A 453961-nucleotide genomic window follows, 5' to 3' on the forward strand; every position below is an offset into this window, starting at 1 on the left:
CGGTTGCCATAGGGAATGGCCGGCACCACCATGCCTTCGAACACCACCGACCCTGCGGGAGTGTTGGCACCGAGCACTGCGGCCACGGGCGCAGCCGTGATACCGAAGGCCCAGGGCTCGGCAACGGCGGCGACGCCAATGAACACTGCGGCCAGGCCGATCATGCTGTGCATGAAGGCCACCAGCTCGGGCATCTTGGTCATTTCCACGCGTTGGGCCATCAGCGTGCCGGCCGTGCCGCCCACCAGCAGACCGAGCAGCACCCAGCCCAGGCCCAGCACCGCGCCGCCGGCCAGCTGCACGATCAAGGCAGCAGTGGTCAGCACGGCAATCAGCATGCCGGTCATGCCGAACACATTGCCGCGAATCGATGTCGTCGGATGCGACAGCCCCTTGAGCGCCTGGATGAAGCAGACGCTGGCCACCAGATACAGCAGCGTGACGAGGTTCATGCTCATTGGGCGCCCCCTTCGTTCTTCTCTGCGCTCGCAGCGGCGGGCTTGCGTTCCTTCTTCTTGAACATCTCCAGCATGCGCCGGGTGACGAGAAAGCCGCCAAACACATTCACGGCGGCCAGGGCCACCGCGAGCACGCCCATGCTCTTGCCCAGCGTGGTTTCGGTCAGCGCGGCAGCCAGCATGGCACCGACGATGACGATGGCGGAGATCGCATTCGTGACCGCCATGAGCGGCGTGTGCAGCGCGGGTGTGACGGTCCAGACCACGTGGTAACCCACATAGATGGCCAGCACAAAGATGATGAGATTGATCAGCGTCGGGGAGACAGCGTCCATGGGACCTCCAGGTCAGCGAAGAGGGTGCAGAAAGGATAAAGAGCGGCGATCAGGCGCTGCGCCGCAGCTGGCCCTGATGCGCCATCAGGCAGGCGGCAACGATGTCGTCCTCGAGGTCGACGCGCAGTCCTTCGGGCGTCAGGATGAGCTTGAGGAAGTCGAGCACGTTACGCGCATACAGCGCCGAGGCATCGGCCGCGACCAGCGCCGGCAGATTGGTCTCGCCTATCAGCAGCACGCCATGCCTGAGCACGGTCTGGTCGGCTTCGGTCAGCGGGCAGTTGCCGCCCTGCGCCGCTGCCAGATCGACAATCACCGAGCCGGGCTTCATCGACTGCACCATTTCCTCGGAGACCAGCACCGGCGCCGCGCGTCCGGGAATCAGCGCGGTGGTGATCACCACGTCGGCCTGGGCAACGCGCTTGGCGACTTCGACTTTCTGGCGCTCCAGCCAGCTCGCGGGCATGGGCCGCGCATAGCCGCCCACACCTTCTGCGGCTTCCTTTTCCTCGGCGGTCTCGTAGGGCACTTCAATGAACTTGGCGCCCAGCGATTCGACCTGCTCCTTGACGCTGGGACGCACGTCCGAGGCTTCGATCACCGCGCCCAGACGCTTGGCCGTGGCAATCGCCTGCAGCCCGGCAACGCCCACGCCCAGCACGACCACGCGCGCGGCCTTGACGGTGCCGGCGGCGGTCATCAACATGGGAAAGAAACGCTGGTAGGCATTGGCCGCGATCATCACCGCCTTGTAGCCCGCGATGTTGGCCTGTGACGACAGCACATCCATGCTCTGCGCGCGCGTGGTGCGCGGCGCGGCTTCCAGCGCATAGGCGGTCACGCCGGCCGCGGCGAGCCGCTGCAGGCCGGGCTGGTCAAACGGATTGAGCATGCCGACGATGGTGCTGCCGGCGCGCAGCCAGGGCACTTCCGCTGCGCTGGGGCCGCGCACCTTGAGCAGCAGGTCGGCCTGCCAGGCGCCGGCGGCATCGCTGATCTCGGCTCCGGCGGCGGCATAGGCTTCGTCGGTCACGCTGGCGGCCAGACCGGCCCCCGACTCGACGCGCAGCAGATGCCCTAGGGCCATGAGTTTCTTGACTGTCTCCGGGGTCACGGCAACGCGGGCTTCACCCGCTACCGTCTCGCTGGGTACACCTATCAGCATCGGTCGTCCTCTCAAGTTGGCTTTTCTCAACGCATCACCTGCCCGATTGCCGGCGTGCGCCTTGTCTTCCATCTTCTTGCGGGAGCAGTGCGAAGTTGCGCCCGGGCCAAAGCCCGCGCCCGAACACTGCGCCGCGCCATCTTACCCGGCAGCACCCGTTGCGCCAGGCCGCAGCTGGCGCGCAGGCGTCAGCGCGGCGTCTTGCCCAGATGCCTTGCCAGCGCGTCAAACGCCGGCAGCGTCGTCGGATCGTTTGCCGAGTTGCTGGCCACGGGGTGCGATGCATAGCGCACGATGACCACCGCCGCCTGCGGGTTCACGTAGATGCGCTGGCCGTGCACGCCGCGCGCCATGAACGCGCCGTCGTCCTGGTGGGTGACCCACCACATGTTGCGATAGCTCCAGCCGGGCAGCAGCGCGTAGCCGGCCTTGGCAAACGCCGCGCGATCCCCGCCGCGGCGGATGTCCTCCACCACGGCCTTGGGAATGATCTGCTGGCCCTGGAAGCGGCCGTTGTTGCGCAGCAGCTCGCCAAAGCGCGCCAGGTCGCGCAGGCCGGTGTTGAGGCCGCCACCGGCAAAAGGCGTGCCCGTGGAATCCACCGTGATGTAGGCGTCCTGCTCCGCGCCCATGCGGCTCCAGATGCGCTCCGACAGCAGCTCGGCGACGTTGCGCCCGGTGGCGCGCGCAATGATCCAGCCCATCACATCGGAGTTCACGGTCTTGTAGGCAAAGGCGGCGCCATGCTCGCCTTGCGGCTTGACGGTCTGCAGGTATTCGTAATAGCTGCGCGGGCCCTGGTAGTCCTTGGGCTTGGGCAGCGGGTTGCCAGCCTGTGAGAACGCCCAGACTTCGGCGTTCGGGTCGGCATAGTCCTCGCTGTACTGCAGCCCGGTGGTCATGTCGAGCACCTGGCGCACGCTGGCATTGCCAAAGGCCGACGACGCCAGTTCGGGCACATAGTCGGCCACGCGCTTGTCGGCGTCGAGCTTGCCCTCGGCGACCAGCATCGCGCCCAGCGTGCCGGTGACGGATTTGGTGACCGACATCGCCGCGTGCTGGCCGCGCTCGTCCAGCGCGCCGAAATAGCGCTCGTAGACGATGCGGCCATGGTGCAGCACCACGATGCCGTCGGTGTAGTTGGCGGCAAGCGATTCGGCCCAGGTCATGGGCGCCTGGCTGCCCAGCGGCACAAAGCGCAGGCCGTCGATGTCCTTGCGCAGCGCGCGCGGCAGCGCCACGGGCGCGCCTGTGCCGCGCGAGATGTTCATCGTGGGCATGAGCTCGCGGAAGTGCGCCACGCTCCAGCGCATTGCCGGAAACTGGAAGTAGCTGCCGTCGTCGAAGCGCAGCTGCTTGTCCGGCGGCGGCGGCGCGCCCACCATCCAGCCTAGCCGTGCCGGATCGCTGGCCGCGGCGTCCAGCGGTTCGGGCTGCGCCGCGCGCACCGGGCTGATCGCGGCCAGCGCCAAAAGGGCGACAGCGGCGGTGATGGAGGGCACTGAATACTGCATGGGGTTTCCTTTGGTGGAACAACGCAGGGAAGGTCGACGGCGAAAGCCGCACCCGCCCCTGCAACCCCTAGTGTTGGCGGCATCTAGCTCATCGGTCAATAGGCGCGCTCGACTCCCCCGAGCGCTGCAGGATGCTGATCTGGCCGTCGGCTTCGAGGAAAGCGAATTTCAGATCCTGGCGATCGCAGTCGGCCTCGCGCAGGGAACGCTCCAGATCGCACAGCGGCACATGGTGCTTCTTGAGCACGTCCTCGAAGATCACGCCATCGCGCCCTATCAGCACCGGCCGCCCCTCGACCCACTGCTGCACGCGCGCGCTGCGCGCCGAGATCGCGGCCACCAGAACGTTGAGCGCAATCAGCGTTGCCGCGGACAGCAGGCCGCCGCCCACCGAGGTTTCGTTGCCCGCAAGGCCGCTGGACACCGACTCGCTCAGCAGCATCACGACCAGCAGATCGAACGGCGTGAACTGGCCCACCGTGCGCCGCCCTGAAAGCCGCACCAGAACCAGCAGCGCAAGGTACACCACGCTGGCGCGCAGCGGCAGCTCCCACCACGGGCCTTCCAACTGAAACATAGGCATCTCCGGCAAATGAAGAAAGAAAAAAGTCGCACGCAAAAGACGCTTCGCTGCCAACCCAGCCACTGTGGTCAACTGCGCGTGGCGGCGATGTAGGACTTAGGCCTCCCCGCAGTAGGCAGACTTCCTGACCTGATGGCCAGGGGACCGGCTTCAAAATGGGCGCTCGCCTCCTAGAGAGACAGCGCGGTGCTGCGCATCGCCCATCGCTGCCCGCCTGCACCGCAGGGCCGGGGCCGCATATCCCATGACGCAAGGAAGAGGCCTTATGCCGGAACAAAAACTCGACACCCCTGACGGTACCGACGCCCTGGGCTCCATGCCGTCGACCAACAGCCCCTCGTACGCGACCCACTCCGGCCTGCAGACCGCTTTTGACCATTTCGCCTCGCGCGTCACGCGCTGGGCCGGCTCGCCCACCATGTTCTGCCTGGCGCTGGGCGTGGTGCTGGTCTGGGCGCTGATGGGGCCCGCATTCAACTACTCCGAGAACTGGCAGTTGGTCATCAACACGCTGACCACCATCGTGACCTTCCTGATGGTGTTTCTGATCCAGCAAAGCCAGAACAAGGACAGCGTGGCCGTGCACCTCAAGCTCAACGAATTGCTGGCTGCCAACCGCCACGCCAGCAATCGCATGATAGGCATCGAAGATCTCGACGAACGGGATCTGCGCGAAGTCGCCGACTTCTACACCCGCCTGGCCGACCGCGCAAAACAGGTGGGCAGCGACCGACGGGCCTATTCGATAGACGACGAAGGAATGCCCGAGCGGCTGGACCGAACAAGCTAGCGCCAGGCAAGCCGCGGCGCGCGCCTGCGGCCAGCGCACCAGGGGCGCGCCCCTAAAACATGTATTTTTTCTATATTAGAACGATTTAATTATTTCGATTTCGGATGACTTGACTCTAGTCTGCAGGCTCTTGCCCATCGGAAAGAGTCCATGTCTTCCTTGCCGTTCTCTCCTGCAGTTCCTGCGGGTGCCGCCGCCCATCATGCAGAGCGCGCCCGGCCGTCGCCACGGCGGCTGAGTGCCGCAGCGCTGCTCGCCATCTCGTGGCTGGCGCCCGCCCTGCTGGTGCTCATTTGGGAACTCGCGGCGCGCGCCGGCCAGGTTTCGCCCCAGGTGCTGCCCGCGCCCAGCAAGATCGCGGCCACGGCCTGGGACCTGATACAGCAGGGCCGGCTGATCAGCGACCTGTTCACCAGCCTGCTGCGCGCCGCCACCGGCTTCGTGATTGGCGGGAGCCTAGGCTTTGCGCTGGGCACGGCCGTGGGCTTTTCCCGGCTCGCCGAAGCCCTGCTGGACCGCAGCATACAGATGGTGCGCGCCGTCCCCTTTCTGGCGGTGCTGCCGCTGGTGATCGTCTGGTTCGGCGTGGACGAAGGCGGCAAGATCTTCCTGGTGTCGCTGGGCGTGATGTTTCCGATCTACATCAACACGGTGCTGGGAATCCGCCAGGTCGATCCCAAGCTGCTGGAGCTGGGCAAGGTGACCGGCCTGAGCAATGGCCAGCTGATACGCCGCATCGTGCTGCCGGGCGCTCTGCCCTCCATCCTGGCAGGGGTGCGCTATGCGCTGGCCGTGGCCTGGCTGGCGCTGGTCGTGGCCGAAACCATTGCCACCAGTTCGGGCATAGGCTTCCTGGCAATGGACGCGCGCGAGTTCCTGCGCACCGACGTGATCGTGCTGACCATACTGATCTATGCGGGGATAGGGGTGCTGTCCGATGCCGTGGCGCGCCTGCTCGAGCGCCGGCTGCTGGCCTGGCATGCCAACTACGCCGCGGGAGGCCGCCGATGAACAGCGCCGACATTGCCGTCGATGTGCACGGCCTGCGCCGGCGCTACGGCGAGCGCACCGTGATCGATGGCCTGGACCTGCGCATCCGCCGCGGCGAGTTTGTCGTGCTGCTGGGCGAAAGCGGCTGCGGCAAGACCACGCTGCTGCGCGCCCTGGCCGGGCTGGACGCGGTGGACGGCGGCCGCATCGACGGCCCGCGCCAGCCGGCCGTGGTGTTCCAGGAGCACCGTCTGCTGCCCTGGGACACGCTGTGGCGCAACGTGGCGCTGGGCCTCGATGACGCCACGGGCCGGCCGCTGGCCGAAGCCGCGCTGGCGGAAGTCGGCCTGGGCGACCGGCTTGACGACTGGCCGCGCAATCTCTCCGGCGGCCAGGCCCAGCGCGTGGCGCTGGCCCGGGCGCTGGTGCGCGAGCCGCGCCTGCTGCTGCTTGACGAACCCTTTGCCGCGCTGGACGCGCTCACGCGCATACGCATGCAGGGGCTGGTCAAGCAACTGGTCGCGCGCCACCGGCCCGGCGTGCTGCTCGTGACCCATGACGTGGACGAAGCCGTGGCGCTGGGCGACCGGGTGCTGGTGATGCGCGCCGGCGCCATCGCCAGCGAGTACGCGGTGCCGCCACAGGCCAACACGCACCGCGCCCACCCCGATGCCGTGGCCCTGCGCGAACGCCTGCTGGGCGAGCTGGGCGTGGCCTCAGACGCGCTGGCCTGCGCCTGAATTTCCTGTTCCCTTCCACCTGGACCACCATGCCACGCAACGCTTCTTTTTCCTCATCCCGCCGCAGCCTGGTACAGGCCGCCCTGATCGGCGCCGGCGCCGCTGCCGTACTGCCCGTCCATGCCCAGAGCGCCAGGCGCAAGCCCGGCCGCAACACCGACACCGTGCGCCTGGGCTGGGGCCGCGGCGGCCTGCCGCTGCTGGCCAAGGTGCGCGGCGATTTCGCGAAACAGCTGGCGCGCGACGGCATCAAGGTCGAATGGATTGGCCCGTTTCCCAACCATGCGCCTTCGCTGCAGGCCGTCACCGGCGGCAGCGCCGACTTTGGTTTTGGCGGCAGCACCACGCCCGCGCTGGCCGCGATGCTTGCGGGCTCGCCGCTGGTGTTCACCCAGTTCGCCGTGGTCGAGCCGCGCAGCACGGCCATCATTGCCAAGGACGGCTCGGGCATAGACAAGGTCAGCGATCTGATCGGCAAGTCGGTTGCGGTCAATCGCTCGGGCCTGGGCGAATTCCTGCTGGTGGCGGCGCTGGAAAAGCACGGCATAGACCGCAGCAAGGTGAAGTTCGTCTACCTCAATCCGCCCGATGCCGGCCCGGCGTTCGCCCAGGGAAAGATCGATGCCTGGTCGATGTGGAGCCCGGCCGTCGACATCGCACGCGCCGAATACAAGGCGCATGACGTGTTCTTCGAAGGGCGTGATCTCGACTTTCTGATCGACTTCAACTCCTTTGTCACCACGCGCCGCTTCTCCGAAGAGAACGCCGAGATCGTGCGCGCGGTCAACGCTGCCTACGCCGCCGAAGCCCAATGGGCCGGAGCCCATGCGCTCGAGGCCGAGACCCTGGCGCAAAAGGAAGCCGGCTACAGCGACGCGGTGCGCGACCAGCAGGCCAGCTACCAGCGCCGCTGGGAGATCCACGGCGTGCAGGACACCGCTTTCCTGCAGAAATTCCAGAAGGCCGCCGACTGGCTTTCGGACCGCAAGATCCTGCCGCAAAAAGTCGCGGTCAAAGACCACCTCGCGCGCCTGTGACTCTGAACCTGGAGACTTCCATGAACGACTGCAATCCCTCCCGCCGCCACCTCCTGCATGCCGGCGCGGCTTTGGCCGCGACGGCAGCGCTGCCGCTGACTTCGCTGGCCCAGGCCACGCCCGATCTGCGCAAGGTCACGCTGCGCGTCGGCGACCAGACCGGCGCCTCGCAAGGCCTGCTGCGCGCGGCCGGCCTGCTGGACGGCCTGCCCTACAGGATCGAATGGTCCAACTACGCGGCCGCTGTCAATCTGCACGAGGCGCTCAAGGCCGACGCCACCGACATCGGCAGCGCCAACGACTCGCCTACCGTCAGCGCGATTGCGGGCGGATCGCGCATATTGGCGGTAGCGAGCTGGACCAACGGCGGCAAGGGTACCTCGCTGCTGGTGCGCAAGAACAGCGACATCAAATCGGTGGCTGATCTGCGCGGCAAGACCATTTCGCCGACGACGCGCGGCAGCGTGGCGCATTTCACGACCGTGGGGGTGCTCAAGGAAGCCGGCATTGCGCTCGATGAGGTCAAGCTGGCATTCCTGTCGCCCACCGACGCCAGCGCGGCCTTTGGCGCGGGCAGCATCGATGCCTGGGCGATCTGGGGCATCTTTCGCGCGCGCACCGTGGGCGCGCTGGGCGCGCGCGTGCTGCACGACGGCGTGGGCATCAACAGCGGGCAATCGGTGCTCAGCGCCACGCGCAGCGCGGTCGCCGATCCGGGAAAGCGCGCGGCCATTGCGCACTATGCCCAGCTGACCGACAAGGCCTACGCCTGGGCGCGCGCCAACCCCGAAGCCTACATCGCCTGGTATGCGGCCTTCAGCAAGCAGGACAAGTCGGTGGTGGCTTCGCTGCATGAAGAAAACTCGGCCTATCGGCGCGTGCCCGTTGACGACACCTTTGTCGCGCGGCTGCAGCGCACCCACGCGGTCTGGCTGGACACCGGCGTGCTGCGCGGCCCCATAGACTTCAATCAATACGTCTACCGCGATCTGCCGATCGCCAGCGTGGCATGACTTCGCTGGAACTGAGCCTGCCGCGCGCGGCCACGGTGCACGATCACGCGGTCGCGCCGCTGCCAAGGCCCATACCGGCCGGCGGCATCGAACTGCAGCGCATCGCTCCGAGTTCCACGCTGCGCCGCGGCGTGCCGCGCATCGTGCGCCGCGCCACCGGGCCGGTGCTGCTGGTCGCGCTCTGGTATGCGCTGTCGGTGAGCGGAATGCTGCCTTCGGAAGTGCTGGCCGGGCCGCAGACCGTGCTGTCTTCGGCCGCCGCGCTGTGGGCATCGGGCGAGCTGCCCGATGCCATCCTGATCTCGCTGCAGCGCACGCTGCTGGGCCTGGCGATAGGTGGCAGCGCAGGCATCGTGCTGGCCGTGCTGTCGGGCCTCACGCGGCTGGGCGAGGACCTGATCGACTCGGTGCTGCAGATGCTGCGCACCGTGCCCAATGTGGCGCTGATTCCGCTGCTGATCATCTGGTTCGGCATTGGCGAGGAACCCAAGGTCGCGCTGATCGCGCTGGCCACGGCGTTTCCGCTGTACCTCAATGTGTATGCGGGCATTCGCAACGTGGACCAGGCGCTGGTCGAGGCCGGCCGCACCCTGAACCTGTCGCCCACGGCCATGGTGATCCATGTGGTGCTGCCCGGCGCGCTGCCCAATGCGCTGGTGGGCCTGCGCTATGCGCTGGCGGTGTCGTGGCTGGCACTGGTGTTCGGCGAGCAGATCAATGCGACGGCCGGAGTGGGCTATCTGATGAGCACGGCGCGCGAGATGTTCCAGACCGATGTGATTGTCGTCTGCCTGGTGGTCTATGCGCTGCTGGGCCTGGTGGTCGATCTGGTGGTGCGCGCGCTCGAGCGTTTGCTGCTGGCCTGGCGGCCGGCGTTCAGCGGAGGCTGAAGGCATGGGCAACTCCACCCCCGCCGTGCGCGTGCGCGGCCTGACGCGGCGCTTTGGCGAACGCGCCGTGATCGACAACCTGGACCTGGACCTGCACGCCGGCGAGTTCGTCGCCCTCATAGGCCGCTCGGGCTGCGGCAAGAGCACGCTGCTGCGCATCCTGGCCGACCTGGACCACGACATCGCGGGCAGCGTCGAAGTCCCGCTCAGGCGCGCCGTCGCATTCCAGGCGCCGCGCCTCATGCCGTGGAAGCGCGTATGGCGCAATGTGGCGCTGGCCCTGCCCGGCCGGCCCGATCGGCAGCGCGCGCTGGCCGCGCTGGAGGAAGTGGGCCTGAGCCACCGCGCCGATGTCTGGCCCAAGGTGCTGTCGGGCGGAGAAGCCCAGCGCGCCTCGCTGGCCCGGGCGCTGGTGCGCGAGCCCGACCTGATGCTGCTGGACGAGCCGTTTGGCGCGCTGGACGCGCTGACCCGCGCCAAGGCGCAGGAGCTGGTCAAGGAGCTGTGGCAGCGCCACCGCTGCGCCATCCTGCTCGTGACCCACGATGTCGAGGAAGCCCTGCTGCTGGCCGACCGGGTGCTGGTGATGGACGAAGGCGTGATTCGCCATGAACTGCGGGTCGAACTGCCGCATCCGCGCGCCGTCGAGCATACGGACTTCAACGCCATGCGCGGCCAGCTGCTGGCCTGGCTGGGCGTGCGGCCCGCGCCCGCGGCCACGGCAGACATTGCCGAGGCCGTGCATGCCTGAAGACCGCATCGCGCTGCAGACCGACGTGCTGGTGATAGGCGGCGGCATGGCCGGAGCCTGGGCGGCCATTGCGGCCGCGCGCGCCGGCGCGGCCGTGATCCTGGTGGACAAGGGCTACTGCGGCACCAGCGGCGTCACGGCAACCGCCGGCCCGGGCCACTGGTGGGTCGCGCCCGATGCCAGGCCGCAGGCGATTGCCGCGCGCAGTCTCGCTGCCGCGGGTCTGGGCGATGCACAGTGGATGGCGGCGGTGATCGATCTCACCTGGCGCGTTCTGCCCACGCTCGCCAGCCACTATGACTTTCCACGCGACGAAGCCGGCGCGCTGCAATACCGCGGCCTGCGCGGCCCCGAATACCTGGCCGCGCTGCGCCGCCTGGCGCTGGATCTCGGCGTGCGCGTGCTCGACCACTGGCCAGCGCTGGAACTGCTGCGCGCCAGCGACGGCGCGATCGCGGGCGCGCGCGGCCTGCAGCGCCAGCGCGGCAACGCGCCCTGGCAGATTCGCGCCGGCGCGGTGGTGCTGGCCACGGGCGGCACCAGCTTCCGCTCCCACCTGCTGGGCGCGCACAACAACACCGGCGACGGCTACCTGATGGGTGCCGAAGCCGGCGCCACGCTGTCGGGCATGGAGTTCACGGCCGCCTACACCGTCGCGCCGCTGCGCTCCAACATGACGCGCACCATGCCGTACGCCTATGCGAGCTACACCGATGCCGGCGGCCGGGCGTTGGACATTCCCGCGGGCCCCGACAACAGCCGCGCGCTGGCGCGGGCGCTGCTGCAGGGACCGGTGTTCTGCCGCTTCGACCGCATGCCCGAACAGGTGCGGCAATGGCTGCCCACGATCTCGCCCAATGTGATGCTGCCGTTCGACCGCTGGGGCATCGACCCCTGGCGCGATCGCTTTGAAGTCACGCTGCACACCGACGGCACGATACGCGGCACGGGCGGACTGCGCGTGACCGGTGCCGACTGCGGCGTCGGCGTGCCGGGCCTGTATGCGGCGGGCGACGCCGCGACGCGCGAACTCGTGACCGGCGCCATCTCGGGCGGCGGCGCGCAGAACTCGGCCTGGGCGCTGTCGTCGGCGCACTGGGCGGCGCGCGCGGCCGCGGATTTCGCGCTGCGGCGCGGCCCCTCGGCCTCGGCGCTGCAGCCGCTGGGCCAGGCCGGGCTGCGGCCCGCAAAGAACGCGCGCGCTGTCGATGCCCGCCAGGCCATTGCCACCGTGCAGGCGCAGATGCATCCCTACGAGCGCAATCTGTTCCGTACCGGCGCCGTGCTGCGCGCCAGCGCGCAGGCGCTGGAGTCGGCCTGGACCGAGCTGCGCGACCACGGCCATGCAGCCAGCGATGCGCTGCGCCTGCGCGAAGCCGCGGCGCTCACGGCCAGCGCACGCTGGTCGGTTGCCGCCGCGCTGCAGCGCCAGGAAAGCCGCGGCATGCACCAGCGCGAAGACCTGCCGGCCAGCGATGCGCGGCAGGCACGCCGCCTGCAGGTCGGCGGCCTGGAACGCGCATGGGTGAGCCCCGACATGCAGACCCCTGCGGCCCCTCCCACGACACAGGACCAGCCACTGGCCAGCCACTGGCCAGCCACCCATGATCGAACTTGTTCTTGCCGATGCCTGCACCGCCTGCGGCACTTGCATCACCGCCTGCCCGGCCAATGTCTTTGACGCCGGCGCCGACGGCCGCCCGCACATTGCCCGCCAGGATGACTGCCAGACCTGCTACATGTGCGAGCTGTACTGCGGCGCCGACGCGCTGTTTGTCGCTCCCGACTGCACGGGCCCCACGCCGCTGGATGCCGAACAGGTGCGCGCCGCGGGCCTGCTCGGCCAGTTCCGGCGCGACTCGGGCTGGGGCGAATTCGCCGCCAGCCACCCCAACCAGCACTGGCGCATGGACCAGGTATTTCGCATGGCGCGCGATGCGTGCGCCCCCTGACTTTCTTCCAACCCGGAGACCTCCAGCATGTCCCTTGAATTCATTGGCTACATCGGCACCCAGCTCAGCTCGGAAATCATCGATGCCCCGCGCTCCGGCCTGGACCTGGCGCATGTCGAGCACACCGCGCGCATCCACGAGGACGGCGGCTTCGACCGCGCGCTGATTGCCTTTCATTCCACCTCGCCCGAGAGCATCCTGGTCGCCCAGCATGCCGCTTCGGTGACCCGGCGCCTGGGCTTCATGGTCGCCCACCGGCCCGGCTTCACCCAGCCCACGCTGGCCGCGCGCCAGCTCGCGACACTGGACATCGTCACGCGCGGGCGCTGCGCGGTGCACATCATCACCGGCGGCAACGAATTCGAGATGCGCCAGGACGGCAGCTTCATCGACAAGGAGGAGCGCTACGCGCGCAGCGACGAGTACCTGGAGATCGTGCGCAAGGCCTGGACCAGCGAGCAGCCGTTCGATCACCATGGCCGCTTCTACCGCTACGAGAAGGCGTTCTCCGATGTGCGCTCGCCGCAGAAGCCGCATCTGCCGGTGTACTTCGGCGGTTCGTCCGACGCCGCCATCGAGGTCGCGGGCAAGCATGCCGACGTCTATGCGCTCTGGGGCGAAACCCATGAACAGGTGCGCGAGACCGTGGCCCGCGTGCGCGCCGCCGCCGCGCGCCACGGCCGCAGCGTGCGCTTCAGCCTTTCGCTGCGCCCCATTCTCGCCAGCACCGAGGCCGCGGCCTGGGCGCGCGCCGAGACCATATTGGAGCAGGCACGCGAGATTGCCGCACGCAAGGGAAAGCTCGACAAGCCCGCGCCCGGCAACGTGGGCTCGCAGCGCCTGCTTGACGCCGCGGCCCGGGGCGCGCGCCTTGACAAGCGCCTGTGGACCGGCATTGCCGGCCTGCTCGGCGCCCAGGGCAATTCGACCGCGCTGGTCGGCACGCCCGAACAGGTGGCCGATGCGCTGCTCGACTACCGCGACCTGGGCATCAGCACTTTCCTGATCCGCGGCTTCGATCCCGTCGAGGACGCCATCGGCTATGGCCGTGACCTGCTGCCGCTGGTACGCGCCCAGGCGCTGACCCGGCCCGAGCCCGTGGCCGCCTGAACATGGCGTACACCTCGACCCACTGGGGCAACTACCGGCCTGTAGTCCGCGACGGCAGGCTCACCGGCATGGAGCCCGCGCCCTGGGACACCGATCCTTCGCCCATAGGCCAGTCGATTCCCGGCGCCATCGACTCCCCCACGCGCGTGCGCCGGCCCGCGGTGCGCCGCGGTTTTCTGCACCCGGCCACGCGCCACGACAGCGGCGCGCAGCGCGGGCGCGAAGCCTTTGTCGAAGTGCCCTGGGACGAGGCGCTCGATCTGGTGGCGGCCGAACTGCGGCGGGTGCGCGACGCGCATGGCAATGGCGCGATCTTCGGCGGCAGCTACGGCTGGTCCAGCGCCGGGCGCTTTCACCACGCGCAAAGCCAGCTGCACCGCTTTCTCAACGGCTTCGGCGGATATGTCTACAGCAAGGACAGCTACAGCCTGGGCGCGGGCCGGGTGCTGCTGCCGCACATCGTCGACGCCATGGACAACCTGCTGCAGCAGCACACGTCCTGGGAGGTACTGGAGCAGCGCTGCGAACTGTTCGTCTCGTTTGGCGGCCTGCCCGCGCGCAACACCCAGGTCAGCCCCGGCGGTGCCAGCGCACACGGCGTGCGCCCGGCGCTGCGGCGCATGGCCGCGGCCGGCCGCACGCGCTTCGTCAACATCAGCCCGGTGCGCGATGACATGGCAGAAGTGCCCCAGGCCCAATGGCTGGCGGTGCGCCCCGGCACCGACGTGGCGCTGATGCTGGGCCTGGCCCATGTACTCCTAGCGGAGAACCTGCACGACCGCGCCTTTCTTGCCAGCCATACCACGGGCTTCGAGCAGGTGCGCGATTACATCCTGGGCCACGCCGACGGCCAGCCCAAGACGCCGCGCTGGGCGGCCGAGCGTTGCGGCATCGCGGCCGAAGACATCGTCTCGCTGGCGCGCCGCATGGCCGCTCAGCGCACGCTGATCAACGTCGTCTACTCGCTGCAGCGCGCGCGCCACGGCGAACAGACCTTCTGGATGGCCGTGACCCTTGCCGCGCTGCTGGGCCAGATCGGCCTGCCCGGCGGCGGCTTCGGCCTGGGCTACGGCTGCATGAACTACATCGGCAGCGGCCAGACCAGTTTCTCGGGCGCGCGCCTGCCGCAGGGACACAACGCCGTGGCGCAGTTCATTCCCGTGGCGCGCATTGCCGACATGCTGCTGCAGCCCGGCGCGCCCTTCGAGTACAACGGCGGCCAGCACCGCTATCCCGATGTGCGCCTGGTGTACTGGGCCGGCGGCAACGTGTTTCACCACCACCAGGACCTGAACCGCACGATTGATGCCTGGCAGCGGCCCGAAACCATCATCACCCACGAGCAGTACTGGACAGCCCAGGCGCGGCACTCCGACATCGTGCTGCCCGCAACGACTGCGCTCGAACGCGACGACATCGGCAGCGCCAGCAACGAGCGCTTCATGGTGGCGATGCAGGCGGCCATAGCGCCCGTGGGCGAAGCGCGCGATGACTACGCCATCTTCACGGCGCTGGCCCAGCGACTGGACTTCGCCCAGGCCTATACCGAAGGCCGCGACACCGGCCAGTGGCTGCGCCATTTGTATGAGAGTTCGCGCCCGCGCGCGCAGGCGCAAGGCATTGCCCTGCCCGCTTTCGACGACTTCTGGCAGGCCGGCCACTTCGACCTGCCCGCGCCGCAGCGCCCGGTGGTGCTGCTCGAGCGCTTTCGCGCCGATCCCATTGCCCACCCGCTGCCCACGCCTTCGGGCCGCATCGAACTCTACAGCGAGACCATTGCCGGCTTCGGCTATGACGACTGCCCCGGCCATGCGACCTGGTTCGCGCCGGAGATGGACAGCAACAGCCCCATCCACCTGCTGTCGGTCCAGCCCGCGACACGGCTGCACAGCCAGTACGACCATGGCGCCGTCAGCCGCGCCTCCAAGATCGCCGGCCGCGAGCCCATCACGCTCAACCGCGCCGACGCCGCCGCGCGCGGCATTGCCGATGGCGACGTAGTGCGGGTGTTCAATCGGCGCGGCGCGTTTCTTGCCGGCGCACGGCTGAGCGACGGCATTCTTTCGGGCGTGGCCCAGATCGCCACCGGTGCCTGGTACGACCCGCTGGATGCGCATACGCCCCACAGCCTCGACAAGCATGGCAATGCCAATGTGGTCACGCCCGACATAGGCAGCTCGCGCCTGGGCCAGGGCTGCGCGGCGCAGACCACAAGCGTGCAGATAGAGCGCTGGGAAGCACGCTTGCCGCCGATCACGGCTTTCGATCCGCCGCCCTTTGCGCCGGCGACGGCGTGAACGGCGTGCGCGCCCGGCCGCAAGGGCTTGGGCAGCCGTTGCCGGCCCGCTGTGTCATGGGCCGGGTGCCGAGAACGACGCGTTGTTCACGAACCCGCTGTCGGTCAGCGTGCGCAGAAACGCCACCAGATCGGCCTTGTCGGCATCGGAAAGCGTGATCTGCGAGATGCGCGCGTCCTTGTAGGGGTTGAGCCGGCCGTCGCCCGCATACAGCCCGTTGCCCACCTCGCGCCCGCCGGCCGCATAGAAGTCGAGCAGCGCCTCGAGCGTGGCCATGCTGCCGTCGTGCATGTAGGGTGCGGTGAGTTCTATGTTGCGCAGGCTGGCGGCGCGGAACCTGCCCATGTCCTGCGCCAGCTGCGTGATCTCGAAGACGCCGCGGTTGGGCTCTGGATAGGCACCCATACCGCCCATGTTGAACAGTCCCGTGTTGTGAAACCGCGGATCGCGCTGTACGCTGGCAGCCGTGCTGAACTGGTCGTTGAAGTTGGGACTGCCATGGCATTGCAGGCACTTGGCCTGGTCGCTGAAGAACAGCTTCTGGCCGCGCATTTCCTGCGCCGTCAGCGTGATCTTGCCGGCCACGGACTGGTCGTAGCGGCTGTCGGCGGAAATCAGCGTGCGCTCGAACGCCGCGATGGCCTTGATGATGTTGTCCCAGTTGATGGGATCGGCCTCGTCGGCGAAGACGGCCTTGAAACCCTTCACATAGCTTGCATCGGCCTGAAAGCGCGCCAGCACTTCCAGGCGATTGCCCTCGTTCACGCCCAGCTCGACCGGGTTGGTGCCGAAGATAGGCGTGCGCATCTGCTGCTCGAGCGTGCGCTCGTTCGGGTTGGCCCAGTTGAGCGTGGTGCTGAAGGCCACGTTGGCCAGCGGCTGCGCATTGCGCGGATGGACCTCGCCGGTGGCGCCGCGCGAAAGCGCGCGGTTGTCGGTGAACGCGCTGGCCTGCGCATGACAGCTGGCGCACGACTGCGTGCCATTGCCGGAGATGCGCGGGTCATGGAACAGCGCGCGGCCCAGTTCCACCTTGGCCTGGCTCATGGGGTTGTCGGCGGGAACCACCGGCGCGGAAAAGCCGGCGGGCAGATTCCATTGCCAGGCTTGGGCCACGGGCGGCGTCTGCGGCGGGTTGCTGGAAGCGTCGGACGAGGAGCCACCGCCGCAGGCCGCCAGCAGTGCGCAGGCGGACCAGAGCGCCGCCGCGGCCATTGATTTCTTCTTCTGGATAGTGGGTCTCATACAGGGGATCGGGGGTGGTTCCGGCATAGCGCTATTCATTTATATAATAGCGCTTTCCTCCCCTGCGACAGCCCAGCAAAAGTCAGAGAGAAGCACATGCATATGAATTTCGGCACCGGCTCCCATCGAATCGCCAGCGGCCTGCGCCGCCTGTTTGTGCTGGGCGCGGCCAGCGCGTTGCTGGCGCTTTCGCTTTCGGCCTGCGGTGGCAGCGATGACGACATCGATCGCGGCCCGACGACCATCAGCCTCAATGCCAAGCTCAACGGCGTGTACTGGGACCCTGACGAATCGCGCCTGTATGCCACGGACGACAGCGCCAACAACATCCGTTCATGGGATGGCGACAAGAACTTCCCGGTGTTCGCGGCACTCACGCCCGCCCCCACCAGCGGCGCGACGCTGGGCCAGCTCACGCGCACGACAGACGGCACGTTCTACACCACGCGCTTCGGCTTCGGCACGGACGGCGCGGTGATCGCCGTGGCCAAGGACGGCAAGGCCGTCAACCTGTCGGGCACCGACGCGCTGCGCCGGCGCATAGGCATCACCACCACGCCGGATGGCGGTCTGATTGACGGCTGGTTCATCAAGGGCGCCAGCGGCGCGGTGAGCGAACTGAGCGTGAGCGGCGACAAGGCTGTCGAGCGCGAAATCATCACCGGCCTGGGCAAGCCCGTGGGGCTGGCTGTGGCGGGCGACCAATTGTTCGTGAACGATCAGAACACCGGCAGCATCCTGTCGTACTCGCTCAGCCAGGTGCGCAAGCAGCCTGCGACGCTGGCCCAGGGCAAGCTGCTGGCCACGTTCACCACGCTGGACGGCATCGATCTGATGACCGCCGCACCCGATGGCAGCCTGTTCTTCGGCGGCAGCGGCGGCCGGCTGTTCCGCATCGACGCCAAGGGCGAAACCAGCGTGCTGGCGAGCGGCTGGCCGAAGATGATGGGCGTCTCCTACGACGCAGCGAACCGTCGCCTGTTCGTGGCGGTCGCGGCCGCGGATGCGAGCAGCCAGGCCAGCGTGCGCATCCTGCCCGTCAACTGAACCACGACAAACGCAAGCCACCTCCGGGTGGCTTTTTGTTGCGCGTGCGTGCCGTTCAAGGCCGCGGCATCTGCGCGCAAGCCTGCTGCTGCTGCGCTGGGGGCATGCTCTTCCACTTCTGCGTGAACTCGGTCTTGTAGGTAGCGTACATGCGGTCGTACTCCGCTGGCGCGACCGCCATGTCCTTGATGGCCGCGGCACGCTGCTGAATGCGGCCGGCCTCGACATTCGCGGCACTCTTGTGGCCACAGGCCAGCGCCATCTCATTGAGGCTCGCAGCCATGCGGATGACGCCGCTGTTCACCGCGTCGGCTGCATTGTCACGCGCCACTGCGCTGGTTGCCATGGCGGCAGCAAGGGCCAGCCAGATTGCTTCTTTCATCGTTGCTCCTGTGGACGGATCGGTAGTACGACAGCCCGCGTTACTAAACTTTGCACAGCGAACTGCCCCTGCATTTTCACGGCGAGCCACAAGCTACACGCTGACGCCGGCATCGAACAGCCCGGCGCCGGACCAGGGAAGTGCCGCGCCCATGCCCGCACCACTTCCTACCCGGCGCGCCATGTCCGCAGGCAGGCGCGCCAGCACGCGCGGAAATGCCCGGCAGTAAGCTGTGTGAACACCGGCCATCTGCGCGAGCTGGCGATGGCTGAGCCAGAAGCCCTCGGGCACGGCACGCGCCACATGCAGCACACGCTGCTGCCAATCGTCGCTGAACAGGGGCGCGGCGGCGCGCCTCACGCCAATCACGTCGCCCTGGCGCAGCTCGCCGCCACGCAGCACGCGCGCCAGAATCCCGCGGTCGGCGCCAATCGTTCTGAGCGTGCCAGGGCAGCGCCGTTCCAGCAGGTTGCAGGGCTCGCAGACAAAGGTGATCCAGAGCACGACCTCGCTGCCGATGCGCAGCAGATCACCTGAAGCGAGTTGGCTCGTGGAGAAATCAACCCGCAGATTCTCTCTGAGCGCCGCGCAAGGCAGGCCCCAGCGTTGATACGCGGGACTTCCCGCGAGCAGCAACTGCCTCGGCGATAGCGGCGACGCATGCCGGTCTCCCGCAAGCCCGAAATCCGCAATCGCCTGGACCGTTGTCACCGGCCGCGGTGCGGGCTCCTTGCCTGCGCGGATGTACAGGGAATCCAAGCTGCCGAGCGCCTGCCAGGCCTCCAGGCTACCGGGAGTCCCAGCAGATAGGGTGCTGACCGGGGATATGTCGTTGGCGCGCATGGCTGCAAGCTCCTGGATACCAAGCGCTGTCGTACGGACAGCGTGGTTTGAGCGGCCATTGTTCCTTATCCCAGCGAAAGGTGGCGACATCGGCACGTTTTTGCCAGAGGGACCGAAGATCCGCGGCAAAGGAAAAAGCCCCAAGCGATTGCTCACTTGGGGCTTTAAGTCCTGGCGGAAACGGAGGGATTCGAACCCTTCGACGTCCCCCCATTTTCAGTAGCGCTTGGCTTTGGAGTCCGGGGTTAATTTAACTGGTTTTGGATCAGCCTCTGGGCATAGGCCGCTGGGGTCAATCCGCCAAGTACCTTCTTGGGACGCTCCTCGTTGTATTCCCGGCGCCAGGCTTCTACGATCACCCGGGCGTGCGCCAGGCTGGTGAACCAATGCTCGTTCAGGCATTCATCGCGGAACCTTCCGTTGAATGATTCGATGTAGGCGTTCTGGTTGGGCTTGCCTGGTTCGATCAGGAACAGTTGCACACCCCGTGCATGCGCCCAACTCACCATCGCGTGGCCGCAGAACTCCTAGCCGTTGTCGGTTCTGATCGCCTTGGGCAGCCCCCGCGTACTGGCCAACTGCTCCAAGATACGCACCAGTTGGTTGCCACTCAGTGCACGCTCCGGCACGATGGCTACCGCCTCGTGCGTAGCGTCATCAATCACGGTCAAGTTCTTGATACTGCGCCCTTCGGCCGTGCGGTCGAACACGAAGTCCATGGACCACACCTGGTTGGCCGCAGTCGGGCGCTCCAACGGGTGCCGCTCGGCCAGCGGGATTTTTTTGCGCTTGCGCTTTTTCACTTGCAAGCCCGCCTGGGCATAAAGGCGATCGACCCGCTTGTGGTTGATCACCTCGCCGGCCTGGCGCAGCTTCAGATAGATCATGCCCGCGCCGTAACGTCGATGACGTTGCGCCAAGGCGATGATCTTCTCCCTGAGGACGCAGTTGCGATCCGTCACTGGCTGATAGCGGTAGGCGCTGGGGCTCATGCCAACGACGCGCAGTGCTCGTCGTTCGCTTAGCCCTTGGCCGTTCATGTGGCGCACCAGCTCCCGCCTTGCGGATGCGCTCACCACTTTTTTCGCAAGGCCTCTTTCGTGACCTCGTTCTCCAACATGGCGTCGGCCAGCAGGCGCTTGAGCCGAGCATTCTCGGTTTCCAGCTCCTTGAGTCGTTTGGCGTCCGAGACCTATGCCGCCAAACTTGCTGCGCCACAGGTAGTAGCTGGCTTCCGAGAAGCCATGTCTGCGGCACAACTCTGCCACCGGTAGCCCTGATTCAGCTTCCCTCAGGAAGCCAATGATCTGCTCTTCGCTAAATCGCTTTTTCACGTCCAATCTCCTGTCGTTTGGATTGGACTGGAACGGCCCCCTGAATCTCAGGACACAGTCACCCACCTAAGATAAGAGGTAGGCATATGACTGTATTTATGACCAACATGAAGTCTGAGAGTGCATCGGAAGTGGTTGGGCCAGAGCGGCGCAGGCGCTGGTCTCTGCAAGACAAGCTGCAGATGGTCCGCGAAAGCTATGAGCCAGGTAACTCTGTTTCCATGGTTGCCCGGCGCCACGAAGTGAACCCGAATCAGCTGTTCCAGTGGCGAAAGCTGCACCAGGCCGGAGCCCTGTCGGCCGTGTCCGCAGGCGAGGCAGTGGTTCCTGCATCGGAGCTTGCGAAGGCGCTCCAGGAGATCAAGGCCTTGCAGCGAGTGCTGGGCAAGAAGACCCTCGAGAACGAGATCTTGAAGGAAGCGGTGGAGTACGGCCGAGCAAAAAATTGGATTGCGCGCTCGCCCTTGTTGCCGGAGGACGACCGTTGAAGCCGGTCTGCGAAGTCCTCGGCGTAGCGCGCTCGGGAGCAACGGCACGACGGGCTCGGCCTGCAGATTGGCGTGATGGCCGCTCGGCACGTCGCACGAACGATGAAGAATTGGTCGGCGAGCTGCGCGAGGCAGTTGCTCATCTGCCGAGCTACGGCTACCGACGTGCCTGGGGCGTACTGCGTCGTCAGCGCGAAGCGCGCCAAGCCCCAGCGATCAACCTGAAGCGAGTCCACCGAGTTATGCGTACGCATGGCTTGCTCTTGGCAAGCAAGCCAGTGCAGCCACGTCCGCAGCGCCGCCATGAAGGCCGCGTGGCCGTCGATTCAAGCAACCGGCGGTGGTGCTCTGATGGCTTTGAGTTCAGGTGCGATAACGGCGAGCCGGTGCGCGCTACGTTCGCGCTGGACTGCTGTGACCGCGAAGCGATGAGTTGGGTCGCGACCACCGCAGCGCAAACAGGCGCCATCGTGCGCGACGTCATGCTGGCAGCCGTGGAGCACCGGTTCGGGCAATCACTGCCCAAGAGTCCCATCGAGTGGTTGACCGATAACGGAGCGCCTTACGTCGCCCGGCACACGCGGGCCTTTGCGCAGGACATCGGCCTGCAGCCCCTGACCACACCGGTATGCTCGCCGCAAAGCAACGGAATGGCGGAATCGTTTGTGAAGACCATGAAGCGCGATTACATCGCCTTCATGCCCAAACCAGATGCGCGCACGGCCATTGCAAACCTGGGGCTCGCCTTCGAGCATTACAACGAACACCATCCCCACAGTGCCTTGAAACACCGCTCGCCTCGCGAGTTCAGGCAGTTGAGAAGTTCCCGAAACCAAGGGTGACTTGGTGTCCTGAGATACGGGTGGCAGTCCATGGACTCCACGTGCATCTACTACTCAAATCTTGGGGGGGGGGGGGGGGGCGTCGCCTTAACAGAGCATATTCTAGCATGTTTGAGGAATGGCTCTCCTCTGAAGAGGCTGGCTAAAGCATGCTGGAATTGGTTCAATTTGGGGCAGATTTAGGGATAGAACAACAATCCATCACTCATTCCCCACCAGCAGTTCAAAACCGCTTCAGATCCAACGTCATCCGGGCTACGCTAATTAAGCGCGGGAGCTTGCCTCTAACTGATTACACAGGATAATTGAATATCTGCAACGGGTGCAACAAAGGACAACATCAGCGCATCGTTTGATCCGCCCATGCAGGCAACACTTAAGAGCGAAGATGACTGCACTTGTGCCTGAGCTAGTAGATATGGCAAGCACTCCAGCCGTATCCACCGCTGACCTGCTGCGCCGCGCCCTTGTCGTGGCGCGCCGCCTCGCCGTGCCTGAAATTGTGGATTGGATCAATTCCGAGCTAAACGGCTACACGGGGAAGGTGCCTGACTACCGGCAGCTACGCGGGCAACTGAAGGTGATTAATCCGATCAATGGACCTATCCCGTTGACGATGCCTTCAGCCGCTGCGACCGAACGATTCAACCGAGCAGAGATCAGGCAAGGTGTACCGGAACTGGTTGAGTTGGCGAAAAGCACCACAGGCCTCTATGCAAGCTTTACTCCCCAGATCGAGCACGATTTAATGAAATGTATGGCAATGCCCATGCGCCCTGTCATCAGTCTATCAACAGTGCAGATGCACGGCATTCTGGAAAAGGTTCGAAGCCGCGTCCTTAACTGGGCACTTGACCTTGAAGGGCGCCAAATTATTGGTGAAGGCATGTCCTTCACTCCACAGGAGAAGCAGGCTGTACTGCAACAACACTACCACTTCGGCGACGTCTCGGGATCACAGATCCAGATTGGTTCCAACGGGTCAGCCCAGATGCAGGCCAATACCACTGGCACTGATATTGAAGCACTGCAAGGACTGATTCAGGGATTAGGAGAAGCGCTTGAACATGCCCAAGGGGATACAGCTGACGAACTGCGTGCAGAACTGGCGACGCTCAAGGCCCAGGCTACATCGCCAAAACCAAAGTGGGAGATCATCAAGTCCACGGCACGAAGCATCAAAACGGTAGCAGAAGGGGCTTCAGGTAGCCTTCTTGCAGGACTCGCACAGCCGTACCTAGCTACGCTAATGACTCTGGCAGCCAGGTAAGTAACCACCATCACTTTTACTCACGAAAAACAAACGACGCACATTTACGCCACATCCGATTTTACTCTCAGTTGTTCGCGCTCAGATTCGTCTATCAGACCTAAATTATGAAGATGCTCTACGAATGCTGAGTGACCAAGCTGCAATACTTGGGCTGCTTCTTTAGTTCTTTTTTTACCGTACTCTTGAAATACCTCTCGAGTGGCGGCACGAGAAGCCAAGAACATGATAGCAAAGGCATTCGCGCGCTTCTCTGTGCGAGGCGCGGTCCATGGACCGCTCACGTGAGATAGCCTTTTTGCTCTTGTCCGGTCAAACAATATATGACAAAGCTCATGCGCTAGCGTGAACTTACGCCCCAAAGAGGTTTTATTGAATACATTCGATGTATTTACCAGAATAGCAGGAGAAAAACCTGGTCCCGCTACAGCCACCCCACGTACTGAATCTGTCTCGAGCTTCACCTCCTCGACCGTTATTCCTAATTGTTTAGCGATTAAATGCATATTAACATCACGCTCTCCAAACGGAATTCCAAGCTCCTCTCGAACTTCTTCGGCAAGATAGTAGCCATCTTCATAAGGAGAAAGCACATTTACCCAACCGCGATCTTCAACGAGATTACTCAGACTCTCTCCCTCCACACCGTTCTGAAATTTCGCCAAAAACTCTATCAGCCTTACCGCATCCTTTTTCCCGATACTTGGACTGAGCCCACCAAACATAAGCACCGCTGGATCTAACTTAGCAATAGCAGGGAGACCCGCAACACGGACACTCGGATTTTGCAAATCGACCGTATTTCTAGCAAAATCTAGCAACTCTTGAACTTTATCACTTAGATATCCTAGCTCCAGACTTTTTATTGGAGTTCGTTTCAATTTATCGAAGCGAATCTTCATGCCTTCTATGGCCTTGCAATCCATTTTAGTAATGGCTGGCGCAGTCTTAAGAGCCCACTCCAGGAAGGACCAGAGAGGCCCTGCAACCGCAGCAACGTCGAACAATGCGTATCCGGGAGGGGATGTTAATGTGAAACCTTCTGGCGCGTGTACAGGCTGCCTGCCGGCCCAGGAAATTTCAATATCATCGCCCAAGCGACGAAAGCATACATCCGGAAACAATGCACTTGAGTCAGCAGCACGTAAGGCGTGCCGCATCCACCAACCTTGTACTGAGCGATATTGCTCTTGCTCTATCTCATCAGGTGAGGCGATGCTCCGTCCCTGTGCCGTGAAGACTGCCCAAGCCGCTGGCGCACCACTCATCTCCGGCCAAGCATAAGCTTCCTCATGGAGCATCGGTGTCCACTGAGCCAACAGCCAGTCAACCAAAGGTGCCAAATACCAAGCAATGTAAGGGTGATCAGAGCAGTTATGACGGCGCGCAGTCAGCACCTGATGGCCTACGGTAATTCGCAGATCGCCCGTCGACCATCCTCCGTCCTGCGGCAGCCTCTCCCTAGGTTCTATGTCTGGCGTCCACCGCGCAGCAATTTCGAACAGTGCGGGATTGCCGAAATGTATAAAGTTGTTCATCGTGCCCCTGTCTGGAGTGCCCAACGCAAATTGTCCTGATCTTGCCGTAAATATTTTGTAATCTGTCGGCGAGTTATCTGGCCGTCTTTTACCCACATCTGAACAATCTCTGACGGTACCGCTTCCCAAGGCACAGGGTAGCCATGCCAAGTCCCGTCACCGGTGGGTTTAGCCTCAAAGGCGATTCCCTCAGCTGTCGCGAAACGTTTTCGTCCGTCTGCGTGAGGGATGGCACTCTCGAAAAGTTGGTGTGCCCGCGTTGCCTCCCAACTATGTGCAAACGGATCATTCACGTAACCTTCTGTAGAGGTTGTGTGTGTCCACTCTGGGCATAGCGTTCCCTTCCGCTCACCAGCGGGGCGGTTCTTGTGCTTCTGAGACCCTCGATACAGGATCTGCGGCTTAGGCTTATCTCTCACGAATATTTATGACAAGTCAGAGTTGCAATTAGGGGAGTCTGCCCGACGAATCCATTTCGGCCACGAGAAAGAGATCTGGATGGCTCAATGCAGGTAAACGTGCAATTATCACATCCCAAGCCACCCCGTTCAAAGAGCCTCCTGGGTCTACTCTTCCGAGTGTGTGAGAACACCCTCTTTGGACCGACGGTCGGCCTCCATCGTCCCCTCAACCAAGCCAAGTTCTGCAGCTGTTTGCAGGCGTCCGAATGACCAAGCTTTGCATTCATTCTAAGCTTTGCGGCGAAGGGGGCGTGAGCAAGTAGCCCAGCAGACCAAGTCCCAGGCTGCCACGCCTATGTGAATGATCTTTGAAAACCCGCCCCCATGGCAGCCATCCCTGCAGTAGTACGTCGGTTACGTCAAAGTCAGCAGTCCGATCACTACCCCGCGGCAAACCGCCCCGCATCCATCGCATCGCGCCGCTTAACCGGCAGGTATACACCCTCCTGCGCCTGCTTGATGCGCTTAGTCCTCATGCGCACGCTCTGCGCCAGTTGCATGGGCTGGATCCGCCGACCCGGGTTCTTCTCATTGAACTTGACGATGTCCGCCCAAGCGTCCGCCTTGCCCTCTTCATCACCAGCCATTGCCGCCATCGCGAACTGCTCGACCAGCGTGGAGCGCCGCGCCTGCATCGCCCGGTCATGCTGGACGAAGGCGCTCTTGCCTACGAAGGAGTTGCGCACGCTCGAAGGAGAGAAACCCGAGGCCTGGCCCAGCAGCTCTGCCAAGTTCACCTCATCCTGCACCACGATGCCAGACTTGTCGCGAACGCCCTCGGTCCCGTAGCGCCAGGCCTTGAGCGGAGCGCGCAGCGCCGTCGGCATCATGCCCTCCAAGCCACGCAGATAGCGGCCCTCGCCCATGTCCTGCAGCCCCTTCAACGCGTTGATACCGATGCCGGCGACAGGCCCCAGCGCGGCAGCCATGGCCGACCCGCCCAGGCGCTGGCCCTCCAGCCCTTCCTGGATGTCCGGTAAGATCAGCCGATCAAGCCCGACACGCCCGGAAATATCCCAGGGCGTGAGACGTGACAGGCCATGCGCCATGACCTCGGCTGGCTTTTGCCCGAAGGTGTCGGCCATCACGTTCTGCAGCGCGACCTGGGCGTCCCACGGCTCATCGTCATCGCCGCCCAGCATCGAGGCCGCGGCCAGCAGCGTGGTGACCATGGGCAGGCCCAGCGCGCCTGCCGCCAGACCGTGCATGACCAGCAGACCGCCAAGCGTCTTGCGCGCCTCGGCCCGCTCCTGCGGCGTTGCACCCTTGAGCGACTGCTGCGCCGACCTGGCCAAGGTGTAGACCATGTTCTGGCCGTACTGCTTGAACAGCAGCAGCACCCGCGCGGCGTTGCCCTGCATGACGCGCGGACGGTTGTTGGCGCTGTAGTCGAAGTGACCGTCGTAGGTCGCCTGCACGGCATCGGCATAGGCCTTGGTGGATTCCGCACCGGTCTCGCGCGCCAGGCGGAAGGCGGCCACGAAGGTGATCTGCCGGTTGAACTTCTCGGTATGGTGGAACAGGAAGCTGGCCCACTTTATGATCGGGCGCAGCTTCCACATCACGCCCATGTCTTCGCCCTGCGCAACGCCGGCTAGGTCGTGGGCCATGGTGACGTCAATCACGCCGGAGCGCACGGCCTCGTCAAAGGCGGCTTTCTCGTCCGCATTCAAGGAGCCAGTGATATCGTTCTTGCCTCGCACCGCCTGCTGGCTGGCCTTCATCAGCGCGGCGCTGGCCTTGCCATAGCCCCAGCGCGCGCCCATGACCGGGTAGGCCACCAGGGCCGTCTGGGTCAAGTTGACCATGGCCGAAGCCGGCGACAGGCCCAGGAAGTTGATAAAGCCCAGGCTGGTCAGCCCGGTCGACAGCGAACTGCTTTTCGGGTTCATGGCCGATTCGTGGCGCTTTTGCATCTCGTCCAGTACCTGGCGCGCGCACCGAGTCGTAGCCCGCGTCAGCGTTGCGCACGCCGACAGCTGTTCAGGCGCCGTAGGCACATTGACGGCCTGGGCCCCAGCCTTCGACAGCGGGCCTGCAGTGGGATGAATCACAGGGGCTGCAGGTGCTGCGCCCACATCGGTGACCGGCGCTTCAGACAGATCAGTGCCACTGGGCTGGGCACGTTCCGCGGCCGGCAAGGCGTGGCCCCGCGATGCCGCATTCACACCGCCGCCCAGTACTCCACCCGCCAAACCTTCTGCTGCCGCGTGCCCAGCAACACCGCGCCATGACGGCGTATCGAAGCCCTCCTCTTGCAGCGCCAGGTTGCTTGCCAGTCGCTCCTGGCCGCCCTGCACGGCTTCAGCCACCACGCCCACCGCTGCCCGGCGCACGATGTTTGTACCACCTGCTGCTGCGCGGCCCGCCATGGCGCGGCTCACGACACCTTCCACGCCAGAGGTTCCAGCCACGACACCCAGGCCCGCGCCCAGGGCAATGCTGCCAGCATTCGGCCCGGTGTAGGCCTGCGCTTGCTGGGCCGCCTGCTGCGCAGCTTCTGGCGTAGCGCCCTGCTCCGCTTGCCCTTGCTTGACCGCGTCATAGATCGAGCCTTTGACCGCGCCGGCACCTTGGGCAGCACCCAAGCCTACGCCGAGGAGCCTGCGCCCGGCAGCGCTGCGCCCGGCGGGCGTGAGCATGGCGCCCACCACCGGCACAACAGAGCCCGCAGCCTCAGCCACCGTGCTGACCGGCGCTTCCGCGAAGCCGCCCAGGTGCGCACCCAGCTCGCGCAGCACCCGATCCGCTCTTCGTCGGTCTTGCCTTGCAGGGCCAGCAGGCGCTGACATGCAATCCCCAACTGCACCGGATCGTCTCCGGCAGCTTCCAGGTCCTGCTGCGCCTTCTCGATCCGCTGCGCGCTGCGGTTCTGATACCCGGCAGCTGTCTGCTCCTGACCGAACCTGTCCCGCGCCAGGCCCTGTTCCTGTCCAAACCGATCATTCCTGCCGGTCTCCAGAAGTCGCGCCCGCGCCGTGCCGCCTTGCTCCTGCATGCCCGTGCGCTGCGTGGCGCCCGCCTGCTGCAGCCCTTGCGGGCTGTGTGCCATTCAAATCGATTAGGTATTCGTCGACGAAACGCTGATGGCGAAGGTCCAGTGTGGGCCTAGCCAGAGTAGTGCGAATCTTGGGGGGGCTTCGATTCCGTACTGGCCTTGTCTTTGGGCAAACGTACCCAGCCGTCCCTCTTGGCGCGCTTGCGTATGACTCCCTCGGTGATGCCATGCTCCCCTGCAATGGCAGTGACCGCGCGGGAACCCGCGCGGAAGTCACGCTCGATGGTCTCCCAGTCGAGTGAAGTCTTTTCGGGGGCTGGTTGCTCAGGCGAGGACATGCCGGCAAGGATGCCGGTTCTGGTACGAAGTACGAAACCCCAGAGAGGGGACGATAAGATGCAAGAAATCTACAGGAGAGGCAGATGTTCGAACTACTCAACACAGGGATAATGGCTCACAAGCTTGGCAAGTGGCGTGGCCTGATCACTGTCGGGGGTGCTGCACTCCTGTTCTTCTTGGCCAGTCTGGTCACAAAACTGGAAGACCTCATACGCTCCCTAGGGCCTGCGCAGGCCACTACAGCCCCCAGCATCACCGCGCTAGGATGGTTTTCGCTCGGACTATTGGTCACTGGCGGGCAACTTCTCCTCTGGGCCTCCTGGCAGCTATATCGAGACCATGTGCATGGCGACTATTACCTCGACGCCGAAGTTTTCAAGGATCGTGGCTGGTAAAGACCATCGCCACACACGCTTCCATCAACCACCCGTCTGGGGTCAGAGCAGCTAGCTTTGATGAATGAAAGAGGAAATAAGATCATGGTCAACGGAAAAATGGAACCTGACTACTTCGAGGGAAAGAAGCAACTCGCCATCGCTGGATTTCACGAAGCTCAGTTAAGAATCGGTGAGACAACATGTTTGCTGAGTTCTTTGAACTATGACGTGCCAAATATCATCCATGCCGCTGGATTCCATGAAAACGTTCTTGCCATCAAGTCAATACTTGACAACGTTCGCCGAGATTTTGAAAAGGCTCGCTGGTCGGCAACTGGTACCGACCTGGAATTTTACGCTTGGCTAGTCGACCAAGGTCACGAGGACCTGGTGGTTTAGCACTAAGAATTAGCCGAGGGTAGAGAAATATTAAGAAATTCTCCACGTCTATCGAGATCAGCTGATCGTCTAGTCGACGATGATCAGCTGCAGTGGAAAAAAATCAAGTCCCTCCTTCTCGCACCATATTCGCAAGCGTGCCATCTGTACGTCGGTGTAGCCAGTGCCGTCCTCTAGTACCGCGATAGCGGCACCACTCCCGATAGCTTGGATCACAGTTTCTGACCGGCAGTATGTATGAGTTTCGACCAGCTCGGCAACTGCATCGTCAAGAGCTACACCATGCTGCTCGTGAATAAATTCAGCTAGAGCGCTGTCTAATTCCAGAACTCCCGCGTGAAAGCTCAGCAGCTCGGCCACGCTAACTGCAGCGGCGGAAATCTTTGTCGGCTCCCAGTTGGCAACATGAGGGCGCTGTAGCAGCTTTTTTGAATGTTCGTAAGTTCGAATTTTAAAGCCAGACTTACCGTCTTTGGATGCGCCTCGTGCGACGAGAAGTTCCTTTAGATTCTCAAAATCCAAGTCGGGGCCAAACGGCATACGGACATCACAGAAGACAGAAATTTTGGTCCAAAGAAACTCTAAGAGGATGCGCGCGACATTGTGGTTGGCTGACGCTTGAAGGACCCAACCGTCCTTGGGGCCACCAGCTAGGTAAGGTTGCCCGGTACACTTCACTAAGCTGAAGGCTCCTGAGGTGATGAGAGACGGCAAAAGTTCTGGCGACACGAACGTGTGGTCGCCAACTTCGGATTCGGCAATACTGACCATTGCGGAACGAAGGCCATGCTCGGTAGCGTAACCACCAAAGCCGAGAAGCACCGTCAGCGGTGTATAGATTTGACGAGCAAGGAGGCTGAAGAGCAGGCGGTCATGATCAGGTAGGCTGTCCAAAACATGGGCATTGCTAGGTCCGATGCGGCCAGTAAGTTTTTCGAACGACGCTCGCGCTTGACTAAAGTCAAAGTCCTCGTCTGCTGCGTATCTGGCTAGGAAATCGTTTCTGCAGTGACGCAGAATTTCAGCCAAATGGGTGGCTCCGTCAACCAAATCCGCGCGTGTCAGGGTCTTTTTAACTTCAAGAACGCACAGAATTTGGCGGGCTGGATAGATGTACTGATCGGTTAAGCCGTAGCGCTGGCCTTCTCCCTTTACAAGCATTCCATCTATCTGATGGGGAAGACCTTCGATAAAGCCAGAGACCACGCGCAGATCCAGGTTGGGAGGCAGTACGAACTGTTGATCAATGCCCTCCTTTGCAATCGCTTCGTACGCGCTACCGAGCGTAGGCATATGCAACATCGAGATGGACTCGACTTTTTCTCGCTGTTTAGCGATGAAGGCGGCCAGTAGGTCGGAAGCGGTTTTAATCATAGTGACCGATTTTCACCTAAGGACTGCCATAATCTTTACATTTCCAAGTACGCTCGATCATTTTTTTGATGCAGTCAACTCTGGATTCCAGTTGGAAATTGAACGGCAAGCTGCGCATCTAAAGCACACGACAGGTAGGCAAGCAGGCAAAATTAGCAATCGACGCAGCACGAAGTACGCGCCTGCTCATCGAATTGTCTCAAGCTTGACCTGCGGTTGGTCCACCGATACAAGCGCCTGCCTCGCGACTATCGATGCCGATGATGTCCCAATTTTTGCAGGTTGCCGGTCTGCTCCTGTGACGCTATGCTCCGACACCCTGAATGAATTCGGCATACCTATGTTTGACCGTGAGTCGCTTTACCAACTGCTCTTCGCCAAAGAATGGGAGGGGCTATCCGAGCAGCTGTATCTTCACAGGAACCTTTTGAACCAAGATCCGGTTCTACAGCAAATCTCGCATCTCTTTGACACCGAATTCGTTGGGCACCTGCGAGGTCTACCTGCCTCAGAACAGGTGACTACAACTCGCCACATCTCGTTGTTAATAGCATCGAAGCGCAGCCAATTCAAAGAATCCTTCTGGCGGCCAGTGATTGAGATCAAGCTTCAGGCGATGTACGAAGTCAAAGACCGAAGCCTGCCAGGTGTGGCATCCGAATGGGCTAATGACATCCCGTTAGCGCGTGAACTTCTCATGCGCCTCCAGCAGGAGCGGCCTGAGGAATTGGCTGATGCACGCCGAAGTGCCTTAAATATCAAGGCTGCAACGACCGTGACGATGCCCAAGCCAACGCTGCATGTCACATCAATTTTCAAATCCCCTCAGGAGCGGGCCTTCTACTTGGCCATGCTCGAAGCTGCTCCAAAACTGCTGGTTTTCCCGAACCTTGCTATGAGCGTTGCTCTTAATTTGGCAGCAATCGAACCAAAGATTTCTACTGCTGCGAAGAGCTTCTTCTTTAGGTCTCAGTTTGACTGTGTCGTCGTCGATCCGGCACAAAACTACCGACCGTTGCATTTCTTTGAGCTCGATAGCCAATTTCACGACACCGCTGAAGCGCAAAATCGTGATCGCATGAAGGATGAGATCTGTTCCGCGGCTGGCATCAAGCTGCTGCGAATACGTGCATTCGAGCAGAAAGAATCAACGCAAGAAGCATTTGCGCAGCTTATTCGAGAGGTACTCTCACCTGTGCCCACCTAGCGTAAAGTCAACACTTCCCTGGCTTAATCCACAACGGGAGCAAGCTCGGCCCTCTAAAGTGACGCCCGACTCAGCCGATACAGCCGCCCCGCCTCGCTGGGATCAATGCCCGGGATCCTCCGATTCATTCGCTCAACCTTAACGCCCGATGCTGTGCGCCCTGTCCTCCGCGCTACCTCTGCGTCTGAGACCTTGCCCAGCAGCTCGAGCTCTTCGGGCTGCCAGGGCCGGCGCTTCGCACTGGTGCTGGCAGGGATGCCATGCTCATACCGTACTTTCGCGACTGTAGACACATCAACGCCATGCTGTTTCGCAACCTGCGAATCTGGTTTCGTGACCAGTTCTGCGAGGTGCACGTCACACCACCTCGGTAGCTTGGCCACCGGAATCCCCCTTCTCTGCCTCTCAGCTTGAACAACTGAAGCAGCAACCCCAGCGAGCCGGGCGACCTGCCGATCAGGAATCACGCCCAACTGCTGGAGCACGACATCTGTCCAGCGAAAGGACTGGAACGGAGGGATCTGCCTTTGGCTGCGAGCATACTGAACCTGGCCATCTCTGCACCCAAGTTGATCAGCCACATGGCATCGGCCAATCCGATGTGGGTGGCGATGCAACATGGCCACAGCCTGCAGGTGATGATGCGGGACTATGCGAAGTGGATTCCATCGGCAGATCGAGGCCAGAACCTGGCGGCCGTGAACGCAGCGATCGGGGCTACATCCGAGGCCAGGAAGAGCGCGATTTAGGGATGGTTTAGGGATGGTTTAGGGATGGAGCTCCGGGATGCACTCCGGAAAAGGAAAAAGCCCCAAGCGATTGCTCACTTGGGGCTTTAAGTCCTGGCGGAAACGGAGGGATTCGAACCCTCGATGAGGCTCTACACCCCATACTCCCTTAGCAGGGGAGCACCTTCGGCCACTCGGTCACGTTTCCAATAAAGCTATTCTAACCCGAGTTTTTTACGACTTCGGGGAAAAACGCAAAATTACTCCGATTTGTCCAGACCGAAGGCGGTGTGCAGCGCGCGCACGGCCAGCTCGAGGTACTTTTCGTCGATCACGACCGAAGTCTTGATTTCGGAAGTCGAGATCATCTGGATGTTGATGCCCTCTTCGCTCAGCGTGCGGAACATGGTGCTGGCCACGCCGGCGTGGCTGCGCATGCCGATGCCGACGATGCTGACCTTGCAGATGCTCGGGTCGCCCACGGCTTCCTTGGCGCCCAGTTCGGGAACGACCTTGCTTTGCAGCAGGTCCATCGCGCGCTGGTAGTCGCCCTGGCTCACGGTGAAGCTGAAGTCGGCCAGGCCGTCCTTGCTGATGTTCTGCAGGATCACATCGACTTCGATGTTGGCTTCGGCCACCGGGCCCAGGATGCGGTAGGCGATGCCCGGGGTGTCGGGCACGCCGAGCACGGAGATCTTGGCTTCGCCGCGGTTGAAAGCGATGCCGGATACGACAGCCTTTTCCATTTTTTCGTCTTCCTCAAAAGTAATCAGCGTGCCCGATTGGGCTTCTTCGGCGAGATCGATGTCCCAGGGCGTGAAGCTCGACAGCACGCGCATGGGCACCTTGTATTTGCCTGCGAACTCGACCGAACGGATTTGCAGCACCTTGCTGCCCAGGCTGGCCATCTCGAGCATCTCTTCGAAGCTCACGGTGGACAGGCGGCGGGCGGCGGGAACCACGCGCGGGTCGGTGGTGTAGACACCATCGACATCGGTGTAAATGAGGCATTCGCTGGCTTTGAGCGCAGCGGCCATGGCCACGGCCGACGTGTCGGAGCCGCCACGGCCCAGCGTCGTGATGTTGCCGTTGGGGTCAATGCCCTGGAAGCCGGTGACGATCACCACCCGGCCGGCCTCGAGATCGGCGCGCACGCGCTGGTCGTCGATCGACTCGATGCGGGCCTTGGTGAAGCTGCTGTCGGTGCGCACCGGCACCTGCCAGCCTGCATAGCTGACCGAAGGCAGGCCCTCGGCTTGCAGCGCAATGGCCAGCAGCGCCGACGATGCCTGCTCGCCTGTGGCGGCCAGCATGTCGAGCTCACGGTAGTAGGAGTTTTGCGGCTGCGCAGGCGCGAGTTCGCTGGCCAGGCCGAGCAGACGATTGGTTTCGCCACTCATGGCGCTGGGCACCACGACCATCTGGTGGCCGGCCCGGGCCCACTTGGCCACGCGCTTGGCAACATTGCGGATGCGCTCCGGGGAGCCCATCGACGTGCCGCCGTATTTATGAACGATCAGTGCCATTGGATATCAAGGTGACGAAACTTCGGACATGGCGCGAGGAATAGGGGCGTTTTGGCGCGCCAGCGGTTTTCGTACAAAAGTAGACCAAAACTCAGGGATTGTACCAACCGAGCAACTCCCCTGTTCTCACCACAAACCCGCGGCCCAATTTGAGGTGGATTTGGTGGCCGCGCGTGGTGCAGGCCGCGACCTGGCGCAGCAGCGCTTCGAGCTGGGCCGCGGCCGGCGTGGTCGCGTGCGCGGTGCGCAGCCAGTGGCGCAAAACATTGCCCTGGCGCGCGCGGCTCAGGGCCTGCAAGGCCGCGATGCGCGGCGGGTTGCCCACCGTCTCCAGATCGGCCTCGGCAACTTCCTGCAGCAGTTCAGCGGCCTGGGCGCAATGCCGGCTGCTGCGCGCGAACGTGTCGCGAAACTGCGGAAACGCCGCCTGCAGCTGGGGCAGCAGCTGCGCGCGTATGCGGTTGCGCGTGAAGCGCTGGTCGGTGTTCGTGGGGTCTTCGATCCAGCCCTGTTCGCGCGACGCAAGCCATGCACGCAGCGCCGCGCCTTCGACCTGCAGCAGCGGCCGCAGCCACGTCAATCCCAGCCGCTGCCACTGCGCGGGCATGGCCGCCAGACCGGCAACGCCCGCGCCGCGCGACAGCGCCAGCACCAGAGTTTCGACCTGGTCATCGGCATGCTGGGCCAGCGCGATGGCCGCCATGGGGCGGCCCGGCCAGGCATGCAAGGCGGCATCGGCCAGCGCCGCATAGCGGCTTTGGCGTGCGGCATCTTCCGGGCTCTGGCCAGCCGCATGGCGCGCGTCGACGCGGCATACCGTGAGCGGCACCTGCACTCGCGCGCACAGCACTTCGCAATGCGCGACAAAACCGTCGGCCGCGCTCTGCAGCCCGTGGTGCACATGGATCGCATGCACCTGGCCCGGCCAGCGCTGCGCGCAGCCCAGCAGCAGCGCCGTCGAATCGGCGCCGCCGCTGAGCGCCACGGCCAGCGGCAGCGGCGGCGCGAAGGCGGCGATGGCGGCATCAAACGACTGGGTCATGCTTTCCTTTTCTGCTCGGGCCCGGCAATGGCAAACGGCTCCCGCGGGAGCCGTTGATGGATGCGCCGCAGGCGCATAGAGTCGTTGAGCCCTTAGATCCTTCGACACGCTCAGGATCAGGGCAAACGGTCTCAGCGGTTCTCGGCCTTGGTGTCCGAGAAGCGGCCGTAGCTTTGCAGTCGCTCGTAGCGGCGGTCCTGCAGCTCCTTGGGGCTCAGGTCGGCGAGCTGGCGATAGGCATCGCCGAGCGCGCGCTTGAGGAAGGTGCCCATCTGCGTGGGATCGCGGTGCGCGCCGCCCACGGGCTCGCTGACGATCTTGTCGACCAGGCCCAGCGCCTTGAGGCGCAGCGCCGTGATGCCCATGGCCGAAGCGGCTTCTTCCGCCTTGTCGCCGGTCTTCCACAGAATGGATGCGCAGCCTTCGGGGCTGATCACCGAGTAGACCGAATATTGCAGCATCAGCACCTGATCGGCGACGCTGATCGCCAGCGCGCCGCCCGAGCCGCCTTCACCGATGACGGTGGAGATGATCGGGGTCTGCAGCTGCGCCATCTCGTAGATGTTGCGGCCAATGGCTTCCGACTGGCTGCGCTCTTCGGCATCGATGCCCGGGTAGGCGCCCGGAGTGTCGACGAAAGTGAACACCGGGAGCTTGAACTTCTCGGCGGTCTTCATCAGGCGCAAGGCCTTGCGATAGCCTTCGGGGCGCGTCATGCCGAAGTTGCGCAGCGTGCGCTCCTTGGTGTCGCGGCCCTTCTGGTGACCGATGACCATGCACGCATGGCCGTTGAAGCGTGCCAGGCCGCCGACGATCGACTGATCGTCCGCGAAGTGGCGGTCGCCGTGCATCTCGACGAAATCGGTGAAGATTTCGCGCACATAGTCGAGCGTATAGGGACGCTCGATGTGGCGCGCGATCTTGGTGATCTGCCAGGGGCTCAGATCGCTGTAGATGTCGCGCGTGAGCTGCAGGCTCTTCTTGCTCAGCTGGTCGATCTCTTCCGAGATGTCGACAGCACTTTCGGTCTGCACATAGCGCAGTTCTTCGATTTTGGATTCGAGCTCGGCAATGGGATGCTCAAAGTCCAGAAAATTCTTTTTCGCCAATGTTTTTCTCCTTGTCCCGGCCTTGGGCTGAGGGCCTCGGGTGTATCAATAGGCCACAGGCAGCGGGTCGAGCGAGCGCCAAATATACCAAGTCGCAACGCTGCACCAGGGCTTCCAGGCCTCCGCCACCTCGCGCGCATCGCTGCGGCTGACGGGATCGCCCGAGAAATAGTTCTTGCTGATCCCGCTGATCAACCCCGCGTCGTCGAGGGGCAATACATTGGGACGCATGAGGTAAAAAATCAGAAACATCTCGGCCGTCCAGCGGCCCACGCCGCGGATCGCCATCAGCTCGGCAATGATGGCTTCGTCGCCCATCGTCGCCCAGTCGTTGGTGTGCAGCCGGCCTTCGGTGAAGTGCACGGCCAGATCGACCAGGTAGTCGACCTTGCGCGCCGACAGACCGGCGGCGCGCATGTCGTCGACCTTCAGGCGCAGCAGATGCTCGGGCGTCATGCTCGCCGGCAGCAGTGCCACGCGGTTCCACAGCGTCTGTGCGGCCTTGACCGAAATCTGTTGGCCGACGATCGAACGCGCAAGCGTCACGAAAGCGTCGCCGCGCGTTTGCAGCGCCTGGCCCGCGTATTGCGGAATCAGGCGCTTCATGACCCGGTCCTTCTTGACCAGGTGCTTGCAGGCTTCTGCCCAGTAGGCAGGCGCAGACAACGGCGTGATCACCACGTTCGCTATCTCTTTAGGAGCATTCACCGCTGGTACCGCCTACATTAAACACATTGAAATGAAAATCCATGGGTTGCGGCGCTTATGGCGCGGCCTCCCAGGTGGTGCCGGCCGCGGAATCCTTGAGCACGATGCCCTGGGCCAGCAGGGCCTGGCGGATACGGTCCGCTTCGGCCCAGTCCTTCGCGGCCTTGGCCGCGGCACGCGCCGCGATCTGCGCCTGCACGGCGTCGGCGTCCACGCCGCCAGCCACGCCGGCCTGCAGGAAGGCCTCGGGGCGGTCCTGCAGCAGGCCCAGGCATGCGCCCAGCGCCTTGAGCAGGCCCGCAGTTTCGGCACTCTGGCTGCGATTGACCTCGGCGGCCAGCTCGAACAGCACGGCCACGGCTTCGGGCGTGCCGAAATCGTCGTCCATTGCGGCCTTGAAGCGTGCGGCCTGGGGCTGAGCCCAGTCGATCGCGACATCGGCCGCGGGCACCAGACTCAGCGCCGTGTACAGGCGCTTGAGCGCCGAGCGCGCGTCGTTGAGATGCACGTCGCTGTAGTTCAGCGGGCTGCGGTAATGGCTGCGCACCACGAAGAAGCGCACCGTCTCGGCGTCGAACTCCTTGAGCACATCGCGAATGGTAAAGAAATTGCCCAGCGACTTGGACATTTTCTCGTTGTCCACGTTGATGAAGCCGTTGTGCATCCAGGTGCGCGCCAAGGTCTTGCCGGTCGCGCCTTCGCTCTGGGCAATCTCGTTTTCGTGGTGCGGAAACTGCAGGTCGGCACCGCCGCCGTGGATGTCGAAGCTTTCGCCCAGCATCTCGCAGCCCATGGCCGAGCACTCGATGTGCCAGCCCGGGCGGCCCTGGCCCCAGGGGCTGTCCCATTTGACTTCTTCGGGCTCGGCGGGCTTGGCGCTCTTCCAGAGCACGAAGTCCAGCGGATCGCTCTTGCCGTCATCGACGGCCACGCGCTCGCCGGCCTGCAGCTCGTCGAGCGACTTGCCAGACAGCTTGCCGTAGCCCGGAAACTTGCGCACCGCGAAGTTCACATCGCCATTGCCGGCCTGGTAGGCCAGGCCGCGCTGCTGCAGCCGGCCGATCATGCTCTGCATCTGCGCCACATAGTCGGTGGCGCGCGGCTCGAAATCGGGGCGTTCGATACCCAGCGCGTCCGCATCCTGGTGCAGCGCCGCAATCATGCGGTCGGTCAACTGGCGAATGGTCTCGCCGTTCTCGACCGCGCGGCGGATGATCTTGTCGTCGATATCGGTGATGTTGCGCACATAGGTCACGCGCAGGCCGCTGGCGCGCAGCCAGCGCTGCACCACGTCGAAAGCAACCATCGAGCGCGCATGGCCCAGATGGCAGAGGTCGTAGACGGTCATGCCGCACACATACATGCGGACATGGCCCGGTTCTATCGGCGAAAACGCTTCCAATGCACGCGACAGCGTGTTGTAGATACGCAAACTCATGGAATATCTGTTACGAGGGAGAGAGGGGAGCGGCCTGCCGAAGATGACAGGCCCTGGGTCCCATGTAGCAAGAAGTGTGCGCCTGGCACAGGGGCACCCGGAAAGGGGGCACCAGGGTCCATGCGGGCTGACACCCCTCAGCTACAATTGATCGAAGTATAAGCCCGCGCCGCAGGCCCGTCCCTGCCCGCACCGAAAGCACCTACATGCCTGCACGCAACGCCCTCTCCCGCACCCTGCGCCTGTTGACCCTGGCCACCGTGCTCACCGCAGGCGCCGCCCATGCCGATGACTACGCCGAAGTGAACCAGTTGCTGCGCGCCGGCAATGCTGCGGGCGCCATCGCCCGCGCCGACAGCTACCTCGCAAGCAACGCGCGCGACCCGCAGATGCGCTTCCTCAAGGGCGTGGCCCAGACCGATGCCGGCCAGAAGGCCGATGCGATCGCGACGTTCACGCTGCTGATCGAGGAATATCCCGAACTGGCCGAGCCTTACAACAACCTCGCGGTGATCTACGCCGCCGACGGCGATCTCGACAAGGCCAAGGGCGCGCTCGAGGCCGCAGTGCGCAACAACCCGACCTATGCGGTCGCGCACGAGAACCTGGGCGACATCTATGCGCGCCTGGCCTACCAGTCATACCTGCGCTCGCAGGACCTCGACCCGCGCGCCGCAACCAACCTGCGCCCCAAGCTGACCCAGCTGCGCAGCATGCTGCAGCCCGCAGCCCCCGCGGCGAAGAAATAAGCCGGGGCCCAGGCCCTTGGTCCTGGCCGTTTCGGCCGCACCTGTTACCCCGATCCGAGCGACCGGCGGTCACTTTCGCCGCCGCAGGCCTTCCCACAGCCATTCCAATCCAGGAGTCACGCATGATTTCCCGCAGAAAAACCACTTTCACCCTGGCCGGCCTGGCGCTGTCCGCCGGCCTGTTTGCGGCCACCGGCGCTGCCGCCCAGACTTCGCCCCAGGTCGAGCTCAAGACCTCGCTGGGCGCGATCGTGCTCGAACTCGATGCCGCCAAGGCACCCAAGACCGTTGCCAACTTCCTGCAGTACGTCAACAGCAAGCATTACGACGGCACGGTGTTCCACCGCGTGATGGACGGCTTCATGATCCAGGGCGGTGGCTTCACCGCGGACATGCAGCAAAAGCCCACGCTGGCGCCCATCCCGCTGGAAGCGCGCAACGGCCTGAAGAACGACAAGTACACCGTCGCCATGGCGCGCACCGGCGATCCGAACTCGGCCACGGCCCAGTTCTTCATCAACGTCGCCAACAATGCCTCGCTCAATGCACCCCAGCCCGACGGCCACGGTTACGCGGTGTTCGGCAAGGTCGTGCGCGGCTCCGACGTGGTCGACAAAATCCGCGCTGTGCCCACGGGCAATCGCGGCATGCACCAGAATGTGCCCACGACGGCAGTCACGATTGTCTCGGCGCGCGTGCTGCCCTGAAGTTCGTCGGTAGCGGCCGGCTGAGGCGCGGCCGGCTGAGGCCACGCTGCCACCCCTTTTTTCACCCCATCTCCAAAGGAATTCCCATGAGCAACCCACAAGTTGAACTGCACATCACCGGCCACGGCGTGGTGACCATCGAACTCGACGCCGAAAAGGCCCCCAAGTCGACCGAAAACTTCCTGTCCTATGTGAACAAGGGCCACTACAACAACACGATCTTCCACCGTGTGATTCCTGGCTTCATGGTCCAGGGCGGCGGTTTCGAGCCCGGCATGACGCAAAAGGACACCGATGCGCCCATCGAGAACGAAGCCAAGAACGGCCTGAAGAACACCAAGTACACCCTGGCGATGGCACGCACCAGCGACCCGCACTCGGCATCGGCACAGTTCTTCATCAACGTCGCCGACAACGGCTTCCTGAACCACACCGCTCCCAGCGCGCAAGGCTGGGGCTATGCCGTGTTCGGCAAGGTGGTCAAGGGCACGGAAATCGTCGACGCGATCAAGGGCGTGAAGACCGGCCGCAAGGGCTTCCATGACGACGTGCCGCAGACCGACGTTGTGATTGAAAAGGCCGTGGCCCTGTAAATGGCGCGACCATTGCCCGCGTACGCAAGCCAGCGCCGCCCGGTGCTGCGCCGCCTGCTGCGCGGGCAGTTCTCCGGGGCCCCTCAGAAAGCCGCGCATGCCGCATCCTGATGCCCCCGCCCTGCCTTCGGTTCCCGCCGCCTTCGAGCTGCCGGTGCCCACCGAATGGCAGCGCATTGAATTCATTTCCGACCTGCATCTGCAGGCCGGCGAGCCACGCACCGTCGCGGCCTGGCTCGACTACCTGACGCACACCACCGCCGACGCGGTGTTCATGCTCGGCGACCTGTTTGAGGTCTGGATAGGCGACGATGTGCTGGACGACGCGCAGAGCTTCGAAGCGCGCTGCTGCGAACGCATGCGCGCGATCGCGCGGCACAAGGCCTTGTTCTTCATGCAGGGCAACCGCGACTTTCTCACGGGCCCGGCCTTTGCCAAGCGCAGCGGCTGCACCTGGCTCAGCGACCCGACCGCGTTCGAATTCGCCGGCCAGCGTTATCTGCTGAGCCATGGCGACGCGCTGTGCCTGGACGACACCGACTACCAGCGCTTTCGCGCCATGGCGCGCACCGCCGCCTGGCAGGACGCGTTCCTGCGCCAGCCGATAGAGGCTCGTCGCGCCCAGGCGCGCGGCATGCGCGACCAGAGCCATTCGCACCAGCGCGCGGCCATGGTCTATGCGGAGCTGGACCGGCAAGCGAGCCTCGACTGGCTGCAGGCCGCGCGCGCGACCACGCTGATCCACGGCCATACCCATAGACCCGCCGACCATGAACTGGCGCCGGGAATGCGGCGCATCGTGCTCAGCGACTGGGACCTGGATGCCACACCGGCGCGTGCCCAAGTGCTGCGGCTCGATCGCCTCCAAGGCCTGCAGCGCCTGCCCTGGCCCTGTCCCGCCGCATGAGCCTGCGCCGCTTCTGGAACCAGATCCAAAGCCGTCTGGCCCCCGTGCCCGAGATAGACGCCGGCCTGTGGCTCTCGGCCATCCAGGCCTATCCGTTCCTGCAGGCCCTGGCCCTGGCCGACCAGGCCAAGCTGCGCGCGCTGGCCGCGCTGTTCCTGCAGCGCAAGCAGTTCCATGGCGCGCACGGCCTGGAAGTGACCGATGCCATGGCGGTGCAGATCGCGGCCCAGGCCTGCCTGCCGCTGCTGCACTGGGGCACGCCGCGCGAAGCGCTGACCTGGTATGACGATTTCGTCGGCATCGTGGTGCACCCGGGCGAAGCCGTGGCGCGGCGCGAGTCCGTGGACGAAGCCGGCGTGGTCCACTACTACGACGAAGTGCTGCTGGGTGAAGCCATGGAAGGCGGACCGGTGATGCTCAGCTGGCAGGCCGTGGACGACAGCCGCCACAGCATGGCCGAAGGCACGAGCGTGGTGATCCACGAATTCGCGCACAAGATCGACATGCGCAACGGCGCGGCCGACGGCTGCCCGCCCTTGCCCCCGGGCTTCATGGGCAGCGCCAGCACGCGCGCGGCGCGCGCGCTGTGGCATGCGGCCTGGGAGCCGGCCTATGAGAAGTTTCGCGAACAGGTGATCATCGCCGAGCGCTTCGGCGGCGCCCAGCCCTGGCTCGACAGCTATGGCGCCACGGCCCCGCCCGAGTTCTTTGCCGTGGCCTGCGAAGCCTATTTCGTCAATCGGGCGCAGTTTGCGCAGGAATTCCCCACGCTGGCGCCGCAGCTCGCGGCGTTCTTCGAGCCCGGGCGCAAGGGCTGACCCTCAGCGCAGGCCGTCCAGCCAGGCCATGCTGGCCTGCAATTCATCGGGGCGGATTTCATGCGCGCTCGCGTACTCGCGGTATTCGAGCGCCAGCGGCAGCGCCTGCACGTGGTCGCGCATGGCGTGGGCACTGGTCAGCGGAATCACATTGTCGTAGGTGCCGTGGCTGATCCACAGCGACTTGCCGGCAAACTGCTCGGCCGGCGCCTGCAGCGAACGCACTTCGGGCAGCAGCCGGCTGTGCCAGACCATGGCCGCGCGCAGCGTCGCCGGCCGGGTCAGCAGCGTCGACAGCGCCATGATGCCGCCCTGGCTGAAGCCGCCCAGCACCGTGCGCTCGGGCGCAATGCCCAGTTCGTTTTGCGCCTGCGCCACGGTGCGCTCTAGCTGTTCGCGCGCGGCGCGCTCCTGCGCGACATTGATGTGGCGCGTGCCGTTGGTGTCCACGGTGAACTGGAACCAGGCATGGGCCTGCACTCCCATAGGGTAAGGCGCGCGCAGGCTCAGCACATGGAAATGCGCGGGCACATAGGCCGCGAGACCGAACAAATCCTGCTCGTTGCTGCCTACGCCATGCATCAGCACCAGCAGCCAGGGCTCGGCGCCTGGCGCTGCGGGTTCACGCTGCAGGAACTCTAGCGGCAGATTGGTCAAACGGGTCATGGCATTCCTTTTCCATCAGCGGATTCAATAGTGCGCAGCGCGGCAGGCGCAACGCGTGCCCGATCATGCCTCAGGCTCAGTCCGGATTCGGCTTGCCGCGCAAGGCCTTGGTGGCCGAGCGCACGCTCTTGCCTTCAAGGCGCCGGCGCTTGGACGCCATGGTGGGCCGGGTCGCGCGGCGCACGCGCGGTGCATGCGCCACCGAATCGACCAAGGCCTGCAGGCGCGCCAGTGCGTCGGCGCGGTTCATGTCCTGGCTGCGGAACTGCTGGGCCTTGATGACCACCACCCCGTCCGCCGTGAGCCGCTGGTCGCTCAGCGCCAGCAGCCGCTCCTTGACCGGCTCGGGCAGCGATGAAGCGCGCACGTCGAAGCGCAGGTGCACCGCACTGGACACCTTGTTGACATTCTGGCCGCCCGCGCCCTGGGCGCGGATGGCGCTCAGCTGGACTTCATCCATGCAGACAGTGAGAGACATGCCGCCATTTTGACCGCGTAGCCGGCCATTCAGAAGCCGGCCCGCGCTTTTCCCTTGTCGCCGGTGGCACAAACGGCACAGCCGCCCCATTGATGCAAACGCGCGACGCCGCCGCCGCAACCTTGTCAGCGCCGGAATTTGTCGCCACCATGGGCCTTATCTTCGCGTTGGAGGCAGCATATGCCCGACCCGAGCGCAGCCATGGAGCATCTGGACGTATTGATCATCGGCGCCGGCCTGTCGGGGCTGGCGGCGGCGTATTACCTGCAAAAGAGCCATCCGGCGCGCTCGTACGCCATTCTTGAAGCGCGCGCCGCCACAGGCGGCACCTGGGACCTGTTCCGCTACCCCGGCGCGCGTTCGGACTCCGACCTGCATACCTTGGGCTATGCGTTCAAGCCCTGGGGCCGCGCCCCGGCAATGGCCAGCGCCGCGCAGATCCTGGCCTATCTGCGCGAAGCCGCGGCAGAGAACGGCGTGGACCGCCGGGTGCGGCTGCAGCAGCGCGTGGTTGCGGCTGCATGGTGCAGCGCGACCGCGCTGTGGACGGTGGAGGTCGAGCGCGCCGACACCGGCACACGCCGGCAGCTTTCCTGCCGCTGGATCTTCTGCGCGGCCGGCTACTATCGCCATGACCGCGGCTACACCCCCGAACTGCCGGGCCTGGCGCAATTCCAGGGAACGGTGGTCCACCCCCAGCACTGGCCTGCGCAGCTCGACTGGAGCGGGCGGCGCGTGCTAGTTATAGGCAGCGGTGCGACCGCGGTGAGCCTGGTGCCCGCGCTGGCCGACAGAGCCGCGCATGTCACGCTGCTGCAGCGCACGCCTGGCTATGTGCTGGGCCTGCGCTCGGCCGACCCCGTGGCCGGCCTGCTGCAGCGACTGCTGCCCCCGCGCTGGGCGCACGGCCTGCTGCGACAGAGGAACATTGCGCTGGGGCGCGCGCTCTGGCGCCTGTGCCGGCACCATCCGCGCGTCGCGCGCCGGCTGATACGCGCCAACAACCGGCGCGCGCTGCCGCGCGGCTACCCCGTCGAGCTGCATTTCAATCCGCCTTATGCGCCCTGGGACCAGCGCCTGTGCATCGCGCCCGACGGTGATCTGTTCCAGACGATCGCCGCGGGCCGGGCCACGGTCGTCACCGACCGCATCGCGCATTTCACGGCGCAGGGCCTGCGGCTGCAATCGGGCGCAGAGCTCGCGGCCGACATCGTCGTCACCGCCACGGGACTGAACCTGCAGCTGCTGGGCGGCATGCGGCTGTGTGTCGATGGCACGGATGTCGATCTCGCGCGCAAGGTGGTGTTCCGCGGAATGCTGCTGGACGGCGTGCCCAATCTGGCCTATGCGATCGGCTACACCAACGCGTCCTGGACCCTGAAGATCGGCCTGGTATGCGAACACTTCTGCCGCCTGCTGACGCACATGGACCGCCATCGCCAGGCCATCTGCCGCGCCGAGCTGCCCACGCCCGGCATGCCCACGCGCGCCCTGCTCGACCTGGCTTCGGGCTATGTGCGACGCGCCTCGCCGCGCCTGCCGCGCCAGGGCCTGCGTCCGCCCTGGGCCCTGCCCATGGACTACCGGCGCGATGTCAAGACGCTGCGCCACGGCCCGCTGACCCATCCCTGCCTGCACTTCGGCCAGGCCACGGCACCTCCCGAGGAGCTTCCCATGACATCAGACCATTCCATCACCGCGCGCGAACGGCTGGATTTCGGCCTGCAGGGCGACATCCCGCGCTTCTGGCTAGACGGCCAGCCGTTCCGAACGCGTTTCTTCGACGCCATGTCGATCATGTTTCCCGAAGGCGAACGCTATTTCATCAGCTGCGTGCGCGACTTCCGCGATGCGGTCACCGATCCGCGCCTGCGCCAGGACATCCAGGCTTTCATCCGCCAGGAAGGCCAGCACGGCATGCTGCACAGCCAGTTCAACGAGCGGCTCAGGGCCCAGGGCGTCGATGTGGACCGGCTCGAAGGCTATACGCGCCGTTTCCTGTTCGGCTTCATGCGCCGCTTCCTGCCCAGGAAGCACACGCTGGCGGCGACCGCGGCCTGCGAGCATCTGACGGCCATCATGGCGCGCGGCCTGTTCGCGCGCCGCGGCGCGCTTGACGCCGCCGATCCACGCCTGCATGCGCTGTACAGCTGGCATGCCATGGAGGAGCTCGAGCACCGCGCCGTGGCCTTCGACGTGATGCAGCAGGTGGCGCGCGTGGGCTACCTGCGCCGCTGTGCGGCTTTGCTGGAAAGCACCCTGAGCTTCAACGTGCAGGTGCTGCTGTACCTGATGCTGATGCTCAGGTCCGACGGCTTCTCGCTGTGGCAGCGTCTGCGCCTGCTGGGCCCGGGCCTTTGGTGGGCCTACGGCCCGCGCGGCATCTTCACGCGCGACCTGGGAGCCTGGCTGCGCTATTTCAAACCCGGCTTCCATCCCTGGGACGAAGCCCAGATGCCCAGCTACCACCTATGGGTGGACACTTTCAACCGCACCGGCGACCCGCTGGCCGCGGGCCGCGCGGTGCACGCGGCCGCGATGCACACGCCCTAGCGCCCGCCCGCCGCAAGACATGACAGCAGCAGTGCATCGAAGCGCGCGGGCTGCTCGTATTGCACCCAATGACCGGCATCGTCGACCCAGTGCATCCCGGCGAAACGCGGCGTTGCGGCCACGAACGCCTGCTCGAGCGCCGCATGCCGGCCGCTGTAGAGCACGTCGTGGCGGCCATAGATGGCATGCACCGGGCATGCAACCCGACCCAGCGCCTGGGCCAGTACATCGGTCTGCGACAGGCGCCGACGCGGCAGGCGGTCGCGCAGCACGTTCTGCACATGCAGCGCCAGCGTGTCGGCATCGATGCGCGCCGGGTCGTGCAGCATCAAGGCCTGCAGGTTGTGGCGATGGGCCTGTTCGCGCGCGCTTTCGCTGGCCAGATGGCGCCAGCCCAGCAGTCGCACGGCCTTGCCGCTGCTCATCCACATGGCGGGCGCGCCCACCACCACCAGCTGGCGCACGCCTTGGGGGAAGGCCGCGGCCAGCATGCCGGCCGTCATTCCACCAAAGGAAAAGCCCACCAGATCAAAGCTGCGCGGGCCCAGCAGCTGCCGCAGCCCCTGCTCCAAAGGCGCGAGCATGGTGTCGACATCCTGCCCTTCGGGCACGCCGTCAGAGTCACCAAAACCCGGCAGATCCGGTGCCCAGACTTCGCGGCCCGCGGCCACCAGGGCTTCGATGTTGCGCAGCCAGTGGGTCCAGCTGCCGCTGCCGCCATGCAGCAGCACCAGCGGCACGCCGCCCCCGCCCTCGCCCCAGACATGCCAGACAATCTGGCCGCCCCCGGTTATGGGCGTGGCCACGCGCCGCGCCTGCGCCTGCAGCGCATCGATGGGCGCGCTCACCATTGCGCGACGGCGTCGATCGCCAGGCCGTAGCCGGCCACGCCGAAGCCGCACATCACGGCGCGCGCCGCGGCCGACAGGTAGGAATGGTGGCGAAAGCTTTCGCGCGCATGCACATTGCTGATGTGCAGCTCGACCAGCGGCACGCCCGTGCCCTTGACGGCATCGAGCAGCGCCACGCTGGTGTGCGTATAGGCCGCGGCATTGAAGATCAGGCCCGCGAGCTGGCCCTGGCCATGCAGGCGGCCGGCTTCGTGGATCCAGTCGACCAGCTGGCCTTCATGGTTGCTCTGGTGGAAAGCCAGCGCCAGGCCATGGCGCGCGCAGGCCTGTTCGCACAGGACCTTGACATCGGCCAGCGTCGCCGACCCGTAGATGGTCGGCTCGCGCGAGCCCAGCAGATTGAGATTGGGGCCGTTCAGGACATAGACAGTTTTCACACAACACTCCGGACGTCAGACCGCCGGATTATGCGTGGCCCAGCCTGTGCCTGGCGAGCGCTCAGCGATGACCGTGGCGATGCATCTCGCGGCGATCGTGGTGGCGGTGGCCATGGCCGCGGTGCTTGTCGTAATGACGCGGGTGGTCGCGGTAGTAGGGACGGCCGTAATAGCCGCGGTGCGAAGGCACGACATAGACCGGAGCGGCCTGGTACACCGGGCGCGGCGCGTAATACACCGGTGGTGGCGGCGCGTAATAGACGGGGCCGGAAGCGACATAGACCGGCGGCGCATTGGCAACGCCGACGGAAATGCCCGGCGACTGCACGCCCACCGACCAGACCACATCGCGCGCCTGGGCGGCGCCCGCGCCAGCCAGGGCGACGAACGCCAGTGCGGCACCGGCGACCCGCGCTCGCCACGATTTCAGCGAAAGGCTTGTTGTTGTCATCTGGAACTCCTTGTTCGAATCGGCGCGCCGGGGATCGGCCTGCCGCAGCGCAAAAAGCACCGCTTGAAGTACTTAACGCGCGACCATGGGAATAGGATGGCCTGAAACTGCGTCTAAATTGTTTCTATTCGCGACGAACAAGTTTCCGTTCGTAAGAACACCTCTGCCGCCCCCCGCGCCTAAAATGCCGGGATGAGTTCTTCCGACGCCACCAACACCCTCCCAGAACCGGTCAAGCCGAGTAACTTCCTGCGCCAGATCATCGAGGCCGACCTGGCCCGCGGTGCACATGCCCAGCGCCGCTGGGGCGGAAGCCCTGGCGATGCCGCGCACCATGCGGCCGGCGAGCCCGATCCGGCCAAGATCCGCACGCGCTTTCCGCCCGAACCCAACGGCTATCTGCACATCGGCCACGCCAAGAGCATCTGCCTGAACTTCGGCCTGGCACGCGACTACGGCGGTGTCTGCCATCTGCGCTTCGACGACACCAACCCGGAAAAGGAAGACCAGGAATACGTCGACAGCATCATGGATGCCGTGCGTTGGCTGGGCTTCGACTGGGCCCAGGCCGGCGAGGCGCCCGGAACGGCCGCGCCCTACCAGGCCAGCGACTATTTCGACTTCATGTACCGCGCGGCCGAATACCTGGTCGAGCAGGGCCTGGCCTATGTCGATGAACAGACGGCCGAGGAAATGCGCGCCAACCGCGGCGACTTCACCCGGCCGGGCACCAACAGCCCGTTCCGCGATCGCACGCCGGCGGAAAATCTCGAGCGCTTTCGCGCCATGCGCGACGGCCAGCTGGCCGACGGCGCGGCCGTGCTGCGCGCCAAGATCGACATGGCCGCGGCCAACATCAACCTGCGCGACCCGGCCATCTACCGCGTGCGCCATGCCGAACACCACAACACCGGCAACAAGTGGTGCATCTACCCGATGTACACCTTCGCCCACCCGATCGAAGACGCGCTGGAACACATCACGCATTCGATCTGCACGCTTGAATTCGAAGACCAGCGCCCGTTCTACGACTGGCTGCTCGACCAGCTGGTCACCGGCGGCCTGATCGCCGCGCCCCAGCCGCGCCAGTATGAATTCGCGCGCCTGAATCTGACCTACGTCATCACCAGCAAGCGCAAGCTCAAGCATCTGGTCGACAACGGCATCGTGCAGGGCTGGGACGATCCGCGCATGCCCACCGTGGTCGGCCTGCGCCGGCGCGGCTACACGCCGCAAAGCCTGCAGACGTTCTGCGAGCGCATTGGCGTGACCAAGGACTACAGCTGGATCGATTACGCGACGCTCGAAGGCTGCCTGCGCGAAGATCTCGAGAACCAGGCCCACCGCGGCATGGCCGTGCTCGACCCGGTCAAGCTGGTGCTGGAGAACTGGGATGAGGTCATGGGCGCGGGTCACCTCGAGCCCTGCACGCTGCCCGCGCTGCCCCACCCGCCCGAAGGCCAGGAACCCGCGCTGCGCCACTTCACCATAGGCCGCGAAGTCTGGATTGAACGCGAAGACTTCCAGGAAGTGCCGGTCAAGGGCTACAAGCGCCTGTTCCCCAGCAACAAGGTGCGCCTCAAGGGCGGCTATGTGATCGAATGCACGGGCTGCAACAAGAACGCCGCCGGCGAGATCACCGAAGTGCTGGCCCAGGTCGTGCCCGACACCAAGAGCGGCACGCCCGGCGCCGACAGCGTCAAGGTCAAGGCGGCGATCACCTGGGTGGGCGTGGCCGATGGCGTTTCCGCCGAAGTGCGCATCTACGACCGCCTGTTCACCGACGCCCAGCCCGACGCCGGCGGCAAGGACTTCCTCGCGCTGCTCAACCCCGACAGCCTCAAGGTCGTGACCGCATTTGTCGAGCCTTCGCTGGCCAGCGCCGCACCCGACACGCGCTTCCAGTTCGAGCGCCACGGCTACTTCGTCACCGACCGCCAGGACCACGCGCCCGGCAAGCCGGTCTTCAACAAGATCACCGGGCTGAAAGACAGCTGGGGCAAGTAAGCCCGGCATCCGACGCACGCAAAGGCTGCCGCTGGCAGCCTTTTTCATCTCCTCCGCACATCCCAGGACCCCATGCAAGCCCTGCTCCACGCCATCGCCACGATGGAACTGCCCACCGATGCCCGGCGCATCTTCCATGGCCGCGGCGGCCTGCATCCGGGCTGCGAACAATGGGCGCTCGATGCCTATGCGCCCGTGCTGCTGCTGACCAGCTTCAAGCCGGTGCCTGAAGAGGAACTCGCGGCCATAGGCGCGGCGCTGGAGCAGCGCTGGCAGCAGATAGGCGCCGGCGCGCCGCTCAACTGGGTGTTCCAGTGCCGCCACGAAGGCCGCAGCGATACGCGGCTCATGGCCGGCAGCGTGCCCGAGCCGCATGTTGTCACCGAGAACGGCACGCGCTACCGCGTGCATGTGCTCAAGGGCCAGAACCACGGCCTGTTTCTGGACATGGCCGAAGGCCGGCGCTGGGTGCACGAGCATCTGGCGGCCCACCCCGAACGGGAGCGCGGGCTCAAGGTCCTCAACCTGTTTGCCTATACCTGCGCGTTCTCGGTCGTCGCGCGCCAGGCCGGCGCCCGGCAGGTGCTCAATCTCGACATGAGCAGCGGCGCGCTGGCCATAGGCCAGCAGAACCACCAGCTCAACGAGATCAGCGACGGCGCGAGCTTTCTCGCCCACGATATCTTCAAGACCTGGGGCAAGATCACGCGCGGCGGCCCCTACCATCTGGTCGTCGTCGACCCGCCGAGCTACCAGAAAGGCAGCTTTGTCGCGACCAAGGACTACGCCAAGCTGATGCGCCGCCTGCCCGAGCTGCTGCGCCCCGGCGGCCACGCGCTGCTGTGCCTCAACGCGCCCGAGCTGGGCCAGGACTTCCTGCAAAGCCAGATGCAGGAACTCGCGCCCGAACTCGCATTCGCCGGGCGCGTGGCCAACCCCGCGGTGTTCGCCGATGTCTCGCCCGAGCGCTCGCTCAAGGTGCTGGTCTACCGCGCACCCGGCTGAGACCTACGAAACCGGCCTTGGGACGGCGGCACAATGGCGCCATGCACCTGAATACTTCCCATCTGTCGCGCCGAATGGCATTGCAAGCCACGCTGTGCGCGCTGGCCAGCCCCGCGGCTTTTGCAGCTCCCGCCAAATTCGACATCTGGCCCCACGAATCGCGCGTTCCCGGCGGTGTGGCGCGCCTGTCGCTCGGGCCCGCGGCCCAGCGGCCCAAGGTCAAGGCCGGCGATTTTCCGGTGCTGGTCGCGGGCGACATGATCGAATGGACCGCCATCGTGGGCATTCCACTGTCGGCCACGCCGGGCGTGCACCGCGTGCAGGTCGATGCCGGTGAAGGCCTGCAAAGCCTCGAGTACCGCGTGCGCGACAAACGCTATCAGGAGCAGCACCTCAAGGTATCGCCCAAGACCGTGGACCTCGCGCCCGAAGACCTCGCGCGCCATGAGCGCGAGCGCGCGCACCAGCAGCAGGTGATGGCGCTGTTCACCGCGCAGCGCAGCGAAGACCTGCGCATGCGCGTGCCCGTGCCCGGGAGGCGCTCGAGTTCCTTTGGCCTGCGCCGCGTGTTCAACGGTCAGTCGCGCAACCCGCACAGCGGCATGGACATCGCCGCGGCCACGGGAACGCCGGTCGTCGCACCGCTGCCGGGCAAGGTGGTCGATGTGGGGGATTATTTCTTTAATGGCGGCACGGTCTGGCTCGACCATGGCGCGGGCCTGCTGAGCATGTACTGCCACCTGAGTCGAACGGACGCCAAGCTCGGCGATGTGCTCGCCACGGGCGATGCATTTGCCGCAGTAGGCGCGACCGGGCGCGTGACCGGCCCGCACCTGCACTGGGGCGTGATGCTCAATCAGACCATGGTGGACCCGGCGCTGTTCGTGCCGGCGTAAGCGGCCGACACAACCCTTGAGGCGTCGCTGCAACGCCTCGCCGGCCGCGCCTGGCCGGCCGCGCCTCGCCGGCCGCGCCTCAACCGCAGATCCTCGATTTGCGGGGTCGTATCAGCCGCTTCTAGGCGCCTTATTCTTCAGGCAACGCTTCCGATTGCAGGAAGCGCTTGACCAGATCGAAGAAGTTCTCGTAGAACGCGTCGACCGCAATGGTCTCGCTGCCGACCTTGACCATGGAGTCGTTGCTGGCCGCGAACGGCAGCGACACCGAGCCCAGCGCGCCCACGCCCAGGCTCGCGGAGTTCGCGCTTTTCTTCAGCGCATAGCGGTCCTGCAGCGCGGTGACGAAGCCCAGGCTCACGCCGTGATCGGCGCTTTCGGGCACGCAGACCACGCGTATCAGCATCTGCAGATGCACCTCGGGCTCGGGCTGGAAACTCTTTTGCCCCTCGACCAGATCGGCGCGCGCGTTGTTGATCATGTAGCCCTGGCTCAGCAATGCCCGGCGCGCGGCTTCGCAGGTCTGTGCGGGGGTGGCATCGAACAGCCGTGAGTAGGTGGCGGTCGAGGAGAAATCCTCCTGCGAGCGCACGCGCTTCATCGGTTCGCTGGCGCAGGCGGTCAGGCTTGCGGCCAGCGCCAGCCATGCCAGCGGCAAGAGGCTGCGCCGCCATCCGTCCATCCGTTTCTGCTTCACCACCAGGCGCTCCTTGTTCAATCGGTTACAGACGACTTCGTCCGACCGCGAAAATGCTCTCAAATTTTATAGCACACTGATCGCATCACTGTTGGTCCGCAGGTTACAGAAGCGGGGACTTCCGCAGAAGTCGCCAGCCCGCACACACTCTTGCGCAAACGTCCGACAAGCACTGCCTTGACCCAACTACGTGAGGACCTCACTGGAACCGGGCATGCTGCCAACTGTTGCAATTTTTCAGCCAGCTCCGCTGGCACCGAAAGGAAACTTCATGCGATTTTTTGGGATCCTGGCCTTGTCGGCCGGCCTCACGGCCTGCGCGACTTCGCAGACTGCCACTCCTGAAACCAGTGCGGATGCCGCCACGCTAGAGGCCTACCATTGGCAATTGCGCGAAGTGCGCAACGACCAGGGCCAGCCGCAGGCGGGCTGGACCCTGCCGCCCGCTGCAGCCGCGGCCAACAACGCCGCGCCACCTGCCACGTCCCGCACGGTGGTGCTGAACTTTGCGCAGAACCAGGTCTCGGTGGGCAGACTGTGCAATGCGCTGTCGGCAGGCTACAGCCTGCAGGGCAATGCGCTGCATATCGGTCCCGTGCGCGGCACGCTGATGGCCTGCCCCGACTCCGCGGCCATGGTGCTCGAGCAGCAGGTCGGTCAAAGACTGCCCCAGGCCAGCCAATGGCGCATCGCCACAGCGCCGGCCGAGGCCGGCGCCACGCCCGCACCGATACTGACGCTGGTGTTCTCGGACGGCGGCCAATGGGTGCTCGAAGGCAAGCCCACCGACGCCACGCGCTACGGCAGCGCGGGCGAGCGCATGTTTCTGGAAGTCGCGCCGCAGCGCGTCGCCTGCAGCCACCCGCTGATTCCCAACTACCAGTGCCTGCAGGTGCGCAAGATCGAATACGACGGCCAGGGCCTGAAGACGCACACCGGCCCCTGGGAAAACTGGTACGGCGAGATCCAGGGCTACACCCACCAGCCCGGCGTGCGCAATGTGCTGCGCATCCAGCGCTACCCCGTGGCCAACCCGCCCGCCGATGCCCCGGCCTTTGCCTATGTGCTCGACATGACTGTGGAGTCGGAAATCGTGCGCTGAGCCAAAGCGCAGGCGCAGCCCCAGCGGGGGCGCGCGTTCAGCGGAAGCGGAACTGTCCGTCGACGAACATCGACGCGCGCTGCACGCCGTTGGTGTTTTCGTCGGTATAGGACCAGAAAGCCTTGACCGTGCCCCGGGCGGTGTCGACCACCTGGCTCACGGTGAAGCCGCTTTTTTCTATCCAGTTGAGAAAGTGCAAGGTGTCGCTGAGCTGCAGATAGCTCAGGCGTTCGCGGCCTTCGGACGTGCCGCCTTTGCAGTCAGTGACCTTCCAGAAAAGCAGCCCCTGGGGCGAATAATGAACCAGGGCCTGGCTGTCCGGAAAGTCGATGACGGCCTCGCGTCCCAGGAGGGAACTGGTGTTGAGCAACGACATGGCGCGGTTCCTTTGCTGGTTGAATAAACCACTCACTGGGCAGGCACTGGTTGAGATTGTTGGATGCAAAACTGCAGAAAAAATGTGGGAATAGACCTCGTCCCCTAGTCATCCAATTTGCATCCTCGGCAATGATGCACGCGCTGGCGCGCGGCGCCGAGCAGCGCGCGCGGCTTTGGCGCACAATCTCGGCGCGTGCCGGGGCCGCCTTTTCATGGCCCTCGCCCCTTTCCAGACAGGTCCGCGCTTTGGCTTCTCCCTTTTCCCTTTCCGCTTCTGGCGCCTTGCGCCAGCCTGGTTTTCTTCCTTTTCTCACTGCCCGCCTGCTGGGCGTGTTTGCCCAGCAGATGCAGGCCGTGGTCGTGGCCTGGCAGGTCTATGACCTGACGCGCGACCCGCTGTCGCTGGCCTATGTGGGACTGGCGCAGTTTCTGCCGATGCTGCTGCTCTTGATTCCCGCGGGCGACCTGAGCGACCGCATGAGCCGCAAGCGCATCCTGGGCGCGAGCTGGAGCGTCGCCGCGCTGTGCGCCGGCCTGCTGTTCTGGCTTTCCGCCCAGCACACGACCAACGTCCACTGGATCTATGCGGTGCTGGTGCTGTTCGGCTGCAGCCGCGCGTTCACCGGACCGGCCATGCAAAGCCTGCTGCCACAGATCGTCGCGCGCGAACATCTTGCCCAGGCGCTGGCGACCAACAGCATGCTGATGCGCACCGCCTCGATTGCCGCGCCGGTGCTCGGCGGCGTGCTCTATGCGCTGGGCGGCGGCGAGCTGACCTACGGCTGCGCCATGGCCGCGCTGGTGCTCGCGGTGCTGATGCTGGCGCGCGTTCCCGTGCTGCATGCCATGCCGCGCACCGCGCTGGCCGGGCGCATGTGGCAGCGTTTCGGCGACGGCATACAGTTCATCCGCAGCCGCCCCATCATCCTGGGCACGATCTCGCTGGACCTGTTTGCGGTGCTGCTGGGCGGCGTGATCGCACTGCTGCCCATCTACGCGCACGAAGTGCTCAAGGTCGGCCCCGAAGGCCTGGGCATGCTGCGCAGCGCCATGGCGATAGGCGAAGTCGCGACCGGGCTGTGGCTCAGCGCCCGCCCGATACGCCGCCATGTGGGCCGCGTGATGTTCGCCGCCGTCGCGCTGTTCGGCCTGGCCAATCTGGTGTTCGCGCTGTCGACCTGGTTCTGGCTGTCGATCGCCGCGCTGATGCTGGCCGGCGCGGCCGACATGGTCAGCGTCTACATCCGCTCGGCGCTGGTGCAGTTCTCCACGCCCGACACCATGCGCGGGCGCGTGAACGCGGTCAACATGCTGTTTATAGGCTCGTCGAATGAACTCGGCGAGTTCCGCGCGGGCAGCAGCGCGGCCCTGCTGGGCGCGGTGCCCGCGGCAATTGCCGGCAGCCTGTGCACGCTGGCCGTGGTCGGCGGCTGGATGGCCTGGTTCAAGCCGCTGCGCGATGTGGACCGGCTCGAGGACGCGGCGCGCATTTCGGGCGCGCCCGAACAGCAGGCCTGAAGAATCAGCGCCGGCGCTGGCGCAGCAGCTGCACCACGCCTTCGGCCAACAGCACGGCAATTGCGGCAAACACCAGTGCATAGGTCGGCCACTGGCCGGGCTGCAGGCTTTCGCCCAGCAGCAGCGCGACCAGCACCAGCAGCACGGGCTCGACATACGACAGCAGCCCGAACAGCCCCAGCGGCAGCCAGCGGCTGGCGGCCATGTAGAGCGCCAGCGCCACGGCGCTGACCACGCCCAGCAGCGGCAGCAGCGCCCACAGCGCGGGATGGTCGGGCAGCAGCGCCCAGCTCGAAGGCGCGCGGCCCATGAACCACAGCGCGGCCGGCACCAGCAGGGCCATGTCCAGCCAATGGCCGACGATTCCCGGAATGTCCAGCCGCCGGCGCAGCGCGAAGTACACGGGATAGCCCAGCGCCACCAGCCAGGTCTCCCAGGACATTCCGCCCGCCAGCCACAGCTCGTGCGCCACGCCCAGCGCCGCGAGCAGCGTCGCCAGGGCCTGGGCGCGTGACAGCCGCTCGCCATAGAACACGCGTCCGACCAGCACCATCGTCAGCGGCAGCAGGAAATAGCCCAGCGACACCGGCAGCGCGCGGCCGTGCAGCGGCGCCCACATGAACAGCCACAGCTGCACGCCCAGCATCGCCGCGCTCGCGAGCAGCGCCAGCGCCAGCGCGGGGCGCGCGCGCACGCGCCGCCAGACAGCCGCCAGCAGCGCGGTCTCCCCCAGCAGCAGCAGCATGAGCGTCGTGAACGGCAGCGTCAGCAGCACGCGCCAGCCGAAGATCTGTTCGCCGTCGAGCGGCGCCAGCCACGGAGAGAACGAATAAATCGCGCCGAACAACACCGATGCGAGCACCGACGCGACAATGCCTTTGAGCATTCCAACCTCTCCAATGCGGCGCACCGCGACAATCCCGTCCCGGGAAAACCCTGGATTGTGACCGCAGCGCGCACGCACCGCAATGGTGCACGCCGCGCTGGCGTACAGTGCGCACCCGCCCCGCCTTTTTTCTCAGGCCCCGCGCCTTGCCCGAACTGCCGCCCCACGACCCCGCCCCCGCCCTGCATGTGCTCTGGCGCGACGAACATCTGATCGCGGTCTACAAGCCCGCGGGCTGGCTGGTGCACCGCACCGGCCTCGATGCGCACGAAACGCGTTTCGTGATGCAGACGCTGCGCGACCAGATAGGCCAGCGGGTGTTTCCCGTGCACCGCCTCGACAAGGGCACCTGCGGCGTGCTGGTGATGGCGCTGCACGCCGATGCCGCGCGCGCGCTGGGCCAGGCGTTTGAAAACCAGCAGACGCACAAGCGCTATCTGGCGCTGGTGCGCGGCTGGTTGCCCGGCGAAATCGACGTCGACCATGCGCTCAAGCCCGATGACGCGCCGGCGGATGCCCCGGTGCAATCGGCGCAGACCAGGCTGCGCTGCCTGGCGCGGCTGAACTGGCCCGAAGCCTATGACCCGCGCCACGCGGGCACGCGGCTGTCGCTGGTCGAGGCCTTGCCGCTCACGGGCCGGCGCCACCAGATACGCCGCCACCTCAAGCATGTGGCGCATCCCATCATTGGCGACGCCACGCATGGCAAGGGCCCGCTCAACCGCTGGTGGGCCGAGCGCCTGGGCCAGCAGCGGCTATGGCTGCATGCGCAGTCGCTGAGCCTGCCGCACCCGGTCAGCGGGGAGATGCTGCATTTGCACGCGGACTGGGCCGCGCTTGCGCCGCAGGTCGCGGATGTGCGCGACTGGCAGGCCCTGATGGCCTTGCCGGGCTGGGTTACTCAGCCGCCTGCGGATGCAGCTCGACCGGCTCAGGCTGGGCCACAAATGCCCCGCTGAGCAGCTCGCCCAGACGCGCAATCGGCATCTTGAAGCCGCAGGCCTGGGCATGGCCGCCGCCGCCCATGGATTCGGCCATGGGAATGCAGTTGAACTCCGAGCGCGAACGCAGACCGACCTTGACGCCGCTGGTGCTGGCATTCCACATCAGCGCAAAGGTGCCGCTTTGCTTGGCCAGCAGGTCGCCGACCTGGCTGTGGAACATTCCGGGCGCATTGACCATCAGGCCGGCGACGCCGTTGAAGACCACGGGCTGCGCGCCTTCGGCAATGTCGGCGCAGAGCTTCTGGAATTTTTCATCCATCGCATCGCCGCGCGCCATGAAGGCGATTTCCTGCGCGGGCGTGAACGCCGCGATCTCGGCCCAGCGCTCGAAGGTGCGTGGCTCCATATCGAGCGCGGCCAGGAACGCCGGGCTCTCGGGGTATTGCCAGGTCCAGATGTCGCGGTCTTCGATGCAGCGGATCAGCGCGGGCACGGGCTTTTCGGAATGGAAGAACTCCCAGGCCAGGCGCGCGCCCGACTTGTGCATGTCGAAGTGCACCACGCCGCAGCGGCACGAATAGCCGTGCAGCTTCTCGGCTGCGCTCTTGTGGTGGTCCAGCAGCACCAGCTTGGCGACGCGCGACTCGATCTCGGCCAGCAGTTCGGGGCCGAAAGCGAAATCGAGCACATAGACCGCGCGTCCCGCGAGATCACCCAGTTCGTCGGCGCTGTTGATCTCGCCATGGTCGAGACCACGGAATTCGGCCTGGCCTTCATAGAACAGCCAGGCGGCTAGTGCCGCGCCGTAGCCATCGGGACAACGGCGGCCGTGGTAGAGGATCAGGGGACGGGGGTCGTTCTTGGCCGGGCCGACCAGCAGCTGCAAGGGCAAAATGGTTTTCATATTGGCGCCGATTGTCGCGCGTCTGGGATTTGGATGCTGGGCAATGACCGGCGCCAGCACCGTCAATCCTCGTCCTCGTCTTCGGGATAGTCGTCATCGTCCTGGTCGGTCACCAGTTCCTCGATCACCAGTTCGCGGTAGTGGAAGGCGGCGGTCGCGCCATAGGCATTGAGCACCTCGGCCACTTCATGCGCATCATCGTTGCCCAGCGCCACCAGCAGGCCATGCTGGCCCTGGTGCGCCAGCGCGCCTATGCGCTGCACGATTTCGCCTTCCAGGCCCGCCGACTGCAGTTCGTTTTCCTCCAGGCCCAGCGTGGGCACGATGTCGGTCAATATGGCCTCGGGCGTCGCATGGCGCACCGCGCCCGCATAGCCCAGCGCATGCAGTGCCTCGGACGCGGCATGCGCGACATCATCGGTGGGCACCATGGCAAACACATGGCCGGTGGGGTAGAAAACACCCCCCATGGAGGTCATGCTGGAATCCAGAGAGAACGGGGTCATGGTCATCTCCTCGGCATCAGGAACCACCACTAAACCACAAGGTCTGCGTCTTGGCTATAGGCAAATGCAGCGACATGCGCATGCGCCGCGCGTAGGCCTGCGCGCACATGCGATGCCGGTCTGCGCTGCCCCTGCGCGTCAGCGCCATGACGCACAGTCGTCGCTGGGGCAGCGACCGCTGCGCAAAACGATCCCGAGGACAACTTGATGGACAACTGGTGGAACATTGTCGGACGCACCGTCGCTTCCGAATTCGCGGACGTCAGCGATATCGAACAGCTCACACGCGTGGTGCTGCGGCTGACGCTTGCGGCATTGCTGGGCGGCCTGCTCGGCTGGCAGCGCGAAATCCATGGCAAGGCGGCCGGCATACGCACCCATATGCTGGTGTCCATGGGCGCGGCGCTGATCGTCATGGTCGCGCAGCAGGCGGGCGGCAACGCGGCCGATCTGAGCCGCGTGCTCCAGGGCCTGATTGCGGGCGTGGGCTTTCTGGGCGCGGGCACGATTCTCAAGACCGACCGCAACGGCGACGACGTGGACCAGGTCAAGGGCCTGACCACGGCCGCGGGCATCTGGCTGACGGCCGCCATTGGCGCCGGCGCCGGCATAGGCGAGGAAGTCACGGCCGTACTCAGCACCGTGCTGGCGTTTGGCGTGCTGAGCCTGGTGCCGCTGCTCGCTCCCGCGGTGCGCGCCGCAGCCAATGAGAACGCCGAAAAGCTCAGGCAGCGGAATGAAAACGAACCCTAAGACCGCGACACCGCTGTGCCATTGCCGCAGCAAACGACTTGGCACGCGGCGCGGCCGGATAATGGTCCATTGATTCTGATTTGCCGCAGTCACCGGCGATCCCTGCCCGGTGCAGCTGCGGTCTTCTGTATGCACACGACTCCCGACATCACTCCCCATCTTGGCCAGCTGCTGCGCTTTCGCCATGACTTGCACGCCCATCCCGAGCTCAAGTACGAAGAGCACCGCACGGGCGACAAGGTCGCGGCCTATCTGAAGGCCCTGGGCCTGAACGTGCACCGCGGCCTGGGACAGACCGGCGTGGTCGCCACCATCCATGGCAAGGGCCGCAGCGCCGAGAACCCGGGCCGCAGCATAGGCATACGCGCCGACATGGATGCGCTGCCGGTGCAGGAACTCAACGGCTTCGGCCATATCAGCACCCACCCTGGCCGCATGCATGCCTGCGGCCACGACGGCCACACCACCATGCTGCTGGGCGCGGCCACGCTGCTGGCCCAGCAACCCGACTTCGACGGCTCGGTGCACCTGATTTTCCAGCCCGGTGAAGAAGGCGGCGCGGGCGCGCGCGCAATGATGGAAGACGGCCTGTTCACGCTGTTCCCCTGCGAAGCGGTGTTCGCGCTGCACAACTGGCCCTTGCTGCCCGCGGGCAAGATGGCGGTGCGCGTGGGCCCCATCATGGCCTCGGCATTGCGCTTCGAGATCCGCATCAGCGGCAAGGGCGGTCATGCGGCCATGCCCCACACCACCATTGACCCGATTCCCGTCGCCTGCGCGCTCGTGGGCCAGCTGCAGACCCTGGTGTCGCGCAGCACCGACCCACTCGACAGCGCGGTGGTGACCGTGGGCCAGATCGCTTCGGGCACGGTGGAAAACATCATTCCCGACGACGCGGTGATCTACGGCACGGTGCGCACGCTCAAGACCAGCACCGAGAAGACGATGATCGAGGGCCTGCACCGCATCAGCGAGCATGTGGCCGCGGCGCACCTGTGCACGGCCGAAGTCATCATCAAGCCCGGCTACCCCAACACCACCAACCACGCGCACGAGGCCCGCTTCATGGCCAGCGTGATGCGCGAAATCGTCGGTGAAGAGAACGCCGACGGCGACATCCTGCCCGCGCTCACGGCGGAAGACTTCGGCTTCATGCTCGAAGTCGTTCCCGGCGCCTATGGATGGATAGGCAACGGACCCAACGGCCAGGCCGGCGTGGGCCTGCACAACCCGGCCTACGACTTCAACGACGACAACCTGGACCGCGGCCCGCGCTTCTGGGATCTGCTGGCGCGCCGCTGGTTTGAAACCACAAGCACCCCCTGAGCCGCTCACGCGGCTTCCCCCTCTCATCCTTCGGTGGATGGGGACGGCAGCCTCGGTGCGGGGCGGCCCTTCCTCGCTGCCCCCAGCTCAGTCACTCCAATGACATAGGCCAGTACTGACGTCGACCAGCGTATCAGGCGCCTGGCTGCAGCTCAGGCCGAGGGCGCGGCCGGTTTGCGGTTACGGATGCCGGTCTTCTTGGGCTTGGCGCGCGCGTCCTTCTTGGCCTGGCGCAGCGCGTCGAGTTCCATGCCCTTGTTGAACCATTCCTCGTATTCGGCCGGCGTCTCCAGCGTGATGCGCCCGAGGTTGTGGATGCGGAAATCGGTGATCACGATCTCGGCGGCTTTTTGCACGTTCACGCGCCCGCCGGTCATCACCGCGCCGCGCTTGCGGCCTATCGCTTCCAGCAGTTCGTCGTCGGGCAGCGCGGCAATCTCGCCATCGGTCTGCGTGAGCTTGTAGCGTTCGCGCAGATTGGCCGCGTAGTTGCGCTGCGCATAGCGCAGGAATTCAAGCGCGACCAGTTCCTCGTCATAGGCATTGCGGCCTACGGCGCCGCTCACGGCCAGGTTGTAGCCGCTTTGCTCGACGGCAATGCGCGGCCACAGCATGCCCGGCGTATCCCACAGATAGAAATCGTCGGCGAGCACGATGCGCTGCTCGAGCTTGGTCACGCCGGCTTCATCGCCGGTCTTGGCCTGGCCCTTGTTGCTCATAGAGTTGATCAGCGTCGACTTGCCGACATTGGGCACGCCGCAGATCAGCACGCGCATCGGCTTGGCCATGCCGCCGCGTCCGGGCGACAGCAGCTGGCAGGCTTCGATCAGCCGGCGCGTGGGCGTGGGCTCGGAGGCATCGAGCGCGACGGCGCGGGTTTCGGCCTGGGCGTTGTACCAGTCGAGCCACATCACGGTGCGCGCCGGGTCGGCCACATCCTGCTTGTTGAGCACCTTCAGCCGCGGCTTGTGCCCCGTGAGCTCCTGCAGCAGCGGGTTGGCGCTGGAGCCCGGCAGGCGCGCGTCCAGCACTTCAATGACCACGTCAATGTCCTTGATGCGCTCGGCGATCGCCTTGCGTGTGAGATTCATGTGACCGGGAAACCATTGAATGGCCATGGGGCAATACTTTCTGACGATTCGTCGCTAACAAGGGGCGCAAGGATAATCGGGTTCTGCTTTTTTCACGCACCGGTCGCTACATGTCCATACCAAACTCCATTCCCGCCCAGCACAAGGCCAACAACGACCTGCTGATCAAGGGCGTGACCTGCGCCATCATCGGCCTGGTCGTGCTGATCGCGCCCTTCTTCATGCGCGCCAGCGACCTGAGCAATCTGTTCCGCCAAGGCTACATCGTCGGCTGGTTCGCGCTGGCGCTGGGCGCGGCCTTTGTCATCCAGGGTCTGGTGCGCCGGCGCAAGACGCTGCAGGCCGAAGCCATGCTGGAGACCAGGACCACCTACACCGCCGAGCGCAAGAAGAACAAGCGCTGATGGAGACCATGGCCCCAGCGCTGCAGGCTGCCTGCGCGGCTTTTGCACGCTACCAGACCTTGGCCGAGGCGGCCGGCGTGGCGCTGCGGCCCACGCCCGTACAACCCACGAGCTGCTGCGGCCGCGGCTGCAACGGCTGCGTCTGGGAAGGCTTCTACGACGCGGCCACGTTCTGGGTCGAAGACGCGCAGGCCGCGTTGAACCAAGCCTAGCCCAGACCTTGCGGCGCCATATAGCGCTGGCGCCATTCTTCGAACGGCAGCGTATCGGCGGCTTCGCGCTCGCGCTGCGCCGCAATCGATTCGACCGCCTGGGCCTCGGCCTTGGCCTGCTGTTCTGCGGTCCAGGGCAGGTTCAGAAGCGTCTCGCGTGCCAGCTCCGACTGTGCGAGCGTGAAATCAAGGAAGCTGCTGTCGTACTGCTCGACCATGGTGCGCAGCACCTGGGCCGAAGGCGTGGTCTCGGGCGCGGCAACACGGGCCTGGGCCTGGGCCAGCGCCTGGCTGTAATCGGTCGTGCCGTGGGTCTGGTCCAGTGAGGCGGCCAGCGGCGCGCATGCGGTCAGCACTTCGTCGGCCCAGTCGCGCAGCAGCACGTCGCGGCCGCCGCGCTGCAGATGCAGGCCGGGCTCGCGCCCGCGCTCGGCGGCCAGATGCTGGTTGTGCTTGAGTTCGGCGATTTCGGTGGGCGTGTCGGGCGGGCTGTCGCTGAGCAAACAATGCAGCAGGAACACGTCAAGCATGCGCATGGTGCTTTGGGCTATGCCCACGGGCTCGAACGGGTCGAGGTCCATCAGCCGCACTTCGACATATTCGACGCCGCGCTCGCGCAGCGCGTGCAGCGGACGCTCGCCGCTGCGCACCGTGCGCTTGGGGCGAATCGTGCCGTAGAACTCGTTCTCGATCTGCAGCAGGCTGGTGCCCAGCTGGTTGTAGTCGCCGCCCGGATTGCGTATGCCCAGCTGCTCATAGGCCGGATAGGGCTGGGTCAGCGCTTCGTGCAGCGACCTGGCATAGCCGTCGAGGCCGTTGTAGCTCACATTGATTGCCGCCTGCGCATCGCTCTGGTAACCCAGGCGGCCCATGCGCAGCGAAGTCGCATGCGGCAGGTGCAAGGTGCGACCGCTAGCATCGAGCCGCTTCAGGCTGTGCTCGCGGCCTTCGACAAAGCACGAACAAAGTGCGGGCGACGAGCCAAACAGGTACAGCAGCACGAAAGCGTGACGGCGAAAATTGCGGATCAGCGCGAAATACTGGTCGCTGTCGACGCCCGGCATAGACCAGTTGTAGTGGATGCCCGAAATCATCTGCATGCGCCGGCCGTAGCGATGGCCCAGTCCCATGCGGTAGACGCTTTTCGAGCGTCCGGCATTCGACGAACCGTAGCGCGCCAATGGAATGGTTTCATCGGTGGGCAGGCCGCAGGGCATGCTCGACACCCACAGCATCTCGTTGCCGGCCTGCTTGAGGCTGTGGTAGACATGCTGGTGGACTTCGATCAGCTCATTGAGGCATTCGTCCACACCGCGGTGGGCGCCCGTGATCAGCTCGATCTGCGACTCGCTGTAGTCGGTGGTGATGTTCGGATGCGTCAGTGCCGATCCCAGCGCTATCGGGTGCGGTGTCAGCGCCAGCCCCCCCGTAGGCAGTGCGCGCAATCCTTCCTTCTCGATGCCGCGGCGGATCTGCGCGAGGCGGTCGGAGGTGGGGACTGGCAAGAGCTCCTGCGATTTGTTCATTATTGGGTACCGATACAACTGGTGGGAGCCGGAACTTAGCATGCCCGGCCCGGACGCCGAGATAATAGAGAAATGCCTGCAGTCGCGTCGCGCGGTTACAGATATTCACGTGCGCGCTTCCTGTCTCCCCGGCGCAGACGCGCACGCCAACCCAGATTGTGCTGGGATTGCTCGTTGCCCGCTTGCGTCCATGCGCCGAAAAATGAGGCACGCTGTCACTCGGCGTACAAAGTTGTTACCGGGTTTGCTGGACAAGCATGTGCACAACTTTCGTTTTTCGCCGTTAAACAGCCATAAGTCATTGATTTAAAAGGGGCCCACTCTGCCTGCTCAAAAAACAGGCAGCATGACCAATGCATGGCCGCTGGCCTGCAGAACCAGGCCAAACGGCATTCGAGCAAGGGTTAACCCTTGGCGCCGTTGCAGTTATGCCCGGCAAAACTGGACAATCATGTGGATAAGTTTTGGCAATCGCTGTAATAGCCGCGCAAGTTGTTGATTTTTCTGGAATTTATCCACAATGCCTAAAAATAAGGCACTGCACAGCGCCATCCGTGTGCGAAATCGCCCTCTATCCTTGCCTCTTTTCTCCCCGCCCCATCGCGCATGAGCAACCCTTTCACTCCAGATTTCTTCATCGCCAAACTCACGCCCAGCGGCGCGCAATGCGACGCCTGGGCCGACCAGCCACTGCTGCAGTCGCTCGAGCAAGGCTCCATCGACTGGCCCAGCTCCTGCCGCAACGGCACCTGCCGTACCTGCATAGGCACGCTGGTGTCGGGCAGCGTGCGCTACGAGATCGAATGGCCGGGACTGAGCGAGGACGAAAAGGCCGAAGGCTGCGTGCTGCCCTGCGTCGCCTATCCGCTGGGCGATCTCGTGCTGCAAGACCCTACGCGCTGATTTAGCCGGGAATGCGCGGCACGCGCGCCGTGCGGCTGGACTAAAATGCCGGTTTGAGGGTTTGGCTGCCATCCGGCTGCCGACCCCGGAGCGGCCCAGGCCGCATCGATCGTTCTTTGGGGGCACTGCCTGCGGTGCCAGCGACAGTTCCCCCTGGAATGCACGCTGCCTGCGCCGATTGAACACCGGCATCCCAAGAAAGTTCGCATGACCGCCCCCCTGCATCCCGTAGCCATCTCCCCGGTGGAAGACATCATTGCCGACATGCGCGCGGGTCGCATGGTGGTGCTGATCGATGAAGAAGACCGCGAAAATGAAGGCGATCTGGTCCTGGCCGCCGACCACGTCACGCCCGAAGCCATCAATTTCATGGCGCGCTACGGCCGCGGACTGATCTGCCTGACGCTGACTCCCGAACGCTGCGAACTGCTCAAGCTCCAGCCCATGGCCACGCGCAACGGCACCAAGCATTCGACCGCTTTCACGGTCTCCATCGAAGCCGCCGAAGGCGTGACCACGGGCATTTCGGCCGCCGACCGCGCGCGCACCGTGCAGGCGGCCGTCGCGGCCAATGCCCAGGCTGACGATCTGGTCCAGCCCGGCCACATCTTCCCGCTGCAGGCCGTGCCTGGCGGCGTGCTGATGCGCGCCGGCCACACCGAAGCCGGCTGTGATCTGGCCGGCATGGCCGGCTGCAGCCCCTCGGCCGTGATCTGCGAGATCATGAAGGACGACGGCACGATGGCGCGCCTGCCCGACCTGCAGCTTTTCGCCGCCGAACACGGCCTCAAGATCGGCACGATTGCCGACCTGATCCATTACCGCAGCCGCACCGAGTCGCTGCTCGAAGCCGTCGACAGCCGACCGCTGCAGACGCCGTTTGGCGAGTTCACGGTGCGCGTGTTCCGCGACCAGCCCAGCCGCTCGGTGCACCTCGCGCTGGTCAAGGGCAGCTGGAATGCCGACGACGAAGTGCCGGTGCGCGTGCACGAGCCGCTGTCGATTCTCGACCTGCTCGAAGTGGACCGCGAAATGCACTCGTGGAGCCTCGACAGCAGCCTGCGCTATATCAATGCCCAGGGCCGCGGCGTGGCCGTGCTGCTCAACTGCGGCGAAAGCGCCGAACAGCTGCTGGCGCAATTCGACGGCAGCGCGCGGCCGGCCCAGGCGCCCGAACGCGGCCGCATGGACCTGCGCACCTACGGCGTGGGCGCACAGATCTTGCGCGAATGCGGCGTGCTCAGGATGCGCCTCATGGGCCAGCCGCGTCGCATGCCCAGCATGGCTGGCTACGGCCTCGAAATCACCGGTTACATCCCCAAGGAATAGAAAATGTTTGGCGCAGAACAGGGCACAGGCCCGCAACTCAACGGCGCAGGCTTGCGCATAGGCATAGTCCAGGCCCGCTTCAACGAAAGCATCACCAACGCGCTGGCCGCGGCCTGCCGCGCCGAATTGCTGGCGCTGGGCGTGGACGAAAAGAATATCGACCATGTGCAGGTCCCCGGAGCACTCGAAGTGCCCGTGGCCCTGCAGGCCATGGCCGAACGTGAGCAGTACGACGCCCTGGTGGCGCTGGGCTGCATCATCCGGGGGGAGACATACCACTTCGAGCTGGTGGCCAACGAATCGGGCGCCGGCGTGACCCGCCTGTCGCTGGACCACCAACTGCCGATCGCCAATGCGATCATCACCACCGAAAACATGGAGCAGGCCATTGCACGCCAGACCGACAAGGGCCGCGACGCGGCCCGCGTGGCGGTCGAAATGGCCCAACTGCTCGCTACCTTGAACTGACATGAGCGAAGAACAATCCCCATCGGCCTCGGGCCGTCCCCCGCGCCAGGCGCGCACCGGCGCCACCAGCACGGGCGCGCGCAAGGCCGCGTCCAAGTCCAACCGCAGCCGCGCACGCGAATTCGCGCTGCAGGCCCTGTACCAGCACATCGTGGGTCGCAACGACGCGAGCGCGATCGACATGTTCACGCGTGACCTCGCGGGCTTCCACAAGGCCGACAGCGCGCATTACGACGCGCTGCTGCACGGCTGCATCACCACCGAAGCCGACCTCGACGCGCTGATCCTGCCCAAGCTGGACCGACAGCTCAGCGAGATCTCGCCCATCGAGCACGCGGTGATGTGGATTGGCGCGTATGAGTTCCAGCACTGCCCCGACGTGCCCTGGCGCGTGGTGCTCAACGAGTGCATCGAGCTGGCCAAGGAATTTGGCGGCACCGACGGCCACAAGTACGTCAACGCCGTGCTCAACGGCCTCGCTCCCAGCCTGCGCAGCGCCGAAGTCGCTGCCGACAAGGGCCAGAAGGCCGCCGACTGAAGCGCGCCGGGCCGCCGCCGGGGGCCTTGCGCCCCGGGCCGTACCCGGGCCCGGCTCCATTGGATATTTAACGCCCGCGCCCTGCGGGCAGGATGGCACCCGCCGATGCAAGTATCGAAACGCGCCCAGCGCATCGAGCCGTTTTACGTGATGGAAGTGGCCAAGGCGGCGCAAGCCCTGGCACGCGAAGTCGCAGGCACCAACGAGCCGATGATCTTCCTGAACATCGGCGAGCCCGACTTCACCGCGCCGCCGCTGGTGCAGCAGGCCGCAGCCCATGCCGTCGCTCAGGGCAATACCCAATACACGCCGGCGCTGGGCCTGGACGCATTGCGCGAACGCATCAGCCAGTGGTATGCGCAGCGCTTTGGCGTCGATGTTCCCGCGCGGCGCATTGTCGTCACCGCGGGCGCCTCGGCCGCGCTGCAGCTGGCCTGCCTGGCACTGATCGATTCGGGCGATGAAATTCTCATGCCCGACCCGAGCTACCCCTGCAACCGCCACTTCGTGAGCGCGGCAGACGGCAAGGCGGTGCTGATTCCGACCACGGCCGCCGAGCGCTTCCAGCTCAGCGCCGATAAGGTTGCCCAGGCCTGGGGCGAGAAGACGCGCGGTGTGCTGCTGGCCTCGCCCTCGAACCCCACGGGCACCTCGATCGCGCCCGACGAACTGCGCCGCATCCACGACGTGGTGCGCGCGCGCGGCGGCCTGACGATCATCGACGAGATCTACCTGGGCCTGTCGTATGACCCGGCCTACTCCCAGACCGCGCTGGCGCTGGGCGAAGACCTGGTCAGCATCAACAGCTTCAGCAAGTACTTCAACATGACGGGATGGCGCCTGGGCTGGATGGTCGTGCCCGAGGCGCTGGTGCCGGCCGTGGAGCGCGTGGCGCAGAACCTGTTCATCTGCGCCAGCACCATTTCCCAGCACGCGGCGCTGGCCTGCTTCGAGCCCGAGAGCATTGCCGAGTTCGAGCGCCGCCGCGCCGAGTTCAAGGCCAGGCGTGACTACTTCATTCCCGAACTCGAGAAGCTGGGACTGCGCGTTCCCGTCATGCCCGACGGCGCGTTCTACGCCTGGGCCGACTGCAGCGAAGCCGCGCGCAAGCTCGGCGTCGAAGGCAGCTGGGACTTCGCCTATGCGCTGATGCAGCGCGCCCATCTCGCCATCACTCCAGGGCGCGACTTCGGCACGGCCGAGACCGCCCACTACGTGCGCTTTTCCACCGCCAACTCCCTGCCCCAGCTGCAGGAGGCCGTGCGCCGCCTGCGCGCGCTGCTGGGCTGAGCACGCATGGATTTCGCCTTTCCCATCCGCATCTACTGGGAGGACACCGATGCCGGCGGCATCGTGTTCTACGCCAACTACCTCAAGTTCTTCGAACGCGCGCGCACGGAGTGGCTGCGTTCGCTGGGCCTGGAGCAACAAAAATTACGGGAACAAACCGGCGGTATGTTTGTCGTAACCCAGGCACAGGTCGATTACCACCGCCCGGCACGCCTCGACGACCAACTTTTGGTTACCGCTCGCTTACAAGCGAGCGGCCGTGCGTCGTTGACAATACGCCAGCAAGCTTTGCTGCAATCTGCCGCGGACGGTCCGCAATTGCTCAGTGAAGCCTCGATACGCATCGGCTGGGTCGATGGCGCAAGCATGCGTCCGCAACGAATTCCGATCAGCCTTCTGGAACAACTTTCATGAATTCCCAAAACATGTCCATATTCAGCCTGGTCCTGCAGGCCAGCTGGGTCGTGCAGCTTGTCATGCTGGCCCTGGTGGTCGCATCGGTCGCGAGCTGGGCCGCGATTTTCCGCAAGTCCAGCCTGCTCAAGCGGGTGCGGGCTTTCAACGACGCGTTCGAACAGGAATTCTGGTCGGGAACCAGCCTCAATGACCTTTACGCCTCGGCCGCGCAGAACGCCAAGCGCGGCGGGCCGATGGAACGCATTTTTGCCAGCGGCATGCGCGAATACCAGAAGCTGCGCGAACGCCGCATCGGCGATGTCGCCACGCTGATGGACGGCACGCGCCGCGCCATGCGCGCCAGTCTGCAGCGTGAAATGGACGAAATCGAAGCCGGCCTGCCGTTTCTCGGCTCGGTCGGTTCGGTCTCGCCCTATGTCGGCCTGTTCGGCACGGTGTGGGGCGTGATGCACGCGTTCACCGGCTTTGCGAGCATGGAGCAGGTCACGCTGGCCACGGTCGCTCCCGGCATCGCCGAAGCGCTGGTGGCCACGGCCATGGGCCTGTTCGCGGCGATTCCCGCCGTGACCGCCTACAACCGCTTCGCCCACCAGACCGACCGCGTCGCCAACCAGCTGGACACCTTCATCGAAGAGTTCTCCAATATCCTGCAACGCAACGTGGGCTCGACCGCGAGCAGCACGGCTTCCGGCCATTGAGCCGCCAATAGGAGCCTCACATGCCCGCAGTGTCTTCACGCGGCGGCCGCCAGCGCCGCACGGTCAACGAAATCAACATGGTGCCCTTCATCGACGTGATGCTGGTGCTGCTGATCATTTTCATGGTGACCGCCCCCATGCTCACGCCCGGCGCGATCAACGTGCCCAGCGCGGGCAAGGCCTCGCGCCTGCCGACCGAGAACCTCGCGCGCATCCTGATCGAAAAGGACGGCTCGATACGCCTGAAGACCGGCAGCAGCGAGCAGGTGGTGCGCCTCAACGAGCTGGGCGCAGCGGCCAAGGCCTGGCAGGCCCAGCAGCCCGAAGACAGCGCCGTCGTGATCTCCGCCGACAAGACGCTCAGCTATGACACCGTCATGCAGACCATGGGCCAATTGCAGCGCGCGGGCGTGAAGCGCGTCGCCCTCGACGTCAAATCCAGCCAGTAAACCCGGCCGTCCCCAGATCCTTGCCCTCCATGTCCCGACCGCCAGAACACGACCCTTTCGCCCCGCCTCCTCCCCCGCCGCGCCTGCGCGCGTGGCTTCTGGCGATCGTGGCGCACGGCCTGCTCGTGGCGGCAATGCTGTGGGCGGTGCGCATGCCGCCCGCAATGCAGGAGGCCGCGATCGAGGCCGAGCTCTGGTCCGCGCTGCCCCAGGAAGCCGCGCCACCGGCGCCCACGCCCGAGCCCACGCCGGCTCCCGCGCCCGAAGTCAAGCCCGAACCGCCGCCACCGCCGCCACCGCCGCCGCCTCCGGTTGTCGTGCCCCCACCACCGTCGCCACCGCCCGTGGTGCAAAAGGACGACGACCACGAAGCCGAGATTGCGCTGGAGCGCAAGAAAAAGCGCGAAGAGGCGCAAAAGCTCGAACGCGAAAAGGCCGAGAAAGCGCAAAAGGCCGACCGCGAGCGCGAGGAAAAGGCGCGCGAGCGCCGCGAGAAACTCGCCGAGGAGCGCAAGGAACGGCTGGAGAAGGAAAAGGCTGAAAAAGCCGAGCAGGCCAAGATAGAGAAGGCCGAAAAAGCCAAGGCCGAGAAAGCAGAGAAGGCCAAGGCCGAGCGCGAGGAAAAGGCGCGCGCGGAAAAAGCCGAGAAGGCAGAAAAGGCCGAGAAGGAAGAAAAAGCCAAGGCGGAAAAAGCCAAGGCCGAGAAGGCCGCCGCTGAAAAGGCCGCGGCCGAAAAGCGCAAGAAGGAAGACGCCGCCAAGGAAGCCAAGGCCGCGGAGGCCCGCCGCGCGGAAAACCTGCGTCGCATGCAAGGCCTGGCAGGCGCGGGCTCCGACGACTCCAAGGGCAGCGCCGAGCGCGGCAGCAGCCCCAACCAGGGCCAGGGCAATGGTTCGTCTTCGGGCGGGCCTTCGGCCGGCTACGGCGCCAAGGTCGCGGCCAAGGTCAAGCCCAATATCGTCTACCCCGACGACGTGGCCGGCAATCCGCGCGCCGAAGTCGCGGTGCGTACTTCGCCCGATGGCACCATCGTCAGCGTGCGCGTGACCCAGTCCAGCGGCAATCCCGCCTGGGACCAGGCCGTGGTGCGCGCGCTGCACAAGACCGACACGCTGCCGCGGGATATCGATGGCAAGGTGCCCAGTTCGTTGACGATTGGGTTCAGGCCAAGAGACTGAACCGGGGGGTTGTCTCTCGGCTGGGCCGTTCATTCTTCGACAAGCTCAGGACGAACGGGGAACAGGCCACGCCCAAACTCTACGTTCGCTCTGACTTGAGTCCATTCGAAACGCCCCCCGCCGTTCGCCCTGCGCGGGGCGGTTGAAGGGCGTTTGAGGGCGGGCACTGCGCGCGCCTTTGCCCGATACCCGGCAGTTTCAGGCCATGAGCGCCACCCGTTTTCTCCCAATCGGAGACAATTGCGCCATGCCTCTCAAAGCCCCCGAACTTCTGCTGCCTGCCGGCTCGCTCGAAAAGATGCGCGCCGCCTACGACTTTGGCGCCGACGCCATCTACGCGGGCCAGCCCCGCTACTCCCTGCGCGCGCGCAACAACGAGTTCCGCCTCGAACAGATCGGCCAGGGCATTGCCGAAGCCCATGCGCGCGGCAAGAAATTCTTTGTCACCAGCAATCTGCTGCCGCACAACGACAAGGTGCGCACCTATCTGCGCGACATGGAGCCCGTGATTGCGTTCAAGCCCGACGCACTGATCATGGCCGACCCCGGCCTGATGATGATGGTGCGCGAGAAGTGGCCCGAAGTGCCTATCCACATCTCGGTGCAGGCCAATACCGTCAACTATGCGGCCGTCAAGTTCTGGCAGCGCATGGGCATTGCGCGCATCATCCTGTCGCGCGAGCTGAGCCTGGACGAGATCGAGAAGATCCGCCAGGAATGCCCAGACATGGAACTCGAGGTATTCGTGCACGGCGCGCTGTGCATTGCCTATTCGGGCCGCTGCCTGCTGTCGGGCTACTTCAACCGCCGCGATCCCAACCAGGGCACCTGCACCAACGCCTGCCGCTGGAACTATTCGACGCAGGAAACCGCGGTCGACCCCAATACCGGCGAAGCCATGCCGCTGAAAATGGAAGGCGACTTCGACTTCGCCAAGGCCCAGCAGGAAGCCGAGACCGGCTTCTCGGCCTGCAACAGCGAGCCGCGCCACCCCAAGGCCGACCATGTCTACATGCTCGAAGAGCAGGGCCGCCCCGGCGAGCTCATGCCCATCATGGAAGATGAGCATGGCACCTACATCATGAACAGCAAGGACCTGCGCGCGATCGAGCACATCGACCGGCTCACCAAGATCGGCGTCGATTCGCTGAAGATCGAAGGCCGCACCAAGTCGCTGTACTACGTCTCGCGCACCGCCCAGACCTACCGCCGCGCGATCGACGACGCCGTCGCCGGCCGCCCGTTCAACCCGAATCTGATCACCGAACTCGAAGGCCTGGCCAACCGCGGCTATACCAGCGGTTTTCTTGAGCGCCGCCCCGCGCAGGACTACCAGAACTACGAGACCGGCCATTCGCTGCTGCAGCGCAGCCACTTCGTCGGCGAAGTGCGCGGCTTTGCCGACGGCCTGGCCGAGATCGAGACCAAGAACCGCTTCTCCGTGGGCGACACGCTCGAGATCATCCACCCCAGCGGCAACCGCCAGGTGCTGCTCGAGAAGATGTTCAATATGGAAGGCGAACCCGTGACCGTGGCGCAGGGCAATCCTATCCGCGTGCGCATTCCGCTCGAAGGCCCGGTAGACGGCGCCTTGATCGCCCGTCTGCTCTGAGCGCCGGGCCCCAAGTCCACCCTGACCCTGTGGGCTGCTTTGGCAGCCCCTTTCTTTTTCTGCCCCCTGTCCCATGAACATTGTTGTCAACGAAGAACTCAAGGCCTACATCGATCCGCTGAGCGCCGATGAACACGAAGCGCTGGAGCGCAGCATTCTTGCCGAAGGCTGCCGCGACGCGCTGGTGCTGTGGGGCGATCTGCTGGTCGACGGCCACAACCGCCACGGCATCTGCGTCAAGCACGGACTGCCGTTCGAGACCGTGCAGGCCACGCATTTCCAGAACATGGACGATGTCCATCTGTGGATGATCGACCAGCATCTGGGCCGGCGCAGCGTCTCCGACTTCCAGCGCGGCGTGCTCGCGCTGCGCAAGCGCGAGATCGTTGCCGCGCGCCGCGCCAAGGCCGCGGAGCACGCGCCCGCGCCCTCCGATGCCGCACCGGCAGAACCCGCTGCGGACGATCAGGCCATGGCCACGCGCGAAGCGCTGGCCCGCGTCGCGCGCCTGAGCAGCACCCAGGTCAAGCAGATCGAGACCATCCAGCAAAAGGCCACGCCGGAAGTTGTGGCCGCCGTGAAGGCCGGCGACATCTCGATCAATGCCGCCGCCGCCGTGGCCCAGCTGCCCGCCGAGGAACAGGTGGCCGCGGCCGCCGCCGGCAAGGACGAGCTCAAGCAGGCCGCCAAGCGCGTGCGCGAAGCCAAGAAGAAGCCGCGCGACGAGAACGCAGCGCAGGCCGACGGCGCCGAAGAAAATGTCGATGTCGCCGCCTTGCAGCAGCGTGTGGCAACGCTGGAGCAGGAAAATGGCATGCTGCGCCAGCAGATCAAGGCCTTGCAGGAAATGCTCCAGGAAAAGGCCTGATCTCTTTTCCTTTCCATTTTCACGGGATGCCATGACCGCCTTGTTCTCTACCCTGTGCCTGGACAGCGTCGAACTGTCCAATCGCATCGTGATCGCGCCTATGTGCACCTACAGCGCCCACGAAGGCTGCGCGACCGACTGGCATCTGATGCACTACGGCCAGTTGGCGCAGTCGGGCGCGGGCCTGCTGATCGTCGAATCGACGGCCGTCGAAGCCATGGGACACATCAGCCCCTGGGACCTGGGGCTGTGGAGCGATGCCGGCGAAGCCGCGATGCGCACGGTCGTCGAACATGTGCGCCGTTTCAGCGACATCAAGCTGGGCGTTCAGCTCAACCATGCGGGGCGCAAGGCGTCCAGCCTGCAGCCCTGGGCCGGCGGCGGCCCGCTGCCGCCGGCCCAGCGCTGGCCCACGGTAGGCGCCAGCGCGCTGGCGGCGGCGCCCGAAGTGCCGGTGCCCGCGGCCGCGACGCTGGCCGACATCGAGCGCATCAAGAAAGCCTTTGTCGACGCCGCGCTGCGCGCCCAGCGCCTGGGCTATGACCTGATCGAGCTGCATGCGGCCCATGGCTATCTGCTGCACCAGTTCCTGTCGCCGCTGAGCAATCAGCGCAGCGACAACTATGGCGGCAGTCTGGAAAACCGCTTGCGCCTGCTGCTCGAAGTGTTCGCCGCGGTGCGTGCAGCGCTGCCGCACACCCTGCCCGTGGGCGTACGCATCTCGGCCACCGACTGGATCGAAGGCGGCTGGGACGTGGAGCAAAGCGCGGTGCTGGCCAAGCAATTGCAGGCGCTGGGCTCGGCGTTCTTGCATGTGTCCAGCGGCGGGCTCAGCCCCGCGCAGAAGATTCCGGTCGGCCCGGGCTACCAGCTGCCGCTGGCGCGCGCGCTGCGCGCACAGCTCAGCATGCCCGTGATAGGCGTGGGCCTGATCACCGACCCGCTGCAGGCCCAGGCCGCGCTCGATGCCGGCGACGCCGACGCGATCGCGATCGCGCGTGCCGCGCTGTTCAATCCGCGCTGGCCCTGGCACGCGGCCCAGGTACTGGGCGCGCAGGTCACGGCGGCGCCGCAGTATCTGCGCTGCCAGCCGCATGGCGCGGGCGCGCTGTTTGCTCCGCGGGTTGCGCTTGCTGCCTAGCCCCGTGCCCTGCGCCGGCCTGCGCCTGAAACGCTACGAAGCCCTGGCCGCAGACATCGAAGCATCGATACGCAACGGCGTGCTCCAGCCGGGCGACCGTTTGCCGTCGGTGCGCAGCCTGTGCCACAGCCGCGGCATCAGCGCCTCCACCGTATTCCAGGCCTACTACCTGCTCGAGGCGCGCGGCGTGGTGAGCGCGCGCGAGCGCTCGGGCTATTTCGTTGCATCGGGAGTGCGGCGCATGCCGCCCGAGCCCGAACAGGCTTCGCAGCCGCCCGATGCCTCGGTCGCGGTCGATGTCAGCGCGCGCGTGTTCGACATCCTCGCGGCCAGCGACGCGCGCAGCGTGGTGCCGCTGGGCTCGGCTTTCCCCAGCCCGCTGCTGTTTCCGCTGCAGCGCCTGGGCCAGGCGATGGCCAGGGCCGTGAAAACGCTGGACCCATGGAGTACGGTCGATGACCTGACGCCGGGCAACGCCGCGTTGCGCCGCCAGATCGCGCTGCGCTATCTGGCCCAGGGCATGGCCGTTCCCACCGACGACATCATCATCACCAACGGCGCGCTTGAAGCGCTGAACCTGTGTCTTTCGGCCGTGACCCGACCCGGCGACGCGGTGCTGGTCGAGTCGCCCGCGTTCTATGCGGCGCTGCAGGCGCTCGAACGCCTGGGACTGCAGGCCATCGAAGTGCCGACCCACCCGCGCGAAGGCATGGACCTGGCGGCGCTCGAGGCGGCCATCGTGCGCCACCGGCCCAGGGCCTGCTGGCTGATGAGCAGCTTCCAGAACCCTTTGGGCAGCCTGATGCCCGAGGCGAAGAAGCGCGATCTTGTCGCGCTGATCACGCGCCACCGACTGCCGCTGCTCGAGGACGATGTCTACGGCGAGCTGTTTCTCGGCGCCCAGCGTCCGCTGCCTGCCAAGGCGTTCGACAGCGAAGGCCTGGTGATGCACTGCGCCTCGTTCTCCAAATGCCTGGCACCGGGCTGGCGCATAGGCTGGACCGTGGCCGGGCGCTTCTCCCAGTCGGTCGCGCGGCAAAAACTCACGACCACGCTGGGCGCCAACGCGCCGGCCCAGGCGGCGCTGGCCGAATACCTCGAGCGCGGCGGCTTCGACAAGCATCTGCGCCGCCTGCGCCAGTTTCTCGCGGCGGCCCAAGCGCCTTTTGCCGAGGCTGTGGGCCATTATTTTCCGCCGGGCACGCGCGCCACGCGGCCCGAAGGCGGCTATTTCCTGTGGGTAGAGCTGCCGCCCGGCTGCGATGCGCTGGCCATCCACGCCCAGGCGATCGCGCGCGGCATCAGCGTCGCGCCCGGCCCGATCTTTTCGGCCTCGCATGGCTATCGCCACTGCCTGCGGCTGAACTACGGCCACGGCTGGGATGCGCGCATCGAGGGCGCAATTGCCGTGCTGGGCGAACTCGCCCATGCGAGCCAGGCCAGGGCCGCGTCGGCGATAGCGCAAGGGGTGCAGTAATCGCTTCTCCAGCAATTGCCAGGCCCGGCGGGCTGCAAAGGCGCTGCGTCAGAACTCGAACTGCGCGCCCAGCTTCACGGTGCGTGGCGCGCCCTGCACCAGGCGATTCGACCCCGCCATGAGCCAATAGGCCTTGTCGCCCAGGTTCTCGACGTTGAGCCTCAATGTGGTGCGCGCGCCGGCAGTGCGTGTGACGTAGCGTGCGCCCAGATCGAAGGTCGCATAGCCTGGCAGCGACCAGTTGTTGGCCATGTCGAGTGCGCGCGCGCTCACATGCCGCCAACCACCGGTCAGCGTCAGCGGCATGCCGGGGAGCTCATACTCCGCATAGGCAGCGAACTGCCGCTTCGAGGCGCCGGGCGTGCGCCGGCCATCGTACTGGCCCAGCGATGTCGCGGTGTTCTGCGCGTCAAGGAATACGCCGCTGGCCAGCAGCGTCCAGGACCGCGCGAGTCTGGCCTTGCCCGACAGCTCCACGCCTTGGTAGCGTGCTTCGCCATCCTGGGAATAGCGGCCAGCCGACGTGGTGTACGTCAGCGCCTGCGTGGTCCGAAAGACAGCGGCCGACGCTGACCAGTCCACCTGCTCGGCCTTCAGGCCGAACTCGTACTGCCGGCTCTTGATCGGCGGGAACACCTCGTAGGCATTGGCAGCGGTGCGAGGCGCGGTCGAGCCCTGCTCTAATGCCTCGATATAGCTGCCATAGGCGGACAGCCACGGCGCCGGGCGAAAGACCGCGGCCAGCGTGGGAGTGACGGCACTCTTGTCGTAGCTGTTGGAGATGTAGCGGTTGTGGCGCGCGCCGAGAATCAGGTCCCACTGTTCGCCGAAGTGCAGCGTGTCCGACGCAAACAGACTGCGTTGGCGCTCGGGAAACGCCCAGCCGCCCTCGATCCAGTGGGTCGTGAGACCCGGATCGACGAAGTCGCCTGGCGTCGCCAGCGCAGCCGTTCCCAACACCTGCGAGCCGAAATCATTCGACTCCTGCGCGCGAATATGGCTGGCCGACACTCCCCATGCGATGTCATGCCTTACCCTGCCGATGTCGAAGCCACCGGTCACAAGCAATTGGCTCTGCTGCGATCTGACACGTGCCGGCAATGAGATCTGCTGCTCCGAATAGACGCCGGCCGCGTTCGCGAACAGAAAGCTGTGGTTGCTTTGCATGTCCTGTTTCCAGTCGCGGTGCGACAGGCGCGCGTCCCAGCCGGGCGCGATATGCCAGGCCAGCGACGTGCCGAACGAGGTGCTGCGCGCGTCGCTGTAGGTGAATGGCGAAGCCAGCCGCGTGCTGCCGTCCACGGCGGCCGGGGCTGCGGCAATCGCGTAGTTGGCTGCGCGGCCGTTGCCATTGGGGACCAGTTGGTAGTAGACGGCATCGACGCGACGCTGCTGCGCCAGCGCATCGACGCTCCACACCACATCGGGCGTGATGCGCCAGTCGAGCGCCACCGAAGCCGAGCGCCGTTTGATATGACCACCGTCCTTCACGTAGGTATTGCCCTGTTCCTCGACGGCGTTGACGCGGTAGCCGAAACGCTCATCCTCACCGAGTCGCCCGCCAATGTCACCGTGCACCAGCGCTGCGCCGCGGCCCGTGGCTTCGATCGTGATGCTGCGCACCTGCGCCTGCGGCGGGCGCTTGCTCACCAGATTGACGATGCCGCCCGGCGTGCCAAAGCCATGGAGAAACCCGCCCGCACCCCGCAGTATCTCTATGCTCTCCAGGTGCTCGACCGGTACCTGCGGCGCGCCCAGAAAGCCGATCAGATCCTGTCCGTCCAGCTTGTAATTGTTGCGATAGCCCAGCAGCAGGCCGCGCACCGACAGCACTTCGCCAGCGCCGTTGGTGTAGTTGCTGCCCTGCGCCACGGCGGCATCGCTCCTGACGGCATCGAGCAACGAATGGGCTTGCTGGTTTTCCAGCAACTCACGCGTGATCACGTTGAGGCTGAACGGCGTGTCCCGCAGCGCCTTGGTCCCCAGCGCGCCAACGCTGCTGCTGGCCGCGCGGTAGGCCTGGGCCGCAGCCCCGTCCAAAGGTCTATGTGCCGTCACTGTCACTGCCGCCAGCGTGCCGTCCTCACCGGAAACGTTGGCGCGGCGTATCCATGCGCCGTTGGCATTGACAAGTGCTTCGAGGCCGCTGCCTTCCAGCACGCGTGCCAGCGCCTGTCCGAGCGTCATGCTGCCCTGCAGCGCGGGGGCGACATGGCCGGCATTGAGCCGCGAATCCAGGCCTATGCCTATGCCTGCCTGCCGCGCCAGCGCGTCAATGGTGGCACCCAGCGGCTGGGATGGGATGGACAACTGAAGCACGCGTTCGGTTGCGGCCTGCGCTGGCTGTGCGATAGCGCAGGCAGGCAGACCGAACGCGCACAGTGCCGCGGCGCAGGTCAGAGCGAGTGCATGGGGGGCGCGCGCGCTGGCGCGCAAGGAGATCGGGATTGAATGGCGCATGGGTGGTTTCAGTAGAGTTCGAGGTGAAGACGCACTCGCACAACAAACACCCACAACTATTTTTCACTCCCCTGCCCGGCGCGCCAGGCGCGGCCCCACGACCCATGCATCGTCCCGGCGCTCGACCGTCACTGCCAGCATGGCGGGCAGGTTGCGCATGAAGGCTTCGGGCGTACGCATAGGGAAACTGCCGCTCAGGCGCAGCGAAGCCAGCGCGCCCGCGTCGCGCAGTCGAATCGGCCGGGCCAGATAGTCATTCCACTGCGCAATCGCATCGGGCAGCGGCGTGTCTTCGAACACCAGCCAGCCGTCGCGCCATGCAGCCACGCTGTCAGCGCGCGTCGCCGACGGCGCGTGCAGGCCGTTGCGGTCAATGGCCACGGCCTGGCCGCCGACCAGCACCACGCTGGCGTCGACGGCTGCGCCGTGGTCGGCAGCAAACACCGCCACGCGTCCTTGGGCCACCGCGACACGCATGCCGGCTGCGCGGGCGCGGACACTGAAGACCGTGCCCAGCACCTCGACACGGCCCCATTCGGTAGACACCGTAAATGGGCGCGACGCGTCGCGCCGCACCTCAAAGTGGATTTCGCCCTGCGCCAGGGTCACCTCGCGCCGGTCGCGGAAATAACGCACCGTCGCCTGAGTGTTTGCCGCCAGGTGCACTTTACTGCCGTCGGCGAGCTCGCGAGCGAGCAGTCGCCCGCGCTCGGTGCGCAAGGCAAAGTCCTCGGTCGGCAGGCGCCAGACCCAGCGACCGCCCACCACCAACGTGCCCAGGCCAGCGCCCAGGCCAAGCGCCTGCAACGCCCGCCGGCGTCCCGCGCGCGCGCGCTCGGGCCGCGCGACGCTGCCTTGGAGCTCGCCAGCCGCGGTCGCACGCCAGTAGTCGAGCGCCGTCAACGCCGCGCTTTCATGGCGTGCATCAGTCTGCCGCCAACGCGCGAATTCTTCGCGCGCCGCAGCCGCGTCCTGCGGTGCGCCGTGGTGCTGGCGCCCGATCAGCGACAGCGCGAAGCCAATCATCTGCGGCGATGGTGCGCGGCCAGAGGCGCTTGGTCTTGGCGGCATCGCGCTCAGCCCTTCAAACGCATGCAGTCCATGACCGCACGCACCACATGGCGGTCAATGGCATCGACGCTCACGCCCATATGCGCTGCCGCTTCGGCATAGCTGCAGCCGTAGATGCGCACCAGAATGAAGGCCTCGCGCCGCTTGCGCGGCATGCTGCCCAGGCGCGCGAGCAAGCGCTCCAGCCGCAGGCGCGCATCCACGTGCTGCTCCACCGACGGCGCCCTGTCATCGCAGACCAGAGCCAGCGTACGCAGCATGCGCGCTTCGGCTTCGCGGTGGCGAAAACCACTGATCGCGATATTCTTGCCGGCGCGGTACAGCAGGGCGCGCGGGTCGAGCACTTGGGTGCCGCGCTGGTGCAATGCAAGCACCCGGGCATAGGCTTCCTGCACGAGGTCGGAGGCCGCATCGCGATCGTTGAGCGAGCGCGCGAAAAAGTTGACGAGTTCGGAGTAGTACCGCGCGACCACAGGATTGCCTCATTTGGAAAAGGGACCAAAGGCGTCGGGCAGGGGCTGCGATGTGGCGGCGGCTGAATCGAATAGCTAAGCGACGAGCCGCGCAATTATAGGGAGCACCCATGCCGCGCGGCAACGCGTTCTCAAGGGCCGGGTGGAGCAAGACTGCGCAGCGCGCGCTGGCAGATGCGGCGCGTCGCGGCGCTGGGCTCGCCGTGCAGCCACTGCGCGCACAGCGCGCGCACCCAGTCCGGCCTGTCCTTGGCGGCGTCGTTGAGCCAGTTGGCGACCGAGTCCTGCACATAGACCGCCGCATCGGCATGCAGCGGCGACAGCAGCGGCAAGCCGCGTTCGGGCTGCTGCTTGAACGCCGCGATATGCGCGCACCACACGCCGCGCGGACGCAGCGCTTCGCAGGCAAAGCGGCGCAGACGCTCGGACGGCGCGCGCGTCCATGCGGCGAGTTGCGCCACCGCGGCATCGAGTTCCCGCGCCAGATGCGGCCGCACGGCCATCCAGGCCCATTCGCGCACCCCGAAATGCGCGTCGTCGGCCAGCGGGCGAATGGCCTCCAATCGCGCGGCGAGATCCAGCCCCGGGTCGGCGCCGACGATGAAGCAGGCCCAGCCGCGCACGGTATCCGATGGGTGGCCGCTGCAGACCACCATGGCCTCGCTGCCCAGCGCGTCGAACAGCAGGCCGCCGATACCGTTCATGCGCTGCAGAATGCCGCGTTCGCAGACCGCGCCCGCAGCCGCCATCACGGCTGCGGGCAATGCGGGAAACACCGCGCCCAGCAATTGCGCCTGGTCCACGGCCAGGCCTTCGACCAGCGTCGCGCTTTGCGCCCTGCCCTGCGACAGCGCCTGCAGCAGTTCGGCAGGAATATCGGCGCCGCGGCGTGCACCTTTGCGCTGGGCCGGTGCCGTCATGCAGGCCCCGCTTCGCCGCGCGCCGCAAGCCCGGCGGCCACCTTGTCCAGCAGACCCGCGAGCTGGCTGCGTTCATCGACCGAAAGCCCGCCGAACACGCCCGCAATCCAGCGGCCATGCTCGGCCACCACGGACTGCGCGAGCTGCCGACCCCGGGGCGTGAGCTGCACGCGCAGCGCGCGCCGATCCGCGGCGTCGGCCTGGCGCTCGATCAGCGCGTCGCGCTCCAGGCCATCCAGCAGGCCGGTGACGGTGGCGCGCGTCACGCCGGCCTGTTCGGCGAGTTCGCGCGGCGCGAGGCCAGCGCTGGCCGCTTCGAGCAGAAACAGCAGCACGAAGCGCCCTTCGGACAGGCCGTAGCCCGACAGCACCTGCGCGCAATCGCGGTCGATGGCCGCGGCCAGCGACAGCGTCTGAAAACACAGGCGTATGCGATCCTGGCCCGGCCATTGGCGCCTATCGGCTTCGGCCAGCAGCGCCTGATACTTTTGTTCGAACTTTTGCATGTTGCCATATTATATGGCGCCTAACAAAAACCCAAAAAAATACTCCAGAACCAATGTCATGGAGTATTTTGTCCCGGACCCGCTGCCTTGACGGCAGTATCCGTGCACATGTGCCGACTTGGCGCCGGCAGCTGCGCAGGTCAGCTCTGCAATTACTGGTTGGCCAGGCCGATGTGGGCTTCGCGGTAGTCAGCGATGAAAGTGATCAGGGTGTTGATGGCTTGACGCATGGTGTGCTTTCTATGAGATGCACTCAAACAACTGGTGGCTAGCATCTCCAACACCACCAGAGCGGGACACCTAAGTAGTAACCCGTAGCCCCTAGTATAAACCCTGTACGCGTTTTTACGCACGCTGTGCCACAAAACAACATGCTACGCATGTGGGCTTGTCACAACACCAGCAAAAACGGGAGCCAAGGCTCCCGTTGTATTGCTTGCCTTGCGGCACCAGGCCTTGCTCAGCCTTCGGCGGTAAAGCCCACGCGCTGCACGATGGGGCCCCACTTCGCGACTTCCGATTTCACCAGCGCCGCGAGTTCCGCGGGCGAGGAAGACATGGCTTCGAGACCGAACACCGCCAGGCTGTCGACGACTTCCTTGGAAGCCAGCGCAGTGCGCATATGGCCGTTGAGGCGCTGCACCAATTCGGGCGCGGCCTTGGCCGGCAGGAAAAATGCAAACCATTCGCTGTGCGCCATGTCGGCGTAACCCTGCTCGACCAGCGTCGGCACCTGGGGTGCGAACCGGCTGCGGCGCTGGCCGCTGACGCCCAGGATGCGGATCTTGCCGCTGGGCAGATGCTGCAGCATGTCGCCCACAGGGCCGCACACGGCCGAGACATTGCCGCCGAGCATGTCGAGCAGCGCCGGCTGCGTGCCGCGGTAACCTGCGTGCTTGAGGTCCACGCCGCCATGCTGGCCCAGCAGCGCGCCGATGAAGTGCGGCGTCGATCCCGGAGCGGGCGAGCCGAAGTTCGCGCCCAGCGGGTTGGCCTTGGCCCAGGCCAGGAACTCGCGCACATTGGTCACCTGCGCGGGCACGGCCGGCCCGACCGCAAAGCCGAAGTCGAACACGCAGCCCAGCGTCACGGGCGAGAGATCGGTGACCGGGTTATAGGCCAGCTTCTTGTAGATATGCGGATAGATCGACAGCATCGACGTGGGCGTCTGCAGCATGGTCATGCCGTCGGCGGGCCGGCCCTTGACGTAGTTGATTGCGATCTGGCCGCCCGCGCCGGTGCGATTTTCCACCACCGCGATCTTCGCGTAGCCCGGCGCCAGCTGCGTGCCCACGCGCCGGCAGATGGCATCCGACGTGCCGCCCGCGGCAAAGCCCGTGATGATGTTGAGGCTCTCGAGCGCTGCCTGGGCATGGGCCTGCATTCCCAGGCTGGCCAACAGGGCACCCGCGCCGCCCGCGCCCGCAGCGCCCAGCCATTCACGTCGATTCAGAGTCATTGATTGCTTTCTTGATATTGATGGAAGACGCGCAAGGCCGCCCTCTCGTTCAGCCTTCGTCACGCAGCCAGGTGACCGCGCCCGAGTGCGTGACCGCGCCCTGGTGGGCCGGCCGCACCGTCAGCGCGTATTTTTCCAGCAAGCCGCCCCAACGCACTCCCGTATTTACGCGAGCATGGGCATTGTCTTTGAGGCGCTGCGCGAGTTCTTCGTCGGACAGCGCGACGCTGATCGAGCGCGCCTGCGGGCGCGCGTCTATGCTGACCAGGTCGCCATCGCGCAGTACCGCGATCGGCCCGTTGTCCGCGGCTTCGGGGCCGGCGTAGCCTATGCACAGGCCGCGCGTGGCGCCCGAAAAGCGCCCGTCGGTCAGCAGCGCCACCTTGTCGCCCATGCCCTGGCCGTAAAGCAAGGCCGTGATGCCCAGCATCTCGCGCATGCCGGGGCTGCCCTTGGGGCCTTCGTTGCGGATCACGATCACGTCGCCCGCGGCATAGCGCATGGCCTGCACCGCGGCCTGCGCGGCCTCCTCCGATTCGAACACCCGCGCCGGGCCGCTGTGCACCAGTGTCTTGAGGCCCGCGGTCTTGAGCAGCGCGCCGTCGGGGCACAGATTGCCCTTGAGCACGGCCAGGCCGCCGTCGCGCGAAATCGGGTTGTCGATGGCGCGCACCACCTGGCCGTCGGGCGCCAGCGCCGAAGCGAGTTCCTCGGCCAGCGTGCGGCCGGTGAAGGTGAGTACGTCGCCGTGCAGCAGCCCCTGGTCCAGCAGGCTGCGCAGGATCACGCCCGCGCCGCCGATGTAATGCACATCGCGCGCCAGATAGCGGCCGCCGGGGCGCAGATCGGCAATCAAGGGCGTGCGCGCGAAGACTTCGGCGACATCGTCGAGGTGAAAGCGTATTCCCGCCTCGTGCGCGATCGCCGGCAGGTGCAGCGCGGCATTGGTCGAGCCGCCCGTGGCGCTGACCACGGCGCAGGCGTTTTCCAGCGCCTGGCGCGTGACGATGTCGCGCGGCAGCGGGCCCTTGCCCTCGGCGCTGGCCCAGACGGCGCGCATCAGCGTCTTCGCCGCGCGGCGCATCAGCGGCGCGCGTTCGCTGAACACCGCGGGAACCATGCTCGAGCCTATGGGCGCCAGGCCCAGCGCCTCGCTGACCATGCCCATGGTGTTGGCCGTGAACTGGCCGGCGCAGGCGCCGGCCGTGGGCAGGCAGCTGCGGCTGATCTGCGCGAGATCCTGCTGCGTGGCCGTGCCGGCCAGCACCTGGCCTATGGTTTCATAGGTGTCGACGACGTTCAGATCGCGGCCGTCGGGCCCGGGCGCCTGGCCCGGCAGCGCCGAGCCGCCGTGCACGAACACGCTGGGCACATTGCAGCGCAGCATGCCCATCATCAGCCCCGGCAGGTTCTTGTCGCAGGCGCCGATGGCAAAGATGCCGTCCCATTGATGGCCGCGCACCGAGGCTTCGACGCTGTCGGCAATCAGCTCGCGCGAGATCAGCGAGAAGCGCATGCCCGAATGCGCCATCGTGAGCCCGTCGCTCACGGAGACCACCGGGCATTCGTGCGGCGTGCCGCCGCCCGCGTAGATGCCGGTCTTTGCATGCTGGGCCTGGTCGCGCAGGTTGAGATTGCAGGGGCTCATTTCGCCGCCCGTATGGAACACGCCGATGTGCGGGCGTTCGATGTCTTCGTCGTCCTGGCCCAGCGCGTGCAGGAAGCTGCGCGTCGTGGCGCGCACCGTGCCCTGGCGGATGATGGCGGAGCGGAAACCGGGGGCGGCGTCGGGCTTGGCGTCTTCGGGCGCGCTGTCGTGGGGATTTGTCATGGTGTTGTGCGGAACGGGGGTGCGCACACCATAACCAAACACCGCGGCGGTGCGCAGCAGGGGCCGCGACCGCCGTCACCCAGGCGACAGCAGCAGTGTCAGCGCGGCACCAGAAACGTCGTCTTGGCCTGCACCGTGATCGTGCCGTCCGTGGGCGAATGCACTTCGAGCTGCACCGGGTGCGATCCCGGCGACGCCACACCATACGGTGCCTGCAGACGCACGACGATCCAGCGGTCGGCCGCGGCGTCAACCGTGACTTCGGTGTCCGAGGCCACGCGCAGGCCTTCGAGGCCCGATGCCGAAAGCTGCAGGCGCTGCGCCTGCTCGGTCGCATTGCCCAGTTGCACGCGATAGATGTTCTCGATCTGGCCGCCGGCGACGATGCGCGACAGCGTGCCGCGATCGCGCACCACATCGACCTTGAGCGGGACGCGCACGTAGAGGCTCGCCACCATCGCCACCGTGAGGCCCAGCAGCACCGAGCCGTAGATCAGCACGCGCGGGCGTAGCATGCGGCGCACGACCTGCATGCCGCGCCAGCCACGCGCCAGCGCGTTCTCGGTCGACAGCCGTATCAGCCCGCGCGGGTAATGCATCTTGTCCATCACCGAGTTGCAGGCGTCTATGCACAGGCCGCAATTGATGCACTGGTACTGCAGGCCGTCGCGGATGTCTATGCCCACGGGGCAGACCTGCACGCACAGCTTGCAGTCTATGCAGTCGCCCAGGCCCTTGGCCTTGTAGTCGATCTCCTTGGCGCGCGGGCCGCGGCTTTCGCCGCGCGCCGCGTCATAGGTGACCAGCAGCGTGTCCTTGTCGAACATCGCGCTCTGGAAGCGCGCGTAGGGGCACATATGGGTGCAGACCTGCTCGCGCAGAAAGCCCGCATTGCCATACGTGGCGAGCGCATAGAACAGCACCCAGAAGATCTGCCATGCGCCCTGCAGCGCCATGACTTCGACGGCCAGCGAGCGAATCGGCACGAAATAGCCGACGAACGTGAAGCCGGTCCACAGCGCAACCAGCAGCCACAGCAGATGCTTGGCGCTGCGCTTGAGCAGCTTCTCGCGCGTCCAGCCGCTGTTGTCCAGGCGCAGGCGCGCGCTGCGGTCGCCTTCGGTCTTGCGCTCTATCCACATGAAGATCTCGGTGTAGACCGATTGCGGGCAGCTGAAGCCGCACCACAGCCGTCCGGCGACTGCGGTGAACAGGAACAGCGCCAGCGCCGAAATGATCAGCAGCGTCGTCAGATAGATGAAATCCTGCGGGTAGAGCAGCCAGCCGAAGATGTAGAAGCGCCGCTGCTCCAGATCGAACAGCAGCGCCTGGCGCTCGTTGATCTGCAGCCAGGGAATGCCGTAGAAGAACAGCTGGGTGATCCAGACCATGGCCCAGCGCCAGCGCGCAAAGACGCCGCTGATCGAGCGCGGCTGGATTTTCCTGCGCGCCTCGAACAGCGGCTGCTCATGCTCTTCGATGGGCACGGACGCAATGGGAATGACCTTGCGCGGTGCTTTGCCGCGCTGTGACGTGGGGTGATCTGACATAAGGCCTCAATGACAACGGCGGCGGCAGCGCTTCGCGCCCCTGCGTACCTTGCCCGCTACTATGCGCCGCAAGCGCTTTGGATAACAGCAGCAGATGGGACGATTTGGGCCGTATCAGATGGATTCTTGATCCAGGTCACCATTTTCCTCCCACCGACCCGCCGCGCATGCCCGCGAGGCATGTGCGCAAAGCCAGGCATCATCGGGGATTGAGGATTCCGCATCAAAAGACTTTGGCATACCGGCCTCGCGGGGGCGGCAGATGCGTATCAGGCCGGCGCAATGGCTTCGGCCAGGATCGCAAGGCCTTCCTCGAACACTTCTTCCTCTATGGTCAGCGGGAACAGGAAGCGGATGACATTGGCATGGACACCGCAGGTCAGCAGCAGCAGCCCGCGTTCCAGCGCGAGTTCCTGAATGCGCTTGACCCGGGCAGCCAGCGGCGCGCCCGTGGCCGGGTCCTTGAACTCCGCCGCGACCATGGCGCCCAGGCCACGCACTTCGGCGAGCTCGGGAACCCGCGCCTGGAGCGCGCGCAGCGCCTGCATCAGCTTCTCGCCCAGCAGTTGCGCACGCGCCGGCAACTGCTCCGCTTGCATCACGTCGATGACCGCCAGCGCCGCGGCCACGGCCAGCGGATGGCCCGCATAGGTGCCGCCCAGACCGCCGGGCGGCGCGGCGTCCATCAGTTCGGCGCGGCCCGTGAGCGCGGACAGCGGAAAGCCGCCCGCGAGGCTCTTGGCCATGGTGATCAGATCGGCGTCCACGCCCATGTGCTCGAGTGCGAACAGCTTTCCCGTGCGGCCGAAGCCGGTCTGCACTTCGTCGACGACCAGCAAGATGCCATGGGCGTCGCAGATTGCGCGCAGCTGGCGAAACAGCGCCGCGGGAGCAACATAGAAGCCGCCTTCGCCCTGCACCGGCTCGAGGATGATGGCCGCGACGCGCTGTGGATCCACATCGGCCTTGAACAGTTTCTCCAGGGCAGCAATGCTGTCGTCGACCGTCACTCCCAGGGCTTGGGCGGGGAAAGGCACATGCCAGATGTCAGCGGGCATCGCTCCGAAACCGGCCTTGTACGGGTGGACCTTGCCGGTCAGCGCCATGCCCATCAACGTACGGCCGTGGAACGCGCCCGAGAAGGCAATGACCGCATTGCGGCCGGTGGCGACCTTGGCCACCTTGATCGCGTTTTCCACGGCCTCGACGCCGGTGGTGAACAGCGCGGTCTTCTTCGGGAAGTTGCCGGGAGTCAGCGCGTTGAGCTTCTCGCACAGCGCGATGTAGCTTTCATAGGGCGTGACCTGGAAACAGGTGTGGTGAAAGCTGTCGAGCTGTTGCTTGACCGCGGCCACGATGCGCGGATGGCGGTGTCCGGTCGCGAGCACGGCAATGCCGCTGCCGAAGTCGATCAGGCGCCTGCCGTTCACATCCCAGATCTCGGCGTTGCGGGCCGAGGCCGTGAACGCCTGGGTCTGGACGCCCACGCCGCGCGGACAGGCCGCCTGCCGGCGTTGTTCTAGGGCGGAATTCGCGTTGGCATCTTGAAGCATGGGCCATCCCCTCAAGCTGGCAGGAAGCAGAGACTCGTCTGCAAATTCTAGCGCTCCCGATTGCATCGATCCAAATGGCTGGACGGCGCGCGCTCCGCACGCCTGCGCTTGCCCCATGGTCGCACAGGCGCGCAGGCAGGCTCAGTCCTGCAGCAATTGCCGCAGCACGTAAGGCAGGATGCCGCCGTGGCGGTAGTAATCGGCCTCGATCGGCGTGTCGATGCGCAGCGTCAATGTGCGCCGCACCTGGCTGCCGTCGGCGCGCGTGATGCACAGTTCGGCATCGCTTTGCGGCGTGAGCAGCGGGTCGGGAATGACTTCGATGAACTCGTCGCCGACCAGGCCCAGGCTGGCCCAGCTGTCGTCGCCGCGCAGCTGCAGCGGCAGCACGCCCATGCCCACGAGGTTGTTGCGATGGATGCGCTCGAAGCTGCGCGCGATCACCGCCTTGATGCCCAGCAGCTGCGTGCCCTTGGCCGCCCAGTCGCGGCTCGAACCCGTGCCGTACTCCTCGCCCGCGAAGATCACGCTGGCCCGGCCTTCGGCCTGGTACTGCATGGCGGCATCGTAGATGGACATCTTGCGCGCCGCGCAGGCCGCATCGCGGTACAGCGTGAGCCCGCCCTCCTCGCGGCTGCCGTCGGCCAGCGGCGGCAGCATCAGGTTCTTGATGCGCACGTTGGCAAAGGTGCCGCGCATCATCACCTCATGATTGCCGCGGCGCGAGCCGTAGCTGTTGAAATCCGCCTGCTGCACGCCGTTCGCGCACAGCCATTCGCCCGCGGGCGATTTGGGATGGATGGAGCCGGCCGGCGAGATGTGGTCGGTGGTGATCGAGTCGCCGAACAGCGCGATGATGCGCGCGCCATGCACCGCATAAGGGTTGCTCGGCTGTATGCCCGTGGTCACGGGCTGGGCGATGTCGAGCGTGAAATCGGCAAAGAACGGCGGCTCGGCGATATAGGTGCTGTCGGGCCAGGTATAGGTCGCGCCGCTGACGCCGCGGATCTTTTCCCAGAGCTTGCCGGGCTCGCTGCTGACCTTCTCGTAGTTTTCCTGGAAGGCCGCACCATTCATCGCGTGGTGCATCAGCGCCTGCACTTCCACGGTGCTGGGCCAGATGTCGCCCAGATAGATATCCTTGCCGCCCCGGCCCTTGCCCACGGGCTGGGTCATCAAATCGGTGAGCACCGTTCCGGCCAGCGCGTAGGCCACGACCAGCGGCGGGCTGGCCAGGAAGTTGGCCTTGAGATTGGGGTGGATGCGGGCTTCGAAATTGCGGTTGCCCGACAGCACCGCGGCGCAGACCAGATCGCTCTGGCGAATGGCCGCGTTGATTTCCGCCGTGAGGTCGCCCGCATTGCCTATGCAGGTCGTGCAGCCATAGCCGGCGAGCGCAAAGCCCAGCTTCTCGAGATACGGCAGCAGCCCGGCTTCGGTCAGATAACGCGTGACCAGGCGCGAGCCCGGCGCCAGCGAGGTCTTGATGTGCGGCTGGACCTTCAGCCCGGCTTCGACGGCTTTCTTGGCCAGCAGACCCGCGGCCAGCATCACGCTGGGGTTGGAAGTGTTCGTGCAGCTGGTGATCGCCGCGATCAGCACATCGCCGTTGCCGATGGTGAACGCTCCCGCATCGCTGGTGCTGGAGGCCACGGGAGTGGGCACTTCAGCCGTCGCATGGGCCGTGGCCGGTTCGGGCTTGTTCGACTCCATTTCGGCGAGCTGGCGCTCCGCACCCGCGGGCGTGGGCCGCGACGCGGGCAAGCCCACATGCACCGGCGTGTCCTGCACCAGATGGCGGGTGTGCAGCACTTCGCTTTGCTGATTGAAACCGTTTTGCGCGGAAGGCGCGCTGAACAGGTGCGCGAACTGCGAGGCCACCTGGCCCAGCTCGATGCGGTCCTGCGGGCGCTTGGGGCCGGCAAGACTCGGAGTCACGCTGCCCAGGTCCAGCGACACGACGCGCGAATAGTCGATCTCGCCGCGGTTCGGCACACCGAACAGCTGCTGGGCGCGGAAATAGGCTTCGAACGCCTCGATTTCATCGGCGCTGCGGCCCGTGCCGCGGAAGTAGTCGAGCGTCTTGTCGTCGACCGGGAAGAAGCCCATGGTCGCGCCGTACTCGGGCGCCATGTTGCCTATGGTCGCGCGGTCGGGCACGGCCAGGCTTTGCGTGCCTTCGCCAAAGAACTCGACAAACTGGCCGACGACCTTTTCCCGGCGCAGCTGCTCGGTGATGGTCAGCACCAGATCGGTGGCCGTGACGCCTTCGCGCAGCCGGCCCGTGAGCTCAAAGCCGACGACGTCGGGCATCAGGATATAGACCGGCTGGCCCAGCATCGCGGCTTCGGCCTCGATGCCGCCCACGCCCCAGCCGACCACGCCGATGCCGTTGATCATGGTCGTGTGGCTGTCGGTGCCGACCAGCGTGTCGGGGTAGTGCACGCCGTCGTCACGCCGGTGCACGCCGCGCGCGAGGTATTCGAGATTGACCTGATGGACGATGCCGAAGCCCGGCGGAACGACGCCAAACGTGTCGAAGGCCTGCATGCCCCACTTCATGAACTGGTAGCGCTCCTGGTTGCGCTGGAATTCCAGCTTCATGTTCAGGTCCAGCGCTTTCTTCGTGCCGAAGTAATCGACCATGATCGAGTGGTCGACCACGAGGTCGACCGGCACCAGCGGTTCGATGGCTTCGGGCTTCTTGCCCAGGCGCGCGGCCGTGCTGCGCATCGCGGCCAGATCGGCGAGCAGCGGCACGCCGGTGAAATCCTGCAGCACCACGCGCGCGACCACGAAAGGAATTTCCTCGGTGCGCGCGCCGCGCGGCTGCCACTGCGCGAGCTGGCGCACATGCTCGGGCGTGACCTTCTTGCCGTCGCAGTGGCGCAGCACGGCTTCGAGCACGATGCGCAGCGAGACCGGCAGGCGCTGCACACTGGGGTATTGTTTGGCCAGCGCGGGCAGTGAATAGAACTTGCCGGCCGTGCCGGAAGAAGTCTTGAAGTTCTTGAGCGTGTTCGCAAACGCGTGTTTCATCGAGGCTCTCCTATTGCAGTCAGACCATTGTGCCCCTTACCTGTGACGAATGCTGTGGGCCAAGTTCGCATGAGGACAAGCGCCGCCCGCGCGTCGGCGTTCACCGCACGGCAGTAACATCCCAGGTCAGCAACAGCACGAGCGGCGCATGCATCTGCACGAGAAATACCTGCCCCGGCACCACTTCAGCGAACGCCATGCGCTGGACATCGCCGCGCCCCAGTCCCGCGTCATGACCGCGGCGCGCGACTTCAGGCCCGATGGCGACGCGCTGTTCAAATGCGCGATTGCCGTGCGCGAACTGCCGATGCGCGCGCTGCACCGACTGCAGGGTCGCACGGACTCGCGCCAGCCCACTTTCGGCATGGACAACTTCACGCCGCTGGAGCAGCGCGGCGACGAGGAACTGGTGCTGGGCCTGGCGGGCAAATTCTGGCAGACCGACTACGGCCAGGCGCGCATTGCCGACGGGCCGTCGTTTCTGGCGTTCAACGCGCCGGGCGCGGCCAAGCTGGTGCTGAGTTTTGTCGCCCAGCCGCTGGACGCCACGCACACCCGGCTGGTCACCGAAACCCGCGTCTTGTGCCTCGATGCCGAGGCCAGGCGCAGATTCACGCCGTACTGGTATCTGATCCGGCCGGTCAGCGGGCTGATACGGCGGCGCATGCTGGACGCCATTGGCCGAAGCGCCGTCGGCCACGCACACGCATAAAAAAACCCGCCGAAGCGGGTTTTTTCTTGGCTTGCCGAACGATCAGCAGGCTGGCGCGGTGTCGCCCCTCTTGGCGACTTCCGCGTACTCTTCAATCTGGTCGAAGTTCATGTAGCGGTAGACGCTGGCCTTGTCGGCATCGATCACGCCCATGGCCAGCAGGTACTCTTCCTTGGAAGGCAGGTAGCCCAGCTTGGAAGCGATGGCCGCGAGTTCGGCCGAACCCAGGTACACGTTGGTGTTCTTGCCCAGACGGTTGGGGAAGTTGCGGGTCGAGGTGGAGATCACCGTCGCGCCTTCGCGCACCTGCGCCTGGTTGCCCATGCACAGCGAGCAGCCGGGCATTTCGGTGCGCGCACCGGAAGCACCGAACGCCGCGTAGTGGCCTTCCTTGATCAGCTCGCTCTCGTCCATCTTGGTCGGGGGAGCGACCCACATCTTGACGGGAATGTCGCGCTGGCCGCCGAGCAGCTTGGCAGCTGCGCGGAAGTGGCCGATGTTGGTCATGCACGAACCGAGGAAGGATTCGTCGATCTTGGTGCCGGCCACTTCGGACAGGAACTTGGCGTCATCGGGATCGTTGGGGCAGCAGACGATGGGTTCCTTGATGTCGGCCAGATCGATCTCGATCACGGCGGCGTACTCGGCGTCCTTGTCGGCTTCGAGCAGGCTGGGGTTGGCCAGCCAGGCTTCGACCTTTTCAATGCGGCGCTGCAGCGTGCGCTTGTCTTCGTAGCCTTGGGCAATCATGTTCTTCATCAGCACCACGTTGCTGGTCAGGTATTCCTGCACAGGAGCGGTGTTGAGCTTGATCGTGCAGCCTGCGGCCGAACGTTCTGCCGAAGCGTCCGACAGCTCGAATGCCTGTTCGACCTTGAGGTCTGGCAAGCCTTCGATTTCCAGGATGCGGCCCGAGAAGATGTTGATCTTGCCGGCCTTGGCGACGGTCAGCAGACCGGCCTTGATCGCGTACAGCGGAATCGCATGCACCAGGTCACGCAGCGTGACGCCGGGCTGCATTTCGCCCTTGAAGCGCACCAGCACCGATTCGGGCATGTCCAGGGGCATCACGCCCGTGGCGGCGCCGAAGGCCACCAGGCCCGAACCCGCGGGGAAGGAAATGCCGATGGGGAAACGCGTGTGCGAGTCGCCGCCGGTGCCGACGGTGTCGGGCAGCAGCAGGCGGTTGAGCCAGCTGTGGATCACGCCGTCGCCGGGACGCAGGGACACGCCGCCGCGGTTGCTGATGAAGGCCGGCAGTTCGCGATGCGTCTTGACGTCGACCGACTTGGGATAGGCCGCGGTGTGGCAGAACGACTGCATGACCATGTCGGCCGAGAAGCCCAGGCAGGCCAGGTCCTTGAGCTCGTCACGCGTCATCGGGCCCGTGGTGTCTTGCGAACCCACGGTGGTCATGCGCGGTTCGCAGTAGGTACCGGGGCGCACGCCCTGGCCTTCGGGCAGACCGACAGCGCGGCCGACCATCTTCTGCGCCACCGTGAAACCGGCTTGCGTGGCGACGGGCGCCTGGGGCAGACGGAACACATTGGACGCTGGCAGGCCCAGCGACTCACGCGCCTTGGCCGTCAGCGAACGGCCGATGATCAGGTTGATGCGGCCGCCGGCGCGCACTTCGTCCAGCAGCACATCGCTCTTGAGCTGGAATTCGACGACGGTCTGGCCGTCGCGCAGGATCTTGCCCTGGTAGGGGAAGATGTCGATCACGTCGCCCATTTCGAGCTTGGAGACATCGACTTCGATGGGCAGCGAGCCCGAGTCTTCCTGGGTGTTGAAGAAGATGGGGGCAATCTTGCCGCCCAGCGTCACACCGCCGAAGCGCTTGTTGGGGACGAACGGGATGTCCTGGCCCGTGGCCCAGATCACCGAGTTGGTCGCCGACTTGCGCGACGAACCCGTGCCCACCACGTCGCCCACGTAGGCCACGGTGTGGCCCTTGGACTTGAGGCTTTCGATGAACTGCATGGGGCCGCGCTTGCCGTCTTCCTCGGGCACGAAGGCCGCGTCGGCACGCGTGTTCTTCAGCATGGCCAGGTAGTGCAGCGGAATGTCGGGGCGGCTCCAGGCGTCGGGCGCGGGCGACAGGTCGTCGGTATTGGTTTCGCCGGGCACCTTGAACACCGTGACAGTGATCTTCTGCGCGACTTCGGGACGGCTGGTGAACCATTCGGCCTCGGCCCAGCTCTGCATCACTTCCTGCGCCTTGACGTTGCCCGCCTTGGCCTTGGTTTCGACATCGTTGAAGAAGTCGAACATCAGCAGCGTCTTCTTCAGCGCCTGCGCGGCGACGTCGGCGACATCGGCGTCGTCGAGCAGCTCGATCAGCGGATGCACGTTGTAGCCACCGACCATGGTGCCCAGCAGCTCGGTGGCCTTGGCCTTGGAGATGAGCGCCACTTCGATGTCGCCATGCGCGACCGCCGCGAGGAACGAAGCCTTGACCTTGGCTGCGTCATCCACGCCCGGGGGAACGCGGTTCGTCAGCAGGTCCATCAGGATGACGTCTTCACCCACGGGTGGGTTCTTGATCAGCTCGATCAGTTCCGCGACCTGCTTGGCATCCAGCGGCAGGGGTGGAATGCCAAGCGCGGCGCGCTCAGCCACATGATCGCGATAGGCTTTCAACATGGTTCTCTCTCCAATGGTTTTCTAAAGTGGGGCGGCGTGCTGCCTCTCCCAGGGACGGCTTATTTGCTGCCGGTCGCCTGGTCGAACACGCTCGGGGGTGGGTTTTTCTTGATGGCTTCCGCCACCTGGAACTGCTCGGGGCTCATGCACTCGTCAGCCAGGCGCTGGCCCAGCTTCTGGTTCATGAGCATGGACTTGTTGGCAATCTGCAGCCAGACCGCGCCCGCGGCCTTGTCTTCCAGACGCACCGTGCCGGTGGACGTGGCCACGGGCACCATTTCGTACTTGAAGCCCTTGCCGTCGACCTGGAAGTGACCGGCATGCTGCTGGTGCTTGTTCACGTTGACATGCGCGCCCAGTTCACAGGCGATGCGGCCGGTGTGCACGCGCTCGGCAATGGCCAGTTCGTCGGGAGTCAGTGCCAGGGCAACCGTTGCCACACCCGCAGCGCCGGCGGCGGCGGCAGCGACTGCCGGGGCCTTGGAGCGGGACTTGGCCGGGCTTGCCTTCTTGGCCGCCGGCTTGGCGGCGGCCTTGGCCTGGGCCGCGGGCTTGGCAGCCGTCTTGGAAGTCGGGGCGGTGCCTGCGGCCAGAGCCAATACAGGAGCCAGGAGCAGGAAGGAGGCGATGAAGGATTTCATGTGAGCTCCAGCGATCATAAAAAAGGTCAGGAAAAAGAGGATGCAGCAAACCACGGCTGCACGCTGGCAGGCAGGCTGCGCCCCGTCTGGTGCGCGCGCTCGAGCAACTGCCAGTAATAGCGGTAGCTCGCGCGGTCATGGAGCACGCCGTCGGCACTGATTGGAGCCCAGTGCACTTCGGCGGCAGACAATAGTATCTGCGCGGCCTGGTCGATTTCCGGCTGGGCCGGCGCAAAGGCCGTCAAGATGGAACGGATCTGGCCCGGATGGATACTCCACATCCGTGTATAGCCGAACTCGCGCGCGGCGCGCGACGCCGCCGCCTGCATGCGATCAGGGTCTTTGAATTCGGTGACCACGCAATGCGAGGGCACCTTGCCATGGGCATGGCAGGCAGCCGCGATCTCGAGCTTGGCGCGCACCACCAGCGGGTGCTCGAACTGGCCTTGCACGCCCATGGCCGAGCCCGGAATCGCGCCGCCATGCGCCGAGACGAAGTCCATCAGGCCGAACGAGATGCTCTGCACGCGCGGATGGGCGGCAATCTCGAAGGCGCGGTAGACCGCGGCCGGCGACTCGATCAGCACATGCAGCGGCAGATGGCCGCCGGATGCGCGCTCCAGCGCCTTCTCGGCGAGCAGCACATCGTCCACGCTCTCGACCTTGGGCACCATGATGTACGACAGCCTATGGCTGGCCTCGCCGACGATGGTCGCCATGTCTTCGGCGAACGCCGGATGGTCGACCGCGTGCACGCGCGCCGCGACCCGGGCTTCGGGTGCCGACTCGCGCGCCAGCTCGGCGACCAGGCGCGCATGCGCGGCTTCATCGCCCACGGGCGCGCCGTCTTCGCAGTCGAGTGTCACATCGAACACGCAGGTGCCGAATTCCTGCGTCATTTCGGCCTGCAGCTCCAGGCTCTTGCGCATGCGCAATTCCACACCACTGTAGTGGTCGCAGACCGGCAGGCGCTGGGTGCTGGCCTGGGCGTCGAGCAGCACGGTGGCCGGATGGGCAGGTGTCTTGACGGAAGAATTGACGGGCAAGGAGCTCATGGGGCGCGTTTCGCAACAATGAACAGTCGGGGAAACGCCAGCAGGCGCAGGCCGTCGGCACGCGGGCTGTAGGCCAGCGCCACGCGGCGCTCGTATTCTTCAAGAAAGGCGCTTTGCAGTGCTTCGGGCAGCGGGTCGACGAACGACTTCAGGCCCGTGCTGCGCAGCCACTGCACGATGGCCCGGGCATCGGCCATAGGGTGCTGGTAAACGGTGTGCCAGACATCGACCTGGCGGGCCAGCGGCGCGAGCAGGTCGTAATAGTCATGGATGCCCAGAATGGCACGGCCGGCGGCCACCTTTGCGTCTATATGCGGCGCAAACTGCGGCAAGGCGGCAACCTCGCGCATCAGCAGATGCGAAGGCTCGGTGAAATTGTCCGGCATCTGGACGGCAAGCACGCCGCCCGGAGTCAGGGCCGCGAAAAGACGCGGAAACAGCTGCGCATGCCCGCCCACCCATTGGAGCGCGGCATTCGCGTAAATCAAATCGGGCGCCTGCGAAGGCGCCCAATCGGCGATGTCTGCCTGGTCGAATGCCAGGTCGGGAAGCCGCTCGCGCGCTTGCAGCAGCATCGCGGCGGAATTGTCCACGCCCAGGACATGCGCCTGGGGGAAACGCTGAACCAGCAGCTCGGTGGAATTGCCGGGCCCGCAGCCCAGGTCCACCACGCGGGTGGAACCGGTATGCTCCACCCGGGCCAGCAGCTCGCTGGCCGGGCGGGTGCGCTCCTGCGCAAAGCGCAGGTAGAGTGCGGGGTTCCAGTCGGCCATCGGGCTGCGCGGCTTTCTTTACAGCAGGTGCTTGACGCCGTCTTGCTCGCCTTGCAGCTCGGCCAGCGTCTTGTTGATGCCTTCTTGCGAGAAGGCATCGATTTCCAGGCCTTCGACGATCTTGTATTCGCCGTTTTCGGTGGTCACGGGGAAGCCGAAGACCACGCCGGCAGGAATGCCATATTCGCCGTTCGAAGGCACGCCCATCGTGACCCATTCGCCGTTCGAGCCCAGTGCCCAGTCGCGCATGTGGTCGATGGCGGCGTTGGCGGCCGAAGCAGCCGACGACAGGCCGCGTGCGGCGATGATCGCTGCGCCGCGCTTGCCGACCGTGGGCAGGAACACGTTGGCGTTCCATTCCTGGTCGTTGATCATTTCCTTGACCGACTTGCCGTCGACCGTGGCGAAACGGTAGTCAGCGTACATCGTGGGCGAGTGGTTGCCCCACACCGTGAGCTTGCGGATGTCGCCCACCTTGAAGCCGGCCTTGGCCGCGAGCTGCGAAGCCGCACGGTTGTGGTCCAGGCGCAGCATGGCGGTGAAGTTCTTTGCCGGCAGATCGGGCGCCGACTTCATGGCGATGTAGGCGTTGGTGTTGGCGGGGTTGCCGACGACCAGCACCTTGACGTTGCGCGAAGCGACAGCGTTCAGGGCCTTGCCCTGGGCCGTGAAGATCTGGGCGTTGGCGGCCAGCAGATCGGCACGTTCCATGCCTGGGCCACGGGGACGTGCGCCGACCAGCAGGGCGTAGTCGGTGTCCTTGAAGGCTTGCAGGGGGTCGGAATGGGCTTCGATGCCGGCCAGCAGCGGGAAAGCGCAGTCTTCCAGTTCCATGATCACGCCCTTGAGCGCGTTCTGGGCCTTTTCGTCGGGAATTTCCAGGAGTTGCAGAATGACGGGCTGATCCTTGCCCAGCATTTCGCCAGATGCGATGCGAAACAGCAGCGCGTATCCGATTTGACCAGCAGCGCCAGTGACGGCGACGCGAACAGGTGCTTTGCTCATAGTGATGACTCCAGAAACAGAAAAAATGGTGGGCGCATCTTGCACCAGCCTCTGTTGTCCAGCCAAGCCTGTGCCCCCGCAAACAGCCTGCAAGTGTACTCGCGATTTTGCCCGCCGGTCAATTTGTCTTATGTCTTATATAAGATATGATAGGCCCGCTGTGCAATGTGCGCCACGACGCGTCGCCGGGCGCCCACCATTCCACAAAACAACATGTCTTCCTCTCCAACCACCACCTCTGACACGCCCGTGGCGCCAGCCGCGCCGGGCCCGGCTTTCAGCCCCCTCTACCAGCAGATCAAGGGGCTGATCCTGCAGAGCCTGGAGGCCGGAGAATGGCGCCCCGGCGAGCTCATTCCCAGCGAAATGGAACTGGCCGCGCGCTTTCGCGTGAGCCAGGGCACGGTGCGCAAGGCCATTGACGAGCTGGCCGCGGAAAACCTCGTGATGCGCCGCCAGGGCAAGGGCACGTTTGTGGCCACGCACGCGGCCCAGCAGGTCCAGTACCGTTTTCTCAAGCTGCAGCCCGACACCGGCGACCAGCGCGAGGAAGGCCGGGCCCAGCGCCAGATCATCGAATGCAAGCGCGTGCGCGCCCCCGCCGAGATTGCGCGCCTGCTGGCGCTGCGCAGCGGCGACGCCGTGATGCAGGTGCGCCGCGTGCTGGCCTTTGTCGGCACGCCGACCATTCTGGAAGACATCTGGCTGCCAGGCCAGGCCTTCAAGGGCCTCACGGCCGAGCAGATCGGCGCCTACCAGGGCCCGACCTATGCGATGTTCGAGCTGGATTACGGCGTGCGCATGGTGCGCGCCGACGAGAAAATCCGCGCAGTTTTACCCGACGCCGAGCAGGCAGAACTGCTCCATGTAAGTACTTCTACACCATTGCTCAGCGTCGAGCGTGTAGCCTACACTTACAACGATGTTCCGATGGAGTTACGGCGCGGGCTCTACCGCACCGATACCCACCACTACCGTAATGCCTTGAATTGAGCCGTTAATTCATGAGCCAAGCGGCAGCAAACCAACGCAATTGGAGAAATAGCAGCATCGAGCGGGTCCTCGCTGCTGCATTGCAATAGAATTTTGCGGCGATCGCCTTGCCCGATTACGAAGCAGTTACCACCCACGAAAGCGCATGACATGACAGAGTTAGCCAAAAAGCGGCCAGAGTTCCGCAACATCAACCTACTCAAGGACGTCCCCACCTACCGCATGCCCGCGGCGGCCGTGGTGTCGATCTTGCACCGCATCAGCGGCATCATCATGTTCGTGCTGCTGCCGTTCATCGTCTGGATGCTGGACCGCTCGCTGACCTCGGAAATCTCCTATGACGCTTTCACCGCGGTGTTCCGCGCGGGCGCTGGCTTTGTTCCCGGCTGGTTCTTCAAGCTGATGGTGCTGGCGCTGATCTGGGCCTACCTGCATCACTTCATCGCCGGCCTGCGCCACCTGTGGATGGACCTGAGCCATTCGTCGGTGAACAAGGAATTCGGTCGCAAGTCCGCCGTCACCGTGCTGGTGATCAGCGTCGCCCTCGCCCTGGTGCTGGGCGCCAAGCTGTTCGGCCTGTACTGATCCGCCCCGCACACTGAACAAGAAGGAATACCCATGTCCGTGAATTACGGCTCCAAGCGCACCGTTGTCGGTGCCCACTACGGTCTGCGCGACTGGCTCGTCCAGCGCGGCACCGCAGTCATCATGACCCTGTTCACCATCGCGCTGCTGGCGCAGGTGATCTTCTCCAAGGGCGCCATCGGTTACGACCTGTGGGCCGGCATCTTTGCCGCCCAGTGGATGAAGGGCCTGACCTTCGCCACGGTCATCGCGCTGGCCTGGCACGTCTGGGTCGGCATGCGCAACGTCTGGATGGACTATGTCCCGGCCGTGCTCCTGCGCCTGGTGCTGCAGGTCCTGACGCTGGCCTGGCTGTTCGCCTGCACCGCCTGGGCTTTCCAGGTGCTGTGGCGCATGTAATCCGGCAAACGGTCTCCACGATTGAAGGTTAAGAATGAGCTATACCAAAGCAAAAATCACCAAGCGCAAGTTTGACGTCGTCATCGTCGGCGCTGGCGGCTCCGGCATGCGTGCCGCGCTGGAACTGTCGCGCGCCGGCCTGAACGTGGCCTCGCTGTCCAAGGTGTTCCCCACGCGTTCGCACACCGTGGCCGCCCAGGGTGGCGTGTCGGCTTCGCTGGGCAACATGTCCGAAGACAACTGGCACTATCACTTCTACGACACCATCAAGGGCTCCGACTGGCTCGGCGACCAGGATGCGATCGAGTTCATGTGCCGTGAAGCCCCCAAGGTGGTCTACGAGCTCGAACACTTCGGCATGCCGTTCGACCGCAACCCCGATGGCACCATCTACCAGCGTCCGTTCGGCGGCCACACCGCCAACTACGGCGAAAAGCCCGTGCAGCGCGCCTGCGCCGCGGCCGACCGTACCGGTCACGCCATGCTGCACACGCTGTACCAGCAGAACGTCAAGGCCAAGACCAACTTCTTCGTCGAGTGGATGGCGCTGGACCTGATCCGCAATGAAGCCGGCGATGTCGTCGGCGTCACCGCGCTGGAACTCGAGACCGGCGACCTGTATGAGCTGCAGGCCAAGGCCGTGCTGCTGGCAACGGGTGGCGCAGGCCGCATCTTCGCGGCTTCGACCAACGCCTTCATCAACACCGGCGACGGCCTGGGCATGGCGGCACGCGCCGGCATTCCGCTGCAGGACATGGAGTTCTGGCAGTTCCACCCCACCGGCGTGGCCGGCGCGGGCGTGCTGCTGACCGAAGGCTGCCGCGGCGAAGGCGCGATCTTGCTGAACAGCGAAGGCGAGCGCTTCATGGAGCGCTATGCGCCCACCTTGAAGGATCTGGCACCGCGTGACTTCGTGTCGCGTTCCATGGACCAGGAAATCAAGGAAGGCCGTGGCTGTGGTCCGAACAAGGACTACGTGATGCTCAAGCTGAGCCACCTGGGTGCGGATACCATCCACAAGCGCCTGCCTTCGGTCTACGAAATCGGCGTCAACTTCGCCAACGTCGACATCACCAAGGAAGACATTCCCGTGGTGCCGACCATCCACTACCAGATGGGTGGCATTCCCACCAACATCAACGGCCAGGTCGTGGTGCACGACGGCCAGTCCAACCAGGTCGTCAACGGTCTGTACGCCGTGGGCGAATGCTCCTGCGTGTCGGTGCACGGCGCCAACCGCCTGGGCACCAACTCGCTGCTTGACCTGCTGGTCTTCGGCAAGGCCGCCGGCCGCCACATCGTCGACTTCGTGCGCAACGGTGTCGAGCACCAGCCCATGCCCGCCGACGGCGCCGACCGCACCCTGGCGCGCCTCAACCAGCTGCAGGAATCGACCGCCGGCACCTATGCCCAGGACGTCGCGGGCAACATCCGCACCACCATGCAACAGCACGCTGGCGTGTTCCGCACGCAAAAGAGCATGGACGAAGGCGTCGTGAAGATCAACGCCATCCGCGACACCGTGGCTGCCGTGACCCTCAAGGACAAGTCCATGGTCTGGAACACGGCGCGCATGGAAGCGCTGGAAGTCGACAACCTGATCGAAGTCGCCCAGGCCACAATGACTTCGGCCGCCGCCCGCACCGAGTGCCGTGGCGCCCACACCGTGTACGACTACGAACACGATGCCGACCACCCCGAGTTCCCGCTGGGTCGCAACGACAAGGAATGGCTCAAGCACACCTTGTGGCACAGCGCTGGCAACTCGCTCAGCTACAAGCCCGTGAACCTCAAGCCCCTGACGGTGGACAGCGTGCCTCCCAAGGTCCGCACGTTCTGATCGCCCCGCAGCCCGACGAGAAAAAAATCATGAAGCGCAAATTCCAAATCTACCGCTACGATCCGGACAAGGACGCCAAGCCCTACATGCAGACCGTGGAAGTCGAACTCGACGGCCAGGAACGCATGCTGCTCGACGCACTGGTCAAACTCAAGGAACAGGATCCTTCGATCTCGTTCCGCCGCTCGTGCCGCGAAGGCGTCTGCGGCTCGGATGCGATGAACATCAACGGCAAGAACGGTCTGGCCTGCCTGACCAACATGAACACCTTGCCCGGTACCATCGTTCTGAAGCCCCTGCCCGGCCTGCCGGTCATCCGCGATCTGATCGTGGACATGACGCAGTTCTTCAAGCAGTACCACTCGATCAAGCCGTACCTGATCACCGAGACCATCACGCCCGAGAAGGAGCGTCTGCAGTCGCCCGAAGAGCGTGAAGAGCTCAACGGCCTGTACGAGTGCATTCTGTGCGCGAGCTGCTCGACCAGCTGCCCCTCGTTCTGGTGGAACCCCGACAAGTTCGTCGGCCCCGCAGGTCTGCTGCAGGCCTACCGCTTCATCGCCGACAGCCGCGACGAAGCCACGGGCGCGCGCCTGGACAACCTCGAAGATCCTTACCGCCTGTTCCGCTGCCACACCATCATGAACTGCGTGGACGTGTGCCCCAAGCACCTGAACCCCACGAAGGCGATTGGCAAGATCAAGGAACTGATGGTGCGCCGCGCCATCTGATGAACATGACGAACACTCTGCTCGATGAACGCGAACGCAACCTGCTTCAGTGGCGCAGCCGCCGGGGCCTGGTCGAGAACGATATCTTCATCGGGCAGTTCTTCGCCACCTACGGAGACCAGCTGACGCGCAGACACGCAGCTGGCCTGTCTGCCCTGATGGACTTGGCAGACAACGACCTTCTGGACCTGTTCCTTGCGCGCAAGGAACCCGAAGGCGCACTCGACACAGAAGAAATCAAAGAAGTGCTGGAACTGGTGCGCAAGCGCCAGCCCGGATCACTTTCACATGTAGGCTAGGCAAACTAGAGAAGGAAGTTGGAAATGAAACTCGCCGATAACAAAGCAACACTGTCGTTCACGAATGGCAGCCCCAGCGTTGAGTTGCCCGTGTACCAGGGCAACATTGGCCCGGACGTGATTGATATTCGCAAGTTGTACGGCCAGACGGGCATGTTCACGTATGACCCCGGCTTCCTCTCGACGGCAGCCTGCCAGTCGGCAATCACCTACATCGACGGCGACAAGGGCGAACTGCTGTACCGCGGCTACCCCATCGAGCAACTCGCGAAGAACTGCGACTACCTCGAAACCTGTTACCTGCTGCTGTACGGCGAGCTGCCCAACCCAACCGAAAAGGCCGATTTCGTCGAGCGCGTGACCAAGCACACCATGGTCAACGAGCAGATGCAGTTCTTCCTGCGTGGCTTCCGCCGCGATGCCCACCCCATGGCCGTCCTGACGGGCCTGGTCGGTGGCATGTCGGCGTTCTACCACGACAGCACGGACATCAACAATCCCGAGCACCGCGAAATCGCTGCCATCCGCCTGATCGCCAAGATGCCTACCCTGGTGTCGATGGCATACAAGTACGGCACGGGCCAGCCCTACATGTACCCCAAGAACGACCTGTCGTACTCCGGCAACTTCTTGCGCATGATGTTCGGCAACCCCTGCGAAGAGTACGTGGTCAACCCCGTGCTCGAGCGCGCCCTGGACCGCATCTTCATCCTGCACGCAGACCACGAGCAGAACGCTTCGACTTCGACCGTGCGCCTGTGCGGTTCGTCGGGCACCAACCCGTTTGCCGCGATCTCGGCCGGCGTGGCCTGCCTCTGGGGCCCTGCCCACGGCGGCGCCAACGAAGCCTGCCTGAACATGCTCGAACAGATCCAGGCCAACGGCGGCATCGCCAAGGTCGGCGAGTTCATGGAACAGGTCAAGGACAAGTCGTCGGGCGTGAAGCTGATGGGCTTTGGCCACCGCGTCTACAAGAACTACGACCCCCGCGCCACGCTGATGCAGGAAACCTGCAATGAAGTGCTGGCCGAACTGGGCCTGGAAAACGATCCGCTGTTCGCACTGGCCAAGGCCGTCGAGAAGATTGCCCTGGAAGACGACTACTTCGTGCAGCGCAAGCTCTACCCGAACGTCGACTTCTACTCCGGCATCGTGCAGCGCGCGATGGGCATTCCCGTGAACATCTTCACCGGCGTGTTCGCCCTGGCCCGCACCGTCGGCTGGATCGCCCAGCTGAACGAACAAATGGCCGACCCCGAGTACAAGATCGGCCGTCCCCGCCAGCTGTTCACCGGCTCGCAGCACCGCACCGTCAAGCCTATCGGCCAGCGTTGATTGCCGGCGGCTCAGGCCGCTTGCCACGACAGCCCGCAGATGCCTTCCGGCCCTGCGGGCTTTTTTGCGTCTGGCCGGTTCAGCGACTCTGCCCGCCGAACCGCTCGCGATAGGCCACGGGCGTGATGCCCATATGCCGCACGAACAGATGGCGCAGCGCCTGCTCCGAGCCCAGGCCCAGGCGCGCGGCAACGGTCTTGAGCGGCAGGTGGCCCGGCGCCTGCAGCAGCAGCTTGGCGCCCTCGAGCCGCGCGGTCTCGACAAAGGCCGAGGGGGTCTGCCCGGTCTCCTGCTGGAACACGCGGCGCAGGTGGCGCTCGCTCATTGACGCCTGCGCGGCCAGCACTTCCAGGCCCAGCGGTTCGGCGAGGTTTGCCAGCACGAAGTCCTGCACCGCCTTGACTGCGCCCGTCTGCACGGCCTGGCTGGCCAGCTGCACGCTGAATTGCGACTGGCCGCCCGGACGCTTGAGGTACATCACCAGATCGCGCGCCACGTCGAGCGCCAGCGCATGGCCGAAGTCTTCCTCGACCACGGCCAGCGCGAGATCGATGCCGGCCGTGACGCCGGCAGAAGTCCAGAGGTGGCCGTCGCGCACATAGATCGCGTCGGCATCGACATCGACCGCGGGGTAGCGCTGCTGCAGCAGCGCGGCGACGCTCCAGTGGGTGGCGGCGCGCCGGCCGTCGAGCAGGCCGGCGGCGGCCAGAAAGAAGCTGCCCGAACACAGGGCAATGACGCGCGGCACGCGCGGCGCAATGCGCGCCGTCCAGGCCACGAGTTCGCTGTGGGCATCGACGGTCTCGGTGATTTGGCGCGAGCCCACGAGCAGCACCGTGCAACCCGGCGCGGCTTCGGCCTCGGCCAGGCTCAGCGTCGCGTCCAGCGCCATCAGCGTGTCGGAACGCACGGCGCCGCGCGCGCTGGCGACCACGCGCACCGCATAGCCCGCGGGCCGGCCCTTGAGCGCCAGGTGCACGTTGGCATAGTCGAACACCGACATCGGGCCAATGGCCTCCAGCGCCTTGAAGCCGGGGTAGACCAGGATGTCGACGCGGTGCGCGCCGGCATGCGGCAAATGGGGAGTGGGAGCTGTGGAGTCCATGGGGAAGGAAGAAGGTCGGGCGGGCGCCGACCCGCGGGATGCGGACAAAGCAGGCCGCTTGTCGGCCATGGCGCTTTGCAGGGCCTGGGCCCTGTCCTAAAGTCGCGCCACTTTGCAATGCCGGCTGACTCGGCATTGTCCCCTACCTCAAGGATTCCCCATGAAAACCAAAGCCGCTGTCGCCTGGAAAGCCGGACACCCCCTGACCATAGAGACCGTGGACCTCGACGGCCCGAAGTTCGGCGAAGTGCTGGTCGAGATCAAGGCCACGGGCATCTGCCACACCGACTACTACACGCTGTCGGGCGCCGACCCCGAAGGCCTGTTCCCGGCCATCCTGGGCCATGAAGGCGCGGGCGTGGTGGTCGATGTAGGCCCGGGCGTGACCGGGCTCAAGAAGGGCGACCATGTGATTCCGCTGTACACCGCCGAATGCCGGCAGTGCAAGTTCTGCCTGTCACGCAAGACCAATCTGTGCCAGGCGGTGCGCGCCACCCAGGGCAAGGGCCTGATGCCCAACGGCACGAGCCGCTTCAGCATCGATGGTCAGCCCATACTGCACTACATGGGCACGTCGACGTTCTCCAACTACACCGTGGTTCCCGAAATCGCGCTGGCAAAAATCCGCGAGGACGCGCCGTTCGACAAGGTCTGCTACATAGGCTGCGGCGTGACCACAGGGCTTGGCGCGGTGCTGTTCACGGCCAAGGTCGAGGCCGGCGCGAATGTCGTGGTGTTCGGCCTGGGCGGAATCGGCCTGAACGTGATCCAGGGCGCGAAGATGGTGGGTGCGGACAAGATCATCGGCGTCGACATCAACCCCGAGCGCCAGGAAATGGCGCGCAAGTTCGGCATGACGCATTTCGTCAATCCCAAGGAAGTCGACAACGTGGTCGATGCCATCGTGCAGCTGACCGACGGCGGCGCCGACTACAGCTTCGAATGCATAGGCAACACCCAGGTGATGCGCCAGGCGCTGGAATGCACGCACAAGGGCTGGGGCCAGAGCATCATCATCGGCGTGGCCGAAGCCGGCGCCGAGATCTCCACGCGCCCCTTCCAGCTGGTCACGGGCCGCGAATGGAAAGGCTCGGCCTTCGGCGGCGCGCGCGGGCGCACCGATGTGCCGAAGATCGTTGATTGGTACATGGAAGGCAAGATCAATATCGATGATCTGATCACCCACCACCTGAAGCTGGACGACATCAACCACGGTTTCGAGTTGATGAAAACGGGCGAGTCGATTCGGTCGGTTGTAGTGTATTGAGAGCAGGCACGACCTCGAAACCCCGTTCGTCCTGAGCTTGTCGAAGGATGAACGGCCTGCGCTCGAAACATGACGACTGCGCATTCGTGGTTAGACGCAGGCTGCAAGAAAACCTACCACCCTCACCCGTGTCAAACTCCACGGGCCGTATTTTTCTGGAGAGAACCCCGCATGTCCGACGCCCTCGAATTGCTCAGCGCCCATGCCGCCTTTGGCGGCGCCCAGCGTTTTTACCGTCATGCCTCGAACGAGATCGGCCTGCCGATGAAGTTCTCGGTCTACCTTCCGCCCAAGGCCGTGGCCGGAGAGAAGGTGCCGGCCCTGGTCTATCTGGCCGGCCTCACCTGCACCGAGGAAACCTTCATGACCAAGGCCGGCGCCCAGCGCCTGGCCGCGGAACTGGGCCTGGCGCTGATCGCGCCCGACACCAGCCCGCGCGGCGCCAATCTGCCCGGAGAAGCCGAGAGCTGGGACTTCGGCGTGGGCGCGGGCTTCTACCTCGACGCAACGACCCGTCCCTGGGGCCTGCACTGGCGCATGGAAAGCTATCTGATCGAGGAGCTGCTGCCACTGGTCGGCCGCAAGCTGCCCATCGACCTGGAGCGCGTGGGCGTCTTCGGCCATTCGATGGGCGGCCATGGCGCGCTGACGCTGGCCCTGCGCCATCCGGGCACCTTCAAGAGCGTCTCGGCGTTCGCGCCGATTGCCAACCCCACGCAATGCGCCTGGGGCCGCAAGGCGTTCACCGGTTACCTGGGCGAAGACGAGACAAGCTGGGCCGCGCATGACGCGAGCCTGCTGATGGCCGCGCAGAAGTCCGTGCCCTACCCCGCCGGCATTCTTGTCGACCAGGGCCTGGCCGACAAGTTCCTGATGGAAAAGCAACTGCTGCCCGAAGCCTTCGAAGCCGCCTGCGCCCAGGCCGGCCAGCCGCTGACGCTGCGCCGCCAGCCCGGCTATGACCACGGCTACTACTTCATACAGACCTTCATTGACGACCATTTGCGCCACCACGCTGCGCAGTTGAAGGGCTGAACGCCGGCCCGGCACGGGCCGTCAATTCGCACCAAAATAGTGCGGGATTGATGCGTCATCTACAGTGGAGCGTTAGTCTTCAGCAAGGTACCCCCCATGTCGCGCAAACCGCAGATCATTCTTTCGTCCCTCGATCTCGATCGCATCGAAGCCTTGCTGGCGGCCATTCCCGCGTCCGTTTTTCCGGGCAAGGCCGATCTGGAAGCCGAACTCGACCGCGCCGATGTGGTCGAGCCGGCGCAGATGCCGCCCAACGTGGTGACCATGAACTCCACCGTGCAGTTCGAGATCCTCGAAACGCGCCAGGACTTCCGCCTGACCCTGGTCTATCCGCGCGACATCGACGGCAGCGCCGATCGCGTCTCCATCTTCGCGCCCGTGGGCAGCGCGCTGCTGGGCCTGTCCGTGGGCGACGAACTCGCCTGGCCAGGCCCCGGCGGCCGGGCCATGACGGTGCGCGTGACCGGCATCATCTATCAGCCTGAAAGCGCGGGCGAACTGCACCGCTGAGCGGCGGCCCCTGTTGCGGGCCTCACACAGGAGTCGCAGGAAAATGAGAAGCATTCTCAACGGTCGATATAATCGACCGCTTCATGCCTGCGTCCGCCTCCTCCACCCACACCCTGCTTGCCGCGTTTGAAACCCATTACGCGGAGTTGATTCGCTATATCGCGCGGCGCACCGGCAATGTCGAGGAAGCGCGCGGCCTGGCGCACGATACCTGGCTGCGCATTGCCGAGCGCCAGTCCGATGGCGACACCGCTGCCACGGACCCGCGTGCCTACCTGTTCACCATCTCGCACAACGTGGCGATGAACCATCTGCGGCGCGGCCACTGGATGGCTGGCTACCTCGCGGAATGCGAGCAGATCGATGCCGGCGCGCCCGCGCAGACGCCCGACGTGGCCGACAGCGCGATGTACCGTCAGGCCCTGGCCGTGGTCGAGAAAACGCTGGCCGGACTGAGCCCGCGTATGCGCGACACCTATCTCGCCAATGGACTGCATGGCGAAAAGCAGGCCGACATCGCGGCCCGGCTGGGAGTTTCGCTCAACACGGTGGAACGCGACATCGCCCAGGCCGCGCGCTGCATCGAGGATGCGCTGCATGCCTGGCGCAACACGCGCGCCCCGGCGCGTGCCGCCAGCAGCGCAGGCCGGCGCAAGTCGCTGGCCGCGCTGCTGGGCGTGTTTGCCGTCGGTGTCAGCGGCACGGCCGCGTGGCATCACCTGCAGCGCGAAGCCCTGCGTTTCCAGACCGCGCTGGCCACCGTGCGCGGCCGCCAGTTGCAGCGCGGCCTGCCCGACGGCTCCGAGCTCACGCTCGATGCATCGAGCCGCGTCGAAGTCGATTACACCGCCGAGCGCCGGCTGGTGCGGCTGCTCGACGGCGCGGCGTTCTTCGCCGTGCAGCGCGATACAGACCGGCCTTTCATCGTCGAGGCGCGCGGCGTGCAGGTCACCGTGCTGGGAACGCGTTTCGGCGTCGAGATCGACGGCGGACAAGGCGTGCTGGTACAGGTCGAATCGGGCCGGGTGCGCGTGGACACCGGTGGCCAGACCGACGAACTGACCGCAGGCCAGAGCCTGCGCGCCTTCGAAGGCCGGCTGCGGCGCGACGCCATCGAGCGGCCCGCCGCCTGGCGCCATGGCGAACTGCAATTCCATGACATGCCGCTGGCCGATGCGCTGGCGCGCGTGCAGAGGTATTCGACAACCCGCCTGAGCGCCACCCCTGCGGCCGGGCGGCTGCGCATCAGTGGCGAACTGCGCGTGGCCGATGCCGGCGACTGGCTGGCCTCGCTGCCGCGCGTTCTGCCGGTGCGGTTGAAGACGCTGGCCGATGGCGGCGTGGAAGTCGCGGCAAGGTAATTGAAAAAAGTTTTCAGGGTTTTCGCGGCTCGCGGGTCTTACAGGTAGTGAACGCATAACCTACCAACCAGGACCTTCGCCATGCAGAAGATATTTCCCTCGCGCCGCAGCCCGCTGGCGCGCGCCGTCATCGGCCTTGGCCTCGCGCTGGCCATCCAGTCCGCGCTGGCGCAGAACCTCGCGTTTGACATTCCGGCCCAGCCCCTGCCCGCGGCGCTGTCCGTGTTTGCGCGCCAGACCGGCTTGCAACTGGCATTTCCGCCCGAGCTTGCGCAAGGCAAGCAAGGGCGCGCCGTGGCGGGCGTGCGCGATGTGCGCAGCGCGCTCAATGAATTGCTCGCCGGCACGGGTCTGCAGGGCGAGGTGCAGGGCAAGACGCTGGTGATACAGCCGGTGCCGGCGTCGTCCGCCACCACGCTGGCGACCGTCACCGTGGCCGCCAGGGCAGATGGCCGCGCCATCAGCGAAGGCAGCCAGTCGTACGCGGCGCGGGGCGCCACCATAGGCAAGATGGAGCTGGCGCTCAAGGAGATTCCCCAGTCGGTCAGCGTGGTGACGCGCCAGCGCATGGATGACCAGAACCTGACCACCCTCGGCGAACTGCTGGACCACACCACGGGCATCACCACGCTGCAGACCCCCGCCGGCGGCAAATCGTTTGCCGCGCGCGGCTTCAACCTCAACACCGTGCAGTACGACGGCGTGCCCTTGTCGCGCCAGCGCTATTCCTCGGCCAGCCACCTGGCGGTCGGCACCGCATTTCTCGACCGCGTCGAAGTGCTGCGCGGAGCGCAGGGCCTGCTTGAAGGCGCGGGCAGCCCCGGCGGTGCGGTCAATCTGGTGCGCAAGCGCGGCACCGACGAAAAGCAGGTCCTGTTCACCGGCCGCGCCGGTTCCTGGGACCACTACGGCGGGCAGCTCGATGTAGCCGGTCCGCTGAACGAAGAGCGCACATTGCGCGGCCGCGCAGTCGTTGATTACGACGACCAGCATTCGTACGTGGACATCAAGAAGGAACGCAATCTGGGCCTCTATGCGGCGCTCGACTATGACCTCTCGCGTGACACCACCATCGGTGTCGGTTTCTCCGCCACGCAGGTGCGGGCGACGCCCTTCTTCTGGGGAGTGCCGCGCTACAGCAACCGGGCCGACCTGGGCCTGGACCGCTCGACCTTCCTGGGCGCGCGCTGGAACCGCTGGACCCAGGACGAGAAAACCGTCTTCTTCGACCTGGAACACCGCTTCAACGACGACTGGCGCCTGAAGGTCGCTGCCATCCATATCGAAGAGCAGAACTACCAGAAGTACATGGTGGGCTTTGGCGCGGTGAACCCGACGACGCGGCTGGGCACGCGCGGCATGACCTACGAGATGGAAAATACCAACCGGCACAGCGGCATCGACGCCAACCTCCAGGGCCGTTTCGAAGCCTGGGGCCTGCGCCACAGCCTGACCGTGGGCGCCAACGCCTCGCGCCTGACGTCACGCACCGCGCAGAGCGTCTTGAGCAATGTCAGCTCCATCGATGTATTTGCGCCCAATCCCGACGTCGCAGAGCCCAGCGCCGCCGCCATGGCCGCAGCCGGTGTCGCGCTGACGGGCTATGACCCGATCACGCAGCGCGGCGCCTATGGCGTGCTGCGCTCCCGGCTCAATGAGCAGCTGACCCTGGTGCTGGGCGCGCGTGCCAGCTGGTATGACTATGAATACCGGTCGGGCGCCAACCTGGCCAATGTATCGGCCAGCAAGGAGAGCGGCAAGATCACGCCCTATGGGGGACTGATTTATGCGCTAGGCCCGCAGTGGTCGGTGTATGCGAGCTACGCCGATATCTTCAATCCGCAGACGGCGCGCACCGTCGAAGGCGCTGCGCTCAAGCCCGAAGTCGGCGCGAACTACGAAGCCGGCGTCAAGGGTGAGCTGCTTGATGGCGCGCTCAACGCGTCGCTGGCCGTGTTCCGCCTGGACCAGAGCCATCGCGCGGTCACCGACTACGACGCCGGCGAAACCGCCTGCGGCGGCGACTACTGCTACCGCGCGGCGGGCAAGGTCCGCAGCCAGGGTCTGGAAGCCGAGGTGAATGGCAGTCTCACCCCCAACTGGAAGCTCTACGCCGGCTACACCTACCAGGACTTGAAGTACCGTACCGACGCCGTCAACGCCGGCAAGCGCTTCAACCCCGAAATCCCTCAGCACATCCTGCGGCTGTGGTCCGACTACCGGCTGCCGGGCGACTGGAAGAATCTGAGCCTGGGAGGCGGCGTCAACCTGCAGACGGGGACCTACTCTTCCAACTACAACCAGCGCCAGGGCGGATATGCGTTGTGGAATGCCCGCCTGGCCTACCGCATCAACCCGACCTGGACGGCAGCCGTCAACGTGACCAACCTGTTCGACAAGACCTACTACTCACGCTTCCTGGACGGCAATACCTACGGCAACTACTACGGCACGCCACGCAGCGTTCTGGTGACGGCGCAGGCGCGGTTCTGAGCGCTGGCGGCGGGCGATTCACGGGAGGGGCACTGCCCCTCCATTCACATCCAGGCCGTCACCCAGGTCATCAGCATGCCCGTGCCCACCAGGCTGGCCTGCCAGCGCAGCGCGTCCTGCCAGCTGGGCATGTGGCGCTCGACGCGCAGGTACAGCACACGGCCCGTGGCCAGCGACAGCGCGAACGCGGCCCACAGTCCCACGAGATTGATGACCAGCGAATCGGGCCAGAACCAGGTCACCACCGCATTGACCAGCAGGCACACGGGAAAGTGCACCAGGAACACCGAATACGACATCTGGCCCAGCTGCTGCAGCCGCGCGGGTCCCGACACGCTGTAGAGCCTGGGGCTGCGCATCACCGCCACCAGGGCCAGCGCCGTGGCGCCGGCCAGCGCAATGCGCGTGCGCCATTCGAGCCACAGCGCAATGCCCAGCAGCAGCGCCATCAGCGCGCTCCAGGCCCAGGGCCGCGCCGCGCGCACTGCCCAGAAAGCCATCATGCCCAGGCCATAGGCGCCAAAGAAGTAGACCGCCCAATTGTCGAAATCGGCGTCGCGGTTGAAGCCCCACAGCGAGGCCGCGGCCAGCAGCACCACCACGGCCTGGCCTACCGTAGGCCGGGCCGGCGTTGCGGCATCCGTCACGCTGTTGAACCAGCGGCTCATGGCAAACAGCAACGCCGTCAGCGCAAACAGCTGGAAATCGATGGACACATACCAGACGCCGGCCGACAGCGACTCCTCGCCGACGATGCCCTGCAGCAGCAGCGCATGCGCGAGCAGCTGGAACAGGCCGGGCGCGGCAGACATCGAGGCATGGTCGAACCATGGCCTTATCAAGGTGGAGATCAGCACCGCCAGCACCAGGGCCACGGCCAGCGGCACGACCAGGCGCACGAAGCGCCGCGCGATCTGCGGCAGCACCTGGCTGTGGCGTGCCAGTCCCGTGGGCGCGAGGCTGGCCGCGGCCAGGTAGCCCGCGAGCACCAGAAACAGCTGCACGGCCATGCGCGCGTCCTGATCGAGCCATTCGATCAACGCGGGCAGCAGGGGCTCCACCACATCGGCCATGGGACCGTAGAACGCCAGGTGGTGCCAGACAATGGCGGCGCAGGCCAGGCCCTTGGTGCAGTCGATGACTGCATTGCGCGAGGCAGGTGACGAGGAAGACATAGACAAAAAATGGAGCGCGAGACGGTGCCAACCTACAACTGTGACAGCGGCTGCGTGGCTGAATGGGCGAAGGCCCAAAACATGCAGGCGGTATTCTGCGCTTTTCCGGCATTTGCTGCTGGCACCGCTGCAGGACGCGCGCTCAATGACCCTACTCAGTTATTTCGAAGTTCCAGTAGGTACTGAAAAGCCAGTCAACAAAGGGACAATGCCTTCATGACGCAAAGCACTCCTCTTCCTGAACTCAACCGCCAATTCATTTCTCACTTTGGCGAGATGGGCAGTCGCTGGGGCATCAACCGCACGGTGGGCCAGATCTACGCGCTGCTGTTTCTTTCGCCCGTGGCGCTCAATGCCGACCAGATTGCCGAAGCCCTGGCCTTCTCGCGCTCGAACGTGAGCATGGGCCTCAAGGAACTGCAGTCCTGGCGGCTGGTGCACCTGCGTCATCATCCGGGCGACAGGCGCGAATACTTCGATGCCCCGCAGGATGTCTGGGAAATCTTCCGCCTGCTGGCCGAAGAGCGCCGGCGCCGCGAGATCGAGCCCACGCAGTCGATGCTGCGCGCCGCGCTGCTCGAAGAGCCGGCCAGCGACGACGAGCGCTATGCGCAGGAACGCATGCGCGACATGCACGAACTCATAGACCGGCTGATGACCTGGTTCGATGAAATCCAGCGGCTGTCGCCCGACACCGCCAAGCAGCTGATGGGCATGGGCGCGGCCGTGACAAGGGTGCTTGAATTCAAGGACCGTTTGACCGGCAAGGGCAGCGCCCAGCGCGCTGCCCAGGACCGTCTGCCCCCCGGCGCGCCCTGAGCCGCGCCTAGCCCAGGGCCAGGCGGGCGCGTGCCGCCTGGTATTCGCTGCGCAGCTGCGCCACGCGTTCGGCCACGCTGGTCACGGCGTTGATCGTGCCTATGCCCTGGCCGCAGCCCCAGATGTCCTTCCAGGCCTTGGTCGATGCGCCGCCGAAGTTCATCTTGCTCGGGTCCGACTCGGGCAGGTTGTCAGGATCCAGCCCGGCCGCGCGGATCGACGGCGCGAGGTAGTTGCCGTGCACGCCCGTGAACAGGTTGCTGTAGACGATGTCATCCGAGTTGCCCTCGACAATCGCCTGCTTGTAGGCGTCGCTGGCACGCGCTTCATGGGTGGCGATGAATGCCGAGCCGATATAGCCGAAGTCCGCGCCCATGGCCTGGGCCGCAAGCACCGCGCCGCCCGAGGCAATCGCGCCCGACAGCGCCAGCGGGCCGTCAAACCACTGGCGGATTTCCTGCACCAGCGCAAACGGGCTCTTGCCGCCCGCATGGCCGCCCGCACCCGCGGCCACGGCCACCAGGCCGTCTGCGCCCTTTTCAATCGCCTTGTGCGCGAACTTGTTGTTGATGATGTCGTGCAGCACCACGCCGCCCCAGCCGTGCACCGCCTGGTTCACATCCTCGCGCGCGCCCAGCGAGGTGATCACGATGGGCACCTTGAAACGCGCGCAGACTTCCATGTCGTGCTCGAGCCGGTCGTTGCTCTTGTGCACGATCTGGTTGATGGCAAAGGGCGCGGCCGGACGGTCGGGGTGGGCGCGGTTGTAGGCGTCCAGCGTTTCGGTGATTTCGGCCAGCCAGTCCTCGAGCTGGGCCGCGGGCCTGGCATTGAGCGCGGGCATGGAGCCGACGACGCCGGCCTTGCACTGCTCGATCACCATCTGCGGATTGCTGATGATGAACAGCGGCGAGGCAATCACCGGCAGTGACAGGCCCTGCAGTGCCTTGGGAAGTTGCGACATGTTTGTCTCCTGTGTTTCTTCTTAGAAGTCGTCGATGGCCAGCGCCATCACGCTGTCAGCGCCCTGCACCACGCTGTCGCGCAGCGCCGTGACCTTGACCAGCACATGCTCGGCATAGAACTGGGCAGTGGCGATCTTCGCGCGCAGGAAGCGGTTGTGCTGTCCCGTCGGCAACAGTTGCTCGGCGACCCACAGCGCGCGGCCCAGTTGCCAGCCGGCCATCAGATTGCCGGCCAGCATCAGATAGGGCACGCTGCCCGCATAGGCGGCGTTGGGCTGCTGCTTGGCGTTGGCCAGCATGAAGTCGACAACTTCGAGAAACGCCTGGCGTGCGAGCTTCAATTGGCGCGCGACCGACAGTGCGGCGGGCGTGCCGCAGGACTGCAGCTGCTGCTCGGTTTCCTCGATCTGCGCGGCGAATGTGCGCGCCACCTGGCCGCCGTCGCGCAGCGTCTTGCGGCCCACGAAATCGTTGGCCTGGATCGCGGTCGTGCCTTCGTAGATGGTCAGGATCTTGGCGTCGCGGTAATGCTGGGCGGCGCCGGTTTCCTCGATGAAGCCCATGCCGCCATGCACCTGCACGCCCAGTCCCGTGACTTCCTGGGCCATCTCGGTGCTGTAGCCCTTGACCAGCGGCACCATGAATTCATAGAGCGCCGCGTGGTGGGCGCGCTGGGCGGCGTCGGGATGGTGATGCGCCAGATCGTAGGAAGCCGCGGCCGTGCTGGCCATCGCGCGACAGCCTTCGGTCGTGGCGCGCATCACCATCAGCATGCGGCGCACGTCGGGGTGGTGGATGATGGTCGCGCTGGCCTTGACGCTGCCGTCGACGGGACGGCTTTGCACCCGCTCCTTGGCGAACGCCGCGGCCTGCTGGTAGGCGCGGTCGGCAATCGCTATGCCCTGCACGCCCACGGCGTAGCGCGCGGCATTCATCATGATGAACATGTACTCGAGGCCGCGGTTCTCCTCGCCCACGAGGTAGCCGATGGCGCCCGCGCCCGCGCTGTCGGCAACGCTGCCCTGGATGCCGTCGCCGAACTGCAGCACAGCCGTGGGCGAGGCCTTGATGCCCAGCTTGTGCTCGATGGACACGCATTGCACATCGTTGCGCGCTCCCAGGCTGCCGTCCGGCTGCACCAGGAATTTCGGCACGACAAACAGGCTGATGCCCTTGACGCCTTCGGGCGCGCCCTGCACGCGCGCCAGCACCAGATGGACGATGTTCTCGGCCATGTCGTGCTCACCGTAGGTGATGAAGATCTTGGTGCCGAAGACCTTGTAGCTGCCGCCTTCCTGGGGCTCGGCGCGGGTGCGCACCAGCGCCAGGTCGGAGCCCGCCTGGGGTTCGGTCAGGTTCATGGTGCCGGTCCACTCACCGGTCACGAGCTTCTCGAGATAGCTGGCCTTGAGTTCGTCGCTGCCGGCCGTGAGCAGCGCTTCGATCGCGCCATCGGTCAGCAGCGGGCACAGCGCAAAGCTCAGGTTGGCGGCGTTGAGCATTTCGACACAGGCCGCGCCAATGGTCTTGGGCAGGCCCTGGCCGCCGAAATCCTGCGGGTGCTGCAGCCCTTGCCAGCCGCCTTCGGCGTATTGGCGAAACGCCTCCTTGAAGCCTTCGCTGGTCGTGACCACACCGTCTTTCCAGCTCGAAGGCGCGATGTCGGCCGGGCGGTTCAGCGGCGCGACCACGCCTTGCGCGAACTTCGCGCATTCCTCGAGCACCGCCTGCGCAGTGTCGAGACCGGCTTCCTCGAATCCCGGCAATTGAGCGACCTGGTCGATTCCGGCCAGGTGCTCCATGTTGAACAACATGTCTTGAAGAGGTGCTACGTAGCTCATGGAATTTCCTTTCGATGCCCGGACTTGCTTACTGGCTGATGCGTCCCGAGGCGCTGACAATGGACAGATCGACAAAGCGCGAACCGAACTGCGACTCGGGCTTGAACGTCACCCAGTAACCGCCAAGGTCATGGGCACTGAAATTGCGCAGGGTGGCAGTGACTTTTTCGCGGCTGACGGACTGGGCGCGGCGCAAGGCTTCGGCGACCACCTTGGCATTGACATAGCCTTCCATCATCGCGTAGCTCACGGGGATGTCCGCGGCCTTGGGTGCGGCAGCCACCGCGTCGCGGAATTCCTTGTTCAGGCGCATGGAAACGCGGTAGGGGCTGGGCACCACCTGAGCGATCGACAGACCGCTCATGAACTCGGGCGGCAGGCGCGTCGTGAGCTGCTCGATATCGGAGTCGGAATTCGCGTAGATCTGCGCCGTTCCCGAATCCATGCGGTAGGCCTCGACAAAGGCCGCGGTCGCCGGGCTGGATGCAACCAGCAGGATTGCCTGCGGGCCGGGCTTGGTCTTTTGCAGCTGTTCGACCGCCTGGGTCGCGGTGCTGCGTCCGCTCTTGAGCGTCACCTGGGCCACGAGCTTGGCGTTGGCCGGCGTCACGGCCTGCTGCACCAGTTGGGTCACGGCTTCGAGGTCGTCACGCTCTTCGACCACCAGCGCCAGACGCGTGATGCCGACAATCGCCAGATGGCTCGCGATCTTCGCCATCTCATCCTGCAGGCCGGCACGGGTGCTGAATATCGATGCAGCGCGCGCCACCTGGGCGTTGTTGCCCTGATAACCGACAAGACTGATGCGCTCCTTGTCGAGCAGACCGCTGCTGAGCACGCCGGCGAGATTGCCGTTGCCCATGAAACCGGCAAGCACGACGGGATTGGACTTGGCGAGCAGCTCGCGCGTGCGCAGCACGGTGTCCTCGGCATGTCCGCCATCGTCCATGACGACCAGCTGCACCGGCTGGCCCTGGATGCCGCCGGCCTTGTTGACCTGATCGAAATGCAGTCGCATGCCTTGCGCATAAGCCCTGCCCTGCGGGCCGCCCTTGCCCGACAACGGTGCCACCTGCCCCACCACCCACTGGGCATGCACGCCCACACAGCCCAGCGCGCAGGCCAGCGCAACTGCAGCCCGGGACCAGGGTGCCATGATCGATTTCATGCGGTCGTCTCCCTCTCAAGCGCGCCGGGCGCGCCGCCGTATTTTTATAGGACGGGGGCCTGTGCGCCAGGCGACAGGCCCCAAGAGACAGGCCCAGAGGGCCAGGTCCCTCTTCTAGAAGCGATGCTTACAGCGCCTTGAGCAGCTCGGGCACGGCCGTGAACAGGTCGGCTTCGAGGCCGTAGTCGGCCACGCTGAAGATCGGTGCTTCGGGGTCCTTGTTGATCGCCACGATCACCTTGGAGTCCTTCATGCCGGCCAGATGCTGGATGGCACCCGAAATTCCTGCGGCGATGTACAGCTGCGGCGCGACGATCTTGCCGGTCTGGCCGACCTGCAGATCGTTGGCCGCGTAGCCGGCATCGACCGCGGCGCGCGAAGCACCGATGGCCGCGCCCAGCTTGTCGGCCAGCGGCGTGATCACTTCGTCGAACTTTTCCTTGCTGCCCAGCGCCCGGCCGCCGGAAACGATGATCTTGGCGGCAGTGAGTTCGGGGCGGTCGTTCTTGGCGATCTCGCTGCCCACGAAGCTGCTCTTGCCCGCATCGGCGGCAGCGGCAATGGTTTCCACGGCGGCCGAACCACCGCTGGCGGCAGCGGCGTCAAAGCCCGTGGTGCGCACGGTGATCACCTTGGTCGCGTCGCCCGACTGCACGGTCGCAATCGCGTTGCCGGCGTAGATGGGGCGCTCGAACGTGTCGGGCGAGACCACCTTGGTGATGTCGCTGATCTGCGCGACATCGAGCGTGGCGGCAACGCGCGGCGCGACGTTCTTGCCGCCGGCCGTGGCGGGGAAAAGGATATGGCTGTAGCTGGAAGCGAGGGCCAGCACCTGGGCGGCAACGTTCTCGGCCAGGCCATGGGCCAGGCTTGCGCCATCGGCGTGTATCACCTTGGAAACACCGGCGATCTGGGCCGCGGCGGCGGCGGCGGCGGCAGCGCCTTCGCCGGCCACCAGCACATGCACGTCACCACCGCAGGCCACGGCGGCCGTGACGGTGTTGAGGGTGGCGGGCTTGATCGAGGCGTTGTCGTGTTCTGCAATAACGAGATTGGTCATGAAATTCTTTCGGGTATGGATACCTACGCTTCGACAAGCTCAGCGCGAACGGAAATGGGGCACAGCGCTCACCCCCCGTTCGTCCTGAGCCTGTCGAAGGATGAACGGCCTCGCCTAAAAAAGATGGCGGGCGGCTCAGATCACCTTGGCTTCGTTCCTGAGCTTGTCCACCAGCGCCGCCACATCGGCGACCTTGACGCCGGCGCCGCGCTTGGCGGGCTCGGAGACCTTGAGGGTCTTGAGGCGCGGCGTCACGTCCACGCCCAGGTCTTCAGGCGTCACGGAGTCCAGCTGCTTCTTCTTGGCCTTCATGATGTTGGGCAGCGTCACGTAGCGCGGCTCGTTCAGGCGCAGATCGGTGGTGATCACGGCCGGCGTGGCCAGCGACAGGGTTTCCAGGCCGCCATCGATTTCGCGCGTGACGTTGACCTTGTCGCCCGCGACTTCCACCTTGGAAGCAAACGTTGCCTGGGGCAGGTTTGCCAGCGCAGCCAGCATCTGGCCGGTCTGGTTGGCATCGTCATCGATCGCCTGCTTGCCCAGGATGATCAGGCCGGGTTGCTCCTTGTCGACCAGGGCCTTGAGCAGCTTGGCAACGGCCAGGGGCTGGAGTTCGACATCGGTCAGCACATGGATGGCGCGGTCGGCGCCGATCGCCATGGCGGTGCGCAGGGTTTCCTGGCATTGGGCCACGCCGCAGGAGACGGCGATGACTTCGGTGACCACGCCCTTTTCCTTGAGGCGCACGGCTTCTTCGACGGCGATTTCGTCAAACGGGTTCATGCTCATCTTGACGTTGGCGATATCGACGCCCGTGCCGTCGGATTTCACGCGGACCTTGACGTTGTAGTCCACGACGCGTTTGACTGGGACCAGTACCTTCATTGCTGCGGCTCCTCGATTTATGAGTTGAATTGACGTAAACGTAAACCTCAAACATTTTATGCCGCAAAGCAGCATTCCATGCAGCGTTCAGCGCCCCTGCCGGAAGCAGGTGATAAAAAGAACGATCGTTCTATTCTAGGGGTTATCAGCGGCGGCAGCGCCATTTTTCGCCGCTGCCATGGGCCGCCAGTCGCCGCGCCCTGCATCCTGGGCTTCGGGGTCTATGGGCCACGACAGCCGCTGCGCCGGCACGGCCAGCGAGACCTGCGCGGTGCGCAAGCCATCGAGCACGGCCATGTTCACGGCCGAACGCACATTGCCCTGGCCGTTGAGGGGATCGTTGATGTAATAGGTCAGCGTGAACTGCAGGCCGTGCGCCAGGATGTCGACCAGTTGCACAAATGGCGCTGGTTTCTCGAGCACGCGCGGCTGGGTCCGGGCTGCCGCCAGCAGCAGCGCCGTCACCTGTTCGACGTCGCTGTCGAGGTCCACGACAATGGTCGTGGAAAGCGAGAACCGTTGGTCGAAAGCCGTGAGATTCTCCACGCGCTGGGTGATCAGCGTTTCATTGGGCACGATGGACTCGCGGCCATTGGACGCGCGAATCACGGTGAAGCGGGTCTTGATGTCGGTGATCTGGCCCTCGAAGCCGTCGACGCGCACGTTGTCGCCGATGCGCAGCGCGCGCTCGATCAGCACCAGAAAGCCGCTGACGTAGTTGGAGGCGATCTTCTGCATGCCGAAGCCCAGGCCCACGCCCACGGCACCGCCCATCACCGACAGCGCTGTCAGGTCCACCCCGACGATGGACAGCGACACCAGCAGGCCCACGGTGATCAGCACCGTGCGCATCAGATTCATGGCCACCTTGCGCATCGACAGGTCGGTGATCACCTGGTTGAGCACACGCTGCTCGAACAGCGCCGCGCCCCAGAGCACCGCGATCATCATCAGCCCGGCCGATATCACGCCTTCGATCAGGGTCAGCAGGCTCACCTGGGTCTTGCCCAATGGCAGGTGCACGCTGTTGAGATCGGCCATCACGCCGGGCAGCAGCCCCAGGCTCGCGAGCACCGCCACGCCCCAGGCCAGCCAAGAGAAGATGCGCTCGAACAGCCGCGCCGGCGTCGATTCGGGAAAGGTCTTGGCCAGCACCCGCACGACAAAACGGATCACCGCCAGCGACAGCAGGATGGACGTCGCCACGCGCAGCCAGAACACCGGCTGGAAGTGACTCAGCAATGCCTGCGCCGTGGCCACCAGCACCAGGCACAGCAGCGGGAACATCGCCCCGCCCAGCGTCGTCGGGCCCAGCCAGACCGAATGCACGCTGCCGTATTGCGCGCGCAGACCGCGGGTGATGAGGAAGGCCAGCGCCACGCACAGTGCAATGAGGCCGAACTCGGTCCAGCTGCTGGAGCGCTGGAAATCTTCCATCAGCCGTTCAAAGGCATCGATACCATTGGTATTCATTCTTGTGCCTTCCACTGCGGCTGGCGCTTTTGCGCGAACGCGCTCACGCCCTCCTGGGCGTCGGCGTCCTGCATGTTCACCGCCATGGTCTGCCCCGCGAGCTGGTACGCGGCCTCTATGCCCAGCTCACGCTGCTGGTAGACCAGGGCCTTGCCCATGGCGACGGCCACGCGCGGCTTGGCGAGAATGGCCTGCACCAGTTGCTCGACGGCAGCGCCCAGCGCTTCGGGCGCGACCACGCGATTGAGCAGGCCCTGGTCCAGCGCCGTCGCGGCGTCGATGAAGTCGCCCGTGAGCAGCATCTCCATGGCTTTCTTGATAGGCAGGTTGCGCACCAGGGGAACGCTGGGCGTGGAACAGAACAGGCCATAGCGTATGCCGCTGGTGGCGAAAGTGGCGGCGTCGCTGGCCACGGCCAGATCGCATTGCGCGACCAGCTGGCAGCCCGCGGCCGTGGCCATGCCCTGGACCTGCGCAATCACCGGCACGGGCAGCTTGTGCAGGCTCAGCATCATGCGGCTGCATTGCGCAAACAGTTTCTGGTGGCTGGCCAGATCGCTGGCCGCGGCCATCTCCTTGAGATCATGGCCGGCGCAAAACGCCCGGCCCTGCGCGGCCAGCACCAGCACGCGCGCCGCGGGGTCGGCCGCGACGGCGTCGATGGCCGACTGCAGCGCCGCCAGCATGGGGCTGCCCAGCGCGTTGAAGCGCGCCGGGTCGTTGAGCGTCAGCGTGACGACGCCGCGCGCATCGCGCTGCACCAGCACCAGCGAATCGGCGGCGGTCGTGAAAGCATCAGGCATATGAGAAATTCCAGAAAAAGCTGCGCCGGCCGGGCGCGGTCAAAGATCGGCCAGAACGCGCAGATGCGCTTCCACGCTGCGCCCCAGCGCGCTCATCGCGTAGCCGCCTTCGAGGCAGGAGACGATGCGGCCCTTGGCGTAGCGCCGCGCGACGTCCTTGACGCGGCTGGTGATCCAGGCGTAGTCCTGCTCGTTCATCGCCCACTGGCCCATGTCGTCCTCGCGGTGGCCGTCGAAGCCGGCGCTGATGAAGATCATCTGCGGCTTGAACGCTTCGAGCCGCGGAATCCACATCATCTCGACGATTTCGCGGATGTCCATGCCCTTGGTATAGGCCGGCAGCGGCACGTTGACCATGTTGGACGCAGGTTCCTTGTCGCCCGAAAACGGAAAGAACGGGTGCTGGAACACGCTGACCATCAGCGCGCGCGGGTCGCCGGCGAGGATGTCTTCCGTGCCATTGCCGTGGTGCACGTCGAAGTCGACGATCGCCACGCGATCGAGGCCGTGGTGTTCAAGCGCATGCAGCGCCGCGACGGCCACGTTGTTGAAGAAACAAAACCCCATGGCCTGGGCGCGCATCGCATGGTGGCCTGGCGGGCGCACCGCGCAGAACGCGTTCTCGAGTTCGCCCGCGATCACCGCGTCGGTGGCCGCGATTCCCGCGCCCGCCGCATGCAGCGCGGCAGTCCAGGTGTGGGCGTTGATCGCGGTGTCGGGATCGATCTGCGCATAGGGCGCACCGCCGATCAGCTTGGCCTGCTCCAGCTGCTCGCAGCGTTCGCGCAAGGACTGCAAGTATTCGCCGTCGTGCGCCAGCGCGATGTCGGCCAGCGGCGCGGCGGGCGCGTCGCGGCGCTCGAGCGCGTCGCCCACGCCGCTGATCAGCAGCCGGTCCTCGATCGCGTCGAGCCGTTGCGGGCATTCCGGATGCCCAGGACCCATATCGTGCTTCCAGCACTCTCGATGGGAAAAATAACCGGTCTTGCCCACTGTGTCATGTCTCCGCAGTCGTTTTTCGGCTAACGTGGCGCCATGCAAGCACAGCCCCACATCCAATCACTCCTGAATCAGCTTAACACGGTGATTGTGGGCAAGACAGCGCAAGTCCAGGACTGCGTTGCCTGCCTGCTTGCCGGCGGCCACCTGCTGATCGAGGACGTTCCCGGCGTGGGCAAGACCACGCTGGCGCATGCGCTGGCCCATACGTTCGGCCTGCAGTTCTCGCGCGTGCAGTTCACCGCCGACCTGATGCCCAGCGACCTGACAGGCGTGTCAATCTATGAACGCGGCCAGGAAAATTTCGTGTTCCATCCGGGCCCGGTGTTCACGCAACTGCTGCTGGCCGACGAGATCAACCGCGCCAGCCCCAAGACGCAAAGCGCGCTGCTCGAAGCCATGGAAGAAAAGCAGGTGTCGATCGAAGGCCGCAGCCACCGCCTGCCCCAGCCCTTCTTCGTGATTGCCACGCAGAACCCGCTGGACCAGCTGGGCACCTATGCGCTGCCCGAAAGCCAGCTGGACCGTTTTCTGATGCGCATTTCGCTGGGCTATCCCGACCGCGCGGCCGAGCGCGAACTGCTGCGCGGCAACGGCCGGCGCGACCTGCTGGACTCGCTGCAGCCGCTGATCGACGCCGAGCAGCTCGCGCAGCTGCAGGCCCAGGTGCTGGCCGTGCATGCCTCGGATGCGCTGCTCAATTACGTGCAGGACCTGATAGACGCCACGCGCTCGGGCCGCTGGTTCGTGCAGGGCCTGTCGCCGCGCGCCGGCATAGGCCTGCTGCGCGCGGCCAAGGCCCAGGCGCTGATCAGCGGGCGCGACTATGTGGCGCCCGACGACGTTCAGGCCATTCTTGCGCAGACCGTGGCGCACAGGCTGGTGCCGGCCATCCATGCGGGGCGCGGCGCGCTCGAGCAGGTGCGCGCCATGCTTGACGCCACGCCGCTCGCATGAGCGGCGCGCACCCGGCCCGTGGCTGGCGCCCCCTGCGCGCCTTGCGCCGGGAGCTGCAGGGCCGCTGGATCGCGCGCCTGCCGCGCACCGACCAGTTACTGCTGACCCAGCGCAATGTCTACATCCTGCCGACCAGCGCCGGCTGGATGCTTGCGCTGACGCTGGCCGTGCTGCTGATCGCCAGCATCAACTACCAGCTCAACCTCGGCTATCTGCTGACCTTTTTGCTGGCCGGCAGCGCGGCCGCCGGCATGCTGGTCGGCCATGCCAACCTGCGCGCCCTGGTGCTGCACCTGCAGCCGCCCGCAGCGGTGTTCGCGGGCCAGCGCTGCGCGCTGCGCATCACGCTGGACAACCCCGCGCGGCGCGCGCGCCATGGCATCGCTCTGGCCGTGAGCCAGGACATTGAAGGCGCGCCGCAATGGGCCTGGACCGATGTGCCGGCCCAGGCCAGCGCCGTGGTCGAGCTGGCTTTCGTGCCGCGCCAAAGGGGCTGGCACCCGCTGCCGCGCATCACCGCCGAGACGCGCTTTCCGCTGGGCAGCTTTCGCGCCTGGAGCTACTGGCGCCCGGCCACGCAGCTGCTGGTCTACCCCGAGGCCGAGGCCGCGCCGCCGCCGCTGCCGCCGGCCCGCCCCCAGGGCACGGGGCGCGCGGGCACGCGCGCCGCGGGCAACGAGGATTTCGACGGCGTGCGCGCCTACCGCCGCGGCGATCCGCTCAAGCAGGTGGTCTGGAAAAAAGCCGCCCAGGCCTGGGCCACGGGCGGCGCGCTGGTCAGCCGCGACCAGCCCCAGGCCCAGCCCGGCCGGCTGTGGCTGGACCCGGCAGCCACCGGCCTGGTCGATACCGAAGCGCGCATTGCGCGGCTCACCGCCTGGGTGCTGGCCGCCGACCGCCAGGGCGTGCAATGGGGGCTGGATCTGCCCGGCGCCGTGCGACTGGCGCCCGACAGCGGGCTGTCCCACCGCGAGCGCAGCCTGCAAGCCCTGGCGCTGTACGCGCCCGCGCCCGGAGCCGCACCATGACGCTGCGCGCCCGCCTTGACGCCATGCCGCGCGACACGCGCGACACCTTGTTCCTGCTGGCCGTCGTGGCCTGGGTGATTGCCCCGCATGCGAGCCACCTGCCCTGGTGGACGCTGACCCTGGCGCTGTGCCTGCTGGCCTGGCGCGGCCTGCTGGCCTGGCGCGCCCAGCCCCTGCCCGGGCGCTGGGTCATGGCCGCGCTGCTGCTGCTGGCCGTGGGCGCGACCTGGCTCACGCACCAAAGCCTTGTCGGCCGCGATCCGGGCGTGACCCTGGTCGTGCTGCTGCTGACGCTCAAGACGCTGGAGATGCGCGCGCGCCGCGACGCGCTGGTGGTGTTCTTTCTCGCCTTCTTCACGCTGCTGAGCCACTTCTTCTATTCGCAGTCGCTGCCGATTGCCGCGGCGCTGCTGATCGCACTGCTGGGCCTGCTGACGGCCGTGGTCAACGCCCATCTTCCCGTGGGCCGGCCGCCGCTGAGCGAATCGCTGCGCATTGCGGGCAAGCTGGTGCTGTGGGGCACGCCGGTGATGCTGGTGCTGTTCCTGCTGTTTCCACGCATGGCACCGCTGTGGGGCGTTCCGGGCGACGATCTCGCCGGGCGCAGCGGCCTGTCGCCCGACATGACCGTGGGCGAAGTCGCCCGCCTGGCGCTTGACGACAGCATCGCGCTGCGCCTGCGCTTTGACGCGCCCCAGCCGCCGCCGCGCTCCACGCTGTATTTCCGCGGCCCGGTGCTGTCGGTGTTCGACGGCCGGCAATGGCGCGAGACACCGCGTTTCAACGCCGACACCTGGGAGGCCGATGCACCGACCGGACAACTGCAGGTGCGCGGCCCGGCGGTGTCGTACGAAGCCACGCTCGAGCCCCACCGCCGCCGCTGGCTGCTGACGCTGGACGCGGCACAGACCGCGCCCGAACTGCCAGGCCAGCGCGCGCGCATGACGCCGCAGTTGCAATGGCTGAGCCAGCGGCCCGTGACCGACGTGCTGCGCTACCGCGTGCAAAGCCATGTGGATTTCCGCCACGGCCCGCTGCAGGCCAGTCCTTCCCTGGCCGCCTATACCGTGCTGCCCGATGGCTCGGACCCGCGCACCGTCGCGCTGGCCGCGCAGCTGCGCGCCGAGATGGGCCAGGCAGGCAATGCCGCGTTTGTCGAAGCCGCGCTGGCGCGCCTGCGCAGCGGCGGCTACCGCTACACGCTGGAGCCGGGCGTGGTCGCGGTGCACACCGCCGACGACTTCTGGTTCGACAGCAAGCAGGGATTTTGCGAGCATATTGCCTCGGCTTTCGTGGTGCTGATGCGCGCGCTCGACATTCCCGCGCGCATTGTCACCGGCTACCAGGGCGGCGAAGTCAATCCGGTCGACGGCTACTGGACGGTGCGCAACAGCGATGCCCATGCCTGGGCCGAAGTCTGGATCGCGGGCCAGGGCTGGGTGCGCGTGGACCCGACCACGGCCGTCGCGCCCGGGCGCACCAGCGAACTGCAGCGCCTGTCGGCGCCGCGCGGCGCTTTCGGCCAGGCCATGGACAGCGTGATCGCGCCCGGCCTGGTGCAGCAGCTGCGCGCGGCCTGGGAGGCGATGAACAACGGCTGGAACCAGTGGGTGCTCAACTACACGCAGACCCGCCAATCCGATCTGCTGGGCCTACTGGGCCTGTCGTCGCCTTCGTGGCAGACGCTGCTGCAATGGCTGGCCGGCCTGGCCGGCGCCGCGGCGCTGGCCGTCTCCGCCTGGCTGTGGCGCGAGCGCCGCGCGCCGGCCGACGGCTGGCAGCGCCTGCGCCGCCAGGCCCATGCCCGGCTGCAGCAGGCGGGACTCGATCTGCCCGCCCATGCCCCACCGCGCACGATGGCCTCGCTGGCCAGCGCACAATGGGGGACCGACGCGGCGGCAATCGCGCACTGGCTGCTGCGCCTGGAGCGCCAGCGCTACGCCAGCCCCGCCGCCGATGCCAACCCGGCCCAGCACCTGTCCGAGCTGCGGCGCGAATTCAAATCCCTGAACTGGCCCCGCGCCAGTCGGCTCCAAGATCCATGAAAAGACTGCTTTCCACTGCCCTTGTCTGCCTCGCGGCCTGCACCACGACCCTCACCCTTCCCGCTTTTGCCCAGTCCGCGAAACAGCGCAGCGCGGTGCAGGGCACGATGCCCTATGCCGAACGCAGCGAGGCCATGCAGCTGGCGGCCGACATCGCCGCGCGCCGCGACCTGCCGCTGGACTGGGTCCAGGCGACGCTGGGCCAGGCGCGCTTCCTGCCCCAGGTGCCGCGTCTCATGACGCCTGCGCCCCAGGGCACGGCAAAGAACTGGAACGCCTACCGCGGCCGCTTCATCGACCCGGTGCGCATCCGCGCCGGCGTGCGCTTCTGGCAGACCCATGCGGCGGCGCTGGCGCGCGCCGAACGCGAATACGGCGTGCCCGCGGAAATCATTGTCGGCATCATCGGCGTGGAAACCGTCTACGGCCAGCAGATGGGCAACTTCCGCGTGATCGACGCCCTCGCCACGCTGTCGTTTGACTTTCCGCAGGCCCACCCCCGGGCCGCGGCGCGTACCGAATACTTCCGCGGCGAACTCGAGCAGTTCCTGAGCTTCACGCACCGCGGCGGCATGGACCCGTTCGCGCTGCTGGGCAGCTATGCGGGCGCGATGGGCCTGGGCCAGTTCATGCCTTCGAGCTGGGTCAAGTGGGCGGTGGATTTCGACGGCAACGACCACATCGATCTGTTCAGCAGCCCCGTCGATGCCATTGGCTCGGTGGCCAACTACTTCATTGCCCACGGCTGGAAGCCCGGCATGGCCACGCACTACCCGGTAGCGCTCAATGCCGCGCCCGAGCAGATGGCCGAATTGCTGGCCCCCGACATCCTGCCGACCTTCACGCCCGAGCGCATGCTGGCGCTGGGCGCGCGCCCTCAGCCGCCGGGCGACACGCACAACGGCCCGCTGGCGCTGGTGGAACTGCAAAACGGCGGCGCCGCGCCGCTGTACATCGCCGGCACCGAGAACTTCTACGCGATCACGCGCTACAACTGGTCGAGCTATTACGCGCTGTCGGTGATCGAGTTGGGCGAGGAAGTGAAGGCTGCGCGCGAGGCGGCGCGCAAACGCTGATCCTGCGCGCCCGCATGGCGCCTGAGCACCCTTTTTCAAGGGCCTGGGTGCTGAAATATTCATCACTTTTTTTGCTTGAAATCCTGTTGGGACGCCTGCACTTCGGAAGCAAGCGGCAGCCATATCGAACGCCGCGCCCCCAACAGGAGCTTTCGTGATGATTTTCACTGCACCCATGATTCGCCGTTCCAGCCAAGGTTTCCCGCGCGCCGCCGATCAGGCCTTGCAGCGCTTTCTCCAGTCCACGCTGACTCCGCCGCTCAACCGCCTGTCCGAAGCTTCGGCCTCGGCCAGCGCCGCGTTCACCGCGACCCAGGACGAGCATGCGACCACGCTGCAGCTCGATGTTCCCGGCGTTTCGCGCGAACAGCTGCAACTGCGCCTCGAAGGCGCGCAGGTGCACCTGACCAGCGTCGAAGGCGCGCCGCGCAAGGTGCAGCGCTCGTGGGAACTCGACCATGAGATCGATGCTGCGGCCAGCAGCGCCAAGCTCGAGCACGGCGTGCTGACGCTGCGCCTGGCCAAGCTCGCGCCGGTCGACAAGGCCGTGACCCTGAGCATCGAGTGACGTTCCGAGTCCAATAAAAAACCCGGCCAATCGGCCGGGTTTTTTATTGGGTGGCGACTCTCACTCGTGGCGCAGTGCCTCGATGGGATCGAGCCGCGCGGCGCGGCGCGCGGGAAAGTAGCCGAACACCACGCCGATTCCCGCCGAGAACACGAACGACAGCAGGTTCACGCTTACATTGAACACATAGGGCACGTCCATCACGCCGGCCAGGATCACCGAGGCGATGGTCGCCAGCGCAATGCCTATCAGCCCGCCGAGCGCGGCCAGCACCACGGCCTCGATCAGGAACTGCAGCAGCACTTCGCGCTCGAGCGCACCAATGGCCAGCCGCAGACCGATCTCGCGCGTGCGCTCGGTCACGCTGACCAGCATGATGTTCATGATGCCTATGCCGCCCACCAGCAGGCTCACGCCCGCGACCGCGCCCAGCAGCATGGTCATCACCTGGGTGGTTCCCGACAGCGTGTCGGCCAGCTGCTTGGTGTCGAGAATGTTGAAGTTGTCCTCGTCGGCCGGCGCCAGCTTGCGCAGCTCGCGCAGCAGCTGGCGCAGGCTGGCCTTGACGCGCTCGGGCTCGCTGCCGTCGGCCATCGACACCAGCAAGGTATTGATGCGCTTGGAGCCGGTGATGCGCCGCTGCAGCGTGTTGAGCGGCACCAGCACCATGTCGTCCTGGTCGTTGCCGAACGCGCCCTGGCCCTTGGAGGCCAGCACGCCAATGATCTCGCAGGAGAACTCGCGCACCCGCATCAGCTCGCCCATGGGATCGGCGTTGCCGAACAGCTCACGCTTCACGGTCGCACCTATGATGCAGACCGCCGCACCCGCGCGTATCTCCTCGGGCGTGAACTCGCGCCCCGTGGCCAGCTGCCAGTTGCCGGTCTTGAGCCATTCGTTGGTGCTGCCGATCACGCTGCTCGACCAGTTGCGCCCGCCCGCAACCACGGTGGCCGTCGCCCGCCCTTCGGCCGCGACCGCATAGATGCCGCCGATCTGCTGGGCGATCGCATCGACATAGGTGTCCTTGAACGTGGGCGCGCCGCCGCTGCCCGGGCCCATGCGCTGGCCGGGCCGGATCTGCAGCAGGTTGGTGCCCAGCCCGGAAATCTGGTTCTGCACGGCGAGGGTTGCGCCGTTGCCCAGCGTCACCATGGTGATCACCGCGCTCACGCCGATCACGATGCCCAGGATGGTCAGGAAGGAGCGCAGCAGATTGCGCCGTATCGAGCGCAGTGCCAGCAGGATGGAACTCAGAAACATCAGTGCGCCTCCGTCGGCAGGGCCAGGCCCTGCTCACGCGCCAGCACCACGGGTGCGGGGTTGAGCGTGTCGGTGTCGAGCCGCCCGTCGACAAAGCGCACGATGCGCCGGGCATAAGCCGCCATGTCGGGCTCGTGCGTGACCATCAGCACCGTGATGCCCAGGTCGGCGTTCAGGCGCCACAGCAGCTCCATGATTTCATTGCTGCGCTGGCTGTCGAGATTGCCCGTGGGCTCGTCCGCCAGCAGCACCACGGGTTCGGTGACGATGGCGCGCGCGATCGCCACGCGCTGCTGCTGCCCGCCCGAGAGTTCGGCCGGCGTATGGTGTTCCCAGCCGTTCAGACCGACGGCCGCGAGCGCCTTCTTGGCGGCCGCATGGCGCTTGGCCGTGGGCTCGCCGCGGTACAGCAGCGGCAGCTCGACGTTCTCCAGCGCCGTGGTGCGCGCGAGCAGGTGAAAGCCCTGAAACACGAAGCCGAAGAACTGGCGCCGCAGCAGCGCGCGTTCGTCGCGCGTGAGCGTTTCCACATGCGCGCCCTTGAACAGGTATTCGCCCGTGGTCGGACGGTCGAGGCAGCCCAGCATGTTCATCGCCGTCGACTTGCCCGAGCCGCTGGGGCCCATGATGGCGACGAAGTCGCCCTGGGCGATGTCCAGGTCCACGCCCTTGAGCGCCTGGAACGCAAGCCGGCCTTCGCCGTAGACCTTGGTGATGTTGCGCAGGCTGATCAGCGGGTGTTCGGCGCCGGCCGTCATTTCGTGCTCCCGGAGCGCTGGTCGGTGATCACCGCCATGCCCGGCTGCAGCGTCTCGCTGCGCACCTCGGTCATGCGGCCGTCGCTGATGCCCGTGACCACCTTGACGGCCACGGCCTTGCCCTCTTCGAGCACCCATACTTCGCGCGGCGTCTCGCCGCCATCGTTCTTGCCACCCGCCGCGCCGCCGCGGCGCTGGCCGCCGCCGCCGCCGCCGGGGCGCGGGCCGCGCGGCATCAACTGGCCCATGATGCCGCCGCCGCTGCCTTCGCGCGCCGCGGGCGCAGCGCCCGGCACCGTGGGCGTGAAGCGCAGCGCGGCGTTGGGCACCAGCAGCACGTCCTTGCGTTCGGTCGAGGTGATGGTGGCCGCTGCCGTCATGCCGGGGCGCAGGCTCAGGTCTTCATTGGCGACTTCGAGCGTGGCGATATAGGTCACCACGTTGTCGGTCTTGGTCGAGCCGTAGGCGACGCGCGTCACGCGCGCCGGATAGGTGCGCGACGGGTAGGCGCTGACCGTGAACGTCGCCTTCTGTTCGGGCTGCACAGTGCCCACATCGGCTTCGTCCACGCTCACTTCGAGCTTGAGGCGCGACAGGTCTTCGGCCAGCGTGAACAGCGTCACGGCCTGCAGCGAAGCGGCCACGGCATTGCCGGGATCGACAGCGCGCGTCAGCACCACGCCGTCGATGGGCGAAGTGATCGAGGCCTTGGACAGATTGGTCTGGTCGGTGGACAGCGCGGCGCGCGCGTCCTGCACCGACGCGGCAGCGGCCTGCTCGTCGGCGACCGCGCGCTCCAGCGTGGCGCGGCCGGTGTCGAGTTCCGCGGCCGACGGCACCTTGCCGCCGGACAGGCGCGCGACTTCCTCGAGCCGGCCCAGATTGGCCCGCGCTTCCTTGGTCGTCGCCCGCGCCTGCGCCTGGCGCGCCTGGGCCGAAGCCAGCGAGGCGCTCGAACGCGCGACCTGGGCGCTGAGCTTGGCGGTGTCGAGCTCGACCAGCACCTGATCCTTCTTCACGCGGTCATTCACATCGACGCGCACATTGCGCACCGTGCCCGACAGTTCACTGCCGATATTCACCTGGCGCGTGGGCACCAGCGTGCCGTTGGCCGCGACCGTGAGGCGCAGATTGCCGCGCTTGACTTCCTGGCTCACGTACTGCGGCAGCGCGCGCGCGGCCTTCACGGACTGCCAGTAGGCCAGGCCCGCGCCCGCGGCAACCAGCACCGCCACGCCGGCCCAGACGGAAGTACGGCGCCACCAGGGGCGCGACACCGTGGCGCCGAGCAGCGCTTCCTTGCTGGTGGTGGCTTGGGATTCTTTGTTGTTGTTCATATGCGGGATCCGTCGGTGATTCAATTCGTGGCCGGCGCGGCGGCACTGCTTTCGGCGCCGCCGGGCGTCCAGCCGCCGCCCAGGGCCTTGTACAGCCGTACATGGTCGGCCGTGAGCGTGGCCTGGGCGCTGGCGAGGCTGTCCTGCGAGGACAGCTGGGTGCGCTGGGTTTCGAGCACGGTCTGGAAGTCGACCAGGCCGCTGCTGTAGCGCTGCTGCGCGAGCAGCGCGGCATTGGCGGCGGCTTGCGCTGCGACGCGCAATTGTTCCAGCCGCAGGCCGTCGCCCTGCAGCGCGGCCAGTGCGTCTTCGACTTCCTGCAGCGCCGTGAGCACGGTGGCTGCGTAGTTCAGCCGCGACTGCTCCAGGCCGGCTTCCTGCACGCGTACCTGGGCGCGCGCCGCGCCGCCATCGAGCAGCGGCACCGAAATGCTGCCCAGCAGCGAACTCACCACCGAGCCGCCCTGGGTCAAGGCGCCCAGCGTCAATGCGCGCAGGCCCAGCGAGCCGCCGAGGCGAAAGCTGGGGTAGCGCGCGGCATCGGCCTGCGACACGCGCGCCAGCGCGGCCGCCACACGCGCTTCGGCGGCAATCACATCGGGGCGCTGGCGCAGCGTCTCAGCGGGAATCTGGAGCGCCAGCGCATCGGGCGCCTGGGGCACGCGCGCCACGGCGGCGAGCTGGGCGTCGAGCGCCGCCGGGTTCTGGCCCGTGAGCACGGCCAGCGCATGGCGCGTCTGCGCGAGACTGGCCTCGAGCGCCGGCACCTGGGCCGCGGTCTGCGCGGCCGCGGCCCGCGCCTGCTCGGTGGCCAGCGAGGTGGTCAGTCCGGCCTGCATGCGCCAGTCGGTGATCTGCAGCGTTTCCTGCTGGCTCGCGAGGTTGCTGCGCGCAATCGCCAGGCGTTGCTGCAGATTGCGCAGTTCGATATAGCTGAGCGCCACTTCGGCCGCGAGCGACACGCGCGCGCCTTCGAGCGTGGCCTGGGCCGTGCGCACATCGGCGTCGCCGGCCGCGACGCCGCTGGCAATGCGCCCGAACACATCGATTTCCCAGCTTGCATCGAGGCCCGTGGAAAAACTGTTGCCCGTGGAATTGCCCGAGCGCGAGCGCTGGGCCGAGCCCGAGCCGTCCAGCGAGGGCGACAGCCCGGCGGCAGTCACATCGCGCTGGGCGCGCGCCTGGCGCAGCGCGGCCTGGGTCGCGGCCAGCGAAGGGTTGGCCTGCAGCGCCTGCTCGACCAAGCCGGTCAGTTGGGCATCGCCCAGGCCTTGCCACCAGCGGGCCAGCGATTGCGGATCGGCATCGGGGGCATAGACCAGATGGCCGGGCGACCAGGTAGCGGGCACGCTCAGCGCCGGCAGGCCAGCGCTGGGCGGCTGCGACGTAGCGCAGCCGGCGAGCGCCAGGGCCACCAGCGCCGCAGCCAGCGCCGCGCCGGGCCGGCGCGCGGCAAGAGGATTGTTCTGCAAAGTCAGGGTAGGCATGGCAACCATTGTGCCGCCCGCCCTTGTCAGCCCGGCTTCGGGCGCGTGAAGTTTTTGTAAATCGCCCGCCGCGCTCAGGCGAGCGAGTCCAGCGGCCAGCGCGGCTTCACATCGAACGCGTACTCGGCGGCCGGCTGCTCGCGGCCCGACTGTATGCGCATGGCCGCTGCCATGGCGATCATCGCGCCGTTGTCGGTGCACAGGTGCAGCTCGGGATAGTGAACCCGCACCTTCATCTTCGCGCAGGCTGCATTGAGCTGGGCGCGCAGCAGGCGGTTGGCGCCCACGCCGCCGGCAACCACCACGCGCTGCATGCCGGTCTGCTTGAGCGCGGCCAGCGTCTTCTTGACCAGCACATCGACGATCGCGGCTTCGGTGCTCGCGGCCAGATCGGCCTTGCGCGCGGGCAGGTCGTCGCCGAGCTTCTTGGCCTGGGTCAGCACCGCGGTCTTGAGGCCCGCGAACGAAAAATCGAGGTCGCCGCTGTGCAGCAGCGGGCGCGGCAGCTTGAACGCCAGCGGGTCGCCTTCCTGCGCCAGCTTCGACAGCGCGGGACCGCCCGGATAGCCCAGGCCCATCAGCTTGGCCGACTTGTCGAAGGCTTCGCCCGCGGCATCGTCAATCGTTTCGCCCAGGATCTCATAGGCGCCCACGCCATCGACGCGCATCAGCTGCGTGTGGCCGCCCGACACCAGCAGCGCGACGAACGGAAACGTAGGCGGGTCCTGGCTGAGGAACGGCGACAGCAGATGGCCTTCGAGGTGGTGTATGCCCAGCACGGGTTTGCCCAGAGCCGCGCCCAGAGCGCAGGCCACGCCCGCGCCGACCAGCAGCGCACCGGCCAGGCCAGGGCCGCGCGTGAATGCCACGACATCGACATCGGCGAGCTTCTTGCCCGACTCGGCCAGCACGGCTTCGGTCAGCGGCAGCACGCGGCGGATATGGTCGCGGCTGGCGAGTTCGGGCACCACGCCACCATAGGCCTGGTGCATTTCGATCTGGCTGTGCAAGGCATGCGACAGCAGCGTGGGCACGGCCGCGCCCTCCGATGGATCCTGCAGGCGCACCAAGGCCACGCCGGTTTCATCGCACGAAGATTCAATACCCAGTATCAGCAAGCTCATGGGCTGAAGTGTAGAACTCCTTGGGGCCGCCGCGCGCCCGGGCGCGCAAATGGCCCTGCAGCTCAGCCGCGCTGGCCCGAAATGTAGTGCTCGAGCTGGTCGATGGTGAACTGCTGCTCGGAAATGATGGCCTTCACCAGGTCACCAATGGAGACCAGACCGATCAGCTGGTTCTGCGCATCGAGCACCGGCAGATGGCGTATGCGCTGGCGTGTCATCAGCGCCATGCATTCCTCGCAGGTCTGCGCCGCGTCCACGCAATGCACCGATGCCGTCATGACTTCACGCACCGGCGTGGTCGCCGAATTGCGGCCCTGGAGCACGATCTTGCGCGCATAGTCGCGTTCGGTGACGATGCCAGCGATATGGCCGGGCTGGGAGCCGTCCAGCACCATCAATGCACCTATGCGGTGTTCGGCCATGCGCTGCAGCGCCTCAAGCATGGAGTCTTCGGGGCCCACGGAATGCACTTCGGCGCTTCCCTTGGCCCGCAGGATGTCTGCAACAGTCGTCATACCCGGCTCCTGAAGTCGAACAAGCATGACCAGTGTCGGTGCAGCCGGGCGGCAATGCAATAACCAAAACCACCCGGACGAGAAAAAATCCTGGCGCGCAGGCCAGCTTCAGCGGCGGCCGCCGAGAAAACCCGCGCCGAGCTTGAACAGGTCGCCCATATCGAGCTTGCCGTCGCCGTTCTGATCGAGCAGCCCGGACAGCAGATCGCCCGCGGCGCCGCCCTGCTGCTGCACCTGGGCCTTTTCCTGGCCCAGCACCTGGCCCAGGCCGCCGGCGTCCAGCCCGCCCGACTGCACGCGCTGGGCGAGAAACGCCATCACGATGGGCGCGAGGATCTGCAGCAGTTGGCCGGCATTGGCGCCCAGGCCCGTAGCCTGGGCCAGTCCGGTCTCCGCCTGCTGCTGCTTGCCGCCGAAGATATGGCCCAGGATCGATGCGCCATCGGGCGCCTGCGACTGGCCCGCGCCGCCGCCCAGCAGGCCACCGAGCATTCCGCCCAGCATGTCGCCCAGGCCATTGCCGGCGGCAGCGCCTGCATGGTCGCGCTGCAGCGCGCCGAACAGATCCATCGCGCCTTGCGGCTGGGTGGCATTGCTGCCCAGCGCTCCCAGCAGCATGGGCAAGGCCGTGCCCACCGCCTGCTCGGTTTCCGCCGGGCCCATGCCCAGCTGCTGCGCCATGCTTTGCATGGGCGCGCCCTGGAGCTGGCCCAGCAGTTCGTTGGTCAAGGAGTTCGAGGAATTCATGGTGCGGTTCCTTCGCGCCATGCCCTACGGCGCGGCGCATGCGTCAACAAAAAAGATCTTCAGCGGCATGGTATGCGCAAAACCGCCAGGAAAAAGCCCTCACCCGACAACCCGGCACCTGGAATGGAATTGTTCACAATTCGCGCCCTGCGCCAGGCCTGCGGCTTGCGCGATTTCTCCGGCACGGGCTTTCTTCGCGCACCTATCCAAAGACCCGCTCACTTCCGAACCACGGCGCTCCGGTAGCGATACAGCATGGCGTATGGGCTAGCGAGGAACGGCCATGAACCAACATTTGCACCGCGTCATTTTCAACCGCGCACGCGGACTATGGATAGCCGTGCAGGAGACCGCCACCGGCGGCCATGGCGGCTTGTCCAGCAGCGCGCTTCCTGTCGCTGCCGCACTGTGCCTGCTGCTCGCCGCGCCCGGCGGCCTGGCGCAGATCATCGCCGACCCATCGGCGCCCGGCCGCGAACGCCCCATGGTGATCAACGCCGCCAACGGCACGCCTGCCGTGCAGATCCAGACGCCTTCCGCCGCAGGCGTAAGCCGCAACCGCTATCAGCAGTTCGACATCGGCCAGCGCGGCGAGCGCGGCGCCATTCTCAACAACAGCCGCACGCCGGTGCAAAGCCAGATCGGCGGCTGGGTGCCGGGCAATCCCTGGCTCGCGAACGGCAGCGCCAAGGTCATCGTCAACGAAGTCCAGTCGGCCGCGCAGTCGCGGCTCGCGGGCACGCTCGAAGTCGCGGGCCAGCGCGCCGACGTGATCGTGGCCAATCCTTCGGGGCTGCTCGTAAACGGGCTGTCGCTGATCAATGCCGCCGGCCTGACGCTGACGACAGGAGCGCCGCGCTATGACGCAGGCGGCAATCTCGAGGGATTCAGCGTGCGCGGCGGTGCGGTCCATATCGAAGGCCATGGCTTCGACGCAGGCCAGGCCGACTATGCCCAGGTGCTCGCGCGCGCGATCGCGCTCAATGCGGGCCTCTGGGGCCGGGACCTGCGTGTGGTCACAGGCATCAATGAGCTTTCCGCGGACGGCGCGGTGCAAGCAAGCACTCCCAACGGCGCGCAGGACAAACCGCTGTTTGCGCTGGATGTTGCGCATCTGGGCGGCATGTATGCGCACAAGATCACGCTGATAGGCACCGAGGCCGGACTGGGCGTGCGCAATGCAGGGATTCTGGCGGCCACGACCGGCCCATTCATGCTGTCCGCCGATGGCAGGTTGAGCAATTCGGGCGTGATCGCGAGCCAGGGCCCGGGCGCAGACCTGGAGATCTCGGCCAGAGCAATCGACAATCGCGGCACGCTGGCCGCCCAGCGTCTGGACCTCACGGCCGCGCGCCTGGACAATGCGGGCCGGATAGTCCAGACCGGTGCGCAACTGCTGGAGATCAGCAGCCTCGCCGTGTCCAACCTGGGCGAAAATGCGCTGCTCGGCGCGCCTGCTCCACCCGCAGCGGGGCCAGCGCCTGGGGTCCACGCAGCGCCTGAGCCCACGGCGCCGGCCGATGCGGCCCTGCGCCGCGGCAGGATCCACGTCTCGCAGCGGCTGGAAAACACCGGCGAACTGCTTGCCAGCGGCGCGGCCGACGTCAAGGCCATCCACTCCTTTGTCAACAGCGGTTCGGCCGATCTGCGTGAGCTGCACAGCGAAGGCCTGCTCGATAACCGCAAGGGCGCCTTGCAGCTGCAACGCCTTACGGGCGCGCAGACGTCGGTGCTGAACACGCAAGGCACGCTGTTCGTCGCCACCGATCTGCGCTTCGTGGCGCGTCACATCGACAACACCGGCGGCGTGCTGCGCAGTGCGCAATCCCTGTTCGCAGAGGTGCCCACCATCACCAACGACGCCGGCACCTTCAGCGCCGCCGGGGGGCTGCATCTCAACACCGGCGCGTTGAGCAACAGAGGCGGCACGCTCCTGACCGCTGGCGCGGCGAATCCGCTGCACATCACCAGCGCCACGGGCATCGACAACAGCGAAGGCGGCTGGATCCAGTCCGGCGGCGATCTGCAGCTGTTTGCCGGCGATGCGCCCATCAACAACCAGCGCGGGATGATCAATGCCACGCGTGATCTGCTGATCGAGAGCCGCGGGCCGGTCGACAACCGCCAGGGTCAGCTGCAAGCGGGCAGCGCATTGACGCTGCGCGATACCGGCGTGGCCCAGGGAACGGCGTTTGATCAGGCCACGCAGACGCTGTCCAACGAAGGCGGCCAGATCTTCTCCGCCAACGCCCTGTATATCCGCAACCAGGCTGTCACGGGGGCCGGCCGCCTCGATGCGCTGGGCGACCTGACGCTGGAGCAGGCCAGGGACCTCACCCACCAGGGAACGATGTCGGCCAACGGCAAGCTGAAAATCGAAATTGACGGAAAGATGAACAACCAGGGCCGGCTGCTTGGCGGCACGGCCACCGAGATCGTGGGTACGCAGATCGACAATCAGCATGGCGCCGAGATCAGCGCCCGCCAGGGCACAACGGCCATCCGGGCCAGCCAGGGCATTGCCAACCGCGGGCTGATCGATGGACAGGACACGCGCCTCGATGCCCACAGCGTCGACAACATCGGCACCGGCCGCATCTACGGCGACCATCTGTCCATTGCGGCCAAGCGGCTGGAAAACCGCCCTGACCATGCCGAGGGCAGCACGCCTGTGATCGCCGCGCGCCAGGACCTGGATCTGGGCGTGCCGCTGGTGATCAATGCGGACGGTGCAACGCTGCAAAGCCTGGGCGACATGCGAATGGGCGAAAGCCTCGATGCCCGGCGCCATGCCGTCGGACGCGGCCAATTGCTGAACAACACCGGAGCGCGCATCGATGCCCAGGGCAACATGAAGCTCGAAATGCGCGTCATCAACAACCTGAATGCCGGCGTGGAGACCGCGTCGCTGGCAGACGTGGAAAAAAGGGCTGGTGGCGACCTGATTGCGCTCGAGGGCAAGGAGCCGGAAAGCGCCGCGCTCTACAGGGAAGTGCAGCCGGGAACATTCGTGCCATTTTCTGCGAGCAAGGGGGGATTCGAACCCGACATGCCCATTCCCGGCTCGAAGTCCGACGGGCGGATGTTCAAGCCTGTCTTTCCAGACAAGTTCCTGAGCACGCTGCCCCCGGCATTCATCAGAACGGCAACGTCGAACAAGTACGGCGAAGACTTTCCGAAAGACATTCATCTGCAGCTGGAGCCCGAGGGCTCGCCACGCTTTGCCGAATTCGGCATTGCGCGCCCCAAAGACTACACCGCCACCGCACCCCTGCCCTGGAACTTTGGCGCCATCCTCAATGAGGCCGGCCGCGCCGAATGGCAAAGCGATGCCGACAGGAAGGCTTTCGAAGCAGCGCAGGTCTCGTACCAGAAGTCCATCAATGCCGCGATGCAGCTCCATGCCGCCATTCTGGAGGTCATCGAGAAGAACAACCAGACACTGGACAGCGCGCGCATCTACACCAGGATTTTCAATGTCACTCAGACCATCCATAGGGACAGAGTCACAAAGACCCTGCCCGCGCGCATAGAGGCCGGCGGCAACCTCGATTTCGCCACCAGCCAGGTGAACAACATCGACTCCACGGTGACCGCAGGGGGCCGCATCGATGGCCAGCAACCCCGCAACCAGGCCAGCAAGGGCAAGCAGAAAACGCTGACCCAGGGCGACGCCATACGCTACAACTGGAAGTTCGACGGCGGGGGCCACGGTCACCAGAGTCTGTACAACTCGCCGCAGCAGCCCTACAGCGCCACGGCTGTCGGCACTTTCGACCTGCCCACCGTGGTCTTCAGGCAGTACCACCCTCGCGGCCCGTCCACGCGCCTCGACGCCAACCCCAACACCAGCGACAACGCACAACGGCCGACGCCGGTAGTGCAGGAACACGCGACCGAATCCGGTCTGCTGGCCCGCACGCTGCAAGCGCGTGAGGCCCTGCCGCAAAGCGCTCTTTATGTACTGCACCCGGCCAGCGCCATTCAGCCGCTGATAGAAACCGATCCCGCATTCACGCGCGGCCAGCCATGGACTTCGTCGGACCAGATGCTCGAGGCACTGGACGCTTCGCCTGCCGCCACGCAAGAAAACGGACATCAACAGCCGCAGGCAGTGCCATCCACAGACCCGCCTTTGGCCGTGGGCCATCGGCGTGGCGATGCGCCCTTGCGCGACCGGCTGCAAAAGCGCCTGGGCGATGGTTTCTACGAACAGCAACTGGTGCAGCAGCAGGTGGGCCAGCTCACGGGCCGGCGCTTTCTGGGCGACTATCGCAGCAACGATGCGCAATACCAGGCGCTGCTGCAAAGCGGTACGACCTTTGCCAAGGCCCACGGACTGCGCCCCGGCGTGGCGCTGAGCGCCGCGCAGATGGCCAAGCTCACCAGCGACATGGTCTGGCTGGTCGAGCAGGACGTGACCCTGCCCGATGGCACGGTGCAGACGGTGCTGGTGCCCAAGGTCTATGTGGTTGCCAGGCCAGGCGATCTCGATGCGCGCGCAGCGCTGGTCAGCGCCGACGCCATCGTCTTCGAGACCGACAAGGATGCATTCAACAGCGCCACCATTGCGGGCCGCAGGCTGGTGAAAATCACCGCACACGACATCAACAACGTGGCCGGCAACATCGCCGGCAACGTGGTGGGGCTGCATGCCAGGCGCGATATCAATGTGGAAGGTGGAACCATCTCGGCCACAGAAGCCCTGCTGGCACATGCCGAGCGCGACATCCATGCGGCCTCGACCGCGCGCAGCCCCTTGGACGGGGGCGACACCAAGGTCGATCAGGTCGCGGCCTTCGTGCTTCGTCCAGGTACCACGGACAAGCCTGCCGCGCCTGTCGACGGCGCCGAGCCGCCATCGGGTCTCCATCTGACCGCAGGCAGAGACATCAGCCTCGACGCTGTGCAAATCGCAAACGCCGTAGAAGGCAGCGCAAGCTCCGTGATCGCGCAGCGCAATGTCAACCTCGGCACTGTGACCACCACCCACGACGCGAGTGTCACCTGGGACCCGAAGAATCATCTGTTTGTGCAAGGCAGCAAGGAAGTCGGCACGCAAATCCATACCCGGGGCCTGACGCATATCCTGGCGCGCAACGACATCAACGCGCGCGCCGCGCAGGTGCAGAGCGGCGGGCATCTGCGGGTCGATGCGGCGCGCAACGTCAACATCACGGCCGGCCAGACCACGCGCGCGCTCGATGACGCGTATTTCAGCCGACGTTCGGGATTGCTGGGCTCGAGCAGCACAACCCATGCCCACCGGGTCGAAGCCACGGGCACACAGGCCAGCAACTTCGGCGGCCAGACGGTGCACATCAAGGCCGGCCAGGGTATCTCCGTCATTGCCAGCAATGTGCTGTCGGACGCACACACCAAACTGGAAGCCAAAGGCAATGTGAGCATTCTGGCGGCGCCGGAAACATCCAGTCAGCAAAGCCACCACCAAAGCAAGCGCAGCGGCGTGTTCGGCAGCGGCGGGCTGGGCGTCACGATAGGCAGCCAAAGTCAGAGCACGGATCAGCGCGTGACACGCACGGCCAGCGCGCCCTCCACCGTGGGCAGCGTCCTGGGCAATGTAGAAATCACTGCGGGCAATGCCTATCGCCAGATCGGCAGCGACCTGTTCGCGCCTGAAGGTGATGTCAAGGTGCAGGCCAAGGGCATCGAGATCACCGGCATCCCCGAGACCGAGCAAGGCGCAACGCGCAGCCAATCCCGGCAAAGCGGCCTGACCGTCTCGCTGTCATCGCCCGTGATAGGCATTGCGCAGACCGCCTCCAGCCTCGCCGATGCGGCCGGCAGGACCAGCGACAGCCGCATGCAGGCACTGGCCGCGGGCGCGGCCGCGCTCAATGTCTATACCCAGCAGGATGTGCTGAGAGGGCTGGCCGAAGGCAAGGGTTCCGGCCTGAACATCCACCTCACGCTGGGCAGCAGCAGGAGCCAAAGCGAACGCTCCTGGACCCGCAGCACCTTGCGCCAGAGCCAGGTGGTGGCCGGCGGCAATGTGAGCCTGGAGGCCACGGGCGCCGGCAAGCAAAGCAATCTCCTGATCCAGGACAGCCGGGTCCATGCGGGCAAGAAGGCAACGCTGATATCCGACAACCGCATCGACTTGCTGACCACGCCGGGCACCTACAGCGAATCGAGCAGCAACAGCAGCCGCAGCGCGGGATTCGGATTCTCGTTGGGTGCCAGCGGTCCCGCCATCAGCGCCAGCGGCAGCAAGGGCCAAGGCCGCAGCCGCAGCGAAGAACAGACCCATGCAAAAACCCTGGTCTCGGGCGGCGAAGGCGTGGACTTCCATGCGGGCGGCGACATGCTGATGCGCGAGGCCGTGATCAGCGCCCCAAAAGTGCTGGGGCGCGTGGGCGGAAATCTGATCATTGAAAGCCTGCAGGACAGCGCGCGGTTCGAGGGCCGGCAAAGCAGTGCCAGCGGCTCGATCGGGCTTGGTATCGGCTTCGCCGCAGGCAGCGCCGGATTGAGCCGCAGCCGCGCCCGCGGCGACTTCGCCAGCACGGGCACGCCGGCCGGCATCCAAGCCGGAGACGATGGTTTTGACCTTGAAGTCAAAGGCAAGACCGTGCTCAAAGGCGCAGTGATCGCCAGCACCCAGGATGCGATCGACAACCAACGCAACCGCCTGGTCACCAGAACGCTCATCACCAGCGACATAGAAAACCGCAGCGACTTCGAGGCCAGCGGCTTCAATCTTTCGGGCGGAATCACATCAGGCGGCCAGAAACAGGGCCAGGCCGCCGGCAGCGATACCGTGACCGATCCCGAAAAATGGTCGGCGCAAAACCTGGGTCGTCCAGGCACAGGCGCGGCCGCCGCAGGCGTAAGCCGTGACCACCGCAGCCAACGCAGCATCACGCGCAGCGGCGTGAGCCCCGGCGCAATCGTCATCACCGACGAAGCCGCCCAACTCGCCCAAACCGGCCAGACCGCCGATGAAACCGTCGCCAGCCTCCACCGCGATGTGCGCACCAACGATGCAAATCCCGGACTCACCAAGAAATGGGATGGATCGCAGTTGATACAGGAGCAGGCGGCCAATGCGGAAATTGCGGCGGCGTTTGGGCAGCAGGCGAGCCAGGCCATCGCTAAATATTCTCAGGACAAAGCACGAAATCTACGGCAACAAGCACAGCTGGCTGCGGGGGATGAGCGAAAACAAAAACTGCTCTTGAACGAAGCTCAAAAATGGGATGAAGGGGGCTCCTACCGAGTAGCCCTACATACGGCAGCGGGTGGTCTGGGAGGGGGGTTACCCGGGGCTGTGGGAGCTGCCAGTGCAGCGAGCGTCGCACCACTGCTTGAAAAACTTCAGGACGGACTGGCCAAAGGTCTGGAGAACTCAGGCACTAGCCCAGATTTTGCAAAAACTGCCTCGCAAGCCATGACGGAAATCGCCGCAGCCGCCCTTGGATATATGACTAGCGGCGGAAATCCGATAGGTGCCGCAACAGCATTTACTACGGATGCGAACAATCGGTCACTGCATTTAACAGAAGCCAAAAAGCTCGCCGAACTTAAAGTCGGAAAAACCGCCAATGAACAAGACCGGCTGGATGCAGCAGCTTGTGCATTGGTTCGCTGTGCAGATGGCATACCTTTGGATGATCCCCTTTACGGAAAACTAAGGGCAATGCAGCTCGAAGGACAGTCGTACGAGGAAGAGAAAATCTCACTCCTCAAGACAGGTGAATTCCTTTATCAACCCTATCTTGACCGGGCGCGCGACTTTATAACAAAACATGGGGAAGCTCAACAACGCTTGAGTGGCGCAGTAAATCTAGTAGCAGGCACCATCGGATCCGAAGCAGGAGTCGCAATGGCCGTAGGCGGCGGGCTAGGTTGCGCGCCAAGTGCGGGAGTCAGTTGCGTTCTTGTTCCGATAGGTGTTTACCTAGCAGCCGCATCCAATCAACAGGCAACTGAGGGCCTCAAGTCCGCACTCAAAGAATATCAACCCAAAGAGGGAAGACACACAATTGCATCGTTTAATCCGAACAATCACCCCGGAGATCGCTACCCGTTCTCAGAGGTAGGCATTGGTACTGTTGAAATAGGTGTGGCGATCGCCGCAAGAAAAACCATCTCAAGAATACCAGCAAGAGCGGATGAATTAAAATCTTCATCAAAAAAATCCTCTGCAGGAGAATACGTTCCCGAAACGGGTAAACCGGCAATACAACGTGATATCGATGGAGACTTCCAGACTTTGGGTTTATCAAATGTAGAGCCCATGAATTTTCCAGACGGTGTGAAAATGGTTAAAAAATTACAGAAAACTGGTTTTACAGAGGAAGAGTCTATAGACATAGCGAGACAATTTATAAACTCCGGAAAAACGCCACCTGTAGCCACACCTTTGGAAAATTATGAAAAGTTGGTAAAAGTAGTTCCTGCGGGGGGAAAGCCTAGCACCACCACAGGTTATTGGATGCGCGAAAAAGAACTAGAAATACTAATAAAAAGTCCTTCCACGATTTCTGACAAACTCGGATTGCCGCCAGGAATGCAGGCGGATATTTTTGACATCTACCAAATAAATTCTACCCAAGGTACATTAGTTTTTGAAAGTAAAATTGCAAAGACCACAGTAAACAACATCCCAAACGGTTCTGGAGGAGCAATGCAAATAATTGTTGTTGACAGGACAGAATTTACGATTCCGGTAAAAACAGGAACAATCAACACTAAAAGGTAAAATTTATATGCCAATACATAAACTAGTTGAACTAAATGGGAAGCATGGTGGCTGGCTTGAAATTGACCCAATAAAAACCAAACGCGTTGCTAGTGATTTCAAGAAATGGCTGCTCACCATCGATCCCAATCATGACCCATTTCTTTTCCTCAAATATGATTTACCACTTGTGGATGCCGTATTAAACAATCAAGTCAGCCTTCCTTACAAAGGAAATCGCCCTCATACCAGAGCATTAGGAGAAGGATTGTTACCAAGAGAATACACAATAATATCGGCCCCTTTTTACAACACCATTTTTGGCGCTCTATACGCACCTCCAGAAGTCATAATGAAAGACGATAAATATTATGCCTGGACAGAATTCGAGGACCCCGAATAAATAGTTCACCACAAATTCAGCCACCTACCTTGGCGGTTTACAGAACCAATGAGCCCCCCAAAAAAAAATATGGGGATTTTGAAAAATATACAAAATACTGATTCACACAGAATTAGTGTAAGCACAACAATATAATCTGACGAATTTTAAAAAAATCACTTATAACCACACCTCTCTAATCCATGGATAATTAATGGAATTGAAATAATAAAATCAACCTCAACAAAGTGAAAAAATAATCAATCACATACAATTCTTGCTCGAATGATCCTGCTACTAGAAGCCGGAAATTTTCCCAACTGGGTCGCGACTTTGGAAAAGATAAAAATAGACTTCGATAAAAATCCCAAAGAAAAATCATTGGAACTTCTTTCAATGTAGCGAGGCGCAGGATCTTTAAATGACATCGTATTCCATAAAAACGGGAAAGCATTAATCTCCGAAAACACTGAGTTTGACGAACTCAGAATTCGCCTTTTCGATATTTGTAAAAGTTTCATTTAATTTCGTTGGCCAGGCATGTCGTGCCTTCGGTCGTCCGATTGACCTCAAAGATGCTTGGATGCGCCACTTGGGGACCACTGCGACACCGGGTTGTATCCGCCCAACCACCATATAACCAAAAGTTCTAAAAAATGCCCGAAAATAACGCTACCAACCAATCCAGGTAGCGACTCATGGGCATCAGCCACTACATCAAAGACATAGGCCGCGGCGCGCGGGGCGCGCGTGCGGTGACGCGCGTGCAGGCGCAGGATCTGCTGGGCCAGGTGCTTGACGGCCAGGTCACCGATCTGGAGATCGGGGCGTTCTGCATTGCGATGCGGATCAAGGGCGAGTCGGCCGACGAGATGGGCGGATTTCTCGATGCGCTGCATGCGCGCAGCCGCAAGTTCGCTGCGAGCACCCGTCCGACCGTGGTGCTGCCCAGCTACAACGGCGCGCGCCGCCTGCCGGTACTGACACCCTTGCTGGCGCTGCTGCTGGCGCGCGAAGGCCTGCCGGTGCTGCTGCACGGCATGCGCACCGAGGCGCGCCGGGTGCTGGCCAGCGATGTGCTGGAAGCGCTGGGCATCCCTGCCACGCATGCACCGCAGGACGTGTCGGTCGAGCTGCCTGCCATTGCGGCGGGAACGATCGCGCACATCGCGACGGGAGAGCTGCAGCCCGGCCTGGCCCGGCTGCTCGCGGTGCGCGAGGTGATAGGCCTGCGCAACCCCGGACACAGCGCCGCCAAGCTGTATATCCCTTGCGCCGGCCCCAGTGTGCTGGTAACGAGCTATACCCATCCAGAATACGCGAGCATGCTGCAGGAATGCCTGCAGGCCCAGGGCGCAAGCGCGCTGCTGTCGCGCGGGCTGGAAGGTGAGGTGGTGGCCGATCCGCGTCGCTCACCGCGCTACGACGGCTTTTTGCATGGCGCGCACCGCGTGCTGCAGGAGCAGCAGCCCGGAACCGCCAGTGAAGTCGCGGGCCTGCCCGAAGCCATCGATGTCGCGACCACGGCCGATTACACTCGCCGCGTGCTTGCGGGCGAACTGCCCGTGCCCGAAGCGATTGCCCAGCAGGTCGCGTTTATTTTGCAAATCGTGCAGGCGCTGGAAGCCGCACCCGAATCGACACCACGGCGCCCAGCGTCAGACGGAGTTCAGCCATGAACCACTCCTCCTCTTCCCGGCCCGCAGGCCGCTGCACCCTGGTCGGCGCCGGTCCGGGCGACCCGGAACTGCTGACCATCAAGGCCTTGAAGGCCATCCAGGCCGCAAGCGTGCTGCTGGTCGATGACCTGGTCAGCGATGCCATCGTCGCCCATGCATCTCCCACGGCGCGCATCGTCTATGTGGGCAAGCGCGGCGGCTGCAAGAGCACGCCCCAGGCGTTCATTGAAAAGCTGATGCTGCAGGCCGTGCTGGACGGCGACGACGTGGTGCGGCTCAAGGGCGGCGACCCGTTCATTTTTGGCCGCGGCGGCGAAGAGGTCGAGCATCTGCGTGCGGCGGGCATTGAAGTCGAGATCGTCAACGGCATCACCGCCGGCCTCGCCGGCCTGACTTCACTGGGCGCGCCGCTCACGCACCGCGCGCATGCACGCGGCGTGGTGTTCATTACCGGCCATGCCAAGCCCGGTGCCGACGACACCGACTGGGTGCAGCTCGCCACCACGGCACATGCCTTGCGCCTGACCCTGGTGATCTACATGGGAATGCGCGGCGCCGCGCATATCCAGCAAGGCCTGCTGCAGGGCCTGCCGCCGCAGACGCCCGTGGCCGTGATCCAGCACGCCACCCTGCCCGGCCAGCGCCATGCGGTCACCACGCTGGCGACAATGCAGGCCACCATAGACGCCGAGAAGCTCGCCAGCCCCAGCGTGATCGTGGTCGGCGACGTGGTGCAGGGCGTGGCGGCCTGGGCGGCCGCGCCTGCGCAGGCACAGCACGCGGCTTGAGCCGCTGCGTTGGAGGCTTGAACGCGAGGCTGAATTTCCCTGCCGGGCACTTGCAGCCTGTGCCTCACACGCACTTCGACAAGCTCAGTGCGAACGGTCGACCGGCCGCTGTGCGGCGTCAGATGGTTTCGGCTGCCGCTGCCTGGCGCACCTGCTCGTAGCGCTCGGCCTGTTCCTTGCGGATCTGCTTGCGCAGCACGGCCGCGCCCCAGCGGCGGCGTTCGTCGTAGTTCGCCGGCTTGAGCGGCGGCACGGCCACGGTCTTGCGGTCGTCGTCCACGGCCACCATGGTGAAGAAGCAGCTGTTGACATGGCGCACGCTCTGGTTGCGGATGTCTTCGGCGACCACTTTGATGCCCACTTCCATCGACGAGGTACCGGTGTGGTTGACGCTCGCCAGGAAGGTCACCAGTTCGCCCACATGGATGGGCTGCAGGAACATCACCTGGTCCACGCTCAGAGTCACGACATAGCGGCCCGCATAGCGGCTGGCGCAGGCGTAGGCGACCTGGTCCAGCTGCTTGAGAATCGCACCGCCGTGCACGTTGCCGGAGAAATTGGCCATGTCGGGCGACATCAGCACCGTCATGCTGAGTTGGTGTGCAGGTTGGTTCATGGCGGCGATTGTAAAAAGATGGCGAACCAGCGGCCGTTCGCGGGCTATTTGCCAGCCCCGGGGCAAGCGCGCGCGGCTCGGGGACAATGCGCGCTGGCCCGCGGCGCTGCTCCCAGCGTTGCGCCCACCCGCGCCCTAGGCGCCCCGACCTGCCCTGCCTGCCTGTGACCACCCCTCTTTCCTACGACGCCATCATTCTCGGCGCCGGCGCTGCCGGCCTTTTCTGCGCAGCCCAGGCGGGCCAGCGCGGCCTCAAGGTGCTGCTCATCGACCATGCCGAAAAAGTCGCCGAGAAGATCCGCATTTCGGGCGGCGGGCGCTGCAATTTCACCAACCGCGAACTTGATGTGCGCCAGCCGCACAAGCATTTCGTCGGCCGCAATCCGCAGTTCTGCCGCTCGGCGCTGTCGCGCTTCACGCCCGCGGATTTCATTGCGCTGATGGACCGCCACGGCATTGCCCACCATGAAAAGCACAAGGGCCAGCTGTTTGCCGACCGCTCGGCCGAAGACATCATCGCCATGCTGCTGGCCGAATGCGCGCTGGGCGGCGTCGAGCGCTGGCAGCCGTGCAAGGTGGGCAGCGTCTCGCATGACGCGAACGGCTACCTGCTGGCCACGGACCGCGGCCCGGTGCGTGCCCCCAACCTGGTCATTGCCACCGGCGGGCTGTCGATTCCCAAGATCGGTGCCACCGACTTCGGCTACCGCCTGGCCCAGCAGTTCGGCCTGCCGCTGATCGAGCGCACTCCCGGCCTGGTGCCGCTGACCTTCGACGGCGCGGCCTGGGAGCCCTATGCGCAGCTGTCTGGCCTGGCGCTGCCCGTGGAGATCAGCACCGGCAGCAAGAAGGAGCGCATGGCGTTCAATGAAGACCTGCTGTTCACCCACCGCGGACTGTCGGGCCCGGCCGTGCTGCAGATCTCGAGCTACTGGCAGCCGGGCACGCCGCTGTCCATCAACCTTGCTCCCAATGTGGATTTGTCCGCAGCCCTGGCCCAGGCCAAATTGCGCTCGCGCAAGCTGATCGCCAACGAACTCGCCACCTGGCTGCCCAGCCGTTTGGCCGATGCCTGGGTGGCCCAGGACGCCGAGCTGCAGCGCCCCATCGCCGAAGCTTCGGACAAGGCCTTGAACCGCCTCGCCGAGCGCCTGAGCCGCTGGGAAATCACGCCCAACGGCTCGGAAGGCTACAAGAAAGCCGAAGTCACGCTGGGCGGTGTAGACACCAAGGTGCTGTCGCAGCAGAGCATGGAGTGCAGGACCCAGCCCGGACTGTTCTGCATTGGCGAGGTGGTCGACATCACGGGCTGGCTCGGCGGCTACAACTTCCAGTGGGCCTGGGCCAGCGCGCATGCCTGTGCGAATTCCTTGCAGCCGGCTGTAACTGGTCTATAATCCTTGGCTTTGCTGGCAATGCCCCGTCGGCCAATACTAGTTATAGACGGGGAACAACCGCCGCACATGGCGCACAGGCTCGATCTCCTTTGCTCCCGCTGTCGGCAACAAATATTTGGAAACATTAGCTAATGACCACCATCCGCGTAAAAGAAAACGAACCCTATGACGTCGCTCTGCGTCGCTTCAAGCGCACGATCGAAAAGCTCGGCCTGCTGACCGACCTGCGCGCTCGCGAGTTCTACGAGAAGCCCACTTCCGAGCGCAAGCGCAAGAAGGCAGCCGCCGTGAAGCGTCACTACAAGCGCGTTCGCAGCATGCAGCTGCCCAAGAAGCTGTACTAAGCTCAAGCCGGCCTTCAAAAGCCGCAAACCCGCGCTCGGGACGCCAGGCGCGGGTTTTTTGTTTTCCGATTTCCGATTTCCACTTTCAGGAGCTATGCCATGAGCCTCAAAGACCAGATTACCGAAGACATGAAGACCGCCATGCGCGCCAAGGACAGCGAGCGCCTGGGCACCATCCGCATGCTGATGGCGGCCATGAAGCAAAAGGAAGTCGATGAGCGCGTGGTGCTCGACGACGTGGCCATCATCGCCATCGTCGACAAGCTGATCAAGCAGCGCAAGGACAGCATTGCCGCCTTCGAGACCGCCGATCGCCAGGATCTGGTCGACAAGGAAAAAGCCGAGCTCGAAGTGCTCAAGGTCTACCTGCCCCAGCGCATGTCGGCCGAAGAAGTCACTGCCGCCGTGCAGGCCATCGTTGCCGAACTCGGCGCCAAGGGCCCGGGCGACATGGGCAAGGTGATGGGCGCGGTCAAGACCGCGCTCGCAGGCAAGGCCGACATGGGCCAGGTGTCCGCCGCCGTGAAGGCCGCGCTGGCCGGCTGAAACGCCACGCCCCATGCAAAAGAGCGCCCGAGGGCGCTCTTTTTTGTCTATGCGGTTTGTTCCGGGGGCTGCGCGCCATGCAAAAGAGCGTTCTCGGGCACTCTTTTCTGTCTACGCGGTTTGCTCCGGGGGCTGCGCCCCCGGCGCGACCCGCGCAGCGGCGGAGCGTGGGGGCATCAATTAACTGCCCGCGACCTTCATGCGGTTGATCAGCATCGAGCCCACGGTCTTGGCGCCGTAGTTGTAGGCGTCGGAGCCAATGGCCTCGATGCCCTTGAACATGGTCTTGAGGTTGCCGGCAATGGTGATTTCATGCACGGGAAAAGCGATTTCGCCGTTCTCGACCCAGAAGCCGCTGGCGCCGCGCGAGTAATCACCGGTCACGTAGTTCACGCCCTGGCCCATCAGCTCGATCACGAACAGGCCCGTGCCCAGCTTCTTGAGCATGGCATCGAGGTCGTCGCCTTCGCGTGTGAGGCGCGAGCTCATCACCAGGTTGTGCGAGCCGCCCGAGTTGCCGGTGGTCTTCATGCCCAGCTTGCGCGCCGAGTAGCTCGACAGGAAGTAGCCTTGCACGCGGCCGGCATCGATCACCTTGCGCGGCTGCACGCGCACGCCTTCCTCGTCGAACGGCGAGCTGCCCTTGCCGCGCAGGATGAACGGGTCTTCAAGCACATCGATGTGCTTGGGGAACACCGGCTTGCCCAGCGAGTCGAGCAGGAAGCTGGTCTTGCGGTAGAGCGCGCCGCCGCTGACCGCGTGCACGAAGCTGCCCAGCAGGCCCGAGGCCAGCGTGGATTCAAACAGCACGGGGCATTCGGTGGTCGGGATCTTGCGGCTGCCCAGGCGGCTCAACGCGCGCTGCGCGGCGTAGCGGCCGACTTCGGCGGGCGAGGCCAGCTCGGAAGCGGCGCGCATCGAGCTGTACCAGGCATCGCGCTGCATTTCGGCGTTGCGCCCGGGCAGCGAAGCGATGGGCGCGACCGACAGGCTGTGGCGCGAGCTCGCATAGCCGCCGCGAAAGCCGTTGGAATGGGCGCTGAAGAAATGGCTTTGCTGGGCCGAGACGCCCGCGCCTTCGCTGTTGGTGATGCGCTTGTGCGTCTTGAGCGCCGCGGCTTCGCATTCCATGGCGATGGCGGCGGCCTCTTCGCTGGTGATGGCCCAGGGGTGGAACAGGTCGAGATCGCGGTGCGTGCCGGGTTCGGCGATGTCGGCGGCATCGGGCAGACCGCCCGTGGGGTCTTCTGCGGTGAAGCGCGCGATGTCGTACGCGGCCTGCACGGTCTGGGCAATCGCGGCGTCGGAGAAGTCGGAGGTGCTGGCATTGCCGCGGCGGTTGCCCAGGTAGACCGTCACGCCCAGCGACTTGTCGCGGTTGCGCTCCACGGTCTCCAGGGCGCCCTTGCGCACGCTCACCGACAGGCCGCAGCCCTCGGAGGCTTCGGCGCCGGCGTCGGTGGCGCCGAGCTTCTTGGCATGCACCAAGGCACGGTCCACGAGGTCTTCAAAGAAGGGGCGGCTGTAGCTGAAGCCGGAATCGGCCTGCGTTGCGGCGGTGCTTACGGAGCGGGGGCGGGGTTTTTTCATAGCGACAGCTATGATACTTGCCACTGCGATGCGCCCTGCATTGCCATCCTATTGCCCCCTACCATGTCACGCAAACCAAAAAAAGGCTACTTCGTAAAAGGCCAGTTCGTTGCCGAAGGCAGCGAACTCGACCTTGAACTCAAGGCCGAACTCAAAGGAACCTGGGACTCCAGCCGTACCGATATGAAGCGCGAAAGCGACGCGCTGCAAAAGCTCGGCGAAGACCTGCTGAACCTGCGCAGCGATCTGCTTGCGCGCCTGCAGCTGTCCGACAAGCTGCTCGACGCGCTGGCCGAAGCGCGCCGCATCACCAACTTCGAAGGCAAGCGCCGCCAGATGCAATACATCGGCAAGATCATGCGCAAGCTCGAGGAGCCGCTGGTGGCCGCGATTCATGCGGCCATGGAAGAGCAGCGCAGCGGCTCGCCCACCGAGAAGCTCACGGTGCTGCAGGCCGAGCAATGGCGCGAGCGCCTGATGGCCGATGACGGCGCGCTGGCCGAATGGCTGGACAGCTTCCCGGCAACCGACTCGCAGCAGATCCGCGCGCTGATCCGCCAGGCGCGCAAGGACGTTCCGGCCGGCACGCCCGCCGCTGCCGAACCCGTCGAAGAAGGCACGCCCAGCGCGCCGCGCAAGGTCAGCCGCGCCTACCGCGATCTGTTTGCGCTGCTGCGCGAGCAGCTCTCGGGCAGCAATGGTTTTCGCGGCGCGGTAACGCCTGCGGCGCCCGCAGCCGATGACGACAGCGATGACTGAGAACGCCGCAGCCTGCGACGCAGTGCGCATTGGCATCGTGTCGGTCAGCGACCGCGCAAGCAGCGGCGTCTACGTCGACCAGGGCCTGCCCGCGCTGCAGGACTGGCTGGGCCGCGCGCTGCGCAACCCGGTCACTTTCGAGTCGCGGCTGATTCCCGACGAGCAGGAACAGATCAGCCAGGCGCTGATCGAGCTGGTCGACGCGGGCTGCTGCCTGGTGCTCACTACGGGCGGCACGGGCCCGGCGCTGCGCGACGTGACGCCCGAAGCCACGCTGGCCATTGCCGACAAGGAAATGCCGGGCTTTGGCGAGCAGATGCGCCAGATCAGCCTGCGCTTCGTGCCCACGGCCATCCTGTCGCGCCAGGTGGCGGTGATCCGCGGCCAGAGCCTGGTCATCAACCTGCCGGGCCAGCCCAAGGCCATTGCGCAGACGCTCGAAGGCCTCAAGGATGCCGACGGCAAGAGCCTGGTTCCCGGCATCTTCGCGGCCGTGCCTTACTGCATCGATCTGCTGGGCGGCCCCTACCTCGAGACGCGCAGCGAAGTCTGCGACGCCTTCCGGCCCAAGAGCGCACAGCGCGCGCCGTCGGCACGCTGACCGCACCGAGCGCCTCCACCGAGGCGCTTTTTCTTTCTACTGTTTGCCCGCCGGCCAGCTCACCCTGGCCGCTGCCGTTTCCGGCCTGTTACCCGCTCTATGTCCCAATTGAAACTCACCCTGATGCTGGCGCTGTTCACCATGCTCGGCCCGCTGGGGATAGACACCTATCTTCCTTCGTTCCACGCCATCGCCCAGGAATTCGCGGTGGACGCCACGGTGGTGCAGCAGACGCTGAGCGTCTATGTGCTGGGCCTGGCGGTGATGATGCTGGTCTACGGCACGCTCTCCGATGCGATAGGCCGGCGCCGCGTGATGCTGTTCACCGTGACCGGCTTCGGCCTGGTGTCGCTGCTGGCCGCGCTGTCGCCGAGCATTGAGACGCTGATCGCGCTGCGCGCCGCCCAGGGCGTGATGGCCGGCGCAGGCATGGTGGTGTCGCGCGCGATGGTGCAGGACCGCTACCACGGCGCCCAGGCGCAGCGCATGATGGCGATGATCATGGTGGTGTTCGGCCTGGCGCCCGCGCTCGCACCCATTCTGGGCGGCTGGCTGCAGCTGCATGGCGGCTGGCGCGCGTCGTTCGGGTTTCTGGCGCTGTTTGCGCTGCTGCTGCTGGCCACCGCCTGGCGCGGCCTGCCCGAGACGCTGGCGCAGGAAAAGCGCACGCCGCTGGCCTGGCGGCCGATCGCGCGCAACTACCTCACTGCGATCCGTCACCGACCGTTTCGCCGCATGCTGCTGGCCATAGGCCTGATGGGCTCGGGCATGGCGGTCTACATCGCCTCGGCCGCGGAGTTCGTCATCACGCTGCTGGGCCAGGACGAGACCGGCTTTGGCTGGCTGTTCATTCCACTGGTGGGCGGCGGCATGCTGGGCTCGGTGATCAGCACCGTGCTGGCGTCGCGGCTGTCGCCCGCCCGCCAGAAGCAGATCGGCTTCACGATCATGGCGCTGGCCTGCACCATCAACGTGGGCTACAACGCGCTGTTCACTGCCACCCTGCCCTGGGCCGTACTGCCGATCGCGCTGTACACGCTGTCCTGGTCGCTGATCAGCCCGCTGGTGGTGCTGCAGGCCGTGGGCTTCTTTCCGACGATGCGCGGCCTGGCGTCTTCGCTGCAGGGCTTTGTGCAGATGATGCTGTTTGCGCTGATCACGTCCGCGCTGGTGCCGCTGCTGTTCCACAGCGCGCTGTGGCTGGCGCTGGGCCATGCGGCGCTGATCGTCAGCGGAATGACGCTTTGGTACTTCTGCGCGCGCGAGCACCACGGCTGACGCACAGGACGCAGGCCGCGCCGTCATAAAGCGGCAAGAGAGTGTCATCTGGTTTACACAGACTGTAACTAGCATGTGACAAACCGCCCGCAAGCCGAGGTCACCTCCGGCGCTGCGGGCCTGCTTTCCTCTCAGCTCTGTGCGTCCATGTCCTCCTCTCTCGCCCTTCGACTGCCGGCCCAGGCTCTGACCCTGGCGCCGACCGAAACTCCCCACGCCTTCCCACCTGCCGCACGCACGCGCATTGCCTGGCGGCGCTCGCTGGGCGCGCGCCTGCAGCTGATCTTCGCGCTGGCGCTGGCGCTGGGCTGGGGCTGCGCCGGCGTGGGGCTGTGGGCGCTGGACCGCAGCCAGGACGCGCTGCACCGCGTGATGGCCGAGCGCAGCGCCGCCGAGCGCCAGGTCGCCGACGCGTTCTGGCTGCAGTCGCGCAACATCGAACGCCTCAAGGCCATGGCGCTGAGCTCGGAGCCCGAAGTCGGCGACGTGCTGGGCGCCGAGGTCGCGACCGACGAAAAAGCCTATGCCCAGCTGCGCCAGACCGTGAGCCAGCGCACGCACAGCGCGGCCGAGCAGACGCTGTGGCAGGACCTGGACCAGCGCCATGCGGACTTTCTGGCCGCCAGCGCGGCCCTGGTCACGGCGCGCGACAGCGGCCTCACGCAGCGCATACGCGAGACCGTGGACCAGCGGTTCCTGCCCGCGGCGCAGGCGCTGACGCAGCAACTGCAGGCGCTGTCGAACTACCAGCGCCAGGCGATGGACGACGCCGCGCGCGCTGCCGGCGAAAGCGCCGCCACGGCACGCAGCGTGCTGCTGGCGCTGTGCGCGGCCTCGGTGCTGCTGGGACTGTGGCTGGGCTGGGCGCTGCGCCGCTGGATCGTGCAGCCGCTGGCCCAGGCGCACAGCGCGGCCCAGCGCGTGGCCGCGCTCGACCTGCGCACCGACCTGGAAAGCCGTGGCCGGGACGAAGCCGGCCAGATGCTGGGCGCGATGGCGCGCATGCAGACCAGCCTGCGCGATCTCGTGGGACAGCTCCAGGGCGCGACGCGCCATGTGGCCCACGCTTCCGAAGACATCGCACGCGGCAACCACGACCTGTCGCAGCGCACCGAGCATGGCGCGCTGCAGCTGCAGGCCGCCAGCGAGCATCTGGCAATGCTGTCCGAGACCACGACGCTGGCCACCCAGGCCGCCGAGCGCGGCCAGCAGGTGGCCCAGCAGGCCAGCGCCAGCGCCCAGGCCAGCGGCGCCTCGATCGAGGCGCTGGCCGGCACCATCCACCACATGGCGGGCAGCGCCCAGCGCATTGCCGACATCACGGGCGTGATCGACACGCTGTCGTTTCAGACCAATCTGCTGGCGCTCAATGCAGCCGTCGAAGCCGCGCGCGCCGGCGAACATGGCCGCGGCTTCAGCGTGGTCGCGGCCGAAGTGCGCGCGCTGGCCAACCGCAGCGCGGCCGCGGCCAAGGAAATCAAGCAGCTGGTCCAGGCCTCGAACGCCCAGGTCGATGAAAGCAGCCGCCTGGCCGTCCAAGCGCGCGCGCGCACCGCGCAGATGCTCAAGGCCATAGAACAGGCAACGCTCAGCATGGCCGACATCACCAGCCAGGCCCAGGGCCAGCAGCAGGACATCGCTGCGCTGCACGAAGCCGTGCATGCGCTCAGCGACCACGCCCAGCACAACTCGGCGCTGGTGCAGGAATCGGCCGCCGCGGCGCTGAGCCTGCAGGATCAGGCCGGCGCGCTGTCGCGCATCGCGACGCGCTTCGCGTTGCCGGCCTGAACCTCACCACCTCAGGCAGCACCCGTTCGTGGTGAGCTTGTCGAACCATGAACGTCACGCCCCATGCCACGCGCGCTGCATGGCCGTGGTCGCCGCGGCCCGACAGTCGCCAGCGCCTTACCTGACCGGCGTGATCGGCAAGTAAAACTGCCCGCCGGCCTGCTGGAACTCCTGCGCCTTGGCCTGCATGCCCTGGGCCAGCGCCGCGTCCTCGGCCAGGCCCTTCTGCGCGGCGAATTCACGCACTTCCTGGGTGATCTTCATCGAGCAGAACTTCGGCCCGCACATCGAGCAGAAATGCGCGACCTTGGCGGCGTCCTTGGGCAGGGTTTCATCGTGGTAGGCCTGGGCGGTGTCGGGGTCCAGCCCCAGGTTGAACTGGTCCTGCCAGCGGAAGTCGAAACGCGCCTGCGACAGCGCGTCGTCGCGCGCGCGCGCTCCCGGATGGCCCTTGGCGACGTCGGCCGCATGCGCGGCGATCTTGTACGCCATGATGCCCTGCTTGACGTCGTCGCGGTCGGGCAGGCCCAGGTGCTCCTTGGGCGTCACGTAGCACAGCATGGCCGTTCCCATCCAGCCGATCATGGCCGCGCCGATGGCGCTGGCGATATGGTCGTAGCCCGGAGCGATGTCTATGGTCAGCGGACCCAGCGTGTAGAACGGCGCCTCATGGCAGTGCTTGAGCTGCTCCTCCATGTTCGCCTGGATCAGATGCATGGGCACATGGCCCGGGCCTTCTATCATGGTCTGCACGTCGTGCTTCCAGGCGATCTGCGTGAGCTCGCCCAGCGTCTGCAGCTCGGCGAACTGGGCTTCGTCATTGGCGTCGCTGGCGCAGCCCGGGCGCAGGCCGTCGCCCAGGCTGAAGCTCACGTCGTACTGCTTCATGATGTCGCAGATGTCCTCGAAATGCTCGTAGAGGAAGCTTTCGCGGTGGTGCGTCATGCACCACTTGGCCATGATCGAGCCGCCGCGCGAGACGATGCCCGTGCGCCGCGCGGCCGTGAGGTGGATGAAGGCCAGGCGCACGCCTGCGTGGATGGTGAAGTAGTCGACGCCCTGCTCGGCCTGCTCGATCAGCGTGTCGCGGAAGATCTCCCAGGTCAGGTCCTCGGCCACGCCGCCGACCTTCTCCAGCGCCTGGTAGATGGGCACGGTGCCGATGGGCACGGGCGAGTTGCGCAGAATCCAGTCGCGCGTGGTGTGGATGTTCTTGCCCGTGGACAGGTCCATCACGTTGTCCGCGCCCCAGCGCGTGGCCCAGACCAGCTTCTCGACTTCCTCCTCGATGCTGGACGTCACGGCCGAGTTGCCGATGTTGGCATTGATCTTGACCTTGAAATTGCGCCCTATGGCCATGGGCTCGATTTCAGGGTGGTTGATGTTCGCGGGAATGATGGCCCGGCCGCGCGCCACTTCCTCGCGCACGAATTCCGGCGTGATGATCTTCGGGATGCGCGCGCCCAGCGGGTTGCCCGCGAGGCGCTGCTCGCGCGCCGTGTCCTGCTGGTAGGCAGCTATCCATTCGCGCCGGCCGTTCTCGCGCAGCGCGACGTATTCCATTTCGGGGGTGATGATGCCGCGGCGCGCGTAGTGCATCTGCGTCACGTTGGCACCGCTCTTGGCGCGGCGCGGCTGGCGCTGCAGGCCCGCGGCCTCGGCGCGCAATTGCTTCAGGCGCAGTGCTTCATCGCTGCGGCCGCCGTCATCGAGCGCGACGCGCGGGCGGCCAACGTACCACTCGGTGTCGCCGCGCGCGTCTATCCAGGGCGCGCGCAGGTTGGGCAGGCCCTGGCGGATGTCGATCTGCACGCCAGGGTCGGTATACGGGCCCGAGGTGTCGTAGACGCTGACCTGTTCGCCATTGGTCAGCGCGATGTCGCGCACGGGCACGCGCAGTTCGGGATGCAGCTGGCCCGGCAGATAGCTTTTGCGCGACGCAGGAAAAGACTGGCGCGATTGCGCGAGCAGATCCGCAAAGGACGGGGCTGGGGGGGTGGAAAATTCCGTATCGCGGGCATTCATCGCAGTCTCCTCGGATGGTGGTTGGATCAACAACGCTCCGAGGAATGCCAGGCCGAGCCTGTCGCCCGCCCATTGCCGCTGGGGCTGTGGACGGACCACCGCCGGCCGGGGGACTTGCCCCGCACGCGCACCCAGGTGCACGAGCAGCCATGGGTGGCGCGGATGGAAGAAAGCACTGCAGTCTTGATCGGTGGCAGGCACATTGCCCCCCACCACTGACTTCTGCCTCCCCCACCCCGCTTCAGGGTCTCGCTCTTCTTCCGCCGGTATGAACCGGATCAAGTTCGTCGGGTTCGCCAGCCAGCCTGTTCACACAGACCGCCTGGCATCTCAGCGCATAAGCACACCCCGGAGCTGCGATGAGTATAACGGCGTCGGCGACGCAATGGAATCGGGGCGGCGAGCGTCAACGGCCCTGGGCGCTGAGCAGCCGGTCCAGCCGCGGGTAGACGCGCCGCGCATTGCCCTCGAATACCTGCTGCATCGCCTGCGCCGAAAGCCCCTGCACCGCATCCACATAGCGGCGCGTATCGTCGAAATGAAAGCCGGTCTGCGGATCGATGCCCTTCACGGCGCCATGGATCTCGGAAGCGAAAAGCACGTTCTCGACCGGAATCACATCGAGCAGCAGGTCGATCCCGCGCTGATGGTAGACGCAGGTATCGAAGAACACGTTGTTCAGCAACTGCGTCAGCGGCGGACGCTGCAGCTGCTGCGCCAGCCCGCGGTAGCGCCCCCAGTGGTAGGGCACGGCGCCGCCGCCATGCGGAATCACCAGGCGCAGCGTGGGAAAGTCCTTGAACAGATCCGACAGCAGCAGCTGCATGAAGACCGTGGTGTCGCCGTTGAGATAGTGCGCGCCTGTGTGGTGAAAGTTGGCATTGCAGGAGCAGCTCACATGCACCATTCCCGGGACGTCCAGCTCCACCATCTTCTCGTACAGCGGATACCAGTGGCGGTCGGTCATGGGCGGCCCGCTCCAGTGACCGTCCGACGGATCGGGGTTCACATTGCAGCCGACAAAGCCCAGCTCGGTGACGCAGCGCTCGAGTTCGGCCACGCTGGCCCAAAGGTCCGCGCCCGGCGATTGCGGCAGCTGGCATACGCCCGCGTATTCGCGCGGATAGAGCTGGACCACGCGGTGGATCAGGTCGTTGCAGGCCTGCGCCCAATGCGCGCTGGTCTGCACGTTGCCCACATGGTGGGCCATTGCCCCGGCCGTGGGCGAGAACACCGTCATGTCCACGCCGCGCGCGCGCTGCGTCGCCAGCTGGTTGCACTCCAGGCTCGCGCGGATCTCGTCGTCGCTGATGCGCGCGTCGGGGTACAGCGCCGGGGCTCCGGGCTCGAACAGGCGCGCCTTCTGGCGCTGGCGATAGTCGCCCAGCGCCTTGGGCGCGGTGGTGTAGTGGCCGTGGCAGTCGATGATCATGGGCGGGTCGGGAGCTTCAGTTGAGATGGATGCCCGATTCGCGGATCACCTTGTCCCACGCGGCGGTTTCCTTGCGCGTGCGCTCGGCCAGTTCCTGGGGCGCGCTGACATGCAGATCCACGCCCTGCTCGCGCAGGCGCGCCTCGAACGCCTTGTCGGCCGCCAGCTTGCCCAGCGCCGTGCCCAGCTTTTCCACCACTGCCGGCGGCACGCCGACCGGGCCGAACAGGCCATACCAGGTGGTGTATTCGAAGCCCGGCAGCCCGGCCTGCTTGATGAGCGGGAAATCCTTGTAGGTGGGCGACTGCGACCTGGAGCTCACGCCCACGACGCGCAGCAAGCCCTTGTCCACCATGCCCTTCATGGACGGCAGGCTGCTGAACATGGCCTGCACCTGGCCAGACGCCAGATCCGTCATGGCCTGCGACGAGCCCTTGTAAGCCAGATGCCGGCCCTGGATGCCGGCCTGCTGCATGAACCACTCGGACGCCAGATGCGCCAGCCCGCCCACGCCGGCGGAAGCAAAGTTCAAGGTGCCGGGGTTGGCCTGCGCATGGTCAATAAGTTCCTTGACCGTGCGCACCGGCAGCTGGCTAGACACCACCAGCACATGCGGGCTGGTGGTGACCATGCCCACCGGGGACAGCTGCGTGAGGATGTCCACGCGCTTCCTGCTCAGCAGCGGCTGGATCACGACGTTGCCCGAAGCCGCGAACAGCAGCGTGTAGCCGTCGGCCGGCGCACGGACCACGGCATTGGTCGCGGGCACGCCCGCGCCCCCGCCCAGGTTCTCCACCACCACGGACTGGCCCAGCTCCTTGCCCAGGGCCTGGGCGACTTCGCGCGCCACCACATCGGCCGGGCCTCCAGCCGCAAAGGGCACGATGAAGCGCAGGGTCTTGCTGGGGAAGGCGTCGGCCTGGGCATGCGCATGGTGGGCAACGAAAGTCGCGCACGCGCAGATGGCTGCCTGCAGCAGCACTCGCTTGGTGGTCATTGTTGTCTCCTTGGTGAAACCCTCTGATCGGGGCCAGCAGACATCGTAGAAACACCATGGCGACAACGGAACACCGTTTCACCTAGCGTAACGGCCGCCGGATCGCGCCAGCAGGCACAACGGCCTGCCGATCTCAGTTTGGATGCCAGGTGGACCGCAAGGCGGCGACGGAGACGCCGCCCAGCTGCCAGGAAATCTGCGCCGCGGTCTGCGTTATGACAGGACCAAAGGATTCCAGTTGCGCCGGCGTCAGGCGATCGACCGGACCCGAAACGCAGACCGAGCCCAGCACGGCGCGGCGCACTCCGTGCACGGCGGCGGAGATGCTCGCGGCACCCGCGCTGCGCTCGCCCGCAGTCACGCTGTAGCCCGTGCGGCGAATCGCGTCGTAGACCGCACCGGCTTCGCCCAGCGCAGCCAGAATCACGTGGCCGGCGGAGCCTTTGTCCAGCGGCAACAGTTCGCCCGAACGCACATGGCGGCGAATGCCGCGCGGCCCCTCCACGCGCAGCAGGCAGCTGCGCACGCTGTTCTCGTAGACGTAGAACGACGCGCTCTCGCCCGTCGCTTCCGCCAGCGCCATCAACTGCGGCTCGATGATGGCGTTGACGTCGAACTGCGCCTGATAGCGCGCGCCCAGAAAGCCCGCGCTGGGTCCGAGGCGCCAGGCGCCGTCCGCGGCGCGCTGGACCAGAAAGCCATCGGCGGCCAGGGTGCGCGCCAGTCGCAGCACCGTGGGCTTGTGCATGGCCGTGCGCCGCGCCAGCTCGGCGAGCGAAACAAAGCTTTCATCGCCCGAGAAGGCCTTGAGCAGCGCGAGCGCGCGCGCGACCGCAATGACATGCGTCATCGGTGCCTCAAAAGCCTTTCAGTTGCAGCCATTCGCCCGGATCGGCGCGCGTGGCGCGCAGGCGGTTGATCGGCGCGTCGATATCTTCCCAGCCGAGCGCAATGCCGAAGGCCACCTCATAGCCTTCGGGCAGCGCCAGCGCGCTGCTCAGCGTCTCGCCAAAGCGGCGCCAGAACCCCTGGGCGCAGGTCGCCAGCCCCTGCTCCACGGCCAGCAGCATCAGCGACTGCAGATAGATGCCCAGATCGGCCCACTGGGCCAGCCCCATGCGCGCATCGACGCTCACGAAGATGCCTACGGGGGCGCCGAAGAACTGCGCGTTGCGCGCCAGCTGATTGAGCCGTGCGAGCTTGTCGTCGCGGCCTATCGACAGCGTGCGGTACAGGTCTTCGCCGTTCTCGAAGCGGCGGCTGCGATAAGGCTCCCAGAGGCTGGGCGGATAGGAGGTGCCGGTGGGCCCGTCCTTGGGCTCGGCCCGGGCCACCACTTCCAGCAGTTGCGCCAGCGGCGCGCCGGTCAGCGCAGTCACGCGCCAGGGCTGCAGGTTGCCGCCCGAGGCGGCGCGCGCGGCCGAGTGCAGCATCGAGCGCACCACGGCGGCCTCGGGCACGCGGGGCAGGAAAGCGCGCACCGAGCGGCGCGCATGCAGGGCATCTTTCACATTCATGGCATTGGGTCCTCCAGACGACACACGGGCGAGTCTAGCCGCCGCCGACGGAACACAATGGCAGGCAGCGGTCACTCACCTTCCTTTATGGGAATGACATGTGTGAAGTATGCGATCGCAGCGCGCGTCGGCGCGCTTTTCTGACGCTTGCGGCGGCCAGCCTGTTCAGCGGCCCATTACAGGCTGCAGACCTGCAGCCTGCGCCCGCCCTGGCTCCGGACGAAGCGCTGGCGCGACTGCAGGCCGGCAATGCGCAGTTCGTCCAAGCCCCCTCGCTGTGCGCGGCCCGGCTGTCTGAGCAAAGGGAGCAGCTCGCGACCCACCAGGCACCGTGGGCCGCCATCGTCTCCTGCGCCGACAGCCGCGTGCCCCCCGAATTGCTGTTCGGCGGCCTGGGCCTGGGCCAGCTGTTTGTCGCGCGCAATGCGGGCCATATGCCCGATGCCGCCACGCTGGGCACCATTGAATACGGCTGCTGCGTGCTGGGCATTCCACTGGTCGTGGTGCTGGGCCATGAGCGCTGCGGCGCGGTGGCTGCGGCCTGCGCCGTGGTGCAAGGCAAGGCGCGTTATTCCGGCTTCATCGCGCCGCTGGTCGCGGCCATCGTTCCCGCGGCACGCGCGGTGGCGGACCAGCCCGGCGATTTTCTCGACAACGCGGTGCGCGAAAACGCGCGCCGCACGGCGCAGGTGATTGCGACGCGCAGCGCATCGATCGCCCAGGGCGTTGCCGACGGCAAGGTGCGCATCGTGGCCGCACGCTACGACCTGGACAGCGGACGCGTCGAATGGCTCTGACGCGGCCTACTTGCCCATCAACTGGTCGATCTTGTCCTTCTCGAACTTCTGCGGCCGCTCCGATTCGCAGGGCACGCAGTCGTCGGTCTTGGTCTGGGCCGAGAGTTTCTCTATCGCCTGCCACAGCAGCGCGATCTGCTGCTCGTGGCCGGCCGCGCCTTCGCTCAGTCCGCGCATGGCCTGAGAGATGGGGTCGTCTTCCTGGGTCACGCCATAGGCCGTAAACGCGCGCGGCGCGGCCGCGGGCGCGTCGTGGTCTATGACATCGGCGCTCTGACCGGCCTTGGACGGCAGGATGCGAGCGGGAATGCCCACGGCCGTGGCGCCGGCCGGCACGGGCTTGATGACCACGGCATTGCTGCCGATCTTCGCGCCGTCGCCGACTTCGAAGCCGCCAAGCACCTTGGCGCCGGCGCTCACCACGACATCGCGGCCCAGCGTGGGGTGGCGCTTGACGCCCTTGTACAGCGACGTGCCGCCCAGCGTCACGCCGTGGTAGATGGTGCAGCCGTCGCCCACCACCGCGGTCTCGCCTATCACCACGCCCATGCCGTGGTCGATGAACACGCGCTCGCCTATCACCGCACCGGGATGGATCTCAATGCCCGTGAGCCAGCGCCCCATGTGCGAGATGAAACGACCCAGCCATTGCAGGTCATGGGTCCAGCACCAGTGCGCGGGCCGCTGCAGCCAGATGGCGTGCAGGCCGGGGTAACAGGTCACCACTTCCCAGGTGCTGCGTGCCGCAGGATCACGGTCGAGAATGCACTGGATATCGGAGCGCAGGCGTGCGAGCATCGCGGGGAGAAATTAGTGGGAAGTCGGTCAGTCTAGCGGTTTGGCGGCGTGCTTTGCAGCATGGCTTTGGCGACACCGCGCAGGATGTGGATTTCTTCGGGGCTCAGTTGCGCGCGATTGAACATCTGGTTCAGCCGCGGCATGAGCTTCTTGGGCGCCGCGGGATCGAGGAAGCCGATGTGCGTGAGCGCCTGCTCCCAATGCGTGAGCATGCCGCCCACCTGGGCCGCATCGGCGCGGTCGGGCAGCTGCGCGGGCGCGGCGTTCTCGAGCGCGAAGCCGCCCAGCGCCTGGCGCCATTCATAGGCGATCAGCTGGATTGCCGCACCGAGATTGAGCGAGCCGAATTGCGGATTCGAGGGAATCGACAGCGCCACGTCGCAGCGGTACACATCTTCGTTGGCCATGCCGAAGCGCTCGCAGCCAAACAGAAAGGCCACGCCGGTTTCCGGGGCGGCCGGGGTTTCGGGCGCGGCAGATGCGGGGCGCAGCTTGCCCTGGACCAGCATCTCCAGGTGCTGGCGCGGCGCGCGCGTGGGCGGGCCGAAGTCGCGCGGCGTCATTGCCGTGGCGCACAGGTGGCTCATGCCGTCGAGCGCCTCGTCCAGCGTCTCGACGATGCGCGCCTGGGCCAGCACATCGAGCGCGCCACTGGCGCGCTGTATGGTCTCCTCGCGCCGCAGCACGTTGGCCCAGCGCGGCGCAACCAGCACCAGGTCGTCGAAGCCCATGGTCTTCATGGCGCGGGCGGCAGCACCCACATTGCCGGCATGGCTGGTCTGGATCAGGACGAATCGGGTCTTCATGGCATTCACAAAAGCGTTGGCAAAAGGCGGCAGATGCCAAAGGTTGCAGCACAAAGCGCAGCAGAAATCGGGCAGGCCGGGTAAAATCGCCAGCCATTGTCGCCGCCCGCATCGCCGAGGCCGGCCTTCCCCTGTTCTTACCCGCGTGTTGCGCTGCCTTTTTGCAGCGCGGCGCCAACGCTCACAATCTATGTCGTCTACCCTGCATCCCATGCTCAACGTGGCTATCAAAGCCGCACGCGCCGCCGGCGCCCTCATCAACCGCGCGGCTCTTGACGTGGAATCCGTGCGCATCGCACAGAAGCAGGTCAACGACTTTGTGACCGAGACCGACCAGGCGGCCGAAAAAGCCATCATCGAAACGCTGCTGACCGCCTACCCCGGCCACGGCATCCTCGCCGAGGAAACCGGCCAGGAATTCGGTGCCAAGGATTCCGACTTCGTCTGGATCATCGACCCGCTCGACGGCACGACCAACTTCATCCACGGCCTGCCCGTGTACTGCGTGAGCATCGCTCTGGCCGTCAAGGGCAAGATCGAGCACGCCGTGGTCTACGATCCTTCGCGCAACAACCTGTTCACCGCCACGCGCGGCCGCGGTGCGTTCCTCAACGACCGCCGCATCCGCGTGAGCAAGCGCGCGCAGATGCGCGACTGCCTGATCGGCACGGGCTTCCCGTTCCGCCAGGGCGACAACTTCAAGGCCTTCATGGCCATGGTCACCGACGTCATGCCGCGCGTCGCGGGCGTGCGCCAGTCGGGCTCGGCTGCGCTGGACATGGCCTATGTCGCTGCGGGCTTCAGCGACGGCTTCTTCCACAACGGCCTGAGCATCTGGGACGTGGCCGCGGGCTCGCTGCTGATCACCGAAGCCGGTGGTCTGGTCGGCAACTACACCGGTGAAGCCGACTTCCTCGAGCAGCGCGAATGCATGGCCGGCAACCCCCGCGTCTACGGCAACCTGGTCACGCTGCTGGGCAAGTACAGCAAGTTTGCCGGCGCAGGCGAAAAGGCCGGCGTGCGCCAGGCCCTGGCCGAAGACGGCGAGCCCGCCGCTGAAGAAGCCGCTCCCGCGGACGACCAGGCCTGATTTCAGCGCCGCAAAGAAAAAGCCGCCTTGCCAGGCGGCTTTTTTTCGTCTGCGCCCCGGCTCAGGGCGCGGGCAAGGCCGGCGCCACCGACGCCACGCTGCCCAGCCGCTGGTGCCAGCCCACAATCGCAATGCGCCTGCCACAGCGGTCGAACACCGGCATGATCTGCACCAGTTCCTCGTGCAGCCGGCCCGCGCTGTCGCGGTTGACCAGCCGGCCTTCCCAGCGCTGGCCGGCCATCAGCGTGGACCACAGGTCGCGATAGGTCGCCTGCGGCGTCTGCCCGCTGGCGACGATCGATGGCTTGTTGCCGCGCAGCGCAGCCAGAGCGTGGCCGCTTTCCTGTTCATAGCGTGAATTCGCCCAGATGATGCGGCCGTCGGCATCCGTGAGCACCGCGGCCATGGGGCTCACGCGCAGCGCCTCGCGCAGCACGTCATGGCGCTCCTGCACCGCGCGCAGGCAGCGGCCCAGCGTACGCAGGCGCAGCACCATCGCGCCCGCCAGCATCAGCAGCGTGAACGACACCGAGGCCACCCACCAGCGGTCGCGCCAGGTCATCAGCACGCTCACGTTGTCCAGCGCCACCAGCTCCCACGCGCCTTCGGGGTCGTTCCAGTTGAGCGCACGCCGGTCGACCAGATGGCGCGCGCCATCGACGCGCACTTCCACGCTGTCTTCGGCGAACGGCAGGGCCGACGCCACGCCATTTTCGAAATGCCCGCCGAACAGCCCGCTCTGGCGCACGGCGTCGATGCGCTGCTGCGTCAGCGGCGCGGTCATCGCATAGCGCCAGTCGGGCCGCGTGGAGGAAAACGCCACGCCATGCGGATCGAGCAGCAAGGTGGTCAGGTCGTTGCGATTGAGCACGGCATCGAGCGCCGCGGCGTCGGTCTTGAGCACCACCACGCCCAGCACGGGTGAATCGATCGATTCGCCGGAACGCACGGGGGCGACATAGAACAGGTTGCGTGCATGCGTGCCCGCCTCCAGCGCCGCGAACACGCTGGGCCGGCCCAGCATGGCCTGGCGGAAATAAGGCAGGAAAGCCTGCAGCCGTGCGGGCGACACGCGCTCACTGTCGTCCTGGGCCATGCTGCGGCCGTCGCGGTCCATCACATGCACGCTGAGCACGGGCAGGCGCATGCGCAACTGCGCGAAATGCAGCTGCACCACTTCGGGCGGCACATCGAGGCCGCGCGCGAGATCCTTGATCGCCGGGTCGGCCAGGCCGACCGCGACCGCGCCCGACAGCGTGACGCTTTGCAGCGTCTGCGCCAGCAGCGCCTGGCGCGTCTCGTCGAGAATGCGTTCGCGCTGCTGGGCGCGATCGTCCAGGCGCCACAGCGTCACCGCCTGCACCGCGAGCAGCGCGCCCACGCCGGCAGCGAGCGTAAGCCCCAGCAGCTCGCGCAGGCGCGAGCCTTCGCGCCGGGGCGCAGGCCCTCCCGGGAGCCAACCCGCCATGGCATTCAGGCCCTGGCGCCAAGCCGCCATTGCCCGTGTTCGTTCACTCTGATCCTGCATGCCAGCCCTCTTGCCTCTGTGCACCGCGGCCGGCTCATGGCCGCCACGATCCAGCATTTCGTTGTTATATGCCGATCGGCAGACGGACTTGTAGCGCCCGTTTTCTGCCTGGTCCGCGCGCTGATGTGGTGACACCAAGCCGCGTTTCCGCTGGCAGATACTAACAACCCTGGCGAGGGTTACCCCTGAAAGACAAACGAGCAGCCCCGGTGCAGGGGTGCCGCGGGGCTCATGCGGCAGGCGCGGCCAGCCACTCGATCGCGCTCTCGGACTGCGCCGGCGGCGCGAAACCGGTGATGCTCGCGGCCGTGGATTGCTCGACCAGCACGCAGGTCTTGCCGGTGCGCCGGCAATGGTCCTGCACGCGCCAGTAGGCGCCGTGGCTCAGGCAGCCGGTCTGGCAGATCACCAGGTCGGCGGCCTCGAAGCTGGCCTCGAGGTCATCGGCCCCGGCATCGGAGCTCAGGCCGGGCAGCGCAACCGCGCCGGTCTCGGCCGGCGCGCGGTGATCGCGCAGCTGCCATTGCAGGCGCTCGAGCGCCATGTTCTGCATGAGGACGCGCACCGCATCCATGCGCTGTGAACGCTCCCAGGACAGCGCGGTGTCGCGCACGATCACGGCCGCGCGCAGCCGCATGGCTTCGCCCTGCAGGCGCGCGATTTCCGCGGCCTGGGCGCGCACCAGCGCGTCGCAGCGCGTCTGCGCCTTGCCGAAGTGGCGCATCAACGCGTGGTACTCGCTGATGAGTTGCGGGATTTCGTGCGCGGCAAGGTGCATGGTCGGCCTCGGCAGAGTGCGGTCGCGGCACGCGGGCCGCAGGAAATGGAATGCCGGGAAAGACCTGGATGCCAGGCCATCGTGCGGCGGTCTAGCCCTGATTCGTCCCCTGCGGGAAGCGCTTTACAGGATAGGCCGCAGTGTATATCAATTGAGACTTATTCTCATTCAAATCACTTGTCCGACGCGTGCGCAATGCGGCGGTGGCTCACGCCGGCGCAGTCTAAGTCCACGCGCTGGGTGTGGCACTTGGCGCCGGACACAGCACAGCCGCGTCATCGACAATAATGTGCTCTTCACCCGCACGGCCTCGCCTGCCGCGCCGGGAATGCCACCGGCACGCACTGCGCCTTGCCGGTTTTCCCCAGAGGATTTTTTGCGACTGCGCGTAGATTGCAGCAATCTGCGCCACCTGCCCCCGAAATTGCCGGGCTGCACGCCATTCCAGCAGCCAACCTAAGTTATTGATTCAAAAGTGATTATCGAGAATACCGAAGCCGAACAGGGGCTGGCCAGCACGCCGCTTTCCGCGCACACGCCCATGATGCAGCAATACCTGGGTCTCAAGGCCGGGTACCCCGACACGCTGGTGTTCTACCGCATGGGCGACTTCTACGAGCTGTTCTACGCCGATGCCGAGAAGGCCACGCGGCTGCTCGACATCACGCTGACGCAGCGCGGCCAGTCGGGCGGCCAGCCGATTCCCATGTGCGGCGTGCCTTTCCACGCGCTGGAGAACTACCTGGCGCGGCTGATCAAGATGGGCGAGTCGGTGGCCATCTGCGAGCAGGTCGGCGAAGTCGGTGCGAACAAGGGACCGGTCGAGCGCAAGGTGGTGCGCGTCGTCACGCCGGGCACGCTGACCGATGCGGCGCTGCTGTCCGACAAGAGCGAAGCCATGCTGCTGGCCGTGCATGCGGGCGCGCGCAACCGCTGCGGCCTGGCCTGGCTCAGCGTGACCCAGGGCCGGGTGCACCTGGCCGAATGCACGCCCGAGGAACTCGGCGACTGGCTGGTGCGCATCGCGCCCAGCGAAGTGATCTACAGCGCGGGCGTGACCGAGCGTTTCGAGAAGCAGCTGCACAGCCTGCGCCAGAGCGGCAGCCTCGCCTGCCCGCTGAGCCCGCGGCCCGACTGGCAGTTCGACCAGGCGCTGGGCGAGCGCAAGCTGCTCGAGCAGCTGGGCGCGGCCAGCCTGCTGGCCTGGAACGCCGAGGGCCTGGGCCTGGCGCATGCGGCCTCGGCCGCGCTGCTGTCCTATGCCGAGCACACCCAGGGGCGCACGCTGACCCACCTGCACAGCGTGCAGGTGCAGCGCGACGACGAGCTGATCGACCTGCCGCCGGCCACGCGCCGCAACCTCGAGCTGCTCAAGACGCTGCGCGGCGAAGACAGCCCCACGCTGTTCTCGCTGCTGGACACCTGCCAGACCGGAATGGGCAGCCGCCTGCTCAAGAACTGGATGCTGGAGCCCAGGCGCGACCGCAGCGCCGCGCGCGAGCGCCTCCAGGCCACCGACGTGCTGCGCGGCAGCCAGGGCTCGGGCACCGCGCCCTGGCAGATGCTGCGCGCCGAACTCAAGGGCGTGAGCGATGTCGAGCGCATCACCGCCCGCATCGCGCTGCGCCAGGTGCGCCCGCGCGAACTGGTGGCACTGGCCAGGACGCTGGCCAAGGCCCAGCTGCTGTCCGCGACCGGCGCCTCGCCGTCCGCCTATCTGAACCAGGTCTTTGCCGACACCCTGCCGCCCGCGGGCTGCGAAGCGCTGCTGCTGGCCGCGCTGCTGGAAGAGCCCGCGGCGCTGGTGCGCGACGGCGGCGTGATAGCGGGCGGCTTCGACGCCGAGCTTGATGAGCTGCGCGCCATCCAGACGAATTGCGACAGCTTTCTGCTCGACCTCGAGACGCGCGAGAAGGCGCGCAGCGGCATTCCCAATCTGCGCGTGCAGTTCAACAAGGTGCATGGCTTCTATATCGAAGTCACGACCAGCTATCTGGACCGCGTGCCCGACGACTACCGCCGCCGCCAGACGCTCAAGAACGCCGAGCGCTTCATCACGCCCGAACTCAAGAACTTCGAGGACAAGGCGCTATCGGCCAACGAGCGCGCGCTGGCGCGCGAGAAGTGGCTCTATGAGCAGATTCTCGACCAGCTCCAGCCCCATGTGCCGGGCCTGACTCGGGTCGCCGGCGCGCTGGCCACGCTCGATCTGCTGTGCACGCTGGCCGAACGCTCGCTCACGCTGCAGTGGTGCGCGCCCGAGTTCGTCAGCCAGCCCTGCATCGAGATCGAAGGCGGCCGCCACCCCGTGGTCGAAGCACGCCTGGCCGAAACCTCCAGCGGTGCCTTCATTGCCAACCACACGCGCATGAACGCCAATGCGCGCATGCAGATCATCACCGGCCCCAACATGGGCGGCAAGTCGACCTATATGCGCCAGGTGGCGCTGATCGTGCTGCTGGCCAGCATGGGCAGCCATGTGCCGGCCACGGCCTGCCGTCTGGGGCCCATAGACGCCATCCACACGCGCATTGGCGCGGCCGACGACTTGGCCAACGCCCAGTCGACCTTCATGCTCGAGATGACCGAGGCCGCGCAGATCCTGCATGCGGCGACGCCGCACAGCCTGGTGCTGATGGACGAGATCGGCCGCGGCACCAGCACCTTCGACGGCCTGGCGCTGGCCAGCGGCATCGCCAGCCATCTGCACGACAAGACGCGCGCGTTCACGCTGTTCGCCACCCACTACTTCGAGCTCACCGACCTGCCGGCGAAAGCGCGCCAGGCGGTGAATGTGCACGTGGGCGCAACTGAATCAGGAAGTGACATTGTGTTTCTACATGAAATACAGCCCGGGCCTGCCAGTAGAAGCTACGGTATCCAGGTGGCTAAACTTGCGGGAATGCCCACCGCAGTGCTCTACCATGCGAGACATACGCTGGCAGCGCTGGAAGAGCGCGCCGGCGAAGACCGGCGTCAGGTGGATCTGTTCGCCGCGCCGCAAGCGCCCGAACCCCACGCCGAAGTCAGTCTGCTGCAGCAACGCCTGCTGGGCCTGGAACTCGATACGCTGAGCCCGCGTGAGGCCCTCGATATTTTGTACGCTCTTCAAGGACTCGCTCAAAAGCCATGACCTACTGTGTAGCCATCAAACTAGACGCGGGGTTGGTGTTTCTGGCCGACTCGCGTACCAATGCCGGACTCGACCACATCAGCTCTTTTCGCAAGATGATGGTCTACGAGTCGCCGGGCGACCGCTTCATGGTCTTGCTGTCGGCCGGAAATCTGTCGATTTCCCAGTCGGTGCGCGAAATCCTGCAACTGCAGCAGCTGCGCGACGAACATACCGGCGAAATGCTGACCATCTGGAACGCGCGCAGCATGTTCGATGCCGCGCGCATCCTGGGCGCGGCCGTGCGCCATGTCTATGACCGCGACGGCGTGGCGCTCAAGCGCGCCGGCCTGGACTTCAACGTCTCGCTGGTGCTGGGCGGCCAGATCCGCGGCGAAGGCATGCGACTGTTCCAGGTGTACTCGGCCGGCAACTTCATAGAAGCCACGCACGAGACGCCCTACTTCCAGGTCGGCGAATCAAAGTACGGCAAGCCCGTGCTCGACCGCGTGATCACGCCGCAGACGCCGCTGGACGAAGCCGCCAAGTGCGCGCTGGTCTCGATGGACAGCACCATCAAGTCCAACCTGTCGGTCGGCCTGCCGCTGGACCTGATCGTCTACGAGGCCGACCAGTTCTCCAGCGACAAGATCGTCTGCATCGACGAGACCAACCCCTACTACCGGCTGCTGCACGACAACTGGGGCGAACGCCTGCGCCATGTGTTCGACAGCATAGAGGACCCGGCTTGGGACGGCGGCGCGACCAATGCGCCGATCCGTGTCGCGAGCCGGCGCTGCCACCCGCTGCACAAGATCACGCCGGCCATCGTCGCGGCCCAGCCCGCACCCGCTGCGCCCGCGGGCCTGCGCCAGGCCGGCGCCTACTCCGCGGCTTCGTCGCTGCGCGCGCCCGCGCACCTGCCCATCGCTCCCGTGCACCCCGACCATCTGATGGCCGGCGAAGCCGACCCCGCGAATCCGCCGGCCAAGGCGCCCGACGCCCAGGACGACGAAGACACTTCCACGCCCTGAGCGCAGCCGTCCCATGCTGCCCATCGTCTTTTCCCACGCCAACAGCTTTCCAGCCGCCACCTACCGCCTGCTGTTCTCGCTGCTGCGCAAGCGCGGCTGCGAGACGCGGGCCGTCGACAGCTTCGGCCATGACCCGCGCTACCCCGTCAGCAACAACTGGCCGCATCTGGTGCAGCAGCTGGCCGACTTCGCGCGCGCCGAGGTCGAGCGGCGCGGCGAGCCGGTGTTCTTCGTCGGGCATTCGCTGGGCGGTTTCCTCAGCGTGATGGCCGCGGCGCTGCACCCCGAACTCGCGCGCGGCGTGCTGCTGATCGACTCGCCGCTGATCAGCGGCTGGCGCGCCAATGCCCTGGGCATGGCCAAGCGCACCCAGCTCGTGGGCTCGGTCTCGCCGGGAAAGATCAGCCAGCGCCGGCGCAACCATTGGGCCAACGACGACGAGGCGCTGGAATATTTCCGCACCAAGAAGGCCTTTGCGCATTGGCACCCCGACGTGCTGCACGACTACGTGACGCGCTGCCTCAAGGACCACGACGGCAAGCGCATGCTGGCCTTCGAGCGCGAAGTCGAGACCGCAATCTACAACACCTTGCCGCACAACCTCGACGCGCTGCTGCGCCGCCATCCGCTGCGCTGCCTCGCAGCCTTCATCGGCGGGCGCAGCTCCCAGGAAATGAAGCAGGTGGGCATGGACATGACGCTGCGCATCACGCAGGGCCGCAGCATGATTCTCGACGGCAGCCATCTGTTCCCGATGGAACGCCCCGAAGCCACGGCCGCGGCGATCGAGGCGTCACTGCTCAATCTGGTGTCGCTGGGCAGCGCTTAAACGGAACGCGACAGCCCGCCGTCGACGCGGATGTTCTGTCCCGTGATGTAGCCCGCACCGTCGGACAGCAGAAACGCCACGGTCGCGGCGATTTCCTCGGCCTTGCCGTAGCGCGCCATGGGCACGGTCTCGCGGCGCGCATCCGTCTGCGGCAGGCTGTCTATCCAGCCCGGCAGCACATTGTTCATGCGGATGTTCTTGGCGCCGTAGCGGTCGGTGAAGATCTTGGTGAAGCTCGCCAGGCCCGCGCGAAACACCGCCGATGTGGGGAAGGTATCGACAGGCTCGAACGCCCAGGCCGTGGAAATGTTGACGATGGCGCCGCCGCCCTGCTTCTCCATGATGGGCACGACCAGGCGCGCGGGCCGCACGGCGTTGAGAAAATAGACTTCCATGCCCTTGTGCCAGTCTTCATCGGTGATGTCGAGAATCGGTGCGCGCGGGCCGTGGCCGGCGGAATTCACCAGCGCATCGATGCGGCCCCAGCGCTGCATCGCCAGATCGACCAGGCGCTGCAGGTCTTCGGTGGACTGGTTGGAACCCGTGACGCCCACGCCGCCGAGCTCATTGGCAAGGGCTTCGCCCTTGCCCGAAGACGACAGGATCGCGACGCGGTAGCCGTCCTGCGCCAGCTTCTTCGCCGTGGCCGCGCCCATGCCGGAACCGCCGGCGGTGATCAGTGCCACTTTTTCTGCTGCCATGAATTCTCCTTGATTGAATTGCCTGCCCGCTGCGGGCATGGACCGTCATCATAGGGACGCTGCCCAGCCTTCAGGCACCGATGCGCAGATTGCGCCCGGCAAGCACGCCCATGGCCACGGCCGCCGCCGCGAGGGCCGCGCAGACCAGCAGCGGAACCTGCCAGCCCCCGAGCCTGTCATGCAGCGCGCCCATGGCCATGGGTGCCACCGCCGCCAGCAGATAGCCCACGCTTTGCGACATTCCCGACAGCGCGGTCGACTGCGCTACATCCCGGGTACGCAGCGCAACGAAGGTCAGGCCCAGAATGAACGTCGCGCCCGTGCCCATGCCGAACAGCACGGACCACAGCCAGGAAAGCGAAGGCAGCAGCCAGAAGCCCAGCAACGCAAGGGTCGACATTGCCGCGGCCAGCGCCGCGGCCAGGCGCTGATCGGTCATGCGCCGCACGATGGGCCCGAGCACCAGGCCGGGAATCGCCGAAGCCAGCTGCAGCACGCCGTGCAGCGTTCCGGCCTGCTGGGCCGAGATGCCCGACTCTGCCAGGATGGACGGCAGCCAGCCTATCGCCACGTAGTAAATCGTCGAGTTCAGGCCCAGATAGAACGTGATCTGCCAGGCCAGCGCGGAGCGCCAGATGGGCACCGGCGGCTGCGCGCGCGCGTCTGCAGGTGCCGGCACCCTGGCGCTGCGCCACTGCGTTGCCCAGACCGCCATCGCCGCCAGCGGCACGAGCACGAAGCCCGCGAGCGCGGCCTGCCAGCCGTAGGCATCTGCCAGCGGCACGGCCACGGCCGAGCCCAGGGCGGCTACCACTCCCATGGAGAGCACATAGGCGCCGGTGATCGCCGCCACGTTGTCGGGAAAGTCGCGCTTGACCAGGCCGGGCAGCAGCACATTGCCCACCGCAATGCCCATGCCGAGAATCCAGGTTCCCAGATACAAAGTCCATTCCCAGCCGCTGGAGCGCAGGCCTATGCCCAGCGCTATCGTCGCCATGGCGCACAGCAGCGTGCGCTCCAGCCCCAGGCGGCGCGCAATTGCCGCGGCGAACGGCGACAGCAGCGCAAAGGCCAGCAGCGGCAGCGTCGTCAGCGCTCCCGCGGCCGTGGTGCTCAGGCCGAAGTGCTCGGTGATGGGCCCGAGCAGCGGCGGCAGGCCGGTGGCGGGAACGCGCAGGTTGGCGGCGACCAGCAGGGTGCCGGCAAGAAGCACCGCGTGGCGCGCGGATCGCTGTTTCGTCAGAGTGGTCATCGCTAAGGCTCGAAGTACTAAGCCTTACTGTACGAAGCCCGGTCGTGCTTGAATATAGAAGAAAAGACAGATGATCGCTAAATCATGACAAATCACGCCTCCCTTTCGCGCCTGCTGTGCAGCTATGACGCCGACCTCGACACCCGGCCGGCCGTGGGCCTGCATGTGGAAATCTCGCAGAACGACGCCGAGCAGCCGATTCACCGCCATCGCAAGGGCCAGCTGGTGCTGGCCTTGCACGGCAGCGTGACCTGCGAAGTGCCCCAGGGCATGTGGATGGTGCCGCCCCAGCACGGCGTCTGGATTCCCGGCGGCATGCCGCACAGCAACCGCGCGACCGACAACGCGCGCATCTGCTTTCTGTTCATAGAGCCGGCCGCAGCGCGCATGCCCGAACAATGCTGCACGCTGGCCATCAGCGCGCTGCTGCGCGAGCTGATCCTGCATCTTGCGGCCGCGGGGGAAGCCGGCAGCGCGCGGGTCGAAGCCTTGCTGCTGGAACTGCTGGTGACTGCGCCCGTGGAGCAGCTTTATCTGCCGGTGTCGGACCATGCAAAGATACGCCGCATGGCCCGCTGCCTGACCAAGGACCCATCGGACCGCACTTCCCTTGCACAGTGGGCCCAGCGCCTGGCGATGAGCGAGCGCTCGCTTGCGCGGCTGGTGGCGCAGGAAACCGGGCTCACCTTCGGCCGCTGGCGCCAGCAGCTGCACATCCTCGTTGCGCTGCGCCAGCTGTCCGAGGGCGCGACCGTGCAGCAGGTCGCGGGCAATCTGGGCTACGACTCCGTGACCGCGTTCATCACCATGTTCAAGAAAGCATTGGGGCAGCCGCCCGGGCGCTACTTCGCGGGCTTGAAATGAAGTGCGACCACCGCCTGCAGCGCCACGACAGTGTGGGCCGCATCGCGCGCGAATTCGGCGCGCCACACAGCGCTCCAGTCCGCGGGTCGGCCATCGCTGTCCCAGCGCTCGAGCGCCAGCGCATTGAGGATTTCGGCGTCAAGCCAGGCCGCCCGATATTGCGCCAGCGCATCCGCATCGCTGGCGTGGTCGAACAGAAACTCCGTTTGCGCGACGCAGCGCGCGAACGCCACGACATCGGCAGTGGCGTTGCGCGTCAGGCGATGGAACTCGCCAGCGCTCATTCGCCGTGCCAGGCGATCACTCCGGTCCAGGCCGTGACCAGCACGATGATGCCGAACACGATGCGGTACCAGGCAAACGGCACGAAGCTGTTGCTGGAGATGTAGCGCAGCAGCCAGCGCACGCAGAACCAGGCGCTGATGAACGAGAACAGCAGGCCCACGGCAAACATCGGAATGTCGGCCGCGGTCAGCAGCGCGCGCTGCTTGTAGAGGCTGTAGACGCCCGCGCCAATCAGCGTGGGCATGGCCAGGAAGAACGAGAAATCGGTCGCCGCCTTGCGCGACAGGCCCAGCAGCATGCCGCCGATGATGGTCGCGCCGCTGCGGCTGGTGCCCGGCACCATGGCCAGGCATTGCGCCAGGCCGACCTTGAGCGCGTCCATGGGCGTCATGTCATCCACCGAATGCACGCGCACCGAGGCGTTCGGGCGGCGCTCGGCCCAGAGGATCACGAAACCGCCCAGTATGAACGTGGTCGCGACCACCATGGGCGTGAACAGATGGGCCTGGATCAGCTTGCCGAAGGCCAGCGCCAGCACCACGGCAGGCAGGAAGCCGATGAATACATTGAGCGCGAAGCGCCGCGCGTGGGCGCTGGTCGGCAGCTCGACCACGGTGCTGCGTATCTTCTGCCAATAGACCAGGATCACCGCGAAGATCGCGCCGGTCTGGATGGCGATGTCGAACACCTTGGCTTTCTCGCCTTCGAAGCCCAGCAGGGCGCCCGCCAGAATCAGGTGACCCGTCGATGAAATGGGCAAGAACTCGGTCAGGCCTTCGACCACGCCCATGATGGCGGCCTTGACCAGCAATACGATATCCACGGAAATGTCCTGTTTGGCGGTTGAAAGCCTGAGATTATGGACGCGCGCCGCAAAATGCCCGCGCTGCAGGCGCGTAACAAGAGATTTCCTCTATCGGATCCTGATTCCGATTGGCGCCTGTTTTTTGTCATTCCGCGCCATGCATCTGCATTCCGTCGCAGGGCGCTGGCGGCAGCGCCGGCCGGCGCGCACAGTCATGCCATCGCTTTCACCGAACGGAGCCCTGCCATGACCTTTTCCACCTCCCCTGCAATGAACGAAGACGCGCTCGAGCGCCTGGCGCGCCGGCGCGCGGGCATGAAGATGGGCTGGGCGATTCACGCCACGGTCTATGTGCTGGTCAACCTGCTGCTGGCCGCACTGTCGGCGCAGCAGGGTCGGCATTGGGCCGTCTACCCCGCGCTGGGCTGGGGCCTGGGTCTGCTGATCCATGGCGCTGTCGTCTGGCTCCACCTGCCCGGCGGCAGCCTGCATGACCGCCTGCTGGCACGCGAGCGCCGGCTGCTGCAGCGCCAGCGTCAGGGCTGAGCCGTGCGCAGCGATGCGCGACAATGCCACCGACCATGTCCATCGCCCCATTGATGCCGCATTTCAATGCGCGGACCTTCGGCCTGCACGGCCTGTGCACGGCCGTGCTGTGCTGCCTGACCGCGCTCGCGCTGCAGGCCACGGGCCAGGGCGCGTGGGACGCGCAACTGGTCTACTCGCTGTGCGTGGGCCTGATCAGCTGGCTGGTGATCGACCTGGGCCGGCTGCTGCTCACGCGCCGCCAGCCCATCCCCTGGCCTGCGGGCTGGCGCGGCCCGGCGCTGGTGGTTGCGGGCATCGCCGCCGGCGCGCTGCTGGGCGGCGCCATGGGCCGGCTCTACCGCGGCGATGAGCAGCCGTTCTCGCTGACCCAGGCGCTGACCAGCGCCGCGGGCCTGACCACGCTGGCGCTCACTGCGGCGATCAGCATCGCCATGTGCCTGGTGCTGTTTCACCGCGGCAAGGCGCAGGAACTGCAGCGCGCCATCGTCCAGAGCCAGCGCGACACCGCCGAAGCCCGGCTCAAGCTGCTCGAAGCCCAGCTCGAGCCGCACATGGTGTTCAACACCCTGGCCAACCTGCGCGTGCTGATTGCCAGCGACGCGCCGCGCGCCGAGGCCATGCTCGACCACTTCATCGCCTATCTGCGCGCCACGCTGGACGGCGCGCGCGCGCCGCAGCATGCGCTGCGCACCGAATTCGCGCGCCTGCACGACTACCTCGAACTGATGGCGGTGCGCATGGGCGCACGCCTGCGCTACCAATTGGAGCTGCCGGCCGAACTCGCGCCCGCAGCCGTGCCGGCCCTGCTGCTGCAGCCCCTGGTCGAGAACGCGATACGCCACGGCCTGGAGCCGCAGATCGCGGGCGGCGAAATCGTGGTGCGCGCCTGCGCAACGCCGGATGGCCGGTTGCGGCTCGAGGTACTGGACAACGGCGCGGGCCTGGCGGCGCAGGATTTCGCCAACGGTCCGGCGCCACGGCATTTCGGCCTGGCGCAGGTGCGCGAGCGCCTGCTGACGCTCTACGGCGACCAGGCCGGGCTGCTGCTGCAAGCCCGCGCCGAAGGCGGAACGCGCTGCAGCGTGGTGCTGCCGCTGCATCTGGAGAACCCGCAATGACATCCCCGGCGCGCGCGCTGATCGCCGAAGACGAACCCCTGCTGCGCCAGGCGCTGGAGCAGGCGCTGGCGCGCGCCTGGCCCGGACTCGAGATCGTTGCCAGCGTGGGCGACGGCCTGAGTGCCGTGCGCCAGGCACTGGAGCTGCAGCCCGACGTGCTGTTCTTCGACATCCGCATGCCCGGTCTGAGCGGGCTCGAAGCCGCGGCCGAACTGGCAGATGCCTGGCCCCATGCCCAAGAAGGCGGCTTGCACTTTCCCGCGCTGGTGCTGGTCACGGCCTACGATCAGTACGCGGTCCAGGCATTCGAAGCCCAGGCGGTCGACTATCTGCTCAAGCCCGTGCAGGCGCAGCGTCTGCAGACCACGGTAGCCCGGCTGCAGCGCCTGCTTGCGCAGCGCGCGTCCAGCCGCAACACGGCCGCGCCGCAGGACCTGGAGCGCACCCTGGCCCAACTGCGCCAGCTGCTGCAGGCGCCGAGCACGCCCCCGGCACCGGCCGCGCGGCTCACGGTAATTCAGGCCGGCGCGGGCGCGCATATAGATCTGGTGCCCGTGGACGAAGTGCTCTGCTTCGAAGCCGCCGACAAGTACGTACGCGTTCTCACGGCCGAACGCGAGTACCTGATACGCACGCCGCTCAAGGAACTTTGCGACCAGCTCGACCCCGAAGTGTTCTGGCAGATACACCGCAGCACGCTGGTGCGCGCCAGCGCGATTCGCGCGGCGCTGCGCGACGAATCCGGGCGCCTGCAGCTGCAGCTGCGCGGCCGCGCGGAGCGGCTGAGCGTGAGCCGGCTCTATGCCCACCGCTTCAAGGCCATGTAGCCGGCGCCACAATGTCGGCTTTTTCGCGGAACGCACATGGCACTGGACTATCTGGATTTTGACTACAGCGAAGACGACGAAGGCACGGCCACCTGGGACGCGCTGGCCAGCGTCACGACCGAGCGCCTGCCCGCGTTGACCACCGAAGTCGAGCAGCTGCTGCGCTGGGCCAGCCGCGCGTTCGCCGGCCGGCGCGGACCGATAGAAGAAGGCGGCGACTGGGATTTCGACCTGCATGCGCAGCAAGAGGACGGCGCGCCCCTGAACGTGCGCTATGACGAATCCACGGGCCGGCTGCAGCTTGCCGCGGCACAGGCAACGGGACAGCGCACCACGCTGGGGCTCACGCTCAGCGCCAGCGCGGCCTTCAGCGACGCCTTGCGCAGCCGTTTCGGCATCGACTGAAAATGGCGTAAAAACGTCAAAAAAACGACAATTTACCCGACCAAGGTAAACCCCTATTGCTACCAAATCAATAGCAATATATGCACTAAAAATATAGTAAAAGTCCTATATTGAACGTAGTAATTTTCCTGCATCTGCTCTTTAAAATCGGTGCTTGCAAAAAATCACCGGAAGCCTCCTACCCGTGGCCGGCCCGGCAAGACAAACGGCCTTTTGATTGGAGACACCATGCAGGCTTTACTCAAATTTTCGAGAGGGGTCGACTGGCTTAACACCCAGGTCGGCAAATACATCATCTGGCTCATTCTTGCCTCCACCGTCATCAGCGGCGTGAACGCAGTGGTGCGCAAGGTGTTCAACACCAGTTCCAACGCCTTTCTCGAAGTGCAGTGGTATCTGTTCGCTGCATCCTTTCTGCTCGCAGCAGGCTATACCCTGCTGCAGGGCGAGCATGTCAAGGTCGACGTGATCGCCAGCCGCCTGTCCAAGCGCAAGCAGATCTGGATCGATATCTTCGGCTTCGCCTTGTTTCTCACGCCCATGAGCCTGGCCGTTCTGTGGCTGGGCATTCCGTTCTTCTGGCAGGCGTTCCAGACCGGCGAAATGTCGAGCAACGCCGGTGGACTGATCCGCTGGCCCGTCTATCTGATGATGCCGCTGGGCTTTGGCCTGCTGCTGCTGCAGGGCTGGTCCGAGCTCATCAAACGCATTGCTTTCCTGCAAGGCCTGATCGACGACCCGACCGCCAAGAAAGTCGAGAAGACGGCCGAAGAAGACCTGGCGGAAGCCATCCGTAACCTGGCCGAAGCCTCCAAGGGCCCAAGCAAGAAGCCCAACGCTTGAGCGCAGGAGACACTTTTCATGGAATTCCTGACCCACAACCTGGCCCCGATCATGTTCGCGGGCCTGATCTGTTTTCTTCTCCTGGGCTTTCCGGTCGCGTTCAGCCTCGGCGCCTGCGGAATGTTCTTTGCCTTCATCGGCGTCGAGCTGGGCGTGCTGCCCGAAGCGCTGCTGCAGGCCCTGCCGCTGCGCATCTACGGCATCATGCAGAACGACACGCTGCTGGCGATCCCGTTCTTCACCCTCATGGGATTGATACTTGAACGCAGCGGCATGGCCGAAGATCTGCTCGACACCGTGGGCCAGCTGTTCGGCCCGGTGCGCGGCGGCGTGGCTCTGGCGGTGATCTTCGTCGGCGCGCTGCTGGCCGCAACCACGGGTGTGGTCGCGGCCTCGGTGATCTCCATGGGCCTGATATCGCTGCCCATCATGATGCGCTATGGCTACGACCGACGCATTGCCTCGGGCGTGATTGCGGCCTCGGGAACGCTGGCCCAGATCATTCCGCCATCGCTGGTGCTGATCATCCTGGCCGACCAGCTGGGCCGCAGCGTCGGCGACATGTACAAGGGCGCGTTCATTCCCGGCCTGATGCTGACCGGCTTCTACGCGCTGTTCATCATCGCCCTGGCGATCTTCAAGCCGCACATGGTGCCCGCACTGCCGCCCGAAGCGCGCACGCTGCGCGATGACAACGGCAAGTCGGGCATGCCTTCGCTGCTGGTGCTCACCGTGCTGTGCGTGGGCGCGTCGATCTATGTCGGCCAGCACATGGCAGACCTGCACACGTGGTGGACCGGCGAAGCGGTGGAAAAGGTCGCGCTCGACGAGACCATCGTCGTCTCGATGTGCTTTGGCGTGGCGCTGGCATTCATCGCCGCCTCGTTCAATCGCATCACGCGCCTGGGCCTGCTGTCCAAGGTCGCCGAACGCGTGACCTTTGTGCTGATCCCGCCGCTGCTGCTGATCTTCCTGGTGCTGGGCACCATCTTCCTGGGCGTGGCAACGCCCACCGAAGGCGGCGCCATGGGCGCGCTGGGCGCGATGGTGATGGCCATGCTGCGCGGGCGTCTGAACATGGCGCTGCTGCGCCAGGCGCTGATGTCGACCACCAAGCTGTCGTGCTTCGTGCTGTTCATCCTGATCGGCGCGACCATGTTCGGCCTGACCTTCCAGGGCGTGGACGGACCGCTGTGGGTCGAGCATCTGCTGGCCGGTCTGCCGGGCGGCCAGCTGGGCTTCCTGATCGTCGTCAACGTGATGGTCTTCTTCCTGGCCTTCTTCCTGGACTTCTTCGAGCTGTCGTTCATCATCGTGCCGCTGCTGGCTCCCGTGGCCGACAAGCTGGGCATCGACCTGGTCTGGTTCGGCGTGCTGCTCGCGGTCAACATGCAGACTTCGTTCATGCACCCGCCGTTCGGCTTTGCGCTGTTCTTCCTGCGCAGCGTCGCGCCCACCAAGGCCTATGTCGACAAGGTCACCAAGAAGATGGTCGAGCCAGTGACCACCATGCAGATCTACGCAGGCGCGATTCCGTTCCTGGTGATCCAGCTGGTGATGGTCGCGCTGATCATCATCTTCCCGGGCATTGTCTCCAGCGGCCTCGATGAAAAGGTCGAATACGACCTCGACAAGGTGCGCCTGGAAATGGAAGCCAGCATGCCGCCCGCAATGGACTTCGAGGACCCGAGCCTGAACATGCCCGGAGGCGCCGCGCCTGCCGACGCAGCGGCGCCCGACGCGCCTGCGGCAGATGCACCCGCTGCCGACGCTGCGGGCAGCGACAACGACGCCCTCAAGGCCATGCAGGAAGCGCTGGAGCGCGAAGGCAAGAAGGAATAAGCCAGGCCTGCACCCTGCCCCCAAGCCCCTGCCGGTTCGCCTGCAGGGGCTTTTTACATGGGCTGCGTATCAGCTGCGTATCAGCTGCGTATCAGCTGCGTATCAGCTGCGCGAAAGCTTGCTGATCGCGATTTCGGCGGCCTTCTGGATATGGCTGCGCGACGCCTTCTCGGCGGCGTCGGCGTCGCGACGCAGCAGCGCGTCGACCAGCGCCGCCATTTCCTGCCCCGTCGCGGACTTGCGCTCGGCCGAGCTGATGGTCATGGCGCGCAGGCGGTTGATGCGCGCGTTCAGCGACTGCACCATCTCCCAGGCGACGTCCAGGCCGCTGCCCAGGAACATGCGCCGGTAGAAGGCCGTGGTGCGCTCCATCACCAGCGCGAATTCATCGCGCTCGAACGCCTGCTGGATGCTCGCATTCAGCCGCGCGAGTTCCTGCAGCGTCTCGTCCGAGGCGCGCTCGGCGCACAGGCGCGCGGCCTGTCCTTCAAGCAGCGCGCGCAGATCATAGATCTGGCGCGCGCGGTCGACATCCACCGTGGCAACCACCGGCCCCTGATGGGCTATGGTCTCGACCAGGCCTTCGGACTCGAGCTGGCGCAGCACTTCGCGGATCACGGAACGGCTCACACCCAGCAACTCGCAGAGCTTGCGCTCCACCAGCCTGTCGCCCGGCGGAAAATAGCCGCCGAAGATGGCCTCGTGCATTTTCTCCAGCGTCAGCTCGCGCAAGGTCTTGGCCGACCGGTCCACTTTGAGCGAGGGAGAAAGTGATTCAAGCACAGAGGGGGTTCCTGGTTCAGAGCGCCGTGGCAAAGGGCTTGAATGTGCGGCCAGCCAAGCGGCATTCTAGTACCTGTAACAGACACCAACAACGCCTCACGCAGCGGCGCTGATGAACCGCAGAAGCCGTGCATTGACCGCATCGGCATCGGTCAGATTCATCATATGGCGCGCGCCCGGAACGATCTCGGCCCGGCCCTGGGGCGCAAGCGCGGCCATGGCCTGCGACATCGCCGGGCTGGAGTTCGGGTCGCCTTCGCCGGTCATGAACAGCGCGGGCATGGCCAGCTGCGGCAGCTGCTGCGCATGGACTTCGTCCGAGGCCGCAAACAGTCCGTAGGCGCGTGCATAGCCCAGCGCATTCACGTCGGCCAGGATGTCGGTCGTCAAGGCCGCGATCGCATGCAGGTGCGCGGGCACGGGCGTGCCGAACCAGCGTGCAATGGTCGAGTCGACCGTGGCCGCGACGCCTTCGCTTTGCAAGGTGCGCGCGCGCTCCAGGACCGCTGCGCGCTGCGCGGGCGAGCGCTGGAACACCGCGTTCAAGGCCATCAGGCGCTGGCAGCGCCCGGGGTGGCGCAGCGCGAACTCGATGGCCACCAGCGCCCCCATGGAATGGCCCACGACATGGGCCCGGGCAATCTGCAGATGGTCGAGCAGGCGCAGCAGCTGATCGGCGAAATCCGCGAGCTGCACGCCCTCGGCCGGCAGCCGGCTTTCGCCATGGCCCAGCATGTCGTAGGTCAGCACGCGGTGGGCTTGCGACAGCGCTTCGATCTGCGGCTGCCAGCTGCGCTGGTCCATGCCCACGCCATGGATCAGAACAATGGTTTCACCCGCGCCCCGGCTCCGATAGGCCGTGCCGTCGAAGGCGCAGCTTGGCTCAGACAGTTTCATTGGAGCCCAGCGCCGCGAGATCCTGGTAACGGTCGCCGATGCGATGGTGCGGACGGCCGCCGACCGATGCGCCCAGCGCCACCACGATCTCGTTCGGGCCCGGCGCATCGTTGATCGCGAACTGCAGCGTCAGATAGTGCGAGCGCTTGCCTTCATCGTCCTTGTGCATCATGGGAATCGCCAGCGAGCAGTTCGGGCCGCCGCGCACATTGGTGAAGCTCAGATAGCTCTTGGCGCCCACGGCCTTGCGGTAGAAGTTGCCGAAATGCAGCGTGTGGATCAGCGCCGAAGCGTGTTCGACTTCGCCGTCTATGCCGACCACGGCGGCCTTGCCATAGGCCTCGATGGCCGCGGCCGAGCCCGCGAGCGCCACGATGCGGTCGGTCAGCGCCTTGCCCAGCACGGGTGCGATGCGCATGATTTCGGGCGTCAGGTTTTCCTCGAACGCGCGGCCGGCCCAGGGGTTGCGCAGCACGGCGGCAACGCCGAACAGTTGCAGCGGCGTGGCGCAGGCCTTGCCGCCTTCGATCAGGCTTTCCTCGGTATAGGCGACGATTTTGCGTACGCCAATGTTCTGCAGATCGGTCATGGTCTTCTCTCTGATGGAATGCACGGTTACTGTGGCTTGATGTCCGCGGCCTTGATGACCGCGCGGTACTTTTCGACTTCCTGCGCCATGAAGCTGTTGAGCTTGCCGGCCGACTCGCCCGAGGCGATCACGCCCTGCTCGGCGAGCTTCTTGACGATCTCGGGATTGGCCATCACCGCGCGCGCCGCGGTTTCCAGCTTGCTGGTCACATCGGCCGGCGTCCTGGTCGGCACGAACAGGCCGAACCACACGCCCAGATCCACGGCTTCGAGACCGGGTACCTGGCCTATGGCCGGAATGTCGGGCGCCAGCGGCGATTTCTCGCGGCCGAGCACGCCGTAGGCCTTGATCTTTCCGGCCTTGATGAACGATTGGGCCGCGGTCAGCGTGGAAATCCCCAGCTCGATCTGCCCGCCCATCACATCGACCAGCGCCGGCGAGGCGCCGCGGTACGGGATATGGGAGATCCTGGTGCCGGCCTTGAGATTGAACAGTTCGCCGGCCACATGCATGGGCGTGCCGTTGCCGGCCGATGCGAAGTTCAGCACGTTCTTTTCATCCTTGGCGTAGCTGATGAGTTCGGCCACCGTATTGGGCGGCAAGGCCTTCTTGCCGACCAGCACCATCGGACCCGTGCCGACGAACACCACGGGCTTCAAGTCTTTCAGACCGTCGAACTGCAGCGCCGGGTTGATCAGCTTGTTGATCAGCACTTCCGAGCCCGAACCCAGCAGCAGGCTGTAGCCGTCGGCCGGGGAGCGCACGGCGCGCGTCATGCCCAGCACGCCGCCCGCACCCGCGGTGTTTTCGACCACGATGGACTGGCCCAGCCTGGCTGACAGCTCGGGCGCAATGGTGCGCGCGATGATGTCCGAGCTGCCGCCGGGCGCAAACGGCACGATCAGGATGATGGGCTTGTCGGGATAGACCGCCCAGGCGCTGCCGGCAGCAGCCGCCACCGCGCCCACAAGGATTGCCCGGCGCGTGAAGCGCAGACAACGATTCTTCAAAGCACCATGCAATCCATTCACAGCTGTCTCCTTAGTATCTTTTGTCAGATGGTATACCAACATACAAGTCAAAGAAAAGCCAAATATCGTTGGTGTTTTCCCGGGCTCGAAGGCGAAAAAAAGCCAGGCAGGGCCTGGCTTAGGGGTGAGAACGGAATGCTGCGGTCAGAGCTTCTGGGCCGCCATGTAGTTGTCGAAACGCGACTCGGCAAAGCGGAACCAGAGGATCTGGTCGCGCTGGAAGTTGCGGTAGTCGGCGTAGATCTTCTTCCACTCGGGATTGCTCTTGTCGAGCTCGGCGTAGAGTTCCATGGTTGCCTTGAACGATGCATCCATGACGCTTTGCGGGAACGGCAGCACCTTGGCCTTGGCGGCCACCAGTTGCTTGAGCGCACCGGGATTGCGCGCGTCATAGCGGCCCTGCGTGATCACATGGGCCTCGTGGGCCGCGGCCTGGACAATGCCACGGTACTCGGGCGTCAGCGCGGCCAGGGCCTTCTGGTTCACATAGAACTCGAGGTTCAGACTGCCTTCCCACCAGCCGGGGTAGTAGTAGTAGGGAGCGACCTTGTTGAAGCCCAGCTTCAGATCGTCATAGGGTCCAATCCACTCGGCCGCATCGATCGTGCCCTTTTCCAGCGATTGGTAGATTTCACCGCCGGGGATGTTCTGCGGCACGCCGCCCATGCGCTCGATCACCCGGCCCGCAAAGCCGCCCACGCGGAACTTCAGGCCCTTGATGTCGGCCGGCGACTTCACTTCCTTGCGGAACCAGCCACCCATCTGCGCGCCCGTATTGCCGCCCAGGAAATTGACGATGTTGAACTTGGCGTAGAACTCGCGCATCAGCTTCTGGCCGTTGCCGTCGACCATCCAGGCCGTGAGCTGGCGCGAATTCATGCCGAAGGGAATCGCTCCGCCAATGGCAAACGCTTCATTCTTGCCGAAGAAATAGTAAGGCGCGGTGTGCGCGACTTCGACGGTGCCGTTTTGCACGCCGTCGACCACGCCAAAGGCCGGCATCAGCTCGCCGGCCGCGTGTACGGTGACGTCAAACTTGCCCCCGGTCATTTCCTTGACCGCGCGGGCAAACACTTCGGCCGAACCGTAGATGGTGTCCAGGGACTTGGGGAAACTCGAGGCGATGCGCCAGCGCACCACGGGTTGTGCATGCACGGCGGGCGCGGCCCCGGCCGCCAGAACACCGGCAATGCCGGCATTTTTCAAGATGGAACGACGATCCAATTTGTGTCTCCTGTGTGATACCGAGCCTGCGCGCCTGCAGCGGCGGCAGGGCGAAAAAAAACCGGCCAGGGCTTGGACAGTCCTGATACCGGTTTCGTGCCATGGGCTGGATCGCGTAGGCGTTGCCAGCCATGTTCTTTTTACAGCTTGACCGAAGTCATGTAGCTGTTGTAACGGAACTCCGAGAAGCGCTCCCACAGCAGCTGGTCGCGCTGGAAGGCGCGCATGTCCTGGTGGATCTTCTTGAACTCGGGCGACTTGGCTTCGTGTTCGGCAAAGACTTCCATCGAGGCCTTGAAGCCGGCGTCCATGACGTCCTTGGGGAAAGGCTTGAGCTGGGTCTTGTCGGCCACGAGCTTCTTGAGCGCGATGGGGTTGAAGGCGTCGTACTTGGACGTCATGTCGCGCGCCGCGATCTTGGTCGCGGCATCGACGATGGCCTTGTTCTCGGTCGACAGCGCGGCATAGGCCTTGGTGTTGACGAAGAACTCGAGCTCGGCGCCGCCTTCCCACCAGCCGGGATAGTAGTAGTAAGGCGCGACCTTGTTGAAGCCCAGCTTCTGGTCATCGTAGGGACCGACGAACTCGGTAGCGTCCAGCGTGCCTTTTTCCAGCGCCTGGTAGACATCGCCCGCGGGCATGTTCTGCGCGACCACGCCCAGCTTGTCCATGGCTTCGCCGAACAGACCGCCGCCCAGGCGCATCTTCAGGCCCTTGAGGTCGGCAACGGACTTGATTTCCTTGCGGTACCAGCCGCCCATCTGCGTGCCGGTGTTGCCCGCGCTGTAGCTCTTGAAGTTGTAGTTGGCGAAGAACGCATCCATCAGCTTGCGGCCGTTGCCATGGTCCATCCAGGCATCCATCTGGCGCGCGGTCAGGCCAAAAGGCACGGCGCAGGCAAACGCGAAGATCGCATCCTTGCCGGTGAAGTAGTAAGGCGCGGTCTGCGCCATTTCGATCGTGCCGTTCTGCAGCGCATCGACCACGCCGAATGCCGGCATCAGCTCGCCTGCGGCATGCAGGGAAACTTCGAACTTGCCACCCGACAGGGCCTTGACGGTGCGGGCGAACATTTCGGCGCTGCCGAAAATGGTGTCAAGCGACTTGGGGAAACTCGATGCCAGGCGCCAGCGCACGGCGGCCTGCGCATGCACGGCAGGCGCGACACCCGCGGCCAGAACGCCAGCGATACCCGCCTGCTTGATCAATGAACGACGATCCATGTAAACACTCCGGTAATAGGCCTGGCTGAACGACGGTCAGCTCCCCCGTGGAGATGGGCTACCCATCCAGGCTGGTTGTCAGAGATTGTAAAAACGCCACGGTCGCAAACCGTCCTGGGTAAACCCGGCTTTACCCGCATTCGGAGCATATTTTTTGCATGCAAAGCGCGCGAACACGCGCATTCCGTGGCCAGAAACGAAAAAAGCCGCCTGGCGGCGGCTTGGGGTCATGGCGCAGACGCGCTCAATCGCGCAGGAAACGCGCGCGCACCGATTGCGCAATGCCAGCGGCGTCCAGCCCCTGCAGCGCCAGCAGCTTGGCCGGATCGCCATGCTCTATGAACTGGTCGGGCAGGCCCAGCTGCAGCACCGGGCGCTGCACGCCCGCGGCCTGCAGCGCTTCGAGCACGGCGCTGCCCGCGCCGCCCATGATCGCGCCCTCTTCGAGCGTCACCAACGCGTCGTGGCGCGCCGCGACTTCGAGCAGCAGTTCGACATCCAGCGGCTTGGCCCAGCGCATGTTGACCACAGTCGCGTCCAGCGCTTCGGCCGCCTCGAGCGCGGGATACAGCAGGCTGCCGAACGCGAGGATGGCGATGCGCGGACCGGCTTCGGCCTGGACCATCGATTCGCGGCGGATCTCGCCCTTGCCGAAAGGCAGGCCTTCGAGGCTTGCCAGCGGCTGCACGCCCGCACCGCTGCCGCGCGGATAGCGCACCGCGACCGGGCCGTTCTGCGCGAACGCCGTGCTCAGCAGCTGGCGGCATTCGCGTTCATCGGCGGGACAGGCCATGGCCATGTTGGGAATGCAGCGCACGAACGGGATGTCGTAGTTGCCCGCATGCGTCGCGCCATCGGCACCGACCAGGCCTGCGCGGTCGAGCGCGAACACCACGGGCAGGTTCTGCAGCGCCACGTCGTGGATCAGCTGGTCATAGCCACGCTGCAGGAAGGTCGAGTAGATCGCGACCACGGGCTTGACGCCTTCGCAGGCCATGCCCGCGGCAAACGTCACCGCATGCTGCTCGGCAATGCCCACGTCGTAGTAGCGCAGCGGAAAGCGCTGCTCGAACTCGACCATGCCCGAGCCTTCGCGCATGGCGGGCGTGATGCCGACCAGGCGCTCGTCCTGGGCCGCCATGTCGCACAGCCAGCGGCCGAAGACCTGGGTGAACGTGGTCTTGGGCGGGGTCGACGGCTTGACGATGCCGACTTCGGGATCGAACTTGCCCGGGCCGTGGTAGGTGACGGGGTCGGCTTCGGCGAGCTTGTAGCCCTGGCCTTTCTTGGTCACCACATGCAGGAACTGCGGACCTTCTAGGCCCTTGATGTTTTCCAGCGTGGGAATCAGCGAGTCGAGGTCATGGCCGTCGATCGGTCCGATGTAGTTGAAGCCGAAGTTCTCGAACAGCGTGGCCGGCACGACCATGCCCTTGGCCGACTGCTCCAGGCGCTTGGCGAGCTCGAGCAGCGGCGGCACCTGCTTGAGCACGCTCTTGCCCATGTCGCGCGCCTTGGCGTAGAACTGCCCGCTCATCAGCTGGGCCAGGTAGCGGTTGAGCGCGCCCACGGGCGGGCTGATGCTCATGTCGTTGTCGTTGAGGATCACCAGCAGATTGGCGTCCGACACGCCCGCGTTGTTGAGCGCCTCGAACGCCATGCCTGCAGTCATCGCGCCGTCGCCGATGATGGCCACGGCGCGGCGCTTCTCGCCCTTGCGCTTGGCGGCCAGGGCCATGCCCAGCGCGGCCGAGATGCTGGTCGACGAATGCGCGGTGCCGAAGGTGTCGTACTCGCTTTCGCTGCGCAGCGGAAAGCCCGACAGTCCGCCGAGCTGGCGCAGGCTGGGCATGCGGTCGCGCCGGCCCGTGAGTATCTTGTGCGGGTAGGTCTGGTGGCCCACGTCCCAGACCAGGCGGTCATAGGGCGTGTTGAACACCGCATGCAGCGCCACGGTGAGTTCCACCGTGCCCAGGTTGGAACTCAGGTGGCCGCCCGTGCGCGACACGCTGTCGAGCACATAGCTGCGCAGCTCCGCGGCCAGCGTCTTGAGCTGGGCACGCGAGAAGCGGCGCATGTCGGCGGGGCTTTCGACCGTCTGCAGCAGGGGATAGGAATTCGTGGACATTTGCTATTTTTCTAGTAGCAGCCAATGCTCATCGAGCATATGCAATAGGCCAATTTACTGTAGTTCTCACATTCGGCGCACCGGGCGGGCGACAAGACCCGCGCGCGCGCAGGTCGGCCGCGCTGCCTCAGTGCGAGCGGCGAATCACCTGGTCGGCCAGCGCCGACAGCGCGCGCGTATCGGCCAGGCCGGTTTGCGCCAGCGCTGCATGGGCCTGGGCTGCGAGCAGGTCGGCATAGGCGCGTGCGCCTTCGAGCCCCATCAGCGAGACATAGGTCGGCTTGTCGTTGGCGGCATCCTTGCCTGCCGTCTTGCCCAGCGTGGCCGAATCCGCGACCACGTCGAGGATGTCGTCCACCACCTGGAACGCCAGGCCCAGCGCCGCGCCGTACTCGGCCAGCGCGGCGCGCGTGCCCGGGCTGACATCCGCACAGGCCGCGCCCATGAGCACGCTGCCCTGGAGCAGCGCGCCGGTCTTGAGGCGGTGCATCTGGCGCAGCTGGTCTTCGGACAGCTGCAGGCCCACGCTGGCCAGGTCTATGGCCTGGCCGCCGGCCATGCCGCGCGCGCCGGCGGCGCGCGCCAGCAGACTGCACAGCCGCGCCTGCATGGCGGCCGGCAGTTCGGCATGCTCGTCACCCGCAGGCGCGATCAATTCAAAAGCCAGCGCCTGCAGCGCATCGCCGGCCAGCAGCGCCCGGGCTTCGCCGAACTGCACATGCACCGTGGGCTTGCCGCGGCGCAGCACGTCGTTGTCCATGCAGGGCATGTCGTCATGGACCAGCGAATACGCATGGATCAGCTCGACCGCGCAGGCCGCGCGCAGCGCCGCAGTCTGCAGGCCGCCCACGGCCTCGCAGGCCGCGAGCACCAGCAGCGGGCGCAGGCGCTTGCCGCCATCGAGCACGGCATAGCGCATGGCTTCGCCCAGCTGCGCGGGCGCGTCCACACCGACCCAGCGCGACAGCGCCTGCTCGACATCGGCCAGATGGCGCTGCATCCAGGCAGACAGATCGAAGTCCGCATGGACCGGAGTGGGAAGCGTCACGGCGTTCATTCCTGGCTCCAGACCTGGAGCGCGCCATCGTCGAGCAGCTGGATCTGGTTCTGCACGGCATCGAGCTGCTGGCGGCAATAGGCCAGCAGGGTTGCGGCGCGCTGGTAGCCGCTGAGCATCTGGTCCAGCGGCAGCTGGCCCGACTCGATGCGCGCGATCAGCTGCTCCAGCTCCTCCAGCGCAGCTTCATAACTGGATGGCTCGGACGGGGGGGTTGGGGCAGCGGAAGCCTTGGGCATGGGTGCGAGCAGAATGAGATAAAGCGATTGATTTTAGGCGCTGTGTCTGAACCCCTGCACAAAGCCGGACGCACAGCACAATTCACGCGGTCTGCGCCTATGCCATCAATACACGTACCTGCAAGGCGGAAATAACCCTGCCGGCTATAATCCCATTCCCGTCGAACCGGCCTGGCGCATGGCCATCTGTCCGGGTTCTGCAGCATTTGCGGCTTGGTTGCCGAGGTTGCAATTCCCGTGAAGTGACCGCGTCCGTGGCCGGTTTTGTTTTTTCTTCGTGTGCGCACGCGCACCCTCCCTGTGGGGAGTCTTTAGGTCAGGTCACCCATGTCTGATTTAAGTCTTCAACTGCAGCAGGCCGCAAGCCAACTACCAGTTTCAAGCTATTTCGACGAAGCGCTTTTCAAGCGCGAGTTGGATACTATCTTTGCGTCCGGCCCACGTTATGTCGGGCACCAGTTGAGCGTTCCCAATCCCGGCGACTACTACGCCCTGCCCCAGGAGGGCGAGGGTCGCGCACTGGTGCGCAATGCCCAGGGCGGCATCGAGCTGATCTCGAACGTCTGCCGCCACCGCCAGGCCGTCATGCTCAAGGGCCGCGGCTCGCTGCAAGGCCATGGCAAGGGCCATGCGGGCGGCAACATCGTCTGCCCGCTGCACCGCTGGACCTACAGCGCCAGCGGCGAGCTGCTGGGCGCGCCGCATTTCAGCCAGGACCCCTGCCTGAACCTCAACAACTACGGACTGCGCGAGTGGAACGGTCTGCTGTTCGAGGACAACGGCCGCGACATCGCGCGCGACCTGGCCGACATGGGCCCGCGCTCGCAGCTGAACTTCGACGGCTACGTGCTCGACCATGTCGAGATGCACGAGTGCAACTACAACTGGAAGACCTTCATCGAGGTCTACCTCGAGGACTACCACGTAGGCCCGTTCCATCCGGGACTGGGCAACTTCGTGACCTGCGACGACCTCGAGTGGGAGTTCCGCAAGGAGTACTCGGTGCAGACCGTGGGCGTGGCGCCCTCGTTCGGCAAGCCGGGCTCCGAGGTCTACAAGATCTGGCACGAGGTGCTGCTCAACTACCGCAACGGCGAACTGCCCGAGCGCGGCGCGATCTGGCTGACCTACTACCCGCACATCATGGTCGAGTGGTATCCGCATGTGCTGACGGTCTCGACCCTGCACCCGGTGAGCCCGACCAAGACCATGAACATGGTGGAGTTCTACTACCCCGAGGAAATCGCCGCCTTCGAGCGCGAATTCGTCGACGCGCAGAAAGCCGCCTATATGGAAACCTGCATCGAGGACGACGAGATCGGCGAGCGCATGGATGCGGGCCGGCGCGCGCTGCTGGCGCGCGGCGACAACGAAGTCGGTCCTTATCAGAGCCCCATGGAAGACGGCATGCAGCACTTTCACGAGTGGTACCGCAATGCCCTAGGCGCCGACCAGCCCAAACCCTGAGCCTGCGCCCTTTGATGACACCCCAGCTGCAACCGCTTGACCCCGCAGGCGTTTGCAGCTTTTTTTTGGATTGCGCTAGTTTTCTGTATGCAAGTTCTCTGGATGGTGCTCGCGGCCTTCTTCTTCGCCACGATGGGCGTGAGCATCAAGTTCGCCGCTGAATACTTCAATACCGCCGAAATCATTTTCTACCGCGGCCTGATCAGCATGGCGCTGCTCTGGGTGCTGGCAAGAAAACAAGGCGTGACGCTGCGCACCAGCCTGCCGGGAATGCATGCCTGGCGCTCGCTGGTCGGCGTGGTTTCGATGGCCGCCTGGTTCTACGCCATCGCCAAGCTGCCGCTGGCCACGGCGATGACGCTCAACTATATGAGCAGCCTGTGGATCGCGGCCTTCATGGTGGGCGGAGCGCTGATGGCCTGGCGGCCCTCGCCGGCCACGCCGCGGCCCGCGCTGCACATGCCGGTGATCGTGAGCCTGCTGGTGGGCTTCGTCGGCGTGGTGCTGATGATGCGCCCTAGCATTGGCGCCGACCAGGGCCTCGCCGGCATCGTCGGACTGATGTCGGGAATGATTTCGGCCGTTGCCTATATGCAAGTGGTCGCGCTGTCGCGCCTGGGCGAGCCCGAGCAGCGCGTGGTGTTCTATTTCTCGGTGGGCTCGGCTGTTGCGGGCGCCGCCGCCATGCTGTTCATCGGCGTTTCCGACTTCCCGGGCTGGCCCGCGCTGTGGCTGATTCCCGTGGGCATTTTCGCCGCCGGCGGCCAGCTGTGCATGACGCGCGCCTACGCCAATGCAACCACGCGCCGCGCGACCCTGGTCGTCGCCAACCTGCAGTATTCAGGCATTGCGTTTGGCGGCGCCTACAGCGTGCTGGTGTTTGGCGACCTGATTCCGCCCATGGGCTGGCTGGGAATGGCACTCATCGTGGGCAGTGGCATCGCAGCCACCGTGCTGCGCGCCAGGAACTGAAGCCCCCCCAGCCGCAGGCCTCCATGGCGGCGCGCGCCGTCGGATAATGGACTGCTAGAACACGCCTCCGCGCAGCGGGGGTTCTGATTGTCTGCCGAGGAGCGCTGATGTCCAAGACCACCTACACCACCCTCATTTCCCCCGAACAGCTCGATGCGCTGCAGCTCAGCGGCCAGCCGTGCATGGTGTTCGACTGCAGTTTCGACCTGGGAAAACCCAGTCTCGGCCGCCAGCAGTACGAGCAGGCGCACATTCCCGGCGCGGTCTTTGCCGACCTGGACCACGATCTGAGCGCCAAGCACGGCATGCCCAGCAGCGACGGCTCGGTCGCGGTCTCGCAGGCCGACCAGCCCGCCTCGGGCGGGCGCCACCCGCTGCCCAGCCGCGAGCGCTTCTCGGTCTGGCTGTCGAGCGTGGGCTTTTCCAACGACATGCAGGCCGTGGTCTATGACCGCAACGGCGCCAACTACTGCGGCCGGCTCTGGTGGATGCTCAAATGGGCCGGCCATGACGCCGTGGCGGTGCTCGACGGCGGCCTGCAGGCCTGGCAGGCCGCGGGCCAGCCCGTGAACCAGGGCAGCGAACCCAGCCACTTCCAGACCAGCTTCACGCTGCAGCCGCCGCTGCGCCGCCTGATCAGCGCGCGCGAAGTGCTTGCCGGCCTGGGCTCGCCGGCGCAGACGGTGATCGATGCGCGCGCCGGTGCGCGCTTTCGCGGCGAAGTCGAGCCGCTGGACCCGGTGGCCGGCCATATTCCGGGCGCGCTCAACCGCCCGTTCAGCGAGAACCTCGCGGCCGACGGGCGCTTCAAGCCGCGCGAACTGCTGCGCGCCGAATTCCAGCAGCTGCTGGGCGAGCGCCCGGCCGATAGCGTGGTGCACCAGTGCGGCAGCGGCGTCAGCGCCCTGCCCAACCTGCTGGCGATGGAAGTCGCTGGCCTTGGCCAGACCGCGCTGTTCGCCGGCAGCTGGAGCGAATGGTGCGCAGACGCCAGCCGGCCCGTGGAACGCGGGTGATATGACAGATTCGCGCATGGTTCGAAAAAACCACAGCTGCGCGAATTAATTGGTTACAGGATTTGCGGGATAGGGCCAGGCATCTGGCCTGAGGGCTGGCATTGGCAGCAGGAGATTCAAGAAGCGCAACGCCCATTTTCCAACAGTGCTTGTAGGAATTTGCCTTACAAGCCCCCCGGCCTAACCAGACACGACGCACCTCCCTCACCCGACTTAATTATTGTTTGGCCCTGTTTAACAATCCATTTCAACAGATCGCGACACCACACACCTCCGGTTTTTGTGCTCTGTTCCCGCTCTGACGCATTTGAAAAGGATTGATCCATGACTAACGAACAACTGCTTGCCGAAATCCGCGAAGCCAACCTCACCTACCTGATGCTGGCCCAAACCATGATTCGCCAGGACAAGGCCGAAGCCGTGTTCCGTCTGGGTCTGAACGAGGAAGCCGCAGACATCCTGACCGCGCTGTCGTCGGCCCAGGTGCTCAAGCTGGCTTCGCGCAACACGCTGCTGTGCAGCTTCCGCGTGGACGACGAACTGGTCTGGAGCTTGCTGACCAACCACTCGTCCAACAAGATCGGCAACGACGCGACGAACACGCTGCACGCCAACATCCTGATGGCCAGCCGCGTTTCCGAAGTGCTCTGAGCACCTCGTCCCCGCCTCATCCTTTCGCGAAAGACCTGCCCCATGTCAGCCCCCACCAAAAGCGTTCTCAACGAATCCAAGCAGATCGAACGCGCTGCAATGCTCATCCAGATGGGCGCGCGCATGCAAGTGCTGGAATCGGAAACCACGCTGTCCTACGAGCGTCTGATCCGCCTGTACAAGGAAATCGCGGGCAAGTCGCCGTCCAAGGGACAGCTGCCCTTCTCGACCGACTGGTTCCTGACATGGCAGGAAAACATCCACAGCTCGCTGTTCCTCAACATCTACGAATACCTGTCCAAGGCCGTGGAGCTGGACACGGCCGAGCAGTTGACCAAGGCCTACCGCCTCTACACCGAACAGATCGAAACCGCAGGCCTCGAAGCACTGCTGTCGTTCACCCGCGCCTGGCGCCTGGTCAAGTTCGTCGATGCCAACATGCTCACGCGCACCGCCTGCTCCTCCTGCAAGGGCCAGTTCGTGACCGAGCCCTACGAGAACGCGCGCCACTACCAATGCGGCCTGTGCAACCCGCCCGCACGTGCAGGCAAGAGCAAGAACGCTGGCGCATTGATGCTGCACTGATCTGCCCCCACTGATTTCCTGCAACGCCCCGATGGCCTGGCCCTCGGGGCGTTGTGCATTTGGGGGCCAGCGCAGCGCTGGTTGAGGAAGATCCGTTGATGGTTCGACGCGCCTGGCGAGGAGTTTCAAGAAACAGCGGGTCTCATCCCGCGTTCGTCGCGTTCGTCCTGAGCTCACCCAGCCGGCCGCGTCGAAGGATGAACTGCCTGCGCTCAAGTCATGAGGACGGGCCGTTCATGGTGCGACGTGCCCGGCGAGGGACGCTCACCACGAACGGTTTGTGGCGGCCGAGCGATTTTTGGCGGCCTATGTGCACAGCCATGCCCTCAATCTCCCCCGTTCTCCTGAACCTGCCTCGCCGGCCGCATCATGGATGAACGGCCTGCCCCTCCCAGAGAGCCTGACACGGCAAACCCGCCGAGGACAACGCCACAAAATCTTACGCACTCAACAGATTTCTTTACCTCCACTCAATAATCTAAATACAAATTGTTATCATTAGCAATTACTTTAGAGAGGGGATTTCAAATGGTTCGAGTTTCAACGCGTGGATCCTTGTCGTTGGCCGTATCGCTGGCCTGTGGCGCCATGGCGACGCTGCCAGTGCAGGCGCAGACGGCGGATGCCGTGCTGTCGAACGTGGTGGTCACGGCCTCGGGCACGGCCGTGGAGATCCGCGAAGCACCCGCGAGCATCAGCGTCATCACGCGCGAGGACATAGAGCGCAAGCCCGTGACCAGCATCGGCGAGCTGCTGTCCACGGTGCCGGGCGTGACCGGCGGGCTGTCGGGCACGGGCGCGCAGTCGAAGATCCGCTTGCGCGGCCTGCCCGAGAAATACACGCTGATCCTGGTGGACGGCAAGCGCCAGGGCAACTCGGCCGCGGTCAACTACCGCGATGACCTGGGCCAGCAGGACCTGGACTGGATATCGCCCGAGATGATAGAACGCATCGAAGTCGTGCGCGGCCCCATGTCCTCGCTCTACGGCTCGGACGCCATGGGCGGCGTGATCAACATCATCACGCGCAAGATCGCCAAGCGCTGGTCAGGCTCGAGCACGCTCAACTACAGCCGGCCAGAAGACAGCGAGCGTGGCGACACGCGCCAGCTGGGCTTCAACATCAGCGGCCCGCTGTCCGACAGGTTCGGCCTGCGCCTGGGCGGCAACTACACCGAACGCGCATCGGACGAAGGCAACGGCGGCTTTCCCGGCGCCTACCAATCCACGGCGGGCTCGCGTAAGCAGAACTTCAACGCCCTGCTGAACTGGCAGCTCACGCCCGACCAGGTGATAGGCTTTGAAGCCGGCCAGGGCACGCAGCGCGCCACCGGCTCCAACAGGCGCCTGGCCAATGGCAACCAGGCCATCGGGCAATGGGGGCTGAGCAAGCTGGAGCACAGCAACTTCGGCCTGAGCCACGAGGGCCGCTGGGGCGAGGTGCGCTCCAGGCTCAACCTGGTGCACAACAAATACGAAGACAAGAACGACACCATAGGCAACCATTCCAGCGAGACCGCGCTGGACGGCCGCGTGGACCTGCCGCTCAAGCTGCTTGGCTTCGACCAGGCGCTCACACTGGGCGGCCAGTGGAAGCGCGAGCAACTCGACAACCGCGACACCATAGGCCTGGCGCCCATCGACTACACAGGCAATCCGGTGACCGGCTCGGCGCTCAGCGCCAGCACCTGGGCGCTGTTTGGCGAAGACCAGATCTTCCTGCGCGAAAACCTGGCGCTGACGCTGGGCCTGCGCATGGACCACCATGAAAAGTACGGCAACAACTGGAGCCCGCGCGCCTATCTGGTCTACCACCCGCAGCCCGAATGGACGCTGCGCGGCGGCGTCTCGCGCGGCTTTCGCGCGCCGGGCCTGAAGGAAAACTCGCCCAGCGCCGCGACCCAGTCGGGCGGCAACGGCTGCCGCAGCCTGGCGGGAATGGGCTGGACCAGCAACAGCATCAACGGCGACGGCTCGCGCGGCTGCTACATGGCAGGCAACCCCAACCTGCAGCCCGAGACCAGCACCAACTTCGAGCTGGGCACGAGCTGGGACCGCAACGGCTGGTCGCTGGGCGCCACCTACTTCCACACCAACTTCAAGAACAAGATCGACTACCAGCCGCTGGGCCTGTACAACGGCTTCTGGTGGACGCGCATGGCCAACGTCCAGAGCGCGCGCACGCGCGGCCTCGAAGGCACGTTCAACGTGCCGCTGGCGAAGAACCTCGCATGGAACACCAACCTCACCAAGATGCTGGAATCCAAGAACCTGACCACGGGTGCCTCGCTGCTCGCCGTGCCCAAGCTCACGGTGTACTCGTCGCTGCAGTGGCGGCTGCAGGCCGCGTGGAGCGCGGCCCTGAGCCTGCGCCACACGGGCAAGGAACTGGTGACCACGGGCACGGCCACCAGCTTCGCCAAGGCCTACACGACGTTCGACGTTTCGACCAACTACCACGTGAACGACACGCTGACGCTGCGCGCCGGCGTGGTCAACGTCGGCGACAAGCAGACGCGTGACCTGGGCAGCAACTACGACAACGGGGGCCGCACCTACTTCGTGGGCTTGACCGCGCGCTTCTAAGCGCCTTGCCCTTCCCGGTCGGGCGCAGCGGCCGGGCGGGCCCGCTACTGCGGCTCGGCCTGCAGTTGCGCGCAGGCCGCGCGCAGCGGCTCGAGCTGCTGGCACACCAGCACCAGCGGGCTGAACGGATCGGCCAGCGTGTCGCTTTGCTGCTCGAGTTCCTGCGCCAGCGCGGCCGCGCGGCCGTCGTCGGCGGGCAGCGTCTGGCGCGCCTTGAGCGCCTGGGCCATCTGCTCGAGGCTGTCGGCCGCGTGGCGTGCGGCCTCGACAGCCAGCGGATGGCTGTCGCTCTGGGCCAGCTTGTCGCGGTGCGCGCCCAGCGCCGAAAGGTAATTGAGCAGCGTGTGCGACAGCAGCAGCAGCTGCATGCCCACGCGCGCATGGCGGCGCACGGCGCGCGGCTCGAGCAGCAGCTGCGACAGCGCGGTGGACAGCGCCGCGTCGGCGTTGTGGGCGTTGCGCCGCGCGAGCCGGTAGTCGAGGTCGTCGTCCTTGCCGCTCGCGTACTGCGACATGATTTCGCGCAGATAGGCCGCGTGCGCCGCAATCGCCTGCGCGACCAGCAGGTGCAGGCGCCGGCCCTGCCAGTCGGGCAGCACCAGCAGCATCGCGGCGGTGGCGATGGCCGCGCCGATCAGCGTATCGAGCAGCCGCGGCCAGATCAGCGCATAGGCGTTGCCCGTGGTCTGGTGAAAGCACAGCAGCACCAGCAGCGTGATGGCCGCGGTCGCCGTCACATAGCGCTGGGTGCGCGTGACGAAGAACAGCACGCCCGCGGCCACGGTGATCAGCGCCTGCGCGGGCAGGCCGGGAAACAGCCGCATCAGCGCCCAGCCCGCGACCAGGCCTATGACCGTGCCCAGAATCCGCTGGGCGACGCGCGCCAGCGTCGCGCCGTAGGTCGGCAGGCAGACGAACAGCGTGGTCAGCAAGATCCAGTAGCCATGCTCGGGGTCGGTGAACTGCATGGCGACAAAGCCCGCGCCCAGCGCCAGCGACAGCCGCAGCGCATGGCGCAGCAGCGGCGCGCTGGGATGCAGCTGGGCGCGAATCCGCGCCCAGGCTTCGGCCAGCGTGCGCGGGCGGCGGTTGAACAGGCTGGGGTCGGCCAGCGCCGCGCCCGCCGTGGGATGCGCGGCCGCGGCAATCTGCGCGTCCAGCGTGCTCAGGTTGCGCACCAGCGCGCGCAGCGAACGCAAGGCGTGCTGCCAGGCAGGCTGCTGCCGCGCCGCGAGGTAGTCGATCGCACCGCGCAGGTCTTCCATCGCGCGCGCGCCTTCGGCGTCGGGCTGGAACGGCGCGCGCAGCCGCAAGGCTTCGGCGAGCTGGCTGCAGGCCGCGCCCTGCAGGCTCAGCACGCGCTGGCAACGGTAAAGCACGTCGCTGTGGAACAGCAGTTGCGCCCATTCGTTGTAGCGGTAGTGCGAAGAACTGGCACGCTCGTGGATGTCCTGGGCAATGAAGTACAGGTTCATGTGGCGCAGCATCTCGCCATCGGCAAGCGGCCTGGGGCCCAACCGATTGAACAGGCTTTCCTTGACGATGTTGAGCTGGGCCACGACGCGGCCATTGGTCTGGGCCAGCGCCATGCGCCGGCGCTCGAGATCGACCGCGCGCACCGGCTCGAACAGGCTGGCTTTCAGGCGCAGATAGGCGCCCAGTTGCTCGAACAGCGACGCCAGGTTCTGGCGCACGGGCGCATGCGGAAACAGCGCGCACCAGCCGACCGACAGCAGCCCGTACCAGGCCGCGCCCGCGAGCAGCAGCACCGGCACCGGCCAGGCACCGGGCGCGGCCGCATGGCCAGCCCCCGGCGCCATGCTGATGGCCGTGTAGAGCGCCAGGATCACCGACGCCGAGGCGATCGCGCGGTAGCGCTCGCCGGCAGCGCCCAGCAGCGTGAACACGAAAGTGAACAGCACCAGCGCCAGCACGAAGCCCAGCGGCTGGCGCAGCAGCGCCTCGACGCTGAAAGCGACCAGCGCAAAGCACAGCAGCGTTGCCGCCAGCGCGCGCGTGCGCCCGCGCCAGCTGTCGTCGGTCTCGGCCAGCGCGCTGACGATGATGCCCAGGAACAGCGCGATCACCTGCGGCAGGCGGTCCTGCCACCAGCACAGCGCCATGACCGCGCCCAGCGCGATGCTGATGCGCAGCCCATACGCCCACGCACCCTGGGCCAGCGCGCGTTGCACGCTTGTTGCAATACCGGATCTCACATCGTCCTTTCGTTCACCCCGACCTGCCAGCAAGCTTCGCGCCCGCAGCGGCGCTCAGCCCGTATTCCGCAGCCCGGCGGCAATGCCGTTGATGGAGATGTGGATGCCGGTCTGCACGCGGTCGTCGCCCTGCCCCGCGCGCCAGCGACGCACCAGCTCGACCTGCAGATGGTGCAAGGGGTCGATGTAGGGGAAGCGGTGGCGGATGGAGCGCGCCAGCGCCGCGTTGTGCGCCAGGCGCTGCTTGTCGCCGGTGATGCGCGTGAGCGCGTCGGCCGTGCGATGCCACTCGGCCTCTATGGCCTCGAAGATGCGCCGGCGCACGCGCGTGTCGCTGACGAGTTCGCTGTAGCGCGAGGCCAGCGCGAGATCGCTCTTGGCCAGCACCATGTCCATGTTCGACAGCAGCGTGCGAAAGAACGGCCACTGGCGGTACATGCGCTGCAGCAGCGCCATCTGCGCCTTCGCGTCCTTGCCCGGCTGCGCGAGGAAGTCCTGCACCGCCGCGCCGAAGCCGTACCAGCCCGGCAGCGTGAGGCGGCACTGGCCCCAGCTGAAGCCCCAGGGAATCGCGCGCAGGTCCTCGATCTTCTGCGACGGCTTGCGCGAGGCCGGGCGCGAACCGATGTTGAGTTCGGCGATTTCGCGTATCGGCGTGCTGCCGAAGAAATAGGCGGTGAAGCCCGGAGTCTCGTAGACCAGCGAGCGGTAGGCGCCCATGCTGGCCTGCGACAGCTGGGCCGCGGCCGCGAGAAACGCGGGCGTGGCCGACTTGGTCGGCTGCAGCAGCGTGGCCTCGAGCGTGGCCGCGACCAGGGTTTCCAGGTTGCGCCGGCCGATCTCGGGGTTGGCGTACTTCGAGGCGATGACTTCGCCCTGCTCGGTCAGGCGGATCTGGCCGCGCACCGTGCCCGGCGGCTGGGCCAGGATGGCCTGGTAGCTCGGACCGCCGCCGCGGCCCACGGTGCCGCCGCGGCCGTGGAACATGCGCAGCCGTATGCCGTGGCTGGCAGCGAGTTCGTCGAACAGCTCGACCAGCGCGATCTCGGCGCGGTACAGCTCCCAGTTGCTGGTGAAGATGCCGCCATCCTTGTTGCTGTCGCTGTAGCCCAGCATGATGTCCTGCTCGCCGCCCGAGCGCTGCACCTGGGCCGCGACGCCCGGCAGTTGGTAGTAGGCGCGCATGATGGGCGCGGCATTGCGCAGGTCTTCTATGGTCTCGAACAGCGGCACGACAATCAGGTCCGCGCGGCCGTCGCTGTCCAGCGTGCCCTGCATCAGTCCGACTTCCTTTTGCAGCAGCAATGCTTCGAGCAGATCGCTGACGGTCTCGGTGTGGCTGATGATGTAGTGGCGTATGGCCTGCGTGCCATAGGCCTCGCGCATGCGCCGCGCGGTCTCGAAGATCGCGAGTTCGCTTTCGGTGTGCGCCGAGTACTGCGCGCCCATCACGCGCAGCGGGCGCGCGTCTTCGAGCAGGCGCACCAGCAGCGCCTGCTTGGCGTGCTCCTGCAGGCGGCTGTAGTCGGGCTCCAGCCGCGCCGTCGCCAGCAGCTCGGCAACAACGATCTCGTGCTGGTCGGAGCTTTGGCGCAGATCCACCGTGGCCAGATGGAAACCGAACACCTGCACCGCGCGTATCAGCGGGCGCAGGCGTTGCGCGGCCAGCGGCCCGCCATGGTGGCTGCGCAGCGACTGGTCGATCACCTGCAGATCGGCGAGAAACTCCTCGGCGCGCGCGTAGCCGTTCTGCGGCGCGACCGCATGGCGCGCGGCGTCGCCGCCGGTCAGCGTCTTGAGGCTCGCGGCCAGGCGCGCATAGATGCCGGTCAGCGCGCGGCGATAAGGCTCGTCCTGGCGGTGCACATTGGTGTCGGGCGAGCGCTCGGCCAGCGCCTGCATCTCGGGCGTGAGCTGCACCAGATGGGCCGACAGCGACAGCTCGCCGCCCAGGTAGTGGACTTCGGTCAGGTAATGGCGCAGCGCGACTTCGGCCTGGCGGCGCAGCGCCAGTTGCAGGCTGTCGGCCGTGACGTTGGGATTGCCGTCGCGGTCGCCGCCTATCCACTGGCCCATGCGCAGAAAGCTCGCCACGGGCAGGTCGCCGAGCTCCTCTTCGAGCTCGGCATATAGCTTGGGAATCTCGCGCAGGAACGTGGCTTCGTAATAGGTCAGCGCGTTCTCGATCTCATCGGCCACGGTGAGCTTGGAGCGGCGCAGCAGCCGCGTCTGCCACAGCTGGGCGACGCGCGCGCGCAGCTGGGCCTCGTTGTCGGCCAGTGCACGCGGCGTGAGCGCGTCCTTGGCGCTGTTGTAGAGCTGGGCGCGCTCGCTGACGTCATCGCGCGTGGCGAGCAGTTGGGCGATGTCGCGCTCGGCCGACAGAATGCTGTGGCGCTGCACTTCGGTCGGATGGGCCGTGAGCACGGGCGCGACATAGCTTTGCGCCAGCATCTCGGCAATGGTGCCGGGCGCGATGCCGGCCCAGCGCAGCCGCGCCAGCGCCACGCCAATGCTGCCTTCCTGCGTATTGCCCGCGCGCTCGTGCAGCGCGCGCCGGCGGATATGGTGGCGGTCCTCGGCCAGGTTGGCCAGATGGCTGAAATAGGTGAATGCGCGGATCACGCTCACGGTCTGGTCGGCACTCAGGCTCTTGAGCAGCTTCTTGAGCTGGCGGTCGGCGTCGTGGTCGGCATCGCGGCGGAACGCCACCGACAGCTGGCGCACCTGCTCCACGAGCTCGTAGGCGGCAACGCCGTCCTGCTCGCGAATCACATCGCCGAGAATCCGGCCCAAAAGGCGGATGTCCTCGATCAGCGGCCCGTCTTTGTCTGTCTTGCGGCCGTTCTTTCCGGCGGAGAGGTCGTCATTCTTGCGAGAAGGGTGGGTCATGGTGGATATTTCCTGAGCCAAAACGAGTGCAGCGCAGCATGCTAGCATTCCCTGTTGCCCTGAGGCCGATGCCGTCGATGCCATGAACACCGCTACTTCCCCCGATACCCCCCTTGTGATCGCCACGCGCGAAAGCCGCCTGGCCCTGTGGCAGGCCGAGCATGTGCAGGCCAGGCTGCAGGCCCTGGGCCATGCGGTGGAGTTGCTGGGCATGACCACCAAGGGCGACCAGATTCTCGACCGCTCGCTGTCCAAGGTGGGCGGCAAGGGCCTGTTCGTCAAGGAACTCGAGGTCGCGCTCGAGGAAGGCCGGGCCCATATCGCCGTGCATTCGCTCAAGGACGTTCCCATGGAGCTGCCCGAAGGCTTTGTGCTGGCCTGCGTGATGGAGCGCGAAGACCCGCGCGATGCCTTTGTGTCGCCGAACTACGCCTCGCTCGCCGACCTGCCCCAGGGCGCCAACGTCGGCACCTCGAGCTTGCGCCGCCAGGTGCTGCTGCAGGCGCTGCGCCCCGACCTGAAGATCACGCCGCTGCGCGGCAACCTCGACACGCGGCTGCGCAAGCTCGACGAAGGCCATTACGACGGCATCGTGCTCGCGGCCGCCGGACTCAAGCGCCTGGGCCTCGAAGCGCGCATCCGCAGCTGCTTTGCGATCGAAGACATGCTGCCCGCGGCCGGCCAGGGCGCGCTCGGCATCGAAGTGCGCGCCGAGCGCGCCGACCTGATCGCCGCGCTCGCACCGCTGAGCCACCAGCCCACCTGGCTGGGCGTGGCGGCCGAGCGCGCGGTCAGCCGCGCGATGGGCGGCAGCTGCTCCATGCCGCTGGCCGCGCACGGCATCTGGCATGGCGACGAGCTGCATCTGCAGGCCGCCTGGGGCGATCTCGACGGCCAGCTCGCGCTGGTCCAGGTCGACGACCACGCCGTGGTCACCACACATGCGCAGGCCGAAGCGCTGGGCGAAGCCGTCGCCGCCCAGCTGCGCGCCGCCGGCGCGCGCACGGCCCTGCCCGGCAGCGGCGACTGAGCCGCGAGCGCATCCATGCGCCCGGCCCGCATCCTCGTCACCCGCCCCGCGCCCGATGCCCAGCATTGGGCCGGCTTGCTGCAGGCGCGCGGCCTGAACGCCGTGGCGCTGCCGCTGATCGACATCGTCGCCTGCACGCCCGCGGCCGCGCAACTGGAACAGGCGCGGCGCGACTGCGCCACGCCCGGCCACTACCGCGCCGTGATGTTCGTCAGCGGCAATGCGGTGCAGTTCTTTTTCGACCCGTGCGCGCCCACGCGCATTGCGGCGCCCACGCGCGCGTGGTCGCCGGGCCCGGGCACGGCCAGGGCGCTACAGGCCGCGGGCGTGCCCGTGCAGCAGATCGACGGCCCGCCGGCGGACGCCGCGCAATTCGACTCCGAATCGCTGTGGCCCGAAGTGCGCGCGCAGATCCTGCCCGCAGACCGCGTGCTGATCGTGCGCGGCAGCCAGGGCCAGGCAGCGGCCGCCAACGGCCAGGGCCGCGAGTGGCTTGCCGACCAGCTGCGCCAGGCCGGTGCCACGCTCGAATTCATCGCCGTCTACCAGCGCCGCGCGCCGCAACTCGCGCCATCGGAGCAGGCGCTGGCACGCGAAGCCGCGCAAGACGGCACGCTGTGGCTGTTCAGCAGTTCCGAGGCCGTTGCTAATTTACAACAAATCTTGCCCGACACCGACTGGCAGCAGGCGCGCGCTCTTGCGACCCACCCGCGCATCGCTGCCGCCGCACACCGCGCGGGCTTTGGCCATGTACAGGAATGCCGGCCTTCGCTAAATGACGTGGCGGCCTCGATAGAATCAGCACCATGAGCACAGAAGCCGTCCACGACCAGCCAACCTCTGGGCCCCATGCGGCCCAGGGCCTTGCCGCACCCGCAGCGCGCCCTTCCTCGCCGCTGGCCCTGTACCTGCTGGGTACGGTCGCCGTGGTGGCGCTGGTCGGCAGCGGCATGCTGTGGCAGCGCATGAGCAGCATCCAGGAACAGCTTGCCCGCCAGAGCGCCGATTCCGGCACCCAGGCCATCGAGGCGCGCACCATGGCGCGCGATGCGCAAGATCTGGCGCGCGACAGCGCGGCGCGCATTTCGGTCATGGAAGCACGCGTAGGCGAAGTCGCGCTGCAGCGCAGCCAGCTGGAAGAACTGGTGCAAAGCCTTTCGCGCACGCGCGACGACACGCTGATTGTCGATATCGACACCGCGGTCCGCATGGCCCAGCAGCAGTCGCAGCTGACCGGCAGCCTCGATCCGCTGGTCGCCACCTTGCGCAGCGCGAGCCAGCGCATAGAGCGCACGGCACAGGCACGTCTGACGCCCGTGCAGCGCGCCATAGAGCGCGACCTCGAATCCATTTCTCGCCTTGCGGTGACCGACACCGCGGGCCTGCTCGCGCGGCTCGACGACCTGTCGCGCGGCGTCGACGATCTGCCGCTGACGAATGCCGTCGCCAAGCCCAGCGCCGTGCGCGGTGGCGCACCCGCGCCCGTGCCCGCGACGCCCGAAGATCCCGCGCTGTCGGCAGCCGACTGGGCCTGGTGGCAGGCCTGGGGGGGACGCGCCTGGAACGTGGTACGCGCGGAAATCTACGATCTGGTGCGCGTGAGCCGCATCGACCAGCCCGAAGCCGTGCTGCTGTCGCCCGACCAGGGTTTCTTCCTGCGTGAAAACCTCAAGCTGACGCTGCTCAACGCGCGTCTGGGCGTGCTCGCGCGCCAGTACGACGCCGCGCGCAACGACCTGGTCGCAGCGAGCGTCGCCATGGGCAAGTATTTCGATCCGGCGTCGCGCCGCACGCGCAACGCCCAGGCGCTGCTGGAGCAGATCCAGCTGCACCTTAAGAGCAACGAGCAACCCTCACTGGACGAAACCCTGGCCGCGCTGGCAACAGCCGCTGCCGGGCGCTAGTCCGTACGACGAGGAATATCCATGCGCGCTGCACTTTGGTTCATCGGCCTATTTGGCATCGCTGTCGCGGTGGCCTTGTTCGTGGGCAACAACCAGGGCACGGTCACCCTGTTCTGGCCGCCCTATCGCATCGACCTGTCGCTCAACATGGTGTTGCTGCTGCTGGTCGCATCCTTCTTTCTGTGCCATGCGGCGCTGCGCGGGCTGTCGGTGCTCACCCAGCTGCCCCGCCAGGCGCGGCGCTGGCGCGAGCAGCAAAAGGAGCGCGCCATGCACCACGCGCTGCTCGACGCGCTGTCGCACCTGCAGGCCGGACGCTTTCTGCGCGCGCGCAAGTCGGCGCTGTCGGCGCTCGCGCTCGAGGAATCGCTGTCCACGGCCCTGGCCGACGTGCCGCACGGCCGCCAGCTGCGCGCCACGGCCCACATGGTCGCAGCCGAAGGCTCGCATGCGCTGCAGGACACGCCGCAGCGCGAAATCCATCTGGCGCAGGTGCTCGAATGCGCGCCGCACGACGGCACGGCCGTCGAGCAGGAGACCCGCGAAGGCGCGCAGATGCGCGCCGCGCGCTGGGCACTCGACGACCGCGACGCGCTGCTGGCGCTCGAACGCCTGGCCGCCCTGCCCCAGGGCGCGAGCCGGCGCACGCTGGCGCTGCGCATCAAGCTCAAGGCCGCGCGCCTCGCTCGCCATACCGAAAATGCGCTGGAAACCGCGCGCATGCTCGCCAAGCACCGCGCGTTCTCGCCTGCGGCCTCGGCCAGCATCGTGCGCGGACTGGTGCTCGAGCTGATCAATGACGCGCGCGACACCGGCCGCCTGCAGCAACTCTGGCTGGACCTGGACCCCGACGAGCGCGCCATGCCCGAAATCGCGATTCCCGCGGCGCGCCAGCTGGTGCGCCTGGGCGGCGACCTGTCGCAGGCGCGCGCCTGGCTGCTGCCGGTCTGGGAATATGCGACCGCGCGCATGGATGTGCTCAGTGAGAGCCAGATGCAGACGCTGGTGCTGGCCCTGCAGGATTGCCTCGACGGCCTCGACAGCCAGTGGCTGGCGCGCATCGAGACCGCAAGCCGCAACAACCCGCGCGAGCCGCGGCTGCAATACCTTGCCGGCATGGCCTGCGTGCAGCGCCAGCTGTGGGGCAAGGCCCAGCAGCAGCTGACCCAGTGCGCACCGCAGCTGGGCCCGGGTCCGCTGCGCGTGCACGCCTGGCAGCAGCTCGCGCGCATGGCCGAGCACCGCAACGACAGCGAAGCCGCGGCCGCGGCGTGGAAGCAGGCAGCGCTGGGGATTTGAGCCGCAGCATTCACCCCGACGCGCCGGCCGCGCTCGGGGTGGGCTCCAGAGAAATCCGGCTTCGACCAGCTCAGCCCGAACGGGTTGAGCCCGCCAGAATCGCTCGACTTCATCTTTTTTGAATTGAGCCATCAATCTCACTGAACTCTTTTCATTCCAACGCTTCCTATACTGGGAAAACATGCCAGCCGGCATGTGACGGACAGTCCGCCAATTCCCAGCCATGTCTTCAAAACCAATAACAACCCACGCTCCCGCCCGCTATACCGCCACCGCCAAGCTGCTGCATTGGATTCTGGCGCTGGCCTTGATCGCCGCCATCGGCATAGGCCTGTACATGGTCAGCCTGTCGTTCTCGCCCCAGCGGCTCAAGCTCTACAACTGGCACAAGTGGCTGGGCGTGTCCATCCTGGCGCTGAGCCTGCTGCGCCTGGGCTGGCGCCTGGCCAACAAGCCGCCCGCGCTGCCCGCGGCCATGGCGGCCAAGATGCCCGCCTGGCAGCACAAGGCCCACCACGGCACGCACCATGCGCTCTACGCGCTGTTCTTCCTGGTTCCGTTGCTGGGCTGGGCGTATAGCTCGGCGGCAGGCTTTCCCATCGTGTTCCTGGGCCTGGTGCAGCTGCCCGACTGGGTGCCCGTGAGCCCCGCGCTGGCCGAAACCATCAAGCCGCTGCACCAGTGGAGCGCCTATGCGCTGGCCGGCCTGATCGTGCTGCACATTGCCGCGGCGCTCAAGCACCAGCTCATCGACCGCGACGGCCTGCTGCTGCGCATGCTGCCCGAGCGTCGCGGCTGAATCCAGCACCCGTACCTGCACCCACTTTCTGCCTTGATTCTTTGAATATCCGGAGTTTTTCATGACCTTGCGTACCCTGGTTTCCTCCATCGCCCTGGCCGGCGCCGTGCTGTCGCCCGCCGCCTTTGCCCAGCAAAAGCTCGTTCCCGCCCAAAGCTCGGTGGGCTTCACCATCAAGCAGATGGGTGTGCCGCTGCAAGGCCAGTTCAAGCAGTTCGATGCCAATGTGCAGTTCGACACCGCCAAGCCCGAAACCAGCAAGATCCAGTTCACCGTCAACACCGGCAGCGCCACCATGGGCTCCAAGGAAACGGACGCCGAACTGCCCAAGGCCACCTGGTTCAACGTGCCCGCGTTTCCCCAGGCACGCTTCGAGTCCACGGCCGTCAAGGCATTGGGCGGCGGCAAGTACCAGGTCGATGGCAAGCTGAGCATCAAGGGCCAGTCGCAGAACGTGAGCGTGCCCGTCACGCTGACGCAAAGCGGTGCCACCACCATTGCCGCCGGCACGCTGCCGATCAAGCGCCTGACGTTCAAGATCGGCGAAGGCGAATGGACCGACACCTCGATGGTCGCCGATGATGTGCAGGTCACGTTCAAGCTCGCGCTGACCGGCGTCGGCAAGCTCTGACCCTTTTCCCGCGCCCTGGCTGCGGCCAGGACATGATTTTTTGTCTCGCTACCCCTTTTCACTCAGGAGTTTTTACATGCGCACCACGCTTTTCGCTCTCGCCGCCGCCGGCCTGTTCGCTTCCGTTGCCCAGGCCGCTCCCGCGACCTACGCCATCGACCCGACCCACACTTTCGCGACGTTCGAGATCGACCACATGGGCGCGACCACCAACCGCGCACGCTTCGACAAGAAGCAGGGCACGGTGGAATTCGACCGCGAAGGCAAGAGCGGCAAGGTCGAAGTGACGCTGGACATGACGTCGGTGAACTCGGGCACGCCCAACTTCGACAAGCACCTGCAAAGCGCCGACATCTTCAATGTCGCCAAGTTCCCAACCGCCAAGTTCGTTTCCGACAAGTTCGTGTTCGACGGCGACAAGGTCAAGGAAGTCACGGGCCAGCTGACGCTGCTCGACAAGACCCAGCCCGTGACCTTCAAGGCCAACAAGTTCAACTGCTACCCCAGCCCCATGCTGCAAAAGCGTGAAGTCTGCGGCGGCGACTTCGAAGCCACGATAGACCGCACGGCCTTCGGCCTGGACTACGGCGTGAACTTCGGCGCGGCCAAGCAAGTGCGCCTGGTGCTGCAGATCGAAGCCGTCAAGCAGTAATTAGCCCCCCTGAGCGGCTGGCGCCGCTTCCCCCAGGGGACGGCACCATCGCTGCGGGGCGGCCCTTGCTCGGTGCCCCCATGCTGGGGTGCGCCAGCTTCATAGGCTGTGGCCATCGCTATGAATCACTGACGGGCCGCCACCACCGGCACTTCGCAAGAGGTGTCGGTTTTTTTTCGCCTTCGGCGCGCGCTCGAAAGAAAAAAGATTACGTTTAGGTGAATTGATTTAAAATAGAGCAACTCACTATTTCAGGAGATTCCATGGCTGCCCTCTCGCCCCTGTCCGCGCTGCCGCCCGCCGCGCCCATCCAGCAGCTGCATCACTTCGCCTACAAGGCGCGTGACGCCGAGGAAACGCGCCACTTCTACGAAGACATCCTGGGCCTGCCGCTCTATCACATCATCCAGAGCGACTATGTGCCCAGCACGGGCGAGTACTGCCCCTACACCCACTTCTTCTTCCGCCTGCAGGACGGCTCGTTCATCGCGTTCTTCGACCTGGGCGACGACCTCGCGGCCGAGCCTTCGCCCAACACGCCCGCCTGGGTCAACCACATCGCGTTCCGCGTCGACACCGTCGAGGAACTCGAGAACGCCAAGGTGCGGCTGCAGGCCCATGGCGTCGAAGTGCTGGGCGTGACCGACCACCACATCTTCAAGAGCATCTATTTCTTCGACCCCAACGGCATACGCCTGGAGCTTTCCGCGCAGCTGGCCGATGCGGTGCAGATGGCCAAGGAAAGCACCACCGCGCATGCGCGCCTGGCCGAATGGACCGAGCGCAAGAAGCAGTGGCGCAGCGAGCGCGCAGCCGGCAAGGCCGCCGAACCGCTCAAGCCCCAAGGCAACGACCGCCCCGAATTCGTGCCGCAAAAGAGCCAGGCCTGAGGGCTTTGCGACGGATATTGGCCGCGGCGCGCCCGCAGACCGGCAGGGTCGGTAAAATCAACGCAAATCCGTCATCTACTAACCCCTGTGGACGGCATCTTCCCCCTTCGATGGGGGCGATGCCGTTTGCATTGGCACCCCCTCCATGAGCGACTCCATTGCACAGCCGGGCCTCGACAGCCTCTCCAAATCCTTTGAACCCGCGGCCCTCGAAGCCCATTGGGGACCCGAATGGGAAAAGCGCGGCTACGGCGCGGGCGGCGTGCGCGGCACGGGCAAGGCCGACGCCGCCCAGCCTTCGTTCTCCATCCAGCTGCCGCCGCCCAATGTGACCGGCACGCTGCACATGGGCCATGCGTTCAACCAGACCATCATGGATTCCCTCACGCGCTACCACCGCATGAAGGGCTTCAACACCACCTGGGTGCCGGGCACCGACCACGCGGGCATCGCCACGCAGATCGTCGTCGAGCGCCAGCTGCAGGAGCAGGGCATCAGCCGCCACGACATGGGCCCCACGCCCATCGAAGCGCGCAAGAACTTCGTCAGCAAGATCTGGGAGTGGAAGGAACAGTCGGGCAACACCATCACCACGCAGATGCGCCGCATGGGCGACAGCGTGGACTGGCAGCGCGAATACTTCACCATGGACCCCAAGCTGTCCACGGTGGTCAACGAGACCTTCGTGCGCCTCTATGAGCAAGGCCTGATCTACCGCGGCAAGCGCCTGGTGAACTGGGACCCCAAGCTGCAGTCCGCGGTCTCCGATCTGGAAGTCGAGAGCGAGGAAAAGGATGGCTGGCTGTGGCACATCGCCTATCCGCTGAGCGACGGCTCGGGCCAGCTCGTGGTCGCGACCACACGCCCTGAAACCATGCTCGGCGACACGGCCGTGATGGTCCACCCCGAAGACGAACGCTATGCGCACCTGATCGGCAAGACCGTGACACTGCCGCTGGTGGGCCGCGAGATTCCGGTCATTGCCGACGACTATGTCGACAAGGAATTCGGCACCGGCGTGGTCAAGGTCACGCCCGCGCACGATCCCAACGATTACCAGGTCGGCCAGCGCCACAACCTGCCGATGATCGTGGTGCTGACGCTGCAGGCCACAGTCAGCGACGAAGCGCCCGAAAAATACCGCGGCATGGACCGCTTCGTGGCGCGCAAGGCCATCGTTGCCGACCTCGACGCGCTGGGCCTGCTGGTCGAGACCAAGAAACACAAGCTGATGGTGCCGATCTGCACGCGCACCGGCCAGGTCGTCGAGCCCATGCTCACCGACCAATGGTTCGTCGCCATGACCAAGGTCGGCGAAGGCGATGCCACGGGCAAGTCGATCACGCAGAAGGCGATCGACGCCGTGGCTTCGGGCGAAGTCAAGTTCGTGCCCGAGAACTGGGTCAACACCTACAACCAGTGGATGAACAACATCCAGGACTGGTGCATCTCGCGCCAGCTCTGGTGGGGCCACCAGATTCCGGCCTGGTATGACGAGGACGGCAACGTGATCGTCGCGCGCGACGAAGCCGAAGCCCAGGCCAAGGCCCCGGGCAAGACGCTGCGCCGCGACGAAGACGTGCTCGACACCTGGTACTCGTCGGCACTGGTGCCGTTCAGCACCATGGGCTGGCCCAACCAGACCGACGCCGCCGACGACGACTTCAACCTCTACCTGCCCTCGTCCGTGCTGGTCACGGGCTACGACATCATTTTCTTCTGGGTCGCCCGGATGATCATGATGACCACGCACTTCACGGGCCGCGTGCCGTTCAAGCATGTCTACATGCACGGCCTGGTGCGCGACGCCCAGGGCAAGAAGATGTCCAAGTCCGAAGGCAATGTGCTGGACCCGGTCGACCTGATCGACGGCATCGATATCGACGCGCTGCTCGACAAGCGCACCGTGGGCCTGCGCAAGCCCGAGACCGCGCCCCAGGTGCGCAAGAACACGCAAAAGGAATTCCCCGAAGGCATCCCCGCCTACGGCGCGGACGCGCTGCGCTTCACCTTTGCCGCGCTGGCCTCGCTGGGCCGCTCGATCAACTTCGACAGCAAGCGCTGCGAAGGCTATCGCAACTTCTGCAACAAGCTCTGGAACGCCAGCCGCTTCGTGCTGATGAACTGCGAAGGCCAGGACTGCGGCCTGCAGGCCCACACCAAGGAGCAGTGCCAAAGCGGCGGCGAGTTCGAAGGCTACATGGAGTTCAGCCAGTGCGACCGCTGGATCACCTCGCAGCTGCAGAAGGTCGAGGCCGAGATTGCCAAGGGCTTTGCCGAGTACCGCCTCGACAACGTCGCCAACACGCTCTATGACTTCGTCTGGAACGAGTTCTGCGACTGGTACCTGGAAATCGCCAAGACGCAGATCCAGCACGGCAATGCCGCCCAGCAGCGCGCCACGCGCCGCACGCTGATCCGCACGCTCGAAGCCATCCTGCGCCTGGCCCACCCCATCATTCCGTTCGTCACGGAAGAACTGTGGCAGAAGGTCGCACCGGTTGCCGGCCTGCCCGGCGAGTCGGTGAGCATTGCGCGCTACCCCGAAGCCCAGCCCGAGAAGATCGACGAAGCCGCGATCGCCCATGTGGCGCGCATCAAGTCGATGGTCGACGCCTGCCGCACGCTGCGCGGCGAGATGAACGTCTCGCCCGCACAGCGCGTGCCGCTGTTTGCCGTCGCCGGCAACGCCGAGGAAAGCGCCTTCCTGCGCACCGTGGCGCCCGTGCTGCAGGCGCTGGCCAAGCTCAGCGAAGTCAAGGTGTTCGATGACGAGGCCGCCTGGGCCGCTGCCGCCCAGGCCGCGCCTGTGGCCGTGGTCGGCGACATCCGCCTGTGCCTGTTCATCGAGATCGACATTGCCGCCGAGAAGGTCCGCCTGGCCAAGGAAGCCGCGCGCATCGAAGGCGAGATCGCGCGCGCCAACGTCAAGCTCGGCAACGAAGCTTTCGTCGCCAAGGCGCCGCCGGCCGTGATCGAGCAGGAAAAGAAGCGCGTCGCCGATTTCGGCGCCACGCTCAACCGCCTGCGCGACCAGCTCGCCCGCCTGGGTTGATGCAGCTGCCGCCGGGGCCTGCCCCCGGCGCGCAGTGCACGCCTTTTCCCGCTTCCCGTAGAGAGACTTCATGCCCACTACCACCACCAACGTGCGCAAAGCCGTATTTCCCGTCGCCGGCCTGGGCACGCGCTTCCTGCCCGCGACCAAGGCCTCGCCCAAGGAAATGCTGCCTGTGGTCGACAAGCCCCTGATCCAGTACGCCGTGGAAGAGGCCTATGCCGCCGGCATTCGCCACATGATCTTCGTCACGGGACGCAGCAAGCGCGCGATCGAAGACCATTTCGACACCGCCTACGAGCTCGAGAACGAACTGGAAGCCGCCGGCAAGCAGGAGCTGCTGGAACTGGTGCGCTCCATCCAGCCCGCCGACATGAACTGTGCCTTCGTGCGCCAGCACCGTTCGCTGGGCCTGGGGCATGCGGTGCTGTGCGCCGAAGCGCTGGTCGGCGATGAACCGTTCGCGGTGCTGCTCGCCGACGACCTGATGGTCGGCCCCGAAGGCGGCAAGCCGGTGCTCGCGCAGATGACCGAAGCCTTCCAGAAGCAGGGCCGCTCGCTGCTGGCCGTGCAGGAAGTGCCACTGGACCAGGTCAAGCGCTACGGCATTGTGGCCGGCGAAGCCGCGGGCGGCGCGCTGATGCGCGTGGACCGCATCGTGGAAAAGCCTTCGCCAGAAAACGCGCCCTCGCGCATGGGCGTGGCCGGCCGCTATGTGCTCACGCCGCGCATCTTCCATGAGATCCGCAACCAGCCCCAGGGCGTGGGCGGCGAGATCCAGCTGACCGATGCCATCGAACGCCTGATGGCGCACGAAGCCGTCTATGCGTTCCAGTACCAGGGCAAGCGCTACGACTGCGGCAGCAAGGAAGGCTTCCTGCAGGCCACGGTCGAACTCGCGCTGCAACACCCGCAGGTGGGCGACGAGTTCCGCGCGTATCTCAAGACGCTGGCGCTTTGATCGCCGGCTCGCCTGGAGCACAGCTTGTTGATCGAGGTGTGAACGCGCAAAACCGTTCGTGGTGAGCTTGTCGAACCATGAACGGCCCGTCCTCCAGACGGGAACGGCCGCGCCGAAGGCTCAGCGCCGACGCAGTATGTGAATGAACTCGTTGCCCTGCGTCTGCTGCTCGACCAGCTCATTGCCGGTCTGGCGTGCAAACGCCTGGAAGTCACGCATCGAACCGGTGTCGGTGGCAACCACCTTGAGCAGCTGACCGGTCACCATCTCTGCCAGGGCTTTCTTGGCCTTGAGGATGGGCAGCGGGCAATTGAGGCCGCGGGTATCGATTTCTTTGTGGATGTCCATAGCGCTGCATTTTAAGCCGTCGCGGCATTCTCGTCGCGGCGCCAGAAATCGATGAACTCGGGCTCATGGCCGCGGCTGCGCAGCCAGGTCGCGAGCGCCTGGCCCGTGCCCGCGGGCCAGCACTGCACCTTCTCGGGCGCGACCAGTCGGTACTCGAGCAGCTCGGGCGACAGCTGCACCTGCCCCGTGGCCTCCACATGGTAGGCAATGATCACCTGGTTCATGCGCAGGAACTCGTAGGCGCCGATCAGCTGCTGCGACTGCACCACCAGACCGGTTTCCTCCAGCACTTCGCGCGCAATGCCCTGCTCGGGCGATTCGCCGGCTTCCATGAAGCCGGTGATCAGCCCGAAGACCTTCTCGGGCCAGGCGGCGTTGCGCGCCAGCAGCACCCGGCCTTCGTGCTCGACGATGGCCGCGAGCACGGGCGTGGGGTTGTTCCAATGCGTCCAGCCGCAGGCCGGGCAGCGCAGGCGCTGCACGTCGCCGCCGTCTTCGGCAACGGTGAGCCACTGCAGCGGGGTGGCGCAATGGCTGCAAAACCGGGTTTCATACTGCATGCGCAGATCCTTGAACAGAACGCGAAACGCTGCCAGCGCAGCAAAGCCCGGCAGGCCGCCGGATCAGGCCGGGAAGACGCCGGTGGACAGGTAGCGATCGCCGCGATCGCAGACCACGAACACGATGGTCGCGTTTTTCTCGCGCTTGGCAATCTCCTGCGCGACCCAGCAGGCACCGGCCGCCGAGATGCCGGCAAAAATGCCTTCCTCGCGCGCCAGCCGGCGGCACAGGTCTTCGGCATCATCCTGGCTCACCGACACCGTTTCATCGACCAGCGAAGCGTCGTAGATCTTGGGCATGTATTCCTCGGGCCACTTGCGTATGCCGGGAATGCGCGAACCTTCCTGGGGCTGGGCGCCGATGATGCGGATCGCGGGATTCTTTTCCTTGAGGTACCTGGCCACGCCGGTGATGGTGCCGGTCGTTCCCATGGCGCTGACGAAATGGGTGATCTCGCCGCCGGTCTGCTCCCACAGCTCGGGGCCCGTGGTCTCGTAGTGCGAGCGCGGGTTGTCGGGGTTGGCGAACTGGTCGAGGATGCGGCCCTTGCCCTGCACCACCATCTGGTCGGCCAGATCGCGCGCGTATTCCATGCCGCCGCTCTTGGGCGTGAGGATCAGCTCGGCGCCATAGGCCTTCATGGTCTGGGCGCGCTCGACCGACAGGTCTTCGGGCATGACCAGCACCATGCGATAGCCCTTGATCGCCGCAGCCATGGCCAGCGCAATGCCGGTATTGCCCGAAGTCGCCTCGATCAGCGTATCGCCAGGCTTGATCTCACCGCGCTCCTCCGCGCGACGGATCATCGACACCGCCGGCCGGTCCTTGACCGAACCCGCCGGATTGTTGCCCTCCAGCTTGCCAAGAACCACGTTGCCGCGCTCCTTGTTGTCCTCAGCGCCAATACGTTGCAGCGCAACCAGGGGCGTCTGGCCGATTGCGTCTTCGATGGTCAAATACGTTTTCATAAGCCTCAAATGTGCCATAATTCGCGTCTGCACAAATTCAAGCCCGGGTGGTGAAATTGGTAGACGCAGGGGACTCAAAATCCCCCACCGAAAGGTGTGCCGGTTCGATTCCGGCCCCGGGCACCAGACGAAAAAAGCCGTTAAGTTTCAATGACTTAGCGGCTTTTTTCATGGTCTTTTCTGCCTGCGCAGCGGAGAGACTTAGGCGCAAAAACTCCAAATGCCCACCTTGAGGGAATGGAAAAACGGGCCCGCACACCGCATGCGTACCCCCCTGCAAAGACCGCTGTACGTTCGCCTTTCAACGCCCGCCCGGGCCGCGCGTGCCGCCAACAGCAGACGGCACGCGCGCCGTACAAGCCCGATAAAAGCTTCAACCACCCCTGACTATCACCGCTACCCCTGGCATCTGCGCGCAGGTATCGCCTCCCGTCTGCCCGTGACAGGCATGGGTTTAGATCCATTGAAAGACCCGGTTCAATCCATTGAAATGATGTAAGAATTTAATTCTTTTAAAATTCAGCGAACTATTCTCAAACAATTCAAATGAACCCCTCGTCACGCCAACAACTCTCCGATCTCCATCGGAGTATTGAGCGCGCACTAAGATATGGGCCGCGCACTGCTCAGCAACTCATGCAGGAGCTAGGAATAAGCCAGGCAACTCTTTCGCGAACTATTCGTGATCTATCCTCTACGGTCACGATGTTCCGTGTCCCGGGCCAGCGCACACCGCACTACGCCCTGCTGCGCACCCTGCCGTTGAGCCTGAACCCACGCCAGCGCATTTATCGCTTCCTCTCCACTGGCAACATTGCCCCGTTCGCTGATGTTGAGTTCCTGACCGGTGGCGGCACGCTGGAGCGCACGGACTCCGGCATCACCCGCGTCTACGAAGGCCTGCCTCCCTACATGTCCTTTGCCGCGCCGTCAGGCTTCCTTGGGCGCCAGCTCGCCCATACAGCCGCTCTCGAGCATGCGTTCCCGACCAGCCTCAAGGACTGGAACGACGATCACCGCGTCGCGTTCCTATTTACCCAGGGCGTGAATCTCCCTGGCAACCTCGTCTTCGGAGACGCCCCCCTGCAGCGTGAACTGGATCTCCTGCGCCTTCCAGGATCGGAGGCCGACGAGAAGCTCGACTACTACTACGGAATCGCCCAGCAGCTCAAGAACGCCTCCTACGGATCGAGCGCTGGCGGCGAGCAGCCCAAATTCCTCTGGGTAGGCCAGGACACAGGCCACGTAATCGTCAAGTTCGCGCGCATCGGCAGCCGCATGGCTGAGCTTCTCCCGCTGGAGCACCTTGCCCTGAACTCGCTCGCTGACGTCGGCCTGCCCGCGGCCAAAACCCAACTATTCATGCACAAGGAGTTCGTTTTCCTCGAGGTCGTTCGCTTTGACCGCGTGGGGGACAAAGGGCGCGTGGGGATGCTCTCGGCCGGCGCCATTGACGACGAGTTCTTCGGCATGCGTGACACCTGGCCGGAGTTCGCCGCGCGCTGCGTCACTGCAGGCTATCTCAACAAGCAAGACGCCGAGCACGTGGGCGTGATGGCCGCCTTCAGCGAACTCATAGGCAACACAGACAGGCACTTCGAGAACATCTCCATGCTGATCGGCGAGGACGGCGAATACCTCGGCATCGCGCCCGCCTACGACATCCTCCCGATGCGCTATGCATCGATCGGAGGCGGCGTCGACCCGGAACTCGTGCCCATTGAGCCCAAGGTCGGCACCATCGGTGCCGTACCTTCTGTGTGGAAGCGTGCAGCGGCCGCGGCCGACAAATTCTGGAGCGCGGTCGCCAATACGGAGCTGGCCGCCCCCATCCCGCGTTCGATCCGTGAACTGGCCATGCGCAACCGCGAGGTCGCGCGCGATTTTGCGGCGCCGCTTCTACCCGCGTAGCCTAAGCATCCAGGACCCCGGGGCACCAATCCGTCAGGACCTGAAGGCGCTGGCTTATCAACCGCTGGTAATGCCAACGCGAGAGGCTGTGAACCAGCGTTCATTCCATACGCTCCGAGGAACAAGCTAGCCAAACAGCGCTAATCCATAGGCGCGAAAGCTCTCCATCAGAGAGGCGCTTTGTGCGCTTCTTTGCGCCCAAATCCTGCGGAAAACCGCATGTTTCCTAGCTTTGCTTTGTGACTCAAAATGCCTCACCAAAAGGTGTGCCGGTTCGATTCCGGCCCCGGCACCAAACGCAAAAAGCCGTTAAGTTTCAATGACTTGATGGCTTTTTTCGTTTCCGGTCCGCCGCGCGTTTCCAGGCCCGAAACTGGAAAAGTCAGGTCGCCATCAGGGCGATCATCTGAGCCAGGCCCCGACCAGAACCTGGGGCAGCAAGCCAACCACAGGCACATATCTTGCGTAGCTTCGTCCCGAAGCCACTGTCGGATACACGATACAAACACAGCGGCACAAGTTGTAAATAGATGAAACCACTCGTAAAGCTTCTGTAGCATTGCGGGCGTCCTTCCCCCCACGTTGAAACTAATCCATGCCTGCCCTGTCCCTTCGCCAGAAACTTCTGGCACCGCTGGTTTTCTGTCTGCTCGCGCTTCTCACTCTCACGCTGTTCAACGCCTATCAGGCCCGCGACAAGGCCTATGAGGCACGCCAGCTGGCGCTGCGCGATTTCGTCGATTCGGCCGACAGCATGATTGCCGGCATCGCGGCCGAAGCCAAGGCGGGCAAGCTTTCCGAAGAGGACGCCAAGGCCACGGCCATAGCGCGCGTCGGGCAACTGCGCTACGCCGGGGGCAATGGCTACATCACCAACATCACCACGGGCTCGGTGGTGCTGAACAATCCATCGACGCCGAAGTTCAACGGCAAGTTCATGGGCGACTTCCAGGATGCCAAGGGCGGCTACCTGTATCGCATCATTGCCGCCGTGGGCTCGTCGGCCCAGGGCAACGGCATCATTTCCTACTGGTGGCCGCGGCCCGGCGCGAAGGAGCCCAGCGAGAAGATCGCCTACGTCAAGCGCTCGACTTCGTGGAACTGGGATCTGGTTGCGGGCGACTATGTCGACGACATACAGCAGGCTTTTGTGGCTTCGCTGATCAAGTCACTGGTGGTGCTGGCCGTGCTCGCTGCATTGCTGGCCGTGATCGCCTGGCTGACCATGCGCAGCGTGCTCAATGCCATCGGCGGTGAACCCGCGGTCGCAGCCGAGATCGCCAACCGCATCGCGGGCGGCGACCTGTCGCAATCCGCGCTGCAGGGCGCGTCGCGCGCGCCCGAAGGCAGCGTGATCGCCGCCGTGGAACGCATGAGCGCGCAGCTGCGCCAGCTGGTCACGCGCATCCACGAAACCGCGGGCGTGATCCATCACTCGGCCGGCGAGATCGCCACCGGCGGCCTCGACCTGTCGCAGCGCACCGAGCAGCAGGCCAGCTCGCTCGAGGAAACCGCAGCGTCCATGGAAGAGCTGACGGCCACGGTGCATCAGAACGCGGAAAATGCCCAGCGCGCAAGCCAGATCGCGACCGGCGCCTGCACGGTCGCCGAGCGCGGCGGCGCGGTGGTGGAACAGGTCGTGTCCACCATGGGCGAGATCAACACGTCTTCGCGCCGTGTGGTCGACATCATCAGCGTCATCGACGGCATCGCCTTCCAGACCAACATCCTGGCTCTCAATGCCGCGGTCGAAGCCGCGCGTGCGGGCGAGCAAGGCCGTGGTTTCGCGGTGGTGGCGGGCGAGGTGCGCAGCCTGGCCCAGCGCAGCGCCGAAGCCGCCAGGGAGATCAAGACCTTGATCCAGGCATCGGTCGAACGCGCGGACGCGGGCGCCACCCTGGTCAACCAGGCGGGGGAGACCATGCGCGAAGTGGTGTCCACGGTGCGCAACATCACGGTCATCGTGACGGAAATCGCCTCGGCCAGCCGCGAGCAAAGCAGCGGCATCCAGCAGGTGGGCCAGGCCGTGACCGACATGGACCGCGTGACCCAGCAGAACGCCGCGCTGGTCGAGCAGTCGTCGGCCGCGACCCAGGTGCTGCAGGACGAGTCGGAGAAACTCTCGCGCCTGACCGCGTCGTTCAAGCTCTAGGCGCTTGCGCCGCCGGCCTGCAGTCATCGCGCTGCAAGCCCCGTGCCGGGTCACACCGTGGCCTGGTGGCCGGCAGGGCCGGGGTCAGCGGCCTGCGCTGCTGCCGGAGTCCAACTTGAACACTTCCACCGCGCCGACCAGCGCGTTGGCCTGCTGGCTCAGGCTGCCGGCTGCGGCGGCCATTTCCTCGACCAGTGCCGCGTTCTGCTGCGTTGCCTGGTCCAGCTGCATGATCGCTTCGCCGACCTGGGCCACGCCTGTGCTCTGCTCGCTGCTGGCCGAACTGATCTCGCCCATGATGTCGGTCACGCGGCGGATCGCACCCACCACTTCAATCATGGTCGCGCCGGCCTTGTCCACCAGTTCGGTGCCCTCTTCCACCCGCTGCACGCTTGCGGTGATCAAGACCTTGATCTCTTTGGCCGCTTGGGCGCTGCGCTGCGCCAGGCTGCGCACCTCGCCCGCCACCACCGCGAAACCACGGCCTTGCTCACCCGCACGAGCGGCCTCCACCGCCGCGTTCAACGCCAGGATGTTGGTCTGGAAGGCGATGCCGTCGATGACGCTGATGATGTCGGCAATCTGCTTGCTGCTGTCATTGATACCCTTGATGGTGGTCACCACCTGGGCCACGACATCGCCGCCCTGTCCCGCCACGGCGGATGCGCTCATTGCCAGCTGGTTGGCCTCGCGTGCGTTGTCGGCGTTCTGCCTGACGGTGGAACTGAGCTCCTCCATGGATGCGGCGGTTTCCTGCAGCGCGCTGGCCTGCTGCTCGGTGCGCATCGACAGGTCGTTGTTGCCCGATGCAATCTCGGCGCTGGCCGATGCCACGCCCTGCGCATTGGCGCGCACGCCCGACACCAGATGTGCGAGGTTGTCCCGCATGGTGGTCAGACCGCGCAGCAACTGGGCGATTTCATCCTTGCCACGGGCTTCGATGGGCACGGTCAGGTCACCGCGTGCGACCGAATCGGTGATGGCCACCGCATTGCCCAGTTGCCGGGAAATCTGGCGGATCATGGCCCCGCCGACCAGCAGGGCCAGCAGCACGCCCAGCGTCACTGCGCCAGCGGTGAAGATCCAGGCGGTCTGATAGGTCTCGACGGCGTTTTCATATCGCGTCCTGGCCTGATCGAGCTGAACCTCCATCAGTTGCCCCAGCACCTCCTGAAGCGGATCCATCGCCGGGTACAGCTCCTTGGCGGCAAACGTGGTCAAAGCCGCCATGTCTGCCGATTTGAAATGTCCCACGAGCACATCGACGGCGGCATCGGCCTGGACCTGCAGCGGCTTGAAGCGCGCAACCAACTCGGCTTCCGCGGGTACCAGCTTTGTCGCCAGATAGGCGTTCCAGTGGAGATCGATCGCCCGGCGCGCATCCGCTACCGACTGCAGGCCCTGCGCGGCCGTCATGCCGCCATCTCGGACCTTATGAGCGGCATCCACCACATTGACCGCATACATGTCGGCAACGATCTTGATCTGCTTGAGAGGAACGACCCGATCCTGATACACGGACTTGAGGCCGGCATTGGACTGCCCCATTCCCAGGAGTCCAACGCCACCCACCAGCAGCACGAGGCAGCACAACACCGCCAGAATTCCGGCCAGCCGAATGGAAATTTTCAGGTTATTCATAGGTTTTGCCTTGATGGGGATCCAGAGCGCGTTTCAACACGGCAGGCCCGAAGTCAGCGCCGAGCCGACGAACGGGGGGCTTGCCCGGTCGCAGGACAGCCGCGGCTGATCCGGAGATTGCAGATGGCGCAGACCACAGGTGAGTGCATGTAATTTTCGCAACAGTTATCAAATTATAATGATAAAAATGATTACACAGGCAATCTATTTACGAGTTTGCGCTTGAAACCACGTTACGGCGACAATCCGCCGATCACACTCCCAAAAGCCGTATCATTTTCCGGCGCGCATTCCTGGTTTTCCACCTGTCGGGCCGCCACTCACTAGAGCAGTCAAGCCGACTGCGCAGAGATTACCGTGACTCGACACTGCGCTGCGGCCAGACAGACAGGTGCGGCCTGCGGCGCCGGCGAAAAAAAACCCACCGGGGCGGACCCCGGCGGGCAAGTGCTGGCTCGAGGCCGGCACGGAGACATCTGGAAATGCAGAATCAGGGCTGTTTCTTGCCTGGCCCGGCGCTGGCATCGGCAGGCGTGGCCGATTCTGCCTTGGAGCCCGCGGCAGCGCCGCCCAGCGCGCCGGCCACGCTACCGACCATCCCGCCTACAAGCACGCCCGCCGGTCCGGCCACCGCTGCGCCTACCGCAGCGCCTGCGGCCGCGCCGGCGACAAGGCCGCCGCCCATCAGCACCGAACCCGACTCGCGTTCAGCATCTTCGGGGGACAACTGCACCTGGGCCGCGGGATCAGGATCCTGGGAGGGAACGCCGTGGCCTGGCACGGCCTGATCAGCCAGATCGGGGTCAATGGGGTTTTCTGACGGGCGTGGGGTGATCGGTGCAGTCATGCGGCGCTCCTTTGGCAATGGATGGCGGGCCAGCGCCCGCTGTCCTTCGGTTGTACCGTGCGCGCCGCCAACCATCCGCCGTCAGGATGGCCGCGATGCTGTCAGTCAATGCCTTGTGCGCCACCCATGCACGCGTGAAAAACAGGGCATGACAAGCCTGTAGCGACAGCACAGCGGCATGCGGCGTTCACTGGCAAGAAGCCGGCCAGCGCGCAGCTACATTGGATTCGCGCAGGCGCGGCGGCCTGCCGCAGACCGAGGCCCCCATAGAACCGCAAAGGAGTTTGCCGTGCCAAATTTCCGCTCGATGCTCTGCATCCGCCGCAGGCTGGCTCACATGTGCCTTGGCGCTGCGCTTGCCGCGCTCGCGGCCTGTGGTGGCGGAGACAGCCTGCCGGACCTGCCCCCGGGACCGCCGCAGACATCCGCCGAACGCAGTCTGCCGTCGGTCGTCGCCGACTGGGTCAAAGGGCAGTTCGGCTCCACGGCGCGACACGCCAATCGCTGTGCCGCACCGCGCAGCGGCACCGATCCCTACACCGGCATGCCCTATCCCGACCGGCCGGGGCGCACGCTGGACGAGAACCACTGGCTGCGCTCCTGGACCCACGACAACTATCTCTGGTATGACGAAGTCGAGGACCGCAATCCCGCGCTGCATTCCACGCCGGATTACTTCGCGCTGCTCAAGACCGAGGCGCTGACCCCATCGGGCGCGCCCAAGGACCAGTTCCATTTCTTCCTGCGCACCGACGAGTGGAGCGCGCTGTCGCTGGCGGGCGAATACCCGGGCTATGGAATGCGCTGGTCGGTGCAGCAGGCCAACCCGCCGCGCGAACTGATCGTCGCCTACACCGAACCCGACTCGCCGGCGACCGCGCCGGGAGCCGGTATTGCGCGCGGGGCCCGGATACTGGCGATCAACGGCATCGATCTGGTGCACGAAAGCGACCCCGAACGCCTCGACAGCATGCTCAGGGCGCTGCAACCCCGGGCAGCGGGCGTGAGCACCCAGTTCACGATCCTCGACGCCGGAGCGAACGTGCCGAGGATAACCACGCTGCGCTCCGCGCAGGTGACCTCGGCGCCGGTGCAGAACGTCAAGACGTTCGAAGGCCCCAACGGGCGTACGGTAGGCTATCTGCAATTCAACGACCACATGCGCGCTGCCGAGCCGCAACTGGCCCAGGCCATCGCGACATTGCGCAACGAAGGCGCGACCGAACTGGTTGTGGACCTGCGCTACAACGGCGGCGGCTACCTTTACATCGCCAGCCAGCTCGCCTATATGATCGCTGGCGAGATGAACAGCCACGGCAAGGTGTTCGAGCGTGCGATCTTCAACCACAAGATCCAGGCGCGCGGCCTGGGCTTGCCGCCCATGCCCTTTTTCTCCACGGGCAGCGGAAACTCTATGCCCACGGGCCTGCCCCTTCCCAGCCTGGACCTGCGCCGCGTCTATGTGCTCACGGGTTCGGACACCTGCTCGGCAAGCGAATCGCTCATCAATGGCCTGCAAGGCATAGATATTGAAGTGGTGAAGATCGGCGCCGCCACCTGCGGCAAGCCCTACGGCTTTCTCCCGGAGGAAAACTGCGGCAATACCTATTTCAGCATTCAGTTGCAAAGCGAGAACGCCAAGGGATTCGGCGACTATGCCGACGGCATGCAGCCCACCTGCAGCATTCCCGACGATTTCACGCAGGCGCTGGGCGATCCGCGCGAGGCGCGCATGGCCGCGGCGCTGCATTACATGGCCAGCGGCGCCTGCCCTGCGCCGTCGGCGGTTGCCAGCACCAAGCAGTTGCGCAGGACGCAGGCACGCTCCGGGCCGATGCTGCGGCCGTTGCAAGGCCTGCACCAGCGCATTCTGCAGGCGCGTTGATCGGTGCGACGGTCCGCGCCCCCGCGCTGGATGACGTTTTTTCTCCACAGATGCGAAGAACAAAGCTGTGGATAAGCTGTTATCAGTGTGTGAAAAAGCGCGCCAAGTCCTTGCCCAGACTGCGCCTTGGCTATCTTGCCGCAATTTGAGGCATGGTAAACCCGCGGTCACGCGTTTATCGTGCCGTCGGAGTTCGCCACCACCTCGATACGACGCTCAGGCGCCGTGCCGCTTCAATCTTCCTGTCGGCGTATCAGATCCCGTCCCAAGGGAGTGATGAACCACTTCTTTGCCGCATCCTGATGGGCGAGACCGAATTCCAGCAGGCGCTTGGAAATATGCTCGCGCGCTGCGGACTCGAGCGAAATGGTTTCGCCCATTTCGAGCTTCTTGAGCGCAGCCAGCTCGTCCACGGTGGGCTCGAAATGCAGCAGGTGGTCACTGGTGGTCATGGCACTCTCCTGGCCGCGCGCTCGCAGCCGGTTATCGGACACTGTAACTGATGCCCAGCGTATTCTCTTGAGCGCGGATGCGCAAGCGTCCGCAAGCGCTTTCTGCGCCATCCTGCGATGATTGGCACGGTCGCGCTGCGCCCGCGCCCGCTGCCTGTTCCTTTTTCTTTGCCCATGCTTTACGCCATCACTGCTCTGTTCGCGCTCCAGCTGCTTGGAGAAGCCATTGTTCACTTCACCCATCTGCCGCTTCCCGGCGCCCTGGTCGGCACACTGCTGCTGCTCGCCGCGCTGATATTCCACGGCCGCACGCCCCAGGCGCTCGAGCGCGTGGGCACGGTGCTGCTGCAGAACATGATGCTGCTGTTCATTCCCGTGATTGCCGGCGTCATGCTCGAGTTCGACAATCTCGCGCGCCAATGGCAGCCGTTCGTGCTCGCCTGCATCTTCGGCGCGGCGATCACTTTCATCGCGACGCTGCTGAGCTTTCGCTGGATGCTGCGCTGGCAGGCACGCAAGGATCAGCCATGAGCGCCGCCTTCGGATCCTGGCTTGCCGCTTCGCCCCTGCCCTGGCTGGTGCTGACGCTGGGCTGCTATCTGGCCGCGATGGCGCTGTATCGGCGCAGCGGCTGCCACCCGCTGCTGATACCGGTGTTCACGGCGGTGATCGTCGTCGTCGGCGTGCTGCTGCTCACGGACACGCCCTATGCAACCTACCGCAGCGGCGTCGCCATGCTGGGCATGCTGATAGGCCCGGCCACCGTGGCGCTGGCGCTGCCGCTGTATGCGCAGCGCGCGCGCATCCGCGCGTTGTGGCTGCCGCTGACCGTGGCCTTGCTGGTGGGCTGCACCGTGGCCCTGCTTTCGGCGCTGGGCCTGGGCTGGATACTCGGCGCCAGCGATGCGACGCTGATGGCGCTGGCGCCCAAGTCGGCCACGATACCGATTGCGCTGCCCATGGCCGAGCGCTATGGCGCCACGGCTTCGCTGGCCGCGGTCGCCGTGGCAATCACCGGCATCGCGGGCGCGATGCTCGCACCGCTGCTGCTGCGGCTGCTGCGCTCCACCGACCCCGCCGAGCAAGGCTTTGCGCTGGGCCTGACCGCGCATGCGATAGGCACGGCGCGCGCGCTGCAGATCCACCCCACCATGGGAGCGTTCGCGGCCCTGGCCATGGGCCTCAATGGCGTGGCGACCGCGCTGCTGATGCCGCTGTGCCTGGCGCTGCTGGGACGTTGAACGCCAGCGAGTTATCCCCGCGCCAGGCCCCCAAGCATGTGGACAACTGCGCCCCTTGCCGGGGATAAGCGGGACAAGTGGCTGTCGGAAAAGGGATTTTTCTCAGCCGCCTGTTTTTTAGGCAGCCATGGAAGCCAGGGCCAGGCGCTTTTGCTGCGCGCCGGCCCAGCCACACCACAAAAGCCCCAGCAGGGCCAGCGCGCCGCCGGCCCAGCCTATGTGGGCCAGCGAAGCGTGCTGAATCACCTGGTTGCCCAGCAGGGCTCCGCCGCCAATGCCGATGTTGTAGATGCCCGAAAACATCGCCATGCCGACATCGGTCGCGTCCGACGCCTGGCGCAGCACCTGGGACTGCATGGCCAGACCGAAGCAGATCATGCCTATGCCCCAGACCGACACCACGGCATAGAGGCTCCAGGCATGGCTCGCGGCGGGCAGCAGCAGCCACAGGCACAGCACCAGTCCCGCGCAGGTGCCGAGCAGAAAACGGTGCGGATAGCGCATGCCCCAGCGGCTGAACAGCAGGCTGCCGATCAGGCCCATGCCGCCAAACAGCAGCAGCGCCAGCGTGACGCTGTCGCTGCCCAGCCTGGCAATGGAATGCACGAACGGCTCGATATAGCTGTAGGCCGTGAATTGCGCCGTGATCACGATCGCCAGCAGCACATACAGCCAGGCCAGCGACTTGCGCCGCAGCAGCATGGGAACGCTGCTGAGCGAGCCCGCGTTCTCGCTGGGCAGCAAGGGCAGCAGCCGGAACAGACACAGCATGGCCGCGGCCGCGACCGCGCCAATCGCAATGAAGGTCGTGCGCCAGCCCAGCAGTTCGCCGACCACGCGGCCCAGCGGAATGCCCAGCACCATGGCCACCGAAGTGCCCACGGCCAGCAGGCTCAGCGCCTGCGCCTTCTTGCCTTCGGGCGCCAGGCGCACCGCAAGCGAAGCGGTGATGGCCCAGAACACCGCATGCGACAAGGCCACGCCCACGCGGCTGATGAGCAGCAGCGCGTAGCTGTTGGCGATTCCGGACAGCATGTGGCTCACTATGAATACCAGCAGCACGCCCATCAGCAGCCGGCGCCGCTCGACGTTGCGCGTGAGCAGCATGCAGGGCAGCGAGGCCAGCGCGACGATCCAGGCATAGACCGTAAGCATCAGACCGACCTGCGCGGCCGGCATGCCGAAGCTGGCCCCGATGCCGCTGAGCAGGCCGACGGGAACGAATTCGCTGGTATTGAAGACAAAGGCCGCAATGGCCAAGGCAACCACCGCCAGCCAGGAGGTGGGTTGTTGGGAAGTGGAGATGGACATGGGGGCGCGTGGGACACGCATGAATGACGCAGGGGACCGTGGACGCCCCCCTGCGCCGGGGGGCTGTTCAACCACGGCCCGGAGCATAGCCGCCGGCCCGCGGCTGCGCGCCGGCGCGGCGAGTGCCCCTATGCGCCAGTAGGCGGTTCATGCCGCCGGCGCGCGCAGCGCCTCAATAGGCAATCGTGAAACGCTGGCGCACGTGGGCCGGGCGCTCGAGTTCATCGACCACGGCGACCGCCAGATCGGCCGCCGAAATGCTGCCCGGCTGGTCGCCGTTCATCAGCGGCTGGTCCTTGCCCACGCGGTATTTTCCGGTGCGCTCGCCCCGGCCGCCGGGCAGAAAGCCTATGGGCGGGCTCAGGAAGGTCCACTCGAGGTCGCGCTCCTGGGTCTGCAATTCGGTCAGCAGATCGCGCGCCGCGCGCGCGCCGTCGCGGATCGCGGCGGGGAACTCAGGGGTGTCGACGATCTGCACGCCGGGCGCCGCATACAGGCTGCCCGCGCCGCCGACAACAATATAGCGCTTGATGCCCGCGGCTTTCGTGCCTTCCTGGATCGCATGCGAGCCGTTCATGAAGTCGGCGTAGATGTCGGGGTTGCCCCAGCCCGCATTGAAGCCGCTGAGCACCGCGTCGCAGCCGGCCACGGCCTGGCGCACCTGCTGCGCGTCCTGCACATCGGCTTGCACCACGGTGAGGCCGGCGCGCGGCGCATATTTTTTCGGGTCGCGCGCCAGCGCCACGACCTCATGGCCGCGCTGCAGCAACTCGTCCAGCAGGGCTGAACCCACAAATCCTGTGCCACCAATCAATGCGACTTTCATATCTGCTCCCAAGAACACTGTGAAGAAGGCCTTAGCATAAGCCGCGGCCACTTTTCGCGGTAGTTGGTGTCGACGACAATCACCTTGAAGCTGGACTTAACAATCAAGGGCTGCAATGGATGATTTCAAACGCATGGCAATCTTTGCCCAGGTGGTCGAGCATGGCTCGATGAGCGGCGCGGCGCGCGCGCTGGGCATGAGCCCGTCGGCCGTGAGCCAGCAGCTGCGCCAGCTCGAGCGCGCGGGCGGCGTCACGCTGCTGCACCGCACCACACGCCAATTGACGCTGACCGATGCGGGCAGCCGCTTCTATGCGCAATGCGCGGCGATGTGCGCGGCCGCCGCGCAGGCGCGCGCCGAACTCGCGGCCGAGCGCGACGCACCCAGCGGCGAGCTGCGCATTGCCGCACCCGTGGGTTTTGCGCGCCATATCGCGCCAGCGCTGGGCGACTGGCTCGCGAGCCACCCCTCGCTGCGCCTGCTGCTGCTGGTCGACGACGCGCCCATCGACCTGGTACAGGGCCGCGTCGATCTGGCAATCCGCTTTGGCGCCCTGCGCGACTCGGGCTGGGCCGCGCGCCGCCTGGGCCATATGCCCTGGTGGCTTTGCGCCGCGCCGCAGTGGGTGGCGCAGCATGGCGCACCCGACCATCCCGCGCAGCTCGCGGGCGCGCGCTGGCTGGGCATGAACGGCCGCCTCGAATGGGAATGCCGTCACCCGACCGAAGACGCTTACCAGTGGCGGCTGCAGCCGCTGATTGCCAGCAACAACCACTGGTCGCTGCAGCAGATGTGCGAAGCCGGCCTGGGCCCCGCGCTGCTGTCCGCAATGGATGTCAGCGAAGTGGTTCAGCAAGGCCAGCTGCAGCGCCTGCTGCCGCAGTGGACGCTGGGCGGGCTAGACATATGGGCGATGACACCGCAGCGCGACGCCCAGCCCGCCAAGGTGCGCCAGGCGATCGCCGCGCTGCAGGAGTATCTGGCGCAACTGCCGGGTGTGGACGCGTCTTAGAGGGACTGCACGCGCTGCAGCTGGGCCATTGCGCTCAGGCAGGACTGCGCGACTTCGACGCCCTTCTTGACGAAGTGGGCGCGGAAGAACTCGAGGTGGTCGGCATGCTCGTGGAAGTCGCGCGGCGTGAGCACGGCCGACAGCACGGGAACGTCGGTGTCGAGCTGCACGCGCATCAGGCCGTCGATCACGGCGCTGGAGACGAACTCGTGGCGGTAGATGCCGCCATTGACCACCAGCGCGCAGCCGATGATCGCGTCGAAGCGGCCGCTGAGCGCCAGGCGCTTGGCCATCAGCGGAATCTCGAACGCACCGGGCACGTCGAAATGCGCGATCTGCGTGGCGGGCATGCCTTGCTGGGTCAGCTCGCCGACCAGCGCATCGCGCGCCTGGTGCACGACATCGGTATGCCAGCTCGCGCAGATCACCGCGACGCGGCTGTTGCGCGCCACGCTGCCCCATGCAGGGGCGGTGGCAACGGCGGAAGAAATGGAGGAAACGACAGCAGTGGAAGTCTGATTCATGACAAGTGGATAACGTTGACAACATGAATCAGGGCGCGCGCGAAGCTGCGCGACCACAGGGCCGGAATTCGGGCGCACTGCGGCTGCGAGGAAATGCGCGATCTCTTTCATCCGGACTATGACCGTCGGCCCTGGAGTCTCACCAGGTCTGCTGACCCTGTGGCCGGAAGGCCGCAGGCGCTCGCGGGCTGCTGTGGTCACTGCCGGAGACAGGCCACAGATACCGCCGGTGGGGAGTTTCACCCCGCCCTGAGAACGCTGGCCTCCGAAGAGGCCGTGGTTGATTCTATCGACAGTTGGCACGGCCCGTTCGCAAGCTGGGCGCAAAACTGTTCTGCGCAACATGGATGCTGCCGCTACATTTGGCAACAACCATGGCGGCGAGGCAAAGCTTGTTTGGATGGCATCTATTCCGTCAACCAAAAGCATAGGCCGCGCGTATAACAACAAAGCATTGCGGTTTCCACCGCATCGCGCCCCGGGCCAGCCATGCAGAGGGCGTCCATCGCATCCACGGCGCTGCCGGGAATGCACCACCTGACGGAGACCTATGCGCACCATTTCCATTCGCCTGCTGGCCGCAAGCACCCTGGCCATCCTGGTCACCGGGTGCGTGCTGCCACCAGAGCCCTACTACGACAGCCCGGGCCCGGTCTATCAAAGTCCGGGACGGGTCTACGGCAATCCCGGCCCCATCGTGTATGAGCAGCCCACGACGATCTACCGCAGCGCTCCGGTCTATGTCGTTCCCGACCGGCGCGACGAACGCGCCTGGCGCGAGCATGAACGCCGCGAACAGGAGCGCATGCGCATGGAGCGCGAACGCGAGCGCGACCGGGATCGCATGCAGCGCGAGCGCCAGCGGGAACATGCCGAGCGCCAGCGCGACCAGTTCGAGCGCCAGCGCGAGCAGCAGCGCCAGCAGTCCGATCGCCAGCGTGACCAGCAACGCGATCAGCAGCGCGCCCAGGCCGAGCGTGAGCGCCAGCAGGCCGACCGCCAGCGTGAGCAGCAACGCGCCCAGGCAGAGCAGCAGCGTGCCCAGCAGCAGCACCAGCGCCCGCCGCAGCGCGAGCGCGAGCGCGATGAGGATCGCCGCGGCCCGCGCGACGGCGATCGTCCCGGCGTTCCGCGCGGCGACCGCGGCAGCTGATAGCGGCAGGCCATGAAGCTGCGCCTGCCTGCCCGCCACCGCCATGCCTTGGGGCTGGTGCTGGCCGCGCTGTGGCTTTGCGCAGCACCTGCCCAAGGCCAGGTGCTGCGCTGCACCGATGCGCGCACCGGTGCCGTCACCTATACCGATAGCGGCTGCGACAGCGGCCGCCAGGCCGAGCTGGTGCTGCCCGCGCGCAGCCCCGAAGCGCTGGCGCGTGAGCGCGAAGAGGCCGCACAGGCGATTGCGCGCAAGGAACAGCGCCTGCGCGAGGAAGCCGCGGCCGCGGCTCTGGCTCCCGCACCCGCTGCGCCCGCGGCGCCGCAGCCACCCGCAGAAAGCGCGCGCTGCGCCGATTCACGCCAGCTGCTGCAGGACCTGCTCAACCGCCCCGACCGCTCTTCTTCGCCGGCGTATGCCGAGCAGCTTGCCGCCGCGCGCCAGCAGATGGAGATCGACTGCCTGGGCCCGAAAGCCTATGGCGAACTCGAACGGTCGCGCGCCCAATCCACTGTGCCGTCGGCCCCGGTGATCGTCGTGCCCGCGCTGCGCCCGCCGCGTCCGCTGCCGCCGCAGGTGCAGCCACCGCGCCCGCAGATCACGCATTGCAACGTGTTCCGCTGCTACGACCGCAACGGCAACATCTATCCGCGTTAACGCACGGGCTTGCCCTGCAGGCCCTGCGCCACCGTCGGATAGCGCAGCGCCACGCGCAGCTCGCGCTGCATGCGCGTGGTGCGCAGCCGACGCGATTCACCCATGAAGCTCAGCAGAGTCAATGGCAGCTCGCCCTGGGCCTGGCTGCGCGAGACGCGCGGCGGCCGGGGGAGCCCATAGAGATCGGCAGCGAAGTCGAAATAATCGCCCATGTGCATGACGCTTGCATCGGCGACGTTGTAGACGCGCTGCGCGCTGCCGCGCCACAGCGCCGCCTGGCAGGCGCGCGCCAGATCATCGGCATGGATGTGGTTCGTATAGACATCGTCTTCACGGCGCAATACGGGTGTGCCGCGCAGCAGGCGCGCGCGCGGCGTGCCGCCTGCGCGGTCGGGAGCATAGATGCCGGGAATGCGCAGAATGCTCGCGCGCAGGCCCTGGCGCCCGGCAAAACGCAGTGTGCGCTCGGCATTGACGCGGCGCATCGCGCGCCCGGTATGCGCCGCGGGCGGGCGGCTTTCATCGACCCAGGCACCGCCGCAGTCGCCGTAGACGCCGCTGGTGGACGCGTAAACCAGGGACTGCGGCCAGCCGCGCCGGCGCAGCGCCTGCACCAGCGCCGTGGTGCGCGGGTCCAGCCACCAGCGCGGCGTTTCCTCGGATGCGGCCGGCGGCGGCGCGAGATGCAGCACGCGCGTGCCCAGGCCCGCGAGGCGGCGCAGGCTGCGCGGGTCATCGAGATTGCCCAGCAGCGGCGTGATGCCCAGCGCGCGCAGCTCGGCACGGCGCTCGGCCGACGAGGTCAGCGCCAGCAGCCGCACGCCGCGCTGGACCTTGGCCACGCGCTGGCCCACATCGCCGCAGCCGATGATCAGCAGGCGCTGGCGGCGAAAGCGTGCCGGCCGCGCGCCAAGAGGGTTTTGGTTTGAAGGCAAAATTCACCCTGTTATGCGGGCCGGCCATCCCGGCCCAGAAAAGCTCCTAGGATAACGAGAACATGACCCCGATTGCGAACCCCACCCACCAGATCATCGTGCAGCCCAGCGGTCGCGCCTTTGCGAGCCAGGGGGATGAAACCATTCTGTCCGCCGCGATCCGCGCGGGCGTGGGCATGCCCTATGGCTGCAAGGATGGTGCCTGCGGTTCGTGCAAGTGCAAGAAGCTCAGCGGCAGCGTGGTGCACGGCCCCCACCAGGCCAAGGCCTTGACGCCCGAAGATGAAGCCGCGGGCTATGTGCTGACCTGCTGCGCCACGCCGCAAAGCGATGTGGTGCTCGAGTCGCGCCAGGTCACGGACGAAAGCGCCTTTCCGGTCAGGAAGATGCCGGTGCGCGTCGCGGCGCTGGAGAAAATGGCGCACGACGTGATGCAGGTACGCCTGCAATTGCCGGCCATGGAGAAATTCCGCTACCACGCGGGCCAATATGTGGAATTCATCATGCGCGACGGCGCGCGCCGCGCCTATTCGATGGCCACGCCGCCCCACTTGCAGGAAACCACGCCGGGCATAGAGCTGCATATCCGCCACATGCCCGGCGGCCTGTTCACCGACCATGTGTTCGCGACCATGAAGGAAAAGGAAATCCTGCGCATCGAAGGCCCGTTCGGCAGCTTCCATCTGCACGAGGACAGCGACAAGCCGGTGATCCTGCTGGCTTCGGGAACGGGCTTCGCGCCCATCAAGGCGCTGATACTGCACATGCAGCACCTTGGCTTCAAGCGCCCGGTCACGCTCTACTGGGGCGGACGCCGACCTCAGGACCTGTACCTCGACGGCTGGATTCGCGCCCAGGCCGCGGACCTGCCATTCCTGACCTACGTTCCCGTGGTCTCCGATGCCCAGCCCGAAGACGCCTGGACCGGCCGCACCGGCTATGTGCACCAGGCCGTGCTCGATGACTTTGCCGATCTCAGCGACCACCAGGTCTATGCCTGCGGCGCGCCCATCGTCGTCGACTCGGCGCGCAGCGCCTATACGCGCCAGGGCGGCCTGCCCGAGGACGAGTTCTTTGCGGACGCTTTCACTTCGGAAGCCGACAAGCACGGGCCTGCCTGATGCCCCGCCGGCCGCGCCTGGCCGGCCGCGCCTCGCCGGCCGCGCCTCGCCGGCCGCGCCTCGCCGGCCGCGCGCACAAACCCTGAGCCAAGCCACGCTTGGGCCGTGAAAGCGGCCCGAAATTGCCTATTTCACGCAGCAAAACTGCATTGCCTGGTTTGCACTGACGACGGCATGCAGTTTTTTTGCAAGAATGGATAGGCAATGAATCGCCGTAACAGTCTCCTCTCGCTCCTCGCCGCCACCGCGGCCCTGGCAGCCCCCCTCGCCCAAGCCCAAGAACCCATCCGCCTGATCGTGCCTTATGCACCGGGCGGACCGCTCGACATCACGTCGCGCGCGCTCGCCGAACGCGTGCGCGATACGCTGGGCGTGGTGATCATTGAAAACAAGGCCGGCGCCGGCGGCAACATCGGTGCCGACGCGATCGCCAAGGCTTCGCCCGATGGCCTGACGATAGGCCTGGCCGCCACCGCGACCCACGCCGTGAACCCCTGGCTCTATTCGCGCATGCCCTATGACGCCGGCAAGGACTTCGCGGGCATCACGCAGATGGTGCGCGTGCCCAACGTGCTGGTGGTCAACGCCGACTTCGCCGAACGCAACAAGATCAGCAGCATCGCCGACCTGCTGGCCTACGCCAAGAGCCATCCCGGCAAGCTCAACTACGGCAGCGGCGGCAACGGCAGCGCCGGCCACCTGGCCGGTGAAATGCTCAAGCAAAAGGCCGGCATCTTCGCGCTGCACGTGCCCTACCGCGGCGCCAACCCCGCCCAGCTCGCGCTGCTGTCGGGTGAAGTCGACTTCAACATCGACAACCTGGCCGCGGCCGCGCCCAACATCCGCTCGGGCAAGCTCAAGGCCCTGGCCGTGACTTCGCTCGCACCCACGTCGCTGCTGCCAGGCGTGCCCGCGCTGTCCAAGACCTTCCCCGGCTTTTCGATCGACACCTGGTGGGGCCTGGTGGCTCCCGCAGGCACGCCGCAGGCCGTGCTCGACAAGCTCAACAAGGCGTTCACCGATGCGCTCAAGGCGCCGGAAACCAAGACCCGCTTTGAAATGCTGATGGCCGAGCCCGTGGCTTCGAGCCCAGCGGCCTTCGACCAGTTCATGGCCGCGGAACGCAAGAAATACCAGCAGGTCGTCAAGGCTTCGGGCGCCAAGGTCGACTGATCTTGCGCTCCATGAAAAAACCCCGCTGCAGGCAACTGCGGCGGGGTTTTTTCATTGCAACTGGTTCACCGCGTGGATTCGCTTGCCCTTGAGGACAGGCCGTTCGACAGCCCCACCCACTGCGGTCCTTCGATGCGCGCTATGCGCTGGTCCCCCACAGCCGCGAGCTGCGCGGCCGTGACCAGTTCGGGCGCGATTTCCGCCAGCGGCAGCAGCACAAAGGCGCGCTCGCCAACACGCGGATGCGGCACAACGAGGCGTTCGCAGGAGATCCGCTGCTCGCCATAAAGCAGCAGATCGAGATCCAGCGTGCGCGGCGCGTTGCGGTAGGGGCGTTCGCGCCCGGCCGCCTGCTCGATGGCCTGCAGCGCGTCCAGCAGGTCCAGCGGTGCCAGCGTGGTGATGAGCTCGACCACGGCATTGAGATAGTCGGGGCCGCCGGCGTCAATCGGCGCGCTGGCGTACAGGCCCGAGACTTTCTCCACGCGCGTCGCGGGCATGGCGGCCAGCGCCTGCACGGCGCGCGCCAGCGCCGCGCCGCGGTCGCCCAGGTTCGCACCCAGGCCTATCCACGCGCGCACCTGGGGTGCCTGCGCTTCGGTCATATGGCCAGACCTCAATAAGGAGAGGCGTCGTCGGTGGTATCGCGCGCCGCGCCCTTGTCGGTCGCGACTGCGCCACCGGTTTCACCACCGTCAGCACCTTCGGTGGGCTTGCGGCGGCGACGGCGGCGCTTCTTGGGCGCGGCGCCGTCTTCGGTTTCGGCGAACTCGGCTTCGGCTGCGGGCGCAGCTGCTTCGGCAGCCGCGGCTGCCGCAGCCTTGGGCGCGCGGCGCGGCGCTGCGGACTTGCCCGCGGCGGGCGCCGGTGCGGGCGCTGGCGCCGCGGCCTTGGGGCGCTGGCGCTGTTCTTCGCGCGCCTGGGCAATCAGGTCGTCGCGGCGGTCGTCATCGGCCTGCTGGAATTCCTGCCACCAGCTCGCCAGCGACTCGTCGACTTCGCCCACATCGGCGCGCAGCCGCAGGAAATCGAAACCGGCGCGAAAGCGCGCCTGCTCGACCAGACCCAGCGGCGTGACGCCCGAGCGCTTTTCGAAGCGCGGCTGCATGATCCAGATTTCGCGCATGTCGGCGGCAAGCTTGCCGCGACCGGACACATCGCCAATGCGCTGGTTGAACACGTCGTCGATCGCGTCCTGCAGTGCCGGGAACGAATGCTGGCGCTGCTGCAGGCGCTGCTCCCAGCCGAGCTTGACGTCCTGCCACAGCACGCAGGCCAGCAGGAAGCTGGGCGCGACCGGCTTGCCTTCGCCCACGCGGCGGTCGGTGTCGGTCAATGCAGCCGTGACGAACGGGTGATCGGCGCGCTCGACAACCACGTCAAGCAGCGGATAGATGCCGCGGTCCAGGCCCAGCTCGCGCAGGCGCGAGATCGACGCCAGCGCATGGCCGGTCTGCAGCAGCTTGAGCATTTCGTCGAACAGACGGCTCTGCGGCACTTCGGCCAGCAGGTGCTGGCTCGCGATCAGCGGCGCGGCGGTCTTGGGCTCGAGCTTGAAGCCGACATGGTGCAGCTTGGCCGCGAAACGCACTGCGCGGATGATGCGCACCGGGTCTTCGCGGTAGCGCGTGGCCGCGTCGCCGATCATGCGCAGCACGCGCTTCTTCGCGTCCTGTATGCCCTTGTGGTAGTCGACCACGATCTGCGTCGCCGGATCGTAGTACATGGCGTTGATCGTGAAATCGCGCCGCGTCGCGTCCTGATCCTGCGGACCCCAGACGTTGTCGCGCAGCACACGGCCGCTCGCATCCACGGCATGCTTCATGCCCGCGAGCGCGGCCTTGCTGGTGCGCTCGTTGCCGGTCACGCTTTCGGCCAGGCTGTTGTCGAGAAACGCGCGGAAAGTCGAGACTTCGATCACTTCGTTCTCGCGTCCGCGGCCGTAGACCACGTGCACGATACGGAAGCGCTTGCCGATGATGAACGCGCGGCGGAACAGGCTCTTGACCTGTTCGGGCGTGGCGTTGGTGGCGACGTCGAAATCCTTGGGCCGCAGGCCCAGCAGCAGATCGCGCACCGCGCCGCCGACGATATAGGCTTCGAAGCCCGCGTCCTGCAGCGTCTCGACCACGTCGATCGCGCGGCGGTCCACGAGTTCGGGGTTGATGCCATGCACCGAAGCCGGCACTTCCTCGCGCTTGCCAAAACGCAGCTTGTGCGCGCGCGCGGCGGCGCTGGGCTTGCCCAGCAGTTTATCGATGAAGGTTTTGATCATGGGTGTTCAGTAAACAGGTCCAGTATGCGCCAACCGCGCTGCTGGGCCAGGGCGCGCAGGCGCGCGTCAGGATTGGTCGCGACCGGATGGTCCACTTTTTCGAGCAAGGGCACGTCGTTCATCGAATCGCTGTAGAACGTGCTCTCCACCCCGCTCCAGTCAAGCCCGCGCTGCTCCAGCCACTGCTGCATGCGCAGCACCTTGCCTTCGCGCATGGTCGGATGACCATCGATCTCGCCCGTGATCCAGCCCGACGCATCGCGCGCCAGCTGCACCGCCAGCAGTTCATCGACACCCAGCGCCTGGGCGATCGGGCGGGTGATGAACTCGTTGGTGGCGGTGACGATCACGATCTCGTCGCCGGCCTCACGGTGCGCCTGCAGCAGCGCGCGTGCGGCCGGGCGGATGGCCGGCGTGATGACTTCGCGCATGAACTGCGCGTGGGCCGCATCCGCGGCCTCGGCGCCGCGCGCGCGCACGGCTTCGGTCGCAAAGCGCACGTAGTCATGCACATTGAGCGTTCCCGACTGGTAGTCGGCGAAGAACGCATCGTTGCGGCGCCCGAATTCCTCCGGGTCCGTCCAGCCGATGCGGGTCGTGAACACGCCCCACTCGTAGTCCGAGTCCAGGGGCAGCAAGGTATGGTCGAGATCGAACAGCGCGAGCCGCGGGCGGACGTTGGGCGCAGAGGATGTTGGCATGGAGTTCCAGAAAAAGAGGCCTGGCAGCTGACGGGCTACTCGGTCTCCAGCATGGTCTTGAGCAATGGGATGGTGATCGCCCGCTTGTTGCGCAAGGCAAAGCCATCGAGCATGTCGAGCAACTGCATGAGGCTGCCCAGATCGCGCGAGAAGCGCTTGAGCATGTAGTCCATCACGTCGTCGCCGAGAAACACGCCGCGGGCATCGGCCTCCTGGCGCAGCACCGCGCGGCGCGCGGGTTCGTCGAGCAGCCGCAGCTGGAACACATGGCCCCAGCCCAGGCGGCTGCGCAAATCCTCGCGCAGCTTGAGGTCGGCGGGAGGCAGCTCTCCGGACGCAAGCACCCAGCGGGGAATGCCTGTGGCCGGGCTGGTCGCATTCACGAACCAGTTGAAAGCCCGCGCCTGCTGCATGGGTGTGTACAGGTGCACATCATCCATCAGCACGGCCGACCAGCGTTCGTCGAACTCCGGAGGATAGCCTATGGACGCATCCATCCAGCCGACAATGGCCCCTTGATCGCGCAGCGCTTCACGCACCGACTTGAGCAAATGGGTCTTGCCCGAGCCCGATTCCCCCCAAAGATAGGTAGGCACGGGCGAACGCGGCATCTGGCTGCGGCCTTCGCCGACCCAAAGTCGCAGATGTTGCAACACTGCGATGTTCGGACCCGCGAAGAAGCGCGACAGCGAGGGACTCGTTGCCAGACCGATATCCAGCGCCATTTGCTTCATGGACGGCATACGGACCACGCCCTCCCACCTGAGCCCAGGGGGAGCCGTGCGCGACAGGCTGGCAATAGGAAGTTCGGCAACATTACAAAGGACAGAGCAAAAAGCCCCTGACACAGGTTGATGCGACAGGGCTCGAAAGGCGCAACCACGGCTGCGCCACGCTGATTTTAGTCTGCGCGCGCGCGCAAAGCACACAGCTTGCCTGCACAGACCCGGGGAAAAGCCCTTGAAAGCAGCCACATGGACCCCGGGAAGCGGGCCGGGGCCGTAAAATCCTCGAGTTCCGCCCCTGCCGGGCACACCTGCACTGACCATCCCATGAGCTCTTCTGCCACTCCATCCACTCCTATTTCCTATAAAGACGCTGGCGTCGACATTGTTGCCGGAGATGCTCTGGTCGAGCGCATCAAGCCGCTGGCCAAGAAAACCATGCGCGAAGGCGTGATGGCCGGCATCGGCGGTTTCGGCGCACTGTTCGAAGTGCCCAAGCGCTACAAGGAACCCGTGCTGGTTTCGGGCACCGACGGCGTGGGCACCAAGCTGCGCCTGGCATTCGAGTGGAACATGCACGACACCGTCGGCATCGACCTGGTCGCGATGAGCGTCAACGACGTGCTGGTGCAAGGCGCCGAGCCGCTGTTCTTCCTCGACTACTTTGCCTGCGGCAAGCTCGACGTCGACACCGCTGCGGCCGTGGTCGGCGGCATTGCGCGCGGCTGCGAGCTGTCGGGCTGCGCGCTGATCGGCGGCGAAACCGCTGAAATGCCGGGCATGTACCCCGAAGGCGAATACGACCTCGCGGGCTTTGCCGTCGGCGCCGTCGAGAAGTCCAAGATTCTCACCGGCCAGAACGTGCAGGCCGGCGACGTGGTGCTGGGCCTGGCTTCGGCCGGCGTGCACTCCAACGGTTTCAGCCTGGTGCGCAAGTGCATCGAGCGCGCCGAAGCCAACGGCACGGTGCCCGCGACCCTCGACGGCAAGCCTTTCAAGCAAGCCATCATGGAACCCACGCGCCTGTATGTGAAGAACGTGCTGGCCGTGCTCGCCGAGCACCCGATCAAGGCCCTGGCCCACATCACCGGCGGCGGCCTGCTGGAAAACATTCCGCGCGTGCTGCCCGACGGCCTGGCTGCACACCTGGATGCCGGCAGCTGGCCGCAGACCGAGCTGTTCGCCTGGCTGCAGGCCACGGCCGGCATCGACGCCGTGGAAATGAACCGCACGTTCAACAACGGCATCGGCATGGTGGTGGTGGTGCCCGCCGAACAGGCGCAAACCATCGCCACGGCCTTGCAAGGCCTGGGCGAAACTGTCTATACCATTGGACGTATCGCCGCGCGCGGTGACGGCCAGCCCGTCGAAGTGCGCTGACCCAGCCAGTACCACAACGCGCCCAGATGTCCGATTACCTTCCAGTTCCCCGAGAAGATTTCCTCCAGACACCTTCGCGCAGCGTGGTAAACGCCAGCTATCTGCTGATGGCCGGCACCTTGCTGCTGGTCATGTGGCAAGGGCTACTGCCCGGCCTGCTGAGCGTCTGCGTGGGCTTCATGCTCACGCGCGCGCTGGCACGGCTTCTTTCGCGGCTGCAGCGCCGCCGGATTCCGGGCTATCTGCCCCACTGGGCGCAGGTGATTGCCGCCGCGGTGGTCATGCTCGCGCCGCTGGCGCTGCTGACCACGGCCCTGCCCCATACGCGCGGCTACATCGTCGAAGCCCCGCAACAATACAAAGAGCTGCTCGACTACCTGGCACGCACCGTGCTCGAGCTGCGCCACAAGCTGCCCGCCGACATCGCGAGCCAGCTGCCTGATGGCGCGCGCGAAATCCAGACCATGATCGCCTCCTACCTGGGCGCCAAGGCCGGCGTGCTGGCGATTGCCGGACGGGCCTGGCTGTCGGGCCTGCTGCACGCCTATGTGGGCCTGCTGATCGGCGCGCTCGCTGCCGTGCGCCATATCCCCTTCCAACGCCCGCCGCTGGTCGACGCGCTGTACCGGCGCATCACGCTGTTCGGCGAAGCTTTCGGCCAGATCGTCGCTGCGCAGTTCTGGATCGCCGCGTTCAACACGCTGCTCACGGCTTTCTTCCTGCTGCTGATCCTGCCCTACTGGGATCTGACGCTGCCCTATACGCCCGCGCTGATCACGCTGACCTTTGTCGCCGGCCTGATTCCCATCGTCGGCAACCTGCTGTGCAATGCCGTCATCACGCTGGTCGGGCTGTCGGTGTCGCCCGTGGCCGCCGCGGCCTGCCTGGGCTTTCTGATCCTGATCCACAAGGCCGAGTACGTGATCAACGCCAAGGTCGTGGGCCGGCGCACGCACATGGGCGTGTGGGAGCTGCTGTCGGTGATGTTTGTCGCCGAATCGGTGTTCGGCCCCGCGGGCCTGGTGGCCGCGCCGCTGTTCTACGCGTATCTCAAGAAAGAGCTCGAGGCGCGCAAGCTGGTCTAGCCAGAAACAAACTGCGCGGCTCAGCCCTTGAGCGCCGACAGGCGATTGGCGATCAGGCCCGCATCGGGCCGGTCGCCGGCATGCAATAGATAAGTCTCCCAATCCGCCACGGCTTCGCGCGTGCGGCCCTGCTCGGCCAGTACCGCCCCACGGTCACGGTATTCGGCCCAGTCGTCGGGCAGCAGCACGATCAGGCGATCGAGCGTGGCCGTGAGCAGCGCCCACTGGCTCTGGGCAAAGTAGATTTCCTTGAGATTGCGCAGCAGGCGCTCGAGAATGTCGCGCGCCGTCGCGGCCTGCAGATGCAGGCCCAGCGGAATGGTGTCTTCGCGCCGCCCGCGGCCCAGTCCGAAGGGTTCGAGGCGCTGGGCGAGTTCCTGCGCCGAAAACGAGGTACCGGTGAGCGGGTCCATGACCACCTGCCCTTCGGGCAGCCCCACCTTGAGCAGGAAATGACCGGGGAACGCAATGCCCGCGGCCTGCAGCCCCGTCGCCTGGGCCAGCTCCAGCCAGACCAGCGCCAGGCTCACGGGAATGCCGCGGCGCGTCGCCAGCACCACGGGGATGTAGCTGTTCTCGGGCGCGTAGTAGTTGTTGACGTTGCCGCCAAAACCCATTTCGCCAAAGAAGAAATGGTTGAGCACCTTGAGCCGCTGCAGCGGCGTATGCGCGCCCACCAGATGGCGCGCGAGCCGCACCTGCATCTGGTCGATATCCGCCAGCACGGCCTGGATATCGAGTTCGGGGAATTCGTCTTGCGCAATGCAGACGGCAGCCTCCATCAGCGGCAAATGCTCGTCGCTTTGCACCAGGGTGGCAAAGTATTGCAGGGAAGAAGGCGCATCAAAACGCAGTGACATGCTGTCCTTGTACGACCAGGCGCCGACGAGCGCAAGAGGGAAGGCCGCCGACACTTTCTTCGCCAGCGGCCACGGCCTGCCTACCTTATAACCAAAAACCGATACATCTCTTATCTATGCAGCAACTGCCGCAGCTTCAGACCTGCGGCCCACAGCGCGCCGAAATACAGCAGCGCCGCCGCCGCCATGATCAGCGCCAGCCAGCCCATACGCAGCAACTGATGCTCCTTGAGCGCTATCCAGTCCAGCGCCTGCCCGCTCCAGGCGAGCAGCACGGCCAGCAGCACGCTGGCCGCGAGCACCTGCAGCACCAGCTTACCCCAACCCGGCCGCGGGACATAGGTGCCGCGGCGCAGCAGCACCACCAGCAGCCAGGCCGCATTGACCAGCGCCGCGATACCGATGGACAGCGCGAGCCCGGTATGCGCCAGCCAGGGCACGAAGGCGAGATTGAGCAGCTGGGTGATGACCAGCACCACCACGGCGATCTTCACCGGCGTGCGTATGTCCTGGCTCGCGTAATACGCGGGCGCGAGCACCTTGATTGCGACCAGCCCCACGAGACCGGCACCATAGCCGGCCAATGCCAGCGCGATCTTGCCGACATCGCGGTCGGTCAGCGCGCCGCGGTGGAACAGCGTGGCGACCAGCGGCTCGGCGAACACCAGCAAGGCCACGGCGCAGGGCACGGACAGCACGACCACCAGGCGCAGACCCCAGTCGAGCATGGCCGAATAACGCTCGGCGTCGGCTGCGGCCTTGGCGGCGGCCAGCTGCGGGGTCAGCACCACGCCCAGCGCCACGCCCAGCAGCGCCGTGGGAAACTCCATCAGCCGGTCGGCATAGAACAGCCAGGACACGCTGCCCGGCGCGAGGTAGGACGCGATCTGCGTGTTGATCATCAGCGAGATCTGCGCCACGCCCACGCCCAGCAGGGCCGGTGCCATCAGCGACAGGATGCGGCGCACGCCAGCGTCCTGCCAGGCAGTGCGCACCGTGCTCCAGCGCAGGCCTATGCGCGGCAGCAGGCCCAGGCGGCGCAGCGCGGGCAGTTGCACCGCGAGCTGCAGCACGCCGCCGAGCATCACGCCCGCAGCCATCGCGTAGATGGGCTCTATGCCATGCGCGGCAAAGCGCGGCGCCGCGATCAGCGCCGCGCCAATCATGCTCACGTTGAGCAGCACCGGCGTGGCCGCGGGCACGACGAAACGCTTCCAGGTGTTGAGCACGCCGGCCGACAGCGCGACCAGCGACATGAAGCCGATATAGGGGAACATCCAGCGCGTCATCAGCACGGCGGCGTCGTAGCTCGCGGCGTTCTGCTGCAAGCCGCTGGCCAGCAGCCATACCAGCAGCGGCGCGCCGATCACGCCCAGCACGCAGGTCAGCAACAGCGCCCAGGTCAGCACGGTGGCGACATTGCCGATCAGCATGCGCGTCGCCTCGTCGCCGTCCCTGGCCTTGGTCGCGGCCAGCACCGGCACAAAGGCCTGGCTGAAAGCCCCTTCGGCAAACAGGCGCCGGAACAGGTTGGGAATGCGGAAGGCGACGTTGAACGCGTCGGTCAGCGCGTTGGCGCCGAACATGGAGGCCATGAGCAGGTCGCGCAGCAGCCCGGTGACCCGGGAAGCGAGCGTGAGCAGCGAGACAGTGGAGGCGGCTTTGAGCAGTGACACCCGCGCAGTGTATGCGCTGCACGGGCTTTAGGCGCGCATATTCACTCAAGCCAGCAACAAGTGATACAATCGCCGGCTTCGCTGACATCATCCTCAGACACAAGGAATTTGAATCATGGCATCTGCTAAACCCAAGAAAAAGAACCCCCGCCTGGCCTCCGGCCGCAAGCGCGCTCGTCAAAACGTTGTACTGAACGCCGCGAACACTTCGCTGCGCTCCAAGTACCGCACCGCTGTCAAGAACGTCGAAAAGGCTGTTCTGGCTGGCGACAAGACCAAGGCATCCGAACTGTTTGCCAAGGCACAATCCGTGCTGGATACCATTGCCGACAAGGGTATCTTCCACAAGAACAAGGCTGCTCGCGATAAGAGCCGTCTGTCCGCCAAGGTCAAGGCCCTGGCACTGGCCGCCTAATCCACATTTAGGCAATCGCACGGATGGCGCAAGCCATCTGCCGTTTGTAACGGGTGCGCTGTTAGCGAACGCAAAGACCGCCTTAGGGCGGTTTTTTCGTTGGGGGTGGAGTATGGATAGCGCCTATTGCTTGAGGGTGGACGTTCAAGGTTCGACCGGGCCGCGTAGGCAAGCTCACCACGAACGGATAACGAGTTCCTTGCCCAAACACACAAACACCGTTCGCCCTGAGCTTGTCGAAGGGCGTTTCAGGGCGTGATTCCCACCTGACACTGCACCCACAAAAAAGCCGGCATGAAGCCGGCCTGGTCGGGATGCCAAACAACGCGCGACTAGGCCTTGGGCGGCGCGTCCGGCAGCAGGCAGGCTTCGGCGATCTGCAGGTTGTTGTCTTTGGCGAAGTTGATCACGAAATCCCAGGCCATGGGCTCGTGCTCGCGCAGGTCGGCGTGCAGCACCACGCACTTGGTGCCGTTGAGTGTGGTGGGAATGCACCAGGGCGAATAGCTCAGATGGCTGCCTGAATAGGCCCCCCCGGGGCGGAACTGGCTCATGACGCCGGCCAGGCGCTCTGCCCAGTCGCTGGGCCTGAAGGTTTTCCCATCCCGGGTCAGGCCCTGGATGAACAGTTCTTGTGAGTTGGGGGAGACCATCGATATCGCTGTAGAAAGTGATGTGACCCTAGCGGGATCACCGCCGGCAGGTCAATGGGAGATTCTAACTCTTATACAAGAGTTAAGCTAAGCAACCGAGTAGTCCATGGGTCCATTGCACCGCTGTAATGCGTAATCCTCAATTTTCATCCTGCCTGGCCCATCTAAAATTGTAGTTCGCTCAACCTGGACACGGACGCAATGTCCATGCCACCCCTGCATTCTTGGGAGATTTTTGCAATGACCGCTTTCATTGAGGCTGCCTCGCCCCACGTGATGAACACCTATGGCCGCGTCCCGATCGCTCTGGAACGAGGCCAAGGCTGCCGCGTCTGGGACGTGAACGGCAAGGAATACCTCGATGCGCTCGGCGGTATTGCCGTGAACACGCTGGGCCACAACCACCCGCGTCTGGTGCCCGCGCTGCAGCAGCAGCTCACCAAGCTGATCCACACGTCCAACTACTACCATGTGCCCGGCCAGGAAACGCTGGCCAAGCTGCTGGTCGAGCGCTCGGCCATGACCAACGTGTTCTTCTGCAACACCGGACTCGAAGCCAACGAAGCCGCGATCAAGATCGCGCGCAAGTTCGGCGTCGACCAGGGCATTGCCCGGCCCGAAATCGTGGTCTATGACCATGCGTTCCACGGCCGCTCCATCGCCACCATGACCGCCACCGGCAACCCCAAGGTGCGCGAAGGCTTCGGCCCGCTGCTTGACGGCTTCATCCGCGTCGCGCCCAACGACTACGAAGGCCTGCTCGCAGCGACCGAAGGCAATGCCAACATCACGGCCGTGCTGATGGAGCCCATCCAGGGCGAAGGCGGCCTGCACCCGATGCGCGTCGAGTACCTCAAGCAGGTGCGTGCGCTGTGCGATGCGCGCGGCTGGCTGCTGATCCTGGACGAAGTCCAGGCCGGCATGGGCCGCACCGGCAAGTGGTTCGCCCATCAGTGGGCCGGCATCGTGCCCGACGTGATGACGCTGGCCAAGGGCCTGGGCTCGGGCGTGCCGATCGGCGCCGTCGTCGCCCATGGCAAGGCCGCGACCGTGCTGCAGCCGGGCAACCATGGCTCCACGTTCGGCGGCAACCCGCTGGCGATGTGCGCCGGCATAGAGACCATTCGCATCATGGAAGAAGACGGCCTGCTCGCGCATGCCGCGAGCGTGGGTGAGTACCTGCGCGCCGCGCTGCGCACCCAGCTGGGCGCGCTCGAAGGCGTGGTCGACATCCGCGGCCAGGGCCTGATGATAGGCGTCGAGCTGTCCAAGCCCTGCGGCCAGCTGATAGGCCAGGCCGCCGCCGCCGGCCTGCTGCTGAGCGTCACGGCCGACACCGTGATCCGTCTCGTGCCGCCGCTGATCCTGACCGAGGCCGAAGCCGACGAAATCGTGGCCAAACTGCTGCCTTTGGTGCAAGCTGTGCTGGCTGCCTAAACTGCAAGGAATGAAGACGTATGAAGCATTACCTCCAATTCAGTGATTTCACCGCCGAGGAATACGCTTATCTGTTCGAACGTGCCGCGCTGATCAAGAAGAAATTCAAGAACTACGAAAAGCACCATACGCTGGGCGACCGCACGCTGGCCATGATCTTCGAGAAGGCCAGCACGCGCACCCGCGTGAGCTTCGAGGCCGGCATGTACCAGCTCGGCGGCTCGGTCGTGCACCTGACCTCGGGCGACAGCCAGCTGGGCCGCTCCGAGCCCATCGAGGACAGCGCGCGCGTCATCAGCCGCATGACCGATCTGGTCATGATCCGCACCTTCGGCCAGGAGCGCATCGCGCGCTTTGCCGAGTTCTCGCGGGTTCCGGTGATCAACGGCCTGACCAACGAGTTCCATCCCTGCCAGATCCTCGCCGACATCTTCACCTTCATCGAGCACCGCGGCTCGATCCAGGGCAGGACCGTGGCCTGGGTCGGCGACGGCAACAACATGGCCAACACCTGGCTGCAGGCGGCCGACCTGCTGGGCTTCAAGGTGCATCTGAGCACGCCCGGCGGCTATGAAGTCGACGAGCAACTGGCGTTCAACGGCAAGGCCGCGAACCCCGGCAGCTACGCGGTGTTCAAGGACCCGCTCGAAGCCTGCGCGGGCGCCGATCTGGTCACGACCGACGTCTGGACCAGCATGGGCTACGAAGCCGAGAACGAAGCGCGCAAGAAGGCTTTTGCCGACTGGTGCGTGGACGCCGAAATGATGGCCGCGGCGCGCCCCGATGCGCTGTTCATGCACTGCCTGCCCGCGCACCGCGGCGAGGAAGTCGAGGCCGAAATCATCGACGGCCCGCAATCCGTGGTCTGGGAAGAAGCCGAGAACCGCATGCATGTGCAGAAGGCGTTGATGGAGTACTTGCTGCTTGGCAAACAGATAGGCTGATTCGCAGTCGGCCTTTCATCCTTCGACGGGCCCGGTGCGAACGGATAAGACCGTTCGCACCGGGCCCGTCGAAGTGCGTTTCAGGGCACGCATTTTTTCCCGCAGCCCCTCAGAAAGTTTCCGGCCATGGCCTCCTTTGAAGAAATACAGCAACGCGAAACCGGCCTGCAGCAGCACCTGAGCGGCGCGCAGATCGTGATGATCGCGATTGGCGGCGCGATCGGCACGGGCCTGTTCATGGGCAGCGCGTTTGCCATCGGCTTTGCCGGTCCCAGCGTGCTGCTGAGCTATGCGATAGGCGCGCTGATCGCGCTGCTGCTCATGGGCTGCCTGGCCGAAATGACCGTTGCCCACCCGACCTCGGGCTCATTTGGCGCCTATGCCGAACACTACATCGCGCCCTGGGCCGGCTTTCTCGTGCGCTACGCCTACTGGGCCGCCGTGGTGCTGGCCGTGGGCATGGAAGTCACGGCCGTGGGCCTGTACATGGGCTACTGGTTTCCCGACTCGCCGCGCTGGCTCTGGGTCGCGGTGTTCTCCGCGGCGCTGGTCGCGGTCAACGGCTCCAGCGTCAAGGCCTTCGGTCAGGTCGAGTACGTTTTCTCGATGATCAAGATCGTCGCCATCGTGGCCTTCATCCTGATCGGCGCCTATGTGGTGTTCGGCGCCCAGCGCCCCGACATCGGCTTTCACCATTACACCGCCCGGGGCGGCTTCTTTCCCAACGGGCTGTGGGGCACCTGGGTCGGCGTGATCGTCGCGATCTTCAGCTATCTGAGCCTGGAGGCCATCGCGGTGGCCGCGGGCGAGGCCCAGGATCCGCAAAAAGCCATCACCAGCGCGTTTCGCACCACGGTGCTGCGTCTGGTGCTGTTCTATCTGCTGACGCTGGCCTTGATGCTGGCCATCGTGCCCTGGCATGCGGCCGGCACCGACCGGAGCCCTTTCGTGCAGGTGATGGAAATCATAGGCATTCCCGGCGCCGCCCATGTGCTGAACTTCGTGGTGCTGGTCGCCGCGCTGTCGGCGATGAACAGCCAGCTGTATGTGACTTCGCGCATGATGTTCAGCCTGTCGCGCGGCGGCTATGCGCCTGCGGCGCTGGGCCATCTCAACGCGCGCGGCGTGCCCACGCGCGCCATCGCGGTGTCCTGTGCGGGCATTGCCGTGGCGATGGTGCTCAATGTCTGGCAGCCCGACAAGTCGCTCGTCTGGATGATGTCGATCGCCATGTTCGGCGCGATGTTCACCTGGTTCATGGTGTTCGTCACCCACCTGTTCTTCCGCGCGCGCTGGAAGGCCGAAGGCAGCCGGCCGCTGGCGTTTCGCATGTGGGGCTTTCCGCTGCTGACGCTGCTGGGCGCGGCGCTGATGCTGGGCGTGCTGGTCACGACCTACTTCACCGAGGAATTCCACCTGACGCTGCTGACCGGCGTGCCTTTCCTGGGCGTGCTGCTGCTGGTCTACGCGCTGTGGTTCCGGCGCCGCTGAGCGCGCGCGCGGCCTGCACGCGGTTTACAGTGGAGTGACCATGCCACAGCAACTCTGGGACATCTCCCCTCCTATCCACGACGCCAGCCCGGTGTTCCCGGGCGACACGCCCTACAGCCAGCAATGGTGCGCGACGATCTCGCCGCAATGCCCGGTCAATGTCAGCGCCATCACGCTGTCGCCGCATGTCGGCGCGCATGCCGATGCGCCGCTGCATTACGCCGCCGACGGCGCGGCCATAGGCGCGGTCGATCTCGATACCTTTCTGGGACCCTGCCGCGTGATCCATGCGATCGCGCCCGGCCCGCTGCTGCTGTGGCAGCATATCGAACATGCGATCACGCCCGATTTGCCGGCGCGCGTGCTGGTGCGCACCTACGCGCAGGCACCCACGGGCTGGGACGGCGATCTCGCCGCCTATGCGCCCGAGACCGTCGAGCGCCTGGCCGATCTGGGCGTGCGGCTGATCGGCATCGATACCGCGAGCATCGATCCGGCCAGCAGCAAGACGCTGGACAGCCACCAGGTGATACGCCGGCGCGGCCTGCGCGTGCTCGAGAACCTGGTGCTCGACGCCGTTCCCGAAGGCGACTACGAACTGATCGCGCTGCCGCTCAAACTCACGCAGGCCGACGCCTCGCCCGTGCGCGCGGTGCTGCGCGCGCTGCCTGCAAACCACTGATGGAGACAAGCAACCCATGACAATCACCTTGCAAGACTGCCGCGAACGCGACGCCCAGGACCCGCTGCGCGCGCTGCGCGATCACTTCACGCTGCCCGCGGGCCAGATCTACCTCGACGGCAATTCGCTGGGCGTGGCTCCCAGGGCCGCAGCGGCGCGCGTGGCCCAGGTCGTGCAGCAGGAATGGGCGCAGGACCTGATCACCTCCTGGAACAAGGCTGGCTGGGTCGATCTGCCCATGCGCCTGGGCAACCAGTTCGCGCCCTGGCTGGGCGCGCGCGCCGATGAAGTGGTGTTCACCGACACCACCTCGATCAACCTGTTCAAGGTGCTCACCGCCGCGGCGCGCATCGCGGCCGAGGACGGCCCGGCGCGCAAGAAGCTGCTGACCGAGCGCAGCAACTTCCCCACCGATCTCTACATTGCCGAATCGATCTGCGAGCAGCACGGGCTGCAGTTGGTGCAGCTCGAGCCCGAGGAAATCCTGCACGCGCTCGACGACGACGCGGCCATCCTGCTGCTGACCCATGTGAACTACCGCACGGGCGCGATGCACGACATGGCGGCCATCACCGCCGCGGCCCATGCGCATCGCATCCTGTGCGTCTGGGATCTGTGCCACAGCGCGGGCGCGGTGCCGATAGACCTGCACGCGGCCGACGCCGACTTCGCCGTGGGCTGCGGCTACAAGTACCTCAACGGCGGACCGGGCGCGCCGGCCTTTGTCTGGGCCCATCCGCGCGTCGTCAACCGCAGCGCCCAGCCGCTCGCGGGCTGGTTCGGCCACACGGCGCCGTTCCAGTTCACGCCCCACTACACTCCGGCCGAAGGCATTCGCCGCTACCTGTGCGGCACCCAGCCCATCATCAGCCTGTCGGCGCTGCAATGCGGGCTCGACGTGTACAGCGCCAGCGAAGCGCTGGGCGGCATGCAAGCATTGCGCGCCAAGTCGCTGGCGCTGACCGACCTGTTCATCGCCCTTGTCGAATCGCGCTGCGCGGGCCATGGGCTGGAGCTGGCGACGCCGCGCGCGCATGAAAAGCGCGGCTCGCAGGTATGCCTGGCGCGCGCCGAAGGCCTGGGAGTGAATGGACTGGGCAGCGGCGCCTATGCCATTGTCCAGGCGCTGATCGCGCGCGGCGTGATCGGCGACTTCCGCCAGGGCGACGGCGGCGTGGGCGTGCACAAGGACATACTGCGCTTTGGCTTCACGCCGCTGTATGTCGGTTTCGAGGACGTATGGAACGCGGTCGAACAGCTGCGCCAGGTGCTGGAAAGCGGCGAATGGCGCGAAGCGCATTTCCACCAGCGCAATGCAGTGACTTAAGCCCCCACGCTCGCCCACTGCGTGTGGCTCGCTGCCCCCCGAGGGGGCCTTCGCCGGCTTGGGGCGGCCCGGCACCGACTCAGCAAGCCCCCACGCTCGCCCACTGCGTGTGGCTCGCTGCCCCCCGAGGGGGCCTTCGCCTAGGCATTCACCGCCTGCATCGCCCACAGATGCGCGCCCACTAGCGCGCGCCAGGGCGCGAACAGTGCGAGCCAGGCCTGGGCGCGCGGCTGGTCCACCTCGGTCTGCAACAGCCGCGCAATGCCGTGGCGCACGACCACATCGCCGTGCAGCGAGCCGTCGAGCCAGCCAAAACCGCGCAGCAGCGTATAGCTGACCGTCCACGGGCCTATGCCCTTGATCGCGAGCAGGGCCTGGGCGATCTGCGCGGCCGGCAGTTGCGGCGCGGCAGCCCAGTCGTCGAGCGGCAAGGCCCCCGATTGCACGCCTTCGGCCACCGCCAGCAGACTTTGCGCCTTGGACTGCGACAGGCCCGCGGCGCGCAGGCGCTCCAGGCCCAGCGCCAGCACCTGATCGGCATGCGGGTGGCAATACAGTCCGCTGCGATGCCGCAGATCGGCCGCGAGGATGAGCCGCCGGCGCAGCGACACCGCTGCCGCGACGCTGATCTGCTGGCCCATGATGGCCCAGGCCAGGGCCTCGAACGGCGTTCCCGCGACCGGCACACGCAGCCCTGACTGCTCGCGCAGCACCGGCCCCAGCAAAGGATGCGCGGAAAACTGCGCCTCGAACGCCTCGATGTCCTGCGTCAGCCCCAGCATGCGCCGCACCAGGGGCAGCGCCTCGTGCCGGGCCTGGTCCTGGCCGCCCGCAGCCGTCTGCCACTGCACCTGCGCCTGGCCCGGCGCGAAATCGATTTGCAGGCACACCGGCTGGCCGCGCCACCAGATGCCTTTGCGCAACGTAGCGGCCCCGACCTGCTCGGCCAGCGCCTCGCGGTCGCGCGCATGGAAAGCGAGGATGCTGTCGGCGCGGAAATTCAGCGGCAACGGCAACTGCCATGCCGCTGGCGTCTCGGGACTGTGGACCATGCGTAACTTCCAGAAAAAGATGCCGGGCGGGAAAGCCAGGGCGCCGCCTGCGGCGCGCCCGGCCTATGATGTGATCGACTGTTTATTGTCCCGCTTCCATGACCGCAACCACCCCACCCCTCGCCCCCGAAGCCATCGTGCAGCAGGAGCGCGCCCAGCTCGACTTCAGCCAGAGCATGAGCTATGGCGACTATCTGCAACTCGACCAGATCCTCACGGCGCAAAAGCCGCTGTCGCCCGATCACAACGAGCTGCTGTTCATCATCCAGCACCAGACCAGCGAGCTGTGGATGAAACTGATGCTGCACGAACTGCATGCGGCGATCGCCCATGTGGCCGGCGACGAGCTGCCCAAGGCGTTCAAGATGCTTGCGCGCGTCTCGCGCATCATGGAGCAACTGGTCCATGCCTGGGACGTGCTGGCGACGATGACACCGCCCGAATACAGCGCGATCCGCCCATATCTTGCGCAGTCCAGCGGTTTTCAGAGCTACCAGTACCGCTGCATAGAATTCTCGCTGGGCAACAAGAACGCGGCCATGCTCAAGCCGCATGCCCACCGGCCCGAACTGCTGGCCGAAGTCGAGGCCGCCTACCGCGCGCCCTCGCTTTACGACGAAGCCCTGCGCCTGCTCGCGCGCCGCGGCATCGCCGTGCCGGCCAGCCATCTCGAACGCGACTGGACCCTGCCCTACTGCGCCGACGATGGTGTGGAGCAGGCCTGGCTCACGGTCTACCGCGACCCCACGACCCACTGGGACCTGTACCAGCTCGGCGAGGAACTCACCGACCTCGAGGACGCATTCCGTCTCTGGCGCTTCCGCCATGTGACCACGGTCGAGCGCGTGATCGGCTTCAAGCGCGGCACGGGCGGCACGGGCGGCGTGAGCTATCTGCGCAAGATGCTCGACGTGGTGCTGTTCCCTGAAATCTGGACGCTGCGCACCGCGCTTTGACGACCCCGCCCCTGGGTTTTTCCTAGGACCGCCAGCGCCTCGGGCGACAGGCGGCGGCCCCGGCGCAGGCTAGGCTAGGCCATGAGGAAAATTGCGCCGTGAATCCGCCCCAGACATCGCCCCTGCCCCCTGCCGCTGGCGCGCCTGACGCCGATGCCTGCCTGTCCTCGCGCGCTGCCTGGGCCATGCTGCTGGCGCTGATCAGCGGCTTTGCGCTGAGCCAGGCCTATCGCACGGTCACGGCGATCATCGCCGTGGCGCTGCAGACCGACTTCGGCCTTTCGCCTTCGGCGCTGGGCCTGTTCGCAAGCCTGTTCGCGCTGACCTTTGGCGCGGTGCAGCTGTTCATGGGAGTGGGCATAGACCTCTATGGCCTGCGCCGCACGGTGCTGGTTGCCGCGCCGCTGAGCATTCTGGGCGCGGGCCTGTCGGCCTGGTCGCCCAACTACGGCTGGCTGCTTGCGGGCCAGGCGCTGATCGGTCTGGGTTGCGCGCCGGCCTTTCTCGCCTGTACGGTGTTCATCGCAAGGCATTTCGCGGCCTCGCAGTTCGCCGCGGTCTCGGGCATGAGCCTGGGGCTGGGCGGCATAGGCATGCTGTTCACGGGCTCGCCTCTGGCCTGGCTGGTCGAACACTACGGCTGGCGCAGCGGGTTCGCGACGCTGGGACTGCTGTCCGTGCTGTCCTGGCTGCTGATCGCCTGGAAAGTGCATGAGCCCGCGCAAAGCGCCAGCGCCGCACCGCGCCAGAGCTGGCTCGCGGCGACGCGCGAATTCGGCCTGCTGCTGACCCAGCCCTACAGCTGGGGCATTCTGGCCATGGCCTTGGTGACCTATGCATCCTTCCTGACGCTGCGCGGCCTCTGGCTGGGGCCGCTGCTGATGGAGCGCCAGGGCTGGTCGCTGGTCGCCAGCGGCCACCTGGCCTTGGTCGTATCGCTGATCTCGCTGGTCAGCCCCGGAATGTTCGGCCGCATGGACCCGGGCCCGCTGCGCCGGCGCCGCCTGCTGGTCACCACGACTTCTCTCATCGCGCTGCTGTACGCGGCGCTGGGCCTGCTGCACACCGGCTGGCTCAATGTGGCGCTGATCATCGTGATCGTCATTGTTTCGGGCGGATCGGTGCTGCAATACGCACATGTGCGCTCGTCCTACCCGCCCGAAGCCACGGGCCGGGCCATGGCGCTGCTCACCATGGCCATGTTCCTCGGCGCCGCCCTGATGCAGTGGCTCACGGGCCTGATGGCCTCCTGGGCCACGCGCTACGGCTTCGATCCGTTTGCCGCCGTGATGCTGGGCATTGCGCTCATGCTGTGCCTGGGCGCGGCGGCGTTCCAGATGCTGCCGGTTTCAGACCGTCTACAGCGAACTGGCGCTTGACCCGTCGCCGCGGTAGAGCCAGGGCAGGTCCATCACGCGCGCGCCCAGCAGCTTCAACGCGGCATCGCGCCCCCAGCGCACCGGGCCGGTCGCGTGGAAGATGCGGCCGTTGCGCTGCGAGCGCGCCTGCACGCGCGCGTTGCGCTGCCAGCGGTTGAGCGCGTAGCGGCGCAGCCGCAAGGGCACATCGAGATCATGCATCGACAGCGCGCGCTGCAGCTCGGCCGCGTCTTCTATCGCCATGCCCGCGCCCTGCGCGAGATATGGCCGCATGGGGTGGCTGGCATCGCCCAGCAAGGCAACCACGCCCTGGGCCATTTCCGCAGGCGAGCGCAGCGGCGGGCGGTCGGCCAGCGGCCACAGCCGCCAGCCCATGCGCGGCACGCTGCGCACCAGGTCCTGCAACGCACTGCAGGCGCCGGCAAGCACGGTTTCCAGATCCTGGGCGTTGGCCGCATGGTCCCAGCGCTCCATGTCCTGGGGCGCGGGCCCCTGGACAATGATCACCAGATTCTGCAATTCGCCACGGCGCACCGGATACTGGATCACGTGCAGCCGCGGGCCCAGCCAGGCCGTCACCTGGGAAGTGCGCAAACGCTGGGGCATTTCGGCCTGGCGCACCATCGCCCTGTAGGCGAGATGACCCGTGGAGCGCGGCGGTTCATCGCCCAGCATCTGCATGCGCAGGCGACTGTGCACGCCATCGGCGCAGATCAGCGCATCGCCTTCGATCAGCTTGTTGGCCTCGGTGCGAACCGTCACCACGCCATCGGCCTCGCGATAGTGCGCAATGGTCTGGGCCAGATTCAGATGCACTTCGGCATAGTCGCGCAGTCCGCCGAGCAGCAGCGCGTGCAGATCGGCGCGATGAATGGTCACATAGGCCGCGCCATAACGCTCGACCACGGCTTGCCCCAAAGGCATGCGCGCCAGCGCCTCACCGGTCACCGCGCTGCGCACCTGCAGGGCTTCGGGCAACGCGACCACCGATTGCAGGTCCTTTTGCAAGCCCCAGGCCTGCAACCGCCGCACCACGTTTGGTCCCAGCTGTATACCCGCGCCGACTTCGCTGAATTTCTGCGCGCGTTCAAACAGCCGCACATCGCAGCCCGCCCTCGCGGCCCCTATACCTGCAGCGAGTCCGCCGATTCCCCCCCCTGCAATCAACACCTGCTTTTTCATACGCCCATTGTGCCGCGTTCCGCGCCGCGTCGAAATCATCCGCATACGGTTTATCTGTGCAGTTGCTGGAAATCGTTTTCAAACAGCACTAATCTGCAGGACGAGAGGTCATTTGTAACTATTTCGGCAGCAAACTTCAAACGAACCATTTTGGTGCATTGCGAGTTCAATAATATCGAACACACCCGTTAAAAAGTTTGGTAGCCGACAAATGTCCCATGATCTGATTGCATTCCTGCAATCTTGCACGTCCATATTGAGCGCAAAAATTGGACAACAAAAAAGGCCTGCATTGCAGGCCTTTTCTTGAAAGCGAAGCGCAATTAAATTGCGAACTTTTCACGCTCTTCGTTCTGGATCCACTTGGGAGCCTTGCCACGACCGGTCCAGGTCTGACCGGTATTGGGGTCGCGGTACTTGGGAGCGACCTTGGCGCCAGTGCCGGCGCTGCGTGCTGCGCGTGCAGGAGGAAACACATCTTCAGGCGTCATTTCATACTCGGCAACCAGGGAACGCACACGAGCGACAGCATCCGACAATTCGCGGCTGCGGGCCTCATGAATCTGCTGTTCCAAGGCTTCTTTTTGCTTGAGCAATTCTTTGTATGAATTCATGGTTCGTATCTTATGGATAGGTGAAAAAGTGACTGGATATTATAGAAAAATATAAAACCACGCCAGCATAAAAACTATACGTAATTACCACAACATTTACATCGCTCTATTTTAATTCCACGGCTCAAGCGCTCTGCACTGGTTTCTCTGCAAGCACCTTATCAATCCGTTTTCCATCCAGGTCCACAATTTCAAAGATCCATCCCGCACAGGCAATTCTTTCACCAACTGCAGGCAATCGACCCGTTTCAGCCATCAAAAGGCCCGCAATGGTGTTATACCGGCCGCGATCCTCTTCAGGCAGGTCGCGGATATCGAGCCGCGCCTTGAGTTCCGAGACCGGCATCAATCCATCCAGCAGCCAGGACCCATCTTCGCGTGGCGTGGCCCATGCATCAGTATGCGCGCCGGGCTTGAGTTCGCCAGTAATGGCTTCGAGTAAATCGCGCGGCGTCATGATGCCTTGCACCACGCCGTATTCATCGACCACGAAAACCATGCGGCCGGAGCGCGCGCGCAACTGGTCGAGCAATTCCATGCCGCTGAGCGTTTCAGGCAGGAATGCCGCAGGCAAGGCATGCTCGCCCAGCTTGCCTTCGGCCGCCGCGCCCAGCGCCAGCATGCGGGCCACGCTGATGACGCCCACCACGTCGTCGAGCGAACCACGGCATACCGGATACCACGAGTGGCCGCCTTTTTCCTGGCCGTCGGCCGACAAGCGCAAGCCTTCGAACACCGAAAGATCGGCATCGAGCCACTGCACGTCGGAGCGCGGCACCATCAATGAAGTCAGCGAACGGTCGTCGAGACGGAACACGTTCTGCACCATCTGGTGCTCATGGAATTCGATCACGCCCGCATTGCGGCCTTCCTCAAGGCTGGCGACGATCTCCTCTTCCGTGACTGCCCGGCTGGCGGAGTCATTGACGCGCAGCAGCGTGAGCACTGCCTGGGTCGATGCCGACAGCAGGCGCACGAAAGGCTTGGCAGCCGAAGCCACCCAGGTCATGGGACGCGCAATCAGCCGTGCCACGGTTTCAGGGTACAACTGGCCAATGCGCTTGGGAACCAGTTCGCCAAAGACGATGGTGATGAAAGTGATGACGGCGACGACAATGGCCGTGGCCGAGACGCCCGAAGCGCTTTCGGGAACACCTGCATTGCGCAGCCATTGGGCCAGGCCGTCGCTGAATGCGGCCTCGCCGATGATGCCGTTGAGCATGCCGATGGAAGTGATGCCCACCTGCACCGAAGACAGGAACTGGGTTGGATTTTCCAGCAATACCAAAGCGGCCTCGGCCCCCTTGTCGCCGTCTTCGGCCATGCCCGCAAGACGGGACTTGCGGCTCGACGCCAATGCCAATTCCGACATGGCAAACACACCATTGAGCAGGGTCAAGAGTGCAATCAGCAGAAAATCCATGAATCAATAAGTAGAAAGAACATCATGTCAATGTACTGTATCGGCGATATCCAGGGATGCGATGAAGCCCTTGGTCGACTGCTCGATGTCATCGATTTCTCACCCAGCCGCGATACCTTGTATCTGCTGGGCGATCTGGTCAACCGCGGCCCGTCATCGCTGCAGGTTCTGCGCCGCTGCATTGCACTGGGCGACGCCGTGCGCCCGCTGCTGGGCAACCATGACCTGCATCTGCTCACCACCGCCCATGGCCTGCGCGGCCCGGGCAAGCGCGACACGCTGCAGCCCATACTGCAGGCGCCGGACCGCGCCGATCTGCTCGACTGGCTGCGCCAGCAGCCGCTGGCGCGGCTGCACACCACGGCGCGCGGCGAGCGGCTGCTGATGGTGCATGCGGGCGTGCTGCCCTCCTGGGATGTGGATCAGACCCTGGCGCTGGCCGGCGAGGTCGAGGCCGTGCTGCGCGGCGACGCGCTGGTGGATTTCCTGGCAAAGATGTATGGCAATGCGCCCGCGGCCTGGAGCGACGACCTGCAGGGCGCCGACCGCCTGCGCGTGATCGTCAACGCGCTCACGCGGCTGCGCTTTTGCACGCCCGCGGGCGTGATGGACTTCGACAGCACCGAAAGCGCCAGCGACGCCCCGCCCGGCCTGGTGCCATGGTTCGACGCGCCCGCGCGCCGCAGCGCGGACACCGCGATCGCTTTCGGCCACTGGTCGCAGCAGGGGCTGGTCGCACGCCATGATCTGATAGGCCTGGACACCGGCTGCGTCTGGGGCGGCTGCCTGAGCGCCATGCGCTTTGGCGACTCGCTGGCCGAACGTGAGCTGCTGCAGGTGCATTGCGCACAGGCCCAGGCACCCAAGTAACGGGCATAAAAAAACCGGGCCAGGGCCCGGTGCAAAGAGAAGCTGGATGGCGCGCTCAGGCCAGCGTGTACGCCGTCTTGACGGTGGTGTAGAACTCCTGCGCATAGCGGCCCTGCTCGCGCGGACCGTAGCTGCTGCCCTTGCGACCGCCGAACGGCACGTGGTAGTCGACGCCTGCGGTCGGCAGGTTGACCATGACCATGCCCGCCTGGCTGTGGCGCTTGAAATGCGTGGCGTATTTCAGGCTGGTCGTGGCAATGCCCGCGGCCAGGCCGAACGGCGTGTCGTTGGCCACGGCCAGCGCTTCTTCGTAGTCACGCACGCGGATCACGCTGGCCACGGGGCCGAACACTTCCTCGCGGTTGATGCGCATCGCGGGCGTGGAGTCGACGAACAGCGCGGGCTGCATGAAGAAGCCGTCCTTGGCGCTGCCCGTGTGGCAGGCGACGCGCGCACCGCCCGCGGCCAGCACTGCGCCTTCGGCCTGGGCGATTTCAACGTAGCTCAGATCCTGTTCGAGCTGGGCCTGGCTCACCACGGGGCCGATGTCGGTGCCCGCAGCACGTGCATCGCCGACCTTGATCTTGGCCATGCGCGCCTGCAGCGCTTCGATGAAGGCCGGGTAGATCTTGTCGGTCACGATCAGCCGGCTCGACGCCGTGCAGCGCTGGCCCGTCGAGTAGAAGCAGCTTTGCGCCGACAGCTCGACGGCCTGGTTCAGGTCGGCGTCGTCGAGCACGACCTGCGGGTTCTTGCCGCCCATTTCAAGCTGCACCTTCTTGCCGCTGGCCACGCAGGCCGCGGCAATGCCCTTGCCCACGCCGACCGAGCCGGTGAAGCTGATGGCGGCCACATCTTCATGCTGCACCAGCGCTTCGCCAATGACGCGGCCGCGGCCCATCACCAGGTTGAACACGCCCGCGGGAATGCCGCTGCGGTGGATGATGTCGGCCAGCGCCCAGGCGCTGCCTGGCACCAGGTCGGCGGGCTTGAGAACGACGCAATTGCCGAAGGCCAGCGCGGGCGCGATCTTCCAGGCAGGGATGGCGATGGGAAAATTCCAGGGCGTGATCAGGCCGACCACGCCGATGGGCTCGCGCGTGATCTCCACGCCTATGCCGGGGCGCACCGAAGGCAGGGTCTCGCCGGCCAGGCGCAGGCATTCACCGGCGAAGAACTTGAAGATCTGGCCCGCACGGCCGACTTCGCCAATCGCTTCGGGGCGGGTCTTGCCTTCCTCGCGCGCCAGCAGGTCGCCCAGCTCTTCCTTGCGCGCCAGGATTTCATTGCCGATCTTGTCGAGCGCGTCGTGGCGCGCCTGGATGCCCGAGGTGCTCCAGGCAGGAAAGGCGGCCGCGGCCGCGGCCACGGCCGCATTCACGTCCGAAGCGTCGCCCTGGGCGTATTCGCCCACCACGTCGGACAGGTCGCTGGGGTTGGCGTTGGGGCTGTAGCTCTTGCCTGCAGTCCACTGGCCGTTGATGAGATTGTCGAATTGGGTCATTGCTCGGTTCCTGAAAAAAATCGGTTCATGCCGCGCCATGGGCTTCGACATACAAGGCGTAAAGGGAATGGCTGCTGGCCATGTACAGGCGGTTGCGCTTGGGGCCGCCGAACTCCAGGTTGGCGCAGCGCTCGGGCAGGCGGATGAAGCCTATCGGCTTGCCCTGCGGATTGAAGACCTTGACGCCGTCCATCTCTTCGGATTTGGCCAGCGGCAGGTGGGCGCGCATGCCGCCGCCGATATCGCTGGTCTCGGGGCTGAAAGCGCCGCTGAAGCCCCAGCCGCACCACAGGTTGCCGTCACGATCAACGCGAAAGCCGTCAAGCGCACCCGGGCCGTCGGCGTCTATGAGCTTGGTCTTGTTCGACACGGACGTGCCGTCGGGCGAAACGTCGAAGCTCCAGACGCTGCGGTTGGGCGTGCCTTTCCACTCGACGACATAGAGCTTCTTCTCGTCGGGCGAGAACGCCAGGCCGTTGGGGTTGACGAGATCGGTGACCACGGCGCTGATCTGGCCGTCCTTGCCTATGCGGTAGACATAGGTGCCGGCCTGCTCGGGCGCAGCGCGCGAACCTTCCCATTCGCCGTTGATGCCGAACAGCGGATCGGTGAACCAGATGCTGTCGTCCGACTTCACCACCACGTCGTTGGGCGCATTGAGGCGCTTGCCCTGGTAGCGGTCGGCCAGCACCGTGGTGCTGCCGTCTCGCTCGGTGCGCACCACGCGGCGCGTGACCGAATGCTCGCAGGAAATCAGCCGGCCCTGGCGGTCGCGCGCATTGCCGTTGGCGTAGTTGGCGTTTTCCTTGTGCACCGAGAACTTGCCGGTCTTTTCCTCGAACTTCATCAGCCGGTTGTTGGGGATGTCGCTGAGGATCAGCGTGCCGGTTTCAGGGAAATAGGCCGGACCTTCGGCCCAGCGCATGCCCGTGCCCAGCTGCTCGATGGTGCTGCTGTAGATGCGGTACTTGGCAAAGCTCGGATCGAGAATGAAAACCGCGGGATCGGGATAGCGCTGGTGGGGCGAAAAGCCGAAGGACTGGGCCCCGGCGGCGGCGCCCCAGGCGCCCAGGGCGCTGGCACTGAAAGTCTTCAACAGCTGGCGACGGTGCATGAGAAATCTCCTGTGGTTGGCATCAGCGCGCGGCGGACCAGGGCACTTCGGCCACGGGCTCGCCGGTGGCAATGAACTGCTGCAGGTTCTGCAGCACCAGGTCGGCCATGGCGCGGCGGGTATCGTGCGTGCCGCTGGCGATATGCGGCGCGAGCACGGCGTTCTCGAGCGTCAGCAGATCTGCCAGCGGACGCGGCTCGTCCTCGAACACATCGAGGCCCGCGCCCGCGATGCGGCCGCTGCGCAGCGCTTCGACCAGCGCCGCCTCGTCGACCACGCTGCCGCGCGCCACATTGACCAGAAAGCCCTGCGGGCCCAGCGCATCGAGCACTTCGGTGCTGACCAGATGGCGCGTATGGTCGCCGCCGGCGGCGGTGATGATCAGGAAGTCGGACCAGCGGGCCAGCTCCAGCAGCGACGCCAGGTACTGGTGCGGCGAGCCGTCGATGGGGCGGCGGTTGTGATAGCCCACCTCCATGTCGAAGCCCGCGGCGCGGCGCGCGACGGCGCTGCCTATGCGGCCCATGCCGAAGATGCCCAGTCGCTTGCCCGAGACCCGCGTCGTGAGGCCGAAACGCTGGCGGCTCCAGTCGCCGCGGCGCACGAAGCGGTCGGAGGCGCTGACACCGCGCGCCGTATCGAGCAGCAGCGCCCAGGCCATGTCGGCCACGCAATCATCGAGCACGCCCGGCGTATAGCCCACGCGCGCGCCGCGGCGCAGCAACGACTCCTTGTCCAGCGCGTCGAAGCCCACGCCGAAGCTGCTGACGAACTGGAGTTCGGGCAGCGCGTCGACGACGCGCGCCGGCAGACCCATGGCCGCCGAGGTCACCGCATAGGCAAACTGCCCGCCCTGCTCCGCCAGAAAACGATCCGGATCGCTTTGCTCCGAGAGGATCTGCACGTCGTAGGCCTGCGCCAGTTCAGCATCGAGCTGGGGCAGCGGCATCTTGCCGTATTGGAGAACGCGGGGTCGGGAGGGTGCCATGCAGGGAAGTCCTTGAGTCGTTCGGAGGGAAAGGGGGGGGGAAACCGCGTACCGTCACCCGTGCGGCCGCAGGGGCTGCGGCTGCGGTGCAGCGGGGCGCATTGCAAAAGGACAGCGTCTGGCGCTTTGCAATGCACCCCGGACCGCAAGATCGCTCCTGCGGTCCGGAGCCTGGGGCTTATTGCTCCACGAGCTTGATCAACGCTGCCAGTTCTTCGATCTCGTTGGGCTTGAGATCAGCCAGCGGCGCACGCACGGGACCGGCGTCGTGACCGACGATCTTCGCGCCGGCCTTGACGATGGATACTGCGTAACCGGCGCTGCGGTTGCGGATCTCGAGGTAGGGCATGAAGAAGGTCTTGAGCAGGTGGTGCTGCGTCGCGTGGTCGTCGTTCTTCACCGCTTCGTAGAAGCGGATCGCGGTCTTGGGGATGAAGTTGAAGACCGCCGACGAGTACACGGGCGTGCCCAGCGCCTTGTAGGCCGCGGCATAGACTTCGGCCGTGGGCAGGCCGCCCAGATACGCCAGGCGATCGCCCATGGTCAGGAACATGGCCGACATGGCTTCGATGTCACCCACGCCGTCCTTGAAACCGACCAGGTTGGGATTGCGTTCGCACAGCTTGGCAACGGTTTCGGGCGTGAAGCGGCTGATGCCACGGTTGTAGATGATCACGCCGAACTTGACGCTCTTGCAGACGGCTTCGACGTGCGCGGCCAGGCCTTCCTGGCTGGCTTCGGTCAGGTAGTGGGGCAGCAGCAGGACACCGTGTGCTCCGGCGCGTTCGGCTTCCTGGGCGCACTGGATGGCGAAACGCGTAGGGCCGCCGGCACCGGCGATGATTGGCACTTTGCCCTTGCAGGTGTCCACAGCGGTCTTGATGATCGCGGGATACTCGTCGGCCGTCAGCGAGAAGAACTCGCCCGTGCCGCCGGCAGCGAACAGCGCGGTGGCGCCGAACGGAGCCAGCCATTCCAGGCGTTCGGCATAGCTCTTGGCATTGAAGTTGCCTTGGCTGTCGAAGTCGGTCACGGGGAACGACAACAGACCGGAACTCATCACGCTTTTGACTTCTTGGGGGCTCATGGCAATCCTTAAGGAACAGAATGAAAAAATAGGCTGGACTTCAGTCCAGTTGCAGATTGGAGGTCTGCACCACGGTGCGCCAGCGTGCACGCTCGGCGTTGAAGAATTTGTCGGTTTCGGCCGGAGTCATCGTCACGACTTCGGCGCCCTGGCCCGTGAGGCGGGCACGCACATCAGGCGTGCGGATGGCGGTCAGCAGGATCTGGTTCACGCGCTGGACGATGGCATCCGGCGTCTTGGAAGGCAGCACCACGCCTTGCCAGGTGCCCGAGGCGAAGTCCTTCGCACCCTGTTCGGCCAGCGTGGGCACGTCGGAGATCAGCGGCATGCGCGTGGTCTTGGAGATGCCCAGCAGCTTGAGCTTGCCGCTTTGCACATGCGGGTAGGTGGCCAGCATGCCGTTCATCAGCACCTGTGTCTGGCCGGCAACGGTGTCCTGCACCGCCTGCACGCCGCCCTTGTAAGGCACGTAGACCCACTTGGCGCCCGTGAGGCGGGCGAGTTCCACGCCGGCCAGATGCGGCGCGCTGCCCGTGGCCGTCACGGCGAAGTTCAGGTCCTGCTTCTTCGACAGCTCGACCAGTTCCTTCAGATTGGTGGCCGGCACCGAAGGGTGGACCACCAGCATGTGGGGCGAGTAGGCCAGCATGGCCGCACCGCGCAGATCCTTGGAAGGGTCGAAGCTGAGCTTGGTGTAGACCGAAGGCGAAATCGCCAGCGCGCCCAGGTCTGCCAGCAGCCAGGTATAGCCATCGGGCGCGGCACGGCTCACGAACTCCGCGCCCAGATTGCCGTTGGCGCCGGCCTTGTTCTCGATCACGACAGTCTGCTTGAGCTCCTGCGACATGATCTGACCGATGGAACGCGCAATGATGTCGGAGCTGCCGCCCGGAGGATAAGGAACCACCAGACGGATGGGTTTGCTGGGCCAGGGATCCGCCGCGAATGCGGGAGCGCAAAGCAGGCCGGTGCCGGCAAGCGCCAAGGCAGTGCACAGAAAACGTGAGCGGGAAAGCATTTGAAGTGTCTCCGTATAGTGGTCAGTCATCATACAACTAGACTTTTAAAAACTCACGCAAAAAATCCTAGGGGTAAACACGAGGTCGAAAAAGCGCTGAATCCGCAGCCCCCCCTGCATGCGCCCGCACAGCGGGCGCGCAGCCGGCAACCGGCTGGATCAGGCGGGAGAAATGGGCTCGGAGAGCTGGCTCAGGCGCTGGGCCAGGCGCAGGCGCTCACGCGAATTGGTCAGGTGGATGCGCATCGCCGCACGCGCGGAGTCCGCGTCCTGGCGCTCGATGGCCGCATAGATTTCTTCATGCTCGCGGTTCACGCGGCGCAGGTAGTCGGGATCGCGCGCCGGCGTATGAATGGACGCGATGCGGTTGCGCGGAATCAGCATGGTGCCGAAATGCTGGAGGATGTCCTGGAAGTAGCGATTGCCCGTGGCCTGGGCAATGCTCAGGTGAAATGCCAGGTCATGGCTCACGGTCTCGTTGCCCAGCGCAAAGTGGTGCTCGAACGCCTGCAATGCATCCCGCATCGCCTGCAGGTGCGTCGACTCGCGGCGCTGCGCGGCCAGGCCCGCGGCTTCGGTTTCGAGGCTGATGCGCAGCTCCAGCACGGCCAGCACGTCGACCGACTCGCTGAGCTCGTGTGCGTTGAGCTGCATGCCCGGGCTCTGCCGCGTGGGCAGCACGAATGTGCCTATGCCGTGGCGCGTTTCCACCAAGCCGGACGCCTGTAGCTTGGACAGCGCTTCGCGCACCACGGTGCGGCTCACGTCATAGCTGCGCACCAGCTCCGATTCAGTGGGCAGCTTGTCGCCTTCGTGCAGCAGACCCTGGCGTATCTTGTGGTCGAACTCCTCCGACAGCAGATTGGCCAGGCTGCGGCTGCCGCGGCTGGTCTTGCTGCGCAACGCAGAACCCTCCGCAGGCAATAAAAAAGCGGCAGATTGGGGTAATTCCGATGTCGGGATGCTCATGGGTCTGATGATAATTGGTTTTAGTTGTATGACAACATATCACTTATCATGGTTTACGGCAGTAGCCAGGCGACAAGGTCGCGCCAATTCGTGGGACGCCTCAAAGTGAGCAGTCACCTTTTCGCACCCTGCGCGCCTACCGTTGAGACGAAAGTGATGTGCCTTGGAATGGCGGCCGTGGACGCATGGCAGGCCGCACCGATGAGGTCGTGATGAATTCAAAAATCGAAAGCAGCCGATGAGCAGTCCCCTTTATATCCGCATGCATGCCGCCGACAACGTGGCCATCGTGGCCAACGACGGAGGCCTTCCTGCAGGCACGGTGTTCCCCGATGGCTTGCGCCTGGTCGACAACATTCCGCAAGGCCACAAGGTCGCGCTCGAAGACCTGGCCGAAGGCGCCGTGGTGCGGCGCTACAACGTCGTCATAGGTTATGCGCTCAAAGCCCTGCCGCGCGGCAGCTGGATCAACGAACGCACGCTGCGCATGCCCGCGGCGCCGGAGCTCGAAGGCCTGCCCATGGCCACCGTGAAGCCGCCCGCACTGGCGCCGCTCACCGGCTACACGTTCGAAGGCTACCGCAACGCCGACGGCTCGGTGGGCACACGCAATATTCTCGCGATCACCACCACCGTGCAGTGCGTGGCCGGCGTGGTCGACACCGCGGTGCAGCGCATCAAGAGCGAGCTGCTGGCGCGCTACCCCAATGTCGATGACGTCGTGGGCCTGGAGCACAGCTACGGCTGCGGCGTGGCCATAGACGCGCCCGACGCCATCATTCCCATCCGCACGCTGCGCAACATCAGCCGCAACCCCAACTTCGGCGGTGAAGTGATGGTCGTGAGCCTGGGCTGCGAAAAGCTCCAGCCCGAGCGCCTGCTGCCCCCGGCCGAGGCCCCGCTGCTGCCCATGCAGCGCCTGGGCACGGCCCCTGCCCTGCCCGCCGCCGACAGCGCGCTCGATGTGGTCTGCCTGCAGGCCGAGGAGCATGTGGGCTTCATGAGCATGATCGACTCCATCGTGCGCCAGGCCGATGTGCATCTGCAGCGCCTGAACCAGCGCCGGCGCGAGACCGTGCCGGTCAGCGAACTGGTGGTCGGCGTGCAGTGCGGCGGAAGCGACGCGTTCAGCGGCGTCACCGCCAACCCGGCCGTGGGCTACGCCACCGACCTGCTGGTGCGCGCCGGCGCCAGCGTGATGTTCTCGGAAGTCACCGAAGTGCGCGACGGCATAGACCAGCTGACTTCGCGTGCCAGCACGCCCGAAGTCGCCCAGGCGATGATCGACCAGATGGCCTGGTATGACGCCTATCTGGCGCGCGGCCTGGCCGATCGCAGCGCCAACACCACGCCGGGCAACAAGAAGGGCGGGCTCTCCAACATTGTCGAGAAGGCCATGGGCTCCATCGTCAAGTCGGGCTCCACGCCGATCACGGGCGTGCTCGCTCCGGGCGAAAAGCTCAAGGAAAAAGGCCTGATCTACGCCGCCACTCCGGCCTCCGACTTCATCTGCGGCACGCTGCAGCTTGCAGCTGGCATGAACCTGCACATCTTCACCACCGGACGCGGCACCCCCTACGGACTGGCCGCCTGCCCGGTGATCAAGGTCGCGACGCGCAGCGATCTCGCGCGCCGCTGGCATGACCTGATGGACGTCAACGCCGGACGCATTGCCGACGGCGACGCGACGATAGAAGACATGGGCTGGGAGCTGTTCCATCTGATGATTGAAATCGCCAGCGGCCGCAAGAAGACCTGGGCCGAGCACTGGAAACTGCACAACTCGCTGGTGCTCTTCAACCCCGCCCCGGTGACCTGACAACTACATCCCCTGCACGCCTGAAACAACAGGCGGCATTTCATTTCAACCAGGAGACAAATCTCATGCAACGTCGACAACTACTCAAGGCCGCGGCCGCTCCGCTGGCCCTGGCCTGCATGCCTGCGGCCGTTATGGCACAGAGCAACTGGCCCAAGGCCAAGGTCATCACTTACATGGTGCCTTTCGCCGCAGGCGGCACCACCGATCAGCTCGGACGCCTGATTGCCCAGCAACTGGGCCCGGCGCTGGGCACGACGGTGGTCGTCGACAACAAGGCCGGCGCAGGCGGCAGCGTGGGCTCCGAGCTCGCCTCGCGCACCGCGCCCGATGGCTTCACCATCCTGGGCGGCACGATCAGCTCGCATGCGATCAACGTGAGCCTGTACCCCAAGCTGGGCTATGACCCGCTCAAGTCGTTCACGCCGATCACGCTGATAGGCACCAACCCGCTGGTGCTGGTGGTTCCGGCCAACAGCCCGTACAAGAGCCTCAAGGACGTGCTCGAAGCTTCGCAGAAGAAGTCGGGCGGACTGTCGTCGGCCTCAGCCGGCGCGGGCACGTCGCAGCATCTGGCGCTGGAAATGCTCGCCTGGAAGTCGGGCGTCAAGTTCACCCATGTGCCTTACAAGGGCAGCGGCCCGGCGATCCAGGACGTGATGGGCGGTCAGGTCGACATGATGTTCGACACCACCGTGGTTGCCGCACCGCACATCCAGAGCGGCAAGCTGCGCGCGCTGGCGGTGACGTCCAAGCAACGCATCGAGTCGCTCAAGGACGTGCCCACGGTCGCGGAATCGGGCCTCAAGGGCCTGGGCGACTTCGAGGTCACCTCATGGCAGGCCATCTTCGCGCCGACCAATACGCCGGACACCATCGTCCAGCGCCTGCACCAGGAAATCGCCAAGATCCTGGCCACGCCCGACATGCAGGGCCGTCTGAAGACCATGGGCATGGAGCCGTCGACGCTGTCGACCACCCAGGTCGCGGCATTCCAGAAAGCCGAAGTCGCCAAGTGGGCAACGGTGATCAAGGAAGCGAACGTCAAAGTCGATGGCTAAGCCGCCCGCCCAGACACAAAAAAAGCGCCTCACGGCGCTTTTTTTGCGTTGGCGTCAGCCGATCAGGACTGGGCAAGCTCCGGCGCGCGGAACAGGGCCGCGACCTTGCGCTTGGACTTGATCGAAGGGCGCGAAGCGGGCTGGCGCGTGTCGTCCCAGGTGGCCGCGGGGGCCGCGGCCGCAGCCACGTAAGGCCGGTCGAAGAACGGATCGGCCGCGGGGCGCGAGGCCGGACGCGAGGAACGCGGTGCCGGAGCCGGGCGACCAACGACGCCGCGCGCCGTGTCTTCGCCTTCGCCGCGCCAGGCGCGGCGGCCGTCGTTCATGCGGCCCTGCTGGCGCGGCTGCTCGAGCTGCAGCGCCTCGACGTCGATCTTCTTCTTGATCAGCTTCTCGATTTCGCCGACCTGGCGCGCGTCGCGCGAGGAAACCAGCGTGACCGCCAGGCCCGAGGCGCCCGCGCGGCCGGTGCGGCCTATGCGGTGCACATAGTCTTCGGCGTTGAACGGTACGTCGTAGTTGAACACCGCGGGCACGTCCTTGATGTCCAGACCGCGCGCGGCGACGTCGGTGCAGACCAGCAGGTCGACATTGCCGGCCTTGAAGGCTTCGAGCGCCTTGAGGCGTTCGTCCTGGCTCTTGTCGCCATGCAGCGCCGTGGCGCGCAGGCCGTCGCGCTCGAGCGTGCGCGTCAGGCGGGCGCAGCCCAGCTTGCTGTTCGAGAAGATGAAGGCCTGGCGGATGCCGCGTTCCTTGAGGATCTTGTGGATGGCCAGGCGCTTTTCGTCTTCGTCGGCGGCGCTGAAGAAGCGCTGCTCCACGGTGGACGCGGTCTCGTTGGGCCGTGCGACTTCAATGGTCACCGGGTCCTGCAGGTAGCTGCCTGCCAGGCGCTTGATTTCAGGCGAGAAGGTCGCGCTGAACAGCAAGGTGGTGCGGGTCTTGGGCAGGTAGGACAGGATGCGCTGCAGATCGGGCAGGAAGCCGATGTCGAGCATGCGGTCGGCTTCGTCGAGCACCACGTATTCGACTTGGTTGAGGATGGCGGTCTTGGCTTCGATGTGGTCGAGCAGACGACCCGGCGTGGCCACCAGGACTTCGACGCCCTTCTTGAGCTCGGCCGTCTGGGGCTTCATGTCCATGCCGCCGAACACCACCATGCTGCGCAGCTTGGTGTATTTGGCGTACAGCGCGATTTGCTGGGCGACCTGGTCAGCGAGCTCTCGCGTCGGCAACAGCACCAGCGCACGCACCGGATGGCGCGCGGGCGAAGTCGAGCTGTTTTCGTGCTTGAGAAGACGCTGCAGCAGCGGCAGCGAGAACGCGGCCGTCTTGCCGGTACCCGTTTGGGCGGCGCCCATCACGTCCTTGCCAGTCAAGACAACGGGAATGGCCTGCGCCTGAATGGGCGTCATCGACTCATAGCCCATCTCGGCAACGGCACGGGCGAGGGGTTCCGACAGGGATAAATTGGAAAAAGAACTTGTCATTTAGCCTACTATTGTCGCACCTAGCGGCGAACCCACCTATTTGCCCCGGCGATTCAAGGGCTTCATGCGCAGCTTATGCACGACAAACCCCTGCGCGCAGGGGTGTCGTGGCGTCACAGTTGCCTGGCGCTGAATGTGTCGCAGCCCTTGAGTTCGCCGCGTTGCAGGCCGCTGTGGAACCAGCGCTGGCGCTGCGCGCTGGAACCATGGGTAAAGCTGTCGGGCACGACGGCACCGCCCGCGGAGCGCTGCAATGCGTCGTCGCCGATCTTGGCGGCGGCGTTCATCGCCTCTTCCACGTCGCCCTGCTCGAGGATCTGGCGCGCATTCTGCGCATGGTGGGCCCAGACGCCGGCCAGGCAGTCGGCCTGGAGCTCGAGCCGCACCGACAGCTGGTTCTGCTCGGCCTTGCTGACGCGCCCGCGCATGCTGTCGACCTTGTCGGTGATGCCCAGCAGATGCTGCACATGGTGGCCCACTTCATGCGCAATCACATAGGCCTGGGCGAAATCGCCGGGCGCTCCCAACTGGTCCTTGAGCGTCTGGTAAAAGCCCAGATCGATATAGACCTTTTGATCAGCAGGGCAATAGAACGGCCCCATGGCCGACTGGCCCGTGCCGCAGGCAGTCTGCGTCGCGCCGCGAAACAGCACCAGGCGCGGCTGCTGGTAGCTGCCGCCATTCTTGCGAAACAGGTCTCCCCAGACGTCTTCGGTGTCGGCCAGCACGGTCGACACAAAGCGCGCCATGGTGTCGTCGGCCGGCGCCCGGCCCGCCGGCGCGGGCTGCTGCACCGCGACCGGGCTGCCGCCGCCGCTGAGCATGCCCAGCAGCGTCAGCGGGTTGATGCCCAGCACCCAGCCGCCGATCAGCGCCACCACGATCGTGCCTATGCCTATGCTGCGGCCGCCGAAGACCGGTGAGCCGCCTCCCTGGCCGCGTCTGTCTTCGATGTTATCCGATTCACGGTTGCCGTCCCAGCGCATAAAAACTCCTTTTGCGCCGGCATGCGCGACGCGATCAACGGCATATTACGTCGGCGCAGGCCCGGGCGCAGCGCCCGCCGCGCAAATTGCGCCAAGCAGGCCCAAGCTCCTACAAGCGCTGCGGACTTGACCTGTGTACATTCGAGGCCATGCACCTCCTCACTGCCCGCCGCCCAGCGCCGCTGCGGATGTTCCTGCGTGGATACCATGGGGCCGTCGCCCGCACGGCCCCGGCCGCCGCGATCGAGGTGCACATATGAGCCAGCCCTTGCCGCCGCACTCCGACCCGCCGCCCCCGCGCCGCCCCTGGAGCCTGCGCACGCAGATTGCGGTGGTCTTCGGCAGCCTGGTCGCGCTGGTGGCCGTGCTGCTGTCGCTGGCCTTTGGCGAGCTGCTCAAATGGCGCATACAGCAGGAGGCCGCGGCCTCGCTGCACATGGTCGCCCACAACGCGGCCAAGGTACTTGCCGAAGGCCTGTTCGAGCGCAGCCGGCTGATGCAGGTGCTGGGCTCGTCCCAGGACCTCTGGGAAAAAGGCATAGACGCACCGGAAGTGCTGCCGCTGCTGCAGCGCATGCATTCGAGCCGACCCTACAGTCGCTGGATAGGCGTGGCCGATATCCACGGCAATGTCGCGACCGACTCCAACCGCATTCTGCAAGGCAAGAATGTGGCCGATCAGCCCTGGTTCCAGGCCGGCCTCAAGGATCTGTATGTCGGCGACGTGCATGCTTTCGAAGGGCTGGCCCGCAGACTGCCGCCGAGCAGCAGCGGCGAGCCGCAGCGCTTCCTCGATTTTTCCGCACCGATTTTCCGCCACGGCGAGACCGTAGGCGTGCTGGGCCTGCATCTGAGCTGGGACTGGGCGCGCGATGTACTCGAAGAGCTGCGCCCCACCTATGCCGACCATGCACAAATAGAACTGTTCGTGTTCGACCGCCGCGGAGAAATTCTCTATGCGCCCAATGGCCGCATCGCGCCCTTTGTGACGCTGGGCCAGAAACTGCCGCAGACCGAACAGCCGTCCGCGAGCGCACGCGACAGCATGACCACGCCGGGACTCGCGGGCCTGGCGCAATGGGAGGATGCCAGGACAGCTTTCCTGACCGCCGTGACGCGTCTGCCGGCGCGCAACCTCGCCAGCGACCTGGGCTGGAACGTGGTCGTGCGCCAGCCCGTGGCCACGGCTTTCGTCGGCGCCGACACCGCCGTGCTTCAGGCGCTTGCCGGCGGCATCGCGGCCGCCATGCTGGCCGCGCTGATCGCTTCGCTGGCCGCGCGCCGTCTCAGCGAAGACCTCAACAGCCTGTCGCGCGCCGCGCTGCACATAGAAGCCGGCACACCCGGCGCAGTCGTTCCGCAGGCCAACAGCACGCGCGAAGTGCAGCGCCTGTCGCGCACGCTGGATCACATGACGCGCCGCCTGCTGACCATGAACGAAGAGATGGAGGTAGTCGTGCGCCAGCGCACGCTGGAGCTCCAGCACGCAAACCAGGAGCTCGAGCGCCAGGCCAGCAGCGACCCGCTGACCGGACTGCTCAACCGCCGCGGCTTTGACGCGCGCCTCACGACCGCGGTCGCGCTGGCGCAGCGCAGCGGCCGCCCACTGAGCGTCATCACCATCGATGTGGACCACTTCAAGCGCGTCAACGACACCTATGGCCACGAAGTCGGCGACAACGTGCTGCGCACGCTCGCGCAGCAACTCAAGTCCAGGCTGCGCACATCGGATGCCGTGGCCCGGCTCGGCGGCGAGGAGTTCATCGTGCTGCTGGCCGACACCGCGCCCGTGACAGCACTCGAGATAGCCGAACAATTGCTGGTGGTCGTCGCGGCACTTGCAAGGGACGACGCGGGCACGGTCACCATCAGTGCCGGTGTGTCGGCATTGCGACCCGAAGACGAAAATGGAAACGCGATGTTGCGCCGCAGCGACGCAGCGCTTTATGCAGCCAAGACCGCAGGGCGCAATCGCGCCGTGATGCACCTGTGAATACGGCCTCGCCCTTCAATGGGTTTCGGCGGTACGCGCGCAGGGAGGATGATCGAAATAGGCCGACAGCCGCACGCTCAGTGCGCGCAGTTCCGGACAATCGATCTCGGCGGCCGCAGCGAGCTGCTGGCGCGCGTAGCCCAGATCGCCCAGCATCATTGCCGCATGTACGGCGCGCCCATGACCGGCCATCTTCAAGATGAAGGTGTCGAGTTCGTGCTGCGGCCAGTAGGCGCTGTGACAGCGCTCGGCGCGCCAGGGATTTTCAGGCGCGGCACGCATGCCGCAGTCGGGGTCCGCAGCGAGAACAGGTGCATGCAGACCGCGGTTCATGGGCGCACGCCACGCAAACTTGAACATCGCCAGCATAAGACCTCCAGATCGTTCCGGCACACCCCATGTCTGCCATATAGACAATGCATGGTAAGAGTTGTGTGTGACAGAAACATACGGACAAATGCGCTGACCGATGTCGGAAATAGCCTATAGGCAGGCAACGCCCCTGTCAGAGATTCAGGCGCGTGGCAAAGTGACGCCGCTTTGACCCTGGTACTTGCCGCCGCGGTCCTTGTAGCTGGTCTCGCAAACCTCGTCGCTTTCGAAGAACAGCACCTGGGCACAGCCTTCGCCCGCATAGATGCGCGCCGGCAGCGGCGTGGTGTTGGAGAACTCCAGCGTCACGTAGCCTTCCCACTCGGGCTCGAACGGCGTCACGTTGACGATGATGCCGCAGCGCGCATAGGTGCTCTTGCCCAGGCAGATCGTCAGCACATTGCGCGGAATGCGGAAATACTCGACGGTGCGCGCCAGCGCGAAGCTGTTGGGCGGAATGATGCAGCTGTCGCCTTCGAAATCGACAAAGCTCTTCTCATCGAAGTTCTTGGGATCGACCACGGTGCTGTGGATGTTGGTGAACACCTTGAATTCGGGCGCGCAGCGGATGTCGTAGCCATAGCTGCTGGTGCCGTAGCTGATGATCTTGCGGCCTTCGGCCTCGCGCACCTGGCCGGGCTCGAAGGGCTCGATCATTCCGGTGCTTTCCGCCATGCGACGGATCCACTTGTCGCTCTTGATGCTCATGGGAATTCCTGCAAATACTGCTCAGACGCCTGAAAACCAAGCGTAACAGGCTATTTTGCTTGAGAAATAATGGTTTGCTCGACCACCCGGTCATCTCCGAGCACGATCAGCGCGAACAGCAGTTCATCGAGATTGCGCGCGGCGCGGGTCTTGCGCGCGAGCAGCGGCGTGGCTTGCGGGTCGAGCACCACGAAGTCGGCTTCGCAGCCCGGCAGCAGATTGCCGACCACCCCGCCCAATCCCATGGCCGCGGCCGCGCCGCCCGTGTGCTGCCACCACAGATCCGCGGGCGCGAGGCTCAGCCCGCGCTTGGTCTGGCCTTCGCGCCCCACCGCATAGGCCGCGAGCATGGTGTGAAACGGCGAAAAGCTCGTGCCCGCGCCGACATCGCTGGCCAGGCCATGGGCAAAGCCGGCCTCGCGCGCGCTGGCATAGTCGAAGAAACCGCTGCCCAGGAACAGGTTGCTGGTCGGGCTTACGGCGGCGGCCGCGCCGCGCGCGCGCATCAGCGCGCGGTCCTCAGCGTCGAGATGGATGCAGTGCGCATAGACCGCGCGTTCGCGCAGCAGACCGAAGTCGTCGTAGACCGACAGATAGCTGCGCGCCTGCGGAAACAGCGCGCGCACCCAGCTTATCTCGTCGAGGTTCTCGGCGACATGCGACTGTATCCAGACATCGGGATGGCGCGCCGCGAGTTCGCCCGCGCCGCGCAGTTGAGCCTCGGAGCTCGTCGGCGCAAAGCGCGGCGTGATCGCATAGCCGAGCCGGTCCACGCCGTGCCAGCGCTGTATCAGCGCCTCGGTGTCGAGCAGGCTTTGCTCGGTCGCATCGCGCACGCCGTCGGGCGAATTGCGGTCCTGCAGCACCTTGCCCGTGACCAGGCGCATCTGCGCTTTCTGCGCCGCGCCCATCAGCGCATCGACCGAGGCGGGATGGCTGGTGGCGAACGCCAGCGCCGTGGTCACGCCGTTGCGCAGCAGCTCGGCAATGAAGAAATCGGCGACTTCCGCGCTGTAGTCCGGGTCGACGAAACGCTGCTCGTGCGGAAAGGTGTAGTTCTCCAGCCAGGGCAGCAGGCCGTCGGCGGGCGCGCCGATCACATCGGTCTGCGGGTAGTGGATATGCAGGTCGACAAAACCCGGTGCGATCAGCCGCCCGGCAAAGTGCTGCACGGGCAGGCCCGCATAGGCCGGCGACAGCGCAGCCCAGCTGCCCGATGCCTGCACGCGCGCGCGGCCATCGGGCGTGCGCGCCACGGCCAGCAGCCCGTCTTCGTCGTACAGGGGCTGGCCTTCGGGGGTAAAGCGCAACAGGGCGCCGCGATAGATATGCATGCGAGAAGCTTAACGGCAGGCGGTGAAAAACCGTGTTGTATTCAATGGCCCAGCGTGCCTTGCACGCCCTCGACCAGCCATTTCATGTCGAGGATCTGCGCATCGCTGAGCTGGCTGCCCTTGGCGATCACCACATGGCCGGCGTTGTCGCGCACATCGGCCTTGGCAGCGGCAAACGGCTGGATACGGCCCTGTGCCATCAGCTGCTGCTGCGCCAGCACTTCCTTTTGCACGGCAGCGGGCACCTTGCGGCCAAACGCTTCGAGGCGGATCATTCCGTCCTTTACCCCGCCCCAGACATCGCCGCTGGTCCAGCTGCCGTCGCGCACGGCGCGCGCGCGCCGCGTGTAGTAGTCGCCCCACTGGTGGGTCACGGCCAGGATCTGCGCATCGGGCGCGACCTGGCGCATGTCGGAGTGGTAGGCGATGGCGAACTTGCCGCGCTCCTGCGCCGCAACCATGACCGCATTGCTCGCCGAATGGAACGCGAGCACGTCGGCGCCCTGGTTCATCAGCGTCATCGCCGCATCGCGCTCCTTCGCGGGATCGAACCAGGTGTCGAGCCAGATCACCTTGACCTGGGCGTTCGACTTGACCGAGCGCATGCCCAGCGTGAAGGCGTTGATGCCCTGCAGCACCTCGGGGATGGGAAAGCCCGCGACATAGCCCGCGACGCCGCTCTTGCTCATGCGCGCCGCGGCAATGCCCGACAGATAGCGGCCTTCGTAGTAGCGCGCATTGGCCGTGGCGACATTGGCCGTGCGCTTGTAGCCCGTGATCGATTCGAATTTCACATCGGGAAAATCGCGCGCCACGCGCAGCGCGGGCTCCATGTAGCCGAAGCTGGTGGTGAAGATCAACTGGTGGCCATTGCGCGCGAGATCGCGCAGCACGCGCTCGGCGTCCGGCCCTTCGGCGACATCGGCGACCACGGTGGTCTTGAGCTGCCCGCCCAGCGCGGCCTGCGCCGCCTTGCGGCCCGCGTCGTGCTGGTGCGTCCAGCCGGCGTCGAACACCGGTGTGACATAGACGAAGGCCGCCGACAAGGGCTTGTCGGCGTCGATCTTGGCCGGCGTCTGGGAAAAAGCGGGAGCGAAAAAACAGGCGGCCGCGAGCGCGGCTGCGAGGTTTTTGTACATGGTGGTCCTCTACATGGCCCGGAAAAAACAAGGCCTGCCCCAGCGGGCACTGGAAGCAGGCGGGGCGGATTCTAGCCTGCGCCGCAGATGCCGACCGGCGCAGGGTTTCTGCGCTGGCACGGCGGCCGCGGCGCGTCCTATCCTCAAGCCAAAGGAGATAGAAACATGCCTGAGTTTGTCGACCGTTCGCCCCCGGGCGAGTGCATTTTCTGCCGCATCGTACGCAACGAACTGCCCGCGGCGCGCGTGCATGAAGATGCACTGACGCTGGCCTTCATGGACATAGGCCAGGTCACGCCCGGCCATGTGCTGGTCGCCACCAAGCGCCATGCGGCCACGCTGCTGGACCTGACCGAGGCCGAGGCCGCGGCCGTGATGCAGACCGCGCAGCGCCTGGCCAGGGCCCAGCAGGCCGCGTTTGCGCCCGACGGCATCACCTTGCTGCAGGCCAATGGTGCAGCTGGCGGCCAGACCGTGGGCCACTTCCATGTGCATGTGGTGGCACGCCACACCGGCGACGGCGTGAGCTTCGCCTGGCCGCGCAAGGAGCCCGGGGCGCAGGTGATTGCGGGCTATGCGGCGCAGCTGCGCGCGGCGCTGGGCTGAGCCCCGGACAGCCAGTCCTCATTCCCGAAGCGCAGGGCGAAGTGGGAAAGCCGTTCATGGTGAGCCTGTCGAACCATGAACGCCCGATCCTCAAGCCGCCAGGCCGTTCATCCTTTGAGGCGGCCGGCGCGGCAAGCCAGGGACCAATGAATCAACCATTCTCCCAAGCCCAACGCTTCACTGCGCGGCAATCGCATCCTCGGCGCCATGGCGCACAAAGCACTCGTCGAGCTGTTCGATCCAGGCGCGCTTGCGCGCCTCGCCGACGAAGCTGGCCTCAAGGCTGTTGCGCGCCAGCTGGTAGGCCTGGGCCGCGCCCATGCCGGTGGCGGCAAACAGCTGCGCGAAGTTCTCGTTGATGTAGCCGCCGAAATACGCCGGGTCGTCGGAGTTCACCGTGACCATCAGGCCGGCGTCCAGCATCTGCGGCAGGTTGTGCTGGGCGAGATCGGGAAACACCTGCAGCTTCTGATTGGACAGCGGGCACACGGTGAGCGCAATGCGCTCGCGCGCCAGCCGCTGCATCAGCGCGCTGTCGTGCTGCGCCTGCACGCCATGGTCTATGCGTTCCACCTGCAAGGTGTCGAGCGCGCCCCAGATATAGGCCGGTGGCCCCTCTTCGCCCGCATGGGCGACAAGGTGCAGGCCCAGCTCGCGGCACTGCGCGAACACCCGCGCGAATTTCTCGGGCGGGTGGCCCAGCTCGCTGCTGTCCAGGCCCACGCCGATGAAGCGGTCACGCAGCGGCATGGCCTGGGCCAGTGTCTTGAACGCATCGTCCTCGCTGAGGTGGCGCAGAAAGCTCAGGATCAGCGCGCAGGAAATGCCCCAGTCACGCTCGGAATCGCGACATGCGCGGTACAGGCCGTTGATCACCGAGGCCATGGGCACGCCGCGCGAAGTATGGGTCTGGGGATCGAAGAAGATCTCGGCATGCACCACATGGTCGCTGACCGCGCGCGCGAGATAGGCGCGCGCCATGTCGTAGAAGTCCTGCTCGTGCAGCAGCACGCTCGCGCCCGCGTAGTAGATGTCGAGAAAGCTCTGCAGATCGGTGAACGCATAGGCCCGGCGCAGCGCCTCGACGTCGGCGTAAGGCAGCTCCACCTTGTTGCGCGCGGCCAGCGCGAAGATCAGCTCGGGCTCGAGCGAGCCTTCGATGTGGATATGCAGCTCGGCCTTGGGCATGTCGCGCAGCAGGGCCGCCAGGGACGCATCGGTCAGGGCATGGGACATCAGCAGACTCCAAAGGAAATGCCGCGCGACTTGAGATAGCGGCGATAGGCGACCGACATGCGGTCGGCGGCGGAGTTCAATTCTGCGCGCGGATCGAGCGGCAGGCATTTGGGTTGTTGCGATTCCAGCACCGGCTGGTCCTGCGTGAAGATGGTGTGCTGGAACGCCTGCAGCTGCGCGTCGGCGGTCTCGAAGTCGGCGACCGCGAGACGGAACCAGACACGGCTGGATTCGGGCGTGACCGGGCAGATGAACAGGCCTATCGATTCATACCAGCCATCCTTGCTCGTGCCCTCCTCGGGCAGCTTGTTGAGCAAGGCCGTGTACGGATCGGTGACTTCGTAGGTGTAGTGCACGTCGGCCGCGGCCGTGGAATGCAGGTTCGACTGCGGCTGGCGCACCTTGCAGTTGGTTGCCTTGACGCCCGTGGGCGTGGTCTCGACGCCATAGCGCTCCATGGCCGTGGCGTCGCGCGAGCCCAGCCAGCCTTCGTGCACGAAGCCGAAGTGCGACATGTCGAGGAAGTTCTCTATGATGCGCGGCGCGCTCGCGGCCACGTCGTAGGGGCCGCAGTTGAGCTTGCGCAGGCGCGCGTCGTCTTCCGCGGGAAACTGCGGCAGCGGGATCTCGGCGGCTTCGAGCTGCACCCAGACCAGGCCATGGCGCTCCTGCAGCGCAAACGCGCGCACGCAATGCGCGGGCGGCGGCACGAAGTCGGGCACGGCAGGCACTTGCGCGCAATGGCCGTCGCCTTCGAACTGCCAGCCGTGGTACGGGCATTCGAGCCGGTCGGCCTGCACGCGGCCCATCGACAGCCGCGCTCCGCGGTGCGGGCAGCGGTCGACAAACGCATGGGCCTGCCCGGCCAGATCGCGCCACAGGACCAGGTCCTGTTCCAATAATCGCACGGCCAGCGGCGCATGCACGACGGCTTCGGTCAGAGCCACCGGATGCCAGAGAGATTTTTCCATCGCGCCGAGTGTATTCGCCAAGCATAAGGGCTGCCGACGGCAGCCCTTATGACCTGGCGTTCAGGTAAAGACTTACTTCTTGTCGCCGCCGGGAACGTTGCCTTCCACGCCCTTGACGTAGAAGTTCACGCCCGACAGGAACTTGTCATCGGCCACGGTGTCAGCGGCAACGACGGGCTTGCCGTCCTGGCCGACGATGGGGCCCTTCCAGATCGTGAAGCTGCCGTCCTTGAGGCCGGCCTTGACTTCCTCGACCTTGGTCTTGATCTCGGCCGGCACGTCTTCGGCGATGGACACCAGGTCGATCGCGCCTTCCTTCACGCCCCACCAGCTCGAACCCGTGGCCCAGCTGCCATCCAGCGCTTCCTTGGTGGCCTTGCTGTAGTAAGGCGCCCAGTTGATGATGGCCGAGCCCAGGTGGGCCTTGGGGCCGTAGGCGGTCATGTCGGAATCCCAGCCGAAGGCGCGCTTGCCTTTTTCCTGCGCGGTCTTGAGCACGGCGGGCGAGTCGGTGTTCTGGAACAGCACGTCGGCGCCGCCGTTGATCAGCGAAGTCGCGGCTTCGGTTTCCTTGGGTGGGCTGAACCATTCGTTGACCCAGACCACCTTGGTCTTGATCTTGGGATTGACCGACTGCGCACCCAGCGTGAAGCTGTTGATGTTGCGTATCACTTCGGGAATCGGCACCGAGCCGACCACGCCCAGCGTGTTGCTCTTGGTCATCGCGCCGGCAATGATGCCCGCCAGATACGCGCCTTCATAGGTGCGGCTGTCGTAGGTGCGCACGTTGGCCGCGGTCTTGTAGCCCGTGGCGTGCTCGAACTTCACGCCCGAGAAATCGGGAGCGATCTTCTGCAGCGCTTCCATGTAGCCGAACGTGGTGCCGAAGATCAGCTTGTTGCCCTGGCCGGCCATATCGCGCAGCACGCGCTCGGCGTCCGGACCTTCGGGCACGCTCTCGACGTAGCTGGTCTGGATCTTGTCGCCGAACTCCTGCTCGAGCTTCTTGCGCGCCTGGTCGTGGGCATACGACCAGCCGCCGTCGCCGACCGGACCGACATACGCAAACGCGATCTTCAAGGGCTCGGGCTTGGCCGGCGCAGCGGCTTCGGGCGCGGCCACGGGCGCGGGCGCGGGCTCTTCCTTCTTGCCGCAGCCGGCCAGGGCCGCGGCGGCGACGGCCGTGAGCGCCGCCAGCTTGAACATCGAACGCTTGTGCAGATCAGTCATATTTCTTCCTTGGAAAAAAGCAAAGTCAAAACAACGGGAACATGGCCGGAGCCCGGGCCGAGGGGCGCGCTCCTGCCTGGTCGCCTGGATGCAAAGCAACTAGCAAGTTACGCGCCTGCCACGGCAGTTACTTGGTGGCGCCGGGCACGTTGCCGTCGATGCCGGCCACGTAGAAGTTGATGCCGCTCAGGAAGGCATGGTCGCCATTGGCGCCTTCGGCCAGCAGTTCCTTGCCGGTGTTGTCCTTGAGCGGGCCCTTCCAGATGTGGAAGCTGCCGTCCTTGAGGCCGGCCTTGGCGGCGGCGACCTTGTCCTTGAGGTCCTGCGGAACGTCTTCGGCGATGTTCACCAGATCCATAGCGCCTTCCTTCACGCCCCACCAGTCCTGGCCCGTGGTCCAGGTGCCGGCCAGCGTGTCCTGCGTGATCTTCTTGTAGTAAGGCAGCCAGTTGATTTCCGCCGAAGCCAGGTGGGCCTTGGGCGCGTAGGCGCTCATGTCCGAATCCTTGCCGAAGGCGCGCACGCCGCGCTCCTGGGCGGTCTTGAGCACCGCGGGCGAGTTGGTGTTCTGGTAGAGCACGTCGACGCCGCCGTTGATCAGCGTGGTCGCGGCTTCGGATTCCTTGGGCGGGCTGAACCATTCGTTGACCCAGACCACGCGCGCCGTGATCTTGGGGTTGACGCTTTGCGCGCCCAGCACGTAGCTGTTGATGTTGCGCAGCACTTCGGGAATCGGCACCGAGGCGACGACGCCGATCTGGTTGGACTTGGTCATGCCGCCCGCAATGATGCCGGCCAGGTAGGCGCCTTCATAGGTGCGCGCGTCATAGGTGCGCACGTTGTCGGCGGTCTTGTAGCCCGTGGCGTGCTCGAACTTCACGCCCTTGCTGTCGGCAGCGACTTTCTGCACCGGCTCCATGTAGCCGAAGCTGGTGGCAAACACCAGCTTGTTGCCCTGGCCCACCATGTCGCGCAGCACGCGCTCGGCGTCCGGGCCTTCGGGCACGCTTTCGACCAGCGAGGTCTGGATCTTGTCGCCGAACTCGGCCTGCAGCGCCTGGCGCGCCTTCTCATGCTGGAAGGTCCAGCCGCCGTCGCCCACCGGGCTCACGTACATGAAGCCGATCTTCAGCGGTTCGGCGGCAGCGGCCGCCACGGGTGCGGCAGCGGGCGCAACGGCCTCTTCCTTCTTGCCGCAGCCGGCCAGCACGGCCAGGCTCACGGCCGACAGCGCGGCAGCTTTGAGAAGGGAGCGTTTTTGCAGGTTCGTCATTCTTGTTCCTCGGATTGCTTGTTATAGAAAGTACCGCTTCAGGAGCCGGGGTAGAACGGCTTGCCCAGCGAGGCCGGCATGTTCGCACGAATCCAGGCCGGATTGCGCGAAATCAGCACCAGCACGACGATGGTCGCGAGGTACGGCAGCATGCTCAGTAGCTGGCTGGCCAGCTGCACGCCCGAAGCCTGCAGATGGAACTGCAGCATGGTCACGCCGCCAAACAGATACGCGCCCAGCAGCACGCGCGCCGGCCGCCAGGTGGCAAAGGTGGTCAGCGCCAGCGCGATCCAGCCGCGCCCGGCCACCATGCCCTCGACCCACAGCGGCGTGTAGACCACGGAGATGAAGGCCCCGGCCAGGCCGCACATCGCGCCGCCGAACATCACGGCCGCCAGGCGTATGCCGCGCACGTTGTAGCCCAGCGCATGCGCCGACTCGGGCGACTCGCCCACGGCGCGCAGCACCAGGCCGGCGCGCGAACGGTAGAGGAACCAGATCATCGCGATCGCCAGCAGCACCACGATGTAGACCAGCGGATGGTGGCGAAACAGCGCGGGGCCCAGCAGCGGGATGTCGGCCAGGCCGGGAATCGCGTACTTGGGCAGCTCGGGCAGCTTGGCCTGCACATAGTTGAGGCCGGCAAACGCCGAGAAGCCGGCGCCGAACAGCGTCAGCGCCAGGCCCGTGGCCTGCTGGTTGGTGTTGAGCCAGATGACCAGCAGACCGAACAGGCCGGCAAGCAGCGCGCCCGCGGCCATGCCCGCGCCAAAGCCCACCCAGGTGTTGCCGGTGTGCACGACGGCCGCGAAACCGGCAATCGCCGCGCACAGCATCATGCCTTCGGCGCCCAGGTTGATGATGCCGGCCTTCTCGTTGATCAGCAGGCCCAGGGCCGCCAGGGCCAGCACGGTGCCGGCGCTCAGCGTGGAGCCGAACAGCAATGCATACGACTCCATCACGCGCCTCCCTTGGCCACGGCGGCGGCTGCCGCGCGCGGTGTGCGCTGCCAGCGCAGGCGGTAGGTCACCAGCGTGTCGCAGGCCAGCAGCGCGAACAGCAGCAGGCCCTGGAACACGCCGGTCAGGGATTTGGGCAGGCCCAGGCGCGACTGCGCGAGCTCACCACCGATATAGAACATGCTCATGAGAATGGCGGAGAAGATCATGCCCACGGGGTGCAGACGCCCGACGAAGGCCACGATGATGGCGGCGAAACCGTAGCCGGCGGGAACATAGGGAGTGAGCTGGCCCATGGGGCCGGCGACTTCGAGCGCACCGGCAAGTCCCGCCGCGCCCCCGGAGATCAGCAGCGCGGTCCAGAGCGCGCGGCGCGAGGAAAAGCCCGCGTACAGCGCGGCCGCCGGCGCCAGGCCGCTGACCTGCTGGGCAAAGCCGGCACGCGTGCGCGCCAGGAACGCCCACAGCGCGCCCGCGCCCAGCAGCGCCAGGATCACGCCGATGTTCATGCGCATGCCGTCGATCAGCTTGGGGATCTGCGTCACGCGCTCGAATGTCTTGCTCTGCGGAAAGTTGTAGCCCTGCGGGTCCTTCCACGGGCCGTAGACCAGATAGCCCAGCACCAGGATGGCGACATAGACCAGCATCAGGCTGACCAGGGTCTCATTGGCGTTGAAGCGGTCGCGCAGGAAGGCGACGATGCCGGCCCAGACCATGCCGCCGAGCACGCCGGCAACGAGAATCGCCGGAACGATCCAGGGACCGGTGTTCTTGTCGGCCAGCAGCGCCAGGCCGCCCGCGGCAATCGCGCCCATGACGAACTGACCTTCGGCGCCGATGTTCCACACATTCGAGCGAAAGCACACGGCCAGGCCCAGCGCCACCAGCAGCAGCGGCGTGGCCTTCATCACCAGTTCGCCCAGCGCATAGCCCGACTTGATCGGTTCCCAGAAGAACGCCTGCAGGCCGCGCACCGGGTCCTTGCCCAGCAGCATGAACAGCGCCACGCCGATCAGCACGGTGATCGCCAGCGCCAGCACCGGCGAGGCATAGGTCCAGACCTTGGAGACCTGGGGGCGGGGTTCAAGCTTGAGCATGTGCACCTCCCGCGGCCACGCCATGCGCCGGTTCGTCATGCCACAGTCCGCTCATCCATTCGCCTATGCGCTGCACCGTGGCCTGGGCCCGGGGCACGGAAGGCGACAGCTGGCCCTTGGCCACGACATGCAGTCGATCACAGATTTCAAACAATTCGTCCAACTCCTCACTGAGCACCAGCACGGCGCAGCCCGCATCTCGCAGCGCCAGGATTTCGCCGCGGATCTGCGCGGCCGCGCCCACGTCCACGCCCCAGGTCGGCTGCGAGATGATCAGCAGCTTGGGCCTGGCTTCGATCTCGCGGCCGACAATGAACTTCTGCAGGTTGCCGCCCGACAGCGACTTGGCCGCCGAATGCGGGCCGCCGGCCTTGACCTTGAAGCGCTCGATGATGCCGCGCGCCTGGCTGTGCAGCACATCCATGCGCAGCCAGCCGCCGCGGCCCACGGCGTCGTCGCGCGTGAGCAGCAGGTTGTGCGCCAGGCTCATCGACGGCACGGCGCCCCGGCCCAGCCGCTCCTCGGGAACGAAATGCAGGCCCAGCGCGCGGCGCTGGCGCGGCGACATGCGGCCCGCGTCCCGGCCCGAGACCTGGACCATGGCCGGCGCGGCGCGCCGGTCTTCGCCCGACAGGCTGTAGAGCAGCTCCTTTTGGCCGTTGCCCGAGACGCCCGCGATGCCCACGACTTCGCCGGCGCGCACTTCGAAATCTATGCCCGCGAGATCAACGCCGAAATGGTCGGTGCGCGCCAAGGTGAGGCCCTGCACGCGCAGCACGGTGGCGCCGGTGGCGACTTCGCGGTGCGTGAGCGCAGGCGGCTCGGCGCCTATCATCAGCCGCGACAGCGAGGCGTTCGATTCCTCGCCCGGACGGCACACGCCCGTGACCTTGCCGCCGCGCAGCACCGTGCAGCTGTCGCACAGTTCGCGGATTTCATGCAGCTTGTGGCTGATATAGAGAATGCTGCAGCCTTCGGCAGCGAGTTTGCGCAGCACCACGAACAGCTTCTCGACGGCCTGGGGCGTGAGCACCGAAGTGGGCTCGTCGAGAATCAGCACGCGCGGGCGCGTGAGCAGCGCGCGGATGATTTCAACGCGCTGCATTTCACCGACCGACAGGCTGTGCACCGGGCGCTGCGGGTCTATGGACATGCCGTAGAGGCTCGCGGTTTCGTCGATGCGGCGCACGACTTCGGCCAGCGCGATCTGCTTGTCGAGGCCCAGCCAGACGTTTTCCGCCACCGTGAGCGTGTCGAACAGGCTGAAGTGCTGGAACACCATGGCAATGCCCAGCTGGCGCGCTTCCTGCGGATTGCGGATCTGCACCACCTTGCCATCGACCTGCAACAGGCCTTCGTCGGGCTTGACCGAACCGTAGATGATTTTCATCAGCGTCGACTTGCCCGCACCGTTTTCGCCCAGCACGGCATGCACTTCGCCGGGCTGCACCGTCAGCGAGACTCCGCTGTTGGCCACGACGGCCGGGTAACGTTTGGTAATGCCCGTCAATTGCAAGCGCGGCGGTGGCATGCCGGGCGCGGAATTTGTTTCAGGGGGATTCATGGGCGCGATTGTCTCTCAATTTTGCAAACACATTCCATAAGATATCCTGCAAGTGCTTGCCTGGCTTAGCCAATAAGCTATTAAAAATATAGCAACAAAGTCACGCTTCGCATTGCACGGCGCACTCCTTCGCCCGCCTCGAAACAGCGTGTCCAGCGGCCGGCATGCAGGGTGCTTGCCGGACAACTGCGCCCGCAACCGTGCGTAAACGCGCAATCGGCCAGTCTGCTGCAAGCAAAACCCGTGCGCATTGGTGCTTTACCGTAGCGTTGGCCCGCGCCTCGGGTGCGGCACCGATGGACGCGGAGCGCGCGGAGCATGAAAATTGCTAGGTAACAGAGCCATGGCACCATGGCCCCACCCCCGATGTTTCCCCGCTGCTTTCTCCACGTCGATCCATGACCCTCTCTGCCTTGCAATTCATACGCCGCGGCCAGACCGTGACACTGCACGCTGTGCCGCCCGAACGCACGCTTCTCGAAGTCCTGCGCGAAGACCTGGGCTGCACCGGCACCAAGGAAGGCTGCGCCGAGGGCGATTGCGGCGCCTGCACGGTGGTGATAGGCGAGGCCGTGGCCTCGGCCGAAGGCGAGCAGCTGCGCTATTCGGCCATCAACAGCTGCATACGCCTGGCGCATTCCGTGCACGGGCTGGCGCTGTGGACCGTGGAAGACCTCACGCGCGACCCGCTGATCGCGCGCGACCCGGCCGCCAGCATCCACCCGGCCCAGGAAGCCATGGTCAGCTGCCACGGCTCGCAATGCGGTTTTTGCACGCCGGGCTTCGTGATGAGCCTGTTCGGCATGTACCAGAACCGCGTGTGCCAGGGCCAGGCCATCACGCGCGAGCAGGCCCAGCATGATCTTTCGGGCAATCTGTGCCGCTGCACCGGTTACCGCCCCATTCTCGATGCCGCCCAGCAGATGGCCGATCTGCCGCGCGCCCGGGTCGACGAGGCCGCGCTGCTCGCTCAGCTGCACCAGCTGGCCGCGCCCGCGCTTGAAGGCGCAGATTACCTTGCGCCGCGCACGCTGGCCGAACTGCTGCAGGCACGCGCCGCACATCCCCAGGCGCAGATCGTTGCCGGCGGCACCGATGTGGGCCTGTGGGTCACCAAGCAGTTCCGCGAGTTCGGCCAGGTGCTCGACGTGACGCGCGTCGCCGAGCTGCGCGAGATAGACGCCAGCGGCGAACAGCTGGTGATAGGCGCGGCGGCAACGCTGACCCAGGCGTTTGCGGCGCTGCAGGCGCTGTGGCCGCAGCTCGATGAATTTGCCGCGCGCTTTGCCGGACTGCCGGTGCGCAACGCGGGAACGCTGGGCGGCAACGTCGCCAACGGCTCGCCCATAGGCGACTCGATGCCGCTGCTGATCGCCCTGGGCGCCCAGGTGGTGCTGGCCAGCCTTCGCGGCCAGCGCCGATTGCCGCTCGAAGACTTCTACACCGGCTACCGCAAGAACCAGCTGGCCGCCGACGAGGTGCTGACGCACATCGAAGTGCCCAAGCCGCGTGCCGGCGAACTGCTGCGCGCCTACAAGGTCTCCAAGCGCACCGACGACGACATTTCCGCGGTCTGCCTGGCGATACAGCTCACGCTGCGGGACGGTCAGGTGCAGGCGGCGTCGATTGGCGTGGGCGGCGTCGCGGCCACGCCGGTGCGCGCGCGCGCCACCGAAGCCGTGCTGACCGGCGCCCCTTGGAGCGAGGCCACGCTGGCGCGCGCCGCCGACAGCTTGCGCAATGAGTTCCAGCCGCTGTCCGACATGCGCGCCAGCGGCGAGTACCGCCGTGCGCTGCTCGCGCATCTGCTCGAGCGCTACTGGCTTGAAAGCACGGGTTCAGGACCCGTGCTCGCCACCCTGATTCCGCTGGCACAAGCGGCCGCCGTCCAGAAAGCCAAGGCATGAAAGTCCTTCACCCGCTCTCCCCCGAAGTCGCCGCGGCGATTGCGCCCGCGCGCGCTCTGCCCGCCATGGGCCAGTCGCATTTCCACGAAAGCGCCCGCGCCCAGGTGCTGGGCACGGTGAACTACATCGATGACCTGCCCGAAACCAAAGGCACGCTGTATGCCGCGCCCATCCTGTCGAAAGTCGCCCACGGCCGGCTGCGCGGCGTCGACAGCCGGGCGGCCCAGGCGCTGCGCGGCGTGCGCGGCGTGGTGCTTTCGCCCGACGTGCCCGGCGACAAGCTGCTGGCCGCGTTCGGCCACGACGAGCCGGTGTTTGCCATCGACAGCGTGCAGCATGTGGGCCAGGTCATAGGCCTGGTCATTGCCGACAGCATGCGCCAGGCGCGCCGCGCCGCGCGCCTGGTCGAATGCGATATCGAGACCCTGCCCGCGGTGCTTGATGTGCACAGCGCGCATGCGCAGCAAAGCTATGTGCTGCCGCCGGTGTTCGTGCGCCGCGGCGACGCCCAGGGCGCGCTGATGCGCAGCGAGCACCGGCTCAGCGGCCGGCTCGAAGTCGGCGGCCAGGAGCATTTCTATCTCGAAGGCCAGATTGCCTATGCGCTGCCGCTGGAGCAGGGCCAGTGGCAGATCCTGTCGAGCACCCAGCACCCGGGCGAAGTCCAGCATTGGGTCGCGCACGCGCTGGGCCTGGAAAACCACGCGGTCAAGGTCGAGTGCCGGCGCATGGGCGGGGGCTTTGGCGGCAAGGAAACCCAGGCCGGCCACCTGGCGGTCTGGGCCGCCGTGGCCGCGCACAAGTTCGGCTGCCCGGTCAAGCTGCGGCTGGACCGCGACGACGACTTCATGATCACCGGCAAGCGCCACCCGTTTGCCTACGAATACGATGTGGGCTTCGACGACAGCGGCCGCATCACCGGGCTGCAGCTGGAAATGCTGGTCAACTGCGGCTTCTCGGCCGACCTGTCGGGCCCGGTCGCCGACCGCGCGATCTTCCACGCCGACAACGCCTATTTCCTCAGCGACGTGGAGATCGCCTCCTACCGCTGCAAGACCAACACCCAGAGCCATACGGCGTTCCGCGGCTTCGGCGGCCCGCAGGGCGTGATCGTCATCGAGGCCATCATCGGCGACATCGCGCGCCAGCTGGGCCGCGATGCGTTCGACGTGCGCCTGCACAACCTCTACGACGCCGACCCGCAGGGGCCGCGCAGCCTCACGCACTACCAGATGCGCGTCGAAGACAACATCCTGCACGCGCTGCTGCCCACGCTGGCCGAGTCGGCCGACTACCGCGCACGCCAGGCCGAGATCGCGGCCTGGAACGCCGGCCAGCCCATCATCAAGCGCGGCCTGGCGATCACGCCCGTCAAGTTCGGCATCAGCTTCACGGCCACGCTGTTCAACCAGGCGGGCGCGCTGGTCCATGTCTACACCGACGGCAGCGTGCAGGTGAACCATGGCGGCACCGAAATGGGCCAGGGCCTGAACACCAAGGTGGCGCAGATCGTCGCCGACGAACTGGGCGTGCCGCTGGCGCGGGTGCTGGTCACGGCCAGCGACACCAGCAAGATTCCCAACGCCAGCGCCACGGCGGCCTCCAGCGGCACCGATCTGAACGGCCGCGCGGCGCAGTACGCGGCGCGCACCGTGCGCAACAACCTCGCGGCATTCGTCGCCGGCCTGGACCACTGCGGCGCGGGCGCGGTGGATTTCGTCGGCGGCCTGGTGCGCACGCCCAAGAGCGAACGCCGCTGGGAAGATGTGGTCGGCGAAGCCTTTGCCAACCGCATCCAGCTGTGGAGCGACGGCTTCTACCGCACGCCCAAGATCCACTACGACAAGCACACGCTCACGGGTCGGCCGTTCTACTACTTCGCGTATGGCGCGGCCTGCACCGAAGTGGCCGTCGACACGCTGACCGGCGAGAGCCGCGTGCTGCGCGTGGACATCCTGCACGACGTGGGCCACAGCATCAACCCGGCGATCGATGTCGGCCAGATCGAAGGCGGCTTCGTGCAGGGCATGGGCTGGCTCACGACCGAACAGCTGGTCTGGAACGACAAGGGCCTGCTGACCACGCACGCTCCCAGCACCTACAAGATTCCCACGGCCGGCGACATTCCCGCGCATTTCCGCGTCGACCTCTGGCCCGAGGCCAACCGCGAAGACAACGTGGGCGGCAGCAAGGCCGTGGGCGAACCGCCGTTCATGCTGGCCATCAGCGTCTACGAAGCCCTGCGCAATGCGATCGCGGCGACGCGCAGCGGCGCGCTGGCGCGCCAACCGCTGGCGCTCACGGCGCCGGCGACGGCGGAGAATGTGTTGCGGGCGCTGGGGAGGGTTTAGGGGCGGACCTGGCGTTGGTCACAGACCTAAGCCAGTGAATAGTGCTTGCAAACCCTTCGTGGTGCGCTGGCCTGGCCGGGTGTATCGAACCCGACCCGTCCTCATGCTTTGAGTGCAGGCCGTTCATCCTTCGACGGGCTCAGGACGAACGGGGAAAAAGTACTGCGCCCAGGACTGGCCTGCGTGAGCGGCCGCCTCGCCGTAACCTCTCCACGAACGGGCAAAAGGCTCAATCCGGCGCCACGTTCTCCGCCAAGGCCTTTGAATGCTGGTGCACGCGCCCCCGGCCCTGGCGCTTGGCTTCGTAGCAGGCCATGTCGGCCGCGTGCAGCACAGCCGCGATATTGGCCTGGCGCGCGTCAAGCACCACCATGCCTATGCTCACCCCCAGCCAGAAGCGCTGGCCCTGGTACGACGCCTCCCAGGCGCTGGTGGCCTGGCACAGCTGGTCGGCCTGGGCCAGGCCTTCGCGCACGCTGGCGTCGGGCAGCAGCACGGCGAACTCGTCGCCGCCCAGACGCGCGACCATGCCGGGTTGACGCACCATCGTCTCCAGAAGGCGCGCGAAATGGCGCAGCAAGGCATCGCCTGCGTCGTGGCCGGCAAGATCGTTGACGCTGGCGAAGTGATCGAGATCGAGAAACAGCAGCACCCCGCCTTCGCCCGGCGCAGGCTGGGCCTGGTCGCGCAGCGGTTTGCGGCGTTCGTCGAGCCAGTGCTGCAGCCACAGCGTCAAAGATTCACGATTGGGCAGCTGCGTCAACGCGTCGTGCTGGGCCAGCCACTGCGGCTGGGTGCGCGCCGCGCGCTGATCGGTGACATCCCTGACCATCCAGACCACGGCCGCCACCGCGCCCGCCTCGCGCCGCAGCGCCGAAGTGACGCGCCGGCCCTGCAGGCGCAGCCACACCGGGCTGCCGTTCTTGCGCATCAGGCAGACTTCGCCATCGAACTGGCCATAGGCGCGCATTTCCCAATGAATGCGTTCCATCAGCCGGCGGTGCTCGGCGTCGCTCGCGCAGAGTTGGCGTATGGGATAACCCTGGAGCTCCTGCGGTGCATAGCCCAGCATGTGCGCGGCCTGCGTGCCCAGCAGCTCCACGCGGTCGTGGCGCGTGACCACGACCGCCACCGGAGCCTCTTCGAGAATGGTCACGGTCTGCGCCTGAAAGCGCGCCGCACGCCGCGCCAGCGTATCGCGCTGGCGCGACAGCGCGTGCAGCGCGCGCCACAGCACCGCGACTTCGCCCCAGGCATGGGCCAGCGCCGGCATGCGGGCCAGCCGCGGCGCGCCGCCGGGCCCATGGCGCTGCAGCATCTGCGCCGCGCGCGCCGTCAAATCCATCCAGGGCTGGGCCAGCAGCACCATGACAGACGCGGCCAGCAGCGCGATCAGCGCCGCACCGAGCAGCGCCGCGCTGCCCCAGCCTGCAGCCCCCCAGAGCGGCGGCGCGGCCAGCCGTGTGACGCGCACCAGAAACCATTGCGGCAGCGGCATGCCGGCCAGCGTGTAGAGATAGTCGCCCTCGGTCTGGCTGGCGCTGCGTATCTGCACCGGCAACTGCTGCTGCAGCATGCGCGCGAAAGGCAGGCCCAGACCGGCTTCGTCGCGCACATGGCCCAGCCAGCGCGCGGGGTTCGAGTGGGCCACGATGCCGCCGTCGGGCGCGACCAGCATCAGCCGGCTCGCGGTCCAGCCGTCGGCGGCCGCGGGCGGCAGCAGCGCCTGGGACGACAGGCGCATGCCGCCGGCCATCACGCCCATGACCTCGCCCGCGCTGGTGCGCAGCGGCGCGGTGAACAGCAGCCGCAAGTCATCGTTCTCGGTCTGCAGCACCGTGCCGACCATGGGCTTGCCGCCGGCCAGCGTGCGCCGCAGCAGTTCGCGTTCATTCGCGTCCAGCGAATCGAGCGGAAGGTCCTTGCCCGCGCGCATATAGGCCATGAGGCGGCCGTCGGCCAATGCCACGCTCACCGAGTCGAACCAGTCGACCAGCGGCAGCTCCTCGTGCAGCGCCAGGCCCAGCGCCTGCCTGTCCTCCAGGCGCGAAAGCGGCATCGCGTCGGCCAGGGTCAGCAACACTTTTTGCTGCTGCTCGACGCGCGCGGCGAGCAGGCGCGCCACGAGTTCGACTTCGTCGGTCTGCTGGTCGCTGGCGCGCGTGAGTGCCTCCTGGGCCACGCCGCGGTGCACATACCAGGCCGTGCCCGCGCTGGCCAGCAGCACCGCCAGGACCAGCAGCAGCAGCAGGCAGCGCAGCAGCGGTCCCAGTCGTGCACGCGGCAGCAGACGGCCCTCGTCAGAGAGGCCTGCAGCGCGGGAGAGATCGGCATCAAGGGCCATGGGCTTAGGGCGAACCAATGTGCAGCCAATATAAGCAGCCGCTGTGGCCCGCCCTAGGGGTGGAACCCTCATACCTCCACGAAAACATTTGTAACCCGTCGGCCCGCCGACATTCGGCGCCGCACCGGGCTCAGGGCAGATGGCTGGCGAGCTCGCGCAACGCTTCAGGCCTGGGCAGTTGCAGCAGATTGCCGCGGCCCGCGATCAGACCCTGGTCGCGCAGTCGGCCCAGCGCGCGCGAGAACGTTTCGGGCGCGATGCCCAGTTGCGCAGCAATGTGGCGCTTGCGTTCGCCCAGCACCACCTGCTGGCCGCCTGCGGGCGTTCCCTGCGCGTGCTGCAGCAGCCACTGCGCGCAGCGCCCTTCGGCGTCCTGCAGCAGGCGACTGATCGCCAGATCGGTCTGTTCGCAATAGGCCTGGGCCATGTCGTCAACCAGGCCGCGCAGCAGCGGCGGCAGGTCTTTGAGCCCGGCTTCGAACGTGCGCAGCGGCACGCGGCGCAATTGCACCGCGCCTTCGGCGACCATGTCCAGGCTGCAGCAGCGTCCGCGCAGCACAAAGGCCGCGTCCAGCCAGGCCGGGCCCACGACGCTACCCAGCCGGTGGCGCAATCCGCCCTGCGGCTCGCGGATTCCCAGCGCGACCCGGCCGCTGTCGAGGTACAGCACATCCTCGCAGCGCATGGCGCGCGCACGCAGCAGCGCGCCGGCGCTGCGCCGTTCAGCCGGAGAGAAAACGTCGATGCGGGACAGGGGCAACATTGCGCCACTGTGCCGCAGCGCGCCGGCGCGCGACTTGCGCCAGGTCAAGAATCGTCTGCGTCGGCACCGAGAATCAGCAGCGCGCGGAAATCGTTGACATTGGTGAACGTGGGTCCCGTGACAACGAGATCATCGAGGCCGTTGAAATAGGTCCAGGCATCATTGCGGTCGAGATGGTCCTGCACCGACAGGCCCAGTGCGCGCGCCCGCGCCAGCGTATCTGGCGTCACGCGCGCACCGGCATTGTTCTCCACGCCGTCGATGCCGTCGGTGTCGGCGGCCAGCGCCCAGACGCCGGCCTGGCCCTGCAGCGCCTGCGCCAGGCCCAGGCAGAACTCGCCGGCCCGCCCGCCCCGGCCCTTGGCCGCACCGGGCGCGCGCGCGCGCACCGTGACCGTGGTCTCGCCGCCGCTGAGCAGCACGCAGGGTGTCTTGAACGGCTGGAAAACCTGGCCCGGGCGCGCCGCGGCGCGCGCCAGCGCCGCATGCACGCGGCCGACTTCGCGCGACTCGCCTTCGATTTCATCGCTCAGCACCCAGGCATCGATGCCGGCCGCGCGCGCCTGGGCCGCAGCGGCTTCGAGCGCCTGCTGGGGCGCGGAAATCACGGCCAAGGTGTGGCCGGCGAAACAGGCGTCGCCGGGCTTGGGGGTCTCGAGCGTGCCATCCCGCAGCGCCGCGCGCACGCTGTCAGGCAAGGCAATGCCCAGCCGGTCGATGATGGCCAGCGCCTGGGCGCAGCTGCCGGCATCGGCCACGGTGGGACCGCTGGCGATGGTTGCGGGATCGTCGCCGGGCACATCGCTGATGGTCAGCGTGACCACGCGCGCCGGCGCGCAGGCCGCGGCCAGGCGCCCGCCCTTGATGCGCGACAGATGCTTGCGCACGCAGTTCATCTCGGCGATGTCGGCGCCGCTTTCGAGCAATTGGCGGTTGATGCGCTGCTTGTCTTCGAGCGTCAGGCCTTCGGCCGGCAGCGTCAGCAGCGACGAGCCGCCCCCCGAGATCAGGCACAGCACCAGATCATCGGCCGTCAGGCCCTGGACCAGCGCCAGGATGCGCTGCGCGGCGCGCATGCCGGCCGCGTCGGGCACGGGGTGCGAAGCTTCGACGACTTCTATGCGTTCGGCCAGGCCTGCGGGGCGCACGGGGATATGGTCATAGCGCGTCACGACCAGGCCGCTCAAGGGGGCGTCGGCAGGCCACAGCGCCTCGACCGCCTGGGCCATGGAGGCCCCGGCCTTGCCAGCACCAATCACCACCGTGCGGCCGCGCGGCGGCGCGGGCAGGTGTTCGGCGATCGCATGCAGCGGCAGCGCGCTGCGCACCGCGGTGGCGAAAAGGGCGTTCAGGAATTCGCGCGGCTGCCGGTGTGGATCGGGCAGCGCGCTTGTCTCGCAAAGAGTTTTTGTGGTCATGGCCCCGGATTGTGCATGGCATGCAGGTCCGAGACCAGAGGCGTTCATCGAACGGGTGCGCCGCCTTCGTACCAGCGCTTGACCAGGTCGCGCTCCGCGTCGCTGAGCGCGCCCGGATTGCCAAACGGCATCTTGCGCAGCACCACGACCTGCTGGTAGATCTGGTTCGCATGCAGCTTGACTTCGTCGGGCGCGTCGAGCTTGACGTTCTTCTGCGCCAGCGTCGCGGAGCTGTGGCAGACCACGCAATGCTGGGTGAACAGCGGCGCCATGGCTTCATAGCCGGGAACGCCGGCTGCCGCCGCCACCGGCGCTGCGGCTGGCGCTGCAGCCGGCGCAGTGGAGGCCGCAGCAACCGCCGCGGCCGCCTTGGGAACGGGCTTGAGCCAGACGGCGGTTGCCACCAGCACCAGCACGCCGGCCAGCGCATAGGGCCAGGGGTGGGCGTTGCGGCCCAGCTTGAAGCCGTGGCGCATGACGAAGAACTGGCGAATGGCTGCGCCCGCGAACATCATCAGTATCAGCACCAGCCAGTTCTGCGCATGGCTGTGCAGCCAGCCGTAGTGGTTGGACAGCATGGCGAACAGCACCGGCAGCGTGAAGTAGGTGTTGTGCACGCTGCGCTGCTTGCCGCGCTTGCCGTGAATGGGATCGACCGGCCGGCCTTCCTTGAGATCCTTGACCACGGTGCGCTGGCCGGGAATGATCCAGAAGAACACGTTGGCGCTCATCGAGGTCGCGAGCATCGCGCCCATCAGCAGGAAGGCCGCCTGGCCCGGGAAGATCTGGCACGCAAGCCAGGCCGCGAAGCAGACCAGCACCAGCACCAGCGCGCCGACGATGGCGTCGCCGCGCTCGCGCTGGCCGAAGATGCGGCAGATGCCGTCATACAGCAGCCAGAACACCACCAGGAAAGCGAGCGCCGCGGCAATTGCCGCATGCGGATGCAGCGCGTGCGGATTGGACGGATCGACCAGGTAGATATTCGCGTTCCACAGGTACGACACCGTGAGCAGCGCGAAGCCGCTGAGCCAGGTCGTGTAGCTTTCCCAGTAGAACCAATGCAGATGGTCGGGCAGCTTGGGCGGCGACACCGCGAACTTCACCGGATGGTAGAAGCCGCCGCCGTGCACGGCCCAGAGTTCGCCGCTCACGCCCTGTTTCTTGAGGTCTTCGTCCTGCGGCGGCGTGAGGCTGCTGTCGAGAAACACGAAGTAGAACGAGGACCCGACCCAGGCAATTGCAGTAATGACGTGCAACCACCGGAGCAGCAGATTGGCCCAATCGAGAATGTAGCTTTCCATAGCCTCAACCCTGGCAGCGTGGGGCTGCCGTGAAGATCCACCTGCCCACCACTGCGGGCGCTCTGGGCAGGAGAAGATCGCGCACCTGCAATGGTTGAACCACCGCTACGGCACCGCTGCGACCAGTCTGTACTGGCGGCAAGTGTATACAAAAAGTCACGAAATCTGGGCCAAAAAGTGGCTGCACTGCATGCGCGCAACGCGCACTGCCTCGGTGCGCGGCAATTCACAGGCTTGGTGCAGCATTTCTCCAGGGTTTTCCATAAAGGTCAGAAACATGAGCTAGCGCTCACTTCACTCATGAGAAATCAGGCATCCATAGATCGAAACTACTGAATAGTGCGTTTGCGATTGATGCAATTGCCATGCAGGCGACCACCGTTACCCATGCGCATCCCGTATCATGAACGTAAATACCGAACATGGTTCTAAAAAACCGAACAGAGACTTCGACATGAGCATTCTGGAAAACGTACAGCGCCTGCTGACGGTGTATGCCCAAGGCGTCGCCGACCTGAGCTTCAGCGAGGTGGCCGAGCAATTGGACCTGCCCAAGAGCTCGGCTTCGCATCTTCTGCACCAGATGCACCGCTTCGGCCTGCTCGAACAGAACCCGCGCACGCGACGCTACCGCACCAGCACGCTGCTGGCCCAGGCCTCCCAGCCCCAGGGCCAGAACGCCTCCTGGGATGCACTGTGCTGGCAGGTGCTGGAGCATCTGTCCGAGCGCACCGGCCTGACCGCCTACCTGTCCACGCTCAACGGCGCGCAGACCATGGTCATACAGCGGCTTGATGGGCGCTCGCCGGTTCAGGTCGTCTCCCCACCGGGATCGCTGCGCGCGGCCTGCGACACCGCCATGGGCCGGGCCATGCTGTCGCGCCTAACGAAGGAAGAATTCGAGACACTGTATGGCAACGATGCCCAACGCCCCATCGAGCCGCCGAGCCAGGCGCGGCTGGCCAATGTGGGCGCGCTGATCGCGGAAGTGGCCGTGGCCACGCGCCAGCACCATGCGGTGCTGGTCGACGCCGCGCTGCCGGGTGTGGGCGCGGTCGCGGCTGCGGTGCGCCACCCGATGAGCGGCGAGCTGCGCGGCTTTTGCGTCTCGTTCGTCGCCGGCGTGCACGCGCCCATGGATCTGCCCTCGATCAACCGCTACCGCCAGCTGATGCTCGACGAAGTCGGCACGCTGGGGCGGCGCGTCGGCGACCGCTTCTGGACCGAACCCGCACTGCCCAGCGCGCAGTGGTCTCCCACCCTTTAAGGCCTGCCACCATGCAACTCCTGCTTCTGAGCAACTCCACCAGCCCCCTTGGCTTTCTGACCCACGCGCTGCCGGCAATCACCGAATGGGCCGCAACGGGAAGCGCACGAGCGCGCGTACTGTTCGTGCCCTATGCCGGCGTCACGCGCACCTGGGACGCCTACGAAACGCTGGTCGCCGATGCGCTGCGCCCCGTGGGCCTCGACGTGCAATCGCTGCACCGCGAAGCCACGCCGCTCGAAGCCATTGCGCGCGCCACGCATATCGTGGTGGGCGGCGGCAATACGTTCGCGCTGGTGCGCCAGCTGCGCCAGACGGGCCAGCTCGCGGCCATCGCCGAGCGCGTGCGCTCGGGCGGCGCGCGCTACCTGGGCTGGAGCGCGGGCGCCAACCTCGCCTGCCCGCGCCTGAGCACCAGCAACGACATGCCGATTGTCGACCCGCTGGGCTTCGACACGCTGGGCCTGGTGCCGTTCCAGATCAACCCGCATTACACCGAAGCCCACCCCGAAGGCCACCGCGGCGAGACCCGCCAGCAGCGGCTGCGCGAGTTCGCGCTGCTCAACCCCGGTGTGCCCGTGCTGGGCCTGCCCGAAGGCACGGGCCTGCGCGTGGACAACGACAACTACACCTTGCTGGGCGATGCGCAGACGCCGGCCCGCTGGTTCACCGCTACCGAGGCGCCGGCAATCCTGCCCATGGGCGCCTGGAAATTCTGAAGTTCTGACGCCATGAAACACGTATCCCATCTCATCGACCTCCTGTCCAGCGCCCATGTGAGCGGCGCCAGCATCGCAGAATTTCTCGGCAGCTTCGGCGTGGGCAGCATCACCGTCACGCCCGTGAGCCAGGACGGACTGTCGACGGACTTCATCGCGATTGAAATTCCCGGCAGCAACCCTGCGGCGCCACGCCTGGGCATCGTCGGGCGCCTGGGCGGCGTGGGCGCGCGCCCCAGCGTGACCGGCCTGGTCTCCGACAGCGACGGCGCCGTGGTGGCGCTGGCGGCCGCGGCCCAGCTGATGGAAATGCACAAGCGCGGCGATGTGCTGGAAGGCAGCGTCATCATCCACACGCATATCTGCCCGGCCGCGGGCACGCGGCCGCAGCACCCGGTGCCGATGATGAAGTCGCCGTTCGCGATGCGCGAAATGATGCGCCACGAAGTCAGCCAGCGCATGGATGCGATCCTGGCCGTCGACACCACGCGCGGCAACCGCCTCGTGAACCAGCGCGGCGTGGCACTCACTCCCGTGGCCAAGCAGGGCTATCTGCTGCCGATCCCCGATCTGATGCTCGATCTCATGGGCTGGGTCAGCGGCCAGCTGCCGCTGACGCTGCCGCTGACGACGCAGGACATCACGCCTTACGAGAACGGCCTGCCGCATGTGAACTCCATCATGCAGCCGACGATCGCCACCGACGCCCCCGTGGTCGGCGTGGCGCTGACCGCCCAGACCACAGTGCCGGGCTGCGCCACTGGTGTGACCAATGCCTGGGACACCGATGTCGCCATGCGCTTTTGCGTCGAAGTCGCCAAGATGTTCGGCGCGGGCAAGCTGCCTTTTGTGCATGCCGAACATTGGGCCCAGCTGCAGGCGCGCTACGGCTCGCTGGCCCATCTGCAGACCGTGGGCAACGTGCCCGCGAACGCATAAAGGCAGCCGCCATGGCACGCCGCATCGCATTCTTCACCATCGGCGAATCGCCGCGCTCCGACGTCGTGCCTGAAATGGCGCTGTGCCTGGGCGAGCATGTACGCATAGACGAGTTCGGCGTGCTCGACGGCCTCGACGCCGCGCAGCGCGCCGCGCTCGCCCCCCGGCCCGGCAGCCACCGCTTTGCTTCGCGCCTGCGCGACGGCACACCGGTGGAGCTGGACCACCACGCGACCGAGGCGCGCCTGGCGGCGCTGATGCAGCAGGCCGACGACCAGGGCTATGACGCGCTGGTGCCGCTTTGCACCGGCACGGTGATCGAGCGCATGCGCAGCCTTGTGGTCGAGCCGCAGCAGGTGGTCGACCACCATGTCGCGGCGCTGTCGGCGCATTGCACCACGCTGGGTCTGATCGTTCCGCTCGCGGCCCAGGTCGCGACTTTTCACCTGGCCCAGCCCGTGGCCTGCGCGGTCAGGACCGTGCACGCCTCGCCCTACGAAACCGACGCACGCGCCGCGGCCGCGGCGTTCGACGCCGCGGGCCGCGCGCTGGCCGACTGCGATCTGATCGTCATGCACTGCATGGGCTACGGCCAGGCAATGCGCGCGCGCGTGGCCCAGGCCAGCGGCCGGCCGACGCTGCTGTCGAACCGCATCGTCGCCGACGCACTGGCGCAGCTGCTGGCCTGAAACCATCCCGTTCGTCCTGAGCCTGCCTCGCCGGCCGCGTCGAAGAACCGTTTTTTCACTGTGAGTTTGAGGAGTTTTCCATGTCGATTCGTCCCATGATCCATGCCGGTGTCTGCGCTTTGACCCTGGCCACCACCGCCCTCGGCTCCACCGCGGTCCTCGCGCAGTGGAAACCCGAGCGTCCCGTCAAGCTGCTCGTGGGCTTTGCGCCCGGCGGCTCGGCCGACACGCTGGCGCGCCTGATCGCGGAACCGCTGGGCCGCAAGCTGGGCCAGCCGGTGGTGGTCGAGAACGTCCCGGGCGCGGGCGGCAACATCATGGCCCAGCGCCTGTCCACGGCCCCGGCCGACGGCTACACGCTGGGCATGGGCGCGGCCGGCTCGATGTCGGTGACCTTTCACCTGAACCCCGCGGCCACCAAGTACAAGCCCGAGAGCTTCGCGCCCGTGACGCTGCTCGCGACCCAGCCCAACGTGGTGATCGTCAACAACAACGTGCCCGCGGCCAACATCAGCGAGCTCAAGAGCTACATCCAGAAGAATCCCCAGGCCAGCTACGGCATCGCGGGCATAGGCATCTCCAACCACCTGATTGCCGAGTCCATGCTCAGCCGCCTGGGCGTGAAGATGGAAGCCGTGGCCTACAAGGGTGCGGCGCCCGTGATCACCGACCTGCTGGGCGGCCACATTGCCATGACCGTCGACAACATCACCACCGCCGCGGCGCTGGTCAAGGAAGGCAAGGTCAAGGCCCTGGGCGTGACCACCGCCAAGCGCGCGCCCCAGCTGCCCGAAGTCCCCACGCTGCAGGAGCAGGGCATCAAGAACTTCGACATGCCCACCTGGCAAGGCCTGTTCGCGCCCGCCGGCATGCCTGCCGACGTGATGGGCAGCTATTTCCAGGCCGTGCAGGAAGTGCTCAAGGATCCGGCAACGCGTGAAAAGATGGCCCAGCTCGGCTCCGAGCCGGTGATAGGCGTGTCGTCGGCCGACTTCGTGAAGTACCTGGCAAACGACCGCCAGCACTGGGCGCAGACCATCAAGGCGGCGAACATTCAGCCCCAGTAAGCGCTGTCAGGCAGCGGCAGGCTCAGCCCCGCCGCTGCAGCAGCTGCGCGGCCACGGCCACGGCAATCACTTCGGGCTCCTTGCCCGTGATGCCGGCCAGGCCTATGGGGCATGTGACCTGGTCCATTTCCTGTTCGCTGAAGCCGCGTTGCGCCAGGCGTTTGCGGAACACCGCCCACTTGGTCGCGCTGCCTATCAGCCCGATGAAATCGAGGTCGGCGCGCTCGCGCTGGCGCTGCAGGCAGGCGGCCACCACTTCCAGGTCTTCGGCATGGCTGAAGCTCATGATCAGCACCTGCGAATGCGCGGCAAGATCGGCCACTGCGCCCTCGACCGGCGCGGAATGCTCGCACACCACGGCTGCGCCGCTTTCCTCCACCCACTGCGTCTCGAACACCGCGTCGCGGCTGTCGATCCAATTCAGTTTGCAGGGCAGCGTGCTCAGCAGCCGCACCAGCGCATGGCCCACATGGCCGGCGCCGAACAAGGCCACCTGCAGCGCGGGCGCGAGACGCTGGCCGGCGCGCGCGGCCAGCGCCTGCAGTCCGGCCAGCTCGCCCCGGGCCAGCGGCTCGAAGCGCAGCCACACGACGCCACCGCAGCACTGTCCCAGGCTGGGGCCCAGCGCATAGCGCTGCTCCAGGGCCGTGCCGCCCTGGGCAAGCAATGCTCGCGCCTGCGCCATGGCCTCGAACTCGAGATGGCCGCCGCCTATGGTGCCTACCAGTTCGTCGGCCAGCACCAGCATCCAGGTGCCGGCTTCGCGCGGCACCGATCCCTGCGATCGCAGCACTTCGACCCAGCAGGCCGGAGCGGCCGCCAGCTTGTCACAGGCGGTTTTTAATGTATTCAAACGAAAATCCTTCCCCACTTTGCCAGCGCAGTGCATGGTTTTGGACGTTGGCGTCCCTGGACCCGCAGGCTTTCAGGATAACCTCGCGGCATGCCAGATAAGCGTTCCCCCTCTTCCCCTGCAGCCGCGGACAGCGGCCGCCCGCGTTCCTGGCTCTGGGCCAGCCTGATGGCCGGTGTCGCCTCGCTGGTTGCCGCCTGCAAGTCGCCACCCGTGCCGCCCGAGCCCGGCCCGGGGCCCGGACCCGCCCAGCAGGGCCAGGCCAGCGTCGCCCCCATGCCTTCGGGCGCGGCCACGCCGCGCGCCTACCGCGCCGATGCGGCCAAGCATCTATACGCCAACAACGCGCAGCGCATCTACAAGGGCCAGCTACCGCCCATGCTCTATGCGGTCGGCGTGCTCGAAGTCGACATTGACCGCAACGGCCGCGTCCAGCGCCTGAGCTGGATGCGCGCGCCCAAGCACGCGCCCGAGGTCATTGCCGAAATCGAACGCACGGTGCGCAGCGCCGCGCCCTACCCCGTGCCCGCGCGCATGGGCAAGGTGACCTATACCGATACCTGGCTCTGGGACAAGTCGGGGCAGTTCCAGCTCGATACGCTGACCGAAGGCCAGCGCTGAGCGCCTGCTTTTCCGCGCATGAATGGCTGATGGCCGTCTGCCCCTGGCCTGTCGAAGCGCGTCTGCGTTCTCGGCCAGTGCGGCCTGCAGCGCGCGCTTCTCGCAACAGCACACAAAATACCGCGGCTTCGACAGGCTCAGCCCGAACGGGTTGTGTGAGCGCGCCTTGAACCACCGTCGCCCTGGCCAAATTCACGGCCTACACAATCACGACCCGCGATAAGTCGAATAGCTCCAGGGGCTGACCAGCAGCGGCACGTGGTAGTGCTGATCGACGTGGGCGACGCCGAAGTCCAGGCTCACGCGGTCGAGAAAGCTGGGTTCGGGCAGCGCCACGCCACGCGCCTTGAAATACGCGCCCACATCGAAAGTCAGGCGGTAGGTGCCGGCCTGCAGGCTGGCGTTGTCGAACAGCGGCGCGTCGGTTCGGCCGTCGCTGTTGAGCACCAACTGGCGCAGCAGCGTGGCCTGATCGCCTGCGGTGCGATAGAAAGATACGGCCATGCCGGCCGCGGGGCAGCCGTGCATCGTGTCGAGAACGTGGGTACTCAGGCCCATAGGGAATCTCCTGTGTGCAAAAGCCTTGCCGGATGGAGGCCTGTGACACAAAATTGTATACAAATTTTGTTCTACACCCGCTAAGATTGCGCCATGGAATCCACGACCACCCGCACGATCGCCGAGGCCCTGACCCGCGCCATCGTGGAGCACAAGCTGCGCCCCGGAACCAAGCTGGGCGAACAAAAACTCGCAGACCATTTCGGCGTCTCGCGCACGCTGGTGCGCCAGGCGCTGTTCCAGCTCACGCAGAACCGCCTGGTCACGCTGGAGCCGGCGCGCGGCGCCTATGTCTCCACGCCTTCCGTGCAGGAAGCGCGCCAGGTGTTTGCCGTGCGCCGCATGCTTGAAACCGAAATGACACGCGCCTTTGCCGCGGGCGTGACGCCCGCCAAGATCAAGGCGCTGCGCACCCATGTGGCCGCCGAGCAGGCCGCGATGGACCGCTCAGACGTCGGTGAGCGCACCGAACTGCTGGGCGACTTCCACGTGCGCATGGCCGAACTGATGGGCAACGAAGTGCTGGCGCAGATGATTGCCGACCTGACTTCGCGCTGCGCGCTGATCATGCTGATGTACCAGTCCGACTCGGCTGCCGAGCATTCGCACGAGGAACATGCCGAGATCGTCGCGGCGCTGGCCGCCAAGGATGCCGATCTGGCCGTGCGCCTGATGCAGGAACATTTATTGCATGTCGAGGCCGGGCTCACGTTCGACCGCGAGATGCCCGCCAACGACCTGTCCCAGGCCCTGTCCTCACTTTCTGTTTGAAGCTCCCGCGCATGCTGTACGACGCCACCGCCCCCTATCCCCGTGACCTCGTCGGCTACGGCCCCAGGCCGCCCCACGCCCAATGGCCGGGCCAGGCCCGGATTGCCGTGCAGTTCGTGCTCAATTACGAGGAAGGCGGCGAGAATGCCGTGCTGCACGGCGACCCGGCAAGCGAGCAGTTCCTGTCCGAAATGTTCAATCCCGCGGCCTATCCCGAGCGCCACATGAGCATGGAAGGCATCTATGAATACGGTTCGCGCGCCGGCGTCTGGCGCCTGCTGCGCGAGTTCGAGAAACGCGGCCTGCCGCTGACGGTGTTCGGCGTCGCGTCGGCGCTGCAGCGCCACCCCGACGTGACCCGGGCGTTTGTCGAGCTGGGCCATGAGATCGCCTGCCATGGCCTCAAGTGGATCCACTACCAGGGCGTTCCCGAGGAAGTGGAGCGCGCCCATATGCGCCAGGCCATGGAGATCTTCCAGCAGCTGCTGGGTGATCGCAGCGAACACGGCCTGGGCTGGTACACGGGCCGCGACAGCCCCAACACCCACCGGCTGGTCGCCGATTACGGCGGCTTTGCCTACGACAGCGACTACTACGGCGACGACCTGCCGTTCTGGATGAAAGTCGCGAAAAGCGATGGCAGCAGCGCAAACCAGCTGATCGTGCCCTATACGCTCGACTGCAACGACATGCGCTTCGCCCTACCCCAGGGCTTCTCGCACGCCGACCCGTTCTTCCAGTACCTCAAGGACACCTTTGACGTGCTCTACGCCGAAGGCGACCCCGCGGGCGACAACGCGCCCAAGATGATGAGCATTGGCATGCACTGCCGGCTGCTGGGCAAGCCCGGCCGGATCACCGCGCTGCAGCGCTTTCTCGACCATATCCAGCAGCATGAAGCCGTCTGGGTATGCCGGCGCATAGACATCGCTCGCCACTGGGCGCAGACCCACCCCTGCCAGGATTGAACTCATGCCCTTGACGCTGGAACAACTGAATCAGGCCGACCCGGCCCAGGCCCTCGCGCTGCTCGACGGTCTGTACGAACATTCGCCATGGATTGCCGCGGCCGCGCTGAACGAGCGGCCGTTCCGCTCGCTGGACCATCTCAAGCACGCAATGGTCAAGGTGCTGGCCGATGCCTCGCCGCAATCGCGCATCGATCTGATACGCGCCCACCCCGAACTCGCGGGCAAGGCCATGGTCGCGCGCAGCCTCACGGCCGAATCGACCAACGAACAGAACCGCGCCGGACTCACGCAGTGCTCGCTGGAGGAATTCGCGCGCATCCAGCAGCTCAATGCCGACTACAACGCGCGCTTCGGCTTTCCTTTCATTCTCGCGGTGCGCGGGCCGCGCGGCCTGGGCCTGGCCAAGCAGGAAATCATCGACACGTTTGCGCGCCGCCTGCACAACCACCCCGATTTCGAATGCGCTGAAGCCATACGCAACATCCACCGCATCGCCGAGATCCGTCTGAACGACAAGTTCGGCCATGTGCCCACGCTGGGCAACGATGTCTGGGACTGGCAGGAATCGCTGGCCCGGCATTCGGACCCGGGCTTTGCCGAACTCGGCCAGCTCACCGTGACCTATCTGACCGACGCCCACCGCGCCTGCGCCCAGCGCATCAGCGGCTGGATGCGCGACTGCGGCTTCGACGAAGTCGCGATCGACGCCGTCGGCAATGTCGTCGGCCGCTACCACCCGAACGCCGCGGACGGCCGCTACCTGCTCACGGGCAGCCACTACGACACCGTGCGCAACGGCGGCAAGTACGACGGCCGGCTGGGCATCTTCGTGCCCATGGCCTGCGTGCGCGAGCTGCACCGCGCGGGCCGCAGGCTGCCGTTCGGCATCGAAGTCGTGGCCTTTGCCGAAGAGGAAGGCCAGCGCTACAAGGCCACGTTCCTGGGCTCGGGCGCGCTGATCGGCGACTTCAAGCCCGAATGGCTGGACCAGGAAGACGCCGACGGCATCACCATGCGCGCGGCCATGCAGCACGCCGGCCTGTGCCCCGACGACATTCCCGCGCTGCAGCGCGACCCGGCCCACTATCTGGGCTTTGTCGAAGTGCATATCGAGCAGGGCCCGGTGCTCAACGAACTCGATCTTCCGCTGGGCGTGGTCACCTCGATCAACGGCAGCGTGCGCTATCTGTGCGAGATGACCGGCATGGCCAGCCATGCGGGCACCACGCCCATGAACCGCCGGCGCGACGCGGCCACGGCGGTTGCCGAACTCGCGCTGTTCGCCGAACAGCGCGCGGCGCGCGACGGCGACTCGGTGGCCACCATAGGCCAGTGGCAGGTACCCAACGGCTCGATCAATGTCGTGCCCGGGCGCTGCCAGTTCAGCCTCGACATGCGCGCCCCCACCGATGCCCAGCGCGACGCGCTGGTCGCCGACATCCTTGCCGAGCTGCAGGCGATCAGCGCGCGCCGCGGACTGCGCTGCAGCACCGAGCTGGCCCTGACAGCGTCCGCCGCGCCCAGCGACCCCGCATGGCAGCAGCGCTGGGAAAAGGCCGTCGACTCGCTGGGCCTGCCGGTGTATCGGCTGCCCAGCGGCGCCGGCCATGACGCCATGAAACTGCATGAAATCATGCCCCAGGCCATGCTGTTCGTGCGCGGCCTCAACGCCGGCATCAGCCACAACCCGCTGGAAAGCACCACCGCCGACGACATGCAGCTCGCGGTCGACGCCTTCACCCATGTACTGAATCAATTGAGCGACGCAGAGCAATGAGCCAAGAAACCATTTACAAGGCCCTCGACACCTGGATCGATGCCCATTTCGACGCCGAAGTGCGCTTCCTGCAGGCGCTGGTGCAGGTGCCCACCGACACCCCGCCGGGCAACAACGCACCGCATGCCGAGCGCACCGCGGCGCTGCTGCAGGACTTCGGCATGCAGGCCGAAAAGCACGCCGTGCCCACGCCCGAAGTGCAGGCCTACGGCATGGAATCGATCACCAATCTGATCGTGCGCCGGCCCTACGGCCCCGCGGGTTCGGGCCGCACGATTGCGCTCAACGCCCATGGCGATGTCGTGCCGCCGGGCGAAGGCTGGAGCCGCGACCCCTACGGCGCCGAGATTGCCGAAGGCAAGCTCTACGGCCGCGCCTCGGCCGTGAGCAAGAGCGATTTCGCCAGCTTCACGTTTGCCGTGCAGGCGCTCGAAGCCGTGGCCCGGCCCCAGCAGGGCGCGATCGAGCTGCATTTCACCTATGACGAGGAGTTCGGCGGCGAACTCGGCCCGGGCTGGCTGCTGAAGAACCAGCTCACCAAGCCCGACCTGATGATTGCCGCGGGCTTCAGCTACGAAGTCGTCACGGCGCACAACGGCTGCCTGCAGATGGAAGTCACGGTGCACGGCAAGATGGCGCATGCGGCCGTGCCGCATACCGGTGTCGACGCGCTGCAGGCCGCGACCGCGCTGATGAACGCGCTCTACGCCGAGAACGCCAAGTACCGCAAGATCACCTCCGCGGTGCCGGGCATCACCCACCCTTACCTGAACATCGGCCGCATCGAAGGCGGCACCAACACCAACGTCGTGCCGGGCAAGGTGCTGCTCAAGCTCGACCGGCGCATGATTCCCGAGGAGGATCCGGTGGCGGTCGAAGCCAGCCTGCGCGCCGTGATCGCCCAGGCTGCGGCCGACTTCAATCAGCTGCATGGCTATGCAGGCGAGGACGCGGTGCGCATCGACATCCGGCGCATCCTGCTGGCGCGCGCCATGACGCCGCTGGCCGGCAACCAGCCCCTGGTCGATGCCATCCAGCAGCACGGCGAAGCCGTGTTCGGCGCCAAGCCGCCGGCCGTGGGCACGCCGCTCTACACCGATGTGCGCCTTTATGTCGAGCACGGCATTCCGGGCGTGATCTATGGCGCCGGCCCGCGCACGGTGCTTGAATCGCATGCCAAGCGCGCCGACGAACGCCTGGATCTCGAAGACCTGCGCCGTGCGACCAAGGTCATTGCGCGCAGCCTGCACGATCTGCTGGGCTGAGCCCCGCCCCTCCCCGTTCCAGGCCCTGCTTCCCCAGGGCCTTTTTCATGTCTTTATGGCGACGCGATTAGGGTAATCGCCATCCAACTTCAAGGGGTCTTGCGGTTCAATCTGTATACACATTCTGTATGGAAATTGAACCCCGGCGCAGCAGCCCTCGCTGCCTGTGCAAAGGACCCCCATGGAACCCACGATTCACCCTGTCGACGAAAAACTGCCCATGGGCCGCCTCACGGCCCTGGGCCTGCAGCATGTGCTGGTGATGTATGCCGGCGCCGTCGCCGTGCCGCTGATCATCGGCCGCGCGCTCAACCTGCCCGCCGAACAGGTGGCGATGCTGATCTCGGCAGACCTGTTCTGCTGCGGCCTGATCACGCTGATCCAGGCCATGGGCGCAACCCAATGGTTCGGCATCAAGCTGCCGGTGATGATGGGCGTGACGTTTGCCAGCGTCGCGCCCATGGTGTCGATGGCCCAGAGCACGTCCGGGCCCGCGGGCGCGGGGCTGATCTTCGGCTCGGTCATAGGCGCAGGCGTGGTGTCGCTGCTGCTGGCCCCGGTCATCAGCCGCATGCTGCGCTTCTTCCCGCCCGTCGTGACCGGCACCATCATTTTGGTGATCGGCATCAGCCTGATGCGCGTGGGCATCAACTGGATCTTCGGCAATCCCGTGGGGCCGACCGCGCCCAGCGTGCCCAATCCCGAACACATCAAGTGGCTGGCCGAAGCCCAGGCCGCGGCCGGCGCGCCCGGCAGCTCGCTGCCGCCCGTGCCCAAGGGCTTTTCCGTCGTTCCCACCCTGCCCAACCCGCGCTACGGCGACCTGACAGGCGTGGGCATTTCCGCTCTGGTGCTGGTGTCCATCCTGCTGATCGCGCGCTTCGGCAAGGGCTTCATTGCCAACATCTCGGTGCTGCTGGGCATCGTGATCGGCGGCATCGCCACCGCCTCCATGGGCCTGATGGACTTCCACAAGGTCGCCGAAGCCCAGTGGTTCAACGTGGTGCTGCCGTTCGAGATAGCGCTGCCGGTGTTCGACCCCATGCTGATACTGACCATGTCCCTGGTGATGATCGTGGTGATGATCGAGTCCACGGGCATGTTCCTGGCGCTGGGCGAGATGACAGGACGCAAGATCAGCCAGGACGACCTCACACGCGGCCTGCGCACCGACGGCCTGGGCACGCTGATAGGCGGCATCTTCAACACCTTTCCCTACACCAGCTTCTCGCAGAACGTGGGTCTGGTCGCGGTCACCGGCGTCAAGAGCCGCTGGGTCTGCGTCGCCGGCGGCGTGATCCTGGTGGTGCTGGGCCTGCTGCCCAAGATGGCCGCGCTGATCGAATCCCTGCCCACGGTGGTGCTCGGCGGCGCGGGCCTGGTGATGTTCGGCATGGTGGCTTCCACCGGAATCCGCATTCTGAGCAACGTGGATTTCCAGAAGAACCGAAACAATGCCATGATCGTCGCAGTGTCCATAGGCGTGGGCATGGTGCCGCTGGTCGCGCCCAATTTCCGCCAATGGATGCCGCATGCCATCCATCCCCTCATTGAATCCGGTATCCTGCTGGCCTCACTTGCCGCTGTGGCATTGAACATTTTCTTTAACGGAACGCGCGGCGACACTGCCGACGTTGTGCGAGCTGCCCGCCAAGCCGACGCCCACTGAGCGAAGCACAGGCCCGCAGCCGCCGCCGGCTACCGCCGGCCCTCCTCCCCCCTGCCGCGAGGCTCGGGGGATTTGTTTTCCCTGCCAGCGGGACATGGTCATCGAGGCCATGACCCGTGCTGCCATCAGGTAAGCTAGCAGTAAGCCATTTGTTGTCGAGAATTTTCGTATGACCCAGAACCTGTCCACCGCCGAGCAAGCCCTGCGCGATGCTGCGCGCGAATACCACCGCAGCCCCAACAAGGGCAAGATTTCGGTCACTCCGACCAAGCCGCTGTCCAACCAGCGCGACCTGTCGCTGGCCTACTCGCCCGGCGTCGCCTATCCCTGCCTCGACATCGAGGCCGACCCTTCGCTGGCCGCCGAATACACCGCGCGCGGCAACCTCGTGGGCGTGATCACCAACGGCACGGCCGTGCTGGGCCTGGGCGACATCGGCCCGCTGGCGAGCAAGCCGGTCATGGAAGGCAAGGGCTGCCTGTTCAAGAAGTTCGCCGGCGTCGATGTGTTTGACATCGAACTCGCCGAACGCGATCCGGACAAGCTGATCGACATCATTGCCGCGCTCGAGCCCACGCTGGGCGGCATCAACCTCGAGGACATCAAGGCCCCCGAGTGCTTCTACATCGAGCAGGAGCTGTCCAAGCGCATGAACATTCCGGTGTTCCATGACGACCAGCACGGCACGGCCATCATCTCCAGCGCCGCACTGCTCAACGGCCTGGAACTCGTGGGCAAGGACATCGACAAGGTCAAGATCGCCGTCTCCGGCGCGGGTGCCGCGGCAATCGCCTGCGTCAACGTGATGGTGGGCCTGGGCGTGAAGCGTGAAAACGTGTTCATGTGCGACTCCAAGGGACTGATCTATGAAGGCCGCCCCGGCGGCTTCGACGCGTCCAAGGCACAGTACGCGCAAAAGACCGAAGGCCGCACGCTGGCCGACGCGGTCAATGCCGCCGACGTGTTCCTCGGCTGCTCGGCTCCCGGCGTGCTCACGGCCGAAATGGTCAAGACCATGGCCGACAAGCCCATCATCCTGGCGCTGGCCAATCCCGAGCCGGAGATCCGCCCCGAACTGGCCAAGGCCATTCGCCCCGACTGCATCATCGCCACCGGCCGTTCGGACTACCCGAACCAGGTGAACAACGTGCTGTGCTTCCCCTACATCTTCCGCGGCGCGCTCGATTGCGGCGCCACCAAGATCACCGAGGAAATGAAGCTGGCCTGCGTGCGCGAAATCGCCAACCTGGCCAAGGCCGAGATGAGCGACGAAGTCGCCGCGGCCTACCAGGGCAAGGAACTGTCGTTCGGCCCTGATTACCTGATTCCCACGCCGTTCGACGTGCGCCTGATCCTGCGCATCGCGCCCGCCGTGGCGCGCGCTGCCGAAGCTTCGGGTGTCGCCACGCGCCCGATCGCCGACTACGACGCCTACCGCGAAAGCCTCACGCGCTTCGTCTACTCGACCAGCATGTTCATGCGCCCGGTGTTTGCCGCGGCCAAGCAGAACCTGCAGCGCGTGGCCTACGCCGAAGGCGAAGACGAGCGCGTGCTGCGCGCGGTGCAGGTCGCGGTCGACGACGGCCTGGCCAAGCCCATCCTGATCGGCCGCCCCGCGGTGATCGCCACGCGCATCGCCAAGGCCGGCCTGCGCCTGCAGCCGGGCAAGGATGTCGAAATCTGCGACCCTGAAGACGACCCGCGTTTCCGTCAGTACTGGGAGACCTATCACAAGCTGATGGGCCGCAACGGCGTGACCCCCGAGAACGCCAAGGTTGCGGTGCGCCGCTCCAACACCCTGATCGCCGCGCTGATGGTGCATCTGGGCGATGCCGACGCCATGCTCTGCGGCCTGGTCGGTCGCTTCGACAGCCACCTCGAGCACATCGAGAAGGTGCTGGGCCTGAAGGACGGCGCGCCCGGTTTCGCCACCGTGAACGCGCTGATGCTGGAAAGCCGCACGCTGTTCATTGCCGACACCTACATCAACGACAACCCGGACGCCGAACTGCTGGCCAGCATTGCCCAGATGGCGGCCGAGGAAGTCGCGCGCTTCGGCCTGCCGCCCAAGGTCGCGTTCCTGTCGCACTCGAACTACGGCTCGTCGACCCGCCCCTCGGCGCTGAAGATGCGCGCCGCGCGCGAGCTGTTCTCCCAGAACGTTCCGCACATCGAGTGCGACGGCGAAATGCACGGCGATGCCGCGCTGTCGCCCGAAGTGCGCGCCCGCGCGCTGCTGGAAAGCTCGCTCGACGGTGAAGCCAACGTGCTGATCTGCCCCAACCTCGACGCGGCGAACATCCTGTTCAACGTGCTCAAGACCACGGCCGCCCATGGCACGACCATTGGCCCCATGCTGCTGGGCAGCGCGGCCGCCGCGCATGTGCTCACGCCTTCGAGCACCGTGCGCCGTGTGGTCAACATGACCGCATTGGCCGCCGCGCAGGCACAGGCACTGCGCGCCTGAGCCGGCACCCTGCGATTGCAGGGTCTGGAATGAAAAATGCACGCCTTCGGGCGTGCTTTTTTTTGCGCCGGGGCTTGCCCTGGAGCTGAATGCCGGGGCGTTCACCCTTCGACGCGGCCGGCCCTCAAACTGGAGATCTGGACGTTCACCCTGCGACAAGCTCAGGGCGAACGGGGACAGTGTTCATGGTGGGAGCGCCTCGGCGGCCCCCTCGAACCATGAACGGCCACCCGCTCGAACCAGAGGTCTGGACGTTCACCCTTCGATCAACTCAGGACGGACGGGGTTGCTAGATCTCGTCGATTGCCGTGCTGGCCTGCGCCACCTGGGCGGCATCGCCGGTGATCGCAAAGCGGTCGCGGCAGGTCACATAGAAGCTCGCGCCGAAACGCCCCACGGGAAAGTAGTCCTGCAGGGACACGCGCCACTTCTCGGTGTCGACCAGGCCGTCGCGCACCGCGAGCCAGACCACGCGGCCTATGAACACATAACGGCTTTCGGTTTCCATCACTTCGTGCAGCCGGCACTCGAAGGCCACGGGCGCTTCGGCGATGCGCGGCGGCTGCACGCTGTGCGAAGGCACTGAGCTCAGGCCCACATGCACCAATTCGCTCTGCGTGACCGGCAGTCGGTCACCACAGCGGTGCATGGCTTCGGCAATCGCTTCGTCGGCGATATGCACCACGAATTCGCGCGTGCGCAGTATGTGTGCCGCGGTGTCCTTGAGGTGGCCGTCGCTGAGCTTGTTGATGCTCACCATGACGATGGGCGGGTCCTCGCCCACCATGTTGAACATGCTGAACGGCGCGGCGTTGACGGTGCCATCTTCGGCCAGCGTGGTGATCAGCGCGATGGGACGCGGCACGATCAAACTGGCCATCAGCTTGTAGCGGGCATAGCTGTCTATCTGGGTGAAATCGATTTCGGTCATGACGGGCCTTGGGGAATGTCGGGGGCAAGCGCTGCGGTGCCAGCACGGGGAATAAAGGAATTTCGCAATAAGCATGCCGCAATGGCCCCCACGCTGGCTCGCTGCGCGTAGCTGCGCTGCCCCCCAAGGGGGCCGTCTTGCCTTGGGGCGGCCCGGCGGCAAGACAACCGCCCAGCAAATACGCACCAACTCGGCGCACAAAGTCGCGGCCTGGAGTGTATGCACGCACTGTATGCAAATTCTGCCGCACCGCATCGGTGCGGTCACGCCGCCGCAACGCCACTCAGGAGCCTTTGCAAGCTGGCATTGTTTTTGCGCTGTCATGGTTACTTGCCTTATTCGTTTCAAGGACCACCATGCAAAAGCGTTTCTTCCTGAAGGCCAGCGCGGCCGCCCTCGCCCTGACGTGCGCTGCCGCGCATGCGGCCGACACGCCGATCAAGTTCCAGCTCGACTGGCGCTTCGAGGGCCCGGCGGCGTTCTTCCTGCAGCCGGTGGCCAAGGGCCACTTCAAGGCCGAAGGCCTGGACGTGCAGGTCGATGCGGGCAGCGGTTCGGGCGGTGCGGTGCAGCGCGTGGCTTCGGGCACCTATGACATGGGCTTTGCCGATCTGGCCGCAGTGATGGAATTCCACGCGAACAACCCCGACGCGCCCAACAAGCCCGTGGCCGTGATGGTGGTCTACAACAACACGCCGTCGTCGGTGATGGCGCTCAAGAAAAGCGGCATCAAGACGGCCGCGGACCTCACGGGCAAGAAGCTCGGCGCGCCGGTGTTCGATGCCGGGCGCAAGGCCTTCCCGATCTTCGCCGCCGCCAACAAGGTCGGCAACGTCGCCTGGACGTCGATGGACCCGCCGCTGCGCGAAACCATGCTGGTGCGCGGTGACATCGACGCGATCACGGGCTTCACCTTCACTTCGCTGCTCAACCTCGAGGCGCGCGGCGTCAAGCCCCAGGACGTGGTGGTGCTGCAGTACGCCGACTACGGCGTGAAGATGTACGGCAACGTGATCATCGCCAGCAGCAAGCTGATCCAGGAGAACCCCGAAGCCGTGCGCAAGTTCCTGCGCGGCTTCACCAAGGGCGCCAAGGAAGTGATCGCCAAGCCCGCCGACGCGATCGCGGCGGTGAAGGCGCGCGACGGCATCGTCAACGTGCCGCTGGAAACGCGCCGCCTGCAACTGGCGATCGACACCGTCGTCAACAGCCCCGACGCGCGCGCCGAAGGCTTCGGCCAGATCAACGCTTCGCGCATGGCGCTGATGGCCTCGCAGGTCTCGGACGTCTACGCGACCAAGCAGCGCGTTCCCACGGCCACGGTCTGGAACGGCAGCTTCCTGCCCACGGCAGCGGCCCTCGACATCCTGCCGCGCAAGTAAGTGCAGCGCGCCGCCCCACCTCACCAGGAACTTCCAGTGAACAAACGCTCATTCCTCCAGACCGCCGTTGCCGTCGCAACCCTGACCGCCTCCGCCTGGAGCATTGCCGCAGCGCCCACGCCGCTGAAATTCCAGCTCGACTGGCGCTTCGAAGGCCCGGCCGCATTCTTCGTGCATCCGGGCGCCAAGGGCTACTACAAGGACAACGGCCTGGACGTGACGGTGGAGGCGGCCAGCGGCGCGGGTGCGATCCAGCGCGTGGCCTCGGGCACGCATGACCTGGGCTTTGCCGATCTGTCGGCGCTGATGGAATTCCACGCCAACAACCCCGACGCGCCGATCAAGCCCGTGGCCGTGATGGTGATCTACAACACCACGCCGGCTTCGGTGATGACGCTGAAGAAAAGCGGTATCAAGACAGCGGCCGACCTCACGGGCAAGAAGCTGGGCGCGCCCATCTTCGACGCCGGACGGCGCACCTTCCCGCTGTTTGCCCAGGCCAACAACGTGGGCGAAGTGCAGTGGACCACCATGGACCCGCCGCTGCGCGAGACCATGCTGGTGCGCGGCGATGTCGATGCAGTCACGGGCTACACCTTCACCAGCCTGCTCAACCTCGAGGCGCGCGGCGTCAAGCGCGAGGACATCGTCGTGCTGCCCTATGCAAGCCACGGCGTGAAGCTCTACGGCAACGTGATCATTGCCAGCCCCAAGCTGATCGCCGAGAAGCCCGAAGCGCTCAAGGCCTTCCTGGCGGCGTTTGCCAAGGGCGCCAGGGAAGTCATTGCCCAGCCCGCGGCGGCAATTGCCTCGCTCAAGGCCAAGGACGGCCTGGTCAACACCGACGTCGAGATCAAGCGCCTGCAGCTGACCATTGAAACCGCCATTGACGGCCCGGGCGCGCGCGAGGAAGGCTTCGGCCAGCTGCGCCTGCCGCGGCTGCAGCTGATGGCCGAACAGGTGGCCAAGGCCTATGGCACCAAGAACCCGGTGCCGGCCAACGCCGTCTGGAACGGCAGCTTCCTGCCCCCGGCCGCCGCGCTCGACGTGCTGCCCAAGAAATGATGCCCGCGGGCTGACATCCCTCCAAAGAAAAGAACCGCATGACGGACTCCGCACCTCCTTTTGTCGACTTCCGCAATGTCTGGCTCGCCTACAACGAAGAGCTGCGCGCGCAGAACCATTTCGCCGTCGAAGCCATCGACCTGCAGCTGCAGCAAGGCGAATTCATTGCCATCGTCGGGCCTTCGGGCTGCGGCAAGTCCACCTTCATGAAGCTGGCGACGGGCCTGCGCATGCCCTCGATTGGCCGCATCCTGATCGACGGCCAGCCCGTGACCGGGCCGCTGAAGATCTCGGGCATGGCGTTTCAGGCGCCGTCGCTGCTGCCCTGGCGCACCACGGTCGAGAACGTGCTGCTGCCGCTGGAAATCGTCGAGCCCCACCGCAGCCAGTTCAAGGCGCGCCGCGCCGAGTACGAGGAACGCGCGCGCCGCCTGCTGCAGAAAGTCGGTCTGGCCGGCTACGAAGACAAGTTCCCCTGGCAGCTGTCGGGCGGCATGCAGCAGCGCGCGAGCATCTGCCGCGCGCTGATCCACGAGCCCAAGCTGCTGCTGCTCGACGAGCCGTTCGGCGCGCTCGACGCGTTCACGCGCGAGGAGCTGTGGTGCATTCTGCGCGATCTGTGGACCGAGCAGAAATTCAATGTGATCCTGGTGACGCACGACCTGCGCGAATCGGTGTTCCTCGCCGACACGGTCTATGTGATGAGCAAGAGCCCGGGGCGCTTTGTCGTCAAGCGCGAGATCGAGCTGCCGCGCCCACGCGACCTCGAGCTGACCTATACCAAGGAATTCAGCGACATCGTGCACGAGCTGCGCGGCCACATCGGCGCGCTGCGCCACAGCGCGCCCAGCACCACAGCCAGCGTTTGAGACGCCGCAAGAAAGTCACACCATGAAAATCTCTCCGCGCGTCGAACGCTGGTCCCCCTGGCTGCTGATGCTGGCCATCGTCATCCTGTGGCAGGTCATCTGCTCGGCCTTCCAGGTTTCCGAATTCATCTTCCCCAGCCCCTGGCTGATCCTCACGCAGTTCGTCGAATTCAGCGGCGTGATCGCCATGCATGCCTGGCGCACCTACTGGGTGACCATGGCCGGCTTCGGCCTGGCCATCGTCGTCGGCGTGCTGCTGGGCTTTCTGATCGGCAGCTCGCGCCTGGCCTATGCCGCGCTGTACCCGCTGATGACGGCGTTCAACGCCCTGCCCAAGGCGGCGTTCGTGCCTATCCTGGTGGTCTGGTTCGGCATTGGCGCGGGCCCGGCGATCCTCACGGCGTTCCTGATCAGCTTTTTCCCCATCATGGTCAACATCGCCACCGGACTGGCCACGCTGGAGCCCGAACTCGAGGACGTGCTGCGCGTGCTCGGCGCCAAGCGCTGGGACGTGCTGACCAAGGTCGGCCTGCCGCGCTCGCTGCCCTACTTCTACGGCTCGCTCAAGGTCGCGATCACGCTGGCCTTCGTCGGCACCACGGTCTCGGAAATGACGGCCGCCAACGAAGGCATTGGCTATCTGCTGATCTCGGCGGGCTCGTCCATGCAGATGGGCCTGGCGTTTGCCGGCCTGCTGGTCGTCGGCGCGATGGCGATGGCGATGTACGAACTGTTCAGCTGGGTCGAGAAGCGCACCACCGCCTGGGCCCACCGCGGCTCGAACAACCACTGAGCATACGCACCAGCGCCGCCATTCCATGCCGCCCCCAACGGAGACATGCCTTGACCCTGCCTGCCCCACACCCGCCGCAACCTTCACTTGCACCACAGGCCAGGGACGAGGACTTGCTGCGGCTGGCATTCCAATGGGCGGCGACGGCGCGCGCGCGCGGCAACCGGCCGTTTGGCGCGGTGATCGTCGCGGCCGACGGCCAGTTGCTGGCCGAGGCCTATTGCAACATCAGCGAAAGCGGCGACTGCACGGGCCATGCCGAAATCAATGCGCTGCGCCAGCTGCGCACGCCGGCGCAGCTTGAAAGCCTGGCCCAGGCGACGCTCTATGCCTCGGCCGAGCCCTGCATGATGTGCGCCGGCGCCATCCTGTGCAGCGGCATACGGCGCGTGGTGTTCGGCCTGGCCAACGACCATCTGCGCCAGCTGTGCGGCCAGCGCATAGACAGCTTTCGCAGCAGCATGGCCGCGGCCGAGCTGCTGGCGCTCGCGCCCCAGCCGATCGCCTGCATCGGGCCCCTCCTGACCGAAGAGGCGCTCGAACCGCACGCGGGCTACTGGGGCAACTAGCACCACAACAGTGCACAGGGCGCGCTTCTTGCTTGTCATCGGGCATCATCTGGATCTGTTTGGATTTTCCCCATGCCCTGGCTTGCGCAACTTGAACTCGAATATGCCGTCTCGCACGGCCGCAGCGTGGTGCACCACCGCCACAACGGCCCGCTGCGCGTGCTGCGCAGCCTCTACCCCGAAGGCGATGCGGTGTGCCACAACGTGCTGGTGCATCCGCCCAGCGGCCTGGTCAGCGGCGACACCCTCGACATCCGCGCGCGCGTCGCCAGCGGCGCCCATGCGCTGCTCACCACGCCGGGCGCGACGCGCTTTTACCGCACCAATGGCGCGCCCGCGCTGCAGGACACGCGCCTGACGCTGGACGCAGGCGCGCGCCTGGAATGGCTGCCGCTGGAATCCATTGCCTACAGCGGCTGCGATGGCCACAACCGGCTGCAGCTGCAGCTGGCACCCGGGGCCGAACTGATAGGCTGGGACATCACCGCGCTGGGCCTGCCGCATGCGGGACTGCCGTTTGTCACCGGCCGCTACACCCAGCACCTGGAGCTGCCCGGCCAATGGCTGGAACATGGCACGCTGGCTGCGGGCGATGCGCTGCTGATGGACGGCCCGCTGGGCCTGGCCGGCCAGCGCTGCCTGGGCTCGATGTTCTTCGTCACCGGCAGCGCGATCGCGCGCGAGCGCCGCGAAGCCGCGCTGGAGATGACGCGCGCGCTGATCGAAAGCCATGCGCTCGCGCCGCGCTGCGGCGTGACCAGCCCGCACGACCAGGTGATCGTGCTGCGCGCGCTTGCGCCCATGGTCGAGCCCGTGATGCAGCTGTGGCAGCAGGTATGGCGGCTGTGGCGCGCGCACTTCTGGGATATGCCGGCCATCGCTCCGCGAATCTGGGCGATGTAGCGGGCACCAGCACCAACGCTCGCTCGGTCTGGCGCAGAATGCAGCACCTCTTCCAACACGTTCCATGAGAAAGCCTTCTGATATGCGCGTAGCCATCCTTACTGGCGGCGGCGACTGCCCCGGCCTCAATGCCGTCATCCGTGCCGTCACCAAATCGCTGATCCACCACGGCAACGCCGAAGTGCTGGGCATTGCCGACGGCTTCGAAGGACTGATGGGCGAGAACCCGCGCGTCAAGCCGCTGGCCTGGGACGAGGTCTCGGGCATCCTGCACCAGGGCGGCACCATTCTTGGCACCAGCAACAGCGCCAACCCGCTGCGCGACGCCGCGACGCTGGAGCAGACCGGCAGGAACATCCAGGCGCTGGGCCTGGACGTGGTCGTGGCGATTGGCGGCGACGGCACGATGAGCCTGGCCCACGGGCTGGAGAAAGTCGGCCTGCGCTGCGTGGGCGTGCCCAAGACCATAGACAACGACATCGCCAACTGCGAACGCAGCTTCGGCTTCGACACCGCCGTGGCCACCGTGACCGAAGGCCTGCGGCGCATAGAGAGCACGGCGATGAGCCACCACCGCGTGATGATCGTCGAGACCATGGGCCGGCACGCGGGCTGGCTGGCGCTGGAATCCGGCATCGCGGGCGCGGCCGACATCATCCTGCTGCCCGAAATCGACTATGACCTGCAGGCCGTGATCGATGTCTGCCGCGCGCGCGAGGAACGCCAGCGCTACACCATCATCTGCATAGGCGAAGGCGCCAAGGAAAGCGGCGCCAGCCAGACCGTGCGCGAACGCGTGGCGCACAGCCCCGACCCGGTGCGCCTGGGCGGCGTAGGCCATGTGCTGCGCGAGCGGCTGCAGCCGCACCTCAAGAGCGAAGTGCGCACCACGGTGCTGGGCCATGTGCAGCGCGGCGGCGACCCCACGCCGTTCGACCGCGTGCTGGCCACGCGCTTTGGCCACCACGCGGCGCAGCTGGTGATACGCGGGCAGTTCGGCCGCATGGTCACGCTGCAGGGCGGCGAGATCACCAGCGTTGAAATCTCGGCAGTGGCCAACGTTCAACGCACCATTGCGCTGGATCACAGCCTGCTGGTGATGGCCAGGGATATCGGGATTTCGCTGGGGGAGGCGGGACCGGGGGGCTGATTTCCGGCTACCCGTTCGTCCTGAGCCTGTCGAAGGATGAACGGCCGTTCCTCCAGTTCTAGGACAGGCCGTTCATGGTTCGACGGGGCCGCCGAGGCAGGCTCACCACGAACGGGGAGAGGGAAAGCGCACTTTCCTGGAAGCCCCTGCGCCCCCGTTCGCCCTGAGCTTGTCGAAGGGCTCGCTGCCTGCTGGGCTGCGCCAGTTTCACGCATCGCGCAACATGGCAACCGTTCAAATTGCCACCAGCTGACGAATCCCTTTTTCCTGCATTTCGCTGCCCGGCCCCTGGGCAATCACCGCGCCGCGCTGCATCACCAGGTACTGGTCGGCCAGCTCCTCGGCAAAGTCGTAGTACTGCTCGCACAGCAGCACGGCCATGCCGCGCTCGCGCGCGAGCATGCGTATCACGCGGCCTATGTCCTTGATGATGCTGGGCTGTATGCCTTCGGTGGGCTCGTCGAGAATCAGCAGCTTCGGGCCGGGCGCGAGCGCGCGCGCGATCGCCAGCTGCTGCTGCTGGCCGCCCGACAGATCGCCGCCGCGGCGCTGCATCATCTGCGCCAGCACCGGAAACAATTCAAACAGATCGGGCGGAATGGGCGTCGACGCGCTGCAATACGCCAGGCCCATGCGCAGGTTGTCTTCGACCGTGAGCCGGCCGAAGATCTCGCGCCCCTGGGGCACAAAGCCTATGCCGGCACGCGCGCGCTCGTAGGGCGTGAGGCCGGCAATCTGCCGGCCCTGCCATTCGATGGAGCCGCTGCGAATCGGCACGCGGCCCATCAGGCTCTTGAGCAGCGTGGTCTTGCCAACGCCATTGCGCCCGAGCAGCACCGTGACCTGGCCGGGCTCGGCGCACAGGCTCACGTCGCGCAGGATGTGCGAGCCGCCGTAGTACTGATGAAGGTTCTGGACTTTAAGCATGATTGTGCGGGCTCAGCGCCCCAGATAGACCTCGACCACGCGCTCGTCGGCCTGGACCTGGGCCAGCGGGCCCTCGGCCAGCACCGCGCCGTCGCACAGCACCGTGACTTTCTCGGAGATCGCGGCAATGAACGACATGTCGTGCTCGACCACCATCAGCGAATGCTGGCCCTTGAGGCGCAGGAACAGCTCGGCGGTGCGCACGGTTTCCTCGTCGGTCATGCCGGCCACGGGTTCGTCAAGCAGCAGCAGCTTGGGCTCCTGCATCAGCAGCATGCCGATTTCCAGCCACTGCTTTTGCCCATGGCTCAGCACGCCGGCCTCGCGCCGCACGGCATCGGCAAGGTGAATGGTGTGCAGCACTTCGGCCAGCCTGTCCTTTTGCGCGCTGTCGAGGCGGAAGAACATCGAGTGGCGCACGCCCTTGTGCGTCTTGAGCGCGAGTTCGAGGTTCTCGAACACCGTGAGGTTCTCGAACACCGTGGGCTTCTGGAACTTGCGGCCTATGCCCAGCTGGGCAATCTCGGGTTCGTTGTAGCGCAGCAGGTCTATGGTCGAGCCGAAGAACACCGTGCCGCGGTCGGGCCGGGTCTTGCCGGTGATGATGTCCATCATCGTCGTCTTGCCCGCGCCGTTGGGGCCGATGATGCAGCGCAGCTCGCCGGGTGCGATGTCCAGGCTCAGGCCGTTGATTGCCTTGAAGCCGTCAAAGCTCACATGCACGTCCTCGAGGTACAGGATGCGGCCATGCGTCACGTCGACTTCGCCGGGCACGGCGGTGCGCGCGTAGCTGGCGTTGCGCCCGCCCGAGTCGCCCGGCTCCTGCGCCGCGCGGCGCTGCGCCAGCGCTTCGAGGCGCTCGGCGCCGGCTTCCATTTGATCGGGGGTCATGGCGTTTCTCCTTGGGGTTTGGCCTTGCGCCAGCCGCGCATCTGGCGCACCAGGCCCACCACGCCCTGGGGCAGGAACAGCGTCACGGCAATGAACAGCGCGCCGAGGAAATACAGCCAGAACTCGGGTGCGCTGACGGTGAGCCAGCTCTTGGCGCCGTTGACGATGAACGCGCCCACGATCGGTCCGATCAGGCTGGCGCGCCCGCCCACGGCGGCCCAAACGGCCATCTCTATGGAGTTGGCGGCGCTCATCTCTCCGGGGTTGATGATGCCCACCTGCGGCACATAGAGCGCGCCCGCGATGCCGCACATCATGGCGCTGATGCACCAGATGGTGAGCTTGTAGGGCAGCGGCGAATAGCCCGAGAACATCACGCGCGTCTCGGCGTCGCGGATGGCCTGCAGCACCCGGCCGAACTTGCTTTGCACCAGCCAGCGCGCAAACAGATAGCAGCCCAGCAGCATGCAGCCCGTGAGCACGAACAGGAACATGCGCATTTCGGGGGTCGCGATCGCCAGGCCCAGGATGCGCTTGAAATCGGTGAAGCCGTTGTTGCCGCCCAGGCCGGTCTCGTTGCGGAAGAACAGCAGCATCGCCGCATAGGTCAGCGCCTGGGTGATGATGGAGAAGTACACGCCCTTGATGCGCGAGCGGAAGGCAAAGTAGCCGAACACGAAGGCCACCAGGCCGGGCACGGCAACCACCAGGAACAGCGTGGCGACAAAGCTGTCGCTGAGCTGCCAGTGCCAGGGCAGCTCCTTCCAGTCGAGAAACACCATGAAGTCGGGCAAGGCGCTGCCCGAGTTGCCGTCCGCGCCGATCTGGCGCATCAGGTACATGCCCATCACATAGCCGCCCAGCGCGAAGAACAGTCCGTGGCCCAGGCTCAGAATGCCCGCGTAGCCCCAGATCAGGTCCATGGCCAGCGCGCAGATCGCGTAGCACATGATCTTGCCGATCAGCGAAACCGCGTAGTCGGACAGATGGAAGGCGCTGCCCGCGGGCACCCACAGATTGAGCGCGGGCGCCAGCGCGCAGATGGTGATCAGCGCCACCAGGAACACGGCCCAGCCGCGGCGCGTGAGCAGCGGCTTGGGGTCCGGCAACACGACAGAAGGAACAGAAGAATTCAGCTGCATATCAAGCCTCCGCGCTGCGGCCCTTCATCGCGAAGATGCCCTGGGGCCGCTTCTGGATGAAGATGATGATGAAGACCAGCACCGCGATCTTGGCCAGCACCGCACCGGTCCAGCCTTCGAGAAACTTGCCCAGGATGCCCAGGCCCAGCGCCGCGTAGACCGTGCCCAGCAACTGGCCCACACCGCCCAGCACCACGACCATGAAGGCATCGACGATGTAGCTTTGGCCCAGGTCGGGGCCCACATTGCCCACCTGGCTCAGCGCGCAGCCCGCCAGGCCGGCGACGCCCGAGCCCAGCGCAAACGCCATGGTGTCGACGCGCGCCGTGTTCACGCCCATGCAGGCGGCCATGGCGCGGTTCTGCGTGACGCCGCGCACGAACAGTCCCAGGCGCGTGCGGCCTATGGTCCAGGCCATGGCCAGCAGCACCGCGGCCGCGAAGACAATGATCACCAGCCGGTTGAGCGGCAGCGTCAGATTGGGCAGCAGCTGCCAGCCGCCGCTCATCCAGACCGGGTTCTCCACCCCCACGTTCTGCGCGCCAAACAAGGTGCGCACCGTCTGCATCAGCACCAGGCTGATGCCCCAGGTGGCAAGCAGCGTTTCCAGCGGGCGGCCGTAGAGAAAGCGCAGCACCGTGCGCTCCATCAGCGCGCCCACGGCGGCCGCGGCCAGGAAGGACAGCGGCACGGCCGCGAGCAGATACCAGTCGAACGCACCGGGAAAATAGCTGTGGAACAGGTTCTGCACCATGTATGTCGCGTAGGCGCCGATCATCATCAGCTCGCCATGCGCCATGTTGATCACGCCCATCAGGCCATAGGTGATCGCCAGACCCAGCGCGACGAGCAGCAGGATGGAGCCCAGGCTGATGCCGGTGAACACCACGCCCAGACGCTCGCCCCAGGCCAGGCGGTCGTCGACCTGGGCCAGCGAGCGCCGCAGTTGGGCTTTGACTTTCTCGTCGCTTTCTTCGGCCAGCCGCGTCTGCAGCAGCAGGCGGGCCTGGGGCGAGCCGCTTTCGCCCAGCGACCCGGCGGCGCCGCGGCGCTGGTCGGCATCGTCGCTGCCCAGCAGCGCGGCGGCGCGCGCCAGTTCCAGCGACTGGCGCACGGCGCTGTCTTTTTCCTCGGCCAGAGCGCGTTCGAGCAGCGCAATGGCCGCGGGCGAGGCCTGCTTGAGCATCGCCTGCGCGGCTTCGCGGCGCAGCGCGGTGTCGGGCGCAAACAGATCGAGCGCGGCCAGCGCAGCGGATATCTCACCGCGCAGCCGGTTGTTGTTCATGACGTCTTCGGCGCCGTCGGGCAAAGGCGTGGCCGCGCCCGTGGCCGGGTCGCTGGCCTGGCCGTTGCGCACGATGAGCGCGCGGCCGTCGGCCACCACCACGGCGTCATCGCCGAGCGCGCGCAGGTAGGGGGCCAGCGTGGCGTCGGGTTGCTGCAGCGCAGCCTGGATGGCGGCAATGCGCGCCTCCGAGTCGCCCTGCGCCATGGCCAAGGCTTGCGCGGGCGTGAGCGCCTGGGCCGCCGTGGAGCCCAGCAGCACTGCCGCGAACGCGACGCAGCGCAGCAGTGTGGTGGTGATTGAGTATCCAAGCATGGTGTGCCGATTCCAGAAAAAGCGCGCGTCCTGCACCGCAGGCCGCGCCAGACGAGAGGCAGCAGCGCAAGGCGCCGCTGCCAGGGATCAGCCGATCACTTTTTCTCTGGCTCATCCTTCTTCTTGTCGTTGCCAGGGATGTACGGGCTCCAGGGCTTGGCCTTGACGGGCGCGGGCGTCTTCCAGACCACGTTGAACTGGCCGTCGGCCTTGATCTCGCCGATGAACACGTTCTTGTGCAGATGGTGGTTCTTCTCGTCCATCTTGCTGACGATGCCGCTGGGTGCCTTGAAGGTCTGGCCGGCCATGGCCGCGATGACCTTGTTGACGTCGGTGGACTTGGCCTTCTCGACGGCCTGCTTCCACATGTGGATGCCGATATAGGTGGCTTCCATCGGATCGTTGGTCAGCGGCTTGTCCTTGTGGCCGGCGATGTTCTTGGCCTTGGCGTAGTCGCTCCACTTCTTGATGAACGCCGTGTTCTCGGGGTTCTTGATCGACATGAAGTAGTTCCAGGCGGCGAGGTGGCCGACCAGCGGCTTGGTGTCCACGCCGCGCAGCTCTTCCTCACCCACGGAGAAGGCGACGACGGGCACATCGGTGGCCTTGAGGCCGGCATTGCCCAGTTCCTTGTAGAACGGCACGTTGGAGTCGCCGTTGATGGTCGAGACCACGGCCGTCTTGCCGCCCTGGCTGAACTTCTTGATGTCGGCAACGATGGTCTGGTAGTCGCTGTGGCCGAACGGCGTGTACTTCTCGTCGATGTCGCTGTCCTTCACGCCCTTGGTCTTGAGGTAGGCGCGCAGGATCTTGTTGGTGGTGCGCGGGTAGACGTAGTCGGTGCCCAGCAGCACCCAGCGCTTGGCGCCGCCGCCGTCCTTGCTCATCAGGTAGTCGACGGCCGGAATCGCCTGCTGGTTGGGCGCCGCGCCGGTGTAGAACACGTTCTTCGACAGCTCCTCGCCTTCGTACTGCACGGGGTAGAACAGCAGGCCGTTCATTTCCTCGACCACGGGCAGCACCGACTTGCGGCTGACGCTGGTCCAGCCGCCGAAGATCACGGCAACCTTGTCCTGGCCCAGCAGCTGCTTGGCCTTCTCGGCAAACAGCGGCCAGTTCGATGCCGGGTCGACGACCACGGGCTCGAGCTTCTTGCCGAGCACGCCGCCCGAAGCGTTGATCTCATCGATGGCCATCAGCACCGTGTCCTTGAGCACGGTTTCCGAAATCGCCATCGTGCCCGACAGGCTGTGCAGCACGCCGACCTTGATGGTGTCCGCGGCCCATGCGGGCATGGCACCGAAACCCAGGCCGGCGACGGCTGCGGCGGCAGCAAGGGATTGAAGGGTGAAACGACGTTGCATGATCAGCGGCTCCTGAGGTGGTTGAACAGGTGCCGCGAAAGCTCTCGGCTTTGTTGTGCACCATGGAACCAATGCTAGGGAGCGGACCGCTTTCGGGATATACGCCGGATGGCGTATGGGGCGTGCAATGCGGGGGCGTTGCGGCATGCATGCCTGGCCTTTCGCACGATTGAAAGGTGGCGGCCGGCGGTCAACAAGCGGCATCTTCCGGCATGGCAGGCGGCGCCATCGGTTCACCATCCAGGCCTCCAAAAGCTCTTGTCGGTTGGTGCATCCATGCTTTTTCGTGACCCACGCCTTGCGTCAGCCCTGGGCCTGACACTGGCCGAGCAATTGCTGCTTGCCCTTTCCACCTACTTCATTGCCCAAGCCGGCGCCGCGCTGGCCGTTGGCGACCTCGATCGCGTGCTGCGCGCCATCTCGCTGTTCTTCAGCTTTGCGTTGCTGGCCTATGTCGGCAGTTCTGCTGCAAGTTTGCTGAGCACGCGCGCCGCCAACCGGATCTGGCAGCGTTACGCCCACGCCACACTTCGCGCCGCGACGCCAAGCCTGCAGTACGCATCGGACAGCAATCGCAAATCAATAACCCAATGGCTGGGCGGCGAGGCAATCTCCACCATCGCGCAGGCCTGCGATCTGCAGCGCGAGCTGCTGTCGGCGAGCCTCAATATTCTGTTCACGCTGGCGGTGTTCTACCTGGCCCTGGGCTGGCAAATTGCGTCGGCCATCGCGGTGTCGCTGCTGGCTTCCTTTGCGCTCGTCCTCGTGCAGCGTCAACGGATTGAACGCTCGGCCGCGGCCATGCAGCACAGTCGCCAGGCCGCAACGCTGGCCATCGAGCCGGCGTGGAACGGCGCCATGTTCGGCAGCCGCGCCATGCGCGCGCAGGCACTTTGCAAGCTGGATGCAAAGGCGCAGTTCTACTTTGCCGAACTCCACGGCTATGTGCTGCTGGAGCAGGCCGTTGCCTGCGGCCCCGTCATCATGGCCACCTTGGCATTGCTCGGGCTGATCCAGTTCACGGGTCTGTGGACGGCCAGCATTGCCGGCGCGCTGGTGGCACTTCTTCCACGCAGCCTTCAGGTGTTTGGCAATGTCCATGCGCTCAGCGTTTATCTGAGCCAGTTTTTCCTACTCAGGGCCAAGCTGCGCAATCTCGATGGCTTCTGTACGAGGCTGGAAGGATTCCCGCTGCACCAGGTGTCGCTGCACGCCATTGGCATACAGAGTCCACGAAGGCATTGGGCTGCGGCCGAGCTGCTGGAGGGCTTGCGGCAAGGCAGTCTGGCGCGCGGGCGCTGGACCGTGACCGGGCCCAATGGCTCGGGCAAATCGACCTTGCTGAAGATCATCAAGGACAGCGCTGCCGATGCGATATTGATCACGCCCGAGACCTATTTTCTCGACACCGGCAGCGGGCTTTCAACCGGTCAGCGGCGCGTCAAGGAAATCGAGAATGCGCTTTCCATGGCGCCAGCCTTGCTCATGCTCGACGAATGGGATGCCAATCTGGATGAGGGCAACTGCGGGAAGATCGATCGGCTGCTGGACGAGGCTTCCCGGCGCATGCTCATCATTGAGGTTCGCCATCTGCGATCGGGCGGGCATCCTAGCGCAGGACGTTCATCCTGCGATCCTTCGACAGGTTAAGGGCTAGCGACGAACGCCGGCCAAGGTTTGCCCTAACCACCCTGCCCGCGCAACATCGCCGCCGCGTCCTGCGCGCCCATGGCCAGCGCGCAGCCCAGCGGGGTCGTGCCCTGGGCATCGGTGGCGTCGACGCGCGCGCCGCGGGCAATCAGCAATTGCATGATGTCCAGGCGGTTGAACATGGCCGCGAACATCAGCGGCGTGCGGCCGTCGGGCGAAGGGCTGTCGACGCCGGCGCCGTGCGCGAGCAGCAGTTCGGCCATCGCCAGATCGCCCTTGAAGGCCACGCCGGCCAGCGGCGTCTGGCCGCGCAGATTGGCCAGCGCCGCATCGGCGCCATGCCGCAGCAGCAAGGCCGCGGCGTCGGCGTGGCCATGGTAGCTCGCCAGCATCAGCAGGCTGTCGCCCTTGGCGTTGCGCAGATCGGGTGGCAGGCCCGCGGCCAGCCATTGCGCGAGGCTGACGTCATCGCCCTGGCGCGCAGCATCGAACACCTTGTCGGCAAAGGCCAGGGTTGCATCATCGAGGCCTTGAGGCGCGGGGGAGGTGGGTGTTTCTTGCGTCATGAAAGCCAGTGTAGACAGGCCTGCGCCACCGCGGGTTTGTAAATCCGGATGGCGCGGATTGCCAAACTTCATCACGCCGGCAGGCGCGCCATCGCCATCGCCGCGGCCGCGGTGCGCGTTTCCACGCCCAGCTTGGCAAAGATGCGTTCCAGGTGCTTCTTCACGGTGGCCGGGCTGCAGCCGACGATGTCGGCGATGTCGCGGTTGATCTTGCCCTGGGCCAGCCAGTAGAGCACTTCGGCTTCCTTGGCGGTGATGCCAAAGCCCTGGCGCAGCGTCTCGCGCGCCGCAAGGTCAGACTCCTCGCGCATCACCAGCAGCAGCTCACCCTCCTCGGCTTCGGGCGACGGCGGGTGCAGGCGCAGCACCAAGGGACCCGAGCCCGTATCGAAGGTCCAGCGCGGCGGCTCCAGCTGCAGCGCCAGCGTGGGCTGCTGGCGCTGAATCCAGGCGGTGATGTCATCGGGCAGCACGGCGCGCAGGCCGTCAATGCCCAGGTGGCGGCGCAGCAGTTCGCGCGCCAGCGGCGTCTGCCACAGCACGCGGCCGTCTGCAATGCGCACCGTGAGGCTGGCATAGCCGAACGCGTCCAGCGCGCTGCGCGCCTGCACGGCCTGCTGCTGCTGGGCGCGCGCGCGCCGCGCCGTGCCCAGGTGCACGCCCATGCGCGCCAGCACTTCCGCGGGCTTGATCGGCTTGGTCACATAGTCGACGCCGCCGGCCGCCAGCGCGGCAATCAGATGCTCGGTCTCGGTCAGGCCGGTCATGAAGACGATGGGAATCGGCGCCGTCTGTGCATCCGCCTTGAGGCGGCGCGCGACTTCGAAGCCGTCCATGCCGGGCATCATTGCGTCAAGCAGCACGATGTCGGGCAGCGCCTGGGCGGCGCGCGCCAGCGCGGCTTCGCCGCTGGTCGCGACCAGCACGATGTAGCCCGCGGCGTCGAGCGCGTCATGCAGCATTGCCAGGTTGTCGGGCACATCGTCGACGATCAGCACCAGGTTGGCGTCACGGGTGAGCGAGGGGGAAAGATCCATCATCAAGCCTTGTCATTCAATTGCGCGGCCATGGCCTCGAACTGGAACTGCTGCGCCTGCGCGCGCAGCCGCTGCCACAGCGCGGCGGCCTGCGGATGGTCCTGGGCCAGCTGGGCCAGCGCCTGTTCGACGCCGCGCATATAGCCCCATTCCAGCGCCTGGCGCAGCGCCGCGAGCGCGGCCTCGGGCACGCCCTCCAGGCCGGCATCGGCCGGCTGCACGCGCGCCGCAGGCAAGGCAGTCGCCGCCGGCGGGGCGCTGCGCCACACGAGTTCAAGCCGGTCCTCCAGCCACTGCAGCAGCTCGCTGTGGCGCACCGGCTTGACCAGGAAGTCCTGCGGCGTGATGCCCACGTCATTTGGCATTTCGCGATCGAAGGCATTGGCGGAGACTATGGCGCACGCGACTTCGCCCAGCGGCAGCTGCCGCAGCTGGCGCAGGCATTCCCAGCCGTCCATTCCGGGCATCGCCAGGTCCATGAAGATCGCCTGCGGCCGGTAGCCCGCGGCCAGCAGCGCCAGCGCCTCCTGGCCGTTGGCCGCGTGCTGCACCGCGAAGCCCAGCGGCACCAGCAGCTGGGCCAGCAGCTCGCGGTCGGCCTCCTCGTTGTCGACCACCAGCAGCCGGCGCGTCGCGCCCACGTAGCCCACGGGCCGGGGAACGGCGGGCAGCTGGGCCGGGCCGCGTTCGAGCGAGGGCAGGAACAGGCGGATATGAAAGGCCGCGCCCTGGCCCGGCTGGCTGCTGACGCTCAGCGCCCCGCCCATGAGTTCGGTCAGCATCTTGGCCATGGTCAGGCCCAGGCCCGCGCCGGCGCTGGACTGCGCGCCCGAGCCGCGCGCAAACGGCTCGAACACCTGGGCCTGCTCGGCCTCGCTCAGGCCAGGCCCGGTATCGATCACCGACACATAGGCCATCTGCCGGCTGTGGCGCACGCGCAGGGTGACGCTGCCGCGCGTGGTGAACTTGATCGCATTGCCCAGCAGGTTGAACAGGATCTGGCGCAGGCGCTTTTCATCGGTGCGCACCCATTCGGGCAGCGTGCCCTCGGGCTCGTAGTGGAAGACCAGCCCCTTGGCCGCGGCCTGCAGTTCGAACATGCCGGCCATCTCCCGCAGGCCGGCGGCAAACTGCATGGGCTGAACCTGCAGCGCGAGCTTGCCCGACTCGATGCGCGCGATGTCCAGCGTGCCTTCGATCAACGACAGCAGATGTTCGCCGCCGCGGCGTATCACGGCCACGGCCTGGCGCCGGTGGGGCGGCACGTCGGCGTCCTCGCCCATCAGCTGGGCATAGCCCAGGATGCTGTTGAGCGGCGTGCGCAGTTCGTGGCTGATGGCGCTGATGTAGCGGCTCTTGGCCTGGTTGGCGAGATCGGCCGCGCGGCGCGCGTCCTCGGCCACGGTGCGCGCATCTTCGGCGGCGCGCCGCGCCTGCTGCAGCTGGCCGTCGGTCGCGCGGTGCAGCGCGATCTCGCGCACCAGCAGTCCGGTCTGGCGATTCGACTCCTGCTGCGCGACCTTGCGGCTGTGCTGGGCCAGCACCAGCCACCAGGCCACGACGCCCGAGATCAGCAGCAGGCCCACGCCCACCTTGAGCAATACCGTCTGCAGCACGGCTTCGGCGCCGGGCAGCGCATTGGCCGGCAGGCTGCGCGCATGCGTCTGCAGCTCCAGCAGATAAAGCAGGCCTATCACCGCGGCCAGAGTGGGCACGATCAGCAGCATCAGCAGAACGAAGTGCAGCAGGCCCTTGTCAAGCAGCCGCCACATGCTCGCCGGCAGCAGCCGGCGCGCGGCCGCGCGCCACTGCACGGCCAGATGCGCCTGGGGCCGGCACAGATCGCCGCAGCGCGCGTCCAGCGTGCAGCACAGCGAGCAGATGCCGCCCTGGTAGGCGGGGCAATGCACCATGTCGGGCGCTTCGTATTCGCGCTCGCAGACCACGCAGCGCTGCAGCCGCGGCGGGCCGGCGCAGGCCGGCGCCTCCATGGCCGGCGCCGCCGTCGGCACCAGGTAGTAGCGCCCGCGCGTCCACCAGGCAATCAGCGGCGAAGCGATCAGCGCCACCAGCATGGCAATCACCGCCGAGAACGCCTGCGCCAGCGGCCCGAACGCGCCCAGGTGCGCGGCCACCGACAGCAGCGACGACAAGGCCATCGCGCCCACGCCCACGGGATTGATGTCGTAGAGCCGCGCGCGCTTGAACTCTATGCCGCGCGGCGACCAGCCCAGCGGCTTGTTGATCACCAGATCGGCAACCACGGCCATGATCCAGGCAATCGCCAGGTTCGAATACAGGCCCAGCACTTCGCCCAGCGCGCGAAACACGTTCATCTCCATCAGCATGAAGGCAATCAGCGTGTTGAACACCACCCACACCACGCGCCCCGGGTGGCTGTGGGTCACGCGCGAGAAGAAATTGCTCCAGGCGAGCGAGCCCGCATAGGCATTGGTCACATTGATCTTGAGCTGCGACAGCACGACAAACAGCGCCGTCGCGGCCACCGCCCAGCCGTAGTCGGGAAATACATAGTTGTAGGCCGCGAGGTACATCTGGTTAGGATCGACGGCGTGGTCGGGCGGAACGGCCTGCGAGATGGCCAGATAGGCCAGCAGCGCGCCGCCCAGCATCTTGGCCACGCCCAGCAGCACCCAACCCGGCCCGCCCAGCATCACCGCCCCCCACCAGCGCCAGCGGTTGCTGGCGTTGCGCACCGGCATGAAGCGCAGGTAGTCGGCCTGCTCGCCCATCTGCGTGATCAGCGCAATGCCCACGGTCAGACCCGCACCAAAAAGAGGCAGACTAAAGCCTGCCAGCTGGCCTTCGCGCTGCTGACTTGCACCCGGATAGTGCAGCACTTCGGAAAACACCCCAGGCTGGTGCATCAACACAAACGCAAACGGCACGATCAGCATCAGCAGCCACAGCGGCTGGGTCCACACCTGCAGCCGGCTGATCGCCGACACCCCGTGCGTGACCAGCGGAATCACCACCAGCGCGCAGATCAGATAGCCCCAGCGCGGCGGTATGTCGAGCGCGAGTTCCAGCGCATAGGCCATCACGGCGGCCTCGAGCGCGAAGAAGATGAAGGTGAAGCTCGCGTAGATCAGCGAGGTGATGCTCGAGCCTATATAGCCAAAGCCCGCGCCGCGCGTCAGCAGATCCATGTCGACGCCGTGGCGCGCCGCGTAGACGCTGATCGGCAGCCCGGCGGCAAAGATGATCAGCCCGGTGCAGACAATCGCCCAGAACGCATTGATGAAACCGTACTGCACCAGCAGCGTCGCGCCCACGGCCTCGAGCACCAGGAACGAGGCCGCGCCAAACGCGGTATGCGCCACGCCCCACTCCGACCAGCGGCGCCCGCGCTGCGGCGTGTAGCGCAGCGCATAGTCCTCCAGCGTCTCGGTCGCCACCCAGCGGTTGTAGTCGCGCCGCACCTTGACCACGCGCTGCTGCGCGGGCACGCCCGCGGTATCGGACGGCATGCAATGTGGTTCAGAAGGGGCTTGAATCATGGCAACAGGACTGCGTGCAGCTTCTGTGCCATGTTGCAGCATGGCACGCACCTTGCTGCAAACCAGCCATCTGCATCGCCTTGCGGGCCCGCGCCCGCCACGACGCCATGGAACTCACTCCTCGCGAAAAAGACAAGCTGCTTCTGTTCACCGCGGCCCTGGTGGCCGAGCGCCGCAAGGCGCGCGGGCTCAAGCTCAACTACCCCGAAGCCATGGCGCTGATCAGCGCGGCGGTGATGGAAGGCGCGCGCGACGGCAAGACCGTGGCCCAGCTGATGAGCGAAGGCCGCACGGTGCTCACGCGCGCCGATGTCATGGACGGCATTGCCGAAATGATTCCCGACATCCAGGTCGAAGCCACGTTTCCCGACGGCACCAAGCTGGTCACGGTGCACGACCCGATTGTCTAACCCCCTTTTCAAGCCTTTGCCATGCAAGCCAAACCCCTGATTGCCGCCGCTGCAGCGGCCCTCGCCGCACTGCCCATTGCCGCCCTGGCCCACCCGGCCGCGGGCGGCGCCCACAGCCACGGCCTGCTCGACACCGCCGCCCACGCCCTGGCCCACCCGTTCACCGGCGCCGATCACCTCGCGGCCATGGTCGCCGTCGGTGCCTGGAGCGCGCTCACGGTGCGCCCGGCCTGGCGCGCGCCCGCGGCGTTTGTCGCGCTGCTGGTGGCCGGCGCGCTCGCAGGCTTTGCCGGCCTGCAGCTGCCCGGGGTCGAGCCCATGATCGCGGCCTCGGTGCTGGTGCTGGGCCTGCTGCTGGCGCTGCAAAGGAAGATGCCCTGGGGCGCGGCGGCGACGCTGGCCGGCGTGTTCGCGTTCTTCCACGGCGCGGCCCACGGCTATGAGCTTGCGGGCGACTCCGGCCTCACGGCCGTCGCGGCGCTGGCCGGCATCGCGCTGGGCTCGGGCCTGCTGCATGTCGCCGGCATGCTGCTGGGCCGCATGGTGCTGCAGCGCCACCGCCTGCTCACGGCGCTGGGCGGCGCGGCCACGGCCGCGCTCGGTGTGTTCATGCTGACCCGCCTGGCCTGAGGAGAAAAGCCATGGTGCCCGGTGAACTGATTCTCGACGCGGGCGAACATGCCCTCAATACAGGCCGCCGCTGCACCACGCTGCTGGTGCGCAATGCCAGCGACCGGCCGATCCAGGTCGGCTCGCACTACCACTTTGCCGAAACCAATGCCGGCCTGGATTTCGACCGCGCCGCGGCCCATGGCATGCGGCTGAACATCGCCAGCGGCATGGCCGTGCGCTTCGAGCCGGGCCAGCAGCGCACGGTGGAACTTGTCGATTTCGCGGGCGATCGCCTGGTCTACGGCTTTCGCGGCCTGGTCCAGGGCGCGCTCGACCAACAGCCTGGAGACCTTTGAACATGGCCACGATGGAACGCCGCGCCTATGCGGAAACCTTTGGGCCCACGACGGGCGACCGCGTGCGCCTGGCCGACACCGATCTGCTGCTGGAAGTCGAGCGCGACTACACGCTCGCCGCGGGCAGCTACGGCGAGGAAGTGAAGTTCGGCGGCGGCAAGACGATTCGCGACGGCATGGCGCAAAGCCAGAGAAGCCGCGCGGAAGGCGCGATGGACACGGTGCTGACCAATGCGCTGATCGTCGACCACTGGGGCATCGTCAAGGCCGACATCGGCCTGAAGAACGGCCGCATTGTCGCCATCGGCAAGGCCGGCAACCCCGACACCCAGCCCGGCGTGGACATCATCATCGGCCCGGGAACGGAAATCATCAGCTGCGAAGGCTGCATCGTGACGGCCGGCGGCGTCGACACGCACATCCACTTCATCGCTCCCCAGCAGATCGAGGAAGCGCTGACCAGCGGCATCACCACCATGATAGGCGGCGGCACGGGCCCGGCCACGGGCACGTTTGCCACCACCTGCACGCCCGGCCCCTGGCACATGGAGCGCATGCTGCAGGCCGCCGATGCGTTTCCCATGAACCTCGGATTTCTGGGCAAGGGCAACACCAGCCTGCCCGCCGGCCTGCACGAGCAGATCGATGCCGGCGCCATTGGCCTGAAGCTGCACGAAGACTGGGGCAGCACGCCCGCGGCAATCGACAATTGCCTGAATGTCGCCGAACTCACCGACACGCAGGTTGCAATCCACACCGACACGCTCAATGAAAGCGGCTTTGTCGAGGACACCGTCGCCGCCTTCAAGGGCCGCACCATCCACACCTTCCACACCGAAGGCGCGGGCGGCGGCCATGCGCCCGACATCCTGAAAGTCGTGGGCCTGCAGAACGTGCTGCCCAGCTCGACCAACCCGACCCGGCCCTACACCATCAACACGCTGGACGAGCATGTCGACATGCTGATGGTCTGCCACCACCTCGACCCGTCGATTGCCGAAGACCTGGCGTTTGCCGAAAGCCGCATCCGCAAGGAAACCATTGCCGCCGAGGACATACTGCACGACCTGGGCGCAATCAGCATGTTCAGCTCCGACAGCCAGGCCATGGGCCGCGTCGGCGAAGTGATTCTGCGCACCTGGCAGACCGCGCACAAGATGAAGCTGCAGCGCGGCGCCCTGCCCGGCGACAGCGCGCGCCACGACAACTTCCGCATCAAGCGCTACATCGCCAAGTACACGATCAATCCGGCAATCGCCCACGGCATCAGCCACGAAGTCGGCAGTCTCGAAGTCGGCAAATGGGCCGACATCGTGATCTGGAAGCCGGCGTTCTTTGGCGTCAAGCCGGCGCTCATTCTCAAGGGCGGCAGCATTGCGATGGCGGCGATGGGCGACCCCAACGCCTCGATTCCCACGCCCCAGCCCGTGCATTACCGGCCCATGTTCGCGTCGTTTGGCGGTGCGCTGGCCCGGTCGTCGCTGACCTTTGTCTCGCAGGCCGGTCTTGCCAACGGCATAGGCGAGCGTTTCAAACTCGCCAAGACGCTTTCAGCGGTGAAGAACATCCGCGGCATAGGCAAGCGCCACATGCTGCTCAACGACTACGCGCCGGCCATGGAAGTCGACCCGCAGACCTACAGCGTGCGCGCCGACGGCCAGTTGCTCACCTGCGAGCCCGCGGTGTCGCTGCCGATGGCCCAGCGCTATTTCCTGTTCTGAGGAGAATCGCCTTGGCGCTGCGTCCACCAGGCCAGCCAGTCGTCGGTGTCTATCACCGCCCGCCCCTGCACGCCCGCGGGCTGGGCGACATAGATCAGCACCGGCATGGGCTGGGGCGGGCCGCCGTCCAGCGGCAGCAGCTGCACATCGACAATGTGCTTGGCATATTCGCCGATATCGACCGGCCAGATCTCCTCGACTTCATCGAGCTTGCGCTCGAGCGTGGGGTTGAGTTCATAGACTTCGGCCAGCACCTTGTAGCTGCCGTCCAGCACCAGGCCGGGGTAGGGACCGAGGTCATGCAGCTGCCCCGGCAGCCGGCAATGCCCGAGCCAACGCACATCGGGCTGCCAGCGCCTTATGTCATTGGAGCCGCCGCGGCGCAGGGTGCCGTATACGGCCACCTGCCGGCAGCCACAGGGGATATGGGGAGTAGGATTGAAATCAGTCGGGGCCGTCATGCGTGCATGCTAAAACGTTTTCCACGCTGCGCTGCGAAACGCCCTTCGACAGGCTCAGGGCGAACGGCAGTGACGCAGTGGAGATTGCGCTTGGCGCAGCGTGTCGGTTTTAACCGTTCGTCCTGAGCCTGTCGAAGAATGAACGTGCCCGCTCAAGTGCCCCATTGCCTCCCCCCAGTTCACCAGACCCAATGCTCTCCATTCAAAAACTCATCCCTCAAGGCAAAGGCCTGGCCCGCGTGCTGCTGCAGCGCGCCACGACCATTGAACTCGACTGGGACGTGCGCCAGAAAAGCCGTTTCGCGGCCACCGACTCGCAAGGCCGGGAGCTGGCCATCTTCCTGCCGCGCGGCCAGGCCGTGCGCGGCGGCGATGTGCTGATTGCCGAAGACGGCTCCATGGTGCGAGTGATTGCCGCGCCGCAGAAAGTGCTTTACATCACCACCTGCCCCGCGCATGGCACGCCCTTCGATCTGATGCGCGCCGCCTACCACCTGGGCAACCGCCATGTGCCTATCGAGCTGCAACCCGATCACCTGAAGATAGAACCCGACCATGTGCTGGCCGACATGCTGCGCAGCATGCACCTCACCGTGGTCGAGGCCGATATGGCGTTCGAGCCCGAAGGCGGCGCCTATGGCGGCCATGTGACCAACGACGGCCACAGCCACCATGCGCATGGCAATGCGCATGGCAATGCCCATAAGCATGACCACGGGCACAGCCACGATGATGAGCATGGTCATGTCCATGGCCCGGGTTGCAACCACGCGCATTGATTCACCAGACCATGGCCCTGCGTCTCCCCAGCCCCACCGCGCGCCCGCCCCTGCCCTGGCGCCGCCGCCAGGCCGCGGCCGCTGCCGAACAGGCCGCGCCCGCCGTCGCCCCGCACAGCCTGCTGCAGCTGATGTGGCTGGCCTCGCCGGCGCTGCCGATTGGCGGCTTTTCCTACTCGGAAGGCCTGGAGGCCGCGATCAGCAGCGGCTGGGTCGGGGGCGAAGCCGATGCCGCGCGCTGGATCGTGCAGCAGCTGCAGCTCACGCAGGCGCGCGGCGACATGGCGGCCATTGCCCAGGCCCTGCCCGCCTGGGCCGGCGATGACCGCGCGCGCCTGGCCGCGCTCAACGCCTGGGTGCGCCAGACGCGTGAAAGCAGCGAGCTGCGCCTGCAGACCGAACAGATGGGACGCTCGCTGATTGCCTGGCTGCGCAACCAGCATGCGGGCGACGCGGCGCGCCTGGACGCCATAGAGTGGCTGAGCGCGCAGGACGCGAGCTACCCGCTGGCATTTGCGCTGGCCGCGCATTTCAGCGGCGCCTCGGCCCGCCCCGCGCTGCTGGCCTATGCCTTTGGCTGGGCCGAGAACATGGTCCAGGCCGCGATCAAGGCCGTGCCGCTGGGCCAGAGCGCGGGCCAGCGCATCCTGGCGCAGCTTGCCGAACGGATTCCCGCCGCCGTAGACCAGGCGCTGGCCCTGCCCGATGCGCAGCGCCAGGCCTTTTCGCCCATGCTGGCCATTCTCTCGGCCCAGCATGAAAATCAATACTCACGACTGTTCCGCTCATGACTTCGCCACTTCACCATATCCCGAATCGCAGCAAGAAGCTGCCCCCGCTGCGCGTGGGCATAGGCGGCCCCGTGGGCTCGGGCAAGACCACCCTGCTGGAAATGCTCTGCAAGGCCATGCGCGAACAGTACGATCTGGTCGCGATCACCAACGACATCTACACCAAGGAAGACCAGCGCCTGCTCACCGTGAGCGGCGCCCTGCCCGCCGAGCGCATCATGGGGGTCGAGACCGGCGGCTGTCCGCACACCGCGATACGCGAGGACGCGTCGATCAATCTCGAAGCCATCGATCGCATGCTGGGCCAGTTTCCCGATGCCGACATCGTCTTCATCGAGTCGGGCGGCGACAACCTTGCGGCCACGTTCAGCCCCGAGCTGTCCGACCTGACGATCTACGTGATCGACGTAGCCGCCGGCGAGAAGATTCCGCGCAAGGGCGGCCCGGGCATCACCAAGAGCGACCTGTTCATCATCAACAAGACCGACCTGGCCCCGCATGTGGGCGCCAACCTCGAGGTGATGCGCGCCGACACCGAACGCATGCGCGCCTCGCCCAAGGGCCTCAAGCCCTTTGTCATGACCAACCTCAAGACCCAGGAAGGCCTGGCCCAGGTGGTGGCCTTCATTGAAACCCAGGGCCTGCTCAAGGCTTGAACGCAACGAGGATGGGCGCGCTCCATCCGGCCCAAATGCGTCTGTGGAACTCGGAGCAATGCGGTCAGAAGCTCTTCTTGATTTTTCCATCGATGGAGAAGAGTCCTGCGCCAAACGCGGCAAAGAAGAGATTGCCAATGGCCCAGATGCTGGAAAGCTGAATGGCCTTGTGCTGCAACAGCTCCACAAGAACCAGCCCGCCATCGGCCAGGCGCTTGGCGCCGCCGGGCGTGACAAATTCCGGGTTGGCCTTGAGCGCCTCGATTCCTGCGCTGGTGAGCAGCGGTGCCGCGTCGTAGGGAAAATGCAGGTGAAAGTACAGCGTCACCAGAAGCATGCCGGTGCTCGCCAGTGCAAACGGGCGCGTACACAGCCCGAGGATGAGCGAAATTCCGCCGACCACCTGCATCACCGCCAGCAGCGGCGAAAACAGCCAGCCGGGGTGAAAGCCGATCATCTCCACGAATCCGACCTGGCCCATGGGGTTCATCAGCTTGGGCCAGCCTTCATAGAGCATCCAGCCCCCCAGCGTCAAGCGCAACAGCAGCCAGGCCAGAGGCATCGCGAAATGCTGGTACATGTCGCCCAGCCGGGGAATGAAGAGGCTGTCGCGTGAAACATTGAAATCAAGGTTGTTCTTCATAGGAATGCCGCAAGAAGTGGTTTTCTCTGACCAAGATACGCGTCTTCGTGCGCGCGGATATTGAGCCAACGCAGGGGCGTGGCGAATTGCCCATGCATTCTTCAGCTGCGGCGCCCACGCAGCGCCCGCCCAGACCCCGGGCGCCGCGATCTGTGTGTAAAATCGCACCCTTCGGAGGTTTGGGTGAGTGGTTTAAACCAGCAGTCTTGAAAACTGCCGACGGGTAACTGTCCGTGAGTTCGAATCTCACAGCCTCCGCCACAGCACAAAAAAATCAACGACACGCTTGAGGGTTTGTCGCACATACAAAAGCCAGTTGCAGTATCTGCAGCTGGCTTTTTTGTTGCCAATGATTTGGCCTGAATCGGGTTGGCACTGACGCGTCCTGCGCATCAATGACACTTCCTGACTTTTGACCTGCGGGTGCATTGGTTACCATTCCTTCAAACGTGTATGGAGGGGGCCGTGAACCACGCATTGCCGCAGCAGCGCCGACGACCACGCGTACGCATGCTCATGCTGGCCCTTGCCTGGCTGGCATCGGTGGCCGGTCTGGGGTCGTGGATGTCGCAACGCATCGTCGCCGCGGAGCTGGACGATCTGGCGGTCAGCGCCGAATACGAAGCCCGGACCACGGCGCGCATCATGGACCGGCTGTTCACCGAAATGGTCAGCGTGACCAATATGGTGGCGCGCCAGGGGTCGGTGATACAGCTGGCCGCGCGCTACCGCACCGATCCTCCCGGTGCCGCCGATCTCACGCGCCAACAGCGCGCGCAGCAGTTCATCCGGGACCCGCTGGTGCGCAAGGTCGGCGACTTCATGAATGCGCTGTCCGGCGATCTGCGCTATGCGCGCATCTACCTGAACAACATGTCGGACGACACGGTGACGGCCAGCAACTGGGCCGATTCCGACAGCATCGTGGGCATGATCTACACAGGGCGGCCCTATCTCATGGACGCGCTGCGCGACGGCAACGGCCATTCGTTCGGCATCGCCAAGCTGAACAAGACGCCTTCCTACTTCGTCGCCAGCCGCATCGAGAATGACGAGAATGTGCCGCAAGGCTACGTCACGGTGAAGTTCGATGCCGCGGAAGTGGCGCGCTTTCTCGTGGGGCGCCACATCGCGCTGATCGTCGACAGCCAGGGGCGCGTGACCACGGCCTCGGCGGCGGCGTTCATGCTGCGCAATGCGGCGACGCTGCTGCCGCCCGATATCGCACGGTCTGCGGGCGCGCGCCCATCGCCGGACTCCGATGAGGAACTGGGCCGGCCGCTGGACGCGCAAGCGATGGCTGGTGCCGAACAAGCCGGCCAATGGTGGATCGACGGCAAGCCCTATCTGCTGCGCAGCGAGGCGCTTTCCAACACGCAATATCAGTTGCTGACGCTCGCGCCGCTGGACCATCTCGCTGCGATGCGCACGCAGCACCTGTGGATCGCCGGACTGGTCGCAGCCGTGGGTCTGGCGTTCATTTTGCTGTGCAGCCACATGATCACGCAGATGCACACGCGCCGCAAGGACGAGCAACATGCGGCCAACCACGACGCCTTGACCAACCTGCCGAACCGGCGCCATGTGCTGGCCCAACTGCAGCGATTGTTCGCCATCGCTCAACGCACGCAGCAATGGGTCATGGTGGCCTTCATCGATCTCGATGGCTTCAAGGCGATCAACGACAGCCACGGGCATGAGGTCGGCGACCAGTTCCTCGTCGAGGTGGGCCAGTGCTTGTCCACAGGCCTGCGCAGCAGCGACATGCTGGGCAGGCTCGGCGGCGATGAGTTCGTGGTGATCGGCCTGGCGGCGCCGCCAGCAGCCCAAGATCCGGATGCCACCATCAAGGCCATGCGCAACAGACTGGCGCCGCTGCTGATCGGACGCTACTCCTTCGACGAATGCTGTTTCGACTATGCGGGCGCGAGCTTCGGCATTGTCAGTGTCGATCCCGCAGTCAGCTCCCCGCAGATGGCTCTCAAGGCCGCCGACGAACGCATGTATGCGGACAAGCAGGCCCGGCGCGCGCAGCGTCAGCAGCCGGCTGGCGTGCACCAGCAGCCCACGCCAGCGCAGGCGCCCATGGAGGCAACGGCTTCTGCAGCCCTGACCCCTGGCCGCGCCTAGCGCGGCAGCTTCTTGCCCGGCTCCTCTTCCACCCTCGATTTCTCCTTGCGCTGGAACAGCCCTGCCGTCGAGTCCATGACTTCCGACGTCGCGTGCGAAATGCTGCGCCCCGCGCCCGTGACCATCGCTCCCGTGGCCGCCGTGGCACGTTTCGCGCCGCCGACCACCGAGCCGGCGGCCTTGCCCACCGCGCTGCCCGCGCCGGCCCACACCGACTTCACGATCTGGCCGCCCTTTTCCTGCGTGATCGCGCCCAGCAGCGCCAGCGCGGCCAGGGTCGCGCTGCGGCGCACGGCGGCGCGTTCGGGCCTGGCCAGCGGAGCGCAATAGCTCTTGGCGATCAGGCCCACGCGCAGGGTCAGAAAGGCGTTGGCCGAGCCGTTGGCAATGCTGTTGGCCAGCAGGTTGCCCACGCCTTGCAGCCCCGGCACCGCGGCCGCCAGCGAAGGCACGACCGAGTTCACCAGCGGGCCCGCGAGCTCGGCGAAATCGAGCTCTTCGAGGTGCGCGGCCACCAGCATCGCGCCGCCCACATTCGAATACAGATACCAGAGCTGGCGCGGCGAGGGTCGCAGGTTGTAGAGCGCGCCGATCTGCCATATCAGGCGCAGTTGCGTGCCCAGCACCACCAGTCCGTCCAGATGCCCGTTCTGCAGCAGCGCGGTGCTGACAAAGACATTGCTCGCCGTGCCGCGTATCAGGCCATCGGCCTGCGCGCTCAGTGCCAGCAAGGCGGCGGGAACATCACCGCCGGAAGCCAGCGCCGCGACGGCGCTGTCTGGATGCTGGGCCAGATGGCGTTGGAGCCAATCGGCGTAGTCGGCGTGTTCCTGCGCAGATGCGTCCACCGGCGGCTGCATGGCCTTGGGCAGGCGCAAAAGCAGTACCAGCGGATAAAGCACCAGAGCGCAGAAAAATGCCAGCAGCGACCAGAAGACGGGCTGGCCCGCACCCAGGTAAACGCGGTCGGCGGCGGCAGCCAGCTGCGTGAACGTGGCCACGACAGCGGCCACTGCGTACAGTACCGCCACGACCGACACCACGGCCAGGACTTTGACTAAGACTTTGTTCACGGCAGTGGAATCTTTGCAGCTTTGGCAATGCACGGTCAGCAGCACAACGGCTGACCCAGGCGACAAGCATAGCGGCTCCGGTAGGCATTGGGGATTGCAGGGCGCCCGATCTTTCATTTCGCCTCAAGCACGACTGGCGTCTGCGGTGTCCAATAAGTCGTCCGATTGCGCCCGTTTCGCTTTGAGTAATACATCGCCGCATCTGCCCGCTCAAGGCAGCGCTCAACCGATGAATCACGCTCGCCCATGGGGCACACGCCCAGGCTCACCGTGAATCGAATCGGCTCCTGCCCTTGCACGGCCACGGCAAGATGCGCCACCGTCTCGCGCAGGTTTTCCGCCCGCCGGAACGCGGCTTGTTGGTCGACATCGGTGAGCAATACGGCGAATTCCTCGCCCCCCAGGCGTCCCAGCATATCGTCCTTGCGCAGCTCCTTGGACAACGCAATCACCAGGTGCTTGAGCACCTCGTCGCCCACGGCATGGCCATAAGTATCGTTCACATGCTTGAAGTGGTCGATATCCAGCATGATCAGGGCCGATGGTCGGCCAAGTCCCAGCCGCAAACGCTCCAGTTCGGACTCCATCCGGCCAATGAACGCCCGGCGATTATGGGCGCCCGTCAGGGCGTCCGTGGATGCCAGCGCCTCGAGTTGCGTCTCGCGCAGTTTGTAGTCCGAGACGTCATGGAAAACCCAGCAGCATCCGAGCAGGCCGCACTGCGTGCGCAGCGGCAGCTGTTCAATCTGTATGTGCCGGCCATCGGGCAATGCATGTATCACCCGTCCCTCGCCCGCGGCGCACGCGTTGGCGTTCTCCTGCGCATCCTGCGCCAAAGCCTGCGCCATCGCGGCGGGCAGATGGGGCAGCAGCACCTGCGTCGTATTGCCAACCAGATCAGATACGCCCAGCGCAAGATCAAACATCGCCACCAGCATCTTGTTGATGGCCACTATCTTCTGCCCACTGCCCTCTGTCACCAGGATGCCCGAGGGGAAGTGCTCAATGATGGCCTCCATGCGCTGTTGTGCCTGCTGAAGTTCTTTTTCCGCCTGGTGGCGCGCATCGATATCGAACAGCGTCCAGATCACGTTGCCGTCGGGATCCTCGGGATCCAGCAGGGTTGCCTGCATGTCGAACCAGCACAGGCGCCCGCCTGCGACCTGCATCGCCCACTCAGTGCGCACGGTTCCCTGAAGCTGTAGGCATTCGTACACTGCAGCGAAGCGCTCGAAGCTCTCGCTCGATGCGTGCAGCGCGCGGAAAGAGGAAAGCGGCGACTGCGCGCCCGCCGGAATGCCAAAGACCTTGGCGGCACGGCCATTGGCATAGACTATGTCCCTTTTGTGGCTGGCCACCAGTACCACGGCCGTGCCGCGCTCAAGCAGCGCGCGCACCATATAGGCCTGCTCCACCCGTTCATGGATATCGGAATGCATTCCCATCACCCGCAAGGCCTGCCCACCTTGCGCGCGCTGGGTGACCTCTCCGCGCGACTCCATCCATCGCCACGTGCCATTGGCGTGGCGCATGCGCATCTCCACGCGGAACGGCTCGCCATTCTCCAGGTGCCGCTTGAGCAGCGACTGCACGCGTGACTGATCCGCCGGATGCAGGCACTGCAAGAAATCGGCCAACGTGAATGCGCCCATGGACTGATCTGGCATGCCCAGCATTTCGTAGCACCGCGCGTCCCAGAGCACCACATCCTGAATGCAATCCCATTGCCACAGTCCATCGCGCGCCGCGCCAATCGTCAGCCGCAGCCGCTCCTCGCCGCGGCGCAGCGCTTCGCGCAGAATCTCGTCCTGCGTGACATCCAGGATATAGCCATGCCACAGCACCGAACCGTCCTTGAACAGTTGCGGCCTGGCGTGGCCCTGGAGCCAATGCGTGGCGCCATCGGGACATTTGACACGGTACTTGTGCGCCCAGGCGCTTCGGCCGCGCACCGCTGCGTCGATAGACTCCCGCAGCGCACGCAGATCCTCCTTGTGGATGCGCTGCGCCAAGCGCGCCAGCTTTTCGCGCGCACCCGGGCCATCAATGCAGTGCATGGCGTAGAAACCGGGATTGGTGAACGGCAGGACATGCCCTCCTGCGGAGTCCACGCGATACTGGAACAGACCTCCGGGCACCTCCTGCGACAGGTGCATGAACCTCTGCTCGGCTTGTATGCGCTGATCCTCCTGGCGCCAGCGCTGAAGTGCCAGCCATGCGGTCAGCAAGGCGCCGGCGAAAATCAGCAAGGTGCCTGCGCCATTGCGCCAAAGGCTTTGACTTATGGTGTCATTCAACGGACCGAAGGCCGCTTGACGATCCAGCCCGGCGCTCACCATGACGGGAAAGCCGCCCACCCGGGTCCAAGCGTACAGGCGCTGTATGCCGTCAACCTCGGACAGCGCTTCGTAGTGGCCTTCCGGGAGATCGGGGGCAAACAGCGCCATCCGCTCGGCGGACAGCCCTCTCCCCAGGACCCGGTCTTGCTGTTGAGAGCGCGCCAGGTAGGTTCCATCCTCGCGCAGCAGCAAGATCACGTCGCGCGGGTGATCAAAGATGGCCTGCAACTGCCGGGACAGATACTCCGGAGACAGCGACAGCACCAGCACGCCCGCGAATTGGCCCTGGCGTTGCAGGGCGCGACTGAGTTGAATGCTCCACTGCCGGGAAACGCGCCCCTGCACGGGACGCCCTATAAAGGTGCCCTGGGTCAAGCCTTTGAGATGCGCCTGGAAATGCTCGCGGTCGACGACCGAGATCGGCGACGTGGAGCGTGCCGAGTCTTCCAGGCTCGAATACACCACATGTCCCTGCGCGTCCACCACGGACACCTGCACGATGGTTCCGGGTGGGTACGCCCCTTGAACGCTGGCCACGGCGCGTTCAAACGCCAGAGGATCGCCAGACTCAAAATCGCGGGCCATCTCTCCCAGGGAATAGTCCAGGCCCGAAAGCATGGCCCCGACATGCGCGGAAATAGCATGGGACATCTGGGTGACCCGCAGCCACGTCTGCTCCTGCGTGTAACGCTGCATGTATTTGTGACTGGCCAGAAGCGTGGCCCAGTACACACCGGTAGCGAACACAAAGAAGCAAATGCCGATGATGATGGCCAGGGATGTTCTGGCACGCGAGCGAGAAGACTCGCCAGGAGGTGAATCAGTGAAGCGAAAAGACATGAACCGAATGAGAAAAGCGAAAAAACCTGCGATGCAAGCCACCCACAGCCACGCACTCGGCGACCTGGCACTCCTAAGCGCAACAAACTAAACGGCCTGAACAAGGATAGAGCTCCCCCACCGGCAGAGACCGAGCATATCCAGACGCGCGCGCTGCGCATGCTACACCGACAGACACGGCACCGCCTTCGGCCATCGGGCGCCTGGACTCCGCTGGCAGGTGATCTTCATCTGGCCAAGTTCCTTGAGGGTTCTGGTGGCGTGGCAACTCCCGGTCTCTCAAACTCGACTCGCAGGAACACATACAACCTATTGGACCTTTGCACCCAGGCTGCGCGCAGGCGCCGGCCTGGCCGCCCACCCGGTCCTGCGCCGCCCGCCAGCGGCCGCTGCGTCGGGCAGGCCCCTGGCACTTGGCAGCCTGCACTCACTGCAGGCGCAATAGCACTTCCTGCAGCTCGTCCATCCCCACGGGCTTGACCAGGTGGCTATCGATGCCCGCCTCGCGCGAGCGCCGGCGGTCATCCTGCTGGCCCCAGCCGCTGACGGCCACGAGGGTCGGGCAAGGCGTGTTCTCGGCGCGCACGCGACGCGCGAATTCAAAACCGTCCATGCCCGGCATGCCGATGTCGAGGAAGACCAGATGGGGTGCGAATTCCGCGGTGGCGACCAGGCCGGCAGCGCCGTCATACGCGGCGCGCGCATCCATGCCCATCAGTTCCAGCAGCATGCGCAGCCCCTCGGCCGCGTCGACGTTGTCGTCGACCACGAGCACGCGTTTGCGCTCCATTCCATCGGTCGCTTCGGTCGCGTAGCTCGCGTCTGGAGCCGGATCGGGCGCGGCGGCGGCCGGCGTGGCGTGCAGCGGCAGCCGCACCGTGAAGACGCTGCCCAGGCCGGGCCCTTCGCTGCGGGCGTCCACCTGGCCGCCCTGCATCTCCACCAGGCTGCGCACCAGCGTCAGGCCCACACCGATGCCGCCTTGCGCCAGATTGGATGTCTGCGGCGACTGGGCAAACAAATCGAAAATGCGCGGCAGCATGTCATGCGCAATGCCCCGGCCGTTGTCTTCGACGACGATCAGCACATCGCTGCCATCTCGCCGCGCGCGCAGCGCGATGCGCCCGCACTGATCGGTGTACTTGGCAGCGTTGTTCAGCAGATTGGCGATGATCTGCGACAGCCGCACCGGGTCGGCATGCACGGTCAGGATCTCGTCCGGGAGATCGAGCGAAAAATGGTGCTGCCCGGCGTCGAGTTGCGGCCGGCTGGTCTCGAGCGCGCTGCGCAGCGCATCGCTCACGTTCACGGCTTCGGGCCGCAGCTCCACCTTGCCGCCCGCGATGCGCGAGACTTCGAGCAGATCGTCGACCAGGCGAACCATGTGGTCCACCTGCCTTTGCAGCAGCGGCACAAGGTGGGCCGCGGTCTGTGGGTCGCCCTGCGACAGCTGCAGCACCTGCAGGCCGCTGCGCACCGGCGCCAACGGGTTGCGCAGTTCATGCGCGAGAATTGCGAGGAACTCGTCCTTGCGCCGGTCCACTTCGCGCAACTGCGCCTCCTGGCGCTTGCGCTGCGAGACATCGTTGAACAGCACGGCCACCTGGCAGTCTTCGGGCGCTCCTATGCGAAACGCATAGACATCGTAGTGGCGCTGCAGCGCTTCGGCTGGCAGCTCGAAGCGCCGGGACTCGCCGGTCTTGGCGATATGGCCGTAGACCTCGAACCACCAGCGCTCATGCTCGGGCGCAATCGACAGCATGGAGCGGCCGACGGCGTCGCTGATGCCCGTGTGCCGCTCGAACGCTTGGTTGACTTCGAGGAAGGTGTAGTCGCGGCCGTTGCCGTCGGCGTCAAATTCCATGCGGATCACGCAGTAGCCTTCGTCGATGGAATCGAACAGCGTGTGGTAGCGCTGCTGGCTGACGCGCATCGCCTGCTCCGCGCATTTGCGCGAGCTGATGTCGCTGGCGGCGCCAAACCACTCGATCACTTCGCCGTTGTCGTCGAGCACCGGAACCGCCCGGGAATGCGTCCAGCCTATGGTGCCGTCGACGCGGATCACGCGGTGCTCGAGCTCGAACACGCCCTTGCGCTGCACCGCGTCGCGCACCGCCAGCGAGACCACGGCCTGGTCTTCCCGCGGGATGTACAGATCGAGCCAGCGGTCCGTGGGCGCCTCGGTGTCGCGCAGGAATTCCTGGCCTTTGAGATGGCGCATTTCGGCCCAGTCGGGACCCATGCGGTAGACCACATCCGAGGTCGCACCGAGAAAGCTGCGAAAACGCTCCTCGCTCTGCGCCACGGCCTGCTGTATCGCATGCCGCTCCAGATAGTCGCCCATCTGGTGGGCAAGCAGCTTGAGCAGACGGAATTCGACTTCGCCGGGCGGCTGCTCGTAGGGGTAGAACATCGCCAGCATGCCCAGCAGCACGCCGGCGCGATTGCGCAGCGGCAAGGCCACCACGGTCTGCCACCCGGCCTGGCGCGACAGCCCCAGCCAGGGCAGCGCAGCGGCCTGTTCGCCGCCCTGCGGCGCAGCGCCATCGAGGCCATGCGCGAGGAAATGCGTATCGTGCAGCGATGCCACCACCTCTTGAGCCCAATGCGCGGCCTGCGGCGTCTTCAGCAGCGCAGCGGCAGGCGCGGCGAGATTGAAAGCCATGAACTCGGGATCTTCGGACGGCGGGCTGAAGACGTACAAGGCCGCTGCATGGGCATCCACCAGCTCACTTGCGGCTTCCAGCAGGCGCTTGAGGCACTCGGGCCGGTCCGTGGTCTGGCGTGCGCAGAAGCTTGCAACCTCATAGAACCGCGTGATGACTTCGAAGTCGCGCTCGGTGGCGCGCTGGCGTTTAGACATGAGGTTTCCTGAGGGGCATGGCGAAACGAAAATGGCAAGGCCGGGCAAAACATTCGGCGCAACGGAAAAAACAATTATCCATGCATGGCCGCCCGGAACGCACCGGCGGGTCAAGAAGCCATGGCGTCTCGAACGCCGCCGTGGGTGCGGCCTTCAGCTGCGCTTGCCCGGCCTGCGCAACAGATAGATATCCATGATCCAGCCATGCGCCTGGCGTGCCTGCGCGCGCCGGGCACTGATCTGCGCCGCGACCTGTGCGAGCCGGCCGCGCAGCAGGATCTGCTGCGGCATGCCCAGATAGGCGCCCCACCATATTTCGACATCGGGCTCGCTCACCTGTTCATAGGAACGCTGGCCGTCGAGCATCACGACCAGCGTGTCGACGCCAGGCGGCCAGCCATGGTCGCGCAGCTGGCGGCCCGTGGTCACCAGAAACGGCGCGCCTATCTCGTTGAGCGCAATGCCATGCGCGCTGCACAGCACCTGCATCGAGGTGATGCCAGGCACCACCTTCACCTGCTCGGACCGCAGGCCCAGGCGTGAAGCGATGCGCAGCGTGCTGTCGTAGAGCGCCGGATCGCCCCAGACCAGCAGCAGCACGCGGCCCGCGCCCGAAGGCAGATGCGCCGCGAGGCTTGCCTGCCAGCGCCGCGCGATGGCGTCATGCCACTCATCGACCTGGTTGTCGTAATCGTCGCCGGTCTGGCGCCGCTGGGGCATGTCGAAATGCGCAATCCTGCCGCCGTCGACGCCGAGCTGCTGCAGCAGCGCCAGCCGCACCTGCGCCAGCTCGGCCTTGTTGTCTTCCTTGTGCGGCAGCAGCACCAGATCGGCGCCGCGAATGGCGTTCTCGGCTTCGCGCGTGAGGTGATCGGGGTTGCCGGTGCCTATGCCGACCAGAAACAGTTCCAGCATCAGCTGCCCTCTCGTCCCGCGGGAAAGCGCGGCTCGTCGCCGCGCGGCCGGTAACGCCGGTCATAGTCGTTGGCGTAGAGCCGGCTCAGGCCGAAGCCTTCCTGGCTCAGCGTGCGGCCCACGAGAATCAAGGCGCTGCGCTGCAGCGCATTCGCCTGGGCGGCCGCAGCAAGCTCGTCCACGCGCGTGCGCACCACCAGCTCGTCGGGCCAGGATGCACGCCAGACGATGGCCGCCGGGCAGTCGGCGCCGTAGTGCGCGAGCAGCTCGCGCTGCACCTCCTCGGCCATGTGCACCGACAGGTGGATGGCCAGCACCGCACCCGTGGCCGCGAAGGCCGCGAGCGTCTCGCCGCTGGGCATGCTGGAGGCCCGGCCCGAGGTGCGCGTGAGCACCACCGTCTGGCACGATCCCGGCAGCGTCAGTTCGGCCTCGAGCGCCGCGGCCGCCGCGCTGAACGAGGGCACGCCGGGCGTGACCGTATAGGGAATGTCGTGCTCGCGCAGGCAGCGCAGCTGCTCGCCCATGGCCGACCAGATGCTCAGATCGCCCGAATGCAGACGCGCCACGTCCTGGCCCTGGCCATGGGCGGCACGCATTTCGGCAACGATGTCTTCCAGTGACAGCGGCGCGGTGTTGACCAGGCGCGCGCCCGGCGGGCAATGCGCGAGCAGCTCGGTGGGCACCAGCGAGCCCGCGTACAGGCAGACCGGGCTGGCAGCCAGCAGATCGCGCCCGCGCACGGTGATGAGGTCGGCGGCGCCGGGACCGGCGCCTATGAAATGAACGGTCACAAAGGAACTCCTGTTTCCAAAATTCGGGAAGGCCAGTCGAGTCGTGCAACGGCCAGCGTGGCCTGCCGGTCTACGGACACGACACGCCGCAGCACCAGCGTGATCTGCGGCGCCGGCGAGCCGGCCTGGCTGCGCGCCGCATGCAGCGCCAGCGCTTCGCTGACGCTGCCGGTCGCAAAGCGGCCCACGAGGCGCGGCGACAGCGACGGCGTGGCGATCCGCGCAATCGCGCTTTCTGGCCAGGCCTGCAATGCGGCATGCGGCACGGCCCCGGCGGCCCACGCATGAAACGCCGCCCAGGCCGGCGTCTGGCGCCTGGATTCAAGCAGCGCAAAGGTGCATAGGCCCGGCGCCAGCAGGGCGCAGGCCTGGGCCCAGCAATCGGCAAACGAGGCCTGCTGCGCCGCGGCGCGAAAACCCCAGCCCGCAAACCACGCTGTCATGGATTCCAGGCCCACTGCACCACGGGTCGCGCCGCATTCCACGACTGCATGCGGCCCAGCGGCTGGGCTTCGCTCCACTGCAGCTGCAGCAGCTGGCCGCCATGCACGCGGTGCAGGTCCATCAGCAGCGCCTGGGTTTCCAGCGCCACGGCATTGACCACCAGGCGCCAGGGCGCGCTCAGCCGCGCGCGCAGCGCATCGAACAGCGCGCGGTCGAAGCCGCCGCCGACAAACACCGCCTGCGGCGCAGGTCCCAGGGTGTCCAGCAGCGCCAGCGAATCGCCCTGCAGCACCTGCAGCTCCACGGCATAGCGCGCGGCGTTCTGGGCAATGCGCGCCGCGCGTTCGGCATGCTGCTCCACGCACAGGGCCTTGCCGCCCGCGAGGCACCATTCGACGGACACCGAACCCGAGCCCGCGCCCAGATCCCACAGCAACTCGCCCGTGCGCGGCGCAAGCAGCGCCAGCGTCAGCGCGCGCACCGGGCTCTTGGTGATCTGGCCGTCGTGCAGGAAAGCATCGATGCTGCGGCCCGGCACCTGCACGAAACCATTGCCGCCGCCGGCCTCGAACGCCGCGGCCACGGGCGCGGCCACCGGCGTCTCGACCAGGCCCAGCGCAAGTTCCCCGGCTGTTCCCGCGCGGATACGCTGGGCCTCGCTGCCGGCCTGCGACACCAGCCACATGCGGCTCGCGCCCCAGCCATGCTGCTGCAGCCAGGCCGCGATGGCCTGCGCCGCGGCGCCGTCGCGCAGCAGGCAGATGAAGCGTTCGCCTTCGGCCAGCAGCGGCGTCAGGTGTTCAAAGCTGCGCGCATGCAGGCCCAGGCAATGGATCTGCTCCTGCGACCAGCCCAGCTCACCCGCAATCCAGGAGAATGTCGACGGCTGCGGATGGTTGCGCCACTCGCCCACCTGCAGATGCCTGGCCAGCGACGCGCCCGCGCCGAAATGAAACGGGTCGCCCGACACCAGCACGGCAACGCGCGTCTGCGCGCGCAGCCGCAGCACGGGCGCGACGCTGAACGGCACAGGCCACAATTGGCCGCGCGCGCCGACCTGGGCCAGTTCCAGGTGGCGCGGGCTGCCGAACACCACGCTGGCATCATCCAGATCCCGGCGGGCCGCGGCGCTCAAGGCGTCCAGTCCCGACGGGTGAATACCGATTATCGAAAGCCAGGGATTGGCCATGACACAGGTTCTCCTCTTAGGCGGCACGTTGGATGCACATGTTCTCGCGACGCAGCTGCAGGCCGCGGGCGTGGCGGCGACCTACTCGTACGCGGGCGTGACGCGCACGCGCCGCACGCCCCCCCTGCCCACACGCGTCGGCGGCTTTGGCGGCGTCCAAGGCCTGGTGCAGTATCTGCAGGCGCAGCGCATCAGCCATGTGATAGACGCAACCCACCCGTTTGCCGCGCAGATGAGCCGCAATGCCATCGATGCCTGCGCCGCGCTGGGCATTCCGCTGCTGGCCATGGAGCGCCCGGCCTGGCAGGCCAGCCCCGGCGACCAGTGGCTGCATGTGGCCGACATGGACGCCGCAGCGCTGGCACTGACGCCGCAGATGCCACGCGTTTTTCTGGCCATAGGCCGCAAGCAGCTGGCGGCATTCGCGCCCCGGGCGGCAGACCACCATTTCGTGCTGCGCGTGATCGACCAGACCGATGAAGCCTTGCCGCTGCCCGCCGCGCGCTGCACGCTGCTGGTCGCGCGCGGGCCGTTTGCGCTCGACGACGAGCGCGCGCTGCTGCAGCGCCATGCGATCGACTGCATCATCAGCAAGAACGCCGGCGGCGCCGATACCTACGCCAAGATCGAGGCGGCACGCGAACGGGGCCTGCCGGTCATCATGGTGGACCGTCCCCTGCTGCCCGCACGCCTGCGCTGCGAAATGCCGCAGCAGGCGATGCAGTGGCTGACCAGCCAGCGTTGACGCTTCACGCATGGTGGTAGCTGCGCGGCGTATAGACATGGCGGCCCACCCGGCGCGTCAGGCGGTTGCCGACAATCACCACGGTGCGCATGTCGGCCATCTCGGGCGTGGCCGCGGCCAGCGCCACGACCTTGAGCGTCTCGTCGGGCCGGCTCACGTTGCGCGCAAAGCAGATCAGGCGCTCGGGCTCGCATTCATCTTTCAACGCCTGCAGCGCGCGGCTGAAGCCTTCGGGCCGTGATTTCGAGCAGGGGTTGTAGAACGCCATGGCGAAATCCGCCTGCGCGGCCAGGCGAATGCGCCGCTCTATCACCGCCGCCGGCTTGAGGTTGTCCGAAAGATTGATGCAGCAGAAATCATGGCCCAGCGGCGCGCCCAGGCGCGCGGCCGCGGCCAGCATGGCCGTGATGCCGGGCTGGACCTCGACCTCGACCGCGGCCCAGCGCCGCTGCTGATCGGGCGTCGCCCCTTCCAGCACTTCAAAGACGGCGCTGGCCATGGCAAACACGCCGGGATCGCCCGAAGACAGCATCAGCACCTGGCGGCCCTGGGCGGCGAGATCGAGCGCGGCGCGCGCGCGCTCGAGTTCCTCGCGGTTGTCGCTGGCATGCAGCTGCAGATGGCCCAGGCCCTGCAGGCGTTCGATATACGGAAAATAGCCAAACGCATCGGTGGCCGCGGCAATGCTGGCGCGCACCTGGTCGGTGATGAGCGCGTCGTCGCCCGGACCCAGGCCCACGATGCGCAGGCTGGCGCGCGCGGCTGCAGAATGGTTCATCGGGCGTGCCTCACATGTCGTTGGCCGGGCGCCGGCCCTGGCCGTGCACGATCACGATGGAGAAATACGGACAGCGCTCGGGCGCTTCGGCCAGGCGCATGACCTGCTGGTCGGCCATGGTGCCGTTGATCACCAGCCAGGCCTGGTCCAGCTTGCCCTGCTCGGTCAGCAGCGCGCGTATGCGGCCCAGATGCCGGCCGACCTTCATGATCACCAGCGCGTCCGAGCGCGCCATGTGTTCGCGCAGCGGCGCGTCGGGCAAGGTGCCGGGCAGCACGCTGAGCACATCGTCGCCCCAGGTGATGGGAATGCCGGTTGCATGCCAGCAGCCGACCATGCCCGGAATGCCGGCCAGCACTTCGACCGGCACCTCGCCCGCCTGGCGCAGGCGCACGTACAGGTGCATGAACGAGCCGTAGAGGAACGGATCGCCCTCGCACAGCACGATCACATCCTCGCTGCGCGTCATTTCCGTCAACCGCGACTGCCAGTCGAGATAGAAGTCCGACAGCTGGGCGATATAGCGCGGGTCGTTGTGCGGAATCTCGGTGGTCAGCGGGTACTCCATGGGGTACTCGGTGACTTCGGCGTGCAGCATGCCGTCGACCAGCTGGCGCGCCTTGCCCGGATGGCCGCGCTTGCGGAAGTAGGCCACATGGCGCGCATTGCGCAGCAGGCGGTCGGCCTTGACGCTCATCATTTCGGGGTCGCCCGGGCCCAGCCCGACGCAGACGATCTTTCCGCGGTTCATGGCAGCCCCTTCACTCGACCGGCGTGGCCAGCGCGTTCACGGCGGCAACGGTGATTGCCGAGCCGCCCAGGCGGCCCTGCACGATGGCAAACGGAATCCGGCCCCAGGCGCGCAGCGCGTCCTTGGACTCGGCCGCGCCCACGAAGCCCACCGGGCAGCCGATGATGGCCGCGGGCCGCGGACAGGCCGGGTCTTCGAGCATGTTGAGCAGATGGAACAAGGCCGTGGGCGCATTGCCGATCGCCACCACCGCGCCTTCGAGATGCTCGCGCCACAGTTCGAGCGCTGCGGCGCTGCGCGTATTGCCCATTTCGGCGGCCAGGCCCACGACGCGCGGGTCCTGCAGCGTGCAGATCACGGCGTTGTCGGCCGGCAGGCGCTTGCGCGTGATGCCTTCGCTGACCATGCGCGCGTCGCACAGAACGGGCGCGCCGCGCAGCAGCGCGGCCTCGGCGGCCGCGGCGAAATCGGCCGAGAAATGGATATGCGCGGCCAGCTCCACCATGCCCGCGGCATGGATCATGCGGCAGGCCACGCGCTCTTCGAGCGCAGTGAAGCGCGCGAGATCGGCTTCGCGGCGGATGATGCTGAACGACTGGCGGTAGATCTCGTCACCGCGCATCTCATAGGTATAGGTCATGTAATAGTTTTTTTAGGTTTGCCGGCGCGTCGGTGGACGCCGGCCAGGAAATCGGGGTGCGCGAATCGCTGCGCTGGTCGGCGCGGCCCAGGTCCAGCCGCGGCGCACCGCCAGCGTCCAGGCGCGCGACGATCACGGCGGTCGCATCCGCCGACAGCGCGCAGCACTTGGCGCAGCCGCTGACATGAAGGTGGGTGTCTGGCGGCACCTGGGCGGCCAGTGCCAGCGCCAGGGTCTGCGCCGGCGCGTGGCCCTGGGCGCAGCGCGGCGCGCCGGTGCAGGCCGAGACGCGCAGGCGCGCATCGTCGGCCTGGGTGATCCAATGCGCGGCATCGAGCGGCGCGGCAGGCGCCATCGCGTCCCAGGGCAGCAGCAGCGAACGCCAGGGTGTGACGCGGATCTCGGCGTCCGCAGGCAACTGCACCGCCAGTTCCGACATTTCCGCCGCGGCTATGCGGCCCAGCGGCGCGGCGATGACGCGGCCATGGACTGAATGCAGGCCAGGTGCCAGCGCTGCGCAGAAACCTGCGCCCGCCGCGCGCCAAGGCGCCATCTGCAATGCAGGCAGCGGCGGCGTACGGTGCGCGAGCAGAGCGCGCAAACGCGTGGGTGCGGGCGCCAGCGCCATGCGTTCGGCCGCAAACCACGCCGCGATCTCGACCGCGGCATCCACGGCCTGTTCGGCCTGCGCAAAGCAATACCAGGGCGTGGAATCTGCCAGCGCCAGCCCATAGCCCCGGTCCGCGCTGACCCACAGCTGCAGGTCCGCTCCCGTGGCCTGCATGCGCCGCGCCGGGTCGTCGACCAGCAGCCCGAACTTGCCGGGCAGCGCGGCCAGTCCCTGGCGCGCCAGCGCCTGCGGGCTCAGGCGCTGCACCGCCGCCAGCGACAGCGTCCGGGCCAGTGCATGCGTCGCGTCACCTGCGGCATACAGCGGCGTGCAATGCACGGCCGGCGCGAGATCGGCGTCGGCGTCTTCGGGCACCAGCCGCGCGGCAATCAGCCGGGCGCGCACCGTCTCCAGTTCGGATTCGCCCACGCCGCGCAGCTGCACATTGCCCAGCCGCGTCAACTCGATCTGGGGGTGGGCATGGGCCAGGGCCAGGTCCGCAAGCACGCGCCATTGCGCGGCGCTGAGCGCGGCGCAGTGCGGGCGCACGCGCACCATCCAGCCGTCCTGGGCGCGCATGGGCTGCCAGGCGGTAGGGCACCAGCCCTGGACCTTGATGGCCGCCGTCATCGGGGCAAGGGCGCGGCCGCCAAAAGACAGACATGCAGCGGCGCGGCCAGGGAGCCCCTCGGGCACCACCCTGCCCTTGCGGGCAGATCGCCAGATGCTTGCTGCATGCAAAATCAATCGTCAGTCTGGCCGCGTCCCGGGCCGGATGAATGAATCGTGCAGAGGGGTGAGAAATGCAAGGCGCGGCTGCACAGGCAGCCGTCCACCAAGCCCCATGCACTCCCGCTGCGGCCTTGTTCACAACAGGCCGGTCTCCGGACTCACAGAGTTCAGTCCAGCGGACTGAATTCCGCACACGCCTTCCCGCTTGCGCAGTGGCCGCCATCGGCGTGGGCGATGGCCTGTGTGCAGATACTCTGATTACCGTTGCGGGTGCAGTGCAGGGTTTGTGGAGGGTCCACGCACCTGCTTCCCGTTTCATTTCTGGCGTGCAATACGCCATGAAACACCTGTGATCGGGGCGAATCTTACGCTATGTGGCCATGCACCCGGACCAGCGCGTGATCGTCCCGGCGACCAGCCGGTGCATTGCACTCAGCGCAGAAAGCGCTCGGCGAGCTGGCTCCAGAACGCGGCGCCATAAGGCAGGTTGACGTCGTTGAAGTCGTACCTGGGGTTGTGCAGGCCGCGCCCGCCTTCGGCCGGGCCGTTGCCTATGCGCACCAGCGCGCCCGGGCAGCGCTGCAGCATATAGGCGAAGTCTTCGCTGCCCATGAGGCGCGGAAACTCGCGGTCCACCGCATCGGCGCCGACCAGATCGGTCGCCACCTCGGCGGCCAGCGCCACGGCGTCGGCGTCGTTGACGACCACGGGATAGCCTTCGACATAGTCGATCTCGGCGCTGCAGCCATGGGCCTCGGCCACGCCCGTGATCAGCGCGCAGATGCGCTGCTTGAGCAGCGCGCGCATTTCGGGCGAGAACGAGCGCACGCTGATGCCGATCTCGGCGTGGTCCGGAATCACGTTGAGCGCGTCGCCGGCGCGCAGCCGGCCCACGGTCACGACGGCCGATTCGGCGGGATCGACATTGCGCGCCACCACGGTCTGCAGGCTCATGACGATGGCCGAGGCCGCGACCAGCGGATCGACCGCAAGGTGCGGCCGCGCCGCATGGCCGCCGGTGCCGACGATCTTCACGAACACCCGGTCGCCCGCGGCCATGAAAGCGCCGCTGCGCAGCATGAAGCGCCCCTGCGGCATGCCAGGGTGGTTGTGCATCGCATAGACCGCGTCGCAGGCAAAGCGCTCGAACAGGCCTTCGTCGACCATGGCCTTGCCGCCGCTGTCGAAGCCGCGCTCCTCCGCGGGCTGGAAGATCAGGTGCAGGCTGCCGCTGAAACGCCGGTGGCGCGCCAGGTACTTGGCCGCGCCCAGCAGCATGGTCATGTGGCCGTCATGGCCGCAGGCATGCATGCGGCCCGCAACGCAGCTCGCGTGTTCGGCGCCCGTGGCTTCCTGGATGGGCAGCGCGTCCATGTCGGCGCGAATGCCCAGGCGGCGCTTGCCCTCGCCCAGGCGCAGCGTGCCGACCAGGCCGGTGCCGCCAATGCCGCGCGTGACTTCGTAGCCCCACTCCTGCAGCCTGGCCGCGATGAAGTCCGACGTGCCATGCTCGGCAAACGCCAGCTCGGGGTTGCGGTGCAGATGGCGGCGTATCGCCACCAGCTCCTGCTCGTAGGGCAGGAAGTCGTAGATGCGCGGGTACTCGCCTGAGCGCTCGAGGGTGGCTGTCATTCGAGAACGATGTTGTTGGCCTTGGCGATGCGCTGGTAGAACTTGATGCGTTCGACGATCTCGGCCTGGTAGGCCTGGGGCGACACGTCTTCGGGCACCATCATGCCCTTGTCCACCCAGGTCGCGCGCGTCGCCGGGTCCTGCAGCACCTTGCGCGTGGCGCGGTACAGCCGCTCGATGATGGGCGCGGGAGTGTTCGCGGGCGCGGCCAGGCCGGTCCACGAGGTCAGGTTCAGATCGGGCAGCTTGAGTTCGGCGAACGTGGGCACGTCGGGCAGCTGCGACACGCGCTGCGGCGCGGCCACGGCCAGTGCGCGCAGCTTGCCGTTGCGGATGTTGGCCAGGTTCGACGACAGATTGTTCCAGGTGAGCTGCACCTGGCCGGCCAGCAGATCGCTGAGCGCCACGCCCGAGCCGCGGTAGGGAATATGCGTCATCGGCAGCTTGGCCTGGTTCTTCATCAGCTCCATGCTCAGGTGCGAGACCGAGCCCGTGCCGGCGCTGGCGTAGTTCAGCTTGGCCGGATTGGCCTGGGCGTACTTGACGAGTTCGGCAAACGTGCGCACCGGCAGATCGGCGTTGACCAGCAGCACATTGGCCAGGCGGTCGATCAGCGTGATCGGCGCGAAATCCTTGACCGCGTCATACGGCAGATTGGGGTTGACGGCGGGGTTGACCACATGCGTGCTCTGCGAGGTGACGATCAGCGTATAGCCGTCGGGCTTGGCCTTGGCGACGTAGACCGAGCCCATCGCACCGCCGGCGCCGCCCTTGTTGTCGACCAGCACGGGAACGCCCAGCTCGCGGCTCAGGCGGTCGGCGATCAGCCGGCCCGAATTGTCCACCGAGCCGCCGGGCGTGAACGGCACGACCAGCGTGATCGGCTTCGAAGGGTATGCGGCCTGGGCATGCGCAGCCGCCAGCGGTGCCAGGGTTCCGGCCGCGGCCAGGCTTACGAATTCGCGTCTGTTGAAGTGCATGTTTGCCTCGATGAAGAAGGCGCGATGTTACGAACGCCGGCCGGCGCCGACAAACGACAATTTCATCCGACGCGATGACATAATGTAATCACCCTCATCATGAAGATCCGCTCACCTTCCCTGGTCGAACTGCATGCGTTTCTGGCCGTCTGTCGCCAGGGCAGCTTTAGGCGCGCGGCCGAGGAACTGTGCGTGACCCAGGCGGCCGTGAGCCGCGCCGTGCAGCGCCTCGAAGAGCATCTCGCGGGCGGCCGGCTGTTCGAGCGCCTGCCCGCGGGTGTGGCGCTGACGCCGCGCGGCGTGCAGCTGCGCAAGCTGACCGAGCGCCATGTGCTGGCCCTCGAATCGGCGGCCGAGACCATGGGGCAGCTGGCCCAGCCCCAGCGCGTGCGCCTGAGCGTGATTCCCACGCTGGCCATCCAGTGGCTGATGCCGCGCCTGCCGCTGTTCAACGAGCGCCACCCCGATGTGAACGTGGAGCTGCGCCAGTTCAAGCACGACGAGGACTTCACGCGCGACGACGTCGACCTGTGGATAGAAGTCAAGCGCCCGCGCCGGCGCTGGCCCGACCATATCCAGACGCGCTACCTGCTGGGCCGCGAACTGATTCCGGTGTGCACGCCGCGCTGGCGCAAGGAGTTTCGCGCACCGCAGGACCTGCAGCGCGCGACCCTGCTGCACCACACCAACTTTCCCGACAACTGGGAGCGCTGGTTCACCAAGGCCGGCGCGCCCTGCAAGCCCGCGCTGGGCCCGGGCTTCGATCTCACCATGCACCTGATCGTCGCCGCCAAGGCCGGCATGGGCGTGGCCGTGGTGCCCGGCTGCCTGGTCGAGCGCGAGCTGCTGCAGGGCGAACTGGTGATGCCGTTCGACATCGATGTGTCGTGCGGCCGCGGCTATTTTCTCTGCAGCAAGCGCGACACGCCGGCCTTCAGCGCGCGCGACAAGTTCGCCGACTGGCTTGCCGACCAGGCGCATGCGGGCGGGTCGGCCACGCACGCCGACTGAGTCCGGCCCCGGGCCGCCTGCTAAAGTCGCGCTCCATGACTTCCGTAGAACGCACCCAACAGGCGCTGCGCGCCATTGCCGATGCCGGCGCTGAAGGCGCCCGCATCTTCACCCAGGTCTATGACGCGCCGGCGCTGGCCGCCGCCGCCGCCGCCGATGCGCGCGCCGCGGCCGGCATCACGCTGGGCCCGCTCGATGGACGCATCGTCTCGATCAAGGACTTGTTCGATGTTGCCGGCGAAGCGACCACGGCCGGCTCCCGGGTGCTGCGCGACGCGCCGCCCGCGGCCCGCGACGCGGTGATCGTTCAGCGCCTGCGCGCCGCCGGCGCGGTCATCATCGGCAAGACCAACATGACCGAGTTCGCTTTCTCGGGCATAGGCATCAATCCCCACTACGGCACGCCGGGCAATGCGTGCGATGCGACGCGCATTCCCGGTGGCTCCTCCGCGGGCGCGGGTGTCGCCGTGGCGCGCGGCATGTGCGAGATCGCCATCGGTTCGGACACCGGCGGCTCGGTGCGCATTCCCGCGGCGTTCAATGGTGTGACCGGTTTCAAGCCCACGCAGGTGCGCGTGAGCCGCGAAGGCGCGTTCCCGCTGTCGTTCTCGCTGGACACCGTGGGCCCGCTGGCGCGCAGCGTGAGCGACTGCGCCCAGGCCGACGCCGTGCTGTCGGGCCAGCCAGCGCAGCCGCTGGCCGCGCGCGCCGTCGCCGGACTGCGCGTGGGCCTGCCGCGCGGCCTGCTGTTCAGCCAGACCGATGACCAGGTGCTGGCCGCATTCGAGGCGGGCGTCGCCGCGTTGCAAAGTGCCCGGGCGCGCGTCAGCGATCTGGCGCTGGACGAACTGCTGGGCGCGCCGTTCCGGCTGCAGGAACAAGGCACGCTGATTGCCGCCGAAGCCGCGCATATCCACGGTGCGCTGCTTGCCGCGGGCCGCGAAAGCGAGCTCGATGCGCTGGTGCTGTCGCGGTTGCGCCGCGGCGAGACCATTGCGGCCGCGCACTACGTCGGCGTGCAGCAGGCGCGCGCGCGGCTGCAGCCCCAGCTCGATGCCGCGATCGCCGATCTCGACATCCTGCTGCTGCCCACGGTGCCGGTGATCGCGCCGACGATAGCCAGCCTGGACGACGAAGACCTGTTCCACCGCACCAACATGCTGGTGCTGCGCAACCCTTCGGTGTTCAACTTCTACGACCTGCCCGCGGTCTCGCTGCCGCTGCCGCGCCAGTGCGGCGAAATGCCCGTGGGCTGGATGCTGGTGGGCAAGCGCAACGCCGACCGCGAGATGCTGGCCGTGGCCGCGGCGCTCGAGCAGTTCCTGCTGACGCTGGGCTGAAGCGCGGCGCGCCGCCCTCAGCTTTCGACTGGCCGCAGGTTCTCTAACGCCTGGGTCAGATCGGCGATCAGGTCGCTAGGGTCTTCCAGGCCGATATGCAATCGGACCACGGGGCCGCGCGCGCTCCAGTCCGTGACGCTGCGCGCCTGGTCCATGTGGGCCGCGGTCACCAGGCTTTCATAGCCGCCCCAGGACGCGCCCAGCCCGAACAGCTGCAGGCCGTCGATGAAGCGGTCCACCGCCGCGCTCGCGGTGCCGGGCGCAAGCTCTATCGACAGCAGGCCATTCGTTCCCTGGCAGTCGCGCAGCCACAGCGCATGGCCGGGATGCGAAGCCAGCGCCGGGCAGAACACCGTGCGCACCGCGGCCTGCGACTGCAGCCAGTGCGCGACCTGCAGCGCATGCGCCTCATGCATCTGCAGGCGCGCGGCCAGCGAACGCATGCCGCGCAGCACCAGCCAGGCGTCGTCGGGGCTGACGGTCATGCCGAAGGCATCGCAGCGCGCGGCCAGTGCCTCCCAGGCCGCGCGCGTCGTCGCCACCGTGCCCATCATCACATCGGAATGGCCCGACAGGTATTTGGTCGCGGCCATGACCGACACGTCGGCGCCCAGCGCCAGCGGCCGGTACTGGCAGCCCGAGCCCCAGGTGTTGTCCGCCACGACCAGCGCGCCATGCGCATGGGCCACGGCGGCCAGCGCCGGCAGATCGCACATCTCATAGACCAGCGAGCCCGGGCACTCGGCATACACCATGCGGGTGTTGGGCCGCAGTTTGGCCTGCAGATCGCTGCCGTCCGCCGCAAAGAAGCTGTACTCGATGCCATAGGGCTGCAGGAACTGCTGCGACAGATGGCGTACGGGCTGGTAGGCGCTGTCGGTCAGCAGCACATGGTCGCCGGGCTGGAGGTAGCTCAGCAGCGTCATGCCTATGGCCGCCAGCCCGGTGGGCAGCAGCCGCGTGCGATAGGCGCCTTCAAGCTCGCTGACCGCGTCTTCCAGCGCGAACGTGGTGGGCGTGCCGCGTGCACCGTAGCTGAAGACCCGGTCATGGCCGCGCGCCGCGCGCATCTCGCGCTGGTGCTGCGTGTTGTCGAACGTCACGGTGCTGGCCCGGACCAGCGGCGGATTGACCGCGCTGCCGCCCGTGTAGGCCGGGTTTCTGCCGGCTCTGAGCAGACGGGTGCGCAGTCCTGGGTCCGGAAAAGAGTTGCTGTCGGTCGTCATGGTGTGCGTGAAAAAATGCAGCCGTGCCCGGCGCGCGCCGCGCGCCGGCCGGGCGGGCCGCGTTGCAGGTCAATCCACTTCAATCCACTTTGGCGCCGGACAGTTTGACGAGCTTGCTCCAGCGCTCCACATCCTGGCGCAGCTGCGCCGCGAACGCTTCGGGCGTGCTGGCCACGACTTCGCTGCCGCCTTCCACAATCATGCGAGTGACTTCGGGAGTGCGCAGCGTGCGCACGATGGTCTCATTCAGGTAGGCCACGCGTTCGGGCGAAGTGCCGGCCGGCGCGAAAAATCCATACCAGTCCTCGAAATGGGTGTCGCGCAAGCCCATTTCCTCCAGCGTCGGCACCTTGGCGAACACGCCTATGCGCCGCGGACTGGTCACGGCCAGCGCGCGGATCTGCCCCGCCTGGATCATGCTGCCCACCGACGATGTCGAGGTGATCATCACATCGACCTGCTGGCCCAGCAGATCATTGAGCGCCGGGCCCGCGCCCTTGTAGGGCACATGGGTCATGGAGACACCGTTTTCCTTGGCCAGCACCACGCCCACCAGATGCGACAGCGTTCCGTTGCCGGGCGTGGCGAAGGTGATCTTGCCCGGATCGCTCTTGGTGCGCGCGGCCAGGTCGGCAAAGCTCTTGATCGGCGAAGCCGCCGCGACCACGATGGCAATCGGCGCGGCATTGATCTGCGTGATAGGCACAAAGCTCTTGAGCGGATCGAAGCCCGGCGACTTGTACAGCGAAGGATTGACCGCCAGCAGCGACACCTGGCCCGTGAGCAAGGTATAGCCATCGGGCTTGGCCTCGGCCACCGCGCGCGCGCCGATGTTGCCGCCGGCCCCGCCGCGGTTCTCCACCACCGATGGCTGGCCCGTGGCGTCGGTCAGGCGCGCGGTCACCCAGCGCGTGCTGGCGTCATTGCCGCCGCCCGGAGGGAAAGGCGAAATGAAGCGTATGGGCTGGTCGGGAAAGCCGTTGCGCTTGGCCAGCGGCTCGGCCGCGGCCGGCGCCAGCGCGGCCAGCGCAGCCAGCCCTACGAAGGTGGCAGCCAGCACTCTTTTCAGGGATGCGGTGGGGTTCATGGTCTTGTCTCCTGGTGATGGTGGGTTTAAGCGTGTTCCGCCGCTGTCTGGGGCAGCTTGAAGGCGGAACGCTCGAGCGCGTCGAGCTGGGGCAGCAGGCCGGTTTCCCAGGCCAGGTACTGCCGCGCAGCTTCCTTGTTGCCGTCGTGCCGGTCGTGCACGAAGAACAGATAGTCGATGCATTGCGCATCCATGGGCTGGTCGGGCGTGCCTTGCAGCGGCAGTCCGGCCTGCTTCCAGGCCGCCATGCCGCCTTGCAGCAGCGCCGGCGCGCGCGGCAGTTCCAGCGCCGCCCATTGCGCCAGCGCCGGCTCGTCGGCGATCAGCACCACGGGGCGGGTCTCGGCGCGCAGATCGCGCGCCAGATGCGGGCGTATGGACCACTGCGCGCCGCGCACATGGCCGGCGCGGTAGGCCATGCTGGGACGCAGGTCGACCAGCGCGACTTCGCCCTGCTCCAGGCGCTGCGCGAGTTCCCGGGCGCCGATCTCGGGCAATGCGGGCGGCTGCGGCGCGGCGCGCGGCACCAGCGCCAGCCCGCTGTGCAGTCCGTGCTGCAGAACACTGGCGTCATGCCCCATCTGCCGCAGCCAGCTGGCCACGACGGGAGCGCGCACGCCGTCGCTGTCGAACAGCACCAGCCGCGCGCCGCGCACACCCACGTACTGGTCGCCCGCCTGCATCAGCTGGCCGCCGGGCGTGTGCTGCGCGCCGGGCAGCGAGCCGGCCTCGAACTCCTCGGGCGTGCGCACGTCGCACAGGAACAGGCTGCGCTCGCCATCGGCGGCCCAGGCCTGCACCGTGGCCGCATCGACATGGGGCACTTCGAAGCGTTCGGCGAGCTCGCGTGCCGCGGCCCGCAGCGCCGTGTCGCCGGAATCGGCGCCATAGCGGCGCGCGCCGCCATGCTCCAGCGTGTAATCCGCGAGATACCAGCCCTGCGTGCCGTTTTCCAGCGCGAACACCGGGTTGGGCAGGCCCAGATTGATCAGCGTCTGCGCGCCCATGATGGAGCGCGTGCGGCCCGCGCAGTTGATGACGATGGGCGTTTGCGCGTCGGGCACCAGGCTGCGAATGCGGTAGGCGAGTTCGCCGTTCGGGCAGCACAGCGCGCCGGGAATGTTCATCTTGTGGAACTCGCTCACAGGCCGGCCGTCGAGCACCACCAGCGGCTCGCCCGCGGCCTGCATGGCAGCGAGCTGCTGCGCCGTGATGCGCGGCGTGCCATAGGCATGCTCGACCAGCTCGCCGAAGGTCTTGGACGGCAGATTGACGCCCGCAAACAGCCGGTAGCCGGCCGCGGTCCAGGCGCGTGTTCCGCCGTCGAGCACGGCCACTTGGCTGTAGCCCAGCGCCGCCAGACGCGCCGCGGCACGCTCGGCCACGCCCTCGGCTTCGCCGCTGTCATAGACCACGGTGCGCACGCCCTGGCGCGGCACCAGGCGCGGCGCATCGACTTCGAGCCGGCTCAGGGGCAGCGGCGTGGCATAGAACAGATGGGCCTCGCCGTACTGGCCGTGTTCGCGCACGTCAAGCAGCGCGATCTCCCGGCCGTCATGCAGCCAGGACTTCAGAAGGGGAGCGGTGACGTATTCAGTCATTGCGGTTTGGGGGAAATTTGGACAACACCGCTCCCGTGCGCCTTCGAGGCGCACCGGTGCAAATGCGGAAGATGGAAAGAGGGAAGCGGCTGCTCAGCGGCGCGTCTGCACGCCGATTCCCATGGTCTGGCAGGTGCCGGTCTCGAGGTCGTAGCTGGTGCGCGCAGTAAGCGTCTCCAGCGCCCGGCCGTACATGTGCAGATGGCGTATCACCTGATCGCCGCGGATCTCCACCGCGTGGATGTCTTCGGGCATCAGCGCAATGCCCTGGCCCGGAGCGACCACCACCAGATCGGTCTCGCGCAGCGTGCCCTGGCCCGCGACGCTGCCGTCATCGGTGCGCTCGTAGACGCGGTTGTGCTCCGTGCCCTCGACGGCCGCAATGCAGGCCCAGGTCGTGTGGTTGTGCGGCACGATGCGCTTTCCGGGGCGCATGACGTTGAGATACAGCGCATAGCTCTGGTCAGCGTCCTCGGCAATGAGGTAGCGGGCCTGGTGCTCGCCCGCTTCGGGCGCCGGGTAGTCGGCCTGCTGCCACAGCGCGGTCTGGCCGGCAAGCCCGTCGAGCGCCTGCAGCACCGTCTCCAGGCTCTGGCGGTTCACGGGCGCGGCGCCGATCGCGCTCTTCATCGTGTCAATGGCCTGGGTCACGGCCTGCTGGCGTTGTTCTGTCATCGTGTTCATGGAATGCCTCGTCAAATCGGTACAGTCCACTGTAGTCAAGCCCCGCCAAGGAAACAATCCATGTCTGCCCAACGAACACTTCAATAAAATTAAAGTATGGAGACACTTGATCTTGACCTGCTGCGCACCCTGACGACCATTGCCGCACAGAAAAGCTTTGCCGCGGCCGCGGTGCAGCTGGGGCGCACGCAGTCGGCCATCACATTGCAGATGCAGCGGCTGGAAGAACGCATAGGCCACCCGCTGTTCGAGAAGCAGGGCCGGCAAAAGCAGCTGACCGAGCGCGGCCAGCGGCTGCTGGGCTATGCGCGCCACATGCTGGCCATCCACGACGAGGCCTTGCGCAACCTGCAGCAGCGCCAGGTGCAAGGCCTGGTGCGCATAGGCGCGCCGCACGACGCGGCCGACAACATGCTGCCGCCCGTGCTGCAGGAGATCGTGCTCAACTTTCCCGGCATGCAGGTTGCCGTCCATGTGGGGCGCAGCCCCTTTCTGATGGAATCACTCAAGCAGGGCGAGCTCGACCTGGCGATCTCCAACCGCGAGGATGCTGGCTACGAAGGCTTTGTGCTGCGCTCCAGCCCCACGGTCTGGCTCTGCGGCGCCAACTATGCGCACGACCCGGCCAAGCCGATACCGCTGGTGCTGGCCGACGGCCCCAGCATCTTCAGCCGCGTGGGCTGCGACGCGCTCGATGCGGCCGGCATCGCCTGGAGCAAACGCCACATGTGCACCAGTCTTGTCGGCATACGCGCCTCGCTGCGCGCCGGCCTGGGCGTGACCGCGCGCGGCGTGGAGCAGCTGGATCCTGGCCTGCGGGTGCTGGGCAAGGGCGACGGCATGCCGGCCTTGCCCGATCTGGTCTACAGGCTCTACATCCGCAGCCATGTCGTCAATCCGATCACGCGCCAGGTGTTCGAGAACCTCAAGGCGCGCATGCACCAGCCCGGCGCCGCGCAGCCACCGATGATTGCCTGAGCGCGCTCAGCGGCCGGGCATCTCGAGCCGCAGCGCGCTGTCGCCGGGCTTGACCGTGATGGTGGCGCTGCGCAGATCGTCGGCCGCGGGCAGCGCCGCGCCGCTGGGCGACAGCCGCACGGCAATGCGCAGTGCCGCGAAATCCGTCATGTCGACGGCCGGGTTGAGCAGATGCTCCGCGCCCAGCGCAAACCGTGCAGGCAGCGGCCTGGCCGGCAGGCGCAGCACGGCAACCGGCTGGGGCTGGGCGTCGGCGCGCACGATCACGAACACCTTGGCTTCGCGCGGCAAGGGCATTGCCTGCACCGATGCCGGCCAGTGGATTTCGCCCGACAGCCGGTCCGCGCGCGCAGCGGCCGGCGGGGTGGGCGCTGCCGGTGGCGGCGCCGACGCGTCCAGCGTCGCTAGCTGCAGCAGGTCGTCCTGCACGCGCAGCGCGATGTCCGACCCGGGCTCGAGCAGCGCCAGCAGCGCGCGCCAATGGGTCGCGGCCAGCGCGAAATCGCCCTGGCGCACGGCCGCGCTGCCGGCCAGCGCCAGCGCCTTGTGCTGGCGCGGATCGAGGCGCAAGGCCTCCTCTATCGCCGCGCCGGCCTGGCCTTGCAGATCGCCGCCCTGGGCCGAGCCCAGCGCATCGGCCATGTCGGCCAGCAGGCGCGCTTCCAGCTCTCTGTCGGGTTCGCCCTGGCGCGCGCCGACGAGGGCCTGCGCATAGGCCCGGGCCGCGGCGTCGTAGCGCTCCAGCGTCTCGTACGAGCGCGCCAGCATCACCCAGCCCGGCACATTGCGCGGCTCGGCGCGCAGCCGCCGCGCCAGGCCTTCGACCATGGCCTCGACCTGGGCGTCGGCACCGCCATGGCCCACCTCATCGGCCTGCGCCAGCCGCGCCGCGGCCTGGGGATCGCCGACCTGCAGATAGAGCGCGAATGCCGCCACGGGCAGCAGCACGGCCAGGCCCAGGGCGCTGGCGCGCGGCAGCCACGGCCAGTGGCGCGCGCGTGGCTGCGCGGGACGGTGCCCGAGCTCGGCCAGCAGGCGGCGCTGGAGTTCGTCCCTGGCCTGGCCATGTTCCAGGTCGCTCAGGTGGCCGGCGCGCTGCTCGCGCGCCAGCTCCTCCCATTGCGCCTGATAGAGACGGCGCAGCACGGCGTCGCTGCGGATCTCGCCGGGGCCTGCATGTTCGCGCAGCAGCGGCGCCAGCAGCACCGCAAGGCTCAGCAATATCAGCGCCAGCGCGCCCAGCCACAGCCAGTGCATCGGGGTCATGGGCGATTCTCCTCATCGGTCTGCTGCAGCCAGTCGTTGGCGCGCTCGCGCTCGGCAGGCGTCAGCGGCATGGCGCCGGCCGAGCGCTGCTTGAGCGTCCTGCGCAGCAGCGCCAGGCCCGCGAACACCGCCAGAAACGGGCCGCACCACAGCAGCCAGGTCGAAGGCCGCCAGGGCGGCGTATAGCGCACGAAGCTGCCGTAGCGCTGCTCGAAGAACGCCACGACTTCGGCGTCGCTGCGGCCCTGCGCGAGCTGCGCCTTGATCTCCTCGCGCATGTCCTTGGCGATGGGCGCCTGCGATTCGGCCACGGTCTGGTTCTGGCATACGACGCAGCGCAGCTTCGCGGCCAGCGCGCCTTCGCGCTGCGCAAGGCCTGCGTCGGCCCTGGCCTGCAGCGCCAGCGCGGCCCAGGCCATCAGCAACATGGTGTGGCGCATCTTCATTGCACGGCCTTCACGACAGGCAGCAATTTCTGCTGCCAGACTTCGGCCGTCACCGGCCCCAGATGGCGGTAGCGCACGCGGCCCTGGCCGTCGATCACGAAGGTCTCGGGAACGCCCTGTATGCCGAAGTCCATGCCCGTGCGGCCGTCGGCGTCCACGGCCGAAGCGACATACGGGTTGCCCGCGACGCGCAGCAAGGCCCTGGCCTTGTCGGGCTGGTCCTTGTAGTTCAGGCCGTAGACCGGCACCTGGTCGCGGCGCGAGAATTCAAGCAGCAGCGGCAGCTCCTGGCGGCAGGGCGCGCACCACGAGGCCCAGACATTGAGCAGCCAGACCTGGCCGCGCAGCGCGGCCTGATCGAACGGCTGGCGCGGGTCTTCCAGCAAGGGGCGCGCGATGGCCGGCGCCGGCTGATCAAGCAGCGCGGTCTGCAGCGCGCGCGGATCGCGCTGCAGTCCCAGGCCCAGCATCACGGCCAGCGCGAGAAAGATCGCCAGAGGCAGGGCAAAGCGCATCAGGCCGGCCCTTCCTGCAGAGCCGCCGCAGCGCGCCGGGGCGCACGCTGGCGCGCAACGCGAAAGCGCGCGTCCATCAGGCTCAGTCCCGCGCCCAGCGCCATCATCAGGGTGCCCAGCCAGATCCAGTCCATGAACGGCTTGATCTGCAGGCGCACGCTCCAGCTGCGGCCGGCTTCATCGAGCGGCTCGCCAAGCGCGACAAACACATCGCGCGTCCAGCCGCTGTCGATGGCCGCCTGGCTCAGCCCCATGGTCTGCGCGCGAAAGACGCGCTTCTCGGGAAACATCAGCCATTCCTCATCGCCGTGGCGCACGCTGAACTGCGCGCGCTGGGCATCGTAGTTCGGGCCGGCCGCGGGCGCCAGGCTGTCGAAGCGGAAGCGGTAGCCCGCCAGCTCCACGGTTTCGCCCTGGGCCACGCTGGTCTCGCGCTTGCTTTCCAGCCCGTCGGCCAGGCTCACCGCGAGCACGAAGATGCCCACGCCCGCATGCGCCATCAGCATGCCCCACCAGCCCCAGGGCTGGCGTGCCAGCCGCTGCCAGCCCTGCCCCTCGCGCCAGCCCGGCGCCAGGCGCTGCCAGGCATGGGCCAGCGTGCCGAACACGCACCACAGGCCCAGCGTCACGCCCAGCAGCGTGGCCGGCGAAATGCGCGGCCCCAGCCGGCCGTTGGACAGCAGCAGCACCACGGCGCAGACCACGGTCCAGGCCAGCGCGGCGCGCAGCCGGCGCCAGATCTCGGCCCAGGTGCTGAGCTTCCAGCGCGCGACCGCACCCAGAGCCATCAGCGCCACGGCCGGCAGCACCAGCGGCAGGAAAACGGCCTGGAAATACGGCGGGCCCACGGAGATCTTCTCGTCGCGCAGCACGTCGAGCGCCAGCGGGTACAGCGTGCCTATCAGCACAGCCAGCGCGGCCGCGCTGAACAGCACGTTGTTGACCAGCAGCAGCGTCTCGCGCGACAGCAGGCCGAACTGGCCGCCGCCCTGGCCCAGCGACGCGGCGCGCCAGGCAAACAGCCACAGCGAGGTGCCGACCACGGCCACGATGAAGCACAGGATGAACAGCCCGCGCCCCGGATCGACCGCGAACGCATGCACCGAAGTCAGCACGCCCGAGCGCACCAGAAACGTGCCCAGCAGGCACAGCGAGAACGCGCAGATCGCCAGCAGCGCCGACCAGCTGCGGAACGCGCCGCGCTGGTCGGTCACGATCAGCGAATGCAGCAGCGCCGTGCCCAGCAGCCAGGGCATGAAAGAGGCGTTTTCCACCGGGTCCCAGAACCACCAGCCGCCCCAGCCGAGCACGTAGTACGCCCAGGCGCTGCCCAGCAGAATGCCCAGCGTCAGAAAGCCCCAGGCGGCCAGCGTCCAGGAGCGCGACCAGCGCGCCCAGGCCGCGCCCAGCTCGCCCGAAATCAGCGCCGCCAGCGCAAACGCGAACGGCACGGCAAAGCCCACATAGCCCATGTAGAGCAGCGGCGGGTGAAACACCATGCCCGGGTCCTGCAGCAGCGGGTTCAGGTCCTTGCCTTCGAGCGCGGCCGGCACCAGGCGCGTGAACGGGTTCGACAGGAACAGCAGGAACAGCAGCAGGCCCACGCTGATCCAGCCCAGCACCGCGAGCACGCGGGCGACAAATTCGGGCGGCAGCGCGCGGCTGCGCCAGGCCACCGCCAGCGTCCAGCAGGCGAGCATCACCTGCCACAGCAGCATCGAGCCTTCATGCCCGCCCCAGACGGCCGTGAGCTTGTAGACCATGGGCAGCTCGCTGTGCGAATTGGCCGCCACATAGAGCACCGAGAAGTCGCCGGCCCAGAAACACCAGGTGAGGATGGCAATCGACAGCAGCGACAGCAGGCAGTGCAGCGCCGCCGCCGGCCGCGCCAGCGCCACCCAGCTGCGAATGCCCAGCTGCGCGCCGGCCAGCGGCAGGCAGGCCAGCAGCGCCGCGACGATCAGCGACAGCACCATGGAGAAAACGCCCAGTTCAGCGATCATGGCCTGGCCTTTTCTTGCTTCGCATCTTCGAGCGCGTCCTTGAGCGCTTTGGCGGCTTCGGGCGGCATGTAGTTCTCATCGTGCTTGGCCAGCACTTCGGTGGCGCGGAAGATTCCCGTGGGCAGCAGCAGGCCGGCGACCACCACGCCCTTGCCTTCGCGAAACAGATCGGGCAGCAGGCCCTGGTACTGCACGGCCACGCGCTGCACCTGGTCGGTCACCACAAACTGCACCTGCACGCCGCCTCCTGCAGCGCCGCCGCGCTGCACCGAGCCGGCCTCGACCAGCCCGCCCAGCCGGAACGCCGCGCCCTGCGGCGCCTCGCCCGCATGCACCTGGCTGGGGCTGTAGAAGAACATCACGTTGGCATCGAGCGCGCGCAGCACCAGGGTCACGGCCGCGGCGACCAGCACCACGCCCGCGAGCACCCAGAGCAGCCGCCGTTGGCGCGGTTTGATCACGGCATCTCCTTGTCGTGCACGGCGCAGCGCGCGCGCCGGCTGCGCCGCCACAGCAGCAGCACTTCGGCGACCAGCAAGGCCGCGCCCAGGCCATAGGCCAGCATCAGATAAAAGCCATGGTTTTGCATTACAGCTGCTCCTCCTGGGCACGCTCGAGAATCAGGCAGCGGGTGCGCACCAGCGCCACCGCCAGCGCATAGGCCCAGCAGGCCAGCGCCATCAGCAGCATGCCCGCCAGCATGGTCTGGTTCATGCTGGGCGCGGCGTCCCAGCGTATGGTCGCGCCCTGGTGCAGTGTGCTCCACCACTGCACCGAGAAATAGATGATGGGAATGTTCACCACGCCGGCCAGCAGCACGATGGCGCCGGCGCTGTCGGCGCGCTGCGGGTCCTCTATGGCCGAGACCAGGCCCAGGTAGCCGAGGTACAGGAACAGCAGGATCAGCTCCGAGGTCAGGCGCGCATCCCAGACCCACCACGCGCCCCAGGTCGGCTTGCCCCAGGCCGCGCCGGTCCACAGCGCGATCACGGTGAACAGCGCGCCCGTGGGCGCCAGCGCGCGCGCCAGCAGCGGCGACAAGCGCGTGCGGTAGACCAGGCCCAGGCCCGCATGCGCGGCGGCAATCAGGTAGATGAACATCGACATCCAGGCCGCGGGCACATGCAGGAAGATGATGCGGTAGACCTCGCCCTGCTGGTGGTCGGTCGGGGCCAGCACCAGGCCCACCCACAGCCCGGCGGCGGCCAGCAGCAGCGCCAGCGCGGCAAACCAGGGCCAGGCGCGGCCGGCCCAGTCAAAGAACACCGGCGGCGAAGCCAGCTGGCGCCAGCGAAAGCCGGACTGCGCCGCCTGCGGCGCGCGCGAAGTTGCGGTCAAGAGCTTGTTCATATCATTCCAGCGCCAGGCGCAGCGCCTGTGCAATGGCCCATGGCATGGCCAGCAGCGCCAGGCACAGGCAGGCGCCCAGCAGGTTCAGCGCGGGCGCGGCACTCAGGCCCAGGCTGGCCTGGGTCACCGCATGGCTGCCAAAAATCAGAATCGGAATGCTCAGCGGCAGCACCACCAGCGCCAGCAGCAGCTGGCCGCGCAGGCCCAGCGTCAGCGCCGCGCCCAGGGCCGCGAGCAGGCTCAAGCTGGGCGTGCCCAGCGCCAGCGCGGCCAGCAGCACCCCGACGGCATCGGCGGTCATGCCGTACTGCCAGCCCAGCACGGGAGCGGCCAGCAGCAGCGGCACGGCGGCGATCAGCCACTGGGCCGCGACTTTCATGCCGACCAGCAGCCACAGCGGCGTGGCAGCCAGCGCCCATTGCTCCAGCGAACCATCGGCCAGCTCGCCTTCGAACAGCTGATGCTGGCCCAGCAGCAGCGCCAGCAGCGCCGCGACCCAGACCACGCCCGGGGCGATCTGCCGCAGCAAGGCGCTGTCGGGCCCCAGCGCCAGCGGAAACAGGCTGCCGACCAGCACAAAGAAAAGCAGGCCGCCCAGCGCCTGCGCGGGCCGGCGCTGGGCCAGCCGCATCTCGCGCACGAAGACGGCTTTCAGCATGCGGCCTCCGGCGCGCCGGCGCACGGCAGGCGCGACAGGTCCAGCGTGCGCATGCCGCTCTCGGGCAGCGCCAGGCCGCGGTGGGTCGCCACAATGGCCAGCCCGCCGGCAGCGCAATGCGCCGCGAGTATTCCGGCAAGGCAGGCGCTGCCCTCGTCGTCGAGCGCATTGTCGGGCTCATCAAGCAGCCACAGCGGACGATTGCCCAGCACCACGCGCGCCAGGCCCAGGCGCCGGCGCTGGCCCTGCGACAGCCGCCCGAAAGGGCGCGCGGCCAGGTCCTGCAGGCCCAGCGTGGCAAGAGTACGGGCGACATGCGCGGCATTCCAGGCCTGGCCTTGCAGCGCCAGCGCGAAGCGCAGGTTTTCCAGCGCCGTCAGCGCATCGTTCATGCCGGCCTGGTGACTCAGATAGGCCAGCTGCTGCTGGTAGGGCGCGGCGCTGGGCGCCAGGGTCTGGCCCGCCCAGGCAAGCCGGCCCGCGCGCCACGGCATCAGCCCCGCGAGGCTGCGCAGCAGCGTGCTCTTGCCCGCGCCGTTGCGCCCCTTGAGCACCAGCAGCTGGCCTGCGCCCAGCTCGAACGACAGCTCGCGCAGCAGCACACGGCCATTGCGCACGCAGCCCCAGCCGGACACCGCAAGAGACAAGTCAGCCCAGGCCGTAGGCTCCATGCAGTTACGGCTTGACGGCCACCGCCGCCACGGGCATGGGCACGACCTGGCCCGGGCTGTCGGTGGGCGCCTGGCCCGGTGGAATATGCGGCAGCTTGTGGGCAATGCCCTTGTGGCAGTCGATGCAGGTCTTCTCCTTGTTGGCGAGATAGGTCGAATGCATGTTCTGCGCACGCAGGCTCTGGCGCGTCATGTCCATGGAGTCGTAGTTGTGGCAGTTGCGGCATTCGAGCGAATCATTGGCCTTGAAGCGCGCCCATTCATGCTGGGCGAGTTCCAGCCGCTTGGCCTGGAACTTCTCCGGCGTGTCGACGGTGCCGAAAATCTTGCCCCAGACTTCCTTGGAGGCCTGCATCTTGCGCGCCATCTTGTCGGTCCAGTTGTGCGGCACATGGCAGTCCGAGCAGATCGCGCGCACGCCCGAGCGGTTGGTGTAGTGGATGGTGCTCTTGAGTTCGGCAAACACGTTGTCGCGCATCTCGTGGCAGCCCGTGCAGAACTTCTCGGTGTTGGTCAGCTCCATTGCGGTGTTGAACGCGCCCCAGAAAAGAATGCCGGCAATGAAGCCGCCTATGGTCAGGAAACCGAGACTGAAGTGCACGCTGGGGCGGCGCATGACCGCCCAGTAGCGCTTGATGAAATTCATCATGGTGGTGACCTTTTGCTGCCGGGGGCCGCGTCAGTTTTTCTTCTGGGGCTTGCCCGGCGCCTGGTTGCGCAGCGATTGCAGCAGCAGCGTGTCGACGTCGACAAACGTGTTGTTGACCAGCGGCCGCACCGGGTCCTGGGCCACATGGCACTGCATGCAGAAATAGCGCCGCGTCGAGACCTGGCCCAGCATGTTGCCGTCGCGGTCCATGTAATGCGTGATCGACACCGGCACGGCCTGGAACATCTCGGCCTTGGTGCGCGAATGGCAGTCAAGGCACTTGTTGAAGTTCTTGTCGATCTGGTAGCCGTCGACGCGGTGCGGGATGATGGGCGGCTGCATCGCATAGTTGCGCGTGCGGCGCACGTCGTCGTTGACCGCGTTGCCCAGCACCGGCGGCTTGGTGGTTTCCATGATGGGCGTGGGGCCGCGCGCGTTGTCGTGGAAGTTCTGGCCCAGGGGCTGGGCCCAGGCCGCGCCCGTGCAGAGCATCAGCAGCAGGCCCAAAGTACGAATGAATTGCATGATCCACACTCCTATGGCTAGACCTTGGTCAGTTTCACTGCGCACTTCTTGAAGTCCGTCTGGAATGAAATCGGATCGGTGGCGTCCAGCGTGACCTTGTTGATCAGCTGGCTGGCGTCGAACCAGGGCACATAGACCAGGCCGCGCGGCGGCTTGTTGCGTCCGCGCGTCTCGACGCGCGAGCGCATCGCGCCGCGCCGCGAGGCTATCTCCACTTCGCTGCCGCGGCGCAGGCCCAGGGCCTTGGCGTCCTCGGGGTGCATGTAGCACAGCGCATTGGGCACGGCGCGGTGCAGCTCGGGAACGCGGCGCGTCATCGAGCCCGAATGCCAGTGCTCGAGCACGCGGCCCGTAGACAGCCAGAACGGAAACTCCTTGTCGGGCGACTCGGCCGCGGGCTCGTAGGGCAGCGCATAGACAATCGCCTTGCCGTCGCTGTTGCCGTAGAACTGGTAGCCGCTGCCGGCCTTCACGTAGGGGTCCGAGCCTTCGCGGTAGCGCCAGCGCGTTTCCTTGCCGTTGACCACGGGCCAACGCAGTCCGCGCACCTTGTGGTACTCGTCGAACGGCGCGAGGTCATGCCCATGGCCGCGGCCAAACGCCGCGTATTCCTCGAACAAGCCCTTTTGCACATAGAAGCCGAAGTGCCTGGCTTCGTCGTTCTCGTAGCCGGCCTCCATCTGCGTGGCCGGGAACTTGTCGACCTGGCCGTTGCGGTACAGCACGTCGTACAGCGTCTTGCCGCGGAACTCGGGGCTCTTGGCCAGCAGCTCCTCGGGCCAGACTTCCTCGATCTTGAAGCGCTTGGAAAACTCCATCAGCTGCCACAGATCGGAGCGCGCCTCGCCCGGCGCCTTGACCAACTGGTGCCAGAAATGCGTGCGCCGCTCGGCGTTGCCGTAGGCGCCCTCTTTCTCCACCCACATGGCCGTGGGCAGTATCAGGTCGGCGGCCACCGCCGTGACCGTGGGATAGGCATCGGACACGACAATGAAGTTGTCGGGGTTGCGGTAGCCCGGATAGCCTTCCTGGGCAAGGTTGGCACCCGCCTGGATATTGTTGTTGACCATCACCCAATAGGCATTGAGCTTGCCGTCCTTGAGCATGCGGTTCTGCTCGACGGCGTGGTAGCCGGGCTTGCCGGGAATCGTGCCTTCGGGCAGCTTCCAGAGCTTCTCGGCGGTCTTGCGGTGGGCGGGATTGGTGACCACCATGTCCGCCGGCAGGCGGTGCGAGAACGTGCCGACCTCGCGCGCCGTGCCGCAGGCCGAAGGCTGGCCGGTCAGCGAGAACGGGCTGTTGCCCGGCGTGGCGATCTTGCCCACCAGCAGGTGGATGTTGTAGATCATGTTGTTGGCCCAGACACCGCGCGTGTGCTGGTTGAAACCCATGGTCCAGAACGACACCACCTTGCGCTTGGGGTCGGCATACAGCTCGGCCAGCGCCTCGAGGCGGTTGGCGGGCACGCCGGTCAGCTCGGCCGTGTACTCGAGCGTATAGGTGGAGACGAACTTGGCGTACTCCTCGTAGGTTGCGGGCTTGGAGCCGTTCGCATCGCCGGCGTTCTTGGCGGCTTTTTGCAGCGGATGCTCGGGCCGCAGGCCGTAGCCGATGTCGGGGTTGCCGATCTTGAAATTGCAGTGCTTGGAGACGAACTCCTGGTTCACGCGGCCCGTGCGGATGATGTGGTTGGCAATGTAGTTCAGGATGGCCAGGTCGGTCTGCGGCTTGAACGTGAGCTCGATGTCGGCCAGCTCGTACGAGCGGTGCTCGAAGGTCGACAGCACGGCCACCTTGACGCCCTGAGCGCTCAGGCGCCGGTCGGTCACGCGCGTCCAGAGCACGGGGTGCATCTCGGCCATGTTCGAGCCCCAGAGCACGAAGGTGTCGGTGGCCTCGATGTCGTCATAGCAGCCCATGGGCTCGTCCATGCCGAAGGTGCGCATGAAGCCGGCCACCGCCGAGGCCATGCAGTGGCGCGCATTCGGGTCGATGTTGTTCGAGCGAAAGCCGGCCTTGAACAGCTTGGACGCGGCATAGCCTTCCCAGACCGTCCACTGGCCCGAGCCGAACATGCCGACCGAGGTCGGGCCCTTGTCCTTGAGCGCCTTCTTGAACTTCTCGGCCATCACGTCAAACGCGGTGTCCCAGGAGACATGCTGGAACTCGCCGTCCTTGGCGTACTGGCCGTTCTTCATGCGCAGCATGGGCTGGGTCAGCCGGTCGGCGCCATACATGATCTTCGACAGGAAATAGCCCTTGACGCAGTTCAGCCCGCGGTTCACCTCGGCCTGCGGATCGCCCTGCGTGGCGACCACGCGGTTGTCCTTGACGGCCACCATCACGCCGCAGCCCGTGCCGCAGAAACGGCAAGGCGCCTTGGACCAGGTCAGCTGCGCGTTGGCGCTGCCGGCCGCGTCCTGCGACACGGCCTGGATCGGAATGCCGGCCACGGCCCCCGCGGCGGCAGCTGCCGATTGACGAACGAAATCACGCCGGGTGCTGGTCATGGCCGACCTCCTGGTTCAGAAAATGCCGGGATTCGGCGTGTTGATAGACGAGAGAGACGTTGAGCACGCCGGCGATCTGCTGGATCTGCGCCACCTTGTCCATGATGGCGCCGGCATGGGGGCCTTCGAGGGTCACGACCAGCTTGCCGTCGGGATGGGTGCCATGCACCTGCGCGTCATCGACCTGCAGCAGGGCTTGCGCGACATGGGACAGGGTCTGCGGCATCACATGCACCACGAGACTCGCGATATGGAGTTCGTCGGGCAAGACGCGCCCGGGCTCAGACATGCGGGGGCCCGGCAAACATCTGATAGAACCAGACCAGGAAACCGTAGGCGGCGATGATCGCCCCCGCTAGTACTGGTGCCACCACGATGGTGAGAAACGCAAAGCTGCGCAACTCCTCTTTGGCTCTATCAGTCATGGGTTCACCGTTTCCGGGACCTCGACGGGCCCCTGTAGCGCTGCATATTGCGGCCCACCCACCGAGTGGCCTTGCCGGCTCGACGTTGCATTGACCTTTGCGCAGCGGTTATTGCGACATATCGGAATGCTAATGCCGCAATACCCACCAGGACTTGATATGAATCAACTCCGGGCAAGGCATTTTCTGAACAACTGCGGCAGGCGCATTCAAGTGCATTTAAACCTGCGATCCCGGACAAGCGCAAGCACAAAAGATAATCGCGGCGAAAATCTTCCGACCAAATAATTCTCGTTCGCGATGGCAAATCGGCTTGCGTGCCGCAGCTGCGCGGGGCCGGCAACAGACCATGCATGGCGCTTTGCGCGCGCGTCGCCGACTGTAGGAAGAGGCCGCATATGCTGATTCGGAGCTACCAAAGTCGATCTTGTTCTTTGGATTCGGCCGGGGATGAAGCTAATATTGTCCCCAATGAAGAATGCCTTCCGACAGGGCTTTCAACGGCGCCTTCGCCAAGCCATTCTTCCAAAGTGACGTGCAGAGAAAACGCGGCAAGCCTCCATGCTCCTGCGAATATCAGCGCCCTCACAGCCTTTGTCGCGAAACCCTTGTCTTGCTGGAAGGACTGCAATGAAGAAACCCCTGCATTGGTTCTGTACCCTGGCGCTGGTGACCTGAAGCGCTGCGGCTGGCGCAGGCCTGTCCTGGCGCCGGCGTGATGAATTGAGACCGCCGCCCCGCGGCGGCATGAATCTGCCGTGCCCTGGCGCACGGCGTCTGATGCGCTCCCTGGCAGCGCATCAGACCACTTGCCGGCACGCGGCAAGCGCTGTGGGCAGACCCGCCACGCAGGCCTTTTTGCGAAACCGCTTAAAATAAGAATTATTCTCAACAAGCGCATCCGCCGCCGCCCATGGCCTCGTCTCTTGTCTCCCTTTCGCGCAAGCAGCCCCGCTGGATGGGCCTGGGCACGCTGCACGCGCGCGATTTCCAAGGGCCGGACTACCGGTTTCTGGACGCCCAGGTCGAGGGGCAGGACGCCTTGCTCAGCGGCCATATCCAGTCGATCCAGATACAGCCCGGCATCTGGCTGCACGGCGTCGAAGCCAGGGATCTGCGCACCCTGCACACCACCACGCCGGCCGAGCCCGGCGTGCATATCGTGGTGCTGCTGGAAGGCAGCGTGGATGTGGCGTTTGGCGGCCAGCCACTGCAGATGCAGGTGCCCGATGCGCCCGGCCTGCAGGCCTGCGGCGCGCTGGTTCATTCGCGCCCCGGCGACCAGTTCGAGCGGCACTGGCGCTGCGGCAAGTACGAGCGCAAGCTGAGCCTGAGCGTGGCGCCCGAACAGCTGCCGGCCTTGGGGCTTGCCGACCAGGCTCTGCCCGCGCTGCTGCGCGCCTGGATCGACAGGCAGCAGCTGGCGATACATCCCTGGCAGCCTTCGGCGCGCGCCATTGCCGTGACCGAGCAGATCATCCAGCTGGCACGCGAAGGCAGCGCCCCGCTGCTGCTGCTCAGCCGCACGCTCGAGCTGCTGCACGAAGCGCTGCAGTCGCTCGATGGCGCGGCGCCGGACAGCAGCGCGCCGGCCGCCCTGGGAATGCGCGAACACCGCCGCATGGCCGGCCTGAAGGCGCTGCTCGACAGCAACGACCCGCCGCTGCAGCCGCTGGGCCAGCTCGCGCGCGACATCGGCCTGAGTCCCAGCGCGCTGCAGCGCCAGTTCAAGCAGCTCTACGGCACGACGATTGACGACTACCGGCGCGACCGGCGGCTGGAACGCGCCTGGGCGCAGCTAGAGCAGACAGGCTGCAGCGTGGCGGAAGTCGCGCACTGCGCGGGCTACACCAGCGCCGCGAACTTCGCCACGGCCTTCAAGCGGCGCTTCGGCATTTCTCCCAAGCTGGTGCGCGCCAGGCTCTGAGGCGCCGCCGGCGCGCGGCGCGGCGGAATCCGGCGTACAACTTAAATGAGAAGCATTTTTAATTGAAACGCAAACATCTGCCGTGCTTGCGCAAACCACCGGCCTGACCTTAGGTGCTGAAATCAACGGCTGCCAAACAGGGGTAAGCATCCGCCCGCGCATCGCGCCGCGGCCGGACGGCGCTCCGCCACCATACCAACAGGTCAGAGGGTCATGAACACCACAACGCAACCACCCGTTTCCCGCGCCGCCGTGCGCTGGGCCGCTGCCGCCAGCTTGGCCGCAAGCGTCGCCCCGGCGCTTGCCCAGCCCGTCGAGGCGCCGCTTGAAACCGTCGTGGTGACGGCCAGCGGCGTGCAGCAGCGCATCAAGGATGCGCCCGCATCGATCAGCGTGCTGACGCAGGAGGACCTGCGCAAGGGCAACTTCACTTCCGTGGCCGACGCCGTGCGCCAGGTCGAAGGCGTGTCGGTGGTCGGCGACAACCCCAACGCCACGGACATCATGATCCGCGGCCTGCCCGGCGAATACACGCTGATCCTGATTGACGGCCAGCGCCAGAACACGCGCGAGACCATGAACCGCGGCACGACCGGCGTGCAGGCCAATCTGCTGCCCCCGGTCTCGGCCATAGAGCGCATCGAAGTCGTGCGCGGTCCTATGTCGTCGCTGTACGGCTCCGAAGCCATGGGCGGCGTGATCAACATCATCACCAAGAAAGTGCCCGGCCGCTGGGGCGGCAGCGTCGCGGCTTCGACCACGCTGCAAGGCGACAAGGACTACGGCAATTCGCGCGGCGGCGAGTTCTGGATCGGCGGGCCGATCAAGAGCGACGTGCTGGGCCTGCAGCTGTGGGGCAAGAGCGACAGCCGCAGCGAAGGCGACACCTACTATCCCGGCGCCGAAGGCGCCTACGGCCGCAAGAACCAGAGCCTGGGCGCCAAGCTCACGGCCAGGCCAGACGCGCGCCAGGAAGTGGTGCTTGACCTGGGCAGCGAACGCACCAGCACCGAGACCACACCGGGCCGCTCCACCCTGCCCGCCTATGCCTGGAACAGCGTGCGCCATTCGCGCGACCACTATGGCATCAGCCACAACGGCCGCTGGGACTTCGGCCAGTCCAAGCTGTCGCTGTACCGCGAGGAAGGCGAGAACACGGACTGGCCCCAGGCCGTGAACTACAGCAGCCGCAAGCTCACCAACACCACGCTCGAAGGCAACCTGACCCTGCCGTTTGCCAGGCATGTTCTGCGCATGGGCGGCCAGCGCCAGCGCAGCACGCTGGGCGGCATACGCAACGAGGCCGCGGTCGCGGGCTATCCGGTGAACATCAACAGCGTCTCGCTCGACAGCCATGCGCTGTTCCTCGAGGACGACTGGCTGATCACCGAGCAGTTCACCTTGACCGGCGGCGCGCGCATGGACCACGACGAGCGCTATGGCAAGCATTGGTCGCCACGCCTTTATGGCGTCTACCACGCCAGCGAGGCGCTGACGCTGCGCGGCGGCGTGACAACCGGCTTCAAGGCGCCGGCACTGCGCCAGAGCACGGCCGGCTACTGCATGACGACCGGCGGCAACTCGGGCTATCGCGGCCCGCTGTGCGGCAACCCCGACCTGCAGCCCGAAACCAGCACCACCCGCGAGTTCGGCCTGACCTACGAATGGGCGCCCGCCAGCCGCGTCACGGCCACGCTGTTCAACACCGACTTCAAGAACAAGGTGGTGAGCTTCGACTCGGGCCGGCCCGACCCGCTCAACCCCGCCTCGGCCAACCATCTCTATGTCTACGACAACGTCGACCGGGTGCGCATCCGCGGGCTGGAACTCGGACTGCAGCTGCCGCTGGCGCGCGACCTGCGCCTGAACTCCAGCTACACCTATACGCAGTCGCGCCGCCAGGGCGGCACCGAAACCGCGTTTGACGGCAGCTCGCTGGACGGCCAGCCGCTGGAGAAGACGCCGCGCCACCTGCTCAATGCCCAGCTCGACTGGCAGGCCACGGGCAAGCTGCTGACCTTCGCCCGCCTGAACTTCATGGGCAACGCGGTCTACGCGGGCTACCGCAACGGCGCCGCGGTCACGCGCCAGCGCGGCAGTTCGGCAACGCTGGACCTGGGCGGCAGCTACAGCCTGAGCAAGACCGTCGCGCTGCGCTTCTCGCTGCTCAACGCCACCGACCGCAAGGTGCCCGTGGACCTGCGCACGCGCACCCAGGGCCTGGACGGCAACTGGATGATGGACGAAGGACGGCGCATCTGGCTGGGACTCCATGCGGACTTCTGACATGACACCCGGCAGCACGCGCCGGCAGTGGCTCGCCCTCGCCGCCGCGCTGGGCGCGGGCCCGGCCTTGGCCAGCACCCAGCCGGTGCAGATCACCGATCTGCGCGGGCGCAGCGTGCGGCTGGCGCGCCCCGCGCAGCGCATGGTGCTGGCCGCGACCGACGACTTCGTGATGCTGTCCATGCTCGCGCCCCAGCCGGCGAAAAACGTGGTTGCCTGGAACAAGTGGCGGCTGGACGCGCAAAGCCTGCAGATGCTGCGCGGGCCCGACCCGCGCGCCTTCGCGCACATGGCGCAGCTGGCGATAGACGGCCCGCAGAACCTGCATGCCGAGGCGCTGATCGCGCTCGAGCCCGATCTCGTGGTGCTCGATCCGTTCTACGGCCAGGCCAGCCAGACCGTGTCCCGGCTGGAAAAGGCCGGCATCGCAGTGGCGGTGCTGGAAGTCAGCCCCGATCTGCGCCAGGCCGAGCCCACGCGCGGCCTGGTCCAGTTCGGCATTCTCACCGGCCATGAAGCGCGGGCGCGCGAACTGGCGGCGTTTCTCGAGCAGCGCCTGGCGCGCATACGCGAAGGTGTGCAGCGCCTGCGCGCGCGCAATGCGCGCTTGCCGCTGGTGCTGATGGAGCCGCATGCGGGCTCGGCGCCCTGCTGCCTGTCGATGGGCGCGGGCAAGAATCTGGGCGACATGGTGCGCATGGCCGGCGGCCGGCTGATCGGCGGCGAGCTAATTGCCGGCATGGCCGGAACGCTGAGCACCGAATACGTGATGGCCCAGGACCCCGAGATCTACATCGGCACCGGCGGCCTGCACCTGCAGTCGCGCGGCGGCCTGCTGCTCGGGCCCGGGGTCGCGCCGGGCCAGGCCCAGGACAGCCTGCGCCGCGTGGTGCAGCGCACGGGTCTGGCGCAGACGCGCGCCGTGCGCAACGGCCAGGTGCATGGCCTCTGGCACGGCGGACTGGGCATCGTCAGCCTGGAATGCGTTGCCACCTGGCTGCATCCGCGCGAGTTTGCCGACATCAAGCCCCAGGCCACGCTGGACGCGCTCAACCAGCGCTTTCTCGCTGCGCCCTGGCGCGGCAGCTTCTGGACTTCGCTGCAACCATGACTGACTTTCCTGCCGTGGACCCTGGCCTTTCCTCGCCGGCCCTGGCCGAGCCGCTGCGCGCCTACCGCGCAAGCCAGCGCAGGCGCTGGTGCCTGGTCGCGCTGCTGCTGGCGCTGACGCTGGCCGCCATGCTGCTTGACATCACCAGCGGGCCTTCGTCGCTGCGCTTCATGCAGGCCCTGCACGGCCTGTGGCAGCCCGACTCGCTGCCACCCAGCCTGCATGTCGTGCTCTGGGATCTGCGCCTGCCCGTGACCCTGCTTGCGGTGCTGGTCGGCGTGGCGCTGGCAGTTGCCGGCGTCGAGATGCAGACCGTGCTGGGCAATCCGCTGGCCGAACCGTTTACGCTGGGCGTGTCGTCGGCCGCGGCGCTGGGCGCTTCGCTGGCCATCGTGCTCAACTGGGGCATTCCGGGCCTGCCCGCGGCCTGGCTGGTCTCGGGCAACGCTTTCATCTTTGCGCTTGGCGCGCTGGCGCTGCTGCAGCTGTTTGCGCGCCGGCCCGGCGCCGATGCGCAGATTCTGGTGCTGTTCGGCATTGCCATTGGCTTTGCGGCCGCGGCGCTGCTGTCGCTGGTGCAGTTTGTCGCCAGCGAGGACGCGCTGCAGCAGCTGGTGTTCTGGAGCATGGGCAGCCTGGCGCGCGCCGACTGGCTGGGCGTGGGCCTGCTGGCCCTGGTGATTGCCTGCGTGCTGCCGTTTTCCTGGCGCGCTGCCAGCGCGATGACCGCGCTGGGCCTGGGCGACGAGCGCGCGCGCAGCTACGGCATCGACGTGGCGCATCTGCGCCGCTGGGCGCTGCTGCGCATCAGCCTGCTGGCGGCCGTGGCCGTGGCGCTGGCCGGCACCATTGGTTTTGTCGGCCTGGTCGGCCCGCATGTCGCGCGCCTGCTCGTGGGCGACGGCCACCGCCATCTGCTGCCCGCCGCCGCGCTGGTGGGCGCGCTGCTGATGGTGCTGGCCTCGGTGGTCAGCAAGTCCATCGTTCCCGGCGTGCTGCTGCCGGTGGGCATCATCACCGCGCTGGTCGGCCTGCCGGTGTTCGTGCTGCTGGTGCTGCGCCGCACGCGGGGTGCGGCATGAAAGCCTGTACACCCACGCTCGCGCCGGCGCCGCTGGCAATTGACAATCTGCAGGTCGACTACCGCCAGCGCCGCGTGCTGCAGGGGCTCACGCTGCCGCCGCTGGCCCCCGGACGCCTGCTGGCCCTGGTCGGGCCCAACGGCGCGGGCAAGTCCACGCTGCTGCGCGCGCTGTCGGGCCTGGTGCCGGCGCGCGGCCAGGTGCGCTTTGGCGCCAGCGAGCTGCTGACCCTGCCCGCGGCGCAGCGCGCGCGCCAGGTGGCCTTCATGCCGCAACTGGGCGCGGCGGGCGGCTCGCTCACGGTGCTGGAAGCCACGCTGGTGGCCATGCACGGCCTTGCAACGGCCTCGCCGGCGCGCGCCATGCAGGCCCTGGAACAGCTGGGCATGGCGCCACTCGCGATGCAGCCGCTGGCCCACCTTTCGGGCGGCCAGCGGCAGATGGCGGCGCTGGCCCAGGTCATGGTGCGCGACTGTCCCATCGTGCTGCTTGACGAGCCGGTCAGCGCGCTCGACCTGGCCCATCAATGGCAGGTGATGCAGACCGTGCGGCAGCTCGCGCACGCGGGACGCATCGTGATCGTGGTGCTGCATGACCTGTCGCTGGCCGCGCAATGGGCCGACGACATCGCGCTGCTGCAGGCCGGCCGGCTCTGCGCCTTCGGCCCGCCGCAGCAGACCATCACGCCCGAACGCCTGCGCGCCGCCTACGGCGTGAACGCGCGCGTGCGCAGCTGCGAGCAAGGCCGGCTGTTCGTGCTGGTCGATGGCCCGGCCGGACCGCACCCGCAGCCGCCCGTACAAACCGCTTGGAGCGGCTAACACCCGCCAGCAAATCGCCGATTTGCGGTGGACAACAGGAAATCAGGATGACATTGCTACAGGCCCGCACCTGCGTGCGCACCGACCAGGCGCAGGCCATGGTCGAGACCATCGTCGAACACATGCGCGAACACGATCTCGCGCCGCAGCGCGAAGGCGCGCGCTGGACCGTGGCCCATGACCTGGGACTGGCCAGCCTCTGGGCACAGGACGGCTCCATCCACGCGTCGGCCAGCGCGCCCGGCATCGAGGCGCTGCAGGACATCAAGCTGATGCTTGCCCATCTGATTCTCGAGGCCACGCAAAGCGACGACGCGGCGCTGGTCTGGGACGGCGACGGCAGCGCGCTGCAGCGCCCGCCCGCGTTTCGCGTGCTGCGCGTGCTGGCGGTCCAGTCGCTGACGCCGCACCTGCGGCGCGTGCGCTTTGCCGGCAATGACCTGGCGCGCTACGCCCAGGACGAGAACATCCACTGCAAGCTGATCTTCCCCCTGCCCGGCATCACCGCCCCCGAGTGGCCCACGCTCTCGCCCAGCGGCATGCCGCGCTTTGCGCAAGGCGACAAGCGCCTCGACGTGCGCACCTACACCATGCGCGCGATCGACGGCGCCGCGGGCTGGCTGGACGTGGACTTCGTGCTGCATGCGGACGCCGGCCCGGGCTCGGCCTGGGCGGCGCAAGCGGGCGTGGGCCAGGAAATCGGCATGAGCGGCCCGGGCGGGCGCACGGCCGCGCCCGCCGACTGGATGCTGCTGGCGGGCGACGACACCGCGCTGCCCGCCATGCTGCGCATTGCCGCGGCGCTTCCCGCCGCCACCCGCGGCCAGGTGTTTGCCGAAGTCCAGGGCCCGCAGGACCAGCTGCCGGTGGTCGCGCCGCCCGGCCTGCAGTGGCACTGGCTGCACCGCGGCGCAGCCGCGCCGGGAACGACCAGCCTGCTGCTTGATGCACTGCGCGGCGTGCAGTGGCCCGCGCCGGCGGGCACGCGCTTTGTCTGGGCCGGCGCCGAGTTCGAGGCGGCGCAGGCGATACGCCACTGGGCCCGGGAAACCCGCGGCCTGGAAAAGAGCGAGCAGCTCATCGTTTCCTACTGGCGCCGCGGCATGGCCGAGCACGAATTCAAGAAGACCTGACGTGGCCAAGCCTTCGGACGCCGGCGCACGCGCCGGCTGGCGCGCCTGGTGCGCGCGGCACGCGCTCGACCTGTCGCCGCTGCAGTCGCCGGGCTTTCGCCTGCTGTACACCGCAAGGCTGGTGTCGGTGCTGGTCTATGGCGTGCTGGGCGTTGCCGTCGCCTGGCAGGTCTGGAGCCTGACCCAGTCGTCGCTCAAGGTGGCGGGCGTGGGCCTGGGCCTGGCGCTGGGCACGATTGCCGGGCTGCTGTGGGGCGGCGTGATTGCCGACCGCGCAAACCGGCGCACGGTGATGGTTGCCGGGCGTGCCGTCTATGTGCTGGTGGTGCTGGTGCTGCTGCTCAACAGCCTGCAGGCCACGCCGCAGCTCGGCTGGATCTATGCGGCCACCGTGCTCAGCGGTCTGGCCGGCGGCATCAGCGCCCCGGCGCTGATGGCCACGCTGCCCACGCTGGTGCCGGCCAAGCAGCTGCCCGCGGCGGGCGCGCTCGGCGCGCTGGCCGAACAGCTGGGCCGGCTCACGGGGCCGCTGCTGGCCGGGCTGCTGCTGGCCCGCGGCGGCAGCAGCGCCTGCTACGCCCTGGCCCTGGCCGGGGCGGTGCTCACGCCGCTGCTGCTGCTGCGCCTGCCGGCGCTGCCCGCGCCCGCGAGCGCCGCGCAGCGCGTGAGCCCCTGGCAGGCCTGGCGGGAAAGCGCGCGCTTTGCGCGTGCCAGCCCCGTGGTCGGCGGCCTGCTGCTGCTGGATATATTGATGGCGGTGTGCGCCACGCCCTGGGTGCTGCTGCCGCAGCTGGGCGTGGAGACGTTTGCCGGCGACGCCCAGCTGGTGGGCATGCTGCATGCCGCGCCCGCGGCCGGCGCGTTCCTGGCCGCGGCCACTTCGGGCTGGACGCGGCGCCTCGATCGCCCCGGCCTGCTGCTGATTGCCGCGGCCATGGGCTGGGGCCTGGCCCTGCTGTGCGTGGGATGGGCGGCGCAGCCGTGGCTGGCGCTGGCCCTGCTGGTGCTGGCCGGCGCGTGCGACACCGTTGCCGACATCGTGCGCGGCGCGCTGCTGCAGCGGCATACGCCCGATGCCTTGCGCGGGCGCATTTCCGCGCTATGGCTGCTGGAGATGAATCTGGCACCCGCGCTGGGCGGCCTGGCACTGGGCGGCGCGGCGCAGCGCGCCTCGGCCGGCATCGCCCTGGCAGGCGGCGGCGCGCTTTGCGTGCTGGCCGCGCTGCTGACGGGCGCGCGCAACCGCGCGCTGCGCGCCACAGGCTGGCAGCGCTGAGGCCGCGGCGCTCAGTTCTCCAGCGTGATCTTGAAGGCCTTGATCAGCGAGCCCCAGCGCACGGGCTCGTCGGCGACGATCTTGTCGAACTCCTTGCCGTGGGTGCCGGCGGGAACATAGCCCAGGCCGATCAGGCGCTGGCGCACTTCGGGAACGCGCAGCGCATTCGACGCGGCCTTGGCCCAGGTCGCGACCTGCTCGTCGGACGTGTTGGCCGAAGTCACGAAGGCAATCCAGCCGACCAGCTCGTTCATTGCCGGATAGCCCTGCTCGCCAAACGTGGGCACATCGGGGAAGCCTTCGGAGCGGCTGGGCCCGGTCACGGCCAGCGCGCGCAGCTTGCCGTCCTTGCCCAGGTGCTGGCCGGCGACGCCGAAGTCGGCGACCACCGAGTCCACCTGGCTGCCCAGCAGGTCGTTGATCGCGGGCGCCGTGCCCTTGTAGGGCACATGCACCTGCTTGAGTCCGGCGGCGTTGTTGAAGGCTTCGCCCGCGACATGGCTGGAGGTGCCCGCGCCGTAGGAGCCGAAGCTCTGCGGATTGCGCTTGGAAAGCGCGACAAACTCGGCCAGCGTCTTGGCGGGATGGTTCTTGTTGACCAGCAGCACGAAAGGCGTGACGCCCAGCTGCACCACCGGCTTGATGCCGTTGACGCTGTCGTAGGGTACCTTCATCAGATGCGGCACCACGGCCAGCGTGGAGCCCAGCACCAGGCCGAACGTCGGGTTGCTGGCCGGCGCGCGAATCACATCATTGAGCGCCAGCGTGCCCGAGGCACCGGGCTTGTTCTCGGCAACGATGGTGACATTCAGCGTCTTGCTCATTTCATTGGCGACGGCGCGGCCAATGGTGTCGGAGCCGCCGCCCGGTGCCAGCGGCAGCAGCATGCGCACCGGCTTGGCCGATTGGGCCAGCGACAGCCCGGACACCGCCACCATGCCGGCGGCGGCCACCATCTTCAGAACATTGCGCTTGGAATTCATCTCTTGTCTCCTGCTTTTGATTGGTAATGCCGAACGCAGGCGCCTCAGGCGCGCGCGGCTATGAGTTGTTGGGTCGACAGGCAGGCCTCGCGGTACTGCTGCACCAGGCCGGCAATGAAAACGCCCGCCGGCTGGATCTCGCTGAGCACGCCTATGCCATGGCCGCAGCCCCAGATGTCCTTCCAGGCCTTGGGCTTGCCCGCGGCCCAGTTCATCTGGCTCGCATCGCCCACCGGCAGGTTGTCGGGATCGAGGCCGGCGCGCGCCATCGACGGCTTGAGGTAGTTGCCATGCACGCCGGTGATCAGGTTGGTGTAGACCACGTCGTTGGCGGCGCTGTCGACAATCATCTGCTTGTGGCCTTCTACGGCATTGGCTTCCTGCGTGGCGATGAAAGCCGAGCCCATATAGGCCAGATCGGCGCCCATGACCTGGGCGGTGAGGATGGCGCGGCCGCTGGAGATAGAGCCCGACAGCGCCAGCGGGCCGTCAAACCACTGGCGGATTTCCTGCAGCAGCGCAAACGGCGACTGCGCGCCCGCATGGCCGCCCGCGCCGGCCGCCACCGCAATCAGGCCGTCGGCGCCCTTCTCGATAGCTTTCTTCGCGAACCTGTTGTCGATCACGTCGTGCAGCACGATGCCGCCCCAGGCATGCACCGCCTCGTTGATTTCCTTGCGCGCGCCCAGCGACGAGATGACGATGGGCACCTTGAAGCGCGCGCAGACCTCCATGTCGTGGTCCAGCCGGTCATTGCTCTTGTGCACGATCTGGTTGACCGCAAACGGCGCCGAAGGCTGGTCGGGATTCTGGCGGTCGTATTCCGCGAGTTCGGAGGTGATGCGTTCCAGCCAGACTTCAAGCTGGTCGGAGGGCCGCGCATTGAGCGCCGGAAACGAGCCCACGATGCCGGCCTTGCACTGCGCAATGACCAGATCGGGCGTGGAGATGATGAACAGCGGCGCGGCAATCAGCGGCAGGCGCAGCTTGTCTTTGAGCGTGGAAGGCAAGGCCATGGAAAGTCCTGGTGAAGTCGGTTTCAGATGCGGCGGTCGACGCCGGCCCAATACGGCGCGCGCAGCAGGCGCTTGAAGATCTTGCCGGTGTCCTCGCGCGGCAGGCTGTCGTGGAAGGTGATGGTCTGCGGAATCTTGTAGTTGGCGATCTTCTCGCGCAGGCGCTGGCGTATGGTGTCCGCCGCCAGCGTGCTGCCTTCCCTGAGCTGCACCGCCGCGGCCATGGACTCGCCGAACTCGGCGTCGGGAATGCCGAACACCGCGACGTCGCTGACTTCAGGCATGGTCAGAATGCTGGCCTCGACTTCGGCGGGGTAGATGTTCACGCCGCCCGAGATCACCATGTCCGACTTGCGGTCGCAGATGAACAGATAGCCGTCGTCATCGATGAAACCCATGTCGCCCAGCGTCACCAGCCCGTCGCGGCTGATGCTCTGGCGGTCGTCCTCGCGGCCGATATAGGTGAAGTCGGGCATGGCCGGCTGGCGCACATAGATCAGGCCGATCTCGCCGCGCGGCAGCTCCTGGCCGTCGTCGCCGACGATGGACAGCTGGGCGCTGCCCAGCGCGCGGCCCGCGGAACCGGGCTTGGCCAGCCATTCCTGGGCGGTGATGAAGGTGGTGTAGCCGGCCTCGCTGGAGCCATAGGCTTCGGTGATCGTGGGGCCGAACCAGTCGATCATGCGCAGCTTGAGTTCGCGCGCGCAGGGCGAGCCCGTGGACGACACCTGCTGCAGCGAAGACAGGTCGTAGGCCGCGCGCACTTCGTCGGGCAGCGCCAGCAGGCGCTGGTACATCGTCGGCACGAGATAGGCATGGGTGACGCGGTGCTCGGCGATCAGCTGCAGCGTGCGCTCGGGCTTGAAGCTGGGCTCGAGCACCAGCGTCGCGCCCACCGCGCAGGCATGGGACACGAACGACATGGTCGCGCTGTGGTACATGGGCGCGCTCAGCAGCGCCACCGATTCGGGCGTGGTGCCGTAGACCGCGCCCGGCACCTTGGCGGCTTCGGCGTCGACCTGGGCGCGCATCTCGGGCGCGACCGGCAGGCGGCGCACGCCCTTGGGCTTGCCCGTGGTGCCCGAGGTGTAGACCACGGCGTTGAAAGGAAAGCGCTGGCTCTCGGGCAACATCTCGCCCTGCTGGCCCAGCGCCGGCCAGGCCTGGCGGGCGACGTGATCTGCATCTTCGTGCAGCGGTGCGACGAGCAGCGCCACGCCTTCTGGCACGCCGGCGCGAATCGTGTCGACCAGGTCTTCGTGCACCACCAGCGCCTGGGCGCCGCTGTCCTTGAGCAGGAACTCCACTTCGCCGGCCTTGAAGTGCCAGTTGAGCGAGACCAGGTAGACGCCCGCGCGCTTGCAGGCAATGACGGTGGCTACATAGCTGGGGCTGTTCCTGAGCATGACGGCCACCGTGCCGCCTTCTTGCACGCCCAGCGCCTGCAGGCCGCGCGAGACACGATCTGCCAGAAGCGCCAGCGCCGCCTTGCTCCAGTGCTGATTTCCAAAGACCAGGGAAGGAACCAATTTTTTCTCCGAACTCGCCAGATGATGCAAACTAAACAGTGTTCAATTTAACCCATGGATTGCGCCATGCCCAGGCCGCAGGTCCTAGGGACTTCCCTTGGTTTGACTGCGTACAGGAGAGCAGGTGTCCCCGAGTTGACTAGACTCGGCGGGCACGAGAGTGTGAAGAGGATGGAATGAAGCCTGAAAAATCCAGCCCACCGGCCGTCAAACCCCAGGGACAGTGGCACCACGGCAATCTGCGCGAATCGCTGGTGCAATGGGGCGTGGCGCTGCTGCGCGAAGTCAGCCTCGACCAGCTGAGCCTGCGCCAGATCGCCAAGTCCGCGGGCGTCTCGGTGGGCGCGCCGGCCCACCATTTCGGCGACAAGGACGGCCTGCTTGCGGCCATGGCCGCGCAAGGCTTTCGCGAGCTGATCGCGCTGCGCCGCAGCTACCTCGCAAAGCTTCCAGCGGATGACCAGCAGGGCCGCATGCACGCGCTGGTGCGCGGCTATGTGGAGTTCGCCCAGGCCAATGGCTCGCTGTTCGAACTGATGCTGGGACCAGGCCTTGGCAACCGCTTGCAGTATCCCGAACTCGCCGAGCAGGGCCGGGCTTCCTACCTGCTGTTCTGCGAGATCGCCCAGCCTCTGCTGCCGCCGCCCGACCAATGCGCGATGCCGCATGCGGACGCGCTGCAGATGCTGTGGTCATCCATCCACGGCCTGGCGGTGCTGCGCGTGCACCGCCGCCCCGCGCCCATGAAGGCCAGCCGCTCACGCACGCTGGACCACCAGGTCGAGACCATGACCCAGTTCTGTCTCGCTGCCATTGCGGGTCTCAGGACTCCCTGAAGCCCCTCACTGCGCGCGCAGGAATTCCTCCAGCGCATCGCAGGCGTACTGCAGGCTTTCCCAGCGCGTGTCATGGCCGGGCGAAAGCCGCAACAAGGCATCGAGGCCGCGCGCCTGCATGTCCCAGGGCGTGAACGCCAGCGGGCTGATCGCGGCCTCGACGCCGCGCTGCTGCAGCGCCTGGTGCAGGGACGCGGCGCCATGGCCGGCACAGGTGAACGTCACGATGCCCGAGCACGCATGCGGCCCGGTACGCAGCGTCTGCACGCCGGGCAGCGCATCGAGCCGCTCGCGCAGCCAGGTGGCGCGCTGCTGTATCTGCGCCTGGATGTGATCCATGCCCAGGGCGGCCCATTCGGCGAGCGCCGCACCCAGGCCCAGGCGCAGCGCGACCGACGCTTCCGAAGGCTCGAGCCGGCGCGCATCGTCGCGGTAGTCCCAGCAATCACCGCCCTGCCAGGGCCGCGCGAAATGGTCGGCACCCAATGGACGCAGCCGCGGCAGGAAGTCCGGATGCACATAGACAAACCCCGTGCCGCGCGGGCCGCGCAGCCATTTGCGCCCTGGCGCCGTGAGCGCCGCGCATTGCAGGCTGCGCACATCGACCGGCCACTGCCCCACCGCCTGGGCCGCATCGATCAGCAAGGGCACGCCGGCGCGCGCACACAGGCTGCCCACGGCCTGGGCGGGCTGGACCAGCGGGCCGTTGGCCGGCATCCAGGTCAGCACCACCAGGCTGGCGGGCGTGCGCAGCAGCGCCTGCAGCGCGTCCAGGTCCACGGCGCCCTGCGCGTCGCTGGGAATCTGCTCCACCTGCACGCCGTGGCGCGCCGCCAGTGCCATCAGCAACCCCAGGTTGCCGCCCCACTCGCCGCGCGGCGCCAGGATGCGGCCGCCGCCGCGCCAATCCATTGCCTCGACCACGCGGCTCCAGCCATCGCTGTTGCCCTGGGTCAGCGCGATGTCCTGCGGCGACGCATGGATGGCCGCGGCAATGCCGGCGTAGACCTGGGCCAGTTCGGCCTGGGCGGCGCGCGCCGCGCCATAGCCGCCGAGCTGTTGTTCGCACAGCGCGTGGTGGTGCATGGCATGGAGTGCGGCGTCGGCCAGCGGGCCGCAGGCGGCATGGTTCAGATAATGCATCACGAAAGCAGGTACGCAGACGCCGCCCAGCATAGCCCAGAAGAACGGCTGGCGAGCGCTGCGGTCACGCCGCGCCGGCCTGGCCCATACAGCTGCGCAGATAGTTTTCCAGCCGCACGGCACTGGCGTCGGGATCGGCGCAGCCGACATGGCCGTCCGGACGTATCAGGTAGGCGGCGTCGCGCTGCAAGCCGACCGCGGCGTGCGGCGGACCGAAATCGAAGCACTGCAAGGCAATGCCCTGGACGGCGCACCAGGCGGCCAGGTCGGCGCGCGCCGCGCCATAGACATGCACCTGCCAGGCAATGGCCGCCAGCGGTGCGTGGTTGTCGTCCGCGCGCACCCAGGGCAGACGATCGCCGCCGCGCACTTCGCCGGCCTGGCCTTCGCTGATGGGGCTGTCGTGGTAGCTGATCAGCGTCTGCGACAGGATGCGGAACAGGTACTCGCGCACGTCGTCTATGCCATAGGCCAGCGGCGCGACGATGGGCGCGATGCGCGTGCGCACGAAGTCGGCAAACGGCCCGTGGGCGGTGATGAACTGGAACACGCGGTCCGTGGTCTCGACCAGCCGCAGCGCGAACGCGCGGCGCTCGGCTTCATAGCTGTCGAGCAGGGCGTCGGGCGCGCCCCGGCGCAGCACGGCCGCCATTTTCCAGGCAAGGTTGATCGCATCGCCTATGCCGGTGTTCATACCCTGGCCCCCTGCCGGGCTGTGGATATGCGCAGCGTCGCCGACGAGAAAGGCCCGGCCCTGGCGATAACGGTCGGTCACGCGGTGGTGCACGCGGTAGGTGGAAAACCAGTGGACCTGGTCCACCTCCAGCCCGATGCGGGCAATCGCGCGGTGGCCCACATCGTCGAAGGTCAGCGTGTCGGCGCGGTCCGCGTCCTCATTGTCGGCGACGCCGATCAGCCGCCCCTGCCCGTGCTCGTTGTAGGCCAGCCAGGCGACGAAATCGGCCTCGTCGAGCGCGATGTGGATGTCGCCGCTGGCGGCCGGGCCACGCGCCTGCACGTCGGCCACATAGAAGAATTTGCCGTAGGTGCCGCCCGGAAAGCCTGTTCCCATCTGGTGGCGAACGATGGAGCGCGCGCCGTCGCAGCCCGCGACAAAGGCCGCCGCGCAGCGCTGCTCACGGCCATCGGCAGCGCGCAGCTGCACCGCTACGTGGTCGCCGCAATCCTCGAAGCCCAGGCATTCCGTCTGGCGCTCCACTGCCACGCCCAGCGCCTCGAGCCGCGCGATCAACAGGCGCTCGTGCCGGTCCTGCGGATAGATCAGCACAAACGGATAGGGCGTCATATCCCGCCCCGCCGAACCAAAGCGCAGCGTCGCGCGTTTTGTGCCGCGGGTCCAGAGGTTGAGCGCGGGATTGCGGTGGCCCGCGGCCAGTACGGCGTCGGTCAGATCGAGCTGGCGGTACAGCTCCAGCGTGCGCGCCTGCACGGCCAGCGCGCGTGACGTCGTTCCCGGCGCGCGGGTCTTGTCGACGATGCGCACCCGCACGCCTTGCGCAGTGAGCCACAGCGCAAGTACCAGGCCGGTAGGACCGGCGCCAACGATCAGCACGTTGTCATGGAAGTTCATGGGGACGGCGCAAAAAAGCCGCAGCGCCAACACAGTGTGTTCCGCGCGCATCACGCGTTTTGTAGGCGATCACGCAGTCTGGATTTTAATAGTTGAAATCTATCAAACATGAAACTATCATTGTTTTATCAATAACAATCACTTGATCCCATGCGCCCTCTTCTTCTGTTTGCAGCCTGCGCTGCCCTCTGTGCTCCCCTGGTCCTGGGCGGCTGCGCGACGGAAACGTCGCAGGCGCTGGCCGTGTCCCAGACAAAGGCCGCCACGCGCAGCTACCAGGGACCGCGCAGCCCGATCGCCGTGGGCAGGTTCGACAACCGCTCCAGCTACCTGCGCGGCGCTTTTTCCTCGGGCAGCGACCGGCTGGGCAGCCAGGCCAAAACGCTGCTCATCAGCCACCTGCAGCAGACCCAGCGCTTTCTGGTGCTCGACCGCGACAACATGGAGCAAACCCGGTTCGAAGCCAACCTGCACGGCAGCGCGCAGCCGCTTCAGGGCGCCGACTACGTGCTCACGGGCAATGTCTCCGAATTCGGCCGCAAGGAAGTCGGCGACAGGCAGTTCTTCGGCGTGCTGGGGCGCGGCAAGACCCAGATCGCCTATGCCAAGGTGACGCTGAACATCGTCGACATCCGCACTTCGGAAGTCGTGCGCTCGGTCCAGGGATCGGGCGAATACCAGCTGGCGAACCGCGAGATCGTCGGCTTCGGCGGCAGCGCCAGCCATGACGCCACGCTCAACGGCAAGGTGCTCGACCTGGCGATCCGCGAAGCCGTCGATCGCCTGGGCGAAGCCGTGGACGCAGGCCTGCTGCCCGCTTTGCCCGCGACCATGCACTGAAAGGCCAGACCATGAAACTCCGCACTCCTATCCTGCACGTCACGGCCATGGGGCTGGGCTGCCTGCTTCTGGGCTGCGCGGCGCTGGCGCCGCTCTATGACTGGAAAAGCTACCCCGATCAGGTGTACAGCTATCTCAAGAACGACGGTACATCCGCCGAGCAACAGATCCAGGCGCTGGAAGAAGGCCTGGCGCAGATGCAAGACCCTGCCGCGCTGCCGCCCGGCTACCAGGCCCATCTGGGGCTGCTGTACCTGAAAGTCGGTCGCACCAACGATGGGCTGCTCGCCTGGGAACGTGAAAAGGCGTTGTTTCCCGAGTCGACCCGCTACATCGACCATCTCATGGGCAACCTGAAAAAGAATGGGAACTGACATGCCCACACCTTCCATCACCAAGGTGCTGCAGGGGTGCGCCTGGCTTGTGGCCTGCCTCTGGCTCACGGGATGCGCGAGCACGCCGGCGCAGGGCAACAGTGCATTCCGTGCGGCAAATCCGGCGTCCATCCTGGTGCTGCCGCCCGTCAACGAAGCCCCGGAGGTCCAGGCGACGGCGAGCGTGCTGTCGCATGCGACCTTTCCATTGGCCGAAGCCGGCTACTACGTGCTGCCCGTGGCGCTGGTGACCGAAACCCTGCGCGAGAACGGCATGCAGAGCGCCGAAGATGCACACGACATCCCCGCGGCCAGCCTCAGGGATATCTTTGGCGCGGATGCCGCGCTGCACATCAGGATCACGCGCTACGGCACCATCTATCAGGTGATCGACAGCACCACCGTGGTCAGCGCGCAGGCGCAGCTGGTCGACCTGCGCACCGGTGACCTGCTCTGGTCGGGCAAGGCATCGGCCTCCAGCAAGGAAAGCGGCAACAGCACGGGCAGCGGTCTGGCCGGCATGCTGATCACCGCACTCGTCAACCAAATCCTGAGCACGGCCACCGACGCCTCGCACAACGTTGCGGGCATCGCCACGCAGCGGCTGCTTTCCGCCGGCGGCGCGAACGGTCTGCTGTACGGGCCGCGCTCACCTATGTACGGCAGGAAGTGAGCCATGACCATGCAACTGACCCCACCCCACTCCGTTCTTGACGACAAGCCCGCGCGCGTGGCGAAAGGCTCGCGCAGAAAACCACCGCCGCCGCAGGGCGTGCTGGTCGTGAGCCTGTGGCCGCTGAGACTTGTATGCCGCAGCCCCGCGACACCCGTCAAGGGCCGCCCGCCAGGCAAGAAATCCGCGACGGCCTGACCTCCGGCCGGGGCGAGAGCCGCCCCGGCCGCGCAGTCATTCGACGTGACCTGGCGCGCGGTTGAGCAGCAGATTGCGCTGATCGGCGCTGAGCGACAGATAGCGTTCGTAGTTGCGCAGAATGTCGGCAATCAGTTCTTCCTGGCGCAGATACTGGATGTCGTAGCCTTCGCGGCCATCGGCGAAGAAGGTCATGGGCTCGACGACATGGCGGCGCGCATTGGCTTCCTCGTCGGTGACTTCGGTCAGGATGAACCCGGGCAGCTTGCGCTTCACCGGGCGCACGCCATAGACGAAATCGCGCAGCTCGGCGATGGGAATGACCAGCCGCACCGATCCCGCAGCGTCGCCGTCATGGCCCGCGCTGTCGTCGTGCACCACCGCGTGCACCCCTTGTCGCTCCATTTCCGCGGCCACTTCGCGCATCGCGGGCAGCACGGTCTTGCGCAGGAAGCTGCGCACGTCGAGGCTGCTGGGCTGGCGCACGATCAGCTCCAGACGCTTGCGCCAGTGCTGGCCGTTCCAGAAGCTGGTCGCGGGCGCCCAGTCCTGGGAGGCGTTGCGCAGGTCGGCTTTCATGCCGCGCCACAGCCCCACGCACAGCACCGCCATGATCGCGGCCACGGGCAAGGCCGCGACCAGGGTCATCGCCTGCAAGGCCTTGAGTCCGCCGGCGAGCATCAGCGCAATCGCCGTCACGCCCAGCACCGCGGCCCAGAAAAGCCGCTGCCACACCGGCGAGCGCGGATGACCGCGCGATGCGATCGCATCGACCACATAGGCGCCAGAATCTGCCGACGTCACGAAAAACATGGCGATCAACAGGATGGCCAACCAGGACACCGTCTTTGCCAGCGGCAGGTACTCGAAGAAGCGGAACAGCAGCGCGTCGACATTGCCCGCGGTCTGCGCCAGCGCGCCCTGGGCCACATGGGTGTCTATCCAGATCGCGCCGTTGCCGAAGGCCGTCATCCACAGCAGGTTGAAGGCCGTGGGAATCAGCAGCACGCCGACGATGAATTCACGCACTGTGCGGCCGCGCGAAATGCGCGCGATGAACATGCCCACGAAAGGCGACCAGGAGATCCACCAGGCCCAGTAGAGAATCGTCCAGCTGCCGAACCAGGCCGGGTCCTGCGCGGGCTCATACGCAAATGTGCGCAGCGACAGGCTCACCAGGTTGGACAGATAGTTGCCTATGTTCTCGCTGAACGCCTGGAACAGGTAAACCGTGGGCCCGAAGATCAGCACGAAGCCCAGCAGGATGAAAGTCAGGATCAGATTGATTTCCGACAGCCGGCGCACGCCCTTGTCCAGGCCCGAGGCTGCCGACAGCCCTGCCAGGCCCACGACCAGCACGATCAGGCCGATGCGAAACGCGACCGTTCCGGTGTCCCAGCCGGTCACGATGTGCAGGCCCGCGGCAAGCTGCAGCGCGCCATAGCCCAGCGTGGTCGCGAGCCCGGCAATCGTTCCCACGAGCGCAAACGTGTCGACACCATGACCTATGGGACCGTTGATGCGCTGCTGCAGCAACGGATACAGGCCCGAGCGCATGGTCAGCGGCAGGTTGTAGCGAAAGCCGAAATACGCGAGCACCAGGCCCATCACACCGTAGACGGACCAGGCGTGAATGCCCCAGTGAAAGAACGTCGATGTCAGCGCCTCGCGCGCCGCGGCGGGCGTGCCCGCGGCTTGCGTGGGCGGGTTCAGGTAATGCTGCAGCGGCTCGCCCACGCCGAAGTACATCAGCCCTATGCCCATGCCCGCGGCAAACAGCATCGCGCTCCAGGAGATGAAATTGAACTCCGGCTTGGCGTCGTCGGGCCCGAGCCGGATGTCGCCGTAGCGGCTGAACGCCAGCATCACCAGAAACACCGGGAACATCGACACGACAAGGGTGTAGAACCAGTCGAAGTGGCTGATCACCCAGGCCTGGGCGCTGGAGAAGACGCGGTCGGCCAGCTGCGGAAACACGCCGCACAGCACCAGCAGCGCGGCCAGCACGATCAGCGCGGGAACGACCACCGGAGCCGAGAAGGTCATGCGGGGGGCGGCGTCGTTCGGTTTGGCTGACTCATTCATGCGCATCTCCTGTGACGGGATCAATGACGTTCATCGCAACCAACAGCGACAGTGACTGCAATGGTATACGCGCCCGAACGCAATGGGGCCATTCATTCGCAGTTGCGGCTCACACCCCCAGGTGTTCGTGCCACAGCGCGCGATCGGCATTGAGCTCGGCAGACGTTCCCTGCCAGACGGCATTGCCGCGCTCGAGAATCACGTGGCGGTCGGCCAGCGCCACGAGCCGGTGCACATACTTGTCGACCACGAGAATCGTCTGGCCCGCGTCCCTGAGCGTCGCCAGGCAGCGCCAGATTTCCTCGCGTATCACGGGTGCCAGGCCTTCGGTGGCCTCGTCGAGAATCAGCAGCCGCGGATTGGTTGACAGCGCGCGGCCTATGGCCAGCATCTGCTGCTCGCCGCCTGAAAGCTGGTTGCCCATGTGGTGAGCGCGCTCCCTGAGCCGCGGAAACACGCCGTAGATGCGCTCCAGTGTCCAGGCATCGCGTTGTCCGTTGCGCTGCGCGGCGAAAGCGATCAGGTGCTCGCGCACCGAAAGATTCGGAAAGCAGTGCCGCCCTTCGGGAACGATGGCCACGCCCAGGCGCGCGATCGCGTCGGGCGACTTGGCGTTCACCGATTCGCCGGCGAAGAGCACTTCGCCCTTGCTGGGCCTGAGCGCGCCGATGATGGTCTTGATGGTGGTGCTCTTGCCCATGCCGTTGCGGCCCAGCAGCGTCACCACCTCGCCCTGCATGATGTGGAAATCGATGCCGAACAGCACCTGGCTTGCGCCATAGCCGGCTTCGAGGCCTGCGCAGGCCAGCAATGGAATGTTCTTCATGCAGCCAGCCCCAAGAGATCGGTCTCTGTGCCCAGGTACACCGCCTGCACCTGCGGATCGGCCTGGATCTCGGCGGCCGTCCCGCAGGTCAATACCTTGCCGTAGACCAGCACCGAGATGCGGTCGGCGAGCTGGAACACCGCGTCCATGTCGTGTTCGATCAGCAAGATGGCCATGTCCTGGCGCAGTCGTTGAATCAACTCGACCATTTCGGCCGACTCCACCGGGCCCATGCCCGCCATCGGCTCGTCCAGCAGCAGCAGCTTGGGTGCCGCGGCGATCGCCAGCGCGACATCGAGCTTGCGCTGCGCGCCATGCGGCAAGGTGCCGGCAACGCGGCCCCATTCGCCGGCCAATGTCACGCGCTCGGCCAGCGCCTGCGCGGCCGCGAGCAGGTCGTGGTCGGTTTCACGCGGCTTGGCGAAGCGAAAGCTCGAGCCCGCATGCGCCTGCACCGCGAGCAGCAGGTTCTCGCCCACGGTCTGCTTAGGGAAGATGCTGGTCACCTGGAAACAGCGTGACAGCCCCGCGGCCACGCGCCGGTGCGGCGCAAGGTGGGTGAGGTCGACGCCGTCCAGCGACAGCGTGCCGCCGTCGGCGGGCAGCAGCCCGGAAATCAGGTTGACCAGCGTCGACTTGCCCGCGCCGTTGGGGCCTATCAAGGCATGGATTTCGCCGGCGTTGACCGCAAAGCTCACATGGTCGGTGGCCAGCAGCGCGCCAAAGCGCTTGACAAGTTGATGCGCGACCAGCAGCGTCATGGCGCGGCCTTTCTTGAAGCGAGTGCCGACAGGCCCTTGGGCGCGAGAAACACCACGGCGATCAGCAGCAGGCCCATGGGCGCATGCCAGTACTCGGTGAACTGCTTGAGCACTTCTTCGAAAACCAGCCACACGGCCACGCCCAGCGGCGCACCCCAGCGCCGGCCCACGCCGCCAATGACCACCATCACGATGAGCAGCGCCGATTGCGTCCAGTGCATCAGCGACGGGCTGATGAAACCGTTCTGCGTCGCGATCAGCGCGCCCGACAGGCTCGCGACGCCGCCGGCCGCGGCAAACGCGCAGAGCTTCAGAAGATAGGTGGGATAGCCCATGGCCTGCATGCGCGTCTCGTTGTCGCGAATGCCTTCGAGCGCGCGGCCGAAATGCGAGGCTTCGACACGCCACAGCGCCAGCAGCACCAGCGCCACGATGGCCAGCACCACCCAGTACAGCGGCGCACCGCTGGCGGCGATCGCGTTCTCGCCGCCGATCAGGTGCAGCGGCGCATAGAGCGTATAACCGTCGTCGCCGCCGTACTTGCGCAGCGACACCGCGAGATAGAACAGCATCTGCGCGAACGCCAGCGTGATCATGATGAAGTACACGCCCTTGGTGCGCAGCGCGACCGCGCCTGTGAGGCCGGCAACCACGACGCCCGCCACGCCGGCCAGGCCCCAGACAGCCCAGGCCGAAGTCCAGCCGGCTTCGGCCAGCGCCGCGACCGCGTAAGCGCCCACGCCCACAAAGCCCGCATGGCCCAGCGCCACCAGGCCCACGCGGCCCATCAGGAAGTTCAGGCTGGCCGCGGCCAGCGCGACAATCATCAGTCGGCGCACGAAGCCGGTGTAGTAATCGAGATCGAGCAGCGGCGCGAGCAGCGGAACCAGCGCCAGGGCCAGCACCAGCACGGCGATGCCGGCGCGCGCGGCCCAGGGCGAAGCCTTGGAATTCATGGAAGACTCACTCATACGCGGGCCGGGAACAATCCCGAAGGCTTGAAGACCAGCACGCCGGCCATCAGCATGTACATGGCGATGCTGGAGATCGCCGGCCCCACATCGGCGGCCAGCGCGGGCGCGAGCACTTCGCGCAGCAGCGGCGGCAGGAACGCGCGCCCGGCGGTATCGACCAGGCCGACCAGCAAGCTCGCAACGAAGGCGCCGCGCACCGAACCTATGCCGCCGATCACGATCACCACCAGCGCGGGAATCAGGATCGCTTCGCCCATGCCGATGGAGACGGCGCTGATAGGCCCCATCAGCGCCCCGGCCAGCGCGGCCAGCGCCGCGCCCAGCGCGAACACGATGGTGAAGACCCGGGAGACACGCACGCCCATGAACTCGGCCATAGCGCGGTTGGACGCTCCGGCGCGCACCAGCATGCCCAGCCTGCTGTGATTGACCAGCACATAGAGACCCGCGGCCACGGCCAGACCCGCGCCCAGGATCAGCAGCCGGTACGAGGAATACGGCAGGCCCAGCAATTGCACCGGGCCCGACAGCAGCGCGGGCGTGGGCGCCATGATGGGTGACGGACCCCAGAGAAACTTGACCACGTCATCGGCCACGAGCACGATGCCGAACGTCGCCAGCACCTGGGACAGATGGTCGCGGCCGTAGAGCCGGCGCACCAGCAGCGCTTCGAGCAGCACGGCCAGCAGCACCGTCACCAGCACGGCCACCAGCACCGCGGCAAGAAAGGAGCCCGACTGCGCATGCACCGTTGCCGACACATAGCCGCCGGCCATGAACAGCGAACCATGGGCCAGGTTCAGCGTGTCCATGATGCCGAACACCAGCGTCAGCCCGGCCGCGAGCAGGAACAGCATGAAGCCATAGCCCAGGCCGTTGAAGATCTGTTCGAGAAAAAAAGTCAGGTCCATTCGTCGCTCCGCGCGATTCGGTAATGCGTTCGTCCTGAGTCCTGAGCCTGTCGAAGGATCGAAGGATGAACGCAGGGCCTAAAGCAATACGAAATGCTGTTTGGGGGCACGCAGATTGCGCCCTGAAACGCCCTTCGACAGGCTCAGGGCGAACGGTATTTATCTGCTGGATCCCGCTGTTGGGCAAAATCTCCAGCCCAGTCACTTCAACGCGCACTGCGCCGCAAACGCATCCTGGTGCGCGGTCAACACCTTGCCCGGCTGCAGCTGGTTGGTCACGCGGCCGTCGGCGCCCTGCACGATCTTGCGCAGGTAGTAGTCCTGGATCAGGAACTGGTTGTTGCCGTACTTGACCGGGCCGCGCACCGAGTCGAACGCCGCGGTCTTGAGCGCCTTGGCCAGCGCGGGCTTGTCGCCGACCTTGCCGCCCAGTTGCTTGACCGCCGCGTCCATGTTCATCACCACGTCGTAGGCAAACGCCGCATACAGCGACGGGTAGCGGCCGTTGTAGGCCTTGCGGAACTCGGCGACGAATTTCTGGTTCGCGGCGACCGGCAGGTCATGCGCGTACGACGAGGCATTGAACAGGCCGACCATGGAGGCGCCCACGGCCGGGATGATGTCCTCGTCGGCGGTGAACGGCGAGGAGATCAGCGTGATGTCCTTGTTCAGGCCCGCGGCCATGAACTGCTTGATGAAGTTGATGCCCATGCCACCGGCCTGGAAGATGTAGACCGCTTCGGGCTTGGCCGCGCGCAGCTGGGCCAGCTCGGCGGCGAAGTCCAGCTGGCCGACCTTGGTGTAGATCTCGTCGGCCAGCGGCTTCTTGTACAGGCGCTTGAAGCCGTTGAGCGCATCCTTGCCCGCGGGGTAGTTGGGCGCCATGATCACGACCTTGTTGTAGCCCTTGTTCGCCGCGTACTGGCCCGCGGCTTCGTGCATGGAATCGTTCTGGTAGCTGGTGCCGAAGAAGTAGGCATTGCACTGCGCGCCCGCGAGCTGGCTGGGGCCGGCGTTGGCCGACAGATAAGGCACCTTGGCCGCGAACAGCGTGGGGCCCACGGCCAGCGCGACATTGGAAGCCACGGGACCGGTGAACAGATCGATCTTCTCGCGCTGGATGAAGCGGTCGACCAGCTGACGCGCCTGCTCGGGGTTGCCGGCCATGTCGGCCTGGATGAACTCGGCGGGCACGCCGCCCAGCTTGCTGCCCAGCAGCTTGATGGCCAGGTTCAGGCCGTCGCGGATTTCCGCACCCGGTGCCGCAAACGGTCCGGAAATATCGAGCGCCACCCCCACCTTGATCGGTGCGGGCGCCTGCGCCCGGGCCGCACCGGCCATGACCACCGAACCCACGGCAAGCGTGGCGACACCCTTCAGAAACCGGGAAGCGAAAAGAGCAGACATTTTGACCTCTGGATTTGAAATTGCGATCGACCCCACGGATGCGCAACGCATCCCCCCATCTTTTGCAAGCAGCGATTGTGCCTGCGGATGCCGCCGGCCCGATCGACATATGCAGCCCAAACACCGGCGCTGGCAGGAATGCCACATGCGCCCAGGGCGCGCCCACCGTCAGCGGGGCTCGCTACAGACACAGTAGCAAAGCGCCTTCCATGGATTTTCCTTGGCCGGGAAAACATGTATTTATGTACAGTCTGTGAATGTTCACACCTGTCGACCGCTCCGGTTTTCACGTCCATTGTCTGCAGCGCAGGGAGACCGCAAGCGCGGCTTGAAGCATGGCGAGCGTCAGCCTGGTGCCCCCGCACCGTTACTACTATCTGCACAACTTCCAGCGTGCATTGGCCTGGATAGAACAGCGCTACAGCGACCTGCTTGATGCGGGCGAACGCGAGTTTCTCGCGCAGTTCGCCGCGCTGCCTGCGCTGTCCCAGGCCTTGCTGGTTCGCATGCTGATGCGCCGCGGGCCGTGGTTTCGCGCCTCCAAGCTGGTCTACGAGGAGATTCCCGGCATCGAGGGCGCGGCGCAACCGCTGCTGTCCCTGGGCTGGCTCGACACCCAGGCGCCCATGCTGCTCGAGGAACTGTTCGATCTGCACACGCGCAGCGAACTCGCCGAAGTCTTCGCCAGCGCCGAGCGCGGCAGCAGCCCGCGCAAGTCCGACTGGCTGCAAGCATTGGCCGGCGTGCATGCGGCGCCGCGGCGCTACGCCGAGTGGCATCCGCAATCGCGCGAGCCCGTCTGGCGCGTGATGCTGGGCGAACTCAGCGAGCGCCTGCGCTTGATGTTCTTCGGCAACCTGCACCAGAACTGGACCGAGTTCGTGCTCGCCGACCTGGGCGTGTTCAAGTACGAAAGCGTGGCCTTTGACGCCGCCTCGCGCGCTTTCCAGACAAGGGCAGACATCGACGCCTATCTGGCGCTGCAGGCCTGCCGCCAGGCGCTCGAAGAAGGCGCCGAGACCGCGGCCATGCTGCAATCCATCGCCGCCTGCGAAAGTCCCAACCCCTGGCTCGAAAAGCGCCGCGCCAAGCTGCTGCTGCGCCTGGGCAATGCCTGCGAGCGCGCGGGGCTGTTTGATGAGGCGCTGCAGACCTATGCGCAGTGCAGCTACCCCGGCGCGCGCCACCGCCGCATACGCGTGCTCGAACGCCTGGAGCGCCATGAGGAAGCCCTGGCGCAGGCGCTGCAGGCGCAGCTGGCGCCCGAAGGCGATGAAGAACTGCAAAAGCTCCAGCGCATGCTGCCGCGCCTGCTGCGCAACACGGGCCGGGCCAAGGCGCGTCCACGCCCGGCGGCCAGCCAGGCGCTGGTGCAGATGCGCGCGGACATCGTGCTCGATGCGCCCACGGCGCCGATGTCGGTCGAATACGCGCTGCGCGCGCATTGGCACGACGCTGCGAGCCCCGTGTTCTATGTCGAGAACGCACTCATCAACTCGCTGTTCGGCCTGCTGTGCTGGCCCGCGATCTTCGCGCCCGTGCAAGGCGCTTTCTTCCACCCGTTCCAGAGCGGTCCGGCCGACCTGAGCGCACCCGATTTCAGCGCGCGCCGCGCCGCGGAGTTCGCCCGCTGTCTCGCGCTGCTCGACACCGGCGAATACGCGCCCGTCATTCTGGCGCGCTATGCCGACAAGCAGGGCGTGCAGTCGCCGTTCGTGTTCTGGGGGGCGCTGACCGAGCCGCTGCTGCGCCTGGCGCTGGACTGCATCAGCGCCGCGCATCTCAAGCTGCTCTTCACGCGGCTGCTGGCCGATGTCAAGACCAATCGCAGCGGTTTTCCCGACCTGGTGCGCTTCTGGCCCGCCGAACAGCGCTACGAGCTCGTCGAAGTCAAAGGCCCGGGCGACAAGCTGCAGGACAACCAGATCCGCTGGCTGCAATACTGCAGCGACCACGGCATTCCGGTGAGCGTATGCCATGTGCAGTGGCGCGTGGCCGGAGACGGGCCATGACCTATACCGTCTCGGTGCGCACGCTGTGCGAGTTCACTGCCAAGCAGGGCGACCTCGACCTGCGCTTCACGCCTGCGCCCACGGCCCAGCAGGGCATCGAAGGCCATCAGCTGGTGCAGTCGCGGCGCGGCGCCGATTACGAAGCCGAGCTCGCGCTGCAAGGCGACTACGGGACGCTGCGCGTGCGCGGGCGCGCCGACGGCTACGACGCCGCGGCCGGACAGCTCGAGGAAATCAAGACCTACCGCGGCAACCTCGACGCGATCCGCGCCAACCACCGCGCGCTGCACTGGGCGCAGGCGAAGATCTACGGCCATCTGCTGTGCAGCGAACGCGCATTGGCGCGGCTCAAGGTCGCGCTGATCTACTTCAACATCGGCAACCAGAAGGAATACGCGATTGCCGAAGCCTTCGAGGCCGCCGAACTGCAGGCCTTCTTCGAGGCGCAATGCGCGCGCTTTCTGCAATGGGCGCAAAGCGAACACGCGCACCGCCGCGCGCGCGACCAGGCGCTGACGGCGCTGACCTTTCCTCTGGGCAGTTTTCGCGCGGGCCAGCGCGCGCTGTCGGTCGCCGTGTACCGCTGCGCGCGCGCGCCCGAAGGCGGCAGTTGCCTCATGGCCCAGGCACCCACAGGCATAGGCAAGACCATAGGCACGCTGTTTCCCATGCTCAAGGCCTGCCCCGATCAAGGCCTGGACAGAATCTTCTTCCTGACCGCCAAGGGCACGGGCCATGGCCTGGCCACCCAGGCGCTGACGCAGGTCAACCAGCAGCTGCAGACCGCGGGCGCGAAGCCGCTGCGCGCAATCACGCTGCACTCGCGCGAGAAAAGCTGCGAGCACCCCGACAAGGCCTGCCACGGCGACTCCTGCCCGCTGGCCAGGGGCTTTTACGACCGGCTACCGGCGGCGCGCGCCGCGGTGCTTGAGGTGAACGCCGTATGGGACGGCGCGCGGCTGCGCGAAGTGGCGCTGGCGCACGAAGTCTGCCCCTACTACCTCACGCAGGAAATGGCGCGCTGGAGCGATGTCGTGATCGGCGACTACAACTATTTCTACGACGGCACGGCCATGCTGCATGCGCTGACGCAGGCCAACCAGTGGAAAGTCGGCGTGCTGGTCGACGAAGCCCACAATCTGCTGGACCGCGCGCGCAGCATGTACACCGCCGAGCTGTCGCCGCTGGCGCTCGCGGCCGCGCGCAAGGGCGCCAAGGGCCGCATACGCACGTCGCTGGACGCGCTAAACCGCGCATGGAATGCGCTGCACCAGAACCAGCAGCAGACCTACGAATGCCATTCCGAGGTGCCGCTGGACTTCATGGCCGCGCTGCAGAAAGCCATCTCGCTGATTGCCGAAGCCAACGCCGACCAGCCCATGCTGCCCGGCGACCCGGTGCTGGGCTTTTATCTCGAAGCCCTGCAGTTCGCCGTGCTCGAGGAAAAGCTCGACGAGAACGCGCTGTTCGACATCACCTTGCAGGCACCGCAGCGCGGGCGCAAGCGCGCGTCCATGCTGTGCATTCGCAACGTGATTCCCGCGCCGCACCTGCTCGCGCGCCATGCGGCCGCGCATGCGACGGTGCTGTTCTCGGGCACGCTGAGCCCGGCCGCGTTCTACCGCGACACGCTGGGCCTGCCCGCCGACACGCCATGGATAGACGTGCCCGCGCCGTTCAAGGCCGCGCAACTGGCGGTGCATATCGTGCGCGATGTCTCCACGCGCTACCAGGACCGCGAAGCGTCCATAGACCGCATCGTGGCGCTGATCTGCGACCAGTTCCACAAGCGCCCGGGCAACTACCTGTGCTTTTTCAGCAGCTTCGACTATCTGGAGCGCGTCGCCGACGCGCTGTGCGCTCGCCCCGATGCGCCGCCGGTCTGGCGCCAGGTGCGCGCCATGGGCAACGACAGCCGCCAGGCTTTCATAGACCGCTTCCAGGCCGGCGGCCAGGGACTGGGTTTTGCGGTGCTGGGTGGCGCGTTCGGCGAAGGCATAGACCTGCCCGGCGACCGACTGATAGGCGCGTTCATCGCCACGCTGGGCCTGCCCCAGCTCAACCCGGTCAACGAAAGCATGAAGCGCTGCATGCAGCAGCGCTTCGGCACGCGTACCGGCTACGACTACACCTATCTGTTTCCCGGCCTGCGCAAGGTGGTGCAGGCCGCGGGCCGCGTGATCCGTTCGGAAAACGACACCGGCGAGCTGTTCCTCATGGACGACCGCTTCGCGCGCGATGAAGTGCGCCGGCTGATGCCGGTGTGGTGGGGCTGAGCTTTCAATGACCCGGGGCCAGTCGCCTGGCGGCGAGCGCAGCCCAGTCCCACTGGCCGCCGATGTTGCATCCGTGCAATCGATCGCTTCACCGCTGCAACACCGGCAGATCACAGAATGCCATCGGAGCGCCACGATCAGGAGAAAAGCTTGTCAATTCAACGACTTGGAATCTCGTGGTTTACCCCTATCGCGGCTGGCACACAGTTTGCGGTTTCACTGCGATAACCATGAATCCAGGAGACTTCGATGTTCTTGAATCGCCGCCATCTGATGGCCTATGCCGTTTTGCTGACCCCGCTGGCCCATGCCGCCGACCCGGTGGACAACTGGCCGGCACGCCCCATTCGCCTGGTCGTGCCGTTTGCCGCCGGAGGCGCCAATGACCTGATGGCGCGCGCGGCCGCCGAAGGCGCGTCCAAGGTGCTGGGCCAGCCCGTGGTGATCGACAACCGACCGGGCGCCGGCGGCACCGTGGGCGCCGACATCGTGGCCAAGGCCGGCGCCGACGGCTACACGCTGCTGGTCAGCGCCGCGGGCGTGATTTCCAACAGCATGATCAAGAAGAGCATGCCTTTCAAGGACGACGCGCTGCAGCCCGTGGTGATGATAGGCCTGGCGCCATCGGTGATCGTCGTGCCCAAGAATGCGCCCTACAACAACCTGCGCGACTTCGTCGAAGCCTCCAAGAAGGGCCATGGCTTCAACTTCGCCACCGCGGGCACCGGCAGCACGCCGCACTTCGTCGCTGAAATGCTCAACGTCAAATACGGTGCCCAGTTGCAGCCCGTGCCCTACAAGAGCGGCTCCGAAAGCACGACTGCCGTGCTGGGCGGCCAGGTAGAGGGCACCTCGGAGGCCAGCATCATCGCCCTGCCCCACATCCTGCATGAAGGCAAGTTCAAGGCCTTGGCCACCACCTGGACACAGCGCATCTCGGCCTACCCCCAGCTTTCCACCGCCGTGGAGCAGGGATTTGCCGATCTGCAGATCGCGCACTGGGCCGGCATCCATGCGCCCAAGGGCACGCCACCGGCCATCCTCGACAAGCTTGCGGCGGCCGTGGACAAGGCCATGAAGGAGCCCGCGACCGTGGAAAAGCTCAAGGGCCTGGGCATCGAGCCGATAGGCGGTACACGCGCCGAGTTCGTGAAGTTCGCCGATGCCGAACGCAAGCGCCTGGGTGAAATCGTCAAGGCCGCGAACATGCAGGAGAAGTAACTTCTGGCGGGCGCCGCAGCCGCCGCGCCGGCGCCAAGCCCGCGGCGCTTACGGCGCTTACGGCGCTCACGGCGCGATGCCAGCCCAGGCCAGCGCCAGCAGCGCCCCCGGCCCGAGCGCACAGGCCGCGCGCGCGGCCCAGCGCGGCGCGGCGCTGATCGCGGCCACGCAGCCTACGGCGCCGGCCGACATCAAGCCCAGCCAGGCAACGCTGCCCACCGTCGCACCCCAGGCCCAGACACAGGGCAGCAAGGCGGCCAGCAGCAGCGCCGCACCCAGGCAGCGCAGCCGCCGCGCGGGCGGTGTGCCGCGCGTGCCCGTGAGCTGCTCGTAGTGGCGCTCCATCGCAAACGCCAGCGCGGCCATGCCGGCAAATGCCAGCCCCAGCGACAACAGACCCGCAAGCCACTCGCTCATGCTTTCACCTCTGCTTCGACGCTGGCGCCGGAGCGACGCACGCTGCCCGCAATGGACTTGCGCCGCGCCATCGAGCGCCGGCCCCAGACCGCCGCCAGGCCCGTGGCCAGCGCAAACAGCTCCACGCCCGCGCTTTCCCAGTCGCCGCGCAGCAGCTGCGCGCCGAGATGATCGCCCACCGTGAGCGCATTGAGCAGCGGCAGCAGCAGGCACAGCACGGCCAGCAGTCCCAGTTGCTCCTTCCAGGCGGCCGCGGCCGGGCGCGCGAGCGCATGCACCAGCGCCAGCGCCCATACGCCAAAGAAGACCGCGAGCTCCCAGTCGTCACGGTGGGCCAGGCCCAGCGGCACCAGGCGGTTGGCCCAGAGAAAGCTGATGCAGGCCAGGCCCAGGCCGGCGATGGCGGCGACATTCGCGGCTTCTATCAGCCGGTAGACGCGCGCCGTCGCGCTGCCGAATTCGCCCAGATGCCGCGAGCGGCGCTTGACGATGAACAGGATGGCGCCCGTGGCCATCATCGCGCTGCCCGCCAGGCCGCAGAGAAAATAAAGCCACTTGAGCGCGAACCCGCCGAACGCGACCATGTGCAGCCCGGCCAGCACCGACTGCGTGAGCGAGGCCTTGCCGCCGTCGACGCCGCCGGGCAGGCGCACCTGCAGCACTTCGCCCGTGGCCGCGGAAAACATCGCCAGGCCGCTGGTGGGGCTCAGGCGCTGGCGCGCGCCCGCGTCTTCATTCCAGCCATAGACGCCTATGCGCGCCGCCGCGTCGCCCGGATGATCGATCACCACGGCGCGCACCGGCTGGCCCATCAGCTGCTCGCCGCGCCGCGCAAACGATTCGAGGGCCGGCAGCGCCATGGGCTGGCCCGAAGGCCGGGGCTTGCCGGGTTCGTTGAGCGCGGCCTGGAAAGCCATCGCCCCGTCCGCGCCGAACTGCGTGACCACGCCCGCGGGCATGAATGTCAGTCCGGAAATCACGATGCCGGTATAGGCAATCATGAACTGGAACGGCAGCGTCAATACCGCCACCGCGTTGTGCGCATCGAGCCAGCTGCGCTGGCCCTTGCGCGTGCGGAAAGTGAAGAAGTCCTTGAAGATGCGCTTGTGCGTGATGACGCCGCTGACCAGGGCCACGAGCATCGCCATGGCGGCAATGCCCACGATCCACAGCCCCACCTTGCCCGCGTGCAGCTCGTAATGGAAGTCGACGAAATGGTGGCCGCCCAGCGTCTGGCGTGCGGGCGCATGGTCCGCCGCGGCCAGGGCTTGCCCGGTGGCCGTATCGAGTTCGGCCGAAGCGTACTGGCGCTGGCTGTCGAACCAGAAAACGCGCAGCTCGCCCGCACCCTTGGCATCGGCCGGCCACAGCTCCCACATGCCGGCGCCCGCATGGTGCTCTTGCATATAGGCCACGCCCCAGTCCAGTCGCTGGCCCAGCGACGCCGTGGGCTTGGCCGCGGCCGCCAGAGCGGCAGCCTCCTCGGCGTGGTGTTCGGGCGTCATCCAGTGGGTGATGGGCTCCTCGAACACGGCCAGCGTGCCCGTGAGAAACACCGCGAACAGCAGCCAGGAGAACCACAGTCCGCACCAGGTGTGCAGCCAGGCCTGGGCCTGGCGGAAACCGCCCTGCCCGGCGCCGGAAGTCGCTTGTGCCTTGGCCATCTCAAGCGCCCCAGCGCGGCAGCAGCGCCGCCAGCGCGGCCAGCGCGGCCAGAGCGGCCAGAGCGGCCGCGGGCAGCAGCAGCCCGGCCCAGACCCGGCCCGGCGGCACGGGCGAGAACGCCCAGATCACCGCCGCCACATAAAGCGCAAAGCTCAGCTGCACGCCCGCGAGCACGGCCTCGGCGCCGCCGGGAAACACGGCAGCGGCAAACACGCTCCAGGCGCTGGCCAGCAGATAGCCGCCGAACACGGCGGCCAGCACGCGCGACACGACTGGCAGGGCACGGCCCTGCCGGGGGATGGCGATTTTTGTCACGTTCAGAATTTACCTTGCAGCGTCACCACCACGGCGCGCTTTTCACCATAGAAGTTGCCATAGCCCGCGTAGCCCACGGTGCTGTAGTAGGCCTTGTCGAACAGATTGCTCACATTGACCGCAACTTTCCAGTCCTTGTCGATGGCGTAACCCAGGCGCGCCGACCAGACGGCGTAGCCTGGCGATGTGAACTGGTAGGGTGTCCAGGCGCCGTCATAGCCGCCGGTCGCGGGGTTGTAGGCGCTGATGCCCGACGCGCGGTAATGCGCGGCCTGGGCCACCACTCCCGCGCCCAGGCTCCAGGCCTGCAGGCTGCCGCCAAAGCGGTAATCGCCCCAGGCCTTGAACAGATGGCGCGGCGTCACCGTGCTGAAGCGCGCGTCGTCGGCGCGCTTGTTGACGTTGTCATTGAACGTATAGCCCACGGCCACCTGCAGGTTGGGCGAGACGCGGCCGGTCAGCTCCAGGTCGATGCCGCGGCTGCGCAGAAAGCCGTCGCGAAAGTAGCAGCAGCCGCCGCGCCAGTCGGTCTGCGGATAGTCGGGATCGACCACCGCCTCGCCTTTCTTCTCGGTGTGGAACAACGCGGCGCTGGCCGTCAGGCCCTGGAGCCATTCACCCTTGATGCCCAGTTCGTAGCTGCGGCCGCGCACGGGATCGAGCGGCGCGCCGGGCAGCGGCGCCGAGAACTTGCCGGCCTGCGACTGGTAGATCTCGGCCGTGCTGGCATAGATGCTGGCGCGGGGCGACAGGTCGTAGACCACACCGGCATACGGCACGAACACATGGCCTTCGCGGCTTTGCGAGCTCAGGCTGCCGTCCATGTCGTGCTGGCTGCTGCGGTCCTGCAGCGTGTAGCGGCCGCCCAGGATCACCGCCCAGTCGTCGACCGGACGCAGGCGCACCGAGCCGTAGAGGCCCGACTTCTGCAGGCGGGTCTGCGAGCCGCTGGTCCAGTCGCCCAGCGGATAGCCGGGATCGGCCGGCGGCGTGCGGTTGAGGATGTCGGCCGGGCCTATGCGCGGCCAGAGGCTGCGCGTGACATCGCGCGTGCGCTGCAGATCGGCGCCGAGGATCAGATCGTGGCGCCGGCCGAACGCATCGAAGCCGCCCTGGGCGTTGATGTCCAGGCTGGTTTCGCGCGTCTTCGACTTGCTCTGGTGTATCCACCAGTCGGCACCGACCAGCGTGCCGGGCGCGGGCGCGCTCTCGATCTCGGCACCGTTGACGCCCTCGTTGAAACGCGTCTGGCGCAGCTGTGCCTTGAGCTGCCAGCCCGCCGCAAGCTGGTGCTCGAGCTTGGCGAACAACGCGGTGTTCTCGCGCTCTATCCAGTTCCAGGGCGCGCCCATATTGGTATTGCGCGACAAGCCCAGATCGCTGCCATCGGCATAGCGCGGCAGGCTCGCGTTGAAGCCCGTGTTGCGATCGGTCTGGTGGCTGCTGCCCAGCGTCAGCAGCGTCTCGGGCGCCAGATCGAACTCCAGCGTGCCGTACAGCATCTGGCGCTTGAGGCGCGAAGGCTCGGCCATTTCCTTGCGGTCGTGGGTCACGGCCACAAGGCGCGCGCGAATGCTGCCTTCGGCGTTGAGTGCGCCCGTGGTGTCGAGTTCGGCGCGGTAGTTCGCCATGCTGCCGCCCGACAGCAGCACCTGGGTCTGGCGCTGGGCCAGCGCGCGCTTGTAGGTGTAGTTGATCACGCCGCCGGCTTCGCCTGCACCGAACAGGCCGTCGGCGCCGCGCAGCAGCGTCACGCTGTCGAACTGCGCCATGTCCTGGCTGCGGCTGCCCGAACGCGTCGACGTCGCACCGCCGCCGTCATAACGGATGTTGCTGATGGTCAGGCCGCGCGCGGAGTAGGTCGTGTCGAGCCAGCTTTCCTCGCGCGTCACACCCGTGGTCTGGGCCATGACGTCATCGAGCGTGCGCAGCGCCTGGTCGTCCATGCGCTGGCGCGTGACCACCGTCACCGACTGAGGGATCTCGCGCAGCGACTGCGCGGCCTTGCCGACTTCGACGGCGCGTGGCGTGTAGGCGCCGCTGGCTTCGCTGTAGACGCTGGGCGCGGATTTCTCGGTCACGCGCACTTCGTCGAGCGAGACCGAGAAGTCCGCTTCCTGGGCCAGGACGGCGGCGGGCAACAGACTGACCAGGCAGGCGGCGGCGGCCGTGGCGCGCAGCGCGGGCAAGGCCTGGTGGCAGGAGCAAGGGAGACGGCGTTGGTGCATAGAGCGGTTTGGGGACATGGGCCTGGAGAGCGACCCGGCCCGGAGTGCCGCGCGGCGACGCCATGGCCCGGCACAACCCGGGCGGGCGGCAGGAATGCTGTGGCTGGAGCGGTCGCGACCATTCGTGGCTGGCAGACTACAAGCGAATGGGAATGAATCTCAATCGCATGACTGGCGGCGATTCTAGGGCGGCCGCCCGGCGTCTGCACAGCCTGTTGCAAAAATGGAACAGGCAGCACGACCCGTCCCCAGGGCCGCGCCGTCAGACCCTGCTCAGAACTGGTAGCGCAGCGTCACCGACGCACTGCGCGGCTCGCCGTAGAAGCCGGTTTCAAACAGGCCCAGGCCCGAGTAGTACTTGGTGTCGAACAGGTTCTTGATGTGCAGCGCCGCCGACAGCTGCTGGCTGAACTGGTAGCGCGCCATCAGGCCGACCAGCGAATAGCCCTTCTGGCGGATGCTCGCGTAGTCATTGGCCACGGGGTGCCAGACGCGGCCGTCGGTCGCGCTCTGCCAGGCGACGCTGGCGCCCACCGTGAGCGCGTTCCAGTCGCCGCGCAGCCGGTAGCTGGTCGACAGCCGCAGCGTCTGCGCGGGCTGGGTCAGCATCTGCGTGGCGCCGTAGACGCTTTCGCCCTGGGCATTGCGCACATGGGCATAGGCATAGCCGGCCTGCAGGTTCCAGCCCGGTGCGATCTCGCCGCTGATCTCGGCCTCCAGGCCCTTGCTGGTCACGCCCTTGATGGGCCGGTAGACCGACTCGCCGTCGACGAAATCGACATACTCGGCCAGGTTGTCCTGCTGGATGCGGAATGCGGCCAGGCTGGCGTTGACGCGGCCGTCGAGGAATTCGCCCTTGACGCCGGCTTCGAAGCTCTTGCCTTTGACTTCCGGCAGGAACTGGCGGTTGGCGTCGCGCGAGGTCTGCGGCGAGAAGATGCTGGTGTAGCTGCCGTAGACCGAATAGCGGTCGTCGAGGTCATAGACCATGCCGGCGTAGGGCGTGACCTGGCCGCGCGTGCGCATGCCGCTTTCCAGCGCCGGCGTCACGCCGTCGCTGTAGACGCGGCTGTCGCTGGCGTCGACGCGGCTCACGCGCGCGCCGACAATCACCGACAGCGCGTCCGTGGGCCGCAGCCGCGTGGCGCCGTAGAACGACGACTGGCGGCGCTTGTCCTCATACGCCGCGATCGGCGGGAAAGCCGGCTGCGGATAGTCGCCGTTCCAGCCAAAGATGCTGCCGGGCAGCGCCGGGTACAGCGACTCGGACCAGGGGCCGTCCGTGTTGGTATCGGACCAGGTCGCGCCGAACATCGCCTCATGCTTGCGGCCCAGCAGCTCGTACGGGCCCGACAGGCTTGCGCTGAGCGTGTTCTGCGTGCGGTTGCCGCGGAAGTCGCCCATGAAGAAGTACATGCCTTCGCCGCTGACCGGGTCGGGATAGCCGCCGCTGGCCGAGCCCAGCAGCGAGCGGTGCTTGCTGCTTTCGCTGTTGGCGCTGAGCTTGAACTTCCAGTCGTTGGCCAACTGCTGCTCCAGCGTCGCAAACAGGTTGCGCGAAGTGAGCTTGCGCTGGCTCCAGGTGGTCGCGGGATTGAAGGAACGGTCCCAGTCGGTGCGGCTGCCGTCGCTGAAGAACAGCGGAAATCCCGTCCAGGTCGAGCCGCGCGGATCGGTGTTCTGGTAGTCGGCGCCCACCGTCAGGCGCGTGTCGCGCGTGAGATCGGCCTCGACCACGCCATAGAACACGCTTTTCTTCTGCTGGTAGTGGTCCAGATGGGATTCACGGTCCTGATAGGCCGCGACCACGCGGCCGCGCACGCTGGCGCTGGCATTGAGCGGGCTCGACAGATCGAGCTCGGTGCGCGCGTTGTTCCACGAGCCCAGGCTGGCCGTGACCGCGCCCGCAAACTGTTCGCTGGGGCGCTTGCGGATGAAATTCACCGCGGCCGATGGATCGCCCGTGCCGCCCATCAGCCCGGTCGCGCCCTTGACGATTTCCACGCGGTCGAAAATCGTCATGTCGCTGTTGGTCGCACCCCAGTCGTAGACCCCGTCATAGTCCTTGGCAACGCCGTCGTACTGGAACTGGGTGATGGAGAAACCGCGCGCATTGAAGCTCGAACGCTCGCTGTCGTAGCTTTGCACCGTGATGCCCGCGGCCTGGCGCATCACGTCCGACACGCTGGTGCTGCCCTGGTCGTCCATCTGCTGGCGCGTGACCACGGTGACCGACTGCGGCGTCTCGCGCAGCGCCAGGCTCAGGCCCGTGGCGCCGGCCGAAGGCCCGGCCACATAGCTGCCCGAGCCGTCGGTGCGGCCGTCGCCGCGCGCCGCGGCCGTGACGGTCACCGCGGCCAGCGTGGCGCCGCCCGCGCCCTGCGACGTGGGAATGGCGCGCAGCGCATAGCCGCCGCCGGCCGAACGCACGACCATCAGGTCCGTGCCCTTGAGCGCCTGCTCCAGCGCCTGCTGCACCGCGAACTGGCCGTTGACGCCGCCGCTGCGCAGGCCGTCGGTGATCGTCGAATCGAACGTCAGCAGCGCGCCCGCCTCGCGGCCGAGACGGTTGAGCACGGTTTCCAGCGGACCCGCGGGAATCGCGTACAGCCGCTGCGCCGCGCCCTGCTGCGCAGCCGCCTGGGCCCGGGCCGGCTGCGGTGCGAGCGCGGCGGCAACGGCCAGGCTTGCCAGCGTGCCCGCGCACAGCACGCGCAGCGCCAGCGCCACAGGGCCGGGACGCAAGGGCACGCAGTCGGGAGAATCGGCAAAGGGAAGCTGCTGCACAGTCTGGAGGCGCATGGAAAGCCTTGAGAAAAGAGATGGATGAATGGAGCTGTGAGCGCACATTCCTGCGCTCCTTGCCCTGATGACACCCAGCTGTGCGCAATCAGCTCATTTATTTTCAGGCCCTTGCGTGCACGCCCGGCTGGGGCCAGGCAGGGTCCAGGCCAAAGCCGAACGAGTCCATCGACAGCACGCCATTGGTCATGCCGCCGGGAATCAAGGCGGCGGCTTCGTGCGCCGCGCTCGCGCCCAGCGCCACCAGCAGCGGCAGGTAATGTTCCTCGGTGGGATGCGCGCGCTCAGCATGCGGCGCGCGGACACGGTATTCGACCAGCGCCTGCGCGTCACGGCGCGCCACGGCATCGGCAGCCCAATCGGCAAACGCCTGCGCGTACTCCGGGTCGCTGATGTGCGAGCGGAACTCGTAGAGGTTGTGCGTGAGGCTGCCCGAGCCGATGATCAGCACGCCGCGGTCGCGCAGCGGCGCCAGCGCCCGGCCCAGTTCGAGCGCGCCCTGGGTAGTCATTCTTGCGGGCAGCGACACCTGCAGCACCGCAACGTCGGCCGCGGGCTTGAGATAGCGCAGCGGCACCCAGGCGCCGTGATCGAGGCCGCGCTGCGCGTCCAGCGTCGCGGGCAGGCCGGCGTCGGCAAGCATACGGACAATCTCGGCGGCAAGTTCGGGCGCGCCCGACGGCTCGTAACGCAACGCATACAGCGGTTCGGGGAAACCACCGAAATCATGGATGGTTTCGGGACTGGCCGTGGCCGCGACACGGATGTCGCGCGTCTGCCAGTGCGGCGACACCACGACGATGGCCGACAGATCCTGCAGCGCTGCGCCCAGCTGCTGCAGATGCGGCCCGAGTTCGCCGGGTTCGAGCGCGAACATCGGCGAGCCATGGGAGATGAAGAGAGAAGGTGCGCGAGACATGGTGAAACTCCAGGGTCGGCGGGCGCGCTGCGCCCGCGTCTTGTGGGTGGATGCGGGCAGCGTCCTTTATGACGCCTGCACCTTGCGCCGGCCGATCAGCGCATCAATGCTGAAGGCACCTGCTCCCTGTGCCGCGAGCAGCAGGAAACCTCCGGCCATGCCGATGTTCTTCCAGAAGTTGATGGCCTGCATCGTATCGCCGAAGTTCGCGTGGAAAACCAGCGCGGTGACGACCGAGAAGCCTGCCAGGGCCAGTGCGACCCAGCGCGAGAACAGGCCGGCCGCGATGGCCAGGCCGCCGCCGAGTTCCAGCAGGATGACCAGCGGCAGCAGCGCGCCGGGCACGCCCATGGCTTCCATGTATTGCTGGGTGCCCGCATAGCCGCTGATCTTGCCCCAGCCCGAAATGATGAAAAGCAGCGAGAGGCCTATGCGGCCCAGCAGTGAGAGGGTGGCGTTCATGGTGTTTTCCTTGGCGATCAGTTGCGATGTATCCAGGTGGGGGCGATCTGCGTGCCATGGCCCGCGCCATAGGCGAAATAGATGTTGAGGCCGGCCACCGGCTCGAGATAGCGCGCATTCTTCAGGGCGCCCGCGTCTATCGGCGTGAAGCCCATGCTCTCGGCCAGCGCCCGCACCGTCTGCTTGGCGCGCTCGTCGTCGCCGGCATAGAACACCGGCACGTTCTGGTCGGCGGAAAACGCCGGACCTTGGGCCAGTACCTGGGCCAGCACCGTGTTGAACGCCTTGACCACCTGGGCGCCGGGCAAGGCCTTGGCGATCTCTTCGGCCGCCGATGTGTCATGGCCCAGCGTCAGGCCCATGTAGTCGGGCGTCAGCGGGTTGGTGATGTCGATCACGATGCGGCCTTGCAGCGAACCCAGGGCCTGCAGCGCGGGAACGGCATCAGCGTAGCCGGTGGCGACGATGACCACCTGCGAGTCGCCCAGCGCCTCGCTGGCGACTGCGGCGCTTGCGCCGGGGTGGGCGGCGGCCAGGGCCTGGGCCTTGGCCGGGTCACGCGCGGTGACGCGCACCTGATGGCCGGCGGCGGTGAGTTGCTTGACGAAGCCCGCGCCCATGTTGCCGGCGCCGATGAGAGTGATGTTCATGATGGAAATCCTGTTGCGAAGTGGAGGGACCTGATTCGTCGCTTGCCAGTTTTGGCTGGCATGGATGAACTTTATTGGTTTGTACTTTGCAGATAAATCCTCTTATGATGGACAAATTGTTCCGAAATTTGAGACTATGGATCTTTTTCAATCCATGATGACTTTCACTGCCGTGGTCGAGGCCGGCAGCTTTGTGGGTGCGATGGATTCCGCAGGCCTGTCCAAGCCCGCGGTCTCGCGCCATGTCAATGAACTCGAGGCCCACCTGGGCACGCGCCTGCTGCAGCGCACCACGCGCCGCCTGTCGCTGACCAGCGAAGGCCAGGCCTACTACCAGCGCTGCAAGGAAATACTCGCGGCCGTGCAGGAAGCCGAGGGCGAGGTCGGGGTCAGCGCGCTGCAGGCGCAGGGACGGCTGCGCATAGGCGCGCCGCAGACTTTCGGCGCGCTGCATCTGGCGGCGCTGTGGGGGCGTTTCGCGGCCGACAATCCACAGGTCACGCTGGACATTGTTCTGTCGGATCGCGTGGTTGATCTGGTCGAGGAAGGCTACGACCTGGTGATACGCATCGCCCGGCTGTCCGATTCCAGCCTGGTGAGCCGCGAGCTGGCGCGCACGCGCATGGTGCTGTGCGCCTCGCCGGATTACCTCGCGCGCCAGGGCACGCCCATGCACCCGCAAGAACTCACGCGCCACGCCGTGATTTCCTATTCCTACTGGTCATCGGGCGACAACTGGAGCTTCGCGGGCCCCGCAGGCGAAGTGACCGTGCGCACGCATTCGCGCATCCACGCCAACAATGGCGACACCTGCCGGGCCGCGGCACTGGCCCACCAGGGCATCATTCTGCAGCCCGACTTTCTGGTCCATGAAGACCTGCGCAGCGGCGCGCTGGTGGAGCTGATGCCCGACTTCCGCGCCGCGGAACTCGGCATCTTCGCGGTCTATGCCACGCGCAAGCAGCTGCCGCTCAAAGTGCGCCGGCTGGTGGACTTTCTCGTCGACGCGCTGCATGCGCCGTCCTGGGCGCAATCCAGGCAACGCGCCTAAGCCGGCCGCACCATCACCCAGTAGCGCGAGAAGAAGTGCACCTGCACGGGCAGCGCGCTGGTCAGCGCCGCGAGCACGCGGTCGGTGTCGGCCAGCGGGTAGGCGCCCGACACCCGCAGGTGGGCGACGGCCGGGTCGCAGCCCAGCCGGCCGCGCCGGTAGCGGCCCAGCTCGGCAAGAAAATCGTCCAGGCGCATGCGCGCTGCGACCAGCATGCCGTCGGCCCAGGCGGCTGCGGCGTCATCGAGCGCACCCGTGCTGTGCGCCTGCTGCGCAGTGAACCTGCCCTGCTCGCCGGCGTTCAGCCGCTGCGTGGCCTGCGCTGCGCGCGCGGGAGTCAACTCGACCGCGCCCTGCAGCACTTCGACGCTGACGCTCGCCGCACGCTCGCGCACCGTGAAGCGCGTGCCCAGCGCGCGCACGCGGCCCAGCGCGGTCTCGACAACGAATGGCCGGCGCTGGGCATCGGCCGCGGTCTGCACCAGGATTTCACCGCGCACCAGCTGCACCACGCGCTGCGCGCTGCCGTAGCGGATGTTGATCGCGCTGTCGGTGTTGAGCACGACGGCACCGCCATCGGGCAGCGCGAGCCGGCGCTGCTCGCCCAGCGCCGCGACTTCATCGGCGGCCCAGGCGCGCCAGGCGGGTGTCTGGCGCAGCAGCGCGAAGCTGCCGCCGGCCACGACCAGGCCCGCGAGCAGCTGCACGCTGCGCCGCCTTCGCGGCGCATGCGGGCCCGCGAGCGTGGCGCGCGCCAGCGGCAGCGAAATTCCGGCCATCTGCCGGCCCACGGATTCGATGCGCTGCCACGCGGCTTCATGCTCCGGACTTTGCGCGCGCCATTGCTGCCAGGCCGCGCGCTGGCGCGCAGAGACCGGCGCGCCGCGCAGCGTCAGCCACCACTGCACCGCCTGTTGGGCGACTTCGGCGGGAATGCCAGGCTCGTTATCGCCCGCGGTGTCATGCAATGCCCGCATCGCGCCTACTCCGGGAAAAAGCAGCGCAGCGCGGCCTTGGCCAGGTGGCGCTTGACGGTGGAAACCGAAATGCCCAGTTCGGCCGCGATCTCGCCATGGCCCAGTCCTTCGATCTGCGCGAGCAGGAAGGCCTGCTTGGCCAGCGCGGGCAGATGGCCCAGACGGCGGTCTATCTCGATCAGCGTCTCGAGCACCATCAGCCGTGCTTCGGGCGGTGGTGCAACCGGTTCGGGCAACGCCGCCAAGGCGTCAAGGTAGGCCTGCTCGATCGCGCGCCGGCGCACCTGGTTGAGCAGCAGATTGCGCGCCACCGTCACCAGATAGGCGCGCGGCTCCTGCAAGGGTTCGCCGCCCTGGCTGCACAGCAGCTTGAGAAAAGTGCTTTGCGCAAGATCGGCCGCGTCAAACGCATTGCCGACTTTCTTGCGCAGCCAGCCCTGCAGCCAGCCATGGTGGTCGGCATAGAGCGCGGCGATTTCGCTGTGGGCGGAAGGTTGTACGGCAGGCATGGGCGGGGTCCCGATTCTCCCGCGGCACGACAAGACCGCAATGAACAAGAATCATTCCCATCCGATTGTAGCCATACGCCCATGTGCTGCAGAAAACCAGGAAAAGCCGCGCAACGCGCGGCCCATCCTCAGAAAAAAGCGCCTTCCTTGGCCAGCAGCCACTGCGGCGCATCCTGCAGCGCCAGCGGCCGCAGGAAACGTTCGATCGCCGCATAGCCCACCGACGTGGTGAACGGCGCGGTCGATGCCGGAAACGGCCCGCCATGGTGCTGGGCGGCGGTGACCGCCACGCCCGTGGGCACGCCCGAGAACAGCACGCGGCCCGACACCTGCACGGCCTTGCGCACCAGCGCCAGCAGCGCCGCGTCAGGCAGCTCGTCGCCTGTAGGCACACCCCATAGCGTCGTGGTCAGGGTGCCGCCAATGGCATTCAGCACCGCCACCGCCTGCTGCATGTGATCGACGCGCACCACCAGCGCGGCCGAGCCGAACACTTCCTCGTGCAGTGCGTGATCGGCAATGAAGTCCGCGGCATCGACCTGGGCCAGGAAAGGCTGGGGGCCGCCTTCACGCGGCGCGCCGTCGACCAGCACCTGCAACCGGGCATCAGCGCGCCATTGGCCCACGCCGCGCTCGAACGCTGCGCGTATGCCCGCATTGAGCATGGCATGCGGGGCCAGCGCGGCCAGGCGCGTGGCCAGCTGCTGCACAAAGGCCTCGCCGGGCCCATCCTTGAACACCACGATCACGCCGGGGCTGGTGCAGAACTGCCCCGCGCCCAGGCAGATCGAATCGGCCAGCGTCTGCGCCAGCGCGTCGGGGCCGCCTGCGCCGTCCCTCAGCGCCGCGGGCAACACCACCAGCGGGTTGACCGAACCGAGTTCGCCGTAGAAAGGAATCGGCCGCGCGCGTTCGGCCGCCAGCCGCGCCAGCGCCGTGCCGCCCTTGAACGATCCCGTGAACGCCACGGCCGCAATGGCCGGTGCCTGCACCAGCTGCACGCCCACTTCGATGGCCGCGCCTTCGACCAGCTGGAACACGCCCGCGGGCAGACCGCATTGCGCAACCACCGAGGAGGCGATGGCCGCGACGTCGCGCGAGAGCTGCGCGTGGCCGGGATGGGCCTTGAGCACCACGGGACAGCCCGCGGCCAGCGCGCTGGCGCTGTCGCCGCCCAGCACCGAGAACGCGAACGGAAAATTGCTCGCGGCAAACACCGCAACCGGGCCCAGCGGCGCCTGGATGCGCGTGAGCCGCGGCCGGCCCGCGGGCGGGGCACCGGCGATTGCCGCTTCATCGAGAAAGGCCTGGGCCGCGCCCTGCTCCAGCGCGTCGGCAAAGCCGCGCAGCTGGAAAGCGGTGCGCGCCAGTTCGCCTTCGAGCCGCGCCAGGCCCAGCGCCGTTTCGCGGTCGGCAACCGGCAGCAAGGCCGCGGAGTTGTCGGCCAGGGCCTGGGCCAGCGCGCGCAACAACGCGGCGCGCTGGGCATTCGTCGTGGCCGCAAAAGCGTCGGCGGCCGAGGCGGCGGCAGCGACGGCGGCGTCTATCTGTTTAGGCGTGGATTCGCCCCAGGCAGCGCCCAGCAAGGCGCCGCTGCGGGCATCGGTGGATTGCATCATCTTGGTTCTTCCAATGGAAAAGGCGCCGCTGAAGGCGCCCGAATTCAGTCCCTGCCCGCCGCTCACTCGGGCTGAATGCCAGCGGCCTTGATGATCTTGCCCCAGCGCTCGTACTCGGCAATCTGGAAGCGGTTCATTTCATCGGGCGAAGACAGCGCGACTTCCATGCCCGACTGTTCGGCCACGTTGCGCACCGCCGCGGTCTGCATGGCATTGCGCATCAGCGCATTGAGCTTCTGCACCACGGGCGCGGGCGTGCCCGCGGGCGCGTACAGCGCGTTCCAGTAACCGAACTCATAGCCCGGCAGCGACTCGCTGATCGCCGGCACGCCGGGCATCAGCGACAGCCGGCCGGGGCTGCTCAGGCCCAGCGCCTTGAGCTTGCCGGCCTTGACCTGGGGCACGGTGGTCGCCAGATCGACAATCATCAGATCGGTCTGGCCGGCAATCAGGTCGATGACCGCGGGCGGGTTGGCCTTGTACGGCACATAGTTGAACTTGGTGCCTGTCATCTGCTGGAACAGCTCGGTCGCGACCTGGGCCGACGAGCTGCCCGAGCCGTAGTTGAGCTTGCCCGGCTGGCGCTTGGCCAGGGCCACGAGTTCGGCAATGCTGTTGACACCCAGCTTGGGGTTGACCACCAGCAGCAGCGGGCCCTTGGCCAGCAGCGCCACGGGCGCGAAATCCTTGAGCGGGTCGTAGGCCAGCTTCTTGAGCAGGTGCGGGTTGGCCGACTGTGTGGTATTGGTCGTCATGAATACCGTGTAGCCGTCGGGCTGGGCGCGCGCCACCTGCTGGGCCGCAATGCTGCCGAAGGCGCCGGCGCGGTTCTCGACAATCACCGACTGCCCGGTTTCCTTGCCCACTTCGGCGGCCACGGCGCGCGCCAGGCCGTCGGTGGCGCTGCCCGCGGTCGAGCCGATGACGATGGTGATGGGACGCGCGGGAAAGTTCTGGGCGGAAACAACGGAGCACAGCGGAGAAAGCAGTGCGAGAGCAAGGAGAGTGCGGCGTGCAGGCATGGTTTGTCCTTAATAGTTATGGGTCGCTCACAGGGGAGAGGCGCGCGGCGGCGGCACAGCCCGCCGCCGCGGCGCGCAAGCTGCTCAGGCCTTCCAGCCGTTGAGCAGCGCATCGAGCTGCTGCTGCTGGGTGGCGCTCAGCGGCCAGGCCGACGGCGCGCGCGTCGCGCCGCAGTCGTTGCCCATCCATTGCAGCGCGGCCTTGACGACGGTGACGTTGGCGCCGTTGTTCTCCTGGGCGCGCAATTCCTCGAACGGCAGCATCTGGCCGATCAGGCGCATCGCCAGCGGGTAGTCGGCCTGCTCGAGCGCGTTGTAGATCGCCACCGAACGCTCGGGAAACACATTGATCAGGCCCGACGTGAAGCCGCGCGCGCCCACCGCATACAGCGGCGGCGCCCAGACTTCGGCCAGACCGCCGACCCAGGCGAGATCGCGATCGGCGGTGCGGCGAATGATTTCGGCCAGCAGCAGCGGCGTGGGCGAAGCCCACTTGACGCCCACGACCTCGGGAATGCGGCACAGCGCCTCAATCGTTGCCAGGCCGATGTTTTCATTGCGCAGATAGAGCACCAGCGGCAGGCCTTCGGCGGCCTCGGCAATCTGCTGCACATAGGTGACCACGCCGCGCGGCGCGACAAATGGGTCTGGCGGCTGGTGCACCATCAATGCTGCGGCGCCGGCCTTCACGGATGCCTTGGCCAGCGCACGCGCCTCGTGCACGCTGCGGCCCACGCCGCCGAGCAGCGGCACGCGCCCGGCCACGCATTCGGCCGCCACATGCACCATGCGTTCGGCCTCCTGCGCCTGCAGCCCATAGAATTCACTGGTGTTGCCGTTGGCCACCAGCACATGCACGCCAGCATCGACGGCGCGGTCGACCACGGGCTGCAGCGGTGCGCTGCAGATGGCGTCCTGCGCATCGAAAGGCGTGACGAGAATGCCGGAAATGCCGTTGAGCGCTGCGCGCAGTGCCGGGCCGGTAAATGAAGTCATGTGGGCTCCCAGAAGACTGTTGGTCGAAAACAGCAACTCTAGAAGTGCATCGAGGCGGCGTCCAATCCAGACATCGGATGCCGCAATTCAATAAATGAATCATGTTCCAACTGTCCCAACTTCGCTGTTTCGTGGCCGTCGCTTCCGAGCTGCATTTCGGCCGCGCGGCCACGCTGCTGAACATGACCCAGCCGCCGCTGACGCGGCAGATCCAGCTGCTGGAACATGAAGTCGGCGTGCAGCTGCTAGAGCGCGCGGGCGGCGCGGTGCGTCTCACGGTGGCCGGCAAGATCTTTCTGCGCGAAGCCGAGGACATACTGCGGCGCAGCCAGGCGGCAACCATTGCCGCGCGCCGCGCCATGCAGGCCGAAGCCGGCAGCGTGACGCTGGGCTTCATTCCCGCGGCCAGCTTCACGCTGCTGCCCCAGCTGCTGGCCTTCGTGCGCGCGCGCCTGCCCGACGTGCACCTGGTGCTGCGCGAGATGCAGTCGGTCGATCAGATCGAGGCCCTGGGCGCGGACCGCATCGACATCGGCATAGTGCGGCCGTTTGCGCCGCGCAGTTTCAGCGCCTGTGCCCCCTTGCTGCGCGAGCCGTTCATGCTCGCCATGCCGCTCGATCACGCGCTCGCGGCGCTGGACGAGGTCCCCCTGAGCGCGCTGCAGGGCCAGGCCTTCATCGAGTTCTGCCCTTCGGAGTCACGTTACCTGTACGAGATCGTTGCCGGCCAGCTGCGCGCCAATGGCGTCGCGCCCGAAACCGTGCAGACGCTGAGCCATACGCATTCGATCCTGGCGCTGGTTGACGCGAACGTGGGCATCGCGCTGGTGCCGCGTTCGTCCATGAAGCTGCGCTATGCCAACGTCTGCTTCAAGCCCATCGCCCATGTGACCGGACTCGACGTCGAAATGCACCTCGCCTGGCGGCGCGAAGGCCGCCATGGCGTGGCCAACACGCTGCGGGAATTGCTGCAGGCCGGGTTTCCCGCGCCGGCCTGAGCCGCCCGCTCAGACGCGCTGGATGAAGCCGTCGAGCAGCTGCGCAAACGCCTCGGGCTGCTCGACGCAGCTGATATGCGCGGCCTCGATGGTCGCCAGCTCGGCGCCGGCAATGCCGTCGGCGATCTGCTGCGACAGCGCCATGGGCGTGGCCGCGTCCAGCGTGCCGCCAATGACCAGCGCCGGGCAGCGGATGGAAGGATTGGTCAGATGCAGTTCAATGCCCCCGACCGCGGCGCAGGCCTGGGCGTAGGGCTTGGCAGGAATCCGCACCAGCGCTTCGCGCATCTGCGCCACGCGCTGCGGATGGCGCGCCAGGAAATCGGGCGACAGCCAGCGCTGCAGCGCGCCGTCGGCAATCGAGGCCACGCCCTGCGCCGCGACGGTCTCGATGCGCGTGCTCCAGCCCTGGCGCGCGGCGGCGTCGTAATGCGCGGCCGAATTGGCAATGGTGATGCTGCGCACGGTGTCGGGGTGGAGCGCGGCAAGCGCCTGGGCCGTCATGCCGCCCATGGACACCCCGGCAAAATGCACCGGGCCGCGCCCCAGGCGCGCAATCAGCTCGGCCGCGTCGGCGGCCAGATCATGCATGTTGAAATCCGCGTCGCTGGCCGGCGAGCGGCCATGGCCGCGCTGGTCGTAGCGCACGACGGTATAGCGGTCCTGCAGCAGTGCGGTGACTTCGTCCCACATGTGCAGGTCGCAGCCCAGCGCGTGGCTCAGAACGATGACGGGACCTTGTCCCTGGACGATGGAATGCAATTCGGGCATGGGCAACAACGAAGAAATGGGAACGAATGAAAAAAGGGCCTGCAAGCAGGCCCGGTAAGGATAAGGTCAATCCACCTTGATGTTGGATTCCTTGATCAGCTTGGTCCAGCGGTCCGTCTCGGTCTTCAGATGGGCGGCCAGCGCCTGCGGCGTGCTGCCTATGGGCTCGGCGCCGATGGCGCTCAGGCGCTTCTTGACTTCGGGGTCGTTCATCGCTTCGTTGAGCGTCTTGCCCAGCTTTTCAACGATGGGCGCGGGCGTTCCGGCGGGCATGAAGGTCGCGAACCAGGGCGAAACTTCGTAGCCCGGAACCCCGGCTTCGGCCACCGTGGGCACATCGGGCAGCGAAGGCGAGCGCGTCTTGGTGGTGATGGCGATAGCGCGCAGCTTGCCGGCCTCGATATGGGGGCGTGCCGAGGTGATGCTGTCGAACATGAAATCGACCTGGCCGCCGAGCAGATCGGTGACTGCCGGGCCGCTGCCGCGGTAGGGCACATGCAGCATCTTCACGCCGGTCAGCGAGGTGAAGCTTGCACCCGCGAGATGGATCGAAGTGCCGTTGCCGGCCGAGGCATAGGTCAGCTTGTCTGGGTTCTGCTTGGCCTTGGCAATCAGGTCCTTGACGCTCTTCACGTCCGACTGCTTGGGTCCGGCGACCAGGATGTTGGGCACTACGGCCAGCAGGCTCACGGGCGCGAAATCCTTGATCGGGTCGTAGCTGAGCTTGTTGTAGAGCGCGCCATTGGTCGCCATGCCTATCGACGTGATCATCAGCGTATAGCCGTCGGCCGGTGCCTTGGCAACCGCGTCGGCGCCGATGTTGCCGCCCGCGCCCGCCTTGTTCTCGATGACGAAAGGCTGGCCCAGCTTGCGGCCCGCGACTTCGCCCAGCGTGCGTGCAATGGCGTCCATCGCGCCGCCCGGTGGAAACGGCACGATCCACTTGACCGGCTTGTCGGGCCAGTTGCCGACCGAGCCTTGGGCGAAGCCGGAAACGGCGCAGGCCAGCAGTGCGGTGCCAGCCATTGCCTGGCGCAGGAAAGTACGTTTCATTTTTTGTCTCCTTCAGAGGTTCTTGGTGCCGGACAGCGACGCTCAGGCGATGGCCGAGGGGTGGCGCGCCAGCGGCGTCACATCGATGTCCATATAGGGGAACAGCGGCAGGCCCTGCAGCAGATCGTGCAGTTCGTCGTTCGACGCCACATTGAAGACGCTGTAGTTCGCGTATTCGCCGACCACGCGCCAGATCGACTGCCAGCGGCCGTCGCGCTGCAGTTCCTGCGAATAGGCTTTTTCGCGCAGCTTGATTTCGTTGACCTGCTCGGCGGGCAGGTCATGGGGAATGCGCACATCCATGCGGACAAGAAACAACATCGGAAACTCCTTTGAGGGTGGGGCCGCAGGCGTACAACATGCGGCCGGATAAATGTCAGGCGCGCGCCGCGCCCAGGTCCACGTGCAGCGGCTGCTGGCCGGCAAGCGCGCGGTCGAAGCGATCGAGCTGGCTCAGCGACACCGTAACGCCGTAGCCCGGGCCGTCGGGCAGCTGCAGCGCGAAGTCGCGTATGGCCATCTGCTGCTCGACGATGTCGTCGACCAGCAGCTGCGGGCCGAACAGCTCGCAGCCATGGTGGGCGCCGGGCAGCGTCGCAAACACATGGGCCGAAGCCGCGCTGCCTATCGACGTTTCGAGCATCGTTCCGCCATACCAGCCGATGTCGGCGGCCTCGGCCACGGCCGCGACCTTGCGCGTGCGCAGCAGTCCGCCGTGCTTGGCCACCTTGAGCGAGAACACATGCGCGGCCTGTTCGCGCGCCAGCATCATTGCTTCCTGCGGCGTGCAGACGGTCTCGTCGGCCATGATCAGCGCGCCCTTGAGTTCCTGCGTCAGCTGGCGCAGCGCGGGAACGTTCCACTTGGCCACGGGCTGTTCGATCAGCGTCACCCCGGCTTCGATGAGCTGAGGCAGATAGCGGCGCGCGGTATTGCCGTCCCAGGCCTGGTTCACGTCCACCGTGAGCGTCGCGCTATCGGGCAGACCGCGTGCGATGCGGCTCACATGGGCCACATCGTCCTGCGGTGCGCGCGCGCCTATCTTCATCTTGAAGATACGGTGGCGGCCCTGCTCCAGGCGCAGCTGGGCTTCCTGAAGGTCGCGCTCCACATCGCCGCTGGCCAGGGTCCAGGCCAGGGGCAGGCTCTGGTGCAGCTTGCCGCCCAGCAACTGCGAGGCGGGAATGTCCAGCGTGCGCGCCAGCGCATCGATCAGCGCCATTTCCACGGCCGATTTCGCGAACGCATTGCCCTTGCAGGCCAGGTCCATGCGTGCCAGCACCTGTTCGATGCCGCCGGCCAGCTGCCCGAGCACCGCGGGCGCCAGGTAGTTCTCGATCGCATGCGCAATGCTTTCAGGCGACTCCTCGTTCCAGGATGGACCGCCAATGGTTGCGGCCTCGCCGAAGCCGCAGGCGCCGTTGCGCAGCCACAGCTGCACGATGACCGGGCTCTGGCGCTGTATGGAACCAAACGACAGCTTGTGCGGGCGGATGGTGGGGATGTCCAGGATGCGCACCTGGATGCGTTCGATGGTGAATTCGTTGCTCATGCGGATCTCTTTGCTGCGGCGGGGCAGGAAGAAAAATGCCGCTGGAGTACAGCTTAATGTCGGTTATTTAACCAATCCAATGATTTATTTCTGTTGATTCATTCGATAATTTCGAACGTTTAACTTTCTGCACTTGCTTGCTTCCATGGAAATCCGCCAGCTGCGTTACTTTCTCGACATCGCGCGTACCGAGCACCTCACGACCTCGGCCAAGCAGTTGTTCGTCACCCAGTCGACGCTGTCCCACGGCCTGCGCCAGATAGAGGAAGAGCTGGGCGTGCCGCTGTTCGAACGTGTGGGCCGGGGCCTGAAGCTGTCGCAGGCCGGGCGGGTCTTCAAGGACTATGCGGCGCGCGCACTGCAGGAGCTCGAAGCCGGGCGCATGGCGCTGGCCGATCTGGCAAGCCTGCAAGCCGGCCAACTCACCGTGGGCGTGATTCCGACTTCACTGCACACGCTGGTGCCGTCGGCCGTGGCGACGTTCAACGCGCGCTACCCCAAGATCCATGTGGTGCTGCGCGAACTGCTGGCGCCCGAGATCGAAGCGCTGCTGCTCAGCGGCGATCTCGACATGGGCATGGCGTTTCATCCTGCGGGCGTCGAGGGTGTCGACTCCGAGCCGCTGTTCGAGGAACACATGCAGTTTGTCGCCCATGCCTCGCACCCGCTCGCGGCCCAGGCGCCCCTGCAACTGCAGCAATTGCAGGACGTGCCGCTGGCACTGCTGTCGCGGCGCTTTGCGACGCGGCGCCTGCTCGAGGAGCACTTTCGCGCCGCGGGCGTGCAGCCCAGGGTCATGGTCGAGATGGAGTCGGTGCACGCGCTGATCGCCGCCTGCCACTGCGGGCCGCAGCTCGCCTGCATCGTTCCGCAGCGCGCCGCCGCGCTGCACGGCCAGGGGCTTTGCGCGCTGGGCCTGCAGCCGCCGCTGCTGCGCACCGCGAGCCTGCTGTGGAATGCGCGCACCTCGCGCAGCGCGGCCGCGCAGGCGTTTGCGGGCCTGCTCATCGAGAGCGTGCAGCAGCAATGGAGCGCGCCGGCGGCCTACTCCATTCATGCATGAATCTCATATCTGGATGCAAACAAATCGTTTGCCTGGGTAAGAACATCGGCCTACGATCGGCTCCAGTTCCTGCCCACCATGCGCAAACTGCAGCAAGGTGGCCGCAGCCCCCCGCTACCCACCGCATCCGAGGAGACACAACATGGCCGGCAACTTCCAATGGGACGATCCCTTCCAACTCGACCAGCAGCTGACCGAAGACGAGCGCATGGTGCGCGATGCCGCGCGCGACTACTGCCAGGGCCAGCTGGCGCCGCGCGTGCTGGAAATGTTCCGCCATGAAAAGTCCGACATCACCATCTTCCGCGAGATGGGCGAGCTGGGCCTGCTGGGCCCGACCATAGGCACCGAATACGGCGGCGCCGGCCTGAACTATGTGAGCTACGGCCTGGTGGCACGCGAGATCGAACGCATCGATTCGGGCTACCGCTCGATGGCCAGCGTGCAGAGCTCGCTGGTGATGGTGCCGATCAACGAATTCGGCAGCGAAGAACAAAAGCAGAAGTACCTGCCCAAGCTGGCCAGCGGCCACTTCATCGGCTGTTTTGGCCTGACCGAGCCCGACCACGGCTCCGACCCGGGCTCCATGGCCACGCGCGCCCACAAGGTGGACGGCGGCTACAAGCTCAAGGGCAGCAAGATGTGGATCACCAACAGCCCCGTGGCTGACGTGTTTGTCGTCTGGGCCAAGGAAGTCTCCGAGACCGGCGCCGTCGGCCAGATCCGCGGCTTCATCCTGGAAAAGGGCTGGAAGGGCCTGACCGCTCCGGCAATCCACGGCAAGGTCGGCCTGCGCGCCTCGATCACCGGTGAAATCGTCATGGACGATGTGTTTGTGCCCGAAGAAAACGCCTTCCCCGAAGTGCGCGGCCTCAAGGGCCCATTCACCTGCCTCAACAGCGCACGCTTCGGCATTGCCTGGGGCGCGATGGGCGCGGCCGAAGCCTGCTGGCACACCGCGCGCCAGTACACGCTGGACCGCAAGCAGTTCGGCCGCCCCCTGGCCGCCAACCAGCTGGTGCAAAAGAAGCTGGCCGACATGCAGACCGAAATCACGCTGGGTCTGCAGGCCGCGCTGCGCGTGGGCCGCATGAAGGACGAACACCAGAACGTGGTGGAAATCACTTCGCTGATCAAGCGCAACAACTGCGGCAAGGCGCTGGACATCGCCCGCCTGGCGCGCGACATGCTGGGCGGCAACGGCATCAGCGATGAATTCGGCGTCGCCCGCCATCTGGTGAACCTCGAGGTGGTCAACACCTACGAAGGCACGCACGATGTGCACGCGCTGATTCTGGGCCGCGCGCAGACGGGAATTGCGGCGTTCGCGAACTGATTGCACTGAGCGGGGAGGCAGGGCCTGCCCGAGCCGCCCGGCGGTTCCGTACGTCCTGAGCCTTAAATCATGAGGACAGGGCGTTCATGGTTCGACAAGCTCACCACGAACGCTTGTTCCGTTCGCCCTGCGTCTTATTCATGAGGACACGGCGTTCATGGTTCGACAAGCTCACCACGAACGGTTATTCCGTTCGCCCTGCGTCTTATTCATGAGGACAGGGCGTTCATGGTTCGACAAGCTCACCACGAACGGTTGTTCCGTTCGCCCTGCGTCTTATTCATGAGGACACGGCGTTCATGGTTCGACAAGCTCACCACGAACGTTTGTTCCGTTCGCCCTGAGCCTGTCGAAGGGTGAACGGCCTGCCCTCCAGTAGAAGCCCCCATGACCACATCCCCTCCCTCCGCCCTCGCCGGCATCAAAGTCCTAGACCTCTCGCGCGTTCTTGCCGGCCCCTGGTGCACGCAGATGCTTGCCGACCTGGGCGCCGATGTCGTCAAGGTCGAGCGCCCGGTCGCGGGCGACGACACGCGCCACTGGGGCCCGCCGTTCCTGCGCGATGAAGACGGCAACGACACACGCGAGGCCAGCTACTTCACGGCCTGCAACCGCAACAAGCGCTCGATCACCATCGACATGGCCCACCCCGAAGGCCAGGCGCTGCTGCAGCGCATGGCCTGCGAGGCCGATGTCGTGGTCGAAAACTTCAAGGTCGGCGGACTGCGCCAGTACGGCCTCGACTACGACAGCCTCAAGGCGCGCAACCCACGCCTGATCTATTGCTCGATCACCGGCTTCGGCCAGGACGGTCCCTATGCCGAACGCGCGGGTTACGACCTGATGGTGCAGGCCATGTGCGGTCTGATGAGCATCACGGGCCATGCCGACGGCGCGCCCGGCGGCGGCCCGCTCAAGGCCGGCGTGGCGGTGATCGACGTGTTCACCGGCCTGTATGCCAGCAATGCCATTCTTGCGGCGATCAACGCGCGCCACGCCAGCGGCCAGGGCCAGTACATCGACATGGCGCTGCTGGACGTGGGCATGGCGGTGCTGGCCAACCAGGCCGCGGGCTATCTGGCCACCGGCCAGGCCCCGGGCCGCGCGGGCAATGTGCATCCCAGCCTCGCGCCCTACCAGGACTTCGTGACTTCCGACGGCAACGTGATGCTGGCCATTGGCAACGACGGCCAGTTCGCACGCTTTTGCGCCGCCATCGGCCAGGCCGAATGGTCCCAGGACGCGCGCTTTGCAACCAATACCGCGCGCGTGCAGCACCGCGCGGCGCTGCTGGCGCTGATGGAGCCCGTGCTGCGAACGCGCACCACGGCCGCCTGGATCGCGCTGTTCGAAGACAAGGCCGTGCCCTGCGGGCCGATCAACACCGTGGCCCAGGCCTTCGACGACCCCCAGGTCAAGGCGCGCGGACTGCGCATAGAACTGCCGCGCGCTACCCACGACGCCATGCCCGCCGTGGCCGGGGTCGCCAACCCCATGCGCCTGTCGGCCACGCCCGTGGTCTACCACCGCGCGCCGCCCGCACTGGGCCAGCACACCGATGAGGTGCTGCAGCAGATGGGACTGGACGCCCAGCGCATAGACGCGCTGCGCAGCGCCGGCGCCATCTGAAGCCGCAGCGCGCGCGGCCTGGCCGGCCAGCGCGGCGCGCCAAAGGGGCCGGACAATATCCCTGTCCGGGCCTCTATTAATATGCGAAAAATCCCTGGAGATTTGATGCAGGACAAACAACGTCTGCAAAACAAATCGCCACCCAGGGAAACTACTGAAGCATTTAACTGTCGCCGAATATTTGGACCACCCACAATCAACTAGCATATTGCCAGGTTGAACAAAATATTCCCTGGAGACAATTCAATGGTTCGCAAAAGCATTTTGGCCTTGGGCATCCTGTCCCTTTTCGGCAGCGCCTTCGCGCAGTCGGCCTACCCCAACAAGCCCATCAAGCTGCTCGTGCCTTTTGCCGCGGGCGGCACCACCGACCTGATTGCGCGCGTGATCGCCGATCCGCTGGGCCGCGAGCTCGGCCAGCCGGTGATCGTCGAGAACCGCGGCGGCGGCGGCGGCAGCATTGGCGCGGCGGAAACCGCGCGCGCCACGCCCGACGGCTACCACCTGGGCATTGCCACGGTGTCGACCACGGCCACCAACCCGGCCATCAACCCCAAGATCCCCTACAACGTCGCGACCGACTTCACGCCTGTGATCAACATTGCGGCCACGCCCAACGTGATTGCCGCCAATCCGCAGTTCGCGGGCAAGAACTACAAGCAGTTCCTCGAGGAAATCAAGAAGAACCCGGCCAAGTATTCGTATGCTTCGCCCGGTACCGGCTCGATCACCCATCTGATGATGGAAATGTTCAAGCTGTCCACCGGCACCGACATGATGCACGTGCCCTACCGCGGTTCGGGCCCGGCGCTCAATGACGCCGTTGCCGGCCAGGTGCCGCTGATTTTCGACAACCTGCCTTCGGCCCTGCCCTTCATCAAGGAAAAGCGCCTGGTCGCTCTCGTGGTCGCCGCACCCGAGCGCATTCCCGCGATGCCCGACGTGCCGACCTTCAAGGAAGTCGGCCTCGAGGCCGCGAACCGCATGGCCTACTACGGCATCGTGGGCCCGAAGAACCTGCCCAAGGACATCGTCGACAAGGTCAATGCCGCGACACGCAAGGTGCTGCAGGACCCCGCGATCCGCAAGCGCATCGAGGAAACCGGCTCCATCATCCAGGCCGGCACGCCCGAGCGGTTCGCCCAGCAGATGAAGGAAGAACTCGCGGTCTACAAGGATGTGGTCGTCAAGCAGAAGCTGACCATGGACTGAGCTGCGCTCAACGAAAAAAACCCCGCAGCGCGGGGTTTTTTCGTTTCTCGGCCTGGGCCGGCAGATCAGCTGCCTTCGCCGAAAGTCAGTTCGCCGGCGGCGCGTGCGTGCTGCAGGTCGGCGACCACATCGGCGCGCGACAGCGGCTGGCCCTGGGCGGCATTGAGGGGGTAGTCGGTCTCGAAGTACTGGGCCAGCTGGCCCTGGGCGCGTGCCTGTTCGAGTTCGGCCAGCACCTGGGCGCGGGTCTTGCCTTGGGCTTGCGCCTGGGCCGGGAAGCTCTGCGGATTGAGCTGGTTGAGCGGCAGGCCGGTGAAGTTGTCGATGATGTTGCCGCTGCGCTGGGCCTGGGCCAGGTCGGCCAGCACTTGGGCGCGGGTCAGGCCTGCGGGCTCGGCAGCCATGGCCTGGCCGGCAACGGCGGCGGTGAGGGACAGAATCAGGATCGAAGCGGTTTTGCGAATGGAGGTCATAGTGTCTTTCATGCGGTGTTCAAGGAAGGCAGCGGTCCCAGGGGCCGGTACCCAGCGGCATGGAGTCAATTCTGTGACCGAAGCACTGACGCCAAGATTGCGCAGACATTACGTTTTTGTCATGTGAAAGAACGCATTAGCCACTACCATTACTGTCTTCCTCCGGAGCGGAAAAAACATTCCATGCGCATATTGATCATTGAAGATGAAGTCAAATCCGCTGATTATCTTCAAAAGGGTTTGACAGAATCCGGCTATCAAGTCGAAGTCGCATACAACGGCGTGGACGGTTTTCATTTGTCACGCCATTCCGATTTCGATCTGCTGATTCTCGATGTCATGCTTCCCGGAATGGACGGCTGGAGTTTCATTCGAAAATTTCGAGAAACCCACCAGACGCCGGTATTGTTTCTGACAGCGCGCGACGCCATCGAGGACCGCGTCAAGGGGCTGGAACTCGGTGCCGACGATTATCTGGTCAAGCCTTTCTCCTATGCCGAACTGCTGGCGCGCGTGCGTACGCTGCTGCGCCGCACGCCGCTGCGCGAGCCCGACGTGTTCCGCCTCGCCGACCTTGAAATGGACCTGCTGCGCCGGCGCGTGACGCGCCAGGGCCAGCGCATAGAGCTGACCAACAAGGAGTTCGCGCTGCTCCAACTGCTGCTGCAGCACCAGGGCCAGGTGCTGTCGCGCACGCGCATTGCCTCCCAGGTCTGGGACATGAACTTCGACAGCGACACCAATGTCGTCGATGTCGCCATACGCCGGCTGCGCGCCAAGATCGACGACGGCTATGACACCAAGCTGATACAGACCGTGCGCGGAATGGGTTACCGCATCGAAGAAGACGCAGCATGAAGAAAATCGAGCAGATCAGCCTGCGCCTGCGGCTTGCCTTGATGTTTGCCGCCGTGAGCGCGATCTTGTTTGGCGCCATGGGCTGCTACGTCTACGACGCGCTCAAGAGCGAACTCAAGCAGCGCGACGACGAAGCCCTGATTGCGCGCATAGAACGCATACGCATTCTTTCGATAGACCCCGAATATGTCGAAATCCTGCGCCTGCACCCGCACCTTTATGCACATGCGCTGGGCAACAAGGAAAACATTCTCTGGATCACCAACGACCGCGGCGAACTGCTGGTGGAAATCAATCCCACGGGCATGCAGCGCCCGGCCTTTCCCGCGGACGGCTCGCCCATGCTGTTCAACAACCCGGGCCCCGAAGCCGCACGGCTGGCCTGGGCGCATGTCGTGTGTCCGCCCGGCGTGCTGCATGTGATCACGGGCACGGTGCTGACCACGCGCATCCAGATGCTGGAAGCCTATCGCGTCAAGCTGGCCCTGGCCTGGCTGGTGGGCGTGCTGTTCGCGTTCGCGCTGGGCTGGGAAGTCGTGCGCCGCGGCCTGCTGCCGCTGCGCCGCCTGAGCCTGCAGGCCGCGGCCATCCATCCGCAGCAGCTGGGCCTGCGCCTGGACGCCCAGCGCCAGCCCCAGGAACTGCAGGGCCTGACCTGCGCGCTCAATCTGATGCTGTCGCGGCTGGAAGAAGGCTATTCACGCCTGTCGCGCTTTTCCGAGGATCTGGCGCACGAGATGCGCACGCCGCTCAACAACCTGATGGGGCAGAACCAGCAGGCGCTCAACCAGCCGCGCAGCGTGGAGGAATATGAAAACCTGCTGGTGTCCAAGCAGGAGGAATACGAGCGCCTGGCGCGCATGATAGACAACATGCTGTTCCTGGCGCGCGCAGAGAAGCCCGAAGCCATGCTGCAACTGAAGCCGCTGGACCTGGCCAATTTGGCGGGCCGGGTCTGCGACTATTTCGAAGGCATGGCCGACGAGCGCGACATGCAGATGCGCAACCTCGCCCAGGGCTGGCTGATCGCCGATTCGGCGCTGCTGGCGCGTGCCATGGCCAATCTGGTGTCGAATGCGCTGCGCTACGGCGCAGCCGGCAGCGTGGTCACGATCAGCAGCCAGGTGCATGCGCTGGGCCTGGACATCGAAGTCTCGAACCATGGCGAGCCCATAGGCGCCGAGCATCTGCCGCGGCTGTTCGACCGCTTCTACCGTTGCGACCCCGCGCGCGCCCAGCCCGGCGATTCGGGCGGACTGGGCCTGGCGATTGCCCAGTCGATCATGCACATGCACAAGGGCGAGGTGCTGGTCGACAGCCAGCCCGAGGAAACGCGCTTCATTCTGCGCTTCGGCCCGGGCTCGGTGGCACAGCCTCCGGCCGCTTAGAACAGTACGCGGCAGCGGATGGTGCCGGGGATATCCGCGAGCTGCGCCAGCGGCAGTTCCACCGTGTCCGCGACGATGTCCATCACCATGTAGCCCAGCTTTTCATCGGTGCGCAGGTACTGGCCCGCGATGTTGATGCCGTGCTGCGCGAACACCTGATTGACGGCCGACAGAATGCCCGGCACGTTGTGGTGCACATGCAGGATGCGCTTGTGGCCGGGGTGCGAGGGCAGCGCCACTTCGGGGAAGTTCACGGCCGAAGTCGTGGTGCCGTTGTCGCTGTACTTGATCAGCTTTTCGGCGACTTCCAGACCGATGTTGGCCTGCGCCTCGGCGGTCGAGCCGCCGATGTGCGGGGTCAGGATGACGTTGTCCAGGCCGCGCAGCGGCGACTCGAACTCGTCCTTGTTGGTGCGCGGCTCGACCGGGAACACGTCGAGCGCGGCGCCCAGCAGGCGGCCCGCGCGCATGGCGCTGGCCAGCGCGTCGATTTCCACCACGGTGCCGCGCGAGGCATTGATCAGAATGGCGCTGGGCTTCATGGCGGCGATCTCGGCCGCGCCAATCATCCATTGCGTAGAGGGCAGCTCGGGCACGTGCAGGCTCACGATGTCGCTGACGGCCAGCAGCTCCTGCAGCGAGGCGGCCTGGCGCGCATTGCCCAGCGGCAGCTTGGTGGTGATGTCGTGGAACACGACCTGCATGCCCAGGGCCTCGGCCAGCACCGACAGCTGGGTGCCGATCGAGCCGTAGCCGACGATGCCCAGCGTCTTGCCGCGGATCTCGTAGGAGTTGTCGGCCGTCTTGAGCCAGCCGCCGCGGTGCGAGGCGGCGTTCTTGGCGGGAATGCCCCGCAGCAGCAGGATGGCTTCGCCCAGCACCAGTTCGGCGACCGAGCGGGTATTGGAGTAAGGCGCGTTGAACACGGCAATACCGCGCTCGCGCGCGGCATTCAGGTCGACCTGATTGGTGCCTATGCAAAAGCAGCCCACGGCTACGAGCTTGTGCGCGGCCTGGAACACGGCTTCGGTCAGCTGGGTGCGCGAACGGATGCCGACGAAGTGCACGTCGGCGATCTTGCGCTCGAGTTCTTCGGGCGGCAGCGCGCCGGAGAGCGATTCCACGTTGGTGTAGCCCGCGTTCTGCAGCAGCTGCAGCGCGCCGGGATGGATTCCCTCCAGCAGCAAAAACTTGATTTTCGACTTGTCCAGCGACGTCTTGTTGGTCATTCAAAGCTCCGGTTGCGCAATCCTCCATTACAGCGGATTCTCGATACCGCTACGCCGGATAGGTGCTCCTGAGAAATGCTCGCATTGCGCCCGCGCGCGCTGCGCCCAACCGACGCGTGCGCCAGCCCTCAGGAAAGCACCTGGAAGTACTGCGCCAGCGGCTCGCGCTCGGTCTGCGTCTGGTTGTCGGGCGCCAGCGGGTCGGCCCAGCCCAGGGCCACGCCGCAGACCACGACTTCACGTTCCGGCAAGCCCAGCGCTTGGCGCACGATCTCGGGATAGGACGCGAGCGCGCCTATCGCGCAGGCGCCCAGGCCCCTGGCGTGCGCGGCCATCAGCAGGCCGTGCAGGCACATGCCCAGGTCCATGAAACCGCCATGGCCGAAATCGCGGTCCAGCGTCACCAGCAGCGCCACGGGAGCGTCGAAGAAACGGTAGTTGCGCTCGAACTGCTGCTGGCGCGCCGCGGCATCGCCGCGCGCAATCCCCAGGCTGCGGTACAGCGCCTGGGCCGAAGCCACCTGGCGCTTGCGCAGTTGCATGGGCATGGGCTGGGGAAAGTAGTCGTACTCCTCGCGCGCTGGCTGCTGCGTGCGCACCGCCGCGCACAGCGCGGCGCTCAGGCGCGCGCGCGCTTCGCCCTGCAGCGCCCAGAAGCGCCCGGGTTGCAAATTGGCGCCGCTGGGCGCCTGGCGCGCGGTTTCAAGCAGGCTTTCGAGCAGCGCCTGGGGCACGGGATCGGGCAGAAAACCGCGCACCGAGCGGCGGCTGCGCGCGAGCTGGGCGTAGTCGGTCATGGAATCGGAAGAAGAGGAAGACATGGGTGTTGCTGCGCGCTCAGGCGCGCAGGCTTTGAAAGATTGCGGCCGCGCCCAGGCCGCCCGCGCCTGCGATGCAGGCCAGGCCATGCGCCGCGCCATCGTCCAGGGATTGCAGTTGGGCCAGCAGGCGCACTGCGGCGACAGCGCCCGAAGCGCCTATCGGGTGGCCACGCGCCAGCCCGCCGCCCTGGGCATTGAGAAGCTCGGGGTCCATTCCCAGTTCGGCGCGGAAGTCCAGGCCTTGCACGGCGAATGCATCGTGCAACTCCCAGCGCGCGATGTCCTGCACGCCCAGCGCCAGGCGGCCCAGCAGCGCGCGTGCCGCGGTCGCGGCGCACAGCATGGGCGTCTCGGGCGCGCCGCCCACGCTCACCGCGCCGCGCCACAGCGCCGCGGGCGCAAGCCCCCATTCGCGGCAGGCCTCGGGCGTGGCCAGCAGCAGCAGCGCCGCGCCATCGGCCCTGGGCGAAATCGCCACGGTGCTGACGGCGCAATCGGCCCCGCCCTGGGCCATTGCCGGCAAAGCGGCAACAGGCATGCGCGCCACGCGCTCGGCGCGCAGCAGGCGCGGGTAGGCGTCATGGTCCAGGCCGGGGAAGGCGACGATTTCCGCCGCCAGCTCGGCGCGTGCCGCAAGCGCTTTGCCATGGCTGGCGATCGCATACGCGTCCTGCGCCGTGCGCAGAGATTGAATGCGCTGCGCATGGTCGGCCGCGGCCTGCAGCATGTCGGGATCGCGCTCGGGCCAGGGCGCGAACGCCGGCCGCTCATAGGCGATGGCCGGCTCCTGCGGCTTTAGCGGCCGGTGCTGGCGAATCGGCGCGCGGCTCCAGGCCTCGGCGCCGCCCGCGAGCACGATGCGCGCCTGGCCCGATGCCAGCAGGCCGCAGGCCAGCGTGATCGCGTCCAGCCCGGCGCAGCATTGCGTGTCCACGGTGTAGGCCGCGCTGCTTTCACGCAGGCCGGAAGCCAGCGCGAGCATGCGCGCGGGATTGCCGCCCGCGCCCAGCGCATTGCCCAGCACCACGGCATCGACCGCGGCGGCGGGAAGATTCGCGCGTGCCAGCAGCGCCTGCACCAGCGGCGCCGCGAGTTCATGGGGCTGCAGCCGCGCCAGCGCCCCGCCCACGGCAGCGACCGGACTGCGCGCCCAGGCAATCACAGGAATGGCGGCGGCGTTCATGACCAGGGCCGCAGACAGCGCGGCGCGCTCGCGCCCTCGCCCTGCACTTCGCTCAGCAGCGCGCGCGCAATCGCGCCGTGGTCGGTCTTGCCGCTGGCCGTGAGCGGCCACGGGCCCTGCCACAGCCACCAGTGGCGCGGTGCCTTGTAGCTTTCCAGCGCCGCGCGGCACCACTGCGCCAGCGCCAGCGCGTCGGGCATGGGGCAGACATCATCGACCGGCAACTGCAGCACCGCGTGCACCGCATGGCCGCGCAGGCCATCGGCCACGCCGTGCAGCGAGACCTGGCCCAACTGCGGATGGGCCTGCAGCCGCGCCTCGACTTCTTCGGGAAAAAGGTTCTTGCCCTGGGTCACGATCATGCGGCTTTCGCGTCCGCGCAGATGCAGCCAGCCCTGGGCGTCGATATGGCCGATGTCGCGCACCGACAGCCAGTCGCCGCGGCGCAGCGCGGCCGAGCCGTCGGAATGCCCCACATAGTCGATGAACAGCATGGGGCTGCGCACCCAGATCAGCCCCGGCTCGCCGCCGTTGTCGGCCGCGCCCCCGGCCAGCGGATCGGCGCCGATATGCAGCCTGACATTGCTGAACGGCCGGCCCACGGCCTGGGCCGGGGCCTGCGGGTCGGCGTCCATCCAGGCGATGTAGCTGGCTTCGGACGCACCATAGAACTCGACGATGCGCGCGCGCGGAAACAGCGCCTGCAGCGCGGGCGTGCGCTCACGCATCCAGCGCGCGCCGCTGATCAGCAGCAGCGCCACGCCTTCGACCGGCGGCGCCTCGCGGCGCTGCGCCCACTCCAGCATCAGCTGCAGCTGGCTGGGCACGGCGACCAGCACCGGAAAATCACCCGACTGCAGGCGCGCAAGCGCGCGGCCCGCCGAAAAGCGCTCCTGGATCTCGACGCCCGCGCCGCTCCACAGCCCCCACAGCGCGGCGAACAGGAACAGCGAATGCGACAGTCGACCGGGCGCGAACACGCGCTCGGTCGCGGCGCTGCCCAGGTCCTGGGCAGAAACGCGAAAGCTCTCGGTCCACGAGCGGTGGTGGCGGCGAAAGCCCTTGGGCAGGCCGCTGCTGCCCGAAGTGAAACCGATATAGAACGGCGTCTCGGGGCCGGGCGCGGGCATGTCGGCCGGCGGCAGCTGCGCGAACCGCGCGGCGATCTGCGCCTGCACGGCCGCGGGCCATTCGGGGTCGGCAACGGCCGCGCAGCGGCCGCTGGCAACCACCGCGAGAAAATCGACAATGCGCTCCAGGCCCGTGCCGCTGCCATCGAGCAGCACCGTGGCCGGCGCACGGCTCGCGTGCAGCGCCTGGGCCTGCGCGGCGACGCGTGCCTGCAGTTGCGCAAAGCTCAGCTGTTCGAGTCCATTGGACAGCGCGATGGCTTGCGGCTGCACCCGGCCCCAATGCGCCAGCGGCCCATGCACCAGTTCAAACGCCGCGGGCAAGGCCGCGCCCAGGTCAGGCAAGGCCAGCGACAAAGGCGACGGAATCTGCATAGTCAACCAGCTCAGGCGTTGCGTCCGCCAAAGCGCCAGTCAGGCAGGGCCTTGGCCACGGTGTGCACGATCAGCGCGCACAGCACGCACTTGATCAGATCGCCGGGAACGAACAGCAGATCGCCCCAGAACGCCTGGGCCAGCGGAAGCTTGGCGACCAGCACCAGGCCCGCGATGCCGAAGCTGTGCAGCACCAGCACGCCACCGACCACGGACGCGATCAACGCGCTCCAGGCCGTGCGCATGGGCGTGGACTTGGGCAACATCGCCATCACCAGGCCGGTGGCGAATGCGGCCGCGGCAAAGCCGACGAGGTAGCCTGCAGTCGGCGACATGAACACGCCCAGGCCGCCGCGGCCGCCGGCCAGCAGCGGCAGGCCCGCGGCCACGGCCACCAGGAACAGCAAGACGGCCTGCAGCCCGCGCCACGGCCCCAGCAGGCAGCCGGCCATCATCACGCCCAGCGTCTGCAGCGTGATCGGCACGCCTATGGGCAGGTCGATTTTCGGGATCAGGCCCATGACCGCGATCAACGCGGCAAACAGGCCCACGAGGGCCATGGATTCGGACTGGCGGCGGGAAATGGCGGTTTTCATCGTTGGCACTCGGGTTGGATCAATCGGAAAAGCGGAAATCGGTTCATCAGCCGCCCAGGCGGGCATACAGCGCGTCGGCCACGCGGCGCGCGGCCTGCAGCATCTGCACCGTGAGCGGCGCAATCAGCCGCAGGCCGCCGGCCTGGCCGGTGCGCAGGCGGTAGGCATCGTCGAGTTTTTTCCATTGCACGAAAAAATGCTCGGTGAAGCGCAGCATCAATCCCAGCTGCAGGGAAATGCGCTCGGGCTGCAGTCCCAGGCGGGCCAGCGGCGCGAGCCAGCGGTCCAGCACTTCAAGCAGGTCCATGGGGCGCGTGGTCACCGTGAGTGCCACGCCCAGCACGCAGGCGCTGGCCAGCCGCAAGGAACTGACCGCGGCCAGCGCGGGCCGGCCCATCCACAGATGGAACAGCGCGACCAGCAAGGCGCCCAGCAGCACCGAGAAGATCAGCCGGCGCGCGATGCGCGTGGCCTGGCCCAGGCTGAACCACAGCAGCGCCGCACCCAGCGCGCAGACCGCGAGCACCCAGGGGTTGGTGATCAGGAACAGCAGCGTGCCGAACAGCGCCATGCAGGCCAGCTTGAAGCCGGCGCCATAGCGGTGCAGCCAGGTGGGGAAGTCGCTGTATAGGCTGCCCATGGCGTCAGATGGCTTGTGCCGGCGTGGCCGCGCGCAGCGCGCGCCGCGCCGCAATGTCCGTCGCAACCGCGGCCTCATAGGCCGCGCAGACCTGCTCGCCCGGACCGTCGCCACGCACCTGGCCCTGCTCCAGCCAGACCACGCGCGCATAGTCGCGCACATGGGCCAGCACATGGGTGGAGACAATGACCTGCTGGGAAGCCGCAGCAATGTCGTCGGCCAGCTGGGCCTGGCCCGGCAGGTCGAGGCTGGCATAGGGTTCGTCGAGCAGCACGGTGCGCGGCGCAGCGATCAGCAGCGCGAGCCAGCAGACCATCTGGCGCTGGCCCTGGCTCAGGCTGCTGATCGCGCGCTCGGCCCAGTGGGCCAGGCCGCGCCGGGCAAGAAACTCACGCGCCTGCGCCTTGGCCTCGCGCTTGGCCAGGCCGCGGGCCTGCAGGCCCAGCGCCAGCTCTTCCTCGACGATGGGGAAGATGATCTGGTCGTCGGGGTTCTGGAACATCATTCCGACCCAGCGCGTGCGTTCGCGCCCGGCCGCATGCAGGTTCTGCCCGTTGAACAGCACTTCACCCGCGGCCGGCGCCTCAAGCCCGCACAGCAGCCGGAACAGGCTGGTCTTGCCCGCGCCGTTGTCGCCAATGATGCCTATGCGCGGCTGGTCCCAGACCAGGCTCAGGTTATCAAGTACCTGGGTGGGGCCGCGCAGCAGCCGAACACCGCAGAGTTCGATGCGCGGCGGAGAAAGAATGCCCAGACCGGAAACGGTCTCAGCGCAGGAAGCAGACATAAGGCAATCGAATGAAAGAGTTCATGGTCAGCGGCCGCAAAGGTCCTGAAAACCAAATTTCGCTCATCTTGCCACTAAAGACATGCGTTCTCGCACCAACTTCTCGCAAATAAGCTGAGCCTTTTGAGGCACTGCATGTTCCGGCAAAAAAGAGCGAACATAGCGGGAAGTTGCAGGCTGTTCGGTGGGTTTTCGTACTTTGGTCGCCATTGGACGCGCATCTGCAGGCAAAACCCGGCCCCCTGCGTCGCCAACGCTCGGGAGATGCGCGACGAAGGGTGCATGGTGACCGCTGAAACAACAACGCCCCGCCAGCACAAAGGCTGGCGGGGCGCATGAGGCTGCGGCGGGCGGCTCAGAGAACGGTCAGCGCCGGCTCCTCGAAGATCAGCTGGCTGATGCGGTTCTCCGCGCCCATGATCGCCACGCGCGGCACATGGGCCGCAAGCTCCTTGGCGTCGACATAGGCGTAGGCGATGATGATCACGATATCGCCCTTTTGCACCAGGCGCGCGGCCGCGCCGTTGACGCAGATCACGCCGCTGGCGCGCTCGCCCGCGATCACATAGGTCTCGAAGCGCGCGCCGTTGTTGTTGTTGACCACATGCACCTTCTCGTTGGCAACTATGCCCACGGCGTCCATCAGGTCCTGGTCGATGGTGATCGAGCCTACGTAGTTGAGATCGGCCTGGGTGACCTGGGCACGATGGATCTTGCTGTTCATCAGCATGCGGAACATGGGCTTACCTCTGGAAAGTGATGTTGTCTATCAGTCGGGTGCGGCCCAGGTAGACCGCGGCCAGCGCGATGCAGCTGGACTCGTCGTCGCCCAGCGCCAGCAGATCGGGCCAGGCCAGCAGTTCCAGGTAGTCGATGCGGCTGTCTGGAATGGTGGCGATATGCGCGCGCGCGGCCTGCAGCGCGGCGTCGGGGCCGAAGCCGGCCTGCAGCTTTTCGCGGCACAGCTGCAGCGCCGCATGGATCGCGGGCGCATGCGCGCGCTCCTCGGCATTCAAATAAACGTTGCGCGACGACTTCGCCAGGCCGTCGGCCTCGCGCACCACGGGAATCACGCAGATCTCCAGCGGCAGGTTGTAGTCGCGCACGAAGGTCTGGATGATCGCGACCTGCTGCGCATCCTTCTGGCCGAAGAACGCACGATCAGGCTGGACCAGATTGAACAGCTTGCAGACCACCTGCAGCACGCCGTCGAAATGCCCGGGGCGCGAGGCGCCGCAGAGCATGTTCGCCTGGCGTCCGGCGACGATCAGCGGGCCCGCGGCATGCGGGTACATCTCTTCGGTAGCGGGCGCGAACACCGCGTCCACGCCATGCGCCTGGGCCAGCGCGCAGTCGGCATCGAGGTCGCGCGGGTAGGCATCGAAATCCTCGTTGGGGCCGAACTGGCGCGGGTTGACGAAGACGCTCATCACCACCAGGTCGCAGTGCCGGCGCGCATTCTCGACCAGGGCCATGTGGCCCGTGTGCAGCGCGCCCATGGTCGGTACCAGGGCAATGGTCTTGCCTTGGCGGCGCGCGTCGGCCAACCACAGGCGCAGGTCGGCAATTCGGGTCAGGCGTTGCATGACAGCCAATCTTTCAGGGACGGGGTTCAGGAGGCGGCGGGTACGATGCCGCCGTAGATCCGTTCGAGCACGGAATCGTCAATGTTGTACGTGTGGGCTTCGGCCGGAAACGCGCCGCTGCGCACCGCTTCGGCGTAGGCCGTCAGGCCGGCCTGCAGCGGCGTGCCGACATCGGCAAACTGCTGCACGAACTTGGGAACGCGGTGGCTGCCGTAGCCCAGCAGGTCGTGGAACACCAGCACCTGGCCGTCGGTGCCCGGGCCCGCGCCAATGCCTATGGTCGGAATCGCGAGCTGGGCGCTGATGCGCTTGGCCAGCTGCTGCGGCACGCATTCGAGCACCAGCGCGCAGGCACCCGCGGCTTCGCAGGCCAGCGCGTCGTTCATGATCTGCTGCGCTGCCGCAGTGTCGCGGCCCTGCACCTTGTAGCCGCCGAGCACGGCGGCCGACTGCGGCGTCAGGCCCAGGTGGGCGACCACGGGAATGCCGACATGGGTCAGGCGGCGTATCACCTCGATCACCTCGCCTGCGCCTTCGACCTTGAGCGCGTCGGCGCCGCTGCGCTGCATCATGTCGACCGCACAGCGCGTGGTGCTTTCGAGCCCCGCGTGGTAGCTGCCGAACGGCATGTCGACGACGATGCAGGTCGCGGGCGCGCCGCGGCGCGCGGCCTTGGCGTGGTGCACCATGTCGTCGACGGTGACCGGCACCGTGGAGTCGTAGCCCAGCACCACCATGCCCAGCGAATCGCCGACCAGAATGGTGTCGGCCCCCGCGGCTTCGGCATAGCGGGCGCCGGGATAGTCATAGGCAGTGACCATCACGATCTTGCGCTCTTCGCGCTTGAACTGCTGGAACTCGGTAGTCGATTTCATGGCGCTGTCTCGGTATTCCGGGGCCTGCCGCGCAAGTCCCCGGGAGTCTTGTCGTTTTTCGCGCGCCGACCATACCACAGCCGCCCGAAAGCGGCTTGCGCCTGCAACCTAAATATCGATGGCCGCGGCCGATCCGGCCTTCTTGCGCAGCTCGAATTTCTGGATCTTGCCGGTGCTGGTCTTGGGCAGTTCGCCGAACACCACGGCGCGCGGCAGCTTGAAGCCCGCGAGGTATTTGCGGCAATGCGCGACGATGTCCTCGGCGCTGGCGCTGGAGCCGGCCTTGAGCTCGATGAAGGCGCAAGGCGTCTCGCCCCACTTGGCATCGGGCTTGGCGACCACGGCCGCGGCCAGCACGTCGGGGTGGCGGTAGAGCACGTCCTCGACTTCGATCGACGAGATGTTCTCGCCGCCCGAAATGATGATGTCCTTGCTGCGGTCCTTGATCTTGATGTAGCCGTCGGCGTACTGCACGGCCAGATCGCCGCTGTGGAACCAGCCGCCCGCGAAGGCCTCCTGCGTGGCCTTGGCGTTCTTGAGATAGCCCTTCATCGCGATGTTGCCCTTGAACATGATCTCGCCCATGGTCTCGCCGTCCTGGGGCACGGGCTGCATGGTTTCGGGATCGAGCACGCGCACATCGCCCTGCAGGTGAAAGCGCACGCCCTGGCGCGCATTGAGCCGCGCGCGCTCGCCGATGTCGAGCTGGCCCCAGTCGCCATGCTGGGCGCAGACGGCGGCCGGGCCATAGGTTTCGGTCAGTCCGTAGACATGGGTCAGATCGAAGCCCATGCGCTCCATGCCTTCGATCATCGAAGCCGGCGGCGCGGCGCCCGCAACCATGGCCTTGACGCCCGTGGGCAGGCCCTCCTTCATCGCAGCGGGAGCATTGACCAGCATGCCGTGCACGATGGGCGCGCCGCAGTAGTGCGTCACGCCATGGTCGCGAATCGCATCGAAGATCGCCTGCGGGTCCACGCGCCGCAGGCACACGTTGACGGCCGCGCGCAGCGCCAGCGTCCAGGGAAAGCACCAGCCGTTGCAGTGGAACATCGGCAGCGTCCAGAGATAGACCGCATGCTTGGGCATGTCCCACTCGAGCACGTTGCTGATCGCGTTCGTCGCCGCGCCGCGGTGGTGGTAGACCACGCCCTTGGGGTTGCCCGTCGTGCCACTGGTGTAGTTCAGCGCAATCGCATCCCATTCGTCGGCCGGCAGCGTCCAGGCGAAATGCGCGTCGCCGCTGGCGAGAAAGTCTTCGTAGTCGAGGCCGCCCAGCGGCTGGCTGCTCGCGCCATACAGCGCGTCCTGCACTTCGATGACCAGCAGATCCTTGGTCGATGCGCGCAGCGTCAGCGCCTTGGCCAGCAGGCCCGCGAACTCGGGATCGACGATCACCACGCGCGCTTCGCCATGGTCGAGCATGAAGGCGATCGCTTCGGGGTCGAGCCGGGTGTTGAGCGCATTGAGCACCGCGCCCGCCATGGGCACGCCGAAATGCGCTTCGACCATGGGCGGCGTATTGGGCAGCAGCACGGCCACGGTGTCGTTCTTGCCTATGCCGTTGCGCTGTAGTGCGCTGGCCAGTTGGCGGCAGCGCGCATAGGTCTGGCCCCAGGTCTGGCGCAGCGCGCCGTGCACGATGGCCAGGCGCTCGGGGTAGACCTCGGCCGTGCGTGCAATGAACGCCAGCGGCGTCAGCGGCGCGGTGTTCGCGGCGTTGCGGGGAAGGTCGCTATCGAAAATGGAAGTCACGGCAGAAATCCTTGCAGGCAATGGAAGGTGAGGCGCTGCGCGCGGGCGCGCGGCTTGCGAGCACTTTACCCGGCGCCGGCGCGAAGCGGTAGGTGGAAAACCGCAGAGGGGGCGGCGGCCACATGTCGTAAGAGCGCATCCCGGCTCGGCTGCGAGCGATGCCGGCATGGTCGGTCTGCGCCGGCCGCGCAGCGACCTTCACCCTGCGCTGTCTTAGGCAATCTTTTTATACTCATGGGCTTTGCCTGAGGCCGGCCGTGTTGCGCGGATGCCGGACGATCAGGCCCAGGGCCTGCCGCACGCCCAGCGCCCTCCCCTCCCGCGCCCTGCCCCGCCCGAACGCCTCACATGTCCACTGAAACGCCCGCACCGCTGCGCATCCTGTCCGTCATCCCGCCGATGACGCAGCTCAACACGCCCTACCCGTCGACGGCCTATCTCACGGGTTTTCTGCGTTCGCGCGGCATGCCGGCGGTGCAGGAAGACCTGGCGCTGGCGCTGGTGCTGCGCCTGCTGTCGCCTGCCGGCCTGCAGCAGGTCATTGATCTGATCGAAGCCCAGCATGCGGAAAACCCCGACCGGCCTTTCAGCCCGGCCGTGCAGTCCTTCATGGGCCAGCGCGACCGCTATCTCGCCACCATTGCGCGCGTGATCACCTTCCTGCAGGGCCGCGACAGCACGCTGTCGCACCGCATCGTGAGCCGCCAGTACCTGCCCGAAGGCCCGCGCTTCGACGCGCTCGAAGGCTATATCGACGACGGCAGCGGCGACCCGCTGGGCTGGGCCTTCGGCGCGCTGGGCCAGCAGGACCGCGCCAAGCACCTCGCGACGCTGTACCTCAACGATGTCGCCGACGTGCTGCGCGACGCCGCCGACGAGCGCTTCGAGTTCGTGCGCTACGCCGAATCGCTGGCCGGCAGCCAGGCGAGCTTCGATCCACTGGCCCAGGCGCTGGCCGCGCCGCAGACGCTGGTCGACGAGGCGCTGCACCAGCTGACGCTCGAAATGCTGGAACGCCACCAGCCCAGCGTGGTGCTGCTGTCGGTGCCGTTTCCGGGCTCGGTCTACGCGGCCTTCCGCATCGCCCAGACCATCAAGGCGCAGGCCCCGCAGACCAAATTGGTGCTCGGCGGCGGCTTCGTCAACACCGAACTGCGCGAGCTCACCGAGCCGCGCGTGTTCGACTACTTCGACTTCGTCACGCTCGACGCAGGCGAGCGCCCACTGCTGGCGCTGCTCGAGCACCTGCAGGGCCAGCGCGGCGCCTCGCGGCTGGTGCGCACCTACCAGCGCGATGCGGAAGGCGTGGTGCGCTACACCAACATGATGGAAGCCGATGTGGCGTTTGCCGAAGTCGGCACGCCCACCTGGGATGGCCTGCCGCTGCACCACTACCTGTCGCTGCTCGACATGCTCAACCCCATGCACCGGCTGTGGAGCGACGGCCGCTGGAACAAGCTCACGGTGGCCCACGGCTGCTACTGGAAGAAGTGCAGCTTCTGCGATGTGAGCCTCGACTACATAGGCCGCTACGAAGGCGCGAGCGCCGAAGTGCTCGCCGACCGCATCGAAGCCATCGTCGCCGAAACCGGCCAGACCGGCTTTCACTTCGTCGACGAAGCCGCGCCGCCCAAGGCGCTCAAGACCCTGGCCCAGGAGCTGCTCGACCGCGGCGCCGACATCAGCTGGTGGGGCAATATCCGCTTCGAGAAGACGTTCAGCCCCGAGCTGTGCAATCTGCTCGCCGACAGCGGCTGCATCGCCGTCTCAGGCGGGCTCGAAGTCGCGTCGGACCGGCTGCTGGCGCTGATGAAGAAAGGTGTGTCGGTCGACCAGGTGGCGCGCGTCACCAAGGCGTTCTCCGACGCCGGCATCCTGGTCCATGCCTACCTGATGTACGGCTTTCCGACGCAGACGGTGCAGGACACCGTAGACGCGCTCGAATACGTGCGCCAGCTGTTCGAGCATGGCTGCATACAGAGCGGCTTCTTTCACCGCTTCAGCTGCACCGTGCACTCGCCCGTGGGCCTGAACCCCGAGGAATACGGCATCACGCTCACGCCCATGCCCGACGTGCAGTTCGCCAAGAACGACATCGGCTTTCACGACCCCAGCGGCGTGGACCACGACGCGCTGGGCGCGGTGCTCAAGAAAGCCATCTACAACTACATGCACGGCATAGGCGTAGAGGAAGACGTGCGCAGCTGGTTCCCGTTCAAGGTGCCCAAGACCACCGTGCCGCGCAACAAGATCGAAAAAGCCTTGCGCTTCAAGGGATAGGCGCGGCCGGCTGAGGCGCGGCCGGCTGAGGCGCGGCCGGCTGAGGCGCTGCCGGCTGAGGCGCGGCCGGCGCAGGCGTGGCGACGGCCGCCGGTGCCGCCGCCGCAGGCAGCAAGGCATCGATCCATTGCATGCGCCAGGCCAGTACCCCCAGCGACAGCGCCAGCAGCCCCGCCACCGCCCACCACACCCAGGACCGCGAATCCGCATAGGGATCGTGCAGCAGGCGCGCGGCCTGCACCGGCACCTTGGCGGTCTGCGACAGCGAGCGGCCCAGTCGCAGGCTGATGTTCATGCGCCCGTTGATGGCCCAGCCGCTGGCGTCGAGAATCGGCCCGAGGCTGCGCTGGCGCAGCTTGAGCCAGGCGATCAGCATGCTGGGCCCCGAAATCGCGACGATCATTCCCAGCAGCGCGATCGGAATCCACGGACCCAGTTCGATGAACTTGCCGAAGATGCCCACGGCCACCGCGCTCAGGCTGCCCAGCGCCACGCCTATCGCCGCCACCGTGCCCACATCGGTCTTGCGCGCCGCCGGCGCTGTGGCCGCGCTCACCGTCGCAGCCGGAGCACTGGCCAGCGACTGGGCCTGGGCCGACAGCCCGGCCGTGACGCCATCGTCCTTGGCCGCCGCGCGCTTGGCCACCTGCTCCTCGATCATGCGCAGGAACTTCTTGTAGGGCGCCGAAAACGCCTGGCCTATGCTGGTCGGGTTCTCGATGATCTTGCTGATGGTCGCGTCCCAGTCCCGGCCTTCGCGGTCGTAGAACAGGCCGTTGCGCCCCACCAGCAGGAAATCGACATCGCCGGCCGTGAAAGCCGCGACGATGCTGCGCTTTTCACCGTTGCGCCGGCAGTCGCAATACGCCAGATAGACCTTGGCCAGGCCCGCGAGCTTGGCATGGGCGGCGGCGTCGGCGACATCGACCGTGAGTTCGCAGCTGCGGCCGTCGAGGTACAGCGTTCCGGCCTGGAAAGCCGCGCCTTCGCGCCGGTAGAACGCGGCGAACGAGACGAAGTTGTTGAGCAGCTTGAGCAGATCGCGTTGAAAGCGTATCAGCTTCTCGAGCCGCAGCGCCTGCACGCTGTGCGCGCTTTCCTCTTCATCGTGCGCTATCAGTTGCTGCAGACGCTGCTCCGTGCCGTCCTCGAGCAGGGCCTGCACTTCGGTCAGCGGCATCTCGCCCAGCGCCGTTTGCGGATAGCTCGCCAACCATGCCTGGCAAGGCGCGAGCTGGGCCTGCAGGCCATCCCACTGCGCGGCGCTCAGGATCAGCGTGTCGTGGCCCAGCAGCGGCACGACCACGCAGCGGCGAAACGCCTGCATGGCCGCGCGCCAGGCCGGGTTGATGCCATGCGTGAGCGGCAGATCGCCGCCCGCGACGATGGGCGCCAGCGGCAGCGCGGCGATCGATTCGCTGGCGCTGCTCAGCAGGTCCTGGCCCAGCGCGGCATAGCCTTCGGCGCTGGGGCTCAGCGGCACCAGCGCCGTGGCGTCGAACGCCGCCAGCCGCGTGCGCGCGAAAAAGTCCTCGATCTTCGCCTGCACGGCGTTCAAGGCCTGGGCCGCGGCCACGGCCTGCTCGCGCTGCGGCAGCACGCAGGCATGCTCCACCGACTGCGCGTTCCAGGCCTGGAGCGCGCGCAGGTCGGCAAAGAAGGCATCGAGCGCGGCGCGGCCCATGCCAGGCTCGCCGTCGCTGCCTTCGGTGCTGGCGTAGCGCTCCATGATGCGGCTGACCAGGTCGGCGAGCTCGGGCGCGTCGGGCAGCGTCTTGGGGTTGATCAGGCCGTCGCCGTTGAACGGCATCGCGTGCAGCGCGGCCAGCCGCTGCTGCACATCGGCGAGCGCGACCGCGGGTGCGTCGGCGCGGTCCGCCCAGCGCAGGATGCGCTCGGCTTCGGCGCGCAGCGCGGCGCCGTCCTCGGTGTCGGTGCGCAGGCTCGCGAGCTGCAGCACATCGCTGCCGCTGGTCAGCACGTCGGGGTCGTTGACCTGGGCGACCGCCCATTCGCAGGCGGCGACCAGTTCGGGCGCGCGTATGCGGCCGTCCTTGTCATGGTCAATCAGGTCCAGCGTAGCGCTGTCGAACTCTATGCCGCGCGTGGGGCAGGCCAGCGCCACCCACAGTGTCTGGTCCAGCTCGCCGATGCGAGCGATATCTTCTCCGGTACGGATGGCCACCTGGTCCACCCCTCCGGCACGGAAAAACTGCCATGCGTGCTTGTGCATCCAACTCCCTGCTCGCGGGCCACGCCCGCTTCATCCACGACCCGATTCCAGGCCGACACCAGCCGCAGCCGCGACCTCTCAGACAGAGTGTAAAAGTCCTACAAGAAATTAATGGCACGCAAGGAAATTGACCATTTCCGCCCGCCATTGGCATTCTGCTGGCGAAATTCTCCCTGGCCATGTCGCGGCACCTGGGTTTCCCCTAGGTTTGCTTTGTAATTTAAATACCAGAATCAGCACAATATTTACAGAAGACGCACACCATGCTTCCCGAAACACCCGCAGGATCGCGCCCGCCTCAGGAAAAGCGCTATCTGCAACTTGCCGGTTTGTTTCGCGACAAGATCGTGACCGGGCAATGGCCTGTGGGCAGCTCCATTCCCACCGTGGAACAGCTCGAAGCGCTGCACAGCGCTTCGCGCACCACGGTGCGCATGGCGCTGGGCAGTCTGGTCGCCGAAGGCCTGCTCAAGACGCGCAAGCGCGGCGGCACCCAGGTCATGGCCGCGCCGCGCCGCCCGCCCTCGTTTCTGCTGCCTTCCACCTGGAAGGATCTCGTGGTATTTCACGGCAACACCGGCTACCGCACGCTGGAAAGCCAAGCCGATTGCCGGCCCGTGATTCCAGCGGGCCTGACCACCGTGCAAGGCGAACTCGCGCCCTCCTACCAGCGCCTGCTGGGCCTGCACTGCTGCGGCGACCAGCCGTTCTGCCTGAGCCAGATGTATGTCGAGCAAAGCCTTTACGCCCGGATTGCGCCGCAGCTGCCCCAGCTGTCCATCGTCGAGGCGCTGACGCGCGGCCCACGCCCCCTGGCCGCGGCGCGCCAGCGCCTGACCATCGCTGCGGCCGACGAGCCGATACAGACACATCTGGGTGTGCCTTTGGGCACGCCGCTGCTGCAGACGCTGCGCTGGGCCAGTGACCGCAAGGGCCAGATCGTTCACTGGGCGCAGCTGCGCTTTCTCAGCGAATACGCGCACATTGAAATGGACCTGCTGTAGTTCATGCGGTGTAGGTGCAGCGCCTGTTTTACGCTCTGTGACGTTGGCCGCCCCTGGTTTAGGCTAAGGTGCAGGCAACCGTATCATTCGACAGGAATTCCCATGCCGCTGCGCACCACCGCCCTTTCCGTTTCCGCCATCGCGCTGGCCCTGCTTGCAGGCTGCAGCAGCATGGACGCTCCCTGGAGCAGCGGCCGCACCAGCGCCGCGCCGCCGCCCGCGCCCAAGCAGATCTGCAATGCCCAGCCCGCGCAAAGCTTCATCGGCCGCACCAACACTTCGCAGAACCTCGAACAGGCACGCCAGCGCTCGGGCGCAGCCATGGCGCGCGTGCTGCATCCGGGCCAGGTGACCACGCGTGAATTCAACGCCGAGCGCCTGAATCTGGAAGTCGATTCCACGGGGCGCATCCTGGCGGTGCGCTGCGGCTGATCCCGGCTCATTTGCCTTGAGGCCAGACCGTTCATGGTTCGACGGCGGCTGGCCAGTGCAATTGGAACACCTGCTTTGCCATGTCGATGGCGATCACGGCAGCGTCCATGACCGTCTCCTAGGCAGCAAGACGTCAGACATCGGCCCTCGACCGTTCAGAGCGCAAGCCTCCAGCAAGAAAGGCTTGCATACCATCCAACGGGACGCTTGAGACATCCTTGCCTTGGCGTGCTGTTTGCAGCGGCTGCGCGCCGGCCGCACCTTGCCGGCCGCGCCTGGCCGGCCGCGCCTGCACACCACCGCAAATATTCGATTTGCTGGATTCTGCTGAGCGCTCCAGCCCCGATCATCGCGCAGCGGATTTACGCAGCTCCTCCAGCCAATTTCGTTCGAACCGCATCGCACCGAGATCGCCGGGCCTCTCGCACCGGCGCTGACCGCGCTCGTCAATCTTTCCTTGGACTCCCGCAGTCGTGGGCACGACAGACGCAGCGCGCCCCGGCTTGACCTGCGGACTGAAGCGTTCTTTTGCTTCACGTTCAATCCATGCCCACCTGCCCGACATTCTCCGGGATAGGGCTATGCGCCGGCTTGCATCAAAACCTGAGCGATTCACGCACAAAAGACATATTGATCATTTTTTGTAACGATTGTTTCATTTTTATAATTTCACTATTATCATTTCAACCATCGCAGACCCGATCCTGTGCAACCCCCCGGAGCGCCCTCAATGACCGCCCTTACCCGCATCAGTCCAGACCATCATGAGTCCATAGCCTGCGCCGTGCCGCAGGAGTATCTGACCTTTCGGGTCGGGGCCGAAGAGTACGGCATCAGCATCCTGTGCGTTCAGGAGATTCGCAGCTACCAGGCACCGCTTCGGATGCCCGGTGCCTCGGCCTTCAGTTCCGGCGTGTTGAACCTTCGCGGTGAGATCGTGCCGGTGGTCGACCTCAGGGTGCGATTCGATACGCCCCAGCGCTTTGACGCCATGACCGTCACCGTGGTGGTCAATCTGGTATCGGGCTGCACCTTGGGTGTGGTCGTGGATTCGGTGTCGGATGTTCTCGACCTGAAAGTCGACAACATTCGTCCCGCCCCCGCTCTGAGCGGCGCTGTCGATTCGCGCCATATCACCGGAATCGCCAGTGTTCAGCAGGATGATCAGGCGCGCACGCTGGTACTCCTGGATATCGACCAACTCATTGCCAGTGCCATGACCGGCCTGGC

Annotated in this window: 406 protein-coding genes, 3 tRNA genes, 1 pseudogene and 3 riboswitches (2 of these 413 running past the window's edge); of the genes and pseudogenes, 193 read left to right on the forward strand and 217 right to left on the reverse strand. The window is 66.3% G+C overall.

Features of this window, described 5'->3' with window-relative positions:
- From ACSVDO_RS14805 to ACSVDO_RS14825, 5 genes are all read right to left on the reverse strand, one after another.
- Window positions 1-458, reverse strand: partial view of an NAD(P)(+) transhydrogenase (Re/Si-specific) subunit beta gene (locus ACSVDO_RS14805; RefSeq protein WP_332683934.1) — the start only. Its footprint begins 1030 nt before the window's first position; 458 of the gene's 1488 nt are visible here — the first part of the coding sequence; the start codon lies at window positions 456-458; its stop codon lies beyond the left edge, outside the window.
- Window positions 455-793 (reverse strand): NAD(P) transhydrogenase subunit alpha part 2, encoded by a 339-nt coding sequence (locus ACSVDO_RS14810; protein ID WP_489593085.1) that lies wholly within the window; start codon window positions 791-793, stop codon window positions 455-457. Before ACSVDO_RS14810 ends, ACSVDO_RS14805 begins: the two co-directional genes overlap by 4 nt.
- Window positions 794-842: 49 nt before the next feature.
- Complete coding sequence (locus ACSVDO_RS14815) at window positions 843-1958, reverse strand: Re/Si-specific NAD(P)(+) transhydrogenase subunit alpha (protein WP_489593087.1); 1116 nt, start codon at window positions 1956-1958, stop codon at window positions 843-845.
- 188 nt (window positions 1959-2146) lie between these two features.
- Entirely contained in the window at window positions 2147-3472 is a 1326-nt protein-coding gene (locus ACSVDO_RS14820; RefSeq protein ID WP_489593089.1) for a serine hydrolase domain-containing protein, read from the reverse strand.
- A gap of 88 nt (window positions 3473-3560) precedes the next feature.
- Entirely contained in the window at window positions 3561-4049 is a 489-nt protein-coding gene (locus tag ACSVDO_RS14825) for a DUF421 domain-containing protein (RefSeq protein ID WP_332539163.1), read from the reverse strand.
- A 271-nt stretch (window positions 4050-4320) separates the two neighbouring features.
- Here ACSVDO_RS14825 and ACSVDO_RS14830 point away from each other — a divergent pair, with 271 nt between their 5' ends.
- The 11 genes from ACSVDO_RS14830 to ACSVDO_RS14880 all read left to right on the forward strand — a co-directional run bounded on the left by ACSVDO_RS14830 (window position 4321) and on the right by ACSVDO_RS14880 (window position 15625).
- Window positions 4321-4845 (forward strand): low affinity iron permease family protein, encoded by a 525-nt coding sequence (locus ACSVDO_RS14830; protein ID WP_489593090.1) that lies wholly within the window; start codon window positions 4321-4323, stop codon window positions 4843-4845.
- A gap of 150 nt (window positions 4846-4995) precedes the next feature.
- Window positions 4996-5856 carry an ABC transporter permease subunit gene (locus ACSVDO_RS14835; protein ID WP_332539165.1) on the forward strand — a complete coding sequence of 287 codons (861 nt, stop codon included), beginning with the start codon at window positions 4996-4998 and terminating at the stop codon, window positions 5854-5856.
- On the forward strand, window positions 5853-6575 hold the full coding sequence (locus ACSVDO_RS14840; protein WP_489593092.1) for an ABC transporter ATP-binding protein: 723 nt from the start codon (window positions 5853-5855) through the stop codon (window positions 6573-6575). The genes ACSVDO_RS14835 and ACSVDO_RS14840 overlap by 4 nt, the downstream gene beginning before the upstream one ends.
- A 29-nt stretch (window positions 6576-6604) precedes the next feature.
- The gene (locus ACSVDO_RS14845) at window positions 6605-7612 is read left to right on the forward strand and encodes an NrtA/SsuA/CpmA family ABC transporter substrate-binding protein (protein WP_489593094.1); all 1008 of its coding nucleotides are present in this window, start codon (window positions 6605-6607) and stop codon (window positions 7610-7612) included.
- Between the two features lie 20 nt (window positions 7613-7632).
- Window positions 7633-8625 carry an ABC transporter substrate-binding protein gene (locus ACSVDO_RS14850; RefSeq protein ID WP_489593096.1) on the forward strand — a complete coding sequence of 331 codons (993 nt, stop codon included), beginning with the start codon at window positions 7633-7635 and terminating at the stop codon, window positions 8623-8625.
- The gene (locus ACSVDO_RS14855; RefSeq protein WP_489593098.1) at window positions 8622-9515 is read left to right on the forward strand and encodes an ABC transporter permease subunit; all 894 of its coding nucleotides are present in this window, start codon (window positions 8622-8624) and stop codon (window positions 9513-9515) included. The genes ACSVDO_RS14850 and ACSVDO_RS14855 overlap by 4 nt, the downstream gene beginning before the upstream one ends.
- A gap of 4 nt (window positions 9516-9519) precedes the next feature.
- Window positions 9520-10266: an ABC transporter ATP-binding protein gene (locus ACSVDO_RS14860; RefSeq protein ID WP_332539171.1), complete on the forward strand. Its 747-nt coding sequence runs from the start codon at window positions 9520-9522 to the stop codon at window positions 10264-10266.
- Window positions 10259-11947, forward strand: coding sequence for an FAD-dependent oxidoreductase (locus ACSVDO_RS14865; RefSeq protein ID WP_489593100.1), 1689 nt, complete (start codon window positions 10259-10261; stop codon window positions 11945-11947). The genes ACSVDO_RS14860 and ACSVDO_RS14865 overlap by 8 nt, the downstream gene beginning before the upstream one ends.
- Window positions 11871-12218, forward strand: coding sequence for a ferredoxin family protein (locus ACSVDO_RS14870; RefSeq protein ID WP_332539173.1), 348 nt, complete (start codon window positions 11871-11873; stop codon window positions 12216-12218). Before ACSVDO_RS14865 ends, ACSVDO_RS14870 begins: the two co-directional genes overlap by 77 nt.
- 27 nt (window positions 12219-12245) lie before the next feature.
- Window positions 12246-13328 carry an LLM class flavin-dependent oxidoreductase gene (locus ACSVDO_RS14875; protein ID WP_489593101.1) on the forward strand — a complete coding sequence of 361 codons (1083 nt, stop codon included), beginning with the start codon at window positions 12246-12248 and terminating at the stop codon, window positions 13326-13328.
- A 2-nt stretch (window positions 13329-13330) separates the two neighbouring features.
- Complete coding sequence (locus ACSVDO_RS14880) at window positions 13331-15625, forward strand: molybdopterin guanine dinucleotide-containing S/N-oxide reductase (RefSeq protein WP_489593103.1); 2295 nt, start codon at window positions 13331-13333, stop codon at window positions 15623-15625.
- Window positions 15626-15679: 54 nt separating this feature from the next.
- Here the strand turns inward: ACSVDO_RS14880 and ACSVDO_RS14885 are convergent, their stop codons facing one another.
- Window positions 15680-16870 (reverse strand): MbnH family di-heme enzyme, encoded by a 1191-nt coding sequence (locus ACSVDO_RS14885; RefSeq protein WP_489593104.1) that lies wholly within the window; start codon window positions 16868-16870, stop codon window positions 15680-15682.
- 96 nt (window positions 16871-16966) lie between these two features.
- Here ACSVDO_RS14885 and ACSVDO_RS14890 point away from each other — a divergent pair, with 96 nt between their 5' ends.
- The gene (locus ACSVDO_RS14890; protein ID WP_489593106.1) at window positions 16967-17917 is read left to right on the forward strand and encodes a hypothetical protein; all 951 of its coding nucleotides are present in this window, start codon (window positions 16967-16969) and stop codon (window positions 17915-17917) included.
- 55 nt (window positions 17918-17972) lie between these two features.
- Here ACSVDO_RS14890 and ACSVDO_RS14895 read toward each other — a convergent pair whose 3' ends face one another.
- The 3 genes and pseudogenes from ACSVDO_RS14895 to ACSVDO_RS14905 form a co-directional block, all read right to left on the reverse strand.
- Window positions 17973-18299, reverse strand: coding sequence for a hypothetical protein (locus ACSVDO_RS14895; RefSeq protein WP_332684755.1), 327 nt, complete (start codon window positions 18297-18299; stop codon window positions 17973-17975).
- A 93-nt stretch (window positions 18300-18392) separates the two neighbouring features.
- A complete protein-coding gene (locus ACSVDO_RS14900; RefSeq protein WP_489593108.1) occupies window positions 18393-19142 on the reverse strand; it encodes an MOSC domain-containing protein in 750 nt (249 codons plus the stop codon).
- A 245-nt stretch (window positions 19143-19387) separates the two neighbouring features.
- Window positions 19388-20476: pseudogene (locus ACSVDO_RS14905) on the reverse strand (IS3 family transposase).
- Window positions 20477-20562: 86 nt separating this feature from the next.
- On the opposite strand from ACSVDO_RS14905, the gene ACSVDO_RS14910 reads away from it, so the two are divergent.
- Both ACSVDO_RS14910 and ACSVDO_RS14915 read left to right on the forward strand, forming a co-directional pair.
- A protein-coding gene (locus ACSVDO_RS14910) for an IS3 family transposase (protein ID WP_489593109.1) occupies window positions 20563-21806 on the forward strand; the annotation gives its coding sequence in 2 pieces (ribosomal slippage) (window positions 20563-20914 and window positions 20914-21806; 1245 coding nt in all).
- Between the two features lie 388 nt (window positions 21807-22194).
- Window positions 22195-23076: an AbiTii domain-containing protein gene (locus tag ACSVDO_RS14915; RefSeq protein ID WP_489593111.1), complete on the forward strand. Its 882-nt coding sequence runs from the start codon at window positions 22195-22197 to the stop codon at window positions 23074-23076.
- 44 nt (window positions 23077-23120) lie between these two features.
- Here the strand turns inward: ACSVDO_RS14915 and ACSVDO_RS14920 are convergent, their stop codons facing one another.
- The gene (locus tag ACSVDO_RS14920; RefSeq protein WP_489593113.1) at window positions 23121-24614 is read right to left on the reverse strand and encodes an ImmA/IrrE family metallo-endopeptidase; all 1494 of its coding nucleotides are present in this window, start codon (window positions 24612-24614) and stop codon (window positions 23121-23123) included.
- 841 nt (window positions 24615-25455) lie between these two features.
- Window positions 25456-27816, reverse strand: coding sequence for a PLxRFG domain-containing protein (locus tag ACSVDO_RS14925; RefSeq protein WP_489593115.1), 2361 nt, complete (start codon window positions 27814-27816; stop codon window positions 25456-25458).
- Between the two features lie 26 nt (window positions 27817-27842).
- Here ACSVDO_RS14925 and ACSVDO_RS14930 point away from each other — a divergent pair, with 26 nt between their 5' ends.
- The 3 genes from ACSVDO_RS14930 (at window position 27843) to ACSVDO_RS14940 (ending at window position 29188) form a co-directional block, all read left to right on the forward strand.
- Window positions 27843-28187 carry a hypothetical protein gene (locus ACSVDO_RS14930; RefSeq protein WP_489593117.1) on the forward strand — a complete coding sequence of 115 codons (345 nt, stop codon included), beginning with the start codon at window positions 27843-27845 and terminating at the stop codon, window positions 28185-28187.
- Window positions 28188-28495: 308 nt separating this feature from the next.
- Complete coding sequence (locus ACSVDO_RS14935; RefSeq protein WP_489593119.1) at window positions 28496-28807, forward strand: hypothetical protein; 312 nt, start codon at window positions 28496-28498, stop codon at window positions 28805-28807.
- 84 nt (window positions 28808-28891) lie between these two features.
- Window positions 28892-29188: a hypothetical protein gene (locus ACSVDO_RS14940; RefSeq protein WP_489593121.1), complete on the forward strand. Its 297-nt coding sequence runs from the start codon at window positions 28892-28894 to the stop codon at window positions 29186-29188.
- Between the two features lie 69 nt (window positions 29189-29257).
- Here the strand turns inward: ACSVDO_RS14940 and ACSVDO_RS14945 are convergent, their stop codons facing one another.
- Entirely contained in the window at window positions 29258-30562 is a 1305-nt protein-coding gene (locus tag ACSVDO_RS14945) for a DUF6602 domain-containing protein (RefSeq protein ID WP_489593123.1), read from the reverse strand.
- 1 nt (window position 30563) lies between these two features.
- Here ACSVDO_RS14945 and ACSVDO_RS14950 point away from each other — a divergent pair, with 1 nt between their 5' ends.
- A complete protein-coding gene (locus tag ACSVDO_RS14950) occupies window positions 30564-31769 on the forward strand; it encodes a DUF2726 domain-containing protein (protein WP_489593125.1) in 1206 nt (401 codons plus the stop codon).
- A gap of 843 nt (window positions 31770-32612) precedes the next feature.
- Here the strand turns inward: ACSVDO_RS14950 and ACSVDO_RS14955 are convergent.
- The 6 genes from ACSVDO_RS14955 to cysS all read right to left on the reverse strand — a co-directional run bounded on the left by ACSVDO_RS14955 (window position 32613) and on the right by cysS (window position 38320).
- A tRNA-Ser gene (locus tag ACSVDO_RS14955) sits at window positions 32613-32705 on the reverse strand.
- A 52-nt stretch (window positions 32706-32757) separates the two neighbouring features.
- Window positions 32758-34023 (reverse strand): aspartate kinase, encoded by a 1266-nt coding sequence (locus ACSVDO_RS14960; protein WP_332537674.1) that lies wholly within the window; start codon window positions 34021-34023, stop codon window positions 32758-32760.
- Between the two features lie 91 nt (window positions 34024-34114).
- Entirely contained in the window at window positions 34115-35065 is a 951-nt protein-coding gene (gene tilS, locus ACSVDO_RS14965; protein WP_489593127.1) for a tRNA lysidine(34) synthetase TilS, read from the reverse strand.
- A 131-nt stretch (window positions 35066-35196) separates the two neighbouring features.
- On the reverse strand, window positions 35197-36174 hold the full coding sequence (locus ACSVDO_RS14970; protein WP_489593128.1) for an acetyl-CoA carboxylase carboxyltransferase subunit alpha: 978 nt from the start codon (window positions 36172-36174) through the stop codon (window positions 35197-35199).
- A gap of 45 nt (window positions 36175-36219) precedes the next feature.
- Window positions 36220-36882, reverse strand: coding sequence for a DNA-3-methyladenine glycosylase family protein (locus ACSVDO_RS14975; protein ID WP_332537671.1), 663 nt, complete (start codon window positions 36880-36882; stop codon window positions 36220-36222).
- A gap of 55 nt (window positions 36883-36937) precedes the next feature.
- Entirely contained in the window at window positions 36938-38320 is a 1383-nt protein-coding gene (gene cysS / locus ACSVDO_RS14980; RefSeq protein ID WP_489593129.1) for a cysteine--tRNA ligase, read from the reverse strand.
- 206 nt (window positions 38321-38526) lie between these two features.
- On the opposite strand from cysS, the gene ACSVDO_RS14985 reads away from it, so the two are divergent.
- The 5 genes from ACSVDO_RS14985 to ACSVDO_RS15005 all read left to right on the forward strand — a co-directional run bounded on the left by ACSVDO_RS14985 (window position 38527) and on the right by ACSVDO_RS15005 (window position 42094).
- A complete protein-coding gene (locus tag ACSVDO_RS14985) occupies window positions 38527-39069 on the forward strand; it encodes a tetratricopeptide repeat protein (protein ID WP_332537669.1) in 543 nt (180 codons plus the stop codon).
- 122 nt (window positions 39070-39191) lie between these two features.
- A complete protein-coding gene (locus tag ACSVDO_RS14990) occupies window positions 39192-39776 on the forward strand; it encodes a peptidylprolyl isomerase (RefSeq protein ID WP_489593132.1) in 585 nt (194 codons plus the stop codon).
- A gap of 86 nt (window positions 39777-39862) precedes the next feature.
- Window positions 39863-40369, forward strand: coding sequence for a peptidylprolyl isomerase (locus ACSVDO_RS14995; protein WP_489593133.1), 507 nt, complete (start codon window positions 39863-39865; stop codon window positions 40367-40369).
- Window positions 40370-40466: 97 nt separating this feature from the next.
- The gene (locus ACSVDO_RS15000; protein WP_489593135.1) at window positions 40467-41276 is read left to right on the forward strand and encodes a UDP-2,3-diacylglucosamine diphosphatase; all 810 of its coding nucleotides are present in this window, start codon (window positions 40467-40469) and stop codon (window positions 41274-41276) included.
- Complete coding sequence (locus ACSVDO_RS15005) at window positions 41273-42094, forward strand: M90 family metallopeptidase (protein ID WP_332537665.1); 822 nt, start codon at window positions 41273-41275, stop codon at window positions 42092-42094. The genes ACSVDO_RS15000 and ACSVDO_RS15005 overlap by 4 nt, the downstream gene beginning before the upstream one ends.
- 3 nt (window positions 42095-42097) lie before the next feature.
- On the opposite strand, the gene ACSVDO_RS15010 is transcribed toward ACSVDO_RS15005, so the two are convergent.
- Both ACSVDO_RS15010 and arfB read right to left on the reverse strand, forming a co-directional pair.
- Window positions 42098-42751, reverse strand: a complete 654-nt coding sequence (locus ACSVDO_RS15010) for an alpha/beta hydrolase (RefSeq protein WP_332537678.1) — start codon at window positions 42749-42751, stop codon at window positions 42098-42100.
- Between the two features lie 85 nt (window positions 42752-42836).
- Window positions 42837-43238: an alternative ribosome rescue aminoacyl-tRNA hydrolase ArfB gene (gene arfB / locus ACSVDO_RS15015; protein WP_332537664.1), complete on the reverse strand. Its 402-nt coding sequence runs from the start codon at window positions 43236-43238 to the stop codon at window positions 42837-42839.
- 180 nt (window positions 43239-43418) lie between these two features.
- On the opposite strand from arfB, the gene ACSVDO_RS15020 reads away from it, so the two are divergent.
- Complete coding sequence (locus ACSVDO_RS15020; protein ID WP_489593137.1) at window positions 43419-45791, forward strand: metal-dependent hydrolase; 2373 nt, start codon at window positions 43419-43421, stop codon at window positions 45789-45791.
- Here the strand turns inward: ACSVDO_RS15020 and ACSVDO_RS15025 are convergent.
- From ACSVDO_RS15025 to ACSVDO_RS15035, 3 genes are all read right to left on the reverse strand, one after another.
- Entirely contained in the window at window positions 45788-46642 is an 855-nt protein-coding gene (locus ACSVDO_RS15025) for an alpha/beta fold hydrolase (RefSeq protein WP_489593139.1), read from the reverse strand. The genes ACSVDO_RS15020 and ACSVDO_RS15025 overlap by 4 nt on opposite strands.
- Complete coding sequence (gene aroQ, locus ACSVDO_RS15030) at window positions 46636-47079, reverse strand: type II 3-dehydroquinate dehydratase (RefSeq protein WP_332537661.1); 444 nt, start codon at window positions 47077-47079, stop codon at window positions 46636-46638. The genes ACSVDO_RS15025 and aroQ overlap by 7 nt, the downstream gene beginning before the upstream one ends.
- Before the next feature lie 61 nt (window positions 47080-47140).
- Window positions 47141-47530 carry a hypothetical protein gene (locus ACSVDO_RS15035; RefSeq protein WP_332549356.1) on the reverse strand — a complete coding sequence of 130 codons (390 nt, stop codon included), beginning with the start codon at window positions 47528-47530 and terminating at the stop codon, window positions 47141-47143.
- 192 nt (window positions 47531-47722) lie between these two features.
- Between ACSVDO_RS15035 and ACSVDO_RS15040 the strand changes: the two genes are divergently transcribed.
- The 3 genes from ACSVDO_RS15040 (at window position 47723) to ACSVDO_RS15050 (ending at window position 51438) form a co-directional block, all read left to right on the forward strand.
- Window positions 47723-49537 carry a glutamine--tRNA ligase/YqeY domain fusion protein gene (locus ACSVDO_RS15040; RefSeq protein ID WP_489593142.1) on the forward strand — a complete coding sequence of 605 codons (1815 nt, stop codon included), beginning with the start codon at window positions 47723-47725 and terminating at the stop codon, window positions 49535-49537.
- Between the two features lie 72 nt (window positions 49538-49609).
- Window positions 49610-50542 carry a class I SAM-dependent methyltransferase gene (locus ACSVDO_RS15045; protein ID WP_489593144.1) on the forward strand — a complete coding sequence of 311 codons (933 nt, stop codon included), beginning with the start codon at window positions 49610-49612 and terminating at the stop codon, window positions 50540-50542.
- 41 nt (window positions 50543-50583) lie between these two features.
- Window positions 50584-51438, forward strand: coding sequence for a peptidoglycan DD-metalloendopeptidase family protein (locus ACSVDO_RS15050; RefSeq protein ID WP_489593145.1), 855 nt, complete (start codon window positions 50584-50586; stop codon window positions 51436-51438).
- Window positions 51439-51568: 130 nt separating this feature from the next.
- Here the strand turns inward: ACSVDO_RS15050 and ACSVDO_RS15055 are convergent, their stop codons facing one another.
- Complete coding sequence (locus ACSVDO_RS15055; protein ID WP_442881491.1) at window positions 51569-52120, reverse strand: DUF2242 domain-containing protein; 552 nt, start codon at window positions 52118-52120, stop codon at window positions 51569-51571.
- A gap of 286 nt (window positions 52121-52406) precedes the next feature.
- On the opposite strand from ACSVDO_RS15055, the gene ACSVDO_RS15060 reads away from it, so the two are divergent.
- A complete protein-coding gene (locus ACSVDO_RS15060) occupies window positions 52407-53237 on the forward strand; it encodes a DUF4377 domain-containing protein (protein WP_489593147.1) in 831 nt (276 codons plus the stop codon).
- A 37-nt stretch (window positions 53238-53274) separates the two neighbouring features.
- Here ACSVDO_RS15060 and ACSVDO_RS15065 read toward each other — a convergent pair whose 3' ends face one another.
- Window positions 53275-53613: a MoaF-related domain-containing protein gene (locus ACSVDO_RS15065; RefSeq protein ID WP_332537655.1), complete on the reverse strand. Its 339-nt coding sequence runs from the start codon at window positions 53611-53613 to the stop codon at window positions 53275-53277.
- Window positions 53614-53897: 284 nt separating this feature from the next.
- On the opposite strand from ACSVDO_RS15065, the gene ACSVDO_RS15070 reads away from it, so the two are divergent.
- Complete coding sequence (locus ACSVDO_RS15070) at window positions 53898-55133, forward strand: MFS transporter (RefSeq protein ID WP_489593150.1); 1236 nt, start codon at window positions 53898-53900, stop codon at window positions 55131-55133.
- A 4-nt stretch (window positions 55134-55137) separates the two neighbouring features.
- On the opposite strand, the gene rarD is transcribed toward ACSVDO_RS15070, so the two are convergent.
- Entirely contained in the window at window positions 55138-56019 is an 882-nt protein-coding gene (gene rarD, locus ACSVDO_RS15075; RefSeq protein WP_332537653.1) for an EamA family transporter RarD, read from the reverse strand.
- 146 nt (window positions 56020-56165) lie between these two features.
- Here rarD and ACSVDO_RS15080 point away from each other — a divergent pair, with 146 nt between their 5' ends.
- Entirely contained in the window at window positions 56166-56978 is an 813-nt protein-coding gene (locus ACSVDO_RS15080) for a pseudouridine synthase (protein WP_489593152.1), read from the forward strand.
- Here the strand turns inward: ACSVDO_RS15080 and ACSVDO_RS15085 are convergent.
- Complete coding sequence (locus ACSVDO_RS15085; RefSeq protein ID WP_489593154.1) at window positions 56917-57867, reverse strand: DHH family phosphoesterase; 951 nt, start codon at window positions 57865-57867, stop codon at window positions 56917-56919. The genes ACSVDO_RS15080 and ACSVDO_RS15085 overlap by 62 nt on opposite strands.
- Before the next feature lie 62 nt (window positions 57868-57929).
- Window positions 57930-58373, reverse strand: a complete 444-nt coding sequence (locus ACSVDO_RS15090) for a hypothetical protein (protein WP_489593156.1) — start codon at window positions 58371-58373, stop codon at window positions 57930-57932.
- 207 nt (window positions 58374-58580) lie between these two features.
- Between ACSVDO_RS15090 and ACSVDO_RS15095 the strand changes: the two genes are divergently transcribed.
- Together ACSVDO_RS15095 and ACSVDO_RS15100 are read left to right on the forward strand one after the other, a co-directional pair.
- Window positions 58581-59126, forward strand: coding sequence for an MgtC/SapB family protein (locus ACSVDO_RS15095; protein WP_332537676.1), 546 nt, complete (start codon window positions 58581-58583; stop codon window positions 59124-59126).
- A 129-nt stretch (window positions 59127-59255) separates the two neighbouring features.
- Entirely contained in the window at window positions 59256-60452 is a 1197-nt protein-coding gene (locus ACSVDO_RS15100; protein WP_489593158.1) for a M20 aminoacylase family protein, read from the forward strand.
- A 152-nt stretch (window positions 60453-60604) separates the two neighbouring features.
- Here ACSVDO_RS15100 and ylqF read toward each other — a convergent pair whose 3' ends face one another.
- Window positions 60605-61570 (reverse strand): ribosome biogenesis GTPase YlqF, encoded by a 966-nt coding sequence (gene ylqF / locus ACSVDO_RS15105; protein ID WP_489593160.1) that lies wholly within the window; start codon window positions 61568-61570, stop codon window positions 60605-60607.
- An 83-nt stretch (window positions 61571-61653) separates the two neighbouring features.
- Here ylqF and ACSVDO_RS15110 point away from each other — a divergent pair, with 83 nt between their 5' ends.
- Window positions 61654-61947, forward strand: a complete 294-nt coding sequence (locus ACSVDO_RS15110; protein ID WP_332537647.1) for a hypothetical protein — start codon at window positions 61654-61656, stop codon at window positions 61945-61947.
- An 8-nt stretch (window positions 61948-61955) separates the two neighbouring features.
- Window positions 61956-62159, forward strand: a complete 204-nt coding sequence (locus tag ACSVDO_RS15115; protein WP_332549377.1) for an oxidoreductase-like domain-containing protein — start codon at window positions 61956-61958, stop codon at window positions 62157-62159.
- Here ACSVDO_RS15115 and gshA read toward each other — a convergent pair.
- Complete coding sequence (gshA, locus tag ACSVDO_RS15120) at window positions 62156-63685, reverse strand: glutamate--cysteine ligase (RefSeq protein ID WP_489593162.1); 1530 nt, start codon at window positions 63683-63685, stop codon at window positions 62156-62158. The genes ACSVDO_RS15115 and gshA overlap by 4 nt on opposite strands.
- A 606-nt stretch (window positions 63686-64291) precedes the next feature.
- Between gshA and ACSVDO_RS15125 the strand changes: the two genes are divergently transcribed.
- From ACSVDO_RS15125 to ACSVDO_RS15185, 13 genes are all read left to right on the forward strand, one after another.
- A complete protein-coding gene (locus ACSVDO_RS15125; RefSeq protein ID WP_489593164.1) occupies window positions 64292-64588 on the forward strand; it encodes a 2Fe-2S iron-sulfur cluster-binding protein in 297 nt (98 codons plus the stop codon).
- A gap of 207 nt (window positions 64589-64795) precedes the next feature.
- Window positions 64796-65917: a bifunctional 3,4-dihydroxy-2-butanone-4-phosphate synthase/GTP cyclohydrolase II gene (ribBA, locus tag ACSVDO_RS15130; RefSeq protein WP_332537644.1), complete on the forward strand. Its 1122-nt coding sequence runs from the start codon at window positions 64796-64798 to the stop codon at window positions 65915-65917.
- A gap of 3 nt (window positions 65918-65920) precedes the next feature.
- Window positions 65921-66385: a 6,7-dimethyl-8-ribityllumazine synthase gene (gene ribH, locus ACSVDO_RS15135; protein ID WP_332537643.1), complete on the forward strand. Its 465-nt coding sequence runs from the start codon at window positions 65921-65923 to the stop codon at window positions 66383-66385.
- A 1-nt stretch (window position 66386) separates the two neighbouring features.
- Window positions 66387-66923, forward strand: coding sequence for a transcription antitermination factor NusB (nusB, locus tag ACSVDO_RS15140; RefSeq protein ID WP_332537642.1), 537 nt, complete (start codon window positions 66387-66389; stop codon window positions 66921-66923).
- A 105-nt stretch (window positions 66924-67028) separates the two neighbouring features.
- Window positions 67029-68213 (forward strand): pyridoxal phosphate-dependent aminotransferase, encoded by a 1185-nt coding sequence (locus tag ACSVDO_RS15145; RefSeq protein ID WP_332549373.1) that lies wholly within the window; start codon window positions 67029-67031, stop codon window positions 68211-68213.
- A 6-nt stretch (window positions 68214-68219) separates the two neighbouring features.
- Window positions 68220-68627, forward strand: a complete 408-nt coding sequence (gene ybgC, locus ACSVDO_RS15150; protein WP_332539097.1) for a tol-pal system-associated acyl-CoA thioesterase — start codon at window positions 68220-68222, stop codon at window positions 68625-68627.
- Complete coding sequence (gene tolQ / locus ACSVDO_RS15155; protein ID WP_213302254.1) at window positions 68624-69328, forward strand: protein TolQ; 705 nt, start codon at window positions 68624-68626, stop codon at window positions 69326-69328. The genes ybgC and tolQ overlap by 4 nt, the downstream gene beginning before the upstream one ends.
- Before the next feature lie 20 nt (window positions 69329-69348).
- Entirely contained in the window at window positions 69349-69777 is a 429-nt protein-coding gene (locus ACSVDO_RS15160) for a biopolymer transporter ExbD (RefSeq protein ID WP_213302257.1), read from the forward strand.
- 29 nt (window positions 69778-69806) lie between these two features.
- Window positions 69807-70955, forward strand: a complete 1149-nt coding sequence (gene tolA, locus ACSVDO_RS15165) for a cell envelope integrity protein TolA (RefSeq protein ID WP_489593167.1) — start codon at window positions 69807-69809, stop codon at window positions 70953-70955.
- 247 nt (window positions 70956-71202) lie between these two features.
- On the forward strand, window positions 71203-72567 hold the full coding sequence (gene trhP / locus ACSVDO_RS15170) for a prephenate-dependent tRNA uridine(34) hydroxylase TrhP (protein ID WP_332539093.1): 1365 nt from the start codon (window positions 71203-71205) through the stop codon (window positions 72565-72567).
- A gap of 73 nt (window positions 72568-72640) precedes the next feature.
- Window positions 72641-73435 carry a plasmid replication/partition related protein gene (locus ACSVDO_RS15175; protein WP_332539092.1) on the forward strand — a complete coding sequence of 265 codons (795 nt, stop codon included), beginning with the start codon at window positions 72641-72643 and terminating at the stop codon, window positions 73433-73435.
- 31 nt (window positions 73436-73466) lie between these two features.
- Window positions 73467-74576 carry an NADH:flavin oxidoreductase/NADH oxidase gene (locus tag ACSVDO_RS15180; protein ID WP_489593169.1) on the forward strand — a complete coding sequence of 370 codons (1110 nt, stop codon included), beginning with the start codon at window positions 73467-73469 and terminating at the stop codon, window positions 74574-74576.
- A gap of 25 nt (window positions 74577-74601) precedes the next feature.
- Entirely contained in the window at window positions 74602-76053 is a 1452-nt protein-coding gene (locus ACSVDO_RS15185; RefSeq protein WP_489596412.1) for an aminotransferase-like domain-containing protein, read from the forward strand.
- A 48-nt stretch (window positions 76054-76101) separates the two neighbouring features.
- Here ACSVDO_RS15185 and ACSVDO_RS15190 read toward each other — a convergent pair whose 3' ends face one another.
- The 10 genes from ACSVDO_RS15190 to ACSVDO_RS15235 form a co-directional block, all read right to left on the reverse strand.
- The gene (locus tag ACSVDO_RS15190; protein WP_489593170.1) at window positions 76102-78513 is read right to left on the reverse strand and encodes a TonB-dependent siderophore receptor; all 2412 of its coding nucleotides are present in this window, start codon (window positions 78511-78513) and stop codon (window positions 76102-76104) included.
- A 63-nt stretch (window positions 78514-78576) separates the two neighbouring features.
- Window positions 78577-79539 carry a FecR family protein gene (locus ACSVDO_RS15195; RefSeq protein ID WP_489593172.1) on the reverse strand — a complete coding sequence of 321 codons (963 nt, stop codon included), beginning with the start codon at window positions 79537-79539 and terminating at the stop codon, window positions 78577-78579.
- Window positions 79540-79589: 50 nt separating this feature from the next.
- Window positions 79590-80057 carry an RNA polymerase sigma factor gene (locus tag ACSVDO_RS15200; RefSeq protein ID WP_332549672.1) on the reverse strand — a complete coding sequence of 156 codons (468 nt, stop codon included), beginning with the start codon at window positions 80055-80057 and terminating at the stop codon, window positions 79590-79592.
- A gap of 131 nt (window positions 80058-80188) precedes the next feature.
- Complete coding sequence (locus ACSVDO_RS15205) at window positions 80189-80977, reverse strand: DNA alkylation repair protein (RefSeq protein ID WP_332539087.1); 789 nt, start codon at window positions 80975-80977, stop codon at window positions 80189-80191.
- Window positions 80974-81483, reverse strand: coding sequence for a MarR family winged helix-turn-helix transcriptional regulator (locus ACSVDO_RS15210; RefSeq protein ID WP_489593174.1), 510 nt, complete (start codon window positions 81481-81483; stop codon window positions 80974-80976). The genes ACSVDO_RS15205 and ACSVDO_RS15210 overlap by 4 nt, the downstream gene beginning before the upstream one ends.
- Window positions 81484-81943: 460 nt before the next feature.
- A complete protein-coding gene (locus ACSVDO_RS15215; RefSeq protein ID WP_332539085.1) occupies window positions 81944-82942 on the reverse strand; it encodes a Bug family tripartite tricarboxylate transporter substrate binding protein in 999 nt (332 codons plus the stop codon).
- Between the two features lie 49 nt (window positions 82943-82991).
- A complete protein-coding gene (gene ilvD, locus ACSVDO_RS15220; protein WP_489593177.1) occupies window positions 82992-84773 on the reverse strand; it encodes a dihydroxy-acid dehydratase in 1782 nt (593 codons plus the stop codon).
- A gap of 98 nt (window positions 84774-84871) precedes the next feature.
- Complete coding sequence (ccoG, locus tag ACSVDO_RS15225) at window positions 84872-86323, reverse strand: cytochrome c oxidase accessory protein CcoG (RefSeq protein ID WP_489593178.1); 1452 nt, start codon at window positions 86321-86323, stop codon at window positions 84872-84874.
- A 269-nt stretch (window positions 86324-86592) separates the two neighbouring features.
- Window positions 86593-87876 carry a 4-aminobutyrate--2-oxoglutarate transaminase gene (gene gabT / locus ACSVDO_RS15230; protein WP_332539081.1) on the reverse strand — a complete coding sequence of 428 codons (1284 nt, stop codon included), beginning with the start codon at window positions 87874-87876 and terminating at the stop codon, window positions 86593-86595.
- A gap of 141 nt (window positions 87877-88017) precedes the next feature.
- Entirely contained in the window at window positions 88018-90915 is a 2898-nt protein-coding gene (locus ACSVDO_RS15235) for an aconitate hydratase (RefSeq protein WP_489593181.1), read from the reverse strand.
- Window positions 90916-91063: 148 nt separating this feature from the next.
- On the opposite strand from ACSVDO_RS15235, the gene ACSVDO_RS15240 reads away from it, so the two are divergent.
- Window positions 91064-91627, forward strand: a complete 564-nt coding sequence (locus ACSVDO_RS15240; RefSeq protein WP_489593182.1) for a hypothetical protein — start codon at window positions 91064-91066, stop codon at window positions 91625-91627.
- A gap of 42 nt (window positions 91628-91669) precedes the next feature.
- On the opposite strand, the gene acnB is transcribed toward ACSVDO_RS15240, so the two are convergent.
- The 5 genes from acnB to ACSVDO_RS15265 are packed head-to-tail and all read right to left on the reverse strand — an operon-like array spanning window position 91670 to window position 97747.
- Window positions 91670-94273, reverse strand: coding sequence for a bifunctional aconitate hydratase 2/2-methylisocitrate dehydratase (gene acnB / locus ACSVDO_RS15245; RefSeq protein ID WP_489593184.1), 2604 nt, complete (start codon window positions 94271-94273; stop codon window positions 91670-91672).
- 59 nt (window positions 94274-94332) lie between these two features.
- Entirely contained in the window at window positions 94333-94914 is a 582-nt protein-coding gene (locus tag ACSVDO_RS15250; protein WP_332548644.1) for a hypothetical protein, read from the reverse strand.
- A 26-nt stretch (window positions 94915-94940) separates the two neighbouring features.
- Complete coding sequence (locus ACSVDO_RS15255; protein WP_489593186.1) at window positions 94941-95969, reverse strand: HpcH/HpaI aldolase/citrate lyase family protein; 1029 nt, start codon at window positions 95967-95969, stop codon at window positions 94941-94943.
- Window positions 95966-96742, reverse strand: coding sequence for a trans-aconitate 2-methyltransferase (tam, locus tag ACSVDO_RS15260; protein ID WP_489593188.1), 777 nt, complete (start codon window positions 96740-96742; stop codon window positions 95966-95968). The genes ACSVDO_RS15255 and tam overlap by 4 nt, the downstream gene beginning before the upstream one ends.
- Window positions 96743-96760: 18 nt before the next feature.
- Window positions 96761-97747, reverse strand: coding sequence for a malate dehydrogenase (locus tag ACSVDO_RS15265; RefSeq protein ID WP_332539541.1), 987 nt, complete (start codon window positions 97745-97747; stop codon window positions 96761-96763).
- A 213-nt stretch (window positions 97748-97960) separates the two neighbouring features.
- On the opposite strand from ACSVDO_RS15265, the gene ACSVDO_RS15270 reads away from it, so the two are divergent.
- The 7 genes from ACSVDO_RS15270 (at window position 97961) to ACSVDO_RS15300 (ending at window position 103929) form a co-directional block, all read left to right on the forward strand.
- A complete protein-coding gene (locus tag ACSVDO_RS15270; RefSeq protein ID WP_332539539.1) occupies window positions 97961-98740 on the forward strand; it encodes a GntR family transcriptional regulator in 780 nt (259 codons plus the stop codon).
- A gap of 150 nt (window positions 98741-98890) precedes the next feature.
- Window positions 98891-99325, forward strand: a complete 435-nt coding sequence (gene sdhC, locus ACSVDO_RS15275; protein WP_332539538.1) for a succinate dehydrogenase, cytochrome b556 subunit — start codon at window positions 98891-98893, stop codon at window positions 99323-99325.
- A gap of 33 nt (window positions 99326-99358) precedes the next feature.
- Entirely contained in the window at window positions 99359-99724 is a 366-nt protein-coding gene (sdhD, locus tag ACSVDO_RS15280) for a succinate dehydrogenase, hydrophobic membrane anchor protein (protein ID WP_332539537.1), read from the forward strand.
- 34 nt (window positions 99725-99758) lie between these two features.
- Window positions 99759-101564, forward strand: coding sequence for a succinate dehydrogenase flavoprotein subunit (sdhA, locus tag ACSVDO_RS15285; protein ID WP_332539536.1), 1806 nt, complete (start codon window positions 99759-99761; stop codon window positions 101562-101564).
- A 29-nt stretch (window positions 101565-101593) separates the two neighbouring features.
- The gene (locus ACSVDO_RS15290; protein WP_332548647.1) at window positions 101594-102295 is read left to right on the forward strand and encodes a succinate dehydrogenase iron-sulfur subunit; all 702 of its coding nucleotides are present in this window, start codon (window positions 101594-101596) and stop codon (window positions 102293-102295) included.
- Window positions 102295-102594: an FAD assembly factor SdhE gene (locus ACSVDO_RS15295; RefSeq protein WP_332539496.1), complete on the forward strand. Its 300-nt coding sequence runs from the start codon at window positions 102295-102297 to the stop codon at window positions 102592-102594. Before ACSVDO_RS15290 ends, ACSVDO_RS15295 begins: the two co-directional genes overlap by 1 nt.
- Before the next feature lie 24 nt (window positions 102595-102618).
- Window positions 102619-103929, forward strand: coding sequence for a citrate synthase (locus tag ACSVDO_RS15300; RefSeq protein ID WP_332539494.1), 1311 nt, complete (start codon window positions 102619-102621; stop codon window positions 103927-103929).
- A 79-nt stretch (window positions 103930-104008) separates the two neighbouring features.
- Here the strand turns inward: ACSVDO_RS15300 and ACSVDO_RS15305 are convergent, their stop codons facing one another.
- Window positions 104009-105034, reverse strand: coding sequence for a GlxA family transcriptional regulator (locus ACSVDO_RS15305; RefSeq protein WP_489593193.1), 1026 nt, complete (start codon window positions 105032-105034; stop codon window positions 104009-104011).
- A gap of 160 nt (window positions 105035-105194) precedes the next feature.
- On the opposite strand from ACSVDO_RS15305, the gene ACSVDO_RS15310 reads away from it, so the two are divergent.
- The 5 genes from ACSVDO_RS15310 to ACSVDO_RS15330 all read left to right on the forward strand — a co-directional run bounded on the left by ACSVDO_RS15310 (window position 105195) and on the right by ACSVDO_RS15330 (window position 111700).
- Complete coding sequence (locus ACSVDO_RS15310; protein WP_489593195.1) at window positions 105195-106301, forward strand: S-(hydroxymethyl)glutathione dehydrogenase/class III alcohol dehydrogenase; 1107 nt, start codon at window positions 105195-105197, stop codon at window positions 106299-106301.
- A gap of 171 nt (window positions 106302-106472) precedes the next feature.
- Window positions 106473-107336: an S-formylglutathione hydrolase gene (gene fghA / locus ACSVDO_RS15315; protein WP_489593196.1), complete on the forward strand. Its 864-nt coding sequence runs from the start codon at window positions 106473-106475 to the stop codon at window positions 107334-107336.
- 96 nt (window positions 107337-107432) lie between these two features.
- Window positions 107433-107846, forward strand: coding sequence for a nucleoside diphosphate kinase regulator (gene rnk / locus ACSVDO_RS15320; protein ID WP_489593198.1), 414 nt, complete (start codon window positions 107433-107435; stop codon window positions 107844-107846).
- Window positions 107847-107929: 83 nt separating this feature from the next.
- The gene (locus ACSVDO_RS15325; protein WP_489593200.1) at window positions 107930-109207 is read left to right on the forward strand and encodes a sigma-70 family RNA polymerase sigma factor; all 1278 of its coding nucleotides are present in this window, start codon (window positions 107930-107932) and stop codon (window positions 109205-109207) included.
- A gap of 81 nt (window positions 109208-109288) precedes the next feature.
- Window positions 109289-111700 (forward strand): TonB-dependent siderophore receptor, encoded by a 2412-nt coding sequence (locus ACSVDO_RS15330; protein ID WP_489593202.1) that lies wholly within the window; start codon window positions 109289-109291, stop codon window positions 111698-111700.
- A 44-nt stretch (window positions 111701-111744) separates the two neighbouring features.
- Here ACSVDO_RS15330 and ACSVDO_RS15335 read toward each other — a convergent pair whose 3' ends face one another.
- Window positions 111745-112875, reverse strand: coding sequence for an acyltransferase family protein (locus ACSVDO_RS15335; protein WP_489593204.1), 1131 nt, complete (start codon window positions 112873-112875; stop codon window positions 111745-111747).
- A 216-nt stretch (window positions 112876-113091) separates the two neighbouring features.
- Here ACSVDO_RS15335 and ACSVDO_RS15340 point away from each other — a divergent pair, with 216 nt between their 5' ends.
- Complete coding sequence (locus ACSVDO_RS15340; protein WP_332539484.1) at window positions 113092-113694, forward strand: GbsR/MarR family transcriptional regulator; 603 nt, start codon at window positions 113092-113094, stop codon at window positions 113692-113694.
- Between the two features lie 7 nt (window positions 113695-113701).
- Here the strand turns inward: ACSVDO_RS15340 and ACSVDO_RS15345 are convergent, their stop codons facing one another.
- The 8 genes from ACSVDO_RS15345 to ACSVDO_RS15380 form a co-directional block, all read right to left on the reverse strand.
- Window positions 113702-114658 carry an NAD(P)H-dependent flavin oxidoreductase gene (locus ACSVDO_RS15345; RefSeq protein ID WP_332539482.1) on the reverse strand — a complete coding sequence of 319 codons (957 nt, stop codon included), beginning with the start codon at window positions 114656-114658 and terminating at the stop codon, window positions 113702-113704.
- Between the two features lie 21 nt (window positions 114659-114679).
- Window positions 114680-116500 carry an acyl-CoA dehydrogenase gene (locus ACSVDO_RS15350; protein WP_489593205.1) on the reverse strand — a complete coding sequence of 607 codons (1821 nt, stop codon included), beginning with the start codon at window positions 116498-116500 and terminating at the stop codon, window positions 114680-114682.
- A 28-nt stretch (window positions 116501-116528) separates the two neighbouring features.
- Complete coding sequence (locus ACSVDO_RS15355; RefSeq protein ID WP_489593207.1) at window positions 116529-117656, reverse strand: ABC transporter substrate-binding protein; 1128 nt, start codon at window positions 117654-117656, stop codon at window positions 116529-116531.
- A 139-nt stretch (window positions 117657-117795) separates the two neighbouring features.
- Window positions 117796-118728, reverse strand: a complete 933-nt coding sequence (locus ACSVDO_RS15360) for an electron transfer flavoprotein subunit alpha/FixB family protein (protein ID WP_489593209.1) — start codon at window positions 118726-118728, stop codon at window positions 117796-117798.
- A gap of 135 nt (window positions 118729-118863) precedes the next feature.
- Window positions 118864-119613 carry an electron transfer flavoprotein subunit beta/FixA family protein gene (locus ACSVDO_RS15365; RefSeq protein WP_489593211.1) on the reverse strand — a complete coding sequence of 250 codons (750 nt, stop codon included), beginning with the start codon at window positions 119611-119613 and terminating at the stop codon, window positions 118864-118866.
- A 135-nt stretch (window positions 119614-119748) separates the two neighbouring features.
- The gene (locus tag ACSVDO_RS15370; RefSeq protein ID WP_442881511.1) at window positions 119749-121071 is read right to left on the reverse strand and encodes a mechanosensitive ion channel family protein; all 1323 of its coding nucleotides are present in this window, start codon (window positions 121069-121071) and stop codon (window positions 119749-119751) included.
- Between the two features lie 11 nt (window positions 121072-121082).
- Window positions 121083-121889, reverse strand: a complete 807-nt coding sequence (locus ACSVDO_RS15375) for an enoyl-CoA hydratase (protein ID WP_489593212.1) — start codon at window positions 121887-121889, stop codon at window positions 121083-121085.
- 39 nt (window positions 121890-121928) lie between these two features.
- Entirely contained in the window at window positions 121929-122882 is a 954-nt protein-coding gene (locus tag ACSVDO_RS15380) for a histone deacetylase family protein (protein ID WP_489593214.1), read from the reverse strand.
- A gap of 42 nt (window positions 122883-122924) precedes the next feature.
- Here ACSVDO_RS15380 and ACSVDO_RS15385 point away from each other — a divergent pair, with 42 nt between their 5' ends.
- The 5 genes from ACSVDO_RS15385 to ACSVDO_RS15405 all read left to right on the forward strand — a co-directional run bounded on the left by ACSVDO_RS15385 (window position 122925) and on the right by ACSVDO_RS15405 (window position 128562).
- Complete coding sequence (locus ACSVDO_RS15385) at window positions 122925-123845, forward strand: AAA family ATPase (RefSeq protein WP_332538340.1); 921 nt, start codon at window positions 122925-122927, stop codon at window positions 123843-123845.
- Window positions 123842-124873 (forward strand): DUF58 domain-containing protein, encoded by a 1032-nt coding sequence (locus tag ACSVDO_RS15390; protein WP_489593217.1) that lies wholly within the window; start codon window positions 123842-123844, stop codon window positions 124871-124873. Before ACSVDO_RS15385 ends, ACSVDO_RS15390 begins: the two co-directional genes overlap by 4 nt.
- Complete coding sequence (locus tag ACSVDO_RS15395) at window positions 124870-126918, forward strand: transglutaminase TgpA family protein (protein ID WP_489593218.1); 2049 nt, start codon at window positions 124870-124872, stop codon at window positions 126916-126918. Before ACSVDO_RS15390 ends, ACSVDO_RS15395 begins: the two co-directional genes overlap by 4 nt.
- On the forward strand, window positions 126915-127994 hold the full coding sequence (gene mltB / locus ACSVDO_RS15400; protein WP_489593219.1) for a lytic murein transglycosylase B: 1080 nt from the start codon (window positions 126915-126917) through the stop codon (window positions 127992-127994). The genes ACSVDO_RS15395 and mltB overlap by 4 nt, the downstream gene beginning before the upstream one ends.
- Window positions 127995-128151: 157 nt before the next feature.
- Window positions 128152-128562 (forward strand): Hsp20/alpha crystallin family protein, encoded by a 411-nt coding sequence (locus tag ACSVDO_RS15405; RefSeq protein WP_489593221.1) that lies wholly within the window; start codon window positions 128152-128154, stop codon window positions 128560-128562.
- 60 nt (window positions 128563-128622) lie between these two features.
- On the opposite strand, the gene ACSVDO_RS15410 is transcribed toward ACSVDO_RS15405, so the two are convergent.
- The 7 genes from ACSVDO_RS15410 to ACSVDO_RS15440 form a co-directional block, all read right to left on the reverse strand.
- On the reverse strand, window positions 128623-129825 hold the full coding sequence (locus tag ACSVDO_RS15410) for an ABC transporter permease (RefSeq protein WP_332538333.1): 1203 nt from the start codon (window positions 129823-129825) through the stop codon (window positions 128623-128625).
- Entirely contained in the window at window positions 129825-130583 is a 759-nt protein-coding gene (locus ACSVDO_RS15415; RefSeq protein WP_213298345.1) for an ABC transporter ATP-binding protein, read from the reverse strand. Before ACSVDO_RS15415 ends, ACSVDO_RS15410 begins: the two co-directional genes overlap by 1 nt.
- Window positions 130580-131920: an efflux RND transporter periplasmic adaptor subunit gene (locus ACSVDO_RS15420; RefSeq protein ID WP_489593223.1), complete on the reverse strand. Its 1341-nt coding sequence runs from the start codon at window positions 131918-131920 to the stop codon at window positions 130580-130582. Before ACSVDO_RS15420 ends, ACSVDO_RS15415 begins: the two co-directional genes overlap by 4 nt.
- A gap of 20 nt (window positions 131921-131940) precedes the next feature.
- A complete protein-coding gene (locus tag ACSVDO_RS15425) occupies window positions 131941-133407 on the reverse strand; it encodes an efflux transporter outer membrane subunit (RefSeq protein WP_489593225.1) in 1467 nt (488 codons plus the stop codon).
- A 74-nt stretch (window positions 133408-133481) separates the two neighbouring features.
- On the reverse strand, window positions 133482-134531 hold the full coding sequence (gene tsaD, locus ACSVDO_RS15430) for a tRNA (adenosine(37)-N6)-threonylcarbamoyltransferase complex transferase subunit TsaD (protein WP_332538329.1): 1050 nt from the start codon (window positions 134529-134531) through the stop codon (window positions 133482-133484).
- Window positions 134532-134593: 62 nt separating this feature from the next.
- Window positions 134594-135046: a CBS domain-containing protein gene (locus ACSVDO_RS15435; RefSeq protein ID WP_332538328.1), complete on the reverse strand. Its 453-nt coding sequence runs from the start codon at window positions 135044-135046 to the stop codon at window positions 134594-134596.
- Between the two features lie 108 nt (window positions 135047-135154).
- Window positions 135155-135793: a DUF937 domain-containing protein gene (locus tag ACSVDO_RS15440; protein WP_332538327.1), complete on the reverse strand. Its 639-nt coding sequence runs from the start codon at window positions 135791-135793 to the stop codon at window positions 135155-135157.
- A 295-nt stretch (window positions 135794-136088) separates the two neighbouring features.
- Here ACSVDO_RS15440 and ACSVDO_RS15445 point away from each other — a divergent pair, with 295 nt between their 5' ends.
- The 4 genes from ACSVDO_RS15445 to cobA all read left to right on the forward strand — a co-directional run bounded on the left by ACSVDO_RS15445 (window position 136089) and on the right by cobA (window position 147346).
- Window positions 136089-144518 (forward strand): two-partner secretion domain-containing protein, encoded by an 8430-nt coding sequence (locus tag ACSVDO_RS15445; RefSeq protein WP_489593228.1) that lies wholly within the window; start codon window positions 136089-136091, stop codon window positions 144516-144518.
- 7 nt (window positions 144519-144525) lie between these two features.
- Window positions 144526-144900, forward strand: coding sequence for a hypothetical protein (locus tag ACSVDO_RS15450; RefSeq protein ID WP_489593230.1), 375 nt, complete (start codon window positions 144526-144528; stop codon window positions 144898-144900).
- Between the two features lie 677 nt (window positions 144901-145577).
- Window positions 145578-146558: a DNA-binding protein YbiB gene (gene ybiB, locus ACSVDO_RS15455; protein WP_489593232.1), complete on the forward strand. Its 981-nt coding sequence runs from the start codon at window positions 145578-145580 to the stop codon at window positions 146556-146558.
- Window positions 146555-147346, forward strand: coding sequence for a uroporphyrinogen-III C-methyltransferase (gene cobA, locus ACSVDO_RS15460; RefSeq protein ID WP_489593233.1), 792 nt, complete (start codon window positions 146555-146557; stop codon window positions 147344-147346). Before ybiB ends, cobA begins: the two co-directional genes overlap by 4 nt.
- A 118-nt stretch (window positions 147347-147464) precedes the next feature.
- On the opposite strand, the gene ACSVDO_RS15465 is transcribed toward cobA, so the two are convergent.
- Window positions 147465-147962 (reverse strand): acyl-CoA thioesterase, encoded by a 498-nt coding sequence (locus ACSVDO_RS15465; RefSeq protein ID WP_332549623.1) that lies wholly within the window; start codon window positions 147960-147962, stop codon window positions 147465-147467.
- Between the two features lie 164 nt (window positions 147963-148126).
- On the opposite strand from ACSVDO_RS15465, the gene ACSVDO_RS15470 reads away from it, so the two are divergent.
- From ACSVDO_RS15470 to ACSVDO_RS15480, 3 genes are all read left to right on the forward strand, one after another.
- Window positions 148127-149359: a BaiN/RdsA family NAD(P)/FAD-dependent oxidoreductase gene (locus ACSVDO_RS15470; RefSeq protein WP_489593235.1), complete on the forward strand. Its 1233-nt coding sequence runs from the start codon at window positions 148127-148129 to the stop codon at window positions 149357-149359.
- Between the two features lie 131 nt (window positions 149360-149490).
- The gene (gene rpsU, locus ACSVDO_RS15475) at window positions 149491-149703 is read left to right on the forward strand and encodes a 30S ribosomal protein S21 (protein WP_159917519.1); all 213 of its coding nucleotides are present in this window, start codon (window positions 149491-149493) and stop codon (window positions 149701-149703) included.
- Between the two features lie 99 nt (window positions 149704-149802).
- A complete protein-coding gene (locus tag ACSVDO_RS15480; RefSeq protein ID WP_213298304.1) occupies window positions 149803-150249 on the forward strand; it encodes a GatB/YqeY domain-containing protein in 447 nt (148 codons plus the stop codon).
- Window positions 150250-150429: 180 nt separating this feature from the next.
- On the opposite strand, the gene pmbA is transcribed toward ACSVDO_RS15480, so the two are convergent.
- Window positions 150430-151839 carry a metalloprotease PmbA gene (gene pmbA, locus ACSVDO_RS15485; protein ID WP_489593238.1) on the reverse strand — a complete coding sequence of 470 codons (1410 nt, stop codon included), beginning with the start codon at window positions 151837-151839 and terminating at the stop codon, window positions 150430-150432.
- Window positions 151840-151902: 63 nt separating this feature from the next.
- Here pmbA and yjgA point away from each other — a divergent pair, with 63 nt between their 5' ends.
- From yjgA to ACSVDO_RS15505, 4 genes are all read left to right on the forward strand, one after another.
- The gene (yjgA, locus tag ACSVDO_RS15490) at window positions 151903-152598 is read left to right on the forward strand and encodes a ribosome biogenesis factor YjgA (protein WP_489593240.1); all 696 of its coding nucleotides are present in this window, start codon (window positions 151903-151905) and stop codon (window positions 152596-152598) included.
- On the forward strand, window positions 152591-153199 hold the full coding sequence (gene mog, locus ACSVDO_RS15495) for a molybdopterin adenylyltransferase (RefSeq protein ID WP_332539849.1): 609 nt from the start codon (window positions 152591-152593) through the stop codon (window positions 153197-153199). The genes yjgA and mog overlap by 8 nt, the downstream gene beginning before the upstream one ends.
- Before the next feature lie 99 nt (window positions 153200-153298).
- A complete protein-coding gene (locus ACSVDO_RS15500) occupies window positions 153299-154477 on the forward strand; it encodes a multidrug effflux MFS transporter (protein ID WP_489593242.1) in 1179 nt (392 codons plus the stop codon).
- 147 nt (window positions 154478-154624) lie between these two features.
- Window positions 154625-156265, forward strand: coding sequence for a methyl-accepting chemotaxis protein (locus ACSVDO_RS15505; protein WP_489593244.1), 1641 nt, complete (start codon window positions 154625-154627; stop codon window positions 156263-156265).
- Between the two features lie 117 nt (window positions 156266-156382).
- On the opposite strand, the gene thiC is transcribed toward ACSVDO_RS15505, so the two are convergent.
- The 5 genes from thiC to ACSVDO_RS15530 all read right to left on the reverse strand — a co-directional run bounded on the left by thiC (window position 156383) and on the right by ACSVDO_RS15530 (window position 162236).
- Window positions 156383-158290, reverse strand: coding sequence for a phosphomethylpyrimidine synthase ThiC (gene thiC, locus ACSVDO_RS15510; RefSeq protein ID WP_489593245.1), 1908 nt, complete (start codon window positions 158288-158290; stop codon window positions 156383-156385).
- Window positions 158291-158528: 238 nt separating this feature from the next.
- Window positions 158529-158651: riboswitch (TPP riboswitch) on the reverse strand.
- Window positions 158652-158696: 45 nt separating this feature from the next.
- Window positions 158697-159722 (reverse strand): amidohydrolase family protein, encoded by a 1026-nt coding sequence (locus ACSVDO_RS15515; RefSeq protein WP_332537960.1) that lies wholly within the window; start codon window positions 159720-159722, stop codon window positions 158697-158699.
- Between the two features lie 16 nt (window positions 159723-159738).
- Complete coding sequence (locus tag ACSVDO_RS15520) at window positions 159739-160719, reverse strand: Bug family tripartite tricarboxylate transporter substrate binding protein (RefSeq protein ID WP_489593248.1); 981 nt, start codon at window positions 160717-160719, stop codon at window positions 159739-159741.
- Window positions 160720-160852: 133 nt separating this feature from the next.
- Complete coding sequence (locus ACSVDO_RS15525) at window positions 160853-161569, reverse strand: IclR family transcriptional regulator (protein ID WP_332537958.1); 717 nt, start codon at window positions 161567-161569, stop codon at window positions 160853-160855.
- A gap of 7 nt (window positions 161570-161576) precedes the next feature.
- Window positions 161577-162236, reverse strand: coding sequence for a nitroreductase (locus ACSVDO_RS15530; protein WP_489593250.1), 660 nt, complete (start codon window positions 162234-162236; stop codon window positions 161577-161579).
- A 98-nt stretch (window positions 162237-162334) separates the two neighbouring features.
- Here ACSVDO_RS15530 and ACSVDO_RS15535 point away from each other — a divergent pair, with 98 nt between their 5' ends.
- Window positions 162335-163033, forward strand: a complete 699-nt coding sequence (locus ACSVDO_RS15535) for a carbonic anhydrase (RefSeq protein ID WP_489593252.1) — start codon at window positions 162335-162337, stop codon at window positions 163031-163033.
- Between the two features lie 6 nt (window positions 163034-163039).
- Here the strand turns inward: ACSVDO_RS15535 and cysE are convergent, their stop codons facing one another.
- Entirely contained in the window at window positions 163040-163831 is a 792-nt protein-coding gene (gene cysE / locus ACSVDO_RS15540; RefSeq protein WP_332549647.1) for a serine O-acetyltransferase, read from the reverse strand.
- A 32-nt stretch (window positions 163832-163863) separates the two neighbouring features.
- Window positions 163864-164637 (reverse strand): RNA methyltransferase, encoded by a 774-nt coding sequence (locus ACSVDO_RS15545; RefSeq protein ID WP_332537954.1) that lies wholly within the window; start codon window positions 164635-164637, stop codon window positions 163864-163866.
- A 190-nt stretch (window positions 164638-164827) separates the two neighbouring features.
- On the opposite strand from ACSVDO_RS15545, the gene ACSVDO_RS15550 reads away from it, so the two are divergent.
- On the forward strand, window positions 164828-165727 hold the full coding sequence (locus ACSVDO_RS15550; protein WP_489593255.1) for an inositol monophosphatase family protein: 900 nt from the start codon (window positions 164828-164830) through the stop codon (window positions 165725-165727).
- 61 nt (window positions 165728-165788) lie between these two features.
- Here ACSVDO_RS15550 and ACSVDO_RS15555 read toward each other — a convergent pair whose 3' ends face one another.
- Window positions 165789-167195, reverse strand: a complete 1407-nt coding sequence (locus tag ACSVDO_RS15555; protein WP_332549648.1) for a PAS domain-containing protein — start codon at window positions 167193-167195, stop codon at window positions 165789-165791.
- 289 nt (window positions 167196-167484) lie between these two features.
- On the reverse strand, window positions 167485-168033 hold the full coding sequence (locus ACSVDO_RS15560; protein WP_489593256.1) for a DUF2325 domain-containing protein: 549 nt from the start codon (window positions 168031-168033) through the stop codon (window positions 167485-167487).
- Between the two features lie 541 nt (window positions 168034-168574).
- Here ACSVDO_RS15560 and mutS point away from each other — a divergent pair.
- From mutS to ACSVDO_RS15575, 3 genes are read left to right on the forward strand one after another with little or no spacing between them, the layout of a single operon-like run.
- Window positions 168575-171166, forward strand: a complete 2592-nt coding sequence (gene mutS, locus ACSVDO_RS15565; RefSeq protein WP_489596413.1) for a DNA mismatch repair protein MutS — start codon at window positions 168575-168577, stop codon at window positions 171164-171166.
- Window positions 171163-172179: a proteasome-type protease gene (locus ACSVDO_RS15570; protein ID WP_332537950.1), complete on the forward strand. Its 1017-nt coding sequence runs from the start codon at window positions 171163-171165 to the stop codon at window positions 172177-172179. The genes mutS and ACSVDO_RS15570 overlap by 4 nt, the downstream gene beginning before the upstream one ends.
- A 13-nt stretch (window positions 172180-172192) precedes the next feature.
- Window positions 172193-173008, forward strand: coding sequence for an alpha/beta hydrolase (locus tag ACSVDO_RS15575; protein ID WP_489593258.1), 816 nt, complete (start codon window positions 172193-172195; stop codon window positions 173006-173008).
- Here ACSVDO_RS15575 and ACSVDO_RS15580 read toward each other — a convergent pair.
- Window positions 173005-173709: an SDR family oxidoreductase gene (locus ACSVDO_RS15580; protein WP_332537948.1), complete on the reverse strand. Its 705-nt coding sequence runs from the start codon at window positions 173707-173709 to the stop codon at window positions 173005-173007. The two genes, ACSVDO_RS15575 and ACSVDO_RS15580, sit on opposite strands and share 4 nt — an antisense overlap.
- 70 nt (window positions 173710-173779) lie before the next feature.
- Entirely contained in the window at window positions 173780-174961 is a 1182-nt protein-coding gene (locus ACSVDO_RS15585) for an MFS transporter (protein ID WP_489593261.1), read from the reverse strand.
- 84 nt (window positions 174962-175045) lie between these two features.
- Between ACSVDO_RS15585 and ACSVDO_RS15590 the strand changes: the two genes are divergently transcribed.
- The gene (locus ACSVDO_RS15590; RefSeq protein WP_489593263.1) at window positions 175046-175825 is read left to right on the forward strand and encodes an AraC family transcriptional regulator; all 780 of its coding nucleotides are present in this window, start codon (window positions 175046-175048) and stop codon (window positions 175823-175825) included.
- On the opposite strand, the gene ACSVDO_RS15595 is transcribed toward ACSVDO_RS15590, so the two are convergent.
- Together ACSVDO_RS15595 and ACSVDO_RS15600 are read right to left on the reverse strand one after the other, a co-directional pair.
- Complete coding sequence (locus ACSVDO_RS15595; RefSeq protein WP_489593265.1) at window positions 175804-176109, reverse strand: hypothetical protein; 306 nt, start codon at window positions 176107-176109, stop codon at window positions 175804-175806. The genes ACSVDO_RS15590 and ACSVDO_RS15595 overlap by 22 nt on opposite strands.
- Window positions 176106-176933 carry an undecaprenyl-diphosphate phosphatase gene (locus tag ACSVDO_RS15600; protein WP_332537944.1) on the reverse strand — a complete coding sequence of 276 codons (828 nt, stop codon included), beginning with the start codon at window positions 176931-176933 and terminating at the stop codon, window positions 176106-176108. Before ACSVDO_RS15600 ends, ACSVDO_RS15595 begins: the two co-directional genes overlap by 4 nt.
- Before the next feature lie 228 nt (window positions 176934-177161).
- On the opposite strand from ACSVDO_RS15600, the gene ACSVDO_RS15605 reads away from it, so the two are divergent.
- The 6 genes from ACSVDO_RS15605 (at window position 177162) to ACSVDO_RS15630 (ending at window position 182499) form a co-directional block, all read left to right on the forward strand.
- On the forward strand, window positions 177162-177461 hold the full coding sequence (locus ACSVDO_RS15605) for a 2TM domain-containing protein (protein ID WP_332537943.1): 300 nt from the start codon (window positions 177162-177164) through the stop codon (window positions 177459-177461).
- A gap of 35 nt (window positions 177462-177496) precedes the next feature.
- On the forward strand, window positions 177497-178582 hold the full coding sequence (locus tag ACSVDO_RS15610) for a sensor histidine kinase (RefSeq protein WP_489593268.1): 1086 nt from the start codon (window positions 177497-177499) through the stop codon (window positions 178580-178582).
- Entirely contained in the window at window positions 178579-179409 is an 831-nt protein-coding gene (locus tag ACSVDO_RS15615; protein ID WP_489593270.1) for a LytR/AlgR family response regulator transcription factor, read from the forward strand. The genes ACSVDO_RS15610 and ACSVDO_RS15615 overlap by 4 nt, the downstream gene beginning before the upstream one ends.
- A 36-nt stretch (window positions 179410-179445) precedes the next feature.
- Window positions 179446-179814, forward strand: a complete 369-nt coding sequence (locus ACSVDO_RS15620) for a hypothetical protein (RefSeq protein WP_332537940.1) — start codon at window positions 179446-179448, stop codon at window positions 179812-179814.
- A 228-nt stretch (window positions 179815-180042) separates the two neighbouring features.
- The gene (locus ACSVDO_RS15625) at window positions 180043-180657 is read left to right on the forward strand and encodes a TRAP transporter small permease subunit (protein ID WP_332682286.1); all 615 of its coding nucleotides are present in this window, start codon (window positions 180043-180045) and stop codon (window positions 180655-180657) included.
- An 18-nt stretch (window positions 180658-180675) separates the two neighbouring features.
- Window positions 180676-182499: a TRAP transporter large permease gene (locus ACSVDO_RS15630; protein ID WP_332549491.1), complete on the forward strand. Its 1824-nt coding sequence runs from the start codon at window positions 180676-180678 to the stop codon at window positions 182497-182499.
- A gap of 102 nt (window positions 182500-182601) precedes the next feature.
- On the opposite strand, the gene ACSVDO_RS15635 is transcribed toward ACSVDO_RS15630, so the two are convergent.
- From ACSVDO_RS15635 to xseB, 9 genes are all read right to left on the reverse strand, one after another.
- Window positions 182602-183207, reverse strand: a complete 606-nt coding sequence (locus tag ACSVDO_RS15635) for a GntR family transcriptional regulator (protein ID WP_489596415.1) — start codon at window positions 183205-183207, stop codon at window positions 182602-182604.
- A 171-nt stretch (window positions 183208-183378) separates the two neighbouring features.
- A complete protein-coding gene (locus ACSVDO_RS15640; RefSeq protein WP_489593273.1) occupies window positions 183379-184179 on the reverse strand; it encodes an alpha/beta fold hydrolase in 801 nt (266 codons plus the stop codon).
- Window positions 184166-184768 carry an amino acid synthesis family protein gene (locus tag ACSVDO_RS15645; RefSeq protein ID WP_332549494.1) on the reverse strand — a complete coding sequence of 201 codons (603 nt, stop codon included), beginning with the start codon at window positions 184766-184768 and terminating at the stop codon, window positions 184166-184168. Before ACSVDO_RS15645 ends, ACSVDO_RS15640 begins: the two co-directional genes overlap by 14 nt.
- Window positions 184769-184794: 26 nt before the next feature.
- Window positions 184795-185799 carry a Bug family tripartite tricarboxylate transporter substrate binding protein gene (locus ACSVDO_RS15650; protein WP_332537934.1) on the reverse strand — a complete coding sequence of 335 codons (1005 nt, stop codon included), beginning with the start codon at window positions 185797-185799 and terminating at the stop codon, window positions 184795-184797.
- 144 nt (window positions 185800-185943) lie between these two features.
- Window positions 185944-187023, reverse strand: coding sequence for a TRAP transporter substrate-binding protein (locus ACSVDO_RS15655; protein WP_332537933.1), 1080 nt, complete (start codon window positions 187021-187023; stop codon window positions 185944-185946).
- Between the two features lie 140 nt (window positions 187024-187163).
- Window positions 187164-188246, reverse strand: coding sequence for a TRAP transporter substrate-binding protein (locus ACSVDO_RS15660; protein WP_332537932.1), 1083 nt, complete (start codon window positions 188244-188246; stop codon window positions 187164-187166).
- Between the two features lie 244 nt (window positions 188247-188490).
- Window positions 188491-190374 (reverse strand): 1-deoxy-D-xylulose-5-phosphate synthase, encoded by a 1884-nt coding sequence (dxs, locus tag ACSVDO_RS15665; RefSeq protein WP_489593276.1) that lies wholly within the window; start codon window positions 190372-190374, stop codon window positions 188491-188493.
- Window positions 190375-190501: 127 nt separating this feature from the next.
- A complete protein-coding gene (locus tag ACSVDO_RS15670; protein ID WP_489596417.1) occupies window positions 190502-191374 on the reverse strand; it encodes a polyprenyl synthetase family protein in 873 nt (290 codons plus the stop codon).
- A gap of 53 nt (window positions 191375-191427) precedes the next feature.
- Window positions 191428-191670, reverse strand: a complete 243-nt coding sequence (xseB, locus tag ACSVDO_RS15675) for an exodeoxyribonuclease VII small subunit (RefSeq protein WP_332540107.1) — start codon at window positions 191668-191670, stop codon at window positions 191428-191430.
- 327 nt (window positions 191671-191997) lie between these two features.
- Here xseB and ACSVDO_RS15680 point away from each other — a divergent pair, with 327 nt between their 5' ends.
- From ACSVDO_RS15680 to ACSVDO_RS15705, 6 genes are all read left to right on the forward strand, one after another.
- On the forward strand, window positions 191998-193137 hold the full coding sequence (locus tag ACSVDO_RS15680) for an aromatic ring-hydroxylating oxygenase subunit alpha (RefSeq protein ID WP_332540108.1): 1140 nt from the start codon (window positions 191998-192000) through the stop codon (window positions 193135-193137).
- Between the two features lie 87 nt (window positions 193138-193224).
- Window positions 193225-194109 carry a DMT family transporter gene (locus ACSVDO_RS15685; protein ID WP_332540109.1) on the forward strand — a complete coding sequence of 295 codons (885 nt, stop codon included), beginning with the start codon at window positions 193225-193227 and terminating at the stop codon, window positions 194107-194109.
- 107 nt (window positions 194110-194216) lie between these two features.
- On the forward strand, window positions 194217-195125 hold the full coding sequence (locus tag ACSVDO_RS15690; RefSeq protein WP_489593278.1) for a sulfurtransferase: 909 nt from the start codon (window positions 194217-194219) through the stop codon (window positions 195123-195125).
- A 324-nt stretch (window positions 195126-195449) separates the two neighbouring features.
- Entirely contained in the window at window positions 195450-195776 is a 327-nt protein-coding gene (gene flhD, locus ACSVDO_RS15695; protein ID WP_159918110.1) for a flagellar transcriptional regulator FlhD, read from the forward strand.
- A 42-nt stretch (window positions 195777-195818) separates the two neighbouring features.
- Window positions 195819-196361 (forward strand): flagellar transcriptional regulator FlhC, encoded by a 543-nt coding sequence (flhC, locus tag ACSVDO_RS15700; protein ID WP_332540111.1) that lies wholly within the window; start codon window positions 195819-195821, stop codon window positions 196359-196361.
- 588 nt (window positions 196362-196949) lie between these two features.
- Window positions 196950-198947, forward strand: a complete 1998-nt coding sequence (locus ACSVDO_RS15705) for a TonB-dependent receptor domain-containing protein (RefSeq protein WP_489593281.1) — start codon at window positions 196950-196952, stop codon at window positions 198945-198947.
- Window positions 198948-198991: 44 nt separating this feature from the next.
- Here the strand turns inward: ACSVDO_RS15705 and yccS are convergent, their stop codons facing one another.
- Entirely contained in the window at window positions 198992-201163 is a 2172-nt protein-coding gene (yccS, locus tag ACSVDO_RS15710) for a YccS family putative transporter (RefSeq protein ID WP_332682276.1), read from the reverse strand.
- Between the two features lie 54 nt (window positions 201164-201217).
- Window positions 201218-204055 carry a phosphoenolpyruvate carboxylase gene (gene ppc, locus ACSVDO_RS15715; RefSeq protein WP_489593282.1) on the reverse strand — a complete coding sequence of 946 codons (2838 nt, stop codon included), beginning with the start codon at window positions 204053-204055 and terminating at the stop codon, window positions 201218-201220.
- Between the two features lie 82 nt (window positions 204056-204137).
- On the opposite strand from ppc, the gene hemC reads away from it, so the two are divergent.
- From hemC to galU, 10 genes are all read left to right on the forward strand, one after another.
- Complete coding sequence (gene hemC / locus ACSVDO_RS15720) at window positions 204138-205085, forward strand: hydroxymethylbilane synthase (protein ID WP_332535652.1); 948 nt, start codon at window positions 204138-204140, stop codon at window positions 205083-205085.
- 15 nt (window positions 205086-205100) lie between these two features.
- The gene (locus tag ACSVDO_RS15725; protein ID WP_489593283.1) at window positions 205101-205895 is read left to right on the forward strand and encodes a uroporphyrinogen-III synthase; all 795 of its coding nucleotides are present in this window, start codon (window positions 205101-205103) and stop codon (window positions 205893-205895) included.
- Window positions 205892-206989, forward strand: coding sequence for a uroporphyrinogen-III C-methyltransferase (locus ACSVDO_RS15730; protein WP_489593285.1), 1098 nt, complete (start codon window positions 205892-205894; stop codon window positions 206987-206989). The genes ACSVDO_RS15725 and ACSVDO_RS15730 overlap by 4 nt, the downstream gene beginning before the upstream one ends.
- Window positions 206990-207010: 21 nt before the next feature.
- Entirely contained in the window at window positions 207011-208288 is a 1278-nt protein-coding gene (locus ACSVDO_RS15735) for a heme biosynthesis HemY N-terminal domain-containing protein (protein WP_332535646.1), read from the forward strand.
- Window positions 208289-208511: 223 nt separating this feature from the next.
- Window positions 208512-209087, forward strand: a complete 576-nt coding sequence (locus tag ACSVDO_RS15740) for a cytochrome b (RefSeq protein WP_489593287.1) — start codon at window positions 208512-208514, stop codon at window positions 209085-209087.
- A 61-nt stretch (window positions 209088-209148) separates the two neighbouring features.
- Window positions 209149-209718 carry a YceI family protein gene (locus ACSVDO_RS15745; RefSeq protein WP_489593289.1) on the forward strand — a complete coding sequence of 190 codons (570 nt, stop codon included), beginning with the start codon at window positions 209149-209151 and terminating at the stop codon, window positions 209716-209718.
- Between the two features lie 76 nt (window positions 209719-209794).
- Entirely contained in the window at window positions 209795-210370 is a 576-nt protein-coding gene (locus tag ACSVDO_RS15750; RefSeq protein ID WP_489593291.1) for a YceI family protein, read from the forward strand.
- Between the two features lie 263 nt (window positions 210371-210633).
- Window positions 210634-211260 carry a VOC family protein gene (locus ACSVDO_RS15755; protein WP_332535640.1) on the forward strand — a complete coding sequence of 209 codons (627 nt, stop codon included), beginning with the start codon at window positions 210634-210636 and terminating at the stop codon, window positions 211258-211260.
- 145 nt (window positions 211261-211405) lie between these two features.
- Window positions 211406-214315: a valine--tRNA ligase gene (locus ACSVDO_RS15760; protein WP_332549050.1), complete on the forward strand. Its 2910-nt coding sequence runs from the start codon at window positions 211406-211408 to the stop codon at window positions 214313-214315.
- A 70-nt stretch (window positions 214316-214385) separates the two neighbouring features.
- Entirely contained in the window at window positions 214386-215276 is an 891-nt protein-coding gene (gene galU / locus ACSVDO_RS15765; RefSeq protein WP_489593293.1) for a UTP--glucose-1-phosphate uridylyltransferase GalU, read from the forward strand.
- 120 nt (window positions 215277-215396) lie between these two features.
- Here the strand turns inward: galU and ACSVDO_RS15770 are convergent, their stop codons facing one another.
- The 3 genes from ACSVDO_RS15770 to cysM all read right to left on the reverse strand — a co-directional run bounded on the left by ACSVDO_RS15770 (window position 215397) and on the right by cysM (window position 217153).
- A complete protein-coding gene (locus ACSVDO_RS15770) occupies window positions 215397-215624 on the reverse strand; it encodes a sulfurtransferase TusA family protein (RefSeq protein WP_332535634.1) in 228 nt (75 codons plus the stop codon).
- An 11-nt stretch (window positions 215625-215635) separates the two neighbouring features.
- Window positions 215636-216184, reverse strand: a complete 549-nt coding sequence (locus tag ACSVDO_RS15775; protein WP_332535632.1) for an NUDIX hydrolase — start codon at window positions 216182-216184, stop codon at window positions 215636-215638.
- A 63-nt stretch (window positions 216185-216247) separates the two neighbouring features.
- Entirely contained in the window at window positions 216248-217153 is a 906-nt protein-coding gene (gene cysM / locus ACSVDO_RS15780) for a cysteine synthase CysM (RefSeq protein ID WP_332535631.1), read from the reverse strand.
- Window positions 217154-217194: 41 nt separating this feature from the next.
- Here cysM and ACSVDO_RS15785 point away from each other — a divergent pair.
- The 3 genes from ACSVDO_RS15785 to ACSVDO_RS15795 all read left to right on the forward strand — a co-directional run bounded on the left by ACSVDO_RS15785 (window position 217195) and on the right by ACSVDO_RS15795 (window position 221216).
- Window positions 217195-217279 (forward strand) — tRNA-Leu (locus ACSVDO_RS15785).
- A gap of 579 nt (window positions 217280-217858) precedes the next feature.
- Complete coding sequence (locus tag ACSVDO_RS15790; RefSeq protein ID WP_489593296.1) at window positions 217859-219064, forward strand: HipA domain-containing protein; 1206 nt, start codon at window positions 217859-217861, stop codon at window positions 219062-219064.
- A gap of 595 nt (window positions 219065-219659) precedes the next feature.
- Entirely contained in the window at window positions 219660-221216 is a 1557-nt protein-coding gene (locus ACSVDO_RS15795) for a methyl-accepting chemotaxis protein (RefSeq protein WP_489593298.1), read from the forward strand.
- Between the two features lie 84 nt (window positions 221217-221300).
- On the opposite strand, the gene ACSVDO_RS15800 is transcribed toward ACSVDO_RS15795, so the two are convergent.
- Together ACSVDO_RS15800 and ACSVDO_RS15805 are read right to left on the reverse strand one after the other, a co-directional pair.
- A complete protein-coding gene (locus ACSVDO_RS15800; RefSeq protein ID WP_332535627.1) occupies window positions 221301-222857 on the reverse strand; it encodes a methyl-accepting chemotaxis protein in 1557 nt (518 codons plus the stop codon).
- Between the two features lie 490 nt (window positions 222858-223347).
- On the reverse strand, window positions 223348-223704 hold the full coding sequence (locus ACSVDO_RS15805; protein ID WP_332535626.1) for a hypothetical protein: 357 nt from the start codon (window positions 223702-223704) through the stop codon (window positions 223348-223350).
- 289 nt (window positions 223705-223993) lie between these two features.
- Here ACSVDO_RS15805 and ACSVDO_RS15810 point away from each other — a divergent pair, with 289 nt between their 5' ends.
- Window positions 223994-225589 (forward strand): S41 family peptidase, encoded by a 1596-nt coding sequence (locus ACSVDO_RS15810; RefSeq protein ID WP_489593300.1) that lies wholly within the window; start codon window positions 223994-223996, stop codon window positions 225587-225589.
- Between the two features lie 233 nt (window positions 225590-225822).
- Here ACSVDO_RS15810 and ACSVDO_RS15815 read toward each other — a convergent pair whose 3' ends face one another.
- Window positions 225823-226041: a hypothetical protein gene (locus ACSVDO_RS15815; protein ID WP_332535623.1), complete on the reverse strand. Its 219-nt coding sequence runs from the start codon at window positions 226039-226041 to the stop codon at window positions 225823-225825.
- A 174-nt stretch (window positions 226042-226215) separates the two neighbouring features.
- On the opposite strand from ACSVDO_RS15815, the gene ACSVDO_RS15820 reads away from it, so the two are divergent.
- Together ACSVDO_RS15820 and ACSVDO_RS15825 are read left to right on the forward strand one after the other, a co-directional pair.
- Window positions 226216-226572 carry a CidA/LrgA family protein gene (locus tag ACSVDO_RS15820; RefSeq protein ID WP_332535622.1) on the forward strand — a complete coding sequence of 119 codons (357 nt, stop codon included), beginning with the start codon at window positions 226216-226218 and terminating at the stop codon, window positions 226570-226572.
- Entirely contained in the window at window positions 226569-227282 is a 714-nt protein-coding gene (locus ACSVDO_RS15825) for an LrgB family protein (RefSeq protein ID WP_332535620.1), read from the forward strand. The genes ACSVDO_RS15820 and ACSVDO_RS15825 overlap by 4 nt, the downstream gene beginning before the upstream one ends.
- Before the next feature lie 117 nt (window positions 227283-227399).
- Here the strand turns inward: ACSVDO_RS15825 and ACSVDO_RS15830 are convergent, their stop codons facing one another.
- Entirely contained in the window at window positions 227400-228593 is a 1194-nt protein-coding gene (locus ACSVDO_RS15830) for a sugar transporter (protein ID WP_489593302.1), read from the reverse strand.
- Window positions 228594-228765: 172 nt separating this feature from the next.
- Window positions 228766-229419 carry an NAD(P)-dependent oxidoreductase gene (locus ACSVDO_RS15835; RefSeq protein ID WP_332549370.1) on the reverse strand — a complete coding sequence of 218 codons (654 nt, stop codon included), beginning with the start codon at window positions 229417-229419 and terminating at the stop codon, window positions 228766-228768.
- A 115-nt stretch (window positions 229420-229534) separates the two neighbouring features.
- Here ACSVDO_RS15835 and ACSVDO_RS15840 point away from each other — a divergent pair, with 115 nt between their 5' ends.
- Window positions 229535-230431, forward strand: a complete 897-nt coding sequence (locus tag ACSVDO_RS15840; protein ID WP_489593304.1) for a LysR family transcriptional regulator — start codon at window positions 229535-229537, stop codon at window positions 230429-230431.
- Here the strand turns inward: ACSVDO_RS15840 and ACSVDO_RS15845 are convergent.
- Window positions 230428-230955, reverse strand: coding sequence for a 6,7-dimethyl-8-ribityllumazine synthase (locus ACSVDO_RS15845; protein ID WP_332535614.1), 528 nt, complete (start codon window positions 230953-230955; stop codon window positions 230428-230430). The genes ACSVDO_RS15840 and ACSVDO_RS15845 overlap by 4 nt on opposite strands.
- A gap of 95 nt (window positions 230956-231050) precedes the next feature.
- Window positions 231051-231216: riboswitch (FMN riboswitch) on the reverse strand.
- A 289-nt stretch (window positions 231217-231505) separates the two neighbouring features.
- Here ACSVDO_RS15845 and ACSVDO_RS15850 point away from each other — a divergent pair.
- Window positions 231506-232108 carry a hypothetical protein gene (locus tag ACSVDO_RS15850; RefSeq protein WP_489593305.1) on the forward strand — a complete coding sequence of 201 codons (603 nt, stop codon included), beginning with the start codon at window positions 231506-231508 and terminating at the stop codon, window positions 232106-232108.
- A 12-nt stretch (window positions 232109-232120) separates the two neighbouring features.
- Window positions 232121-232765 carry a DUF4124 domain-containing protein gene (locus ACSVDO_RS15855; protein WP_489593307.1) on the forward strand — a complete coding sequence of 215 codons (645 nt, stop codon included), beginning with the start codon at window positions 232121-232123 and terminating at the stop codon, window positions 232763-232765.
- Here the strand turns inward: ACSVDO_RS15855 and ACSVDO_RS15860 are convergent.
- Window positions 232762-233700 carry an SDR family oxidoreductase gene (locus ACSVDO_RS15860; protein ID WP_489593309.1) on the reverse strand — a complete coding sequence of 313 codons (939 nt, stop codon included), beginning with the start codon at window positions 233698-233700 and terminating at the stop codon, window positions 232762-232764. The two genes, ACSVDO_RS15855 and ACSVDO_RS15860, sit on opposite strands and share 4 nt — an antisense overlap.
- Window positions 233701-233762: 62 nt before the next feature.
- Here ACSVDO_RS15860 and ACSVDO_RS15865 point away from each other — a divergent pair, with 62 nt between their 5' ends.
- Window positions 233763-234821, forward strand: a complete 1059-nt coding sequence (locus tag ACSVDO_RS15865; RefSeq protein ID WP_489593311.1) for a CDP-6-deoxy-delta-3,4-glucoseen reductase — start codon at window positions 233763-233765, stop codon at window positions 234819-234821.
- A gap of 204 nt (window positions 234822-235025) precedes the next feature.
- Window positions 235026-235994 carry a Bug family tripartite tricarboxylate transporter substrate binding protein gene (locus ACSVDO_RS15870; protein ID WP_489593313.1) on the forward strand — a complete coding sequence of 323 codons (969 nt, stop codon included), beginning with the start codon at window positions 235026-235028 and terminating at the stop codon, window positions 235992-235994.
- Between the two features lie 65 nt (window positions 235995-236059).
- Here the strand turns inward: ACSVDO_RS15870 and folK are convergent, their stop codons facing one another.
- Genes folK through hda form a run of 4 tightly spaced genes read right to left on the reverse strand, consistent with a single transcriptional unit; the run spans window position 236060 to window position 239704 of the window.
- A complete protein-coding gene (gene folK / locus ACSVDO_RS15875; RefSeq protein ID WP_489593315.1) occupies window positions 236060-236599 on the reverse strand; it encodes a 2-amino-4-hydroxy-6-hydroxymethyldihydropteridine diphosphokinase in 540 nt (179 codons plus the stop codon).
- An 11-nt stretch (window positions 236600-236610) separates the two neighbouring features.
- Window positions 236611-238269, reverse strand: a complete 1659-nt coding sequence (gene pcnB, locus ACSVDO_RS15880; RefSeq protein WP_489593317.1) for a polynucleotide adenylyltransferase PcnB — start codon at window positions 238267-238269, stop codon at window positions 236611-236613.
- Window positions 238266-238970 (reverse strand): histidinol-phosphatase, encoded by a 705-nt coding sequence (locus ACSVDO_RS15885; RefSeq protein ID WP_489593319.1) that lies wholly within the window; start codon window positions 238968-238970, stop codon window positions 238266-238268. Before ACSVDO_RS15885 ends, pcnB begins: the two co-directional genes overlap by 4 nt.
- A 35-nt stretch (window positions 238971-239005) precedes the next feature.
- Complete coding sequence (gene hda / locus ACSVDO_RS15890; protein WP_332535602.1) at window positions 239006-239704, reverse strand: DnaA regulatory inactivator Hda; 699 nt, start codon at window positions 239702-239704, stop codon at window positions 239006-239008.
- A gap of 318 nt (window positions 239705-240022) precedes the next feature.
- Between hda and purM the strand changes: the two genes are divergently transcribed.
- Together purM and ACSVDO_RS15900 are read left to right on the forward strand one after the other, a co-directional pair.
- Window positions 240023-241075 (forward strand): phosphoribosylformylglycinamidine cyclo-ligase, encoded by a 1053-nt coding sequence (purM, locus tag ACSVDO_RS15895; RefSeq protein WP_332535601.1) that lies wholly within the window; start codon window positions 240023-240025, stop codon window positions 241073-241075.
- Window positions 241076-241101: 26 nt separating this feature from the next.
- The gene (locus ACSVDO_RS15900; RefSeq protein ID WP_489593321.1) at window positions 241102-242160 is read left to right on the forward strand and encodes an AI-2E family transporter; all 1059 of its coding nucleotides are present in this window, start codon (window positions 241102-241104) and stop codon (window positions 242158-242160) included.
- Between the two features lie 20 nt (window positions 242161-242180).
- Here the strand turns inward: ACSVDO_RS15900 and ACSVDO_RS15905 are convergent, their stop codons facing one another.
- Together ACSVDO_RS15905 and murJ are read right to left on the reverse strand one after the other, a co-directional pair.
- The gene (locus tag ACSVDO_RS15905) at window positions 242181-243020 is read right to left on the reverse strand and encodes a SirB1 family protein (protein WP_489593323.1); all 840 of its coding nucleotides are present in this window, start codon (window positions 243018-243020) and stop codon (window positions 242181-242183) included.
- A gap of 110 nt (window positions 243021-243130) precedes the next feature.
- Window positions 243131-244696, reverse strand: a complete 1566-nt coding sequence (gene murJ / locus ACSVDO_RS15910; protein WP_332549698.1) for a murein biosynthesis integral membrane protein MurJ — start codon at window positions 244694-244696, stop codon at window positions 243131-243133.
- Between the two features lie 115 nt (window positions 244697-244811).
- Here murJ and rpsT point away from each other — a divergent pair, with 115 nt between their 5' ends.
- Window positions 244812-245111: a 30S ribosomal protein S20 gene (gene rpsT / locus ACSVDO_RS15915; protein ID WP_159917413.1), complete on the forward strand. Its 300-nt coding sequence runs from the start codon at window positions 244812-244814 to the stop codon at window positions 245109-245111.
- A 332-nt stretch (window positions 245112-245443) separates the two neighbouring features.
- Here the strand turns inward: rpsT and ACSVDO_RS15920 are convergent, their stop codons facing one another.
- Entirely contained in the window at window positions 245444-245764 is a 321-nt protein-coding gene (locus ACSVDO_RS15920; protein WP_332535594.1) for a DUF3579 domain-containing protein, read from the reverse strand.
- A gap of 240 nt (window positions 245765-246004) precedes the next feature.
- On the opposite strand from ACSVDO_RS15920, the gene ACSVDO_RS15925 reads away from it, so the two are divergent.
- From ACSVDO_RS15925 to kynU, 5 genes are all read left to right on the forward strand, one after another.
- Window positions 246005-247201, forward strand: coding sequence for an aspartate aminotransferase family protein (locus ACSVDO_RS15925; protein ID WP_489593326.1), 1197 nt, complete (start codon window positions 246005-246007; stop codon window positions 247199-247201).
- 20 nt (window positions 247202-247221) lie between these two features.
- A complete protein-coding gene (argF, locus tag ACSVDO_RS15930) occupies window positions 247222-248145 on the forward strand; it encodes an ornithine carbamoyltransferase (protein ID WP_332535590.1) in 924 nt (307 codons plus the stop codon).
- Window positions 248146-248271: 126 nt separating this feature from the next.
- Complete coding sequence (locus ACSVDO_RS15935) at window positions 248272-249636, forward strand: amino acid permease (protein WP_332535588.1); 1365 nt, start codon at window positions 248272-248274, stop codon at window positions 249634-249636.
- Between the two features lie 40 nt (window positions 249637-249676).
- Window positions 249677-250318 (forward strand): arylformamidase, encoded by a 642-nt coding sequence (kynB, locus tag ACSVDO_RS15940; RefSeq protein ID WP_332535587.1) that lies wholly within the window; start codon window positions 249677-249679, stop codon window positions 250316-250318.
- A 16-nt stretch (window positions 250319-250334) separates the two neighbouring features.
- Window positions 250335-251645 carry a kynureninase gene (kynU, locus tag ACSVDO_RS15945; RefSeq protein ID WP_489593329.1) on the forward strand — a complete coding sequence of 437 codons (1311 nt, stop codon included), beginning with the start codon at window positions 250335-250337 and terminating at the stop codon, window positions 251643-251645.
- 140 nt (window positions 251646-251785) lie between these two features.
- Here the strand turns inward: kynU and ACSVDO_RS15950 are convergent, their stop codons facing one another.
- On the reverse strand, window positions 251786-252697 hold the full coding sequence (locus ACSVDO_RS15950) for a DNA-3-methyladenine glycosylase family protein (RefSeq protein ID WP_489593331.1): 912 nt from the start codon (window positions 252695-252697) through the stop codon (window positions 251786-251788).
- Window positions 252698-252795: 98 nt separating this feature from the next.
- On the opposite strand from ACSVDO_RS15950, the gene kynA reads away from it, so the two are divergent.
- Window positions 252796-253653: a tryptophan 2,3-dioxygenase gene (gene kynA / locus ACSVDO_RS15955; protein ID WP_489593333.1), complete on the forward strand. Its 858-nt coding sequence runs from the start codon at window positions 252796-252798 to the stop codon at window positions 253651-253653.
- A 98-nt stretch (window positions 253654-253751) separates the two neighbouring features.
- A complete protein-coding gene (locus ACSVDO_RS15960; protein WP_489593335.1) occupies window positions 253752-255032 on the forward strand; it encodes an MFS transporter in 1281 nt (426 codons plus the stop codon).
- Here the strand turns inward: ACSVDO_RS15960 and ACSVDO_RS15965 are convergent.
- The 3 genes from ACSVDO_RS15965 to ACSVDO_RS15975 all read right to left on the reverse strand — a co-directional run bounded on the left by ACSVDO_RS15965 (window position 255012) and on the right by ACSVDO_RS15975 (window position 258251).
- Window positions 255012-256214 carry an FAD-dependent monooxygenase gene (locus ACSVDO_RS15965; protein ID WP_489593337.1) on the reverse strand — a complete coding sequence of 401 codons (1203 nt, stop codon included), beginning with the start codon at window positions 256212-256214 and terminating at the stop codon, window positions 255012-255014. The two genes, ACSVDO_RS15960 and ACSVDO_RS15965, sit on opposite strands and share 21 nt — an antisense overlap.
- A gap of 323 nt (window positions 256215-256537) precedes the next feature.
- Window positions 256538-256828 (reverse strand): H-NS histone family protein, encoded by a 291-nt coding sequence (locus ACSVDO_RS15970; protein ID WP_332535576.1) that lies wholly within the window; start codon window positions 256826-256828, stop codon window positions 256538-256540.
- Between the two features lie 124 nt (window positions 256829-256952).
- Window positions 256953-258251, reverse strand: a complete 1299-nt coding sequence (locus ACSVDO_RS15975) for a hemolysin family protein (RefSeq protein ID WP_489593339.1) — start codon at window positions 258249-258251, stop codon at window positions 256953-256955.
- A gap of 24 nt (window positions 258252-258275) precedes the next feature.
- Between ACSVDO_RS15975 and ACSVDO_RS15980 the strand changes: the two genes are divergently transcribed.
- Complete coding sequence (locus tag ACSVDO_RS15980) at window positions 258276-259121, forward strand: symmetrical bis(5'-nucleosyl)-tetraphosphatase (protein WP_489593340.1); 846 nt, start codon at window positions 258276-258278, stop codon at window positions 259119-259121.
- 55 nt (window positions 259122-259176) lie between these two features.
- Here ACSVDO_RS15980 and ACSVDO_RS15985 read toward each other — a convergent pair whose 3' ends face one another.
- The 6 genes from ACSVDO_RS15985 to ACSVDO_RS16010 all read right to left on the reverse strand — a co-directional run bounded on the left by ACSVDO_RS15985 (window position 259177) and on the right by ACSVDO_RS16010 (window position 265801).
- Window positions 259177-260625 carry an aldehyde dehydrogenase family protein gene (locus ACSVDO_RS15985; protein WP_489593342.1) on the reverse strand — a complete coding sequence of 483 codons (1449 nt, stop codon included), beginning with the start codon at window positions 260623-260625 and terminating at the stop codon, window positions 259177-259179.
- Between the two features lie 25 nt (window positions 260626-260650).
- The gene (locus ACSVDO_RS15990) at window positions 260651-261739 is read right to left on the reverse strand and encodes an SMP-30/gluconolactonase/LRE family protein (protein ID WP_489593344.1); all 1089 of its coding nucleotides are present in this window, start codon (window positions 261737-261739) and stop codon (window positions 260651-260653) included.
- A 22-nt stretch (window positions 261740-261761) separates the two neighbouring features.
- A complete protein-coding gene (locus ACSVDO_RS15995; RefSeq protein WP_489593345.1) occupies window positions 261762-262727 on the reverse strand; it encodes a 2-hydroxyacid dehydrogenase in 966 nt (321 codons plus the stop codon).
- Between the two features lie 178 nt (window positions 262728-262905).
- Window positions 262906-263814: a 5-dehydro-4-deoxyglucarate dehydratase gene (gene kdgD, locus ACSVDO_RS16000; RefSeq protein WP_332535903.1), complete on the reverse strand. Its 909-nt coding sequence runs from the start codon at window positions 263812-263814 to the stop codon at window positions 262906-262908.
- Between the two features lie 40 nt (window positions 263815-263854).
- Window positions 263855-264832 (reverse strand): Bug family tripartite tricarboxylate transporter substrate binding protein, encoded by a 978-nt coding sequence (locus ACSVDO_RS16005; protein ID WP_489593347.1) that lies wholly within the window; start codon window positions 264830-264832, stop codon window positions 263855-263857.
- 159 nt (window positions 264833-264991) lie between these two features.
- Window positions 264992-265801: a FadR/GntR family transcriptional regulator gene (locus ACSVDO_RS16010; protein ID WP_489593349.1), complete on the reverse strand. Its 810-nt coding sequence runs from the start codon at window positions 265799-265801 to the stop codon at window positions 264992-264994.
- 238 nt (window positions 265802-266039) lie between these two features.
- Here ACSVDO_RS16010 and garD point away from each other — a divergent pair, with 238 nt between their 5' ends.
- Together garD and ACSVDO_RS16020 are read left to right on the forward strand one after the other, a co-directional pair.
- Window positions 266040-267620 carry a galactarate dehydratase gene (garD, locus tag ACSVDO_RS16015; RefSeq protein WP_489593350.1) on the forward strand — a complete coding sequence of 527 codons (1581 nt, stop codon included), beginning with the start codon at window positions 266040-266042 and terminating at the stop codon, window positions 267618-267620.
- 65 nt (window positions 267621-267685) lie between these two features.
- Window positions 267686-268681 carry a Bug family tripartite tricarboxylate transporter substrate binding protein gene (locus ACSVDO_RS16020; RefSeq protein ID WP_489593352.1) on the forward strand — a complete coding sequence of 332 codons (996 nt, stop codon included), beginning with the start codon at window positions 267686-267688 and terminating at the stop codon, window positions 268679-268681.
- Between the two features lie 62 nt (window positions 268682-268743).
- Here the strand turns inward: ACSVDO_RS16020 and ACSVDO_RS16025 are convergent, their stop codons facing one another.
- Complete coding sequence (locus tag ACSVDO_RS16025) at window positions 268744-270171, reverse strand: DEAD/DEAH box helicase (RefSeq protein WP_332682028.1); 1428 nt, start codon at window positions 270169-270171, stop codon at window positions 268744-268746.
- 113 nt (window positions 270172-270284) lie between these two features.
- On the reverse strand, window positions 270285-271157 hold the full coding sequence (gene ypfJ / locus ACSVDO_RS16030; protein WP_489593355.1) for a KPN_02809 family neutral zinc metallopeptidase: 873 nt from the start codon (window positions 271155-271157) through the stop codon (window positions 270285-270287).
- A gap of 256 nt (window positions 271158-271413) precedes the next feature.
- On the opposite strand from ypfJ, the gene ACSVDO_RS16035 reads away from it, so the two are divergent.
- Window positions 271414-273150: a diguanylate cyclase gene (locus ACSVDO_RS16035; protein WP_489593357.1), complete on the forward strand. Its 1737-nt coding sequence runs from the start codon at window positions 271414-271416 to the stop codon at window positions 273148-273150.
- A gap of 15 nt (window positions 273151-273165) precedes the next feature.
- Here ACSVDO_RS16035 and ACSVDO_RS16040 read toward each other — a convergent pair whose 3' ends face one another.
- The 4 genes from ACSVDO_RS16040 to ACSVDO_RS16055 all read right to left on the reverse strand — a co-directional run bounded on the left by ACSVDO_RS16040 (window position 273166) and on the right by ACSVDO_RS16055 (window position 276703).
- A complete protein-coding gene (locus ACSVDO_RS16040; RefSeq protein ID WP_489593359.1) occupies window positions 273166-273483 on the reverse strand; it encodes a hypothetical protein in 318 nt (105 codons plus the stop codon).
- A gap of 180 nt (window positions 273484-273663) precedes the next feature.
- Window positions 273664-274230, reverse strand: coding sequence for a dCTP deaminase (gene dcd, locus ACSVDO_RS16045; RefSeq protein WP_332535889.1), 567 nt, complete (start codon window positions 274228-274230; stop codon window positions 273664-273666).
- 50 nt (window positions 274231-274280) lie between these two features.
- Window positions 274281-275564, reverse strand: a complete 1284-nt coding sequence (gene guaD, locus ACSVDO_RS16050) for a guanine deaminase (RefSeq protein WP_489593361.1) — start codon at window positions 275562-275564, stop codon at window positions 274281-274283.
- A 41-nt stretch (window positions 275565-275605) separates the two neighbouring features.
- The gene (locus tag ACSVDO_RS16055) at window positions 275606-276703 is read right to left on the reverse strand and encodes a BMP family ABC transporter substrate-binding protein (protein ID WP_489593362.1); all 1098 of its coding nucleotides are present in this window, start codon (window positions 276701-276703) and stop codon (window positions 275606-275608) included.
- 165 nt (window positions 276704-276868) lie between these two features.
- Here ACSVDO_RS16055 and ACSVDO_RS16060 point away from each other — a divergent pair, with 165 nt between their 5' ends.
- Window positions 276869-277309 (forward strand): HIT family protein, encoded by a 441-nt coding sequence (locus ACSVDO_RS16060; protein ID WP_489593364.1) that lies wholly within the window; start codon window positions 276869-276871, stop codon window positions 277307-277309.
- Window positions 277310-277486: 177 nt separating this feature from the next.
- On the opposite strand, the gene ACSVDO_RS16065 is transcribed toward ACSVDO_RS16060, so the two are convergent.
- From ACSVDO_RS16065 to ACSVDO_RS16095, 7 genes are all read right to left on the reverse strand, one after another.
- Window positions 277487-278545, reverse strand: coding sequence for an adenosine deaminase (locus ACSVDO_RS16065; RefSeq protein WP_332535882.1), 1059 nt, complete (start codon window positions 278543-278545; stop codon window positions 277487-277489).
- Window positions 278545-279516: an aromatic ring-hydroxylating dioxygenase subunit alpha gene (locus tag ACSVDO_RS16070; RefSeq protein WP_332535880.1), complete on the reverse strand. Its 972-nt coding sequence runs from the start codon at window positions 279514-279516 to the stop codon at window positions 278545-278547. The genes ACSVDO_RS16065 and ACSVDO_RS16070 overlap by 1 nt, the downstream gene beginning before the upstream one ends.
- A 72-nt stretch (window positions 279517-279588) precedes the next feature.
- Window positions 279589-280746, reverse strand: a complete 1158-nt coding sequence (locus ACSVDO_RS16075; protein ID WP_332682032.1) for a BMP family ABC transporter substrate-binding protein — start codon at window positions 280744-280746, stop codon at window positions 279589-279591.
- Between the two features lie 127 nt (window positions 280747-280873).
- Window positions 280874-282019 carry a BMP family ABC transporter substrate-binding protein gene (locus ACSVDO_RS16080; RefSeq protein ID WP_489593365.1) on the reverse strand — a complete coding sequence of 382 codons (1146 nt, stop codon included), beginning with the start codon at window positions 282017-282019 and terminating at the stop codon, window positions 280874-280876.
- Between the two features lie 38 nt (window positions 282020-282057).
- On the reverse strand, window positions 282058-282978 hold the full coding sequence (locus ACSVDO_RS16085; RefSeq protein WP_332547793.1) for an ABC transporter permease: 921 nt from the start codon (window positions 282976-282978) through the stop codon (window positions 282058-282060).
- Window positions 282978-284075 carry an ABC transporter permease gene (locus ACSVDO_RS16090; protein ID WP_489593367.1) on the reverse strand — a complete coding sequence of 366 codons (1098 nt, stop codon included), beginning with the start codon at window positions 284073-284075 and terminating at the stop codon, window positions 282978-282980. The genes ACSVDO_RS16085 and ACSVDO_RS16090 overlap by 1 nt, the downstream gene beginning before the upstream one ends.
- On the reverse strand, window positions 284062-285639 hold the full coding sequence (locus tag ACSVDO_RS16095) for an ABC transporter ATP-binding protein (RefSeq protein ID WP_332547792.1): 1578 nt from the start codon (window positions 285637-285639) through the stop codon (window positions 284062-284064). Before ACSVDO_RS16095 ends, ACSVDO_RS16090 begins: the two co-directional genes overlap by 14 nt.
- A 398-nt stretch (window positions 285640-286037) precedes the next feature.
- On the opposite strand from ACSVDO_RS16095, the gene xdhA reads away from it, so the two are divergent.
- Window positions 286038-287546, forward strand: a complete 1509-nt coding sequence (gene xdhA / locus ACSVDO_RS16100; protein ID WP_332547791.1) for a xanthine dehydrogenase small subunit — start codon at window positions 286038-286040, stop codon at window positions 287544-287546.
- Between the two features lie 65 nt (window positions 287547-287611).
- Window positions 287612-289897, forward strand: a complete 2286-nt coding sequence (xdhB, locus tag ACSVDO_RS16105; protein ID WP_489596419.1) for a xanthine dehydrogenase molybdopterin binding subunit — start codon at window positions 287612-287614, stop codon at window positions 289895-289897.
- Between the two features lie 229 nt (window positions 289898-290126).
- On the opposite strand, the gene ACSVDO_RS16110 is transcribed toward xdhB, so the two are convergent.
- From ACSVDO_RS16110 to ACSVDO_RS16125, 4 genes are all read right to left on the reverse strand, one after another.
- A complete protein-coding gene (locus tag ACSVDO_RS16110; protein WP_489593369.1) occupies window positions 290127-292241 on the reverse strand; it encodes a diguanylate cyclase domain-containing protein in 2115 nt (704 codons plus the stop codon).
- Between the two features lie 130 nt (window positions 292242-292371).
- Entirely contained in the window at window positions 292372-293004 is a 633-nt protein-coding gene (locus ACSVDO_RS16115; RefSeq protein ID WP_332535866.1) for a Crp/Fnr family transcriptional regulator, read from the reverse strand.
- A gap of 44 nt (window positions 293005-293048) precedes the next feature.
- Entirely contained in the window at window positions 293049-294422 is a 1374-nt protein-coding gene (locus ACSVDO_RS16120; protein ID WP_332535864.1) for a glycerate kinase type-2 family protein, read from the reverse strand.
- Between the two features lie 44 nt (window positions 294423-294466).
- Window positions 294467-295726 carry a urate hydroxylase PuuD gene (locus tag ACSVDO_RS16125; protein ID WP_489593371.1) on the reverse strand — a complete coding sequence of 420 codons (1260 nt, stop codon included), beginning with the start codon at window positions 295724-295726 and terminating at the stop codon, window positions 294467-294469.
- Window positions 295727-296180: 454 nt separating this feature from the next.
- On the opposite strand from ACSVDO_RS16125, the gene ACSVDO_RS16130 reads away from it, so the two are divergent.
- The 5 genes from ACSVDO_RS16130 to ACSVDO_RS16150 all read left to right on the forward strand — a co-directional run bounded on the left by ACSVDO_RS16130 (window position 296181) and on the right by ACSVDO_RS16150 (window position 300407).
- Complete coding sequence (locus ACSVDO_RS16130) at window positions 296181-296993, forward strand: IclR family transcriptional regulator (RefSeq protein WP_489593373.1); 813 nt, start codon at window positions 296181-296183, stop codon at window positions 296991-296993.
- A gap of 11 nt (window positions 296994-297004) precedes the next feature.
- A complete protein-coding gene (gene pepE / locus ACSVDO_RS16135; protein ID WP_489593374.1) occupies window positions 297005-297712 on the forward strand; it encodes a dipeptidase PepE in 708 nt (235 codons plus the stop codon).
- A gap of 12 nt (window positions 297713-297724) precedes the next feature.
- Window positions 297725-298651, forward strand: coding sequence for a DUF1177 domain-containing protein (locus ACSVDO_RS16140; RefSeq protein ID WP_489593375.1), 927 nt, complete (start codon window positions 297725-297727; stop codon window positions 298649-298651).
- Between the two features lie 11 nt (window positions 298652-298662).
- The gene (locus ACSVDO_RS16145; RefSeq protein WP_489593377.1) at window positions 298663-299340 is read left to right on the forward strand and encodes an AroM family protein; all 678 of its coding nucleotides are present in this window, start codon (window positions 298663-298665) and stop codon (window positions 299338-299340) included.
- A gap of 95 nt (window positions 299341-299435) precedes the next feature.
- Window positions 299436-300407, forward strand: a complete 972-nt coding sequence (locus ACSVDO_RS16150; protein ID WP_489596421.1) for a Bug family tripartite tricarboxylate transporter substrate binding protein — start codon at window positions 299436-299438, stop codon at window positions 300405-300407.
- A gap of 22 nt (window positions 300408-300429) precedes the next feature.
- Here ACSVDO_RS16150 and xdhC read toward each other — a convergent pair whose 3' ends face one another.
- A complete protein-coding gene (gene xdhC / locus ACSVDO_RS16155) occupies window positions 300430-301260 on the reverse strand; it encodes a xanthine dehydrogenase accessory protein XdhC (protein WP_489593378.1) in 831 nt (276 codons plus the stop codon).
- Between the two features lie 168 nt (window positions 301261-301428).
- Between xdhC and ACSVDO_RS16160 the strand changes: the two genes are divergently transcribed.
- Window positions 301429-301881, forward strand: coding sequence for a hypothetical protein (locus ACSVDO_RS16160; RefSeq protein ID WP_442881457.1), 453 nt, complete (start codon window positions 301429-301431; stop codon window positions 301879-301881).
- A gap of 207 nt (window positions 301882-302088) precedes the next feature.
- Here the strand turns inward: ACSVDO_RS16160 and uraH are convergent, their stop codons facing one another.
- Window positions 302089-302439, reverse strand: a complete 351-nt coding sequence (gene uraH, locus ACSVDO_RS16165) for a hydroxyisourate hydrolase (RefSeq protein ID WP_332535850.1) — start codon at window positions 302437-302439, stop codon at window positions 302089-302091.
- A gap of 93 nt (window positions 302440-302532) precedes the next feature.
- Here uraH and ACSVDO_RS16170 point away from each other — a divergent pair, with 93 nt between their 5' ends.
- From ACSVDO_RS16170 to ACSVDO_RS16195, 6 genes are all read left to right on the forward strand, one after another.
- Window positions 302533-303210 carry a GntR family transcriptional regulator gene (locus tag ACSVDO_RS16170; protein WP_332535848.1) on the forward strand — a complete coding sequence of 226 codons (678 nt, stop codon included), beginning with the start codon at window positions 302533-302535 and terminating at the stop codon, window positions 303208-303210.
- An 11-nt stretch (window positions 303211-303221) separates the two neighbouring features.
- Window positions 303222-304178 carry an allantoinase PuuE gene (gene puuE, locus ACSVDO_RS16175; RefSeq protein WP_332535846.1) on the forward strand — a complete coding sequence of 319 codons (957 nt, stop codon included), beginning with the start codon at window positions 303222-303224 and terminating at the stop codon, window positions 304176-304178.
- Window positions 304179-304182: 4 nt separating this feature from the next.
- Entirely contained in the window at window positions 304183-305958 is a 1776-nt protein-coding gene (gene uraD / locus ACSVDO_RS16180; RefSeq protein WP_489593381.1) for a 2-oxo-4-hydroxy-4-carboxy-5-ureidoimidazoline decarboxylase, read from the forward strand.
- On the forward strand, window positions 305955-307223 hold the full coding sequence (locus tag ACSVDO_RS16185) for a M20 family metallopeptidase (RefSeq protein ID WP_489593383.1): 1269 nt from the start codon (window positions 305955-305957) through the stop codon (window positions 307221-307223). The genes uraD and ACSVDO_RS16185 overlap by 4 nt, the downstream gene beginning before the upstream one ends.
- A gap of 181 nt (window positions 307224-307404) precedes the next feature.
- A complete protein-coding gene (locus ACSVDO_RS16190; protein WP_489593384.1) occupies window positions 307405-308892 on the forward strand; it encodes a nucleobase:cation symporter-2 family protein in 1488 nt (495 codons plus the stop codon).
- Between the two features lie 169 nt (window positions 308893-309061).
- On the forward strand, window positions 309062-311359 hold the full coding sequence (locus ACSVDO_RS16195) for an NADP-dependent malic enzyme (protein WP_332535840.1): 2298 nt from the start codon (window positions 309062-309064) through the stop codon (window positions 311357-311359).
- Between the two features lie 289 nt (window positions 311360-311648).
- Here the strand turns inward: ACSVDO_RS16195 and ACSVDO_RS16200 are convergent, their stop codons facing one another.
- Window positions 311649-312290: a flavin reductase family protein gene (locus ACSVDO_RS16200; protein WP_332535838.1), complete on the reverse strand. Its 642-nt coding sequence runs from the start codon at window positions 312288-312290 to the stop codon at window positions 311649-311651.
- Between the two features lie 356 nt (window positions 312291-312646).
- On the opposite strand from ACSVDO_RS16200, the gene ACSVDO_RS16205 reads away from it, so the two are divergent.
- The 7 genes from ACSVDO_RS16205 to ACSVDO_RS16235 all read left to right on the forward strand — a co-directional run bounded on the left by ACSVDO_RS16205 (window position 312647) and on the right by ACSVDO_RS16235 (window position 319021).
- On the forward strand, window positions 312647-313672 hold the full coding sequence (locus ACSVDO_RS16205) for an ABC transporter substrate-binding protein (RefSeq protein ID WP_489593387.1): 1026 nt from the start codon (window positions 312647-312649) through the stop codon (window positions 313670-313672).
- Between the two features lie 36 nt (window positions 313673-313708).
- A complete protein-coding gene (locus tag ACSVDO_RS16210; RefSeq protein WP_489593389.1) occupies window positions 313709-314737 on the forward strand; it encodes an ABC transporter substrate-binding protein in 1029 nt (342 codons plus the stop codon).
- A 38-nt stretch (window positions 314738-314775) separates the two neighbouring features.
- Entirely contained in the window at window positions 314776-315606 is an 831-nt protein-coding gene (locus ACSVDO_RS16215; RefSeq protein WP_332535834.1) for an ABC transporter ATP-binding protein, read from the forward strand.
- A 22-nt stretch (window positions 315607-315628) separates the two neighbouring features.
- Window positions 315629-316399 carry an ABC transporter permease gene (locus ACSVDO_RS16220; RefSeq protein WP_332535832.1) on the forward strand — a complete coding sequence of 257 codons (771 nt, stop codon included), beginning with the start codon at window positions 315629-315631 and terminating at the stop codon, window positions 316397-316399.
- Between the two features lie 50 nt (window positions 316400-316449).
- Window positions 316450-316968 carry a nucleoside deaminase gene (locus tag ACSVDO_RS16225; RefSeq protein ID WP_332535830.1) on the forward strand — a complete coding sequence of 173 codons (519 nt, stop codon included), beginning with the start codon at window positions 316450-316452 and terminating at the stop codon, window positions 316966-316968.
- A gap of 72 nt (window positions 316969-317040) precedes the next feature.
- Entirely contained in the window at window positions 317041-317871 is an 831-nt protein-coding gene (locus tag ACSVDO_RS16230) for an urease accessory protein UreD (protein WP_489593391.1), read from the forward strand.
- Window positions 317872-317953: 82 nt separating this feature from the next.
- On the forward strand, window positions 317954-319021 hold the full coding sequence (locus ACSVDO_RS16235) for a 6-phosphofructokinase (protein WP_332535907.1): 1068 nt from the start codon (window positions 317954-317956) through the stop codon (window positions 319019-319021).
- Between the two features lie 234 nt (window positions 319022-319255).
- On the opposite strand, the gene urtE is transcribed toward ACSVDO_RS16235, so the two are convergent.
- From urtE to urtA, 5 genes are all read right to left on the reverse strand, one after another.
- On the reverse strand, window positions 319256-319948 hold the full coding sequence (gene urtE / locus ACSVDO_RS16240; RefSeq protein WP_489593393.1) for an urea ABC transporter ATP-binding subunit UrtE: 693 nt from the start codon (window positions 319946-319948) through the stop codon (window positions 319256-319258).
- A 12-nt stretch (window positions 319949-319960) separates the two neighbouring features.
- Window positions 319961-320839 carry an urea ABC transporter ATP-binding protein UrtD gene (gene urtD / locus ACSVDO_RS16245; protein WP_332540249.1) on the reverse strand — a complete coding sequence of 293 codons (879 nt, stop codon included), beginning with the start codon at window positions 320837-320839 and terminating at the stop codon, window positions 319961-319963.
- On the reverse strand, window positions 320836-321981 hold the full coding sequence (gene urtC / locus ACSVDO_RS16250; RefSeq protein WP_332540251.1) for an urea ABC transporter permease subunit UrtC: 1146 nt from the start codon (window positions 321979-321981) through the stop codon (window positions 320836-320838). Before urtC ends, urtD begins: the two co-directional genes overlap by 4 nt.
- A 1-nt stretch (window position 321982) precedes the next feature.
- A complete protein-coding gene (gene urtB / locus ACSVDO_RS16255) occupies window positions 321983-323581 on the reverse strand; it encodes an urea ABC transporter permease subunit UrtB (protein ID WP_489593396.1) in 1599 nt (532 codons plus the stop codon).
- Between the two features lie 95 nt (window positions 323582-323676).
- Window positions 323677-324945, reverse strand: coding sequence for an urea ABC transporter substrate-binding protein (urtA, locus tag ACSVDO_RS16260; protein WP_489593397.1), 1269 nt, complete (start codon window positions 324943-324945; stop codon window positions 323677-323679).
- 108 nt (window positions 324946-325053) lie between these two features.
- Here urtA and ACSVDO_RS16265 point away from each other — a divergent pair, with 108 nt between their 5' ends.
- Complete coding sequence (locus ACSVDO_RS16265; RefSeq protein WP_489593399.1) at window positions 325054-326595, forward strand: ATP-binding cassette domain-containing protein; 1542 nt, start codon at window positions 325054-325056, stop codon at window positions 326593-326595.
- Between the two features lie 32 nt (window positions 326596-326627).
- Here the strand turns inward: ACSVDO_RS16265 and ACSVDO_RS16270 are convergent, their stop codons facing one another.
- From ACSVDO_RS16270 to ACSVDO_RS16280, 3 genes are all read right to left on the reverse strand, one after another.
- Complete coding sequence (locus ACSVDO_RS16270; protein ID WP_489593401.1) at window positions 326628-327161, reverse strand: ankyrin repeat domain-containing protein; 534 nt, start codon at window positions 327159-327161, stop codon at window positions 326628-326630.
- Window positions 327162-327232: 71 nt separating this feature from the next.
- On the reverse strand, window positions 327233-328198 hold the full coding sequence (locus tag ACSVDO_RS16275) for a response regulator (protein WP_332549712.1): 966 nt from the start codon (window positions 328196-328198) through the stop codon (window positions 327233-327235).
- A gap of 2 nt (window positions 328199-328200) precedes the next feature.
- On the reverse strand, window positions 328201-331689 hold the full coding sequence (locus ACSVDO_RS16280) for a hybrid sensor histidine kinase/response regulator (protein WP_489593403.1): 3489 nt from the start codon (window positions 331687-331689) through the stop codon (window positions 328201-328203).
- Between the two features lie 137 nt (window positions 331690-331826).
- Between ACSVDO_RS16280 and ACSVDO_RS16285 the strand changes: the two genes are divergently transcribed.
- Genes ACSVDO_RS16285 through ureC form a run of 4 tightly spaced genes read left to right on the forward strand, consistent with a single transcriptional unit; the run spans window position 331827 to window position 334818 of the window.
- Window positions 331827-332129 (forward strand): urease subunit gamma, encoded by a 303-nt coding sequence (locus ACSVDO_RS16285; RefSeq protein WP_159911062.1) that lies wholly within the window; start codon window positions 331827-331829, stop codon window positions 332127-332129.
- Between the two features lie 21 nt (window positions 332130-332150).
- Window positions 332151-332759, forward strand: a complete 609-nt coding sequence (locus ACSVDO_RS16290; RefSeq protein ID WP_489593405.1) for a HupE/UreJ family protein — start codon at window positions 332151-332153, stop codon at window positions 332757-332759.
- An 11-nt stretch (window positions 332760-332770) separates the two neighbouring features.
- Window positions 332771-333097: an urease subunit beta gene (locus ACSVDO_RS16295; RefSeq protein WP_489593407.1), complete on the forward strand. Its 327-nt coding sequence runs from the start codon at window positions 332771-332773 to the stop codon at window positions 333095-333097.
- 2 nt (window positions 333098-333099) lie between these two features.
- Window positions 333100-334818, forward strand: coding sequence for an urease subunit alpha (ureC, locus tag ACSVDO_RS16300; protein ID WP_489593409.1), 1719 nt, complete (start codon window positions 333100-333102; stop codon window positions 334816-334818).
- Here the strand turns inward: ureC and ACSVDO_RS16305 are convergent.
- Window positions 334803-335279: a gamma-glutamylcyclotransferase family protein gene (locus ACSVDO_RS16305; RefSeq protein ID WP_489593411.1), complete on the reverse strand. Its 477-nt coding sequence runs from the start codon at window positions 335277-335279 to the stop codon at window positions 334803-334805. The genes ureC and ACSVDO_RS16305 overlap by 16 nt on opposite strands.
- A 191-nt stretch (window positions 335280-335470) precedes the next feature.
- On the opposite strand from ACSVDO_RS16305, the gene ureE reads away from it, so the two are divergent.
- The 3 genes from ureE (at window position 335471) to ureG (ending at window position 337505) form a co-directional block, all read left to right on the forward strand.
- Window positions 335471-336058 carry an urease accessory protein UreE gene (gene ureE, locus ACSVDO_RS16310; protein ID WP_489593412.1) on the forward strand — a complete coding sequence of 196 codons (588 nt, stop codon included), beginning with the start codon at window positions 335471-335473 and terminating at the stop codon, window positions 336056-336058.
- Window positions 336059-336189: 131 nt separating this feature from the next.
- Window positions 336190-336849 (forward strand): urease accessory protein UreF, encoded by a 660-nt coding sequence (locus ACSVDO_RS16315; RefSeq protein WP_489596423.1) that lies wholly within the window; start codon window positions 336190-336192, stop codon window positions 336847-336849.
- On the forward strand, window positions 336846-337505 hold the full coding sequence (gene ureG / locus ACSVDO_RS16320; protein WP_489593414.1) for an urease accessory protein UreG: 660 nt from the start codon (window positions 336846-336848) through the stop codon (window positions 337503-337505). Before ACSVDO_RS16315 ends, ureG begins: the two co-directional genes overlap by 4 nt.
- A 64-nt stretch (window positions 337506-337569) precedes the next feature.
- Here the strand turns inward: ureG and ACSVDO_RS16325 are convergent, their stop codons facing one another.
- On the reverse strand, window positions 337570-338148 hold the full coding sequence (locus tag ACSVDO_RS16325; protein WP_489593415.1) for a DoxX family protein: 579 nt from the start codon (window positions 338146-338148) through the stop codon (window positions 337570-337572).
- Window positions 338149-338321: 173 nt separating this feature from the next.
- Here ACSVDO_RS16325 and ACSVDO_RS16330 point away from each other — a divergent pair.
- Together ACSVDO_RS16330 and ACSVDO_RS16335 are read left to right on the forward strand one after the other, a co-directional pair.
- Window positions 338322-338409: transfer RNA gene (locus tag ACSVDO_RS16330), tRNA-Ser, on the forward strand.
- A gap of 192 nt (window positions 338410-338601) precedes the next feature.
- Entirely contained in the window at window positions 338602-340278 is a 1677-nt protein-coding gene (locus ACSVDO_RS16335) for a sensor domain-containing diguanylate cyclase (RefSeq protein WP_489593417.1), read from the forward strand.
- On the opposite strand, the gene ACSVDO_RS16340 is transcribed toward ACSVDO_RS16335, so the two are convergent.
- The 7 genes from ACSVDO_RS16340 to cbiE all read right to left on the reverse strand — a co-directional run bounded on the left by ACSVDO_RS16340 (window position 340275) and on the right by cbiE (window position 350735).
- Complete coding sequence (locus ACSVDO_RS16340) at window positions 340275-341351, reverse strand: DUF697 domain-containing protein (RefSeq protein ID WP_489593419.1); 1077 nt, start codon at window positions 341349-341351, stop codon at window positions 340275-340277. The two genes, ACSVDO_RS16335 and ACSVDO_RS16340, sit on opposite strands and share 4 nt — an antisense overlap.
- Before the next feature lie 113 nt (window positions 341352-341464).
- On the reverse strand, window positions 341465-344530 hold the full coding sequence (locus ACSVDO_RS16345; protein ID WP_489593421.1) for a diguanylate cyclase: 3066 nt from the start codon (window positions 344528-344530) through the stop codon (window positions 341465-341467).
- Window positions 344531-344957: 427 nt separating this feature from the next.
- Complete coding sequence (locus tag ACSVDO_RS16350; protein WP_489593423.1) at window positions 344958-347393, reverse strand: hybrid sensor histidine kinase/response regulator; 2436 nt, start codon at window positions 347391-347393, stop codon at window positions 344958-344960.
- A gap of 153 nt (window positions 347394-347546) precedes the next feature.
- Window positions 347547-348308 carry a precorrin-6A synthase (deacetylating) gene (cobF, locus tag ACSVDO_RS16355; RefSeq protein WP_489593425.1) on the reverse strand — a complete coding sequence of 254 codons (762 nt, stop codon included), beginning with the start codon at window positions 348306-348308 and terminating at the stop codon, window positions 347547-347549.
- On the reverse strand, window positions 348308-349102 hold the full coding sequence (cobM, locus tag ACSVDO_RS16360; protein WP_489593426.1) for a precorrin-4 C(11)-methyltransferase: 795 nt from the start codon (window positions 349100-349102) through the stop codon (window positions 348308-348310). The genes cobF and cobM overlap by 1 nt, the downstream gene beginning before the upstream one ends.
- Window positions 349099-349545: a cobalamin biosynthesis protein gene (locus ACSVDO_RS16365; RefSeq protein WP_489593428.1), complete on the reverse strand. Its 447-nt coding sequence runs from the start codon at window positions 349543-349545 to the stop codon at window positions 349099-349101. Before ACSVDO_RS16365 ends, cobM begins: the two co-directional genes overlap by 4 nt.
- A complete protein-coding gene (gene cbiE, locus ACSVDO_RS16370) occupies window positions 349542-350735 on the reverse strand; it encodes a precorrin-6y C5,15-methyltransferase (decarboxylating) subunit CbiE (RefSeq protein WP_489593430.1) in 1194 nt (397 codons plus the stop codon). The genes ACSVDO_RS16365 and cbiE overlap by 4 nt, the downstream gene beginning before the upstream one ends.
- On the opposite strand from cbiE, the gene ACSVDO_RS16375 reads away from it, so the two are divergent.
- On the forward strand, window positions 350734-351480 hold the full coding sequence (locus tag ACSVDO_RS16375) for a cobalt-precorrin-6A reductase (RefSeq protein ID WP_489593432.1): 747 nt from the start codon (window positions 350734-350736) through the stop codon (window positions 351478-351480). The genes cbiE and ACSVDO_RS16375 overlap by 2 nt on opposite strands.
- Before the next feature lie 4 nt (window positions 351481-351484).
- Here the strand turns inward: ACSVDO_RS16375 and cobJ are convergent, their stop codons facing one another.
- The 6 genes from cobJ to ACSVDO_RS16405 form a co-directional block, all read right to left on the reverse strand.
- Window positions 351485-352258: a precorrin-3B C(17)-methyltransferase gene (cobJ, locus tag ACSVDO_RS16380; protein WP_489593434.1), complete on the reverse strand. Its 774-nt coding sequence runs from the start codon at window positions 352256-352258 to the stop codon at window positions 351485-351487.
- Window positions 352259-352268: 10 nt separating this feature from the next.
- Window positions 352269-353009 carry a precorrin-2 C(20)-methyltransferase gene (gene cobI / locus ACSVDO_RS16385; RefSeq protein WP_332536827.1) on the reverse strand — a complete coding sequence of 247 codons (741 nt, stop codon included), beginning with the start codon at window positions 353007-353009 and terminating at the stop codon, window positions 352269-352271.
- A 10-nt stretch (window positions 353010-353019) separates the two neighbouring features.
- On the reverse strand, window positions 353020-353649 hold the full coding sequence (locus ACSVDO_RS16390; RefSeq protein ID WP_489593436.1) for a precorrin-8X methylmutase: 630 nt from the start codon (window positions 353647-353649) through the stop codon (window positions 353020-353022).
- A complete protein-coding gene (locus ACSVDO_RS16395; protein WP_489593438.1) occupies window positions 353633-354889 on the reverse strand; it encodes a nitrite reductase in 1257 nt (418 codons plus the stop codon). Before ACSVDO_RS16395 ends, ACSVDO_RS16390 begins: the two co-directional genes overlap by 17 nt.
- Window positions 354890-355117: 228 nt before the next feature.
- Window positions 355118-355357, reverse strand: a riboswitch (cobalamin riboswitch).
- A gap of 66 nt (window positions 355358-355423) precedes the next feature.
- A complete protein-coding gene (locus ACSVDO_RS16400; protein WP_489593439.1) occupies window positions 355424-356623 on the reverse strand; it encodes a M20 aminoacylase family protein in 1200 nt (399 codons plus the stop codon).
- Entirely contained in the window at window positions 356620-357603 is a 984-nt protein-coding gene (locus tag ACSVDO_RS16405; RefSeq protein WP_489593441.1) for a Bug family tripartite tricarboxylate transporter substrate binding protein, read from the reverse strand. The genes ACSVDO_RS16400 and ACSVDO_RS16405 overlap by 4 nt, the downstream gene beginning before the upstream one ends.
- Before the next feature lie 99 nt (window positions 357604-357702).
- Between ACSVDO_RS16405 and ACSVDO_RS16410 the strand changes: the two genes are divergently transcribed.
- Window positions 357703-358614: a LysR substrate-binding domain-containing protein gene (locus ACSVDO_RS16410; protein ID WP_489593442.1), complete on the forward strand. Its 912-nt coding sequence runs from the start codon at window positions 357703-357705 to the stop codon at window positions 358612-358614.
- A 35-nt stretch (window positions 358615-358649) separates the two neighbouring features.
- Window positions 358650-359954: an amidase gene (locus ACSVDO_RS16415; RefSeq protein WP_489593443.1), complete on the forward strand. Its 1305-nt coding sequence runs from the start codon at window positions 358650-358652 to the stop codon at window positions 359952-359954.
- 17 nt (window positions 359955-359971) lie between these two features.
- On the opposite strand, the gene metC is transcribed toward ACSVDO_RS16415, so the two are convergent.
- The 4 genes from metC to ACSVDO_RS16435 all read right to left on the reverse strand — a co-directional run bounded on the left by metC (window position 359972) and on the right by ACSVDO_RS16435 (window position 364552).
- Entirely contained in the window at window positions 359972-361180 is a 1209-nt protein-coding gene (gene metC / locus ACSVDO_RS16420; RefSeq protein ID WP_489593445.1) for a cystathionine beta-lyase, read from the reverse strand.
- A 79-nt stretch (window positions 361181-361259) separates the two neighbouring features.
- On the reverse strand, window positions 361260-362267 hold the full coding sequence (locus ACSVDO_RS16425; RefSeq protein ID WP_489593446.1) for a Bug family tripartite tricarboxylate transporter substrate binding protein: 1008 nt from the start codon (window positions 362265-362267) through the stop codon (window positions 361260-361262).
- A gap of 26 nt (window positions 362268-362293) precedes the next feature.
- Complete coding sequence (locus ACSVDO_RS16430; RefSeq protein ID WP_489593448.1) at window positions 362294-363868, reverse strand: rhodanese-like domain-containing protein; 1575 nt, start codon at window positions 363866-363868, stop codon at window positions 362294-362296.
- A gap of 93 nt (window positions 363869-363961) precedes the next feature.
- Window positions 363962-364552, reverse strand: a complete 591-nt coding sequence (locus ACSVDO_RS16435) for a cysteine dioxygenase family protein (protein WP_332536846.1) — start codon at window positions 364550-364552, stop codon at window positions 363962-363964.
- 96 nt (window positions 364553-364648) lie between these two features.
- Here ACSVDO_RS16435 and ACSVDO_RS16440 point away from each other — a divergent pair, with 96 nt between their 5' ends.
- On the forward strand, window positions 364649-365530 hold the full coding sequence (locus tag ACSVDO_RS16440; RefSeq protein WP_332536847.1) for a LysR substrate-binding domain-containing protein: 882 nt from the start codon (window positions 364649-364651) through the stop codon (window positions 365528-365530).
- Window positions 365531-365536: 6 nt separating this feature from the next.
- Here ACSVDO_RS16440 and ccmI read toward each other — a convergent pair whose 3' ends face one another.
- Genes ccmI through napE form a run of 14 tightly spaced genes read right to left on the reverse strand, consistent with a single transcriptional unit; the run spans window position 365537 to window position 376548 of the window.
- Window positions 365537-366796, reverse strand: a complete 1260-nt coding sequence (gene ccmI / locus ACSVDO_RS16445) for a c-type cytochrome biogenesis protein CcmI (protein ID WP_489593450.1) — start codon at window positions 366794-366796, stop codon at window positions 365537-365539.
- The gene (locus tag ACSVDO_RS16450) at window positions 366793-367242 is read right to left on the reverse strand and encodes a cytochrome c-type biogenesis protein (protein WP_489593452.1); all 450 of its coding nucleotides are present in this window, start codon (window positions 367240-367242) and stop codon (window positions 366793-366795) included. Before ACSVDO_RS16450 ends, ccmI begins: the two co-directional genes overlap by 4 nt.
- Entirely contained in the window at window positions 367239-367757 is a 519-nt protein-coding gene (locus ACSVDO_RS16455; RefSeq protein WP_489593454.1) for a DsbE family thiol:disulfide interchange protein, read from the reverse strand. The genes ACSVDO_RS16450 and ACSVDO_RS16455 overlap by 4 nt, the downstream gene beginning before the upstream one ends.
- Window positions 367757-369760 (reverse strand): heme lyase CcmF/NrfE family subunit, encoded by a 2004-nt coding sequence (locus ACSVDO_RS16460; protein ID WP_489593456.1) that lies wholly within the window; start codon window positions 369758-369760, stop codon window positions 367757-367759. Before ACSVDO_RS16460 ends, ACSVDO_RS16455 begins: the two co-directional genes overlap by 1 nt.
- Window positions 369757-370218, reverse strand: a complete 462-nt coding sequence (ccmE, locus tag ACSVDO_RS16465; RefSeq protein WP_489596425.1) for a cytochrome c maturation protein CcmE — start codon at window positions 370216-370218, stop codon at window positions 369757-369759. The genes ACSVDO_RS16460 and ccmE overlap by 4 nt, the downstream gene beginning before the upstream one ends.
- A complete protein-coding gene (gene ccmD, locus ACSVDO_RS16470; protein WP_489593457.1) occupies window positions 370218-370349 on the reverse strand; it encodes a heme exporter protein CcmD in 132 nt (43 codons plus the stop codon). The genes ccmE and ccmD overlap by 1 nt, the downstream gene beginning before the upstream one ends.
- The gene (gene ccmC, locus ACSVDO_RS16475; protein ID WP_489593458.1) at window positions 370349-371110 is read right to left on the reverse strand and encodes a heme ABC transporter permease CcmC; all 762 of its coding nucleotides are present in this window, start codon (window positions 371108-371110) and stop codon (window positions 370349-370351) included. The genes ccmD and ccmC overlap by 1 nt, the downstream gene beginning before the upstream one ends.
- A gap of 1 nt (window position 371111) precedes the next feature.
- On the reverse strand, window positions 371112-371708 hold the full coding sequence (gene ccmB, locus ACSVDO_RS16480; protein WP_489596427.1) for a heme exporter protein CcmB: 597 nt from the start codon (window positions 371706-371708) through the stop codon (window positions 371112-371114).
- A 53-nt stretch (window positions 371709-371761) separates the two neighbouring features.
- Complete coding sequence (ccmA, locus tag ACSVDO_RS16485; RefSeq protein ID WP_489593459.1) at window positions 371762-372439, reverse strand: cytochrome c biogenesis heme-transporting ATPase CcmA; 678 nt, start codon at window positions 372437-372439, stop codon at window positions 371762-371764.
- A gap of 4 nt (window positions 372440-372443) precedes the next feature.
- Window positions 372444-373088: a cytochrome c3 family protein gene (locus ACSVDO_RS16490; protein WP_489593462.1), complete on the reverse strand. Its 645-nt coding sequence runs from the start codon at window positions 373086-373088 to the stop codon at window positions 372444-372446.
- A 30-nt stretch (window positions 373089-373118) separates the two neighbouring features.
- Complete coding sequence (locus tag ACSVDO_RS16495) at window positions 373119-373613, reverse strand: nitrate reductase cytochrome c-type subunit (protein WP_332537631.1); 495 nt, start codon at window positions 373611-373613, stop codon at window positions 373119-373121.
- A gap of 17 nt (window positions 373614-373630) precedes the next feature.
- The gene (napA, locus tag ACSVDO_RS16500) at window positions 373631-376123 is read right to left on the reverse strand and encodes a periplasmic nitrate reductase subunit alpha (RefSeq protein ID WP_489593463.1); all 2493 of its coding nucleotides are present in this window, start codon (window positions 376121-376123) and stop codon (window positions 373631-373633) included.
- On the reverse strand, window positions 376104-376391 hold the full coding sequence (locus tag ACSVDO_RS16505) for a chaperone NapD (RefSeq protein WP_489593465.1): 288 nt from the start codon (window positions 376389-376391) through the stop codon (window positions 376104-376106). The genes napA and ACSVDO_RS16505 overlap by 20 nt, the downstream gene beginning before the upstream one ends.
- Window positions 376392-376404: 13 nt before the next feature.
- Window positions 376405-376548, reverse strand: a complete 144-nt coding sequence (napE, locus tag ACSVDO_RS16510; RefSeq protein WP_213293422.1) for a periplasmic nitrate reductase, NapE protein — start codon at window positions 376546-376548, stop codon at window positions 376405-376407.
- A gap of 913 nt (window positions 376549-377461) precedes the next feature.
- Here napE and ACSVDO_RS16515 point away from each other — a divergent pair.
- The 7 genes from ACSVDO_RS16515 (at window position 377462) to ACSVDO_RS16545 (ending at window position 386184) form a co-directional block, all read left to right on the forward strand.
- Window positions 377462-378475 (forward strand): helix-turn-helix transcriptional regulator, encoded by a 1014-nt coding sequence (locus ACSVDO_RS16515; RefSeq protein ID WP_332537626.1) that lies wholly within the window; start codon window positions 377462-377464, stop codon window positions 378473-378475.
- Between the two features lie 213 nt (window positions 378476-378688).
- Window positions 378689-380761 carry a TonB-dependent receptor domain-containing protein gene (locus ACSVDO_RS16520; RefSeq protein ID WP_489593468.1) on the forward strand — a complete coding sequence of 691 codons (2073 nt, stop codon included), beginning with the start codon at window positions 378689-378691 and terminating at the stop codon, window positions 380759-380761.
- The gene (locus ACSVDO_RS16525; RefSeq protein ID WP_489593469.1) at window positions 380748-381872 is read left to right on the forward strand and encodes an ABC transporter substrate-binding protein; all 1125 of its coding nucleotides are present in this window, start codon (window positions 380748-380750) and stop codon (window positions 381870-381872) included. The genes ACSVDO_RS16520 and ACSVDO_RS16525 overlap by 14 nt, the downstream gene beginning before the upstream one ends.
- Entirely contained in the window at window positions 381869-382954 is a 1086-nt protein-coding gene (locus ACSVDO_RS16530) for a FecCD family ABC transporter permease (protein WP_489593471.1), read from the forward strand. The genes ACSVDO_RS16525 and ACSVDO_RS16530 overlap by 4 nt, the downstream gene beginning before the upstream one ends.
- On the forward strand, window positions 382951-383775 hold the full coding sequence (locus ACSVDO_RS16535; RefSeq protein ID WP_489593473.1) for an ABC transporter ATP-binding protein: 825 nt from the start codon (window positions 382951-382953) through the stop codon (window positions 383773-383775). Before ACSVDO_RS16530 ends, ACSVDO_RS16535 begins: the two co-directional genes overlap by 4 nt.
- Before the next feature lie 47 nt (window positions 383776-383822).
- On the forward strand, window positions 383823-384908 hold the full coding sequence (locus tag ACSVDO_RS16540; RefSeq protein ID WP_489593476.1) for a siderophore-interacting protein: 1086 nt from the start codon (window positions 383823-383825) through the stop codon (window positions 384906-384908).
- Between the two features lies 1 nt (window position 384909).
- Window positions 384910-386184, forward strand: a complete 1275-nt coding sequence (locus ACSVDO_RS16545; RefSeq protein ID WP_489593477.1) for an MFS transporter — start codon at window positions 384910-384912, stop codon at window positions 386182-386184.
- An 11-nt stretch (window positions 386185-386195) separates the two neighbouring features.
- Here the strand turns inward: ACSVDO_RS16545 and ACSVDO_RS16550 are convergent, their stop codons facing one another.
- From ACSVDO_RS16550 to ACSVDO_RS16560, 3 genes are read right to left on the reverse strand one after another with little or no spacing between them, the layout of a single operon-like run.
- Window positions 386196-387167, reverse strand: a complete 972-nt coding sequence (locus tag ACSVDO_RS16550) for a Bug family tripartite tricarboxylate transporter substrate binding protein (RefSeq protein ID WP_489593479.1) — start codon at window positions 387165-387167, stop codon at window positions 386196-386198.
- Between the two features lie 44 nt (window positions 387168-387211).
- On the reverse strand, window positions 387212-388183 hold the full coding sequence (locus tag ACSVDO_RS16555) for an NAD(P)H-dependent flavin oxidoreductase (protein WP_489593480.1): 972 nt from the start codon (window positions 388181-388183) through the stop codon (window positions 387212-387214).
- A 23-nt stretch (window positions 388184-388206) separates the two neighbouring features.
- On the reverse strand, window positions 388207-389712 hold the full coding sequence (locus ACSVDO_RS16560; protein ID WP_489593482.1) for an AMP-binding protein: 1506 nt from the start codon (window positions 389710-389712) through the stop codon (window positions 388207-388209).
- A 176-nt stretch (window positions 389713-389888) separates the two neighbouring features.
- Here ACSVDO_RS16560 and ACSVDO_RS16565 point away from each other — a divergent pair, with 176 nt between their 5' ends.
- Window positions 389889-390548: a TetR/AcrR family transcriptional regulator gene (locus ACSVDO_RS16565; protein WP_489593484.1), complete on the forward strand. Its 660-nt coding sequence runs from the start codon at window positions 389889-389891 to the stop codon at window positions 390546-390548.
- A 6-nt stretch (window positions 390549-390554) separates the two neighbouring features.
- Here the strand turns inward: ACSVDO_RS16565 and ACSVDO_RS16570 are convergent, their stop codons facing one another.
- Window positions 390555-391691, reverse strand: a complete 1137-nt coding sequence (locus ACSVDO_RS16570; protein WP_489593486.1) for an aminotransferase class V-fold PLP-dependent enzyme — start codon at window positions 391689-391691, stop codon at window positions 390555-390557.
- Window positions 391692-391755: 64 nt separating this feature from the next.
- Complete coding sequence (locus ACSVDO_RS16575; RefSeq protein ID WP_489593487.1) at window positions 391756-393282, reverse strand: FAD-dependent monooxygenase; 1527 nt, start codon at window positions 393280-393282, stop codon at window positions 391756-391758.
- Window positions 393283-393432: 150 nt separating this feature from the next.
- On the opposite strand from ACSVDO_RS16575, the gene ACSVDO_RS16580 reads away from it, so the two are divergent.
- The 4 genes from ACSVDO_RS16580 to ACSVDO_RS16595 are packed head-to-tail and all read left to right on the forward strand — an operon-like array spanning window position 393433 to window position 395367.
- Window positions 393433-394122, forward strand: a complete 690-nt coding sequence (locus ACSVDO_RS16580) for a CsgG/HfaB family protein (RefSeq protein WP_489593489.1) — start codon at window positions 393433-393435, stop codon at window positions 394120-394122.
- Window positions 394123-394133: 11 nt separating this feature from the next.
- The gene (locus ACSVDO_RS16585) at window positions 394134-394496 is read left to right on the forward strand and encodes a DUF4810 domain-containing protein (RefSeq protein ID WP_489593491.1); all 363 of its coding nucleotides are present in this window, start codon (window positions 394134-394136) and stop codon (window positions 394494-394496) included.
- 1 nt (window position 394497) lies between these two features.
- A complete protein-coding gene (locus tag ACSVDO_RS16590) occupies window positions 394498-395169 on the forward strand; it encodes a DUF799 domain-containing protein (protein WP_489593493.1) in 672 nt (223 codons plus the stop codon).
- Window positions 395170-395172: 3 nt separating this feature from the next.
- Window positions 395173-395367: a hypothetical protein gene (locus ACSVDO_RS16595; protein ID WP_489593495.1), complete on the forward strand. Its 195-nt coding sequence runs from the start codon at window positions 395173-395175 to the stop codon at window positions 395365-395367.
- A 36-nt stretch (window positions 395368-395403) separates the two neighbouring features.
- Here ACSVDO_RS16595 and ACSVDO_RS16600 read toward each other — a convergent pair whose 3' ends face one another.
- The 6 genes from ACSVDO_RS16600 to ACSVDO_RS16625 all read right to left on the reverse strand — a co-directional run bounded on the left by ACSVDO_RS16600 (window position 395404) and on the right by ACSVDO_RS16625 (window position 402331).
- Window positions 395404-397452 (reverse strand): BCCT family transporter, encoded by a 2049-nt coding sequence (locus tag ACSVDO_RS16600; RefSeq protein ID WP_489593497.1) that lies wholly within the window; start codon window positions 397450-397452, stop codon window positions 395404-395406.
- 109 nt (window positions 397453-397561) lie between these two features.
- Window positions 397562-398278: an ABC transporter ATP-binding protein gene (locus tag ACSVDO_RS16605; RefSeq protein ID WP_489593499.1), complete on the reverse strand. Its 717-nt coding sequence runs from the start codon at window positions 398276-398278 to the stop codon at window positions 397562-397564.
- Window positions 398275-399039: an ABC transporter ATP-binding protein gene (locus ACSVDO_RS16610; protein WP_332537607.1), complete on the reverse strand. Its 765-nt coding sequence runs from the start codon at window positions 399037-399039 to the stop codon at window positions 398275-398277. The genes ACSVDO_RS16605 and ACSVDO_RS16610 overlap by 4 nt, the downstream gene beginning before the upstream one ends.
- Complete coding sequence (locus ACSVDO_RS16615) at window positions 399036-399995, reverse strand: branched-chain amino acid ABC transporter permease (protein ID WP_489593500.1); 960 nt, start codon at window positions 399993-399995, stop codon at window positions 399036-399038. The genes ACSVDO_RS16610 and ACSVDO_RS16615 overlap by 4 nt, the downstream gene beginning before the upstream one ends.
- 11 nt (window positions 399996-400006) lie before the next feature.
- Complete coding sequence (locus ACSVDO_RS16620; protein WP_332537605.1) at window positions 400007-400924, reverse strand: branched-chain amino acid ABC transporter permease; 918 nt, start codon at window positions 400922-400924, stop codon at window positions 400007-400009.
- A 201-nt stretch (window positions 400925-401125) separates the two neighbouring features.
- On the reverse strand, window positions 401126-402331 hold the full coding sequence (locus ACSVDO_RS16625; RefSeq protein ID WP_442881585.1) for an ABC transporter substrate-binding protein: 1206 nt from the start codon (window positions 402329-402331) through the stop codon (window positions 401126-401128).
- A 350-nt stretch (window positions 402332-402681) separates the two neighbouring features.
- Between ACSVDO_RS16625 and ACSVDO_RS16630 the strand changes: the two genes are divergently transcribed.
- The 3 genes from ACSVDO_RS16630 (at window position 402682) to ACSVDO_RS16640 (ending at window position 407840) form a co-directional block, all read left to right on the forward strand.
- Window positions 402682-404343 carry a VRR-NUC domain-containing protein gene (locus ACSVDO_RS16630; protein ID WP_489596429.1) on the forward strand — a complete coding sequence of 554 codons (1662 nt, stop codon included), beginning with the start codon at window positions 402682-402684 and terminating at the stop codon, window positions 404341-404343.
- Window positions 404340-406619 (forward strand): ATP-dependent DNA helicase, encoded by a 2280-nt coding sequence (locus tag ACSVDO_RS16635; protein ID WP_489593503.1) that lies wholly within the window; start codon window positions 404340-404342, stop codon window positions 406617-406619. The genes ACSVDO_RS16630 and ACSVDO_RS16635 overlap by 4 nt, the downstream gene beginning before the upstream one ends.
- A gap of 249 nt (window positions 406620-406868) precedes the next feature.
- On the forward strand, window positions 406869-407840 hold the full coding sequence (locus tag ACSVDO_RS16640; RefSeq protein WP_489593504.1) for a Bug family tripartite tricarboxylate transporter substrate binding protein: 972 nt from the start codon (window positions 406869-406871) through the stop codon (window positions 407838-407840).
- Between the two features lie 66 nt (window positions 407841-407906).
- Here the strand turns inward: ACSVDO_RS16640 and ACSVDO_RS16645 are convergent, their stop codons facing one another.
- The 8 genes from ACSVDO_RS16645 to ACSVDO_RS16680 form a co-directional block, all read right to left on the reverse strand.
- Window positions 407907-408257 (reverse strand): DUF3325 domain-containing protein, encoded by a 351-nt coding sequence (locus tag ACSVDO_RS16645; RefSeq protein WP_332549062.1) that lies wholly within the window; start codon window positions 408255-408257, stop codon window positions 407907-407909.
- Window positions 408254-409921 carry a PepSY-associated TM helix domain-containing protein gene (locus tag ACSVDO_RS16650; protein ID WP_489593506.1) on the reverse strand — a complete coding sequence of 556 codons (1668 nt, stop codon included), beginning with the start codon at window positions 409919-409921 and terminating at the stop codon, window positions 408254-408256. Before ACSVDO_RS16650 ends, ACSVDO_RS16645 begins: the two co-directional genes overlap by 4 nt.
- Before the next feature lies 1 nt (window position 409922).
- Window positions 409923-410237, reverse strand: coding sequence for a DUF3649 domain-containing protein (locus ACSVDO_RS16655; protein WP_489593508.1), 315 nt, complete (start codon window positions 410235-410237; stop codon window positions 409923-409925).
- A 2-nt stretch (window positions 410238-410239) separates the two neighbouring features.
- The gene (locus tag ACSVDO_RS16660; protein WP_489593510.1) at window positions 410240-412465 is read right to left on the reverse strand and encodes a TonB-dependent siderophore receptor; all 2226 of its coding nucleotides are present in this window, start codon (window positions 412463-412465) and stop codon (window positions 410240-410242) included.
- A gap of 273 nt (window positions 412466-412738) precedes the next feature.
- On the reverse strand, window positions 412739-415267 hold the full coding sequence (locus tag ACSVDO_RS16665; RefSeq protein ID WP_489593512.1) for a TonB-dependent siderophore receptor: 2529 nt from the start codon (window positions 415265-415267) through the stop codon (window positions 412739-412741).
- Window positions 415268-415370: 103 nt separating this feature from the next.
- Window positions 415371-416186 carry a dioxygenase family protein gene (locus ACSVDO_RS16670; protein ID WP_489593514.1) on the reverse strand — a complete coding sequence of 272 codons (816 nt, stop codon included), beginning with the start codon at window positions 416184-416186 and terminating at the stop codon, window positions 415371-415373.
- 66 nt (window positions 416187-416252) lie between these two features.
- On the reverse strand, window positions 416253-416648 hold the full coding sequence (locus ACSVDO_RS16675) for a DoxX family protein (RefSeq protein WP_332538897.1): 396 nt from the start codon (window positions 416646-416648) through the stop codon (window positions 416253-416255).
- Window positions 416649-416665: 17 nt separating this feature from the next.
- Window positions 416666-417298: an NADPH-dependent F420 reductase gene (locus ACSVDO_RS16680; protein ID WP_332549071.1), complete on the reverse strand. Its 633-nt coding sequence runs from the start codon at window positions 417296-417298 to the stop codon at window positions 416666-416668.
- 154 nt (window positions 417299-417452) lie between these two features.
- On the opposite strand from ACSVDO_RS16680, the gene ACSVDO_RS16685 reads away from it, so the two are divergent.
- Window positions 417453-418349 (forward strand): LysR family transcriptional regulator, encoded by an 897-nt coding sequence (locus ACSVDO_RS16685; RefSeq protein ID WP_489593517.1) that lies wholly within the window; start codon window positions 417453-417455, stop codon window positions 418347-418349.
- Here the strand turns inward: ACSVDO_RS16685 and ACSVDO_RS16690 are convergent.
- The 5 genes from ACSVDO_RS16690 to ACSVDO_RS16710 all read right to left on the reverse strand — a co-directional run bounded on the left by ACSVDO_RS16690 (window position 418346) and on the right by ACSVDO_RS16710 (window position 423472).
- Window positions 418346-419326 carry a FecR domain-containing protein gene (locus tag ACSVDO_RS16690; protein WP_489593518.1) on the reverse strand — a complete coding sequence of 327 codons (981 nt, stop codon included), beginning with the start codon at window positions 419324-419326 and terminating at the stop codon, window positions 418346-418348. The two genes, ACSVDO_RS16685 and ACSVDO_RS16690, sit on opposite strands and share 4 nt — an antisense overlap.
- Window positions 419327-419331: 5 nt before the next feature.
- Window positions 419332-419835, reverse strand: coding sequence for a sigma-70 family RNA polymerase sigma factor (locus ACSVDO_RS16695; RefSeq protein WP_332538902.1), 504 nt, complete (start codon window positions 419833-419835; stop codon window positions 419332-419334).
- Window positions 419836-419963: 128 nt separating this feature from the next.
- Window positions 419964-421454: an aldehyde dehydrogenase family protein gene (locus ACSVDO_RS16700; protein ID WP_489593519.1), complete on the reverse strand. Its 1491-nt coding sequence runs from the start codon at window positions 421452-421454 to the stop codon at window positions 419964-419966.
- A 62-nt stretch (window positions 421455-421516) separates the two neighbouring features.
- Window positions 421517-422476 carry a Bug family tripartite tricarboxylate transporter substrate binding protein gene (locus ACSVDO_RS16705; RefSeq protein WP_489593521.1) on the reverse strand — a complete coding sequence of 320 codons (960 nt, stop codon included), beginning with the start codon at window positions 422474-422476 and terminating at the stop codon, window positions 421517-421519.
- 84 nt (window positions 422477-422560) lie between these two features.
- On the reverse strand, window positions 422561-423472 hold the full coding sequence (locus ACSVDO_RS16710; RefSeq protein WP_332549078.1) for a dihydrodipicolinate synthase family protein: 912 nt from the start codon (window positions 423470-423472) through the stop codon (window positions 422561-422563).
- Between the two features lie 101 nt (window positions 423473-423573).
- Here ACSVDO_RS16710 and ACSVDO_RS16715 point away from each other — a divergent pair, with 101 nt between their 5' ends.
- Window positions 423574-424470, forward strand: coding sequence for a LysR substrate-binding domain-containing protein (locus ACSVDO_RS16715; protein WP_489593522.1), 897 nt, complete (start codon window positions 423574-423576; stop codon window positions 424468-424470).
- 9 nt (window positions 424471-424479) lie between these two features.
- Here ACSVDO_RS16715 and ACSVDO_RS16720 read toward each other — a convergent pair whose 3' ends face one another.
- The 4 genes from ACSVDO_RS16720 to ACSVDO_RS16735 form a co-directional block, all read right to left on the reverse strand.
- Window positions 424480-425241: an alpha/beta fold hydrolase gene (locus ACSVDO_RS16720; protein ID WP_489593524.1), complete on the reverse strand. Its 762-nt coding sequence runs from the start codon at window positions 425239-425241 to the stop codon at window positions 424480-424482.
- A 66-nt stretch (window positions 425242-425307) separates the two neighbouring features.
- Complete coding sequence (locus ACSVDO_RS16725) at window positions 425308-426294, reverse strand: Bug family tripartite tricarboxylate transporter substrate binding protein (protein ID WP_489593526.1); 987 nt, start codon at window positions 426292-426294, stop codon at window positions 425308-425310.
- Between the two features lie 42 nt (window positions 426295-426336).
- The gene (catC, locus tag ACSVDO_RS16730) at window positions 426337-426615 is read right to left on the reverse strand and encodes a muconolactone Delta-isomerase (protein ID WP_159911137.1); all 279 of its coding nucleotides are present in this window, start codon (window positions 426613-426615) and stop codon (window positions 426337-426339) included.
- A gap of 55 nt (window positions 426616-426670) precedes the next feature.
- Window positions 426671-427846 carry a muconate cycloisomerase family protein gene (locus tag ACSVDO_RS16735; protein ID WP_332538909.1) on the reverse strand — a complete coding sequence of 392 codons (1176 nt, stop codon included), beginning with the start codon at window positions 427844-427846 and terminating at the stop codon, window positions 426671-426673.
- A gap of 145 nt (window positions 427847-427991) precedes the next feature.
- On the opposite strand from ACSVDO_RS16735, the gene ACSVDO_RS16740 reads away from it, so the two are divergent.
- The 4 genes from ACSVDO_RS16740 to ACSVDO_RS16755 all read left to right on the forward strand — a co-directional run bounded on the left by ACSVDO_RS16740 (window position 427992) and on the right by ACSVDO_RS16755 (window position 433086).
- Window positions 427992-428909 carry a LysR substrate-binding domain-containing protein gene (locus tag ACSVDO_RS16740; protein WP_489593529.1) on the forward strand — a complete coding sequence of 306 codons (918 nt, stop codon included), beginning with the start codon at window positions 427992-427994 and terminating at the stop codon, window positions 428907-428909.
- A gap of 142 nt (window positions 428910-429051) precedes the next feature.
- Entirely contained in the window at window positions 429052-430245 is a 1194-nt protein-coding gene (locus ACSVDO_RS16745) for an acyl-CoA dehydrogenase (protein WP_489593530.1), read from the forward strand.
- 387 nt (window positions 430246-430632) lie between these two features.
- Window positions 430633-431874 (forward strand): CaiB/BaiF CoA transferase family protein, encoded by a 1242-nt coding sequence (locus tag ACSVDO_RS16750; protein WP_489593532.1) that lies wholly within the window; start codon window positions 430633-430635, stop codon window positions 431872-431874.
- 246 nt (window positions 431875-432120) lie between these two features.
- Entirely contained in the window at window positions 432121-433086 is a 966-nt protein-coding gene (locus ACSVDO_RS16755) for a tripartite tricarboxylate transporter substrate binding protein BugE (protein ID WP_332547758.1), read from the forward strand.
- A 65-nt stretch (window positions 433087-433151) separates the two neighbouring features.
- Here the strand turns inward: ACSVDO_RS16755 and ACSVDO_RS16760 are convergent, their stop codons facing one another.
- Entirely contained in the window at window positions 433152-433559 is a 408-nt protein-coding gene (locus ACSVDO_RS16760) for a DUF4148 domain-containing protein (RefSeq protein WP_332537574.1), read from the reverse strand.
- A gap of 183 nt (window positions 433560-433742) precedes the next feature.
- Between ACSVDO_RS16760 and ACSVDO_RS16765 the strand changes: the two genes are divergently transcribed.
- Window positions 433743-434417 (forward strand): heavy metal response regulator transcription factor, encoded by a 675-nt coding sequence (locus tag ACSVDO_RS16765; RefSeq protein ID WP_489593534.1) that lies wholly within the window; start codon window positions 433743-433745, stop codon window positions 434415-434417.
- Entirely contained in the window at window positions 434414-435805 is a 1392-nt protein-coding gene (locus tag ACSVDO_RS16770; RefSeq protein ID WP_332537576.1) for a heavy metal sensor histidine kinase, read from the forward strand. Before ACSVDO_RS16765 ends, ACSVDO_RS16770 begins: the two co-directional genes overlap by 4 nt.
- Here the strand turns inward: ACSVDO_RS16770 and serA are convergent.
- The 11 genes from serA to ACSVDO_RS16825 all read right to left on the reverse strand — a co-directional run bounded on the left by serA (window position 435802) and on the right by ACSVDO_RS16825 (window position 446782).
- Window positions 435802-437034, reverse strand: a complete 1233-nt coding sequence (serA, locus tag ACSVDO_RS16775; RefSeq protein WP_489593536.1) for a phosphoglycerate dehydrogenase — start codon at window positions 437032-437034, stop codon at window positions 435802-435804. The genes ACSVDO_RS16770 and serA overlap by 4 nt on opposite strands.
- 128 nt (window positions 437035-437162) lie before the next feature.
- The gene (locus ACSVDO_RS16780) at window positions 437163-437855 is read right to left on the reverse strand and encodes a nitroreductase (protein ID WP_489593537.1); all 693 of its coding nucleotides are present in this window, start codon (window positions 437853-437855) and stop codon (window positions 437163-437165) included.
- 16 nt (window positions 437856-437871) lie between these two features.
- A complete protein-coding gene (locus ACSVDO_RS16785; protein WP_489593538.1) occupies window positions 437872-439038 on the reverse strand; it encodes an acetyl-CoA C-acyltransferase in 1167 nt (388 codons plus the stop codon).
- A complete protein-coding gene (locus ACSVDO_RS16790) occupies window positions 439035-440543 on the reverse strand; it encodes an AMP-binding protein (protein ID WP_489593540.1) in 1509 nt (502 codons plus the stop codon). The genes ACSVDO_RS16785 and ACSVDO_RS16790 overlap by 4 nt, the downstream gene beginning before the upstream one ends.
- Window positions 440544-440554: 11 nt before the next feature.
- Window positions 440555-441139, reverse strand: a complete 585-nt coding sequence (locus ACSVDO_RS16795; protein WP_332537581.1) for a biotin transporter BioY — start codon at window positions 441137-441139, stop codon at window positions 440555-440557.
- 46 nt (window positions 441140-441185) lie between these two features.
- Window positions 441186-441779: an energy-coupling factor transporter transmembrane component T family protein gene (locus ACSVDO_RS16800; RefSeq protein ID WP_332547754.1), complete on the reverse strand. Its 594-nt coding sequence runs from the start codon at window positions 441777-441779 to the stop codon at window positions 441186-441188.
- 4 nt (window positions 441780-441783) lie between these two features.
- Entirely contained in the window at window positions 441784-442566 is a 783-nt protein-coding gene (locus tag ACSVDO_RS16805; RefSeq protein WP_489593543.1) for an energy-coupling factor ABC transporter ATP-binding protein, read from the reverse strand.
- 355 nt (window positions 442567-442921) lie between these two features.
- Window positions 442922-443305: an aspartate 1-decarboxylase gene (gene panD / locus ACSVDO_RS16810; protein ID WP_213293346.1), complete on the reverse strand. Its 384-nt coding sequence runs from the start codon at window positions 443303-443305 to the stop codon at window positions 442922-442924.
- Between the two features lie 4 nt (window positions 443306-443309).
- Window positions 443310-444152, reverse strand: coding sequence for a pantoate--beta-alanine ligase (gene panC / locus ACSVDO_RS16815; RefSeq protein ID WP_332537584.1), 843 nt, complete (start codon window positions 444150-444152; stop codon window positions 443310-443312).
- Between the two features lie 26 nt (window positions 444153-444178).
- Window positions 444179-445027, reverse strand: coding sequence for a 3-methyl-2-oxobutanoate hydroxymethyltransferase (gene panB / locus ACSVDO_RS16820; protein ID WP_332537585.1), 849 nt, complete (start codon window positions 445025-445027; stop codon window positions 444179-444181).
- 108 nt (window positions 445028-445135) lie between these two features.
- The gene (locus ACSVDO_RS16825; protein WP_489593545.1) at window positions 445136-446782 is read right to left on the reverse strand and encodes an acyl-CoA synthetase; all 1647 of its coding nucleotides are present in this window, start codon (window positions 446780-446782) and stop codon (window positions 445136-445138) included.
- Between the two features lie 348 nt (window positions 446783-447130).
- On the opposite strand from ACSVDO_RS16825, the gene ACSVDO_RS16830 reads away from it, so the two are divergent.
- A complete protein-coding gene (locus ACSVDO_RS16830; protein ID WP_489593546.1) occupies window positions 447131-449062 on the forward strand; it encodes a B12-binding domain-containing radical SAM protein in 1932 nt (643 codons plus the stop codon).
- Here ACSVDO_RS16830 and ACSVDO_RS16835 read toward each other — a convergent pair.
- Window positions 449052-451295, reverse strand: a complete 2244-nt coding sequence (locus tag ACSVDO_RS16835; RefSeq protein ID WP_489593547.1) for a hypothetical protein — start codon at window positions 451293-451295, stop codon at window positions 449052-449054. The two genes, ACSVDO_RS16830 and ACSVDO_RS16835, sit on opposite strands and share 11 nt — an antisense overlap.
- 263 nt (window positions 451296-451558) lie before the next feature.
- Between ACSVDO_RS16835 and ACSVDO_RS16840 the strand changes: the two genes are divergently transcribed.
- The 3 genes from ACSVDO_RS16840 to ACSVDO_RS16850 all read left to right on the forward strand — a co-directional run.
- On the forward strand, window positions 451559-452299 hold the full coding sequence (locus tag ACSVDO_RS16840; RefSeq protein WP_332537589.1) for a GntR family transcriptional regulator: 741 nt from the start codon (window positions 451559-451561) through the stop codon (window positions 452297-452299).
- A gap of 102 nt (window positions 452300-452401) precedes the next feature.
- Window positions 452402-452731: an I78 family peptidase inhibitor gene (locus tag ACSVDO_RS16845; protein WP_332537590.1), complete on the forward strand. Its 330-nt coding sequence runs from the start codon at window positions 452402-452404 to the stop codon at window positions 452729-452731.
- A 730-nt stretch (window positions 452732-453461) separates the two neighbouring features.
- Window positions 453462-453961, forward strand: the 5' portion of a protein-coding gene (locus ACSVDO_RS16850; RefSeq protein ID WP_332547750.1) for a chemotaxis protein CheW. 7 nt of this gene lie beyond the right edge of the window; the window shows 500 of its 507 coding nt (coding positions 1-500); the start codon lies at window positions 453462-453464; the stop codon falls past the right edge of the window.

The sequence above is a fragment of the Comamonas sp. DB36 genome (assembly GCF_057914905.1).

Bases quoted from the DNA above. Each gene is read 5' to 3' on its own strand.
- ccmD (WP_489593457.1), bottom strand. From the start codon at position 370,349: ATGCAAAACCATGGCTTTTATCTGATGCTGGCCTATGGCCTGGGCGCG.
- ACSVDO_RS16390 (WP_489593436.1), bottom strand. From the start codon at position 353,649: ATGACCTATACCTATGAGATGCGCGGTGACGAGATCTACCGCCAGTCG.
- ACSVDO_RS15525 (WP_332537958.1), bottom strand. From the start codon at position 161,569: ATGACGCATGTCATTGCGGTCGCGCGCGCGCTCGCGCTGCTCAAGGCC.
- ACSVDO_RS15580 (WP_332537948.1), bottom strand. From the start codon at position 173,709: ATGGCAGCAGAAAAAGTGGCACTGATCACCGCCGGCGGTTCCGGCATG.
- ACSVDO_RS16695 (WP_332538902.1), bottom strand. From the start codon at position 419,835: ATGCCTGCCGTACAACCTTCCGCCCACAGCGAAATCGCCGCGCTCTAT.
- ACSVDO_RS14935 (WP_489593119.1), top strand. From the start codon at position 28,496: ATGTTCGAACTACTCAACACAGGGATAATGGCTCACAAGCTTGGCAAG.
- tam (WP_489593188.1), bottom strand. From the start codon at position 96,742: ATGGCCGACTGGAACCCCGCACTCTACCTGCGCTTTGCGCAGGAGCGC.
- ACSVDO_RS14995 (WP_489593133.1), top strand. From the start codon at position 39,863: ATGAGCAACCCACAAGTTGAACTGCACATCACCGGCCACGGCGTGGTG.
- ACSVDO_RS16400 (WP_489593439.1), bottom strand. From the start codon at position 356,623: ATGACAGCCACCCTCGAGCGCTCAGGCGAGTACCCGCGCATCTACGAC.
- xdhB (WP_489596419.1), top strand. From the start codon at position 287,612: ATGGGCCAGTCGCATTTCCACGAAAGCGCCCGCGCCCAGGTGCTGGGC.
- urtE (WP_489593393.1), bottom strand. From the start codon at position 319,948: ATGCTTAAAGTCCAGAACCTTCATCAGTACTACGGCGGCTCGCACATC.
- ACSVDO_RS16670 (WP_489593514.1), bottom strand. From the start codon at position 416,186: ATGTCTCGCGCACCTTCTCTCTTCATCTCCCATGGCTCGCCGATGTTC.
- ACSVDO_RS15355 (WP_489593207.1), bottom strand. From the start codon at position 117,656: ATGGCACCCTGGTCCCGGGCTGCAGTTGCGCTGGCCTGCGCGCTGGGC.
- ACSVDO_RS15410 (WP_332538333.1), bottom strand. From the start codon at position 129,825: ATGTTTCTGAGTTCCATCCTGCTGGCACTGCGCTCGATACGGCGCAAT.
- ACSVDO_RS16205 (WP_489593387.1), top strand. From the start codon at position 312,647: ATGCAAAAGCGTTTCTTCCTGAAGGCCAGCGCGGCCGCCCTCGCCCTG.
- ACSVDO_RS15990 (WP_489593344.1), bottom strand. From the start codon at position 261,739: ATGCACCGTCGCCAGCTGTTGAAGACTTTCAGTGCCAGCGCCCTGGGC.
- sdhA (WP_332539536.1), top strand. From the start codon at position 99,759: ATGAGCTATACCAAAGCAAAAATCACCAAGCGCAAGTTTGACGTCGTC.
- ACSVDO_RS15055 (WP_442881491.1), bottom strand. From the start codon at position 52,120: ATGGACGGATGGCGGCGCAGCCTCTTGCCGCTGGCATGGCTGGCGCTG.
- ACSVDO_RS14960 (WP_332537674.1), bottom strand. From the start codon at position 34,023: ATGGCACTGATCGTTCATAAATACGGCGGCACGTCGATGGGCTCCCCG.
- ACSVDO_RS16430 (WP_489593448.1), bottom strand. From the start codon at position 363,868: ATGACTGAATACGTCACCGCTCCCCTTCTGAAGTCCTGGCTGCATGAC.
- ACSVDO_RS14830 (WP_489593090.1), top strand. From the start codon at position 4,321: ATGCCGGAACAAAAACTCGACACCCCTGACGGTACCGACGCCCTGGGC.
- guaD (WP_489593361.1), bottom strand. From the start codon at position 275,564: ATGCATATCTATCGCGGCGCCCTGTTGCGCTTTACCCCCGAAGGCCAG.
- ACSVDO_RS15360 (WP_489593209.1), bottom strand. From the start codon at position 118,728: ATGACCAATCTCGTTATTGCAGAACACGACAACGCCTCGATCAAGCCC.
- cbiE (WP_489593430.1), bottom strand. From the start codon at position 350,735: ATGGCCAATCCCTGGCTTTCGATAATCGGTATTCACCCGTCGGGACTG.
- ACSVDO_RS16060 (WP_489593364.1), top strand. From the start codon at position 276,869: ATGCCTGAGTTTGTCGACCGTTCGCCCCCGGGCGAGTGCATTTTCTGC.
- ACSVDO_RS15345 (WP_332539482.1), bottom strand. From the start codon at position 114,658: ATGTCGCAACTTCCCAAGGCACTGCAGGGCCTGTCACTGCCGGTGATT.
- ACSVDO_RS16120 (WP_332535864.1), bottom strand. From the start codon at position 294,422: ATGACCACAAAAACTCTTTGCGAGACAAGCGCGCTGCCCGATCCACAC.
- ACSVDO_RS15005 (WP_332537665.1), top strand. From the start codon at position 41,273: ATGAGCCTGCGCCGCTTCTGGAACCAGATCCAAAGCCGTCTGGCCCCC.
- ACSVDO_RS15440 (WP_332538327.1), bottom strand. From the start codon at position 135,793: ATGAATTCCTCGAACTCCTTGACCAACGAACTGCTGGGCCAGCTCCAG.
- ACSVDO_RS15390 (WP_489593217.1), top strand. From the start codon at position 123,842: ATGAGCGGCGCGCACCCGGCCCGTGGCTGGCGCCCCCTGCGCGCCTTG.
- ACSVDO_RS15685 (WP_332540109.1), top strand. From the start codon at position 193,225: ATGCAAGTTCTCTGGATGGTGCTCGCGGCCTTCTTCTTCGCCACGATG.
- ACSVDO_RS15300 (WP_332539494.1), top strand. From the start codon at position 102,619: ATGAAACTCGCCGATAACAAAGCAACACTGTCGTTCACGAATGGCAGC.
- ACSVDO_RS15575 (WP_489593258.1), top strand. From the start codon at position 172,193: ATGCTGCCCATCGTCTTTTCCCACGCCAACAGCTTTCCAGCCGCCACC.
- mutS (WP_489596413.1), top strand. From the start codon at position 168,575: ATGATGCAGCAATACCTGGGTCTCAAGGCCGGGTACCCCGACACGCTG.
- ppc (WP_489593282.1), bottom strand. From the start codon at position 204,055: ATGACCCACCCTTCTCGCAAGAATGACGACCTCTCCGCCGGAAAGAAC.
- ACSVDO_RS16020 (WP_489593352.1), top strand. From the start codon at position 267,686: ATGCAACGTCGACAACTACTCAAGGCCGCGGCCGCTCCGCTGGCCCTG.
- urtA (WP_489593397.1), bottom strand. From the start codon at position 324,945: ATGCAACGTCGTTTCACCCTTCAATCCCTTGCTGCCGCCGCAGCCGTC.
- ACSVDO_RS15240 (WP_489593182.1), top strand. From the start codon at position 91,064: ATGCATCTGCACGAGAAATACCTGCCCCGGCACCACTTCAGCGAACGC.
- ACSVDO_RS16200 (WP_332535838.1), bottom strand. From the start codon at position 312,290: ATGACCGAAATCGATTTCACCCAGATAGACAGCTATGCCCGCTACAAG.
- ACSVDO_RS15520 (WP_489593248.1), bottom strand. From the start codon at position 160,719: ATGACCACCAAGCGAGTGCTGCTGCAGGCAGCCATCTGCGCGTGCGCG.
- ACSVDO_RS15640 (WP_489593273.1), bottom strand. From the start codon at position 184,179: ATGAAACTGTCTGAGCCAAGCTGCGCCTTCGACGGCACGGCCTATCGG.
- ACSVDO_RS16540 (WP_489593476.1), top strand. From the start codon at position 383,823: ATGACATTGCTACAGGCCCGCACCTGCGTGCGCACCGACCAGGCGCAG.
- ACSVDO_RS15395 (WP_489593218.1), top strand. From the start codon at position 124,870: ATGACGCTGCGCGCCCGCCTTGACGCCATGCCGCGCGACACGCGCGAC.
- ACSVDO_RS15195 (WP_489593172.1), bottom strand. From the start codon at position 79,539: ATGATTGGCTTCGCGCTGTCGCTGATCGGGCGCCAGCACCACGGCGCA.
- ACSVDO_RS16725 (WP_489593526.1), bottom strand. From the start codon at position 426,294: ATGAAACGTACTTTCCTGCGCCAGGCAATGGCTGGCACCGCACTGCTG.
- fghA (WP_489593196.1), top strand. From the start codon at position 106,473: ATGTCCGACGCCCTCGAATTGCTCAGCGCCCATGCCGCCTTTGGCGGC.
- ACSVDO_RS16095 (WP_332547792.1), bottom strand. From the start codon at position 285,639: ATGAATCCCCCTGAAACAAATTCCGCGCCCGGCATGCCACCGCCGCGC.
- ACSVDO_RS16700 (WP_489593519.1), bottom strand. From the start codon at position 421,454: ATGATGCAATCCACCGATGCCCGCAGCGGCGCCTTGCTGGGCGCTGCC.
- ACSVDO_RS16170 (WP_332535848.1), top strand. From the start codon at position 302,533: ATGGAATCCACGACCACCCGCACGATCGCCGAGGCCCTGACCCGCGCC.
- ACSVDO_RS16530 (WP_489593471.1), top strand. From the start codon at position 381,869: ATGACTGACTTTCCTGCCGTGGACCCTGGCCTTTCCTCGCCGGCCCTG.
- ACSVDO_RS16830 (WP_489593546.1), top strand. From the start codon at position 447,131: ATGTCCACTGAAACGCCCGCACCGCTGCGCATCCTGTCCGTCATCCCG.
- ACSVDO_RS15730 (WP_489593285.1), top strand. From the start codon at position 205,892: ATGAGCACAGAAGCCGTCCACGACCAGCCAACCTCTGGGCCCCATGCG.
- ACSVDO_RS16190 (WP_489593384.1), top strand. From the start codon at position 307,405: ATGGAACCCACGATTCACCCTGTCGACGAAAAACTGCCCATGGGCCGC.
- ACSVDO_RS15950 (WP_489593331.1), bottom strand. From the start codon at position 252,697: ATGGTCCACAGTCCCGAGACGCCAGCGGCATGGCAGTTGCCGTTGCCG.
- ACSVDO_RS15980 (WP_489593340.1), top strand. From the start codon at position 258,276: ATGTCAATGTACTGTATCGGCGATATCCAGGGATGCGATGAAGCCCTT.
- ACSVDO_RS15975 (WP_489593339.1), bottom strand. From the start codon at position 258,251: ATGGATTTTCTGCTGATTGCACTCTTGACCCTGCTCAATGGTGTGTTT.
- ACSVDO_RS16405 (WP_489593441.1), bottom strand. From the start codon at position 357,603: ATGCACTTCAACAGACGCGAATTCGTAAGCCTGGCCGCGGCCGGAACC.
- ACSVDO_RS16580 (WP_489593489.1), top strand. From the start codon at position 393,433: ATGCGCCCTCTTCTTCTGTTTGCAGCCTGCGCTGCCCTCTGTGCTCCC.
- flhC (WP_332540111.1), top strand. From the start codon at position 195,819: ATGTCAGCCCCCACCAAAAGCGTTCTCAACGAATCCAAGCAGATCGAA.
- ACSVDO_RS15900 (WP_489593321.1), top strand. From the start codon at position 241,102: ATGTCCGATTACCTTCCAGTTCCCCGAGAAGATTTCCTCCAGACACCT.
- ilvD (WP_489593177.1), bottom strand. From the start codon at position 84,773: ATGACAAATCCCCACGACAGCGCGCCCGAAGACGCCAAGCCCGACGCC.
- ACSVDO_RS15095 (WP_332537676.1), top strand. From the start codon at position 58,581: ATGGACAACTGGTGGAACATTGTCGGACGCACCGTCGCTTCCGAATTC.
- ACSVDO_RS15480 (WP_213298304.1), top strand. From the start codon at position 149,803: ATGAGCCTCAAAGACCAGATTACCGAAGACATGAAGACCGCCATGCGC.
- ACSVDO_RS16625 (WP_442881585.1), bottom strand. From the start codon at position 402,331: ATGTCTGCTCTTTTCGCTTCCCGGTTTCTGAAGGGTGTCGCCACGCTT.
- ACSVDO_RS14945 (WP_489593123.1), bottom strand. From the start codon at position 30,562: ATGATTAAAACCGCTTCCGACCTACTGGCCGCCTTCATCGCTAAACAG.
- ACSVDO_RS15820 (WP_332535622.1), top strand. From the start codon at position 226,216: ATGCTTTACGCCATCACTGCTCTGTTCGCGCTCCAGCTGCTTGGAGAA.
- ACSVDO_RS15325 (WP_489593200.1), top strand. From the start codon at position 107,930: ATGCCTGCGTCCGCCTCCTCCACCCACACCCTGCTTGCCGCGTTTGAA.
- ACSVDO_RS15415 (WP_213298345.1), bottom strand. From the start codon at position 130,583: ATGACGGCCGGCGCCGAACACCCGCTGATCAGCCTGCGCAACATCACC.
- panB (WP_332537585.1), bottom strand. From the start codon at position 445,027: ATGAAATCGACTACCGAGTTCCAGCAGTTCAAGCGCGAAGAGCGCAAG.
- ribBA (WP_332537644.1), top strand. From the start codon at position 64,796: ATGACCGCCCCCCTGCATCCCGTAGCCATCTCCCCGGTGGAAGACATC.
- gshA (WP_489593162.1), bottom strand. From the start codon at position 63,685: ATGAACAAATCGCAGGAGCTCTTGCCAGTCCCCACCTCCGACCGCCTC.
- ACSVDO_RS15935 (WP_332535588.1), top strand. From the start codon at position 248,272: ATGGCCTCCTTTGAAGAAATACAGCAACGCGAAACCGGCCTGCAGCAG.
- catC (WP_159911137.1), bottom strand. From the start codon at position 426,615: ATGTTGTTTCTTGTCCGCATGGATGTGCGCATTCCCCATGACCTGCCC.
- ACSVDO_RS14900 (WP_489593108.1), bottom strand. From the start codon at position 19,142: ATGCGCGCCAACGACATATCCCCGGTCAGCACCCTATCTGCTGGGACT.
- ACSVDO_RS15305 (WP_489593193.1), bottom strand. From the start codon at position 105,034: ATGGACTCCACAGCTCCCACTCCCCATTTGCCGCATGCCGGCGCGCAC.
- uraD (WP_489593381.1), top strand. From the start codon at position 304,183: ATGCCCTTGACGCTGGAACAACTGAATCAGGCCGACCCGGCCCAGGCC.
- ACSVDO_RS15995 (WP_489593345.1), bottom strand. From the start codon at position 262,727: ATGGCACCCTCCCGACCCCGCGTTCTCCAATACGGCAAGATGCCGCTG.
- ACSVDO_RS15690 (WP_489593278.1), top strand. From the start codon at position 194,217: ATGTCCAAGACCACCTACACCACCCTCATTTCCCCCGAACAGCTCGAT.
- flhD (WP_159918110.1), top strand. From the start codon at position 195,450: ATGACTAACGAACAACTGCTTGCCGAAATCCGCGAAGCCAACCTCACC.
- ACSVDO_RS15830 (WP_489593302.1), bottom strand. From the start codon at position 228,593: ATGTCCATCTCCACTTCCCAACAACCCACCTCCTGGCTGGCGGTGGTT.
- ACSVDO_RS14855 (WP_489593098.1), top strand. From the start codon at position 8,622: ATGACTTCGCTGGAACTGAGCCTGCCGCGCGCGGCCACGGTGCACGAT.
- rarD (WP_332537653.1), bottom strand. From the start codon at position 56,019: ATGCTCAAAGGCATTGTCGCGTCGGTGCTCGCATCGGTGTTGTTCGGC.
- ACSVDO_RS16770 (WP_332537576.1), top strand. From the start codon at position 434,414: ATGAAGAAAATCGAGCAGATCAGCCTGCGCCTGCGGCTTGCCTTGATG.
- gabT (WP_332539081.1), bottom strand. From the start codon at position 87,876: ATGCTTCAAGATGCCAACGCGAATTCCGCCCTAGAACAACGCCGGCAG.
- ACSVDO_RS15985 (WP_489593342.1), bottom strand. From the start codon at position 260,625: ATGACCCAATTCGACAATCTCATCAACGGCCAGTGGACTGCAGGCAAG.
- ACSVDO_RS16150 (WP_489596421.1), top strand. From the start codon at position 299,436: ATGATCCATGCCGGTGTCTGCGCTTTGACCCTGGCCACCACCGCCCTC.
- ACSVDO_RS15550 (WP_489593255.1), top strand. From the start codon at position 164,828: ATGTCGTCTACCCTGCATCCCATGCTCAACGTGGCTATCAAAGCCGCA.
- ACSVDO_RS15585 (WP_489593261.1), bottom strand. From the start codon at position 174,961: ATGACCACTCTGACGAAACAGCGATCCGCGCGCCACGCGGTGCTTCTT.
- ACSVDO_RS15265 (WP_332539541.1), bottom strand. From the start codon at position 97,747: ATGAGCAAAGCACCTGTTCGCGTCGCCGTCACTGGCGCTGCTGGTCAA.
- ACSVDO_RS16425 (WP_489593446.1), bottom strand. From the start codon at position 362,267: ATGAACCCCACCGCATCCCTGAAAAGAGTGCTGGCTGCCACCTTCGTA.
- ACSVDO_RS15925 (WP_489593326.1), top strand. From the start codon at position 246,005: ATGACCGCTTTCATTGAGGCTGCCTCGCCCCACGTGATGAACACCTAT.
- ACSVDO_RS16350 (WP_489593423.1), bottom strand. From the start codon at position 347,393: ATGTCTAAACGCCAGCGCGCCACCGAGCGCGACTTCGAAGTCATCACG.
- ACSVDO_RS15425 (WP_489593225.1), bottom strand. From the start codon at position 133,407: ATGCCTACCCTGACTTTGCAGAACAATCCTCTTGCCGCGCGCCGGCCC.
- ACSVDO_RS16085 (WP_332547793.1), bottom strand. From the start codon at position 282,978: ATGGAGTCGTATGCATTGCTGTTCGGCTCCACGCTGAGCGCCGGCACC.
- ypfJ (WP_489593355.1), bottom strand. From the start codon at position 271,157: ATGCGCTGGGACGGCAACCGTGAATCGGATAACATCGAAGACAGACGC.
- ACSVDO_RS15180 (WP_489593169.1), top strand. From the start codon at position 73,467: ATGACCGCCTTGTTCTCTACCCTGTGCCTGGACAGCGTCGAACTGTCC.
- ureE (WP_489593412.1), top strand. From the start codon at position 335,471: ATGCTCTCCATTCAAAAACTCATCCCTCAAGGCAAAGGCCTGGCCCGC.
- garD (WP_489593350.1), top strand. From the start codon at position 266,040: ATGAGCAGTCCCCTTTATATCCGCATGCATGCCGCCGACAACGTGGCC.
- ACSVDO_RS16765 (WP_489593534.1), top strand. From the start codon at position 433,743: ATGCGCATATTGATCATTGAAGATGAAGTCAAATCCGCTGATTATCTT.
- ACSVDO_RS16720 (WP_489593524.1), bottom strand. From the start codon at position 425,241: ATGCCCGAATTGCATTCCATCGTCCAGGGACAAGGTCCCGTCATCGTT.
- ACSVDO_RS14850 (WP_489593096.1), top strand. From the start codon at position 7,633: ATGAACGACTGCAATCCCTCCCGCCGCCACCTCCTGCATGCCGGCGCG.
- ACSVDO_RS14825 (WP_332539163.1), bottom strand. From the start codon at position 4,049: ATGTTTCAGTTGGAAGGCCCGTGGTGGGAGCTGCCGCTGCGCGCCAGC.
- ACSVDO_RS16275 (WP_332549712.1), bottom strand. From the start codon at position 328,198: ATGGATCTTTCCCCCTCGCTCACCCGTGACGCCAACCTGGTGCTGATC.
- ACSVDO_RS15755 (WP_332535640.1), top strand. From the start codon at position 210,634: ATGGCTGCCCTCTCGCCCCTGTCCGCGCTGCCGCCCGCCGCGCCCATC.
- ACSVDO_RS16005 (WP_489593347.1), bottom strand. From the start codon at position 264,832: ATGCTTTCCCGCTCACGTTTTCTGTGCACTGCCTTGGCGCTTGCCGGC.
- ACSVDO_RS15535 (WP_489593252.1), top strand. From the start codon at position 162,335: ATGTGTGAAGTATGCGATCGCAGCGCGCGTCGGCGCGCTTTTCTGACG.
- ACSVDO_RS16325 (WP_489593415.1), bottom strand. From the start codon at position 338,148: ATGAAGAACAACCTTGATTTCAATGTTTCACGCGACAGCCTCTTCATT.
- ACSVDO_RS15670 (WP_489596417.1), bottom strand. From the start codon at position 191,374: ATGCAGCGCCATCTGGCCGATGTCGAGCAGGCGCTGTCGCGCTGGGTC.
- ACSVDO_RS16565 (WP_489593484.1), top strand. From the start codon at position 389,889: ATGAAGCCTGAAAAATCCAGCCCACCGGCCGTCAAACCCCAGGGACAG.
- ACSVDO_RS16395 (WP_489593438.1), bottom strand. From the start codon at position 354,889: ATGACGGCGGCCATCAAGGTCCAGGGCTGGTGCCCTACCGCCTGGCAG.
- puuE (WP_332535846.1), top strand. From the start codon at position 303,222: ATGCTGTACGACGCCACCGCCCCCTATCCCCGTGACCTCGTCGGCTAC.
- ACSVDO_RS14835 (WP_332539165.1), top strand. From the start codon at position 4,996: ATGTCTTCCTTGCCGTTCTCTCCTGCAGTTCCTGCGGGTGCCGCCGCC.
- napA (WP_489593463.1), bottom strand. From the start codon at position 376,123: ATGACCAGCACCCGGCGTGATTTCGTTCGTCAATCGGCAGCTGCCGCC.
- ACSVDO_RS15310 (WP_489593195.1), top strand. From the start codon at position 105,195: ATGAAAACCAAAGCCGCTGTCGCCTGGAAAGCCGGACACCCCCTGACC.
- tsaD (WP_332538329.1), bottom strand. From the start codon at position 134,531: ATGAGCTTGCTGATACTGGGTATTGAATCTTCGTGCGATGAAACCGGC.
- ACSVDO_RS15845 (WP_332535614.1), bottom strand. From the start codon at position 230,955: ATGAATCAGACTTCCACTGCTGTCGTTTCCTCCATTTCTTCCGCCGTT.
- ACSVDO_RS14815 (WP_489593087.1), bottom strand. From the start codon at position 1,958: ATGCTGATAGGTGTACCCAGCGAGACGGTAGCGGGTGAAGCCCGCGTT.
- ACSVDO_RS16145 (WP_489593377.1), top strand. From the start codon at position 298,663: ATGGCACGCCGCATCGCATTCTTCACCATCGGCGAATCGCCGCGCTCC.
- ACSVDO_RS15045 (WP_489593144.1), top strand. From the start codon at position 49,610: ATGCAAGCCCTGCTCCACGCCATCGCCACGATGGAACTGCCCACCGAT.
- ACSVDO_RS15760 (WP_332549050.1), top strand. From the start codon at position 211,406: ATGAGCGACTCCATTGCACAGCCGGGCCTCGACAGCCTCTCCAAATCC.
- ACSVDO_RS16140 (WP_489593375.1), top strand. From the start codon at position 297,725: ATGAAACACGTATCCCATCTCATCGACCTCCTGTCCAGCGCCCATGTG.
- ACSVDO_RS16415 (WP_489593443.1), top strand. From the start codon at position 358,650: ATGACTTCCGTAGAACGCACCCAACAGGCGCTGCGCGCCATTGCCGAT.
- ACSVDO_RS14840 (WP_489593092.1), top strand. From the start codon at position 5,853: ATGAACAGCGCCGACATTGCCGTCGATGTGCACGGCCTGCGCCGGCGC.
- ACSVDO_RS16620 (WP_332537605.1), bottom strand. From the start codon at position 400,924: ATGGACCTGACTTTTTTTCTCGAACAGATCTTCAACGGCCTGGGCTAT.
- ACSVDO_RS16435 (WP_332536846.1), bottom strand. From the start codon at position 364,552: ATGAACACGATGACAGAACAACGCCAGCAGGCCGTGACCCAGGCCATT.
- acnB (WP_489593184.1), bottom strand. From the start codon at position 94,273: ATGTTGAAAGCCTATCGCGATCATGTGGCTGAGCGCGCCGCGCTTGGC.
- ACSVDO_RS15340 (WP_332539484.1), top strand. From the start codon at position 113,092: ATGACGCAAAGCACTCCTCTTCCTGAACTCAACCGCCAATTCATTTCT.
- cobJ (WP_489593434.1), bottom strand. From the start codon at position 352,258: ATGAACCATTCTGCAGCCGCGCGCGCCAGCCTGCGCATCGTGGGCCTG.
- rpsT (WP_159917413.1), top strand. From the start codon at position 244,812: ATGGCATCTGCTAAACCCAAGAAAAAGAACCCCCGCCTGGCCTCCGGC.
- ACSVDO_RS16640 (WP_489593504.1), top strand. From the start codon at position 406,869: ATGTTCTTGAATCGCCGCCATCTGATGGCCTATGCCGTTTTGCTGACC.
- panD (WP_213293346.1), bottom strand. From the start codon at position 443,305: ATGTTCCGCATGCTGATGAACAGCAAGATCCATCGTGCCCAGGTCACC.
- ccmA (WP_489593459.1), bottom strand. From the start codon at position 372,439: ATGGAGCCTACGGCCTGGGCTGACTTGTCTCTTGCGGTGTCCGGCTGG.
- ACSVDO_RS16600 (WP_489593497.1), bottom strand. From the start codon at position 397,452: ATGAATGAGTCAGCCAAACCGAACGACGCCGCCCCCCGCATGACCTTC.
- ACSVDO_RS16515 (WP_332537626.1), top strand. From the start codon at position 377,462: ATGGCCTCGTCTCTTGTCTCCCTTTCGCGCAAGCAGCCCCGCTGGATG.
- ACSVDO_RS14940 (WP_489593121.1), top strand. From the start codon at position 28,892: ATGGTCAACGGAAAAATGGAACCTGACTACTTCGAGGGAAAGAAGCAA.
- cobI (WP_332536827.1), bottom strand. From the start codon at position 353,009: ATGAACCGCGGAAAGATCGTCTGCGTCGGGCTGGGCCCGGGCGACCCC.
- ACSVDO_RS16365 (WP_489593428.1), bottom strand. From the start codon at position 349,545: ATGACAGCGTGGTTTGCGGGCTGGGGTTTTCGCGCCGCGGCGCAGCAG.
- ACSVDO_RS15270 (WP_332539539.1), top strand. From the start codon at position 97,961: ATGTCTTCCTCTCCAACCACCACCTCTGACACGCCCGTGGCGCCAGCC.
- ACSVDO_RS14985 (WP_332537669.1), top strand. From the start codon at position 38,527: ATGCCTGCACGCAACGCCCTCTCCCGCACCCTGCGCCTGTTGACCCTG.
- ACSVDO_RS15040 (WP_489593142.1), top strand. From the start codon at position 47,723: ATGAGTTCTTCCGACGCCACCAACACCCTCCCAGAACCGGTCAAGCCG.
- ACSVDO_RS16130 (WP_489593373.1), top strand. From the start codon at position 296,181: ATGAGCATTCTGGAAAACGTACAGCGCCTGCTGACGGTGTATGCCCAA.
- ureC (WP_489593409.1), top strand. From the start codon at position 333,100: ATGGCCACGATGGAACGCCGCGCCTATGCGGAAACCTTTGGGCCCACG.
- metC (WP_489593445.1), bottom strand. From the start codon at position 361,180: ATGACGACCGACAGCAACTCTTTTCCGGACCCAGGACTGCGCACCCGT.
- ACSVDO_RS16295 (WP_489593407.1), top strand. From the start codon at position 332,771: ATGGTGCCCGGTGAACTGATTCTCGACGCGGGCGAACATGCCCTCAAT.
- serA (WP_489593536.1), bottom strand. From the start codon at position 437,034: ATGACCAACAAGACGTCGCTGGACAAGTCGAAAATCAAGTTTTTGCTG.
- cobA (WP_489593233.1), top strand. From the start codon at position 146,555: ATGAACCACTCCTCCTCTTCCCGGCCCGCAGGCCGCTGCACCCTGGTC.
- ACSVDO_RS15545 (WP_332537954.1), bottom strand. From the start codon at position 164,637: ATGAAGACCCGATTCGTCCTGATCCAGACCAGCCATGCCGGCAATGTG.
- ACSVDO_RS15725 (WP_489593283.1), top strand. From the start codon at position 205,101: ATGCGCCCGGCCCGCATCCTCGTCACCCGCCCCGCGCCCGATGCCCAG.
- ACSVDO_RS14870 (WP_332539173.1), top strand. From the start codon at position 11,871: ATGATCGAACTTGTTCTTGCCGATGCCTGCACCGCCTGCGGCACTTGC.
- hemC (WP_332535652.1), top strand. From the start codon at position 204,138: ATGAACACCGCTACTTCCCCCGATACCCCCCTTGTGATCGCCACGCGC.
- ACSVDO_RS16450 (WP_489593452.1), bottom strand. From the start codon at position 367,242: ATGAAGATGCGCCACACCATGTTGCTGATGGCCTGGGCCGCGCTGGCG.
- ACSVDO_RS15800 (WP_332535627.1), bottom strand. From the start codon at position 222,857: ATGAATAACCTGAAAATTTCCATTCGGCTGGCCGGAATTCTGGCGGTG.
- xseB (WP_332540107.1), bottom strand. From the start codon at position 191,670: ATGCCCAAGGCTTCCGCTGCCCCAACCCCCCCGTCCGAGCCATCCAGT.
- ACSVDO_RS16805 (WP_489593543.1), bottom strand. From the start codon at position 442,566: ATGTCTGCTTCCTGCGCTGAGACCGTTTCCGGTCTGGGCATTCTTTCT.
- ACSVDO_RS16345 (WP_489593421.1), bottom strand. From the start codon at position 344,530: ATGTCTTTTCGCTTCACTGATTCACCTCCTGGCGAGTCTTCTCGCTCG.
- rnk (WP_489593198.1), top strand. From the start codon at position 107,433: ATGTCGCGCAAACCGCAGATCATTCTTTCGTCCCTCGATCTCGATCGC.
- ACSVDO_RS15850 (WP_489593305.1), top strand. From the start codon at position 231,506: ATGCGCACCATTTCCATTCGCCTGCTGGCCGCAAGCACCCTGGCCATC.
- ACSVDO_RS16595 (WP_489593495.1), top strand. From the start codon at position 395,173: ATGACCATGCAACTGACCCCACCCCACTCCGTTCTTGACGACAAGCCC.
- ACSVDO_RS15465 (WP_332549623.1), bottom strand. From the start codon at position 147,962: ATGAACCAACCTGCACACCAACTCAGCATGACGGTGCTGATGTCGCCC.
- ACSVDO_RS15190 (WP_489593170.1), bottom strand. From the start codon at position 78,513: ATGCGCCATTCAATCCCGATCTCCTTGCGCGCCAGCGCGCGCGCCCCC.
- ACSVDO_RS15450 (WP_489593230.1), top strand. From the start codon at position 144,526: ATGCCAATACATAAACTAGTTGAACTAAATGGGAAGCATGGTGGCTGG.
- yjgA (WP_489593240.1), top strand. From the start codon at position 151,903: ATGTCACGCAAACCAAAAAAAGGCTACTTCGTAAAAGGCCAGTTCGTT.
- ylqF (WP_489593160.1), bottom strand. From the start codon at position 61,570: ATGGCCATTCAATGGTTTCCCGGTCACATGAATCTCACACGCAAGGCG.
- ACSVDO_RS15610 (WP_489593268.1), top strand. From the start codon at position 177,497: ATGTCCATCGCCCCATTGATGCCGCATTTCAATGCGCGGACCTTCGGC.
- ACSVDO_RS15255 (WP_489593186.1), bottom strand. From the start codon at position 95,969: ATGAGCTCCTTGCCCGTCAATTCTTCCGTCAAGACACCTGCCCATCCG.
- ACSVDO_RS15515 (WP_332537960.1), bottom strand. From the start codon at position 159,722: ATGATCATCGACTGCCACGGCCACTACACCACCGCGCCCAAGGCGCTG.
- ACSVDO_RS16740 (WP_489593529.1), top strand. From the start codon at position 427,992: ATGGAAATCCGCCAGCTGCGTTACTTTCTCGACATCGCGCGTACCGAG.
- ACSVDO_RS15250 (WP_332548644.1), bottom strand. From the start codon at position 94,914: ATGAAATCCTTCATCGCCTCCTTCCTGCTCCTGGCTCCTGTATTGGCT.
- ACSVDO_RS15530 (WP_489593250.1), bottom strand. From the start codon at position 162,236: ATGAATGTGAAAGATGCCCTGCATGCGCGCCGCTCGGTGCGCGCTTTC.
- mltB (WP_489593219.1), top strand. From the start codon at position 126,915: ATGAAAAGACTGCTTTCCACTGCCCTTGTCTGCCTCGCGGCCTGCACC.
- ACSVDO_RS15215 (WP_332539085.1), bottom strand. From the start codon at position 82,942: ATGACTCTGAATCGACGTGAATGGCTGGGCGCTGCGGGCGCGGGCGGC.
- ACSVDO_RS14885 (WP_489593104.1), bottom strand. From the start codon at position 16,870: ATGAGACCCACTATCCAGAAGAAGAAATCAATGGCCGCGGCGGCGCTC.
- ACSVDO_RS16285 (WP_159911062.1), top strand. From the start codon at position 331,827: ATGGAACTCACTCCTCGCGAAAAAGACAAGCTGCTTCTGTTCACCGCG.
- ACSVDO_RS16520 (WP_489593468.1), top strand. From the start codon at position 378,689: ATGAACACCACAACGCAACCACCCGTTTCCCGCGCCGCCGTGCGCTGG.
- ACSVDO_RS14820 (WP_489593089.1), bottom strand. From the start codon at position 3,472: ATGCAGTATTCAGTGCCCTCCATCACCGCCGCTGTCGCCCTTTTGGCG.
- ACSVDO_RS16160 (WP_442881457.1), top strand. From the start codon at position 301,429: ATGGCCGGTGTCGCCTCGCTGGTTGCCGCCTGCAAGTCGCCACCCGTG.
- ACSVDO_RS15855 (WP_489593307.1), top strand. From the start codon at position 232,121: ATGAAGCTGCGCCTGCCTGCCCGCCACCGCCATGCCTTGGGGCTGGTG.
- ACSVDO_RS16735 (WP_332538909.1), bottom strand. From the start codon at position 427,846: ATGAGCAACGAATTCACCATCGAACGCATCCAGGTGCGCATCCTGGAC.
- ACSVDO_RS16550 (WP_489593479.1), bottom strand. From the start codon at position 387,167: ATGAATTCCAAGCGCAATGTTCTGAAGATGGTGGCCGCCGCCGGCATG.
- ACSVDO_RS15420 (WP_489593223.1), bottom strand. From the start codon at position 131,920: ATGAACAACAACAAAGAATCCCAAGCCACCACCAGCAAGGAAGCGCTG.
- ACSVDO_RS15100 (WP_489593158.1), top strand. From the start codon at position 59,256: ATGCACACGACTCCCGACATCACTCCCCATCTTGGCCAGCTGCTGCGC.
- ACSVDO_RS16525 (WP_489593469.1), top strand. From the start codon at position 380,748: ATGCGGACTTCTGACATGACACCCGGCAGCACGCGCCGGCAGTGGCTC.
- ACSVDO_RS16715 (WP_489593522.1), top strand. From the start codon at position 423,574: ATGTTCCAACTGTCCCAACTTCGCTGTTTCGTGGCCGTCGCTTCCGAG.
- ACSVDO_RS16040 (WP_489593359.1), bottom strand. From the start codon at position 273,483: ATGAACCGCGGTCTGCATGCACCTGTTCTCGCTGCGGACCCCGACTGC.
- ACSVDO_RS16660 (WP_489593510.1), bottom strand. From the start codon at position 412,465: ATGCACCAACGCCGTCTCCCTTGCTCCTGCCACCAGGCCTTGCCCGCG.
- ACSVDO_RS16750 (WP_489593532.1), top strand. From the start codon at position 430,633: ATGACCACATCCCCTCCCTCCGCCCTCGCCGGCATCAAAGTCCTAGAC.
- ACSVDO_RS16690 (WP_489593518.1), bottom strand. From the start codon at position 419,326: ATGCGGGCATTGCATGACACCGCGGGCGATAACGAGCCTGGCATTCCC.
- trhP (WP_332539093.1), top strand. From the start codon at position 71,203: ATGCCTCTCAAAGCCCCCGAACTTCTGCTGCCTGCCGGCTCGCTCGAA.
- ACSVDO_RS16710 (WP_332549078.1), bottom strand. From the start codon at position 423,472: ATGACTTCATTTACCGGCCCGGCACTGCGCGCAGCGCTCAACGGCATT.
- ACSVDO_RS16760 (WP_332537574.1), bottom strand. From the start codon at position 433,559: ATGACCTCCATTCGCAAAACCGCTTCGATCCTGATTCTGTCCCTCACC.
- ACSVDO_RS15335 (WP_489593204.1), bottom strand. From the start codon at position 112,875: ATGTCTTCCTCGTCACCTGCCTCGCGCAATGCAGTCATCGACTGCACC.
- kynB (WP_332535587.1), top strand. From the start codon at position 249,677: ATGCCACAGCAACTCTGGGACATCTCCCCTCCTATCCACGACGCCAGC.
- ACSVDO_RS15630 (WP_332549491.1), top strand. From the start codon at position 180,676: ATGGAATTCCTGACCCACAACCTGGCCCCGATCATGTTCGCGGGCCTG.
- ACSVDO_RS16790 (WP_489593540.1), bottom strand. From the start codon at position 440,543: ATGCAGATTCCGTCGCCTTTGTCGCTGGCCTTGCCTGACCTGGGCGCG.
- ACSVDO_RS16785 (WP_489593538.1), bottom strand. From the start codon at position 439,038: ATGAACGCCGCCGCCATTCCTGTGATTGCCTGGGCGCGCAGTCCGGTC.
- ACSVDO_RS15870 (WP_489593313.1), top strand. From the start codon at position 235,026: ATGAATCGCCGTAACAGTCTCCTCTCGCTCCTCGCCGCCACCGCGGCC.
- ACSVDO_RS15680 (WP_332540108.1), top strand. From the start codon at position 191,998: ATGTCTGATTTAAGTCTTCAACTGCAGCAGGCCGCAAGCCAACTACCA.
- ACSVDO_RS16280 (WP_489593403.1), bottom strand. From the start codon at position 331,689: ATGCCGTCCGATACCGCGGGCGTGCCCGCGCAGCAGCGCGTGGTCAAG.
- mog (WP_332539849.1), top strand. From the start codon at position 152,591: ATGACTGAGAACGCCGCAGCCTGCGACGCAGTGCGCATTGGCATCGTG.
- ACSVDO_RS16455 (WP_489593454.1), bottom strand. From the start codon at position 367,757: ATGCGCTTTGCCCTGCCTCTGGCGATCTTTCTCGCGCTGGCCGTGATG.
- kynA (WP_489593333.1), top strand. From the start codon at position 252,796: ATGACCGCAACCACCCCACCCCTCGCCCCCGAAGCCATCGTGCAGCAG.
- ACSVDO_RS15205 (WP_332539087.1), bottom strand. From the start codon at position 80,977: ATGACGGCACCGGCCCAGCGCAAAGGTGCACGCCGCGGCGCCGATATT.
- ACSVDO_RS16195 (WP_332535840.1), top strand. From the start codon at position 309,062: ATGACCCAGAACCTGTCCACCGCCGAGCAAGCCCTGCGCGATGCTGCG.
- ACSVDO_RS15570 (WP_332537950.1), top strand. From the start codon at position 171,163: ATGACCTACTGTGTAGCCATCAAACTAGACGCGGGGTTGGTGTTTCTG.
- cysM (WP_332535631.1), bottom strand. From the start codon at position 217,153: ATGAAAACGTATTTGACCATCGAAGACGCAATCGGCCAGACGCCCCTG.
- ACSVDO_RS14860 (WP_332539171.1), top strand. From the start codon at position 9,520: ATGGGCAACTCCACCCCCGCCGTGCGCGTGCGCGGCCTGACGCGGCGC.
- ACSVDO_RS15090 (WP_489593156.1), bottom strand. From the start codon at position 58,373: ATGACCCCGTTCTCTCTGGATTCCAGCATGACCTCCATGGGGGGTGTT.
- ACSVDO_RS15590 (WP_489593263.1), top strand. From the start codon at position 175,046: ATGACAAATCACGCCTCCCTTTCGCGCCTGCTGTGCAGCTATGACGCC.
- ACSVDO_RS15330 (WP_489593202.1), top strand. From the start codon at position 109,289: ATGCAGAAGATATTTCCCTCGCGCCGCAGCCCGCTGGCGCGCGCCGTC.
- kynU (WP_489593329.1), top strand. From the start codon at position 250,335: ATGACAATCACCTTGCAAGACTGCCGCGAACGCGACGCCCAGGACCCG.
- ACSVDO_RS16410 (WP_489593442.1), top strand. From the start codon at position 357,703: ATGAAGATCCGCTCACCTTCCCTGGTCGAACTGCATGCGTTTCTGGCC.
- ACSVDO_RS16025 (WP_332682028.1), bottom strand. From the start codon at position 270,171: ATGACAAGTTCTTTTTCCAATTTATCCCTGTCGGAACCCCTCGCCCGT.
- ACSVDO_RS15770 (WP_332535634.1), bottom strand. From the start codon at position 215,624: ATGGACATCCACAAAGAAATCGATACCCGCGGCCTCAATTGCCCGCTG.
- ACSVDO_RS15025 (WP_489593139.1), bottom strand. From the start codon at position 46,642: ATGGTGAGCGCGCCCATCGATGCGCTGCAGGCGCAGGCGCGGCGCGTG.
- ACSVDO_RS15835 (WP_332549370.1), bottom strand. From the start codon at position 229,419: ATGAAAGTCGCATTGATTGGTGGCACAGGATTTGTGGGTTCAGCCCTG.
- folK (WP_489593315.1), bottom strand. From the start codon at position 236,599: ATGACCGAAGCGCAGGCACCCCAGGTGCGCGCGTGGATAGGCCTGGGT.
- ACSVDO_RS16035 (WP_489593357.1), top strand. From the start codon at position 271,414: ATGAGCCAGCCCTTGCCGCCGCACTCCGACCCGCCGCCCCCGCGCCGC.
- ACSVDO_RS15555 (WP_332549648.1), bottom strand. From the start codon at position 167,195: ATGGCGGGTTGGCTCCCGGGAGGGCCTGCGCCCCGGCGCGAAGGCTCG.
- ACSVDO_RS16650 (WP_489593506.1), bottom strand. From the start codon at position 409,921: ATGGCCAAGGCACAAGCGACTTCCGGCGCCGGGCAGGGCGGTTTCCGC.
- ACSVDO_RS15350 (WP_489593205.1), bottom strand. From the start codon at position 116,500: ATGAGCTACGTAGCACCTCTTCAAGACATGTTGTTCAACATGGAGCAC.
- napE (WP_213293422.1), bottom strand. From the start codon at position 376,548: ATGACTGATAGAGCCAAAGAGGAGTTGCGCAGCTTTGCGTTTCTCACC.
- urtB (WP_489593396.1), bottom strand. From the start codon at position 323,581: ATGCTTGGATACTCAATCACCACCACACTGCTGCGCTGCGTCGCGTTC.
- ACSVDO_RS16845 (WP_332537590.1), top strand. From the start codon at position 452,402: ATGCCGCTGCGCACCACCGCCCTTTCCGTTTCCGCCATCGCGCTGGCC.
- ACSVDO_RS15110 (WP_332537647.1), top strand. From the start codon at position 61,654: ATGTCCATACCAAACTCCATTCCCGCCCAGCACAAGGCCAACAACGAC.
- ACSVDO_RS16290 (WP_489593405.1), top strand. From the start codon at position 332,151: ATGCAAGCCAAACCCCTGATTGCCGCCGCTGCAGCGGCCCTCGCCGCA.
- ACSVDO_RS16835 (WP_489593547.1), bottom strand. From the start codon at position 451,295: ATGCACAAGCACGCATGGCAGTTTTTCCGTGCCGGAGGGGTGGACCAG.
- ACSVDO_RS16675 (WP_332538897.1), bottom strand. From the start codon at position 416,648: ATGAACGCCACCCTCTCACTGCTGGGCCGCATAGGCCTCTCGCTGCTT.
- ACSVDO_RS15795 (WP_489593298.1), top strand. From the start codon at position 219,660: ATGCCTGCCCTGTCCCTTCGCCAGAAACTTCTGGCACCGCTGGTTTTC.
- ACSVDO_RS16075 (WP_332682032.1), bottom strand. From the start codon at position 280,746: ATGACTGATCTGCACAAGCGTTCGATGTTCAAGCTGGCGGCGCTCACG.
- ACSVDO_RS15790 (WP_489593296.1), top strand. From the start codon at position 217,859: ATGTTCCGTGTCCCGGGCCAGCGCACACCGCACTACGCCCTGCTGCGC.
- ACSVDO_RS16335 (WP_489593417.1), top strand. From the start codon at position 338,602: ATGGAGGGGGCCGTGAACCACGCATTGCCGCAGCAGCGCCGACGACCA.
- ACSVDO_RS14865 (WP_489593100.1), top strand. From the start codon at position 10,259: ATGCCTGAAGACCGCATCGCGCTGCAGACCGACGTGCTGGTGATAGGC.
- ACSVDO_RS16375 (WP_489593432.1), top strand. From the start codon at position 350,734: ATGACACAGGTTCTCCTCTTAGGCGGCACGTTGGATGCACATGTTCTC.
- dcd (WP_332535889.1), bottom strand. From the start codon at position 274,230: ATGAGCATCAAGAGCGACAAGTGGATCCGTCGCATGGCGGAAAGCACC.
- ACSVDO_RS15000 (WP_489593135.1), top strand. From the start codon at position 40,467: ATGCCGCATCCTGATGCCCCCGCCCTGCCTTCGGTTCCCGCCGCCTTC.
- ACSVDO_RS15905 (WP_489593323.1), bottom strand. From the start codon at position 243,020: ATGTCACTGCGTTTTGATGCGCCTTCTTCCCTGCAATACTTTGCCACC.
- ACSVDO_RS16685 (WP_489593517.1), top strand. From the start codon at position 417,453: ATGATGACTTTCACTGCCGTGGTCGAGGCCGGCAGCTTTGTGGGTGCG.
- cysS (WP_489593129.1), bottom strand. From the start codon at position 38,320: ATGAGTTTGCGTATCTACAACACGCTGTCGCGTGCATTGGAAGCGTTT.
- ACSVDO_RS16570 (WP_489593486.1), bottom strand. From the start codon at position 391,691: ATGCATTATCTGAACCATGCCGCCTGCGGCCCGCTGGCCGACGCCGCA.
- ACSVDO_RS14880 (WP_489593103.1), top strand. From the start codon at position 13,331: ATGGCGTACACCTCGACCCACTGGGGCAACTACCGGCCTGTAGTCCGC.
- ACSVDO_RS14895 (WP_332684755.1), bottom strand. From the start codon at position 18,299: ATGAAAGAAGCAATCTGGCTGGCCCTTGCTGCCGCCATGGCAACCAGC.
- ACSVDO_RS15050 (WP_489593145.1), top strand. From the start codon at position 50,584: ATGCACCTGAATACTTCCCATCTGTCGCGCCGAATGGCATTGCAAGCC.
- ACSVDO_RS16010 (WP_489593349.1), bottom strand. From the start codon at position 265,801: ATGAGCATCCCGACATCGGAATTACCCCAATCTGCCGCTTTTTTATTG.
- ACSVDO_RS15020 (WP_489593137.1), top strand. From the start codon at position 43,419: ATGCCCGACCCGAGCGCAGCCATGGAGCATCTGGACGTATTGATCATC.
- ACSVDO_RS15035 (WP_332549356.1), bottom strand. From the start codon at position 47,530: ATGACAACAACAAGCCTTTCGCTGAAATCGTGGCGAGCGCGGGTCGCC.
- argF (WP_332535590.1), top strand. From the start codon at position 247,222: ATGAAGCATTACCTCCAATTCAGTGATTTCACCGCCGAGGAATACGCT.
- ACSVDO_RS15840 (WP_489593304.1), top strand. From the start codon at position 229,535: ATGGATGATTTCAAACGCATGGCAATCTTTGCCCAGGTGGTCGAGCAT.
- ACSVDO_RS15375 (WP_489593212.1), bottom strand. From the start codon at position 121,889: ATGCCTGATGCTTTCACGACCGCCGCCGATTCGCTGGTGCTGGTGCAG.
- ACSVDO_RS16780 (WP_489593537.1), bottom strand. From the start codon at position 437,855: ATGTCTTCCTCTTCTTCCGATTCCATGACCGACTACGCCCAGCTCGCG.
- urtC (WP_332540251.1), bottom strand. From the start codon at position 321,981: ATGCAGCTGAATTCTTCTGTTCCTTCTGTCGTGTTGCCGGACCCCAAG.
- ACSVDO_RS15605 (WP_332537943.1), top strand. From the start codon at position 177,162: ATGACCTTTTCCACCTCCCCTGCAATGAACGAAGACGCGCTCGAGCGC.
- ACSVDO_RS15865 (WP_489593311.1), top strand. From the start codon at position 233,763: ATGACCCCGATTGCGAACCCCACCCACCAGATCATCGTGCAGCCCAGC.
- xdhA (WP_332547791.1), top strand. From the start codon at position 286,038: ATGACCCTCTCTGCCTTGCAATTCATACGCCGCGGCCAGACCGTGACA.
- ACSVDO_RS16080 (WP_489593365.1), bottom strand. From the start codon at position 282,019: ATGACGAACCTGCAAAAACGCTCCCTTCTCAAAGCTGCCGCGCTGTCG.
- nusB (WP_332537642.1), top strand. From the start codon at position 66,387: ATGAGCGAAGAACAATCCCCATCGGCCTCGGGCCGTCCCCCGCGCCAG.
- ACSVDO_RS14810 (WP_489593085.1), bottom strand. From the start codon at position 793: ATGGACGCTGTCTCCCCGACGCTGATCAATCTCATCATCTTTGTGCTG.
- ACSVDO_RS16215 (WP_332535834.1), top strand. From the start codon at position 314,776: ATGACGGACTCCGCACCTCCTTTTGTCGACTTCCGCAATGTCTGGCTC.
- ACSVDO_RS15775 (WP_332535632.1), bottom strand. From the start codon at position 216,184: ATGCAGTATGAAACCCGGTTTTGCAGCCATTGCGCCACCCCGCTGCAG.
- ACSVDO_RS16305 (WP_489593411.1), bottom strand. From the start codon at position 335,279: ATGACGGCCCCGACTGATTTCAATCCTACTCCCCATATCCCCTGTGGC.
- ACSVDO_RS16585 (WP_489593491.1), top strand. From the start codon at position 394,134: ATGAAACTCCGCACTCCTATCCTGCACGTCACGGCCATGGGGCTGGGC.
- urtD (WP_332540249.1), bottom strand. From the start codon at position 320,839: ATGACCCCCGATCAAATGGAAGCCGGCGCCGAGCGCCTCGAAGCGCTG.
- ACSVDO_RS16840 (WP_332537589.1), top strand. From the start codon at position 451,559: ATGCTTCCCGAAACACCCGCAGGATCGCGCCCGCCTCAGGAAAAGCGC.
- ACSVDO_RS16665 (WP_489593512.1), bottom strand. From the start codon at position 415,267: ATGCGCCTCCAGACTGTGCAGCAGCTTCCCTTTGCCGATTCTCCCGAC.
- ACSVDO_RS15815 (WP_332535623.1), bottom strand. From the start codon at position 226,041: ATGACCACCAGTGACCACCTGCTGCATTTCGAGCCCACCGTGGACGAG.
- ACSVDO_RS15735 (WP_332535646.1), top strand. From the start codon at position 207,011: ATGCGCGCTGCACTTTGGTTCATCGGCCTATTTGGCATCGCTGTCGCG.
- ACSVDO_RS16680 (WP_332549071.1), bottom strand. From the start codon at position 417,298: ATGAACATCACTCTCATCGGCGCCGGCAACATGGGCGCGGGCTTCGTC.
- ACSVDO_RS16800 (WP_332547754.1), bottom strand. From the start codon at position 441,779: ATGGGCAGCCTATACAGCGACTTCCCCACCTGGCTGCACCGCTATGGC.
- uraH (WP_332535850.1), bottom strand. From the start codon at position 302,439: ATGGGCCTGAGTACCCACGTTCTCGACACGATGCACGGCTGCCCCGCG.
- ACSVDO_RS15965 (WP_489593337.1), bottom strand. From the start codon at position 256,214: ATGAAAAAGCAGGTGTTGATTGCAGGGGGGGGAATCGGCGGACTCGCT.
- ACSVDO_RS16110 (WP_489593369.1), bottom strand. From the start codon at position 292,241: ATGGCCCTTGATGCCGATCTCTCCCGCGCTGCAGGCCTCTCTGACGAG.
- ybiB (WP_489593232.1), top strand. From the start codon at position 145,578: ATGGGCATCAGCCACTACATCAAAGACATAGGCCGCGGCGCGCGGGGC.
- ACSVDO_RS15435 (WP_332538328.1), bottom strand. From the start codon at position 135,046: ATGACGACTGTTGCAGACATCCTGCGGGCCAAGGGAAGCGCCGAAGTG.
- ribH (WP_332537643.1), top strand. From the start codon at position 65,921: ATGTTTGGCGCAGAACAGGGCACAGGCCCGCAACTCAACGGCGCAGGC.
- ACSVDO_RS14845 (WP_489593094.1), top strand. From the start codon at position 6,605: ATGCCACGCAACGCTTCTTTTTCCTCATCCCGCCGCAGCCTGGTACAG.
- ACSVDO_RS15145 (WP_332549373.1), top strand. From the start codon at position 67,029: ATGCAAGTATCGAAACGCGCCCAGCGCATCGAGCCGTTTTACGTGATG.
- thiC (WP_489593245.1), bottom strand. From the start codon at position 158,290: ATGAATGCCCGCGATACGGAATTTTCCACCCCCCCAGCCCCGTCCTTT.
- ACSVDO_RS16270 (WP_489593401.1), bottom strand. From the start codon at position 327,161: ATGACGCAAGAAACACCCACCTCCCCCGCGCCTCAAGGCCTCGATGAT.
- ACSVDO_RS15740 (WP_489593287.1), top strand. From the start codon at position 208,512: ATGTCTTCAAAACCAATAACAACCCACGCTCCCGCCCGCTATACCGCC.
- ACSVDO_RS15295 (WP_332539496.1), top strand. From the start codon at position 102,295: ATGAACATGACGAACACTCTGCTCGATGAACGCGAACGCAACCTGCTT.
- ACSVDO_RS14875 (WP_489593101.1), top strand. From the start codon at position 12,246: ATGTCCCTTGAATTCATTGGCTACATCGGCACCCAGCTCAGCTCGGAA.
- ACSVDO_RS15620 (WP_332537940.1), top strand. From the start codon at position 179,446: ATGGCACTGGACTATCTGGATTTTGACTACAGCGAAGACGACGAAGGC.
- ACSVDO_RS15825 (WP_332535620.1), top strand. From the start codon at position 226,569: ATGAGCGCCGCCTTCGGATCCTGGCTTGCCGCTTCGCCCCTGCCCTGG.
- ACSVDO_RS16635 (WP_489593503.1), top strand. From the start codon at position 404,340: ATGACCTATACCGTCTCGGTGCGCACGCTGTGCGAGTTCACTGCCAAG.
- ACSVDO_RS16460 (WP_489593456.1), bottom strand. From the start codon at position 369,760: ATGATCGCTGAACTGGGCGTTTTCTCCATGGTGCTGTCGCTGATCGTC.
- ACSVDO_RS15365 (WP_489593211.1), bottom strand. From the start codon at position 119,613: ATGAAGGTACTGGTCCCAGTCAAACGCGTCGTGGACTACAACGTCAAG.
- ACSVDO_RS16125 (WP_489593371.1), bottom strand. From the start codon at position 295,726: ATGGAAAGCTACATTCTCGATTGGGCCAATCTGCTGCTCCGGTGGTTG.
- tolQ (WP_213302254.1), top strand. From the start codon at position 68,624: ATGAATTCCCAAAACATGTCCATATTCAGCCTGGTCCTGCAGGCCAGC.
- ureG (WP_489593414.1), top strand. From the start codon at position 336,846: ATGACTTCGCCACTTCACCATATCCCGAATCGCAGCAAGAAGCTGCCC.
- ACSVDO_RS15805 (WP_332535626.1), bottom strand. From the start codon at position 223,704: ATGACTGCACCGATCACCCCACGCCCGTCAGAAAACCCCATTGACCCC.
- ACSVDO_RS15125 (WP_489593164.1), top strand. From the start codon at position 64,292: ATGAGCAACCCTTTCACTCCAGATTTCTTCATCGCCAAACTCACGCCC.
- ACSVDO_RS15085 (WP_489593154.1), bottom strand. From the start codon at position 57,867: ATGAAAACCATTTTGCCCTTGCAGCTGCTGGTCGGCCCGGCCAAGAAC.
- ACSVDO_RS15235 (WP_489593181.1), bottom strand. From the start codon at position 90,915: ATGAAACACGCGTTTGCGAACACGCTCAAGAACTTCAAGACTTCTTCC.
- tilS (WP_489593127.1), bottom strand. From the start codon at position 35,065: ATGACCCAGTCGTTTGATGCCGCCATCGCCGCCTTCGCGCCGCCGCTG.
- sdhC (WP_332539538.1), top strand. From the start codon at position 98,891: ATGACAGAGTTAGCCAAAAAGCGGCCAGAGTTCCGCAACATCAACCTA.
- ACSVDO_RS16065 (WP_332535882.1), bottom strand. From the start codon at position 278,545: ATGTCCCATGCCCTGACCGATGCGTCCCTGGCGGCCCTGCTGCGCGAC.
- ACSVDO_RS16555 (WP_489593480.1), bottom strand. From the start codon at position 388,183: ATGGCCTTGCCTTCCACGCTCAAAGACAAGCTGCGCCTGCCGCTGATT.
- ACSVDO_RS16575 (WP_489593487.1), bottom strand. From the start codon at position 393,282: ATGAACTTCCATGACAACGTGCTGATCGTTGGCGCCGGTCCTACCGGC.
- ACSVDO_RS15635 (WP_489596415.1), bottom strand. From the start codon at position 183,207: ATGCACGAGGCCATCTTCGGCGGCTATTTTCCGCCGGGCGACAGGCTG.
- sdhD (WP_332539537.1), top strand. From the start codon at position 99,359: ATGTCCGTGAATTACGGCTCCAAGCGCACCGTTGTCGGTGCCCACTAC.
- pepE (WP_489593374.1), top strand. From the start codon at position 297,005: ATGCAACTCCTGCTTCTGAGCAACTCCACCAGCCCCCTTGGCTTTCTG.
- ACSVDO_RS14915 (WP_489593111.1), top strand. From the start codon at position 22,195: ATGACTGCACTTGTGCCTGAGCTAGTAGATATGGCAAGCACTCCAGCC.
- purM (WP_332535601.1), top strand. From the start codon at position 240,023: ATGAGCTCTTCTGCCACTCCATCCACTCCTATTTCCTATAAAGACGCT.
- ACSVDO_RS16235 (WP_332535907.1), top strand. From the start codon at position 317,954: ATGCGCGTAGCCATCCTTACTGGCGGCGGCGACTGCCCCGGCCTCAAT.
- ACSVDO_RS15385 (WP_332538340.1), top strand. From the start codon at position 122,925: ATGCAAGCACAGCCCCACATCCAATCACTCCTGAATCAGCTTAACACG.
- ACSVDO_RS15660 (WP_332537932.1), bottom strand. From the start codon at position 188,246: ATGGATCGTCGTTCATTGATCAAGCAGGCGGGTATCGCTGGCGTTCTG.
- ACSVDO_RS16615 (WP_489593500.1), bottom strand. From the start codon at position 399,995: ATGAATTCCAAGGCTTCGCCCTGGGCCGCGCGCGCCGGCATCGCCGTG.
- ACSVDO_RS16745 (WP_489593530.1), top strand. From the start codon at position 429,052: ATGGCCGGCAACTTCCAATGGGACGATCCCTTCCAACTCGACCAGCAG.
- ACSVDO_RS16265 (WP_489593399.1), top strand. From the start codon at position 325,054: ATGGCGTATGGGGCGTGCAATGCGGGGGCGTTGCGGCATGCATGCCTG.
- ACSVDO_RS16115 (WP_332535866.1), bottom strand. From the start codon at position 293,004: ATGTTGCCCCTGTCCCGCATCGACGTTTTCTCTCCGGCTGAACGGCGC.
- ACSVDO_RS15290 (WP_332548647.1), top strand. From the start codon at position 101,594: ATGAAGCGCAAATTCCAAATCTACCGCTACGATCCGGACAAGGACGCC.
- ACSVDO_RS16090 (WP_489593367.1), bottom strand. From the start codon at position 284,075: ATGCTCAAGCTTGAACCCCGCCCCCAGGTCTCCAAGGTCTGGACCTAT.
- hda (WP_332535602.1), bottom strand. From the start codon at position 239,704: ATGAAGCAAATGGCGCTGGATATCGGTCTGGCAACGAGTCCCTCGCTG.
- ACSVDO_RS15645 (WP_332549494.1), bottom strand. From the start codon at position 184,768: ATGACCGATCTGCAGAACATTGGCGTACGCAAAATCGTCGCCTATACC.
- ACSVDO_RS15920 (WP_332535594.1), bottom strand. From the start codon at position 245,764: ATGGTCTCCCCCAACTCACAAGAACTGTTCATCCAGGGCCTGACCCGG.
- ACSVDO_RS16490 (WP_489593462.1), bottom strand. From the start codon at position 373,088: ATGATGAATTTCATCAAGCGCTACTGGGCGGTCATGCGCCGCCCCAGC.
- ACSVDO_RS16230 (WP_489593391.1), top strand. From the start codon at position 317,041: ATGCCCTGGCTTGCGCAACTTGAACTCGAATATGCCGTCTCGCACGGC.
- ACSVDO_RS16440 (WP_332536847.1), top strand. From the start codon at position 364,649: ATGGAGACACTTGATCTTGACCTGCTGCGCACCCTGACGACCATTGCC.
- pmbA (WP_489593238.1), bottom strand. From the start codon at position 151,839: ATGAAAAAACCCCGCCCCCGCTCCGTAAGCACCGCCGCAACGCAGGCC.
- ACSVDO_RS15885 (WP_489593319.1), bottom strand. From the start codon at position 238,970: ATGCCAACATCCTCTGCGCCCAACGTCCGCCCGCGGCTCGCGCTGTTC.
- pcnB (WP_489593317.1), bottom strand. From the start codon at position 238,269: ATGATCAAAACCTTCATCGATAAACTGCTGGGCAAGCCCAGCGCCGCC.
- ACSVDO_RS16705 (WP_489593521.1), bottom strand. From the start codon at position 422,476: ATGCCTGCACGCCGCACTCTCCTTGCTCTCGCACTGCTTTCTCCGCTG.
- ccmC (WP_489593458.1), bottom strand. From the start codon at position 371,110: ATGAACAAGCTCTTGACCGCAACTTCGCGCGCGCCGCAGGCGGCGCAG.
- ACSVDO_RS16795 (WP_332537581.1), bottom strand. From the start codon at position 441,139: ATGAAAACCGCCATTTCCCGCCGCCAGTCCGAATCCATGGCCCTCGTG.
- ACSVDO_RS14920 (WP_489593113.1), bottom strand. From the start codon at position 24,614: ATGAACAACTTTATACATTTCGGCAATCCCGCACTGTTCGAAATTGCT.
- dxs (WP_489593276.1), bottom strand. From the start codon at position 190,374: ATGTCCACGAATTCCTATCCCCTGCTGCAGACGGTCGAAAGCCCCGCC.
- galU (WP_489593293.1), top strand. From the start codon at position 214,386: ATGCCCACTACCACCACCAACGTGCGCAAAGCCGTATTTCCCGTCGCC.
- ACSVDO_RS16590 (WP_489593493.1), top strand. From the start codon at position 394,498: ATGCCCACACCTTCCATCACCAAGGTGCTGCAGGGGTGCGCCTGGCTT.
- panC (WP_332537584.1), bottom strand. From the start codon at position 444,152: ATGCAACGCCTGACCCGAATTGCCGACCTGCGCCTGTGGTTGGCCGAC.
- ACSVDO_RS16315 (WP_489596423.1), top strand. From the start codon at position 336,190: ATGTGGCTGGCCTCGCCGGCGCTGCCGATTGGCGGCTTTTCCTACTCG.
- ACSVDO_RS15970 (WP_332535576.1), bottom strand. From the start codon at position 256,828: ATGAATTCATACAAAGAATTGCTCAAGCAAAAAGAAGCCTTGGAACAG.
- ACSVDO_RS16220 (WP_332535832.1), top strand. From the start codon at position 315,629: ATGAAAATCTCTCCGCGCGTCGAACGCTGGTCCCCCTGGCTGCTGATG.
- arfB (WP_332537664.1), bottom strand. From the start codon at position 43,238: ATGTCTCTCACTGTCTGCATGGATGAAGTCCAGCTGAGCGCCATCCGC.
- ACSVDO_RS16605 (WP_489593499.1), bottom strand. From the start codon at position 398,278: ATGAAGAACATTCCATTGCTGGCCTGCGCAGGCCTCGAAGCCGGCTAT.
- ACSVDO_RS16535 (WP_489593473.1), top strand. From the start codon at position 382,951: ATGAAAGCCTGTACACCCACGCTCGCGCCGGCGCCGCTGGCAATTGAC.
- ACSVDO_RS16055 (WP_489593362.1), bottom strand. From the start codon at position 276,703: ATGTACAAAAACCTCGCAGCCGCGCTCGCGGCCGCCTGTTTTTTCGCT.
- ACSVDO_RS15595 (WP_489593265.1), bottom strand. From the start codon at position 176,109: ATGAGCGCTGGCGAGTTCCATCGCCTGACGCGCAACGCCACTGCCGAT.
- ACSVDO_RS15405 (WP_489593221.1), top strand. From the start codon at position 128,152: ATGATTTTCACTGCACCCATGATTCGCCGTTCCAGCCAAGGTTTCCCG.
- ACSVDO_RS14890 (WP_489593106.1), top strand. From the start codon at position 16,967: ATGCATATGAATTTCGGCACCGGCTCCCATCGAATCGCCAGCGGCCTG.
- tolA (WP_489593167.1), top strand. From the start codon at position 69,807: ATGTCCCGACCGCCAGAACACGACCCTTTCGCCCCGCCTCCTCCCCCG.
- ACSVDO_RS15500 (WP_489593242.1), top strand. From the start codon at position 153,299: ATGTCCCAATTGAAACTCACCCTGATGCTGGCGCTGTTCACCATGCTC.
- kdgD (WP_332535903.1), bottom strand. From the start codon at position 263,814: ATGAGCCCCCAAGAAGTCAAAAGCGTGATGAGTTCCGGTCTGTTGTCG.
- ACSVDO_RS16185 (WP_489593383.1), top strand. From the start codon at position 305,955: ATGAGCCAAGAAACCATTTACAAGGCCCTCGACACCTGGATCGATGCC.
- ACSVDO_RS14990 (WP_489593132.1), top strand. From the start codon at position 39,192: ATGATTTCCCGCAGAAAAACCACTTTCACCCTGGCCGGCCTGGCGCTG.
- cobF (WP_489593425.1), bottom strand. From the start codon at position 348,308: ATGCTGGAACTGTTTCTGGTCGGCATAGGCACCGGCAACCCCGATCAC.
- ACSVDO_RS15060 (WP_489593147.1), top strand. From the start codon at position 52,407: ATGCGATTTTTTGGGATCCTGGCCTTGTCGGCCGGCCTCACGGCCTGC.
- ACSVDO_RS15615 (WP_489593270.1), top strand. From the start codon at position 178,579: ATGACATCCCCGGCGCGCGCGCTGATCGCCGAAGACGAACCCCTGCTG.
- rpsU (WP_159917519.1), top strand. From the start codon at position 149,491: ATGACCACCATCCGCGTAAAAGAAAACGAACCCTATGACGTCGCTCTG.
- ACSVDO_RS15210 (WP_489593174.1), bottom strand. From the start codon at position 81,483: ATGCAAAAGTTCGAACAAAAGTATCAGGCGCTGCTGGCCGAAGCCGAT.
- ccmI (WP_489593450.1), bottom strand. From the start codon at position 366,796: ATGACCCCGATGCACTGGCTGTGGCTGGGCGCGCTGGCGCTGATATTG.
- ACSVDO_RS16755 (WP_332547758.1), top strand. From the start codon at position 432,121: ATGGTTCGCAAAAGCATTTTGGCCTTGGGCATCCTGTCCCTTTTCGGC.
- ACSVDO_RS16495 (WP_332537631.1), bottom strand. From the start codon at position 373,613: ATGCAATTCATTCGTACTTTGGGCCTGCTGCTGATGCTCTGCACGGGC.
- ACSVDO_RS15065 (WP_332537655.1), bottom strand. From the start codon at position 53,613: ATGTCGTTGCTCAACACCAGTTCCCTCCTGGGACGCGAGGCCGTCATC.
- ACSVDO_RS15175 (WP_332539092.1), top strand. From the start codon at position 72,641: ATGAACATTGTTGTCAACGAAGAACTCAAGGCCTACATCGATCCGCTG.
- ACSVDO_RS16070 (WP_332535880.1), bottom strand. From the start codon at position 279,516: ATGGAAAAATCTCTCTGGCATCCGGTGGCTCTGACCGAAGCCGTCGTG.
- ybgC (WP_332539097.1), top strand. From the start codon at position 68,220: ATGGATTTCGCCTTTCCCATCCGCATCTACTGGGAGGACACCGATGCC.
- ACSVDO_RS15160 (WP_213302257.1), top strand. From the start codon at position 69,349: ATGCCCGCAGTGTCTTCACGCGGCGGCCGCCAGCGCCGCACGGTCAAC.
- ccoG (WP_489593178.1), bottom strand. From the start codon at position 86,323: ATGTCAGATCACCCCACGTCACAGCGCGGCAAAGCACCGCGCAAGGTC.
- ACSVDO_RS15745 (WP_489593289.1), top strand. From the start codon at position 209,149: ATGACCTTGCGTACCCTGGTTTCCTCCATCGCCCTGGCCGGCGCCGTG.
- ACSVDO_RS15505 (WP_489593244.1), top strand. From the start codon at position 154,625: ATGTCCTCCTCTCTCGCCCTTCGACTGCCGGCCCAGGCTCTGACCCTG.
- ACSVDO_RS15750 (WP_489593291.1), top strand. From the start codon at position 209,795: ATGCGCACCACGCTTTTCGCTCTCGCCGCCGCCGGCCTGTTCGCTTCC.
- ACSVDO_RS16645 (WP_332549062.1), bottom strand. From the start codon at position 408,257: ATGAGCGAGTGGCTTGCGGGTCTGTTGTCGCTGGGGCTGGCATTTGCC.
- ACSVDO_RS15625 (WP_332682286.1), top strand. From the start codon at position 180,043: ATGCAGGCTTTACTCAAATTTTCGAGAGGGGTCGACTGGCTTAACACC.
- cysE (WP_332549647.1), bottom strand. From the start codon at position 163,831: ATGCTCGCACGCCTGCGCTCCGATATCCAGTGCATTCTCGACCGTGAT.
- ACSVDO_RS15115 (WP_332549377.1), top strand. From the start codon at position 61,956: ATGGCCCCAGCGCTGCAGGCTGCCTGCGCGGCTTTTGCACGCTACCAG.
- ACSVDO_RS15705 (WP_489593281.1), top strand. From the start codon at position 196,950: ATGGCGACGCTGCCAGTGCAGGCGCAGACGGCGGATGCCGTGCTGTCG.
- ACSVDO_RS16610 (WP_332537607.1), bottom strand. From the start codon at position 399,039: ATGACGCTGCTGGTCGCGCATCAACTTGTCAAGCGCTTTGGCGCGCTG.
- ACSVDO_RS15560 (WP_489593256.1), bottom strand. From the start codon at position 168,033: ATGCACCTTGCCGCGCACGAAATCCCGCAACTCATCAGCGAGTACCAC.